This window comes from Methanospirillum hungatei JF-1, from assembly GCF_000013445.1.
Lineage (GTDB): Archaea > Halobacteriota > Methanomicrobia > Methanomicrobiales > Methanospirillaceae > Methanospirillum > Methanospirillum hungatei.
Genome location: NC_007796.1, coordinates 2,244,067 through 2,705,439, shown reverse-complemented (window position 1 = coordinate 2,705,439; position 461,373 = coordinate 2,244,067). Strand labels below are relative to the sequence as shown.

Below are 461,373 nucleotides of genomic sequence, written 5' to 3'. Positions count from 1 at the left end.
ACGTATCAACCGAGTCAATCATTTCTCGAGAGTGATACCATCATTATGGTTCAGAGAAAGATAGCTCTGTGAATCACATGACTGATACCGGTATCCGTCCCGCAGCAGAGTGTTAATACAGGAGCGAATATGAGGTGTGAATTATGAATCCGAGGATAATTGTTGGGGTATCGGGAGCATCAGGGATGCTCTATGCCAGAAGGCTGCTTGACCACCTGGCTGGAAAGGCTGAGGTTCATATCATTCTGACTCCGGTGGCGTGTGAGATTGCCCGTCATGAACAGGTATCCTTTGAGGATTCTGATCTTATTGTTCATTCGCCTGATAATCTTGCATCTCCGGTTGCGAGTGGCTCATTTCTTCATCAGGGTATGGTCATTGCACCCTGTAGCATGAAGACCCTGTCTGCAGTCGCTCATGGCTTTACGCCAAATCTGCTGACCAGAGCTGCGGATGTGACATTAAAGGAACGAAGACCCTGTATTCTGCTCCTTCGTGAAAACCCCCTCTCACGTATTCATATTGAAAATATGCTTCGTGCCCATGATGCCGGAGCACTCATCATGACGGCGAGCCCTCCCTTTTATCACCGGCCTGATGATATCACCGGGCTTGTGGATGCGGTTATTGCACGGATACTGGATCATCTGAATATCACACACTCAATAGGCGGAAGATGGAGTGGATATCCATGAGGACATTTATTGAACAGATGAGAACCAGGGGTCTTGTCACTGATGTGCATGATCCGGTTTCCTCACGATATGACGCACCAAAGCGTGCATTCAGTACAGACCGGCTTTTGTTCTTTCATAATCTTGATGGCAGAAAAGCGGTTATGAACCTTGTCGCAACCAGGGAATCCCTGGCTGTGGCCCTCGGTGTTGCTCCCGAAATTCTGGTTCCCCGGCTTGCTTCCTGCCGGTATGACGGAAAACTCCTCGATGCAGGATCCCTTCCCATGAGGCCGGTAAACCTTGATGAAATTCCCATCATGGAAAATTATCCCGGAGAGGCCGGGAGATATTTAAACTCGGGTGTAGTGTTCTCCCGGTACGAAGGGGTTGAGAATGCCTCTGTTCACCGGATGCTCAAAGCGGGAAAAGACAGACTTGTTGCCCGTCTGGTGGAAGGCAGACATACGCATACCCTTCATAAGAAAGCCCTGGCCAATGGAGAGCGACTCCCGGTTGCAATCGTCATCGGTATGCACCCGCTTGTCCTCTTTGCCAGTTGCAGCAGAGTCCCGGAGAGCATGGAACTGCCCTTTGCCGCTGAACTCCTTGGTGGTGAGATGCCGGTATATACCCTTTCGAACGGGGTCAGGGTTCCTGACGCTGAGATCATCCTTGAAGGGTACATTGGAAATGAGACGGCTGTTGAAGGCCCATATGTGGATATCACCAGGACCTATGATCCTGAACGGGTACAACCGGTGATTGAGCTGACCGGGATGTATACGAAACCTGACTTTATCTACCACGGACTTGTAAATGCAGGGGATGAGCATAAACTCCTGATGGGAGCACCCTATGAGCCGCTCATCTACCGGTCAGTTGCCGGAGTGACCGGGGTTACCGATGTGGTCCTGACCAAGGGCGGATGCGGGTACCTGCATGGCGTTGTCCAGATTAAAAAACGAACCGAGGGAGATGGGAAAAATGCCATCATGGCTGCATTTGCTGCACATACGTCACTTAAGCATGTGGTCATTGTTGATGGTGATATCAATCCCGGCAATCCATCTGACGTAGAGTTTGCCATTGCAACACGGGTTCGTGCAGACCGTGACACCCTCATTATTCCCGGTGTCCGTGGTTCATCGCTTGATCCATCCAGGATCGGGGACGGGCTCAATGTCAAGATGGGTATTGATGCAACCATGGAGTTAGGAAAGGAAGAGGAGTTTGTCAGAGCGGTCTGGGAGGACTGATCATATGCACCTGACTGCAGAGGAAGAGGCCATTCTCAATGGAGAGGAAGGGGAGACAAAACAGCAGCTCCTGGAGATCCTGGTCGGAGTCGGAAAGGTCTTTGGTGCTGAGGAGATGGTACCGATCAGGAGTGCCCAGGTCTCCGGAGCGTCATACAAGACCATCGGTGAATGGGGGCTGAAATGGCTGGCAAGTCTTGATGCCCATGCTGCGGTTCCGGCAGTCCTCAACCCGGTCGGGATGGATCGGATCAGGTGGGAGGAGATGGGAATAGATCCCGGATTTGCAAAAAAACAACTTGAGGTCATCTCAGCCTATGAGCGTCTTGGCATCAGGCTTGAATGCACATGTACTCCGTACTACCTGAACATCACCGAGTATGGGGACCATCTGGCATGGTCAGAGTCCTCAGCGGTCAGTTATGCAAACTCGGTCATCGGTGCCAGAACCAACCGGGAGGGTGGCCCGTCAGCTCTTGCAGCAGCGATAATCGGGAAAACACCAAAATACGGACTTCACCTGGTGGAGAACAGAAAACCCGGTATTCATATTCAGGTTGAAGGTGAACCAAAGCAAGCCGATGCATCCTGGTACGGGGCACTCGGGTATCTGGCCGGTAAAATCAGCGGGAATCGGATTCCACTCTTTTCAGGAATCCGACCGGGCAGGGATCAGCTGAAAAATCTCGGGGCAGCGATGGCGGCAACCGGGGCTGTTGCCCTGTATCATGTGCAGGGTATCACCCCTGAAGCACGGGTCTTCTCCTATAGTACCGAAGGGCTAGAGCAGTTCGTCATCAACGCTGATGAGGTGGCATCCCTCTTTACCGGCGAGCAGGTGGATGCAGTGGCTATCGGATGTCCGCATTGCTCTCCTGATGAACTCATATACCTTGCATCCCTCCTGGAAGGATGTTCGGTTACAAAACCGGTATACATCTTTGCTGCACGGGATGTCATCGAACGTGAGAGTGAGCAGATCAGAAGGATAGAGCGTTCCGGAGCCAGAGTGTATGCCGATACCTGTATGGTCGTCTCCCCAGCCCTTGAACGGTATGATCGGATCATGGTAAACAGCGGGAAGGCACTCTCCTATGTTCCGACCATGTGTGGAGCCGGGGCTGTCATCGGGTCAACGGAGGATTGTATCCGGGTAGCCTGCACCCCTGAGTGATGATGATCATGGATGGCAGGATAGTTTAACGTAGTTGTATCCTGATACTGAGAAGCAACTGATGCCTGATCCCGGGGAGTCATATTACGAGCTATTAAATGTCAGGCGGGATGCCTCACCCGAAGAGATTACGGCATCGTATAGAAAGCTGGCAAAGGTGCTTCATCCTGATGTATGCGGTAGTCCAGAGGCTGAAGAGTTATTCAAGGTCGTGAATGAGGCGTACCAGGTCTTAAAAGATCAGAAGAAACGGGAAGCATATGATATCTCCCTCCTGGAAGCGGAAGGATCAGACTATGGGCGGTATTACAGCGGAGGGAGGCGGTACCGGGATCCCCGGACCTGGTACTATGCCCATCTTCACCAGTCCTATCATCCGCCCCGCTCATCACCTGATCAGGAAACCCCTAAAGCCCGGAGATCATCTATCCCCCGAATCCTGCAGGTTGTTCTCTTTTATGCAACCCTGTTTATGGCCATTATCATTCTGGTCCAGCTCTTCCTCCTTCCCTGGATGAACGGAATAGCAGCATCTGAAGCGAGATCACTATTTGAGGCCGGGAACCGGTGGATGAATGAAGAGGAGTATCAGAAAGCGATTGAGAGTTATGGGAGTGCGGTCGAAAGGCTCCCCGGGTTTTCAGATGCCTGGCGGGCCAAGGGTCTTGCAGAGATAAGGAAGGCCGAGGAGTTGTCTGACAGAGGATTCGGGACCCAGGCTGAACCTTATTATCAGTCCGCGATCCGATCATTCAACCAGGCATATCCTTCTTTCCCTGAAGATGTTCAGGTTCTGTCAGGGATTGGCAAATCACTCTTTGCCCTTGGAAGAACAGAAGAATCAGTTCCCTATCTGAAGAAATCATTGGAGATGCGACCAGGTGATTCTGCCATTCAGACCCTCCTTGATCAGGCCCGGTTGAAAGGCGGACTGAAGGGAGCATGAATCTCATCACTCCCGTTTTTTTCAGAGAATCAGCACATTATCCACTCATACGACAAACATAATACTCACATCTCATCATGGCAGACATATCACCCCGGATGCAGGAATATTATGACCGGCTGAATGCAGGTCTTGCACAGGCGATGGAGGTTGCGAAGACCGCCAGGAAGACTGGACTCGACCCTGAGACGGTTGTCGAGATCCCAATTGCAAATGATCTGGCAGACCGGGTTGAGGCCCAGGTGGGTATCCCCGGTGTGGCCCAGATGATCCGTGAACTTGAAGCGGTCATGTCCCGAGAAGAGGCGTCCCTTCATATTGGCGATTATTTTGCAGAAAAGAAGTTTGGAGAGACGACAAAAGAAGAGATCCTGGATCATGCAATCCGGACTGCCATGGCTCTCCTCACCGAAGGGGTCGTTTCTGCACCCATAGAAGGAATTGCCAAGGTTGCGGTGAAGAAAAATGATGACGGATCTGAATACCTTGCTATTTACTATGCAGGTCCCATCCGGAGTGCCGGAGGAACGGCACAGGCTCTTTCCGTCCTGGTCGGTGATTATGTCCGGAGAATTCTGGGCATGTCACGATACATGCCACGGGAAGAGGAGATTGAACGGTATATCGAGGAGATCAGGCAGTATAACTCCATCATGAGTCTGCAGTATCTCCCATCCGAACGCGAGATCCGGCTTATCATCAGTAACTGTCCAGTCTGTATTGATGGTGAACCGACTGAAAAGGAAGAGGTATCAGGTCATCGGAATCTGGAACGGGTTGAGACAAACACCGTCCGGGGAGGAATGGCCCTTGTCATCGCCGAAGGTCTTGCCTTAAAAGCACCAAAAGTCCTAAAAAACGTCAGAAAAATGAAGATGGACGGCTGGGACTGGCTTGAAGAGATGATCCAGGCCACTGCCGGAAGCTCATCATCAGAAGAAAAGGAGGTGGGCATTCACCCGAAAGATAAATTTCTCAGGGATTTAATCGGAGGAAGACCCGTCTTTTCATACCCGATGCGGGAGGGGGGATTCAGGCTGGTATATGGCCGCTCACGGAATACCGGCCTTGCTGCAGCGGGTCTGAATCCTGCAACCCTGCATATTCTTGGGGATTTTCTCGCCGTCGGAACCCAGATGAAGATAGAAAGGCCGGGAAAAGCTGCCGGAATCTCCCCGGTTGACAGCATTCAGGGCCCGACGGTCAGACTCATCAATGGTGATGTGGTCAGGATCCATGATGCAAAACGAGCCAGGGAACTCTCATCCCAGGTCAGTCATATCATCGATGTTGGTGAAATACTCATCAGTTATGGCGAGTTCATGGAGAACAATCATGTGCTTGTCCCGTCTGCGTACTGTGAGTCCTGGTGGCGTCTTGAAGGAGGCACCACCCGTCCGGCAGATGAAGATGAGGCTATTCTCCAATGTGAGTCCGGATTATACCTCCATCCTGATTACCTCTACCTCTGGGATGATCTCAAACCTGCCGAGATTAGGAGCCTTGCTGAGTTTATTCACAAGCATGGCACGCTCGCTGATAAAACCCTCATTCTCCCGCTTGATCCCACGATAAAGGAGTATCTGGAGCGTGTGCTCTGTGAACACCAGGTGAGGGAAGGTATGATCCGTATCACCCCATGCAGGATAGTTCTCAAATGTCTGGGGCTTGACAGCTCCCTTGCTCTCTCCGATTCCTGGGAGAAGGAACTCCCTGAGTCCGCGTTGGATCTCGTGCAGTTTCTCTCCGGAATGAAGATGAGATCAAAGGCAGGGACCAGGATCGGGGGACGAATGGGAAGACCAGGGAAATCAAAGCCCCGGGAGATGAAACCTGCCCCCCATGTACTCTTTCCGGTCGGGGAAGCAGGAGGGTCCCGGCGGTCAGTGCAGGAAGCCTCCAAATTCTCCTACCAGGCAAATACCGAAGGGGGGAACCTGCAGCTTGAGATGGGTGTCAGGCGATGTCCTGCCTGTGGGACTGAGTCATACAAAAACCGGTGCTCATGTGGAACCCATACTGAACCGGTCTTGTCATGTTCACGATGCGGAATTGAGGTCCAGGGACCGGTATGCCCCCAGTGTGGCATGGAGCCCACATCAGTCAGGCAGTACACCGTCAATGTCCGGCAGATGTTGCAGCAGGCTTTTGCTGACCTTGGCATGCGGGATCGGGATGTTGAACTGGTGAAAGGTGTCAAAGGACTTGTATCACGTAATAAGCCGGTCGAGCTCATAGAAAAAGGGGTGATCCGGGCTGCAAACAAGCTCTTTGTCTTCAAAGACGGGACAGTCAGGTTTGATATCATTGATATGCCGCTCACCCACTTCAGGCCCAGAGAGATTGGTGTTTCGGTTGAGAGACTGCGGGAATTAGGGTATCTGCAGGATATATATGGAGTTCCCCTGCAGAATCCTGACCAGGTTCTTGAACTGCCCCCCCAGGATATTCTTGTACCGGAGGGCTGTGGGGACTACCTCTTCTCCTGCACCCGGTTTATTGACACACTGCTCGAGAAGGTCTATGGCCTTCCTCCCTTTTACAACCTTGAAACGCGGAGTGATCTCGTCGGCCACCTGGTCATCGGTCTTGCTCCCCACACCAGTGCCGGTGTCCTTGCCCGGATCATCGGATTTTCAAAAGCAAATGTGGGATATGGACATCCGTTCTTCCATGCTGCGAAACGGAGGAACTGTTTTCATGGAGACACCCTTATCGAGATTTATGCGGACGGGATCCTGGAGGAGATTCCGATCAGACGTTTTGTTCTGGAACACTTGGATCTCTCACAGGCTGGAGTGGACGCTCTGGGGACATTCTATGCCGACCCGGTTCGGCCGGCCCATGTCAGAAGTGTTGACACTGGTGGAATCCCGCATCTCCGAAAGATAACATCGGTCTCCGTGCACAAGGCACCAGCAAACCTGATTCAGTTCTCAACCTCACGGGGAAAGAATCTCCTGGTAACCCCTGACCATGCCATGCTTGTCTGGGACGTCTCATATTTACGGAAAATAAGGGCTCTTGAGGTGAAAATAGGCGATGCAGTTCCTGTATGGGAATCTGGCGTGGTAATCAGTGACCGGATTGTATCCATCGATTATGTTCCCTGTGAGGATGAGCGGGTGTACTGCCTTACGGTTGATAGGGATCATAATGTAGTTGGAAACGGGATCTTCACCGGCCAGTGTGACGGTGATGAGGACTGTGTCATGCTGCTGCTGGATGGTCTGATTAACTTCTCCCGTTCATTTCTCCCGGTAACACGGGGTGGCTCGATGGATGCTCCTCTGGTCCTGACGAGCAGAATTGATCCGACTGAGATTGACAAGGAGAGTCATAATCTGGATGTCTGTGCGACGTACCCGATTGAGGTGTATGAGACCGCTCTCCGGTACGGGAATGCCAAGGATGTGGAGAGTCTGGTTGACCGGGTTGAGCGCCGGCTGAATACTCCTGCACAGATCGAGGGATTCTTCTTTACTCATGACACATCAGATATTTCTGCCGGCCCCCTGGAGACGATGTATACCCAGCTTCAGTCGATGCTGGACAAGCTTGACTGTGAACTCTCCCTTGCAAAGCGGATTCGAGCCGTAGATGAACACGATGTTGCAGAACGTGTCCTGAAGACCCATTTTATTCGCGATCTGCAGGGAAACCTCTCTGCCTTTTCAAAACAGAAATTCCGGTGCACCAAGTGTAATACCAGTTACCGCCGGATGCCTCTTGCCGGAAAATGCAAATGCGGCGGAAATATTATTCCAACTGTGCATGAAGGGTCGGTGAAGAAATATCTGCAGATGTCCAGGCAGATATGTGAAGAGTACAATATTACCGAATATACCCGTCAGCGGATAGAAGTAATAGACATGAATATCGAGTCCACATTCGGAGAAGAAAAGGTTGAACAGATGGGCCTTGCAGATTTCATGTAATGCCGCTCTCAAACCGGTAATTTCCTTTGGGAACCCGCATCACAAACCTGGCACCGGTTCCATACTCTCCTGTTTCGGTTATGGAAATTCCGGTTATTGCGAGGATCTCCCTGACCAGTATGAGCCCTATTCCTGCTTTTCCTTCAAGGTTCAGGGATAAGATCTGCTCCTTGTAGTCTGAAGGAACCCCAATCCCGTTATCTTCGTATATGAGCAGCAGATCCTCTCCGTCCTGTTCTGTCCTGATGCCGATTATTGTTACCCGTTCACCATGTGTGATGGAGTTTTCGACAAGGTGCAGAAACACCTTTTCCAGGAATGGATCAGCATAGATGAAGAGCCCTTTCACGAAAATCTCCCTGGTAATTCCTCCCATACTCAGGTGAGATATGGCATAGATGAATACTTCCTCAACATTCTGCCAGACTGCCGGTTTTAATCCCATATCCTGGTAATTTTTCATGAAGAGGACGAGACGGTCGATGGATCGGACAGCACTCCGGCTCCGTTCAAGGTATTTTTCAGCATCAGAATCCCGGACGATATCAGCAGCAAAGTCAAGATACCCCCGAAGAATGAAGAGCTGGTTGTTCATGGTGGTGCGGGTGAGATAATTGAAGAGATTGAGTTTCTCCGTGGCTTTTCTGATTGCATTCTCAGTCCGCAGCCGTTCTGATATATCCCGAATGGCAGCAACAATCCATATCTTTCCTTTCCAATCAAAGACCCGGCCGATAATCTCCACTGGAAACCGTACGCCTGATTTTTTCTGATGATATCGCAGGGGAATGGCAAATGTTCCGGTCCGGACTTCTGATGAAAGTATTCTGGTAGTATCTGGCTCTGCAGATAATGAGGTGATATTCATCCCGATGAGTTCACTCTTCTGGTATCCATACATCTCGACGGCAAAGAGGTTTGCTTCTAGTATCTCTCCGGTGCTTTGATCAATGAGGAAAATTGCCTCTTTTCCAAGTTCAAAGAGGTTATAGTATTTCTCGTGGCTCTCCAGAAGTTCTTCCCGTGCTGCCTTCTGCTCGGTGATGTCAAATGCAAGCCCGATTACTCCGGTGACAGATCCTTTTGCATCGGTAATAGGCACTTTTCTCACGGTGAGCGGTATCTTTGTTCCAGATTTTTCAGGGATAGTCTCTTCCGGGATAAAGAGCGGCTTTCCTGATGCAATGACAGTGTCATCCTGCTCCTGGTATCTGGTTGCGATTTCATGAGGGAACAGGTCATAATCGGTCTTTCCCTTTATCTCATCTGCCCTCAGACCTATCGTATCACACAAGGTCTGGTTTGCATACTGGTATACTCCATTCCTGTCTTTCAAAAAAGCATATCCGGGAAGTGCATCAAGAAGGGTCATCATTAACTTTTCAGTTCTTCTCCGAACAAGCATAATGGAAAGGAGGGTAATAAGAGCAGCAGCCAGGATTATGATAACAAGCAGGGCAGCCATGATAAACCCGTAATACTGCTCAATGAATGCCGGTGGCGTATGCAGGAGGATGCTTCCCGGAGGGATACGCTCCTTTGGCACCTTAAATCGTTCCAGAACGGCATAATCAAATATCAACTGGGTTGCATCAGTTCCCACAATCGGAATTTGAGATATCTCTTTTCCTGACAGTATCTCCGAGGCCATCTGACCGGCAATATATCCCTGCCTGTATCCGGAAAGGATACTCCCTCCAACGGTTCCCCGTCCGGTATTAAAATCATAGAGGTTGAAAACCGGAACCGGGCTTATTGCTGCTACTTTCTCTGCAAACTGACCGATGTCTACGATGGCACCGGTTTTATCCACCGACCATGAACCAATCAGGATGGCCGTTCCTGGTGTCTGGTTTCGGATCTCCTCATATACTTCCCCGGTTGTGATATCACCGATGTAGGTGAACACTGCCCGATTCTGATAGTTTCGGCTGGCTTTCCTGATGATCTCTGCAATTCCTTTTCCGGATTCTGTATATTCACAGAGTACCAGGATATGCTTTGTATCTGGAAAAAGGCGGAAAATGCTGTCAATGGTATCTTCCGGGTTTATTGCTTCGATAACACCGGTAGTTTTTGGGTATGTGTCTGGCCGTATCTCATCAAATCCATTCAGCGCGGTGAAGATTATCGGTGCATCTGAAAAGATTTCGGTACGGTGCTTCAGCCCAAAGATGAGTGCGGCATCGTCGGTGGTTATGAGGAGATCCACCGGTAGGTTTTTGTATCGGTATCGTAGAAGGTCTTCGACAAGGTTCAGGTTCTCTTCAGTTGGGTAGTTCTTCCAGTTCAGGTATTCAAATGAGATGGAGGTATTTGCCGGCAATGGCCCCATTCCTGCCAGGATACCCTGGGATATATTTGCCGTCCAGGTCAGAGTTGGGTTATAGGAATGCAGGACCAGGATGAACTGCCCGTTGTCCTGATTGGATGCGGCTCCAATGCTTTTTGAAAGAAGAAGAGCCATGACCAGCAGTGCGAAAAGCCGGAGTATTGTGTGGATGGTGGGGGACCTGTCCATTCTCTTGAACCTATTATGTGTGGACTAAAGTAAGTATCGATCTATGATGACCGGTCAGTAATTTATAGAAGGTTTATATGTGGGTGTCCGGATGTGAAATCATATCAAAAATATACAAATAGGATCCTCACCAACCTAAGTACGTCAGCTTGGTGTGGATCTCTTCCATACCATCTCTTCTTCTTATTGTGCGGGGATAGCCAAGTGGTCAAAGGCGAACGCCTCAAGAGCGTTTCTCGTAGGAGTTCAGGGGTTCGACTCCCTTTCCCCGCATATACCTCTTTCTCCGGTCTGATGGTTTGAATATTCATCATTTTCAGGTAGAAAAAGATTTTTTAAGTGCTCATATTCACTTTCTTAAGGTCTGACGAGTTCAGGCTCGCCAAGCGATAGCAGGTGATGGACAGCGTGACATCCAAGCCATGTTTCACCATGATCACATGGTTCCCGGTCTGCCTTGCCTTTGTTTCCATACCCGGGACATCTTCGATATATCCAACATCATGGAGAGTTTGAGCTACTTCCAGGGGCTTCCGGGATCCCCTTTCATCTGTTCCCAGCTTTTCATTTTAATATGAACTTGGAAGATATTGGATAGTGATCCACCATCATTCTCATGGTGGTGGTGATCATTGAATACGATCAAACCGATCCAGGTTCATCACCTTGGCCCATGCCGCAACAAAGTCCTGAATAAACTTATCTTTTCCATCTGAACATGCATATACCTCAGCAAGAGCCCGAAGCTGGGAGTTCGATCCAAAGATGAGATCGACTCGTGTTCCGGTCCACCTAATTTCTCCGGTTCTGCGGTCCCGTCCTTCATAGAGGTCTTCTGTCTCTGAAACCGGAGTCCATTCCGTTCCCATATCAAGGAGATGTACGAAATAATCATTCGTCAGAGTTTCAGGCTTATCGGTAAAAACCCCGTGTTTTGTCTGCCCGAAATTGGTATTCAAAACCCGCATACCTCCAATAAGCACGGTCATCTCCGGAGCAGTAAGCATCAGCAGCTGGGCTTTGTCGATCAGCATGGCCTCGGGTTTCATGGGAAGATGACGTTTTGCATAGTTCCTGAACCCGTCTGCCATCGGTTCAAGCACAGCAAATGATGCTGCATCGGTCTGTTCCTGCACGGCATCCATCCGTCCGGGAGTGAATGGAACTGTAACAGAATATCCGGCATTCTTTGCAGCCTGCTCAATACCAGCACAGCCTCCCAGAACGATGAGATCAGCAAGAGAGACTCTCTTTCCGCCGGGAGCATTCTGGTTAAATTCATGCTGGATCCCCTCGAGTATCTTCAGCACGTTTGCCAATTCTTCAGGTTCGTTCACTTCCCAGTTCTTCTGTGGATCAAGCCTGATTCGTGCACCGTTTGCACCTCCGCGTTTATCAGATCCACGGAACGTCGATGCAGCGGCCCAGGCGGTATATACCAGCCGGGAGATAGAAAGACCTGATGCAAGAATCCTGCTCTTGAGAAGAGCGATATCCTGGTCATCAATCAGCGGGTGGTTGATTGCCGGGATGGGATCCTGCCAAATGAGATCTTCATCCGGGACCTCCGGGCCAAGATATCGGGTCTTCGGGCCCATATCCCGGTGTGTCAGTTTGAACCAGGCCCGGGCAAAAGCATCTGCAAATAACTCCGGGTTCTCGTAAAATCGTCTTGATATCTTCTCATATATGGGATCAAACCTGAGAGCCAGATCGGTCGTCAGCATTCCCGGAGCATGTCGTTTCTTCGGGTCATGGGGATCAGGAACAGTCCCGGCTCCTGCCTCTCCCTTTGGTTTCCACTGATATGCTCCGGCCGGGCTCTTTGTCAACTCCCATTCGTAACTAAAGAGAACCCTGAAGAAATTATTACTCCATTTCGTTGGTGTGGGAGTCCAGGTGATCTCAATGCCACTCGTGATGGTGTCGTTTCCCTTCCCGGTACCAAAACTATTCTTCCATCCAAGCCCCTGCTCCTCAATTCCGGCAGCTTCTGGTTCAGGTCCCAGATGAGATGCAGGACCGGCACCATGGGTTTTTCCAAAGGCATGGCCACCGGCGATGAGTGCAACCGTCTCTTCATCATTCATGGCCATCCGGGCGAAAACCTCACGGATATCCCTAGCTGCTGCAACAGGATCCGGGTTGCCATCCGGACCTTCAGGGTTGACATAAATAAGCCCCATCTGAACGGCAGCCAGAGGCTTTTCAAGTTCACGGTCCCCTGAATACCGCTTATCTCCAAGCCACGTATCTTCAGATCCCCAGTATGTATCTTCCTGAGGTTCCCAGACATCCTCACGTCCTCCTCCAAAGCCGAATGTTTTAAATCCCATCGACTCAAGGGCGACATTTCCGGCAAGAATCATAAGGTCTGCCCATGAGATCTTCTGACCATATTTCTGCTTTATCGGCCAAAGAAGGCGTCTGGCTTTGTCTAGATTCACATTGTCCGGCCAGCTGTTGAGCGGGGGAAACCGCTGTTCTCCGCCACTAGCGCCACCCCGGCCATCAAAGGTCCGGTAAGTACCGGCACTATGCCATGCCATTCGGATAAACAAAGGCCCGTAATGCCCAAAGTCAGCCGGCCACCAATCCTGGGAACTGGTCATCAGATCCCTCAGGTCTTGTTTCACCGCTGCAAGGTCCAACTTACTAAATTCTACGCGATAATTGAATTTCTGGCCAAGTGGATTAGAGAGTGGAGAGTTCTGGGAGAGGATCTTCAGGTTCAGCTGGTCCGGCCACCAGTCACGGTTTGTTCTCCCTTTGCCGGGTATCTGCATGGTTATCCCGCCAGTTTCAGGGGATTTCTTGTTATCAGCCATCAGGTCACCTTCCTACGATTGTCTGAACTCTCTCCTTCAGGGAGATAAATATTCCCTGTTCCCATCTATGACCGATTCGGTATTTCAATGAGATCATTACATATTCCGGCGAATTCCTCATGTCACCCCGATATGATTTTACTTTCCGGTTACTCTTTGGAGATCCGAATAACTCTGACATCCTCCTTGATCTTCTGAATGCTATCCTTCCGGATCATTTTCAGAGTGGTGTGTGCACCGATCCACATCTGCTCTTACCTGATACAAAAAAGGAGTGCATCCTGGACATCAAGGCATTAGCAGATTCCAAAGTTCATGTTGATATTGAGATGCAGGTGCTCGATCTAAAATCAATGGAAAAACGCACCATCGTGATAAATATCCTGGATTATATGCTGATGCCTGTTGAAGATCTTCATACCTGCTTTCAGGCATATGACAAAACCCATGATATCCTCATGAGTGACGTCTTTGAAATTCATTTCCTTGAGCTCCCAAAGGTTCATAGGTGCAGGGTACCATATGAAGGTACAGATCTCCTATCGTGGCTTACATTTTTAAATGCATATACGGAGGAGGAGATAATTATGGTGACTGAAGGCAAACCCGCAATACAAAAAGCGTATAATAATCTTCAGATTATGAGCCTTGATGAAGAGACCCGACGGCTCTATGAAGCAAGAGAGATGTTTCTTCATGATCAGGCTACACGTATGTATGAAGCGAAAGAGGAGGGACTGGAAGAGGGCATGAAGAAGGGAAGGGAGGAAGAAAGAAAAGAAGTAGCAAAAAACCTCCTTTCCAAGGGCATGGATGATGAGTTCGTAATGGAAACAACCGGACTGGACCAGTCAATCATCGATAAACTTAAAAAATCCCTCTCCCTCCCGACCCAATAACCTCTCCTCTCCCTGTTTTTCAGGATCCCTGATAACCCCCCCTCCGCTCTGGATTCGTTCACCCCCCCAAATCAATCGTATTCAACATCTGCTGCCCGGTATCTGCACCAACTCCATAGAGTACAGGTCCGGTTCATGAGCCGAAATTACCTGCCTGAATAGTCCTAAAAGCCCCATCTATCGCGAAGTTTCGATTTTGTGTATGCTTCTTTCCTCTTTTTAGAGGGGTTCGGGGTTTTGGAGGTCGTGATATGTGATAATCACAGGTTTTTTGTGGGCAGCCTATATCCGGGTTGGGTTAACCATATGAAATGTATATCTGGTGCCCAAAATTATCCACAAGAGATATCTGGTCGGGTTTTCGATGACGGGTTATCAGAGGCCATCTCTTCATTTCATTCTCTTTCTTCCTGCATCGGAGATGTTCCCCCGGTAGTGCATTCTCCAACATAAAACCGAATAATTCTAATCTTATTCGCACCAGAGTTTTTACCCCCACATGAGAAAGATAAGCAAAAAAAATTACGATCTGGTTTTCAAAGAAGCCTTCTCGATTTTTGACAATAGATCACTGGCATTTCTGGGTATTGATCTACCACCAATAATCTCATTCCTGGTGACGGAGATCCCTGAAGTTGAGACAACTGATGACATGATGGATCTGAACTTTCGTCTTGAGGATGGATCTATCCTTCACCTTGAAGAGGAAATGAATCTTTCAAAAAGAGATCTCATCAGGTTTGCTCATTATGATCTCCGTCTTTTCCGATATTATGATGCCCCGGTCCATACGGTAGTCCTTACTCCTGCTGATAGTTCGAGCGGAACAAAAGTATTAGATATTGGCAGTCTACAGTATAACGTACTACAAATCGTTCTGTCTGATCGTGATGGTGATGCCCTGCTCTCCCAGATGCGGGCTGCTCTGGAAAAAGGTGAACCGGTAAACGAACTGGAACTTATCTTTTTACCTCTTATGAAGAGCAAACTCACAAAAATTGAACTGCTCAGGAGAACGATTGACCTTGAAAAAGAACTTCCAGAAAAGGATCTTCGAAATAAAGTCCGGGAATTAACCTTAATATTAGCGGATAAGATTGTTGACCAAAAAATACTTGATGAATTATGGGAGGAATTACGTATGTTTAAAGTTGTAAAGTATGCTGAAGAGAAGGGAATGGAAAAAGGCTTAGAGAAAGGCTTAGAAAAAGGTATAAAAAAAGGTATGGAAAAAGGAAAAAAACAGGAGAGAGAAACCGTCGCCAAAAACATGCTCTCCCTGGGTATAGAGGATGAACTGATAATCAAAGCAACCGGTCTTGATCAATCAATCATCGATAAACTCAAAAAATCCCTCTCCCTGCCGACCCAATAACCCCTCCTCTCTTTTCGTATTTCCACATCAGCGATAAACTCCGGTTCCCTATGAATACCCGACCCCCTGTTTTTCAATTCCTATCTCCCACCCATTCCCTCCGTTTGGGATTCGTTCACCCCCCGGAATCAATCGTTTTGGACATCTCCTGCCCTCTATCAACACCAACCCCATTGGGTCCAGGTCCGGTTCATGAGCCGAACTCTCCTCTCTGAATAACTCTGAAAGCCCCATCTATCGCGAAGTTTCGATTTTTGTGTATGCTTCTTTCCTCTTTTTGGAGAGGTTCAACGAATTGAAGGTCGAGATATGTGATAATCACTGGTTTTTTGTGGGCAGCCTATATCCGGGTTGGGTTAACCATATGAAATGTATATCAGGTGCCCAAAATTATCCGCAATAGATATCGGGTCGGGCTTTCGATGACGGGTTATCAGAGGTCATCCCGATATTTATTCTCACTCTAATCTCGTCTCCCTTCCTTTTAAGAAAATCTACCGTAATGCGGTTTTCTTTTATTCACCATCAGAAAGAGCAACTCATGTATAAAATGAAGCCCAATTCATGAAGGCGAATTATTCCATCATGAGATCAATAACGACATATACCGGCGAATTCCTCATGTCCCCCCGGAATGATTTTGCTTTCCGGTTACTCTTTGGAGATCCGAATAACTCTGACATCCTCCTTGATCTTCTGAATGCTATCCTTCCGGATCATTTTCAGAGTGTTGTGTGCACCGATCCACATCTGCTCATACCTGATACGAAAAAGGAGTGCATTCTGGACATCAAGGTATTATCAGATTCCGGAGTTTATGTTGACATTGAGATGCAGGTGCTCGATCTAAAATCAATGGAGAAACGGAGTCTCTTCTACTGGGCAAAAATGTATCTTGACCAACTCAATAGAGGTCATAGTTATCATGAGCTGAAACGCACCATCGTGATAAATATCCTGGATTATATGCTGATGCCTGTAGAAGATCTTCATACCTGCTTTCAGGCATATGATAAAACCCATGATATCCTCATGAGTGATGTCTTTGAAATTCATTTTCTGGAGCTCCCAAAGGTTCATAGGTGCAGGGTACCATATAAAGGTACAGATCTCCTATCGTGGCTTACATTTTTAAATGCATATACGGAGGAGGAGATAATTATGGCAGCTGAAGGCAAACCCGCAATACAAAAAGCATATAACAATCTTCAGATTATGAGTCTTGATGAAGAGACCCGACGGCTCTATGAAGCAAGAGAGATGTTTCTTCATGATCAGGCTACACGTATGTATGAAGCGAAAGAGGAGGGACTGGAAGAGGGGATGAAGAAAGGAAGGGAAGAAGGAAGGGAAGAAGAAAGAGAAGGGTTCGTGAAAAACCTCCTCTCCCTTGGTATGGACGATGAGTTTATCAAGAAAGCAACCGGTCTTGATCAATCAATCATCGATAAACTCAAAAAATCCCTCTCCCTCCCGACCCAATAACCCTCCTCTCCTATTTTCCATTCCCAACGATAAACTCCGGTTCCCTATGAAAACCCGCCCCCCTGTTTTTCAATTACTATCTCCCACCCATTCCCTCCGCTCTGGATTCGTTCACTCCCCGGAATCTATCGTATTGGACCTCTCCTGCCCTCAATAAACACCAATTCCATCGTTCCCAGGTCCGGTTCATGAGCCGAAATTACCTGCCTGAATAGTCCTAAAAGCCCCATCTATCGCGAAGTTTCGATTTTGTGTATGCTTCTTCCCTCTTTTCGGAGAGGTTCGGTGATTTGCAGGTCGTGATACGTGATAATCACCGGTTTTTTGTGGGCAGCCTATATCCGGTGTGGGTTAACCATATGAAATGTATATCTGGTGACCGGTAGATAACTCCTGCAGGAGTCATGTCTGGTCGGGTTACGGATGACGGGTTATCAGAGGTCATCGGGTTTATCTTAATTATCGCTATCATTGTTATTCTTGGATCTCTCTATATGACCTATGTGGTTCCTTCACAGGGGAGGGATGCAGAGATCCAGCATATGCAAAACGTCGAGAAATTTTTTACCGATTTCAAGATGAATATCGATTCGCTATGGTATAACAACCAAGAGGGTGTATCATTCAATCAGCAACTTTCTCTTGGAACTGGAGGACAAACATCAGGAGGGGCATTCAGCATTTTCCCAGTGATGCAACCGGTGGCATCCAGCGGAAAAGTTGCAATAACTCAAATGCCTAATTTGAGTTTGACAATAATCAATGGCACCTTCATAAATATTACCGGTTCAGATGCAGGTGATATTAAAGAGGATTATTCTGCGATTTTTGTAAATTACTCAACAAATATTTATCCAAATCAAATGCCTCCCTTTGATCCCCATACTCTTACAATTTATCCAACAAATATCACCTCAAGTAGATTGATTAATCCATGGGAACTTGTTGACTGGGTGGCAGTCCTTGAAGTAAAGAACGCCACACTCCGCCAGGAGGATCTGTATCATGTATTAAACTGGACAGAACATCCTGAAACCAGGGAGGTCTCACACCTTGAAATTCTCAATTATCCGGTAAAAGAAGTAACGCTCTCTGTGATAAAGAATGGAATGAAAACCATTGAAGATGAGGTCATCTATCGGGGGCTTGTGTCACCATATACCTGGAATGAAACTATCCGAGTTAATCTCATGGAAGAGGCATACGGACTATCGAACGATCAGTTGATCAGATCAAATTTAAGTTATGTATATACCCGAAGTGATGGTTCCCCTCCCCTAATTCCAAAAAATCCAAGTGATCTATTCGAGTATATCACCTATTATGGTAATAGTTCGAGCACTGGTGATCTTGATTATATTACGGCAAATATCACTATGGACACAACACCTATTGGGACATTTAATTATTCATCACAAAACCCCTATTGGATCAATCAGGAATATATTTACCAATGTGGAGAGGTGCAACTTAAGCAGAATGGAATCATCCAACCAAAAATATCTTCCAACTGGATCCAGGTATCTCCTGCAGGAAATATCTGTAATGTTCATATCAACCTCATCTCTCTCTTTGGAGATGCATTGGTCGGCGGTCATGATGAGGTTCAGATTACCTCGACTCTAAAAGGAGTAAGACACAATATCATCAACAGTGGGGATAACTGGTATAAGTTGAAAGAAGGGATTATTGAAAATGCAAAAGGGTTTTTGATACAGATAACCGCTTCTGATGAAGATGAAGCGAGATACTATAAAAAATCTATCGATAGTTTACTAAAAAGTGATGGATTAACTGTAGAATCAGGACAGCATGGAAAAACCGTTAATGTTAATGTGACACCTAAAAATAATTACAATCTTCACCTTACTCTCAACCATGCATTGGTCGAAATGAAAATTGACTCTCGGGTATATGGGTAAAACAATGAATTCTAAAGATAGAGCTGTCTCGGAAGTCGTTGCAGCGATCCTCCTCATCAGTCTTGTTATCATAGGTATATCCATCGTGTCAGTGATGTTGACATCAGGCCCGCCACCGGAGGATATCCCGAAAGTATCCGTGCAGATGATACCCAAAGATGAAGATACATCAGGTGCAAATGCATCTTTTTACCATGGTGGTGGCGATTCACTGAGGTTTTACGCAACCACATTTACAGATGAGAAAGGAAACCCAATAGATCTGAATAATGTCTATCTTGTTAAGTGGAATGTCACGTCAGGAGAAAAGGATTATGAAGTCAGGTGGAAAGATCATCCTGACCTGGAATGGAATTATTCATCGGTTGTAAATATTACTGAAATTAATGATGGATATCAGATACACCATAATGTATCTACAGGGAATTACCTGATAAAAGAGTTCGGAACTGGACACAGCAGACCGATTGAAATCCCAAACGTTACGGCAGTTCCAACCATTGTTCCCATTCCTGGCTTTTGTAATGATACCCCATCTGCAGCGTTTACTGCAGATACTGTCGGCGATTATCGAAATAATCTTACCTGTATTGCATCCGCTCATGCAGATAATCTAACTCACAAATGGACAATATCAGGTAAAAATTTTCTACCAGTATCTATTTCAACTAAAGAATGGAGTTTTGATTATACCCTCCCTATTCCCTACGATACAAACAGTCAGGGTTATTTCATTCAGCATACGGTGTATAATTCAACCCCCATCTGCAGTGATTCTTCTATTCAGTATGTAACTGTCCCTCCCTGTTCACATGCCCCCTGTGTTGCCGGGTTTAGTTATCTTGTTGATGGGAAAACTGTTCAATTTACCGCTGATGGCCCAGATAAGGGGTTTTTTTCTTGGGAATATGGAGATGGGCAAAATAAAACGATAATAAATAATACAAAAGTAGAGCACACCTACCTGGATAATAAATCAATTCATTCGGTAACATTAACGAAAAAGATAAATCGATGTGACCAGGATTTCACCTGTTCGGTGACACAGAAGGTCACAACAGAATCGATTGTGTGCGGGTGTTTCATAGATAACTATGATCCATCCACACGAAACCCATGGAATGTTGAATTTACATGGAATCATCCAGATGTATGTAAAGGTCTGGATAACAAGGACTGGAAAGTAAAGTTTGACTTTGGTGATGGCAGTAACTCAGAAACCTATTCAAAAGACGGATTTGCAGGAATAACTAAATGGCCAGATTCTAATCGGATCTCTCATTCTTACACCGAGTGTCGCGATTACAGTGTAAAAATGGATGTCATCGATCTCCATGGTGGTATCTACTACACCTGTACAAAAACAGTTAATCTCCCCTGTATCTGCACAGAAGAAGAAAACCCAACTCCGGTATTTACTGCCACAGAAATAAAGTCAAATAATACGACCACGATCATCAATGATACCTCTACACCATCGGACATTATTCAATGGACATATGACTTTGGAGATGGCACGACACCCATAAATTTCAACACCACGACAAAACCAGATCCTTTCATATTTACACATACCTATTCATCATGTGGAAGTTATGTCATCAAACTCATCGTCCATGATGCTATGGGATGCTGGGCTGAAACTACCCGGACCATCTCGTGCGGTGGAGGTAATTGTGAACCCGACGATATACGGGCTGAATTTTCTGCAACTGCCGCTCCAAATAACCCGAAACGGTTCAACTTCATTGACTCGTCTTATTCAAACAATAACACGCTGACCCGTTGGGAATGGGACTTTGGTGATGGGACATCTGCGATAAATACCTCTCCACCAGGAACATTCTGGATTGAGTATGACAAATGTGGCTCATTCCCGGTAAAACTCAGGGTATGGGATGATATCGGCTGCTGGGATGACGTCATTAAGGAAGTCTCTTGTAATTGCCCAAAACCGATTGCACAATTCACCGTCGAATCTATGTCCAACCCCCGTGAGTTCAGGTTCACCAGTACATCAACCCATGATCCTTCAGTCACAATCACAGACTGGGAATGGGACTTTGGTGATGGTGTTACTTCGACAGGCTCCAGCGTTACTCATCGGTATACTAGTCCAGGAACCTACACGGTCAGGTTACGAGTAACAACGAATTGTGGATCATGGGATCACACCTTCCAGGATATCACAACTGGCTGTCCGTCCCCGAAAGCAGCCTTTGAGTATAATAATACAACCAATCCCCAGCAGTTTGTGTTCACCGATCGTTCTACCCATGAACCGTTTGTGAATATATCATGGTTGTGGGAGTTTGGAGATGGCACAAACTCAACAGAGCAGAACCCCACCCACACCTTCCCAAGTTGCAGCCAATATACAGTTCGACTGAAGGTGACGGCTGATTGCGGGAGTAGTAATGAGACGATTCAGAATGTCATATGCGGCTGTCCGTCCCCGAAAGCAGCCTTTGAGTATACTACTTCGGCAAATCCTCAGGAATTTGTGTTCATAGATCGTTCCACCCATGATCCTTCTGTGAATCTATCGTGGCTGTGGGAGTTTGGAGATGGTACAACCTCAACGGAGCAGAACCCCACTCACATATACCCAAGTTGCAGCCAATATACAGTTCGACTGAAGGTGACGGCTGATTGCGGGAGTAGTAATGAGACGATTCAGAATGTCATATGCGGCTGTCCGTCCCCGAAAGCAGCCTTTGAGTATACTACTTCGGCCAATCCTCAGGAGTTTGTGTTCATAGATCGTTCCACCCATGTTCCTCATGTGAATCTATCGTGGTTGTGGGAGTTTGGAGATGGTACAACCTCAACAGAGCAGAACCCGACCCACACCTACCCAAGTTGCAGCCAATATACAGTCCGACTGAAGGTGACCGCTGATTGTGGAAGTAGTAATGACACCATACAGGATATCGTCTGTGGATGTCCGCCCCCGGTTCCTGACTTTGATTACAAATGCATTGGAGAACGAACTGTCAACTTTACCGACCTATCCAGAGGAATGGGCAATGGAATTAGGGCTTGGTACTGGGAGTTTGGAGATTTGAGGCAAGACAATATATCCGGACTACAAAACCCAACGCATGAGTATGACAATCCGGGGACCTATCCGGTCAATTTAACGGTATTCACCACCTGCAATTCATCAGCCCGGTGGACACGAGAGGTAACCGTCCCCTGCTGCCAGATGCCAGTTCCTGACTTTACCTACACCTGTCTTGAGGATGGGAATACCATCCAGTTCAATGATACCTCGAAGGTATTCGGAGATGCAATAACCCGTTGGAGATGGGACTTTGGTGATAATGCGGGCATATCGTCAGACAAGAACCCCGTCTATCGGTACAACCAGCCAGGAACCTACCTGGTTAACCTCACCATAACGACGACATGTGGTGCTCAAAACTCATGGATTCATAATATTACCGTCCCCTGTCTCTGTTCCCCGCCAATTGCTAACTTCACGAAGGAGATGGTCTCCTCAAAGCCCTTCACCATGAGATTTACCGATCAGTCGGTTCCGAACAGCAATTCAATCACATCATGGAACTGGTCATTTGGTGATGGTACAACTTACTCCGGTCAGAATCCCCCGGAAAAGACCTATAATTCCTGTGGTGAGTATCTGGTAAATCTCCGGGTAACGAATGACTGTGGTCAGTACGATGACGTGGATCAGCTCGTATGCTGCCCGGTATTTGCAAACTTTACCTACCAGCTGGATCCCCCTGACGGAGATGCTCCGGTAACGGCCTATTTCACTGATCTGACAGAGGGAGAGCCGAATGCATGGCACTGGGACTTTGGAGACGGGAAAACGTCATATCTCCAAAACCCGGTACATATCTACAATGAAGGAGGGAATTACACCGTCACTCTCCATGCAACCAGTCCCTGTGGCGGGAATGAAACACATAGTAAAATCTTAACCTTTGGATGTCCGGAAGTCGTTGCAGACTTTAGTTATACCATCATCTCAGAGGATCCGTTCAATGTCTCATTCAGGGATCTCTCCTATGGTGGTGAGATTGTAGACTGGACCTGGTTCTTTGGTGACGGGACGACATCAAAAGAGCAGCATCCCTACCACCTCTATGCCGGAAGAGAGAATTACAACGTTGGTCTGATTGTAAAGAATAGTTGTGGTAATACTGCACAGATATGGCGGCGTATTGCCTTTGACTGCCCGAACCTGACCGCAGATTTTAATCTCACTCCTTCGTCCGGAATGAGTCCTCTTGAGGTGAAGTTCACGGACAACTCAACACCAATGGATAAGATCATGAGCTGGCTTTGGTTCTTTGGAGATGGAACCAGTTATTATACGACCAGCCCCCCCTCCAGAAACCCGCCAAACCATACCTATTCCAAGATTGGGACGTATTATGTGACACTTCAGGTTAAGAACGAGTGTGGTAATCCGTATAGCACGGTAAAAACGGTGAATGTCACAAACCCTGCAAGTATCAGTGGGTATCTCTGGAATGATAAGAATTTGAACGGTGTCCGGGATCCTGAAGAACAGGGGCTTTCGAACTGGCAGGTTTATCTACAAGAGCGGGTGGCAGGAAATTGGGTAGATCGGCAGTCAAATTCTACAGATATAAATGGAGATTATACATTTAATCTTCCTGATGTGACCTATGGAACGTTCAGAATACGTGAAGTGTTACCTGCTAACTGGAAAGTAACGTATTCCTATGGTTCAGGGGCAGAAACGTACTCATCGGCCCTGGTAATCTCCACACAACGGCAATACAATGAGGTTCATTTTGGAAATGCACAATGGAGAGTTTCTGAGATACAGATTCCGTCACGATGGAGATATGGGTCCAGCTATCCGGGATCACGGGGTAATTATCCGAAAAATTGGCCATTTGATTATACAACATCATTTGATTCAACACCTATGAAGTCATGGCCACAGGATGGAACGGGTAATGGGGCATTTATCCCCTATATTCGATATGAAAATTGGGGGGATAGTAGTTTTATTTTGCATCCTGGATTTTACAACCTTTATTATAAAACGGGATCTGCATGGTATTGGCTAACCACGTGGCATTGGAGAGCAAATGGCTCCGTATTTAACACGGGATTTAATTGTTCAGTACCGGATAACACGATATATCGATATTCAGATATTGATCTCTTCTATCTCCGTAACTATTCGACATTTTTTGAATTTTACTACCCACGAGAGAATGAGCTTATTCCTTATAATACGAGTTCATATGTTGAAGTCCATTATGTCGGGCCAAATGAGAATCAGGCGAATGGAAATACGAATTGTAAACTCCATCTTCCAGATGGGATGATTGTGAATCTTCCTTATATTGGATATCTTGGGTATAATACCGGTTATTGGAATAATACGAAATGGGAGGGTCAGTACATTACTCTCGTAGCGAGAAATCTTCTCACGAATGGAGCTACAGTTACCACCTATCGAAATGTCTCTGTTGATTTTGAGCCTGTTACGCCTGTTATTATATCACCGGTAAATAATTCTGTGGTAAAGGGATTGACGACTTTTACTGCGACAGTAGGTGGAAAAAACCGTAATACGAGTGATGTATGGTTATTGATCGATGATCAGAATGCTGGCCAGATGGTCTTTGATGCACTGAATAATAGGTTTAACCTACAGGTGAATGTTGAATCATATGCCGGAAAGACCATCTCTGTGGTAACACGGGCTTATCCTCTCCCAGGAAAAGGAACATTTCGTGATTCAAGTCCAGTATGGTTAAGAGTGGGAAGCGAAGAGCCCATACTGGCAAACTTTACTGCTGATCCCTGGGAAGGGCCTGCACCTCTCGAGGTTTCCTTTACCGATACCTCCACTGGCGGCCCTGCGTCATGGACCTGGAACTTTAATGACGGATATACATCCACTCTACAAAACCCAATTCATATCTTCCAAAATCCTGGTAATTATTCAGTCTCCCTACAGGTAACAAATGTCACAGGTCAGTCAAGCACCATCAGTAAATACATTAATACCACTGGAGTATTAAACACCGTCAGCCTTCTGACAAACAGGAACGGGTACCTGCATCCAGGGTATGCAAGCTGGCTCGTCAGAGGAAGCGGATCTACAATTACCGTGAATGGAACGGAGTACACACTCAATAATGGAGACCGGGTCAGGTTGGATATTGGAGTTGCCCAGACTCGTGCAAATATCAGAATAGTGGGAGAGATAAATGCATTCAATGTTACCAGTGTAATACTCTCCATTAATGGGAACCCTGTAGATACTGGTGTTTGCAGTGCGATAAAAATAAATGATTTCGAGAATTATCACTCAAATCTCAAAATTACTGCATACCGACAGACCAATGCCTGGATTAATTTAGTCTGGAATGGTGTCCCAATATCGGTCCAGAATTATCAGAACCTTGAAATTTCGGAATTAATGCCGTCTACGGATAAGATCATGGAGTTGTCACTCGAGCCTGGAAATATCTACTTTGACGGTCGTGCTTCATCATACCGGCTTTATTCATGAATTTATATTTTCAGGATGAGAAGATGGGGGGAGATATTATTTTTCGGAAACGATCAGGCCATGTAAAGAAAAGGTATTGTGAAGATGCTCTATCCGAGATAGTATCGTCGTTATCTCTGATTGTGGTTCTTGTTATTGCAACCGGTATAATACTCTCTTACTCAACCGGTCAGTATCCGAAGACAACCCTCCCTCATACCGAGATTGAATATACGAACAGCTCTGGATATGCCTTTTTTACTCATAGCGGGGGAGATAACCTCTCACCAGACTCGATCAGAATACGTGTTTTTAATGGAACCTTTAAAAAAGAATATGATCAGCATACGATACACTTAATCAGACCTGATGGAAATGCTACAAATTGGAGCACATCAGGTTCAGATCTTGGGTTTGGATATAGTCTACGTGTTCCTGCAAGCGGAACAAATCTGTCATATCAAATCCTTCTCAATAAGTCAGGTGGAGAACATCTCTATCGTGAATTCGGGAAACCTGGTGCAACAACTATTCTCCCCATTCCAACAACGCCGACTCCTACTCCGTATCCAGATGTGAATTGTACGCTCACCGAATCAGATGCTCTCTTTTCTATCACTCATACAGGATCCAATCCTCCTACCTACCTTCTTTCGAGTTTGGGAAATGGCACACATTCATACACAATATTGGGGCAAGGTTTTTCCAAAACAATGAATGGAAGAGATGCGTCGATTACATTCCCGAATCTGACAACAGACAGGACATATCAGGTTATTCACACAGTTATTCAGAAGGATAGTTACTATCCTGTCTGCTCAAAATCATCTTCGCAATCAGTAACAGTGTATGGCTGTTCTGATACTTGTTATGCGAATTTCATTTATGAAAGTGATCCGTATAATCGGTTCAATATTAGTTTTAGAGATCGGTCAGAAGGAGCTGATGAATGGCGATGGAACTTTGGCGATGGCCACACAAAATCTGAATCAAACCCAATTCATGAATATTCATCTTTAACGATTCCGTCGTACAGAGTCACTCTGACCATTGGGAAAAACCAGTGTGGAAACCGTATATATTGCAGCACAACCAAACAGGTTTCCATTAATTGTTCAGCGAATGCAGATTTTAATTGGATATATGAAGGGAGATCTCCAGATACTTGGGATGTGAATTTCTTATGGAACGCTGGGACCTATCTGTTTGGCAAACCCTATGTACTCATCTGGGATTTTGGCGATGGAAATAGGACTCAAATTTCTCATCTTGATTGGACTGGCTCAATCCAACATGGTTATTCTCATTATAATCAATGTAAAGATTACAGCGCAACTCTGACGGTAAATACGAAGGATTGTGGCAGTTACTCCGCAACAAAAACAGTGTCCTTACCGTGTATCTGCTATGAAAACCCGATTGCCAACTTTTCAGTAGCAAAAGAACAGATTGGAACTCCTTTTGTTATCTCCATAACCGACAATTCCACCCATTCAAAGTCATCAACAGGTCTCGTGCAATGGATCTGGGATATGGGAGATGGAGTAGTTTTCAATAATACAAGCCCTCCTGGGACCTTTACCTATTCATATCCACGATGCGGAGAGTATTCCATACTCCTGACGGTATTTGATACGCAGGGATGCTGGGATGACACCATCCGCAAAGCTACCTGCGGTGGAGACATCTGTATCCCTGGAATACCGAACGCCAGTTTTGTTTATGTACCAACCGGAAAAACTGTGAAGTATACAGATACCTCCAAACCCGAGGGAACCATTCAGCGATGGCAGTGGGATATGGGAGATGGCACCCGATATATCACCCAAAACGTGACCCACGAATACGCAACATATGGCAATTATACGGTAAAGCTGCGGGTATGGGATCAGGATGGTTGCTTTGGTGATACGATCAGGGATATCTCTCTCACCTGCCCACAACCTGACGCAAATTTCACAATCACCAATGTAATTGCTAATCCCCGAACGTTCCGTTTTACTGATACCAGTATCATACCAACTGGTTTAGCTGCGAACTATCTCTGGGACTTTGGTGACGGAACATCTTATTCAGGAAAGAACCCGCCTGATAAGGAGTATGCAACCTGCGGTCAGCATCCAGTACGTCTCAAAGTCATGACCGATTGTGGTTCTTGGGATGAGGTAGTAAAGCCGGCTGTATGTGGTTGTCCACTCCCAGAAGCGAGATTCCGCATTGAACCAACAACCGATCCTCAGGAATTCAGGTTCATCAATGAATCCGTTTCTGAACATCCAATCACTGGATTATTCTGGGAATTCGGAGATGGCACAAATTCAACAGAGCAGACCCCGACTCACCGGTATGCAACCTGTGGCCATTTCACGATCCGCCTGAAGGTTACGACCGACTGTGGCTCCTCAGACGATGTCATTCAGGATGCTATCTGTGGTTGTCCAGCTCCTGAAGCACAATTCAGGATCGAGACCACTGCTGATCCATTAGAGTTCCGTTTCATCAATGAGTCGTTATCTACCCGTCCGATCACCGGATTATTTTGGGAGTTTGGTGATGGAACAAACTCAACCGAGGAAAACCCGACTCACCGGTATTCAACCTGTAGCCATTTCACGGTCCGCCTGAAGGTTACGACCGACTGTGGCTCCATAGACGATGTCATTCAGGATGCTATCTGTGGTTGTCCACTCCCAGAAGCGAGATTCCGTATTGAACCAACAACCGATCCACAGGAATTCAGGTTCATCAATGAATCCGTTTCTGAACGGCCAATCACTGCAGTATTATGGGAGTTCGGAGATGGCACGAATTCAACAGAGCAGACCCCGACTCACCGGTATGCAGCCTGTGGTCAGTTCACCGTCCGCCTGAAGGTCACAACCGATTGTGGTTCATCAGACGATGTCATTCAGGACGCGATCTGTGGCTGTCCACCACCAAAACCTGACTTTGACTACACCTGTACCGGGCCGACAAACGTCAGCTTCACCGACCTCTCCCGTGCGATTGGCGGTGGAATTAATGCCTGGTATTGGGAGTTTGGAGATCTAAGGCCGGATAACACCTCCGGATTACAAAACCCGAACCATAAATATGATAATCCCGGCACATATCCGGTAAATCTCACGGTCTTTACAACATGTAACTCATCAGCCAGATGGACCAGATTCGTCACCGTCCCCTGTTGTGAGATGCCGGTTCCCGGATTTACCTATGCCTGTAATCCTGATGGATTGACGGTGGACTTCTCTGACACCACAAAGACATCCGGAGATGATATCTCTGACTGGTTATGGGAGTTTGGAGATGGAAATTCATCTATCCTTCAAAACCCACAGCATACATACATAAGAAACGGAACATGGCAGGTAAATCTCTCTGTTACTACCACATGCGGAGCGAAGAACAGCTATCGGGAGAGCATATCCACCCCCTGCTTCTGCACCCCGCCAGTTGCGAACTTCTCAACCGAGATAATCTCCGGTGAACCCTTTACTGTCAGAATTCGCGATTCATCCCAAAAACCGGAAACGATCACCCATTGGAACTGGAGTTTTGGTGATGGAACTTATTACACTGGACAGAATCCCCCTGACCATACCTACGCAGCTGGATGTGGAGAGTATCTGGTTTCACTCACAGTAACAAACGAATGCGGAGCTAGGGACACATTTGACAAACTCGTTTGTTGCCCGGTATATGCCAATTTCACCTATAGAATGGAACCTGTAAATGGCACCGCTCCCCTGACTGTATACTTTACTGACAGGACAATTGGAACGCCGCAATCCTGGGGATGGACCTTTGGTGATGGAGGCGTCTCTTCATTCAGAAACCCAGTCTATACCTACAAAACAGGTGGGAATTATTCAGCAACACTCCATGCAACCAGCCCGTGTGGAGGGAATGAAACCCATAGTGAACAGATACATGTCTATTGCCCGCCGGTTGAAGCATTATTCAATTATACCATTGTTAATGAGGATCCCCTGACTGTTCAGTTTACCGATCTCTCCACCGGATATGACATAGTAGAGTGGAACTGGTACTTTGGCGATGGATCCTCCTCAAAAGAGCAGCACCCGGTCCATACCTATTACATCCGTGATGACTACCAGGTAATCCTTACCATTAAGAACTCATGTGGAAGTGAATCTACGAATTCCATGTATCTGCCGATTGGATGCCTGCCGCTAACTATTGTTGCCACAGCTCATGAGGGTGGGTTTATCAATCCGTCAGGGAATGTCACCGTCCCCTGTGAATGGAGCCAGCAGTTCAATATTACGCCGGATCTCTGTCATACGATCAGAGATGTGGTAATTGATGAGAATCAACCGAATGCACTGCATCTTGGACCGGTTGAGAGTTACACCTTCATCAATGTGCAGTACGATCAGACCATTGATGCATACTTTGATCTAAAACAGTTCCAGATCGCCTCATCTGCAGATGCGGGAGGAACGATTGATCCACTGGGAATAACTGTGGTTGATTGTGGTTCAGATCAGAGTTATACTATTACAGCGGCATTCTGCTTTAATATCACCGATGTAATCATCAACGGGACACAGCACCTTGGTCCTCAGGTAAGTCCCTTTACCTATACATTTACGAATGTAACTTCAGATCAATCAATTCATGCAGTGTTTGCTCTGAAGACATTTCCAATAAATGCGACTGCCGGTTTTGGTGGGAATATTACACCAAATGGGATAGTCATGGTCAATTGTGGATATGATCAATCTTTTAGCATTACCAATCTCACGTGTTGGAATATTTCTGACGTTCGGGTTGACGGGACTTCGATGGGTCCAATCAGAAGTTATACGTTTACGAATGTGACTGAACCACATAATATCAGTGCATCGTTTGTGCCAAGAGGGCCGTATAATATCACAGCTTCGGCAGTATATCTTGATGTGGGTAGTTACACACCAATACCAATTACCGGCATGATCGATCCGGAAGGGGTTACTTCGGTTCAGTGTGGCAATTCACAGAGTTATTCAATGGAGCCATCCTTTATAATCGGAAAAGAAACCTATTTATTTGCTGAATTATTGATTGATGGGAGATTTTCAAGTGCAATTAATCCATATGTGTTTACAAATGTTCAGGAAGATCACACCATTGTTGCATATTATGGACCTAAATGTTACTTCCTGAAGGGTGTTGTGAGAAATGAAACAACTGGATTGCCAATTGAGAACATAAGAATAGAATTTTACCGCAATGCAACACCAAATGAATTCCTCTGGTATACGTATACTGCATCAGATGGCTCATACATTATTCCGAATGTCATTGCAAATGCAGCCCAAAGATATGATGCATATATCGGAAATAATTCTCCTCCGTGGCAAACAATCCGTTCCTATCTTTATGATGATCCGAATCCGGATTTCAATGGACCATGGAGATGGAGAATTCAATTCAACCCCGGAAGTAAATGTGATCGGTATTTGGATTGGTATGGAACGTTTTAATTTTTTTAAGGCTGTTACAAAACTCTAAACCAATTAATACTTTTCGGGGAAAAAATTTTTAAACTCTTTTAATCTCAATTGAATGGAGAATTTAATCGTGTTAAAACGTCAATTTAATTATGCATAATCCTCTGTTATTCTGGTATTGATGCAATATCCGTGAATTTTTTGCTCCCATAGAAAAAAATCATGTTTATGCTATAATCTACTACCCTAGTCAGAGGATCACCCATCTGGTTTCTAGTTATAATGCATCATCAAACCTCACTACATGAAGATGGAGAGTGGGTTTTGCCAATTCTACACATGAAAATCTCATGGATCCATAATAACCATGGCAGGGTCACCCCGGATTACCCTGAGCGTCAGGAGGAATACCGGTCCCTGCACCCACATAATGACCGATGGATATCAGTCCCCTGACCAATCTATGTCTTCTGATTATCTGAAACAATAAAATATCAGTATATATTCGACAAAATCACAAAATGGCACGATGTAGCAGTTGTAACAGTTGTAGCACTTCTATGGAAAAGAGACCCTCAAAAAAATTACCGATAAAAAAATCCCACTTTCGGAGAGATGAAAAGAGCCGATTAAATTAATTTATACGGTTTTATCGCTTTCTTGGGTGATAATCCAATCAAACATATACATCTTCAGGGGAGAGTATCAGGGAACCCCACCCCGGTTACCTCCCACGTATCTCCAGTACTGACAAACTGAATTCGACCCTGATTTTTGAAACATGAAATTGAATTAGTCTGACCGGTTTTCATTATCACCCCAGAGTTCTGATGGTCTGATCTCCATTCCAGGAACTGTATACGCAACCACAATCCGGTTGAATATGAAACTATATGGGATATCCCTGAAAACCTTCATTATGCCCAGAAAGAGGTTTAAATAAACATTATATCTGGAATGTGATAGTATTTCCAGGACACGACCTGTACTTCATGACATGATCCTCCGTGGCAAAGAGTGGTCATTCAGACTTTTCATACAATGATCTACCCAAAAATTCAATGAAACCCCGGTACCTATACCGGAACTGCAGAACATAAATCAGGATTATTTACCCATCGGGTGTCAGAAGAAATTATGACCGAGGAGATGAGCGACAATCAGAAATTATCTTCCTGACTTCTTCTGGTGACAGACCGGATATTGATACAATAGAATCGGGCGAAATACCTGATTCATTCATATGGAGAACAATCTCAATTGAGTGTTTCCTTTCTTCCCTCTTTTCCTTCCTCTCTCCCTTCCTTTCTCGCTTCATTCTCCCGAATTGCCTGATCTATTATCCACATCTCTCGTGCTTCATAATACTCTCTCAGTTCCGGCTCCTGGCTCTTTACTATCAACCTGTTATATGCCTCATTCACCGCTTCACTTGCCTGTGCTGCCATGATCATCTCCTCTTCAGTATTTGCTCCCAGAAATATTCTCCATGCCCAGAGATCGTTTTTATACGAAACTCCTTTATCACTATTAGAGTTTCCCACCTGCATAAACATGAGGGAAAAGTCATCACAAACCTGTTCAAAACACTCCCTTTCCAATGCATGAAAACAAAATACCGGCTCATCGCCCTGAAACCAAGGATGACCAAGGATACAGATACTAGTCGTCCGGCTCAGGGATCCAGAATTGTTCCCTTTTATCGGTTGTGATCCATGCAGCCGTGCCCAGTAAAAGAGCATTCGCTTATGAATCGCCCGTTGCCGTTCTGCCTGCATCTCAATAAAGAACTGATCTCCATTCCCCGTGGTCAGTTTAATATCCAGAATACCCTCCTTCTCTAGCGGATAATTCCGTAAGAGGAACGGGTTCTTCAGCGTGATGTCCGTGCATGATACACCTGTAATTGAACTTAGCAGAGAAGAGAGCAGATCTTTTGACTCTTCCGATCCGAATAACACCTTGAATGCAAAGTCGTTTTGAGGGGACATGAGGAACCGGTCATCACGGGCGATAATCTCTGCCATGAGTCCTGATTTGTATGATAGAATTGCGGATATATCTTGCGAATTATTCCGGTAAGGCATCCATGAGTACCACCTTCTGTTACTGGTCCCCTCACTCATCCTCTCTGTACTGGATACCATTCCCTGCATCATATCCACCGGGATTATCTCCATCCGGCCCTGTTTTTTGAAAAATAACCTGCAATATATACATAACTATCCCCCGAATTGACCGACAAAACAGCTAAATACTTATCCTTCACATATCCCCATGAATCATTCTGATAGGGGACCCCTTCAGAACAAGAAAGGAGTGAGACATAATTACTGACCTGTTTGAGTCTGCGATGAAGCTCTTTCATCAGGGTGATTACCAACGGGCCACCCTGAAATTTCGACACCTCATCGATTATGACAAAACAGACGCAAGAGCCTGGAATGGTCTGGGAATGTGTCAGGTCCGTCTGCATGACTATCATGAGGCACATGCAAGTTTTCTGAATGCAATCCGGTTTGACCCTGATAATCAGATCTATCTGAAAAATCTCCATGAAATGACGAAAAATGTCAGAAAGACCCTGAACATAGGACAGAACTACTGGTCACTGTGAGAATAAAAAATAATATTCTGAAAATATCTATGACCATGATTCCATATACCATTTGGCCGTTTCAGGGTTCCCTAATCTAGGCCCATATTATGGAATTGTAGATATATATAGCGAGTTCGCATAAGATTAGTCGCATTAGGCTGGAATCACTCCTCAATTTCAGAAAGGACATCTTCTAATTGGTTCTTGAGTGTAAAGAGTTCATTGGTTACAATATCCCATACTATCACCCAGTTTATGGAAAAATAACTGTGAATTATTCTGTCCCTGACGCCAATCATCTCTTTCCATGGAATATCTGGATATCTGTCTTTTATTGCCATGGAAACATTTCGTGAAGCTTCACCGATAATCTCCAAAGCACGCGACACAATATGTTGAAGATCCACATCTGAATACAAATCATCAAGAGTTTTTTGCTGACATTTCTCCTCAATATATCCAATTTCATGAAGGATATGCTCAATGAACACAGAATCCCTTTTCATACCCAGATAACCTCACGGAGTACATCCTGCCGAATTCTTTTGTCAAGAGAGTGTTCAGCAATCAACTCTACTCTTCTCCCAAAAATCTGTTCTAAATAAAAAATACATTGCATAAAGGGACGAAATTGTTCTTTGCCCTCTTCAAATAATACAATAAGGTCTATGTCACTCATTGGTCCGGCATCATCCCGAGCAAATGAGCCAAAAAGCCCCATCTTAATAATACCATATCGCTCCCGAATAACTGGCATTTCCATTTTTAGTTTTATAATAATTTCCTGTCGTTTCATAGGGAGCATTGAACCTCTCTCCATTGAAGTATTCATATCAGATACTAAATGGGTAGGTCTTTCTGATTCAATAATCCATCGGGATGAGAATTAAATAATTTTTAATGGATAGAACAGAGAGAGTGAGGAATCATGTTCTCCATGAATTAAGCTATACTCTTCGGTTAGATATCTGTAATATGTACATTCAGGATCCAAGATCATACTTTGAAGAGGTTATGCAGGAAACAAATGAAGTATAGTGCATCGGTGTCTCCTGGCTTATCAAAAGTTTTTTCGATACCCCCCATCGCTTCATGTAACCAGACCGACAGAAGAGAAGGGTTGATATTAGCGGGGTAATAACTGCACCGGGATAATAGAATATCAGGTGAGAATAAAAGTTGTTAGCTGTTGAGCCTGGACTATATCAGGTGTCTGACTTCTTCCGGCATCCCGGTAATCTGTGCAATATCAACAATTGACATCCCTGCCTCCTTCATCCGACGGAGTATAGTAGCCATACCTTCTCTTCTGCCTTCAGCTTTCCCCTCTGCTCTCCCTTCTGCTTTTCCTTCTTCCTTTCCTTCCGCTTTATAAGCTGCAATACACTTGTCTACTTTTTCAGCTAACATGGTCCCTCCAAGAAACGGGTTTGGTATCGGTATATCCTGATCTCTCATTAATGTATTATCAAAGAACAAGGAGAAATCCTTCCTCATATCAGCCATCCCTTCATCTGTCTCCATCCACTGGTTCAGTCTTAATCCAAGCTCTATGAGTTCCACAGGCCCTGCGGATTGTTCAAGTCTGAATAAACATGCAGAGAGGTTTCTGACCTCGAGCAGATGATGCACTGACAGCCTGAGTTCATCGATCAACAGATACGGAACAGAAGGAACAAATCTCTTAACCTGTTCTGGTGCGGCAATAATATCCCTGATATCCCCTGGCACCTTCCAGGGTTCTTTTCCATTATAGAATTCTGATATAAACATCCGCTTCAGGAGAGATGAAAAGATCCTTTAAAATCAATTTTTTTACGTATTCTCGTTTTCCAGGGTGATAATCTAATAAAACATATTCATCATCAGAATAGAGAATTAAAAAATCCACCCAGTTTCCCTCCCTCTGGTTTGGATTACTGAAAAACAGTATCCAGCCATGATTTTGAAACATGAAAATAAATTTTTCTGACCGGATTTCATTATCCCCCCGGTATTCCGATGGTCTGATCCCCATTCCTGGAGCTGTATGCCCCACTACAATCCCCTTGTATATAAACCTCTATTGAATGCCTGAAAACCTTCAATATGCCCTGAAAGAGGTTTAGATAATCATAGTATCTGGAATGTGATACGATTTCCAGGACATGGCATACACGTCATGGAATGACACTCAGTGGCAAAGAGCGTTTATTCAGACTTTTCATATAATGATCTGCACAAAAATTCAATGAAAGCCCGGCAATTATACCGGACGTGCAGAATATAGTTTCAGGGTTTGATCCCCGTGATATTCTCCATGCCCAGAGATCGTTTTTATACGAAACTCCTTTATCACTATTAGAGTATCCCACCTGCATAAACATGAGGGAAAAGTCATCACAAACCTGTTCAAAACTCTCCCTTTCCAATGCATGAAAACAAAATATCGGCTCATCGCCCTGAAACCAAGGATGACCAAGGATACAGATACTAGTCGTCCGGCTCAGGGATCCATAATCTTTCCCCTTAATCGGTTGTGATCCATGCAGCCGTGCCCAGTAAAAGAGCATTCGATTATGAGTCGCCTGTTGCCGTTCTGCCTGCATCTCAATAAAGAACTGATCTCCATTCCCCGTGGTCAGTTTCATATCCAGAAAACCCTCCTTCTCTAGCGGATAATTCCGTAAGAGGAACGGGTTCTTCAGCGTGATGTCCGTGCATGATACACCTGTAATTGAACTTAGCAGAGAAGAGAGCAGATCTTTTGACTCTTCCGATCCGAATAACACCTTAAATGCAAAGTCGTTTTGAGGGGACATAAGGAACCGGTCATCACGGGTGATAATCTCTGCCAAGAGTCCTGATTTGTGTGATAGAATTGCGGATATATCTTGCGAATTATTCCGGTAAGGCATCCATGAGTACCACCTTCTGTTACAGGTCACCTCACTCATCCTCTCTGTACAGGATACCATTCCCTGCATCATATCCACCGGGATTATCTCCAACCGGCCCTGTTTTTTGAAAAATAACCTGCAATATATACATAACTATCCCCCGAATTGACCGACAAAACAGCTAAATACTTATCCTTCACATATCCCCATGAATCATTCTGATAGGGGAACCCTTCAGAACAAGAAAGGAGTGAGACATAATTACTGACCTGTTTGAGTCTGCGATGAAACTCTTTCATCAGGGGGATTACCAACGGGCCACCATGAAATTTCGACAACTCATCGATTATGACAAAACAGACGCAAGAGCCTGGAATGGTCTGGGAATGTGTCAGGTCCGTCTGCATGACTATCACGAGGCACATGCAAATTTTCTGAATGCAATCCGGTTTGACCCTGACAATCAGATCTATCTGAAAAACCTCCATGAACTGATGGTTACCTATCTGAATGACGATGACCGGAAAACAGAGTCCCCTGTCCCGGTAACTGGCAGAATTAATCGAAATGATATTCTCCGTTTTATAAGGAATGCTGCCTGCCTGTGTATCGGTTGCATACTCCTCATCATGTATGCTTCACTCCTCCTTCTGGATATGGCAGTTATCTACCCCGCCCTTCATATAATCGGGGTATGTGGACTCATCTTCATCCTTTTCTATCTTGATACATCACTCCTGAAGTATCTCACCCGGATGGGCGTGAAAACCACACATCTCTTCGCAATCTTTATTGTATGTGCAAGTATGGTGTGCCTCATGATACTGCTCGTCACCTTTCCCGGACCTGGACCAGCCACTGCACCTGCAAACCTTCAAAAAATGCAACCATCACCTCTCATAACTCCGTACATGCCCGCACCGGCTGTCCAGACTTCTCATCAGATACCTGCTGCAATGCCAGATCCTGGAAATGAACGTAACCCCTCTGATTCATCCAGAATACAATGCACAAAACCCGATGCCTCCTTTGAATATGAAGTCATCAGCATTAATCCGTATCAGGTCCGATTCTACCTGACTGATAATGGAACTCCCTCTGTACCGGTCGAGATGGTATGGGACTTTGGATCCCGGACGAATGGAACTGGAACAGCGCAAAATTTAGGTCCACTTGGGCTTTCTGCTGCCTATGAAGTCAATTTAACCATCCGGAATGCATGTGGAGAAACCAACTCTGCCATCAGAACAATAGAGCCAGTTAATAAGAGTATTCGTTTGTAGAAATGTGAAATAACCCTTATTCGGGGCCGGGTTATAGGGACGATTCCTGTGCACCTGGAAAAGGGAATTGATAATCCATTTCCGACAGCAGTTTAATGTTCGGATTATTATCTTTCATGTGAATAATTACGTAAAAGAAATGGGTCCTTAAGCGTTCTATCTGGATTCGGTTTACCTGTCGTTAAACCGAGCAGAGAAGAGAGCAGATGTTTTGAATCCTTCGACCGGAATGAAACCTATGAGCCTGTCTTTCTCCACCTGAAATTCTCATTCAATCAATTGAACGTATCACATATATTCACCTGAATGGATATCAACCGATTCTATAAACAAACTCACCGAATGTGGTTTATTATGGTTGTATATGGATCTGAAGGGATCAATGAATAGATCGCTTCCAATACCAAAAAAATTGTGAAGGTCTCTTTTTCATAGAAGTGCTACACCTGTTACAACTGCTACATGCGAGTAGAATTAGAAAATCTCAATAAATTGCAGTATTTCAGTTCGTGGCTTTCAATATGCTGGCTATACGGCAATAAAAACAAGATCAAGCCCAAGTAACCCCGGAATCTGGTAGATTGGAATATCTTCGATAACCGGGAAAATCACTTCATGAGATTACTGAAGTTATCCTGAAGTATTCTGAATTCCATGTTTCTACCCAATACAATACCTATTTCTCTTCCTTGTACCTATCTATCATCATTGGATATGATCATATGACCCTTGATAACCTGTCTATTCGTCTTGGTATGCACCATGGCCTCTACATTGGGGCCTGCACAGGAGTCATCCTCACCTCCCTTATCGTTTTATTTGAATGCTGCGTCCTGAACGGAGGAATAACTCACATCCTGGCTGCGTCACTTGCCCTCATCTGTGCAGGACTCCTGGTTATCGGTTTCATCTGTCTGCTTGAGAATAAAGAATTCTCCATGTCAGATCTCGCCTGCACCTGCCGATACCGGAGATCCATTGATCCGATCTGCAGAAAATGTGCTCTTTCCAGTTTGAATCAGAAAAACTGTGAATATACTCCGAATAATAAAGAATAACTCCCGATAATGGCGTAATCCAATGGCAGGGATGAATAATTCAGGGACTAATATGACTCCCCATGATTTGAATAACAAAGCGGTCAGCACGTTGGTAGGACTCATCTTGATCATCTTCCTGGTAGTGGCTATGGCCGGAATCATCTATGCTCTCATCTTCGGTCTGGTCTCGTCAGTTGAGAAAACCGCCTATGTGGTGACCGGCGCAAAAATTATACCTATTGCTCCAAATATTGATGGAATTGAGGTAGTCCACCGGAATGGGGATACCATGTATTACGAGAACCAGAGTCGGGATGCCCAATATGAAGTCAGGTTCATGGTAGATACCAGTGAAGAGAGTTCAGTCGTCATCACCGATCCTACCTATCTCTCATCAGATACAACCTGGTCACCAGGAGATCGGGTCATTATATTCAGAAAAGCTGACGGGTATTACCTTGCCAATGATCCTGCTCTCATTTCAGGGGCAATTCCTCTTCCTTCCGGTCCAATAGCCATCCGTATCATAGATAATACTCATTCTCAACTGATTGCATATGAGGGGGCAGGATCCATCGGATCTGAACCCACCAGTACACCGACAACAGAACCTACCACAGAGCCCACAACCATCCCGCCAACTCCGACCCCGGTACCGGTTCAGAATTGTTACAATTGTGGACCAGGAGAAGGATTTACGGTCTCATTTACCACCCAGGTCAGAGGGCTGCTCACTATCCGGTTCAAGGATGATTCATCACCCCAGCCCAATACCCGTGCCTGGACCTTTGGTGATGGGGGCTCTGCAAGTGGCGAACTGATTGATCATACGTTTCCTGCACCTGGATCATATCAGATAACCCTGACCGTTAAGAGGAACAACAGTCCCTGTACCTGTACGCTGACCAGATGGATAATGGTCGGGTGACTGTGTTTTTTTGTATCCATGACATTAAAAGTCTATGAGAAGGCATGATGAATTATGTGAATATTCATCTTTACCTCTTATCAGCAGGGCTCTGTTTTGGGGTATTCTCCTGAATTCATCAGACATAGTGAATTATCCAGCCTGAAAGAAGAATTTTTCCCCCTGAAATGGGGACGTATTCGTCATTTTGGTCCGGGGTTCAAAACACAAAAGCACACATTCCCTCTATTTATACAATTTAATAAAAATTCCACCAAACAATTCTTTTTTTTAAAAAAATCTGATCACGACACATCATCTTTTCTAGTACGACATCCATAGGAAAACTGGTGGAGGTTCGTGTGTTGATGGATATAATGGAAATGATATAGATGAATAAAAGCAAACATATCGAAAAAAAATACCTCTTTCTTCTGGTATTGGTCATGCTCTTGATTGGATTTGGATCATCAGATGATCCAGCCATCGGGATCAAGCAATCAGCCCTCTCACACGGGACTGCAGTACAGGATGGAGAACTCGAAGCAGTTGGTGAGGTTATTGGATCAGGAGGATGTACCGGGACACTCATTGCAGACAATCTCGTCCTTTCTGCAGCACATTGCTTCTGTAATGGAAAGAGTAATTGTGTGAATCAGGGGCAGTTCATCCTCCGGAATGTCCGGACAGTAGCAGATCCCAATAACCGCAGAAATGTTACCTTCACCGGAAAAGTAAGAATATTTCCGGAGTATGAAGATCGGGGATGGCAACGGGAAGACTATGGAGTTCTTGAACTCAATTCCCCAGCATCCTCACAGGTACTGGTAACCCCCATACCGGTTGAAGATCCCTGGAATATTCCCCTTGTCGGTGAAACCCTCACACTTGTCGGATTTGGAATGACTGGAGACAAGTGCGCATTACCAGGACAGGGAAAGATGAAGATAGCTCTTCCGGTAGACGAAAGCGGATGGGGCGGTATCAGCTTTAAGAACAACCGGTTATATTCCTGTCCAGGTGACTCAGGCGGGCCGATTCTCAATAAAGCAGGTCACGTGGTTGGCGTGGCATCATGGGGTGACAATCAGGTGAGCGTTTACCGTCCGACTTCATATGCCTACAACTGGATTTTTGGTATCGGCACTCCAAAGTGGAGATTATGTGAATGGGTTCCGGTTGAAACAGGCGGTAAGAACAGCCATGAAAAAGTCCAGATCTGCCCGGACGGGAGTTATCTGACCGCTCTTGACCTGGATGGTGATCAATCCGTCAGCGACTTTGATACTCCTCTTATAGGCCAGGCACGATGCTGCAGGATAGAGGGAAAAGAGCAGGAGAAATGGGCGGAGAGTCAATGGGTTCCGGTTGAGCAGAAAGGCCTTTCTAGTCATAGTATGAGCGGTTCCTGGTGCCCGCAGGGGTCCTATATCACCGGGATAGATCTTGACTCATGTTCTGGATGCGATCCTCTTGATTCACCGGTCATCGGGGCGGTTCAGTGCTCAAAGCCATCCGGAAACGGATTATGGGGCTCAACCTACTGGATGGATGTCGGTCCTGAAAAAAGTCATCAGAAACAGGATTGGTGCTTTGAGGGAGCATACATTACCCAGCTGGATCTCGACCGTGACGGGGAGAGTGATCCTCATGATTCACCGGTTGTTGGAAAAGCGAAATGCAGTTGTTCACGGGCAGCATTCTCTCCTGCGGTCATCCAGATGATTGCAACGCCTTTTATTGCTGCAATTCAGACCCTGGACCCTATGGATATGAATATACCCGAAATGGTTCCTATCGGGCCGGAGGATATCGCCCTGACTCCGTCGAAGACTGATATGGAACCAGACACCAATCGGCCGGGAGAAGATTATACCGTGTTTGACCTTTCCTCACCTGATCCCGAGGCTTGTGCGAACGCCTGCAGGGAAGATGAGAAGTGCATGGCATATTCGTATGTGAAACCCGGGTTTCAAAGTGAAAAAGCACGATGCTGGTTAAAGTCCGGTATTCCTGATGCAGAGCCGGATGAGTGCTGTGTATCCGGAATCATCAGAACCCCGTAATTTTTTAAAAATTTCTTCTATATGCGAGTATCTCAAAAAAAGGATTACATGAAGATAGGTGCAAAGACCACTGCAACAATTGCCATTAATTTGAGCAGAATGTTCAGAGCTGGTCCTGCCGTATCCTTGAACGGGTCACCAACGGTGTCACCGGTAACCGCTGCCTTGTGAGCAAAAGATCCTTTTCCTCCAGAGTGTCCCTGTTCGATGTACTTCTTGGTGTTGTCCCAGGCTCCCCCGGCGTTTGCCATCATGATAGCAACGAGGAAACCGGCAGATATGGAACCGACAAGAAGTCCTGCAAGAGCATGGGAACCGAGAGCAACACCGACGATAATTGGTGCGGCAATTGCCATCATCCCCGGAAGGATCATCTCACGAAGTGCTGCGTTTGTAGAGATGGTGATACAGGATGCATAGTCAGGATCAGTCTTTCCTTCCATAAGTCCTGGAATCTCCTTGAACTGGCGGCGGACTTCCTCCACGATAAACCCTGCTGCCCTTCCGACGGCCTTCATGGCAAAGGAGGAGAACAGGAACGGGAGCATGGCACCGACAAGAATACCGACAAAGACGACCGGTTCAAGCATGTTGACCATATCAAGTTTGACAGCCTGAGTGTATGCAGCAAAGAGACCGAGGGCGGTCAGAGCTGCACCACCGATTGCAAATCCCTTTCCGATTGCTGCGGTTGTGTTTCCGACAGAGTCAAGGGTATCGGTGATGGCACGAACTCCGGGACCCTGGTGGCTCATCTCTGCAATACCACCGGCATTGTCTGCAATCGGTCCGTATGCATCAACTGAGAGGGTGATACCAAGGGTTGCAAGCATACCGACACCGGCAAGAGCCACACCATAAATTCCGCCAAAGTAGTTTGCAATCAGAATTGCAACGGCGACGATGATGACCGGGATGAAGGTAGACTCCATACCGACAGCGATACCGGCGATGATATCGGTTGCTGCTCCGGTCTCTGATGCCTTGACTATGGACCGGGTCGGCTTGTGATCATAGGACGTGTAGTACTCAGTCACAAGTCCGATGAGGAACCCGCCGACAAGACCTGCAACGGTTGCATAGAGGATTCCAAGCTGCCCTGGAGCCAGGACCTGAACAAGGCCGTATACGGCAACAACGGTCAGGAGAAGGCCTGCGAAGGTTCCTGAGTTGAATGCCTTGTGAATTGCATGAGCCTCGTTCTTGTTGGTCCGGACAAAGAATGACCCAATCACGGATGCAATGATACCAAGAGCGGCGATCATCATCGGAAGAGCGATCAGGTTCATGGTCGGAACGCCCTGGAACTGGCTTGCCATACCGGCAGTTGCCCCGATAAGCATCGTTGCAATAACTGCACCAACATATGACTCATAGAGGTCAGCACCCATTCCGGCGATATCACCGACGTTGTCACCAACATTGTCCGCGATAACGGCCGGATTACGGGGATCATCCTCAGGAATACCTGCCTCAACCTTACCGACAAGGTCTGCACCAACATCGGCTGCCTTCGTAAAGATACCGCCACCGACACGGGCAAACAGAGCAATTGATGATGCACCAAGGGAGAATCCGGACAGGATACTGATAGTGTCAAGATCCGCGGCTCCGGTGATACCGGTCAGCACAAAGAACATCAGGGAAAGACCGAGCATACCAAGGCCGACCACGGTCAGACCCATGACCATACCTGCAGAGAAGGAGACCTTAAAGGCCGATGCCATTCCCTGCCGTGCTGCATTTGCCGTCCTGACATTTGCCTTTGTTGCGGAGTACATACCGATAAATCCTGCAAGTGCAGAAAGACCAGCACCGACTACGTAACAGATAGCAGTCAAGGGGTTGATTACAAGCGTAAGAATAACCGCCAATACAACGACAAATACCGCAATGGCAGTATACTGCCGTTTGAGGTAGGTCATTGCACCAAGATGAATGGCTGCGGCTATCTTCTGCATCAGTTCATCACCCGGAGATTCCTTCTTCATCCGGGCATAGCTGAGACCAGCAAAGATAAGCCCGATAAGGGCACAAACCGGTACAATATATAACATATCCATTCGTATCACGTCCAGTCGAAACTGTGAATTGAGACGGTGATCTGTTATCATTCGATGATTATACGTAAATAACGATACGAATTGGCACCGGGGCATTTATATATCCGAACCAGGAGCCATCCATCCAGTCAGAAAATCGCGGTATAATTGATAGATCCTTCATCGCTGATCATGAGCCCTTTATATATTCTCATCATCCTTCTGGCCTTGCTCTGGAGTACACCGGGAGTCGCGGCAACCGGTCTTTTTAATGCGGAGGAGAATATTACTGGGATCCTGGCCCGGGATCCGATCCTGGTGCTTGATCAGTTCGAGAACGGGACCTTTCCTGATATCAATGCCAGTACTCTGATGGAACACCAGGACCTGCTCTACCGGAAACTGGCCCTGGGTCTTATAAACCGGGGAGATTATGAGAGAGCGGAATCTGTCCTCTTAAGTATACCTCCGGAGGTCAGAGGATATGACAGCAGCCTTCTTCTTGCCTTTCTCTATACCAGGATGCAGAACCTTGATGCTGCCCTGAATCATATTGTCAGCCTTCAGGTCCAGTACCCCGATGATCTGAAACTTGATAATGCCCGGGCATATGTGCTCTGTATGGCCGGATCACCAGCTGATGCACGACGGATCATGGAACCGGTTATTATGCAGGTTCCGGGGTATGGTCCCTTTCTTGATACCTGGGGCACTATTCTTGCTGCAGAGGGGAGGTATGCTGATGCAGAAAAAGCCTGCAGAAAGGCACACGCCCTCATGCCCGATGATGCAGAGGTTCTGGCACACCTGGGGATGATCCTATATAAATCCGGAAGAACAGCCGATGCCCAGGACGTATACCAACGGGCAGTCCGGATAGATCCTGCCTTTGGGGAGGGGCAGAAGGAGTATGCCCGTGTTCTGATGGATCTGAAGCGGTATGCTGAAGCGGGAAAGGCGATACGGGCTGCACTCCGATTAATGCCTGGCGATTCGGATCTCATCTCCTGGGAGCAGGAGATTGATGATATCCTGCTGTCGTGGTACATCCGGCAGGAACAGGAGGCTTATCGTCCCCCGATTATAAAACGAGTGGTTCAGGAGAGCCATTCATAAAATCGAACAGTCGCGGTTGTAATGTCTTCAGGTCCAGTGCGATTGCGACTGCAGGTGTCGGCTGGATGTTCATCTGCTTCTGGAATGCGGTCTGACTCTGCCAGGTCCCTGAGTTTATTCCAAGGACATTCCGGTACCTGCTGATCCCATAGATATGGACATGACCGGTATGTACCACTTCAGGGATGGGATCGATGATGAGCCGGTCAACGGTATCTGCGGCAATCGGGGTCCGTCGCCCATAACAGGGGGCAAGATGCCTTCTCTTCAGCATCTCTGGGATGATCTCATGTGCCTTTTCATAACTTGCCCCCGGCATCAGGCCGATGAGATCATCAAATGACCGGCCATGGTACATGAGAAACCGAACTCCCTGCAGGTTCACCAGAGCCGGATTTTCAACAAAGGTACATGAAGACGGGTATGCACTTCTGAACTTTTCAGGGATGGCCGGCTGAGGCTCTGCACCCCTGACCACATCATGGTTCCCAGGAGAGAGAATAATCCTGATGTGGGAGGGCAGATCGGTTAACATCTCTCCCAGAACATCGTACTGCTCATAAATATTGGTGATAACCAGCTCCTTGTCCTGGTCAGGGTATATACCAATACCATCTACAAGATCTCCTGCGACCAACAGGTAGGAGACTTCACTGTCACTGAGCCAGTCTGCAAACCGGTTCCATGCATCCTCTAGGAATGTATCGCTCCCCACATGGATGTCAGAAATGAGAACTGCCGCACCTTTTCGGTCACTGGTATAGGGAGCATGAGAGAACGGGATGTCAGGTCTGAAGATCTGATCTGCAAAGATGAGATTTCCCTCATTTGAGAGGGACCCCCTGACCCCGATGACCTCATCAGGGATGATCCGTTCCGCTTCTGCAAAGTCTGGACGGTCCTTATGAAATAACACATTCACCGAACCGGTCGGGTCCTCCAGTTCCACCATCCGGTGCCCGTTTCCGGTGCTCCTGACATCCATGACCATCCCGCAGACCGAAAACTCCTCCTGCTTATACCGGGTGTTGCGTTTGAGGGCTTCAATCGGAACCGGGTTGCACCGCCCCCGGATCATACCGGAGAGCCGGCTGTACCGGTCAGCAAAATATGCGATATAATCTTCAACTTTTGCTACCGGCCGTGCGGACCCCATCCGTCCGGAGATGATATCCATCTCTGCATCAGAGAGGAACCGGATCCCGTCACGGGCCGGGATAATGCCGGGAATATGCTTTAAGGAGACAACCAGGCAGTCATCAGGAACGCCGGATATAATCTGGTCAATCAGCCGCTCATCCTTCTTTTCACAGATATATCTGACCACATCAGGATGGACCTGAAGTTTTGTATCCAGAAACCGTTCCACGATAACGGAGCTGTCAAGCATTCTGCACTAGTACCTTCAGCATGGAGGGAAATATACATACACACGGGCGAGCCCTGATGGCATGACTTTGACCGGTGAAGTGAACCCTTAAGAGGCCAGCTCAAAAACCATATACAGACATCATGGCAGATCAAAAGGCCAAGAAATCAATACAGGATAAAATTATCAGGTTCTGGAAGAGCGAGGAGCAGATACCGTCAGCGGTCAGGGAGATTGCATCAGTTCTGGTAACCGTCGGGGCAGTGGTTGCCGTACTGCTCATCATCTGTGGAACCTGGCCGGCGATCGTGACCATCGAGTCAGAGAGCATGGTCCCACATATGAATGTCGGGGATCTGGTTCTGGTGGTCGCCGGGGACCGGTACGGATCTCTGCAAAGCATGGAAGAGGGGAATAGTTCTGGATATGAGAAGTTCGGGATGCCCGGCGATGTCATCATTTACCGCCCGAATGGCAATACCGAGCTCCATCCCATCATTCACCGTGCCATGTTCTGGGTAGAAGAGGGTGAGGAGATCGTCGTTACTGCTGGCCAGAGAACAGGGACGTATACCGCTCCTCATGCAGGATATATTACCAAAGGTGATAATAACCCGGTGATCGATCAGGTCGGATGGTCAAATTACCGGAACCTGGGAGGACCCATCGAACCGGTTAAGAAGGAGTGGATCATCGGGAAAGCCATGTATCAGGTTCCCCTGGTCGGATACCTTCCCCTCAATATTGTTCCGGTTATCATCATTGTGGTCGTTATCATGGTCCTTCATGAACTCTATCTCCGAAACCGGGCAAAGCGGGAGGAGGAGATGAAATCGGGCAGGAAGGTCTGATCCATGCATCTGCAGACCCTCTTATCTGACACCCTTGCTGGTCATCGTCTCACTCCGGATGAGGCAACATTCCTGTTTTCAGTCACGGGCCCGGAGGTGTTTGATCTCTTTCGTGCAGCAGATGAGCTCTGCAGGCAAAAAAACGGTAACCGGGTGACCTTTGTCAGAAACCAGAACATTCATATCACCAATATCTGTAAGAACCTCTGTGGATTCTGCGGGTTTGGCCGGACAAAAAACAGCCCGGGGGCATACCTGTTTGGCGAGAGTGAAGTAAAGGAGCAGGTACGGGCGGCAAAAGAGCGGAAAGTCTCTGAGATCTGTTTTCTCTCCGGGGTGCATCCTGATTTTACTCTGGAGACGTACTTGCAGTTCATGAGATGGGTCCATGAGGTCTATCCATCGGTGCATATTCATGCGTTCTCCCCTGATGAGGTGGATTTTGTCGCACGAAAGGAGAATCTTCCGACATCAGATGTTATTGACCGTCTTATGAAGGGGGGTCTTGGCACTCTTCAGGGGACCGCTGCCGAGATCCTGGTCGATGATGTCAGAAAGACGATATGTCCGGCGAAAGTTAAGACCGATGTGTGGGAGCGGATAACACGGGAAGCACACGGCCGTGGTCTTCGGTCAACGGCAACTATTATGTATGGATCTACGGAGACTCCCCGGGATCGTGCAGAACACCTGGACCGAATCAGGAAGATTCAGGATGAGACCGGTGGATTTACCGAGATGGTCCTTCTTACGTATATCCATCAGAAGACCCCCCTGTTTGAGAAAGGCCTGGTGCAGTCCGGGCCGACCGGACGGGATGATCTGGTGACCACCGCGGTCTGCCGGCTCTTTCTGGATAACTTTGACCATATCCAGGTGTCATGGCCGAAACTTGGTGTGAAAATGACACAGATGGCTTTGCTTGCCGGTGCGGATGACCTTGCCGGGACGATGTACCTGGATGATGTCACCGGGGAAGCGGGAGGCGGGATGGGTGAATACCTGGATCCAAAAGAGATGGAGCATATCTGTGCGGACCTTGGCAGGGTTCTTGCAGAACGGACCACCCTGTATTCTATCGTCTCTTGATCAGAGCCCGCGCTTTATCTGCCTGAGATCTGCCCCGGCAACATTTGCGCCCCGGAAATCTGCCCTGGTGACCGTTGCCCCGGTAAGTCGGGCACCCTGCAGATTTGCATTCAGGAATATCGCGTCGGTCAGGTCAGTATTGGAAAGGTTTGCCCTGGTGAGGTCTGCCCCGGCAAAATTCGCTTTTCTTAAGCTGGAAAATTCAAAGTCGGTTTCAGATAATCGTGCCCCGTTCAGGTTGATCCCATCTAGGGAGAGGCCTGTCAGATGAGCACCTCTGAGATCCGGTCTTTTCCTTGGATTTTCTGCCTTCCACTGATTCCATGAAGCGACACCTCCCTTTATTGCTTCAACCTGTTTTTCGTCAGCCACAGAGCCCACCTTGTATCTCTGATGGTTAGACTGGTATGGCTATATCTGTTGTCAGGCGCAACTAGCACAACCAGTCCTTCCCATCACAATAGGAAACCTTTTTGAGTTGCCTATATGATGACTGAGGGTATGAAACGCAGCGTATATCTTATATTGACCGGCATCGCTGCACTGGTGCTCTGTGTATCCATCTGTAGCGCCGGATTTGCACCCACATTTGAATTGATGCCCCTGAGTATGAAGGCCCCTTCTGATGCGAACCCCTATAAAGACGAAGCATTCAAGAGCGAGGCTGAAAAGATCATCGGAAAGATATCGAACTCTTCTGTCCCGACCGGGGCAAAGTTGAGTGAGGTGACTGACGCCTATTATCGGCTGATCATGGAGAATGTCAGTCCGGATCTCTACCCCAATGCACATAACATCGCGGCATATCTCTACTATACCTCCAAGGCGGGAGAGACCTATACTGATTACCATGCATATTTAAAATCCGTCTCAAAGACAACGGATGGATCTGAATATTATACCGTTGCAGATCAGTACCGTCAGGTCGCTGCCGAGTTCTGGAACAAGATCAAGGATCTCTATCCGAATATGACCATGTTCACTCTCCCGCCGGCAGGGGAACCAATGCCTGAAGAAAAAGCAGAGCAGCAGGGCGATACCCTTGAAGGTTTGGATATTGCCATTCCGATGACCCAGAAGGCTCCTGACCCATCTGCTGATGACCAGACCGAGAAGTTCAAGACCACAACTATCCGCTGGTTTGAGGATTATGTTGATCGGGCACGGCTCCCTGATGATGATCCTACAAATGACAAGACTGAAAAGTCACCGGGCCATCGGTTCCTGACTGGTGAAGGACTGGAATGGGCAGATAGTACGTATATGGATCTCATTGGCATGAATGTCGCAGAAGACTTCTATACAAAGGCGAATTACATTGATGCATTCTTCTACCTGATCTCACAGGCCCGGGACTTTTATGAGTCATATATCAATGACCGGACCTATGTCTCATCTGTCTCAAATGGCGAGGAGAATTATGAGAAATCCAAGAAGTATTATGATCAGGCTGAGAAAGCCATCGGATACTTTGATGATATCATCCCGAATTACACCAACAGTACGCTTCCTGACTTCCCGAAGTTTGGTGAAGTAGAGAAAGGAACATTTGGTCTGGGCGAACTTGGATATATCACACCAGATATGGCTGACTACCTGAGTGGCGGTTCATCAGAATCCAGCACCTGATCTTTTTTTCTATGAAAATCCTGATAGCAGTCCCCCCAACCCAGTACCATGACAAGGAACTGGCACAGGTCATGGCGGTTTTTGATCAGAACAAGATTCCATACGAGTTTGTGTCACGGGAAAAAGGGCAGGCCAAGGGTACGTTTGGTGGCCGGGTGTATGTACCCTTAAGCTTTGAGGAGGTCATCCTGACCAGAGAGGATGAGTTTGACGCCCTTGCCATATTAGGGGGACATGGAGCCCAGGCCCATTTCTGGAATAACCCGGATCTTCTTGAACTGGTGAAGATCTTTCGGATTCACCGCAAGGTCATCGGGGCCATTAGTACAGCACCGGTGGTTATGGCACGGGCAGGGATATTAAAAAAGCGTCCTGCAACGGTCATATCCGGAGCTCCTATCAGGGAGATGATGAAGATGGACGTGAAGTTTGAGGACAAGCCGTTTGTCTTCCTGGACCGGTTGGTGACCGCCCGTGACCCGGGAGATGCAAAAAGGTTTGCCGAACTGATCGTTGAATATCTGTATGGAAATCCGGAATTTAACGGGCCTCAGGTTGTTCCTGCACCGAATAAACTTGGTTTTGATATCTGATCTACCGTGTGGCGAGTTTTGAAGCCCGTTCAAAACACCGGTCAGCATCTTTTTGCTGTCCCCGTCTTTGGAGTGCTTTTCCTTTTGCAAACCAGGCTACTGAAGACTCGGGAATCTTATCAAGAACCCGGTCAAAATAGGCTATGGCATTTTTATAATCCCCGCCTTCCATGAGCAGGTTTCCTACCTTATACATGGCATCGGTATGGGATGGATCACACCGGATCGTCTCAAGGTAGCACCGGATCGCTTCTTCATTATTCCCGGTCTTCTCAAGGATCTGGGCCATCTCATAGTAGGCATGCCCGTTCTGGGGATCCATCTCCACCACTTTGAGAAAACATGCCGTTGCATTCCGGTATGCCCCGAGTTTTTTATAGGCCACTCCCTTTGAGAACCAGGCGGTTATGTGGTTTGCGATCATCCGGATGGTCTTATCAAAGTATTCAATGGCCTCCTGAGGTTTTCCTTCCTTATACAGGGCCTCTTTTCCCATGACGAGGTAGACATCTGCTATATACTTGCGATATTTGGTGCTGCCCGGATCCAGTTCCATTGCTTCTTCGTAGGCATCTATCGCCTCATCAAACTGGTTTAAGACCTTGTAGGAGTTGCCAAGGAGCAGCCATGCAGCGGTGTAATCTGGACGAATCTTGAGGCATTTCTTAAAGAACTGGATGGCGGAATGATACCCCCCGATCTTCATGAGAGCCCGGCCCATGGAAAAAAGGAGATCCGGGTCCTGGGGTTTTTTCTCTAATGCCTCTTCATATGCCTCGATTGCCTCATGGTACTGCCTCTTTTCGAACAGGTACCGCCCTTTCAGATCCCAGGGGTACGGGTATGATGCATGTATCTTTTTCGCCTGCTCAAACAGGCTCATTGCTTCGTCGCGTTTTCCCAGGGTCCAGAGCGCCATCCCTTTCTCATGGAGGGCCGGCCCGTACTCAGGATGGATCTTCAGGGTCTTGTTGCATATCTCGACTGCTTCCAGGCACCGCATGGGATCCTGGTTCTGAAGGGCGATGAGACGGAGGACAGATGCCCGCATGGTCAGGGCTTCAGGATTTTCCGGATCGATATCCAGGGCACGGATAAAGCAGTCATCCGCACGGTCATACCTGCCCAGACCGAGAAATGCTTTTCCCATCCCGACCCAGCATCCGGGATGGCTCCGGTCCAGTTCAATGCCCCGGTTAAATGTCTGAACCGCCGCTTCATACTTCTCCTTTACAAGTTGTGTCTCTCCTTTCTGACAGTATGGCGTTGCCGGGCTCCCGTCCTGTCCCCCAATCCAGTCTCGAATCCCCATCAGTTCCTCATTTGTATGGTATTTTCACAGTAGATAAATTCTGTCAGAGGAATTCTCCCTGAATAGCGATGATCTCCTGACTATCCTGTGCTCCTGCATATGCAGCCAACGGTTCCTCGTTCAGTTGTAAAAATCTGATACCCCAGCTGACCTTTGCCAGAATCTCCTCTGCCTGACTTTTCTCTCCCAGAATGACCAGTGCTGCAGCCATGGCCTCTATTGAGGTGAGACGAAAGGGCCTTCCGAAATTCACCGGATTAGCAGCAAGCAGATATGGCAGGGCTCGTTTAAATCTCCATGAACGGACCTGATCTGTGTCAAGTACCTCCCATGAACAGTCAAGAGCGGTGATGGTACGTGTTTTTTCCCGGTCGGCCGGTGAGAGGGCCTGTTCTGCCGTCGGGTCAAGGATAAGGCTGGTCCGTGGAATGGCTGAAAGACGGGAGAAGAGTCTGACCATCCCGGCACGCTCAAGTTTTTTCATCGTGCATTTTCTGGGATCACATGAATTATCCCGGTATGCGAGCAGGGGGATCATACGGCACCACACTCTCTTTGCTCTTTTGTCTCCCGGGTCTGGCTCCTTTGATGCGTCAGCTCAGCAATCTTTCTAACAATGTCCCGGGAACTGGTAAAAGGAGAACTGGAATGTTCTGATATCCTGACAACCTGTGCCCTGATGTTCTGTTTTTCCAGTGCCTTTTGCAGAGTTTCTGGGTCAAAGTGCTGATTACAGCCAAGGGTGATGATATCTGGTTTAATCTCACGGATTGGACGGAACATATCTTCAAGATCCCCTAACACGGCATGGGTGACCGGTTTTAAGGCTGCTACCATCACCAATCGCTGCTCTTCTGGTATGACCGGCCTTGGTTTATGGCGGATATTTGCATCACGGGCAACGATCACATAGAGTTCATCGCCAAGTTTTGCTGATTCCTCAAGGTACCAGAGATGTCCGGGATGGAGGATGTCAAAGGTTCCGGTTGCAACAACCCGGATCATGGCACCACCTCAAGGGTGACAGGAGTTCCGTCCGGGTAAAAACACCGCCAGTCATCCGGGCCATACGGGTCTCCGACGATGATATGACGGCTGCCACTGACCGAGAAGAAGCGAATATCTGCATCTGATGGGCGTAATACCCCGTTCGGGTGGCTATGGGCGCTTCCGACGATATTCAGGTTCAAGGGGACCATCTCAAACGGAACCTGGGCACTTGCCTCTCCCCCGATAGACCCTGGTATCTGATAGATGTCAGAAATAATTCCGGATTCTGCTGACAGGAGTGCAGCAAATTCACGGGGATGTGATCCCCGGCCCATTGCAAGGAGGAGATCCAGCTGGATCCTTTTGATTGCGAAGATATTCGCTGTTTTAATGCGGCTTTTCCGTCTGATATAGGGTAAAATCCTTTGGAAAAAATTTCTTATGGTATTGAAATATTCCATTTACACTGTAGCCTCTCAATGATCCTTCCTATTCATCGGTTCTGATGATACAAGGCTATTGTGTTCAGAACGGCCCGTCCTGTTCAAAACTTCTTTGGAACCTGATTGCAAGTTCTGCCTTGAACAGCTCGGCACCGAGGTACCCGGCATGGTCAAAGAGCGATACTCCGTCTGTCTGAAGAATGGTGAATAATACATCCTGCCATTTGGTACCTTTTATTGCCTTTCCATTTCGGACTGCAACAATATATCCGTCCTCGATACCAATCCGGTAATTCCCCCGGGGATCATAGGTTATCTCCCGTGGCATCGGACTGGCCTGAATCATCTCTGTATATTCAAGTGGCGGTTCCCTTCGTCTTCTCTTTTCCTTTATCCGAAACAGGTCAATACCAAGATCCTTCGGGTACGGCCGTCCGTCCATGAGAGCCATCATATCGGTTGCGATCCGCATCTCTGCGATACATCCGGTTGTCTTGTCGCTGTGCTCACTGCAGAATATGACTGATGCACCGGTTTCATAAGCCATACCGGCAAGAAGGGCACACATACCAACCGAGTCTGCATCACAGAGTTCGATGACATTTCCTGCACCAAAAAAGAGGGGGCACTCTGGATCGGTAAACCCGGCAAGCGACTCTACCAGTCCTGAACCACAGGGCTGGAGAACCGGGTCTGCAATGACTCTGGTGATCCCGGATGCTTCTGCCAGCCGGATGTTAGCAAGGAGTCCTGCCTCACCGGGCACGATAACAGCTCCGCATCCTGCCTCTGCAACCTTCTCTCCAACCTGAGGGATGTTCTCTTCCTGCAGGGAAAGGATGAGATCGGCCCGGAAGAGCGAGGCTTTGATAAGTGCCGGGTCCTGGGTATCGACGGCAAGCGGCCCTTCAATACCCTCAAGCTGGCGGAATACTGCGCGAACATCGTCCGGTGTTGCGTCAAACCCGAATCCGAGATCCACGATATCTGCCCCCTCTTCAAAAAATTTCAGAACCTTTGTGCGTAAATCGGGGGTTCTATGGGCGTCCATGATCTCTGCCAGTACTTTTATCCTGGTCCCACCGCCGATCTTTACTCCCCTCAGAGCAAATGTCGGCGCCCTCTCTGCTTCTTTTCGTGATATCCTGGCTAATGCCTCTTTTCTCCGTTCACCTGACAGGAATTCATCGGCAGGAATGTCCCTGGAGAGTTCAATCTTTCCAATCAGCGGGAGCACAAGGCCGATATCAGCTGCATGACGAGGTCCCCGGTAAATTGGAATGCCGGTCTCCTGTTCCACATCTGCAAATGATGCCGTACACATCCCGGACACCAGGACGAGATCATAGGATGCATCTGAGCTGAGAAGGGAGCGTACCTGACCAGGAGTCAGAAATGAAGCGAGTTCACCGGTCACCACCACATCCGCGTCAAAGCCTTTTGCAGCTTCCTGAACGATGGTATACGTAACTTTTCCGGTTGGCAGCAGGATCCTCATCACCCTTTCCTTAATACCGGGAAGATAAAAAAATAATGTAGTCAGGGATGCTCAAAGCCGATCTCCATATCCATACTTCCTGTTCAAAGGACGGAGAGAGCACGGTCGCACAGGTGATTGCAGCTGCTGTCACGGCAGGGATGGATGTTATAGCAATAACAGATCACGATACGATGGACGGGTACCGGATAGCCTGTGAGATATCTGCCGATATCCTGATAATACCCGGTGTGGAGGTTTCAACAAGGGAAGGACACCTGATCGCACTCGGTGTTGAAAAAGCTCCCCTTCCCGGATTTCCGATTCTCGATACCATACAGGAAGTGAGACAGGCTGGTGGGATTACCATTCTTCCTCACCCGTTCCACCGGTACCGGCATGGCGCCGCACTGAAGTGTGCCGAGGCATTTGGTGCCGCTGATGCTATTGAGGTGTATAACAGCCGGTATGTCATCCCTCATGCAAACCATCGGGCGATGCGTCTTGCCAGGACGATGGGAAAGCCCGCTGTTGCCGGGAGTGATGCCCATAATGCCCGGTTTATCGGGTATGGACGGACCCTGATCGATGCTGATAGGAACATCGGGTCTGTATTGAACGCCATACAAGAAGGAAAGACAAAACCTGCCGGGAGAAAAACACCGGTCAGGATTTATACCAAACAGTCATTGCGTAACTCATGGCGGAAGATCCGGGGAAGACTTCACAGGTAAGACTGGCCTTTCGGATCGGGTATATCGGGACCTCTTTTTTTGGATCACAATACCAGCCGGATCAGCGGACGGTGGAAGGAGAGATAGAGGCTGCCTGTTTACGGGCAGGGATAATTACCAGCCGTCAGGTATCAAGGCTTGCCCTTTCAGGCAGGACCGATCGCGGTGTCCATGCAAAATGCCAGATTCTTGCGCTCTCAACCCATAATCCTGATCTCGCGGTTCGGGCTCTGAACGGACAATTACCTCCTGATATCTGGGTGTCTGCCTGGGCTTATGCGCCAGAATCATTTTACCCTAGGTATGATGTCATAATCCGTACCTACCGGTATTATTTCAGCAGGCCTCCGTCAGACATCAACGCCATGAGAGATGCTGCCGGTTTGTTTTTGGGGACACATGATTTTCGTTGCTTTGCACGGATAGAGCCGGGGAAAAGCCCGGTAAAGACGATTGACCGGATTGAAGTAATATCTGATGAGAACGGATGCCGGCTTGAAGTCACGGCACAGAGTTTTTTATGGCACATGGTCAGATGCATGGCCGGATCCTTATATCAGGTATCTGAAGGGGAGATGGCCATCAGGGATCTCACGCAGTATCTTAAAGGGGAATGTAAAAATAAGGTAAAACCTGCACCACCGGAAGGTCTCATCCTCTGGGATGTGCAGGCAGATCTTGACTGGCATGAGATCCCGGCTCCGGGGCTGAAAGTAAAAAGAATTGCCCGCCAGTCAGAAGAACTGCATCTTTTAGGGACGGTTTACTCGCTTCTTTTACCCGGCCGGGAGGGTTAGAGATCCTGCTTGACCTTGTCGATCATGGTCCTGATATCAAGCCAGATTATCAGTTCATTTTTGTCATGATCAGCAGTTCGGACTTTTTTCTTGATAATACCCAGGATGTCCCGGTCACTCCTTTTTGAGGCATGGGTGTCCTGGTCGATTTCATCCTGAGTATAGGTCGAGACTGCCAGTACATCATCAACCAGCACCCCGATCATCTTCTCTGATACACCGGCATCAAGGACGATGATACGTGACCTCTTCTTTCCGTCCGCCTCCCTGGTTATATGCATCATATCTTTGAGATCGATGATGGTGGTTATTATCCCCCGTAAGTCAATGATCCCCTTGATAAATGAGGGAGTGTTTGGAAGAGGGGTAATTTCGGTTGTATTGATGACTTCCCGCGTGTCAAACAGGTCTATGGCGAAGAGTTCATTTCCCAGAATGAATTCTACAACCTGAAGGTTTCCACTCCCTTTCGTCGCGGTCCTGGCGGCCTGTATTGATTTTTGTGTAATCACGGGTTCGGTATCTGAAACTGTGTCCTGATTCTGATAGTCAACAAGAAATGTGCCCATTTTTTATCCTCTTATCCCCGGCACCTCCTCACTCATGCCGGCACTTCTGAGTAAGTCATCATTTCAGGATGTATACTCATGAATCTTTCGCTCATTTTATGAATTTTTTTCTGAAATGAGTTCCTCATCCGGGGCCTGAGAAGATGCAGTTTTCTTTTATCCGATATAACCTGTATGCAAATGAAAGGTCCTCTTCCGGAAGATGTCCTGCACAGGTGGTTTGGGTACCGAACATATCGGCCAGGACAGAAGGAGATCATCACCCATGTGCTTGAAGGGAGGGATGTGCTTGCGGTGATCGCAACCGGCGGGGGAAAGTCACTCTGTTACCAGATACCGGCTCTTATCAGGGACGGGGTCGGGATTGTCATATCACCCCTGATTGCTCTTATGAAAGATCAGGTGGACTGTCTGGCAGAGTCGGGGATTCCAGCCGCATTTCTGAACAGTACCCAGGATGTGAAGGATAAACGGAGCATTGAAGGATCTATCCTTGATGGCTCACTCAAGCTTCTGTATATCTCTCCGGAACGTCTGGTACAGCCGTCATTTATTGAGTTTTTAAAATCCACCAGGATCAGCCTTTTTGCCATTGACGAAGCCCACTGCATCTCCCAGTGGGGGCATGAGTTCAGGCCTGAATACCGGAAGCTCTCAATTATCAGAAGAACCTTTGCCGATGTTCCGATTATTGCACTGACGGCAACCGCTACACCATCGGTCAGGAGTGATATCATCAGTGAGCTCAGCCTTCATAACCCTGCGGTTTTTGTCGGTTCATTCAATCGTGAAAACCTCATCTACCGGATTGTAAAGAAGGAAGACGGTGAGCAGCAACTGGTTCAGTTCCTGAAGAGTCATCAGAATGAATCCGGGATTGTATACTGCTTTTCAAAACGGCAGGTTACTGATCTTGCCAGAGTACTGCAGAAAAACGGGTTCTCCGCCCTTCCCTACCATGCCGATCTGCCAAAGTCGGTCAGACATGAGACCCAGGACCGGTTTCTCAGGGATGAGGTTCGGATTATTGTTGCGACGGTAGCATTTGGGATGGGGATTAACAAGCCTGATGTCAGGTTCGTGGTGCATTTTGACCTCCCGAAAAACCTTGAGCATTATTACCAGGAGACAGGACGGGCCGGGAGGGATGGTGATCCTGCAGAATGTCTGCTCCTCTATTCACGAGGGGATTTTCGCAAGATTGAGTACCTGATTGAACAGATGGCAGAAGGGACCGAACGGCAGGTCAGTCTCCGGAAGCTGCATGAGATGGTCGGGTATTGTGAGTCACGTGCCTGCAGGCGTGCCGTTCTCCTGACATATTTTGGTGAATCATGGGATAAGCCGTCATGCGGGAACTGTGATTCATGCCATTCAGGGCGGAAGACCATGGACGGGAGGGATACCCTTGCGGTCATTGCAGCCTGTATTGATGAACTGAAAGATGATTATGGTGTCTCCTATCTCGCAGATATCATCTCCGGGACAGCAGACGAGAAGGTCATCGCACGGGGCCATGATACGCTTGCCTGTTTTGGGTCCGGGCATCCCCACCGGAGAGGGGTGTGGGTGTACTGGATCAGGGAGCTTATCGCCTGCGGGTACCTCTCCAGGTACGGGTCACGGTATCCGGTGGTGAGAAAGAACCCACGGACAAAGGATGCCCTTGCAGGAAAGATACCGGTCAGGATTGGAGAGCCGGAATTTCAGTCTGCGTTACCAGGTGAGCCATATGACGGTCAGAGATCACCGGCAGAGAACAACCTGTATGAGATTTTACGGGATGTCAGAAAGACCATTGCAGATGAACTGGATATGCCCCCCTTCCGAATCTTTCCAAACCGGACATTGCGTGAGATGGCTAAGGCAAGGCCGAGATGTCCAGAGGATTTACGGACGATATACGGGGTCGGGGAACGGAGGCTTATGCAGTACGGGCAGCTATTCCTTGAGGCGATTAACGCCTACGCTGAGTATGAGGGGGTAAATGGCTGAGCCTTGTAATCAGTGCGGGAGATGCTGCCTGCATATGAGGCGGTATATGGTTATCGAGCGGAGTATTGGAGAGTCACACCATTTCTGCCATTTCACCCTGACAAAGGAGCGGTTTTTTGCACAAATCGGGGGAGATGATCTGGTCAGGTTCCGTGATCGTGAATCGATGAGCCGGTATCCTGATTCATGCCCCTTTTTGAGACCTCGTGAGAATGAGGGGTTCTGCTGCACTATTTATTCATCCAGGCCAGAGCATTGCCGCAGATTTTTTTGTGCCTAACCTGTGGTTTTTCAGGGCGTGGGATGACCCTGTCAATTAAACTATCATTATTTATCATTGCATACAAACGGGTACAGATTGTCATGTCAGGGACTTCTGCGAGCGAATATATATGGAAATGTACGTCTGCCTGTGCAGGGTGCAGCTCGTCCCTCATTCTCAGACACGTGCTCAAGGCGGCCGGACCAGATACTGTTCTGGTAGTTCCTGCCTGCTGCACCAGTGTTCTGCAGGGGGTCTGGCCGAATACATCGTTTAACATCCCGGTGTATAATGTGGCGTTTGCTGCGGCTGCGGCGGTTGCATCAGGAATGGCTGCGGCGTTTGAATCTATGGGGAGAACCACCAATGTCATCGCGTATGCAGGTGATGGCGGGACGGTAGATATTGGTATTCAGGCCTTGTCCGGAGCACTTGAGCGTGGTACCAACTTCCTCTATATCTGTTATGACAACGAGGCATACGGAAACACCGGTATGCAGCGGTCAGGTTCAACTCCTCTCGGAGCACGAACAACAACGACTCCTGGCGGGAAAACCCATGTAAAAAAGGATCTTGACCGGATAATTGCCGCACATCATCTGCCCTATATGGCAACCGCATGCAGTGCCTACCCTCAGGATCTGGTGAAGAAAGTGCAGAAGGCATTGTCGATCAAGGGCCCCAAGTTCATGCATATTCTTGCCCCCTGTCCCCCAGGCTGGCGGTATGATGCATCACAGACGATTGAAGTCGGAAAGATGGCGGTAAAGACCGGTATATGGGCCATGTACGAACGGGAGTACGATTCCCTGACTTTGAGTGGGCCCACAAAGGCTGCTATGATAAAGCCGGCACCACTGGAGGATTATCTGAAGATGCAGGGGCGTTTCTCCAGTATTAGTGAAGATGCTATCAGGGTGATTCGCGGAGAGATTGAACGAAATCTGCGTCTTTTGAAGGCAGAGGCGGAGGGAACATGCTGACGGTATCCACCGGGAATAATGCGGTCGCCGCAGCTGTCAGACAGGCAAACCCAGCAGTTGTGGCAGCATACCCCATCACCCCCCAGACCGAGATTGTTGAGCAGATTGCCAATTATGTGACAAACGGCAGTCTCAAATCGAAATATATTCCGGTTGAGAGTGAACACTCGGCGATGGCAGCCTGTATTGGTGCAAGCATCACCGGGGTCAGGACCTTTACTGCCACCAGTTCTCATGGGCTTTTATATATGCATGAGATGGTCAACTGGGCTGCCGGTGCAAGACTTCCGATCGTCATGGCAAATGTGAACCGGGCACTCGGGCCTGGCTGGAATGTCTGGGCTGAACATACGGATGCTCTCCAGACACGGGATACCGGATGGCTCCAGGTATATGTCTCAACAGTCCAGGAGGCATATGATGCAACGCTTATGGCATTCCGGATTGCTGAGGATAGAAGGGTCTACCTGCCGGTTATGATAAATCTAGACGGATTCGCCCTTTCTCACATCTCACAGCAGCTTGAGGAGAGTGAGGTCGGGGATTTCATTCCGCCGCTGGTCCTTGATCATGCAATACAGACTGATGCACCTGCAGGGTACGGATGTATGACTTCATCTGCTGATTATTTCAGGATCAGGTATGATATCGAGCGCTCAATGCGGGATTCTGTTCAGGTGATCAAAGAGACTGAAGAGGCATTTGCACAGACCTTCGGGCGGAAGTACTCCTGGACTGAGGAGTACCGGTGCGAGGATGCAGATGTTCTTATCCTGGCAATGGGAACCCTGGGGAAAGAAGCAGAAGTTGCTGTGGATATTCTCCGGAATGAAGGGGTAAAGGCAGGTTCCATGCGGGTCAGGTGGATCCGTCCCTTCCCTGAATTGAACCTTGGTGACCGCGAACTGGTTGTTATTGACCGGAACTATTCATTTGGGTTTGGAGGAATTCTGGCGACCTCTATCCGTGCAAAGACCGGAAAGGAGTGTTATAATGTTATCGCAGGTCTTGGCGGGCAGGAAGTAACCTATCATGATATTGCGGGCTTTGTCAGAGATCGGCGTATCGGGGAAGAGTTCTGGTTTGGAGTTGATGCCTGATGTATGAGATACGGCTTCATTCTCGTGGTGGTCAGGGTGGTGTCACCGCTGCAAAGCTGATGGCTCTAGCATCGTTCAGGGATGGGAAGTTTGCAACCGCAGCCCCTTTTTATGGTGCAGAGCGGCGTGGTGCTCCGATTGTCTCATTTATCAGGATAGATGATAAGCCCATCAAGGTGTATTCGCAGATCCATAATCCTGACTTAATCGTGGTTCTTGATCCTTCCATCCTTGACCTGGTCAATGTGTTTGAAGGGCTGAAACCTGATGGAAAGGTCCTTATTAATGCCCCTGATATTCCCAAGAAGGCAGAGGGGTATCAGGTTCGGTATGTGGACCTGACCGGAATTGCTCTGAAGACAAACCTGGTTGTTGCGGGAAGCCCCATCCTGAACACGCCGGTTATTGGTGCCCTTGCAAAGATGGGTCTGTTTTCACGGGAGTCTGCTGCTGCTGCAATCAAAGAGATGTTCTCGGATGAACGGAACCTGAAAGCTGCCCTGATGGCGTATGAGGAGTTGGTCTGAATGGAGAAGAGGGAGCGCCTTGCAATATCCCGGCCTCGTGAGGGTGCTTGTGGCAATACCGGAACCTGGAGAGTCTTCAGGCCGGTTGTGGACAAGGAGAGATGTAATGCATGCGGGATGTGTGCCATGTACTGTCCTGACGGGGTCATTAACGATGAATATGAGATTGATCTGGTATTCTGTAAAGGCTGTGGTATCTGTGCAGCTGAATGCCCGAAGAAGGCCATCACCATGGTGCGTGAAGGGAATACAACCGGTACCTGATATCCGGAAGCTCCAGTACGTGCAAAAGTTTCTATAAATACTGGTTCACCCATTCACAACTCTTTTACAATCTGGTGCACCAGATTAGTACAGATGGTTCGGTTCTCTATTACCATGGATGATGATCTGACCCGGCGGGTTGATCAGGAATGTGTTGTCAGGCAGGTTTCCCGCTCTGACTGGATCAATGAGGCATGTACCCGGCAGCTTCGAAAGCTCTCCGGGTATGGTATATATCCGTGTGGGAATTCAAGCCCGATCATTGATGACTCCCCGGCACCGCACCGGCATAATATGCAGAACTATGATGAAACCTACCGGAATTTCCGGATAGAGGTTCCGGAGTATTTTAACTTCGGGTTTGATGTCGTCGATGCGTGGGCAAAAAAGGACCGGAACAAATTAGCAATGGTCTGGACCAACCAGGAGGGAGAAGAGAAGTTCTTTACATTCCGCGACATCTCACGCAGGTCTAACGAGATCGTCAACATGATGATCAAGTACAAAATCGGTAAGGGAGACCGGGTCCTTATCATGCTCCACCGAGTGCCTGAGTGGTGGTTCATGGTAATCGCCCTTATCAAGATCGGTGCAGTGTACATCCCGGCTCCTACCATGCTGACCCCGAAGGATCTGGCATACCGGATCAAAACGTCAGAGGCAAAGATGGTCATCACCGATATGGAGAACGCCCATAAGGTTGAGGAGATTGCCAGTATTTGCCCGACACTTGAGACAAAGATGGTTGTGGATGGTGCACGTGATGGATGGCTTTCATATCCGCGTGAACTGACCTATCCTGCACCGGTTTCCTCACGAATTATCAACCTGAAGGGGATGAGAAAGACAAAGGCGACCGATCCGATGGTTATTTTCTTCTCATCCGGCACAACCGGTGAACCAAAGATGGTGCTGCATTCTCAGGCATATCCGCTTGGTCATATCGTCACCGCCCGGTTCTGGCATGATGTGCGTAATAATGATCTGCACTTTACCGTTTCAGATACCGGGTGGGCAAAATCTGCTTGGGGGAAACTGTTCGGACAGTGGATTGAGGGTGCTGCAATCTTTGTTTATGACTACCGGAACAAGTTTAATGCAACCGAACTTCTCCCGCTTATTGAAAAGTACGGGATAACCACTTTTTGTGCACCGCCGACCATCTACCGGATGCTGATTATGGCTGATCTCCGCAAGTATGACTTTTCTGAGCTCAGGCATTGTGTAAGTGCCGGGGAACTCATCAACCCTGAAGTCATTAAGGCATGGAAAGATGCAACCGGCCTTGAAATATACGAAGGATATGGGCAGACCGAGACGGTTTTGTGTGTCGGGACATTCCCATGCATGGAACCGAAGTACGGGTCGATGGGAAAACCCTCTCCGGGCTGGGTGATCGAACTTCATGATGAGGACGGAAAACCGGTCAAGCCAGGGGAAGAAGGATCCATCGCAATCAAAACCGATCCCCGTCCGGTCGGGTTCTTCATGGAATACTGGGGGAATGAAGAAGCAAACGCAAATGCATTCAGAGACGGGTTTTACTATACCGGTGACCGGGCGGTCAGGGATGGTGATGGGTACTTCTGGTTTGTAGGCCGTGATGATGATGTCATCAAAGCGTCAGGGTATCGTATCGGGCCATTTGAGGTTGAAAGTGCAATTATTGAGCACCAGGCCGTGCAAGAGGCTGCGGTTGTCGGGTCACCTGATATCATCCGGGGATTTGTTGTGAAAGCGTTCATCGTTCTGAAAGCCGGTTATGAACCCTCTGAAAAACTGGCACGGGAGATTCAGGAGTACGTCAAGTCTATCACGGCTCCCTATAAATATCCACGAAAGATTGAATTTGTAAAAGAACTTCCAAAAACCATTTCAGGTAAGATCAAACGAAAGGATCTCAGGGAGATGGAGATGAAACGGTTCGAAGAAGAACAGAAGAACGGTCGCGGTGATCATTCATAGGATATGAGTATCTGAACCACCTGACATGTTTTTATTCTTTTTTTCATAACCTTTGAGGAATGATTCGGAAGGTGTTGTATATCTCCCTCATTCTTACCGGGCTTCTTATTCCGGCAGGGGTGCTGGCAGCAGATGACGGATGGTCACATGGTAGTCTCTTCTCTGCACCAAACTGGCTTTTGGAACAGTTTGACGATGAATCGCGGGAGATGAGCAAGATGGATTATTTCGGGACCAAGTTGGTAGAGCCGACCCCGACTCAACCGACTGCAATGGACCTTGTCAAGGAAGGATGGGCGTACCTGGAAGGGGGAAATTATAAGGATGCTCTCAAGTCCTTTGAAAAGGCTCTTGAAATAAACGGGACATCCACCGAGGCATGGTATGGCAGGGGTCTTGCTCTTGAAAATCAGAAACGGTATCTCTCTGCAATAGATGCCTATACGAAGGCGGTATCATACTCGAAAAAGCCTGCATCAAGCTGGGGTCCGAATGCCGGAAAGGGAAGATCCTATCTTGCCCTGAACCAGTATGAGAACGCGAAGGATGCTTTGACCGTTGCCATCAGCCAGTATGAACAGTCCGGAGAAAATATGCCTGATGAACTTGCTTCAATGTACCGTGACCTTGCCCAGGCACTAGAGATGCTAGGTGAGACTGATGCCGCACAGGAAGCACTCGAAAAAGCAGGGTGATCTCTGAGTTCTCCCTCTTTTCCTGAGAATGTATTTATTTCCCGTATGAGATCATCCATGTATGAGATCTGCAGTTCCAATCATGGTACTGGTTCTGTCAGTACTCGCTCTCTCCGGATGCATGGTATTCTCCTCCGGTTATCCCTATGCTGATGGGGTTGTCCCGTCCGGTATGATCGCCGGTACCGACGGATGGTCGCATGGGAGTCTTTTTTCAGCCCCGAACTGGCTGCTTGCACAGATTGATCCAAACCTGATGAGCACTGTTCTCGATTATGGTTATACTCCTGTTCCAACTGAAGTCCCGAAAGGTTTTGAGGATTATGTTGCTGAGGGGTATGCAGCTCTTGAAGGAGGGAACTACCGTGCGGCATATAACGCCTTTAAAAAAGCCATAGAGCTCCAGCCTTCTTCATCTGATGCCTGGTATGGGTCTGGTCTTGCCCTTGAGAGCCAGAAGAGATACCTTTCGGCTCTAGAGGCATATACTCAGGCAATATCCTATTCAAAAGGCGCAGGTTCGAACTGGGCATCCTATGCAGGGAAAGGGCGGGTGCTGTACTCTCTGAACCGGTTCAGTGATGCGAAAACAGCACTTGAGACTGCCATTGCCCAGTATGAGAAGGCAGGGGTCTCTCACCCAGATGAACTCGAGGAGATATATCGCTTGTTAGAAGAGATATCTGGATATACCAGCCCTGTCCCGGAGGCCATCCCTTCAGCCGACATCCCTGCCACAGCCTATTCAGTATAACCCGTTCCCCACCTTTTTTACCAGGTATGACATAATACCAGTATGAACAGACGAATTGCGGTGCTTTTCTGGGTGTTGTTCGTGTGCTTGCTTTTCCCTTCCGGGCTGGCTAACCTCTCATCAGAGGAGGCGGTCCGTGATATTGAAATCACTCTTGAGCGTGGCATGTGTTTTGGAACCTGTCCGGTGTATTCGGTCTCGCTTTTTGGGAATGGAACGATCACCTGGATGGGTGAGATGTATGTAGAGGCTGCCGGAAATCGGACTGACTCTCTTGATCCTGCTCTGGTCATTGATTTGTATGATCGGCTTATCGAAGGTGGTTTTCTGGATTTGAATGATTCATATGCCTATCTGAACATCACAGATATGCCAACAGCCACACTGACCGTCAGAAATGGCACTAATGTAAAAAAGGTGTACCATTACCATGGAGACTTTACGTCACCGGAGAACCTGACTTATATGGAAAATGCCGTTGATCTCGTCGCAAATACGTCCCGGTGGATCGGGAACTCCACTTTTAACGAAGGAACGTGGGGAGAGCCGATATAATTCAGGAGTACCCCCGGGTGTATGTGAAGGTAAATTCGATAAAAACCCGTATTCACTATATTTTGGATACGCCAGCATGGCATGACAGGACTGCCGTTGTCATCCACGGAATACTCGCAACGGTAATCCTCGCAAATGCCATTGCCATTATTTTATCGACGGTTCGCCCGATTGCAGAGCACCATGGCGATATTCTGACAATCATCATGAATATCTGTATGGCAGTGTTCGTCTGTGAGTATGGTCTTCGCATGTGGGCCTGCACCGATACGCACAATCCGGTCCGTATGATCACCGACCGGGTCAGGTATGCATTCCATTTATATCTGATTATTGACCTGATATCCATTCTCCCCATATTTATTCCGTTCTTTTTCCCCCAAGCCATCATGATCATCCGACTCTTTCGTCTGTCATCAATATTCAAACTGGGACGGTTTACCCGGTACTCAGAATCTATTGTCCAGCTCAGACGGGTAATAGTGCGGAAAAAAGAGATATTTGCTATTATGCTCTTTTTCCTGGTGTTTATCATCCTCTTCTCTTCAACCATCATGTATGTTGTCGAGTATCCAGCCCAGCCTGATGCATTCTCCAGTATTCCCGCGGCCCTCTGGTGGGCGGTGATGACGGTTACAACCGTCGGATATGGGGATATTATTCCAGTCACTCCGCTTGGAAAGTTGATTGCCGGGTTCGTCACCATGACCGGGGTTCTTGTCCTTGCACTTCCATCTGCCATTATGGCAACCGGATTTATTGAAGAGCGGGAACGACAGAAAAACGTCGAACTGAAGAGAAAAAGTCAGGGGATACCTCCCGTTCTTGCATGGAAACTTGATGAACTCAAAGAGAAGGGCTACATTACGCAGGAAGAGTATATTCTGTTCTGGTATCAGTTATCCGGAGACGAAAAGAAAGGATAAATTGGGTCAACTCTGTGCTTGCAGTTCCTGCTCCTCCTCAAATGGCTTTTCTATTGCAAGCAGACCCGGGCTCATGGGAACTGATGGTTCTTTTTGAAAAATCGTCCCGTTTTCATGTACATTTTCCATCGCCTGGTTCACGGCATTATTCACGGCGAAATCAAACCTGTCAGATCGCTTTTCAGCTCCGTGTTCAGCAGTAAGAGGTATCACAACGGTGAAGAGAAGGAGCAGGGCCAAGAATATGATCACAACAATGATTCCGATTATTACCGGTGTGAGCGGATTTTCTCTGGATGATGGTGGCATCTGTGCCCGTGTAATTGCGTCCGGACGAGTCATGAAAGAACATATTCTATGATACCTTAAAAATCTCCCTGAAGGGTCATTACCTCTGAAATCCTATGTATATATGATGAAGCGTGTTGTATCGACCACAACCAAAAAGGAAGGAATATGGCGGTGTGACCCCTGCCGATGGTATTATTATCCTGATAAGGGCGATCCAACCCAGAACATCCCTCCCGGAACATCCTTCGAAGACCTGCCGTCGACCTGGAGATGTCCGATCTGTAAAGAGCCGAAATCAGCGTTTACCTTTATCAGGTAATTTTTTTCACGATACCGGCTGCCAGGGTCATCGCCTCTCAATCTCGACTGCCTAAGCCCAGCTGATATATATCCTGACAAGCACCAGAAGTCCCAGACCTGCAACCCGTTCGTCTTATCATCAGTTTTATGGTCCATCAGATTAACCATTCATTCTATATTTAATGACTATCTCCATCCTCTATGTTGATGACGATACTGATTACCACATCATAGTCTCCAAATTTTTCAAGAGAGAAGCCGATCTTTCTGTTACGTTCTGTTCTACCGCTCATGCCGCTCTTGACCTCCTTGAGCATGAGTTATTTGATGTCATTGTCTCTGATTATCTGATGCCGGTGATGGACGGAATTTCACTTTTGAAGGAAGTGAGGAAGAGATATGGAAGACTTCCATTCATTCTCTTTACCGGGAGGGGCAGGGAAGAGGTGGTCATTCAGGCGATCAATAATGGAGTGGATTACTATCTGCAAAAGGGTGGGGATTTTCTCGGCCAGTTCACCGATCTGATTCACAAGATACGATCTCTGTATGAGAAGAATGCGATAGAAAATCTGGCACGGGAGAATGAAAGACGGTTTCGAAAGACCCTTGACCGAATCCATATGGTGGCTTTTCACCTGGATGAAAACGGGATAGTTCAATATTGCAATGACTATTTGCTCTCTCTGACCGGGTGGACCAGGGATGAATTTCTCCACAAGGACTTCTTTGAGATGGCGGTACCTCCCGACCTTCGTGAAATGAAAAAACGCCTGTATAAGGAGGCTGTTTCAAAGGAATCCATCTCCCAGCATGAAGAGATGAAAATCCTCCTCAGGTCAGGAGAGATCCGGGATCTTGATATCATCAATACTGACATGCGCGATGAGAAGGGGCGGTTCCTTGGGTACATGTGTATTGGTGAAGATGTTACTGAGAAGAAGAGGGTGCGAAATGAGGCTCTTTCCTGGAAACAGCGGTATGAGAAGTTAACTGCCAGGACCGGACAGATTGCGTATGAATATGATATTGATAATGATATCCTTCTCATGGATGAGAGTGCCGGCCATGTGATCGGGTATGCTCCTGAGGAACTCAGAAATGGAAAGGAACTCTGGATGAATATCATTCATCCGGATGATTACCAGAATGTCTTTGATACATTCAGCAGGGCAGTTTCTGAATCAGAGGAGTTTGATATCTCATATCGGATAAAGCATAAAAACGGGAGGTATATCTGGATTCAGATCCAGGGGTTCTTTGACCCTGCCCCTGATACGCGATCGAAGATCATAGGGATTATTTCTGATATTACCAGGGAAAAGGAAGCGGAGATAGCACTCTTAAAAAGTGAAGAGAAATTTAAATTATACCTTGAAAAAGCTCCATATCTTGTTGTAATATTTGATCGGTATGGCCGCATATCCTACACAAACCCGGCAGGAGAGCAGCTGACCGGGTACTCATCTGCAGAGATCACTCAGATGAGTGTATTTGATCTGATATTGCCTGAAGAGGTGCCAGAAACCAGGATCGTTTTTGAAACTCTCTTCGAAAGGGGATATGTTCATAAAAATGTAACCCTGATCGGAAAGAACAAAAATATTGTATATGTCGAAGCAGATGCGATTCTGCTTGAAGGGGGGGAGGTCCTTGGATTCTGCCTGGATATCACAGAGAACGTAGTTAATGAGAAGAAAATATCAGAAATATCCCGAAAACTCCGGCTTCTTCAGTCAATAACCCGTCATGATGTAATGAATGTGGTAACATCCATCCGGGGATACATGCTTCTGCTGAATGATTTTGAAGATCCTGCTGAGAGAGAACGGATTTTTGATACCATTATCGGGTTTCTGAAAAGGATTGAGAATCTGGTAAACTTTTCACGAGAATATGAGCAGATTGGGGTCCATTCTCCAACCTGGCAGAATGTTGCCCATCTTATCGAACACATTCATACCTCCAATATCCCGGTGAGGTGTGCGATCCCACAGGATCTGGCCTTGTATGCAGATCCCATGCTGGATCATGTCTTTGCCAACCTCTATCATAACTCGGTCAATCATGGGGGTGATGTGACTGAGATATCCTGTTACATGGGAATCGATGAGCAGGGGATCAGGATCATATGGGAGGATAATGGGGTGGGGATTCCTTCAGAGGAAAAAGATCGGATATTTATCCTTGGGTACGGGAAGAACTCGGGATTTGGTCTCTACTTCATTTCAGAGGTCCTGGCAATGACCGGGATTAGCATCACCGAGACCGGTGAGTATGGAAAAGGGGCACGGTTTGAGATCTCTGTGCCGAGAGCGATGTATCGGTTTGAATCTGAACAATAACTGCGAAATTGTATGTCTAATGCTGATTTCGCCATCGAATATATCCTATAAGAAAACCGATGGGGTTTTATCTTCCTGGAACCAGTAATCCGATAGACTGGTGTCCTAATTCGTATGATTAGTGTAAATACCAATGCCCTTCCTGTTGTGCTTGATATGATACGCAACGCAGAGATTTTGGGTATAAAAGTTCATAGCCTTGAGAACGGCGCTACTTTGATTGACTGCGGGGTGATGGAAAACGGGTGCCATGAAGCCGGCCTGCAATTCCTGAAAGTCTGCGCCGGGGGATTAATTGAACCCACCATCGTCCATCAGCCGATTGCAGGACAGATTTTTCCTTTTGTCCACCTGACCGTGAAGCACCCGATCATCGCCTGTCTTGGTTCTCAGAAGGCAGGATGGGTCATTAAAAGAAACCGCTTCTTTGCGATGGGGTCTGGACCGGCCCGTGCACTTGCGTTAAAGCCAAAAGGAACATATCAGGCGATTCAGTATTATGATACCTCGGACGTCGCCATTATTACACTTGAGGCAGGGATGCTTCCGGATGCAGAAGTCTGTGAATATATAGCAGACAAGTGCGGGGTAAAACCATCCTGTCTTTATGCCCTTGTTGCCTCCACCAGAAGTATAGTCGGTTCAATTCAGATATCAGGGCGGATTGTCACCATGGCCATGCACAAGCTTGAGGATATGGGCTATGATCTCTCCAATATTGTCAATGCAGCAGGAAGGTCCCCGGTTGCTCCGGTGAAACGGACGTTTGAACAGGCGATGGGAGTGACCAATGATTGTAATATTTATTATGGATCGGTCATTATCTCCACACGGTTCTATTCAGATGACTTCTCAAGGATAACGTCTGACAATTCAGAGATGTACGGACGTCCCTTTTATGAACTGTTCAGAAATGCAAATTATGATATTGTCAATATTGGTTCATATCTTGGATTCTCACCGGCAGAACTGACCGTAAATGACTGTACCACCGGAAAAATCTATCATTTTGGCAGATTAAACGAGGAAGTTCTCCTTGAATCCTTTCAGGCAACGTACGAGCGTGTCTAAACCGGCCTCTCTTCTTCCTTATATCGTTTCTTTGCCATATCCACGTACCGTGTCATCTGGACTGCACCGACAATACAGGCTTTCGCACATTTGCCGCACCCGATGCAGGTGTCAGGGTTCGTTACCCATGCCTTGGGAACTTTCTGATTCTCGTTATCGAGGAGTTCAAGTGATCCGGTGGGGCAGACGGTAATACAGTCCCCACACCCTTCACAGGCAAAGGGTTCAAACCAGGGGAATTTGTTCGGGGTTTTCCCGGTGTCTTCTTCTCCCATTTCGGGGAAATGTTGAAAAAAGATGTTTTTAAATCTGTCTATTTGCCTGGAATATCGGTCCACCGGGCCTTCTCCCATGCATCGACTGCATCAGGAGACATTATATCAAGCCGTTGTCCGGCTTCTGCTCCGGGCTTTGTACAGTAGAGTTCGGTCAGGTCAATAATCAGGACCGCGTCGGTATCAATCCCTGTTGCCATTCCCCTGATAGTGTCAAACTCCTCTCCAGATCTGATGACTTTTCCTCTCCCTTTGAACTGGTAAGGGGCTCGGATACCTCCCTGTCTTGATACACCAATTGCCACCCAGGGATTCTTTGAAAGGGCAGCCTCGATGACACCGATCTCACCCTTCTCCATGGCAAAGGAGATCTGGTCGGGTTTTGTGACTTTTGCAAACCGTGATACGGTCACCCAAGGCACGCCCTCCGGCGTTGCAACACACAGGTGGCATCCCATCAGTTCAATCCATCCTTTCATCCGCTCAGTCAGAACTAATGACATACTTTTCACCTCACTGGATGCGTTCTCCGGTTTTTCCTTTCTCTATTGAATAAATCTCCTCTACATGGAGAACGACAACGCCACGCTGGGCCGGTTTTGGAAATACGATGTCAGGTGGAACCTCTTTGGGTGGTTCAAGGCTGGCCCAGTCTCCCCACTTGTCAAGTATCTCTTTTGCTGTTACCCCGTACCAGTCAAAATCCGGAGGAAAGCCGTATTCGATGTCAATTGCCTTCCCTTTAAAGACCCAGTCTCTTCCTGAATCAAGCGGATGGCAGATAGCGATGCAGCATTCCGGGTTCTCCTTCAGGTTCATCTTGGTCTTGAGCAGGAACATATCTGAAATCAGGATCTTGTCATCACCATGGGTTGCCACAAACCTCATTGCTGCGATATTTGGTTTTCCGTCAAGACTGCTCGTTGCCATATAGATAAGGCTTCCACCTTTTCCCGGAACACGCAGGGCATCCTTCATCTCCCTGGTAAATATGACCATGAAAATCCTCCATATCTCATGATACTATACATTTGGAAAATAAAAGGTACCCGTATTATTTTCACTACTTCACGGGGTATCCGAATGCTGCAGTGCCGGCTTTTCCCAAATCCTCGTGGAGTGCCATCTTTACAAGCTGGGTGATGTAATAGGGTGTCAGGTTCATCTCTTTGCAGGTCATCCGCATAACCGAGACACAAGCCGGGCAGATGAAGCAGTACCCTTCAGCACCGGCATCAATGGCGTCCTGTATGTTCATCTGCTGAAATTTCATCGCCCGGTCATGCTGGGTATGAAAGATACTGCAGCAACAGCACAGCCGGTTATTCCCGGTATATTTTCTCTTGTCCTCAACACAGGTAACACCGACGAGTTTTAGGATCTCTATAAGCCAGTCTTTCCAGGTCTCACCTCCCTTTGCCGCATACCGGGTTGTACATCCTCCCTGATAGGCTATCTTCATGTTGAGAGGGCGAATTTTGTCCGTGTGATCAAGCAGCCAGTTTCTGATGTACTCAAGGATATGAATTGGCCTGAATGGAACCTCGATACGCTGCTGCATCGCTATGGTTGTCAGCACGTTATAACAGGCATCGTGGGTGAATACGATCTCTGATACCCCGTATTCTTTCGCAGCATCGGCAAGGTTTCTGACCAGGGTCGGGAGGAATTCATATGGTCTGGAACCGCGTCCGAGATGGGTCTCGGTAAACCCGCAACAATACTCCCCTCCACCGATGAGGGTGGCTTTATCAAACATCATGCCGGTAAGGAATTCCTGCTGGGGAACAACCTCATAAATACCACAGAGTGATATGAGTGCCCCGCCGGGTTTTCCAGTTCTGACCATCTTTGGTTTTACCAGCCAGTCTGATGCAGGTTTTGCATCTATTGGGATTCCCAGTACCTGGGTCTGTTCCTGCCGCCAGAGGATCAGGTCCCAGGGGTTTGCACCGAGCGGGCAGTACTCATTACATGCGGCACAGGTGATGCACTCTTTGAGGATAGGTGTCATATCACCTTTGATTAGGGAATTGATCTGGTTTTTTGCCTCTTTCTCATCATACGAGACATAGGGGCACTTTGTCAGGCATTCACCTTTGCACCGGGAGAAATCACATTTGGAAGCATCAAAGCCCATATGTGTGAATAGTTGTCTGATTAGAAAAGTACTGTTCTTTTATCCTAGTTATAAATTTGATACCACTAAGGTCTTCAAAAACCAGAATAAATGGTCAGGTGATGCCATTTGCCGGTCCCCGTCCTAGGTTCGTGAAGTTGCGTTCCTTGCTATTCCTTATGTTAATGAGGAGGGTAAAACGAGTGATGAGCTCATCTGTCTTGTGGACATGCTCTGGGTACGGGATGCTTACCGGATGTGTAAGAGAAGTATTCAGGATCTGGTCGGAATGCTTGCCAAAAGTGGCGGAATTAATGTTATCTGTGGCATCGGACAGGAAAATGAGCATAAGATCTCCGGCCTTGCGTCAATCGCTCTAGATATGTGTGTCACTTGGGAATGTCATGGCAGAGAGATCCGAAGTCAGGGGCCGGTCGGTAAGGTTAAAAGAAGATCTTGCCGAATTCAGGCTCTGAAACTTTTTCCGATGGACGTTACTACAAAAATCTCCGATACATACCCCATGGAACCAGAAGTTCTCACAAAAGGCAGTCTGCTTGCCCGTGGTATCTTTGCGGTGATCATATGGTATTATGTACAATTGCCTGATTTTTTCTCTTTTCTCCGGTTTAATCTTTTTATCTTGAATATAAGAGTTTTCAGGTGATATTCTGCATATTGCCCAGAAGAGGTCTCGTACACCCTGCAATGGGACATCAGGGCTCGTTTCCATGAGATCATTCAGATGCACTGATACGACACTTGTTCAGTCAAACACAGCAATGACGGTAATCACGGTTGGGCTTGTGAATGCCGAAAATAATTCACGAAAATGTATTGCAGAAAATGTGGTAAGAGTATCAAATCATCCAAACCTGGAGATCGTTGCATACCTGGCAGCTGAGGAGGAAAGGGTCGTGGGTGTACGAGATGCAGACAAAAGGCATCACGGTCCTTCCCCTGTGCCGGCGGGGTCGTCTTCGACCATCCCACAGAACCAGAGCGTCCCGTCTTCGAGTCGGACCGGGTGGGCGGCTGCATGGTTTTTCTACTGTCAGTGGATGATTTCCCGGGGACCCGGCATGAGGAGGTAGACTTTCCGCTCCGTCTTGATTCCGTCTTCGCACTCAGACCACATCAGGCACCTCCGCTTCTGCGATCCCGCCGGGAAACACCTAGTCTCGGCGCCAGAGCTTCTGGTTGGTGAGGACCCAGAGGTTTGATGAGCCAAGATCGTCCGGGGGATTTTTCGCAGTTCGCCGATCTCCCTGTGGAACAGGGACGTGGCTTCCGAGGTATTCGCGACCGCCCGACTCGGGCCATGCACGCGGTCATCTCCGGTCTATCCCGTGGTGAGATGGAGGTAGGTCTTTGTCGTAATCAGGGATATTCCCGGCTGAAGGGGGGGGGGAAATTATGCTAGTCCAGTATTGAGAAATGTAGTGTTATTCCATCTGTTAATATATCTATCACCTTCATTTCACCCAAAATTCCACAAATAAAAAATGGCGGTCCCCCATTAGTCGATATTATATTACCCCGGTATTTTCAATAATTACATCAATTTCATGTCGCAGGACCGCCCCAGGAAGTCATCTCCCTTTGCAAAAGATGTGTTTACGTTGGTGACCGGGACCGCCTTTGCCCAGCTGATTGGAATTATCGCATCTCCTCTCCTCACCCGCCTCTACGGTCCTGAATCTTTTGGTCTATTGGCACTTTTCACATCCATCACGGGGATCATCGGTGTTATCGCCTGTATGCGATACGAGCTTGCAATCATGCTCCCCAAGGATGATGAAGATGCAGTAAACCTCCTCGGGCTTTGTATCATAATGGTGACAATTATTACAGGCCTCACCGCTATCGGCCTTTTACTGGGAGGGGATGCTTTATTTGCCCTTCTGAATGCCCGGGATCTCGCACCTTACCTGTGGCTCATCCCCCCGTTTATTTTTATCAGTGGACTGTTCCTCGCGCTGAATTACTGGAATTCCCGGACACGACATTACGGAAGGCTCTCTATCGCACGGGTCACTAGCGTAATAACCTCGACCGGGGCACAGCTTGGTGCGGGATTTGCCGGGTATGCCACCGGCGGGAGTTTGATCGGTGCAAGTCTTGCAGGTTCGGCTATTTCGACGGGAATCCTTGGGGGACAGATCTGGCGGGATGATGGGGCTTATATCAAGGAGAAAATCTCGTGGAAAGGCATGATTTATGGTTTAAAGAGGTATAAAAAATTCCCATTACTCGATAGTACATCTGCGTTATTGAATACCATCTCCTGGCAATTACCCGTGCTCCTCCTGTCTGCCTTTTTCTCTCCGGTAATCGTGGGATTTTATGCACTAGGTATGAGAGTGCTACAGACTCCGATGAGTCTGATTGGGGGAGCAATTGCCCAGGTATTTTTTCAGAGAGCAGCAGAAGATTTTCACAAAGGTACCCTATCAATACTCATGGCTGAAGTTTTCGATGTATTATTGAAAATTGGTGTGTTTCCAATGCTTCTCCTCACAATAACCGGGTGGGATTTATTTACAGTGATATTCGGTGATACCTGGGGAGAGGCCGGTATATATGCCCAATTACTCGGGATATGGGCAATATTTTGGTTCATCTCTTCGCCTTTAAGTACAATTCTTTCTGTTACTGAAAATCTGAGAATGGGTTTTTTTTTAACAATATTGAATTTAAGCACAAGAATCAGTTCCCTTTTAATAGGAGGCTTTTTGGGGAATATCTATATTGCTATAGCCTTATTTTCATTTTCAGGTGTTTTAGTATATGGTTTTGGTTGCTTAATTTTCTTACATTATGCTGGATTAAAAATTTCTTCTTCGCTAAATATGATAATAAAAGTCGTTGTTTTCTCATTTTTATTTCTTATTCCATTATTAATATTCAAAATAATGAAAATCCCTCCACTTATTATTTCTATAATCGCTTTGGTAAGTTGCATTATATATTATAGTCAATTATTTATCACAGATACACGATTCCGAAATATTTTAACAGCACTTAAAAGACATTTTGAAATATAATCAGTTATATCATTTTTAGAGTCTTTGCGAATTCTGTGAAATTTTTCACTGCATTAAAGTTTTTTTCCCAATTCTCAATACTCTTTAATCGCATACGTTTAGTAATTTCCGGATTATCAATGAAAAATTCGATTGCGTTTGCAATTTCCTCCGGGGATGGATTTTCACTTAAAAGAATGCCAACATCTTCTGTAACGATTTCAGGTGTTCCGCCAACGGCCGTTGCAATAACAGGAATACCAAAGCTTTGGGCTTCCATGATGGAGACCGGGATCCCTTCTGATGCACTGACATTGATGAAAACGTCTATCGGGTTAGTTTTATAAAAGTTATAAAAAAGATTATCGGAAAGATACCCCGTAAAATTGGCAATTATATTATTACTTAATAAAGAGGTTGCTTCTTTTTTAATTTGATCAAAAAGACGGCCATAACCAATATGTGTCCATTTAATTTTTAATTCAGGTCGTTTTTTTGCAAATTCTTTTAAGGCCAATATGATAAGATGAATACGTTTTACTGGAACAATATAAGAGCAGCTGACAATTCGAAATATACTATCGAATGATGGTTGGGAAATAAAATCCGGTTTTTCTACACCTAAATACGAAATACTACATATTGATTTCAAGAATGGATAATGATTGATAATATATTTCATTCCATGATTTGATATGCAAAAAATCCTGTTAATACTCATGCTTTCATTTCTAAATGGTAAATATTTCGGAATATATAGATCTTCATATATATCATATCGATGTGCTCTGGATATTACTTTTATCAAATTATTATCTTTTTTTACTAAATTGACACCCATCGTAGACGAACCCAACCAATAGGTATAAAATAAAGTTTGAGATAAATTGGAGTTATTTTGTTTAAGGAAGTTTAGGACCCAATTTTTAACAAGATAAGCTGACAGAAGATAATAAATGGTTTTTTTCAATGCACGAATATCAAAAAATATTTTGGGCCTTTTTAAAATTTCCTTATAAAACAAAATGGATCCCACAATAATTTTAATGAATAAAATACGTTTTATTTTTTTATTAGTGAAATATTTCAATAAAGATGTATCAATCACTACATTATCAGGCATTTTTCTTTCAACTTTTTCAATTTCAGCGGGAAAATTGCGCGGAACAATTATAATAGAATTAAAAAAGCTGCTTAAATAAGGTATTTCTTTATCAAGGAATGATTCGGCAACAGCTCCAAATGGGTAGGTATCAGTTATTAATATCAGATTTCTATTCATTTTTTCAATCATAATTTTGCAACCATTAATAATGTTAATCGAGTAGCAGGGTACATTTTGAATAAAAATTTTTGAAATATTATACTTGGGTGACTAATGATGAATTTCATTCTATAATCTCTATCAAACGAGTCACAAAAATAAAATTCTTCTACTTGTATTCCAGCCTTAAAAAGAATTTTTGCGAGTGTATATGGAGAGAACCAATATCGGTGATCAGTATTTATGAGTTCACGATGATAAAAAACGTTTATAAAATTTTGCCATGAAAAAGCATTTGGAACTGTTATTATTAATTTTTCTATGTTATTTTTATATTTTTCACGTATTTGTTGGAGAAAAAAACAAGGGTTATCAACGTGTTCAAGAATCTCTCCCATAACTAAAAAATTCCAAAAATTATTATGGATTTCACCAATATTTTCATAGGCAATATCTCCAAAAATTACATCATTATAACCCAATTTGTCTTTAAGATAATTGATACCTTCAATATTAATATCGATACCAAGACATCTTTTTGTGACTTTACATAATCTTGCATGTAACCAGGTATTTTTTTCAATTTTTTTGCTAATTAAAGGTAAATGGTCAACACATCCAAGATGAATAATATTTTTATTTGCACAGAGTGATTCAATCAATTGAAACCTATTATATATTATCTCATTCGATTTGGCTATTTTAATTGATGCACCATTTGAAAATTGAGATCCAGAAATATAATCAAAAACATCATTATCAAATTTCATATTAACTAATAAGATCGAATAATAAAATATTTTTTGAAATATCACATGGAAATAATTACATATGGAATTTAACCGTTTGCAACCTTCTATCAGAATGCATAGTTATCTTACGCTTTCTGCCCTAAAAAAAACACTTTTATATGCAATTCAAAATACACTCATGCCAGACGAGAAATATCGTATTCTTGATCTTGGGTGTGGTGAAAAACCGTATCTCCCTCTTTTTAAAGATTGGGCAATAGAATATATTGGAATTGATACTTCTGCGGGAGACTTATATGGCATCGGTGAATTCCTGCCATTTCGAAATAATTCATTTAACCTTGTAATCTCCACTCAAACACTAGAGCATGTTGATGATCCCATTAATTTAGTATCTGAAATATATCGAGTTCTCGCTCCAAGGGGTATTGTAATCTTATCAACGCATGGAATTTGGTTTAATCATGGAGATCATTGGCGATGGACTGAATCCGGCCTTTTAAAGCTTTTTTCACCCCGCTTTCAAATTGAGATTTTGGAAAACGGGGGGGCCATTCTCTGTCTTTTTCAATTTTTATGCTTTTATGCAATGCGTGTTCCGATTTTTCGGGAGATCACTATTCCTATATTCAATATATTAGGAAGAGGTTTAGATAGATTAATAGCTATTCCAAAGTTTCTGACTATAAATTATACAGTCGTAGGAAAAAAGATGTAATCTTTTTTTTATTATTGCAGAATTGAAAGTTCCCCCCATCAAAATACAAATTTTTATACTCCCGCTGATTTCGATAATCTCAATGACTTTTATGTTGTTGGAGTTAAACGAGACAAATAAGAGAGTATAAAATTTACATCCGACACTCGGCAGCAACGAGTGTTACGAAATTAATTTTTAGTACAAACATTTAAATCTGAGAACGTTGTATACTCTTCTTGAATAATGTCCATCGTTGCTGATTCAAATGTAACCATCGCTCACTTGGGCATAGTATCAGGGATAATAGACAAACTTGGAATTTGTGAATATATCGATCGGCTCATTCCCAAAAAGCGTAGTCATATTGTCACTCATGGCGAGGCAGTGAAAGCATTACTTCTCAATTGCCTGGGTTTTATTGAACGGCGCCTTTACCTGATGCCAGAATATTTCCTATGAAAATCCGTATGGTTCTAAGAAATACCTCCTTAAAATAATTATTTGATAAATCATAAAATATCAGGATCTGGTGCTTTGATTAGGATGTCCGCTTTTGCAATTATTTCTAAAAGTTGCTCTAATGATACTTCCTTGGGTACCATTACCTTATTCATTGTTTGAACCTTCTTCCTTGGAAACAACGGATCATCATAGTACTCGTTATTTTTTAGGAGATGCCAAATAATAGTTACTATCTTTCCAGTATCTCCGAAAGAATCTGATACATCCATTGGAAACTGAACTATTTCTTCTGTAGTGATTTTTTTGTCAACGACATTCAACGAAACTTTAAATATCTTAAAGTATATACTTTGTATATACTATGCGAACCATTGACATTGAACCATCTACCAGATTGACAATTGAAGGCATCCAGGGGTACTTGGTCAGAAAAGTCACAAAATTTGGGAATGGGGCAAAAGTAGATTGTCCTAAAGAATATCTCGATAAAACAGTCTATTTGGTTATAAAATGACTCTGAATCAGAGTAGGTTATTTAGAACTCTAAAAACATTGGATATTTTTGTTGATCGTGCACTAAATATTGAGTACCCTGCAAAAGGATTGTCCGGATTTCAGTACAATCGTGATTTGCTTAAAGCAGCGGTAGCAAATTCATATCTTGAAACTGTTGGCAATAGAGCAGATAGTATTCATTTAGCGATAAAAAAGGTGAAAACATCAGACATTGTTTGGGCCTATCGTGATACGGTTCAAACAGTAGGTTCTCGGTTTGGTTTAAAAGATAAAGATGTGGTTTTAGCTTTTGACTACACGGATGAAGATTTTTATGGCGAAATAAACACTTTATGGATTCATGGTCATACTGGAGAACATGCAGTTAAAGGCAAATTCAAGTTTCTTTCTTGTTCAATAATAAATAGTGATATACCTGAAAAAATCCCCCTAATCTCGATTCCCGTAGTGCAAGGCCATTGCATGGCACAAATGGTTGCATGGTGTTTTACGATAATTAAACCATTGATTAACTCAGTGATTTTGAGCATCTATAACCGGGGTTTTTACAGTAAGGATCTCATGTTAACTCTTACCCATGCATCACTTCCATACCTAATATTCGTTAAAAAAGACTCTAAAATCAAAAAAGAACTTGAATCGTTAAAAGAATCAGAAAAAAAGAAAATAACCTACTGCTTTAAATTAAACAAAGATATGACAGTCATCAAGGGGGAGACAACCCTTGCCCTTTTAAAGCAAATATTTGATAAAAAGTCCCAAAAATCTTTTGATTGGGCATTTGCTACCAATCAGGAGGAAATAAACCTTGATACGATTATTCCATCATACAAACGACGATGGAGAATAGAAACAGGATTTAGGGTTCAAGATGAAGCGAGAATCTCTTCAAAATCTAAAGATATGAAAATTCGATACTTCTTTTTTGCATATGAACAAGTTTTGCAACTTTTGTGGACTGCGCTTTATAAGGAGGAAGTTCCGTTCAAACAATTTCTACTTGAAATCTATGAATTGGCAAATGCTCGATATCACGAGCCATGAAATAGGAATGGTAGCCACTTTCATGGAGCAGATACATGGGAGTGTAGGTCGACAAATATCAGACAATTGTCGATAGTAATCAAACACCAAAACCTCTTCATGAAACATATTTTAAGCCTATACTTTCTCGACTTACTCGTTCATTCGGAGATACTGTTTTCCGCATTTCACATAGATCTCTGTAGGGACTATTCTGTATCAATATGGTTTTAGTATCTTTCACAGTATGTAAGGGGTGTATGCATGCTATGCACAGCTATGCACCGGTTATGCACGCTGGTGTGCATAGCAAAAAACCTTAATAATCTCTATAAATTCTAAAATAGCTAAAATTACATAACTTAGTAGGGGTCTATGCACATTTTTCATGATCGTACAAGAGGGCTTCGTTATGGTTCCAGTGAGGTGTACTTGCACCTTCCGAAAAGTGCATAGCAGCATTGAAATTTTACATACATCAATATTTTTAGAAAACATCTGAACCATGACCTTCTTTGTTATGCACGTTTGTGTGCATAGCTCGTGCATAGATGTGCATAGATGCATAACAGAATCCGACAGTGACATATACATGCAGGTTTCTGCTCCTCTTATCAGATTTCCTGGTCCTTGGAATGAGATCCGCTGGTCTTTTATTATCCAGGGTTTTTCATTGGGTATCTGAATAGTGGTCATGAGATCTCCTTTATGTGACATGGTCTTTGGACAGGATGGGTGTGTGGTTGGTGGGTGATGCAGATAAGAGATGTTCATTGTTAGATTCATGGGTTTTATGCATGCTGATGTAGTTAATATCGGTCATATCTTCCCCAGTTCTGTCCCAGATTCCGGTATTTGTTTTTGGTCTGTGAGGATGAGTAGGCCGGATAGTGCCTGTCAAAGTGGTAAATCGGACATACCGGATTTTTAATGATATTTTGTTATTTGTTGTACTCAATGAGTTGCAATTAATCAGATAAACTGTTTTCGCCAGTTTCTCTTCGATTTTTATTATCATGTTTGATGCTGGCCTTATGTCTCTCTTCAGAATGGAATAAAAACAGGAATCCCACGTTGATCAGTTACTAAACATAGGACTAACTGTTTCAAATCATTGCGGTGATCTTTTGAATGCCCTCGAACCAGCTTAATCAGACGAGTATTTAGTTCTTGATCATACTCTCCTGTTACACTGATTGTTGGTGTATCATAATGAAGTCGAAGAACACCATGGAGAAGATTATCAAGGATTATACCGGTGAACAACTTTGTGGGTCCTACAGCGGCTATTGCATCAAAGTTACGCCAAATAAGTAATGATTCAAGTGCTTTGCTTCAATTCCCTCGCCAATTAAACGTTCGGTTGCAATATCATCAAAATATTCTGGCATCAGGTAAAGGCGCCGTTCAATAAAACCCAGGCAATTGAGAAGTAATGCTTTCACTGCCTCGCCATGAGTGACAATATGGCTACGCTTTTTGGGAATGAGCCGATCAATGTATTCACAAATTCCAAGTTTGTCTATTATCCCTGATACTATGCCCAAGTGAGCGATGGTTGCATTTGAATCAGCAACGATGGACAGTATTCAAGAAGAGTATACAACGTTCTCAGATTTAAATGTTTGTACTAAAAATTAATTTCGTAACACTCGTTGCTACCGAGTGTCGGATGAATAAACGAATATCAAGATAGTCAATCCACCTGTTCAACTCACGTTTCAACGTGGAGACTAGATTCTCATATTCCGCCTTCACCCTCTTTCCATCGTGTCGGGAATACACAGTGAGCGGATGGCACATTTTACTGAACGCTTTCCCGGTTTTATAGTTATTTCGCGGGAATATGGGCAGCACGATCCTGTATTTAGGGAACCCTTATCTGGTCATTCTTCGAGGAGAAATAGCGCTTGTCAAAAATCAGGAAATCTCCATTCCGGATGAGTCTCCTCCTCAACTCATCCATGATCTCTTTAAAATTGGTAGAATCAGGGGGCGAACCCGGGTGGATGAGCATGCAGAAAGGTAAAAGGGTTGGGTATTCAATAACAAGGGTCATTTTTCCGGACGGCAGTCTCCATCAGCAGAGGAGGAGGTCGGTGACGAAGCGATTACTCTCCTCGTCCATCTCCGAATCGACACTTGTCGTGGATGGACGGCTACCAGTCTCAAAAACCGTCACGTACCAGAACGTAATTGCCAGATCCGTTACACGTTTACTTCGTCCGGCAGGATCCCTGGGGAATTGACAGGAATGGGGAAAAAATTCTCCCCGTCATTACATTTCCATCAGGTCCATCGGGGCGCCGAGATAGGGGACTCCCCGTCTCCACCCGTCATTGCGGCGCCGGGCATATTCGAGTAAGAACTTCTCCTTAAACGCCTGGTCAGTCAGGGCGCGCTCGTACATTTTCTTTACATACGCCGGGAAGATGACGATCCCTTCCTTCTTCTCTACCCCTTCAAGGATGATCCGCGCCGCCTCTTCAGCCGGGATCGCATCCTGGGGTATGTCAGCTTTGCCGAAGATCGCTGTTGCGACATTGGACGGGCAGATGGTCGTAAATGCAATGCCCTCCTCGAAGAACTCGTACCGCAACGACTCGGTCAGGGCTGTGACAGCATGCTTGGTCGCACAGTACGCAGCCTGGGAAGGCAGCGGGACAATTCCGGCAATGGATGACGTGTTCACGATATGTCCGCTCTTTTGTGCAAGCATGACCGGCAGGGCAAAATGGACGCCATAGACGACACCCCAGAGGTTGAGATCGATGGCCTGCTGCCACATCTCAAGCGTCAGGTACTGGCTCGGGTGCGTCATGCCGATACCGGCATTGTTGAAGAGATAATCGAGCCGGCCATCTTTTTCAACACACGCATCAATCATTCCTTTCACCTGGTCGGCAACAGTCACGTCCACTGCCAGGAACCGCGTATTTTTATAGGCGGCAAAGGATTTTCGTGCTTTATCCACGCTCTCCTGCCGGCTGCCGATCACCCAGACCGTTGCACCGCGTTTCAGCAACTCTTCTGATACTGCATAACCGATGCCGGATGTGCCCCCGGTCACGATTGCTACCTTTCCCTCAAATACATCACTCATTGTCATACCTCCTCATTCCACGGGGATGCACAGGGCAATCCCGCTCCTCCTCAAGAAGGCTGTTACCCCCGTTTCTTCTGTCGCGCCAGAAACTCCTGGTATTCCGGCGACGCAAAGAAAGCACGGCTGTCCTCCTCGGTCTTTTTATGTGCCAAGTCACGGAAGACCGGGTCCTTGCATTTCTCCACCAGATCCCTCATAGATTCAGGGAAGACGATCATCCGTTCCTTCTTCTCCACGCCGTCAAGGATAATCCGGGCAGCTTCTTCAGCCGTTATTGCGCCCTCAGGTACCCGGCCTTTGAAGATGGGCGTTGCAACATCGCCTGGGCAGACGACTGAAAAGAGGATGTTCTCCGGCAGGTACTCGTAATACAGGCAGTCGGTAAGGCCGAGCACCGCACTCTTGGTTGCCACGTACAGCGCCTGGTATGGCGTGCCATAGAGAGCTGCAACCGACGAGGTGTTGACGATATGGCCGGACTTTTGTGCTTTCATCACGGGAAGGGCGGCATTGATCCCATAGATGACTCCCCAGAGGTTGATGTCAATCATCTCCTTCCAGTCCTCAAGGGTGCTCGCCTCGTACGGGTTCTTCTGGCTGATACCAGCGTTATTGAAGAGATAGTCGAGCCGGCCGTCCTCCCGGACGCAGTCGGTAACCATCTTCTGTACAGCGGTATTGTCCCGGACGTCCACTGCCGCAAACCGTGCTTGATGAAACGCAGAAAGCGACGCTTGTGCCTTGTCCACGCTCTCCTGCCTGCTCCCGATCACCCAGACCGTTGCACCGCGTTTCAACAACTCTTCTGATACCGCATAGCCGATGCCGGATGTACCACCGGTCACAATGGCAACCTTACCCTCGAATGAGTCGATCAATCAATCATCACCTCACGGCAGCGATCGTGCAAGATCCATACGCATGGTGCTTGTCCCTTTCCGCAGCGAGCCAGGCAGGTACTCTCGCACGGGCAGGGCCGCAAGAGCGGCGATGATGTCGTGCTGGGTCGGGTGCTGCGGTAACGAAGGAACGGTCCATGTTACAGAGCCGGTGCAGACCGAGGCGGATGTATAAGTGTTGTCCACCGGGTAATACGTTGCCTCTGAGAGAGCAGGGCCGGCATACGGACCTATCTTCGGGATATAGCGCCATCCGAACTGGACTGCCCTGCCGTTATTGGTGTTAAGCGTTGCCAGTTCGTCCGCGGAGTATGCTCGCCCTATGGAAAGCTCCATCTCAAAGAACGTCCGCCCTTCGTGGCTCGCGTTTACCGAGAGATTATCTCCTATCCTGCGATATTCTGGGATATCAGCAAAGACCTTGGGCATACCCGCCTCCTCGCGCCCGCCGAGGATGGGCTCGGCCTTGTTTTCCCAGAGCACGAGATGATAGACCCCGTCAATCGGCTCCGATCCTGCGGTATACTGCACCTGTACCGAGACCGCAATGAGCGAGTATTGCGAGCCACCCATCCACTGGACGCCGTTGCATTTTTCATACATAATGAGAAGGACTGGCCTGGTGATTGTAAACTCCTCTGGTATATACTGACGAAGCCTGGTTTCATCAGTCACGTAACTTAATTCAATGGTTGTACAGTCATCATAGGGGCACATCCCCAAGCCTGATGGCGTCCAATGCCGGAAATGGGCCGGCATCCGGTGAGTCAGCCCATCATCTCTGTTGCTGATACGCATGTATGCGTCCTATGCTAGTTTTTTATATTTATCTTTTTTGAAAATTTCCTATTTGCCGATTAATATCTGATTAAAATATATCAAATTTGCATTGCAACCATGAAAAATTTTTAAAAATTTATCTTTCCGCAACTCCAGCGTATCCAAGGGATATTTCTGTACCGTAGTCTGGAGAGGCTGCGGGCCGGTGGGGTCACCCTGGTCCACCACCTCTCCCCTAGTCTGTGGTAAAAGCCCTGCTTGGCAATATTCATCCATTTCAATAACTCACAAATAGGATAACTGGAAGAGATCTCTTCCATAGACCGGGTATTGCGCCCGGGTCGGCCTCCGTAACGGAAGGACATAAAATGGAGACTGAATTACCATGACACCCGATACAGCTCAACCCCTTGCCAAAGATTTCGATTTCACGTTCGAATCCGTGATCCTGCTCGTGCTTGGCATCTTCATGGGCCTATTCGGGCTGCTCCTTTTCCCAATCTCTACCGGTACACTTCCCTATGACCCGGACAGCACCTATGGTCTCTTCCTCGTAATCATTGCGCTGCAGGTGATCACAATGGGGAAGACACCGATTGGTGATGTCCAGCGAACGTGGCTGGTCATCCTGATCGGAATCGCCGCCGGAATCATCGGGATGCTCGCCTGCTTCATCCCCGGTTTCCTCTCAGATATCGTCCGGATACTGGTCGGCGCCCTCCTCCTGCTTGGCGGGGCATCCCTCCTCATCCAGCTCTTCCTGCACAAAGACAAAGCGGCACTCTGGCTTCGCGTCCCGGGTATCCTCCGGCAGCTTACCGCAGCCTGTGCTATCGTTTACCTGATGGCGTTCCTGCTCGGCCTTGTAACGCTCATCCCTGCCCTCACAACCAATACAATCACAGCCGTCCTCCTTCTTATCAATGGTGCAGCCCTCTTCTGGCTTGCGTGGTGCATCGAAGCAGTAACCAGACAGTACCCGAAGAAACCACAGGCTGGCCAGGTCGGAGGTAGAACTGTTCTTTTCCAGAGTGCACCACTCTCCCTCACCCTCGCCCTCCTTATCTTCCTCGGCGTGCTCCTTGCGCTGCTTGCGGTGCTGCTCGTGCCGGTAAGCCTCGGAATGCTCCCATTCTCACCAGACGGGCAACTCGGGCTGCTGATCGTCATCATGGCCATCCAGATCCTTGCCATGGGCGAGACTCCTCTCGGACAGTTCCGGCGCTCGATGTTCCTGGTTGCCATTGGCCTGCTCTTCGTGGCGATGGGCGTATATTCCTGTATCGTACCGGGAATCCTTACCGATCTCCTTCGTGTCCTGCTCGGGCTCCTCAACCTGATCGGCAGCCTCGTCCTCCTTACAAGCCGAATCGTGCCCATGGTAATGGCCATGAGAGAAGAGCACCCGCAGCCGGTCGTATTGCCGGCACCGGTCCGGAACCTGCTGGTCACCCAGACCGCACTCAACATTATCGGTATCCTCTTTGGAACCTCCATGCTGTTCCCGGGCCTTATCCCGGGCATGTTGACGGCAGTGGTCCTCTTTTTCAACGGCCTGCTCCTCTTCCTCCTTGCATATACCCTCGAAATGCTGCCATCGCACGCATGAGGGGGATATTTTTCCTTTCCTGCAAGGGAAATTGGAGAGTTTTTTATTCCGTTTTTATTTCCTGTATGGCAGGATAACCGCACTCTTGCATGCGGTATTTGAGCTCCGGATCGAAGCCTTTAGGAATGTCTGGAACATATATCAAGAATATTCTCAGGTCTTTTCTGACAGGATGAGTAACCCCTATGACCGACAGCTCACACCCTTCACCATCAATGGAAAACGACAGCGAGTTCCAGAAACGCTATGGAGAACAGATCGGCAGCGGGCTGTCCGCGATCATATATGCCCGCGACGGCAGGGTGGCCAAGGTGTACCGGGAGGGGCAGCCACGCCGGCAGGTCTTCCAGGAAGCTTTCACCCTGGTCACGGTTGAGGAACAGGGCATTCCAGTTCCAAAGGTGTATGGTGTCGAGACGTTTCTGGGCCGGACAACACTCATCATGGAGCAGGTACAAGGTGAGTCCCTCGCAGACATGATGCTGCGATTACCGGAGAAGACCAGCGAGTGCCTTGATAAAGTCGTTGAGCTCCAGGTGGCGATGCACAAAGTGTCTTCCGCCAATTTCCGCCCGATCAAACTCGTGCTTGCAGGTAACATCTATGGAGCCCCACAGCTTGATGATGCCGAGCGGAAGAAACTCCTCGCTATGCTCGAACAGTTTCCGGATGGCTTTGCGATTCTCCACGGGGACTTCCACGGGGGCAACATTCTCTTTGACGGCAAGGGCTACAAGATCATCGACTGGGCGGAAGTCGCCGTTGGAGACCCGGCAGCGGATGTTGCTCGTAGTTACATGGACTACCTCCTGATCGACAAGAAAGATTTGAGCGAGATGTACCTGCAGAAGTACTGCGCTGCAACAGGGATCCCACGGGATAAGATCCTTGCATGGCTGCCTGTGATAGCCGGGTCGCTGTACGGGTTCATGTCACCTTCAATGCAGAAGATCCTTCGCCCGCTCTTCTGACAGCCATCTCTCTTTAGGCAGCATCTGCCGGACGACTGATGGCGCCCTGGTGATCAGGAAGTATTGAGGGTAAGTCCGCACATCATGGCATCTCTCTTTGCCAATCCCATTTTCACCCATTGTCCCATTCTTCTTCTGTCAGGTCAAGTAGACTTCGCAAGATGCCGGCGTCGGTTTGCTCCGGCATGTCAGTGCTCCCTTACAACGATAATGGTCAGGAACCTATTTTAGGGAAAATGCACGTGGTATGGTGAGGAAAAACGCGCAATTTGTTGTGTGAGGTTCCCGCAACAATAGGTGCTTTTGCCCGGAAATATCGAGATATGCCAGCGTGTGAGCCGGTTTTACCGGAATAATGCCTTATCTAATGGAGCTGGATGACCTGATTAAAAGAGTGTGAATGGGTTATGAGGTCTGTATCCATGATGCGATCCAATCACCAACACCACTCGTGCTGGCTGAGCCGCCCATATCCTTCGTTACCATTTTTTCCCGGATAGAGGCTTCAATGCCCTGGAGGACCTTATCTGCTGCTTCCTTCTCACCCAGGTGTTCAAGAAGCATGGAGCCTGCCCAGATGGTTGCGAGAGGATTTGCCACATTCTGACCCTTGTATTTGGGTGCAGAGCCATGGATAGGTTCAAACATGCTGGTTCCGTCCGGGTTGATGTTCCCGCCCGGTGCAAGCCCAAGGCCCCCCTGGATCATGGCACCAAGATCGGTGATGATGTCTCCGAACATGTTCGGTGTCACGACCACATCGAACCACTCCGGGTTTTTGACAAACCACATGGTGATGGCATCAACAAAGGTAAACTCGTGGGCTGTCCCCGGGTACTTCTCTGCGGTCTCGAGGAATACATCCCGCCAGAGCCCATACACATCAGACAGAACATTTGCTTTGTCCACCGAAGTGACCTTCTTTTTTCTGCCCTGTGCCATATCAAAGGCATAGAAGATGACCCGGCTTGCACCTTCACGGGTGATAACTCCTATCTGGTATGCCAGTTCATCAGCATCGGTCTCAACATCAAGTCCGAATTTCACCGAATAGATATCCCTTTTCACTTCCAGGGTCTTCTTTTCACGGCCCTTCAGCCGGGATCCGATCCCGACATAAAAGTCCTCGGTATTCTCCCTGACGACAACAAAGTTGATGTCTTCCGGCCTCTTGTGTGCGAGTGGTGTCTCAACCCCGGCAAGCATCCGGATAGGTCTGAGGTTGATGTACTGGTCAAAGTAAAACCGGAGATTAAGAAGGATTCCTTTCTCCAGGATACCCGGCTTTACCCGGTCATCGCCAATGGCCCCAAAGTAGATGGCCTTATACTTCTCCAGTTCCTTCAGGTCTTCTTCGGTCAGGAGTTCGCCGGTTGCAAGGTACCGTTCTGCTCCGATATCAAATTCTGTCCATTCGATATCAAACCCGAACTTTTCTCCTGCAGCTTCAAGGACAGTCTTTCCAGACTCGATGATCTCAGGACCGATCCCATCTCCGCCGATTACCGCTACTTTATGCACAGGTCTTCACTCCGTATTGTTTTTGCATAAGCAACCAACCCTCCTGCGTCGATTATCCGTCTGAGGAACTCGGGAACCGGCTCAGTGGGCAGTTTCTTCCCTGATACATCGAGATATCCCTCATCAAGATGAGGCACAACCTGATCGGTCTCACTGATCTCAGATGCACGGGGGCAGATGACCGGTAAAAGCCCTACGTTGATGCTGTTCCGGTAAAAAATCCGTGCAAAGGATTGGGCTACAACCATCTGAATCCCGGCACCGGTCAGGGCCAGGGGTGCATGCTCCCGTGAGGAACCACACCCGAAGTTCCTGCCGGCGACGATGATATCTCCTTTTTTTACCTCCTTTGAAAACTCATCCCTGATGCCCTCGAAGGCATGGGTTGCGAGTTCTGCAGGATCATTGATGGTCAGGAACCGTCCGGGGATGATGGCGTCGGTATCGATGTTATCGCCAAATTTCCAGATCTTCATCATCGCACCTCTCGTGGATCGGTAATTTCTCCCCGGATGGCAGTTGCCGCAGCGGTTGCTGCAGATCCCAGGTAGACCTTTCCTTCTGTCGATCCCTGTCGCCCGCGGAAGTTCCGGTTGGATGTTGAGAAGGAGACTTCACCTGACGCAATAAGACCAAAGGAGCCTCCCATACAGGGGCCACAGCAGGGTGCCTCGACCAGTGCTCCGGCCTGGACAAACTGCTCGATAAGTCCTGCCCGCAGAGCCTTCAGGTACTCAGTCTTTGATGCGGGGATTACAAGGACCCTGACATCATCCGAGAACTTCCTATCCCCAAGAACGAGAGCAGCCTCTTTCAGATCCTCAAATCTCCCGTTCGTACAAGAACCGATGAAGACCTGGTCAACATGGGTTCCGGCAATCTCGGTCACGTCAACGACCTGGTCAACATTATGAGGGACTGCCACCTGTGGTACAAGGTCAGAGACATCATAGTCACGCCATGAGGCGTACACGGCATCTGGATCACTTGCGAGGTTCTCTTCTCTCCAGGTGCCCCGGCCTGAGAGGTATTCTTTTGTTACCTGGTCAGGAGGAACAATACCTGCCTTTCCACCCATCTCAATTGCCATATTACAGCAGGTCATCCGGCCGGCCATGTTCAGTGATTCGATGGTATCGCCAGTGAACTCAACCGTCTTATAGGTCGCCCCATCCACGGTGATATCCTTGATGATATTGAGGATGAGATCCTTTGCCCCGACCCTTTCCTGGAATCTGCCGGTTACATGAGCCCTAATGCTCTCCGGGACACGGAAGTAAAGGCACCCGTACCGGAGGGCAAATCCCATATCGGTAGATCCGACACCGGTTGCAAATGCCCCGACTGCTCCATACATACAGGTGTGCGAATCACTGCCGATGACGATATCGCCCGGAGAGACCCGGCCTTTCTCCAGGGTTACCTGGTGACAGACCCCTTCTTTGATGTCATAATTATAAATGCCCTGCTCTTTTGCAAAGATACGCATGTTCTTCTGGTTCTCTGCAGCATTCAGCGAGTCAGCCGGCACCTGGTGGTCAAAAAGCATGATGATCTTTGCCGGATCAAAGACCTTTTCGCCACCCATCTCATAAAATTTCTCAATAGCAAGCGGGCCGGTGATATCATGGATCATTGCCCCGCTGATAGGTGCCATGACTACCTCGCCTGCTGTTACCTCCTTCCCACACCGGGCGGAGAATATCTTTTCAGTGATTGTTCCTGCCATTCCGGTACACCATATTTAATGCGTTTATCATCGCCTCCGTAGACGCTAAGACCACGTCATCACCTGATGCGGCGGCATCAAACAGCCTGCCTTTCTCATCTTCAACCACCAGCGTGACATGGCCGATTGCATCACTCCCTTCAGATATTGCAGAGATATTAAACTCCTTTAATGTGGCTGGTTTTGGAACCGTCCCGATTAATGCCCTGATTGCAGCATCCACTGCCCCATTACCGGTTCGTGCACATACTTCCTCAACCCCATTCACCCGTGCCCGCACCGTTGCTGTCGGGATCATGTGGTTGCCGGTCATGATGGCAATGTCCACCAGCTCGATATACTTCCCACCAGCAGAGGTTCCGGTCACGGTTTCAGCAATCTCATACAGATCATGCTCGGTGACCTTCTTCCCCTTTGAGGAGATATGCTTGATCCGACTGATGATCTCATCCATCTGGGTATCATCTGGTTGTATGTGAACCTGGCTTAACATCTCGCGGACAGCATGCCTGCCAACATGTTTCCCCAGTTTCAGTCGCCGGCGGTGCCCGACCATCTCGGGTGTCATGATGCCAGGCTCAAAGGTACTGGCGTTCTCAATCACCCCTTGTGAGTGAATTCCACTCTCATGCGAGAAGGCAAACTCTCCTGTTACCGGATAGGTCGGCGGGACCATGATACCTGAGAACCGTGAGATCATCCGCGATGTCTCGACCAGCCGCTCGGTGGTTATGCCGGTGTCATATCCGAAGATGGACTCTATCACCATCGTGGTACAGGCTAAATCCGCATTTCCTGCCCGCTCTCCGATCCCGTTCACCGTCACCTGAACCTGGTCTGCACCAGCCTCTACGGCTGATATCGTGTTAGCGGTTGCCATGCCAAAGTCATTGTGACAGTGGACATCGATAGTCACCGGAATCTTCGGACGTAATGCACGAATCATCTCCTTCATAGATGTCGGTGTTGCAACGCCCACGGTATCAGGCACATTGATGGCAGTCGCTCCTGCCTCAACCGCAGCGGTATATACCTCTATCAGCTCCGGAATGCCGGTGCGTGTTGCATCCATAGCAGAAAACAGCACCTTGTCTGCATGATCACGGGCGTACCTGACGATATCTCCTGTGATGGCAACCACTTCCTCATGGCTCTTGCGGATAGTATGAACCCGCTGCACCTCTGAGGTCGGAATAAAGACATGCACCATATCAACACCGGCATCGATGCACCGATCTACATCCGACTGTACAGAACGTGCCAGTCCGCACACTATGGAATTCAGCCCTTCTGCTGCTATGGCCTTTACCGTCGAGAACTCATCGGCTGATGATGCCGGAAAACCCGCCTCGATGACGTAGACCCCGATATCAGATAACTGATGGGCAATCTCGATCTTATCTGAAGGCGTAAATGACACACCCGGCGTCTGTTCCCCGTCACGGAGTGTCGTGTCGAAAACAGTAATTCTTCGTCTGCTCTGCTTATCGCTGGAGAAAGCGACCTGCCGTACCTGAGGGTACGACGTTCCCTGTCCCGGTTACGTTTTGAGACATGATCATACACATGGTTCATCCCTCCTGATTAAGGTTTGGGTCTCTGGTGCAATGGTATCCTCTCTTATTGCACCACAACATATCATATTTATAAATAAAATATTAATTCTGGTGCATATCAGTCAATGACAGAGTTATGGCTCCAATGATTCTGTCAATAAAAAAGTGATTTAGTTTTTCCCTGCGTCTATCCCCATCTCGAACGCTTTGAGGTTCAGGTCGATTGTCTTTGGCGGGACCGTTCTTCTGATCGCCTCCTGCAAAGACTCTTTCTTCAAGGGGAGCATGGGTGAAGCGGCTCCAAGCATCACGATATTTTGTGTCAGAATATTTCCTGCTTCCTCTGCTAATGCCCGTGAATCAATTATTTTTGCCGGCCGGTCACCAAGCATCTCTCTCAGCATCTGTTCGGTTGGTGCTGGAAAGTCCTGCATAAAGACTGAGGTCGGGATTACAAACTCCCTACTGGTGTAAATAGTACCCTCCGGCTTTAACCAGTGGGCTGCCCTGACCGCTTCCATGAGATCAAAGGAGAGGAGCATATCTGCACTGCCGGGAGCAATCAGTGGCCCAAACTCCTGTCCGATACGGATCTGGCTCTCGACTGATCCTCCCCGCTGGGCCATGCCATGGGTCTCGGCTCCCCTGACCGGAATGCCCTCTATAACACAGGCTTTCCCCAGAATGTTGGAGGTTAGAATTGTCCCCTGACCGCCGATTCCGACAATCATCACATCAAAACTCATTCCTTCACCTCCCTGCCGATGGCACCAACCGGGCATATCTGCACACATACTCCGCAGCCTGAACAGAGATCAGTGATGGATGCAAGACCACCTTTCAGTTCTATTGCCGGGCATCCGAACTTGATACAGGCTTTACATCCGATGCACCGATCCTGGTAAACGGTGTAGCGGCCACGAACAACCCGGGAACGTTTTTCAGATATTACACAGGGCTGGCGTGCGATGATAACCTTTACGCCGGGAAGGGCTTTTGCAGCCTTCAGGACATCGATGAAGGTGACCAGGTCATTTGGACTGACCGTCTCGACAAATGTTGCACCACTTGCCCGACAGATCGCTTCAATTGAGACTGCCGGGGTTGCAACGCCGCAAGCAGTCAGCCCGGTTGTCGGATTTGGCTGATGCCCGGTCATTGCGGTGATCCGGTTATCAAGGATGACCACCGTTATGTTTGCGCCATTGTATATAGCATTGATAAGACCCTGTATTCCGGTATGGAGGAAGGTTGAGTCACCAATCGTACAGACAATATCCCGTTTCTCTCCGGCAAGAGACATCCCTGATGCTACCGTTATTGAAGCACCCATACAGATGGTCGTGTCGACTGTTCCCAGCTGGATACCAAGGGTGTAACAGCCGATGTCACTTGGGAATATCGCATCCCGAAAGACCTTTTTCATGGCATACATGGCGGTCCGGTGCATACATCCGGCACACAGAATGGGCGGTCGTACCGGAAGGGCGGCTGGGGTTGCTGCCGGTTGATAGGTGACCGATACGGCAAAACCCGCAGCCTTCAGGTACCCTGCAACCCGGTCAGGAGCAAGCTCACCTTCGTACGGTACATGACCGGTCATCTTCCCAAACACCGGAATGGTTCCACTGACCTGTCGTGCGACCTCTTCGATGACCGGTGAGAGTTCTTCGATCACCATCACCTCCTTATGATGACTGATAAACTCCCTGAGCCAATCCTCATCAATTGGATATGCACCGATTATCGCGACAGACACATCCGGACCGATAACCTCCCTGACATAGGATGCCCCGACTCCGCCACAGATGACTGCTTTCTTCCCTTTCACCTCATACCGGTTGTACCCGAGTTCTACGAGCCTTTTCTTGAGTGCGTGCTGTTTCTTGTTCAGCTTCTGGTGAAGGATCCTGGTATGCGCGGGAATGACCACATACTGCCTGGCATTTTTTTCAAATGATGCGGTCCGTTCAGAAACCACGACATCACCCAGATTTACATCACTTTTCGAATGACAAATCCGGGTCGTCGGGCGGAACATGACCGGGAGTGAGAACTCTTCAGAGAGGGCGAAAGCATCCCGAACCATGTCATGAGCCTCCTGCAATGTAGAGGGGTCCAGGCAGGGTATCCGTGCAAATTTGGCATAACACCTGCTGTCCTGTTCATTCTGTGACGAATGGGCATAGGGATCGTCAGCGCTCATGATGACAAATCCGCCTTTTGTCCCCGTATACGCCGAGGTCATCAAGGGATCGGCAGCGACATTGAGGCCGACATGTTTCATCGTACAGATAGCCCGAAGGCCACACCATGAAACAGCAAGTGCCTCTTCGAACGCTACTTTCTCATTTACTGACCATTCGACCTTACAGGCGCGGTCAGGGTCCATCCGCAGGGTATCAATCACCTCAGAAGAGGGAGTACCCGGATATCCACAGGCGACATCGACGGCTGCTTCAAGGCATCCATGTGCAATCGCCTCATTTCCCAGGAGATATTGAACAACCATATAAAAACCCGGATCTGATTCTCTATGTATATTGCCTGTTCTGATATGAGTCATATTCTGTTCATATCATCCGGCCGTTTTGGAGTTATCACAAGTATTATTAACGAGCGGGATCCACCTGATAAGAGCCTCGGGCCCGTAGCATAGCCAGGTGGTGCACCCGGCTGATAACCGGGAGGTCATGCGTTCGAATCGCATCGGGCCCATTTCTGTTTTATGTTGTCTCTACCATTCAATTCAAAGAATTATCATATCCTTCTTATCGCATTTGTAGGAACAGGGCTTACGCTTCTTTTGTATTTTATGAACCAGCAGATTCTGGCCGGTATTGCAATTATTATAACCGGAACCCTGCTGCTCAGTGCCATGATATCTCTTGATGCAGCAAAAAATGCCCGCCCACTGATTCTGGCTGATCTCTCTCCAAATCACCGGGAGATCATCCTGGAAAACGCTGGAACGAGCGCTGCAGAGAAGGTCGAGATAACAGCGGCAGGTATAGATGAACCCTGGCATATAGACCGTCTTGAACCTGACACTCCGACACGACTGACCCTTCCGAAGATGGTTCAGTCCCTCATTGTCGAAGTAACATATCAGGTTCAGGACAGCCCCCGGAAAAGCAAGGCCTTCAGCCTGGGCAAGTTTGAGCCAGAACAGGATCCGTTCAAACCAATGTTCCCGCTGTTTGGTTGGAAAGAAAAATAGCCGATCTTATGATCGGATAAAGTTCAATGTCGTTTCCAGAGCAGAGAGCAGTTCTTCCTGGTTATACATATATTGTTGCATTGCTTTGTACAGCATGAACATGGCTTCATATCCGTACAGATCAATAACCTGACGTGGCGTAATCTCTGCAAGATATGAGTCGATGATCAGATCATCAGCACTGTACATGATCTCATAGAATTTCCCATCCTCTCCGAGAAGACAGAACTGGTCCTGAACGGCTCTGGACATGTTATCTGGCCGGTATGGCATAGGGTCAGCACTCTTTCCCAGAATTATCATCTTTTTCGGATAATGTCGGGGATCATAGATCTCACCGTGGTTGTCTTTCTTTCCCTTTTCAAGAAGTTCGATACCGGTTTTTGCAATCACTCCGGTAACCTGTGCAGCCATTTTGCCGAGGAGTTCTGCATCAAGGGTCCGGATCTCTTCCGAATAGGCATCTATTGATGAATCATGCAGGTTTATTACCTCAACCAGCCGGTTAAAACCAAGTTCAATGATCTCTTCCATGATGAGTATACAGGTCATCCGGAAAGGCAAAGAAAAATCTGATCAGTCCCTGATCACTTCGCCGATGAGATAATGGGGGGTAGAACCGGTGATGGTCACCATACAGGGTATGCCCAGCTGACACTCTTCCCTGATTACCACCCCTTCATACCTTTCGGAACGAGCCATGACTGAACCTGGTTTGAGTTGTTCAGTCGGGATTACTCTCATCACCGCCCCTTTCATCTTCTCATTGGCCTTCTGGAACATGGTATATGATTCACGGATGATCGCACGCGAGCGCTCCTTTCGTATCCGGTCAGGGAGTTCATGATCCCGGCTCATTCCAGTACCGGGACGCCATGAATATCGTGTCACATTCACCATCCCCGGAGCGATCCGACGGATCAGACGCACAGTCTCTTCATGGTCATCGTCCGTCTCACCTGGGAACCCGGTGATGATATCGGTAGCTATGGTTATGTCAGACATCTCTGCTCTGAAGATATCGATGATATTCTGAACATCAGCCACCGTGTATCCGCGTCCCATCAGATCCAGCACATGGTCAGATCCTGACTGGATGGGCAGATGAAGAAATGAAAAGAACGGCCCGTTATTCATGGTCCGTGCGACTCTCTGTGCTATCGGTTTCAGGGTAGCAGGGTTCATCATCCCAAGACGGATTCGGGTGATATCTGGCAGAGCAGGGATGCCCTCAAGAAGCGTGGCAAGTGACCACTGACCGGTGTCATGTCCGTATGCAGAAAGGTCCTGTCCGGCAAGGCGGATCTCAACGGCTCCCCCCCTGACACAGCTGGCAATATGTGAATAAATCTGATGAGGGGAATTACTCCTGATTGATCCCCGGGCACAGCGGGTAATACAATACCGGCATGATCCAACACAACCAGGTCCAATCTGGACCACTGATACCGGCCCTTTCTGATCATAGGAGACAGTGGCTGCTGCCCGGTGAATAGAATCAGGATGTATCAGTTTCACGGTAGTATGCTCCTGAAGACTTTCGGGCAGTGCCAGTGGAAGACACCCGGTCACATATACCTCATGGTCCGGATATGATGAGATCTCCTTTAGCATCTTCCGCTCGGTTGAGGCGATGACAATGCATGTGTTGATGATCATCACCTCCGCTAGTTCGGGATCTGATACTATCACCGAACCGGAGGCTGTGAGAACCGATGCCAGGAGATCAGAATCTCCGACATTGTATGCACAACCAAAGGTTCTGATACATATCGGGCGACCTGAGAGCGCCTTGACCCATTCTTTTTCCGGAAGAAACAAGTCATTTCTCTTCTTTTCAGGTGCCTGATCTGATATGTTCATGGGTACAGCTCTCACCATTCAGGAACCAAACGGCTTAAAAGATATTGTGCATATATGTAGGCAATGGTCAGAATCGGGCTCCTCGGATGCGGTAATGTAGGCAGAATTATTGCAACCCATCAGGATGGATTTACGGTTGAGGCGCTTTTTGACCGCCTACCGGACCATGCAGAGGAACTTGCCCGCATGTGTGGTGCTCCTGCATACGCGGATTTTCAGGAGTTTATATCACAGGATTTTGATATCTGCGTGGAGGCTGCATCGGTCCTTGCGGTCAGGGAATATGCCCCGAAGATCCTTGAGAACGGGAAACATGTTCTCATCCTCTCTGTTGGTGCTCTGTCAGATACGAATTTTAGAAAAATCCTTCTTGATGTGGCACGGTCCCAGGGAAAAAAGATCCATATCCCGAGTGGTGCTATCATGGGACTGGATAACCTGAAGGTGGGGGGTATCAGCAGGATAGATTCAGTCCTTCTCAGAACCACAAAAAGCCCTGCAAGTCTTGGGATGCAGGTCAGTCATCGAACCCTTGCATTTCGTGGGAAGGCGAATGAATGTATTAAGCAGTTTCCAAAAAATATCAACGTATCAGTAGCACTGGCGCTGGCTGTACATCATGATGTGGATGTGGAGCTCTGGGCAGATCCGGAAGTTGATCGAAATATTCATGATATCTTTGTCTCCGGCGAATTCGGTGAGGCAAGTATCAGGGTTGTCAACCATCCAAGTCCGGATAACCCGGCAACAAGTTATCTTGCAGCCCTTTCGGTGCTCTCATTATTGAAAAACCTTGATAGTCCCCTGGTGATCGGATCGTGACCAACCGTAATCTCATAGCCGATATCCTTCGTTTGAAATCAGAAAAAAAGGCACTCATTCTGGCCCATAATTATCAGCTCCCCGAGATTCATGCAGTCGCAGATATTATTGGCGACAGTCTTGAACTGGCGCAGGCAGCGAGAAAAGCTAATGAACCCATTCTTGTCCTCTGTGGTGTCAGGTTCATGGCAGAAACTGCCCATATCCTGAACCCTGATAAAAAGGTTTTGATGCCTGACCCTGATGCCGGATGTCCGCTCGCAGATTTTCTCACGCCGGAGATAATACGAAAGGCAAAAGAGCAGTACCCTGAAGCAGCCGTGGTCGTCTATATAAACAGTACTGCAGCATGCAAAGCCGTTGCAGATTCGGTATGCACCTCCGGAAATGCAGTCAGGGTAGTCAGGTCTTTCCCCCATAAACAGATTATTTTCGGTCCGGATACCAACCTCGCCTCATATGTACAGTCGGTTCTTCCGGAGAAGGAGATTATTCCTATTCCAGACGGGGGTCATTGTTATGTGCATATGCGGTTTGATCCTGAAGATCTGCGGGAGGTAAAGGCAGCCGGTATTGCGGTGATGGCACACCCGGAATGCCCGGTTGAAATTCGTGTTCTTGCTGATTATATCGCCTCAACCGGCAGGATGGCTGAGATTGCAAGAACCAGGTCTTCGTGGTATATCTGCACTGAAAGAGGGATGCTGGATCGGCTCAGCGAACTCTGCCCTGACCAGTCATTCATCGGCAGGGAGGATGCGATCTGTGCTGATATGAAAAAGACCACACTCCATGAACTGGTCAGATGTCTTCGCGATCTCTCCGGTGAAGTGACCGTGCCTTCAGAGGTTATGGAAGGAGCCCGGCGGTCACTTGAATACATGATCAATGTGCCATGAATACACTCCCAGATATACCCCTCACCAGACTCATCGAATATGTCGAAGAAGACTGTCCGTTTGGTGATATCACTTCAGAGGTGGTAATAGATCCGCAGATCTGCTCTGCGGTTATATCCGCACGGGAATCCCTTGTACTTGCCGGTCTTACTGAAGTTATACGGCTTTCTGAATGGTATGGTCTGGCTGCCTCTTCTGCATGTTCAGACGGATTATATCGCCAAGCAGGGGATGTGATCGTCACCCTGACCGGCCAGGCTCATACCATCCTTCTTCTGGAGCGAACATTGCTTAATATCCTCGGGAGGATGAGTGGCATCGCAACCAGGGCCAGGAAGATGCAGGATCTGGTATCTGCAATAAATCCCGGGTGCCGTATTGCCGCAACGAGAAAAACTGCTCCAGGACTGCGCCTTATGGATAAAAAGGCCGCCATGATTGGAGGGGCAGATCCCCACCGGTTCTCCCTTTCCGATGCCGTTTTGATAAAAGACAATCACCGGGTCCTGACCGTTGTGGATGAGGCGGTCAGGCGGGCAAAAGCCTTTTCGGCTTATCACCGGGTTGAAGCAGAAGCAGATACGATTGATGAGGCTCTTAGGATTGCACAGGCAGGGGCGGATATCATCCTCCTTGACAACATGACTCCTGAACAGGTTTCACAGGTCATTTCACTCCTTTCAGAGAACGGCCTAAGGGAGAAGGTACTTATCGAAGTATCAGGAGGGATTACCGAAGATACCCTGGCGTCATATGCAGCCCTGAACATCGATCGGATAAGTCTTGGGATGCTCACCCACACGGTCATCAATGCAGACTTTTCTCTTGACATCATGAAAGAATCCTGATATCTTTGCCATCTTTGACTGATATCTCCTCTTTTCCGTTCCAGTGCTGAACGGTACCGATGATCCGGATGGACGTTCCTGGTGTGATTTCAGGTACATCTCCTGCGGATGACGGGATGAAGATACTGACTCCGGAGACGTCCATGATAACGCTGCCTCCCTTCGCGTGATATACCTCCCCAACAACTCCTTCCCATCTGACCAAGGTTCCATCTGTCATTCCGGTCTCATATTCGGTTGAAAATTGTTCTTTTCCCATCTCGTCCAGCATGAGAGTCCCGGCAAGGCAGACCAAAGTAACGAGGATGAGAATTCCAATGGCAGTCTTCTCCTGATGGTGAAGGACAAACATCTCCTACAGGTTTTATGTCCTCACCTATGAGACATGGGGTCATGGGACCAAGAGCCTTTGATATGATCACCTGCAGATAGAATAAGGAATGAGTACCATCCTGATTTTCCTTATCGTGATGGTGGCAATATCTGTCATCGGGTTCAAATTTAAACTGCCACCATTTTTCACTCTGGTCGGCGGAGCAATTGCCTTTGGTCTGATGATCGGGTCATCTCCGGATACAGTCTTTCAGCAGGTTGCGCTGGGATGTGCCAGTATTTTTAACAGTCTTGGTATCCCTATCCTTGCCGGATCGGTTATCGCAAAATATCTTGCCGAGCAGGGACTTATCCAGCAGATCGTCTCTGACCTTCGGACCCTCTTAAAGCGGCCGCCCACCCTCTCCGGAATCGCAGGATATCTTATTGCAGTTCCTTCCACCTGTCCCATAACTGCGTTTATTATTCTCACACCGGTCATCGAGTTCTTCACGTCAGATGAACGAAAGCGGTCACTTCTTATCTATCTTGTCGCCATTGGGTCTGTCCTCGGGGTTGCGTATGTATACCCGACGCCGGTCACCTACACCCTCTTTGATGCATTTGCACCGGATTACTCCCCTCTCATCTATAACCTGGTCGCAATCCCCCTCTCTCTGCTCTTTGTCGGTTCCATGATCTGGTATGTCAGAAGACAGTGTGATTTTGCTGACATCACCCATGAGCAGATAGGATACAAGCGCGAAGAGGGTTCCTTTCATCTTCGGGCATGGGCACCGTTTCTGGTGATCTTTCTTGCCATCCCCGTCGGGTATCTCCTCCTCGGGCTTACTCATGCAGGTCTTCTCCAGTTTATCATGCTCGCCGGAATGGCCACCGCGGTAATTACTGCAAAACAGGAGGTCCGGTGGAGTGGCTGGGTTCTTGGAGCAAAGCATGGCGGAGTCGTCATCTTTGACATCTGTGGAGCAGGGGCTCTTGGGTATATCATCCAGCAGAGCAGCTTTCCGGCTGATGCCTCTATTCTGCTCGCAACATCTTTGCCAATATTCCTCTTCCCGTTCGTCCTCGCTGCTCTGATCCAGACTGCCCAGGGGTCCAGAATTGTTACATCGTACCTGACTGCCCAGGTCCTTGCGACGACGGTTATTCCATCCATGTTAAACCCGCTTGCCCTGTTCCTCATGATCATCGGTGGTGCGGGTCTCATCTGTTTCGTGACCGATCCCTATTTCTGGCTCTTACACCGGACAACCGGGGATGATGTGAAAACTGTGTTCAAACGGTATACCGTCCCGCAGATTCTCTTTGGAATCGTAACCTACTTATGTGCCCTCCTCATTCAGTTCCTGATGCCGGTCAGGTAACTCCCCTATTTTCCTTGAAGTATATGAACAAAGAGTCTCAGATGATGTTGCATGAGTTATCACCGGACTATACTCCCGGTCGTCTTTGGTCTCCTTGTTATGACCCTGTTGTGTACAGGATGTCTGGCAAGTGAGGAATCACCTGAAATTGCATATTCTGAAACAGCATCTCCTGAACTTGCCTGGATTACGACATCCATGACCGATGTTGCAACAGGGGAGCGGTTCACCATAAAGGATCTTGCCGAGCAGGGAAAGCCGGTTATCATCCACAGTTTTGCCGTCTGGTGTCCGGGCTGTTCCATGCAGCTTTTAGAATCTACGAAATTACTGACTGCATATCCGGATAAATACGTGGTGGTGGCACTTGATGTGGATCCTAATGATAATGCCGAAAAAGTGAGGCGACACCAGGAGTCAAACAACTTCAAGGGGATATTTACCGCGGCCCCGACTGATGTGACCAGAAGCCTGATCAAAGCCTATGGGCCGGGATTTATTCAGTCAATCCCCCAGACTATCATCATCTGTGACAAGACGGCCACTTATCTTGAAGACGGGGTTTTTCGTGCTGATGTCCTGAAGCGGGCACTGGACGAACTCTGCTCATAATATGGATATCACACCTGAAACCTGGGCCATCTCCTTCCTGGCAGGTCTTTATACGCCGCTTGGAGCCATGTGTGTCCTGCCGCTCTACCCGGGGTACCTGGCATTCCTTGCAGGGCGGACAAAGACCGGCGGGGGTCGGACTCTCACTCTGGGCCTTGCCGTGACGGCGGGGGTGCTGCTTGCGATGTTCTCATTTGGCCTTCTTTTTGTGGCTATCCTGAAGATGTCCACCGGAGATGTTATTGAGATACTCGGCCCTGCCATTTACGGCATCCTTGCGATCATGAGTATTGCCATGATTGCCGGATTTGACATCAGCCGGTTTTTTCCTATGGTATCTACGCCGGTTGGAAAAACCCCCTATATTACTGCCATCCTGTTTGGGGCATTCTTCGGGCTGGTTGCTCTTCCCTGCAATCCAGGCTCTATCATCCTGCTCTTTGCGATATCCACGACGACTGCAGATTTCATCGCAAATTTTGTCAATTTTGTCCTCTTCGGGATTGGGATGGCAAGTCCGCTCCTGTTCCTTTCAGCATTGTCTCTGGAGAGAAGCAGGATCTGTATCAGGTTCTTCACCACACATCACCTGCTCATCAATCGGATAGCCGGGGTCCTGATGCTGATGGTTGCACTGTATTACCTGGTCTTTGTGTTCCTCAAAGAACATCTCTGATCACCGGTGATACCGGCGGTAGAGGAGGAGTAAAAAGATCACCACTCCTGCCAGGGTAATCATCTGGATAAATCCGGTATCACTTCCGGGAAGACTCCTGGCCGGCTGCCTCTCTTTTTTTCCTGCCCAGTCCAGCAGAAAGACGGAGGCAAAGTATGATGCGGCATCCCTGCTGTGGATGATGACTCCCGCCTCCCGGTTAAAGCAGGCTGAGTTCTCATTCCAGTTCATGCTCGATACCAGTACCGAATCATCAGCAATCACCCCCTTGGCATGGACTTTTAAAAGACCAGTCTTCTCAGGATAGAGGACCTGAGCCTGAAGGGAGATATTCTCACGTGCGGCAAGGGTTTGCAGGGCGGTTACCATCTCATCATTGTCCTCATCCCCTTCGATATTGTAATAGTATCCGTCAAGCAGGATCCTGACATCAACGCCCCGTCTCGCTGCATCTACTGCTGCTGCGAGAAACGGATTTGTCCCGTTCTTTGGGTATTCGGTGATGTATGCCTGCTCTATCCATACTCTGCTCCTGCTTTCATTGATAAGATCTGCGATCAGGATGCTGGTGTCTGGTGAGAAGACCGGGGTTACCACTGCTCCAGAAAAAGACAGGGGAGCAAATACTGGATTGTATGGGGGTGTCACCGGTTGTTCGGCGGTGCCGGCCCTGCCTTCTGCGACAGCCACTCCTGGTCCGTCAAAGTCATCCTGGAAAACTTCGGTAAAACAGGATGCGAGATCGGCTGAGTCAAGCACGACTCCCCAGCCGCGGTTCCCGGCAAAACCGGCATGAGGGAAGGAATGCTCCTTGAAGTTTTCTGTTGTCAGAAATACCCGGCTGTCATCTGCCACGAGATATTTGGCATGGTCATACCGGTACGGGGCATGATCTTCTCCGGTCCCTTCCATGACTCTGACATCGGCTCCTGCCTGAATCAGATCGGAGATGACGGGGAACTCCTCTGATGGAATGCCTCCGACCGGCCCGCCTTCGAGGAGCACCGATACCGCTACCCCCCGCCTGCTGGTATCACAGAGGATCTGTGCAAGACCAGGGTCTGTGAATTCGTAGACATTGAGAAGAACGGATCTCTTTGCATTGCTGATGATCTCTTCCAGGATCTCTCTTGAGCAGTCAGGAGAAACAAATCCCGTGCCTGAAATGTTCTCAAAGGTCCGGGGTTCAAGTCTGCTTCCACCGGCCATGAGCACCCTGGGATCCCAGATTCCGCCAGCCGACCTGAAATGTATCTGACCGTTTCTTGGTTTGAACGTCCCAGGCCATGTCACGGTGTCGTAGGTGCATCCCTCGCATGTAAGAGTCAGTTCGTCCTTTTTATTGGACAGTTGGAACCGGCCCTGCACCGTTGCCTGTGGAACAGCAGGGGTGCTGTCAATTATCTCATAGGAAGGATACCTCCCCCATACATGGTTGTATTGTTCACCATTACGCGCGATCGTGCAGGAGGAAGATCCGGAGTTCGAGGGTGAAAATGTGATGGTTCCCTCCCCATCTGAAATGGTGCAGGAACCGGGAGGGTGATCCCATCCAATGGTTATGTATTCATCCTCATCCCCATTCATCCAGGTATCCGGATAAATCTCAAGGAAATACGGCCCGGCAGATACTGGGGTCATCAGTACGCATATGAGGAGGATAACAGGAAGGGGGTACATGGGGATCAGGGTTTATTGGTCATCATTACATGAACGTACTGCATTGTGATCAGCCGGGATCAGGCATTGGTGCTCAAGATTGGGGGCAGTCTGATTGAGCATGCTCCGATGATTGTCAGGGTTATCAGAGAGAGTGGAAGAGATATTCTGGTCATTCCGGGTGGGGGGATTTTTGCTGATGTTGTCAGGGAAAAGGAGATTTCAGATACGGCAGCGCATTTTATGGCCATCGCAGCCATGGATCAGTATGGATGGCTCCTGTCCACGTATGGATTGCCGGTAACCTGGACTCCGCTTATGAGTGGTTCCCCTGCAATTCTTCTTCCTTATCACCATATGATGGATGCTGATCCGCTTCCTCATTCGTGGGATATCACATCAGATACTATCAGTGCCTTCTATGCCGGTCTGCTCTCAGTGCCTCTTGTCATTTTAAAATCGCTCGATCATATCCGGACATCTGACGGTCCGGCCACCGCACTCATGCCTGGAATGGTTACCGGTGATCTCGATCCTGCATTTATTCCCTATGTTACGAAGGAGCAGGTCAGGGGATTCATACTCCGGGGATCTGATCATGCGAGACTTGCAGGATTTCTCAGGGGTGAAGAGGTGCCGGGGACATACTTTGGCGGTACCATTTAAGGTGTTGATGAATAAACCAGATAAGCAGCTTTTTGGAAGTCTGAATATGAGTAGAACAACCTGCACATCATGTAATGGCCCAATGGCAGAAGAGGGCTCTGTAGAGTTCGGCTGCCCGGCATGCGGGGCCACCATACGCCGGTGTTACCGGTGCAGAGAACAGAGCGTTGAGTACATCTGCCCGACCTGCGGCCTTCGGGGACCCTGAGATTATGGGAGACGTAGCGCTCATCATCAAGGTGATGCCGGAATCACCAGAAGTAAACCGGGAAACGATCGTTGCGACTATAAAAGAGAAATTCCCCCGCGTTCAGGATATCAGGGAAGAGCCCATCGGCTTTGGACTTGTCGCAATAAAAGTCGCGCTGGTTGTTCCTGATGCTGAAGGTCAGACAGAGACCATTGAAGCGACCCTCAATGCTATCGATGGTGTTGAACGGGCAGAAATTGTAGAATCAACCCTTGTGTAAATCTGCACAAGGCTTTTTCATTCTCCGGATACTGGGGATATTTACTCCCCGTTCTCAAGAACTGAGAAAATTTCACGGGTTATGCCACGAATCTTTTCTACCGAATTCTGAAAGTTCCTTACTTCCAGGGGTTCAATGCGGATTGGCACAGGGTACACTCCGCTCCGGTTTATCCGGGCCGGCACTCCGATACATACATCTCCGATATTATGGACTTCAGCTTTTATGTAGGCTGATACCGTAAGTATCCGGTTTTCATTTCCAAGAATGGTACGGATAAGTGTGGCAATTGCTTCTCCGGGGCCCCAGACCGTCGCACCTTTTGATGCAATGATCTTCTGACCAGAGGATTTGACCTGCTGCATGATGTCATCAATAGGCACCTGTGCAAAACTGGGCAGATTCGATATCTGTATTCCTCCGATGGTTGTTGCAGACCAGAGTGGTACCATACTGTCACCATGCTCCCCGATGATACGGGTATGCACTTCACTGACATGTACCTGAAAGAATGATGCGATTGCTGATTTCAGACGCATTGAGTCGAGATGTGTTCCAAGCCCGAATACTTCGTTTGGTTTTTTTCCTGAGTATTTCAATGCAACATGGGTCATAATGTCAACCGGATTGGTGACCATCATGAGAAATGAGTCAGGGGCAATTCTTCCTATCTTCTGAGAAAAATCCGCGACTATCTTCGCATTCTCTACAGCGAGATCCAGTCTGCTCTGGTCCGGCTTTCGTGCAACGCCGGCGGTCAGGACGATGATATCAGATCCCTTTAGATCCTCAATATTGCAGCTCCAGCTGACATGACTGTCTGTTCCGGTTGCAGCAAATGAATCGATGAGATCCCTGGCCACTCCGTCAAGCACCGATTCCGAACCCGGTCTTCCATACAGCTGGACCTCGTTGACATACGGAATACGGGATATCGAGAGTGCTGCATACTGGCCTACCTTTCCGGTTGCTCCGACAATCGCAACTTTTGCCATAAGAATCAGAATAAATCAGAATAATAGGGACACGTTATCGGTCGATCGGTCATTGCAGCCTTTTCCAAGGGTCTCCTTCTCCGCCCCGCAACCCCATGGGCGCCGAATGTTCACGGTAAGTCTGCTCCCTTCCGGGCCTGAACCGGTCCCCGCGACAACAGGTCGTTCCTTCCTCCGAAGGTGTGATACCTGGCCACCGACCTCACAGGACAGGGTTTCTACGTCGGAAACACGACAGATACAGGCCGTATGTACCAACCTTCCTCAAACTTCGCCCCCTGCATTCCGACGATTTCAGGTCACAAGTGACGCCGATCCACCCGGGCTAGTCCCCATAATTATGCTGCAGCTACGGAATAAAAACTTCCCCTCCTATCTTTTCTTTCCATGCTGTCAGAAATAGATCATTTCTCCTGAAAGACTCTTTATCAAAGGGATCGAATGCGGTCAGCCGTTTTCCAGAAGGCAGATCCGCTCCCAGGAGTTCGTATGTCCCATGGTAGAGCTGGATATTGATTCCGTTTCCGGTGGCAGAACAGATGAGGGCAGGTTCTCCTGTCCAGACTGGCGGTCTCTTCTTCACATCATCGTAGAGGGTTATCGTTGTAATTCCGAGTTTTTTCTGGTTTACTCTGATCGTCTGGATTGCACTCCAGACTGATGCATGCCAGACATCACACATCACGATATTCGGCACACCAAAGAGTGCTGCGGTAAGGCCGAGTGTTCCTGGTCCTGCGCAGGCATCAATGAAGACATCCGGATGCAGTCGTCTGACCTGCTCCTCAACACTGAAGATCTTTGGGTCGATACCTTTCGGAAATTCAATATGCATCTCAGCCTGTTTTTTGATCACAACCACGGGACCTTTTCCGGAAAGAAAGATATCTGCCCTGACGTCACATCCACACACCAGGATCCCTTCATGGATTGTTGGTTCCTGTCCATAGGTCACATCACCGGGACCGGGTATCTCATGGGCATGATAGACGATACCCAGCAGCTCGGGCACGTTCCGGTATGCGATTTCAGCCACTGGTACTGGTATGAGATCAGAGATAATCAGAAGAGACCGGGGAGGGAGTACCGGGGGACGGCGGAGGAAGAGGCCGGGGGAGATAAGAGGGGTTCCAATGGATGAGAGGGGTTCACTGCCATGGAATATTCCTTCTTTCTGCAGGATCTGGTAGATATCTGCCATCACATCATCGATAAACCGGCGGTTACACTGACAGGGTCCTGGAATATCCTCCCCAGAAGAGACTGGTTTGTCTTTTGGCCGTGGCGTCGGATTACACTGGGGACAGGGTGCAAAAAATTGTGAGGGGCGTGAAGTGATATCTCCAGGACAGATGATATGGTTCTCACCACAACAGGAACACTTCATTGAAGTAACATAATCATCTCTACTTAAAAAATACAGGTCATGGGCCTGATGCGATTCGAACGCATGACCGCCCGGTTATGAGCCGGGCGCTCTCACCGCTAAGCTACAGGCCCAAAAAATGAGACGCCGCCAACAGGACTCGAACCTGTGACAAACTGGTTAACAGCCAGTCACTCTACCAACTGAGTTATGGCGGCTCAGATGTGCTCTAATACGTGTGATGTAATTATTAATAAATGTTGAGGTGGCCGGACAAAGGTGATCAGGGCTGCTTCATCATGCTGACAATCCGGATTATCTCGTCAATATCTTCATTCAGATGCATGAACATCTCTTCTGCTTTTGGGGTCACTATAGCTCCGGCACTTGAGGCGCGAATGTACCCGCTGCTCTCAAGAACTCTGAGGGAATACCGGATCCGGTGCTGAGGGACGTTTAGAAGTTCGGATAATTTGATGATTCCGATGGGCTGATGATCTGCAACAGCCCTGAGAACCTCGATATGACGTGATGCAAGGCTGATATCTTCCTGGATCTTCTCAAGCATCGGTTCTTCTGCCCCTTTTATGCATGCTCACTCAGCCAGGCTTTTGTTTTGTGATAATTGCGTGTGAAGATTACAGTGAGAATTACTGCCAGTATAAGGCTGATCACTGCTCCAGGGACTTTGTATGCCTCTGGAAAGAGAAACAATGCAATCGGTACCAGTGCAAAAAACAGGATCACTCCGTTCAGTATGACGGTAAGGTGCCAGAATCGCCATCTGAACTGCTCTTTCGAAGCATCATCCATTATAAATACATCACGTTTCGCGTAAAAGTACTTGTGGTCTGACTCAAAACCTGTATGAGATGGACAGCCTGGATGACCTGATCCGGAATGCCGGCGCAGCCGTATATTGTCTGTATGCATCATCGGAGAATGCAGCAATGCGGCACATGACCCGGTTTGTAACCCATGATCCGGTCACAATACTAAAAAGACCTGATAATCCCCCTCTTATGATTGTTCCTCTCATGGAAGCCGACCGGGCCCAGAGAGAATCTCCTGCAGAAATCCTTACCCGACAACAGGCAGGGTATCTTGAGATTTTTGAGTATGAGAAAGATCCCTGGAAGATCCAGGCAGAGATGATCCGCCGTCTTTCCGAGGGTCCGTACCTTGTCCCTCCGGATTTTCCAACCGCCCTTACCCGTGCTCTTGAGCCCTATAATACGGTCATTGTAGATTCCTCATCAGGACTTTCCGCTCATCGCGCCATAAAGACTCCTGAAGAGATTGGATGGATCACCAATGCACAACGGGCTGCAGAGGCTGCGATGGATAGAGCAGTCAGCATGATACGGCATGCAGATGTCAAGTCAGGAATGCTCTGGTATGAGGATGCTCCACTCACATCTGACCTGGTCAGGTATGAAATGAACAAGATTATGCTTGCCTATGACTGCACCGCACAGGATACCATTGTGGCATGTGGCCTGGAGACGGCGATGCCCCATTGCACAGGAAGCGGAGTACTCAAAGCACATGAACCGATTGTGATCGATGTCTTTCCCTGTGATAACAAAACTGGGTACCACGCAGATATGACCCGGACAGTCAGCAGAGGAGAACCGTCCGGAAAGGTGACTGAACTCTATGAAACGGTTCGGGATGCCCTGCTCATGAGTGAGAATATGGTACAGGAAGGGGCGAGTGGAGCAGCATGTTACCAGGCAGTGCGTGACTTTTTTGCAGAACTTGGATATCAGTCTGATACCGAAGGATTCATTCACAGTCTTGGTCATGGTGTCGGCCTGGAGATCCATGAGCAGCCGTCCCTTTCCGGGACTGGTGGAGATTTGCGGGCAGGGCATGTCATCACGCTTGAACCTGGTCTCTATTACCGTGACACGGGTGGTGTCCGGATAGAAAACCTGGGAGTTGTGGAAAAGACCGGTTTTTCAAGAATTACGAATTATCCTCTGGAGATGGTCTTGTGAAAGAAGAGATATTTGACCGGTATATGCAGGCAGGAGCAGCTGCAAAGAAAATCCTGTGTGAAGGAGCAGAGCGGATACGGGTTGGTGCCTCGCTCCTTGAAGTAGCAGAATTTGTTGAGAACTCCATTCTGGATGAGGGTTTTGGTATTGCCTTTCCGGTAAACATCTCCCTCAATGAGGCGGCAGCTCATGACACTCCTTCGCCTGATGATACCCGGACCTTTGCAAAGGGGGATATGGTAAAACTGGATCTCGGTGTCCATCTTGATGGATATATCGCTGACACGGCCTGTACGGTAGATCTCGGGGATCAGCCGCTCCTGTGTGAGGCCTCAATTGCTGCGCGTGATGCTGCCATCGCAGCGGTACGGCCAGGTGTTGCGATCGGAACCCTTGGTACCATAGTTGCACATGAGATTAAGAGCCGCGGATTTTTGCCGGTTGCAAACCTTACCGGTCATGGATTAGATCAATACTGCCTGCATAAAGGCCCGAATGTTCCCAATATTCCGGGATCTGGTGGTGCGGTACTTGAAGAAGGAATGGTCCTTGCAATCGAACCCTTTGCATCCACCGGTACCGGTTTTGTGCATGATGGCAGGAGAGAAGAGATCTTTTCCCAGCAGATACGTCGTCCGGTCAGGCTCCCTGCTGCCCGCAAGATCTTACAGGAAATTGAGAGCCGGAATGGGATGCCATTTGCCAGAAGGCATGTTCATGTGAAATCAGCAGATCTTGCCCTCTCCCGTCTGATACATGATGGCATCATCAGATCATATCCGGTTCTGTCTGATGTTCCCGGCTCTTATGTGTCGCAGGCTGAACACACCATGATCGTAACCGGCGATGCTTGTATCGTTACCACTGCATGATAGCGATTCTTCTGTGATGAAAACGTAGTATAAGGATTATCGAAATGACCCGTGATGAGGAGATCCTGGACCTGATAGAACTGCTCCTGACTGCTGAGGTTTATAATCAGTATTCTAACCTGAGCGTCAACGATCTGACTCCGGTTGCCCGTGAAGTCTATGGGATCCATTCTATGGACGGTGAACGCACTCCGGTTGTCGTTGCCGAGAGTGCCCTGCAGCGAGTGCTTGGTATTCCTGATGCGCACCTCAGGCTGGATAAGCATCCTCTCACGTTATACGAAGAGTTCGGACACCGGCTTCGGATAACCTCACTTCCTGCCGGTCTGACCTGGTTTTTGAAGAATGGCGGGCGGGCCCGGATAGAGAAAAACCCTGCCCTTGCCTGGTTTGCCCGGGAGCAGGATCCCTCATTCAGTATCACATATGAAGAGGTCAGGGACAGAAACCCCCGGTTTGAGGACAGCAGGATCTATCTGGATCGGCGGATCTCCCGGATGCTTGCCGAGGATGACAAGCTCAGATCAGGTCTTGATCTTATCATTATCAGTGCACCGGAGGAGGTGGAGCAGACGATTGACGACATCATCTGCTCTGTTGATCAGCTCAGCCGGATTGTCAAACTAAAGGTTGCGCTTGAACACCTTGAGTTCCTGAAAAGCCGGCGGGTCTATGAGATTGGAAAACTGCTCTTTATCGGACCACCGGGTACTGGGAAGACCTCACTAGCCTTTGCCCTGACACGAGTGCTTCATATGCCGATTCTTGAAGTCCGGCTCTCTATGGTTACATCCCAGTATCTGGGAGAGACATCAAAGAATATTGACCGGATCTTTGATGTGGCGCGCTTGTTATCTCCCTGTATTCTCTTCATCGACGAATTTGATTTCCTTGCCAAGAGTCGGGTCGGGGATGACCACGGGGCTATGAAGCGGGCGGTGAATGCGCTCCTGAAGAATATTGATAGGATCAGCCTGATTAGAAACAGAGTCCTCCTTATCGGTGCAACCAATCACCCCCAGCTTCTTGATGAGGCAGCATGGCGGCGGTTTGATGAAGTCATCCCCTTTGATCTGCCAGACCTTCCGACCCGTGAGTTAATCCTTCGCCGCCTGCTTACTGAATCAGAAACCCATGTTGACATCGCACAGGTTGCAGAGCAGACCGAAGGGTTTTCAGGTGCAGACCTGAAGATGCTGGTCCGTGAGGCGATCCTCTCTGCGCTTACCGACGGCCGTACAGAGCTCACCCGTGATGACATCATCAAGGGGGAACTCCTGATAAAAACCAGAGATGAGCATAAAGCCAGGAACTGGATCTGATGGAAATCCGAATCCTGGGCTCCGGGGATGCCGTAGGGACACCGCATGTCGGGTGTCATTGTAAAAACTGTACCTATGCACGAGAGGCAGGAATCGAGCGGCTTCGGACATCTCTTCTGATAACGAATGAAGACCGTCACCTCATCATCGATACAACACCTGACTTGAGGCGGCAGCTCTTACAGGCCGGATCACCGAAGATTGATGCGGTCATCTGGACCCATGGGCATTATGATCATTTCATGGGTTTTGGTGATTTTTACCGGGTCCAACGTATCCCCCCGGTATATGGTGCTCCTGAGGTCCTTGCGTCATGCAGCCCTGTCTTTCACTTTCTTATCAGGGAAGAGCGGCCGGTTGAGGTGTACACACCTTTTATCACCTGCGGGCTTGAGGTTACGCTGGTCAGGGTTGAGCACCCGAATATCTACACCACAGGGGTCATAATATCAGATGGCAGGACCAGAATCGGCTATACGTCCGATACCAATGAACTTATCCCGCCAAAGTCCAGGGATCTGCTACGGGGCGTGGATATGCTCTTCATTGACGGTCTCTTTACCGACTCATATAAGAAGGTTGAAAAGCATCTGAACTACGAAGAGGCAATACGGCTTGCGAAAGAACTGAAGGTGAAGGATTTCCGTATTGTGCATATGAGTCATATCATTCCGTTTGATGCACCTGGACAGGGTCATGACGGAGAGGTATTCACCCTTTAATCTGTTTATGCGCTCTACCTTTATCTGATCTGAACTCTAACAAAGTACAAATGAATATTACGGTTCTCGAACTCGGTGAGGATAAGGTCAGGATTTCTCTTGCCGGCCAGGGACATACATTCATGAACGCATTAAAGACCGAGATTCTTACTGATCCTACGGTTGATGTTGCAAATTATGTCATTGAATTTCAGTTTTCAGACCCGGTCCTGACCGTTACTACTCACAATAAGGCCGACCCGGTAAAACCAGTCCTGGATGCATGCAGGCGCCTGTCCGGCCAGTGCGAGGAACTTTTATCCTCGCTTGAACAATCAGCAAAAAAGTAGATTCAGGGTTTTTCTGTAAAGATAATAGACCCTGATATCTTTGCTATTCTTACTTTTACCTTCTGGCCCGGACGACCCCCGGCAACGTACACGATATATTTCCCGACTTTAGCCACTCCGTCCCCACGCCGGGACGTGGATTCGATGTTGACCTCGATGATATTGCCCTGTTCAAGACCGGAGGATCCGGATTCAACCTTGGACTTCCTCTTCCTGACCGGGCGGTGACTTCCACATGCCTCACATTTGAGCATGAGAATACGGTCATCTTTATAGAGCCTGGTATCAGGTTTCCCACATTCGGAACATATGACATAATCATCGACATAGCTGCGGATCATCGGGGAGAAGAGTGAATCTTCAAATTTTCCATTGAAAATTGCACGTGACCCGTCGATCTTTCCTGCTGTACCAAGTTCCCCAAGCAGGTATTTCATCAGGTGATCAGAATCGCGCCGAAGAGCACTGACAATGTCTGAGAAGTTCTCAAGGATGGTGGTTTTCCCCTCAATTATTGATTTGGGTTCAGGGTATGACCAGCGTTCTCCATCCTCTGACGGTTCTGTCACCTCCTCGTATGCCTTATTCAGAAGGGTCTCGTATGATTCGACCATGCATTCATAATTTCTTTCACAACCGCAATTAAATATCCCTTGTTTTTATGGATGAGATGGTATGGTGCACCTGCGGCTGTGGGTATAGCGTACGAGAAAATCAGAATCCCAACTGAAAAGTTTTAGTATAATTCGGATCCCACTTATGGGAACCACTCAATATTTTTCTCCGAGGGCGCAATGTCTCTGCTAAAAACATCTGAAAGGGGTTTTTCCCGTGAACTGCCTGATGTGCAGTCCACTCTTCCTGATGTCAGGATTAACCTGACCAGGGTAGGTGTAAAGAATGTAAAAAAACTGGTCGAAGTTACCAGACCAGGGAAACGTCCGGTTATCTTCATCTCCAACTTTGATATCTTTGTAGATCTCCCCGGAAGTCTCAAAGGAGCAAACCTTTCCAGAAATTTTGAGGTTATCGACGAGGTTTTACAATCTGCGATAGAAGGAGAAGTAAAAGAGATTGAGCAGCTCTGCTCCCGTGTTGCACGGCGGCTTTTAGATAAGCATGAGTATGCAGACCGGACCGAAGTGCAGATGCGGTCTGAGTTCATGGTCGCCGGAGAAACTCCGGTCACCGGAACACTCTGCCAGGAGGTAGTCAAGGTGTTTGCCAGTGCGATTGCACAGAGGACATTTAAAGACCCTATCGTCAGGAAGAGCATCGGTGCTGAGGTTACGGGTATGACTGCGTGTCCGTGTGCCCAGAATATTATGCAGGAACGGGCACGGGAGGTTATGGAAAACCTGGATATTGCTAAGGATAAGATAGAATCATTCTTCAAAGAAGTTCCCATGGCTACGCATAATCAGCGGGGGAGAGGGTTCCTCTCTATCGAGACCGATGATGAGAGTCATGTAAAACTAGAGAAGATCATTATGATTCTCAAGCAGTCTATGTCTACGCCGATATTTGAACTCTTAAAGCGTGGTGATGAGGGTCATGTGGTTCTTTCGGCTCATAAGAACCCGCGGTTTGTCGAGGACTGTGTCAGAGAGATGGCACGCCGGGTCCATGCAGAGTTTGGCGATCTTCCCGGTGATTCCGTGGTTACCATTGCACAGGATAATGAAGAGAGTATTCACCAGCATGATGCGTTTGCAGAACGGCAGGCAACTATTGCCGAGCTTGCGGATGAGATCAATGGTGAAAATCTTGATGTCAGCTAAAATACCAGAGGAGCACGAGAACCAGCAGGATAAGTGCAGTTCCGGCAATAATTACCATGCCCTTTTTTACACGATCATGAGAGGCTAGCTCCTGCTCCATGATGCTGACGAACTCAGAACAGACTGGCATCGTCTGCCAGACTTTTTCAATGTCATCTCTTGTTACTTCATAAAAGTGATGCGAGACCTGATTACGGAAATTGACAAGGTCTATCATCTGCTGACGCATCTCCCATGAGATCACCCCGTGATCATGGAGTCGTTTAAAGAAAACCTTGTTTTTCACCTGCTCTTCGGAGCTGATATATCCCCGGATAAGGCTGACTTCACGTGCCAGATCCATAAGACGGTTTGTCAAAGCAAAAAGGACCATGGTACGTGCATAAAAATCCCTCCTGTCCTGGTCAAACCGCTCCTTCCTTCTGAAGATACTTTCGGCATCTTCCTGGTAGTGCCTGATGTCACAGAGTATGGACTGGCAGGCAGTGGATCGAAAAAGACAGGTTCCGTGAGGCATGTCCAATGACTCATGTACGTGTCTTTTTTCCGGAATATATCGATTGCTATAGGTTTAATCAGGGGTATGTATGAGCGCGAAGCAGTATTCTTCATCAGTTTTGTTTAAAAGCGACTAATTTCAGTCTTTTTTTAAAAAACCGAAACCATTACAAAAGGCACTCGGAAAATTTACCGATTGATTGAGTAACACAAAAATGTTTTTTTTCAAAGAGAATGAGTGCCTGTATTTGGATTCAATAAAGTCTTTATTTGCTCTAAAACCCTCTAAATTATAAGATATTTATAGTCTAATTGCTGGGGTGGAGAACGAACTCAGGCAGCTCTGTATCATACTGATTGTGAAAAAATGTATGTTCGTATTAATCCTTTCTGGATATCAGCCCACAATCGTGACATGATTTCCTTTCAAATGGCAAATTAGATATATCTTATAGCCAAATGCCATTTGTCGTACAATGGTACGGTCATACCCTCAGATCTCCTGAGGGCTCTTGATATGAGTTGTACAGCATTGCGAACAAACAAATATCAAAGGCGATTCTCTTGTCCAAAGTAGTAGAAGTTTCCCCAACCACACGACATGAAGGACACTCCAAGCTTGTCCTTAAAGTCAACGATGCGGGAATAATTGAGCGTGGAGATTGGCTGAGTATCACTCCGGTAAGAGGTATTGAGAAACTGTGTGTAGGGAAGACCATGCACCAGGCACCCAAGATCTCATCCCGTGTTTGTGGTATCTGTCCAATCGCCCACACTCTCGCAGGCGTCGGCGCTATGGAAGCATCGATCGGTTGTGAAATCCCACAGGATGCATATCTGCTCAGAACAATCCTTCAGTGTGCAAACAGGCTGCACAGCCATGCACTTCACAATATTCTGAGTCTGCCGGATATGTACATTCCAGGAACAGACACCAAGATCAACCCGTTCACTCCGGAAGAGCCAGTCAGAACCGTTGCAAAGCGGATCCAGCGGCTTCGTGAGATCGGGCAGACAGTAGGTGAGATTGTCGGTGGAGAAGCCATTCACCCAGGAAACCCCCGGGTCGGTGGTATGTATTACAACATCTCCCCACAGGCAAAACAGAAGATCTATGATCTTGCCAAGGAGGCCCTTCCCCTTGCCATCGCCCAGATGGACTTCATGATTGCAGTCTTCAAAAACTGGGAGAACCGTGGCACCGTTACTGTCGGAAAGACCGAAGTCGAGATTCCGGAGAAGTTCGGATGGCATGACCAGGGTTACATGGCAGTAGACCCTGTCTTCGACAGTTCAAGTCTTGACTTTGAACCGAAGTGGGATCCAGACCGGTGGACCGATGTCTCACCATATAACTGGTACCAGGGAGAACTCGAAGTAAGCCTTGAAGATGCAGACTACCCGGTCGGTGGAACCACCAAGGTCGGAACCAAGACCTGGCCACAGATGCAGGCCTGTACTTCAGTCCCGCTCTATGACGGTCAGCCGGTCGAAGTCGGTCCCCGTGCCCGTCTGGTCCAGTTCAAGAATTATGACCGCAAGGGTGCAATGGGTCTGCAGATTGCACGGCAGATGGAGTACCCGGACTGTCTGTACACCATGATCGAAGCCTGTGATGCACTTGACTGCAATGGTTCAGTACTTGCAGACGAGATCCCACAGGGTGACGGCAGCCTTGGATGGAACGCCAACGAAGCACCACGTGGTTGTGATGTTCACCTTGCCCGCGTCAAGGATGGAAAAGTTCAGGAGTACACCCTTCTTGTTCCGACCACATGGAACTTCCCGACCTGCAGTCGGGCTCTCGAGGGAGCACCATGGCAGCTTGCCGAGGTCATCATGCGTGCATATGACCCCTGTGTGTCCTGCGCTACCCACATGCTGGTAGTTGACGAGAGCAAGAAGATTGTCGCCCAGAAGCTTGTCCAGTGAGAGTGCCCTGCGCATGCTGTTCCAGGAGATCGTAATCTGCGGGTGCGGAAACCCGCTCTTTGCGGATGATGGGTTTGGACCGGCCGTAGTCGAGGAACTCCAGAAACTCGACCTGCCCGAGAATGTAAAGGTAATAGATGCCGGCCTTGGTGGTCCGCATTTCCTCTTTACCCTTCTTGCGCAATCGGATGAACCGGTCAAACACCTTTTCATCATAGATATTGCTGATTTCGGAGGAAAACCTGGAGAGATTGCAATCATCAGCCCTGATGATCTGCCACCGGGAAAATACCGGGATGCTCATTCCTGGGATTTAACCGAACCCATTCACCAGCTGAAAAACCGGGTGAAGATTGATATCATCGGGTGTCAGCCGAAGCGGGTTTCTGAACCAGAATTTGAGATAGGACTCTCCGAAGAGGTAACAGAAGCGATCCCAAGGACAGTACAGCTCGTGCTGAAAATGATTGGGGTAAATCATGGGACTACTATCATTGATCTTCGGGAAAAAGGAGAAGAAGGGACCTGCTCCGAAATCGCAGGAACCTACGGCTCCAGTATCTAAACCGATTGCGAAAGAAGAACCAAAGAAGGAGGAAAGGCCTGTGGCTAACAAAATAACAGTCGGACATGTACACATGAGTGGGTGTACAGGATGTCTTGTCTCCCTCGCCGACAACTACGAGGGGTTATTCACCATCCTTGACAATTACGCTGACCTCGTATATTGTTTAACTCTTGCCGATGCACGTCACATTCCAAAGATGGATGTTGCACTGGTTGAGGGGTCAGTCTGTCTGCAGGATGAACTGTCAGTAGAAGAGATTAAAGAAACCCGTGAGAAAGCAGCAGTTGTTGTTGCTCTCGGTGGCTGTGCTGCATATGGAAATATCACCCGGTTCTGCCGTGGTGGACAGTGGAACCAGCCACAGCATGAGGGATTTGTCCCAATCGGTGATGTCATCGATGTGGATGTGTATATCCCCGGCTGTGCTCCATGCCCGCAGCAGATCAGAAATGTCTGTGTCATGGCATACCTGCTCCTGAAGGGAACTCCCGAGCAGCAGGCACTTGCAAAAGCATACCTTGCACCGCTCATGGCACTTGCCAGTGAGGGAAGCAAGGCAACTTCAAGTGAGGCATGTGGCTGTGACATCATGACCAAGGTTATTAACCAGGGTCTGTGTATGGGCTGTGGTACCTGTGCCACGTCCTGTCCGGTCTTCGCCATCACCATGGAAGAAGGCAAGCCTAACATCCAGCGTGATATGTGTATCAAGTGTGGAGCCTGCTATGCAGCCTGCCCACGTGCATTCTTCAGCTTTGATGTTGTGAACCAGTACGAAAACATCCTTGGTATTATTGATGGTGCCATGAACCCGGGAGGGAACTAATCATGGATTATCTTGGCAAATATAAATCCGCAGTCGCTGCCCGCAGCACCAGTGCAGAAGTTCTGCGCTGCTCCCAGGATGGCGGGATTGTCACCTCAATGTTCCTCTACGCTCTTGAAGAGGGTATCATTGATGGTGCAATCGTTGCAGGCCAGGGAGAGAAGCCATGGCAGCCAAAGCCGATTGTGGCAACCACTCCAGAGGAGATCCTGTCTTCACGGGGAACCAGATACAATGTCTGTCCAAACATGTCTGTCCTGAAAGAGTCTGTACGCAAGTATGGTCTTGACAAGGTCGGTATTGTCGGAACTCCCTGTCAGATCCAGGCACTTCGAAAAGCACAACTCTACCCGGTCGGACTTCGTGATGTATGTGACAAGATTGCTCTTGCAATGGGTATTTTCTGTATGGAGAACTTCTCATACCAGAGCATGACTCAGATCGTGCAGGACCACTGCAATGTTGATCTGCACTCACTCAAGAAGACCGATATCGGGAAGGGGAAATACTGGGCATACACCAACCGTGGTGCAGTCTCCCAGATCCCGCTCAAACTCACTCACAAGTACGAACAGCCAGGCTGCCATGTCTGTCTTGACTACGTGGCAAACCTTGCTGATATCTCCACCGGTTCAGTCGGATCTCCTGACGGATGGTCCACTGTGTTTATCCGGAACAACAATGGAGAAAATATCTGGAACAAGGCAGTCGCCGCTGGTATCTTTGAGACCAAGCCGATTGAGAGCGTCAAGCCAGGTCTTGAACTCGTCACTAAGCTTGCAACCGAAAAGATCACCAAGAACCAGAAGGAGCTCGAACACCGTGCAACATTCGGTGTTAACAAGGGTCTCCGCAACCCCTATATCTAATTTTTTTCCTTCTTGGTTCGGATAATTATCTGAAAAAGAAATTAATTATCTTTAGGGTTTTAAAAGGTCGAGGATTTTTTTAGCATAATCCGCAATATCTATTCTCCAGTACTGGTGGACCAGACGATTTCTAAACCGAGCCATTTCACCCAGATGATGAGCCTCGTCTCTTTTTAGTACCCCATTTTCAGCTATGACGAGAAAGGTATCTGCATAATCTTCAGCACGTATTCGTCAGGGAAGGGGGAATACATATAAAAAAATTAGGAAAGAGGGAAATCACTCTCATCGACAGGTACCCGTGTATCGGGAGAACCTGTATTTTGATAGAGCGGGATGGTGCTCTCAGCCCATTTCCATTCAGCATAATCTATCTTCTCTCCATATGTGCTTGGGACATATGCATCAGGATCCCAGGTATCATCAACAACCCTTGCCGGGCGAAGTTTTTCTTCATGGATGAGACCAGTTTCGGCGGGGTTAAATACACCCGTCATCATGTAGTATTCCGGTTCGCTATGGAACCGCTTTTCAGCAACATTCCAGCCTCGACCGAGTGTATAATACACCTGGTATGACTCAGAGGGCAGTTTCAATACTCCGGTCTGGTGAGGAGCCAGGTATACTGCAAATGGTATCGGCCAGTTCATCTCTTTAAACACAACAACTGCTTCCTTATCATTTGCTGAGTTGTCAAGAGTGACCTGGTTTATTCCGTTCTTTGGGATGCTCCCGTATATTTTCGTAAGGTCTTCCCCAAACACGGGAATCATAAGAAATGACAGGATAATAAGCAGGGAAAGCCCTGGTCTGAAGTTCATCTTATAACCTCCTGAGTACCGGTGACGGAGTATTATTTTTCGAAGATGAAATCTTTTTCCTGATTTGTAAAATGAGCATTCTTTCTCTCTGAATATCATCGTTTTCTGGAAGGGAAAAAAATTTTGGTTTTATTTAAAACCGGAATTATTGCCCTCCTTATACCTGGCTTTTCACTCCCACGCTACGTTCACGAACCTGAAATGAAACCATGACGATGAGTGATATTGGGAGTGCAATAACCAGGGGATCGATAACGGTCCAGGGTGCACCCAGTATCGTTACTGATCCGGTCAGGAACTGGGAGATCCCAAGGGCCTTTGCTTCGGCGGTATGGATAAAAACCGTGTAAAAGAACCAGATGAACGCTCCTGATATCATACTGGCCATCGCCCCCGCCCGTGAAGGTCGTTTGGAATACACCCCTACTGCAAATGCCGGGAGAAATGCCGAGGCACACAGGCCCATGAACATCGCAGTTGCCCGGGCAATAATGCTCGCCGGCATGGCAAGAGCCAGAACAACACTCAGGATCATCATCACAATACATCCAATCTGGTTTGCCCGAAGTGACATGGCACATTTCTGTCCTCTGCCCCAGAGGTCACAGACAAGAGCGGTCCCCATGGTGTGATAGAGTGACGATAGGGTGGACATTGCCGCTGAAAGCAGGGTCAGCATAAAGATTATCACAAACAGGTCTGGCATGGCGGTATTGATATACAGGGGAATGACCGAGTCTACGTTCCCCCCTGCTGCATCAATGGCAATCTTTCCCATGTGCTGGTAAAAATAGACATTTGTCAATGCACCAACCGTAAATGCCACTCCGGTCATCATCAGGATGAATGGACCCCCGACCAGTACTGCCCGGTTTAATGCCCTGTTCTCCCGTGCGGTCATGAACCTGACGACGAGCTGGGGCTGGGCCAGGACACCGATACCAACACCAAGGACAAGCGTTGTTATCAGGGTGAACCAGATGGGTGAGCCTAGTTCAGGCATTGATGCCCACCCCGTCATTCCCTGCCCGGCAAGTGTCTCGGGAACCAGGTCAGACATGGCAGCGAGTGCCTTATGGCCTGCAGTCACGCCACCGACATATATGTAGGTCAGCACCAGAAGAATTGTCATCCCAATGAGCATGATCGCTCCCTGGAACGCATCGGTGTACATAACTGCAATAAGCCCGCCATAGATGACATAGAGAGCAACGATGACTGCAAATCCAATCAGGGCGGTGGTGTAGGAGATGCTTAAGGTCGTCTCAAGAAACCGTGCACCTCCTATCAGAACCGCAGCGGTATACAGCGGCATCCCCAGCAGGATGATAATACCACTGATGAACTGGAGTTTTGGGGTATTGAAGATCTTGCCCATAAGGTCAGGGAATGTAATCGCCCCGGTTTCTGCTCCCTTCTCCCGTGTCTTCTTTCCAAAGAGCACGAATGCCAGAAGAATCCCTACCCCTATATTAAAAACCGTCAGCCAGATAAGTCCCATACCAAGGTTTGCTGCAACCCCGCCAAACCCCACGATTGCTGATGTTGAGATGAACGTCGCACCATATGAGAGGGCGATGATCACCGGATGACTGTCCCGTCCGGCCAGCAGATAATCTTCTGCATGAATGGTTTTTTTGTATCCAAGGTATCCAAGCACCAAGGTGATTGCAACATACACCAGAACAAGGATGATCGTAACCGCCGGGTCAACTGCCATGATCGCGTCCTCCTTTGTTCCAGTTCAGAGCTCCGTAGATAACACAGGCTATGGCCAGGCCTATCGCGATTGCGTACCCCATCCAGATAGCAGGGTCTGTAATACCAAATACTGAGAACATGTTTATCGAACCTCCGGTAAACTGTCAGTGAATATCAATACCGGGGACCGGAAAGAGCCGGCCCCCTATCTAAACACGAAGAAAAAAGGAGCGAAGAATAAATTGCTGACGGAAGGTATCCACTGCTGACTCAATTTACCACTATAATGTATCACCTGGTTCAGTATAAAATATACGCTGGTGCATAGAGAGGATGTTGAAAAAAGGATGATATCAGGACTGGTCAGAAGAGTTCTGGTCCTGACTGATCATGACAATAGATGTAGTGGTGTTCATAAGAACAGGAGGAGCGATGGTCTGCGGCCCTCCGGCGATGATCCGGATCATCCCGTCACGGTACCAGTCATTGTTCGCTTCATCACGCTCCGGAACAAGATTGCCCGGATCCACATCCATGAGTACGCCGTACGTTCCTGCTACAATATCACGGGGGATGGTAAAAGTCCGGGTGGTGCTCGCCTGTCCGGTTGCCGGTACTGATCCCACCTCCCACGTGCCGAGAAGCAGTGGCTCAGTTGCCTGAACCGACCGGTTCGTCAGGTACATATCAACATAGAACATACCAGCATCAGTTCCTCCTCTGTTTTCCACCGCGGCAATAACCCGAATCTGATCCCCGGGTCCGGCACGAGAGGGGATGATGAGGCCGGATCCCACCAGGTCTGCATCACTGCCATCGGGGAGTGGATCCGCGATATGTATCGTTTTTTGCTGAACTTGTGTGGTATCTTTTCCCATGACCTCCCTGACAAAGTTATATGCACCATCGGCAAGGTCAAGGGGCAAAAGGAAAGTCTTTACGCTTGAATAATCCCCTCCTGAAGTTATCGACTCAAGATCTGCGGATCCAATCGGAACCCGCTTTGCATTCCCCTCACTTTCATTTACCAGATAATAGGAGATGGTCACCGGCCCAGTCTCATCATCTCCTGCATTTTTTACCACTTCAATCACCGTAAGCGAACCACCCGCATATCCGGTTTCACTCACGATCAATCCCTCTGATGTAATATTCACTGCAGCATGGGCCGGGAGCATAACGGCAAGGAACAGTATCATCAGTAGCCATCCGGTACGAATGGTCATAACTGATGATTGGAGAGCGTTCCCATAAAACCTTTCCAGATGAATTAACCGATTGTATCACCAACGTACAGATGATTTATTATGTATACACTGGTTCTGATTCGTCATGGAGAAAGTCTCTGGAACCGGGAGAACCGGTTTACCGGCTGGCGTGATATTGATCTCTCCCCCCAGGGCATTGATGAGGCACGGGCTGCAGGCAAAGCGCTCAGGGAGCAGGGTTTTGAGTTTGACCTTGCGTATACGTCAGTTCTGAAACGTGCCATCCGGACACTCTGGCTTATTCAGGAAGAGATGGACCTTATGTGGATTCCGGTGATCCGGACATGGCGCCTGAATGAGCGTCATTATGGGGCTCTGACCGGGCTGAATAAGATCGAGACGGTGGAGAAGTATGGTGAACAGCAGGTTCATATCTGGAGAAGAAGCTATGACATCCCTCCACCGGCCTATACTCCGGATAACCTCGATAATCCATCCTATCACCGCCGGTACCAGGAGATAAAGAGAAGCGATCTGCCGATGACCGAGTGTCTGAAGGATACGGTAGCACGGTTCATCCCGTACTGGAATGACGAGATCGCTCCGGTTATCAGATCAGGAAAGCGGGTTTTGATAACGGCTCACGGGAACAGCCTGCGGGCCCTGGTCAAACATCTTGACAATATATCAGATACTGACATCCCTGATCTGAATATCCCGACCGGTATACCATTGGTGTATGAACTGGATGACAACCTCAAACCGGTCAGATCCTATTATCTTGGCGATGAGGAGAAGGTAAAGGCCGCCATGGAAGCGGTGAAAAATCAGGGAAAAGCGAAGTAATTCTTTTTAGCCGAGCATATCTTTCAGGAAGTACTCATGCATCCGGAGGTCATGGCTGATCTCCGGGTGAAAGGAGAGGATGAGTTTCTTCCCTTTTTTTGCCGCCACGATCCCCTGTGGAATCTCTGCAAGGATGGTAACATCCGGCCCTGCTCTGGTGATCACCGGTGCCCTGATGAATATTGCATGAAACGGGGTATCAAATCCTGATATCTGAAGGTCCGCTTCAAAAGATTCGCGCTGCCTTCCGAATGCATTTCTGTTGACGGTGATATCGAGGAGGTCAAGAGGGGTAAACCTGGTTTCGTTGATAAGGTCCCGTGCAGACACAACCATGCCAGCACAGGTTGCAAAGATACCTCCCTTAAAATTCTGAATGATGTTTCTCATTCCGTTCTTTTCTATGAGCCGCATGATGGTTGTGGATTCACCACCTGGTATTGCAAGCGCCATCAGATCCAAAATCTGCTCCGCTTTTCGAACGGGAACAACCGGGATGTTCAGTCCCAGGTTCTGTATTGCCGACTCAAATGCCGAGATGTGTTCGGAAACATCTCCCTGGAGTGCCAGGACACCAACCGCAGCATTACCAGCCACGATTTGAGAGCACCTCTTCAGGTGGGAGGGCATGGATGTCAAGACCACGCATTGCATTGCCCAGCCCTTTGGAGACCTCAGCTATCACAGCAGGTTCATTGTAGTGGTTTACTGCCTCAACGATAGCTTTTGCCATGAGTTCAGGCTGTTCAGATTTGAAGATTCCTGAACCGACAAATACTCCGTCACTTCCAAGCTGCATCATGAGTGCTGCGTCTGCGGGTGTTGCTATGCCTCCTGCAGAGAAGTTAACAACCGGAATACGCTGACGCTTTGCGGTTTCAATTAAAAGATCAACAGGGGCTTCAAGTTCCCGTGCCCGTTTCACGAGTTCAATCTCTTCCATCCCTTTGAGTTTTCTGATCTCTGAGAGGATGGTCCGGTTATGCCGCACCGCTTCCACAACATTTCCTGTACCTGCTTCTCCCTTGGTACGGATCATGGCTGCTCCTTCGTTTATCCTGCGCAGTGCCTCACCAAGATTTCGTGCACCACAGACAAAGGGGACGGTGAATTTTGTCTTATCGATATGGTATTCTTCGTCAGCAGGGGTCAGGACCTCTGATTCGTCGATCATGTCAACACCCAGTGCCTCAAGCACCTGTGCTTCAACGAAATGACCAATCCGAGCTTTTGCCATGACCGGGATGGAGACCGCGTCCATGATCTCGATTATCTTTTTTGGGTCTGCCATCCGGGCAACACCGCCCGCTGCTCTGATATCGGCAGGAACACGCTCAAGTGCCATAACCGCAACTGCTCCTGCGTCTTCTGCAATACCGGCCTGTTCGGCAGATACCACATCCATTATTACGCCCCCTTTTTGCATGGACGCAAATCCCCGTTTAATAAGTTCGGTGCCGAACCGGAGGTCTTCAAGTATCATATTCCGTATATGTTGGGCACACCGTCCAATAATACTAGTGCGATACCGGTAAACAAACAAAAAAGGAGGGTTGAAAGACGAACCGTCCGGATTATCGAGGGACCAGCCTCCCGAAGGGTCTTAATCTCCTCTCCTATCCGGTACATCCCGGGTTTTTCAAAGAGTATCCCCTCCCCTCCGGCTATCAGGGACATAGGGATGCCTCCGTTAAATCCTGGTCTCTTTTTCCGGTCACGAATGAAGATTGCGTAAGCTGGTTTGATTCTTCCCTTCATAGCATACATGATGAAAAGCAGAAGGCCGCATATTCGTGCAGGAATGAAGGAGAAGATATCATCCATTCTGGCTGCACACCATCCCAGGTCTTTTCGCTCATCAGTATACCCCAGCATGGCATCCATGGTATTGATCGCCCGGTACATCGCAGCACCTGGCAGGCCAAGGATGAGAAACCAGAAGAGGGGAGCGATGATGCTGTCATTGAGATTTTCTGCAACTGACTCATAGGCGGCAGAGAGGATCTGCTCCTCGGTCAGTACTGACGTATCCCTGGATACCAAAAGAGAGGCCTGGTGTGCCCGTTCCTGCTTGGATGCTGCCTGTGCAACCGCCCTGGCATGCTCTTCAAGTGCTCTCCAGGCAAAGCAGATTTTGAGGAGAAACGGGCCGGCTATCAGGTATACATACCATGGTGCAGCCATCTGGAAGAGAGCAAAAGGCATAGTGAAGAGAATTACAGTCCCAAGCCACCCGATAACACCAATAAACCGGTGAAATGGCTTCGGATATTGTTCCGGTCTTCCCCACCAGCCAATTACCTGGCCGATCAGGGCCACCGGATGGAGGGTGGTCTTGGGATCACCGCACACCCGGTCGATCAGGAGTGCAAAAAAAAGGACAGGTAGTTGGATTATCATCTGTATTAGATGTTCTGGGGAAGAAGGTTTGGAATCCCGTCTTCTATCGGATATGTAACTGAACAGGCGTGGCAGATGAGTGACCCGGTGATGATCTCAATGTCATTCTCTTCTGTCACTTTCAGTTCAAGGTCGCCCTTGCAGACCGGACAGCAGAGTATATCGTATAATTCGCGTTTCATTCGTATTCGGCCCGTATATCAATAATCTGGGAGAGTTCAGGTCCGGTTGAGATGAGTGTTACCGGTGCACCGATGTCATCTTCGGCCTGTTTCAGGAAATCCTTCGCAGTCTTTGTCAGCTGTGAGTACTGGGTAGCACCAAAACAGGAGGGATCCACGTGGTCAATTCCGGTGATAGCTGCCTGGGTGCATCCATTTATCATAGCAGCATATCTGGCCATCTCTCCGTCCCAGGTTCCAATCCGCCGTTCTCTGCCGGTAACCGTTCCAAACTCCTGAATGCCCTTTTCATGTGCCTTTTCACTGGACATCTCAGTTGAGAAGGGACCTTCTCCTACTCTGGTCGGGAAAGCCTTAAACACAACAATGACGTCATCCACTCTGGTCGGCCCGACACCATTATCTGCCGCCATCTGTGCAGCACAGGTGTCTTTGCTGGTAACGAACGGATAATGGCCGAAGTAGAGAGAAATTCCAAACCCCTGTGTCCCTTCAATCACAACATTTTCATCATTGTCAAGCGCGGTATTCACCTCAAGTGGGACATCGACAAGATATGAACTCAACTCAGGAATATCACGCGCGAGTCTGGCAACCCGCATGGCACGATCGCGGTTTGCAGGGCCACATCCGGTGCCGGTTGATCCGACCTTTTTCGACAGGTGCGTGTTGGTTTTATCCTCCTGAATATGTGCTTCTTCAATGATTGCACACCGCTTATCCAGGAATATCCTTCCCTCCACTCCGAGAACCTCAATTTCATGTTTGAATACACGCGGATCTACCAGCACACCGGTTCCGATCATCAGTCTGGCATCAGGATAGACAAATCCGGACGGACACATGCGGACGCCGAATTTTTTCTCGCCGACCATAACAGTATGTCCCGCATTCGGACCAACACCTCCCCGTGTGATTATTGTCGGGCGATCCTGGTGAGCAACATGAGAAACAATCTTTCCTTTCCCTTCATCACCAAAGTTCCCGCCCACGATTATTGTACAACTCATCCAACCTATTGCATAGGAGAACGGGAGAAATAAAGATTTAGATTATCGGGTGATCGATGGACCTACCAGTCGTCCATCTCACGTTTTGCAATGAGTTCATCTGCCTCATCATTCAGGCCAAGACTTCGGAGGCATTCCACCTTTGCATCATACACTTCCGCATGGTTAGGCTCAATCCTGATAACCCGGTCAAAACACTTGATAGCCTCTTTGCAGTTGTCAGTCTTTGAAAGACAGTTTCCAAGTTCAAACCATGCATCGGAGTCCTCTGCATCCTGCTTTAATATCTCTTTAAAGCATCCGATTGCAGATTTATAGTCTTTCAGTTTCATCAGGCTGATCCCTTTATTAAAAAGTGCATTGACATCCCCTGGTATAAGTTCGAGGATCCGGTTAAAACACTCGACAGATTCCTGGTGCCTGTCGATCTCCGCAAGAGCGGAACCTTTGTTGCTTAATGCATGAAGATTGGTCGGATCTATCTCAAGGACCATGTTAAAACAGGGAATAGCCTTACTATACCGGCCCATAAAAAAGTAGTTTATTCCCATATAGAGCCAGTACCGGGGATCTTTATCGTTTAATTTGAGGGCTTCCTCAAAGGCCTCAACTGCTTCCTGGTACCGGATGAGGTTCATAAACGCAAGGCCTTTCTGGAAATATATCTCCTCATCAACCGGATTTAGTGCGGATGCCTTCTCAAAATAGTGAATTGCGTCTTCAAATTTCTGATTTGTGGCATAACGGATACCTTCAGACTTCCAGCGTTCTGCCTCCTTGTCACTGATAGTATCGACCATAGATCATCCTGATTCCGGTATCACATGATTGCCCGCAGAGTGCATTAAAGATATTCATCAATTCTTCCGTGTAGTTCATCTTCGGAGAGGAAAAAATATTGTTATGGATATCATCCGGCAAAATCCGGATACGTATGGATATGTATTGAAGGGTAGCAGAAAAGTCTGGAATGATCTGCCGATATTATTCCTTGCACTCATTCCGATGGTGATCATTGTGCCTGTCCTGCCCTCTGACCCATCAGCACGACCAGTTATTCTACTATTTCTGACACTTCTTTTCATTACTGGCATATATGGTATGAGGGGTAACCGCCGGAGGTTTTTACTCTCATGCATACTGGCCCTGATTGCCACAGAGACATTCTGGGTGTCTGTCTGGCCGGCGGCATCCTCTCTCTTTCTGCCCGCAGAGTTTTTTCTTCTCCTCTTCCTGGGTCACCAGGCAGGATACCTGTTTCAGGAACTGGTAACCTCTGAAGGCGGGATAATGGATATTTTAAGTGGAACAACCGCCCTGCTCATGACCGGGGGGATTATGCTTGGCACAAGTTTGCACCTCTCCGGATGGGTAAGCAGAACCGCAGTGTATGATCCTGCTCTTCTTCACAGTTCCTTTGCGAAAGCGATACCTGAAGGCGTCCTTCTTCTTATTCGTGGTGGTGAGAGCTCATTTGGCTCATCACCCCTGACAACGGTACTGCTTATGATCGGTGCTGTATGCGGATTTTTACTTCTGGCACTCTCCGCAGGAAAAATCGCAGGGTATTGCGGAAAAAACAGAGGGGAAATTACCCGTCAAGATGAAGCATCCCGGTAAATACCGTATCTGCGGGACCTTTCATGAAGGCTCCATCTTTTATGGTGATAGTTAGAGGCCCGCCGATAGTCTCCACCTCGACAACAGGACCGGTTTTAGAGAGGCGGTACGCGATTGCAGCTGAGGCCGTGGCACCGGTCCCACAGGAGAGTGTCTCCGCTTCGACGCCCCGTTCAAAGGTCCGGATCTGAATCGAATTTTCTCCGGTTATCTCCACAAAATTCACGTTTGCTCCGGATGGGAAGAATTGGCTGTGCCTGATTGGAGGGGCCATTTTTATGAGATCAAGGGAGTCGAGATCCCTGACAAAGATGACTGCATGAGGGACACCGGTATTGACGGCAAATACTTCGTACCCGTTGATTATCTCATGAAAATCACCTTTCCCTTTGGCCGGTATCCCCGGACTTTCATATATGGGCGGTGTCATCTCCACTTCTGCCATAAAGTCGCCGTCCTCATCATACTCCATCCTAACCATGACCGGTCCGGCAAGAGTCTGGATAGTACAGGGGCTTTTCACATATCCGGCATCAAAGGCGTATTTGGCCAGGCACCTGATGCCATTCCCGCACATCTCTGCCTCACTCTCATCAGGCTGGAAGAGGCGCATCCTGATACCATCGTTCGATTTCAGGAGAAACAGAACACCATCCCCACCAATCCCGAACTTTCTGTCACAATAGACTGCAGCAAAATGACCTTTCATGTCATCAGGTATTTTTTCACCTGCGTACTCGTCGATCAGGATAAAGTCATTCCCGTTTCCGTGGAGTTTGACAAATGGTATTTCCATGTATATTAGTTATGCAATTCCCCATTTATCCAGTGCCCGTTTCAGCTCGGGATGGTCCTCTGCATATGTCGCTGGTGAAATCCCGGCAACGGCGGCGTCAACTGCCTGTCTCATTGCTGTTGCACCTACCCGTGTCCCGTCCGGATGGCCGTGAATTCCTCCGCCTGCCTGGAGAATGATGTCCCGTCCGAGCATGCTGACCTCTTTATGGACCCCTCCCGGATGGAGTCCGCCTGAAGCAACGGGGAATGTCGGTTTCAGATCAAAGAATGGTTCAGTCAGGGCCAGGTTATCACCGCGCAACTCCGTGACATCGTGCTCCATCTTTCCTGAAACTGTCCCGGTATGGAGCTGGTCCCCGCCAAGCATCCGCACAAGCCGGCATATGGGGCGCATAGCAATCCCGTGTTCCGGATTTCTTGTAATTGCCGCATGCATGGTCCGGTGAACATGTATGGGCAGATTGATTCCAGGCTCTTCTGCGACTGCCCTGACTGCATCGAAACCACACACGATGACATCAATCATGAGCATGTTTGCACCCATCCTCGCCGCTTCTCGTGCCCGCTGGACGATTTTGTCACCTGCAGAAGAGATGTTTACTGCATAGAGAACATTCCGTCCAGTCTCACTCTTCACCCGGTCAAGTTGTTCCATAATGAGAGGAAGCCGTTCTCCAAGAGGACAGAATGCCTGATCGGTGAGGGTTTCATCATCCTTGATCAGATCCACGCCACCAATCGCAGCCTCATATGCGACTGCGGCCGTATCTTTCGGGTTCAGACCAACCTTAGGTTTTATGATTGTTCCCACGTGAGGCCGGTCAACAGTGCCTGCCAGTTTTCTGACCCCTTCTATCCCGAATTTCGGTCCTTTAAAGGGGACAATGTCACGCGAAAACTCCACATCCACCAGTCGCACTGCTGCTATCCGGGAGAGACCAAAAAGGTTGCCTGCAAGAACCGAGAGGTACTGGGGGATATTTCCAGGTTCAAATATCTCTGACGGGTACCGAATTGTGCAGGTGTACCCGCCACCACTGGGATGAATTTCGTCCACAACGCCATCCAGGTAGTGGACATAGTTTTGCCGTGTGGAGATGTCGGTCCAGGTTCCGGTCGTCTGTTCTTCTGCGATAGCCTGTGCAGCCCATTCAGGAGTGACTCCTTCTCGTGGTCTGAAATAATATGTTGCAATAACGTCTGTCATGTTATTCTTCCTCGCAATAGGGAAGCTCTAAACTCATATCCTCGGTATCCCAGTGGAGTTGTTCTTTAATAACGGTATATGCCATCTCCGGGGGATAAACACCGGCCTCAGTGATAATGAGGTCAACATAATCGGCTGGTGTAATGTCAAAGGTAGGATTTCTCACGGTGACATGCGGTAGTTGTTTTCTCATATCACCGGAGAGTATCTCATCTGGTGAACGCTCTTCTATGAGAATTCGCTCTCCAAGAATCGTACAGGGGGCGAATTTGTATGTCTCTGCTGCAACCACAAAACTCACCCGTGCTTCATGGGCGGCAAGAGCTATCTGTGATGTCCCTATCTTGTTTATGATTGAACCATTGACGGTGATTGCATCTGCCCCGGTAATACAGATGTCCACCTCTTTCATGAAATATCTGGCTGCAGAATCAACGATGAAGTTCGTTTTTATGCCTGCATCAGATAAGGTTTTAGCGGTGATATGCCCCTGGTTGCGTGGTCGGACCTCCGTTGCATAGACTTCGATATCCATTCCCTGCTGGTGGGCCTTGAGAATGCAGGCAAGCGCAGCTTCGGAGTTGCAATGGGTCATGACCACATCACCATCCCTGATATGCCTGGCTCCGATGGTTCCAATCCGGGAGACTGCCTCTTCAGAACGTTTGATAAATGCAAGGGCCCGTTCCTCCAGATTATGTCTGGCGGTGAAAAGGTCGGATTCATTTTTAAGTGGTTTCATGACCAGGTTGACTGCATTGGGAAGTGAGACTGCAGTCGGCCGTGTTGAAACAAGAAGTTCTGCAGCTGCATACATCCTCTGACAGTATTGGGCGAGATCTGCGCTTTCCGCTTCCATGGAATGTTCATAGAGGGCTCTGGCAGCAGCTCTCGCAATCCTGCCAGCACCCCTTATTTCCATGGATCTGATCTTTCCGGCAGTCTCTTCAAGCGTCATATCTCTTGTTATCTTTTCTTATCAGAATAATTCTTGGCATATCCCTGACATTTGCAGATCCTAAATCTGGCCATCGGGTATTATCTGTTCTCCTTCTGTATTATCTGATAGGAGTTACGCAGAACAACCTCTAAAAAATTTATAGCGCATATTTTGGGTTCTGAATATATTCTGAAATTCCAACTTTTATGATTTGCCATTGAGCATCGTACGGAGTAACACCATTCAAAAATTTATTGACTTCGAATCGTAAATATGCCCGAAGTGAGCAATTAATATGATTTCGTTGGATAATTCCCTTTCTAGCTTGGCATTTTTCGACACCACATAGTTCTTTGATAGCCCTATGATAATTCTCGATTGTCCAGCAAATAGATTGTAAAACCAGCCTATCTTCATTATTCATCGGCAAAAAATTGGTTGCCCAATATCTACTTACACCTTTACGATTTAGTGAGTGAAAAAGACGAATAAATCCATATTTCTTTAAATGGACTTCTAATCCCTCCTCTGGTATATTTAATGATGACACTTGAACATTACCTTGGGCATCGGGATTGACCATACGATTTTTCTTAACTCGTGTGAAATAAAACCATCCAAGACGGTTAATCAACTTCAAATTTTCATTTCCGGAATACCAACTATCAAACATGACAAAGGCAGGAGTAAATCCTCTTTTGAAAGCTGTCAAGGCCATTTCTTGGAGATGATCATTTTTGGTCTTATCATCAACATCCTTATCATAAATTCGATAATCAATTGGAAATGAAGTGATTCCATCTGTCCAAATTAAGGTAATCAATCCTATTCCTTTGATTACTTTGTGCTCTTTTCCACTCCACTGGTAATATGTACATTCGATTTTTTTGGAATGTTTTTTATCTAGAATAGTGTCATCCAGAACCAACCAGCCCCTTTTTCTGTCAACATATGCCTCAACTTCAGCCCACAACGTCTCAGGAGTTAGAGACTGTCTTGTTAGGAATCGATTGAAGGTATCATGTGATATCGAGAATTCAGACGTCGAATAACAATCAGCGACTTTTACACAAGAAACGTCGCATCGAGCTGCGATGAGGTAATTGATATAATCTACATCTGAAGGCTGCTTCGTTATAGGCACGTATATTATAGGCGTTGTCAATATATATAGATCTTTCTATAATAAAAGTTAACTGCGTAACTCCTATCTGATAGAGCCTTCATGCACGTCGCTGTTGTGTTTGATAGTGCCGGCACTTTGCTGCGGACGTACCGGATTGCAAAGGATGTACGGACCGGCGAACTGCTCGTAGACGTCGAGACCACCATGCTTACCTATGCAGATCCTGATCGCGTATTATGCGTCCTGCATGGCCATTCCCGGGATTTTATGAAGGCATCTCCTGACCTTCTGGTTTCAGATTTCATCAGGGATCACGATATCGCATTTGGGATCTCCTGCACCAGGAAGGTTATTGAAAAAGAGGCTGTGAAAACCATCCTTCATGATGACAGGCAGGCGAAAATCGGAGATATGCAGGAATGTATGCGGATTATCTGGTCAGAAATCAAGGAGCAGGAGATAGTTGCATTAAATAACGGCCTCATCGTTCATACCGGTCTTATGATCATTGAATTCTGTGTGACGGCAGGTGGAACTCCGTTTCCAGGAGCACAGGAGACCATCAGTGCTCTTCACCGCCGGGGAGTTTTTACGTACATTGCATCAGGGGACCGGGAGGCGAAGCTGGAACGCATGGCAGATTATCTGGGTATTCCACGGGACCGGGTATTCGGGGTGGCAACTCCTGCGATCAAGGAGAAGATTGTCCGTGATTTGAAACAGCAATACGATATTGTTATGATGGTAGGTGATTCCATCAATGATTTGAAAGCAATGCGTGCTGCAGATATTGCGATTTTGAGTAATCAACAACCTTCAGTTAAACCTCATGAACTGATCTCCGAGGCCGATTACTGTATTCGTGACCTTCGGATGGTTCCTGATATTGTGTATGATGTCTTGGAAAAGTCGTAATCCTGAAGGGGATTTGCCGATCGTGAAAATTCACATGCAGAAATAAAGATGTAATACGCATCAGTGCTAACCATACCTTACGAAAGGTGTTTGCAAGATGAGACCCCTGATCACGGTTGATAACCTTACTATGGCCTTCGACGGAAAGGAGGTCCTGAAAAATATTTCCTTCACTCTTGAGGAAGGAGAAATACTCGGTATCATCGGCAGGAGCGGTGCTGGAAAAACAGTGCTCATGCACCTGCTCCGGGGTGTGGATCAGCCTCCCACCTCTGGAAAGATCATCTACCACATGGCTCTTTGTGAATCATGTGAATATGTCGGGATACAGAGTAAGGTAGGAGAGCCATGTCCGGTGTGTGGTGGGACAATGACTCCCCAGGATATTGATTTCTGGGATCCCGCAAATGAAGCGCTGAAACGACGGATCATGAAACGAAATGCGATCATGTTTCAGCGAACTTTTGCGTTGTATGGGAACGACCGGGTCATCGATAATGTTCTCCGCGCCCTCGAGGATATTGGATATCCTGCAAAAAAATCTGTGGGACGTGCTGCAGATCTTATTGATCAGGTCCATCTCTCACACCGGATGATGCATATCGCACGAGATCTCTCCGGGGGAGAAAAACAGCGGGTGGTGCTTGCACGTCAGCTTGCAAAGGAACCTTTTTGTCTCTTTGCCGATGAGCCGACTGGAACTCTTGACCCCAAAACGGCAAATCTTGTTCATAATATGCTTGAAGCTGCTGCCAAAGCTTCGAACATGTCCATGGTTGTAACCTCACACTTTACCCAGATCCTTGAGGATGTGGTGACCAGGGCAATTCTTCTTGAAAATGGTGCAATAAAAAAGATCGGGACTCCGGATGAGGTTATAGAGGTCTTTATGGAAGGATTTTCTGACCTTGAAAAGTTCTGTGAGATTGAACTGGGTAAGGAGATCCTCAAGACACGTGAACTTTCAAAACGGTATATTTCCGTTGATCGGGGGCTAATAAAAGCGGTTGATTCAGTCCAGTTTGAAGTATTTCACAAGGAAATCTTTGGAATCATCGGAACATCAGGTGCCGGGAAGACCACTCTTTCCAAGATGATAGCGGGTGTTATTGAACCGACAGCCGGTGAACTCAATGTTCTTGTCGGAGAAGACTGGGTTGATATGACAAAACCCGGCTTTGACCTTCGTGGACGGGCAAAACAGTATATTGGTCTTCTGCACCAGGAATATGATCTCTTCCCCCACCGGACCATTCTGGATAATCTGACCGATGCAATCGGACTTGAGTTTCCAAAGGAACTTGCAATGCGGAAAGCCATCATTACTCTGAAGATGGCAGGATTTACTGAGGAGAAAGCACGTGAGGTACTGGAACGTCTTCCATCAACTTTGAGTGAAGGTGAGCGGCACCGGGTCGCTCTGGCTCAGGTTCTTATTCGTGAACCACATATTGTTGTATTAGACGAGCCAACCGGAACAATGGATCCGATTACCAAGGTCGATGTCAAGCATTCCATCATGCACGCACGGGAAGAGATGGAAGAGACCTTCATCGTGGTCTCACATGACATGGATTTTGTCAGGGATATCTGTGACCGGTGTGCCCTTATGCGGTTTGGTAAGATCGTAAAGATTGGACCGACAGCTGAGGTACTGGAAGAGATTACCGAGCAGGAACGGGAACGGATGGCACAAGAGTAACAGGAGTGGCAATGCCCACAATCCATTTTGATGGAACGATCACCACAGTACCAGACGGATTCACAATTGATGATCTTCTGCCAGACCGTGACCGGAGTCTCTGCATTGGCATACTACGGCCGGTCACCGTCAGTCAGGCAGAGACGAAAGAATTTCTTATAAAAACAACCGCTGGCGAAGTGGTTGTGGAAACTATGCCCGGGACTTGTGCGGGGGAGATCCTGACCGGTCTTTCCGGTATACAATCAGGCTGGCATGATCTGCAGGTTGCAAGTTTTGGTCCTTTCCCCTCATCTTTTACTCCTTCCAGAAAACCTTCCCGGTATGAACGCGGGGATCTGGCACTCGGATGCGGAGGATATGACCCTGCACGGTCATTTCTGGTATTCTGTAAAAAGACACATGCCGCAGATCACGGCGGTCCTGTAGAGAATGGGATAATTGCAAAAGTCATCTCCGGGATGGGTGTTCTGGATCGGCTCAGTGATTCGGATCAGATTATATCCATTGAGCCGGTTATTTCGTTTGCTGAGTCTTCTGACGCCAGAACAACAACGGATGGTTCAGTTGTTCTTGAAGAGGGAATGCACATCATCACGCATATCAGGGTTCAGGCCGAAGGAAAAACTCTTGATGGGTATGATCCAAAAACCGCGGTCAGCGTTGATCGGATGCTTCTCGCTCTCCTGAACCGGGTATTTATTGTTGACAAACGATTGAGCACTCATATCAGATGCGATGTCCTGACAGGGACTGATGTTCCCTGTGAAGCATGTTCAGGCAGACGGGAAGGAACAGTGTTAATGCGGACATCCGGGAAAAACCGCGGATCACTATATATCTATACTCAGGATCTCCCAAGAAGTCTTGCTCATACCGTCGTCGGCCATGTTGTCCATGGTATCGAACTCTGTAAAATTGCGCAGGAGGGTGACCGGTTGAGCATTCAGATTGAACCCTCACAGGTCGACCTGATTGGACTGCCGCTTGCGATGGCACGGGAACGGGCAGAAGCGCTTCATCTTACGCTCACCCCTGATGTTGACGGTCCTGACCGTGTAGTCATTAAACAAAAACCAGCGACTACCCTTGAGGTACTTGCCCAGGGTCTTGTAGAGGTCGAGACCATACCTGACAAACAAGTTATATCTATCACTCTTGATGATGTGAATGCCCCCCGGACCTGTAAAATTTTCAGGGAATTCTCAGGCCTTAAGTATCACGCAGTCGGAAGACTTCCGATGCTCTTCTCCTTTGATGAAGTCACCCTTTTTAAAGCAAAAATTCCGAAGACGACAAATGTGATCCCTGAGAACACTCCAGTTTCATCAGTTGAAGCAGGTGTGCTTGCGATGACGAATGATTCCTGTAAGGGGGTTGGAATCGTCGGGGTGAGGTCTGTTCCTTCATCAGAGTTCGGTCCGACTTCTGAACCGTTCTCCGGAACAAATATCATCGGTACCGTGATCGATATGGAAAAGATTGCAGGGCTGGAAGAAGGAGAGGTTGTGTTCTTCAGGGAGGTCAGGCCATGAAGGGAACAATTCCGCCACTGTATGCCGGGACCGTTACGAAATACGTCTTTATTGAATCGTATAAGGCAACACCCGATGACATTGCAGCACGGGCCTATGAGGTATCAGGCAGGGTCATGATAAAAGAGACCTGCTTTGGCCTGCAGATCACCGGCGAAGAAGAGGAGGTGGAACGGGTTATCGCACATATCAGAGCGCTTGATCCGGCACATATCTATGTAAAGGACCGGGGTTTTCCACCCGGTGATCCCCGCCGGTGCCGGGCAAATCTCGGGGGAGCACGACCAGGATATTTTGGACATGAATATGAGATGGGTTTTATCAGGAGAATCGCAATCGGACTTGAAGAGCTGGAATCGCCATCTGAGAGACCGGTTCATGGATCAGAACAAAAAGAAACGGAAGGATTATCGGTGAAAAGACTGATGGAACTGATCGAACAGGAGGCCTGAATGGCAGAGGTGTTTATCTATCCGGCAACAAGTCTTATCCTCTCAGATCTTGTCGCACGGTTTGGTCATAAGCCTCTGGGAACCGCTCTTTCGGTTCGGGAACGTATCCAGACAGCAGGTCTTGATTCTCCACCCCTTCAGATGACTCCTGATGATGCAAAGAAGGGGCTACGGTGGGCTGCTGTTGAAGTGCCATCCGGTGTCAGGGGGCGTATGTCTCTTTTTGGTCCCCTGATTGACAGGGCTGAGGCGGCCATTATTGTCAGGAATCCGGATTTTGCTTTTGGGTGTATGGGATGTGCCAGAACCGATGAACTGGTGGAATTCCTTGTGAAACAAAAGAAGGTCCCCATCCTTGAACTTGACTATCCTGCCGATGAGGAAGAAGGGATCATCTTTGTTCGGAGGGTCAAAGAGTTCCTCACCGGTCTTGGAGGTTCATCATGAAGGAAGAGACTGTCCGTATTGCCCAGTTATCCTGCGGACCTGAGTATTCAGGAGTCCAGAAAGAGATTTACACAGCAGCTGAGGCCGTTGGGGCAGAGGTCTTCTTCCCTGATCTCTCACTGTCCGATATCCGGAGAAATTTCAGGGATTTCGGACTTGATGTCAAATCCGGTGATCTGAAACTTGCCATCGCCCGTGCCGTTGCCCTGGTAGAAGGTTCAGCAGAAGCAGATGCAGTATTTATTGCATCATGTTTCAGATGTGCGGAGGCGGCGATTGTCAGGAATGAACTCCGGCGGTACATCCATGAACACTCGAGGCTTCCCGTGGTCAGTTACTCCTTCACCGAACGGACAACCTCCGGGACCCTTCTTACGAGGATGGAGGCCTTGACGACGATTGCACGGCGGCGTGCCCTTCTAGCCCGTGAGCGTCAGACCGGTCTTACCATGGGGGTAGACTCCGGTTCCTCCACAACAAAGGCGGTGATCATGCAGGACAATGAGATCATCGGAACCGGTTGGCGTCCGACAACTGAAGTACTGACCAGTGCAGATGAGGTCATCGCTCTTGCACTTGAAGAAGCCGGCGTCACACGTGAGGATCTTGATGCTGTTGGGACAACCGGGTATGGCCGGTTCCTCATAGGGGAGCGTATCGGGGCAGACCTCATTCAGGAAGAGCTGACGGTAAACAGTAAAGGTGCTGTCTTCCTCGCCGACTGTCAGCATGGTCCGTCAACTGTGATCGATATCGGAGGTATGGATAACAAAGCCATATCTGTCCTTGATGGTATCCCGGGTACGTTTACCATGGGAGGTATCTGTGCCGGGGCATCCGGGCGATTCCTTGAGATGACGGCAAAACGGTTAGGAGTAGATATTACCGAGCTGGGCCCGTTAGCCATGAAGGGGATGGGAGAAGATGTCCCAATGAACAGTTACTGTATCGTCTTTGGGACACAGAGCCTGGTAAATGCCCTTGCAGAAGGGCACTCAAAAGAGAATGTTGCCGCCGCCGCCTGTCATTCTGTCGCCGAACAGGTCTTTGAGCAGCAACTCCAAGAGATAGATATTAAAGAACCGGTCGTCATGGTCGGAGGGACGTCACTAATCCAGGGTCTTGTACGGGCCATGGGAAACCTGCTCCAGACCGAGATTGTTGTTCCTCATCATTCCCAGTACATCGGTTCGGTCGGAGCCGCATTATTGTCTTCAGGATTTGTGGAGAAGAGCTGATTGGTATGTCGACGCTGGAGTATTTTGAGGTAGACTCAACCGAACCGGTTGGAGGACAGCTCTACCGGCGGATCGCTTCAACGGTGATCACGGATCATAATCTCCTCAAAGTCCTGGAGAGACTTCGGATTTTTATAGATCCATCTGTTCCTGTTTTTGTGGCGGTGGGGATCACACGAACTGTGCCCCGAACAATTACCGTGTCAGATCTTGCTGGAGTTACCTATGATGGGCAAAAGATTACTCTGGCAATCGCAGATGAGACGTTCCTTGCAGATCTTCTGCAAATCCTCTGGAAGAGTTATGGAAAAGATCAGGTATCACAGCCGGACCGGTTTACCATCGAGATTCTGACCTCCGGGGATGCGGCCTCATCCGGCATTGAAGATCTGGCGGTTGCAGATCCGACCGAGGGGCTCTTTAAGGATCTCATCTACTCCATGCAGGTCATCTGTCCGGAGGGTTTCCGGGTGAAAAAGCAGAACTTTCATAATGGCAGGTTCTGGTTTGTCGCAAGTGAAAATACTCTGCCTGAAGATGTCACCCCTCTTGTTGATGAGCAGTTCAGGATAATGGAGGCTGCATCATGATCCTGGTGCCTATAACCTACAAGGGGGGCGTCTTTCGTCATGATGAGATCCTGGACCTTATCGAGGATATGGGCGGGTATATCATTCAGAAACATATGATTGCCCAGGAAGTCGTTCTCCAGGCTCTAATCCCGAAGGAAGATATTGAGATTTTAAAAACAGTCTCCCGTCCCCTTGCCGGCGAGGTTAAACCAGCCCCGCTTGTCGGGACTGAGATTGCAGTAGTCTCGATGTCACTTGAGATTCATCATCTCCCTCATGCCTCATGTGATGTTGCTGAATATCTCCGGACAGCCGGTGCAAAGACCAACATGATCGGGCTTGCACGCGGATTTGGCAAACGAATCGGTCTGTTGTCTGATGAGGAGCGGGATATCATCAATGAGCATGATCTTGCAATATACCTCTTTGGCAACTTTGAAACCTGTATAAAAGAGAAGATGCCTACCTTCAGGCGGGGCATACAGGTGCCGATTGTTGTCTGTGGTGGTCCGACAAAAGAAACCTTGATGAAGATAATAGATCCACCGGTTGCAGGATATATCGGCGGTCTTGGCAGGTTTATGCACCGGACCAAGGAACCGCATGAGCTGGCCAGACTTGATGAGATTGTAGAGGAGGTCTCCCGCGTTATTGATCAGAAGCGAATCGGGATTGCTAAAGATCCCCTGTCTGTCACACCTGCCCGACTTATGGATATCATCCTTGAGAACGTGCCTGCTATCCATGAAGTGACCTCACCTATTCCGGTTGTTGTGCAGATGGACGGCACAAGGATAAAACTTCCGTATGATCCTTATGCTGCAGAGATCAGGGAGATCGAGATTGAGGCCGGGATCAGAATTGCCGATGTCTGTGATATCCGGCCATCCAGAATGCGGGATTATATTTTGCTGAAAGTAAAGCCGTTTTCAGAGACTGGAATGCTCGTTTAGATCCTCTCCCCTTTTTACCTTTAATATCAGCCCACCAGTTATTCGGCATGTCTGATTGAATATAATGGCGATTATCGATCCAAGGATTATTGAACTGATCACACCCATCACAACACCAAAAAATGCCCCGGTTATCGTCCCAAAGATAATGAGAGGATCAAAAATCTCTTGGAGACCCAAATGGGATGGAAAACGAAGCCAAAAAACTCCAAAACCAAAAAGTGTGAGAAAAATTCCCGAGATCATACCAATTAGGGCACCAAAAGGTATGAGGCATTGTATGAGTGAGATGGGATGCACTGACTGAATTTTTAGGACTTCCTCCGTCATACAATCATGTCTGGTTTTCAGGTGATAATTATTTTTAACCTCCGCACAAGGAGAATATCCGCTCTTGAAAAAATCAAAAATTATGGTGTTGCAACTGGTTGCAACCAGTTTTTGATAGTTTTTACTTTACCATTTCGAGATAATACCTTCTCTAATGGCTCAAAGATCTAGATGGATTCTGTGACCTGTTTCAGTCATTTTCAACCCGCACAGATGTGCTGATCCAGCAATCGGAATGTTTTTCTCTGCATGATCCCTCCGGGTCAGGATCATCCGTATCGAAATCAGTCTGAACGGATTCAACAGAATTTCTTATTCAACCCTTATCTGCAGTTTCAGCCAACGATGGTGATGTCACAGGAAGACCTGTGAGCAGGATCGAATGATCCGAACCTCCGTATCCTCCTCAAAAAAACACAGGTGAAATATAATGCAGTCATTCATGTCCTCCTACACTGATGCTCCGTATGTTCCCTCTGTGTGGTACTCCCCTTCCAAGACCGTGATCCCGCACCAGTCCGGGTTTCTGGATTTACCTGTATTCCATGCTCTTACCATGACGACAGAATCTCCCGCCCAAGTATCATCAGATAAACCAGGCAGTGCCATCGCTGACCTGGTACAATCTGATGACCGGTTTCTGGACCAGCTTGAAGTCATGCATTATCTGAATTTCTCTGATTTTTAAATCCGTAAACCTCCTCTTTCTCTTCCCCTGCATGATTATTGTATGAGGATGACTATTCCAAAGAATTATGAGCGTTCATCGCCCATGCTCACATATAAGGGGTTGATGTGAAGTGAACTGGCATATGTTACTGACAAGTCTGGTGCTCTTTTCCACCATATTCTGCTGTCAGGCACTCGGAGATGAGAAGCGGTTTTCATCTCCCGGAATCGGTTATATTGAAGTCAGATCAGATCTGGAAGGTGCCCGGGTCTATTTTGATACCCTCTATATGGGGTTTATATCAAACGGGAAATTAACAATCCCGGTCGATACGACGGTTGCACCGTCATGGAAGAATGTCCGGATGGAGTACAGCGGGTATCTGCCCTATGCAGGGCCATATGTCCAGACCGAGCCTGGAAAGACGATTGCATACAAGATAGACCTGAGTAAGACCTCATATGAACGCACCGGGATGGTACGGTTTATCAGCGAACCTGCCGGAGCTGAATTTCTATTAAATGATAAAAGTATGGGTACAACTCCTGATTCAGGAATCCTGATCGCATACACGGTGCCACGGGGATTGTATGTCGTCAACGCGCAAAAACCGGGTGATCAGACGATCACGGATCAGCTCTATGTAGATGACAATGCCGCTACAACCTACCGGGTTGAGATGATCCCTTCACCGCTGGGTGAATTGAATGTTTACTCAAATCCAGATGGGGGAGAGATCTTTGTTGACAACCGGATGGTCGGACTGACTCCGTTACGCATGAAAGACATAACAACCGGTGAACATACGGTCATGATCAGGAAGGCCGGGTATCAGGACTGGGTTGCCAATGTGTCTGTGCTAGGGGGGAGCCTGGGTTCAGTTGAGGCAGTCCTTGTTTCCACTCCGGCACCTGAACCGGTGGTTACAGCAGATGTGACGGAGCCTGTAAAGCAATGAGATCCATTCATTTTCTTGTGATGGCCGGAGTATTCTCCTGCTTTCTCCTTTTTCATCTTATTCTTCCGGTAGCAGGGATAGCATCTCCAGAACTGACCGGTGGGGATTATCAGGCGACCGGAACCCTGCATGTTGATGGAAGCCCGGTCGGCATGGATATCGCCCTTGATGGCAGAGTGGCTGGACAGGTTCCGGAGTCAGGGGTTCTGATCATTGATAATATCACAGTTGGTGAACATGCCGTAACAGGGTCATTTCCAGGGTATGCAAGCCAGGAGATGTGGGTAAATGTCCCAGATGGTCTCCCTGCCGAGATCAGAATAGACCTGAGCAGGAAGTTGATGGGATCACTGGATATCTCGTCATCTCCTCCAAATGTGCAGATTTATGTGGATGATCTGTACAAGGGCATTACTCCCGCAGTAGTTGAGGTAGAGGCCGGATCACATGTGGTACTGTTACGTCTTTCCGGATTCCAGGACTGGTCAACACAAACTGACGTTGCCGGCGGGGAGACAACTGTCCTCTCAGGAACTCTGGTTCCAGTATCCAAAACACCGGTTTCTTCTGCTTCAGGTGGTCCGTCGGTTCTGGTAACAATGCTTCTCATTGTTGCCGGAGTTATGGTTGCATATGGGCAGATACGCAGGAGATAAGGGTTCATGGTAGATTGAGGAGAAATATGGTGAGGAAAAGTTCTATGAGAATGACTATGGAAAAATCCAATATATTATTTTTATTCCTGATTGCAGGATTACTCACGCTCTTCTGTCCGGGAGTTGCTGAAGAATCTCCTGCTATGACCTCGTATTACGAAATCAGGTCAAATGTAGAGAATGCATCGGTGTATTTCAATGGTGAATTTGTCGGTACCATCCAGAAAGGTTCGCTGCTTGTTGAGGCCGAAACAAGTAACCGCCCGGTGAATTATCAGCTGATGATCACCGCTCCCGGATATACCACATACAATGAGACACTGGTTCAGGCTCCAAAGCCAGGAAAGAGTAATATCATCCGTGGTACCCTGACTGCCCTTCCCCCGGCAAAGACTGGTACTCTGTCCCTGGCAGTAAGCCCGCCAGGCGGGGAGGTTATTGTTGATGGTATTTCATCCGGTTTTATCGACAAGTCAGGCATACATGTTCTTCGTGACATCACCGCCGGGTATCGTAACATCCAGATAACCCTGGCTGGATACAAGGACTGGTTTGAACGGGTATATGTTGAGCCAAATATGAACACCAAGATCAGAGTGACCCTCACCCCGATCACCACCGGTTCACTTCAGGTCTCATCAGAACCTTCTTCGGCAAATGTTCTCCTGAATGGTGCTCCCGTGGGAATCACGCCGGTTACCATACCGGATCTCCCGGCAGGACCTGTCCAGATACAACTCACACTTCCCGGATATCAGGACTGGAATGGTGAAACCTCTGTCATGATCGGACAGACTGTTCCGGTGTTTGGAACGTTAATTCCGATCGTAATAGAGACTCCGAAACCGGTGAATACCACTCCGGAGGCGACACCGACCCCCGAACCGACACAAAGTCCCCTGCTTATCGGCACAGTGATTGGCGCCCTTGGTGGTGTGGCACTCATTCGAAAAAAGAGATAATCAGCCTCTTGGGCCGAATACCTTCTCACTTATTTTATACTGTTCACCGTTCTTGTAAAAGACCACGATCTGAATTTTATCATTTCCTGCTGTCCCCTGAATCTCTGCGATGCTCCCGATATTGCTGGCAAGGTCTTTGGTTACTTCTGATCCATCTGAGAGCAGGGCATGTATCTGAGTTGTTCTGACAAGGGACTGCCCGTGACCTCCCCTGAATGTTGCGGTAATAACCCGGTACACGGGATCCTTGATAACATCCACCTGAACCATCAGATTCTTGGGTGGCTGAGTTACCGGACCATCATACAAGCTGTTCGAGGAGGTTTCAGGGGCACTTGGCACCGTTGGTGTTGCGGTCAAAATACCTGCCCGTGTCTGTCCGACATTCTGGTCAAGAATAAGGTAGGATGCCCCGTTTTTGTAATATGCAGCGGCCTGCACACGATCAACCGCTTTTGAACCGGTAAATTCGATCTCTGCACCCCGGTTTGGCGGAAGAGGTAGTTCGGTCACGATCCCATCTGAAGTAGTAACCCGGACATTGATGGACTGCACCAGCTGCTGGCCTTTGCCACCGTCAAAAACAACCGTGATAAGGTTATACACCGGATCTTTTCGTGCTGATACTGATACCTCAAGTTCTGCAGGAGGCTCAGCCACCGGACCATCGAAGATGGTATATTCGGGAACTGGTTCAGAAACCGGTGTCTCTTCAGCTGTGGGGGGGAGCGGAGCCGGGGTCGGGGTACTTGTTGGAGATGGTGTTGCAGGCTCCTTTTGAGGGGGAGAACTGGTACACCCGGCCAGGAACATACACCAGGTCAGAACCAGTACTATGAGGATGAGGCTCTTTTTTCCATTCATAGTATAAGAGATCCACCTGCTGTAATGAAATTATTATCCTGAAAGAATGAGATGACCGGTAAGTATGACATCTCTCAGGACAGACCTTTGGTCAGGCTGTTTCTATGGGTAAACCAAAAAACGGATTTGAAAAAATCATCAAAGAGGTCCTCGAAAAGGGGGCTGCCGAAACTGCACAGGGATGGGTTGAGGCGATCCGCAAGGATTACGGACGGGCTCCACTCATCTTTGAACGGATGTCAGAGCGGCCTGAAGTGCTCATCTCCCACCTGCTGTATAAAAACTCCGTTCTGAAGACCGGAACACTCGATCCAAAGATTGTAGAACTCATCAGTCTTGCTGTATCTGCTGCCCTCCGCTGTAATCACTGTACTGATTATCATGTCCAGGCAGCTCTTCGGAAAGGTGCAAATCCTGATGAGATCCTTGAAGCCATCATGATTGCCGGACTCACGTCCCAGTCTACCGTACTTGCTGATGCATACCGGACCTATTCAGATACGATTGAGGAATGCATCAGTTGCGGGGTGAAGATCCCTGATAATGCTCATAAGGACTGATCTTTTTTCGCGTCGCCCTAATCTCCCCCGTTTTTCGTGCCGGAATCAGGCATCTGCCCGTATTACCTATGAGGTCTTTTCGCCCGGCACGGGTCAGACCTTCCAGAACAAGTGAATAGTTTGCAGGGTTTTTCCAGTGAAGAATGGCTCGCTGGATCTTTTTCTCCTCCCCTTTTGGAACATGTACCCGGTTTCCTGTCCTGGGATCACGTCCGGTTGCATACATGCAGGTTGAGGTAGTCATGGGTGTTGGTGTAAAGTCCTGGACCTGTTCAGTGTATAGGCCGGTATCCCGGAGATATTCGGCAAGGGAGATCATATCTGAAAGTGTGCAGCCCGGATGGCCTGACATCAGATACGGAATCAGGTACTGCCGTGACTGTTTCCCCCTCTGATTCTTCTCAAAAAATATTCTGAACCGGTCAAAACATTCCTGGTCTGGTTTGTTCATCAACCCGGTCACTGTCGTTATGATATGCTCAGGTGCAACCTTCATCTGTCCGGATATATGTCGGGAAATCTGCCTGAAACAGTCTGTGTCAAGGGGGATGAGATCATACCGGAGCCCGGAGCCGATGTATACGTGTTTTACTTTGGGGAGTTTTTCAGCTTCATCAAGCATGTCAAGATAGTCATGAATGCCTGATCTGACCACCGGGCAGCGGATGCACTCCTTATCGGTGCATGCACCATTCTTCTCCCAGTTCTGACAAAAATCCCCGTACATATTTGCACTTGGTCCACCGACATCACTGACGATCCCTGAAAATCCACGCATGTTCTGAAATGATGCAATCTCCTTCAAAATGGATTTGCGGCTTCTGCTCTGAATGATTGTTCCCTGGTGCATGGAAAGGGCACAAAAACTACAATTTCCATAGCATCCCCGGTGTGAAATCACTGAGAACCTGACCGGAGTGAGTGCAGGAATATCTTCCTGGTACGAGGGATGCTTTTCCCGGGTATAGGGGAGATCATATATCCGGTCCATGTCATGTGGACTCAACGGGAGTGATGGAGGGTTCTGGATTATTACTGTCTTTGGATGTTGCTGCAGAAGGGGCCTGCCCACAAAAGGGTTCTGATTTTGTGATATAAGGGTATGCGCCAGACAAAAATCATCGGGATTTTCACGAACTTTTGTATATGCCGGTAGAGTGCACAGATCAGGTATATGAAGAGCATGGAGTTGTTTAGGGGGAATTTTCCAGACAGTCCCGGGTATATTATGCATATCTCCAGGTTTTTCTCCGGCATCTGCATGCTGGGCAATAGTGCACAGGGCGGTCTCCCCCATTCCAAAGACGAGAAGATCTGCAGGTGCATCTGCCAGGATTGACTGCCTGACAGAGTCAGACCAGTAATCATAATGGGCAAACCGTCTGAGTGATGCCTCAATCCCGCCGATGATGATGGGTATATCGGGAAACAGCCTGTGAATGATATCGGTATAAACGAGGACTGCCCGATCCGGTCTTCGTGGTATACCGCCAGGCGAGTAGGCATCATCTGACCGCTTCTTTCGTGCAGCAGTATAGTTACTCACCATGGAGTCAACACTCCCCCCGGAGATTGCGAAAAAGAGTCTTGGCTCTCCGAACTCACGGAATGTCTCCGGATTTTTTGGATCCGGCTGTGGTATTATCGCAACAGAAAATCCGGCATCCCAGAGAACACGGCCAAGAAGCGCTGCTGCAAACGAGGGGTGGTCAACATACGCATCACCAGATACCATGATGATGTCCGGCTGATCGATACCGAGTACCCGAAGTTCCTCATGGGATATTGGTAAAAAATGAGGCTGCTTGGGGTGTTTCATGAGGGTCAGCCTATCGTGATGGTCCCGACAATCCGCAGTTTTTCACTCTCAAGGTAATGGAGGATGATGACCGAACCAGGGAGGTATATCAATTCCCGCTCAAACTCAAGGGTGAGGGTCGGTTTTCTGAAATCACCTGCATCACTCACTGCTGATACCCTGCAGGGGAGAAACTGCATCCAGTGTCCGGCATACAAAACCATCTGTTCTTTCAATGGCTGTGGCCAGTAGGGGATGATATCTGCGGTTCCAGTGATCTTCAGAGATGAGATGATTCGTGGATCTGATGAAAGAACAAATCCGCGGTCAAGATCGTCAGCCTCAATTCCCTTCAGGGCCAACCCGACCCGGTCTCCGGCAGATGCCTCCTCTGCATCATCATCATGCATCTGGATTGAACGTATCTGGGCTTGCTTTCCTAAGGGATGGACTGTCAGTTGATCATGGCGCCTTATAGTCCCTTCCTGCACACATCCGAGAATGACAGTCCCGATTCCTTTCACATTGAAGTGATGATCGATGGGAACACTGCCCTTTTCAGTATTCCGCGCAGATTTTTGTTCTCCTGCACGGTTCCACAACCACTCACGCAGCACGACCGGATCATCTGGAAGTTCTGTATACTGTTCCAGGACAGTACCCCGGATGAGCGGTGCAATCTGTCCCTTGTCAAGGTAATTTCTCAGGATGAACACACCGTCTTTCACCCCGGCCGCGTTCAGCATCAGAATTATCTCTCCCAGCTTCGCGCTCAGGGCATCAATTACCAGTACAGCAAGATCTGCAAGGGATGCCGTGTAAAAGAGGGATGACAACTTTTCCGGGTATCGGGAGGGCTCAATAATCGTTAATGTTACTCCCCCTTTTTTCATGTTATAGAAGGTTATGTCGGTTGAAGTGCCTTTTTTCCCCAGTTCTTTTACCAGGTCCTCTGGTCCGAGGTAGGCGATATTGAGATTTGGCATCAGTATCTAAGCGTTGTCTGTGAATTTGATAGTTTCAGCAGAAGGATTCAATATGGTTAATATGCTTCTGATAACAGTGATAATGATATGAAGGTACTCATCGCGATTCCTCCTGAAAAGTTCAGAGATGAGGAACTCCTGATTCCGGTTAAAAAATTTCAGGAGGCCGGGGTGACGTATGAACTTGCATCGACGCACGTCGGAGTGGTAATGGGCGTCCTTGGCAAGAAGGCGAAAGTAAACCGGACCTTTGAAGATGTTCTGCTATCCGGTGTTGATGATTATTATGCCCTGATGATCGTCGGAGGCCCGGGAACCCAGGTACATCTCTGGAATAACCGGCATCTCATCGAATTAGTTACGATCTTCAATACCAGACAGAAGGTCGTTGCGGCTATTGATAATGCTCCGATTGTAGTTGCAAAAGCAGGAATACTAAAGAAGAAGATTGCAACAGTGGCCCCTGGTCTTACTGTCCGTGAGATGATGAAAGAGGATGCAATCATTCAGAATAAACCGGTTGTATATAAGGACAGGATCGTCACTGCCATGGGGTTTGAGGCAGCCGAGGAGTTTGCATCCATCATCATAAAGTATGAGAAGGGCAATCCTGAATTTGTACCAACAAGTGGCAAAGCAGGATTCGCGTTTTAAATTTTTTCAAGAGACCTGGATTGGGGCACTGATCTTCAGAACGGTATGTTCATGATTTTTGCCACGAAATAATCCCTCAGTTCATGAAATCTGATATGGGGAACTATTCGGGGATATGTTCAGGGCATTGGATCTCTATCCCGCTTCTCATCTTCTTTCTGGTAACGTGCTTTATATGTTCCTGGGCAGCCGCAGATAAACAGGAGACACTGATATCAATAACAGTGACACCTGAAAACCCTCCGGAAGGGTACGCCTTTACCGTGACCGGAACACTGACTGATGCATCCGGCTCTCCTCTTGGGAACAAACGGGTAAGCCTGGAGTCTTCTCCTGATGGTGATCCGGCATATCCATTTGAGCGAATTGCGGTTGATGCGACAGACCGGACAGGGAAATTTGAATTTTTCAGGGGGAATCACACCCCTGCTGAATATATACGTGTATCCTATCTGGGAAATGCCGAGTATCAGGGAAGTGTAAGCGAAGCGGTACCGGTCCATAACGCAGCGGTGTATGGTGCCGGCACTCATCCCTCCCGCACAACCGGCGGGCTTATGCTGACCGGCAGTCCGGATAACTCCATCGTTCTTCTGGATGGTGAGGTGCGCGGTGTAACGCCCCTCGCCCTGAACGGAATTGAGTCAGGTCCTCACATTCTTGAGATAGGAAAGCCCGGATATCAGAATCAGACCATGGAGGTCTTTGTTGCACCTGAACGAAAGACCACGTTCAGTTTCTCTCTTCCGCCTGCCGGAATAAATCTGCAAAATGCAGGAATAGAGAGCCAGACCGGTCTTCATGTCTTTAGTAATACCAGTTATCAGGATGATATGTCTATCCCGCTCGGCGATCCGCTCTATTCATTCAGTAAAGCAGGTGTTTCGGTGGATATTTACGGGAACAATACATCAGTGAACGGGACAAACAGGACCCAGATTACAACACTGTATGATGAAGATCCGTTTGGCGACGGATTTTCGATGTCGGTGATCATTACCAGTGATAATACCCCGTTCCGGTGAAAAAAATGCAGAATTTTGGTTTAATAATGCAGGGAGGAGATGTATGCAGGTCTCGATGAAACTTGAAATCCGTGATACGCCAGGTCAGCTGGTTGCAGCACTGATGCCGATCTCCGATGCCGGGGGAAATATCAAGACGGTCATTCATGAACATGACTTTTCATCAGACAAGGGTTCCCTTGGGGTGGAAGTTGTTATTGAAATCCCCCAGGAGCGGCTGGACGCTCTTTTGAAACTCTTTCAGGAGCGGGGGATAACCGTCATCAGATTTGGAGAAGAGCGGATGCATTATCAGCAATCGGTCATTCTCATCGGCCATCTGATTCATACAAACCTCGGTGACACGGTTGATCGGATTGATAGTACCGGTTTTGCAGAGGTTACGCGGATGAGTCTTGCCATGCCTGCCATACATGAACGAAGCTCGGCAAAGTGTACCATCAAAGCATTGAGCAGGGAACATATGGATCAGGCGATTGAAATCCTTCGTGATGTGTCAAAGCAGAAGGATATCCTGATGATAGAGCCCCTGGAGTTCTGATATGGCCATCCGTATTGCACTTATCGGGACCGGTGCTGTTGGCCGGGGTATCCTGGAAGCGATAACCAGAAAAGATCTCGGGATTGTGCTGACCGGTGTTGCAGATTCACGGTCCGGAATGATTCATTCGGATGGTATCTCACCGTCAGATCTCCTGTCCCGCAAGAGAGAGACCGGACTGTGCGGCGATGTCTCCATTACTGCTGATGACGTTGTCCGGACGGCTCCCTATGATGTACTGGTAGAAGTCTCCCCGACAGATGCAGCAACCGGGGAGCCTGCAACCTCCTATATCCGGACTGCATTATCCAGGGGTTGTCATGTGGTCACATCAAACAAGGGCCCGGTCGCATTGCATTATCATGAGCTGAAACAGGAGGCGGATAAAGCAGGGGTTTCCTTCCGGTTTGAAGCAACCGTTGCCGGAGCGATCCCCATTCTGCATACGCTTCTTGAGTCACTTGGTGGGAATGAGGTGCAGGCCCTGTATGGAGTTCTGAACGGGACCTGCAATTACATTCTGACCAGGATGGCTGAAGAGGGGCTGTCGTATAAGCAGGCACTTGACGAGGCACGGGCTCTGGGGTATGCTGAGGCAGATCCGACGTATGATGTAAAAGGCATTGATGCTGCAATAAAACTGGTAATATTAGCAAATACGGTCCTGAACCAGCGGATAACGCTTGAAGATATTGATATTACCGGGATTGATCTCCTGACCGAAGAAGCAATCAGGCTTGCAGAAGAGCAGGATGCAACGATACGGCTCATCGGAGAGATAATCCCCGGAAAGAATCTCTACCGGCTGTCACCACGGATCATTCCCCGGCATCATCCGCTTGTTGTTCACGGGTCTTTAAATGCAATCATCCTGCGTACCGATCTTGCCGGGGATCTGGTCTTCTCAGGGAAAGGGGCCGGATCGCTTGAGACAGCAAGTGCGGTCCTTGGAGATATCCTTTCAATTCGTGACAGGTATGCAGGGGGTAATTGAGCGCAGACGTTCGTATCTGAAGCTGATGCGAAAGCTGACCCTCCGTAAGGGTTCTTTTACGGTGGATGATCTTGCACAGTCAGCCGGTATCCCCCGGAGTACTGCACGGGACTGGATTGTCCGGTTATCTGATGAGGGATGTCTGACGGTGCTCACTCAGCCTCATGGCCGTGCTCCCAGCAGGTATGCTGCTGTCAGTGCCATACCCCGAACCGCATGCCGGAGGATCTTCACCGCTGTCGATGGTGATATGGTGGAGATTGTGCATGAGTGCCTGTCCAGTGCCTGTGCTGCATTTTGTGCGAGGCATCATGCCAAAGCCAACCCGGAGATCAGGATCATCCGTCAGGGGACGATCCTTCGTGAGTTTGTTCGGATGGGACAGTATGAGAGTACGGTAGGACTCTGGCCAGAATCGGCCGTCGCGGTAACCGGGATATGGCAGGAGGGGGATGAAATTGTGCAGAGAATCCGTTCCGTGGGGGGTCCGGCATTCTCACTGACCGGGATGATGGGTAGGGCAGAAGGGGTCATCAACGTTGATACGGTCAGGCATGAGCAGGCGACTGAGGGCTGTATCAGAACGCAGGCGCTCGTGCATATTATCATTGGAATTGACAATACCGACCGGTTTGAAGAGGGGGCAACCTTTGCCCTTGCAATAGCCCTTCTTGATTACCTGTCAGAATTGTCGGGCACATTTCCCATTGGCCATCACATCGCCATGCTTTGGCAGGATCTTCCGGAGAAGACTGCAGGGAACTCCTGTAGTGCCATAGAACTGGCAGTGGTTCCTGAAAAAGCCGACCTTATCAGAAAGGCAGCCGTCCGGTTTATCGGCGATGAAAGTGTGTCAGACGGGTGGGGCATCGCGATTAAGACAGGATTTCTGATCCCGGATTTATTATATCAATATGGACTTCGGGCCCGAACCAGTCTGATTACCTGTCAGGAGGCGCGCCAGTGTGCCCGTGAGTGTGGGATTTATACCTATGGTGGTGGAGGGATTATCGGTTCTCTTGCTGCCATCGGCCTTGCGCATGAACCAGAAGACCTGATCATCACCCCGGATTTTTAACAGATGCTCGTGCCACCAGTATCAGGGTTTTGAGAGAACTCTTTTCCCGGCCATCCTCCAAGAGCTGAGTATGGAGAAACGTTTCAGCATCAGCGGATGCAGTACCTGTCTTGGTATTGCAGGTGCAATTCTTCTTATCGCAGCAGCACTCATCTGCGGGTGTACAACAACCCCGCCTGAACAGGTCCAGACCATACCTCCAGCAGAAACCCAGGCTGTTGCATGTACTGGCGGTGCACAGACCGGAGATCTTATCGAGGTAGACTATATCGGAACCTTTGACAATGGAACAGAATTTGACAGTTCATATACGAGTGGTCAGCCATTCAGTCTGATACTTGGTTCTGGTGGGGCAATCCCCGGCTTTGACAAAGCCCTTCATTGCATGGAGGTGAATGAAACAAAGAAGTTTACCCTCTCCCCTGAAGAGGCATATGGTGAATATGATCCGGCAAAGATCGTTTCGATGCCGATTGAATTTATCCCGGCTGGCGAGAACGCAACTGTTGGTGATCGTGTAACGCTCTTTGACGGTGGACAACTCTTCCAGGCTACTATTGCTGATATGAATGCAACCAATGTCACCTTTGATCTGAACAGTCCTCTTGCAGGAAAAGCTCTTACCTTTGAAGTAACGGTCCGGAATATTACTCCAATCACTCTTGAAAAAGAGAATAGTACAGAAAAGAAAGAGTAATTAACAATCCCGGATTGCCATCCGAATGGATGAATATCCGTTATTATTTTCTTTTTTATCTTCAAACACTGAATTATCTGTGTTCGTGACGATTGCCAGGTAATAATTTTTGAGCCCGATCAATTTTGGGATGATAAAAGATTCTGTGAGAGTCTGCTCGCTCCCTGATGGAAGGTTACGAACTGTCTTCTCTCCAAGAAAGATATCTTTCCCATCTATCTGACGATCTTCAGTCAGGTAGAATCTGACCTGGAATGCATCAGCATCATACCCGCCGGTGTTTTCAATAACTGCAGAGAGGTTAAATTCGGTTCCCGGACAGCCGGTTTCAGGTCCTGTGATCTCTTTTACACTGATGTCTGCATAGGGTGAAAGAGGACGTGACGGAGGGGCTGGTTCAGGTTCTTCTGTATTTCCTGCTTCTTCAGTCTGGATATTCTGACTTTGTTCTGGTAGAGGTGTGCTTTCTTCGGTACTGGCATTAACCACATCCGGCATTAATGGCTCACTCACCTGGTCAGATACTGGTTCTTCAGGAGGGGTCTCTGACTTTGAATCACTCCATTCCTGAACAGGAGTATCTGTCGGGATTGGCGTATATATTGGTACCGGAGTTGTAGCAACCGATGGTTTTGAGGGTGACCGGGAGAGTGGGTAGAGATCTATATTGTTTGCATTCAGTGAATAGGGTGAATCAGAAATACCTTCGTGGGAATAGGTCTGAGCGGATGCAGAAAATCCTCCTTCACCCGTCTCATCAAACCAGGCATTTCCTCCAATCATACTACCACCGATGATATTTGTTCCTGATTTGAGATCGGTGTTCCACATATTCCGCTCATTTTCATTCACGACTGCATTATGCGGGTTTTTCAAGAGGTTATTGAAGATATGATTATCTTTGGACTGGAAAATTCCGATACCTATGGCATTCTTCTCAAACGTATTATCAAAAATCTGGTTCTGATTGGATTGATCAAGCCGGAGACCCATGTTAGCAGTGTTTCTGATTGTACAATTTGTAATAACACTGTTACTTACCTTGTACATCCAGATGCCTGCATCCATTCCCTCAATTACCACGTTTTTGATGGTGATATCCCGGATTGCGGTTCCTGCATTGATATATATTCCAGAGTTAAATCCCGATGACAAGCCTCTGATAGTATTGCCTCCCCCGTCGATGGTTACTCCTGATGTTTTTATCTCAAAAACATTCATCTTCTTTCGCCCGTCGATGTCCCGCTTTAATACATAATACCCGGGCTTGGTAATCTCTGCAGGTGAATATACCGGAATTGATCCTTCCGGTCCGGTAAGCGCTCCGGGAACGACGGGCTGCTGACTTGTCATGCGGTTGTTGTCAGTATCAGGCTCAATAAAATAACTGCTTGTATCAAGGACGATCATGACCCGGTATTCCCCCCTCTTCAGGTGTGTTGGCAGAGACCAGCTCTTGGTATATGTCCGGGTCTCACCTGCGCCAAGTCTGGTGTCGGTAATATCACCCCCGATCTGAGTTCCGATCTCATCCTCTCTGCCAACCCGTACAAGATATGCACGGAGTTTGTATCCGGGAGCTTCCCGGTTCCCCGTATTCTGAACCGTGATGGTAACGATTAATCGTTCATCAGGGATCGTTCCCAAGGTGATCTCACCCATTTCAGAGATGTCCATCTTGACTGATGCATCAATTATTGCAACATCAGGCCCTGAATCAAGAGTTTCTTTTGCCTGGGGTTTGCCAGATCCCACCCCAACAAAAATACCTGTTACAAGAAGTACTCCCAGCACTATTACCCGGACAATTCTGAGTATATCCTGTTGCCGGGTACACACTTCCGATTTTTGTATGTGCCACATCACAATCCCCACAATCCCAATTCTATAATGAGCAGTTGGAGAAGTATTGATTTCCGTGAATAAAAAACGTAGTGATATCAACTGGCACAGTTTCATGAAGAATGCGAGGAGGGCGATTTGAACACCCGGACCCCTTCGGGAACGGACCCTAAATCCGTCGCCTTTGACCTGGCTCGGCAATCCTCGCTCAAAAAAGATATGGATTCAGTTTGCGTCGGGGGTTTTTCGTCCCTCAATTTCTGAACGAACCTGACTTTGAAGTTTTTCAAACTTTTCCTGAAGCATCTTCTCCTGCTTCTCTATTGATCGGATCCTGATCTCCAGTGTTTCGATCTTCTCAGTGACTTTGGAGATGACTTCAGATTTAGGTTTCTGCATGACAACAGTTCCCACGTTCATATATACCGCAGCAGAGTCATCTGTTTCCTTCAGTTCTTCAACCGCTCTTCGTGCTTCCTGCGCAGCCAGTTCATATTGGCTCTTTTGAGAGAGGATGGTCTGCATCTGCTGTTGCATCTGCTGAAGCATATTTATCTGGTTCTGCACTTTTGGCGAAATATTCTGCATCCTTAACTCCTCCTATTCATTTGTTCTTCCCGCCTTTTTAGTTGTCTGTACCATCTCTTCAGCTATCTGAACCAGTCTGAGCCAGGTGTTCAGAGCCGCTCTGAGCGCGGTCAGATCTTCTGCCCTGATGCGGATTTCAAATGATGATTCAGACGTCTCTGTTATTGTTCCCCAGGATCTGCCCGCTCCATCGGTTTCTGCCTCAGGTAGCAACGACCTGACAATTACTCCGGTATCGGGTGTTTCAAAGGTGAAGATTGCTTCATGCATCATCCAGTACCCTGCCGAGTATGAGCGTCATGCACCGTTTCTGTGGGCCGTCAAAGGCAAGTACCAGATCATTGTGATCAAGATAATCAACGGTGCATGTCCCCTCGAGAATCCCGCCCAGTTCATGGTCTGATGTTCTGATACCCCTATACAGATGCCCCTCACGAACACCCGTGTCATGCTTTTTGATGATTCGCATGAGGCATGGTTCGCCCTCACGATAGAGCGTCATCAGTATTCCTGCCCGTTGCTGCTCAAATACGATGAAAAGGTCATGCTCATCGGAGATCTCACGAAGTCCGTGCTTTCCCCGTGACAGATACCCGGCCCCGGTTGCAAATGCGAGATCCTTGGCTATCGATCTGGTTGCCAAAGTGGAACGACGGGAAGTAGTGACCAGAGTCATCTGGCCTTGAGTTCTTTGATTGCTGCTCCCCGTTCTTTAAAAAGGATCCGATGCCCGCAGAAGGGACACCGGACATTCATATCGATCTCGACCTTTTGTTTACACCGGGCACACTTGTACGACCCAGGCATAGAAGCTTTACGCCTCCTTTACTGTCCGCTCAATAGTACGCAGGGCAACCTTCAGGTTCGGAGTGACCGGGACATATGCGCCGCCGGCAAACTTGAATGAGCATTTTCTGCATTCCCAGATGCCCGTTCCTTTCCGTTTTACTGAAACGGTATCACAGCGGGGACAGGTGTGTGTTGCTTTTGAAATCAGTTCAACATCACGTACTCGTTTCCTGATAAACCGACCATATCTCGGACCAAATCTGCCCGTAGAGCCGGATACCCTCCCCTTTGCCTTTACCATTTTTCTGGCCATATTCAAAACCTACCTAGATGTCCTTTTTTGTTGGATTCAAATACACTTATAGTTACTTGATGATCTTTGTCTCTGCGTTCCCATGGCTGATCCGGTTAATCAGGTCGTAGAACTCGGTCTGTATTCCGGCAGGGATTACCACAACACAGATCCATGACCCGTCCTTCTGCCATTCTTCTTTCTCGATGGCAGCTACGGCTGAGATCTCACCATACGCCCGGGGTGCATAATCCGGCGGGATCCTGACTGCAACCCTGACTTCGTCAAACTTGATCGGGATAAGAGGCCTGAGTGCCTTCATCGTGTCCTTTACCAGTTCCTCTACACTCCTGAATGGATCAATATGGACTTTTGCTTCTTCCATTGCCAGTTCAATCCGTTGTGGCGGGTGAGGATGTCCGGTCTGGGGATTAACTGCATTCCGCGCGATAAAGGTGATGACCTGTCTGCGTTTTTCCGCGGTCAGGACCTTTCGCTGCTCTGAGGTAAGGTGAATCTCTCCCTTGCGGATGATGTGTAATGCGATCGGTTCAAATTCTGTTGTTTTGAACACTTTTTTGAGGGACTCCTCTGATGCCCGTTCAGCCTGGGAAGCGTTCTCAAAGATCTGGAGTGCTGCAACCGCATCCTCAATTGGGATATCTTCACCCTGCCTGATTTTTGCGGCCAAATCCGGATCTACCAGGATCTCAAACCGCTCACCATGGCTCTCAAGTTTTGCAACAACTGCATCATCGAGTGATATCACCGGTCTGCCTCCCTGTTCCAGTTACTGTGGCTGTCCGATATAGGACAGAACCTCTTCACGTGACATCTTCCTGAACTGCTCCTCCTCCCTTGTAATTACTCCGATCTCAACGGTGTTCACGTCGAACTTTCCCTCCGTTGCTTCATGAAGTGCTTTCAGACCAAGGGTAATGGCATCCTTTATGGAACATTCGTGAGTGTATTCTTCCTCGAACAGTTTCATCACGGCAGGTCTGCCGGTTCCGATTCCGGTTGCCTTGTATTCAAGAAGGGTGCCACTCGGATCTGTTTCGAAAAGACGGAACTGGCCGTCAGAGATACCGGTAATAAGGAGTGCAGTCCCATAGGGGCGTGCCCCGCCAAACTGGGTATAGGTCTGCATATGGTCGCCAAGTTTCTTTGCAAGGGTCTCGACATCGATCGGTTCGTCATAGGTGACCCGGTTTATCTGAGCTTCGATTCTGGCCCGGTCGACCAGTGCGCGTGCATCGCCGACAAGCCCGGATGACGCAACTCCGATATGCTCATCGATCCTGAAAATTTTCTCTATTGAATTGGCCTCAAGAAGGCGGGAGTTGATCCGTTTATCAACTATCAGGACGACGCCCTCCTGGCATTTTATTCCAACTGCAGTTGTGCCGCGTTTGACCGCCTCACGTGCATATTCAACCTGGTATAATCTCCCATCCGGGCTGAAAACAGTAATGGCGCGATCATATGCGGCCTGATTATTATTCATCATAGTACAGGTCCTCAGTATCTTCTTCTGTTATGTACCGTGGTATCTCATGATAAATCCCCTTTTCTTTGAGATCTATCCTTCCCTGCATAGAAACAACAACATCACAGGGAACTCCTGATATCACGGCTTTTGCGCTTCGTTTCTCGGTGCAGAGCGGCATCTTTTCTTTCAGTGTCCGGATCGTTCCTGATGTTCTGAGCGGGTGTATTGCTGCTGGTGTGCCCTGAATCTGCGATATCGCACAGAGAGCAGTCTCAAGATCGTGCTCAAGACCGCGCCTGCATCTGATAATTGCATAAGAACCAGATACCTGCATGACAGACGGCCAGATCTGCGCCGTGATACGATCACCATACAGGCTGACAACCGACTCTGCAATCGATCGGTACAGATCACGCGATTCAAAAACAGAATCCGAAGTAATCCGAACAAGAACATATCTGAAGTTTTCACGCATGGACGGGCGAAGACGCATTTATATCTCCACAACCGGTCCGGTCCGGTTTTTTATCCGGCAGATGCTCTCCAGAGACTCCCATAATAGGTTCTCATCCTTCCATACAAGTGAAAAGAGTCGTATCATTTCCCGGGGACTTTTTAGATGGGTTATATCAGAGGCATGACTTGACAGCACAATCGGGAATTCATACCGGTTCTGAAGCGTAAAAATCTCTTCATATCTTCTGATGACTTTTTGCCTCGCACCATCACGAAGTTCAATGAGGGGTCTGACTGATAGATCCACCCCAATCTCCCGTTCGGCGGCAAGTTGTGCACAGTACCGGTCAAACCCGTCCTTCGGAGTTGTATGCAGATTGGTCATGACATGGACGCCCTGCGTAGTGAGGATATTCCGGTTATATCCGGCATCTCCCGCCTGTACATACACGAGATCATTCACCTGTACGGATCTTCCTGCTTCTCTGCTGAGAAGACGGGCCGGAACCTCCGTCAGATATCGTGCTGTCCAGACCGGGATGTCATATATCCTGTTTACCGGTGCCATGCTCGCAGCAACGCACCCAGAAAACCCAAGTGAAGAAAGCTCCCGTGCATACCTGGCAATACTTACCGTTCCGGAAGGATAAGGAAAAACGCAACCGTCAAAGACGTGCATTTAAAAAAGGTTATTTGGCCCGGTTTGCATTAGCCCGGACAGATGGACGGCACTTTTCAGTACCTTTCCCGCGTCTGCGCATGCCACGGCCCTTGACACCAGCACTGGTCAGTCCACGCTCACTCCGGCCACGGTGCCCTGGTTTTGATATCCAGTTCAGGGTTTTATCATTGATAATAGACGGGTGATGCGGGTCAAGAAGGATAACTTCGTACCATTTCTGACGTCCGTCTTCTCCAACCCAGTATGAGTTCAGGACTTCCATGTTTGGGTACTTCCGGCAGGCGCGCTCTTCAGCGATCCGCTGGATACTCTTCCCCATGGTCTTCCGGTTTACACCCATACGTGCAGTACGACGTCCACGAACATATCTGGATGCCCGGCGGCCTCCACGGCGGACCTTCACACGGACTACAACGATACCCTGTTTTGCCTTGTATCCAAGAGCACGGGCACGATCAATCCGTGTTGGTCTGCGGACACGAACAATACTTCCTTCCCGGCGCCAGTCCTGCATTCGTTCCCACAGGAGGGCTTTGACTCCGGTATCATCAGGGATCTTCCATGCATCCCTGACATATGCATACATAGATTTTGTCATGCGGTTCACCAGGTTCAGCCTGAATCAGGCTACATTCCTAACGGGACGGATCCCGAAAGTCCATTACAGGTCTCTCATACAGGATATATATCTGCTCTTGATGACTGCCTTACAGGTCCTGTTTTACTTTTTCAAGTACCCTGATATCAGAGATGCCGGTAACCGGATACTGCCCTTTCTCATCCTTCTCGGCAGATTTTACCATATCCCAGATGGTGAGCAGGGCGGTGCTCACACCGACAAGTGCTTCCATTTCAACCCCGGTTTTGCCGGCAGATATGACCGTAACTGTGGCTGTGATTCCCGTTTTTGTGTAATCAAAGGTGATATCAATCCCATGAACGGGAATTGCATGGCACATCGGGATAAGCCGCGGAGTATCTTTAATCGCAAGTGTAGCGGCTACTCTGGCAGTTGCAAGAACGTTCCCTTTTACAACAGTGCCATCCCGGATCGCAGACAGGGTATCAGGACGAAGGGTTATCGTTCCTGTAGCGACCGCTTTCCGGTAGACTTCCCCTTTTGCGGATACATCCACCATTCTGGCACGGTCATCATCAAGATGAGTAAATACCGGCATTATTCTCTCTCAGAAGTGCTCCTGAACAATACTTGAGGTACTGCCGTAAGGAGGTCACGGGCTGTCATCCCATACCCACAGGTCTGTGTGATGAGTTCACCTGCGCGCCCTGTGACATAGGCTCCGATACACGCTGCCTCAAATGCAGGAACAACAGCCATCAGAGCTGCACATACTCCGGCAAGCACATCCCCGGTCCCACCGGTCGTCATGGCGGGTGTGCCGGTCTGGTTAAACCTGACCCGTGATCCGTCACAGATGACATCCACCGCTCCCTTGAGCAGAACTGTCCCTAATATCTGTGCCTTCATTATTGCATGTGCCCGCTCCCGTGGTGTCTTTCCAGGGCTAAGGCCGGACATCCGGGCAAACTCTCCTGCGTGGGGTGTATAGAGTGATTCTCCCGCAACAGGGAGAGGATCTCTCAATGCATCAGCATCAAAGACTCCTTTTCTGATATAGGGGGCGAGGGATGTGATGACATCATGGGATTCGGGACCAAGACCCGGGCCACAGAGGACGACATCAGCCTGTTTACACAAGGGTATGATGGTGGCAAGGTCTGCTGTGGTAATTCGATCACCGGCTGTAGGAACATGAATAATATCCGGTTCAGGCAGGTAATGGGGGCTTACAACCCGGACGATATCTGCACCAGCCCTGAGTGCTGCAAGCCCGGCAAGGTAGGGAGCTCCCTGGTATGGGCCACCCCCGATAACAAGTATGTTGCCTCCCACGCCCTTGTGGCTGTCCGGGTTCCGGTTCCGGAGGATAAGAAGATCTCCAGGTCCTGTACTAATTTCAGCGAGAAGAGGAATCCCGATGCCATAGATATGTGCTCCTTCGGTTTTTGCCCGATGAAATGCACAGATCCTATCCGGGATGATACCTGGTGATGGGAGATCGGCAGAGAGGATCGGTGCCTTTGCATTATTTGCAAATTCGATACAGGTTCTGACAGGTTCCCGGACCGAACCCGTTCCTCCGGTTCCAAGAAGAGCATCAATGATAAGGTCGGTATCCTGAAAGATCCGGGTATGCTCAATCAGGTCATCCCTGCTGCGGAATGGGATGGATGTGACACTGCAAGAGAGAAGACGCTGAAGTTGTGTTCTTGTTGAGTCGGTCTGTCTTCCCGAGTCATACCAGAAGACGGTAATATCTGCCTCACCTGCAAGATGGCGGGCTGCCACCATTCCGTCACCGCCATTATTTCCGCTTCCGCACAGAATGAGTATTTTTCCGGGCTGATACTGGCGTGCAGCCATCGCAAGTCCGGTCCCGGCGGATTCCATAAGTTCCAGTCCACTGATGCCAAGGGCCTGTGCGTTCTGATCAATCCGTCGCATCTCTTCCGGTGATAATAATCCCTGCCCGATAAATTCTGCATATTGTGTCAGGTCATCCGGAAATGATCTGCCTTGAATGATGACAGTCATGAAATCCTCCTCTCTCTCCTCTACTATTTTACTCCCTGCACATTCCTCTTTTTCTCATACCTCCATATAGTACCTGAATGAGTCTTCTTGAGGATATCAGGGCTGCTGCTGATGCAGTCCGTTCATGTGAGGAGGTGACCATCATCTCTCATATTGATGCGGATGGGATCAGCAGTGAGGCTATACTGGCACAGGCTCTCAGCCGTGATGGCATCCGCGTTTCCACTACTTTTGTCCGTCAGCTCGATCCCCTGACCCTTGACCAGATCCCGGATGACTCTTCCCTGAAGATATTCTCCGACCTCGGCTCCGGTCAGCAGCAGATGCTTCTTGAGAAGGGACTTGAACCCTCCAGAACGATCATCATCGATCATCATGTCAGCCAGCCGGCAGAACATGGCGATCCCTTCATCGAGGTGAACTGTCTGAACCATGGACATGAGAAGATGAGTGCTGCGGGGGTCTCATATCTGCTTGCAAGGGAGCTGGACTCGATCAATACTGATCTTGCCAAGCTTGCAATCATCGGTAATATCGGTGATATGATGGATAGGGAGCATCTCTGCCTTACCGGCCCGGCACGGGAGATCCTGCAGGATGGGGTCAGGCAGGGTACTGTGGAGCTCTGGGAGCATGATCTCAATATTTACGGGATATCCACCCGGCCGCTTCCCCAGTCCCTGGCATATTCAGATGACATGGATATCCCCGGAGTAAGCAGGGACCCGGATGGTGCCGGGAAGTTTCTTGAACGGATCGGTATTACCCCCATCCAGCCAAACCGGTGGCCGGTCTGGGAGGATCTCTCATTTGATCAGAAACAGCAGGTATGCTGTGCAGTCATTGAACAGATGGTTGCTCATGGGAAGGACACCGGGCGACTCTTTGCCGACCACTATCTCTTCCCTGACGAGGACCGGCATCAGGCATCACTTCGGAATGCCTCAGAATTTGCAACGATGCTGAATTCATGTGGGAGGTGGCAGCGACCTGAGCTTGGAGGGGCTATTTGTCGTGGTGACCGGATGGTTGCCTACCGGGAGGCGGAACATATGCTCCGCAATCACCGGAGCAAGATACGCGAGGTCATGCTCTATATTACCGAAACGGGTGTGACAGAGCTCTCCCATATGCTCTACATTCATGTAGGCGGTCGGTTCCCGGATACTATTGTGGGCATAGGTGCTGGAATGGCACTCTCCCGGCTTAATCCAGAAAAACCTATCCTGATCATGTGCGAGGACTCCCTTGACCCGTCGATGACGAAGATATCCATGCGGACCCGTCCGGAGGTGGTGAGTAAAGGAGTTGATCTCCAGCAGGCACTCACTCTGGCATGCGAGGGACGTGAGGGATGTTCCGGAGGAGGTCACCGGATCGCTGCCGGAGCCTTTATACCTAAGGAAGAAGAGCGTGCATTTATCGAAGATGTCAACCGAATATTAGCGCAGCAATATGCTCAGTCGTGTCAGGACCATCGCTGATCTCCAGTTTGGCAGGGGTATAGGTGTACTATTATTTCCTGATTCCTGCAGGTTTATCACATCCAGACGTGGCGGAGTCCGTCAGGTTCTCCTTGATGGAAAACGCCTTGCAACCCTTCGTGCTCATGACGGTCGTCTGACCCTTGGGCTTGCCGGGGGAAAGCGGCTCCATGAAGCCCTGCCCGGCCAAACGGGTCGGGTCGAGCTCAGAGAGGATGTGGTAAACTTCATCGCAGCCGGAAAAAACCTCTTCTGCAGGCATGTTACCGATGCTGATCCGGGTATCCACGCCGGTGATGAGGTTATTGTGATCGATGGAGACGGACGGTTTATCGCAATTGGCGAGGCTGTCGTATCCGGCACAGAGATGATGGCCTGTGAAACCGGGATGGCAGTATCGGTCAGACACGGCATACAAAAAGAGGAATAATCATGATACCTGGAATGAACCCCCGCAAGATGAAACAGATGATGAAACAGCTTGGGATGGATATCAAGCCGATTGAAGATGTGCAGGAGATTGTCATTACCACCCCTAAGGGCCGGTATGTGTTTGACCAGGCCGAGGTTGCCATCATGAAGATGCAGGGCACTGTCACCTGGCAGATAACCGGTGAGCCACGGTTTGAAGAGGCTGAAGCGGTCATTCCTGATGAGGACGTGGAGCTTGTTGCCGGGCAGGCACATGTGACACCGGAAGCAGCAAAGGCAGCTCTTGTTGAGACGAAAGGAGATATTGCAGAAGCGATCCTTCGTCTGTCTTCATGATAGCAGCCGGAGACCGGGTGATCCTCTCCGGGAAAGGTAAGATCTATGTTGTCCGAGCCGGGGAGGGGAGTCTCGGGACCGATCTTGGGATGGTTGATCTCTCCCACATCGCCGGAAAGGAGCCGGGCGATATCATCAGGACCAAATCCGGAAAGGAACTGGTTATACGCCTTCCTCGGGCAACAGACTTTTTTGAGCAGGCAAAACGGAGCGGGGCACCCATGCTTCCCCGGGATATAGGGCTGGTGATTGGCCTGACTGCGATGAATAAGTATGATCATGTCCTTGATGCCGGGACCGGGAGCGGAGTTGCGGCAGTCTTTTTTGCCGGAGTTGCCGGAAAGGTAACGACCTGTGAACGAAGGGAGGAGTTTTTCCGGATCGCAGAAGAGAGTATCCGGGAGACCGGGCTTTCAAATATTGAGGTGGTGAACCGGGATGTCCTGGAGATGGACGGGCAGTATGATATTGTCCACCTTGACCTTGGAGTAACGAAAGAGCATGTCATCCATGCTTTCTCCCTGATCCGTTCAGGTGGGTACCTGGTCTGCTATACACCGTTCTTTGAACAGATGGGGATTGTGTTTGATACGGCCTCCGGGCTCTTTTCAGAGGTTACTGCCCATGAGAGTATTATGCGGGAGATGGACCGGAGCGAGAGAGGGACGAGGCCTTCGACAAAGGTGTGTCATAGTGGGTATCTGACGGTTGCGAGGAAGTGAGTTTGTCTCATTTGTGTATTGTTTATGCCATTTATGGTTGAAGAGAGTATAGATTCAGGCTGCACAGAAGATATATGCAGAGTAGTGTACATATAAATTGATTGGTGTTTGTATATCATGTCCGATTCAATAAGGAAACAATTTCACATTTCAGTAAAAGGGAAAGTCCAAAGAGTAGGGTTCCGGGATAAAGTTGAGGATATTGCTGATAGTCTTGAATTAGCGGGGTATGTTCAAAACCATTCTTCAAAAGATGTAGTCATTGTGATTGAAGGTGAAGAGGGAAAAATTGCTGAAGCTCAAATATGATGTCATTCTGATTCTCGCTCAGAGATAGTTGAGGGCGATGGAAATGAGAATTCGACACGGCTGTCCTTATATGATTTTACGATTCCTGAAAAAATTGAATAATCTCGAGATTTTAGAAGAAATATGGGTTATTTTATCAGAAAAGGTTTTTCCCAAAAAGATCAAAACGAATAGATTTATCGTCAATCAACGACATTTTTTCCGGGAAACTATTTATGAGGTTACACACAACCTTGTTTTGTTGATGCTGAGAGTATCAGCATGAAATGTAGGAGGAAATTTACGTGAAGTTCGGATACGCAATTGTTCTTGCACTGGTTGCACTTGTTGCAGTCACCGGATTTGCATCTGCAGACCGGCTCCCGCAGCAGGTTCCAGAGAACCAGATCTTTACCATTGACACCCTTATCGATGTCACTGGCGCAGTCAGCCAGGAAAGCGAAATGCAGTGGACCATTGACTCTCAGAATTCTGTTGCAGAGGGAGTAATCTTTGATAATAACAACTTTGATGCCCTTGCAGGCAATGCAGTTGTTTTGACCCCTGCACAGCTTAATTATCTTCAGACCAAAGCAACTGAGTGGGCAAATCTGTATGGAAATGCAGCCTCTGATTACTTATCATACAAGAACATCGGTGGAGTTTTCTACCTTACTAAATTAAATGTTCCAGTAGATGTCAACACAAACTACATGGATCCAGAATTATTCGGTAGCACCACTTATGCAAATTACTTAGCATATATCGAGGCAAACTTTAACTATGCAGACAGCACAGTGAAGATTCCGGGAGCAATTCACGACAGCAAGCTTTATGCAGGTGAAGAGATCGCAATTCTGACCTGGACTGACACCCTCCGTTCAAACGGTGGTAAACTCGCACTCAATGAGAACATTGACTTTGATTCACGCAACAAGGGCAAAGGCCTGAACAACCTCGAAGTTGAGAAGGTTCTGACCTATGCAAGCACCGAGGGTGCACACCTCGTTGGTGCAGAAGAGTGGACTCTTGATGTAGCAGGTAACTGGGAGAAGACTGCAGACAGCATCCGCTGTGTCTTTGCAGCAGCATCTACCGAGTACTTCCCGGCATTCTGTAATGTCGTCAAGGCAAAGAGCGAACTTGTAAACATCAACAGTGCACAGGTTTCAACCAAGGGTGCAGCACGTGCAGTAGCAGCAACCGGTGATATCCCAGCAGCACTCAACTACCAGATCGCCGTCACCCCTGACAGCAACTCTGGCAGTGGATTTGCAGACGGAACTGTAAAGACCCTCTTCGGCGGCTCCATCATGGAAGCACGTGGCAAGAACCAGGTTCCATCCGCAACCAACAACTGGAAGGACACTGCATCCGTCACTGGCGGTATCAAGAACTTCCAGAAGACCTTTAACTACGAATCAGGGTTTACTTTCTAATTAGTAAATCTATAATTCAATCTTTTTTTTACCATATCTGGAATTATTACATCCATTATCTGTAATTCTTCCAACGAATGAGTCTGATTTTTGGTTAGAGAATGCACTCATCGAAAGATGATTTAATGATGTTGTAGATGAAAAATAATTGAGATAGAAATGAATTTGTCCTCAATTAGCCGTTTAAATATCCTTTTAGGTATAATTGTTTTTTGTTTTGTGATATTAGGGTTATGGATTCGATTATTGCCATCGGATTTTCTCCTAGAGTCGATACAGCCCATAGTCTCATCGACAGATCCTTGGTATACCGTCCGACAAGTAGAACAAATAATTCATCATTTTCCGAATTACTCATGGTTTGATCCATTCTTATCTTATCCAAATGGTAAGATTGTTGATTGGGGGCCGGTATTCCCTTTGTTTAGCAGTTTAATTGCTTTAATACTAAATGCTTCTATCCAGGGCGATATTATTCGTGCAATTTCATGGGTTCCTGTCATTTTGGGTATGGTTCTCATTCCTCTCTGTTATATGTTCGGTAAAATAATTTGGGATGTTAAAGCCGGCTGGTTCGCTGCGATCTTAATATGTGTTGTCGGGGGAGAAACCCTCTTCAGGTCATTTTTTGGTGATGTCGATCATCATATAATGGAGGTTGTCGTAACTTCTTCTTTTTTTATCAGTTATTTTATCTTATTATCCTACTTTAATGCTAATAATAATAACAGAACCAAATGGAAGGCACCTTTATCTACAAAGAGTTGGTCACATCACTATTTTGGGAATTCTAAAATCCAGAATCTGGTAATAGTACTTTCAATAATTTGTGGCATTCTCTATTACCTGGCTATTATGACGATGCCTACTTGTACCTTAATTGCAATAATTATTGCCCTATTTACATTTTTCCTACCAGTTCTTATTACAGAAAAATCAGACTATAGTCGGATTTTTGTAATGAATGGGATAATTTTTGGCCTGTTCATAATTTTATTTGCTTTAAGCGGGATCCAGGTATCAGGGTGGTCATTAGGGCAATATTCGATAATTCATCTTTTCATTCCTGCAGGAATAATTGCTGAATCAGGTATTCTTTATATATTATCGAGATTCATAGTTGCAAAAAATAGGTTTTTTTATACAGGAATATTGTTAATGATATTTTTTGTTTTCTCGGCCTTATTAATTTTAATTAATTCGGAAATTTCTAATAGTTTTACAAATATGGTAACTAGATTTTTTGCGCTAAATGGTACCTCTGTAACAATTCAAGAGATGCAATCATCCAATATTTTCACGTTTCTAAAAGTTTTTAATATTACTGCAATTCTTTCCTGTTTTGGATTCTTAATATTATGTTTCCAATTTTATCGGACGAAAAATCCACTTAATTTAGCTGTTATTATATGGGCATCAGTCTATATAGTAATAAGTTTACTAGTTGTCCGATTTCAATATTATAGTGGTGAAATTTTTGTCATATTGGCTGGAGTATTTCTTTCCGCACTGTACGATAAAATTCAGGTAAGGCATCATAAAATTCAAAAAGATAATAAAAATAAATTTTTCTGGAAAATAATTTTTATTAATAACAAGGGTATTCTTTGCATTGGTTTTTTAATAACTATGATCACTATTCTCTCTATTCCTGTTGCGATGGAGGTTGGATTAAATGAAACTCCTAAAGATTCTATAAATGATGAATGGATTCAATCATTAAAATGGTTATCTCAGCAAAATAACACCGATGTTCCTGATTATTATTCAATCTATAAGGAATCTTTTTCATATCCCCAAAATATATCAACGGTAATATCTTGGTGGACTAGTGGGCACTGGATCCTTGTCTTGGCTCATAAAATTCCTGCAACCTCTCCTTTTCAGGATAATATCGTTCCTGTAGCTAAGTTCCTCCTTGCTGATTCTAATATTCAAGCAGAAATGATCGCCTCACAATTACATGGAAAATATATTATTACTACAAATGAGTATTTATTTAACGATTTTCCCATGATTCAAAAATGGATACCTGCACAACCAGATGAAGATCCTTATTATTTTGTTTTTTATAATCGAGCAAGTAAAACCTCTTCGATACTTACTCCGATGCTAGGAATGAAACCCGCATTTTTTAATACTACTCTTGTTAAGCTTCACGCTAATGATGGGTCGTATGTGCACGCCAATGGCAGTGTGGTTATTCAATATCAAAGCACAATCGTGTCAGGTAAAGAAGTTCCTCTCCTTCAAAAGATGTATCCCATTGATCAGACCCAGACAATTCAATTCTTGTCTCAACCTTGGTCTAACACAGAGATAATATCTCTGATGTACACCTCCCCCATCACCGACACCCCAGCCCTCAAAAACTACCGTCTCATCTATGAATCTAATGGAACCCAAACCTTCCCTGGCGACGTAACCCTCAACAACATCAAGATCTTCGAACGGGTCAAGGGATACACCATCCCCGGAACCGGAACCATCGAAGTCCCCATCGTAACGAACCAGGGCCGTCATTTCACCTACCGTCAGCAGAGTGAGAATGGCACCTTTACTCTCCCCTATGCAACTACGAATTCCCCATATGATGTCAAAACAACCGGGCCCTATCGTATCATAGAAACAAACCAAACTATTGATGTTGATGAATCACAGATAGAGAAGTACTATACATAATTATCTCAGTTTTCCTCTTTTTTAGTACCTGATTAGGTACTTATACTATCCTGACAACTATACAGTTAGCATTGGTGGGTGGGGTTTATGTTTTGGATACGAATAGCTGTAATTGCCGTTATGGCATTATTTTTAGTATCATCTCCAATAGGGGCCGACTTTCTTCCGAATGCAACGCCTGAAAACCAGCAGATATCGATCACGACTCTGATCGACGTTATCGGATACGTCAGCACTGATACCTCGTTCGACTGGACAATTTCATCCGGAACACTAGAAGATCGAATCTTTGGACCGAACGAGACAATGGCGTCCTTACTCTACAAAGATTCATTGATGACGAACGGGGGGCATCTGATGCTGAGCAGTTCTCTTGATTTTGATTCCAGGAATCAGACAAAGGGTCTCTATAACTTTGAAACAGACAAAGTAGTAACATATGAGAGTATCGATGGCAGTCACCTCATAGCAGACGAATCCCTGGTCATAAACTCAGGTGGGAATTATTCAGATACGAATGGTATCGGCCGGTGTGTGTTTTCATCCGGTTCTTCGGCTACAGTTCCGGCCTTCTGTAATACGGTCAGGGCACGAAGTTCACTGATCAATGTAAACAGTGCCCAGTATTCAACGTCAGCGAAAGCCAGGATAGTAGCCGCTGATGGATCAGTTCCGTCCGCTCTATCATACCAGATCGATCTCACACCAAATCCTGTATCTGGTCTGGGGTATGCAATCGGGACAGTGGCAACAGAGTTTTCTGCTGATATCATGGAAGCCCGTGATGATGGGGCATCATGGAACAGGACATCAGCAACAAACTCAATGAAAGATAAGGCAAAAGTAAGTGGGGGGATAGTCAAGTTTTCAAAAGCGTTTGATTACCAGTCTGGTCTATCAGTCACCTGATATTTTTTCTTGAGTTGTCAAGCCTTCCATATTGTTGGATTTGGATGTAAGAGCCGCTCACATTCACATGCATAGTGTCTCTCTCATCTCCGCCAGTTTCTCTGTAGTAGGTTGTATTGGGCTTCCAATCTAATATAAATCGTATAATGCTATATCTATATGATTCCTAAATGTTCTTTTACATGAGCCAGAATTTCCATTCTTGATATTCCAGAGATTAATATCACAGGACAAAAGGTAAGGAACAAAAAATGAAGAGAGTGTCTACAAAAAGTCCCAATCGATCCTAAAATTTCTAACTCTCGAAACCCATTGTGGAGACAATAAAAATATCTTGACAGATCTAAAACAGAATTAAAAGAAATTTACGCTAAGGGGGAGATTTGAACTCCCGAGGGATTGCTCCCACAAGATTTCCAATCTTGCGCCTTCCCAGACTAGACTACCTCAGCAAATAAAAGATGCCTACATATGTTGGCAGTCAGTTGTTTTAAGACTTTTCTCTCTTTGGCTTATGAGCTTTCCAGACTGCAGGGTATACTCCGATATCCTGCATGACAAGGCGAGGTGCGACAACCAGTCCCTTTTCACCAGGCACAATCCGCGAACTTGAAACCAGAGCCTCACCGATTCCGATAAAGTCATCTCCGGCCAACATGACAACCAGATCCTCCATCTGGAATGTATCATGGCTGACAACGCCTCGTGAAGAGAGTCTGGCACCATGACAGATCGCATCAGCCGCTGATTCCTTCATCTGTATCCTTGGAAACCCGTGCAATGCTTCAAGAGGTGATCGTATAATCTTCCTAAGATACGTATCATCGCCTGCACGTGCCTTCTCAACTGCATCGCGGAGGGTATGAAGGGTGACACAATCCTTCTCGGAAAAGGGACCTGATCTGGTCCGCCTGAGCTCAACCATCGCTCCCCCCACCCCACAGGCCATGCCGATATGATGACACAGTGATCTGATATAGGTGCCTGAATCACATTTCACCCTGAAGAGAACAAGTCTTCCGTCCCTTCCCAGCATCTCCAGTTCATGGATCTCCCTGATTCGAAGGGCACGTTTTACTGCACTCCGCTTGGGTGGCCGCTGGTAGATCCTTCCGGTGAAGTGCTCAATGACTTCAGCAAGTTCTGCATCTGATACATCTCCCTGCAGCCTGAGCAGTGCCACATATTCCTTATCGTCCTGATGCAGAATGGTCGTAAGTCGGACTGCCCGCCCGAGAAGAATGACAAGTACTCCGGAGACCGGGGGATCAAGGGTTCCGGTATGACCAACGGATGATACACCAGTAATCTCCCGGACCCATGCTGCTACCTGGTGGCTGGATGGCCCACGGGGTTTATCGATGAGGATGATCGATCCCTGGTGTGCAGCAATATGTGCCAGAAATGAAGAGGATCGTTCCATTATCCACCCGGATTCATGAGAAGAAAGAGATTGAGTTCATCGAGTGTCCCTTCGAGAGATCCATCCCCTACGACATCAGGCATAAGGCCTGCTTCCTCCATGGCCCCCGCTGTTACCTCTCCGATAGCCATAAGGATAAGATCCTCCCGGCGTTTCCAGATAGCCGATTTAAATGACAAGGCACTGGTAAAAAGAATGCCCTCCGCCTTGTCAAGGTTGAGCAGTTCATACGTCGGGATGAGTGCGTAAATTTGAAATTCAATTGGAAAACCACCGGCATCCCGTATTCCCTGGAGGAGTTTATCATTTGGTGCATCAGATCGGGGGATGCCGATTTTTTTCCCTACGATCCAGTCCCCCAGGAAGGGAACGAATGCCCGTGAGTAAAATTCATGGAGCACCTCGCACATGATGCCAAATTCTCTGAGAGCTTTCGCGGTTTGCGGACCGATTGCTATGACCCTGGGAAGTGGCAGGTCATGCAGATATGGTCCAATCTGGTGGGCCGGAAGGGCACTGGTAAAGAATATACAGTCAAATCTCCTGTCCTTTACATCCTGAATAAATGCATCAATCTGGTCAGGATTCATCTCTCCGATGAGTGGAGAGACCGGGTAACAATCATGCCCCCTTCGTGCGCACCTTGCCTGGTCATCTCCCTCTTTTCCTTTCAGACGTGTAATTGCAATCCGCATATCATCCCCCTGGCCCCTCTTATTCAGAACGGATGCGGATATTTTATGCGTTCTATACACTTAAATCCATGAGAACCAGATGATTCATGTTTTGGCCGGTATAACGGGGGGGATGATGTGTGGGATAATCAGTGGTCTGACCCCTGGAATCCATGCAAACATGATAGCAGCCCTTCTCCTTGGATTTTCTCCTGCTCTCCTTCCTCTCCTGGGACCGGAGGGAATGGCAGCGATCCTTATTGCCACGCTCATCACCCATTCGTTTCTTGAAATAATTCCGGCTACATTCCTCGGGGTGCCGGATGACGGGACCTCCCTCTCGGTTCTGCCGGCTCACTCTCTCACGCTTGATGGAAAAGGGGAAGAAGCGGTCCGAATATCAGCCCTTGGAAGTCTATGGGGAGTCATCTTTGCTATCCCGCTGGCTCTTGCGGCACTATGGTTTATCCCCTTTCTTCAGTCCTCTGTTGATATCCTGACCGGTTCACTCCTGGTTTTGATAATGGGGATGGTCATCGTGCGCAGTGAAGCCGCAGGTTGGCTCTGTGCCATCTGCCTTGTGTCTGGCATTCTTGGTCTCTTTGCCTTCAGGTTTGAGTACCTCTCATGGAACACCCTTGGAGCGGGGAGCATCCTTATGCCACTCTTGACCGGTTTATTTGGTCTCCCGTTCCTTCTGACGGCGTCTGAAGGGACCATTCCAAGGCAGCGGTTTTCAGGTCTCTCAATCCCGACCAGGACTGTGGCTCGTGCTGCTCTTCCCGGGACACTTGCCGGACTGGTTGTTGGATGGCTTCCTGGCTTATCAACTGCAAGTGCCAATACCGTAATCTCCGGCTGGATTCCGTATGATCAGGAGAGATTTCATTACCTTGCTGCGATTGGTGCTTCAACTCTCGCAAACAGTATTATTGGTATCGCAGTTTTTGTTGCCATTGGAAGAATGCGAAACGGGGTGATGGCCGCATTTTCCGGGTTTGAAACGCCACCTATCCTCTTTCTTCTGACAATCGCATGCCTTGCTGCCCTTGGTGCGTACGGAATTACTGTTTGTCTTGCCGGGACGGCTTCATCCTTATCCGGTCTGAATAGTTCGTATCTGAATACCGGGGTTGCAATCACGCTTGTTCTGGTGTGTGGTATTCTGACCGGTCCCTTCGGGCTGGTAATTCTCATACTTGCAACGGGAATCGGGATGATACCTGAGATGATTGCGGTCTCACGGGTTCCCTGCATGGGGGTTGTTACCATTCCGGTAATACTCTATTCATTTGGGGTATGGTGATATAAATGGCCAAAAATCAGGTCAATCGGGCATTTCAGTATTGGTATGAGGCCCTTCAACAGGGACCGGCGGATTTTTTGACTCCTGCCACTTCATCCTTGGCGGATATAATCGACACTATACGCGAGAGCCGTGGCAAATCGGAATTACTCCCCTTACCTCTTTGGGAGGAGGCAGTCAGCGCCGGGTTTGTTCCTGACCGGAATGGATATCTGTCAATCCTTCAGGACATTGCAATCGGGCTGACTATTCGTGACCTAGAAGAGCGATGTGATAAAGACGAGGCAGCACTCATCCATCTTATCAGAATCCTTGATGAGATTGATCAATCTATTGCCCGTCTGTCGGAGAAGATTGAGGATTACTATATTGCACTGCACCCCGCCGGACTATCCGGGTATGAAAGGAATATCAGTTCTCTTATCGAGAGTCTGGCAAAAGATCAGACGCAACCGATGAGTCACCTTGCAAGAAATATCCAGCGGTTCCGTGAATCCCGGACTCTTATCTCACAGAATGTTCGTGATTACGCAACAAAATGCCTGCCAAATATGTCTGCCTTATGCGGCCCACTTGTGAGTGCCCGTCTTCTTGCAGGAGCGGGAAGTAAATATCATCTTGCCGGTATGCCCGCAGCATCAATTCAGGTACTGGGAGCTGGACCATCATTATTTATGCATCTGACAAGCGGGACAAATCCCCCGAAACATGGTATCATATACCAGTATAAGGGAGTCCATCATGCAAAACGACGGGTCAGAGGAAGAGTGAGCAGAGTACTTGCATGTCAGCTGGCAATCGCTGCAAGGATAGATTATTTCAGGGGAGCTTTAGATGATGAGTTTATCAGAAAAGCTGGTGAGAAGATATGCCGGGCAGGGAAGACGGATTGATCTGGCAGGATGGAAAATTATTATCTCCCGGAGCAGTTTTACCTGGAGACCGTGTGTATCATGGTATGCGGATATGGGATCCTGGCCACAGTAAGGTTGCTGCATTATGCCATATACATGGTGAGCCTCCTGTCAGAAACGCCCGTATTTTGTATCTTGGCGCCGCTGCCGGGTCAACGGTCTCATTCCTGTCTGATTACGCGGAGGTCGTGTATGCAGTGGAATTCTCTCCCCGGCCGGTACGAAGTCTTATCCGCCTTGCCCGGGCACGAAAAAACATTATCCCATTATTTGAAGATGCACGATATCCCGAACGGTATCTTCCCTTCGTCGAGCCGGTGGATCTTCTCATTCAGGATATTGCCCAGCGTGACCAGGCTGAAATTGCCTTGAGAAATCTCATTTTTCTCAAGCAAGGAGGACATCTGATACTCTTTTTAAAATTGTTATCAATGGGGACTGATAAAAAAAGAGAGGATAGAATTGTTGAGGTGGTGAATTTGCTTGAACATGGTGGAATCACCGATCCTGCAGTTCTTGATCTGGACAGGTACCATACTGGTCATACAGCGGTATGGGGAATATATTCTCTAAGTAAAAATTTTGAAAAATGATAGCCCGAAGCAGATTCGAACTGCTGTCACAAGGTCCAGAGCCTTGTATGATTGACCTCTACACTATCGGGCTGAAGCCTTTATATGTTATCTTTTCTTCCATATAATTGTTTTTACATCTGAAGAATGCCCCTGAGTATCGGAGTATTCAATGCGCGAAAAGATGCCTTTGTGAGATGATACATAATGGTTCTGTTAACCTGGATCCGGATGGCGATCAGGAAATCCGATGAAATTTTGAGAATATGAAAAAATGGGGTCTCTGATAATTATTTTCAAAGGGTTCCATACCAAAAAGGATATAAAAGGCATTTCACAAATATCTAGTCATACTTCGATTTCTCGGAGTATAGAGTATCTGTCCGGTGAACAGTCACCAATAACAATGGCTGATCGGCGGATAGATGCGAATCGAACGTTTGTTCGGAGGACATGTAATGAACGCAAAATTTGCAGTTGTCATGATGGTGCTTGTTGCACTTGCACTTGTTGCATTCCCGGCATCTGCAGCAATCAACAAGATCCCAGCCGGAGGAGAAGTCTTCCTTGGTGAGAAGGGACTTGATGTTTCTGCAGCAACCGGTGGATCCAGCCAGATCGCATGGTGGCAGCCAGGTACCAACACCGAGACTGAACAGCCTGCAGATATTCAGCAGGTTACGAATGCACAGAACTTTTATGTTTCTCCTGATATCTTCGTCGGAAAGACCGGCAACTGGTATCAGTGGAACGGCAGCGTAAAAGGCCCGCTCGCATTCAACATCAAGGAACCCTCTCTGAACTTGAAGATCTGGGACGGCTCCGTGAATGAAGACGTCACCGGTAAGGCAATTCCGGTCGGCAACTACGGGAACTTTGTCGTTGAGACCAACATGCAGAGCATCATCACCCGTCCAGGGTACCAGCCTGCAGATGCACCTTTCAAGATCAAAGTAAAGAGTGCAGATGGTGGTGTCTACACCAACCTTGTCGGAAACAACGGAAAGGAAATTTCGCTGACGAATCTTGCTGTCAACCAGCAGCTCTGGTACTGGGTAAGCCCTGACAACAAGCACACTGAGCCGGCATCCAACGATGGATGGAACACTGCAGCCGAGGACAAGTATGGGAACCGCATGTATAAGGCAGGTACCTACACCGTCTGGGCAGAGTGTAACGCCAACGGCATGAAGGATCAGTATACTGCACCCGACGGTTCAGACTACACCGGGAAGACCATCTCTGCGGTAAAGAGTGTTCAGATCGCCACCGACCAGGTGAAGATCGAAGCCAACAAGGACACAGTAGTCCGTGGCAACCCCTTCTCTGTAACCATCACTGGTGTCCCAAATGCTGAGTACTATGTCTGGGCAAAGGGAACTGGCTCAATGACCGGCCAGCCTGATGACCAGCCACCTATGATCCTCGACGCACAGGTTGATGTCAAGCAGGACGCTGCAGCAGGACCATACGAGATCGGTAAGTACCAGTATGAAGGTGGAGCAGGGAAGAGCATCAAGCAGGATGTCCCCGACGACCCAGAATTCCACGGAACCAAGTTCTACGCACTTGTGAAACTGAACTCCAGTGGAACCAGAACCGTTGAGTGGAAGACTTCCAAGGACACCAAGGACAAGAAGTACACTATCCGTGTAGAACGCAAATCCGGAAGTCAGTACAAGTCTGATGAGGTCGATGTCAAGGTAGAAAAGGGCGATGTTACTATCGTTGCATCTGGAGACCAGAGCTACTACCTTGGTGAGGAAGTCAAACTCTCCGGTACCAACTCCGAGACTGACGTTACCTATCTGTATATTACCGGTCCAAACCTCCCAACCAGAGGAGGAATGCTGAAATCTCCACGTAAGGAAGTCAACAACGACCAGCCGGCATCCTTTGATCAGGCTGACGTTCAGGATGACGACACCTACGAGTTCAAGTGGCAGACTGCCAACCTTGAGATTGATGCAGGAACTTACACCGTGTATGCTGTCAGCGCTCCACGTGACAAGGATCACCTGAGCGACGCACAGTACGACACCGTATCTCTCGTTATCAAGAAGCCATACATCCAGGCAACCGCATCTGCAAGTGTTGTTGCAAAGGGTGACAAGATGTACCTCCGTGGTACTGCAGAAGGCGATCCGTCCAAGGGTGTCGCAATCTGGATTCTTGGAAAGAACAAGGTTCTCTATGCAACAGAATCCGTGAACGATGACATGTCATTCGAGCACGAGATCAAGAGTGCAACGACCTCATCCCTCTATGCAGGACAGTACTTCGTCGTAGTCCAGCACCCGATGTACAACAACGAGTTTGATGTCTATCCAGACAACCCGCTCGAGCCACAGTACGTCTATGGTTCCTACCCGACCCGGAACTCCCAGGTGTTCAAGCTTGGCGGATCCGGAGCACTTCAGGGAACTGACGCTGCAGAAGCACTTATCCAGGCAATCAACTCTCCAATGGTCGACGATACCTACACCAAGATGCAGTTCCTCGTTGAGGAGCCCAAGATCACCATCAACCCGATCGGTGAGCAGGCTGTAGGATCCAAGTTCGAGATCGCCGGAACCACCAACCTCATGTATGACGACAATGATCTGCTTGTCGAGGTAACTTCATCCTCATTCAAGCCGACCGACAAGTCACAGAGTGGTGAGTTCAGCGGTGCAACCGGAACTGTCAAGGTCCAGCAGGGCACTGATGGTCTGAACAAGTGGGCATTCAATGTTGATGCAAGCACATTCAAGCCGGATGAGTACATCGTCCGTGTCTCTGGTGTGACCACCAACACCGTCGAGACTGCACTCTTCAACGTTGTTGAGGCTGGAGCTATCCCGACCGTAGCACCAACTGTTGCACCAACCGAAGCACCGGTAGTCAATGAAACCCCGACTCCGGAACCGACCACTGTTCCACCAACCCCTGAGCCAACCACCGTTCCACCAACCCCTGAGCCGACCCAGCAGTCCCCAGGATTTGGTGCACTGGTTGCCCTTGCAGGTCTTGGTGCAGTCGCATTCTTTGTAATGCGCCGGAACTAAACCAACTAACACTTCCTTTTTTTCAAATCTCTATATCCAAATCCTACGGCCATAAATAGGATCAGGCTGCATATACCGGGTATGAGACTTACCGTCCGACTGGTGGATATTGCTGCACGGGGAATTCTCTTACATCATAATGATGCAAAATCACTCGGAGTGCTTGCGGGTGACCGGATTGTCATCTCTTCTCCTGTTACCGGCAAGGCTACCGTAGATTATGTGGAGACAACTGGCACTCTTATCGACCAGGGCCGTATTGGCGTGTACCATCACACGAATGAGCAACTGACCCTTACCGAAAATGAGGTTGTCGAGGTCAGGGTTGCAGACCGTCCGGTTTCTCTTGATTATATAAAAAAGAAGATGGAAGGAGAGAAACTGACCCGTGAGGATATCAGGGCTATTGTTGCTGATATTGTTCAGGATACACTCTCCCCGAGTGAAATTACCGCTTTTGTTGTAAGTTCCTATATCAATCAACTGGACATGGATGAGATTGAGTCACTTACCCGTGCCATGGTTGAGACAGGTGACCAGCTCTCATTCCATGCCGGACCAATCGTCGATAAACATTCAATCGGGGGTGTGCCGGGCAATAAGATATCACTTATTGTCGTTCCCATTATTGCTGCAAGCGGTCTTTTAATTCCCAAGACCAGTTCACGGGCAATTACCGGAGCAGGAGGGACAGCAGATCTTATGGAGGTTCTTGCCCCGGTTGAATTTAGTGCATCAGAAGTTCAGGAGATGACCATAAAGACCGGTGGGGTGATTGTCTGGGGAGGTGCCACGAATATTGCACCTGCTGATGATAAGATCATCATTCAGGAGTACCCTTTTAAGATTGATCAGATCGGTCAGATGATTGCAAGTGTTATGGCCAAAAAATTTGCAGTAGGTGCAGATGTCGTTGCCATCGACATACCGGTCGGAAAATACTGCAAGGTGCATACCATAGAAGAAGGGAAAAAACTTGCACGGCAGTTCATTGATCTTGGAGAACGGCTCAATATGCGGGTTGAGTGTGCTCTGACTTACGGTGATGCCCCGGTTGGCCGGGCGATTGGGCCGAAGCTGGAGATTAAGGAGGCACTCAGTGTTCTGGAAGGAAGTGATTCCCCCCGGTCACTCATTCAGAAGAGCTGTGTAATTGCGGGTATTGCGCTGGAACTTGCAGGAAAAGCAAACCGTGGTGAGGGGGCAAACCTTGCCCTTGAGATACTGCGGTCAGGAAAGGCACTCAAAAAATTCCTTGATATCATCGCAGTTCAGGGTGGAACACCTGATGTAAGTTCGGAAAAAATAACGGTGGGAGAGCATTTCTACACGGTCCGTGCAGACAGTACCGGGTATGTTATTGATCTGAACAACCATTCCCTGATAACAATTGCACGGACCGCAGGTGCGCCAGCAGATCATGGAGCAGGGCTCTATCTTCATGCTAAACATGGCACCAGCCTCTCCAAGGGTGACCCCATCTTCACGATCTATGCAGACCGGAAATGGCGGCTTGAAAAAGCAATTGAGGAAGCACGAAGACTCAGGCCGGTTATGGTTGAGGGTATGCTAATCGACCGTGTCCCCAATGTCAGAGAGTGGGTACCCGGGAGATCCAGAAATCTTGAATAACGGGTTATCCCGTATCCTTTTTTTATAGAACCACCAACACACTATATCAGGTATGCATTTTTCCGCTGTATGTATCGTCAGTCTATGTCTGGTCCTGTCACTGTGCCTTGTTTCCGGCTCTTCGGTGATGGTCATTGTATTTGAACAGTCTGACAGAACTGTGCTGATACCTGAAGCGATAATTTATGCAGATGGAAAAATTGCAGGGAAAACTGATGTGAACGGCGCATATAACCTGAGTTTTGAAGGGCATCTGCCAAATATCAGGGTTGTAAAGGGTGGCTATACCGAATGGACCGGATCACCGACAGAGAATGATACTGCGATTCTGGTTCCGCTTCTGGTCCGAAACAGCACTCTCCATGTGGAGGTATTTGATGCTGACACGCTCATACCTGTGCAGGATGCATATATCGTTGTGACCAGCGAGGATGGAATCAGGTATGAGGCCCGTTCCGGGTTTGAAGGGAAGGCCTCCCTTGGTCTACGGGCAGATCAGGTATACAGCCTTGAGATAAATGCCCCGAATTTTCAGGCAATTCATGATACCGTTGTAACCGGGGGGGATTCAACAACAGTCCAGTACTCCCTTGTCCGAAATGACAGAATCTCAATTCGAGTGCTGGATTCTGTGAGTTCATATCCGATTCAGTCAGCTCATATTGAGGCTGATGGGATTAAGATTGGAACAACGAATGATCGGGGGATACTCATCTCAAATATTAGCAGAAATGTAGAACATATTTTTGATATCTCTGCCGACGGGTATGAGCCGTCACATGTTTCCAGAACCATCTCGTTTGAGGATCAGGTGGTCGATTTCCCCCTGGTAAAGGCAAAATCTACTATTTTTGTTTCAGTGTATAACAGAGATCAAAAACCCCTGTCCAATGCATCTGTTCAGATGGATGGGATCATGATTGGTGATACCAATGAATTTGGCAGGCTGATGATCCCGTCACTTGAGATCAGGCCATATGAATTCATTGTGAACCGTGATGGCTATAAAAGAAATACCCTGACCTTTACTCCTGGGAAAGAGACTAGTGAACTCGTAGTAGTGCTTGAAAGTGAGTTCATCGACCTTGAAGCAAAGGTCATTGATGCGTATGGTGCTCCGTTGCGGGAAGTGTCAGTGTTTCTTCTTGGAGATGCCCAGGAAACCCTGAACTCATGTGAGACGGATCTGAACGGAACATGCATGCTCCCTGCAATCGAAGGAAAAATGTATCGCATCAAAGCAGAAAAAGGAGGCTATTATCCCAATTCAACATCTGCAAATACAGAAACGAACCCAAATACCATAGTGCTTCATAATCCTGCCACAGTCAGCAATGGTTCCTCTGCTCCCTTTCCATTCATTCCTGTAGCAGCAACATTGATTCTCCTTATTGCCGGTGCAGGCCTTTTTATGTTCTTATCAAAAAGACAACGGCCTCGCAGAAGAAGTCACAGCAACCGAAGAAAATCGTTGTAAAAGAGACGGATCCAGTGGGAATCGAACCCACGTCTCCGGGTCCGAAGCCCGGTAGGATATCCGCTACCCTATGGATCCCCTCAGAATTATAATCCATAGGCTGATAATCTTTATTCTCCCACCTGTAGGATATGATCCTGTCATCGCAGTCAATTCGTGCCCGTCTCCAGTTATCTGCTGAAGAAGGAGGTATTATTCTCAGGCCTTATGCAGAGGAGAGTCAGCAACCCGCCTCCTATGACCTGCGAGCATCAGAACCCTCCGTCATCCGGAGGAATATGATGACGCTTCTTGCAAGTAAGGAATGGGTTGAACTTCCTGTTGATATTGCAGCCACACTCCGGTGTCGTTCCTCATTTGCACGGCGCGGAATTTTCATCAGTGGAGGGTTTGTGGATCCCGGCTTTCGCGGTCATCTCACCTTATGTCTGTATAATTGTGGAACAGAAGATGTATCTGTGCAGGAAGGCGACAGAATAGTGCAGATGGTCTTTCAACAGGTAGACGCACCTGGTGCCGGGTATTCCGGCAGGTATCAGGACAGTCATGGGGTGGTAACAGCACGATGATCAAGACCGAGCATAAATACATCGAAATTCTTCGCATCCTCAAGGAACACCAGGAACCGATGGGAGCCAAACGCCTGTCTGAAATGCTGGCAGAACGGGGCTATGTGATGACAGACCGTGCAGTTCAGTATTATTTGAGGTATCTTGATACCCGGGGTTTTACTGAAAAGGTTGGTAATCAGGGACGGATTCTCACCCCATCCGGGATCATGGAGACCGATCGTGCTCTTGTTGACGATCGGATCGGGTTTGTAATATCAAAACTTGAACGGCTCGCCTTTAGAAGTACCTTTGATCCAGCGACCTCTACCGGGGATGTGGCATATAATCTCACCATTGTCCCTGATGAAATACTTGAACCAGTCTCACAGATGTTTGACAAAGTCAGGGATGCAGGGTGTAGTTTCTTCTCCGGATATTCGGTAATTGACCGGGATCCACGGGTACCTTCGGGTCACACCGGTATTCTGACCGTCTGCAGCATTACCATGGACGGCGTTTTCCAGCATAATGGCATCCCGGTAAAGGTAGCCTATGGCGGGACAATTCAGATAGAAGATAAAAAACCGGTTCGGTTTATGAATATTATCGGGTACCAGGGCTCAACGGTCGACTCTCTTCAGCTCTTCCTCGGAGCTGGTCTCACTTCTATCAATCAGTATATCAACACCGGTTCAGGAATATTGCTGGCAAATGTCCGCCAGATCCCGGGTGCTGCCGAGGAGCGCAGTCAAACACTCATTCAGGAGATGCAGGCCTGCGGGTTTCGGTTTCCCCTTATGATGGGAAAGGGGAGGATTTTTAATCTGCTCACCGATCCTCATCGGATCTCACTGGTGTCATATTCTGGCATGAATTCGATAGGTGGCGCCGTGGAAGCAGGTTATAAATTAAAGACTGAGATTGGTGCCGGTACGATCCCCTTTTCACGTGTCGTCGATCGATAATTATTCACGATCATCTCTTTTTTGTCCAAAGCGTTCATAGAGTTCCTGAACTCTGGTGACGGTCTTCAGACCTGAGAAGACAATGAGAACTGAAACACGGTTTGACTGCCTGGATGAGACCGGTATATCGCCTGCCCGCATCTCAAACCCGTCAATACTTTCATCGATCCATTTTCTCACGGCCATGTAGCCTTTCATGGACAACTCTTCTTCAGGGCCTGATAACAGGATAAGAGCCTTTTTTGCGGTTGAAAAATCACAATATGATGATATGTCGCGGAACACTGCCTTTTCTGCAAGTTTGACTATGCGGGCAGCCCGTTCCTGTCTCCCGACACGGGTTTCGCTTCGTTGCCTGAGAATGCTGATTCTGCCATGCTCCGGCAGCTCTTCTTCTGCAAGGCCGATGGTGATGTATGACATGCCGGTGATGGTATTGAGTATCTCGCGGGAGTCCAGCACGGTCTGAGGAACTCCCTTTTGTATCTCACCTGCATGCACCAGTAACCGAATCCTTCGCGCAATATGCCGGTTAACAAGATCATATGGCTCGATACCTCTCTTTTCAGATGTTCCAGGTATCCAGAATTTTTCTGCAATTCCGACAGGCCGCTGCTCAAGGGTCGTTTCTGCTAGTTCTCCCCGTGCCTTGTCAAGCCAGAGTTGATTATCAAAGATGATGACTCCGTCAACCAGAGGCCGGATCATTTGCAGGTTCTTCATGGCCCTGAAAAGACGTGATTCCCCCTCATCTTCTGTTGGGATGGTGACGAGGGCAAAGACAGGTTCAAACATTGTCTCCCTGATAATCGAGACGAGGTGTGGAACAAGACTTACCAGTCCTCCTCCAAGGCCTGCACATACCAGAACGGCATCGTGTGTACCCACATCAAATCCTTTCAGTTTCGACTTTACTTCATCGATGGTAAATCTGGTGGTGAGTAATTCCGGGGCTTCGATATCATCTTTAGGAAAGTAAAATTTCGCCTCCTCTCCGATATGGGTCAGATGCTCCAGAATTTCAGGGTCATTGTCAACTGCAATGGCATGAAGGTCTGAACATCGTGCGGAGTGACCAGATGGCCGGATAATTGCGTCTGCTATCTTACTTCCTGCAGTCCCAAGCCCGAGAATCAGCAGTCTCATAGTGTTATATCACGCCCGTACTTGCTCACGAGGATCTGTGTATATGTATTCTGTTCATCTGATACAAGTGTTCCTGATTCCTGTACTAGAGATATCCACATAATGTGCGATTATCTAAGAGAAACCGATGCGTTATCCAGAATATTGCAGTAATTTTTTCAATGAGTGGGTCATTTCTATCTGATTTTCCCTTTTCACTGGCAAAAAATCTCAAAATATCCAATATCAAATGATAATATTTTTACCGGTATGGGTATTAATACAGAAATGAGGTGTTAACCTTGAGTTATGGAATAGAATTCGTTCCGGGAAACATTACCGTCAAACAGGTAGTCAACTACTGTAAGCTTGCAGAATCGAAAGATATCGATTTTGCATGGATCACCAACCACTATAACAACCGCCACTGCTACCCGACCCTTGCCGCAATTGCACAGGAAACCACCACCCTGAAGATGGGTCCGGGAATTATGAACGCCTTCACCGACACTCCGGCTGCAATGGCTTCATTTGCATGTACCCTGAATGAGATATCCGATGGCCGTGCAGTCATGGGTATCGGACCTGGTGACCTTTCAACCCTTCCAAAATTAGCCATCAATCCTGAGAAGCCGGTCGGCCGTCTCGAGGAGGCAGTTGTTCAGATGCGCAAACTCTGGGGCGGAGAAGAAGTAAAGAAGAGTGGGATGAAGTTCTTTGACTACGATGGCGCAAAGCTCACCGGTGTCAGCCTTCCTGGAAAGAAGGGAATTCCAGTCTATATCGGGGCCCAGGGGCCAAAAGTTCTCGAACTTGCCGGAACCATCGGAGACGGTGCCCTGATTAACGCATCCAACCCGAAGGACTTCGACGTTGCCATCCCAATTATCAAGGCAGCCTGTGAGAAGGTAGGCAAGAAGGGCTTTGACATTGGTGCATACACTGCAATGTCTATCGACATGAACGAGAAGAAGGCACGGAACGCAGCAAAGATTGTTGCCGCCTTCATCGCCGCCGGTTCACCAGAACCTCTCCTCCAGCGTCATGGACTCGATCTTGCCAAGGTTGCCAACATAAAAGCAGCACTTGCAAAGTTTGATTTTAAGACCGCAGGTGAGAATGTCGATGATGCAACTATTGACGCATTTACCATTGCAGGAAATCCGGACACTGTCAAGCAAAAGTGTGAGGACCTGTTAAAATCCGGTGTTACCCAGATCATCTTTGGTTCACCACTTGGTCCGGATATGGTAAACTCCATCCGTCTTCTCGGCAAATACGTCGTGTAAAATCATATACCATATCTTTTTTTAATCGCCCTGTGCCTGTCTGTATCGTTAGATAATTCTTTGAAAATTCATTGTGCTGAATATGTACTCGGCTCCTGGATCAGGGTAAAACTGATATCCTCATAGGGGATATTGGGAAGATGAAATGTTTCTGACCAGTCGCCATGAACACGATAGCGGATTTATTGAGTTCAGGACTGATTCTCTCACCGGTATGAGATCACGCATCTGTCCGGAGCGCTTGAAACGCGGTATCGGAGTCCCAGATATTCCGGTTTATTCTTCAGAAGGGTGTCCCTTTTGTCAGGGTCTTGTAACTGAAGTAACGCCGGTGTTTCCTGATGGTTCCCGCCTGATTATTGGTGAGAGCATAACATTCCCGAACCTCTATCCCTTCGCATCATATCACATTGTCACTGTGATGACCAGGGAGCACCAGGTCCGCTCCTTCACCTGTGATCAGATTCATGATGCGCTCATGGCCCAGATACAGATCCTGGAAAATCGATCCGGATATGTCTCAATAAACTGGAATTTTCTCCCCTCCGCCGGTGCATCACTTCCTCACCCTCATCTCCAGGGTCTTGCTGATCCTGTTCCTGATACTCTTCCGATGAAGTATCTCGAGGGTTCACGGGATTATTTTCAGAAGCATGCCCGTTCCTGGTGGTCTGATCTCTGTTCGCATGAAGTAACCTCGAAACGATTTCTGGATGGATTGAATCTTTTCTGGTATGCTCATCCTGTTCCGGTCGGAGAAAAGGAGATACGGTGTGTCCTTCCTGGTGTAACCGTGTCAGATTTTAAAAAATCGGTTCGTTCATTTTCTGATGACCTCGTCCGTGTTCTTGATTTCTATCAGGATATCGGTCATGGGGCTTGGAATTTGTCTGTTTTCTTCGGGCAGGAGAATCAACGTAACTTTTTTTCTGCATTTGCCATTCTCATAGCACGCATAAATCCCAATTCGCTTTCAACATCTGACACGGCTTTTATGGAAAAACTTCATCTTGAACCGGTCATTCTGACTTTACCGGAAGATCTCGGTGGGCTGTGGCGTACGAATAATGGTGCGTAAATCAGGGAAAAAAAGAACCCGTAAGGGTTTAATTTACTCTGGTTTGCTGATGAGGGTCTTCTTTGCAACCCGGGTTCCATCGTTCTTGTGCGGCTTGCGGATGACAGCGTCAGTTGCCTTTTCCATCTCGCGTGCTTCTTCACAGAGGAGCATTGCCTGGCGCATCATCTCATGTGCGGATGCAACGATTGGGGTGTAGTTCTCAAAGCCCTTGGTCATGAAACAACCCTTGACATTGACACCGGCTACTGCCTGCGCGATTTCGTATGCTGCACGGGCCTTGGCATATGCATATGGGTTGCTGAATTCGCCTTCAACAGCCTTGTCTGATGTCATGACGAGCTTGGGGAGTGCAAGGTCCTTGCCCTTCTTTCCTGCTTTTACCTGGTCGATGACTTCATCGAGGGCAACCTGAAGTTTGCGGAATGCTCCGGTAATGGAGAGTACTTTGATGAGGTTTCCGTTGTAGTCAGCCATTTCGATGGGGTCAAGGAATTCACGGCGTGCACCAATCATGGAGTCACCCTTCATGATGACGTATCCAAATTCGCTTGCCTTCAGTGCTTCCCATTCTTCCTTCTTGGTGGTGATATCGTCGGTAATGACAACACATGGGATACCTGCAGCTGCAAGTGCTTCACGTGCGCCCTTTGGACCTGGGAGAACTCCGTTTGGTGAGACGACAATGCAGAAGTCCGGACCCCATGCCTTCATGTTGGTAACAACACGGTCGATATCTTCAGGCTGAAGCTTGGTACCGGATGTTGCCATGAAGGTCTGCATATCTTCACGGTCTGCACGCTCATCGAGGAGAAGTTCTGCCATAACGCCGCTGGCAATATTTCCGAGTTTTGCAATTCCTACTTTTACAACCATACTACACCTTCGTGTGTTCAACGATACTTTGACAAAATATCATAATAAATATTGTGAAATCGATTTTTACCAAAATACCTCATATGGCGCGTGTTATATTTTATTTAAAAAGGAAGGGATGTTTGGATTAACATTTGTTTATTATTGAGCAGGTTAACGAAACCAGTTTAAATTTTTAGTGATCAACTGAATTTATGAAAGAAGGGTTACTTACAGACCGGCAGAAGGAGGTACTCAGGTACCGAAGATCTGGTCTTACCCAGCAGCAGATTGCTGATATTATCCGGACTTCAAAGGCAAATATCTGCACTATAGAGAAGTCTGCGATGGAGAATATCAAGCGGGCGCGTGAGACTCTGGATTTTTTTTACAGCCTGGATGCACGCCATCTCTGTACAATAGATAAGGGTTCTGACCTTTTTGAGGCTTCAAAGAAGATCTATAACGAAGCTGAAAAACTGGGGATAAAGGTCCGGTATGATAATATTCAGCTGATGAACCGTATTCGTGAAGAAATCCCTGAAAAAAATAAATCCCGGCTGGTCAGGGAAAAAATTGAGGTGTACCTGAAAGATGATGGTGACCTCTACTTTGAATAATAACAGCCAAATCTTTATACCTCATTTTGATGAATATTAGGGAAGCCTCGATAGCAGGGATTTGATTCCCTGACTGTCTGAATGTACTGATTCTGGCTTCTTTTAGCTATGAAGCGGTCAAAAATTGCTTTAATTGCAATGGGCTGATAGAGTGGGATGTGATGTCGGCAAGGGTGGACGATGCGGCCCGGATCCTGGTTTCAGGATAAGCCGAAGTATCACGCATCTTACGAGAGACCGGTCGCTGGATGATACAAATCCGATCTGTCTACACATGTGAGGATCATTCTGGCAGTATTCTGCACATCCGAAACGGAACTCCATGAGGTAGGAAGAGATCTGATCGTATGTCCGGCATGCAGCAGTTATGGCGAAAGCGCATATACAGCTCATGTCCCGTGTCTCTTTCCTGCATCGAAGCATACCGGAATTCTGGTGTGTCCCCAGATACAGAAAAGAAGGACTGATTGATACATGCCAACAATTCACAGACCTCGCATGGGTTCTCTGGCATACAGCCCGAGGAAGAGGGCAAAAAGCCCGGTTCCAAAATATCATGCGTGGCCCGCGTACCAGGGAGAACCTGCACTCCAGGGCTTTGCAGGATACAAAGTGGGTATGACTCATGTCATTATGGTCGATGACCATGCCCACAGCCCGAATGAGGGAAAAGATATCATGGTACCGGTTACGGTCATCGAAGTTCCGGATATGCGAGTTGCCGCAATCCGTGTCTATCGCCATGATACCTATGGAAACCACGTTCTGACGGAAGTCTGGGCTGACTCCTTTGACAAGGAACTGAGCCGGAGACTGAACCTTTCAAAGAACTACAAACGCGAAGAGGCAGAGAAGAAGATCCGCGAAGCACTTGAAGCAGACAAAATTGTGGATGTCGTCGCGCTGACGTATACTCGTCCTTCCGTTCTTACCGGTGTTCCAAAGAAAGTTCCGGACCTCATGGAAACCCGCATTGATGGTGGTTCCATGACAGAGCGGTTTGAATATGGTCTCTCCATGCTTGGAAAGGACTTTGATATCCGTTCACTCTTCAAAGTCGGTCAGTATACTGATGTAACTGCCATCACGAAAGGAAAAGGAACCCAGGGTCCGGTAAAGCGCTGGGGTGTTCACCTTCGGAAGAGAAAGCACTCCCGTGGAAAGAAGGAGCGGCATGTTGGAACTCTTGGACCATGGACTCCGCACCATGTCCGTTGGCAGGTTCCGATGATGGGTCAGATGGGATACCATCAGAGAACTGAGTTTAACAAACGCCTTCTTAAAATCGGAGAAGATGGAGCAGAAATCACGCCGGAAGGCGGTTTCATTAATTACGGAGAAGTGCGGGCACGGTATGTTCTCATCAAGGGTTCTGTTCCCGGACCTTCAAAGCGTCTTGTCCGTATCCGGCATGCAATGCGCCTCGGAGAACACAAGATTCGTGAGCCAACTATCGGGTTTATCAGCCTGGAGTCCAAGCAGGGGTGAAGTAGATGAAAGCACAGGTATTGACACTTACCGGATCTGTGGCACACGAGATTGAACTTCCTCCGGTCTTCAGCTCGGAATTTCGCCCTGATCTTATCAAAAAAGCGGTAATCGCCCAGCAGAGCCGGCGTTATCAGCCACACGGAGCATATGTGTATGCAGGAATTACTGCCTCAGCAGTCGGCTGGGGGAGTGGTCGTGGTGTATCACATGTTCCGCGTCTGAAAAACAGTTCTCGCGCAGCAAAAGTCCCACAGGCAAAAGGTGGACGTGAAGCACATCCGCCAAAAGTTGAGAAGGTTCTGATTCGGAACATCAACCAGAAAGAGAAACGAAAAGCTCTTAACTCTGCAATAGCCGCAACGATATCTCCCGAACTGGTCCGTTCCCGGGGTCATGTATTCACCGGTTCACTTCCCTATGTCCTTTCCGGCGACTTTGAATCCCTGAAGAAGACAAAGGAAGTAATCGCAGCACTCCGTGCCGTTGGTGTTTACGGGGATGTTGAGCGTGCAGAACGCTCCCGAAAAGTTCGTGCAGGTCGTGGAAAGCTTCGTGGCCGCCGGTATAAACAGCGAAAGAGTCTTCTTATCGTTACCGGAAAAGAACGGCTCCGTGCAGCAAGAAATCTTGCCGGAGTGGATGTGTGCCTTGTTGACAACCTGAATGTTGAACTTCTGGCACCAGGTACGCATTCAGCCCGCCTTACCCTCTGGACTGAAGATGCAGTCAGAAAACTCGGAGGCGAGCAGTAATGATACTGAAATATCCATATGCAACAGAAAAGGCGAGCATGATCGTTGAGCGTGACGGTCAGCTGCAGTTTATTGTTGACCGGAAAGCATCCAAGGGCCAGATCAAGGTAGCCATTGAGAAGATGTTTGATCAGCCGGTTACCCGTGTCCGGACCCTGATGAACAACCGGGGAGAGAAAAAAGCAATGGTGAGTTTTTCAAACCCGAAAGCTGCTGAAGAGATTCTCAGCCGGCTTGGAATCATGTGAGGTGCCAGCATGGGACATAGAATTACTACACAGAGTCGTGGACATGGTGGCCCGACATATCGTGCACCCTCACACCGGTACAAAGCAGCATTGAAACACCTGGGTCGCGCAGGGGAGACCGTCAGCTACAAGATCATCGATATTGAACATGACCCTGCACGTCACACCCCGATCGCCCTGGTCGACGTTCCAGACGGGGAAAACACCTACGTCCTGGTCACTGAGGGTATGGGTATCGGAGATGTGCTGACCTGGGGAGCTGATGCAGAGATCAGAAACGGGAACACTCTTCCTCTTCAGGAAATACCGACCGGGTCTTCAGTATGCAATATTGAAGCCTATCCAAATGACGGTGGCAAGTTTGTCCGTGCAAGTGGTGTGCAGGCAACCGTTACTGACAAGATGGAAGGACGTGTTGCAGTCCGTATGCCAAGTGGCTCAACAAAATGGTTCAACGGTCAGTGCCGTGCAACCATTGGCATTGTTGCTGGTGGCGGACGCAGTGAAAAGCCGTTCGTAAAGGCCGGTAAGAAGTACCACAAGATGAAGAATACTGCAAGCAACTGGCCACGTGTCAGAGGTTTCGCCATGAACGTCATCGACCATCCATTCGGTGGTGGAGGGCATCAGCACGCTGGCAGACCAAAGACGGTGAGCCGTGGAACCTCTCCGGGTAGAAAGGTTGGACATATCGCTGCCCGGCGGACTGGAAGGAGGTGAACGGGATGGCAAAGAAGGTACAGAAGAAACTGCCACGACGGAAGGAGGAATTTACCTACCATGGCTACAAGATCGACGAACTCCGTGCAATGAGTCTGGAGGACCTGCTTCCTGTCATGCCCTCCCGTGCACGGCGTAAAGTTCTCCGTGGCTGGACTATCGGTGAAGAGAAACTCCTCTCTGATATCCGCAGCAATGGATCGAGAATCAGAACTCACCAGCGCGATATGATCATTCTCCCTGAGATGATCGGTCGTGAAATTGAGATCTACAATGGGAAGGAGTTTATCCGCGTAGAACTCCAGCCGGAATCAGTGTTTCATTATCTTGGAGAGTTTGCATTAACCAGAAGGCGGGTTACCCACGGTTCAGCCGGTATTGGTGCAACCAGGTCGAGTAAGTTCGTTCCGCTGAAGTGATGAATATGGCCAGATTTGATTATTCAAACCAGGTAACCGGGAAGGATATTGCCCGGGGACGCGTGAACGAAGCTCCGATCTCCCCAAAGCATGCAATTGAAATTGCAGGTTTTATCAGGGGCATGAAGCTTGATGATGCAGCTGCATACCTTGAGGGTGTCGTTGCACTTCAGAAACCAATTCCGTTCAAGCGGTTTAACCGGAATGTTCCTCACCGGAAGGGTCTTGTCGGCTGGGATGCCGGCCGGTACCCACAGAAAGCAAGCCGCGTCTATCTCCGGCTGCTGAACAATGTCCGCAAGAATGCAGAATACAACGGACTTGAAGGGGATCAGCTCAGGATCGTCCATGTATCTGCAAACCGCGGCATCAGAAGAAGGAGTTTTATGCCACGTGCAATGGGACGTGCAACTCCGAAAGACCGCCAGACGGTGAATATTGAGCTGGTCGTCCGCGAGCAGGAGGCTTGATAGTGTGGCAGTAGAACGAAAATTTGTTGCAGACGGTGTCAGGAAAGTCCGTGTTGAAAGGCACCTTGGTCATGAACTGAAACGTGCAGGATATGGTGGCATGGATCTTATCCGGACCCCTCTCGGAACTCAGGTGACGATCTTTGCTGAAAAGCCGGGTATTGTTATCGGTAAAGGCGGAAAGGTTGTCAGAACCCTGACGCAGGATCTTGCAACTACATATGGCGTCGAATCTCCCCAGATTGAGGTTCAGCAGGTTGACAATCCTAACCTGAATGCACAGATAATGGCTGAGCGGCTCGCAAGTGCTCTTGAACGCGGCTGGTATTTCAGAAAGGCAGGGTCTTCAACACTCCGCCGTATTATGGATTCCGGCGCACTCGGATGTGAGGTTGTCATATCCGGTAAGCTTACCGGAGCACGTGGTCGTGTTCAGAAGTTCACTGAAGGATACATCAAGCATTCCGGTGATCCGGTGAACACACTGGTTGACAAGGGATACGCAGTTGCTATCAAGAAACTGGGTGTCATTGGTGTTCAGGTCCGCCTTATTCCACCGGGTGCACAGCTTCCTGACCACTTCGAGGTTACTGCAGCAGTCACCAAGAAACAGCGGAATATGGCTCATATCACCAGAATCCCCTCTGAATATGACGAGGAAGATCTGGATCTTGATGCAATCGTCAATGAGCCTGATGACTTCATGGAGGAAGAGTAAATGGCAATCTTCCGTGCACGGGATGTTTCACAGCTCTCTGATGTAGAACTTGTTGAACAGGTTGACAAACTCCGGATGGAACTGATCCAATACCATGGAAAAGTCAGTGCCGGAGGTTCCACGGAAAATGCAGGTCGGATTCGTGAAATCCGCCGGACCATCGCCCGGATGAAAACCGAGCAGAACCGTAGAATGCATGCATGATCACCCCGCAGAACATCCTCCGGCATGAACTGACCGGACTGGATGTCAGGGTGGAACAAGCACAAAATCAGTACCTGAACGGAATCTCCGGCCTGGTTGTTCGTGAGACCAGACATATGGTCTTTGTAAAAACCGGGACCGGAGTGAAAAAGGTGGCAAAAAAGGGAGTAATCTTCCGGTTCACCCTTCCTTCAGGAAAACGTGTGGATGTAACCGGTGCGGTGCTCGACATGGCACCTGAGAAACGCATCAACATGCGAATCAAGAGATAGAGGCTCATAATGGCAAGAGATATCGGATTAAACGTCCCGGTCCCGGAAAAGGACTGCAGTGACGTAAACTGCCCGTTTCACGGCACCTTGCCGGTGCGCGGCCAGGTGATCACCGGCAAGGTCGTGAGCGATAAGATGACAGGATCGGTTGTAGTTCAGCGGGACTACCTCCATTTTGTCAGAAAATATCAGCGATACGAGAAACGGAGTTCAAAAATCCATGCACACAATCCCCCATGCCTGCATGCACGGGTTGGTGACATGGTTAGTATAGCAGAGTGCAGACCGCTCTCCAAGACAAAAACCTACGTAGTTGTTGAGGTGAACCGGGCATGAAGGGTCTTGGGATAAAGGTCCCCCGTGCAGTCAGTACCGGAACAAAGCTCACCTGTGCAGACAACACCGGAGCACGTGTTGTTCAGGTTGTGTCTGTCTTCGGATACCATGGTGTCCGTCGTCGTCAGCCCAAGCTCGGTCTTGCCGATATTGCAACCGTCTCAGTAAAGAAGGGAACCCCTGACATGCGGAGAAAACTTGTCCGTGCTGTCGTTATCCGTCAGAAGAAAGAGATTCGCCGTCCAAGTGGTCTTCGTCTCAGCTTTGAGGATAATGCAGTCGTTGTTGTCGATGACAAGAACGAACCAAGGGGAACTGAAATAAAAGGCCCGGTAGCCCGTGAAGTCGCAATCCGGTACCCCCGTATCGGCTCTATGGCCACCATTATTGTGTGAGGACAGGTGCATGGTACGAGTAATTAGCAGTCAACCCAGAAAACAGAGAAAAGCCCGGTACAATGCTCCGCATCATATGCGTGGCTCACTCCTGCATGCAGCCCTTTCCAAGGAACTGCAGGGGAAGTACAAGCGCCGGAGCATCCGCGTTATCAAAGGCGACACAGTAAAGGTTCTTCGTGGGGATCATGCCGGAACTGAAGGACTGGTTGACTATGTCATCACCAGAGATGCACGCATTGTGGTTGATGGAGTATCAGTCAAGAAGGCAGACGGTACAGAAGTTCCCCGTCCGGTTGATCCATCGAATGTGATGATAACCGATCTGAATCTTGAGGACAAGCGACGTGAACAGAAACTGAGTGGTGAGTAAATATGGGACATCACCTCAAGCGGGTTGTATCACCAAAGTCATGGGGAATTCCACGAAAGACTGATAAGTTTGTCACAAAGACCTCCCCGGGCCCGCATAACAAAAATGCACTTCCGATTGTTGTCTGGGCACGTGACCAGATGGGCATCGTCCGGAACATGAAGGAAGCAAAACACGTTCTTCGTGAGCGTGAGATTATCGTAAATGGCAGACCGGTACGGCACCCGGATATGGGAATCGGCATCTTTGACATCGTTTCCATACCGAAGAGCGGGAAACACTACCGCATCCTTCGTGACAAGAAGGGACGTCATGTAACCATCCCGATCGATGAAGATGCAGCATCCTCACGCCTTGTGAAGATCACCAACAAGACCATCGTAAAAGGTGGCAGAATTCAGCTGAATCTTCGAGACGGATCAAATGTTCTGACAGACAAGCAGTACAAATCAGGTGATTCAATTGTTCTCTCCCTGAAGGAAGGGCAGAAGAACGAGATCATCGATCACTTCCCATTCCAGCCCGGTAATATGGCAATGATCATCGGTGGAAAACACTCCGGTGTTGTCGGCAGAATTATTGAGCATATCCCGGTTCCGGGCAGCCTTCCAAACCGTGTCATCCTGAAGGATGAAAGTTCTGGTGAGTCCTTTGAAACCATTGACGAGTATGTCGTCATGGTCGGCCGGGAGTCACCCGCAATTGATCGCTGGGGGATTGAGGAATGAACCCAAATCGTTCAGTAGCTGTAGACAAGGTTGTTGTTCACATGGGTGTTGGTGAAGCTGGTGACAAACTGGTCAATGCCGAGCGTATCATCTCCGAGATCACCGGAAATACTCCGGTCCGGAGTGTTGCAAAGCAGACTCTTCCGGCATTTGGTATCCGGAAGGGTGCACCCATAAGCTGCCGGGTTACTCTCAGGGGAGAGGCTGCAGAAAAGTTCCTTGAAACTTCGATTAAGATCGTTGAGAATAAAATAAATTCCCGCGCCTTTGACAAACAGGGTAACTTTTCCTTTGGTATTGAAGAACACACAGATTATCCTGGTCAGAGTTATGATCCAAAAGTCGGTATCTTTGGCCTTGATGTTACCGTTGTTCTTAAAAGAAATGGTGTCCGGATTGCAAGACGACACATCCAGCAGAAGAAGCTGCCCCTCAAGCAGCTGGTCACTGTTGAAGATGCGAAGCTCTTCCTCAAGGATCGCTATAATGTGGAGGTACAGTAATGGCCAATATTAAGGCTGGGAAAGAACGGACCAAGATTTTTGGTCGTGGTTCCCACGAATGTCTGCTTTGCGGCCGGAAACAGGGACTTGTCCGCAGATACAATATCTTCTTCTGCAGACAGTGTTTCCGCGAATGGGCACCGAAAATGGGCTTTAAAAAACTGAACTGAGGGGAGTTTCATGGCAAGACTGAATACAGTGGCGGATGCTATGAGCACGCTGAAGAATGCCTCTGACACCGGCCGGGCAGAATGTATTGTCCAGCCAGCAGGCAGGCTGATTGGTGAGCTCCTCCGCATTATGAAGGAAGCCGGATATATCAAGGAATATACCCGGATAGAAGATGGACGTGGTGGCCAGTTCAAAGTGGTCATGTCAGGATTGATCAATAAGTGCGGTTGTATCTCTCCCCGTTACTCTGTCTCCCTTGATGAGATGGAATACTGGGAACAGCTGTACCTCCCGTCCAAGAATATCGGCATGCTCATGATCTCCACATCAAAAGGAGTCATGGGACATCATGATGCCCGTCGGAATGGAGTCGGCGGTGAACTGCTCGGATATGTATACTGAGGGAAAGAATGACCGTTGAGAGAGTAGTATCCATCCCCTCAGGGGTTTCTGTCACGATGGACGGGACCGTCCTTCATGTGAAAGGACCCAAAGGGAATCTTCAGCGTGATATGTGGTATCCGGGTATTGAGATCACCATTGGCTCTGAAGATGTCCGGTTCACCACCGAATCACAAAAGAAGGCAGTCACTTCAATGGTAGGGACACTTGCAAGTCACTGCTCAAACATGTGCACGGGAGTAACCAAGGGTTATCTGTACAGTATGAAAGTTGTGTACAGTCACTTTCCAATCCAGATCAAGGTTGTTGGAGAGACCCTTGAGATAGTAAATTTCCTTGGAGAAAAATATCCCCGTTCTGCACGAATTCTTCCGGGAACTACGGTAAAAGTCGGAAGTGATGAGGTCACGGTAACCGGTATTGACAAGGAAGTTGTCGGTTCGACTGCAGCAAACATCGAACGTGCAACCCGTATCCGGGACCGGGATCCCCGTGTATTCCAGGATGGCATATACATTGTATCACGGAGTGAGCAGTAATGGCAGATGAAATCCGCCGGCTTCTGAAGGTCCGGAAATCAAAAGATGCACGCTTCAAACGTGAAGGTGTAGACAAGAAGAAGACCATCAGCGATTCATGGCGACGCCCCCGTGGTCTGCACAGCAAACAGCGCAAACAGCGGAAGGCAAAAGGTCCGCATCCAACCCCCGGGTATGGAAGTCCGCTTGCTGTCAGAGGTATGCACCCGTGTGGTCTGAAGGAAGTTCGTGTATTCAATCTGAATGACTTGGAAGGAGTAGATCCAATCACCCATGCCATCCGGATTGCTGCAACGGTAGGCCGCAAGAAGCGTGAAGTGGTGCAGAACAAAGCAGCCGAACTGAATATCCGTATACTGAACTGGAAAGATGCAAGTCATCCGGGACACAAGAACGCATCTCCAGAGAAGGCTGCACCTGAAGAGGAACGTAACGAGGAGGAAGAGTAAATGAGTCAGATTTCTGGTCAGAGACGCCTCGCTGCTGATGTTCTTGGATGTGGTGTGAATCGTGTATGGTTCAACCCTGAAAAGCTCACCGAAATTCAGCAGGCGATCTCACGGGAAGACATCAGAAACCTGATCCAGGATGGTGCTATTGCAGCCCATCAGAAGCGGGGAAACTCCCGTGGCAGAGCCCGTGCACAGATGGCCAAGCGCAGTTATGGTCATTGTAAGGGGCCGGGTCGCAGGAAAGGAGCCGCAGGATCACGTACTAATAGTAAAGACCGCTGGATTCAGCGTATTCGTGCTCAGCGTCGTGTACTCCGTGAACTTCGTGAGACCGGAGATATTGACCGGTCAGTTTACCGGAAGTTTTACCGCCGTGCTGCCGGAGGACAGTTCAGAACTGTTTCCCACATGAAAGCACAGATTGAGATCTGGAGGGAACAGTAATGGCAACAGGCCCACGCTACTTTGTAGCATTCCGCCGTCGGCGTGAAGGAAGAACCAATTATCATGCCCGGACAAGGCTTGTTGTAGCAACAAAGCCACGTATGGTTGTTCGAAAGACCAACCGGCACATCATTTGTCAGATTATCACTGCACACATGGAAGGAGACAGGACTCATGTTGCAGCGAACTCTTCAGAACTTCGGAAGTTCGGATATGAAGGATCCTTAAACAACACCCCTGCAGCCTATCTTACCGGTATGCTTCTCGCAGTCCGGGCATTAAAGGCAGGTCAGGAAGGAGCCATTCTAGACATTGGTCTTCACCGTGCAACCCCGGGTGCCCGGGTATTTGCAGCCCTGAAAGGTGCAGTGGAGGCCGGGTTTGATATTCCTCACAATGAGGAGATCCTTCCGGCAGATGAGCGATGCAAAGGAGAACACATTGCAGAATATGCTCCGGACCGGGCAGGCAATCTTCCTGCAAACGTTGCAGCGACGGTTGACGCTATCATGGGGGAGCTGAACTGATATGGCATTTGACAAGTCAGAATGGGTGCCCCTGACCGGCCTTGGACGTATGGTTCAGGCAGGGGAGATAAAGAGTATTGACGAGATACTCAGCAGCGGGAAACCCATCAAGGAACCTGAGATCGTTGATGCATTCCTCCCGGACCTCGTCGATGAGGTGCTCGACATCAATATGGTACAGCGGATGACCGACTCTGGTCGCCGGGTAAAATTCAGAGCAGTTGTGGTTGTCGGAAACCGCGACGGATACATCGGATTCGGACAGGGAAAAGACGCTCAGGTCGGTGATGCCATTAAGAAGGCCATCGTAAGCGCCAAAATCAACCTGGTTAAAGTCCGCCGTGGCTGTGGTTCATGGGAATGTGGATGCAGCAATCCGCACTCAATTCCGATGCTGGTCACCGGCGATGCTGGTAGTGTCCGTGTCACACTCCGTCCGGCACCACAGGGTATCGGCCTTGTTACCGGAGATATCGGTAAGAAAGTGCTTGAACTTGCAGGTATCCGTGATGTCTGGGCACAGACCCAGGGACAGACCCGGACAACCATCAATTATGCAAAGGCAACCTTCAATGCACTGAAAGCAACGAATATGATTCGTCTTGGGGGAATGGAGTGATGTATGCGGTTGTACAGGTCCGCGGAACGGTCAAGACCCGTCGTGAGATCAAAGACACGCTCAAGATGCTCCGTCTGCATCACATCAACCATTGTGTTCTGATCCCTGACACCCCGGCATACGTTGGTATGATCCGGAAAGTCAAGGATTTCATTGCATATGGTGAAGTGGATGCAAAAACCCTTGAGGAGCTGCTTGTAAACCGTGGACGTCTTGTCGGAGATATTCGTCTTACCGATGAGTATGTCAAGGAAAATTCCCAGTACAGTGGAATTTCAGACTTTGCAGCAGCACTTGCCGGTGGGCAGGCACGACTGACCGATGTTCCGGGTCTCAAACCGGTACTCCGTCTTCACCCGCCACGGAAGGGGTATAAGACCACGAAGAGGACTGTCCAGCAGGGTGGTTCGCTGGGCTATCACGGGGAGAATATCAATGATCTCCTCTATAAAATGAGGTAATTGCAATGCCAGTAAATAAGCGTTCCAAGTACCGGGGTTCCAGAACCTGTGGTGGTGGAACCCACAAAAACCGCCGTGGAGCAGGAAACCGTGGTGGCCGTGGAAGAGGAGGAAGCAGAGATCACAAGTTTGTCCGTGGAGTCGTCCATGCAAACTGGACCTATGGTACCTGTGGATTTAAGCACCATCACCGGACATCCATGACCGGAAATGTTCTGGATATCGGCCAGATTGATCAGATTCTCCCGTCACTTCTTGAGCAGGGGACAGCAACCCGGGACGGCGATGCAATCGTTCTCAATGCAGCAGATATAGGAATTGAGAAGGTTCTTGGTGGTGGTCAGGTCACCAGCAAGATGAATATTACTGCAGAGGCGTTCTCCCAGTCTGCGATCCAGAAGATCGAGGCGAAGGGCGGTCACGCCCTGCTCTCCTGATTTGATCCCAGGGAGGTTCTGAATGGGTGAGATACTCGACCGGATGGAGCCAATTCTGGCCAAAATGCCGGCAGTCAAAACGCCAGAAGGCCATGTTCATTTTAAGAACAAACTTGCCTGGACAGCAGCAATTTTAATTTTATATTTTGCTCTCACGAATATTCCTGTTTTCGGGCTTTCTCCTGAATCACAGGATATGTTCCAGTACTTCCGTGCTCTGCTTGCCGGTTCAAGCGGTTCGATTGTCCACTTAGGAATCGGTCCTATTGTTACCGCTTCAATCGTTCTTCAGCTCCTCAAAGGTGCTGACCTTATTCACATTGACACTTCAGAAATCAGGGGCCAGATCCAGTACATGGGTCTTCAGAAACTCATGATTTTCATCATGATCGTGGTTGAAGCCCTGCCCATGATCGTCGGAGGATTCTTAAAACCTGACCCGGCTATCGCTTCGGCATTATTCGGAGGGAACAGCGGGGTTTTAGCGATCCTCATCTTTATACAGATATGTATTGGTGGTGTCCTCATCTTCCTGATGGATGAAGTGGTTACCAAATGGGGTATCGGCTCTGGTGTCGGACTGTTCATCATAGCCGGTATCTCTGAAGCAATCATTAACGGGTTCATAAACTGGGCTCCTGTGAATGATATGTATCCGGTCGGATTTTTCCCCCGACTGTTTGCAGTCGTCCTTGACGGGGCGAATTTCATCCAGTACTTCGGAACCGATCTCATAGCATTCATCACTACCATTGCAATCTTCATTCTGATTGTGTATGTGGAATCCACCAGGGTTGAGATCCCTCTCGCACACACCCAGGTTCGTGGTGCCAGGGCCCGGTTCCCGGTCAAACTCATCTACGCCAGTGTGCTTCCGATGATTCTTGTCCGTGTTCTGCAGGCCAACGTACAGATGATTGGATTATTCCTGAACAATATCGGTATTACTATCTTCGGAACCTTTGAAGGTCAGACTCCGACTGGTGGCCTGATGTGGTATCTTGCCCCGATCAATCATCCGTCTGACTGGATGTGGTGGATGCCAAGTTATGTCGGTGGGCATGCTCCATGGGAAGTTCTGATAAGACTTGGTATTGATACCACCATTATGGTCGTCGGAGGAGCTATCTTCGCTCTGTTCTGGGTGAAGACTGCAGGTCTTGACTCAAAGGCAGTTGCCCGTCAGATTCAGCTCTCCGGAATGTCCATCCCCGGATACCGGAGAAACCCGGCTGTTCTTGAGAAGGTTCTTGACCGGTATATTCCCCGTGTAACGGTTATTGGTGGGGTTTTTATTGGAATAATGTCGGTAGTAGCCAACCTCTTTGGTGTGATAGGTGCTGTTTCCGGTACCGGTCTGCTGCTTACCGTTTCAATTACCTATCGGCTCTACGAACAGATCGCCAGTGAACAGATCATGGAGATGTATCCGTTTATGCGAACATTCTTTGGTAAGGAATAAAAGAGAAACCAGTATGACCGGGAAGAAAGTCATCATTACTGGAGTGCCCGGGGTCGGCAAGACCTCGGTCATTACCGAGTCAATCAGACGGCTTGAAGAAGAAGGAGTCCCATATCAGAGCATAAATTTTGGCACTTTTATGTTTGAAGTTGCGCAAAAGGAGAATATTGTCAAAGACCGTGATGAGATGCGGAAGCTAGACAAAAATTCTCAGAAACGGCTTCAGCAACTTGCTTCACAGGCGATCGCCCGGATCGATGGTAACATTATCATCGATACTCATGCTTCAGTAAAAACTCCGGTAGGATTCCTTGCAGGTCTTCCTGAATGGGTTCTGAAAGAGTTAAAACCTGATTTAATAATCCTTGTTGAGACTGATTCTGATCAGATCTTAAAGCGCAGATTATCTGATACCTCCCGAATCCGTGATATCGAAGGGTACCAGGATATTCAGGATCATCAGGATTTCAACCGTGCAGTGGCAGCATCGTATGCCATGCTGACCGGCTGCACCGTTCGATATATTAAGAACCCTGACTTCCTGCTTGAAAAGGCAGTAGAAGAGATGGTTCAGGTGCTCAGGTAAACGTCATGGCAGGATCGCAGTCAGCAACCATGAGTATGATGCCCCTGATTCTGGCTATGGGGCTTTTATTTATTGCCAGCATTGAGGCCGTCCGTAATGGACTTGGAACCTCACTCAACGTTGTCCTCGGGCCGCTTGTGGACACATTCCATATTCCTTTTTACATTGTGATCATCATTCTCTCCGCAATGACCGGTTTTTACTCGTCAATCATCCAGAAGTATACCATCGATTATAAAAAGATGAAACAGACGCAGAACCGGATGAAAGAGTTCCAAAAAGAATACCGGGAAGCAATGCTCTCAAAAGATGAGAAGCAGATAAAAAAACTCGAAGCCAAACGCTCCAGGATGATGCAGGAACAGATGGAGATGAGCCAGGCTCAGTTCAAACCTATGGGGTATATCATGGTTATCACCCTTCCGATATTCTTCTGGCTCATATTCCGCCTCAATCATTTTGATGCCATGATAAACATGCCCTTCTTTGGACTTGTTCATCTGACCGATCTCATCCTTGGTCCTGCCCCTGCATGGATCATATGGTACATGCTTTGTTCGATCACATTGTCACAGGTTATCAGAAAGGCACTTGATATTGGGGGTTTGTAATGCGCATTACGATCAGTGGTCTTCCTGGGAGCGGAACGACCTCACTCACGTATCATCTTGCCGAGATGCACCGGCTGGATGTCATCTCTGCAGGAGAAGTCTTCAGACAGATGGCACGGGAGCGGGGCCTGACTTTGGCTGAGTTTGGGTCATTCTGTGAGGAGGATCCCTCGGTAGATAAACTGATCGATGAGCGTCAACGGGAGATAGCCCTTTCAAATACTCATATTATTGCAGAAGGAAGATTGTCCGGCTGGATGATTCAGGAGGCAGACCTGAAGATCTGGCTGAAAGCCTCGCTTGAGTGCAGGGTCAGACGAATATTTGACCGGGATCAGTTTTCTGACCTCACAGCAGCCATGCAGGCAACAAAAGAGCGGGAGGCATGTGAAGCCCTCCGGTATCAGCAATATTATGATATTGATATCGGATCACTCAGTCCCTACCATCTGGTGCTGGATACTGAAATGTGGACCGTGGAACAACTGGCAATTATTGTCTCTTCTGCGATTCAGACTCTGCAAAAAAGTGAATAAAGTTCTTTTTTTCTTTTTCATCTTCTGTCAATAAGCCGTTTTGGTCTTCCTCTGATATGATGAAGCTCCAGTCCTCCCGGGCCTGTGATATGGACGAGTATCTGGAATATCCCGTCATCATAACTCCCGATAAGTTCTGGTTTGTATTTCAGGATTGTCCCGGTGATCACATCGGTGATATCATGAATGCTACATGCATCCTTGTCTTCAGCTTCAACCGATATCCGGAGCGTTATCTCATTCTCTTCTTCGCCATACACAAATGCTTCGTACTCTCCGGTGAGTGATGGCAGGTTTTCAGGCTGGAAAACAGCACGTTCGATGTCTATCCGGTTAATCGGAACTTCAAAGATCTGGATGGTCTCTGCTTCCCGCCAGGGATTCAGAATTCTCATATGAGTTCGTCCGCATGGGCACCTGCTTCTGCTGATAACTTTTGTGGTATCATCCGTATCATAATTGATGAGAAGCGATCCGCATCGCTCTCCGGGTTTTAGGAGCGTCGTTAGAACAATATGTCCCTCTTCACCATCTGGGAGAAAACGCTGGTGCCTGGGATCATGGATATCCAGATGGACAATATCCTCCGGAACATGGAGACCGGCAACAGCCTGGCACTCTCCGCACATGGTCCCTTCCGTGCTCCCATAACTGTTATAGACCTCACAGTCATAGAGTTCTTTGACGTAATTTCTGGATTCATCGGCAAAACTCTCCCCGCCGACGACAAGCCTTCGGATACTGGAATCTGCCGGATCCATTCCCTCCGCTTTCATCCGTCGCGCCAGTCGTAAAAATTTAAAGACGCTCCCTACAATTCCTGTCGGCTGATAGGACTGGATGAGCCGTATCGGGAACGTACACTTACCGGTGGGGATGATACTCATACCAACTTCACGGGCTGCAAGCGTCATGGTGTTTGCTCCCACATTCATCCCATAACTTGCACAGATGATCATCCGGTCTTCTGCTGTAAATCCCTGGGATACAAAGATGCGGGCATACTTTTCTGCATACCGTTTCCAGTCATCCCAGGAGAGGAAGAAACTCTTCGGAGTGCCACTTGTTCCGCTCGTTTCATGGATGGTATAGATGTCTTTCCAGTCAAGGCTTTTAAACATGAAATCGCTCGTGACCGGCGGCTGATTTTCCCGGATCACCTGTCCGCTTATAACCGGGAGTTCGAGGAGATCTTCATGACTTTTGATGTCATCAGGGCTGATATTGTGTTCCTGAAAGAATTTTTTATAAAAAGGGGAGTGTTCTGCAGCATAATGAACCGTATACTGTATCCGCTCGTCGATGAGTGCCTCTAAATCAGGATACTTCATCGTTTCTATATCAGGTCTAAGAAAATGAGATGGATGCATTTTTGAATCATAGGTCTAAGAATTGTTTATACATTTCCCCGGACTATACACGGAGTACCTGGTATGAGTGGAACAAACCAGAATTGGATGAATATGAGTATGGCTGGCCCCATCTTTCTTACTCTTCTGGTTTTCATGGTTCCAGGTGTGTATGCTGCGGATGATCTCTTTGGTATGGGCGGGACATCGGGTGTCGGTTATTATAAAGGAGATTATGTATCAGACACCATACCATCCTCACTTGAGGCCGGTTCATCATATCCGGTGGTAATCTCATTTCAGAATAACGGGATGGTCTCATGGGAATGGGGGGTTGAAAAATTCGGTCTCCTCTACCAGGGATTACAGTCATCCATCACCGTGGACCCGGTTTTCTCTCCTATTCCAGCTGGGATGAAAGTAGCAACACAGGAAGAGATCTCATTTCCCTTTGTTCTGACCCCTCCGGATAAACCTGGTGAATATGAGCTCAGTTTTTCAATGTCAACAAGAAAGGGTGAGGATAAATATACGCCTTTTCCGAATGGTTTTACCAAAAAGATCATTGTTATCCCAAAAGAGGGGGTCTCATCCGGGAATGTGGGTTCAATTATTATTCAATCTAACCCAACCGGAGCCATGGTCAGTATGGGCAGTGAAGAGAAAGGGAAAACTCCTCTCACGTTGCCTGATCTGAACCCTGCTCAGTATGAGATTACCGTCTCTCATCCAGATTATGGCCGAAAATGGGCGCAGGTACGGGTTGAACCAGGATCAGTCAGCAGAGTTACCGTTGATCTGACTACATCTGAAAAACCAGTGGTATCAACTGAGCAACTCCTGAAGTTTACCCCGCTTGGATGGCTCCTTGATAATATTTCTCTCATCATCATCAGCATCATCATTCTGTTTTTCGGATTTCAGGTCATCATGATGGATACGAAGAGAATTCCTGAGCACCATCCGGTAAGACGGTATACAAGGCCCCTCATTCTGCTCGCTCCATACGCTGATGGGAAGAGCAGATTCCAGAGGGGATTAAGTAAAGATGGGAGAGGAGAAAGTACCGGTGGTGGTGCGGATGCATCAGGTGGTGCTGATGGTGATCGCAGACGGGAACAAGGAAAAACTGCCGGTTCAGAATCAGGAACCCGGAAAAGTGTCCGTGATCGAAAAATCCGGCGTGATGGGGAGAGTTCTGAAAGAAAGCCCATAGAGACTGAAGAAGATGAATCATTGCCAGATGTCGAGGACCCTGACCAGGAAGGACGGGAGATTGAAGGGATATATGGGTTCCCCCACGCTCTTCGGGACCGGTATGAACCACTGGGTGTTGCCGGGGATGATACCTATGCCCGTGTCTATAAGGTGAGGAAAAAAGAAAGCGGTGATGTCCGGGCACTCAAGGTTGGACACTCAAAACAGCCTGGGAGTGAGATTCTTCAGAAAGAGTCAGCGGTCTGGCGATCCCTTCGTCATCCGAACATTGTGCATCTTTTCAAATCTGAATTTCTGGATGATATGTCCTATCTTGAAAATGAGTACCTTGACGGGGTATCATACAAGGGGATGGTTCATACATCCCTGAACGGTCTTCCAAAACCTATCCGGGAACAATATGCCGTATCCCTTGTCCGTGATATCGCAGAAGGGTTGAAATATGCCCATGATGTTGGTGTCAGGCATTATCATCTCCAGTCCGGAGATATTCTCCTGACCCCAAAACTTCGCGCAAAGGTCTCCGGTTTTGCCAGGGGAAGGAATGAACTCGGATTTTCTGTTAAGGATTCTGATGTCAGAGGGGCTACCGCGGCATTTATTACACCTGAGCAGAGGGATGAACAAAAGTATGGAAATCCCGGGCGAAGAACGGATATCTACCAGTTGGGAGTAATTTTTTATGAACTTCTGACCGGGTATCTCCCGTATAGTCCTGAAGCATTTCAAAAATCAGGGCATGAAGGAACGTTTGAGGATCATGCAGATGAACTGATTTTACCATCCGCTTTCAGGAAAAGTCTTGAGAAGTATGATCCTATCATTGTGCGGATGTTATCACGAAAAAAATCCGGTCGGTATTATCTGATGGATGAATTTATCAAAGATCTCGATAGCGTCAGAAAGGCCTAAACCGGTAGTATAAATAGGCTGTACGTATATCTGATTCTTTGAGCCTGGTACGAATGGTCCCTATCATACTATTCATTCTCCTTGTCATTTCAGTGATATTATCCCCGGTTTATGCACAAGAACAGTGGGTGATATCTCCCGGCTTTGGACCTTCGTACATATCAGATACCATCCCCGATACCTTACTCCCAGGTCATTCATATCCTGTTCTGGTTACATTCCGGAACACTGGTCTTGTCAGCTGGCAGGATGAAATGAGGCGGATTGGCCTCCTCTATGAAGGTGATATGACAAAAGTTACTGCTGTCCCCTCTTTTGTGGAGATCTCCCGTGATCTGAATATTACCCCCGGTAAACATGCAACTTTTGGATTTACCCTCCTCCCGGTGGGGACTCCGGGTTCTTATGATCTCTCCTTCTCGGTTGTCATGCGGTCAGCAACCGGTGACCAGAAGATAACCGAAGTGTTTGTAAAGCATGTGACTATTGTCCCAACCGACGGGATCTCATCACCGGTAAATGGGTCGATCTTTGTAGAAAGCCCGGTACTGGATCTGGATGTTTACCTTGATTCAGCATTTATGGGAAATGTCCCTGCGATAATTGCTGATGTGAAACCAGGTCAGTATATGATACGGGTAAAGAATGATACCTTTGAGCGAACGTTTTCGGTTGATGTGGAACGGGGAGTTATGACACGTCTTCTCGTGAGAGGTGATGAAAAAATCCCGGTTGTTACAAAGAAAAGGGCAGGGCCGGTATCTGACGGGACCCTTATCGGATATATTGAAGTGAATGTTCCATTGATAATTATAATTTCATTGATCCTTCTTGCGTGTATCGGTGTTGGTATGTATGGACTGAGAAAACGAAACCGAACCGAAAAGGATAGAAAGAAAAAAGAAGATAAGGAGGATGAAGAGGACCCTGAAAAAGAGCGGTCAAAAAAAGAAAAAGATCTACTGGATAAAATACATAGCAAAAAACCATTATTTGAAGGATTGTCATCATCATCTGATATCTCTCATGGCGTATATGGCAAAGTATCTGATCGATCTGGAACCGGTCATATTTCAAGAAAAAAATCCTCAAAAGGAATTGAAAAGAAAAATTCTACTAAAGATTCCTCAAAACCGAAACCCTCCTCAAAACCAACAAAACCAGATACTATAAAAGATGATGTGGATTTCCAGTTTCGGGATTTAACAACCCGGCCCGGTTCTGCAACAGCGAGCATTGGAGTATCAAATCATTCTTCTGTTCCGGTATCGGTAGAGGATCACACTATCAGTCCTGGTGGATTCGGGATAGTACCTGTTGAAATCAGTGAACCAACGAATGATGAACCTGATACAATTATTTCACTTCGTATTTTTGCAGAGGGTTCAGAGTTCTTTAAAAATATTATTATCCCATATAACCGGGGGATTGCGTTACTTGCACGGGGAGTGGTTGAAAAGGCATATGAGTATTTTAGAGCATTACTGGTGACACACCCGGACAATGTTGACGGATTATTTCAACAGGCTCAAATCCTTTTAAATTGGGGTCTGGAAGAAGAGGCACAGTCAGTTTTGCAAGAGATCCTGGTCTTGGATCCTGAACATGAAGCTGCCCTGAATGCTCTGAATCAAATTCAGGATAAAGCAGCACGAAAAAAGGACAAAGCTGGTTCAGATGCTGTAATTAAAATTTCCGGATATCCTGATGAATTATCTGACCGGTATACTCCTATCCGTGTTCTGGGAGATGATCCGTTTGCTACGGTAATCCTGGTCCGGAAAAATGACACCGGTGATTTACGTGCTCTTAAAATTCCCCGAACCATTGAAAAAATCGGCTCATCGTTATTCACTGAAATCTCTCTTCTCTATCAACTTCGTCATCCCTATGTGCTCCGGATGTATAAAGCAGAATTTTATCCGGTTGTTATGCTGGAACTTGAATTTGTCTCCGGAGGGTGGTATGAAGATAAACAATATATGAGGGTATCAGATTTACCAGTCCCGCTCCCCAATCATGTCTCTTCCCTGCTGATTGAAAAGATTGCAGAAGGGCTTGCATATCTTCACCGGCAAGGTGTCCGTCATTACCATCTCTCACCAAAATATATTCTTCTGGATGAGCCATTGAATCCTAAAATATCTGGTCTTATCCGTGAATCACTTCGAAGTGCGGGAGGAGGCGGGGTTGAGGAATTTTTTGTCTGTGCACCAGAACAGGTGGACCCTTCCTTTTTTGGCAAACCCGGAAAAAGAACGGATATATACCAATTGGGAGTAATATGGCTCTGGCTGATGACCGGCCGGATAATGGAAAAGGGAGAATCTGCGGATGAGATTATTTCAATGACAATGGATAATGTGACTTCTGATCCCTCTTTTGAATTGTATATTCCATTGTTAAAGAAACTTACAGCCCGTTTTAAAAAGGATCGGTATGCTTCAGTTGAGGCATTTTTAGATGATCTGAAGGGAATAATACCTGATTTTTATATAAAAGAAGGTATGGCACTATCCGGTGATGATGCATGAGTTCCCATTCGTTTTTTATTCTATTGTTCTTCATTTTTATATCTTTTTTAATTATTACCCCTGTCTGTTGTGTTGATCAGGGTTCAATATCTGGTATTACGTTTCAGGGCGGAGAGTATTCTTCAGACAGTATTCCTGATGTAATGTATCCAGGTCAGAATGGCCAATACATGGTTGAGTTTCGTAATACGGGTATGACTGCCTGGGAACATGATGTTGAAAAGATAGGTGTCGAATATTCTGGGGATTCAAACCTTATCACCGTTGATCCACCGTTACAACTGTTACCGAAAGGATCCCGGGTTCATACCGGGCAGAGTTACCAGTTCCCTTTTCTCATATCAGCGCATAATGTCGGTCAGGTAAAACTCGCCTTTGCTGTTGTTCGATTGTTACCAAGCGGGAAAACGAACAGGATTTCAGATCCAGTGTTCCTCTCAATGGAAATTACCACGGGATTGCCACATAATGATCAGAATTCCGGTAGTATACAGGTTACTGCAGGGCCACTTCATGTACCTGTTGAACTTGATGGTATGCCTGCAGGTCTGACCCCGTTAACTCTTCCTCATATTCCAGTGGGCATTCATCATGTTGTGGTTAAAGGAAAAGAAGGTGTGATGGAGAGCGATATCGAGGTAAAACCGAATTCCATCCATTCAATCACCTATAGTCCGGAAAAGTCAGGGGTTTTGATTGAAACAAAAGAATCACTCTTACTGGAAAACTCCAATCCCGTCCTGACTTTGATCTTATCTAATTTTTTCATCATCCTCGGGGTAATTATTACGCTGACGACGGTAGCGGTAATTTCGATTGTGGTTATTTCTGGTGAGATCAAAAGGATAAAATTCGTGGTTTCACATGTCCTTCCCTCCTCTGTTCAGAAGGAGAGTGGCCGGGATTTTGCAATCGAAACACGAAGAAGAATATCATCTGATGATGTGAGGTTTGACCCTGTTGCAGGACTATTTAAACAGGGAGATAAAAAATCACTCAAATTGAAAATTACAAACATGGGGACAAAACCAATTGTTGTTGATACGATTCGGATTGAACCCGGAGTATGCAGGATTGTTTTTCGGGAGATATTTGATGATGATCCCGGAGATTGTGAGGTATCCCAGGCGGTTTCGTATATTGATGGGAACGGAAAAGAAAAAAGCCGGGTAATTCACCTTCAGTATCGTATCATGCCCAGAGACCTCGATCTGTCATGGTTTTTTGAACGCTTCATTCAGAAAAAAGGGAATATCATTGCAATACTCAAGATAAAAAATAATAATCCCTTTCCTCTTGAAGCAGATTCAATCCTTCTTGCATCAGGAGAAGAGCGGGGTATCGAATTGGTAATGGACGTTCCTGATTCGGATGAACTATCGGTATACAAAAAATTACGTATCCTGACTGAAAATGAATATTCCTTCCCGCTGTCGGTGAAGATCCCTTACAATAAGGGGATATTTCTATTCTTCTCCAAAAAGTACTCAGAATCCCTGGAATGGTTTAACCAGCAGATCGATTTGGGGAATGATGATGGTACCCTCAAGCGGTATCGGGATCTGATTAAGAGGAAGATGGATTCTTCTTCAGAAGTTAATACCATGGATTCATCTGACATACGTGACCATGAGCCTGATGTAAAGAGAAAGGTGGATGCACAGGAAGGCAATGCCACTCAGGTATCTCTCTCTCCCTCTTTGACAGGATTTCCAGACTCTTTACTGCCCATCTACAAACCATCTGCATTGATCTCAACAGATAGGCTTGGTATTATGTACCGGGCTCTCCGGGCTGCTGATAATATAGAAGTTGCTGTCAGGGTTCTTGATTCCGGGGTAATCCCTGCCTCTCAGGTTGAATTACAGATACAGGCGTGGCGGTCACTTAAGCATATGAATATTATGCAGATCAAGTTCTGGGAACGTGATCCTGTTTATTTCCTGGAATTTGATCTTCCATCCGGTGCAATACAATCGAAAAAGAGGATCTATTCGCTGGCAGATCTGAAAGTGCCCATACCCGCGAGGGCTGCACTTCGTATTGTTCGGGGGCTTGCAGAAGGGATTGATTACATACATCGACAGGGTGTCCGACACTACCTTCTTGAGCCCTCTGTCATCTTTCTTGATGATGGATTACAACCGAAAATATCTGGGTTTGATACTTCTGCGTTGATTCAGTCTGGCATTCCTGATGATTGCTGGGTTATTGCCCCTGAGCAGAGGAATCCTGAAAAATTTGGCAATCCTGGTAAAAAGACGGATATCTATCAGGTAGGGGCGATCTTTTATTATCTTTTATCAGGACAGGTTCTCAATTGTTTTGAAAGCATAAGTTCACTTCCCTCACATTTTCGGTCAGATTATGGAGTGTATGATCCGATTATTAAAAAATCCGTGCATATTGATAAAAATGAACGGTATGGAGATATTCGGGAAATGATTCATGAAATTGATACTTTGTTACAAACATTTAAAAAATAATGATATATGATTCTTAATGGGAACGTTTCACCGGTCACTCTTTCGATTCTCTGTATTATTTTTCTCCTCGTATCCGGGGCTTCTGCATCACCCGCTGAAATTGAAAAATTACTTGCCGAAGGTGTTGATATGTATAACTCCGGTGATCGGGACACTGCTCTTCAGTTATTTGAATCGGTAGTTCTGACTGATCCTTCCTGGCCCTATGGATGGCTCTGGAAGGGTACAGTCCTGGCTGACATGGGGAGAGATATGGAGGCTGAAGATGCCTTTAAAACCGGGAGATGCCTTCTCAATCCTGATGCCTGTGATGACTCATCTTCTCCTCCTTTATCAGAAGTCCGTGAGTTGTTTGGTGCTGAGCGGATAAAATATCCGGTTGATGCCAATAACGGTGAAAGCATAGTCTCTCACCATCAGGGATCTGATCCCGGATACGTGGTCATTTCAGATCCTGTGCAATTGGAAAGAGAAGGGGATCGGTTCATGGAATCAGGAAAGTATGATGCAGCTCTTCAATCTTATCTCCTTGCAGAACAGATTGATCCCGGAAATCCTACTTATTCCAGAAAAACAGGTGATGCCTACCGGGCAAAAGGGGATTTTCATTCTGCGCTTGATGCCTGGAATCGTTCCCTTCAAAATGAAACAGATCCGGGAATGTCTGATGGTCTTCGAAAGAAGAGGTCTCGTGCATTCTCTACCCTGAATATGCCGGATAAAGCCATTCAGGAACTTGAAGGGCTGAAATTTTCCGGTAATGATCCTCTGGTGTACAGTTATATGGGCGAGTTATATTCCAAATTACAGGACTATAGACATGCAGAAGAATCGTTTCAAAATAGCCTCTCGTTCGATCCGAAAAATATTGACGCTTCCCTGGGTCTTGCTGAGGCACGGATGCGTCAGGGAAAGATGGCGAAAGCAAAAGAGACTCTTGATTCTATCCCAAAATCAGCTCTCACTCCGGATCAGACGAATCTTTTAGAGAGATTAAAGAGAGAGTATACATACTATCAACAGGATAAAACGTCGGATCTCTCTTTTCTATTCAGCCATCCGGAGTTATATATACTCACTGCTCTCGGTATCTTTGGTATTTTTTATTTCAGGGATAAAATTTTCAGATAACCTATCTGCAATTACACATCTTTTTCCCGGTCTCTGGTCTTGGTTGTTTCACCTCTATCATCGTTTTTGATTTCATACTTCCAAACAAGATCCCCTTGTTTCCATCACGTAATTTCTGCTCTCCACTGATAGTCAGGGCGTATGTTCCGGGCTGAATAAACGGGACCATAAAAGGTATGCGGTACTCCCTGCTCTCTCCATCCCCCGGAGCATCCAGATAGGTATTATTCTGAAGAAGGGTGGCCGGCCCAAGCGTTGCAGAGAGCAGAATCGAATTTTTCATATCAGTCTGGTTGTTTTTATTATAAACTGTTATGATCGGATGGATAGTAACTCCGGGATACACCGTTCTTTCTTCCGGTGGAATATTGATTGAAATGATTTGGAGATCGGGATCAGATACATTGGCAGGATGAGAAATGCCAACAGATGGTGACGAGAGGGAGATTAGGATGATAAGAACGGCGATGATTCCAAACATCAGCCTTGAAAGGCAGGAATGACTGATCATACCCATGATTTGGTACTCCATGAGTTTATATTCTGTTATCTGGATATAATATGCAGATTACTTAAAGTTCCATCCGTCTATGAAAATTCTTGATCTCTCATCAGAGCATCTGTCCGGTTCCCCGAAGGATGCTGCTTCACTTTTGTGTGATGAGGAACCGGTTGCGATATTCATCAATGGCAGGCATATCTCAACAGTTCTTCTTGGTTCCGGAAACATCCGTGAATATGTGACCGGTTATCTCTTTACTGAGCAGTATATCAAAACCGCCGATGAAATTGAGTCAATACGGGTTGAAAAAAACCGTGCCAGTGTTCTCACGACAAATATATTCTCAAGCCCCGGCCCGAAAAAAACAATTCTATCCGGATGCGGCGGTGCTGTCTCGTATATCGATCCTGGTAAACTTCCTGTTCTGACTGGGACCTTTACCATCCCTGCTTCAACCATTGCACCCACAATCGCTCATTTCATGGCCAATGAGGAGAGACAACCGGGCCTGGTTGTATCAGCTCTATACCGGCCTCCTCAATGCCTCATGTTCCGGCAGGATATCGGCGATGATCAGGTGACAGACCGGATGATTGGCGCAGGACTCATCGGAAAAATTGATTTCTCATCAACCTATTGTCTCTGTTCACATACCGTAACTTCTGAAACCGTCCGAAAATGCCTGATGGCCGGGATCCCGGTTCTCCTCACGACCGGACATTGCACACGTCTTGCGGCTCAAATAGGTCAGAAAAACGGGCTATGTATTGGTATCATACAGGATACCCGATTATTGATACTATCACGACCTGAGCGGATTACCTGGTGAAGAACCGGCGATAATCTCTTTCAGAGTAGCAAGGAAGAGATCGATCTCCTCTCTGGTATTGTAATGTGCAATACTGACCCGAACCGTTCCATCTGGCAGATTCAGGGCATTCATCAGCGGCTGGCAGCAGTGATGTCCTGACCTGACCAGAATATCATGCTCATCCAGTCGTTGAGCTATCTCATGGGGATGCATCTCTTCAACGGTGAATGAAACAACCCCTATTCTGGTTTCGGGGTTTCCTGATGCATATACCCGGACTCTCTCGATGGTATGGAGGCCTTCAATCAGGCGGCTGGTAAGATCTTCTTCATGGGAATGGATCGTGTCCATCCCGATTTTCCTGAGGTAATCAACTGCAACGCCTAATCCGATGCCTCCGGCGATGTTGGGTGTACCCGCTTCGTATTGCTCATAACCCTGTATCAGTACAACATCGTCACCGGTAACCGATTCAACGGTTCCACCCCCCTGCATCAGGGGAGTCAGTAGGGGTTCTTTCATCCAGAGAACACCAGTCCCGGTCGGCCCGCCTAGTTTATGCCCGGAAAAGCAGTAGAAATCACATCCGATTGACGATACATTCACCGGCATATGGGGGGCTGCCTGAGCTCCGTCGATGAGAAGAAGCACTCCTTTTTCCCTGCACAAGGCAGCTATCTCATGCACCGGGGTAATGATGCCGAGAACATTTGATGCCTGGGTAATTGCCACAAGTCTGACCGGTTTTTCCAGCATCTTCCGGAATGCATCCATGTCCAGGGAATAATCCGGACGTATGCCGACGATATCAAGGGTGACACCCTGCTTCTCAAGTGATCTCCAGGGCAGGAGGTTTGAGTGATGTTCAAGGATGGTCGTGACAACCCGGTTACCAGGAGTCCAGCTGAGGCCATGAGCGACCATGTTTATCGCTTCGGTGGTATTTTTTGTAAAGACCGTAATGCCGCCCTGTGCCCCGATGAATTCGGCTACCTTTTCATGGGCATGCCAGTACCGCTGGGTCGCTATCCGGGTAAACCGATGAACCCCTCTTCCGACATTTGACCTGTACCGGTGCTCAAATTCAACCATGGCCTCAACAACCGGTTCAGGCGAACAACTGGTCGCAGCATTATCCAGGTATACGACATCTCCAAGGATGGGATAATCATGCCTGATTGCACGGATTAGATCATCCAACTCCAGTCCTACTTCTGCTCTCTTCTGCTCTATAGGAGAGCCGTTCTGGCTTTGCTGCTTCTTCTTTCTCTCCTTCGTTGGTGCCAGGGTGAAATCATTATTGACATGGACTCCCATGTTCCTGCATAACTCACGCATCTTAGGAGGGAGTGCCCGCCATCGCCACAGACCCCAGTCAGTATAGGCGTCCGGCATCTGTTTCTTGTCAGCCCACCTCTGAAGAAATGCATCCCACCGCTCGGTGAAATCCGGATGTGTCTTTCGGATAGAGTCATATTCACTTTCAAGCATGGCAGGACAGAGATAACACCCGATTCGCTCAATCCCTCGTTCATACAGGGGGTTTAATGGGATCTTCCGCCACCAGAGATAGAGGAATACTTCAAAGGCCCTCCAGCTCCGGATGGGGGATATATTCAGCTGCAGGGGATTTGCCGGATTCTGACTGGTCTCATCAAGACCGGCCCGGTTCCATGACTCATACCAGCGGTTTCCCTGAATGGTGACACAGGGGCCGGTGTCTGCAAGATATATCTTTAGTGGGTGTAATTTGAGAAGTTTACAACACCACCGGTTGTCCTTGCCAGGGGGTCCTGCTTTCTCCACCGCCTGCCAGAAGTCACCACCCTTCCTGATGATCTCAACCCCCTGCTCCTCGATGAATCGGATGGTTTCGGGGAACTCAAGTCCGGTATCGATAAAAAATGCCTTCTCCACTCCGGCTTTTCGTGCCAGGTGAAGAACTGCCGTGCTGTCCTTTCCACCGGAAAACGATACATTGACCGTGGGCCGGTCTTTCATGTGACTTTTAATGGTCCTGACCGCGTTCCGCTCCAGGTTCTTCAGATGATACGTATTGTGAGTAATGACCGCTTCCCAGTCAGGGTCCGGATAGGTGGAGGGGGTAATCGGGAGGAGTTCTTTTACTTTGATATATCCCTCTTTCACAATGGCTGTCCCGTACTTCCCATTTGCCGTGACAATGACTGATCCATCCGGGACCGGTTCTTTCAGGGGGAATCGTTTTCCGCCGATTCTCCCTTTTTCAGCCTTCAGATCGATATGAGCAGTCAGGTCAATGATTCCTTTTGTTATGTGGGGGACCAGAAATGGCAGAGCTTCAGGGGTGATATCAAGTGAATAGGTTTTTGTCACCGGATCAAACGTAAACCAGCCAAACCGCTGCCCATTGATGATAACAAGTTCTGCACGATCATATCCCCCGGTCTTATTTAACAGAATTACTTTCGGGACAGGAATGTCGCCGTATTGGGATGTTAATAAGTGGATGATGTGATCCCGATCAGCCGAGAGAGCAGGCCGGAGATCATAGGGCTGAAGGAGAGGGATGGTTTTTGCTTCATTGCCGCAGCTGCAGGTTCGTCCGATCAGGGGAACATTGCAGTGTTCACACCAGTACAGTGTTTTTTTCACAGCCGGCTCGTGCATTTCATTGAATAATAGGGGGTGAGAAGATAAGATACCTGTCAGTGATAAACGAGCCTGGCACAAAAGATATTAGTGTACTCTCGATTATGATAATGTAATGTACACTTTTTTCGATAGGAAAACAGAACTGGCTGAGCTCAACGATCGTTTCATCGGTCCACGTTCTGAGTTTTTTATCATCTATGGGAGGAGAAGAGTCGGAAAAAGTGAACTTATCAATGAATTTATCCGTCAGAATACGGGACTGCGCATTCAGATTCGTGAGGGTTCACGAAAATATCAGTTAGAACAATTCGCAGAGGCGTTTTGCGAATTTTTTGAGGATCCATTTATTGGAAAAAATGGTTTCATATCCTGGGATTCAGTCTTTGAATATCTTGCATCCCGCTCGACAAATCGGTTCATTCTGGCAATAGATGAATTTCCCTATCTGGTAAAAGAAGATAGATCAATCCTCTCGATACTCCAGTATCATTGGGACAATAGACTGCGAAAAACCCGTATTTTCCTGATTTTATCCGGTTCATCGATTGGAATGATGGAAGATGAGGTTCTTTCATATCGGAGTCCCTTATTTGGAAGAAGAACCGGACAACTTTTACTCAGGTCATTCCGGTTTCATGAAGTACTACCAATATTTCAGGATTTCAGAAAAGCGGTTGAGTATTATGCGGTGTATGGAGGTACTCCTGCCTACATACTGAGTGTGGATACCAGTGAAACCATTGAGGATTCTATCGAGAAAAATCTGCTCAATCCACTTTCATATCTGTTCAGAGAGGTTGAATTTCTTCTCCGGATGGAACTTGTGGAACCACGATATTATTTTTCAATCCTGCTCTCCATCTCACGGGGAAATAATACTCAACATCTGATTACCAATGATACCGGTATACAGAAAGGTACGGTCAACCGGTATCTTGCAACACTTATTGATCTGGACATCATATGGAAAGAAGTCCCTGCATTTGAGGATGAAAGGAGTAGGAGAGGTCGTTATTTCTTCAGGGACAATTTGTTTTCGTTCTGGTTCAGATTTATATTTCCTAACCTGGAACGTGCTGAAAGTGGATCTGCAGAACAGATTTTGACAGAGAGTATTACTCCCTATCTTGCACAGTACACAGGTTCGTTATTTGAACGAATGGTTATTGACCTGTTGTTTTATCTGAATGGTGCAGGAAAACTTCCTTTTCACTGTGTATTTTCTTCAGTGAAAAGATGGTGGCATAAAGGAGAAGAGATTGATATTGTTGGTATTTCTGAAACAGATTCATCCGTTCTGTTTTGTGAGGTAAAATGGCAGGATAATGTTAATGGAAAAAAGGTGGCTTTTGACCTGAAGCATAAAGCCGGTCTTATAACATGGAAAGAAAAGAAGCGGAATGAGATGTTTATGATCATTGCCAGGTCTTTCTCATCTGTCGGTGATGAGAAAAACGTATTATTCATGGATCTTGATATGCTTGAAAAACTCGTTTATTCATGAAGCACTCTCCATATGTCTTGATACCAGATATCACCGGGAAGACGAAATATCCCCTGATGGAGTATGCATTTCCCATCTGCCGGATTACAAAATAATTTATCGTACAATGCAGACTTATCCAGAAATACTGGATTTTTTTATGACACTTTTTGGATCAATACTTACCGACATCCGGGAAAAAACGCCCCTTGTCCACCATATGACAAACTATGTCACGGTGAATGACTGTGCCAATATCACCCTCTGCATAGGCGCTTCACCGGTCATGGCCCATGCAGAAGAAGAGGTTGGGGAGATGGTTGCACTTGCAGGAGCCCTCGTTCTGAATATCGGCACCCTTGATACCCTCCAGATTGACCGGATGTTTATCGCAGCAAAAGCCGCAGAAAAGTATGGTATTCCTATCATTCTCGATCCGGTCGGTGCTGGAGCAACCAGTTTACGGACGAAAACCGCCCAGAGAATGATCCAGGAGTTGTCCATCTCGGTTCTTAAGGGCAATGCCGGAGAGATTGGGACCCTTGCCGGAAAACAGGCACAGGTTCGTGGAGTAGATTCCGGAGGAGTGAACGGTGATCCAACTGAAATCACCTGTGGTCTTGCAGAGCGACTTTCATGCACCGTCGTTATGAGTGGTCCCATTGACATCATCAGCGATGGTTCCCGGACTCTTCTCTGTGAGAACGGACACCCATATATGGGACGAATCTCCGGGACAGGATGCATGGCTGCATCGGTTATCGGTTCCTGTGCGGCAGTCACACAGGACTATCTCTCTGCATCCGCTACAGGGGTTTCTGCGTTTGGGATTGCCGGGGAGCGGGCTGCTGTGGATGCTGCAGGCCCAGGTTCTTTTAAATGCCGTCTCTTTGACAGCATGGCATCAGTCAGGTCGGACGATGTTGACCGGTATGGCCGGATTCGGTCAGTGTAAAAACAAAAGGATCTGGTTACACAACCTTCATGGGTGATGGGGGAATATCTTCATTCCTCAATGAAGGTCCCTGGCATCTCCCTCAGTACCCTTATTATCGCTGTATGCTGTGGGTTTTTAACCCCATTTGATCTATCTGCAGTAAATATTGCCCTTCCGACGATTGCCGGTGAGTTCTCTCTTGATGCGATTGAATTAAGCTGGGTCAGCAGTGCCTATCTTCTGGCATCAGCGGCCTTCCTTGTTCCGTTTGGGAGAATTGGTGATATCTTTGGGAGAAAGAAGATCCTGACCGGTGGGGTAATCCTCTTTACCCTTTCCTCCATGGGGATGATCTTCTCAGCTTCGTCTCTTATGCTCATCAGCTTCCGCCTGATTCAGGGTGTTGGGGCTTCGATGATCTTTGGAACCGCCGTGGCTATTCTGACATCTGTGACCGAACCCACACGACGGGGCCAGGCTCTTGGGATCTACACCACATCAGTGTACATCGGTCTTTCTGCAGGCCCCTTTATCGGAGGCTTTCTGACCGATGAATTCGGATGGAAGAGTATCTTCCTCATTAATGTGCCGATAGGCATCCTTATCATTGCCCTTATCCTCTTCTATCTAAAAGGAGAGTGGGCTGATGCAGCTGGTGAGCGGTTTGATTTGAAAGGGGCTCTCATCTATGGTAGCAGCCTTACTGCGGTGATGATCGGTTTTTCCGAGATCCCCCAGGTCGCTGGATTTTTTGCTCTTGGATTGGGAATCATCCTGCTCGCACTCTTTATCTGGCTTGAGCACCGGGAACGGTATCCGCTGATTCGTGTGTCCATGTTCAGAACAAACCGGGTGTTTGCCTGCTCAAATGTTGCTGCTCTGATAAATTACGGCTCAACTTTCGCGATAACGTTCTTTCTCAGCTTATATTTACAATACATCAGGGGTTTCGACCCGCAGGAGGCCGGGTTTATTCTTGTCACCCAGCCGGTAGTGCAGGCAATCTTCTCATCATATGCCGGTAGTCTTTCAGATAGGATTGAACCTGCGAAAATATCATCTCTGGGCATGGGGATCATTGCTGTGGGACTCGTCTCCTTAAGTTTTCTCTCTCCAGATACTTCCACGATTTGGCTTATGGTAATCCTGGCGGTTCTCGGGTTTGGTTTTGCTCTCTTCTCATCTCCAAATACCAATGCAATCATGAGTTCGGTGGAAAAGCGATATTATGGCATCGCATCCGGGACGTTGGGAACGATGCGGCTGCTCGGGCAGATGCTCTCGATGGGAATAGCGATGATGATAATCGCCGTAGTGGTGGGGAAAGTAGACATTACTCCGGATATGACAGATGAGCTCATGATTGCGATGAATATCGGATTTATGGTCTTTTCTGTGATGTGTTTTATCGGGATATACTTCTCGATGGTCAGGGGAAATGTCCGATCTGATTAATTTTTGTTTTACTGATATGAAATCCTCGATTATGATTGTTGATTTATTTTAAAATCGTCTGGTGTAATCGATTATTTTATCATAAATCATCGATTATATCTAACAAATGGATCGAAGAATCCAGGCAGTCCTCGATAGACAGAATCCCTGGTGGTTTGGACGTACCTATAACACGGGACAGAACCGGCTCGGTTCATATCCTGAATTAATCCGGTATCTTGATGCAAGAGAAATTTTGTTTATTCAGGGAGTCAGAAGGAGCGGAAAATCCACCATGATGTTCCAGATGGTGGAGCACCTCATACATCAGGGAACTGATCCTGATTCAATACTTTATATAAATCTCGATGAACCACTCTTCACCGGATGGATGCATGATCCAGGTTTTCTCAATGAACTCATTGAAGAATACCTTGAAAAAATAAATAAACCCCATTATTTTATCTTTATTGATGAAATACAGAATTATGAAGAATGGGTAGGGTCAATAAAGGTTTCATATGATACAAAACCTCAAATTAAATGGACTCTCACCAGTTCCACCTCCTCTCTTTTGAAGAGAAATCTGGCAACGAAGATATCTGGCCGGTATCTTTCAATTACTGTATATCCACTTTCTTTTGAAGAGTATCTCTCATTTCTGGGAGAAACAAGGGTAAGTATTACCAGGAAGAACCAACTTTTTGAACATTATCTGAAGTATGGGGGATTTCCCCGGATCACCGTGGAATCAGATATCTCTCTTCGACATGATCTGCTCACATCGTATTACGAAACTATCTATCTCAAGGACATTATGATGGCACATAACATCAGGAGTCCTGCATATCTTGTGGATCTCCTCTATTTTCTCATCTCCAACACTGGAAATCTGCTTTCATATACACGGCTTGGTGAACAGATTGGAATCTCAACGGATACGGTACGTGAGTATATTGAATGTGCCTATGATGCATATCTCCTCTATCCGGTTCTGAAATATGATCCTTCAGTAAAGAAGCAACTTTACAATATGAAAAAACTCTATTGTATTGATACGGGTCTGATAAATGCAGTATCATTTAAATTTTCAGAGAATGCCGGAAAAATTCTGGAAAATTACGTATTTACTACACTTATCCGCAAGAAAGAGTCTTCTGTTTTTTATCACCGGGTACGATATGAATGTGATTTTTTAATCCAGGAGAATCATCGGATTGTTAGCGCCATTCAGGTATGTACATCTTTGGAAAATTCTGAAGTACGAAATCGTGAAATTCGTGGATTAATCGAGGCCATGGATTCACACCCCGGAGTTCCCGGATATATTCTCACTATGAATGATTCAGAACAGTTAGAGGTGGATGATAAGATCATCCAGGTAATGCCTGCGTTCGAATATGCAGAAATGCTAAAAAAATGATATCGGGTTACTCCTCACAGGCCAGGTCATCATGACTGTGGGTATGCCCACCTTTTTCTTCCCAGGGTTCCAATCCGTTCTTTATCCGGTAATCGTTGATGGCTTTGTGAATACCTTCTTCTGCAAGAACTGAACAATGCATCTTGATCGGAGGAAGTCCCTCAAGTGCCTCGGCAACTGCTTTATTAGATACTTCCCAGGCTTCTTCAAGGGTTTTCCCCTTGATTAGTTCGGTTGCCATACTGCTTGATGCAACTGCTGCTCCACACCCAAAGGTCTGGAATTTTACATCGGTGATGATATTATCCTTCACCGTGAGAAAAATTCGCATAATATCCCCACAAGTGGGATTTCCTACTTCTCCGACACCGTCTGCGTCTGGTATCTCCCCCTGGTTGCGGGGGTTCATGAAATGGTCCATTACTTTTTCGCTATACATTGCATGACCTCTTTTTCAGGTAATCAGCATAGAGTGGTGACATCGCTCTCAAACGTTCGACCGCTTTTTTAATTTCATCACATGCGTAGCTCACGTCCTCTTCTGTATTTTGCACTCCAAGGGTGAGCCGCAGGGACCCATGGGCAACCTCTGCCGGGAGACCTATCGCGAGTAATACATGTGAGGGCTCAAGTGATCCTGAGGAACAGGCACTACCGGTCGATGCAGCGATACCGGCATGGTCAAGGAGTAGCAATAATGATTCACCCTCGATAAACTCAAAGCTGACGTTCAAGTTCCCTGGGAGTCGCATGGTCCGGTGCCCGTTCAGACGGGTATTTGGAATCTCATGGAGAATCCGATCGAGTAACGTATCGCGAAGGGCTCGTATCCGTGATGTTTTTACATCCAGATCCATAACTGCTTTCTGGATTGCAACGCCAAGACCTACAATCCCGGGAACATTTTCTGTACCTGCCCGTTTCCTGTGTTCCTGTCCGCCTCCATGAAGGTAATTATCGATACGGACTCCTTTCCTGATATAGAGCGCTCCTATTCCTTTTGGCCCGTAAAACTTGTGAGCAGAGAGTGATAACAGATCAATGTTCATCGCTGCAACATCAACAGGGAGATTGCCAATCACCTGGACTGCATCGGTATGGAAAAGAATGCCCCGTTCTCTGCAGAACGCTCCGATCTCCGGAATGGGCTGAATGGTGCCGATCTCATTATTGGCAAACATCACCGAGACCAGAATGGTCTTATCAGTGATCGCTGCCCTGAGATCCTCTATACGGACCTGTCCGAACTCGTCAACCGGAAGATAGGTGACCTGAAAGCCATGTTTCTCGAGATATTGGCAGGTATGCAGGATTGCATGGTGCTCAATAGCAGAAGTGATGATATGGTTTCCTTTCTTTTGAAGGGCAAATGCAGTACCTTTTAGTGCCCAGTTATCTGATTCGGTCCCTCCGGAGGTAAAGTATATCTCTTCAGATTTCGCTCCGATGGCGTTTGCAACCTTTTTTCGTGCATCCTCGATCGCGGCTTTGGATTCTCGTGCAAGACGGTACAGGGAAGAGGGATTTCCATAATTGATCGAGAACCAAGGGAGCATGGCCTCTACAACTGCTGAATCAGTGGCAGTAGTGGCACTGTGATCCATGTAAATGCTCTTTTGACTGGCCATGGTATCGTGAATATATGTATGTACTGATAGTAGATGAGGTGTATCTGCAATGATACTGCTTATTTTTCTTTCGTCATAGGATTTTGAAGGTGAGTATCCTTGCCGAGAACCATACACACCTGGCAGATGGTTCCCGAACCCGGCCACCCACAGATTGAACAGGTCTTATATGCTTCCTGTTGGTAGATTTCTCCTAATCTTTCCCTGATCTCTTCTTCACACCGGGCAGCATTTCTCATTGCTCCTGGATGTTTTTGTTCATACTGGTACAGGAGTGTTCTGACCTCTCCCCGAAGTGAAGATACTGCATATGGGCACTCCGACAGATCTTTAAATAATCCGCTCAGGAGAGCGTAGAGAGTTACTTCTTTCTCGCTCACCCTGGCAAATGGTTTGATTCGTTGTGCGTACCACGAGGAGGGTTCATATCCGGTAAAGATCTTTCTCACATCTCCTGAAATGGCATTCATCACGGTGGTCTGGGCATGGTCATCCTGGTTATGTCCGGTCGCAATCATAGTGATCTTATGTTTTTGCGCCAGAACTTCAAGTGCCCGACGGCGAAGGATTCCACAGATGGTGCAGGCATTTCGCTCTGATCCTGATACCAAATGATCCAGAGAGTGTCCATACAGGTCCTGAAACCTGATGATCTCATGGGGTATCCTAAGTGTCAGACATGTTTCTGTGGCTGCCCGGATTGTATCCTGACGATATCCCTCTATTCCTTCATCAACGGTTAGTGCGATGATACTACTGGGGAATTCACTCCTGATTTCACTCAACACTTTGAGTAAGGCGGTACTGTCTTTCCCTCCTGAAAAGGCAACCCCGAGTGTCTTTGGGAGTCTTTTCGTTATCAAGTACCTTCGCACTTCATTCTCTACAGATTCTTTCAGGTGGTCACTGCAGAGATGAATTTCCCGCTCCCGGTCAAGGTAGACTGCGGGCTTTTCGCACTTTTCGCAGTGTATCTTTTTATCCGCCATGGGAGATCCGAATGACTCTTATGACATCCTCCTCATCGGGGATGGCATCTTCCGGGATGATCTCGTCCTCCCGTGAAATCAATGTCGTCAGCGGATCAATGCCCTGGCTATTTAGTATCGTCTCGATTGTTCTTCCCTCGACCTTTACCTCAATCACTGATTGATCCGGGAGCATAAGTTTCATTCATGAATTAGTTTTGGTGTTATGTATGATAGGTTTGATGATGCCGGCAAAATTATTGATCCAGAATTTCATTGGCTTATGTATATCATCATACAGTATATTTTGTGAAAACCCGTTCGTTTATAAAAATTTTTCTGATGTTTTCACGAAAAAAAAAAATCAAAAGTTTGCCTGTTCCTCCATGAATAAATAATCTGAAAAGCAACAGTAGTATTCATCAGATGGAACGTACGGATGGTATTATCTCATTTACGTGAAGACATTCAAGCGATTATATCAAAAGATCCGGCTGCCAAAAGTGTTGTTGAGATTCTCCTCTGTTATCCGGGACTCCATGCATTATTGCTCCACCGTATCGCTCATAAGGCCTGGATTCATGACTGGTTTCTGACCGGGCGGTTCCTGTCACATATTGCCCGCTTTTTTACCGGGATTGAGATTCACCCTGGTGCCATTATTGGCAGACGGGTGGTAATAGATCATGGGATGGGTGTGGTGATTGGGGAAACGGCTGAAGTTGGTGATGATGTTCTTATTTACATGGGGGTAGTTCTTGGTGGAACTGCACTGAAAAATGTAAAACGTCACCCCACAATAGGCAAAGGGGTGGTTATCGGTTCTGGTGCCTCCGTTCTAGGGCCGATTTATGTGGGAGAATATGCAAAGATTGGTGCGGGTGCAGTCGTTGTCCGGGATGTACCTCCAGGTGCTACTGTAGTCGGGGTTCCTGGGCGTATTGCCGGTCTCGAGAAGTACACGACTCAGGACAACATTCGCGATTCTGCTATGCCTGATCCGACCCTCCGGGTTATCAGCAGATTGCTTGAGCGGCAGCAGGCACTTGAGGGCCGCATATTCAGGCTGGAGCGGGAGAATGCGTTGTTGAAAGGCGGAGCAGAACTGAAAATCTCCGGAGATAGGGATTCTGAAGTTCTGAATGCATTAAGGCAGGTAATTGATCCTGAAATCGGGCATAATATCGTGGATGTTGATCTGATCAGATCAATTACGATAACAGACACACTGGTTAAGATAGAAATGGAAATTAACTGCGATGCATGTCCACTTCAGGACTATCTCATAGACCAGGCTTCAGCACGGGTACGCCTCATTCCCTGGGTTTCTGATGTTGAGATAACCATTATTCATGATCCCTGGGACTGGAAGATCTCTCAAGAAAATGCGGAATTCAGTTCGGTATTTGAAAAAAAATTGTAAAAATGGATATAATTGCTTTCCTTATACCGAACTATATTCTGACATAGATCCATATACCGTCATTATGGGTGGATCATCTTCCTGACTGCTCCTCCTTTCCTGATTCACTGATATGTCCCTCATATTCCGAATAAAGGGTGGAAAGAAATTCTTTTACCTCTTTTTCTGACAACCTTGTTGATATGATGATATCCGGATCATGAACCATTCCTTGGATGGATAATGACGAGGATGAATCGACCCTGAAAAAGGTTGACGGACCGATTGTATATATGGTAGCTTTTTTGGTATCAACCAGAAACTGAATAAAATCCGAATCGGGTTTCTGATCTACATGAAATATATATCTGAAAATTCCCTGGGTGCATGTTGCCGTTATTGCCCGGTATGTTATACTGACTGGCATAGTGCGTTTATTGCATCAGCGATCTGAGTACACTCCTCAAAGGTGTTCATGTATGACAAACTGATACGCACCGCCCCTTTTCCCTCTGTAAGGCGGGAGTGAATCCACGGTGCACAGTGCAGGCCACTTCTTGAGATGATCCGGTATGCTTTTGCAAGGATGTACCCGATATCATCAGGATCGAGCCCGGGAATCTGAAACGAAACAAGGGGGGTCTGCGGGTTTTCATGGAGTAAGGATACTCCTTTGATCTCCTGCAGCTGCTGAATCAGGTCAGAGATCATTCCCATAGACTTCTTTTGTATGGTGTCTATCCCGATGTCATGAACAAATGTAATCCCCGCTGCGAGTCCTGCTATGCCGGGGAAGTTTGGTGTTCCGGCTTCAAATCGTTCAGGCATTGATTCCGGCTGAACTGGTGAGGAAGAATCTGTGCCGGTCCCTCCCTGTCGTACCGGGGAAATCTTGTCTGGACGTTTGAGAAAGAACCCCCCGGTTCCTGGAACTCCAAAAAGATACTTATGGCCGGTAAAGACAAATGCATCACACACTGTCCTTGAGAGATCGACCGGGATCTGCCCGGCACTCTGCGCTCCGTCAATTATGGAAAAAGTGTCTGCTTCATCCATGATGCGGGAGATTTCTTTGATATTCTGGACCGTTCCGATTACATTTCCTGCATGAGAGATGATCCCAAGTTTTGTATCATCCCGTATAGCCCCGCTCACGTCGTCAGGATCGATTACCCCTTCTGCATTCGGAGGAATGACCGTCACCGAGATCCTGCCCGTCTTTTGCAATTCATACAAAGGGCGGATTACCGAATTATGCTCAAATGACGTGGTAATGACATGAAATGCTTCTTTCTCCTGTGCAGCAAATCCGTGAATAAGGAGATTGAGTGAATCGGTGGCATTTGCGGTAAATACATATGCATCAGGATCGCTGGTATTGAAAAAGTTGGCAAGTTTTCTTCGTGTTTCGAACAGGTAGTCGGGTACATCCTGTAAGGTGGTTCTTCCCTGTTCAAGATAGGGTCCGGCTGCTGCCTGTGATACCGCGACTAATACTGATGGTGGTTTTGGCCAGGTAGTTGCAGCATTATTCGCATAAATTATTGAATTCTGAATGGTATCAGGATTATTCTTTTTCTCCATGTATCCATGCGACCTTGTCGTTGAAGACGTCTGCTTTCCAGATTGGCACCCGGGTTTTTAATTCATCAATGATATATCGTGCCGCTAAAAATGCTTCATTCCGGTGGCCTGCTGCGACAGCTATCAGGACAATTACCTCGCCTATGTGCATCCGTCCATACCGGTGAGTCACCTGTGCACGAATAGGGCCCCACCTTGAATCAGCCTCTTTCACAATGATTCCAAGTTCTTTTTCAGCCTCATCAATATCCGTTTCAAACAGGAGATGATCCATTCCATCAGCCCGGACTGTTCCGGCAAAGAGGACCAAAGCTCCTGTCTCTGGGGAGATAAGATCAAACAGGTGTGAGGTGTCTATTGGTTCTTTCTGGATGAATATCATTTAGCCTCCGGAAACAGGTGGGTAGATTATGAGTTCATCCCCATCCTGAAGGTCTGTAGAATCAGTCTCTTCGTTCAGGATTCGGTCTTTGTTTTTGAGTATAATTACATACCTTCTTACTGTTCCGTTCTCATCAAAGAGCAGGGATTGTTTCTTTTCATCCTCCCCGGTAAGGAGTTCGAGAAATCCCTGGACTGTTGTTCCTGGTATAACTTCAATGTCGCCTTCTTTTCCAAAGAATTCAACAAATCGTGCATATGTCTGATAACGAATTTTCATATCTTCTCCTTTCTAAGTAAATTCTGCCAGCATATTACCTGACATGTCTCTCTCATGCCCTGATCGGGGTAGATGTACTGAAAAATTTCCTTTATAGGGTTCCTTCAGATTTTGGGGTTTTTATGGAAAGGGATCAGAAATTCTCCTTAATTTTTTCATGATACCGATAATTTCCAGATTCATGTGTAAATTTGTAACGGTTACAGGAGGGTTCGTTCATGAACGGCATAACTTTTCTCTTCAGGATCTCCATGAATGAAATTTCTTTCACTGGCAGTCCGTAATATGCAATAGGTAGGTGGTATGATGCTCGAATATTCTTTGGTTCAGGCAGGTATTGCCTATTTTGTGTACAAAATCCATCAATAAAAATACATTGAGTCATTTACTACAAATATTCTTAACACAATTAGGAAAATATGGTTTGCCTATTGATGACTTTTTAAATAATCGTTCTGCGAATATGGGACTACAGGAGTGTTCTGATGACACATACGTTTTGCATGAAAATGTTTTTTATTCTGTCAGTTTTTGGTCTTATTCTGACCTCTCTGACTGTTTCAGTGTTTGCTGAATCACAAGAAAAAAGTACCGTCTCCATTGGATACCAGCCGAGCACTCATCAGCTGGCTTTCATGACTGCGTACCAGAAAGGCTGGTACAATGAAACTCTCTCTCCAATCGGGGTATCAGATATCAAAGTTTTTAATTTCCCGACTGGTGCACCTGAAATGCAGGCAATGCTTGCCGGAGATCTTGACTTTGCATATGTCGGTTCTGCTCCTTTTGTGACCGCAGTATCGAATGGACTTGATGCGAAGATCATCGCATCTGCAAATACCCAGGGCTCAGATCTGGTTATGAAAAAGGATCTACCCTATGAAAAGCCGGAGGATCTGAAAGGCAAAAAGATAGCGACATTCCCTGCAGGTACTATCCAGGATACGATTCTTCGGGAATGGCTGCAGGCCAACAATATTGATCCTGTCAAAGATGTTGACATAAAAGCAATGGGACCAGGGGATGCGACGACTGCAATTCTTGCTGGACAGGTTGACGCGGTATTTCTTCCCCATCCGGCACCGGTGACCATTGAAAAAGAGAATGTAGGCAGGATAATTGTCCATTCTGGTGAAATGGAGAAAGGGCATTCCTGTTGTGTGCTGGTCGCAAGTGGTGATATGATACGGAATCATCCGGATATTGTTCAGGAAGTTCTTCGTCTGCATCTGAAGGCAACTGAGTATAATAATGAGCATCCGGATGAGGCTGCTGAACATATGCAGGCACTGACCAGTATTGATCCAAAGGCCGTAATCCAGTCACTCGACGAGTGGGATGGTTCCTTTGAGATCGATCCGACAAAGATCACTTCATCTGTTGGTACGTTTGCAAAACAGCAGAGTGAACTCGGTTACCTGAAGTGTGAGGTCAGTGAGGAAGCTCTCTTTGATTTGACCTTCTGGAATGCACTCAATTCCTAAATTTTTTTATTTAACGATTTCTATCCCGGGTATCCGTTCCGGATGTGTATAGATGTTCATTTTTCTTCCCCGGACAAATCCGATGATGGTAAGTCCTTTGCCCTGTGCAAGATGGATGGCGAGGGTTGTTGTCGCTCCCCTGGATACGATAAGCGGGATGTTCGCGACCAGGCATTTTCGTGCCATCTCTGAAGATATCCGCCCTGATATTACTGCATAACAGTGTGATAAGTCAATGTCATGCTGCAGGGCATAGCCTATCACCCGGTCAAGAGCATTATGTCTACCAATATCTTCTGCAACGGTATGGACTCCATCAATACCGGCAAGTCCGACTACATGAATACCCCCTGTCAACCGGTGAAGGTCTGAATCCAGAATTTTTTTTATTGTCGCATGAATTCTCTCTCCGGATATCTGAAAATCTGAAGTGATGTCCGGGAGCCTGGCCGGATCAAGGTATGAACTGTCTCCCCCGCATCCTGAGAGGACCGTCTTAGTTCCACTGCGGATGTGTGCCCGGTGAATGGTGAGTACTCTGATCTGGTTTCCTTCAATCTGCAGTGAGTCAATCTCCTGGCAGTGAGAGATGATTCCTTCCGTCACCAGATACCCAATGACAAATTCCTCAAGCCTGGTCGGACTGGTCATGGCGTTCAGGATCTTCCTGCCATTGACCCAGATGGTATACCGCTCTTCAATAATCACTTCATGAGTCCGTGCTGTGTAAACGCCATCCTCTTCTCCATAACAGGGAAGTATTTCATACATATTCAGATACCCTCCGAGATTTCTGTCACCGCTTCTAGAAATTTTTTAACTTCTTCTCTTGTATTATAGAGATACAGGCTTGCCCTGACCGTTCCATCCGGGATCGCGAAATGATCCATCAATGGCATACAGCAATGATGACCGGATCGAACCATGATGTCATATTGATCATCCAGCAGATGGGCTGATTCATGCGGATGCTGACCCTCGATAGTAAAAGAGACAACACCAAGACGTGAGTCTGTTCCTTTTGGTCCGTACAATGTAACTCCGGGTATATGAGAAAGCCCGTGTATTATATCCCGTGTCAGGGATAATTCATGTTCCTGAACAGATCTCATCCCAACATGGTTTAGAATTCTTATGGCTTCTCGAAGGCCCACTGCTCCGGTTATGTGAGGGGTACCTGCTTCATATTTCATATAACCGTCTTCCAACGTGTATTCGCTGGTCGTTACCGATTTGATGCTCCCGCCACCCAGAATAAATGGTTCCAGGTCTGGCTCTTTCATCCAGAGGACACCAGTTCCGGTTGGCCCAAGCATCTTATGGCCGGAGAATGAGAGATAATCGCACCCAATATCTGATACGTCAACCGGAATATGGGGTACGGACTGTGCACCGTCTAGCAGGGTTTTTATATCATGGTCATGAGAGATAGAACATATCTCTTTTGCCGGCTGGATGGTTCCTGTTACATTTGAAACGTGGGTGAAGGTAATAAGTCTGGTCTCCTTTTGAATGAGTTCTGAAAAGGACTGGGGGTGCAGATATCCCTCTGCATCAGGCCTGACAAAGTCCACGCTGATACCCTGTTTTCGCAGGTGCATCCATGGGAGTATGTTGGAATGATGCTCCAGGACTGATGTGATTACATGATCCCCCGGATTCAGTCGGAGGCCATACGCGACCTGGTTTATCCCTTCAGTGCAGTTTTTTCCAAAAATACTAACCCCGTCTGTTCCACCAATGAATGCTTTTACCTTCTCATGTGCATCCCAATAGAGTTGTGAACTCACCTGGGAGAGACGGTGAACCCCTCTTCCTACATTTGATCTGAATGAAGTCTCATAATCCTCCATAATCCGCGTTACTGATGATGGCATCAGGCTGGTAGATGCATTATCAAAATAAATAAGATCCCGAGTGAGCGGTATATCTTCCCGAATCGTCTGTATATTCATATCTCTCTAAACGTGTCCTTATTTGCACTATTTTAGGATCCCAGTATATGGATCTATACTGGTCAAGAGTATTTATGATATATGGCATCCAACATATTTCACAATTGTGAAAATAGGGAAATGACATATATTCGACATACAGAATCTGAAATCCAATCTCTCAAAGAGGATATTACCGCCTTAAAAAGAGAAAAAGATGCAATTATTCTGGCACACAATTATCAAAGGCCTGAAATCTATGATATAGCAGATAAGATTGGAGATTCCCTTGAGTTATCACTTGCCGCCCGTGATGCCCGGGCCGAATGTATCATTTTTTGTGGTGTTGATTTTATGGCAGAGACGGCAAAAATTCTCTCTCCGGATGCAAGAGTATACCTTCCGGCAGAAGACACTCAGTGTCCTATGGCACATATGGTATCTGAATCTGATATTTTTTCTTTGAAAGAGCAGTACCCGGATGCCGACGTTGTGTCGTATGTCAACACCTCGGCATCCACGAAAGCTCTGTCAGATATCTGCTGCACATCGGCGAATGCCATTGAGATAGTCCGTTCATGTGCATCAGATCAGGTTATTTTTCTTCCGGATCAAAATCTGGCCTCCTACGTCCAGCGGTTTTCAGATAAATTAATCATTCCCGGAAGAGGGAATTGTTATGTCCATGATCGGATTACACCGATAATGGTAGATAATATGCGAGCATTTCATTGGAATGCCCCATTTATTGCCCATCCGGAATGCAGACCCGAAGTAATTGATATCGCCGATGCAGTCTGTTCAACAAGTGGAATGATTGCATACTGCCAGGATCATCCTGCAGAAACTTTTATCATCGGGACTGAAAATGGTATGATCGAACGTTTAAAGCGTGAAATTCCTGAAAAGCGATTTTATGCTGTCGGGGGGATCTGCACCCCCATGAAACAGACAACCCTGGATGCTGTAAAAGATTCACTCCTGTCTGGTGCTGGAGAAGTTACTCTGGAAAAATCTCTGATTTATACGGCACGTGGAGCTCTTGAACGAATGCTCCAGATATCAGGAAGAAAGAAAAATATCCCGTGCCGACAGATGAAGAAGAGTGGGCCCGGTATAATTATTCGGAAATGAGGGGTAAAATGAACAATATCGCTGGATATCATTCCTGTTTTTTACTGCCGGGGATGACCTTTCAAGGAGATAGGATGGTATTATGATTCGTGGTTCAGTTGGAACTGTACACACTCAGGTTCACACATTCTCTTCACCATTAATGCTTGAAAGCGGAGCTGTTCTCCCTTCAGTTACGGTTGCGTATGAAACATATGGCTCGCTCAACCCGGAGCGTTCAAATGCAATTCTTATCTGCCATGCTCTGACTGGTGATGCCCATGCCGCTGGGTATCATGAAGGAGATGAAAAGCCCGGATGGTGGGAGATGGTTATTGGTCCAGGAAAAGCTTTTGATACAGATCGGTTCTGTATCATCTGTTCAAATGTCCTGGGTGGATGCAAAGGGACAACTGGCCCTTCATCGGTCAATCCTGAAACCGGGAAGGTATACGGAGTATCATTCCCGGTTATTACGATTGCCGATATGGTGATGGTCCAGAAAAAACTGATAGATCATCTTGGAATCACAAATCTCTTTGCTGTTGCCGGAGGCTCTATGGGTGGAATGCAGGCACTGCAGTGGAGCGTTTCGTATCCGGATATGGTGAGCCGGGTGGTTGTAATAGCAAGTACTGCGTATTCAACGCCACAGCAGATAGCCTTCAATGAAGTCGGTAGGTGTGCGATTCGTTCAGATCCATCCTGGAATAATGGCCAGTATTATGATCAGGAGTATCCAGCCTCAGGTCTTGCACTGGCACGGATGATCGGTCATATCACATACCTTTCAGATGAATCGATGCATCAGAAATTTGGCAGGGATTTACTGGGAAAATCTGTTTATAGTTATGATTTTACGACAGACTTCCAAGTAGAGAGTTATCTTCATCACCAGGGAGATCGGTTTGTTGAGCGATTTGATGCAAATTCGTATCTGTACCTTACAAAAGCAGTCGATTATTTTGATCTAACGGTGAATGGCTCACTGATTGATGCGTTTAAGGATATGAAAGCAAAATGCATGGTGATCGCCGTCAGTTCAGACTGGTTATATCCATCATATCTCTCACGGGAGATTGTATCCGCCCTGGCCCAGCTGGATAAAACTGTTGAATACTGTGAGATTCGATCCAATTACGGGCATGATGCATTCCTACTGGAGTCAGGACAGATGAATTACCTTCTGGGGCGTTTTCTCTCGCACCTAACTGTTTCAGATCTGATGATCCGGAGTGTGCCAACGGTTCGTGAGACCGTGACCATTAAAGGTGCAGCTGCTCTGATGATTGCTGAAGCAGTGAATCACCTTCCGATTGTTTCGTCAGATGGCAGACTTGTCGGCATCGTTACTTCCTGGGATATCTCCCGGTCAGTGGCGCAGGATGTGAAAACTCTTGAAGATATCATGACCAGGACCGTCCTTACTGCAACACCAGGAGAACATATCAGTAAAGCAGTAAACCGTATGCAAAAAAACCGGATATCCGCCCTGCCTGTGGTTGATGAAGAAAACCGGGTTGTTGGTATAATTACTGCAGAACGGTTATCCCGACTGGTTGTGAGGTGTGAATGAGGAAAAATTATTGTTGATTTGGTCCAAGGGAATCTGGATGAAAAGTGATCATCCACATCTATTCCTTTTCATAGGTGTATAGGCCTTTCAAATTAAAAACTGGTAATATTGTACCGTATTGATGTCATACGCACAAAAACGGTGACTATCATACATACGATAAATCCATCAGTACTTGAAAACCCTTCCATGGACATCAGCACATATGCCGTTGCACCAGCAAAAGATGCTATAGCATAGAACTGGCTTGGTTTAAAGAGTTCAGGAATTTTTGCAAACAATATATCTCGTAGCACCCCTCCGAAAGAAGCGGTGATTACTCCCATGATGGGGGCAATAATGGGTGGTATTCCACTGGTAAGTGCATACATGGTGCCAAGGTATGCCCACATACCAAGAGCGAACGAATCAATAAAGGCAAAGGTCCCTGAAGTTCCAAAGATCAGTCTGACAATCGATTGTAAAAACCCAGAAGAATGTTTCTGATCCCCGGGAAGATCAGTTCTTGATATTGGAATGAGAATAATTCCAATTATCCCCACGATGAAGATGCTGATAAGATAAATTGGATCTGCCAGCCAGAAGAGAGGGTACCTGTCGAGCAACAGATCCCGGATCGTTCCACCACCGACTGCTACTATCACTGCTATGACAAGAGCACCAAAATAGTCCATCCCGTTTTTCCGTGCATCATACACACCGGTGGAGGCAGATAGTATTATTGCAATCCATTGTATGACAGTCTGAAAAAGAAGAACCATGTCGGTAATTTCAGGCTCCATGAGAGGTCTTTCAGCTCCTCAATTTGCGTATTCTTATCTCTTGTTTGTTTATTACGTCGGCACAGAGATAAACTATCGTGCAGAGTGACTTGGGGTTTGGAATAACTGTTTGGAATGCAGGGTATCCTGACAACGGCATCCCATCTGTTTCATCTTATGGAAAGCTGAAAAAACCTGATATAATGGTTTTTCTCCTTCGGATTACGAAAAATACTGGCATCTTTTGCCTGAAAATCAGATTATTTTTATTCGGTGACGAAACGGTTATAAGGTTCACGTTATCGTGAACACTATTCGGAATGAAAAGATATGACATATATCAGGCATAAACCGGTCTCTCGGAATACGTATCTGTCAGAGGTACCGGCAGGACTATTCCGTTTAGGTATAATGCGTTCCTGTTGTTAAATTCACAATTCTCGAAAAATTTGCACAGCGGTGCATCGCATCATCTTTTGATTACCCTGATCCTGGTCAATGGATCCCTTACAACAGGAACGAATCATGAAAACAACTGTATATCATCAAAAAATCGGCACCATCATATCATCAATACCAGTACTTCTCTACGTGGTAAGCGCAGGTATTCTGGGAATCACCGCTGCATTTCTCCTTTATGAAGGGATATTAAGCACGATTCATGCTATTCAGACTGAAACACTCTCAAGCTCTTCATCAGAGATTTATAGTGCATTTTTCCACGCCGCAACCGCTATTGCGCTTCTTGAAACTATTGAGGTCTTTTTCAGGACACATAAGGTCGTAGTTGAAGTACTATTCCTTGCAGGAATTGCAGAAGTAATCCGTCATATACTGGTGTATGACATTGCAGATATTGCTCATGGGGATATCTCCACCTCCCTTGTCCTCATTGCAGGACTTATCGGGGGAATCCTTGTATATCAGCATCTGTCACATCCAAATTCGGTAAAAACAAGCCGAAAACAGAGAAAATTTGCGAAAAAATCAGGCCACTGGAAAATATTTACCTGGTCTGGTGCCTGATACTCCTTCTCTATTTTTAAATTTTGCTGATTATTGAGAGGTTTTCGCTCATACTCAAACATACGGGTATGATACTCATGTAGCTCCTTTGATGAGAGAACCTTTAAATTCGTGATTATAACCAGATTGTACTATACCTATGGAGAGAATATGAGTATCAATAGAAATTATTTACTGATATCGGTGATTGTAGCACTTTTACTGGTTTTTGGAGGGCTTGTTACCGTTCTATCGGGGACCAGCAATGGAATAGATGCAGGTACTCAGGATCAGAATGTGAAAAAAATTCAGGTAGAATATTACTATGATCCATCCTGTGGGTCATGTAATGTAGTGCATCCATTTATTGAGCAGTATGAATCCAATTCATCAGATATCTCTGTAGCCTATTATAATATAGGTTCAGACAACTCCAGTGCACAAAAATTTGCTCAATTGCAAAAATCTCTTGGTCATGTTCATGTACCATTTGTCCTGATGGGGGATCGCTATCTTACCGGTCAGGATAATATCATACAGAACTTTGACATACTGGTCCAAAAGATAAAAAATAATGATATTGAGCCTGGTGACACTCCACAAGAATATATGGCTCCCTAAAAAAACCCTGCTGAAATTCTTTTTTTTCTTTTCGCACGACAATGTAGATTGAAAGAGGTTCCGGCATGATTTGCCGCATTCCTGATTCTTACCTTATATGGCAACATACCAATCTCTCATCTCGAAAGTGATATGAGAGGGGCCTTGAGTTTCAGGTGAAAGGTATGGATGATTCATTTACTGCAGAAATAAAAGCAAAATTAATCAGTATCGGCTCAGTCAGGCTGGATCCCGCCCTGGAACGTCCTGAGTATGTAGGGAGATCCACTGCAGGTCCGGGTGCCGGAGGAAGATCTGTCTTCTTTTCTGCTGACTCGCGCCGGGTACGACTATCAATTCGGGATAACAGCCCTATTTTAATGAGATCGGATGGGGATGGAGTTATTATCGAGCATGAGGGATTTTTTATTGCTCGGGGCTTCATAGAACCTGTTGGTGCCCATTGTCCTCATCAGGCATATATCACCGTTTCAGAGCGGTGTATATTCCGGTGTGCATTCTGTCCGGTCCATCAAATCCAGGGACCAGTGAAGTCACCAGAAGAGGTTTTCAGCCTTATCCATGAAGTCAATTCACGAGGGTTCCTTCAGGCGATTTCTCTCACCACCGGTATTGAGATCTCGCCTGAACATGAAGTCACCAGGATGGAAGGGATTGTTAAAATACTTCGAAAAGAGTATGATGTTCCCATCGGGGTTTCTTTGTATCCGACACATGACAGTTCCGAACGGATGTATGCAGCGGGGGCTGATGAGGTAAAATATAATGTTGAAACCATGGACCGAGCTCTCTTCCCTGCCATATGTCCTGATCAAAACCTGGATTATATTCTGAATGCGCTGAAAGATGCGGCTCGTATATTTGGAAAAAATCATGTGAGTTCCAATATGATCATCGGTCTTGGGGAAGATGATCAAACGGTCGTCTCCGGTGTTTCAGAACTTGCGTCTTTAGGCGTCATCCCGGTTCTTCGCCCGGTAGTGATTCACCCGTCCTGTCCAATTCCGGGCGCAGAAAGACCATCAGCAGACCGCCTGCTCCGTCTTGGTTATCATGCAAAAGCTGAAATGAGCAGGTATGGTATATCCCCCCTTCATGCAAAAACGATGTGTCTTCCCTGCACGGGATGTGATCTGACTCCCTTTGCTGACTTTTAACTCACCTTCTTTCTTTCATTTCCTCCAAGTTTTTTGCTGGGCAGATTCGGTTATAAAGAAAAGGAAAGGATCTGGTCAGGTATTATCCTGACAAACACAGGGTTCATCCGGCTCTAAATGCCCATCCCGCAGACGAATTACCCGGTGTGCCCGATGGGCTAGCTCGGTATTGTGAGTAACAATTATAACCGTATACCCTCTTTCCACCAGTTCCTCAAATATCCCATACATTTGTTCAGCGGTGTGACTGTCAAGATTGCCGGTAGGCTCATCAGCGAGAATGATCTTTGGATCATTGATCAATGCCCTTCCAATGGCCACCCGTTGCATCTCGCCGCCGGAGAGTTCATGGGGAAGATGATTCTCCCTATGTGATAGTCCCACCATCTCCAAAATCTCCCGTGCTCTTGATTCATCAACCTGCTTTTTACTGAATGTTAACGGGAGGAGGATATTCTCCTTTGCATTCAGGGTCGGGATGAGAAAGAACTGCTGGAACACAAATCCTATCTGTTCTCTCCTGATCAGGACACGCCGGCTTTCAGGAAGCGTCGTGACATCGGTTCCGTTGATGGAGATAATTCCGCCGGTTGGTGTATCAAGACAGCCCAGCAGGTTGAGGAGTGCAGTCTTTCCGGATCCGGAAGGCCCGACTATCGATACAAATTCTCCGGCATTCACGCTGAGACTGACTCCCCGGAGTGCATGCACCTCTTCGGCACCACGTTTGTACACCTTGGCAAGATCAGAAACTGCGATAACGGTCATGATATTTCACTCCTCATGGCTTCCATAGGTGATTGTCTGGCAGAGCGAATCGCCGGATACATACTGCATACCAGTCCAAGTATGACTGATAGTCCGATACAGAGGAGTGCCATAACCGGATCTGCTGCAATCAGACTACCTGAAGGAGCATAAGGGACGTTTTCCCTGATGAAGGATTCAATAATCCCTCCTCCAAGCAAGGCAAGAAGAACTCCCGCTACACCCCCGAGGAAGGTTACAACCAATGTCTCTAATATAACCAGCCTGATGATATCATGAGATCGGGCACCAATTGCTTTGAGCATCCCGAATTCTTTTGTCCGTTCATGAACCGACATGAGCAAGGTATTGGTGATTCCAAATGCGGTGATCACGAGGGTTACGACAATCATTGAGAGCAGGAGTGTCCGGGCAGACCCGACGATATTGAGGATTGTGCCGGTAATCTGGGTCATCGTGACCACCTGCATATCGGGGATCTCTTCAATTCTATCCGCTACCATCCCGGAACTTCCGATATCATCGGCGAGGACGGCTATCGTAGTAAGTTGCCCCTCTTTTCTAAATACCCGCTGTGCTTCATCGAGTGGAACAAAATGGAACTCATCCTCCTGTCCTCCGGATGCATCCAGTATCCCGATGATCTCGAACGGCTCTTTTTTTGGCCCAAAGGGAAGCATCTGTCCGACTTTTAGTTCTTCTTTTTCAGCAAGTCCTTTTCCGACAACCATCACCTTCTGCTCGCTATCTTCGAAGAATCTCCCTTCAATCTTCCAGTATGGTCGTATGGACCGCATTTCTGATCCCACGATCCCATAGAGAATGTGGGGAGATCCGTTTACCATGAACTGATGGAGAAGCATCGGGGTGGCGAGGGATACTCCTTCAGTATTTTTTACCAGTAAGAGGTCTGACTCATTCAGATACTTGGGGATAACTCCTCCATGCATGATGAGGCTGGCTGCTTCATAGGGGCATCCTTTCGGGACTGCGAGCATATGAATTCCGAGGCTGTCCACATCCTTCATAAGTTCCTGTTCATATCCAGCCTGGAATGCCAGTAAGGAAAACAGGACCGCCACAGCCAGAGCGATTCCGGCCATAGTAAGGATGGTTCGTATCCTCCGGCGCTGTAGGTTCCGGAGAGCAAAAATGAAAAGATTCATGGATAGGTGGTATCCCCGATAATGACCTGGCTCCCGGTTACATAGACATCACCTTTCATGGAAACCTGGCCTATTACCGTGGCTTTTTTACCCATAGCCGGGGGGATCACAAAATTGTTGGCCCGCAGGGTTACATACAGATCTCCCGTATCGTCAGATATGATAAACCAGCATCCTGATCCACATTGTGATGAGATTGTTCCATTAAAGGTGACGTTTTGTCCCACATAGGTTTCTGGATCTTCCAGAATGGTCCCTATCTGTACCTGATTCGAATCTTTCTGCTCAATCGTTTCTGCGAAAGCGATTCCTGTCAGACAAAGGATTAAAAATATAGCGAATGTTGCATATTTCATACATTTTTTCATAATTCATTCCTCCTGTAGTACGAAGGATGATTCGGATGAAAATGGGGTTTTTCATCCATCTCCGTCCGCTATTGTTAGCATTGGAATTGTGAATATATACCTGTTCTAATCAGAAGAGCTACATGAAGAAAAAAATGTCAGGAATTGAGATTATGAGTGATGGTTTGTGCATCCCATCCTGGGTAATATCTCCTGTATTTTCCATCTGCCTCCTGCCTGATGATGCCTGCCTGTATCAGGGGAAGAATGCTCCTCGATATCACCGGGCCTGATACTCCCAGTTCTTTTGCAACATCCCCCCGGTTTATTCCCGGGTTTTCCCGGACTACCCGTATGATACGCCCCGGTCCATCCTGATGACACCGGGAAAATAACTGTTGCTCCTGGGATGAATATGTTCCATGATTCTCAAAATAATGCCTGTTATTTCCTGCAAGGCAAACAGAGATCTGACCTGCACTCTGAATCTGTTCTAAGTGATATTTGATCGTATGTTCATTCAATCCGCTCAGTTTTACCAGATCTTTTCGCTCAAGTCCGGGGTTATCTCGTATCAGGTCATAGAGAAGTTTTCGAGCAGGATGATCAAGAACATTTTTCTTAGTGATTTTTCGATACCCTCTGACAACAAACGTTCTGACCCGTTCGAGTACACCCGGAGCGGATGTCATCATCCGATGATGCATGCAGGAACATGCATTCTGGGCCATCGAAGCGGGCATGGAATTGCAGGAACAATGTCCCGTACCAGAAGCTGTCTGTCCGGATGCTTCTGAACACGGTGAATTCATGCAGCAATTTGTTCGCTGGATAGATACTGTGGGTTGTAGCCCGCCTGCTATCCAGATCTGAGAGGAGAGGAGAAATGCCACCAGAAGGAGAGCAGGAAATTTCATGGGTATTTATCTGACTCGCAAGAATAAATAGTTTCACGATTGTGAATCTTTATCTTGTTGACCATCATGAACTACTGAGTACTACCTGTCGGGAGGGAGAAAACCTTCCGCCTGATTCGTGATATATCATGAGTATAAAAAAAAGCCATTCTTGTCCTTTGATGCCCGGAAGTTCCCATTCAGATGGCACTTGCCCTTTTTACCGAGGGATCTCATCTTTTGTTATAGTTTTGTAAATCAGGGAAACTCACTTTACGTTCCCGTTGATAGTGATGGTTATCTCCTCAACCGGTATCTTTTGCTCTGAAAGATGTATTGCCTGGTTTACGACAGAGGTGACTCCGCTGCAGCAGGGGACTTCCATGTGCACGATAGTCACTGAATGAATTGCGTGTAATCTGAATATCTCTGCAAGTTTATCGATATATTTGTCAATGTCCGCATCAAGTTTCGGACAGAATATGAGAAGGATCTTTCCTTTCAGAAAATCGCGATGAAAATCAGCATATGCAAACGGAACACAATCTGCTGCGATAAGAAGGTCGGCATTATCAAAATACGATGCATGAGGATGTATCAGCCGGAGTTGAACCGGCCATTGCTGCAGTTCTGACTCTGCCCGCGCATCTGCTTGTGTGCCTTTTTTCTCATGAGGTCGTGGAATGGTGTGCATCGCAGCCCCCGGACATCCTGCCCTATTCCCATGATGAGGACCGTGTTGCGTATTATGGTCCGGTATCTGAATCTTCTGGTCCTGTAGGTAAGCAATGGCCTGATGATAGAGTTCATGCTCGCCATGGGATCGCAGATGGTCCAGATGAGCAGCGATAACTGCGGGTCCCTGCTTGATGATATTCTGCATGACTGCTCTTTCATCATATGACTCTGCCTCCCGCTCGATCACCCGGATGGCCCCTTCCGGACATGTACCGATACAGGCGCCCAGACCATCACAAAAAAGATCTGAAATGAGACGTGCCTTTCCTTCAATTACCTGAAGTGCTCCTTCCGGACAGTCAGGGATACACTGACCGCAGCCGGTGCAGGCGTCTTCGTCAATAGAAATTATTTTTCGCTTCATGTGTCCTCCCTCTCCTGGGGCGCATGGCACAGGAATTATGCCCCCTTCTATGGTATATGCAATTTATAGGTACAAAAAGGAGGAAGTTTCCTTTTGGATATTACCTTTCAACCGGTATATCCTATGATTTTGGTGTCACTCCCTAATGCCTGCATGATGTGAAGTCAGGAGAGTAACGATCAATTATCTGCCTCCCTTTTTTTGATGAAATGCATTATACATCTCTTCTCCGACACATTCTTTTGCATAATTACACCACTGAATACAGGAGAGCGTGTCATTGTAGATGACAAATCCACAGGTCTCACACGAAACCTGGGTGTCATTAGAGAAAATCTCGACTTCCTCTCCACATTTCGGACATTTCTTTATTGTTAGTGTGGGAGTCTTCAGGTCCTTTACTCCCGGACATGTATCCAGAATCATCATCTTCACGTATTCCTTTCCAATGAAACGATCCCTCCGGGGGGATTAGAGGACACAGTTCCTGCAATCCTGTTCACCACAGGGGATATTGTCTATCTTCCATTTCAGGGCCCATCGTTTGATATCACGGATTACTTCGATAAGGTCTGCACCACTCTCTGTCAGGGTGTATTCACACCTGACTGGAAACGATGTTGCATCTACTTTCTTTGTGATAATACCTTCATCTTCGAGTTCTTTGAGCCGTTCAGACAGGATCTTCGGGGTGATATCAGAGAGGGCCTCTTTTAATTCAGAAAACCTGCGGGTATAATTCTGACCCTTATACAGTTCCAAGATGATAAGGAGGGTCCATTTTTTAAGCAGGTATTTCACGGTCATGTTGACTGTACAGATCTCATGCACAGTATACTTTCTGAAACTCGCACCTATTAATAAGTTGATATACAATTGATAGTTTGTAGCATTTCGATACAGGAGAACGATACCCATGTTTTGTTACCAGTGTGAAGAGACTGCCCGGGGGACCGGGTGTACGGTGAAAGGGATCTGTGGAAAGGAAGATCATACTGCAGGATTGCAGGATGTGCTCATCTACCTTTGTAAGGGGATTTCAGTTCGCAACATAGCCGCCAGGGCGAAGGGAGCAGAAAACAAAGACGCAGGGGTATTCATTACCGAAGCACTCTTTGCCACCTTGACGAATACGAATTTTGATGATGAACGGCTTAAAGCGCTTATCACCCAGGCCATCGCCATCCGGGATGCCCTCCCGAAAGCCGGAGAGAACGAGCCTGATGCCTGCATCTGGACCCCGAAGAGTGATGCTGACATTGCTGCAAAGGCGAGAGAAATTGCAGAACTAGCCAATGTAAATGATGATGTGCATTCACTCCGGGCTCTGGTTGTCTTTGGCCTAAAGGGAGTTGCTGCATATTATCACCATGCAGAGATGCTCGGATTTACCGACGAGGCAATAACTGATTATATGCAGAAAGGTCTGGCATCAACCCTGCAGGATATTCCTGTTGATGCAATGATCGCCATGGTGCTCGAATGCGGGGAGATAGGCGTTCAGACACTTGCCCTGCTTGATACCGCGAACACGAAGACCTATGGAGATCCGGAGATAACGTCGGTGAAGACTACGGTTGGAACAAATCCCGGTATTCTTATCACCGGACATGACCTTCGTGACATGGAGCAGCTCCTCGAGCAGTCCAAGGACAGTGGGGTTGATATCTACACGCATGGAGAGATGCTGCCTGCACATGCATACCCGGCATTCAAGAAGTACACGCATTTGATCGGGAACTACGGATCATCCTGGTGGCATCAGAAGGAAGAGTTTGATACCTTTCATGGTCCGATCCTGGTTACAACGAACTGTATCGTTCCTCCCAGGGATTCATATATAGGCCGGGTATACACAACCGGTCCGGCAGGGTATCCGGGTATCACATACATCCCGAAGAAGGCAGACGGATCCAAGGACTTCTCTGCCATCATCGACCATGCTAAGAAATGCCAGCCCCCAGAGCCGGCCAAAACCAACGGTCGTGATCTCATCACTGGCTGTGCTCATGAAGCCGTTCTTGCCCTTGCCGGAACGGTAATTGATGCCGTAAAGAAGGGAGATATCAAGAAGTTCGTGGTGATGGCTGGATGTGACGGGCGTCAGTCTGAGCGTCAGTATTATACGGATTTTGCACAGGCCCTGCCAAAGGACACGGTTATCCTGACTGCCGGGTGTGCAAAGTACCGGTATAATTCTCTGGATCTGGGTGATATCGGTGGTATCCCCCGGGTGATTGACGCCGGTCAGTGTAATGACTGCTACTCACTGGTGGTCATCGCCAAGGCCCTGGCAGAGGCATTCGGGGTTGGTATCAACGAACTGCCTGTGGTCTTCAATATTGCCTGGTATGAACAGAAGGCCGTTCTTGTCCTCCTTGCTCTACTCTCCCTCGGGATAAAGAACATCACTCTCGGTCCGAAACTGCCCGGCTTTGTCTCTCCGGGAGTACTAAACGTCCTGGTTGAAAACTTCAATATCAGAAAGAACAGCACTGTCGAAGAGGACATGAAGCGGATGGCTCTGGCCTGATATCAATAACGGCTACGGTCAATATCGTTCATCGAAAGGAATGCGGATAATTATCATGCTCCGATTCCTCCTGGCTGAAACGAATAAGTGGCCGAACGTCAGTACCTTCATTATTCTCCCCTGGTGAAGATCATGGAATTTAATGCAGATACCTTGGAAAAAGTGGATAAAAGCCGTAAGAAGCGTGACGAGCTTCGTGGAAAAGTATTGACCCTCAAAGATCTTGTCGATTACCAGAATGGAACGGTAGCCAGCCGGATGATCGTAAATACGAAGGCAGGATCCATTACCCTCTTTTCATTTGACGAGGACGAAGGGTTATCTGAACACACCGCACCGTTTGATGCAGTTGTCACCATTCTTGACGGTGAATGTGAGGTATGGGTTCAGGGTGTGACGTACCAGATGAAGGAAGGAGATACGATAATCTTCCCGGCCGGGATTCCGCACGCCCTGAGCGCTGTAACCAGGTTCAAGATGTCCCTGACGATGATCCGGGAGAATGAATCATGAGTGACGAGAAGGATGGCGTGTATTGCAAGGTCTGTGGGGGTATTGTCCCTCAGGACACGAATATCGGCTCTATTCTGGTGGATGGAAAGCCGACGGGAATAAACCAGCTTGACTTTATTATCGATGAGGTCGCAGCTCTTCATCTGGGAAGTGACAGTGATATCAGGAATGAACTGGTGAAACGAGCAAAAGTGCTCAACTACATCCCGACGAAGATGACTGAGAAATATGCTGATGCCCTGCTATTGGTATATAAAACACAGAAGATAAAGGAGTAAACGAAATGGATTCATATGAGTGCTCGATATGCGGATATGTATATGATCCCGCTAAAGGAGATCCGGATAATGGTATTGAACCAGGTACTGCCTTTGATGATCTCCCAGATGACTGGCTCTGCCCGCTCTGTCAGGAGGGTAAAGAAGTCTTTGAAATGATTTAATCCTCTTATTTTTATGGGATGATGTGGTATATTCTGCCGGTTTTCGATTATTTATTACCTCAGCGGTATACTTGTATGTATTCATGAATTGAACATGAGGAAAGAGTATGCCTCATACAAACGAGAATGGAATTGACCTGAACCATTCCGGTTCAGTAAAAAAAATCCGGAGTTCTTCGGGTATATGGTATCCACAGTACTCCTATCCCCGGGAACTTCGTCGTGGAATATACTGTTGAATAATTATATCTCATAATGCTTTGGCAGGGGGTTTTGTCACCCTTATTGAGATCTGCATCCTCGTATAACTCGTACCACGCCCCGGTTATTAAACCCTTACAATCACCTCCGTCCTCAATATCAATAATATTACCTGAATCTTATGGAAGAAGATGGAGGAGGCTCTTCCGGTAAAAATCCTCTATCTCTTCATTATCAATATGATAATCACAATTCACGCATGGGAATTTTGAATAGTCCTGTGATGATATATGATACCTGGTCAGTATTGTGAACATTTTCTTTCAATTCTTTATCCATAAAATGCCAGGTGCCATTTATGCATGTTGTAAAAAAGAAACGAACCTCAAAATGTACTGATGGATCTAGTATCTATGAATATACCTTGAGTGATCCGGTAGACAAGCCCTTCATTGCTATCCTGGAAACGCTCGGAAAAATAGACAAGAGAGAATTAGGAGGGCTTTTAATGTTTACTTTCCGAAAAGAAGATTGGTTTACTCTGAAAGGTATGTCTGAAGACTCTATCTTTTATACTACCTTCCAGAGTTCGGATTTGAAATCCGCCGAAGAATTTATAGAAAACCTTCTGACTACCTATAATCGACAGAAATTTCCGGAGTAGAGCATTTTGACTATTCAGGATGAGAGCTTGAGAACCTCATCCATACTTCCTGAACGGTATCCTTTCAGATCCAGGGTGACATATAAAAACCCGAGATTTTGAAAAAACGTGTGTACTGTATCTTTTTGAATCAGGATCTTCTCCATCTCTTCAGGTAGCACCTCTATTCGTACAATTAATCCATGATGCCTGACCCTCGCCTGTCTGATTCCGATGTCAGAGAGCAGTTCCTCTCCCTTTTCTATCATACGCAGTTTTTCATCGGTAATCTCTTCTCCGTATGGGATCCGGGAATAAAGACAGGCTGAAGATGGTTTATCCCAGAATGGAAGATCCATGCTTTTGGCAATATCCCTGATATCCTGTTTGGTGATCCCTGCCATGATAAATGGGTGAATAACACCACATGAACTGAACGCTTCAATCCCTGGACGATGTTCTCCTAAGTCAGATGCATTCGCACCATCTGCGATATACGTGCAGCCGGTATCGTCAGCAATTTGTTTGAGGATCGTATAGGTTCCCAGTTTACAATGCCTGCAACGGTCATGTGGGTTAGTTTTTTGTAAATCACGGGAGAATGGCACTCCTTCCCGGACGGTGAGAGGGATTTTCAGGTATTCTGATTGGTTTATTGCTGCTGTCACTGCTCTCCGGGGTACTTCCGGTCCGTCCACCAGTACACAATGCATATGCTCTGCTCCGATTGTCTCCCTGGTAAGAACCGCAAGTAGGGTACTGTCAACTCCGCCGGAGTATGCGATGAGAAGTGGTGCATGTTCTTTGATTATGCTTTTCAAATCCTGTATTTTTATATTTATGTCCATAATATGCACCGAATATTCCATTCCTTATTTGGCTGGAGATCCTTTTGCTAGTTCCTCTTCAAGGGTAGATATCGTTTCCCGCTGGGATGTGGTCGCCGGCTTAAAGGGAATGGCACAGCAACAGCTGGGAACCTGCATGACTGATAGATCATATGTCCCGATTTTTTTTGCGACTGCTATGGTCTCTTCTTTATCAAATCCAATGAGGGGACGATATACCGGCATTGAGACCGCATCATCCAGGACGTACAAGTTATCAAGGGTCTGAGAAGCTACCTGTGCCAGTGACTCACCGGTGACAATCCCTTTTGCCCCGATTGCGCGTGCTTTTTGCTCGGCGATCCGGTACAGGTGCCGTTTGCAGAGAACACAGGCATACTTTTCAAGGTCCCGTTTTTTCAGTTCCATCCTGGTAGCGTACACATGCCCATCATCAATGACCTCAAGGGTTAGATCCGGCTGATATTTCCTCAAATGTTCTACAATCAGATGTGCCCGTTCTTCAGAACTATCATCATGAAATGGAGCGATTTTCACGTATACCGGGTGAAGTATCGTCCCCCGTTTCATCATCATGTACATGGCAACCGGCGAGTCAATTCCTCCGGAATGCAGGGCGACAAGAGTGCCTGATGCTCCCTGCGGAATTCCCCCGGGACCGGATATGATCTCCTGATACAGGTAGCACTGTTCATCCCGGACCTCAATATGTAATTCATATTCCGGATTGGTGAGGTCAACAGCAATAGATGGCCATGATTTTTGGATGGATGCTCCGAGTGTTCGGGCCAGATCCTGTGATGTAAAAGGGTGTGTCCCTGAGCGGTTAATCCGTAATGCAAACGTTTTGTATGCAGAGAAACCGGTTTCTTTTACATATGTGAGAACTCTTTCATTGAGATCTGACAAGGGGAACATGATACACGGAGAAAAGGAATACACCCCGAAAGTATGAGCGATTGCTTCAGGATCTACATCACCGGTTATCCATATCCTTCCCCGTGTTTTTGATATGCTACAATCCGGTAATTTTTGTTTGAGTGTTTGGATAAGGAGATCCTCCCATACACGACGAACAGGTTCGCTTTTCAAAAATATTTCAGAATATCGGATAAGCCAGATGTCAGGTTTCATATATCTTTCCGGGTGTGACTTCCTGAATACGTAAGTGAATATCGAATAAAATTGGCCTAAATCCCAATACCTGAAATTATGTGTGATATTGTCAGATTTTAAGCCGATATCCGGATAATCCTGCGTGTGGTGTTCTTCAATCAGCCGCATGGCCGCTTCGCCATCTTGCAATACATCAATGAATTAGTTGTTATGAAAATGGTGATTAAACATAAATCATGTCTCTTTGCGGCAACATCCGCCATCATATGGTATGTTTAACAGCCAACCATGCATCTCTCACTTAGCAGCAATAATTGCCTCAATCCTGGTGTATGTAACAATGAGCAATCCAATATGAACGTGAGAGAATGGTTCTTACAGATTATGATGAAAAACGATATCACCGGCAGATGCTCATATCCGGATTTGGTTTGGAAGGGCAGGAACGGTTAAAATCTGCTACTGTCTTCGTTGCTGGTGCCGGAGGTCTCGGGAGTCCTATTGCCATATATCTTGCCGTAGCCGGAGTAGGACATATTATTCTGGTTGACATGGATGTGGTAGATCCGTCCAACCTGAGCCGCCAGATTCTCCACTGGGATGAGAATATTGGTCAGAAAAAGGTTGTAAGTGGAGTTGCGAAACTCAGAAGGTTAAATCCTGAGGTCAGGATTACTGCTCTGGATGTAACTATTGATGACAGAAATGTGTATGAGCTGACAAAGGATGCCGATGTCATTGTCGATGCCATGGATAATTATCCGACCCGGTTCCTCCTCAATAAAGCAGCCCATCTTCACTCGATTCCCTTTGTGCATGGTTCAGTATGGGGACTTGGAGGTCAGATGATGACAATAATTCCCGGAAAAACACCCTGTCTCTCATGTCTGGTGCATGAAGCCCCTCCAAAAGAAATCTTCCCGGTCCTGGGAGCAACACCCGGGGTCATCGGGAATCTACAGGTGACGGAAACGATTAAACTCATCACAGGAATCGGACGGCCGGTTACACATCGATTACTTCTCTATGATGGGAAATTCATGACCTTTCACGAAGTTTCTATTAAAAAGGATCCTCAATGCCCGATATGTGGGACAACCAGGTGACTCTCTATTTTTTAATGCGAAAGATATGAAAAAATAGATTAATTACCCGGAATAGGGAAATAAATCGGTTGACAGGTACCGTTCTCCGGTATCCGGCAGAATTGTCACAATCAATTTTCCCGCATTTTCAGGCCTGGCTGCAACTTTCAGGGAAGCCGCGAGGGCAGCTCCTGAAGAGGGACCTGCAAGAATCCCTTCCTCTTTTGCAAGTCGTCGTGCCATCTCGTATGCTTCTTCACTGGTGATTGGGATGACTTCATCCAGGATGTTTACATGCAGGTTCTCTGGAATAAATCCCGGACTGATACCCTGTATCTTATGGGGCCCGGGCTTTCCACCAGAGATCACCGGTGATTCAGCAGCCTCCACAACGATAGCCTTGAATGAAGGTTTTCGCTCTTTGATTACAGTTGCAATTCCGGTAATGGTCCCTCCTGTTCCTGCCCCCGCTACAACGATATCCACTGCTCCATCGGTATCGTTCCAGATCTCTTCAGCGGTGGTTCGCATATGGATCTTCGGATTTGCCTCATTCTTAAATTGCTGCGGTATCAGGTAACTGTCAGGATGTTCCCGATGAATCTCCTCGGCCCTTCTGACTGCCCCGGGAATCCCTTCTGATGCAGGGGTCAGGATAAGTTCTGCTCCTAATGCGACCAATAATTTCCGTCTCTCCACACTGAACGATTCTGGCATCGTTAGAACCAGTTTGTAACCCTTTGCAGCACAGACATAGGCCAGAGCGATTCCGGTGTTTCCACTGGTGGGTTCAATTATCGTCGTCCCTTCTTTGATAAGCCCCTTTAACTCAGCATCCTCGATAAGGGCTACTCCTATCCGGCATTTTACACTTCCGAGGGGGTTTCTGGACTCCTGTTTTACCAGGATTGTCGGAGGGTTTGGGAGTGTTTCTAATGCTTTCGGTATCCGGTTTAGTCGGATGAGGGGAGTATTTCCTATTGTCTTGGTAATGTCACTGTATATTCTTGCCATGATGGTTCACCTGAGAAGATCTGGATTCATTATCGGTTATTCCTCATAGTGAAATGAGTTGCATCAGATCTGGTATTGCTTCCGAAATGAATGGGAAGATTTCCCATTTCACAGAAGCTTAGATCTGTGCTAATGCCTGATCCAGATCCTCAATGATATCTTCAACATTTTCTATTCCGATTGAGAGCCGGATATAGTCTGGGGTTACACCGGTTGCCAGCTGCTGCTCTGGACTGAGCTGCTGGTGAGTGGTTGAAGCAGGGTGGATGACCAGACTCTTTGAATCTCCGATATTTGCGACATGAGAGAAGAGTTGTAATGCGTTAATGACTTTCTTCCCTTCCTCAACACCGCCTTTCACACCAAATCCAAGAAGGGCACCATATCCGCCTTTTAAGTATTTTGTTGCCAGTTCATATGCCGGATTATCCGGAAGACCCGGGTAGTTTACCCATGCGACTTTTGGATGAGCTTTCAGGAATTTTGCAACAGCAAGGCCGTTTTCTGAATGCTGTCTGATACGGAGTGGCAGTGTCTCGAATCCCTGAAGGAGCAGAAATGAGTTGAAGGGTGATATTGCAGCTCCCATATCCCGAAGCAGGGAAAGTCTGATCTTAAAGATGAATGCCACGTTTCCAAGACCGGCAAAATCTTTGAAAACGTCCCAGTATACGAGGCCATGATAACTGGGGTCCGGCTCTGAAAATTCCGGGAATTTCCCATTCCCCCAATTGAACTTTCCTGAATCCACAATCAGTCCACCGATTGAGTTTCCATGACCGCCTATGAATTTCGTAGCAGAATGAACAACGATATCTGCACCATGCTCGATAGGCTTTACCAGTCCGACTGCAGAGGTATTGTCAACGATCAGAGGAATTCCTGCTTCATGTGCAATATCCGCGATAGTTCGAAAGTCAGGAACGTCCAGTTTTGGATTTCCCAGGGTTTCTGCATATATGGCTCTCGTTTTTGGAGTAATTGCCTTTCTGAAAGCCTCGGGATCCTGTGAATCAACAAAGATGACGGTTCGTCCAAGTTTCGCAAAGGTGTATTTGAGCAAGGTATACGTGCCACCGTACAGATTGTTTGCTGCAACGATTTCATCGCCAAGCCTGGTAATGCTCAGCAGGGCATAGGTTATTGCTGCCTGCCCGGATGCAACCGCTAATGCTCCGCTTCCTCCTTCAAGGGCTGCAATCCGCTGCTCAAGTACATCGGAAGTAGGATTCATGAGCCGGGTATAGATATTCCCGAGTTCAGAAAGCCCAAAAAGCGCTGCTGCATGGTCTGCATCACGAAATACATAGGAGGTCGTCTGATAAATCGGAACCGTCCGTGATCCGGTTGCCGGATCCGCTCTCTGACCTGCATGCAAAGAAGTGGTGCTATCTCTGTCTTTTTTATCGGTCATTGTTCTCACGTTTTACTTTTTAGTGGTAATTCATATTTTTCTGCAATTTCGGTAAACGCATCAGCAAGATATTGTACTTTCTTCCACGAAAGCCCATATGTTGATAGTTTCCAGGTCCGTGTAGCTCCTGCAAACTCCCCAACTATGCCCCGAGCGGATAATTCATCAGAGAAGTAAAATCCCTTGCGTTTGTGCGTTTTTGCGACGATGTCAAAGCTTCCCGTGGTATCTACCTTTGATAAGGCATGTTTTCTCGGGTACTCTGACAATACCCTGCTCCCTTCGATAGTGAGGAGAGCATCGATGAAGTAATTCGACTTTTTCACTTCATCATCCCAGTTTTGTGTTCGTTTCTGTACCTCCGGGAAGGAGGCCATCATGGCGATAAGATTGGAACCCATCAGGGTACATCCGAGCATCTCAACTTCCTTAACCCCGAATTTTCTGCTGGTCAGATCCCCAACCATCTGAGTGGTTCTCAGCACTTTTGGTGCCCATTCATCGGTTGTTGCGAGCATGCCTGACGGTGCCGGGGATGCCATACTTTTATGTCCGGATCCCACCACGAAATCTGCCCCGATGGCTTTTCCATCAACGGGCATGATTCCTACCGTATATGCTCCATTATAGAGGAAGGGGATATCGTATTGATGGGCAACTTTTGCAATGCCGGTTACATCATGTTCATTTGCCACCTGGTAGTCGATATGATCCATCATGACCAGTGCTGGATTTTTACCGGTTTCCCGAATGACATCCTCGATCTTTGTCGCGGTTGCATCAGCGGTTATGAGATTATTTTTATCAACAGGGACTTCCCGCACCTGACCTCCGGCTCCTTCTACGGCTAGAAACTCAGTGTAGTGGGCAAACGATGAAACAATGACTGAGTCACCCCTCTGAACCATGGTCTGTGCAACTGCCTGAAATCCCCGCCTGGCTCCAGGAACCACCCGTGCCTGATCCATGTTCACAAATCTGGCAAGTTCTGTATGAAAATCGCCGATAGGTGGTTTTGAGATCTTGTCCAGTCGGAATGGTTTTCGGCAGGTATCACAGGTTGAGTAGCCATCTCCGTACGCAATAATCGCCTTCCGGGCTTCAAGCGTTAATCGTCCTGCTGCCTGGATTGGCTGAATATTGATATAGTTCTCTTCCCGGCTTCGTATCTCAATGGTCCCTGCAATTTTTTTGAGTGGTCTCGTGACCGATTCAGAATCCAGTTTTTGAACGATTTCATTCAGCTCGGATAGTTTACTCTTCCAGGCCTCCTTCTCGTCATTATCAAGTCCGGTCGGGAGAGAGTCACGGAGTATCTGCCTTATTTCTTCCAGTTTAAAGAGGGCATCAAAAACCTCGTCTGTCTTTTTCTCCATCTCCGGATAATCACCTTTTCATTAAATAATAATTTTCACAAATGTGAACTCATACAGATTAGGTACCCAGTAATAAAAGAGATAGGAAACCGGCAGAGTTTGCATATACTTTTGTTGAGGTTAATCTGGTAAGCCAGTTAAGAACTGAATTTTTTTTTGAAGAATGGCAATCTTTTATGTATGATTATTTTATTTTCAGGGCATTCAATTCACCATTGTGAATGTTTATTAGGTATAAGATCATATCTATGTGTAGTCACTATGACCAGAAGGGATCGTTTTTGCCTCTGAAGGGGCTGGAAATTTAGAAGTATTGGAATTTGAGCGTCTTCCACCATCTGCGAAGCTGGTGTATAAAGTGCTTGAGACTGGTGAACCTCTCACTCAGAAAGCAATTATAGAAAAGACAAGGCTCCCGCCAAGAACTGTTCGGTATGCAATCCGAAGGCTCAAGATGAATGCAATGCTGAAGGAACGATTAAGTTTCATGGATGCACGTCAAAGCATCTATAGCATTTCAGAATCAGACCAGGCGGTTGTAATGGGGTAGAAGCGATGAGAGGTGATTATTCACCTCCGATTCTTCTTATTCATTGCAATGTGTCAAAGGTATGTCTGCACTATTCTATTTTGGATTTGAGTTTGTACAGTGATCATACTTACAACTCTAATTCAATCGAATTCGATGGGATTAATGGTCGTTCCCGTTCATAGCGGTTAAGATGTTCCAAAAGGGTCCTTCAAAAGATTATTCAGGATGATCTAAAAATGGGACTTGAAGAATTCTGCGAAGTATATGAAAAATTATCTGGAATGAAGGGACATCTGGACTTCTCCTGAACTCCCTGGCATAGTCAGAAACTTTGTATCGGAAGAAACGACGAACTGATTATGGAATCTGGTGACGAAGAATACCCATGTATCTCGGAGTATGCCATCCTTACCATCGAGGGGTATTGTATGCTTAATCTGGATTACATCATGAAGAAAGATCCCTATAACTACCACCATATGCAGGATGGAAGTTTTCAGGAGGTTGACAACCCGCTTTATGATCCCTCCTGCAAACCAGAGCCATATCCAGATGGGTGTCTTCACTCCGTGAACACCTCCTGCATCTCGTGTATTCATTTTGGATGGTGTGAAGCAGATGAAGATTCAGATGATGAAGAGTCAGCGTTTTCTCCTACTGATTAGAAATGAGAGAATTCTGGTTGATGATTCAATATTAAAAGATTTAACTGCTTTATTTCCAGAAGGAATGTATGAAATCTTTTCCATTATGTGGATGCCTATGTCTTGTTTTGTTGGTATCTCTGACCGGAGCAAGTCTGGCAGATTCACCGTCTGGTTTTACGATATATGTTCAGGGTGGAGAAAGTGACATTATTTCAGATCCGAATGGAACGAGTATGATAACCATCAAGGGTGTTGTTCCGTACTGTTATATTAATCAGGAAAATACGGGTGAATTGATTCCAATTCCGAATTTTTCTTACTTTTCATACCCCTTGCAGGCAGCACTGGTCATATCCGGAGAAGATAAAGAGCACATCTCAATGATTTCGGTAGAGAATCTTTCATTATCTGATGAAAAGAAGATTCTTACGCTTAAGGTGCATCCACTCGAGTTCTACGAGGGTTCGGGATTAAATGTCTTTGCTAATAGCAGTCCGGAACCCATCATGAATACCGGAGAAAAAGTAAAAAATACTGGATTATATCTTGAAATTTTTGATCCTACACCAACGAATAGATTTAATCAATGCGTTGACACGTGGGATACGGGGTGCGCATGGTGTATGGGAGAGTGCTCGAGGGTGGGGTATGACCAGAATTATTATGCGAGTGAAGAAGCCTGTAAAATGTATTGCAAGTGGTGTCCCGGGTGGTATTAGTAATACTGGATCCCTTCAATAGATCTTTTTTGGTTCTGAATCGTTTCAGGATCGCATTATCAGAATCACTCTAAAGTTCAGACACTCAAGTGCCTGCACAGATTCTGGGGAACTCTGCAATGAAGGGTTCAAACTCAACAAACTTATAATCATCAGCAATGAGATAGATAATCTTCTTGCCACCATTGAGACCTGGTATGATTCCTTGCCAGATCTGGCATATCCTTTTCTCTTTTTCAGGGGGGAGTGAATTGAACAGATATATGCAGGAGCAGAGTGCAGTCTGCTCCTTATCAGTGGTTATAGAGTTCAGATCCTATCTGAATCTGATCAGATAGTTGAACTGGAAAAAAGCCAAGATCCGGATTTGAACCGGAGTGTAGCTGATCTGCAGTCAGCCGCGTGGCCGCTCCGCCATCTTGGCAATCACCACAGGATATCTCACCTGCGTTAATGTAGGTCGACGTAAAAGTATATAAAACGACTACATTCGGCAATAAGAATGATGGGGATTCACATTACTGGTTAAGATTCTTACCCTCCAATATTTGCCTTGATATTCATGAGGTACCATTTTTATACGGATATTCTGTGTTCATCTCTTCCATTATCCGGTTTATTTTGCCTGATTCTTGATATATTTAAATGAATCTGGCATACGATAGTATGGACAGAATCTGCAGGAAAGTATCTGCACCGATCAGCGTGGTTGACTCCTCTCTCCGCATGAGGATTATTATCCACCTGATGTGTCTGTATCTGTAAGATGAGTCTTCTGATGCCGGTGTGGCAGAGTGGCTGAATGCCTTCGCCTGCAAAGCGAATGTTTGGGGGTTCGATTCCCTCCGCCGGCGTTTCTGCTGGGTGATTTCAATATGCAACTGTATAGTACCTTATCCAGAATGGTCGAGCCATTCCAGACACTCTATCCTGATCGGGTTTCGCTCTTTGTCTGTGGTCCGACGGTATACAATTATCCGCATCTTGGTCATGCACGGACCTATGTGGTCTTTGATGTACTGGCAAAGTATCTCCGTTGGACCGGGCAGGAGGTACTGTATATCCAGAATATAACCGATGTCGATGATAAAATCATCAACCGGGCACAAGAAGAGAAAATTTCACAAAAAGATCTTGCAAGGAAGTTTGAGCGTGAATACATAAAAGATATGCTCTCACTTGGCATTGATTCGGTGAGTTATCACGCCCGGGCAACAACCCACATCCCGGAAATCATCAACCAGATAGAGCGACTGGTGGGGATTGGTGTTGGATATATCACAGAAACCGGTGTCTACTTTAACATTGATTCATTTCCCAGAAACGGGGAATTATCCGGGCAATCAAAGGATAAACGAATCAGCCGGGTTACTGACACCAAAAAACACAATCCTGCAGATTTTGTATTATGGAAGCGGGGAGAATATGGTGAATATACCTGGGACTCTCCGTGGGGAAGAGGCCGTCCGGGCTGGCATATTGAGGATACTGCCATTACTGAGAAATATTTCGGCCAGCAGTATGATATCCATGGCGGCGGGCTGGATCTTATCTTCCCCCACCATGAAGCCGAGATAGCCCAGATGGAATCACTTGAGGGGAAACATCCGATGGTCAGGTACTGGATGCATACCGGATTTTTGACCGTTGAGGGGGAAAAGATGTCAAAATCCCTGGGAAATTTCATCAAAATTCAGGATGCTCTCAAAACATGGGACAAAGATATCATCAGGTACTTTATTCTCCTCTCCCACTACCGCTCACCGCTCCAGGTATCCGAAGAAGGTCTCCTCAATGCAAAAAAAGCCCTGGAACACATCCGTGCTATCGCAATAACCGACAATGGTCCCTATCCTGAAGGACGGGATGCATTTATCGCAGCTATGGAATCTGATCTCAATACGCCGAATGCTATTGCAGCAATCCATGCCCTTGCAGCACATGGTGATCTCGAAGCGTTAATTGAATATGGAGAGATCCTTGGCATTCGGTTCCTCCCCGAAACCAGTGCTCCGCTCAGTATCCTTCAGGATATCAGGGCAGAATTACGTGCCTCAAAACAGTTCGAAATCGCTGATATGATTCGGAAAAAAATTGCTGATGCAGGCATACAAGTTACGGATCCCCCCTTGAAACCCTTGAAATAGATATCTTCTTTTTATTTTTTATTTTTAGGATGGGTACCATTGGGGGATTTTATTAGCGACTTACATAACCTACCCTGAACCTACACTAAATACAGTTCTCAAAATATGGGCATTCTATAGGGTCACATATACGCATGGTATTGTCAGATCTCTCATTTATTCTTCTGACTTCCGTGACAGAGTGCGAATATTTCGAATCAAATTTAATATTTGATACTATAATGGCCGTCTTATGGTATGGACAGTCCACGATCTCTAAAGGATCCAGAAGTACTTTTTCGATTGCAAGAAAAGACCGAAATTGGCACTAAATTGGGAGGCAAAAAATAAAGCTGGTTTAAACCAGCATGTTGATTGGGTGCTTATCTATCTTTACATCCCCACCGAGTTCACGGAGGGTCTCTGCAAGAACAATGTCACTGAATGCCATTGCAGTTGCGGTTGCCTCACAGTTCTCGATTGGACCGAACATGATAAGGTCAGCACCAAGGGTTGCTGCCATAATGTTACAACCGATGTCAGCAGAGGACCAGGCAGCCTGACGGATACCTTCAACACCGCCAAAGTGGTGGTGTCCCATCTGTTCAAGGAGGGTTCCTGCGTCTTTGTATCGTTCAAGGATACCGCTCTTTCTCCAGCGCTTGAGCCAGGTCCAGGATACGGTCATGTTGTGGTATGCGCCACCGGTTGGGAGACCGTGGATTGCCTTACAGGCAAGGATCTCACGGAATGAACCACCGGAACCAAGGCCGAGCGGAGTTGCTGCAGTGTCGAGGATTGGACGCTTGATTCCACATTCCTCTGCAATTGCCATCATGGACTTCTCCTGACCGGCAACGCCACCTTCTGCGAGCACTTTCTCACGCCCACGGACACTTGGGTCACCTGGGTTGAATGCCAGCACAATTGCTGCATCCACATCACTTTTCTTGATTGCCTCGATGTTCTCCGGTCCGATGGAACCGTTGATGGAGTTGTAGACTGCACGGTCTGCACAGCCTGCTTCAGTCACATATTTACAGGCATGTGCCAATGCTGCCGGTGCAGAGGAGTCCATCAGGAATGGGAACTGGTCATCGATGGTACAGAACCAGTCGATGTAGCTCTCGAAGGCTTCTCCGAATTCAGCGATGATCTGACAGAAGTACCAGTGACCGGTTGCGTCGTAGAGTTCAAGACAACGGTTCCAGAGTGCCTCTGCTTTTGCTTTATCAATCTTTCCAGTGTGCTCATCGAGCACGGTCTCGTGTTTGTTGTAGAATATCGATGCACCGAGGACACGTGGATATTCTCCCGGCTGTCCTCCGATCTTGTATCCATTGAAATCAAGGACCGTCTGTTCCTTTTCAAACATGAACATGGCTTATCACCTCTTATTTTGCGAGTATCTCGAGCAGTTTCGGAAGTAATTCCGTTATTATGATGTATGACATAAGTCCGGCTACGACACCGTAGAGTATACCAATATCGCGTCCGACTTTCCGGCCGACACGCTGGGCAATCTCACCCTCGACAAATTCGAGTTTGCTTTCGATTGCGTCCAGCTTAGCCTCGATCTCAAGGAACTGCGGGTTTGCAGTTGCAGATGCGGCTGCTCCACCGCCTCCACCCTCCTCCTTGATCTCGACAACCATTGGTCCACCAGGGAAGACTCCGGGATCCCGTGCTTTCAGCTCATTGATCTTTGCTGAAATTGCTCCGATATCCTCAGACTCCATGATGTCAACGATCTCGACCTGTTCCTGGAACCTCTTAATGTGATCTCCGGTGAGGTTCTCGATGAACGGAATTGCTCCTTTTGATCCGACGATTTTACCGCCGTCTACACCATTCTGGTGAAGGGCGATTAAGCTCTGTCCGGAAAGGTGACCCTTGACTTCTGTTCCACAGGTAATTACAAACCGGATATTCGGGTTGGAGATGACGTTTGCAATGACCTTCTCCAGACCGAGGTTTTCAGTCTTACAGGATCCAGCAATAGCTGCTCCTGCACTGCAGATTGCACCTTCGTCAAGGTGGGAACCCATGGTAACAACTGCGACCGGGCTCTTTGAGTCACCGGTGTGGAAGTCACCCTGGACAATTGGCCATCCGGAGGCGGCCTCTCCCTTGTCTGCCATCAGACTCCTCCCATCAGAATTACGGGCACAACCAGGATAAGGGCAAATGCAAGACCGATTGCAAATCCGATAATTCCTGCACCCATGATACCGGATTCAAGCTTGTTGGTACGTGCAAGGATCTGTCCCTTGTATTTCATGTCGGCCATCATGGCATCAATTGCAGCCATACGTATTGGCCCTGACTTCTTCTCATCTGACACTTAACTCACCCCGTGTCCTACAAGCAGGAGTCCTATAATCACAAACGAGACGATAAGACCGATCATAAGTCCTTCGACTTTACCACCGTATACACCGGCAGCGTACTTGTCGTAGAAACCAATATCGGTAATCGTCCGCTGGATTGTTTTCATCCGTGCATGAATCAGAGCGACTTCGGCAGACATTGGTCTGACTTCGCCACCCTCTTCTGCTGCTCCGCCACCTTCTTCCTTGATCTCAACGATCATGGCTTCAGCGTCGAATGCACCTGGATCGCGGGCAGTCAGTTCCTTGATCTTTGCTGAAATTGCTCCGAGATCTTCGGATTCCATGATGTCGACTAATTCGACCTGTTCCTGGAACCGTTTGATGTTGTCAGCGGAAAGGTTCTCGATGAACGGAATTGCTCCCTTTGATCCAACGATTTTTCCGCCGTCTACACCGTTCTGGTGAAGTGCGATAAGACTCTGACCGGAGAGGTGTCCCTTAACCTCAGTACCGCAGGTTATGACAAACCTGATGTTCGGGTTGGAGATGACATTTGCAATGACTTTCTCCAGACCGAGGTTTTCAGTTTTACAGGATCCGGCGATGGCTGCTCCTGCACTGCAGATTGCACCTTCATCGAGGTGGGATCCCATGGTAACAACTGCCACCGGGCTGTTTGGGTCACCGGTATGGAAGTCACCCTGGACAATTGGCCATCCACTGGCTGGTGATTTCTTGTTTGCCATTTTTCTCCCCTCACATCAAAGCCAGAACGATGATTCCGGCGACCAGGAGTCCTACAGCAAGTCCATAGAACATGGCCGTGATTCCACCAGCGAATACCAGTGACTTCTCACGGTTCGGGAAGCTCTCAAGGAAACTACCCTCACCGGAGAGCATACCAACAATATCGTCAGTGACTTTCTCCAGCTTGTTCACCTGTTCTACGATTGGTGCCAGAGACTCACCCTGCTGGGTGACGAATCCTGCAAATACATCACATCCAAGACCGAAGTCAGGAAGAACCGGAATCCACGTCATTACTCATGACCTCCGACTTCAATGATTGGCTTTGCATCAAGCCATGCATATGCATCACGCTTGGACAGTGCAATGTACTGCTTGTAGGTGTATATCCACCCAATCAGTGAGATTATCAATCCAACAGTTGCGGCCATCATGTCAAGGAATGCATAGGATATAACGGCTACAACGAACATGGAAAGGAATCCGACTTCGATGGCGAGCATAAGGGTTCTGTCCTGTGACTCGTTCGGGCCAAGACAGGCATTGAACGGGTGCTGCAGAGCCATTGCACCAAGGAAGAAGATCACTGCAAGAGCTGATCCACCGATGAGTGACCCTGCAAATTCAGGTAATACGGTTACCATGAATGTCTGGGCTCCTCCGGCTGCAGCTTCTCCTGCTGGTTCCATGGAGAGAGTCATCCCACCGATAACAAGACCATTGAACATGAAGGTGCCGGTGCACATAGCGGCAAATCCGAGCATGGTCAGCGCTCCGACGATTGATAATTTCATGAGTGAAAAGATCATAACCGGAATGTTCATGTTAATGACGTTGTTTGCGATGTACCCGATCACTGCTCCAATAATGGCTGCAAGGATCAGTGTTACAATCGGTGATGCTATTCCAAATTTTGTCCCTGCAATCATGGCTATTGCACCAGCTCCGAATGCTACCATTCCGGCAGACGGAACACCAGTACCAAGACCATAACTGCACAGGTGCTTGATTGTGTCAGAACCCCACCAGATTGCTGCAATGGCACCGATCCCACCAAAGAAGGAGAAAACGGCCATGCCAGTTACAACATTGAGATATGTGAGGTATGTGCCGACTAAGGCGACGACAATTCCGTAGATCATCAGGGTGTTTTCAGATATCGCCCCTGCTGAAGCTTCCATTTTTGCTGTCATGTTGTATCCCTCACATCCCCGTGTTTAATACAATCAGCATCGAAATCAGGCCACAAAAGGCTGATGCGACTGCACAACCGATAATTGCCCGTGGAACACGCTTGAATTTGGGGTCATGCGGTCCTTCGATAGTTCCGGTGATGTTATATGCTGCCAGTACTGCGTTTACCAGGAAGAATCCGATAGCAAAGATTCCGGCGAGTGATACTGCCAGAGGTTCGATTGCTTCCGGATTGGCCTGCATAATTGCTGGCAGTCCTGTATGGTAGACATCGAGAAGTTCGATGTAAATCAGGGTTCCGCCAAGACCGGCGATAAATCCACCAACAACTCCTCCGAAGAATGAGATGAATGGCAGACCATGTCCTTCAGTTCCCTGTGATTTATATTCAGGGAAGGTGTCTCCGGTGATTGGATCCTTGGCAATCTTACCAGATGCTGCAGGGATACCCATTGCGAAGACATAGGTGGCGTTGACCATCAGACAGGTGATGGCCATCATAAGACCTCCACCGACGGCTCCACCAGCGACTGCTACTGCAAAGTCCCCGGTTGCCTCATATGCCCAGGCCCCACCGAAGAGACCTGCAAGACCGGCACCAGCGGCAAGCATAGCGACACCGGTAGCGATACCGGGTGCCTGTCCCATTGCTGCCGGAGCACCACCGACTGGCACAAAGTGAACGCCAAATCCAATGAGTGCTCCACCGATTATTATTCCGATAAGAGGAACGATAGAGAAACCAAGTGCGTATGTTGCAGCGATCGAGACGAGGAGAATAACTATACCAACGACAGATCCGGTTGGGTTTATCCCTTCACCGCCGGCTGCCTTACCTCCGAGTGCACTCATGACGAGGCCTCCTCGGTGGTGTATGGTCCGTAGGTCTTGCGGCCCCACACTTCAACCCAGCGGTCGATGAATGTGAAGACAAGAATCAGAACAACTCCCATGATGATTGCTCCCCATCCGCCCATCATCTTCTCAAAGAGGACGGTACGCCAGAGTTCGAGGAAGACAATCAGACCGAAACAGATACCAGATGCCGGACCGGCAAACTTGGTGGTGAACCAGCCATTGTCAAGGGAGGAACGCTGTCCTGCTTCTGCATATCGGACGATGTTTCCAGATGCGGAGATCGGAACACCTGCACCATACTTCTGATTCTGGTACTGACGTTCTTTTCCGTAGAATGGATTTCCGGTTGCAGATCCTGCGGCACCAAGCGCAATACCCCACACCAGTCCGAGCAGGGGGAGTGCGAACGGATGATGGAGTGCTGATGCCATCAGGTAACACATCGCGACCGTACAAAAGATCGCGACGAACGCATGTGCCATAGTGACCGATAACAATGACTTGATGATGTCAATGTATACCGGCTGCTGGAACTTTGCAAGACTTGCTATACGGCCAAGATAACCGGAAGTACAGTAGATTCCCTGTACAAATACGGCGATAACTGAACCGAGAATAATAGCAAGTGCCGGGTTGTAGTTAATCTGCATCAATGCCCAGGCAACACCTGCTCCGATGGCACACCATGCTCCATATGCTGGTGGCTCTCCGGAGATTGCCTTGTTAAAGATGCGGTGAATGTAACCCATCTGCGGAGCGAGCTGAACCTGTGAGTTCGGGTCACCCTGTGATCCGATATCAGATTCAGTATCTTCCGCAGCACCGGCAACTGTGGCAAAAGCTCCCGCTAATGCAGTAATACCAATGCCTAATACAATCTCTTCCATGTAAACCTATCTCCTGCGTAGCTCAAGATCAGACACAAGAGTGCTCGCGTTGCAATACCACACACATGGCATATCAGACCCGTTGTGGTAATTGATTTGTTCGGTCAGTATTGAATTAAAGGTTTCGAAATAACGTCGATTTATATGGTTATACACATCTTCCTGGGAAAAAGAGGGCAAATTGAAGGTTTTTTCTCAAGGGATTCTTATCTAAATCAAAAAATATTGTTTTCAGATCAACTGATCCTGAGCATATCAGAGAGAGAAAGTATTTGTTCTTCAGTTCACGGTCTTGATCTATATATACGATTCGGATGAAAAAAACGCGTGAATCGATGATTATGCGCGTGACGTTCGTTTATCGTCGATTTCATCCCGAATGGTCCTATGATGTCTTTGTTCCGGATTTACAGGCATTAAGCAGAATAATATCTCCGAATCAGTCTGGTCACGTTCCTGATATCCGCTCCCTGTTTTCTAGCCTCTTCAAGGTAGGCATTATAGTGCACATCCTGAGTAATCCGGGGGACTGGCCGGCACATGTCAGCATGCAGCATCAGATCAAATGCCCGTGCCTCTGCTTCTGAGAGATGAAGTCCGGCATATTCGCCGGTGTGCGGGACGGATACCAGATCCATGTCCGGATTTTGAGAGCAAACAACTTCAGCCAGGGGAGTACTGGGTATTGGTTCGGCGATTGAGATGAACACATCATCAAGAGTGAGTTCTTCCATCAGATCCTTTGTTGCCTGGAAGTCCTCTTCTTCCTCTCCCGGGTATCCGGTAATGAAACTCCCGGCAGGTTTTACTCCGTACTGTCTGCATTGTTCAATGGCATCCCGGACCTTGTCAATGGGTATGCCCTTTTGCATCAGGCCAAGCATCTTTTCACTCCCCGATTCTATGCCAAAAAATATCCATCCGATGGTGTGTGCCCTGACTGCTTCAAGCACTTCATCGGTAAGGCAGTCAGCCCGGATATCCGGACATGAAACATTTTTGGGGCCCATGATTGAGGAAATACCCTCAAGGAGGCTGATGAATGCATCAGAATTGACTTCACCCTCCTTTGACCGGTATAATGATCCGGTACCTCCAATAAGGGCAAGCCTTCTGACTCCTTTCTTCTGAAATGCCTTGACTTCCTTCAGGATTTCATCAAGCTCCCTGCTTCGTATCCGTCTGCCAAAAACCCGTGGCACCTGACAGAACCCACACCGGCCAAAACATCCCCGATGGGTTTCGATATAGGTCTGGGCGCCCCTGATATCCTGGGCTGCGATATCATCCGGTATGAGGGGGAGCGGGAAGGAGAGATCCTGAGCCCGTTTCTGTTCGGTTTTTATAACCCGACCATCTTCAATGTATGCACAATTTGGACAATCAGCATGGTCTGTCTGATCACCTGTCCGATCAAGAATGCATCTGACAGCCTCTTCCCCTTCACCACAGACAACAAGGTCAGGATGCAGTTCTCCAAGGACCATCTCCGGCCCTGAAGAGACCGGACCACCGATGATGCACTCCCCCCCTTTCTGTTGTATTCGTTTGACGACCTCTTTCACCGCTGGATCCAGCAGATGAAGAGTACTAAACAGGCTGAGAAAAACCTGATCACCGTGTATTTGTGAAATATTGCGGGTAATCTGTGGGTGAAATCCGGCATCTCGAATTATTCCTCCTATCCGCATCGCTCCATAGGTATACAGGCCGGGAGCACCGACCATCACATCCGATTTCCGGCTTCTCATGATTGTACCATTGGTTTATTTTTTGCTTTTAAATATCAGCGACACCCTCTCTGTTCTCTCAGAAAGAATGGAGATATTATTTCTCATATGCTGGGAAATATATTAGAATCACTCTGATCCTATATACATACAGAAACTCTGCTGACACCGGCAGAGATGAGGTAGCGTTATGGGACAGACTACGTATCAGGGGGTCCCCGGTATTCTAAGACCCTTTAAAGACTATATTGAAAAAAGGTCACTTCCTGCAGGTTCAGAGATTGTGTTCTACGGGGTGCCCGGTACCTGCACACCATTTGTTGAATTACTCTGTTTTGCTATCCGGTCACTTTCTCTGACCTGTATCTTTGTGCCTTACACCGAAGAGGAAAAAGCCCAGAAGCTGACAATAAAACCGGATGTCGGTTTTCAGGCATCAGAGGCATATCCACCGAAAAATCCTTCCTTCCTTGTCATCATGGGAGGGCTGGCCATGCCAAATATGCCGGTCACCGCAGACGATGTTGCATCGGTGATGAAAAAATGGAACGGAGCAGGGGCAATTGGGATCTGCTTTATGCACATGTTTGAAAAGGCAGGCTGGCTTGATAAGATGCACTTTGATCTTCTTATCGACGCCGATATATCAGTAGATGTGACTTCTGATTAAGTAAAATCAATCTCCTTTTTTTCAGGTAACTCTATGCAATCTGAAGCAGAAAAAAAATCCCCGGAGCGTGCACAAATTGACGCCAGTCACGTAATTCTCGTTCTCTCAGGAAAGGGTGGAGTAGGGAAATCCACCGTTTCAGTAAATATTGCAAACGCCCTTGCGATACGAGGCAAACAGGTAGGCCTTTTGGACCTGGATATTCATGGTCCGAATGTTCCAAAGATGCTGGGATTAGAAGATCATCAGTTACTTTCCGAAAACAATAAAATTGTGCCGGTACGGGTATCTGAAAAACTTCAGGTTGTATCCATGGCATTTCTCCTTCCTCACAGAAACTCTCCCGTCATCTGGCGGGGGCCCATGAAATCGAACGCCATACGCCAGTTTTTAGTGGACACAGCCTGGGAACCTCTTGATTATCTTATTGTGGATCTCCCTCCGGGAACCGGCGATGAGGCTCTTACGATCGCCCAGATTGCACCAAATATCACCGGAACGATCATTGTCACCTCCCCTCAGGCGGTATCAACCCTTGATTCATCAAAAGCCATTACATTTAGCAGGGATTTAGGGATGGAAGTTCTTGGTGTTGTTGAAAACATGAGCGGGTATATCTGCCCTTCCTGTGGAGAAGCGGTGGATATCTTTGGAAAAGGCGGGGGAGAAGATATTGCCCGGGAGATGGGCGTTCCGTATCTGGGGGGAATCCCGTTGGATATAGATATTCGTCGATCCGGTGATGAGGGATGGGCATTCGTAGGGAAAGTAAAGGAAAGCCCGGCCTGGAGATCAATAGATACTATTATTGACACGCTGCTCGCTCGGATAGAATCCACATGAACATCCATTATTTTGAATATGGTGTCCGGTATTCCATCCATATGGCAATCCGGAATGACGTATTTATGTCATGAGGTTCAAATTTTTGTATTGGTATCTGGGAAGATTTATTGCACATATGAGCAATAATTATCTGGTATGATAGTATGTATCCCCTCACGGGGTTCAACAGCAGACTCCCAGATGGATGATCGATTTGGTCGTGCACCGTATTTTGCCTTTTTTGACACTGATACAAATTCAGTCAGAGTAGAGCAGAATCCCCACGCAGGAGGATCAGGTGGCGTTGGTCCGATGGCTGCACAGTTTCTGGTAAAAAATAATGTACAGATTCTCATTGCACCACGGCTTGGTGGAAATGCAGATGAAGCTCTGAAAGCATCAGGTATCACAGTCATCATGCAAAACCCGGATGTGACGGTCCAGGCAGCATATAATGCATGGAAAGCGAACCCAGAGAACAACTCTTAAGCAGGTATAATCTGCCGGGCATATTATGCAGATTGTTATAGCCAGTGGAAAAGGTGGAACCGGAAAAACAACGGTTTCATCTAATCTTGGATATGTTATGTCACAGTCGCGAACCATTACTCTTGCTGACTGTGATGTTGAAGAACCCAATCTAGGTATTTTCTTTCCTTGTGTTCCGGAGATTCACCCTGTTCATGTCATCATTCCGAAGGTAAATGAAAGTCAATGCATGCATTGTGGAGCATGTGGTGAATTCTGCAGGTTTGGGGCACTGACGGTGCTGAAAGACCGGGTATTATTCTTCCCCCAGCTCTGTCATTCCTGTGGGGGATGTTTCCGGGTCTGTCCGCATGAGGCACTGGAGGAAAATCCTGCATATGTTGGTGAAGTACAAACCTGCCATCTTTCTGATTCGCTCACCCTTGTTAGTGGCAAGCTGAAAGAGGGTGATGTGCGGACAACCGTAGTTATTCACAGGGTCCGTGAGATTACCGGAAACGATCCACTGGTATTGCTGGATTCCCCTCCGGGAACTGCCTGTCCCTTTATTGAAACGGTGGACGACGTCTCTCTCTGTGTCCTTGTGACTGAACCAACACCATTCGGGCTTCATGACCTTTCTGTTGCGGTCAATGTGCTAGACGTTCTGAATATCCCGGCTGTGGTTGTTATCAACCGGAGTGAAGGGAGTGATGAACATATTGAAGAGTATTGTTCAGGCCGTGGTCTTCCTGTCCTGATGAAAATTCCCCTGGATTTTCCCCTGCTGAAAGCCCAGAATAATGGCGACCTTATTTCCCGCATAGATCCCGCCTGGTTTGAACAGTTCAAGGAACTTGGTGAGAAAATTCTTGCATATGCCGGAGGGGCTTCATGATTCAGATCGCCGTTGTCAGTGGAAAAGGAGGCACCGGGAAGACAATACTGACTGCCTCTCTTGCAACCCTTCTCTCTCAGGATAAAGTCCTCATTGATGCTGATGTCGATGCTGCAAACCTTTCCCTGCTGCTCAGTCCAACAGACCTCAAAACCCAGGAGTTCAGGGGGATGGACGGTGCGGTTATCGATACGAAATCATGTATTGGTTGTGGCATCTGTGCAGAGGCATGTGTGTATGATGCTATCCAAAAGGTCGGTGAAATCTATGAGGTTGTTCCATACCGGTGTGAGGGATGTGGAACCTGCACAATTGTCTGCCCTGAAGATGCCGTCAGCATGAAATCCCGCATCACCGGGATGATTCATTATGCGGATACGTCTGCAGGACCACTTCTGTATGGGTCACTGACTCCTGGTTCGGGAAATTCTGGATTACTGGTTCACCGGCTGAGACAGGAAGCAGGATTATTGCATCCGGATGTGCCGCTTGTTCTGATTGACGGCCCGCCTGGAATTGGCTGCCCTCTTATCTCCACCATCACCGGTATTCAGATAGCGATACTTGTCACCGAACCCAGTACATCAGCCCAGTCAGATCTCCAGAGGCTCATTACCCTCTGCCGGTCATTCCGGGTCCGGATGTTTCTCGTCATCAACCGGTCTGATGTTAATCAGAACATCACCGAAGATATCCTCCAGGTCGCTGCTGAGAACGAAATCCTGGTCCTTGGCCTGATTCCGTTTGACCGCACCGTTCTGAATGCAACCAGGCAGGGTGTTCCGGTTACCCGTATGTCCGGCGCTGCATCGGAAGCGATACATGAGATCACACAGAACCTGTCTCAAGAACTTGACCACATATGATGCCGGCGAATGGTGAAGAGGGACAACAACGAAGACGGGGAAGGCCAAGAATCAGGAGAAGGATGTCCGAAAATGGCATGCTTCGGTGTTATGGTCCCAGATGCGAAGTTCTTGGTGAAATTGAGGCTGTTGTCCTGCTTCCAGAAGAGATTGAGGTGATACGGCTCATTGATCTTGAAGGAATGGAGCAGGAAGAGGCAGCTTCGTTTCTTGGTGTGTCTCGAAGAACAGTCTGGAAAGATCTTCATGATGCCAGACGGAAGGTTGCTGATGCTCTTGTTCATGGCAAGATGATTGAAGTGGCCGGATGTGTAAGGCAGGGCGGTAATGAATGCCCCAAAAACCAGGAATATCTCTGTCCCCGTGATGCCCATATATGTCCCAGGAAAGGGCCGGATGATCTCCGTCTGCAGGAACCATGATCCCACAGGAAAATTATTTATATTTTAACTCATATGAGTAATAATGGTGCTGTGCACCAGGAGGTGACGAAGATACCTGATATGGATGGCACCGGCCCCAGATGGCTTGGAGAACGGAAATTTTCTCGAAGGGGCAGGTGGAATTTTGAGAACAGTGTGAGTAATCTGCCAGATTCCTCCGGACCAGTCACTCAGCAGGATGCTCCTCTGGGAGAACCTGTTTATGGCATCGGTCGGGGCGGACTTCCCCGGGGAGGTTCACGGAGAATGGGCAGAAGATGGGACAATTCATTCAGGTCATAATTCATGAAAGTTGCAATAGCATGTGATGGAAAAAATGTATCGGGACATTTCGGACATTGTGAAGGATATGCAATCTATGATGCTACAGATTCAGTCATTGCATATTCAGAAACTCTGCAAAGCCCCGGGCATGAACCGGGCCGGCTTCCGGTCTTTCTGGCAGAACACGGGGTCAACCTGATTATCGCCGGAGGGATGGGTGCCCGGGCAGTTCAGCTCTTCAATGATAATAATATTGAAGTAATTCTTGGTGTGAGCGGTCCGGTAGATGTCGCAGCCCAGGATTATATTGCAGGGAGATTAAAATCAACCGGCAGTATCTGTACTCAACATGATCACGAGTGTTCCGGACATTAACCCGTTCGCCTGATCGTTATACATTGATTGTAGTATCTGTTTCCTATACCAGAAATGCCAGTATCGGCATACTCTCGAAAGAAAAATCCCCTGTGAGATAACCGGAAGAATATGTTCATCAGGTCGGTTTTCCGACCTTTTCCGGTTATGCTTTTCACGATGTTGTCTTCTACCTTATTTTATCCTGATGAGCCTATTATTTGTGATCATGAAAAATATTAGTATCATCTAAATTCAATACTCATGGTGGAATCTGGTATACATGGTTGTATCTGTAATGGAACTTGAGGAAGGAAAAACCGCAAAAATTATCGAGATACAAGGTGGCCACGGGATGCAGAATCAACTGCGTTCAATAGGCATCCTTGAAGGAAAAGATATTGCTGTGGTAACACATCATCCCTTTCAAGGACCGATCGTTGTGAAGGTTGACCGGAAGATGATCAGCCTTGGCAGAGGGCTGGCCTGTCGGATCATGGTGGAGATGACCAGTTGAAAAAGATTGTTCTGATGGGGAACCCGAATGTCGGGAAGAGTGTGGTATTTTCCCGGCTGACCGGAACCCATGTGATTACCTCCAATTTTCCCGGAACGACGGTTGATTATTCACAGGGAGCGACATGTCTTGGCAGGGAACGGGTGTTTATCATCGATGCACCCGGAACATATTCTCTGGATCCAACAAACCCTGCCGAGGAGGTCTCATTACGTATTCTGAATGAAGCGGATATTGTGGTAAATGTTCTAGATGCCACAAACCTTGAGCGAAATCTCATCCTTACTCTGGAGCTCCTTTCAAGGAATGTTCCCCTGCTTGTTGTCCTGAATTTATGGGATGAAGCCGCACATACGGGCATTGAAATTGACGTGTCCAGGCTCCAGGAACTGCTTGGTGTACCGGTCATTCCGACTGTTGCGGTTACCGGCGAAGGTATTGCCGAGCTTGCTTCCTATTTCTCACAAGATGCTTCGGTCCCAGAGCAGAAGAACTACAGCGATGAGGAAAAATGGGTTATGATCGGACAGATCACGAGGGAAGTTCAGACTATAACTCACCGTCACCATACTCTTCGTGATCTGATATCTGATATCACCATCAAACCGGTAACCGGAATCCCTGTTGCTATACTGGTAATTCTGGTCTCATTATGGGCGGTAATTTTTATTGGTGAGGCCTGTATAACGTATATCACCGACCCTCTCTTCGAACTGTATCTTCCGATCATCACCCAGGTGTCTGAATTCATCGGACCGGGATTTATTCATCAGATATTGATTGGGGAACTGGTCGACGGAGGGATTGATTTTGAACAGTCAATGGGAATTCTGACAACGGGCCTTTATGTTCCGTTCGGGATTGTCCTCCCGTATGTCATTGTCTTTTACATCCTCGCAGCACTCCTTGAGGATTCAGGATACCTGCCCCGGCTCGCAACCCTGACTGATACCTTCTTTCACCGTTTGGGGATGCATGGGTATGGTATTGTTCCGGTTTTTTTAGGTCTTGGGTGCAATGTTCCGGGTATTCTTGCAACCCGGGTTCTTGAAACACGAAAACAACGGTTCATTGCTGCAACATTAATAGCAATCTCTATCCCCTGTATGGCAAAGACTGCCATGATATTCGGGACTATCGGACAGTTTGGCTTTTTGTATATCCTTCTGGTCATTGCAGTGCTTGTGATTGTGTATATCACCATCGGGATGGTTCTCAGTCGATTCATACATGGCGAGTGTCCGGAAATATTTCTTGAAATACCCCCATACCGGACCCCCCGGCTTAACATGGTCATGAAAAAGACCTGGATGCGTCTTGTTGCTTTCATTGCAGAAGCGGTGCCATATCTGTTCCTCGGGGTCCTGTTGATCAACATATTATATGCAACCGGATTCCTTGCCTGGCTCGGGACAGCACTCGCTCCCCTTATCGTTGGTTGGCTTGGGCTGCCAAAGGAAGCTTCCGGAGCTCTTCTGACCGGATTTTTACGAAAAGATCTGGCTATAGGTATGCTCCTTCCCCTGGATATGACCGCTCAGCAGATGGTTGTAGCGGTTACCACGTTGACGATGTACTTCCCCTGTGCCGGGGCTTTTGCAGTGCTGTATCGTGAGCTTGGATTCTCCGGAATGATAAAATCAGTAATCGTAATGGCAACGACCGCATTTTTTGTGGGCGGTATCATGCGTTTTATCCTGATTGGGATATAATAGGGGAGAATGAGAAGGGGTGAACAGATCTGATGATCTGTTCCTTTTTCAGGAATTCGAGGAGATCCAATAAAAAATTCCCCGCTCCCCACTTTTTGCCTGGACAGTGCCCTGCTGAACCATCAGGGCCAGTTTTTTTCTGATCTCCGGTGCTTGAAGACCAGTCATTTGTGCGATATCTTCAGCAGTACAGGGACGACGCCGGAGTGTTTCATCTATCAGGGCAATACTATCATCCTGAGCAAGAAGAGGAGTTATTTCATCAAACCCGGTGATATCAACCGGTATCCCTCCTTCAATAAAAAATTCCTGAATCTTCTTGAGGAGTACAGGTTCAGGAGGAGATACCCATGATTCAGTTCCTGGCCGGTCAAGATAATTTAACTGGATTCGATCCGGTCTGATGCTGAATACTGCATTCCGGAGCATTTCGAGTTCATTATCTGAGGTGTTAAGACCGGGAACCAGAAAAACCTCAAGCCAGATCTGGCCTGAATATTCATTCCTCAAAGACTGTAGGCCCTGGATTATCTCCTTTACGAATAGACCCGGAGCAGGTCTGTGTATTCTCTCGAAGATCTCTTGTGTGGTTGTGGTTATCGTCGGGCTCACGAGATCAGCAGGCAGAAGATCCCGCCTCACTGCTGGGTCAGTGCAGAGACTTCCATTTGTAAGAACCGCTACCTTATATTGTTCGTAGTTTTTTTTCAGGTATACCAGCACGGGACCAAGGGAGAGAGAGAGGGTGGGTTCACCTGAACCTGCAAACGTGATATAATCAAGTTTTGGAGAAGAGGAGAGAACAGTATCCAACTGGCGAATGATCTCATCGGGAGGAAAAAATTCTCTTCGCTGTGATGTGAGATCAGTTGTTGCCCCGCATTCACAATATGCACAGTTATATGAACATGTCTTAAAGGGGATGAGGTCAATCCCAAGAGATCGTCCAAGTCGTCTTGAGATGACCGGCCCAAAAATGTGGTGAGTCATGGTTTTAAAAAATTACTTAATATCTCTAATTCATTCGGTTTTTCTCAATGGAATGATGTTTAATCCATCTATCTTTTTGAAGTCTTTCGTATTATCTGTCAGTATTCCATCAGCATTGCATAATGCCTGAATGCCAATGATCGCATCATTTATTCGAACTTCCTTATCACAACTGGTGCATATGGCTTTATTCATTATTTCATAAGAAACGGGGAGATATGTAATATATTTTGAGGATAAGATTGCTTGTGTTCTTTGCATCGCTTCTTCTTTACCCAGCATACGGGTTAGTATGTGGTACGTCTCAGAAATTATGATAGTATTCACATAAAATGTATTATCAGAAGCAATCATTTCTTCGATAATGGCAAGACTCTCTTTCTGCTCAGGCATTGTTGCATTATTTGCAAAAATGAGTATGTTCGAGTCAATTACTACCTGCAATCTGACCAGAGCTCATTTTTCATTGCTTCAATATCACTTCGGGTAAATTTTTCTTTTGAATTCGCAGGTTCTCGTATGGATTTCAGGAACGGATCCTCATCGGATTCCCGATGAATGACTATTGTATCATTATCCATCACCTGTAGAGATACTTTTTCAAATGGTCTAAAGAGCACTTTCTCATTTATCGCGTTAAGAGATATTTTGAGATCCTGATCTATCTGAATTACCGTATTCATAAGGCATCTTATCTGGTTTACCTAAATATAATTTATCAATTTATTATCATAATGGATGTACTGAAAGAATACTTTTCCCAAAAAGAGGGTTCTGATCAGGTTAATGTAAGGAGATAGCAGAGATCTCTCTGGTAGGATTGATTTACCAGAAACAGCGTCCCCTTCTTCCTCGAGGACCTCCAGATGCACATCCTCGTCCCCCGCCATAGGGTATTCCTCCACGACCGAGTCCGTATACTGGTGCCTGACCCTGAACTGGTGGCTGGTATACGGGGATATTTTCAGTGGTGGCTCCTGTCTGGTTTTCTCCGGAAGGTGCGACTGGCTGCTGTGTGGGCTGGTATGCGGTGCGGCAGTATCCAAATCCTCTTCCTGTCATAGGACCCCGTCCAATGGGGCCGGTACCATCAAATCTTGGCATAGTTTTACTCCTGGTACGATGCATCGCACCATTATTACTCATATGAGTAAAAATACATAAAAGTATCTCAACGCAATAATTTTTTAATTATCCTGTACCGGTGAGCATATAGCTTAAAATGCGGATTCTCTAATTATAATCAGAGAAAAAAGGTAGATGAGAAACGAAAAGGGGTTGCGGTTTAATTGTAATCGGCCCTGGTTTTTTCATCACCAAGGGTCGGGGCCAGCATATCTTTCCATGACTCTGAATTCCATGTCCCAAGATGCGAATGCGTCTCGTAATAACTTGTAGGAATGGGATGTGTGCCAATCACCACTTCGATTCCATATTTTTCCGTGATGAAGGATGAGAAATATTTTATGCGTGGACATGGAGGGTATCCAACTATCATTCCCGTGGCAAGGTGAATTATTTCAGCACCGTTCTTTTTCATCTCTGCCGGAGCATATTCAATATTTCCTCCCGGACATCCATTACAGGTGGCAAATCCAATCAGTTCAATCTCCATTCCCTTATACCGGCTGAAGGCTCCTTCACGGTTGTGCATGGATCTCAGGCATTTACCCCCGGCACAGGTTCGATATCGATCACAGATAATTATCCCGATTTTTTTGGAATTACTCATAGAATCTCCCATTCCTTCTCATATTATCATAATAGGTTGGATACCCTGTGCGGAAAAAGTTGGTTATACTCCGGAAACCACCGGAGGAATGTATGCTGACATCGTTACCGGGTTTTGAACAATATTTCTCTGGTTCAACTCTTCAAGGAGACGGGATATCTCCCCGAGTTCATCAGGGTGGGATACTCCTGCCTTTTCGTATTGCTCAATTGCAGTTTCAAGAGCTGTTTTTGCTTCAGTAAACCGGTTTAAGGAAAAGAGAACTCTCCCCTTTCCTGCATATGAAGCCCAGTTTGATGATGCTCCTTGTGCATAGGAGATGGCTTTCGTGTAGGCATCAAGTGCTTACAGGAATCTTTTCTGGCTTTCGAGGGCAATCCCAAGGCCATACCATGCATCTGATGAATCAGGTTTGAGAACGGTAGCAGCCTGAAACGCTGTATACGCAGCACGATAGTTACTCCCTTCGAGAGCAGCAAACCCCTCTGATATATGAGTATCATATGTATCAGAACCAATTACCGGAGTCGGGGTCGGAGTGACTCCCCGGTCAAGTACCGTACTCATCAGATTTTGATCTATCTGGGCAAGCAGCCAGTTTGGAGCTGAAAAGAGTGAGCCATGCGACCATCCACCCTGATAGGGAATCATTCCGGATGGAACAAGTTCGGGATCAAACGAATACCCGTTGTAGTATGTTTTGTTGACATCTGCACCAGAGGGGCTTCCCAGAATAATCAATGTTATAGCCAGTACGAAGAGTATTGATGTGAGATGAGATATAGATAATTGATCTCATATGCGAAATAAATAGTTTGTCCTATTACGTTCTTGAAACCAGGAATTTTTTTGGGAATGAAATTCTCTTAAGAGTATAGAAGTACAGGTTCAGGAGAAAATGTGAGTCTCTCCTCTCAATTCTGAATTATATATGGAAGGAGCGTCCCCCCACCAGTTCCTATCTGCTGCTGTATCTGCCAGGGTACCTTTTCTTGAATAAGGTTATTGGTTATTTACATTCTTATATGGCAAAACTTCCATTAATACCCAGCCACGAAGAGACTCATACTCAGGATCCTTGTGCATAAGTATGCAGTTTTTTCGAATTGCGAATGCGGCAATTATCGCGTCAGCGAAAGAGATTTTATGTTCCGCTTTCAATCGGGCAGCTGTAAGCAGGGTTGACTCATCCATATTCAATAGAATCTTTACATTAAGTTCTTTAATTAGAGCAATTCGCCGATCTGCTTCTGCAATACCATCCTCCTGCAAGGTAATGGAATACACCTCCATCAGAACTGTCCAGGGGATGAATGTAGTTTTTTCCCTCAACGCTAATTCAACCGTATCAGCTCCTGGTTCATCCTCTATGTATGAAAAGAGTGCTGATGTATCCAGAAGGTAGGGATGGAATATTTCTTCAGACATTGGTTTCAATGTTCATTGATGGAGTTTTCGCGGTTCCGATCTATGTTTCGTTCCTCTAACAACTTTTTTGTATAGTTTTTTCCCCGCCCCGATCCCCTGAGAGAAAGTAATGGATCATTCGGTACTGGGACTACTCGAATGGTGTCTCCATCATCCAGCCATACCAAATGGACCCCTGCATCGATATGGTATTTTTTTCGAATTGCAGCTGGAATAACGGTTTGACCGCGTTTCGTTACTGATGTCTGCATTGTAATTCTCCAATTTTTACATGTCACTTTCTTGTTTTACAAGTCTTAATTTAATTTCGTAAGATACATGTATAAATTTTCTTGTTTCTTTATTCGATGTAAACGCACATTTTTTCCAAGACTAAAGTGAATAAAGATAAAATCCAGATTATAATCTCTTAATTCGGTCGCACCAAGGAGCGATTATTTGAGTTAAACTGCTTGTACGGTAATTATCGATATTATTCCATCAAGGTGTTTTGGGTACTAAAAAAGCGTATATCTGCGCAGAGATGGACCGGCCTTTAGAAGGCCGCGGATTTTAGTTTGGTTATGGGTATGTTCCAATGTCTCAAATATCAGAAAAACAAATTTACCTTATATGGAAGTAATCATCAGGGAAAATGGTGATCTAACCATCCCTCAAACAATATTTGCCAACACTAATTTCAAGCCTGGGCAAAAAGTAATCATTACCATTGAATCTGGAAAAATTGTAATTTCTCCAGATAAAGAAGAAATATTAGAAAGATTTAAGCAACTTTCTAAAAACAATTATATTACTCATATTGATTCGGATGAGATCCATGAACAGATGATTCTCGAGAGATTTAAAACAATATGAACTATATTGACTCAAATTTTTTTATTTATGCAGTAGCAAGTGATACTCCGGAAGGTCGTTGGTGTAGAAGTACCCTCTCTCATATAATGGAGGGTGAATTCATTGCATGTACCTCCACTCTAACCTGGGATGAAATTGTCTACGTGCTGATGAAAAAGATCAACCGTGAGATCGCTCTTGAATGTTCAGAATATTTTCTCTCACTACCAAATGTACATTATATTGATGTCAGCCCTGAAATTCTGAAATTAGCACACTCTATTATGACCCAATACGCAATGAAACCAAGAGATGCGATACACGCAGCCTGTATGTCACATCAGGGTATTAACACGATAATCACGGAAGATACCCATTTTGATCGTATTCCATCAGTAAAACGAGTATGGATGAACAATATTCCCTGATACAGACCTGAAGGTCTCTACTCTTATACCTTTTTTAACGCACGGCAGAGAAAAAAAAGAAAAAGTGTTTTCCCCGATTAACGGGCTGGCATGAGGAGTGTACGCTCTCCGCAGGCTACGAACTCGCGGATTGCACCCTTTGCGAACTCCTTCCGTGGCTCGGCAAAGTCGAACGGCAGGGATGGGTCTGCGAAGGTGATCTTGATCAGTGGGGACAGACAGAAACCATCGTTTCTGGTGTAGTGGGAAGATGCAACAATTGCTGCGTATTCTCCCTGGTGACCCACGTTCATTGCGTAGTTCGGGTAGTTTGGACCACGGTATTCACCGATACAACCCTCGTCAGGTCTGACAGAGAGTGAGTTGGTGGAACCACACTGGTCCTGCAGGTCGTATCCGAAGAATCCGAGACGTGACCAGCCTTCCTTGTGCATGAGCATGGAGAGGTACCATCCGTTCAGACCTGCGTTGGAGTTTGCTGTTGCGACACCGACAGACAGACCGGATGCTGCTGCGATAACTCCTGCACGCTGGGAACCACCAAAGTGGTCTTCCATCATGGTTGGGAACTGTTCGTACTGCTCCATTGCATTGAGGGTGACCTCTCCGGCAATGTCGTTGACGATCTCCTGGGTTGGCTTGACCTTGTCTTTCGGGCTTGGGTTCTTCCAGTCGACTTTGTACTTGTCCTTGATGTAGTCCATACCATAGTAGGTGAACTCATCGAGGATGTTGTCGGTGTATGCTGCGGTTGCATACTGGGTAAATCCGACACCACCAGACATGTAGGAACCGAGCCAGATCTGGTCGAAGAGCATACAACCTGCACCGACAACCTCAAGTGATGCCTTTGCTGGGTCATTCGGGTACTTCCGGTTTGCCTGGATCATGTCAGCAAAGTGTCCGAACATGATACCTCCTGGTTCATTTGGACCACGGGCACGACGGGCCGGGAGGTGACTTGCCATCTGGATAACACCAGCGTGCTTTGCTGCAAAGGACAGGTCAGCGACTGCTGCTTCTCCGGCACACATGCGGTATGCGGTAATGAAGGACATACCGATCTGCATGGCTGACCACCGGGAGGTAGTTCCACCATCACATGTACGGGATACGATGGTCGGGATGTGAATTGCCTGCCAGAGTGACTTGCCGACAGCTTCATTCAGCTGCTCTGCCTGCTTTGCCGGGAAGAGCTTGTTGACATCGAGAACGAACTGCTTCTCAATCTGGTCTGCAAGTTCGGAGTCTCCGGTAAAGACCTTTACATAACAGTCATCGACAACACTTGGGTGGGTCTCAACCATGTGTTCCTGAACAACTGCTCCACCAGGCATTGCGTGGTTAAGGATGTGAAGGTACTCGTTGATGGTCTCCGGGGTGATTTCCTTGCCAAGACGCTTCTGCAGGGTCTGGTGTGCAAGGTCCATGTTGACGATGATGGTACGACGGATATCATCCCACATCTGCTGCATTGCCGGGTTGTTGACAAAGTGCAGGTCGTCACCCTCTACAAAGGTTCCGGTTCCGGAAACTTCGTAGGTCATGAGCTGACGCTGACCCATTGGCAGACCACCGAGGTGGCAGCGGTTCGGGTCGTACATGGAGATTCCACGGCGAAGTTCTACCTTCTTGGATGCCTCCATGAACTCTTTCTTTCTTGGGGACTGGTTCAGACCACCAAAGTTGTAAAAACCGGTCTTGGTATCTGCGACGTCTCCCTCGAATTTGGTCTTCAGTGCTTTGAGGAAAAGTTTCTGTGCTCTCTCAATTTTTGCCATATTTAGTACCTCCTTACTCCACCGGCATGAAACCGTACTTTGTTCTCAGGGAGTGAATACGCTGGATATATTCGATGTACTCGGCGTCGCTCCGGTAAGGGGTACCAACGAGTGAGTGGAACATCGTAGTGTTTGCCTTCAGCCAGGCATCGTCCATTGGCTTACCAACATCGACCTTCTTGTCGAGTGGAGTACCAATCTGGTCCTTTACGTACTTGACAGTCCCGCCCTCGAGGATACACCGCTGCAGCATATCAAACATCATACCGTCTTCTGCAAGACGGAGGGAGTGACCATGCACGGTTGCACCACGAATACCGACACGGGCCGGGTCGAAGAGGTTGGTGTTAATCAGGTCTGCAGAGATTTTTTCAAGGTCACGCTCACGGCACTCGACGATCTGACGGCCGGACAGAGTTCCCGGGTCGATACCACGGTAGCGGTAACATTCGGTGTAGGTTCTCTGGTATGGCTGAGATGGTGCATTGAACATGGAGTCAGCGAACTGGATGTACCGGACACGGTCTCCAGCCTTTGCTCCGTCAGTCGGGGTAACAATCTTTCTGATTGGACAGTCCGGCTCACCCTGTTCTGCGAGTGGCGGGTGTGCAGTCGGGTATGCCTGACCTGGTGCCCGGTGACCAAGGATGAGAACGATGTCTTCATCGGTAACATTACGGATTTTTTCGAGCTTTACATTTGGGTTCATCTGCTTGCGCCGGTTCTCGGCTACAATAGACTGGCCCGGACCATACTGTGGAGTATATGCCATATCTTTATCTCTCCAAATCTGAAGTTTTCATAAGTTTCATGACTTCGTGAATGACTTCGCTGATCTTCTCACGTGACGGGGTCTGACCCCTCGTGACACCACTGACAATCGCCATAACTGTCCCTTTTGTCCGGACATTCTCTTCAGTAGGCATCACAAACGCCGTTTTCACCCCTTCCTTTGCAAAATCCTCGTAATCAACAGGGGCCTGACAGACTACAACCGCCGGAATATCACAGTCCTTTAAGATAGACCTGACCTTATGGACGATATGTGATCTGACATTTCCATGGTGCAGAACCGCAACTTTATGGCGGTTAACCTGGATTATTTCCTTCTCATTCAGGCCGAAATATGCTCCCAGCACATGACCGGCACTCTTTGGGGCATCAGGGGGAATCCCGGAGCCCGCGTTGAGAATCATGGTGCTGATACTATATTCAACCCCCTGTGCCCGCAGGGCAGACGTGATATCACAGACCGGCTTTGTGACATGCCGGCGACCGGGGGACATCCCTATGATGATGACGTCAGGATATCGGCATTCGGAGATCGTCCCCCTTTGGGCAAGGGCCCCTCCTTTTCCCATACCCGCACTTTCGCGGCAGTCTACAACCTGTGTTACCCGTCCGATTGGCATTATTTATGTCCCTGGATGAGTGTCGGTCCGGTTTTATTCTTGGGATCGACCAGACCTAACATGATTTCGTTTGCATTCGGGCCGTACTTCGCATAGTCCACCTGGGTCGGGGTCGACCTCATGAATTTTCCTTCCTTGACCGAGTATGAAAAATTCGTGAAGACTTCCTTACAGGCTTCCTCTACCTGCGAGACGATATCCCGTGTTTCAAGTTCGAGAAGGAATGTTCCTACCTGCACCCTGAGGTCAACATCCGTTACCCCGACCCGGATTGTTGCTTTTCCGGAATGGGGGTTATCCAGGCCCCGTGCAGGGCCATAGGGGACTTTCTGGGGTATACTCGGGCCGTTAATGACGATCCTTCGGATCCCGGGTATGACCGCCAGTTTATTGAGGATTTTCTCAACAGTTTCAGGTTTTAAGAGGCGCTCGGTGACGATCCTGCATTGCGGGAATTCAGCATCAGCCATTGTGCGAAACCTTGGGGATTATGCTCCCTGGGCGATGTGCTGAATCGGCTGGGCAAACTCTGGGATCTTACCAAAGGTATCCTGGTAGACCTTTGAGGTGCTCTCTGGGCTGAACATCTGGGTTCCTGCATCAAGAGCACAGGCAGCGACGATACAGGGGAGACCAACACCGGCTGCGTGACGGGTAACGACGTGGTTACCGTTGAAAATACCCGGACCTCCACCACCATAGATTGAGTGGCTGAAGAATGAGAATCCGACTGCTACACCCATTACACGACCATAGTCACAACCCGGAAGTCCGGTCTCGTGCTCAATGAGGTCGTTGAAGTAGAGCAGGGTTGAGGATACTGCCTGGGCAAATCGGCCAGCACCACAGTTTACCATGGTTGCTGCCATAGTTCCGGCTGCAGTGTAGGCGTTCCAGAGCATTGGGTCCTTGGTCTCGTAGAATATGTATCCGGATGGTCCCTTCTTTCCTGGGGTGATGACCTTGTCTTCGATTGCTCTCTCGACAAGTGACTGGACAACAGTACCGATAGTTCCGGTTGCACCATTCTTCTTCACGAGGTCGTAGACCAGGTTGTTCGCGTTCAGGCCCTGGTAGGCGTAGAGAAGGAGCTGTGCACGCTCGAATGGTCCGATTGCGGCTCCCATCTCGAACTCTCCTGCCTGTTCAAAGGTTGCGGAGAGTGCTGCACCCTGCATTGCATTCTTGTTGGTGATCATGACACAGTGGTTTGCCTGGATGTTCCGGAGAGCGTATCCAAGACCTTCGTTGTTCTGTGGAATGGACAGAATGGATGCACAAGCTGAGCCAGACGGATCCATGGTCTGTGGGTAGGTACCCCAGAATGCTGCCTTGACAGTTGAACCGTTGAACATGTCAACATTGAACTGGTCAATAACTGCATAGGTTGCTGCTGCTGAAACAGCGGTCATTGCTGCATCGTAGGTTGCTGCTGCTTCAATACGTGCAGTTGGGACGGTACAAAGCAGGAGCTTACCGCCACCGAATTCCTTGATCTCGGTGTCATCGCCCTCGGTGACCTGGAGCATCTTGAACATCTTTTCCTTGATTGCACCAGCATTGGCAACAAGGTCAAGGTTGAGTTCACGTCCGGGAATCTGGTTCTTTCCGGCCTTTCCGGTCTTCAGAAATGCCTCTGCTCCACCAAGGTTAACTGCAACAGTTCTCTTGGTAAGGCTGATCATCTTCTTGATGCCGGCGTTTGTCAGCGGGCTAACTTTATCCAAGGCAACACCGCTTTTCAGCAGCTTGCCCTGATCGTCATAGAGATCGATTGTGTCGGAAAATTTTGCCATATGGTTCCTCCGATGTTCCTTAAAACCTGTACGATTTTGTCACTGTATACTGGAAGGAAATCTGTTACTGATAGACTGTAATCACTCGTACACGTCCCCTTTACGGGACTGATGATATGTCTGAAGATGTAAATAAAAATCTAACGGTTTGATTCTCGGAGAAACTTTATATTCTCTGTAAAGTTTTCATTAATTAATTGAATTAATTTTATATGCTTCTGCATTTTTATGATGATCAATATTACAAAAAATAACTTTTTTAATTACCTAATTGTACTTCGAAATTTTTTTGTGCTATTGATATGAGCGCTTTGGGTGATGAGAGAATTGAACGAGATATTATATAGCATTATCTGGTTTATTTATGGAGGATCAGAGGAGATATATATGACAATATTGTCTGGGAAACTCAGTGAAACGATACATTTTAAACAGAAGTGCTCGTTTTATTCATTCTCCAATTGTATAATTATGTGAATATCGTGTTCGAATATGGCAATAATCAGCTTGGAAAAAATGTACAAATCTTTGATCCGGTTACGCTCGGTTTTCCTTCCCGGGATTATATTGGAAAGAAGAATCATCCTGGTGTTATAATCGGAGATAATGCCATCATTCGATCCGGCACCATTCTGTATGCTGATGTCCGGACCGGATCCAATTTCTCAACCGGTCATAACGTCCTCGTCCGGGAAAAAACGGTACTGGGGAATCATGTCTCTCTTGGAACCGGAGTAATCATAGAAGGAAACTGCACCATTGGGAACCATGTCAATCTTCAGAGTATGGTGTATGTACCGACCAATTCAGAACTTGGGAATTATGTTTTTATAGGGCCGAACGCAGTTCTGACAAATGATAAATATCCCCCTCATGGGGGAAAGAACCTATTCGGTCCAATCGTTCGTGATCATGCTTCAATAGGTGCAAATGCTACGATACTACCGGGTGTAACCATCGGAGAGGGGGCCCTTATTGCAGCAGCGTCGGTTGTAACCAAAGATGTTCCCCCATTCTCGCTTGCGATTGGTTCACCTGCTCGGATCAAACCACTTCCTGAGGGAGCGATTCAGAAATGATCCCTGTAGCCCGTCCCTTTGTTGGTCAGGAAGAAGCAGATGCAGCAGCCAGGGTGATTTTTTCTGGTATGCTCGCATCCGGACAGGAAGTCATTCATTTCGAGAAAGAATTTGCAGATTTTTGTGGGACCCCTCATGCAGTTGCCACAAGCAACGGGACAACGGCACTTCATATGGCGATGGCAGCACTTGGTATAGGGCCAGGTGATGAGGTCATTGTTCCTTCCTTTACCTTCATCGCATCTGCAACATCCGTCAGTATGTGTGGTGCCTCTCCGGTTCTTGCAGACATTGAGGAAAAAACATATTGTATTGATCCAGAAAAGGTCCTTGAACTGATCTCTCCACAAACAAAAGCCATAATTGGCGTCCATCTTTTTGGCCAGCCATGTGATATTCGTGCACTATCTGACATCTGTACCGATCACGCACTCCATTTCATCGAGGATTGTGCACAGGCACATGGCGCACAGTATAAGGGCAGGGCCGTGGGAAGTTATGGGACCTGTGGCTGTTTTTCGTTTTACCCGACCAAGAATATGACCTGTGGAGAAGGCGGTATGGTAACCAGTACCAATCCCGAATTTATTAACCGGATACGACTGCTCATAAATCATGGTCAGAAAGAGAAATATCTGCATACAGAGCTAGGATATAACTTCAGACTTACTGACATTGCTGCCGCAATCGGGCGTGTTCAGCTTCGAAAACTTCCGGAAATGAATCAGTCCAGGCAGGAGAATGCAGATTTCTTCACAAAAAAGATTGTCCGTCGCGGCATCATACCTCCTTTCGTCAGACAGGATTCAACCCATGTATATCATCAGTATGCCATCCGGGTTACCGATCAGGCTGACATTACTCGTGATGAGCTTGTTTCCGATCTGAACAGGAAAGGTATCGGAGCAGCCATTCATTACCCGATACCTATTCATAAACAACCAGTATATGAAGGGAAGATTCAACCATGTGGATGCCCGGTATCTGAAAAGATATCCCGAGAGATACTTAGTCTTCCGGTGTATCCGGGACTGACGCTGGAACAAAGAGATTCAATAACTCAGGCAGTCAATGGATGTGAATAATGGATGTCGGGGTTATCGGGACCGGGATGATGGGCCGGAATCATGTACGGATATATTCTGAGTTAAAGCCAGTACAGTCTCTTTTCGTATATGATGTAAACCAGGATCAGGCCCGGATAGTTGCAGAGCAGAACAACGCAGAAGTGGCTGGTTCTATCCAGGAACTCCTAAAAAATGTAGATGCTGTCAGTCTCTGTGTTCCCACTCCTCTTCATTATCAATCAGCACAGAAGATAATCACAACCGGAATGAACACGCTTATTGAAAAACCGATATGCCTTACTTCAACGGAGGGTCATGAGCTTATAAATAAGATACCAAAAGGGACCATAGTCGGAGTCGGGCATATTGAACGCTTTAATCCTATTGTGAAAGAAATCTCAAGAATCATCTCAAGCCCTCTGTATGTAGAACTGAAAAGGCATAATCCGACATCATCCAGGATCACTGCCAGTTCAGTAGTTGAAGATCTTATGATCCATGATATTGACATAATTCTTCACTCCTTGTTCCAGGATCCCCTTGAGGTCTTTTCACGGGGAACCAGGGATGTAGCAATGGCGTTATGTCAGTGTGGCAATACTCCTGTCTATCTCTCTGCCAGCAGGAAAGCATCAAAGAAGATACGTATGATTCACATTGAACAGGAGGATATTACCATTGAAGGGGACTTCATGACTCAGGAGGTTTATATTTATCGCAAACCCGGCCTTTATTCTGTAGAAAATGAGCGGTATGTTCAGGAGAATATTGTAGAAAAAGTGCAGGTGACCAAGAAGGAGCCACTTCGTGACGAACTATTGTCATTCCTGGATTCAGTCCGGACCGGGAAAGAATTTCCTGTGACTCCTGAACAGGCGGTTATGAATCTTGAAGTCTGTGAATACATAATCCAGGGGCTTTCTCATGGCAACTGAATTATCTGCTGCCTTAAATCAAAGAGGGCCAATCAGGACAATCGGTGTTATCGGGATGGGATATGTCGGTATTCCTTCTGCCGCTCTCTTTGCTTCAGTTCCCGGTATTCGAAGGGCCTATGGATTTCAGCGAAATTCACCCACATCAGGGTATAAAATCCGGATGCTGAACGAAGGAAAAAATCCCTTGAAAGGCGAAGAGCCTGGTCTGGATAAGTTGTTGGCAGATGTTGTGCATAAGGGAGTATTTCACTGCACCGATGACTTCACCAGTATTCAAGAATGTGATGCAGTAACTATCGCGATTCAGACTCCGTTTAAAAGCCCTGAAGATCTGATACCGGATCTTACCGCTCTAGAGGAGGGTTTGCGGCAAGCAGGGAGGTATCTGACCCGAGGCACGCTTGTTGTCCTTGAATCGACGATAACTCCCGGAACGACCTGTGGCTGGGCAAGGGAGGTGTTAGAGGAAGAGTCAGGGCTTCTCGCCGGCAGGGATTTTGCTCTGGCGCACGCTCCGGAACGTGTCATGGTAGGAAGGCTTATTCAGAATATTCAGGAGCATGACCGGATCGTTGGAGGAATTGATGAAGATTCTACCCGTCGGGCAATCGAGTTATATCAACCGGTTCTCACGAAAGGACAGATCATACCGATGACTGCAACCGCAGCAGAAGTGACCAAGACTGCAGAGAATACTTTCCGGGATCTCCAGATAGCAGCAGCAAATCAGTTAGCATTATATTGCGAGGCGATGGGGGTAAATTTCTATGATGTCAGGACCGGGATTGATTCTCTAAAAGGAGATGGGATCACCCGTGCAATTTTATGGCCGGGAGCGGGTGTTGGTGGGCATTGTCTGACAAAAGATACATATCACCTGGAGCGTGGGGTGGACGTGGCTGGTAGAACTCCGCTTGATTATCCCCAGGGTCATGAATCACTGTTTGTCCTGGCCCGGCATGTGAATGACTTTATGCCCCGTCATACGTTTCATCTGGTTAGACAAGGCCTTTCATGTGTTGGAAAAGAGGTCTCCGGCTCCAGGATTGCTATACTTGGATTTTCATTTCTTCCCAATACTGATGATGCACGAAATACTCCGACAGAACAGTTTGTTAATATCTGTCAGATACATGGAGCAGTCACAGAGATTCATGATCCATGGGTTCATGAGTATCCTGGTTTCAGTCTGTCATCTGATATTGAACCGGTGGTGAAGGATGCAGATGTTCTTGTCCTTATGACGGCTCACCGGATGTATTATGCACTGGATTATGACTGGGTAAAGAGAATGATGAGACCTTTTCCTGTTTTGGTTGATGGGAGGAATATTGTTGACCCTGATGTGATCATCCGGGCGGGATTTGTGTATGAGGGAATTGGGAGAGGGGATAAGAACCGTTATCCGAGAGATTAAAACTCCCTTTTTACACCTTATCCTTCATGTGGTGAGCAAAACAATCTCATGAACATCATGAGCTGCTTTATACAAGGCATAATCTGCTGTGATGAAAATTTTCTCTTCTTTCATAGCAGCGGTGAGATATAATGCATCATATACGGTAATTTTGTGAGTTATTGCACATTCATATGCTGCATCAATAATATCAGATGCTTTGAGCAGGAAACATGCATCATTGAGAAATTCAACAGATGTATTGAGTGCAGAGCGAATGATATCCGGGTTTGTTTTCCCATGAAGTATCCGTTTGCAGGCAACATTTGTTATTTCGATCCTGGCAAAATCCACCGTAATGGGATCGTATAACATGAGCATCTCTTGTGCCTTTCTTGTCAGATCCTCCTGAAAGAATGCTGCTGCTAGGACACATGAATCAAATAGGAGTTACGCAGAACAACCTCTAAAAATTTATAGCGCATATTTTGGGTTCTGAATATATTCTGAAATTCCAACTTTTATGATTTGCCATTGAGCATCGTACGGAGTAACACCATTCAAAAATTTATTGACTTCGAATCGTAAATATGCCCGAAGTGAGCAATTAATATGATTTCGTTGGATAATTCCCTTTCTAGCTTGGCATTTTTCGACACCACATAGTTCTTTGATAGCCCTATGATAATTCTCGATTGTCCAGCAAATAGATTGTAAAACCAGCCTATCTTCATTATTCATCGGCAAAAAATTGGTTGCCCAATATCTACTTACACCTTTACGATTTAGTGAGTGAAAAAGACGAATAAATCCATATTTCTTTAAATGAACTTCTAATCCCTCCTCTGGTATATTTAATGATGACACTTGAACATTACCTTGGGCATCGGGATTGACCATACGATTTTTCTTAACTCGTGTGAAATAAAACCATCCAAGACGGTTAATCAACTTCAAATTTTCATTTCCTGAATACCAACTATCAAACATGACAAAGGCAGGAGTAAATCCTCTTTTGAAAGCTGTCAAGGCCATTTCTTGGAGATGATCATTTTTGGTCTTATCATCAACATCCTTATCATAAATTCGATAATCAATTGGAAATGAAGTGATTCCATCTGTCCAAATTAAGGTAATCAATCCTATTCCTTTGATTACTTTGTGCTCTTTTCCACTCCACTGGTAATATGTACATTCGATTTTTTTGGAATGTTTTTTATCTAGAATAGTGTCATCCAGAACCAACCAGCCCTTTTTTCTGTCAACATATGCCTCAACTTCAGCCCACAACGTCTCAGGAGTTAGAGACTGTCTTGTTAGGAATCGATTGAAGGTATCATGTGATATCGAGAATTCAGACGTCGAATAACAATCAGCGACTTTTACACAAGAAACGTCGCATCGAGCTGCGATGAGGTAATTGATATAATCTACATCTGAAGGCTGCTTCGTTATAGGCACGTATATTATAGGCGTTGTCAATATATATAGATCTTTCTATAATAAAAGTTAACTGCGTAACTCCTATCAAAGAAAGCAGATGAATTATCCATCCCGATCCTCTCTTATTATTGGTACTGCACCGGGTCCTGAACTCATTTGGCTGCATATTTTTGTTGCCTTTTGCAAAAGTTGCTCTTTTCTTTTTCTTTTCACATATATTTCTATCAGGGATCGAATATCTGCCTGTATATCTTCGTCTTTCATCTCTTCCATAAGAGAACGTATACGGGGATCAATTCTGATGCTGTATACTGCAGACTCAGCCATAATTGTATATAAGAGGGGCAGTTTAAATATCTTAATGTTTATCCTTTGGGGAGAAAATAAAATCTGCAATTTCACAGAACTATTAGCCTGCCTGACTTACATGTATTCTAATCTGAATAATAATACAATTAATACTGGATGGTGGGATTGGTACAAGTATGAGTAAGCGATATCTTGTCACGGGTGGTGCAGGCTTTATCGGTTCACATCTCAGTCAGGCACTGGCAGCCAGGGGTGACCGGGTCATCATTCTTGATTCACTTGATTCTGGAAAATTGTGTAATATCTCCGACCTTCTTGAAGATGACCATGTTGAGTTTATTGAAGATACAATTTTAAATGGTTCCCGACTTGTTTCACTTTGTAACGGCATTGACGGGATATTCCATCTTGCTGCCCTGGTGTCAGTCCAGCGTTCAATTGATGATCCTCGATTAAATCACCGGATAAATATTGATGGGCTTTTTGAAGTATTCGAGGCTGCGAGACTTGCCAGGGTTCCTAAAATTGTACTTGCATCATCTGCCGCCCTCTATGGAAATGACTATCTTCCGCCCCATAAAGAGACATTTGCTTCGGTTCCTCTTTCGCCATACGCAGTTGGAAAATGTCTTTCTGAATTATACGCTGCAGTGTATACTGATTTATATGGTGTTCATTCGGTTTGCTTACGGTTTTTTAATGTATATGGTCCGAAACAGGATCCTTCTTCTCCCTATTCAGGGGTAATATCCAAATTCATGGATGCCATCTCCCGGGACGATGGGTTTACGATATTTGGAGATGGAGAACAGACCCGGGATTTTGTCTATGTTCTGGATGTCGTTCAGGCTTTAATCCTTTCAATGGAGAAGAGTGTATCTGGTGTCTTTAATGTTGGTACTGGTGCGAGTGTATCGATTAATCACCTTGCCAGGACAATTATGGAGGTTTCAGGGAAAAAGGTGGGGATTCGATATCTTGATGCCCGTGATGGGGAAGTCAGGCATTCGTGTGCAGATATTTCAAAGATATCTGATGGAATGGGGTATAAGCCCGGGTATTCACTGATAGAGGGGCTTAGTGAGACGTATTCATGGTGGATAGAAAAACAGGGTTAATCCCCGTTTTTTGTGAATAATGATATGATATTCTGACATTATAGAGGGTGTTGCATGACTAAAATTTGGAAAATTTTTGGTAAGTACTTTTTCTTATCAACATCTTTAGAAAATTGTCTCCGATCATTCTGCCCAAAGATGATAATGCATCGGACAATATTGAATAAGGTATTCTAATACCCACTCCCTTATTACAGATAATATGCCGCTTCTTTTGCAGGATCAGTTCTCTGAATTTCTTCAACTCCCCTCTTGAACAGACCTTCCGAAGATTCTGTGTTAAACAAATCAAACTCCATTCATCCTGACAATGTGATATTCCCCTTCTCTGCAATTTTCTTAAATTGCGATTTTCTTTAATCCATCCAAATGCGGGTTCAACAATCGTTTTTCGTTGTGAATATGTCTTTTTGGCGCCATACGGAGTCATTGTCACTTCCATAATCCCTTTAGCAATAGAAGCGGGTGTTGGAATATTATCATCTTGAATGAGATTTCTCGTACACCAATCACCAATAGATGCTAACGTTGGAATACTGCAAATGCCATCAAAAAGTTGATCGGAAATTCGTTCAAGTTCAAGTAAACTTCTCTCGAGGCCTCTAATACTGAAAATATCTGGTTCATGGCATGTAGAACAGAGAAATCCAATATCCTGCTGTTTCATATACAGATAGTTTTCATAGCTCCAATAACCAGCATCAGTAAGTAAATTAAGATATTCAAGCGATAAGCCGGTTAATTGAGCAATTTCCTCTAATCTTTCATAACATGGTTGAAGTAATCTGTAATCAACGGGTGAATTACTTAAAAACGGAACCAGAATATAGCCATCCTGGTTTACAATTATCTGGCCATTATATCCTTGAATACAACCAGGCCCACTTTTCATTATTGAACTATCAGGATCTGTAGTGTTTGCAAGACTTTGCTCATCAGGGTTTTTTGCAGGCTTTTTAGGTTTTCTACCTCGTTTCCTTTTTCCAGACTCTCTCTCCTCTTCCTCCCTTTGGGCAATCTTCTCTTCCTTTTTTTGGGATTTCTCCTTATGTTCAGCCTCAAGTCGTTCTTTTGCTTGAATGAATCGTTTTATCCTTTTTGAGTGAGTCTTAAAATCATCGGGAACCTCGTTACCTGATTTATCCGGGCCATAAAGACGATCCTCGACATCATCTTTTTCTTGGACTTCCTTTAGATATTTTTGAATTTCTCCCTCAATCTTTTCATATGGCATGTTCGATCCAAGTGAAGCATTCGCCTTTAGTTTTGTTCCATCCAAGGCGAGAAGGACGTTATTGATTAATCCTGCTTCATTAAGGAGAGTCAATACTGGAATGAAAAGTTGTCCAATAAAAGAACTGTTTTTCTTGATAAATCGCGAGATTGTGGAATGGTCTGGGAGAGAATTGCGGGTTACTATTCTAAATCCTACATCTTATCTGCATTTATTCTCTATTTGACGGCTTGAACGAACTCCATTGAAATATGAGTAAATGATTAAACCAGTCATTATTTCTGGATGATAAATTGCCGCACCCCGGCCGTCTTCCCGGTATTCCTTATATAATGGGGATAGGTCGAGAATGTCGAATAGCCAGGTTAGGTTACCCTAACCCAGCCTTCCAAGAACGGACCGTGCGATTTTCACCGCAATCCGCTCAAGTTTTTCACTACCCGCTTTTATGGGCGTAATGAAGGAACATCCGTATCGATCTTTGCTTTGAGAGGAAAACTCCTTTTCTGTGTTCAAAATACTCGGTATCAATAAACGGATTTGCATCCAGTTTTATGAATTTCCGGTATTGAATTTTGGTGTTGGAGAAGTTTTCGAGAGTAAGAGTAGAGGTTCTAAAGACCTGTTTTTTGGTAAGTGTTGGGTGCCAGTATTTTCTGGCAATCCATCTCTTCCCTTTATTATTATGACGGCGCTTTGCCCATCTCCACAACATATTTCGGACAACCCAGTCAAGTTTCCCAAAGGTCATACTTGCAGAAACCGTCCGGTGATACATTGCCCATCCCTTAATTACGGGATTTAGGGCTTTGATAAGGTCTTCCTGTTTCCAGGCCTTCGCCGACTTAATGATTACCCTTACTTTATCAATGATTGCGGCAATAGCTTTCTTCGAAGGTTGTATCAGGAATTTGCCTTTGAATTTTCTGAAATTCCAGCCCAGGAAATCGAACCCCTCGTTGATATGAACGATTTTGGTCTTTTCCTCAGAGAGTTCAAGCCCTCGTTCATGAAGAAATTCAGTGATGAGTTCCTTGCACTGGAGTGCCGTTTCCTGTGAGTCTGCCGTTACGAGAAAATCATCTGCAAACCGTATGAGATGAACCTTATTTCCGGGAAAGTGTTCTTTCAACATTCTTTCCATGCCGTCAAGAGCCATGTTAGCCAATAAGGGGGAAATTAAGCCGCCTTGGGGCGTACCTGACTTGTTACGGTAGAGTATTCCATCATAAATATAACCGGCTTTCAGGAATTGGTTAAGGATTCTTTGGTCAAGAGGGATGTTATCAAGCATCCATTGGTGTGCGAAATTATCGAAGCACCCGCGGATATCACCTTCTAATATCCATTGACCTGAAGTCTTTCTGCTTAAGCACTGAAAAGTGTATGAAGCAGCATCCTGTGCATTTCGCTTCATTCGGAATCCGAATGATGTCTTGTCTGCTGTGGTCTCAGCCCAAGGCATAAGAGCCATTGCATACAAAGCTTGCATAGCACGGTCATACATGGTTGGAATCGAAAGAGGTCGCATTTTACTCGATTGCGGTTTAGGGATGTAGATTCTCCGGAGAGGTTTTGCCCGATAGCCCTTGTCCGAAAGCGTTAATGCTGCTTTCATTTTCTGTTCAGGGGTGGTCCATTTTTCCCCATCTACTCCTGCACTTCTTTTACCTCTGTTTTTGGTTACTCGTTGTACTGCCAACATTTTTGCATAAAACGAATGTGTAAGCAGATACTGGAGTCGTCTTGCAAGTCGATATTGGCCGTTCTTCACTGCTTTTGCGATACGTGTCTGAAGTCGCTTTACATAATCTCTTGCTTTAGCAAATGGAAATTTCTTCCATTGTTTTGCAAGTTTTCTGTCCGAGATGTCCTCGCTTTTATGCGTAATTGAACTTATCCCGTTCATTGAAACCATCCTGTTCGCCGTGAAAAACCAGCTGCACGTCGGCACCCTTTCAGGTCAGGGCAAAGTTTGAACCCCTATCCACAGCCATTACAGCCGGGCATTCGCGTTTTGCAGCCTCCTACTCCCACTACGCATGTGGTTCCTCTCACAAGGTTCTTACCTAAAAAAATTTTTTTTTTTTTTTTTAGGAGCGTATTGGGTTTTCCAAGTTCAATAAATCGGATAATTGTGGTATTTTAGGACCCGCCCATAGACCGGAATCAGCTTCGTCCATTCGTACCAGCATAATTCAAGCTACTGATACCGTGATTCTCCCTCAGTGGGGACAGGGGCAAATCTCTTTCCTCCTGATATAATTAACGATCCTGCAGCGGTTCAACGTTTGTTTGTCCATGATACCTTTCCCTGGCAGCTTATCCCAAAGAGACTATGGGAATCACCACGTTGTTCCTGCAGCTTCGCACCCGTTTATTGCTAAACACGCACGTGCAGGTAGGGACGCCCAGAATGGATTGGGTGGCGTTCCCGATTTTAAACCGGGTTCGCAATCCGATTTACTGCTTCTTGTCGCACTGAGATTAAATCAATTAGTATATGAAAGAAAGCATCACTCGGACCCCAGTCTCTAATATCCTCAGGGAGAAGGTAAAGTTGTTCAAAATCCCGACCTATCGTATTATACATTGAGTATATGTTGGACGTACTAAGGTAAAGTACTTTTGATTGACCTTAGTTAAAAAATTATGGGGGGATCTGAGTTGTGCAACACCCTCTGTATTGCCAAAATTGATTTATGCATCAGCCTCTGAAATGATTATAAAATCAGTATTTGAAACTCAATTTGATTTTGGATAATAATAAACGTCTGTAAAAAATAATAGAGAATTTCTGTAACCCCCCTCTGGACATCCATTTTTCGGATCACATAATTCCCATGGGATGCCTTTTTCATCAAGTAAAACTGCACTAACCGGACTGACAAGATTAAATGAATTATCTGGAAAAGTATTTTTCAGACCCACTGGTAATGCAGCATTGCTTTTTATGTGTGAAAAAGCATCTTCGTAATGATCAGTAATATAAGAAGCACGCGTATATGAATGATAACTAATAAGGATCATATTTATGAGCAAAAGAATAACCAATAACGCAGATATGACTTTTATTACGCTACTTTTTTTCAATAATGTAATTGCGAGGACAAAAACAGGTATTAAATAAAATTGAGGTACCATCCTTGCCCACCAACATGCAGTATGAAGAATAACTGATAAAAAGATAAAAAATATCGAAATCAGTAATATTCTTTCATCCTCTGATTGGATTGTCCTTATTATGAATAATAGTCCGATTACTGTTATAAGGGTGATAAGGCCTATCAGAGGACCAAAACCATTAATTTTATCTTCTCCGGTCATGCTAAAGGTATCAGCTAATGAGACTTCAAATGGATTATTTAATCCTGTATATGATTGTGAGGGAGAAGAAAACAGAGATAATAAAAATAATGCTCTTGGAACCATCCAGCCAGGTAAATTGTCATTCGAAAACCCTGTATATTCTTTTGTATAGGATTCTGGAGTAGTTTTCGAAAACTCTGATCCTAGCGGTGATTTTGTAGTGATATAATTCGAAATGTATGGAGAATATGCAGTAATACAAAATAAAAATCCGAGAATTAATAATATTGCCGGAAAATATCTGAAACTTTCTTTTTTATATAAATACGTGAGTGTGCCTAAAAGAGTTATGAGAATTGGAACAAAAAGAAGAGCTGAACCCTTACTACTCAATAATAATGTTAATCCGAGTAGCAGAGATAATAGTGTGTATTTTTGAGCATTTCCTTTGATGAAAAGCAAAATTAATGAGATTAATATTAAAAAGAGTTCTGAAACGAATCCATCATTGTAAAATTGTGTGGATTGCATTAACCAAATTGGATTTGAAACTGCTAGTATAGAAATAATTAAAGCAATATATTTTCTTTTCAAAAAAAAGAGAGAAAAAGCTGAATATGTTATAGTCAAGCTAGCAAAAAAAATTATAAAATTTACTGCTTTAACTGATTCTAATGATTTTGTGCATAAATAAATGTATGACGCAATTAACTCAACTGCTTTTGGATAGGTATTTCCTTTATGATCACCGACGATGATCTTTCCACCAAAAACGTCTGGTGTTGAGCCAGTTATCGGGTTCCATCCATGAATGAAAAATAATGAGTATGGTTTATGATATGCATTCGAATCATATCCATCATCAATGAAGGCAGATCCAAGCATTATAGAAATAATAATTAATATTGCACAAATACTGATTATTTTTGCTGCATAAAGCAATGATAGTTTTATTCTTTCAGTTTTGGAAATAATATGAGTAGATCGATAAAATATGGATAGGAATGGTACCAAGAATGAACAGATAAATGAAATAATTATGGTAAAATAATTAACTGTGATATTACAGTAAAAAAATATTTGTGTAAAAATGAAAAGAAGAGCAAAGAAATTTAAAAGTGTAGTGCCTGTGTATAAAAATAAATCTGCAAAATCAATTTTTTTCAAGAAATCGAAAACATTTTCCTTCTTTTTGAAGAAGATTTTGTTATAGGTGGAAATGTTTCCTATGTTAATTTTATGTCTATTAAAGTGGTTTGTCATAATTCCTATAAATATATACTTCTTGGTATTTACGGCAATGAATAAAAATGAATCGAAATCATTCAGAACCGACCCTCGTTGCTACTGGTGCAGTTATTAATGAGTTTTCTGTAATTTTGATAAATCCTGTTTTCATCACGGGCTTATTTGTAAATTGTGTTGGTAAGAATGGTTGTATAAATAGAGAAGAGGATCAATCCCTGCCCCACCATCTGCCTGGGAATTTCTTATCAAGTATCTCATACCCTTCTCCTACCGGTGATAATCCTGCTGCTTTCATATCTGCATCAACCATGATCTTCACCAGTTCAGAGAATTTGATCTTTGCCTTCCACCCGAGTTTCTTCTCTGCTCGTGACGGGTCAGCAAGGAGTGCTTCAACTTCTGTCGGTCTGAAATATTTCTGATCAATTTTTACATGCTTCTCGGGGTCCAGACCTGCATAGGCAAAGGCTGCATCTACAAACTCCTGTACTGTATGGGTCTCACCGGTTCCGATGACATAGTCATCCGGAGTATCCTGCTGGAGAATCTGCCACATACATTCTACATATTCTGGAGTGAATCCCCAGTCACGTTTCGCCTCAAGGTTTCCAAGGTAAAGATATTTCTCTTTTCCGGCAAGGATTGCTGCAATACCTCGGGTAATCTTCCTGGTGACAAATATTTCACCTCTTCGGGGTGATTCGTGGTTAAAGAGGATGCCATTGCAGGTGAACATGTTATAGCCGTCCCGATAATTCCTGGTCATCCAGTATGCATAGAGTTTGGCGCAAGCATAGGGACTTCTGGGCCAGAAACAACTCTCTTCGTTCTGTGGTGGAGCAATATGTCCAAACATCTCGCTGGATGATGCCTGGTAGAAACGGATAGCCGGGTTACTTCTCCTGATGGCTTCAAGAATCCTTGTTGTTCCAAGGGCGGTTACATTCCCGGTATATTCAGGGGTTTCAAAGCTGACTCTGACGTGGCTTTGTGCACCGAGGTGGTAGATCTCATCTGGTTTGATATTATAGAGGACATGTGAGATCATCTCAGAGTCGGAGAGATCACCATAATGGAAGAAAATTCGTGCATCAGGATCATGGGCATCGACGTATATGTGGTCAATTCGGTGGGTGTTGAAGGTTGAGGCCCGGCGGACAAGCCCGTGGACCTCGTAGCCTTTTGAAAGGAGTAATTCGGCGAGATAGGAACCATCCTGCCCGGTGATACCGGTGATGAATGCGGTTTTTGTCATTGATTAATTATTATTTGATGGTAGATGGGAAAAAGGTAAGGTTAGCATGGAGAAGTGAAATGGTGTATATACTTAAGTCTGATGTTGAAAAATCACCAATATTAATATTTATGTAAACAAACAATGTGGGAAGGAGTTGGCACTATCTGCGATACATATTCGGTCTGGGCAAAAAACTACCATAATTTTCGGCTTAATGTTCTACGTGATATTTTTATAAATAAATTACAGATAGAAAAGGATACAAAAATATTGGATATTGGGTGTGGTTCATGTATTTTTCGTGAATTTCTCTCACCTGAAGAATGTCCTGAAATCACTGCCTTTGATATTGATCCGGCGATATCCAATACGCATCCAATCACATTTATTGTGGATAATGCACAAAAGCCAGCATTAACTGGCAAATGGGATATTGTATATGCTGGAGAAGTTATTGAGCATCTCCCTTCTCCGAATGAGGCATTTATTGCCTGGGATAGGTTGCTTAAACCAGGTGGGTATATGGTTGTCACAACCCCGAATGGATTATTTCCAGATCAATTTGAGCAGCATATCTCTCTTATGTCTGTATCCAAAATGAAAAAAATGTTTGAATTACATAATTATAAAATCATTGAGATAATAGGCAATAACTTTTTCATACCATTTTTTGATTCTCTGGTTAAACCTCTATGGAGGTTTGAAAAGCTTGTGGATAATTTATATGATATTAAATTTAAATTGCCAGGCAAATATGGTATAATGGCTCGGAATATGATTTATATCGCTCAAAAAGAATATTAGAATATCTTTTTTCCCACTTTTAAAAGGTTAATTTTGTCATTTCATTAATATACTTTCGTAGGATTGGATGGTTTTTTGAATACATTTTTCCCAAGTGAATTTTTCCGCTTGTTTCATATAATATTCTTTTAATTTCCTTCGATAATCTGGGTTTTCTATAATTTTTAATATGAGGTTTTTTAATTCTAGAACATTATCAGGATTTACCATCAATCCATTTTCACCCACAATTTCTGGAAGTGAGGATCTGTTAGATACAATTACTGGAGTTCCACATTTCATAGATTCAAGTGGGGGAAGTCCAAATCCCTCATATTTTGAAGGGAAAACAAAAACTTCTGCTCCATTGTATAATAAGGGGAGTTCTTCGTATGGAATAAAATTTAATACTCTGATTTTTTTTTCTAATTTTAATGAATGAATTAATGAAAATATCTCATCATATTTCCATGATGGTTTCCCAGCTAGAACTAAATTTAAATCAGGTTTTTTTTTCAGACACATCCAAAAAGATTTTATCAGGTTAGGAATATTTTTTTTAGGTTCTAGTGCACCCACAAATAATATATATGGGTTTAACAAAGATTTTTTTAACTTATATTGTTGAATCAAATCGTGATCATAAGGCCTAAAATGATTAGAAACACCTAAATGAGTTACATCAATTTTATCTGGAGGAATTTGATATCTAATAATAAGATCTCTTTTAGTATGTTCTGAAATTGCAAGTATTTTGTCCGATCTTTCTAGTACTCTGGGAAGAAGGTTCCGAGATTGCCAGGCATACACTGGTGTTACTAACTCTGGAAATAATATTGGTATGAGATCAAAAATGGTAATTATATATTTTTTATTTTTTGGGGGATATACAGGGTATTGACACATATTATGAATAAGATCAAATTGAGAAAATAACTTCTTTTGAAGAGACGCAGATAAACTCCAAATGAGATAGTTGAAAGGAATGGGCGGATTTTTTGGATGAATGCACTGACAACCCCTAATAATATCACCCGTATGATCAGCAATTTGAGTAATCTTATAATTGGCTGACAGGCCCTGAAGGATATTGAATGCATAATTTGCCATTCCAGTTTGGTTTTGCTTAAGGTTTCCTGTTATTGCTCCAATAGGTTTTAATGATGACATTTTTCACCTTTTGTATTCATAATAGTCTTGAAAAATTCCTAGGATTTTAATTAATTCTTAAATCTCTATTGGCACATAATTATCGCATTATGAAAAAAATTAGATTTCCTCTAGGGTAATATTTAACCAATCAGTTCAATGAATAAATCGAATAATTTGCTATTAAATATTCAGTCAAAATTCTATTTACACATAATTTCTTCGTATACTCCATAGGTCATGTCTGCAGTTTTTTTCCAGGAAAAATGTTTTGATCTTTCTAGGCCATAATATGATAGTTCTTCACTGAAATGATTATCAGATAAGATTTTTTTTATCTCATTTGCTAAAGTTATAGGATCACTTGGGTCTATCATAACCCCGCCATCTCCTATTATTTCTGGAAGGGAAGATGTATTAGAGGCAATAACTGGTGTACCACATTGCATGGCCTCAAGTGGGGGTATTCCAAATCCCTCATATTGTGAGATATATATAAAGAGTTCTGCGGCATTATACAGGCCTGGAAGATCAGTCAGAGGGACGTATCCCAAAAATCGTACCTTTTCCTGAATGTGAAGTTGATTCAAACGCTGAAAGACCTCTTGGTAATACCATCCCTTTTTCCCTACAATCACCAATTCAAGATCAGGAAACCATTTTATGCAGTATGAGAAAGATTCTAGTATTTTTGAAATATTTTTTCTCGGTTCAATCGTTCCTACATAGAGAATAAATGGTTTAAATAAATTATATTTATGAATTATTTTTCTGATATCACTTTCAGATAATTGTCTATAGATACGATCTGCAGCCGCTGGGATTACTTCAATTTTATCGTTTGGTACATGATATATCTCAATAAGATCTCTTTTTGTTGAATGTGAATCTGCTAATATTTTATCGGCAATAGAGAGATTATGAGAAAAAAATAATTTTGTATGTCTTACCGTTCCTTTGGGAATAAATTGGGGGAATTTTTTAAATATGATGTCATGAACCGTTAAAACATAGTTTTCATGTGGTTTAATGGGGAATAATGCCAGTGTCGGGCTGTGAACAAGGTCCAGATCCTTAAACAAATATTTCTGGAATGAAACAGCACAAGACCAGACCATCATTCCAGTTGATGAGATTGTATATGGGATAATTTGATTTTTTATATTATAGCTATACCCTTTTGGATGTCGAATAATTGATAAATCAATTTGAAAAGTTTTAAATTCATTAATTAAATTACAAATATAGTTACCAATCCCAGTTTCTTCTTGATTGTGATCACCAGTAAAGATGCCTACTTTCATATTGAAGTTTTGAGAAATTTATTCTACATTTAAACCTATATGAAATCTAAAATAGAAGTCATATTATGTATTCAAATTTTTCAGTATTAATTTTTAACTCATAGGTGTTTTAATCCCAATTTATTTATTAGATTGTTCTGCAACCATTTTGATTTACATATAACTTTGATAAAGCTAGTTAATAAATTTATTTTTAAGCCATATCTTTTTATTGTAAACTTTAAGGATAATAATGCGTCTTTATATTTTCTTTTTTGTAATAATTCAAGTGAAATTACAGTTGCATAGTATTTAAAGTCTAATGGAATTTTTTGATGATATTTTAATCGAGATAATGCAAAATTTTGAGAAAAAATCATTTCAATACAGTCTATTAATGTTGATGGAGTACATTCTGACATCTCAATAATCATGTCAGATTGAATCCCATGATACTCATGATCATAAATAAAAGATGCATACATTGATGTTTCTTTCTTTATTAATTGAATCATGGGTAATGGTTTTGCATATTCTGAAGTACAAAGCCATGAAATACCACTTGAACAACCAATTAAAAGAGAGCAGAATTTTGTTAATTCAGCATTTTCACGAAAAGATAATACGCTTCCGTCAATAATTTGCTTATTATTTGAATGAAATGCTTCATTAGAGGAAAGAATTATGCATAAATCTTTGTGTTTGTGTGTAATATTGCTTGCAACGTTATATGCAAAATCCCATGTAACAAAAGATTGGCCACTTTTTGGTGAGCATTCAAAGAGGATAACAGTTTTAAAGTTCTCTAATTTATGAGATTGTGCGAATGCATGAACATTTTTAATTTCGCTTTCATATAATTGCACAACTGGCGCAAGAGGGACTGTTATTGGTTTATTATATGCGCGAAAAATTGCGGATCGTAGCGTACCATCAAAATATTTAATATTTCCTGGAAATACCTGTGTTAGAAATATTTCATCATAATCTCCCTTATTTTTTCTTATCCACGCTTCTTTTTGGAAATTTTCCCAACAACTTAACAATTCATCCCTATTTGAGATTGGGTATTCCCAAATATCATCTATATAGGGATTATTATCTATTATTGAGCGGTATATGGTTCCAATCGCCCATGTGATATATGAGTCAGGGTAATCATTTTTTAACTGACGTGCAATTGTGGTTGCATATAAGCAATCGCCAAAAGAACCCAATTGGCCGATTAAAAACTTTTTCTTATGATATAAATAATCTTTATTTTTCATGTAGTAATATCACGAATAGTATCCAAAATAAAAAAAAGTCATTGTAAAATCATTACAAAATAATCTAGGGAAAATACCTCTAGTTTTCAAATTAAACCTATAAGTAGTGTTTTTGAAAATAATTAGATTTTTTAGTTCTCTATTTGTGCAGAATATTAACAAATTACGTACCTCATTTTGAAAATTCTAACACGATTAAACTTTTAGCTCCTTTTTCATCTACAGGATCTAGATAATCTAGATTTTTAAAAACCACTTGTTTCCAATTATAGTTCTGATCGCGTATCATTACTGCATTACAAATCTTTTTACAGGCAATTTTTTTCAATTTTTCTCGATTTAAAAAAATGATCTAATTTAGGACTTTGACCAAAAGGAAAAGTGACAATAAAAGTGCCCCCCTCTAATAATAAATTTTGAATAACATACTCCATATTTTTAACAGCGATACATCTTTCCTTGTCAATATTTAAACCATGAATTTGCTCATAATCATCATCCATATGTTCAAATGTTGAAATTGAAAAAATAAAGTCATATTTCTTATTTGTTGAATAATTAGCAATATCTATGTTAATAACATTAAATCCCTTCTCATATTTATCCACGATATCAATTTTTTCATTAAAAATCGTCCCGAAAAAATCATAATAATGGCTAGACACGTTTCCAATTTCAAGAACATTAGATGGTTTTAATCTTTGTAAATATTCCCCTATTATTGGAATCTCAATTTTTCTTTCCGTAACATAAAAATTATTATACGAATGAAAAAAATATTGTAATTTTGTTCCATTATAAAAAAAATCTGTTTCTTTTTGCAATTTTAGGGAAATTAAATAAAAAATTTCATCCCAATTTAGATATGGTAAAAAACGGATTGATAAGAATGCCTTAAGTCCTTTCATGTTATCACATAATTGATTTTTTAAATTTGTTTGAAATTTGAATAATTTTAATGTTTTCCATTTTAAAATGGAATTTCATGTACTTTCTGCAGTTAAAAGTTTTCACAGAATTCATTTCAATTAGATTTATAATATTCATGTATAATATTACAAATAGTTGAAATATCATTATCTGATAAATTGGGAGAGCTAGGAAGATTGATTCCTCTTTCACTAATAGATTCTGCTACAGGAAATTTTGCATAACGCTTGTTGTACATAGGCATTTTATGGATGGGATGGAAAACTGGCCTTGTTTCGATCCCTTTATTTTTTAAAAAAAAACGTAAATTTTCTTTATCATCCTTTTTAGAAACCATAATTGAAAACATCCAATATGAGTGTATAGCTGGGTAAATTTCTTCATGGAATTGTATTGGCAAATTTAATGTTTTTATATTCTTTTTATAAAGTTCTGCAATATTTCTTTTTTTCCTAATAATGAGGTTAATATTCTCTAATTGTGCTAGTCCAATAGCTGCACAAATATTTGTCATCCTGTAGTTATATCCTATTGTATCATGCCAATATTCTGCATCTTGAACTAATCCTTGAGTCTTAATGTGATAACTTCTTTTATAAAGTTCCTCGTCATTAGTTACAACCATTCCTCCTTCGCCTGTAGTAATTGTTTTATTTCCATAAAAACTGAAAGTGGCAATGTCACCAAATGTTCCAACATGTTTGTCCTGATAATAAGTTCCGATAGCCTCTGCGCAATCTTCGATTAAAAATAGTCCATATTCGGTGCAAATTTTCTTCAATTCAATTATATCACATGGATGGCCATATAAGTGAACTGCCATAATTGCGCGTGTTTTCGGTGTGATTTTTCGAATTACATCTGATGTGTCCATCTGCCAATGTGATTCTTTTGAGTCAACAAAAACTGGTGTAGCACCCACATGGACAATTGAATTAGCAGATGCTACATATGTGAGTGTAGGTACTATTACTTCATCTCCTGGGCCGATACCAAGAGCCATTAAAGCTAAGTCTAATGCTATTGTTCCATTGCATACTGAAGTGGCATAGGTAATGTTGATAAAATTTGCAAAAGAATTCTCAAAAAGATTAATATATTCTCCTTTTGAAGAGATCCATGATGTATCTAAACAGTTCATTACATATTTTTTTTCATTCCCAAAGAAAATTGGTTCGTAAACAGGGTATTTAATGTCTTGTAGGAGTTTCATTTTTCCACCAAATGTATTGATAAATATCAATAATTCATCTCGTTCTTCTATACTTATCCTAATTAATTGCTATAAATATTTTTTATGATCAAATTCAAGATTTTCTGAAAAATAGCAACCTTTTTTTAATGATTTAGTCTAACTTTTGCAGGAATCCCAATATATATACCAGGATCTTCAAGGTTTTTTGTAACAACAGCTCCTGCTCCTGTAGTTATTAGAGATGAAATCTCTAAATTATCTCTTATTACTGTTCCAGCACCAATAAAGCATAGATCTCCTATTATACATTTTCCTGCCACGATCGCACCAATTGCGATATGGGTGTGATATCCAATTTTACATTCATGTTCAATAATGGCTTTTGTATTTATTATTACGTTGTCAGATATATGTACACTCGGTCCAATGTAAGATTGATGCCCAATTACAATTCCAATCCCTAATTTTGCATTTTGTGAAATATATGAATTTGGAGAAATTAGGTTGATAGGTTGAAAATGTTTTTCAATTAACCATTCAAACATAATTTTCCTTTTTTTATTATCTCCAAATGCCACAATAAATCTTTGAAATTTGGGGTTTATGGTTGATAAATCTTGAATTATTGGAAATCCATAAATTTTTTCACCATCAAGTCCGTTCTCGTCAATTATTATAATATTCTTCCAGCCGGATGATAATGCAATATCTATAACGTTACGGGCATGTCCACCACAACCAAATATTAATAAATCATCTAAAGTATCATTAGTCATAATTTTTGGGTGATATTATAATAATCCTCAGCTACCTTTTTCCAACTACGGCTTACAGATTTTGAAAATAATGGTTCTTGCAATTTGAATAATAGGTCCCTGTTAAATACACCCCATATTATTTTATTTACCATATCTGTGATATCGTAAGGATCAAAAAGCATAATGTCTTTGAGGTTTGGATCTAAAATATATTCTTCCACTACAGGTATTTTTGACATAATTGAGGGTGTACCTACTGAATAGGCTTCGGAAAAAGTAAAAGGAAAACCTCCCTCTGCTAATGATGGATTAACTGCGATACTGGCTAAATTATATAAAGCAGCCATTAATTGTGAGGAAATTCTAGTAAATTGAATTATGTCGGTTTCCAAATGGTATTTATTAATGGTTTTCATAATTTTTGCGTCAGTTGAAAAATCGGCAGTGAGAATTAATTTAAGAAAAATATGCTTTTCGTCTCTTATCTTATAAATTGCCTTTACTAAATTTAAAATATTCTTATGGGGTCGGATTTGTGATGTGAACATTATGAATTTTGTGTCGATGAATCCTTTATATTGATTTAAATTATTCTCTTCCAAATAATTCATAATTATTTGGACCGACTTTTCTCTTTGAAAATTTGGATCAAAGTATTGAATTTTCTCCCTTACATATGCATTATCTGATAGTGAAATATGCCCATGAGGGATTACTGATACCTTTTTGTCATCTATGTTAAAAAATTTACAAACTTGTTGATTTTTTACATAATCACTATATGTTATGATTTGTGTTGCGAAATTTAAAGAAAGTTGAAAATGATCTTTCATTTTCACATAATGATCACTATCATTGTACCCTCTGCTGCTTAATTCGAATCCAACAGGAAATGCTGAGAAAACAATATCTGGAGCTATTACAATCGGATTGGGTATTTTTTCAACGATTAATGGCCAAAATAAAGTGGGGATGATCCATGATTTAATTCTCTCATTTTTTTGTGCAATCTTACATAATTTTTTATATTCACAATTAATAATTTCATCAGACAATTTATTATAAAATGACTGCACCTTTCTTTTAGATATTTTCTTATCAGGATTATAATGATTCTTTGTTCCAATTCTGTTGGATTTATACAATAAATTTTTATTATCATTTAAGAGTATAAAAGAAAAATAGATACAGTAAAAAATAGGGATTAATATAATTTGAATTAAAAATGGTATTTTTGCACAAAATTTTGTAATCCTATCTAAAAAAAACTCAGCCCAATTGAATGGTTTAATGCTTTTAGAATTCTCTTTATTTCTATATCTTTTCTCTCTATTTAAAAATAAACTCTCTAATCTTCTCTTGAAATTAAAAATAAGAGGTATTTTTCCCGTAGTAATAATACTTATGAATTCAGAGTTATGTAATTCAATATCCTTAAGAATTTTTTCCAAGTCACTTTTTGCCCATTCTGGAGATAATAACGTAATCTGTATTCTATTCTCTATCAATCCTTTTATGATAAACGATAATAACCGTGCTAACCCTTCACCAATAGAGAGTTCTCCCGGTAGAAATCCAATTGCAATACCAATTTCTCTATTTTTCATAGTATTTCTTTAATTCTTGCCAAAATTGTATGTGATTCTTATAATTATTGTGCTTATTCTTAATAAAATCACAATCTCCGAATTCTAATGATTTTTCCCCTCTTTTAATGCAAGATAAGTAGTAATTTAATTCATTCGCATTATTGAAGAAATTTGCATCGATAGAGTATTGCTTGCATAAATAATGTAGAATTGGATGTTCTATGCATAAAACCTGTTTTCCCATTATTGAGATATCTAATAAATAATCAGATATATAATTATCAATGAAAGGAATAAAAATAAATTGGGCATTTTTCAACATAAAATAATAATCCTTTCTAGATGGCATTAGGGAAAATTTTATCTGTTGTTTCTTGGTGAATTTTGACCCTAGTATTTTTTTTAATTTTAATAAATCAGGATCTGAATAGTAATTTATTTGAAATGGCGTACCGTTTTTTGTAAAAATAATTGTTAATTCATAATTACCATCAGAAAAATAATCTATAAAATATTCAATATTTTCAATAAATAGATCCATTGATCCAATATCTATTTGCCAAACTAAATAATAATTTAATGCCTTTTCATTTTCAAAAGGTATTTTATTTTCTGGAAGATATCGAAATAATGGTAGTAAATGAATTTTATTTTCTGGAATTAAATATTTTGAAACAAAATATTCTTTTAAAAATGGAAAGAAAGTTAAATAATTGGAAATTTCATTTGAGTGATGAAAAATTAAAGAATCTTTTAGAGATCCATTTGTTCCAATATATTCAATTGGATTTGGAACTAAGTATGATGTTTTTCTCAAAGCAGCTAAGTTAAAATATAAGTTGTTAGATATAATTATCCACCACGAGGTATCAAAAAAATCCGCCATCCCATCTCTTGGAATATAATAATTTCCTGCAAATGTAGATTTTTTTATTCCTTCAAGATAGCGAATTCTTTCAATATTATCGTTATTTACATATTCCCACCAAAATTCTCTAATAATGCATTCTGGGTCTAAATCTTTTAAAAATGGGTTTATTTCAGAATTTATTTCTTCCTGAATGCCTAATATTACTTTAACAAGATCATGTGATGATTTACTTCCTGCAATAATAGTATTTACTAGAGACACCGCAAATTGATAATTGAATTCAATATGGCTAATTTCTAAAGGATTAATTAATATCGCAATAGAATATTCCCTTTTACATGTAGATTTATGGTGACAGATATTTTCATTAAGGGTTTTGTCACATATTTTGTTTGACATATATATTTTTATACACCTTTTTCTCGCCGAATTAAAAAATAAGTTTAATGATAATAAATTTTATTATAATGTTTATATTTTAAATAATTTTCTCACACAATGCAAATAAATTAATTATGAAAAATGTTACACAATTTCAATTTCAGGTAAAGGGAAAATAAATTTCCCACCTCTTTCGAGAAATTCGTGTTCCTTTTCAAGTATAAAGTGTTTAAAATGCCAAGGAAAAACTAAAAAGTAATCAGGTCGCATTGTCCTAGCCTCCTCTTCTGAAATTATTGGTATATGCGAACCAGGTGTGTAGCATCCAAATTTATCAATATTTACATCTGCAATATATGGTATTTGTTTGCTAGATAACCCACAAAATTGTATCAAAACATTTCCTTTTGTAGAAGCTCCATATCCAAAAATTTTTTTCCCATCACTTAATAAGGCCTCAATCAGACCTAATAGATTTTTACGGTGGAGAAATACCTTTTCTTCAAAATTTCGATAGGGCTTTGGTGTATCTAGTAACATATCCTCTTCTTGTTTTAGCATCCATTGGATAACTGGTTCATTGGATTTAAATGATGCATCTTTTTTACAGGCTGTTACTGCAAAACTACCACCATTAATGCCATTCATCTGTACATCAATGATTCTGATACCATGTTCCTCTAATAGATTTTTTATGACTTTAAATGAGTAAAATTCTAAATGTTCATGGCAAATTGTATCATATGCATTTGAACGTAGCATTGAAGGCATATAACTCTGTTCAAAATGCCATATACCATCATCTGACAAAATTTTCTCTATGTCCCTGACAAAGGATACTGGTTCCTCTAGATCATAAAACATAGCAATAGATGTGATAATTTTTGCTTTACAATTTGGATATTTCGAAAAAAATATTTCAGCAGAAAAAAAATTTTCAATGAGATCAACACTTGCGGGATAATATTGCTTAAATTTTTTTCCAGTGGGATCTATTCCTACCCTACGACATTTTTTTGAATATGCGATTAGTGATGTGGCATCGTTACTTCCAATATCAATAACAATATCGTCCTCAGTAAGATTTACTGAGTTCTCTAAAGTCCGAATCTTATTTTTTAGATGGTTAACCATCGAGACATTTAATCCTGAACGATATCCATAATTATCTCCATACATTTCAACAAGGTTATATGATTGTTTTAATTGTAACAACCCACATTTTGTGCACCAAACCAAATCCAAGGGTCCTTTTGAAATATTTTCATCGTAATTTTTAGGGAACACTCCTGTAAGTGTTTGTTCTCCTAAAGAGAGAACATCAATTAAATTACTATTCTTGCAGATTCGGCAATTTTTTATCTCTAAATACATTTTAATCTCTTTTTATTTTTTATAACCATTGCGTAATTTAATTATTATTTGTTGAAAATTTTTATCAATTTCATCAATGCATTGATTTCTCTGGAGATTAAGAATCGCTAACTGTTTTACTACAGTGTTTTTTTCATTCGGGTGGATATTTTCAAAATCATAGACTTTTTCTTGCTCATGCCATAATTGACAATTTACACTAGCAAGTAAGGAAAATATATTTCCAATAGTTCCAGATATTTCATCAATTTCATTTCCTTCTAGCTTATATACTTTATTAGACGTGAATGTAAGTTTTTCTGGACATATATCTCCATTTATTGCACTATAAATGAATCCATCTATCTCTTCGCATAGTTGCCTCTCCTGAATTGATAGGCTTTTAAGGCGGTTAGAATCCTGGGTGTGATATTGCTTCAATTTCACGATGGTAAGTTTATCACATAGTGATCCTAAAGTTTCAGCCATTTTATCTCCAAATATTCAATTGACAAGTGAAATAGTAAAAAAGAGGTAATCAATTAGTAAATGCCCCATTAGCAAGTAAATTTTTATTTATTCGGCTATCTAATTGAAAATAAATAATAAAAATCATCGATAATCAAAAATTTTTATTTTTAGCATTATACTGTTTTCATTTTTAAAATCTTAATCTTTTGGTAATAATTCTGATTTTTATTCTCCAGTTTTTATAATTACTAAACATCAGACATTCATTTGCAAAAAACTTTAATTTCAAATTTTGGATGTCAATTACACAGAATACTATATGGTTTACAGAATATTATGCTTTATTCTCACTCATCTCCCAATACTTACCTCTCCTCTCAATCAACTCTTCATGTGTCCCCTCTTCAACAATTCTCCCCTTCTCAATCACCACAATTTTATCAGCATTCCGTATTGTCGTCAACCGATGCGCAATCACCAGCGTCGTACATTCCTTCGCGACCTGATCGATCGCCTTCTGTACTGCTGCCTCAGAAATATTATCGAGCGCACTCGTTGCTTCATCCAATATTAAAAATTCAGGCCGGCGGATCATAGCCCGGGCAATCACGATCCGTTGTTTCTCCCCCCCTGAGAGAGTGACCCCCTGATCTCCCACCAATGTCTCATATCCCTCTGGCAATTCCATGATAAATTCGTGTGCATAAGCTAATTTCGCTGCATCAATGACTTCTTTATCTGAAAATAGCCCTCCGAACAGTATATTCTCCCTGATACTTGCGTTGAATACAAATGGATCCTGACTTACATACCCGACAATATCCCGGTATGTATTCACATCATACTCTTTCAAATCAAAACCATTAACAAGTATCCTCCCTGAACCAGGATCATAGAGTCGTAGGAGCAGGCTCGCAATCGTTGACTTACCTGATCCTGAATGACCAACAAGAGCAGTCATTGAACCTTTCGCAATAGTCATCGACACATTATGCAGGATCTTTGCATGACCATATGAAAAACTGACATCCTCCAGAATGATATCTGATATGATTTCATTGCAGGTCTTTTCACCATTTACTACCGAATGATATTTTTTCTCCTGGAGAATTGAATGGATGGTTGTAACATGGGGATAAAAATTTTTCAGTTCCATCTTATAGGTCCCCATATTCATAGCTTTAGGCAGAATTTTCATCATGCCCGCAGCAAACGTTCCAAGAACCGGAATTATCACAAGAAAATTATCCGCGTAATAAATGTAAAGGACAAGAACAATAACTCCAATGGTAATATAAAACAGGGAATTTATCGCAATGATAGGGATTCTCTGAATGAACATGAGTTCCGCAAACTTATCCCAATACACTTTTAAAGCATCAATATACTGCCTTCCCCAATGTTCCGATGCATGGAGCGCTTTTATTGGCTTAATGCCGGTTATGTATTCATTGATAACCTTGTTTTCGGATTGACCAGATGCTATCTGAAGGTTCCCCAGTTTCTCTGAAATGTTTTTGCTGATTGAGTTGATGATGAGATAAAAAACGCCCCCCCCGATTAATACCAGAAGAAGTCCTCCTGGTGAAATCAGAAAAAGCATCACTATCACCAGAATTGAGGTCATCAGATCCGTGCACAGGCATAACAACCGGTCGTATGTCTGCTGGACATAATAGGGACTTTGGTTAAAGAGATTGATGAGATCTCCCTGCCGTGCATCGACAAAAAATTTATAATCGTTGGAATCTATCTTTGAAAATATCGACTTTTTCGTCTTTACGATAAGTTCCCGCTGGAAAATGAATGCAATCTTCCAGTATGCCAGTTGAAGAATAAGTGATATGCCGGTGAGCAGAATAAATAATAATCCGAGATGGACAAATTGCGATCCCATCGGAATCAGGCTGCTTATATATTCGATAACTCCGTAAAAGGGGATGGCATCAGCATTTATCTGAAATCCCACTGATATCATGGGATATAAAAGAGCAATACTCCCTGCATCAATCAGGCCAATGATGATGGATAGAATAAGGAGTAAAAACAGATAATATTCATACCCTTGAATGAAAAACCGAAGTTGATGAAGATATTCTTTGAATGTGACCATTACTCATTAGTACTGGTTATGTGAAAGGAAGTAAGTTATGGATAATGTTCTATAGTTGTATGAGGCAGTTTTTTGATCTTATTAAATAATAGTTTTAAATTATATAACTCTATTACTTATAGTATCCTTTTACCAGAAATGACTCCTCTTTAAAACGAAAATTTTTCGTTCTTTTTAAAATCAGAGGGCAATGTGAAAAACCCGTTTTCCTAATTACCATATCTATCTGTAATTTTGCAGAATTGAAGGCCGTTCCTCTCAAAACCTTCTAAAACCACAATTCTCAAGGCCCGCTATTGAGAGATATCCTGATCCATATAAATCCCTAGGCGAAAAGAGATGTGGTCATACCGGCCCGCTGTGAGAACAATATTTCGCCCTTATTTCAGGGGTAAAATATGAGTATTTTTAAAAACAACGAGGTTTAATTGTTTTTTCTGATTTGAAAGTGGCATCGGCGGCGTGAAACCACAAATATGGTGGCATTTTTCTTCCCCAAACCAGTAAACCTGAAAGAAACAGTTGTATCATTCCATGGTCAATACAATAGTTTTTTGTTTATTCAACTGTGGTTTAAGTGATACATCATAATGGGTTACAGAAAAAGAAGGAATACATCCTCGAGATATGAAAGATAGTGGATTACATCATCGGTGCATATTTTAAGATAATTGGAGGATACTTTTCGGAGTGAGTTACAGGTATGAGGTTTTGCAATGTTTGAAACGCAAAAAAAGGTCATATTTTTTTAATATAGTAGGGTTCCTGACTCAATATCTGGTTACAACGTTACGAAAGATTATTTCATCACAATAGGATTTGAGAAGGGGAACAGGATTACCTGGTGAATATAGTATGACCTCTGGAATTGCAATTTTTGCATATGCAAACATGAGCAGTCGGTACCAGGTTAAATTGGAGTATGAGGTTTCAGAAGGTTATATCGATCTTACTCTGCTCAAAAGAGATCCCTGGCACCCTGATCATTACCCTATCTTCGAATTGAAGTACCTCAAAAGAAGCATGAGTTCTGAAGAGGAGATAGAGAGGATGACTATTGATGGAACGCTCCGAATGAAACGGTACATATCATCACCTGAATTATCAACAATACCGAATCTGAAGAAATGGGTTCTGGTTTTTTCCGGTGACCAGTGTGTACGAAAAGTGGAAGTGTAATCCCACCCTCTTTTTATGAAACTCCGAAATGCAAAAAATATGCCGGGTATTAATCACCAGCCAGTCAACTGCGTCCTGCGCTTAAGACGCCTGCCTGAATTAATTGGTTTATGAGTTCTTTAATCTCTGTTCTGGCTAATAGAAGCATATCCTTTCAGGACTGAAAAAGAGTCTTTGATAATCATTTCAACTCTAGCATCTTCATAAGCCCATCTTTCAGTTCAACTTTGGGTTCCCATCCAAGTTTTTCCCGTGCCTTGGTAATATCCGGAACCCTCCGTGTTGGATCATCCGGAGGCATTGGTTGATAGGATAACTCGGACTTCGAACCGGTTAATTCAATTATCATATGAGCTAAATCAAGAATTGTCCATTCAACCGGATTTCCGATATTTACAACTTCCCCTGCTAAATCAGGCAATCCTGCCAGACGAAGTAATCCGGTTATCTGGTCAGTTACATAGCAGAATGATCTGGTTTGTTTTCCTTCACCAAAAATGGTTATTGGTGCATTGTGCACAGCCTGGTCAATAAACCGGGGAATTACTCTCCCATAATGCCCGTCCGATCTCATCCTCGGCCCATAGGTATTAAATATCCTGGCAATCCTGACATCCAAACCATGCTGCCTGAAATATGCCATACAGAATGCTTCTCCTGCCCTTTTTGCCTCATCATAACACCCACGGATTCCCAGGGTATTCACATTGCCCCGGTAGGTTTCAGGTGTCGGGAAGATTGCAGCTTCTCCATATGTTTCACTGGTAGAGGTGAATAAGAATCTGGCTTCATATTTTCTGGCAATTCCAAGAGCATTCATGGTTCCCAGGGTATTGGATTTCAAAATCTGGATGGGATAATGTTCAAATTCAAGAGGACTTGCCCGTGAAGCCAGATGACAGACAAGGTCGACTTTTCTCCCTGGATCATATGGCTTTGATATATCGTGGACGATTCGGGTAAATTTTGGATGATTTTTCAGATGTTCAGTATTTTCTGGCCGGCCAGATGCATAATTATCCAGGCAGATGACATTGGCTCCTGTATTGAGAAGGACCTCGCACATCCATGAACCCAAAAAACCTGAACCACCGGTTACCAGAATGGTCTGATCAGGAAATGATAGATCTGAAAGGCCAGTTAATATCTTTTGAATTTCAAAATCTGATGATGATGGGGTAGATATATTCATAGTTGGATCTTCCGCAATAGATAATTCTGTTTTTACTACCCTTTATAATGGTACGGAAAAGACACGTGACATCTGCTCTGTTATGAGTTTACCTAAACGAGAGAATATTCAGAGAAACAATTCATGAACTATTATCATCTATTATTACAAAACATTGAGATAATTAGATTTTCCAGAATATCACGGTAAAAAATCTTCATTCTGGAATATTCGCATTCACGGGTATATTATGACAACCTCTTTGATTATTCCTGCTTTTAATGAAGAAGAAGCAATTGGTCTCGTTATTGAGGAATATTATCCTTTCGTTGACGAAATTATTGTTGTTGATGATGGATCAAAGGACAAGACATATGAAATAGCCTCTCATTATCAGGATGCAAAGGTGCATGTTTTTCAGCATACCCAGAACCAGGGCAAGGTAGGTGCATTGCTCACCGGTGTCAGGAAATCAACTGGCGAAATTATTGTCTTTACTGATGCAGACTGTACCTACCCTGCTCGATATATTCCGGTTTTCTTATCTGAACTGAATCGTGGGGCTGACCTTGTTTTGGGCGTTCGAAATATCGAGGCACATAATATCCCTCTGTTTAACCGGATAGGTAATGCGGTCTTCTCGACAATGGCAACCTACATCAGTGGTAAGTATATATCAGATGGCCAGACGGGATATCGGGCTTTTCGGAAAGAGATGATGGATGAACTCCTGGTATCGGCGAAAAGCCTGGAGTTCGAGACAAAGATGACCGTCCGTGCAGCGAAATTGGGGTATGTTATCTCTGAAGTTCCCATAGAATATCGCGAGCGGGTTGGTACGTCAAAACTTCATCCCATTCGTGATGGGTATCGGATGTTTCGTGCGTTATTATCGATTGCATGGCATGAGACTTCCCCTCTTGCGAAAATGATATCTGTCCCGGGTTTATTTCTTCTTCTTGCAGGAATTGGATTTGGCCTTATCAGTGTACAGGAAAGGCTGTTAAATTACTATTTAATCCACGAATATTATCCACTTATTTCCGTTTTTCTCATGCTTTTTGGGATACAACTGACCTCAATCGGCCTCATCATTGATTACCTTTCGAAAAAGATGGATCGGATTGAGGAAAGAATCCGTCAGAGTTTTATTAAAAAGGAGTAATAACCTGAATGAATACGATAATTATTATCCTTATCGGGATTTTATTTGCATCATCCGGACAGATTTTATGGAAAATTGGGATGACTGACATTGGTCCGATTACATCTGTCACGACTGGATCCTTTATCTCGATGCTACTCAGCCCATGGGTAATTGGGGGAACGGTATGTTATGGCCTTTCCACCGTTTTCTGGCTTATTGCTCTATCACGGGCTGATCTTTCATTTGTGTATCCCTTTATTGCACTTACCTTTGTCATTATATTCATAGCCTCATTTTTTCTCTTTCATGAGCAGATCAGCTTCATGCGACTATTTGGAGCATTAGTGATAATTAGCGGGATTATTATCCTTGTAAGGGGGTAAAAAGAACCCCGTTTCAGGGTTGAAAAATTGTCAGGTTCACAAATTTAAAGCTCATACATTTATCAGATATTGTTTTCATCTCCGGAATGTCACATAATTGTGTACACGTGCTTGTGAATGTAATCTCATTCATGCCTTTATGTAAGATAAAATTACTCCTGCCTTCGGTCAAACCTCCTGCTGGAGCAGTAATTGTTCCCAGGTTTTCACCGTTTATTTTTAAGGAGAGATTTTTTTCTGTATAAATTGGTTCAGCCATAAAATAGAGTTCATACTCTCCGGTTGTCCCTGCATAAGCTTTGATCTTCCCCTCTTCTTTCAAATAAAATTCTGGGAATGTATTTGATCCAAACCACCCATTTTGAAAGAGTAAAATAACATCCTCAGGCAGAACTTCCGGAGTTTCGAGTATTTCATACACTATCGTATCACCAAATGATCCTGCCATCCTGATGGTGGAATTGTAATTTTGTTCGATCTTTTGATTCAGAACGGATAAATATTGTGAGATGAATGCTTCCGCCTGTTCATCAGGGATATTCTCCACTATCCGGATTCTGTCTGGATGAATGATAACGTATTTTACTCCGATATGCTGTAATAATGAAACAATATTATCAGAGGGGAAATAACCCCCGGTGTCACGCATGATTTTCGAAGCAAGTTCAACATCCCTCCCACTATACCCATTTACCATCTCTTTCCAGTGATAGACTGAATAATAGGTATATTCCGAGTTATCTTCAATCCATCTGGTTGGGATTTCGATAATTTTCACATCACCTGGTTGTTCTGCAAGCCAGCGATACACCTCCGGTACCTGGTCTCCGGTTGCAAGAGAGGCTGGAATCTGAACCGGGACATGCCATGATCCGATAATAGCAAGAATGATACATGCTATAGCAACAATTGTCTTTAAATCATCCTTTTTTATCCGGTAAAGAATAGCTGCAACACCAAATCCGATCAGAACTGATCCGGCTAGACTCATAATAAAGCTGAATCTTGAAAGATCCCGTATAATGGCGATATAAGGAATTATGGAATAGAAAAAATAGTACGGTGTCAGTATTCCCGTCTGAACACCGTTAATTTTTAGCACAGGTCCAAGTGCAAGGACGTAACTTATTATGCCAATCCCTGCAAATATTATCGGGATTTTTTGGGATCTCACAAATTCCCAATCCGGTTTTAGAGCCGTGTTTCTTGACAGGGGCAGTAGAAGTCCCACCAGGGAAAAAATAAAAAAAAGTACTCCGAATTGATTCATTAAAAAAATTGGATCACATGACCAGGAGGAGTTCATTGGTTCATCTAAATCCCTTTCAGCATCATAATGCTGACTTGCCTCAAAATAGGGAAGAGCAAAGGGGGTGAGAGTAATGATGATGAATGCCAGTGAAATAAGAATTCTCACAACCGCCTTTTTTGAGATTAAACCGTTCCGAACTTCTAAATCCAGGATGACGTATCCAAGTACAAAAAGAACTCCGATAATCGTTGTAAAAATCCCCACGTACCAACTGGACAAAGCAGATAAAATAAAAAACACTGATGCTGCGCCAATATCCCGAAATTTCAATGAATGAAAGAACTTATCCAGAAATAGCAGCATCAATGGAATCCATTGCATTGCTAAGAGATGTAACTGAATCGCCATCCGGTATCCATAGAATGCAAAGAAAATTCCTGCAATAAAAGCCGCATACCGGTTTTGTGTATACCGATATGTGAGCAGATACATACCAAACCCACACAGAACAAAGGTCAGGAGTCTGACGAAATTGTGTGTGAATACCGGGTCATGAGTAATCCCATATACGGGGATTGAAAAAATGGTCCATCCGGTGAGATGTTCGGACAATGCCAAGGAATATTCATTCGCCGGATAAAAAATATTCGCCTTGAAAAGGTTTATCGGGTCTTCCAGAACTTTCTTTGTCGTCCAGGTTAACGACCAGCAGGTGAATGCCTCATCCCCTCCGCCGATGGTGTCACTCACATGTAGAATCATGGGATATGTTAATATAGCGGTGAGGAGTGCATACAGTACGATAATTATTACATATTCACGTATTATTTTCCTATTCAAGTTCAATTATATCACAATACAAGAATTGTTCTCAGGTCCAATAAAATTGCTGATTTGATTGAACCTTCAAAATGGACTGAAAAATGAGTTGAATGAAAAATGGGGAGGATTAGGTATCACACACATCTTCCCGTAATATAGCCATGAGATCATCCCTGAATTCATCCCGTTGTAATGCCAGTTCAAAAAATGCTTTCATCCATCCAAGTTTATCACCGATATCATACCGCCTGCAGTTCGTAACAAGCCCGATTGATCCGGATAATTTCCGGATAGCATCAGTGAGTTGTATCTCTCCCCCTTTCCCCGGCTTTGTCTGCTTCAGCTGGGCAAATATCTCCGGGGTGAAGAGATAACATCCAATTGCGCCAAGGTTTGAAGGGGCCTGTGCAATTGGAGGTTTTTCTATAATATCAACGATTGAAAAATGATTCTTTTCTATCTCTTTCCCATCAATTATCCCATAATCCGGAATTTTATAATCAGGGACCGGTTCAATTGCAATAATGGATTTTTTATATTTATTATATGCCTGAATCATCTGGGAGGTGCAGGTCAGTTCACCTTCTGGTGCAATGGTTATCGTATCTCCAAGCAGGACAACAAAAGGCTCATCATTACAGTGTTTTTCGGTAAGAAGGATCGCATCTCCAAGTCCTTTTGGCTCACGCTGTCTGATATAATGGATATTTGGAATCTCGGTAATGTCTACATAGGCATGTGATGGCGACCCGGGATTTGATGACAGTTTATCCTCAAGTTCTATACACCGATCAAAATGGTCCTCTATCGCCCGTTTGTTTCTTCCGGTTATGATAATAATATCATCAATCCCTGAGGCAACCGCTTCTTCCACCACATACTGTATCACCGGCTTGTCTACGACGGGAAGCATCTCTTTTGGCTGTGCCTTCGTTATCGGGAGGAACCGTGTTCCAAGTCCTGCTGCCGGGATAACTACTTTTCTGACCATTTCAGCCATGTTACCAGCAGACTCCTTCGATGCCGGAACAGGACAATATCCTCCTCCCTTCGATGATGACTGGGCTTTTCATTCGGTTGAATTCATCTGTGAGTTTAGAAAATTCAGGCCATTCTGTCAGAACAAGGCAGGCATCAGCCCCTTCCAAAGCATCTCCGGCGTTTGTATGATAGGTAATGTCCGGGAAAATTTTTTTCATCGATTCGGTTGCCATCGGATCAAATGCAGAGACGATCGCCCCCTGTGTTAAGAGTTCATCGATAACCGGGATGGATCGCGAGTCACGGACATCATCGGTATTATCCTTGAATGCAAGACCGAGGACCGCGATCCTCTTCCCTCTGATATCTCCAATCCGCGTGTGAAGGACCTGGATAATCCTGCCAGGTTGCTGCTCATTCACATCAATCACCGATTTAAGCAGGATTGGGTTCTCACCATTCTTCTCTGCAAGCTTTATAAGTGCCATGACATCCTTCGGAAAACAACTTCCTCCAAATCCAAGACCTGCATTTAAAAAGTACGGGTTAATCCGGTGATCATACCCGACCCCTTTCATCACCTCGTACACATCGATCCCGATTCTTTTGCAGATATTTCCAATCTCATTTGAGAATGAGATCTTGGTAGCCAGAAAAGCGTTTGATGTGTATTTAATCATCTCTGCTGCTTTCAGGGATGTTGTAATGACCAGTGCATCCAGTTTTTCATATGCTTTTTGAACCACTGAAATTGCTTTTTCAGATGAACCACCGATGACAATCCGGTCAGGATGTAAAAAGTCATCAATCGCTCGTCCTTCCCGTAAAAATTCCGGGTTCATACAAAAACCGACTGAATCTGATGTATCTCCAAGTGATTTCATCACTGCTGGAATGACAACCGATTCTGTAGTCCCAGGGGGAACGGTACTTTTTACCGTGATAACATGGTATTTTTCTGATCCCTTCAGGGCAGAACCGATCGATTCTGAAGCCCTTGTTATGTATGTGAGATCTGCCGATCCGTCATCCTGCGGAGGTGTTCCAACACAAATGAAGATGATATCCGCATCATCAATTCCTTCGTAATGGGATTGTGCAGACAGATTTTTCCCTGATGTCTGTTTCAGGATATCCTCGAGTTTCTCTTCGTAAATCGGGGGTATTCCTTTATTAATGAGCTCTGCTTTTTTCGTATCTATCTCAACTATCCGTACCGTATGACCAAGATATGCAAAGCATGATGCGGTGACAAGACCGACATATCCTCCGCCAATAACTGAAATATTCAAAATTGTACTCTCCATGGTGTTAATTATTCAGGATTTAGGGATCTGAACTGACAAAAACAAGATTAATTTTGGTTCTTATTTATATTGAATCATCGGAACAAACCATCCCCTACACTCTTCACGAACAGCTCTCCCTTTCCCTTATTCGCCACATCTCCATGAAACACCACCATCCCATCCTTCTCTCCAATCTTCTCAAATGTCGGCAGCATGTCATGAACCACCCCCCGGACTATGCATGTCCCTTTTGACATATTCGCTGCCGGTATCCGGACATCACCGTCAATACGCAATGTCCCACCACGCATCTCTGCTCCTGCAAACATCCCGGCATTCCCATGCACATGGATCTCTCCTCCGGTCAGGTACTCACCAAGATAATCCCCGGCATTTCCCATGACCTCGATCTTCCCGCCACGCATGCCCCGCTTCTCACCCCGGTACCCGGAACCACAGTAATCCCCGGCATTCCCATGGCAGACGATTGATCCGGCACGCATCTCACGGCCCAGCCATCCGTCAGCATTGCCATGAATGACAATATTCCCGCCACGCATGAAATTACCACAATGCATCCCGATATCACCTTCGATAGTGATCGTTCCGGATGACATATACTCTCCAACCCGTTTCACCCGGCTCGTATCTCCCCTGAGAATAACAACGATGTTCTCTGGTGAGTTGACATTCCCTTCTTTTCTGACTGTGAATACTTCTTCAAGACGGCGTTTCTTATTGCCTTCCCAGACAAAAAGTTCACGGTTCCCGATAAAATTCATCGGAATGATCATCTCTGCTTCAATGGGCAGGAAGGGCTTTGCCCGGGGTTTCATCGTAAGGGTGACCTGCATCATAATTATTCATCCGGAACAACAGTTACTCCAAAGCTCTTCATTTGGTGAAAATGATGATCGATGGAGAGGATTAATGGCACATTTTCTTCTTTTGATACCGCGAGGAGTGAACAATCAGTAAAACTCCATTTTTTATCGGAATATGTCTTATAAATATCCCAGGTTACTTCATCCTCCGATGGGGTTATGGGGTGATAGTAGCATTGCTCACGGAGAAAGGATCCAATTGGAATTGCATGTCTGGGGTGGACTTTTAATCGTAACCACGTCATAATTTCCGAAAAAACGGTTGAAACAATAATCCACTCCTGTTTGGGATGGGTCTTAATATACGAATTGATACATTGGTGTTTTTTCTCACTTTGGATGAAATATGCTATCAATGCCGAGGTATCTACAATAATACTATTCTTCATATTGAGAAGGTTCGTTTACGCATGCAATGGAAAGATCCTGATCAACAGTGCTAGCATAATCAGTCACGAATGGTTTTTTTAAACCTTTTATGTTTGCATAGTCATTGAGATCTTCAATTTTTATACACCCGTTCAATTCCTGCAAAGTTTCTGTCATGTTGTTTTTTCTATTCGAATGTGATTTCGTTTTTTTGGAGGATTTTTGAGAATATTCCTTGATTATTATATATACCTCGGGGAGTTTATCTACTGGAATCTTTTTGATCTCCCCTTCAATATCAGCAAAAGTGATGTTTTTCATAATTCCTCCCCCTAGATTAGTTTTCCCATAAGATGTGACATTACATAATGGTTATGCAGTCCGGGTATTCATCGCAACACCCCGCTGCACGTACTCATCCTGTACCCTGTAATTCTCCAGATCCACCGAGTAAAACCGTGAGAACTTCTCCACAAACCGGGGGCTCTTCATGACATCCATATCATCCGGAAGCTCAGCATGAGACCAGAACGTCCGGTTCGGGACAGCTCTCATAACCTCCCCGTCCCTGCTTACCACAATACCGTCTTTGAGGGTATATAACGTCTGCTGGAATGCTCCGATAACCTCTTCATACTGGAGCGATGGATCGGTCTCGTCCGGTTTTACCGGATATATTGCAATATCAGCAAGGGCTCCTTCCTTCAGATGTCCCTTCCCTTCATCGATAATTCCAAGCGCTTTTGCCTGCCCTGCCCTCGTCATAACCGCGATATCTTCAAAGCTCAGCTCCCGGTCGATGGTCCCGAGGGATGTCCGGTCTGTGGTAAGTCGGTGGACCTGACCTAGTTCCTTCTCCCGGTACTTGTTAGACATTAATAGGCCGATAATCTCTGGGTACTTCACAAAGGGAGCTCCGTTCGGGTTATCAGTCGTGAGCATACACTGCCAGGGATTTTTGATCAAAAGAGCCAGTTCAAGCCCGATGGCCCACATGATGCTGTTGACCAGAGATTTCCTGCTGTAATAGACAGGAATGATCCCTGAGCCGGTTTCGAGTTCCACGTCATGGTTGCTCCATTTGTTGTGGTGGAGTGTGTAGAGCCGGAACTCCATCGGCCCGTCTGCGGTCATGGTCATTGTCCGGCCAAACATGACCTGCCCCATGTCGATGACCACCTGTGGCTTGGTATTGACTGATCCAGCGATCTTCCCCGCTTCAGATCGAATATCGCCCCAGGTACTCCCTCCATAAGAGTGGAACTGGACATGGGTCAGATAGAGCGTCTGCCGGTTCGGATTAAGATCAGATGGAATATCAAGGGTCTGAAGGGTTGTCCGGTAATTTCCGGGCATACCCAGGTTATTGCAGTGAAGGTGAACCGAGTGGGGGAGATGTAAATATTCGCAGGCCTGAATGGTTGTATCAATGATGTCCCGTGGGGTGATATCCCAGTTTGGGACCGGTTCATCGATGTTTGAGAGGTCATCCCCGAACCCCCACGCTTCAGTACCGCCCGGATTGGTAAGTTTTATCCCAAAACCCTTGACGGCTGAAAGTGTCCACCCGATGACCGCGGCAGCCTGTCTGACATCCTTGTCGGCGACTGCTTCAAAAAGACTCCAGTTCCCGTCAAACAGGGTATTTGCAAGCATGTCCTGCATGGGTGTTGCAGCAAACTCCTCATGGGTGTGACGTGCCTCCAGGGGTGCCATTGCCCCCTCAAGAAGCGTTGTATACCCCATCTTGCTATACCGGTAACTGTTCCCGTATGTCGTCGGGACCGTATACCCGGAGGTCGGATACATCGCACCGCGTCGTGGCGTCCTTCCGGCCCGCATGTCTTCAGGGCTCATATACCGGCCAAAATTGACCTTGGTTCCACAGACATGGGTATGAGAGTCTATTCCTCCTGGCAACGTCAGGTGGCCGCCGGCATCGATAACCTCACAGGATCCTGACACCTTGTCTACGATTCTTCCTTCCCGGATAGGAAGATCCATGATATCCCCACGGATTCCCTGGAGTGGATCGATGACATAGGCGTTCTTAATCAGGAGTTCACGCATTCTCTTTCACCTGCCTGATGCGATCATAAATCTTCTCCATGAGCTCGGTGTCGGTCGGGTAACCGGTCTCGATAAATTTGCGTGTCCTGATGGGAATTCCATCCATCCGGTATGCTGTTCCTGCTGCATCAATCCCATTTACCGCAGAGGGGATCTGCAGGGTGCAGAGGTGAGTAGTTGCACTCGGGTAGGGATCAAAGAGGATGGTTGGAATTTTTGCAAGATGTTCACAGCAGATTCGTGGGAAATGGGCTCCAGGATCACTTGCCATAATGAGTGCAGCATCCGCCTCTTTCCGTGCAAGGATATCAACTGCGGTGGTCTCACCTGGGTTATAAAATGCAATACCCCTTGAATAATCCACGGCAAAGGGATACCCGGTGATCCAGGTGAACACTTCGTTTGATCCATATACATTCGAATGCCCCCGCATCGGTGATATGGTCCATTTGGTATGGCGGTTTAATTCATCGACAAATTCGATGGCATTCCTGATATTTTTATATTTACCGCCGGTCATTGTGATACCGACGCCGAAGAAGAGAGCACCGAATTTTGCCTTTTTGCACATATCAGCAACCCGGATAAGCTGAGTCTTTGGAACACCTGCAACCATATCCGGTATAATGTCCCCTCTCCCCCTGATGATGGCCCGAAGAGCAGACAGAACATGATAATCCCCACCCTGCTCAAGCTGCACAAACTCAGTTGCTATCTCTGCGGTTGGTGTCTTTCTGACATCGACGACGATGACTCTTCGTTCGCGGAATGCGTTGTGGAGGAAATAAGCATCGGCATAGTTAGTATACCTGCTCAGGTGCCTTGGATGAGCTTCTATCGGATTTGACCCCCAGTATATTATCGTATCAGCCCGGTTTTTCACCTGTCCCAAGGTACAGCCGGGGTGGCCGACCTCCTGGATTGCAAGGATAGATGGTCCATGACAGACTGATGTGGTGCTGTCCACGACTCCTCCGATAAGTTCAGCAAGGTGAGCTCCGATGGCCTGTGTCTCTGTTGCACACCCTGACCACCCATAGAGGAGCGGACGATCCGCTTCAGACAGGACTTTAACTGCGAACTCTATTGCTTCTTCATAGGAGATATCAACCCATTCATCCCCCGTTCGCATGATAGGGCCTTTGAGCCGGTTTCCTGCATCATCAAGAAACTTATGGGCTCCCAACGTGCAGGCGTTCTCAACTCCTGATATCTTCCCGTCGGTTACCTCGATCATGATATCATCACAGAGGCATCCGCAGTAGGGGCAGACCACATGCCTGATTTTATCTACCATACGGGAGCCCTCCCAAATGTTGCATCAGTTCTCCCACTGTCGGGATTTTTTCTCCGGTCGCCTCTATTTCTGCCACTGATCCTTTAAAGTCTGGCATCCCGGTGCTGTGAGTGGTTCCGCCAACCAGAGCATTGGCATAGGGTCCGAGCGGGAGAAATCCGGTCCCCCGCTTTATCGTCTCATCAGAAATGACCCGGAGTACAACAGAAATACCCCCGGTTGTTGCTTTCACCCGCTCCCCGTCATCAATTCCGATCTCCATCATGTCCACGGGGTTGAGGTGGAGGGTTGATGTCTCCCTGAAGTATTCTGGTGAATTCTTCCGGTCCACATGGGATCCCTGGATCACTGTCCGTCCGGTATTGATACGGATTTTCATGTCTCCTCCGATATCTGCAGGGGTTCGAGGACCCGGGCCACAAGAATTGACCTGGTCGGGCACTGCTCTTCACAGGTCTTGCATCCGGTGCATTTATCTTCATGGAATACGGTGTTGATCCCCTTGTATACCCGCATGATGACTTCATCAGAGGTGCTCGTCCCTTTTGCTGCCAGTTGGGGATCTATCTCCTTATTGACCGGGCAGGCAACCGTGCAGCTCCCACACCCCATGCAGGTGACCGGGTTTATGGTGATGTGGAACTGGAACTGCATATAGGTGCCGTCCTGTGCATTTTTCATATGAACCCGGCCGGCATCAAGGACCAGTTCCGGGCAGATCTCAACACACAGGCCACACCTGATACAATGTCCAAGATGGATGACCGGTTTCCACTCTCCGGGTTTATCAGTTCTGATGACCTCAATCGCCCCGGGAGCCGGGCAGATCATCATGCATTGAAAGCAATGGGTGCATTCCTTTCCGGTCAGATGGGGGAATTCCCTGAAATGGGGCGGCGTGGAGAGGGGGGCAGTCTTCGCAAGGAAGAATGTTTTCACCCACTCAGGTCGTGCCATATGCCGGATATATGAAAGGATGGATCTCATCTGTTACCTCTCAGTACAGGCAACGCACGGGTCAGAGCTGATGTATGCCGCCGTGACATCTGCAACCGATGTTACTCCCGGGATCATGTATCGTGCACATGCTTCTATATTCATAATAGACGGGGTCTGGATAGATATCTCCTGGACTCTTCCATGAGTATCTGATTTAATCCGGTAGGTCAGTTCACCTCTTGGCGCTTCACCCTTATGGGTGGTCTCACCCCGTCCGATGGTCCCTCCACCTCGTATCTTTCCTTCCGGAAGGGTCCGGATGATGGTTCGTATCAGATCCACACTCTGTAAAATTTCCTGGAACCGTAGCATGACCCTGGCATAGTTATCTCCTTCAGTCCGTACCAGGGGTGAGAAGTTCAGCCTCTGGTATGTCGGGTGGTCTGATCTGCAGTCAGTGGTAATACCACAGGCCCGTGCGGTTGGCCCGACTGCATGGATGAGTTCTGCCTGCTCGCGGGTCATGACACCAATCCCCTTACTCCGAAGTCCGATGAGCGGCCCTGATTCAAACATGCTCATGTACCGGCGGGTTTCCCGTTCCACGTCATCCATGGCGGTCATTATTCGGGTCAGGTCTTCATTGTCAGGATCAAATCGCACCCCTCCGGGAACGATGTAGGCACAAGTGACTCTTGCACCGGTGAGGTATTCGAGCATGTCCATGACCGTTTCACGGATATTGAGGAGATACATCCCGATGGTCTCATGTTCGATGGTATAACAGTATGAGAAGTTTGCAATCAGGTGGCTTTGCATCCGGTCCAGCTCATTTGCAAGCACCCGCAGGTATGCAGCCCGATCTGGAACCGTAACCCCGGATATCTTCTCCATGGTCTCAATAAACACAAAGTTATGAATGACTGAACAGATTCCGCATACTCGTTCGGCAAGGAACATGACCTCCTGCCAGGGCCGGCCAACCATGATCCGTTCAATCCCTTTCTTCATGTACCCAAGTTCAACCTCGGCGGCAAGGACCTGCTCTCCAAAGGTCTCACATTTAATCCGGCATGGCTCTTTGAAAATCGGATGGACCGGGCCGAGGGGTATGGAAACATCAACGGTTTTTTTCATCGCCGTAACTCCCAGTCTTTGAATATCAGAGGAGCGACTGAAAGGATGGCCTGAATTATTTCAGTCGGTCGTGGGGGACAACCGGGGACCTCTGCAGCAATCGGAATATAACTCTTTGCAGGAGCCCTGGTAAGTGTCTGTGGCCTGGAAAAGACACATCCGGAGATCGGGCAGTTGCCGATTGAGACCGCTACCTTGGGCTCCGGGATCTTATCCCACACCATTCTGAGTTTATCTTCCCACTGGGGAGTCACCCCGCCGATGATAAGCAGAACATCCGCCTCTCTCGGGTTATTGTGGACATAAATGCCATACTGCTCAAGATCATACCGGGGCGAGAGGCAGGCAAGGACCTCGATATCACATCCGTTGCATGAACCGGTGTCCACATAACAGACATGAATCGACCGCTGACGGACGGCGTTCTTCAGGGACTGGAGTGTTGTCATTTGCTCTCCTCCTCAAATACCCGTGACTGCAGGAATTTTTTTCCATATTCAGCGTTACTGTTGTTATTGGTGGACTCTTGCATGGCCTCTTCCATTACATCAGGGGAGATAATAGGGATATAGGTCGTGAAAAGTTCATACCCTATCTCCCGCCTTATTCCCCCCTCTTTATCGCCCCGTTCCCGCCAGCTGTCATATCTGACAGCAAGTGACTCCAGCATCATCATATCAAGGTTTTCTATTAGTATTCGTCGCAGTTTCATCGGAGGAATTCCCAGCATATCTGCACAGGCAGTGACCACTCTCTTATGGTACGGACTGTTCAGGATGGCAAATTTCATTCCATACAGGTCACGCTCATATATATCTGTCATACCAGCCCTCCGCTTTTCAAAATCGCATACAGGCCGAAGAGCAAAATACAGATCCAGACTGCAATCATCTCCCCGTCATGGAGCTGATGCTCATTTTTGGTGAAGGGAAGCAGGGCAAGGGCGGCAACGGCAATAATTCCAAGTACTGCCTGCCAGAGTACATGTCCCCTGACGAGTTCAATCCCGAATAACACTCCATAAATAAGTGCTCCTCCAGCAAGAGCTATCCTGATGAGGTTCATCCCATCACCCCGAGAATGATAATATACACTGCGAGGACCCCGGTGATCACCGTCTGCAGGGCAACCGCATCAAATGGCGAGAGCATCGGCGTGAATGCACAGACAAAGGAGAGTGATATCAGGACGATAAGCATTGCAAGGAGCATCAGGTACCAGGGGAGGGCACCGATAAAGAGCAGAACAAATGCTGCCAGAAGTACGAAGGTTTTTAATGCATAGGCCACTTCAAGACCGGCCCTCCAGACACCAAAGTGCTCGGTACGGTTCCCTGATACGATCTCTTTCGCCTCAATGATTGAGAACGGGCCATAATGCATCTTGGAGAGTATGACAATGTACATGGCGATGGCTATCGGGAATGCCCCGACGAGCATGGGCCCGTGCATCTCCTGATACCTGGTTATATCGCTGATCATCAGGGAACCGGTCACCACATATATCCCTGCAATGGTTGCAAAGAGCGGAATCTCTGATGCTGCAGACATCACCGACCGTATTGCCCCAAACTTTCCGTATGGTGAACCAGACGAGAGCCCGAGCCCGTGTTCGGTGATCTTATGGAGCATAAATACCGCGAAGAGGAGGAGCAGACTGCCGCCACTGAAGATGATATAGAATGCACCAGTCCAGATGGCTATGGAAACCGCCACGATAAAGACAAACATAGGCATGCTTGCCGTTTTCGGAATCCATGTCTGCTTAAAGGAGAATTTTAAGGTATGGAGTATCTCCTGCCAGATCGGCGGGCCAGGTCTTCCCTGTATCCGTGCGATGACTTTTCGATGTATACCATGAAACAAAAGGCCGATAAAAACTGCTGGAAGTATCAGTGTTATCATATTAATACCCGGTAAATGGGATATCCCCGTCTGTATTCGATGCATTCCACCAGAGAAAGAGTGCCAGATTGAATACCGGAAATGTCAGAACCACAACGATCACCGGAAACCATCCCGGCTCGGTTCCAATGGATACCGCATATGCCGAAAGCCCGAGGATGACTGCTGTAATTATGGTTACTGCCAGATATGACTCTTTATTCATTGTTACACCGTCAGAATGATCTCAATTACCCGGAGGAAGATGAGGAGCGAACTGACATGGATCATCAGTACATAGGGTGCTCCCGGTGCCCGGGTGATCTCAGCCTTTGCGATATAAAAGGGAGCCATTCCTTCTCCCATCACTCCAAGGACCAGGAACATCTTTGCAGCCAGGGGGACCATCCCAAGGCCGGCAAGTTCCCAAATGGACAGGGTTCCACAGGTCCCAAGGGCCGTTGCTGCACCGCCAAAAAGGAACGTGGTTGCAACCATCGCAACGATTCCGTAATTATATGCCGCATTCAGTACATACCGGTTGTTTACACCGGCAACAATCCCGATGTTGGTTATCCCGATGAGTGCGGTAAAAAGGGAGAAGTTAAAGAGGTCGCCTGAGCTCACTGCCCCAAGTGTAGCAAGACCACAGGCGATTGCCATAAATCGCTGAAAACGCAAATTGTCCGGATTTATCTCCTTGGTGTATATCGCATCAGTACCAAAGACGATATCTGTCTGCCGCTCCGGTCGTGCGATGATGGCGATGATGATGAAGGCGGTCGCAAACAGGAACAGGGTTGTCGTGTATAGACTAAAGTAATTGACAATGTCCCCGAACTCCAGGACAAAGAGTTCCTCTCCTTCAATGGGCAGATTAAACATTCCGTCCCTCCTGCATGGTGCCGATAAGTGCCATCTTGGTGGTTACTTTAACGAGAATCGCCCCTCCGGAGAGCATCACCGCAATAAGCCAGGCCTGTGGTAAGATCATGAATATAAAGAATGCCACAATCCAGAGTGCCCATGCATACCCGGATATTGTTTCAAGCAGTGCAAACCGCTCTTCATATCCCTTACAGAGGAAGTAGAATACAAGTCCTATTCCTGCGACTGCACCTCCTGAGAACCCTGACAGGATAATCCCATACACAACCAGGGCAAAGGTGATGATGGGTGGTGCGGTCCGCATGACCTCGATCCGAATCGGTTTATATGCCGGAAGAGGGAGTTTCTCCTTTCTGATATAGAGTTCAGTCAGCATCAGGAGTTCAGAAATACCGACCACAAGACCGGGGAGGATCAGGGCTTCTGCCAGATCTGTTGCGACAAGACAGATAAGAACAAGGCCTGTCGTTTCTATCAGGTCCACAACAAGGATTTTATGGATATCATCCCGTTCCCTGAAGAGAGCAATGAATGATATGGTTACACAGATAAGGGTGCATAAAAGACCGATCTGATAAAAATCCATCATTCTTTCCTCCTGAACAGGAATGAAGCAATGGCAAATGCAGTAAAGAGGATACTCGTCTCGACCACAGTATCAAGGCCCCGGGTGTTATAGAGGATTTCATCAAGGATTCCTCCAGGATGTGCAACGATTGTGGTTCCAAGATATGGCGTTGTATTTGCAAGGAACCATGAGAGTGGCGTCAGGTATGCCGTAACAAATCCGACCGTCGGGGAGTTTTCCGGATACTGGGCCTTCACATCTGCCCTTGTAAAGGGAATACCTCCCCGGTCATAGGGATTAAGAGTTGAATCACGGTTTATTGTTTTAGAATAAATCTGGTCCTCATGGTAGGTAAGCATGGGAACCATGATCAATCCGCAGATAGCAACGAAAATTCCTAGTGCAGCGTATACTGCAACGAGGTTTTCATAGGTTGACATCCAGTTTGAAAATGTCCGAAAGTTGCGCCCTATCCACCGGATCATTCCTTTGCCCTCCTTTCGATCAATAGTACGAGAACAAAAGTAGTCAGGGTTGATACCGCAATAAATGTCAGCAATGCCAGCGTCTCATCAAATGACAAGGCCACGAGAAGTAGTCCGAAGGCTGGAATTTCCAGATTAATAAGACGAGTCAGATACTCCCGGTCACGGGGAAAAGCGGTTATCCACGTCCCGATGATGAGCAGAATCAGACCTGCAAAAAACTCAGGATTCATGCGGCCCCCTTTTTGCAGAGCTGAAGTACAAAAATGGTTGACAGTGGTATTATGAGAGCAAGGGCTGCTGCCACATCAACATAGCCCCGTGCAATAATGAGGGGCATTACGCCGCCTGCAATAATCCCGATTGCGATAAGTTTTGCATAGGGATCCCGTGCAAAACCTGCATACAATCCACCAATAAGGGCAATGGCACAAAATATCAGGAGCAGGGTGTTCATTCCTCCACCCCTCCGGCCCACGTGCTCGCGATAGCATTTGATTCAAATGTCGAGCCGATAAAATAGGTTGCTGCGGCAATAATCCCAAGCGGGTGAGGGATGAGAAGGGCCATGATTCCGGAAACAGCAAAGCTGAATACATTCAGGAATGGCAGTTTACGCATGACATCCTGTTCAAGAATGATTCTGATGACTGCATAGAGAGCAATAAGGCCACACATGAGGGCTGCAAGTTCAGCACTCTCAGACGGGGGGCTGATATATGAGGAGGAGAATGGGCCGGATATCAAGCCAAGCAGGTCTTCTGTTCCGTCGATGCTCATCTCCGAATCCTCCATATTGCTCCAAGCAGCCTGCTTGAGTGCCGGTGAGATATCCCCTGTATAGTCAGGATGGCAATTACCATTCCGATGATGAAGAACTCAGCCGGAATCCCGATCTGGGTCCCAAGGTATACCATAAAGGTTGCCAGAAAACATCCCGTTGTCCCGGCATACCCCGGATCATAACAGATGCGGTTTCCAATATACACGAGAACCGTTGCAATAAGGCCCCCTGGTATTCCAAAACAGTATACTCCACAGGCAGCAAGAAGGGTCCCGGCCGATGCATCAGGGGATGATACAATATTGCCCATCATGGTCCCTCCCCTGAGATCTCCTCCAGTCTTCTCAACTGCTGCTGCAATCGCTTTTGCTCCGACAACGCCCCCTTCCCGAGGCAGTGCCCAGATCATATCAATGGTGATAAAGAGAACCCAGCAGCAGATGGCTGCAAAGGCAATCTGAAGGAACGAGCTAATCATGCCGGTTAGTAACGTACACTTCGTGCGGGAACAGATTAAAGGTTGTGATCCATGATTATACACCAGACTGAAAGAAGAAAGAGCCGTTTTTGCACCAGGGTCAATGGAACTCTCGGGTTTCCCTCATATGAGTAAATAATTAGTATTCAGGACAGGTTTCATAGGCATCCTGAAGCGCCTTCCAGAGCTCATTCTTCCAAATCTTCCCGGTCTTCGGATTGTAGATCGCCGACCAGGATTTCATGAGGATATCTTCCCGTCCGGTCTCCATGAGCACATAGAATTCTGCCATATATGCTTCATATTCCCGCTCGATGGTGCATCCGAATGTTTCTTCATCACTGGTCAGATGCTGCACGGCATGCGTGAGTTCATGTGCGATGGTTCCGCTCACCTCTTCCCATGTTTTTCTCTTCCAGAAATCCCATGAGATGTAAACCTTCCCTGGTTCTTTCTTACCGCTTGCATAGACATATTTCCCGTTTGAGTCGATCTCGTCAGTCAGCCTGAGTTCTATCCCATAATCAGGAACAAGGCCGGCAAGGTCTTGTAACAGGTCATTATCTGAATACGCAAGAATCTCCCATGCTTTCATCAGGTCAGGATCAATGAGGTCTTCAGGGTTTCTTGCAGGTTTCGGCGTTTCCTCCTCTATTGGTGCCAGAACTTCCACATCAGCCGACCGGGCAAGCTGGCCGTTTATGAATAACCGGAGGGTGTAGATCCCCGGGTCCAGTTCACGGCCATCCTCCCATGAGATTGACCGGTGTGTGATTCCCTCTTCCCCTTCGTCCCATTCCTCTTCGGTTGAGTAAAACCATTCGTCATTATAGAGCCATTCTACCTCGACCGGCATCCCGTCTTGCATGTTCATAAACGGGAAGACCGCACAGATCTTCACGGTGCCAGGGTCAAATGCAACCACCGGCCTGATAGGGACACTCTCCTCGGTGACTCCTTCCGAGAATGAGATCTCTCCAAAAGCAGCAAAACTTATGGTATGTTCTCCAAATGCCGGAGATCCTACAGAGAGCAGGCAAAGCAGGATGATAAGGATGAATGAAAAAGCACCGGAGATATTATCGATGGGCCGGACTCTTTCCTTTCTCCTCTTTAGGAGTGATGGGGTGTATGCCATAGTGTTTTGTCAGGAAAAGACGGACTTTATCGGTTTTCACAAAGTTTTTATCAACTTCATTTATTAAAGCATCGATAGTCTTAATCTGCTCAAAGATCTTCTCTTCATAATCCCCGCCCTGCAACTCATTGAGGATGGTGATAGATGCCAGGGGATTTCTGATCTGATCATTTATCGCAGCAAGTCTGACAAGATTCTCTTCAATCTGGGATATTGCAGTAATCTCCCGCTTCCTCATCTCCAAAAGCTCGGTTACATCACGGAATATTATCATAACGAGGATTTCATCACCGGAAAGGATAGCGCTGCATTGAGCTTGTGTATTCAAAATTTTTCCATCTTTCTTCATGAAGTCCCATTCAATAATGGATAAATCACCCTGGGTAACCCGGCGAATTATCTCACGGGATGCCTCTTTGGAATCTCTCCCGTCTGGTTGTGTCGGTGGTGAGAATTCGAAAAGTTCTTTCCCGATAATCTCCTTCATGTTCATCCCGATAAGATGAGTTGCTGCATTATTGCAACTCTCAATTCTGGTATCTTTCAGGATGAAGATCGCTTCGTGTGCAGATTCAAAAAGTCTCCGATAATTCTCCTCTGCTTTCCATCTCTTTCCCAGTTCCTCAAGCAGCTCTTCCTCCCGCATTTTCAAATTGTTAATCGTCCCTTTCAGACTTGTTACAAGGCTGTTTATGGCTTTTTCAATAGTATTGAACTCAGATGATCCGGTCGGGCGGATCCGGTGGTCCAGGTCTCCGTCTGCGATATGCTGAATATCTTCAACAATCCGGTCGATCGGCCTGGACAGGTATCGTGACGCGGCAAAGGCTCCCCCGGCTGCAATAATCGCTGTGAGGAGCAGGAAGCCACCAAAAATCAAAGTAAGAGTCAGTTTTTTATGATCCCGGTCATCAGTTGAATATACCGTCCGTGCCGCCAGAAACATCTCGGATGCTGATGGTGACTCTGAATCACTGATAGGAAGATGGGTGTACCGGATAATATCTCCGGTTACCGGGTCCGTCTCTTCATAATTTGTATTATCTGCAAATGTTCTGATGATTTTCGACAATGTTTCCGCATTTGGCTGTTCGTTTGCGGCAGGTTCAGGATATTTCGAGACCAGTTCATATCGTGAATTGTATAGTTCAATAGACCGGATATCCTGATTCAGATCAGGAAGATTATTGATGAGTTCTTTGTATGATGCACCGGATGCGTAGGGTAGTAACCGGTCAAATGACCTGCTAATTTCTAGCAGATATCTCCTGTCACTGGTTCCCATGTATGCAAATTTCCGTATGGGTGCATTTTTCGCATATCCCCGCACCATCCGATCCGGAACAAAGGTGCCATTCTCCCTGATCGCAGAGACGACCGAATAAAACTTCGGCCACATTTTAAAGTCAAGTCCGATATCTTCAACAAAGGTGCTTTTCACTACCTGCCCATCGGCATGAACCAGGTAAAAGTCATAGGTCCCCTCCAGCTGTGCATCCACCTGCTCTTTTAATGCGCTGAGATTAATCTTTGCGATATCTCCCCCCGAGTTTTCATAAGCGGTATGGTATATATCCATTGCTTGCTCCAAGGAGGGAATATATTGCAGTTCATACAGGGAAATCCCCCGGTCAATCCAGATAACTGATTGTTTCAGAATCTGGTCGGTGAGGTTCTGCCGGTTTTTAAATTCCTCATCCAGGGTAGCCAGTGACCCCGAGTACCAGACGATGACCAGCGTAATAAGGGAAAACAGGAGTACAAAAAGTATGACTGCCGCTAATTTGCGTGAAAATGATGAAAAAATCAATGGCGGTTCATCCCCCATATATACCCCGTAAGAGGGGAATTGGATATAGTATTACTTAAAAACTTCTGTGTCTGATATGAGATCAGGTTCTTGGTAAGGGTGGGGTGTCTTTTTTATGAAAGTGATTCATATTGCAGGATGGTCTGGTTCAGGGAAAACAACATTCATCCTTGAGCTCTGTTCACATCTTGTACATCGTGGCAGAACGGCAACTATCAAGCATATCGGGAGTCATTATAATGTTCTTCCACTTGGGAAGGATACGACACTTCATTTTGAGGCCGGAGCCGACCCGGCAATCGGAATAGATGACGAGAAAACATCAGCTTCTTTTCACAGTACCAATCTGGATGATGCGTTAAACCATCTGTCAGATTCAGGGATCAGGTATACAGTAATTGAAGGATTTAAAAAAAGACCCTTTCAGAAGATACTTATTGGTGACCTGGACGGGAAATACCTGTTAAAAAATCCGCAAATCCCTGACGTTCTGGCGGCCCTTGATCAGTTTGATGACTGGTATACTATGGCTGGTCTTATGAAAGAATTGAGTGAGGAATACCTGCATTGTCAGATCGTATCTTGGACCGGATATACTTCTGATTATGTTCAGGCAGCAGGCCTTTGTTCACAGATAGAGGAGCAATATGCAGGTGATCACCGGATTTCAGGAATACGTGCCAGGGTACAGAGGTGGGTGTATGATGATCGGTACCCGGTGTACCTGGTCATGGCCATGCCTGCCCTTCATGCTGATGTTGAAGTCTTTTCTGAGGCACTCAAATTACTCCATCCCTTATTACAGTCATGACACAGCATACCCCCCGCATGGCCCGGTTAATCCCTCTCATGAGTTCTGTATCCGGTCAGGATCCTGCTGAAATAAGCCAGGTTACCGGAGAAGTACTTCAGATCGTATCTGATTCCTTGTTCAGACTGACGAGGGAGCATCCACGGTTTCGTGCTCCTGACTCTTTCCTGCTCACTGATACTTTTTCATCAGAGATGACCAGAAAAGAGGCAAATGCATTTTTATGTGCTTGTTTTCTTGAATATCGATCAGGAAAGACGGATGTATGGGATAATGTGGTTTTTTTCACCGAGGAGGTTTTGGACAATCCTGAATCCCTGTGGCAGGAGATTGTTGATCACACCCAGGAGGGATGGGATGAACGTTTTTTTGATTATAACCTCCATCCCGAACCAAAGATTCACTCCCGGCTTTATACGATAGCTACCCTGATGATCAGATTTTATGCAGGTGACGGCCGGCAGATATGGATCGGATATGAGCAGGATCCGGAGTCGGTATACAAACGGCTCTTACTCCTCAGAATTCCCCGGTCAATTGCATGTCTTATTGTTGGCACATTAAAAGACCTGGGGATTATCCAGGGGCCGTTTGATATTGTGGGTGATATTGTTGATTCACGGGTTCTGGGGCGGATGATATGTGGGGATGGAAGCGGGATCACGCCCATGAAAGCACGGCGGCTTGCCAGGATGCTCTCACCTGAAGATCCCTGGGATCTGGATCGGCCACTCTACCTCATCGGCTCAACGTGGTGCGGTCCTGGACCGAAATGCAGAGCCTGCCTGGTGAAACATGCATGTGTATTCGCCGTATCAGAAGAACTCGGGATTCGCCCTGATCCAGTCTTTCGGGATACCCTGTTTGGAAAGAAAACGATACAAAAGACATTAAAGCAGTGGCAAAATCCTGAAATATATGATTCCTGATTCAGGTTCCTCTCTGAATTCTGACTCAGGACAGGATTTTCATAATTTTAGCTGGCAGCTTTATATCTTCTTCTGTTCTATATGAAATATATGACCGGCCGGATTGATACACCGCAGAAGATCAGGTTTTTAAAGTTCATCCATTCCCGCGAATCCGGAGTAAAACCCGGTGAAATTGCACAAAATTTTGGGATCCGGGCTTCTACCGTCACACGTTCTCTCCATGAACTTGGACAAGCCGGGTATATCCGGTATGACTCCTATAAAATGGTCTTTCTTACTGATGCCGGTAAGGATCTGACCCGTTTTCTTCAGCGTCGACACCGTATCCTCTCACTCATGTTTACCCGTGCCGGTCTTTCAGAACATGATGCATGTATCCAGGCTGAAAAGATAGAACATCTGGTTCCAAAGGTTCATATCGACCAGATATGTCGTTCATTAGGTCATCCAAGCCGGGCGGCATGTGGGGTAATTGACCATGATCCTCTCTGCTGCGGAGTTTGAAAATGGAAAATATTAGCTTCAAGCTTCAATTCGGGAAGATGGAAAACCGCCATATTTTTCATCATATTGGGCGTTGTAGTCAGGTATTTCTGGTTCTCTGCTGGGTTGTTCTTTTTCTCTGTGTATGTGGCTGCATTGAACAGCAGGAAGTCTCTCCTTCCCATTCCCTGGTGGTCGCCTGCACCATCCCTCCCCAGGAGGAGTTTATCAGAGCGGTTGCAGGTGATTATCCTGTTTCAGTGCTGGTGATGGTCCCGCCCGGGGCAAGTCCGCATACCTTTGAACCGACCCCGTCACAGATTGCCGGTCTAGAGTCTGCAGATCTCTACATTGCACTGGGTTCAGGAATTGAGTTTGAGAACCGGTGGATGGAGAGAATAACCCGGATCTATCCGGATATGCCGATCATCAATGCCTCACATACCATCGTGGTCCACCGTGTAGCACATACGCATGAGCATGAGGGTGAAGAAGCGGATCAGGAGTCTGATCATTTTGACCCCCACGTCTGGCTGTCACTTCAGAATGCCGCCCGTATCGTCAATACCACTGCAGAAGCGATGGCCGATGCACGACCGGAGATGAGAGATACGTTCTATTCAAACCGGGACAAGTACCTCGAAAACCTTGCAGATATTGACCAGGAAATCCGTGAATCATTCAAGGAGTTAAAATCAAGGACAATTCTCGTATTTCATCCTGCTTTTGGATATTTCTGCAGGGACTATGATCTGACCCAGATGGCGGTTGAAGAGAACAGCCGTGAACCATCAGCAAAGCAGCTCGCAGATCTTATCACACAGGCAAAATCCATGGGAATAACCATTGTTTTTGCAGAACCTGAAGAGTCCACGAAGCAGGCTGAGACTCTGGCACGTGAGCTGAATGGGACCATGGTTCTTATCAGTCCGCTTGCCGGGGATTACCTTGAGAACATGCGACAGATAGCAGAGAGAATATCAGGGGTATCATGAATCATGAACCGGTGATTGAGGTTACCAATGTATCCATCATCAGGAATCAGCAAAAAGTCCTGGATTCGATAACCTTTCAGGTCAGGAAAGGTGACTTTTTCGCTATCATCGGTCCGAACGGGGCCGGGAAAACAACACTGGTCAGGGCCATCCTCGGTCTTATCCCCTGCGATACCGGGGAGATCCTTCTTTTCGGCTCACCGGCAACACCTGATACCAGGGCCAGGATAGGATATGTTCCTCAAATGCATGCATTTGATTTCTCCTTTCCGATTACTGTTCATGAAATGGTTCTGACCGGCATGATGGGGAGAAAGAGCGGGGTTATCAGACGATATACTCATGAGGATCATGCTGCTGCAGACAAGGCATTATCCAGGCTATCAGCTGAGCCCCTTGGGCCCCGGCCGGTTCGCGAGTTATCTGGTGGGGAGCGGCAGCGGGCTTTGATTGCACGGGCGTTAGCCGGAAACCCTGATATCCTCATTCTAGATGAACCAACGGTCTATGTGGATACTCCGACAGAAGAACACTTTTATGAACTTCTCTCCTCGTTAGCAAAGGAAATCACCATTGTAATGATAACCCATGATATCGGTGTGGTCTCCAGACACGTTAACCGGGTTGCCTGTCTGAACCGGCGTTTATTTATGCATGAGAGTGATCAAGTGGCACCTGAGATGATCTCCCGAACCTATGGGTGTCCGGTTGATCTCATTACCCATGGGGATATTCCACACCGGGTACTGGAGCGACATGGAGATCATCCATGATTGAAGCACTCAGCTTTGAATTTTTCCGGTCCGCTCTTCTCTCCGGCCTTATGGCATCAGTCATCTGTGGCATCATCGGGAGTTATATCTATGTCAGGCATATGATATCGATAGCCGGGGGGATATCCCATGCAGCCTTTGGCGGGATTGGACTTGGATATCTTCTGGGTATTGACCCGGTTGTCGGTGCCTTCTGGTTCACCCTTGGTATTGCTGCTCTCATCTGGGGGCTGATTGAACGGGCAAAAGAGCACATTGACACGCTCATCGGTGCGTTCTGGGCCGGTGGGATGGCCTTTGGTATCCTCTGTCTCTCTCTGACCCCTGGGTATACTCCCGACCTCTTCAGTTATCTCTTTGGCAATATTCTCCTGGTCGCACCAGAACATCTGATGATGATCGCTCTTTTGGCGGTCAGTATTGTCCTCCTCTTCTGGATTCTGTACCCTGTACTGCAGGCTGTGGCATTTGATGCCGAGTATGCCACCATCTCAAACCTGCCGACCAGGAGTCTTCATCTGGTGGTTCTGTCCCTGATAGCGATATCAGTAGTGGTTCTCATCCAGGTTGTCGGTATCATCCTCGTCATTGCCCTTCTGACACTCCCTGCAGCCATTGCCCGGCCATGTTCAGGAACACTGAATGGTATGATGGTCAGGGCTACTTTGATAAGCATGATTCTGACAACATCAGGTATCTTTCTCTCCTGGATCTTTGACATCCCCTCAGGCTCTACCATCATTCTCCTTGGTGTAGTCGTGTACCTCCTGGTATTGGGAGGAGGCAGTATTGCGAGGGGGTTTAGAAAAGATATGCAAAATACTGATTAGACAGGGGGAATATCCCCCTTTTTTTGGTGGGTATGTGATGACCTGCAGGCTGTACTGAACCTGTCCGGGGTGTTATGTGATTATGTTGATGGAGCAATGATGAATCGGTTGATACTGGTTTTCTGATGTACTCCCACCATTGAGATCATCACAGTAGTACTATTATCCGTTGGGTAATAATCTATATGAATATTATCACTATAGTTTCTAGACAAAAAAAAGAGTTACTGGAGAACCAGGTTCTTGTTATATGTCAGCACATCCGGAATTGAGTCCACGCCCTCTACTGATTTCGGGAAGTTGGTAAATATGACCCGATTTGCATAAATTGCCATATCTTCAAGTGCCTCTGCAATACCCTTTGCCATCTCGCCTGACTGCATATTCTCAATCACGTAGATCTTTCCGCCACCAGGCAGGAGATCCAGTGCATAGAGTTTCTGCGGATCTGCCTTCAATGTGTCAACTACCTTTGCCGGTGTCTTATTGCCACCAAATGCGAACTCCGGAGCAAAGAAATCAACCACATTCAGACCAAGCCATTTCTCAACCGGCTCTCTCTGCCAGGCCATGACAACTGCATACTTCTTTGCAAGCAGACCTTTCTCCTCATCGGTCAGGGTTCCTGCTGCCATAATCTTGTCCTTGTATGCCTGTGCACGTTCATCAAAAGCCTTTGCTTTGGTGGCATCTGCTGCTTTCAGCCAGCCAAGGACCGTGTCTGCAAGTTCCACAGCGGTATCAGGGGTGTTCCATGAAGTGTCCTGCTTCAGGATCTTCCAGTTTGTCTTTCCAAACCCGTTTGAGTCACGGAATTTTTCTACCGCCTGCATGGTTGCAAAATCCATACTGGAGTTATGGGCCAGGAACAGATCTGCCTTCTCAAGATTCTCTGCATTCTTCTGAATCAGGCCTGGCAGAATATCTCCCTGCAGGTGCGGGCAGACGGTCGGGTCAGCGATGTATACGACATTTACATCCTCGCCCCCAATCTCATGAACCGGATCCCACAGGACGGAGGTCGTTGTTACAACGTTCAGGGCCATTGCCCCCGGAATAAGAGCAATGATGATGCCTAGAATCAGCAATAATCCTGCATGCTTCATAATTATTACTTCTTCATTTTTCGTATTAATGATTGTGAAACACTATCTTTCTCTTAGGTGATACTGCTACTGCTCCGACAAACAGGCCGCTAAAAATCACCGCCGTCAGAGGGCCGACCGGGAGGGAGTACAAAATACCACATATCGCACCTGTGACACTGACAATAACTGCAATAACCGGTGCCATGATGAACATATTCCGCATAGTATTACAGAACTGGTAGGCGATCGCAGCTGGGGTCACCAGCCAGACATACAGGAGCAGTCCGCCGACGATTGGGATACTCAGGGCAACCATGACTGAGATCAGAAACAGGATCCCATAGTAGACCGGTTTCACCTGAATCCCCGCAATTTCGGCAAGACGTTTGTGAAAGACGATCGCGGTTATCTCCTTGTAAAAGATTATCAGGAATATGAGGATGGTGCAGGTGATGACAGCCAGGGCATAGATCTCCTCCCGATAGAGGGAGATGACATTCCCATACAGGAGTGAACTTGCATCAAAGCCCTTTCCCGTCCCCTGCATGAGTGCAATAAAGAAGATAGCAACGGCCATCATGGTCCCGAAGAGCACCCCCAGGGTTGTATCAGTATGCATCCTGGTCCGGTCACTGAGTGGCCCCATCAGAAAAGCGGTCAGGATACTTACTAATACTGCTGACGGGAGAACTGCGTACCCGAAAAATGCCCCGACTGATCCACCGGCAAAAGCGGCATGGGACATGGTAAACCCGATGGATGAGATGTTCATCTGGGTGATCAGGACACTTAATATCGCACAGCCCAGGGAGGCAAAGAGCATCGCCTCCACTGCATGGCACATGACATTATTTGGAATGAGAAATTCCAGCATCAGGCTGCCACCGAGGCAGAACGAACCAGGTTTCCAACATCAGACGGATGAGAGAGCTGATTGAGGATGATCTCCCCATGCTGCATGACAACAACCCTGATGTCCCGGTCTGGCAGGGCGTCAAATGCATGAGATACGATAAGGACCGGAATCCCTGCATCGGCTATCTGGCAGAGGAGTCTGCTGACTTCTTCCCGAGTGACCATGTCAAGGTTGCTGAAGGGTTCATCGAGGAGAAGAACCTCTGGATCCTTTGCTAGATTTTGTGCAATAAGCACCTTCTGCTGCTGTCCTCCGGAGAGTTTTCCGATCTGGTTCTTTTGCATCAGGCTCAGGCCCAGCTGGTTTATTGCCGATGTGACCTTGTCCATGTCCCTGCTGGAATGACGTTTCAGCCATCCAATCTTTCCGTACCGTCCCATAAGGACAACCTCCTCAACGGTGAACGGGGTGTACGGGTGAAAATCAAAATTCTGAATGACATACCCGATCTTCTTACGTGCAGCACACCCGTCTTTGATGACGTCATGACCACAGACCTGAACGCTGCCATTGACCACCGGAAGCAGTCCTGCAATTGTTTCCAGGAGAGTGGTTTTACCAGCTCCGTTCGGACCCCCAATCACGACAAACTCGCCCGGTTTTATCCTGAGGGTGACATCTTTTATGACCGGAAGGTCTGCGCCTTCATAGGTGGTCCATACTTCTTTGAGCTGGATGATGTGGTCTTTGCCACAGGTCATGAGAGGACCTCAACCGAGAAGAGCTGGTCATCAGGGAGAGAATACAGGTCAGCAGCATATTTCTCGATCTCGAGTTCATAATCCGGTGTATCCTGGGGCAACTGTTTTAATGCCAGTGGCTTTAGACGGATTTTCACTCCATCAGATGAGAACTCGGTGTACACGACATCAGATTTCACGATCTCAATATTGCCTTTTCCAAGGGTGCATCCGCTTCCCAGCTGAACGCCATCAGCGAGGCACGACTGCGGGGTAGTGCCTGAACAATAGATACTGGCCTTCATGGCAAAGGGATTGTCACCTAATTTTTGTAATGCATATCTTCCCATCCGGTACCCGATTACAATAAACGGGCCCAGATGTCCATGAAATCTGGCAAGTTCCGTAACAGGGTATTCACGGGGGAGCTCCATATAGTGGCAGTGTTCATGCCATTTCATGATCATCTATCTTTGTTTGTAACACAAAAAATGTACTATTCATATCCTTTGAGAAGAATGATCGGGCCGTATTATCATATGCTGTAAAATTATGTAAAATAGCGTATTTGTATCAAATATTTATAAAGGGTGTGAAAACAGGGTAAAATAATCCGGAATCAGATCCGTGGCCTGATATCCGGCATCTCTTTCTGCGTTATTTCTTTCACTCTCTTAGGTTTTCCCTCTTTATCATAGAGGTACACCGTGTAGCTATCCTTATTGTCCTTCAGAATCACCGGGGTTGAGATCTTGTAAAACTTCCCATCCTGGAAGATACGGTTCCGCTCGTCCCAGTCCACCCCGAGTTCAAATACACATCAAATCGTCCCTGACCAATACTCTTGATACTGCCATAATCCTCCGCAGGAATATATATCGCATAGAGCGGATCGGCATTTCCGCCAAGAGTGACAATCACAACCGCGTCCAGGTCATTGCCGGTATTGTCAAAGTTCAGGACAATGTTACCTGCACTGGGCGGATGCCCGTACACATATGATGAGTCAATAACTGCTGCACTCACTCCGGATATAACAAGACCGGAGAGAAGGATGAGGAGAATCGCGGTATACCACTCTGATGGTGCCATACATGGAAATGGAAATCAACAAAGATAAAGGTTTCATTCATTCAGAAGAGATAGGGAAGAAGAATTGTACTCCTTCCGTTGCTTCCTTTCTCTATTGATATACGGACAGGGATCCTCTCTTTGAGTGCCGATACATGCGAGATAACGCCGATGAGTTTCCCCTCCTGCTCAAGACCGGATAACGTGGAAAGGGCGGTTTCAAGAGCATCATCATCAAGCGTTCCAAATCCTTCATCAAGGAAGAGGGAATCAACCCTGACATTCTGACTTGCCATATGTGAAAGGCCAAGAGCCAGGGCAAGACTGACCATGAAAATCTCTCCTCCTGACAGGTTCTTTACTGACCTGACCACACCACCCTGCCAGGTGTCGATGACCTGCATGTCCAGGGGGAGATCCTTGTCCTGAATAAGGATGTACCGGTCGGTCATGCGTTGTAAATGCTGGTTTGCATGACTGAGGAGAATACAGAATGTGAGTCCCTGGGCAAACACCCTGAATTTCTTCCCATCCGCTGAACCGATGAGCTCATTGAGACGGTGCCATTTATTCACCTCCCGCTGCCGGGCATCCCGGATGGCAATCTTCTCACGCTGCTGCCGTACCATCTCTTCATGTCTGATAAGTTTCTCCTGGTTCTTCCCAATATCTGCTATATATAGGTCTTTTTGTTTCTGTAACTCCTCTAGGTCTGCTTTCAGGTCCAAAGCCGGTTTTGTCGTGAGATTTTTCTTCTGCTCTTCCACATACCTGGTTTCTGCAGATATTTTCCGCTCTCGTATCCGGGTCTCTTCGGTTCTGATATCTTCCCATACCTTTTCAAGCCGGACCATCTCTTCCTGCTTCATCAGGGCAGATGTATATGCCTCTTCGTCTTGAAATCCTGCCTGTCGGATATGGGAGAGAAATTCGTCAAGAGATGAACTGATGTCCTGTTGAGCTTCTGAAATTCGTTTCTCAAGATCTGAAAGAAGACCTTCGAGTGATTGCAGCCGGTTGGAGAGATCGTTCTTCTCCTTCTGCCTGGTCTCGAATATCTCGCTGGCTTTTTTAACCGCTTCGGCCAGACGCTTCTCTTCACAGTCAGTATCCTTCTCTCCAAATTTATTGTTTCGCTCGTTTTTCAGGGCATGCAGCGTTAATTCCTTCTCCTTTATGGCTTCATGCGTTCTGGTTATCTCATTGGTTTTTTCAGATATCCTTGCAATGAGACCACTCAATTTTGCATGTAATTCCTGAAGCCCGACTTCACAGGACTTTATCCTGTCTTCCTGCTCCTGAAATCTTTTTTGTCGGTTCTTCAAAGTGAGCAGGAGTGCCGGCATGTTGGTATCCTGATTTATGGAACACCCGAGATCGGCAAGTACTGGCTGCAGTTCTAGAAAAGAGGTGGATATCTTCGATTCACTGGCTGCAATCAGCTCCTGTATCTCCCCGATTCTGGTTTCACCTGATATAATCTCAAACTCCTTCTCCCTGTAGTTCTTCTCAAGGGAGATCAGGGTTTCCCGGTTCGTACTAATAAGGGGAGATGCTTTTTTGATCTGCTCGTCATATTGCTCTGCAGTACGGAGTGTTGCCTCGAGACTCCCGAGTTCTGATGCAGCAGATTTTATGCATGATTCAAGGGTTCTTTCATCGGTTTCTGCATGTATGCCATGGAGTTCAGCCCCCTCTTTCCATGCCCGGTTCAGTTCATTCAGTTGAGCGTCGCATTCGGTGATATCCTCAGTGCATCTTTTGAGCTCACCTTCTTTTTCAGCAATTATTGCCGTAAGGCTGGTCAGTTCCCTGGTAAGATCCTTGATCTTCTTTTCTTCTTCTACAAAATCACTGATGATCTCATCAGGTTTAATCTCCTGTTCTGTTACAAATGGATGGTGAAGGGAGCCACACAGTGGACAGGGTTCTCCGTCTACAAGCTGATTTCTCTCTGTGGCGAGATCTCTGACCTTCGCTGCTAGGAATGCAGCCGTCCGCTTTGTAGTCAGGAGTTCTTCACGATGTTTGAGATCTGACCCGAGGCGTTCTTTTTCATATCCGGATGACTGCAGGTAATGGATAAGGTCATCCCGTTTCAGACTTAGTGCTTCTTTATTTGCAGATATCTCTCTTTTTCCGGTCAAAATTTCTTTCAGCCGGTTCAGATGTTCAATTCTGACCTTTTTATCATCACGCCTCTGTCGCAGTTCTCCGATTGTGGTGCCGGACAGAATTTTTTCGAGTTCTCCTTCTCGGATTTTTTGCTGGTCTTCAAGTACCTGTAATGCTTGTTGCTTCTTCTCCCGGTCCTTTTTGAGGTCTTCCAGGTCCTGTCTCTTTGAATGAACCAGTCGTTTCTGCTCCGAGCAGTCTTTGTTCAACCTCCCGATTGTTTTCATCTCATTCAGGATCTGGTGGATCTTCTCTTCAGTTCCTGAATAGATATCCCTGATGACTGCATCCCTGGCATTTTGATCAATATACCTGGCAGCATCACTTTTTTCTCTTAAAATTGTCTGTTGTTTCTTTTCTGCCAGTTCCTGCTCACTCGTATATCCTGCCAGAAGGTCCTGTAGTCCCTTTAATTCTTCTTTCTTTTTATACAGCTCTGATTCCTTCTCTCTGATCTGTTTATCAAGGGTCCTGATCTCATTGATGAGTACATATCCTTCTTCTCGTTCCCGTTCAGCCTGGTCCATTTCGGTTTTAGCACTCAGAACCAGACTCTCAACGTCGGGAAGCGAAGCCTTGAGTGAGTCTCTCATACGGGCTGTTTCTTCATACTGTCTGGTATCCTTTTGAAGTGTCTCCCGTTTCAACTCAAGCGGGGCATATAACCCCTGGAATGATGCCGCTTTCTGTGCTGCAAGAAGTGCTATTCTGGAAGGCTCGAAGGCAGCCTTTTTCTCGTCAAGGTGTTTTGCATCCGTCTCAAGACCATCGATTTCACTGCGGAGTTTCTCAAGTGTTTCAATCCACTGGATGGCCTCATTGGTCCGGATGATCATAACATCTTTCCCTGCTGCAGCCTTCCGGAGTTCCTCTATCTGCTGCTCTATGCTCTCCTTTTCTTCAGGAGAAAGGATAGATATGAGATCACATTCACGGGTTACCTGCTCAAGTTTTTCCCGCTCACTCGTGTATCGCTCATAAGTCTTTTCTGATAACTTTGAATAGATGGCTGTTCCGGTTATCTGCTCAAGGATTGGTGCCCGTTCATCTGCCCCGGCCTGAAGAAAAGCGGCAAATCCCCCTTGGGCAAGAAGGATGGATCTCGTAAACTGGTCATAGTCCATGCCGGTTACTTCTTTCACAATCTCCTGGACCTGGTTTATCTTTGAAGCCAGTATCTCTTTGGTATCAGCCCGGCTGATCTCATGCTGCGGGGGCTGCAGCTCACCGTCCGGCTTATTTTTTGCCCGCCGCTGGTTCCAGTGACAGACAAATCTCCCTTTTTGAGATTCAAATACGACTTCGGCAGAACATTCACCGGTATGCCTGGTCATGATATGATTGTTCGTTTTGGTAACTTTCCCAAGCCGGGGTGTTTTCCCGTACAGTGCCAGACAGATGGCATCAAGAACGGTCGTTTTCCCTGATCCGGTCGGGCCTGTGATCAGAAAAATACCGGAAGAGGTAAATGCGGGATTGGAAAAGTCGATGGTCCAGTCACCGGCAAGGGAATTCAGGTTTGAAAATTTCAGTTGCAGGATCTTCATCTCGTCACTCCGAATTGGTGTCCTCTTCCAGCAGTTCTGAGTAGATTTCATGGAATGATTCAAGAAGTTCCTGACGTTCTTCCTTCGGGATTTCTGCAGCATCAAGCCGTCTGTGAAATACCTCTTCAGGAGAAAGCCCGGCCAGGGACTCTTCAGCACGTTCAGGTTGCATTGCCTGTGCAGATATCCGCTGAGCTTTCACTTTCAGGACCTCAACAGGTGATCCCTGAATAGTGGTTCGGATCCTCTCCGACGCGTCTGGAATGATACGGGGATCTTCAAGAATTACCTCAACCAGGGCAGGAGAGTACTCCATCTTCAATCTGCCAAGTTCCTTTAATACCTCTTCAAACGCTCCTGATATTCTGCGTAATTGTTGAAATACCGGGACCGGGATCTCTTTCACCGACATATTGCGTGAATCCTGCACATCAAGCATGAGGACCGATTTCGTCTGCCCGGCCTCTCCAAATCCCATAGGCAGGGGTGCACCACTGTATCGCATCCGGTCATTCCCACATACTCTCTGGGGAAGGTGCAGGTGACCGAGCGCCAGGTAATCGATGCAGGAAGGAAACGCATCAGCCCCGACACTGGCGAGTGTTCCCAGGTACAGGTCACGACAGCCGTCATCTTCCCTGGTTATGCCTCCTGCAGCAAACAGATGTCCGGTTGCAATAATCGGGATGAAATCTCCCATCTCCTCCCGCATCTTTTCTGCACAGGAACCAATTGCATGATATCGGGCTTTTATCCCTTCAATAAGGTTTGCCGCCTTCTCTCCGGCACTCTCCCCTGCCTGCATGGTTCTGACATCCCGGTCACGGAGGTACGGGACCGGACAGATGATAAGTTCGGGTCTCCCGTCCTGGTCTTTCAATATGGTGATAAGTTCCTCAGGATCATCCGGCACCTGACCGACGACGGTGATATTCAGGTATTTGCAGAGCTCCCGTGGTGCTGCAATAAGGGAGGGGGAGTCATGGTTTCCGGCGGTAATGATGATCTGCCTGCAGGAGGATCCGGCAGCTCTTGCAAGGAACTGGTAATATTGCTCCAGGGAACGGTTCGGCGGGGTGGTTGTATCAAATATATCTCCTGCAACGATGAGGATATCAACCCCTTCCCGGTTAATGAGGGATAAGAGCCATGAGAGGAATTGTTCGTGTTCATCGTATCGTTTACGCCCGCAGATCTGGTTCCCGAGGTGCCAGTCCGAGGTATGGAGGATCTTCATTCAGGTATCTCCGGATAATACCTGATTAAGATCATTACTCGAAAAACCATTCAAAAAAAGTTGGACGGAAAAGGATTAGAGTTTATTGGACAGGGTATGGAATTCACCCGGTTTCTTCATACATAGATGATTTGAAGAACTCTTTCGGTCCAGTATCGTATGGTGTCATCCACATGTCAGACTGATGCAAATACCTTAAAGTACACTCTGGTTATATTGGAATATGGGATCTCTTTCTCATGTCTATTCGATCACCATCACTCTGCTTGTGCTAGTGATGATGTCTGGTATCTGTACCGCCGAAGAGGTCTCGTATCTCACCTATAACGATACAACCGCCGGGTTTTCCTTTGCCTATCCGGAGGGTGCCTCCCTGGTGTATGCTGCAGATGCAGATACGAGGGAATTAGCGGTTCAGACTCCGAATAATGTCACGATGATTACCATCGTGGTAAGAACAACTGACCAGCAGCTGGAAGACCTGACGTCTGACCTGGTTTCTTCAGTCTCTCTCCTCCCTGAAGGAACGGTGGTATCAAGCGGGGCAGGGGTCCTTGGAGATAATGATGCCTTCTTCCTTGATTACCAGTGGGTCAGGAATGATACCCCGGTCAGAACATACACGATTACAACCGTAAAAGACGGCAGATCATTCTCCGTGAACTATGATAACCGCGCAGATCAGTTTGAAGCGGAAAAAATCCTGATTGATCCAATGATTGAGTCTTTCCGGTTCATTGAGCGTGATACTGAAGAAAAATACTACCCCGGATACTCCTATTACCCGGGTATGGTGTATGACGTCTTTGGCATGCCAATGAATGATGAGAGTGAGTATGCCTGGTATCCCTACTCGTATGGCTGGGACGGGTCAACTGGATATCAGCTTCCGTATGAGAACGCCGATCAGTTCCCACAATATACCGGATATAATCCCTATTCCTCCTACCCTCAGTACCAGCAGTATCCCCAGCCAACACCGATGCCGACTCAGGGAATGATGCCCGGCTATACCATGGCACCGACAATGATGCCAACAGTTCAGCCATACCAGACGCCGATAACAGTCCCGGTAAGTTCAGGGGGAGATATAAATCAATTGATTAATGACGGACTCGACTATCTGACAAAAAAGCAGTATAAGCAGGCTGAACAGAATTTCAAGACCGCACTGCAATTAGATCCTTCAGATTTTGTTGCGCTGTATGGCTATGCTAAGGTTCTCTTTTACGGGTATGATGGTCGTGAAGAAGAGGCCCTGGAACAGGTAAAATACGCGGTATCATCAGCAACAGGTTCTGCCAATAATTCTCAGTTGGCAATACTTTACACATTAAAGGCACAGATAGAGGAGTATCTGAAGAGATATTCCGATGCTCTACAATCCATTGACTTCGTCATTGCTCATGATGATCCGCAGTACCTGGCCGGTGATTATTATCTCAAGGCTAAACTACTCTATGATAGCGGGGCCCCTATTCAGGATGCAATTGCAGCAGCACAAAAAGCCGTGGACCTGGCACCCGATAACGGGGATTATATCTCCTTCCTGTCAAAACTGAAAGAGTCATCAGGACAGAGCAGCAGTGGCTCGGTATATCCGGAGGTCTCTCCTGTTCCGACATGTACCCAGGAATAATTTACCCTTTTTTAGAAATTTTTATCCGGTATAACTCCGATTCCTCATTGGTGGCATATGCCTGGATTACATACTCTGCTGATGAGAGCAATAATGCTTGTTTGGTGCGGGCTTCTCCTGGTGATTATTCCCTCTGCCCTTTGCGATAACTCGTCACCACCGGAGAGCATAGACAAGGGTCTTTTTACCGGAGTTCTCAATACCCTGACTACAGGGTACTCCAGAAGTGATGGAACGGCAGATGACCTTCTTGCCGAAGGGGAACGTTTCCTTTTAAATGGATCATTTTCCGAGGCCACCAGAGCATTTGATCAGGTTCTCCAGGCCGATCCGGATTCATCTCCCGGCTGGCTGGGTCTTGCCCGTGCACAATCAGGTGCAGGAGAACAAGAGCAGGCCCTCATATCTTTAGAAGAGTTCCTGTTTCGCCATCCGGATGAATGGCAGGGGTATCTTCTGCAGGGAACAATCCAGACATCCCTTCAAAAATATCCGGATGCGGTTGCCAGTTATGAGAAGGCACTCGAGCTGAATACTACCGATGCTCTTGCCTGGGCCGGATATGGAGCAGCACTCTATGGGACAGGTTCGTATGAGGATGCCCGTGATGCCTGTCAGCAGAGTCTTTCATTACGTCCTGATTTACCGTCGGCTCATTACTGGGAGGGAAAAAGCCTGTTCATGCTTGGCGATGAAACCGGGGCCTTATCCAGTCTGAATCATACGGTATCCATTGACCCGGGGTTTATCGAGGCGTATCTCGTAATATCTGATCTGTATGAAAGATCAGGAAAAGGGGATGACGCACTTGTGGTGATTACAACGGGCCTGATTGCAAATCCCTCTTCATTCCTGCTCTGGAAGGAGAAGGGACGACTCCTGGAAGATTTGAACCGGAGAACTGAAGCACATCATGCATATGAGCAGGCACTCAGTCTGAATCCAAATGATTCTGAAATCCGGCAGCGTCTGACCAATATCTCTGATGGATCTGAATTATGAGTAAATCCAGTTACCCGCATCTTTTATACTGCCTCCTCATAGCTCTGGGGTTATCCATGGTTGGATTCCCGGTGGTATCTGATATTGAGGAACCCTCATATGAGTATCATGGAACACTTCTTGCCTTTTATCTGGTCGGAAATGATATTGAGTCTCAAAATCGTCTTGGAGATTATGGGTTTATCACCCAGAACCTTCTTGATATGCGGGAGGGGTATGGTTCAGGAAACCCAAATCTCACCGTCATCATCGCATATGGCGGAGCTGATAAGGAGGGATGGCGTGGTATGCGGGTATATTCTCTTGCCGATGCAACGTCTGATTTTCAGGATAATGGCCGGTATGACTCCTGGGATACGTATACCCGTTCATATCCTGATTACAATATGGGCACAAAGGAATCATTTCAGGAGTTTTTATCCCTCCTTGAGCCGTGGAGAAATGCCGAACGAACATACCTGATCATGAGCGGTCATGGAGCGGCATACAAGGGAGCATTTCCTGATGAAAATTATGATACCGGGAATATCCCGCTTCCTGATCTGAAAGACGCTCTTGCCAGATCCGGAATCCATTTTGATCTGATCGGTCTTGATACCTGCCTGATGGGGACCATAGAGGTTGCAGATGCGTTGTCAGGCACGACCCGGTATCTCCTCGCATCTGAAGAGACGGAGCCCTCACGTGGATGGAATTACTCTATGATTGCCCATGAGCTGGTGAACAATCCATCAATTGATCCAAAAGAACTTGGTATCCATATCATTGATGGTTATATCAGATACCAGGTACCAAACAGCCCTGCAACGCTCTCCTTGATTGATATAGATGCCATTCCAGCGGTTATCAGTTCACTGGATGATTTCTCCCGTTCATTACAAACGGTATACAAAGATCCTGAAGGAAAGCGGATCATCGAAGAGATCCTTACCAATTCCGGGGAATTTGGACTTCAGATGTATATGAGCCTGAAGACAGATGAGCGGATCTTCATATCATATACGCTGGATATCATCTCATTTGCCAAAAATATCGGGAATGCACTCCCTGCCATGCATCCTGCTTCAGATTCGCTTATCCAGTCAGTATCCGATGCAGTTCTCTATCACACCGAGCAGAAACGACCGTATGCACATGGTCTCTCAATCTTCTCACCGGTTCACAAGGAAATAATCCTTGAACATATCTTTGAATACTCACCGGTCATAGCGATATCCGAAGAATGGTACTCATTCCTGATACAGTTCTTCAGATCTGTCCTCTCTGACAAAGAACGGCCGGTATTGACCAATTCAGAAAATGGGATTCTGGTCAGGGATGATGGATATGCCACCGTCCAGATAGAATTTGTCCGTCATAATGCTGATGGTGATGTCCTTCTTGGTGCAGAACCGGCATACGCTTATCCATCCGGTGAGTATGTTCTCCCTGAGTGGGACGGGAGGGCATTTCATCTGAAGGATCCAAAGACCGGGAAGATTCAGATTATGCCGGTTTTCTTCCAGCGAAGAGTTGATAATCAGACTGAGGAGTATTATGCATTTTCCCGGATCTCAAAAGAGGATGATCCTGATGAGTCATGGATCTGTATAGACATCTACTTCGAGAGTACCACTGGTCGGACAACCATGTTCTTTCTATATCTTGGACCTGATGAGGAAAATATCCTGAAAGTCGCCCGTTCAGGCAGGCTGAATTCCATATCTGATATGGCAGGTATTGGTCTCATCCCATATGCAGTGGTTCAGTCTAAAAACGGAGAAAGAACCTGGAAGCCGGTAGCCTCCCATCCGTTTGAACTCAATGAGGACGTCGTCACCAGTTATGAGGCTGTGGCCTGCGGTTCGTACGATTATTTCCTGGTTGCAACAGATATGCACGGTAACCGTGCGGAGGGACAGAGAAAGAGATTGGATCTGCCCTGCTGATCAGGGAATAACGATCTCTTTCTCTCTCAGTATATCCCCCTCCTTACCAAAGAGGGTAAGATATGCCGTGATCCCTTTTGGGGCATCCACACTAATAACCACTTCATAACAGCCCGACCCTTCAATCTTCTCCTCATCGTAGGCTATACTTGAATCACCGTCACCCTGTGTTTTGAGGATATCCAGAATCCCGCTTCCTACGCCGTTCCCCTCAATACAGGTTCGAAGGGTAAGATCTTCCCAGGTGATCTCTGCAATTCTGATGTCATCAAAGAGGAGGGCAACTGACTTTTTCACACTGCTGTTCGTGTTATTCACTTCAATCGTCCAGTTCCTAAGAGTCCTGTTAGACTCATTATACTCATTCGAATTCTGGTATACATCTTTGAAGGTGATATCCTGGATCATCCCCTCAATTGGAACTTTGTTTGTTGAAAAGTCTCTTTTTGCCCCAAGCAGGGAGGGATCGATATAAACAACCGACCCATACGGAATGGTTGCCCCGGTAAACTGTTCATAGAGCAGGCATACATTATTCTCCGGTGAGATGGTAAGTATCCAGTCCCCCCGTACCGGAACCTGAACTGATGTATTCAGGGCCGGGATGCCAAATGACTCACCTGCCCACGTATCACTGACCTGACCCTCCCTGATCCCTGACACGACCGCTGATCGGAGACGCTCAGGAATGACATACACTGATTTTCCATTCTCCTGGTCTCCAAGATATAAAACCCCGAGATTATTTGTGATTTCACGGGCGATGATCTCCCTGACAATAATATCTGTCCAGGTTTGTGCTGATGCAGGTCCCTGTGCCGTGATGATGGTATCGGTAATCACTCCTTCTGCCTGATCCGGGATAGCACCTGATTGTTCCAGAAATACACGGCTATTCTCATCAGGAGCCGATACCTTTACCCCGTTCAGGATCCCTGCATTCGCCAGAGCCAGAGTCCCGTTCCCGATCCCGGCACAGATCGATCCTGCCTGGGAACCCTTTTCTAATATCCGGTTGAGCGGTTCAGAGCTGAAAAGAGAACTCATATCACTGCCCCCGATGACAATGATTGCTGTCTCATTGGTTATCATGTCAGAAATGCTGTCAAGTGACTGTACTTCTGTATCAGATATCAATTGACTGACAGGATCAGGGGCTGCAAGAGTCCAGGCGATATCATATAATGTGAGTTCACGAACCACCGTCTGAAATGACTCTTCGTCAAAACCCGCAGACGGAATGACTACAAGAGCCTGTATTGCCGGGTCAGATATGGTTTCTGATGCCATTCCCTGGCCGGATAACAGAATGACAATTACGAGTAGCAGTATCTTTTTCATGGATCACTGACCTCATCTGTTCTCAAAAGGAAGAAATAATAGTATAATGACATATTGATTGATGAATGTTATGCCCCTCTTTTCACATGGTTTTTTTCCAATAATTTCCCTTCTTCTTCTGATTCTGCTTTCTGCTTCTATTGCGACCCCGGCAGATGTTCCAACGACCAGGATTGCAATGTACATGGTCGGCAGCGACCTTGAATCAGAGTCACATCTTGGTTCCGCAGAGATTAAGGAGATACTATCCGGTCTTTCCGGTGATTCCAGGCATATCGATCTTCAGATTGCATTTGGGGGTGCACGGAGTATGGGATGGTCCGGTATGACCATCGCAGACAAAGAAGATCTTCAGGATGACTATCGTGATGGTGTTATCGGAAATGGTCACTATGCATTCAGAGATACCTCCATGAATATGGGAGATACAAAAGGACTGACAACATTCGTTGAATACCTGAATGATCTCCCTGCATCTGACCGGAACATCTTCATCTTCTGGGATCATGGCGCATCCCTTGCCGGGCTGTGTTTTGATGAAAATTATAACTGGGATCAGCTGACGATGCAGGAGATCACCGATGCACTTGAAAATTCCGCAATAACCTGGGACCTTATCGGTATGGATGCCTGTCTGATGGGTTCTTTAGAGGTCATGCAGACAGTCTCTCCATTCGGGCATCTGCTTTTGGTTTCAGAAGAGGTTGAACCGGGCCATGGATGGGATTATGAGATCCCGTTACAGGCCCTCTCTGATAACCCCGCAATAACGATTGAAGAATGGGCAAAGCTGGTCATAGATTCATACATGGACAATCCACAACATGAACCGATGAAAAAGACCCTCTCCCTTATTCAAATGACCAGTCTCCCGGATTTGGAAGAAGATCTCTCTCTCCTTGGCACATTTCTTCGTGATAAGATGGATCAAAAACCAGTATACGAGGGTATTGGAACTTCTTTTTACAATGCACAGAGATTCGGGTATGATCCCAGAAAAGATATCGAGGTCTCGGTTGACCTTGGGGATCTGTCAGATAATCTTGGGATGCATGTCAAAGACTCCTCTGATATCATCGGCCAGGTGAAACAGACCATGGCCAGTGTGGTATTATACCAGCGCAATGATGGTTCACGACCCAAATCAACAGGTATTTCAACAATCTCTCCACGGAACAGGCATATAGATGAAATCTCTGCATCATCTGGCAATAGTATACATAATTCAACCTGGTTCTCATTTATTAAAAATTATGTCTCGTATATATCCACCGACTCGAGTAAACCTGTGATAACTACTCGTGGGAATGGGACGTTTCAGGTGAGTGATGACCAGGGTATTCAGATGGTGATGGTAAAGACCGACTGGATGCCTGACGTCACAAACTTTACGCATTCATTCGGGATGAAAGCTGATCCGGTATATCCTGACGCTCAGGGGATCTATATTCCAAATCCGGATGATAAAACCTTTTACCTGACCGATACCGGGACCGGGAACCGCTCGTATTTTTACAATACCTATTATGGAACTGATATCAATGGAACTGAGTTATATTTTGGATTTTTGAATATTACAAGGGGATCAAAGACCCGTGAAACTGCAATCAATATCATGCAAAGCCAGGATGGCTTGATACAGTATGCCCTCTTCCCCTACGAGATCAACCCCTCAACCGGAGAGTATCTGTTCTCCAGAATTCCCCTCACCGTCAGAACCGGGGATATAATAACCCCGGTGATCGTCGAACGGTTTCTGGGCGGTGAATCCAGATGGCAGTATACGGCTCTCGATCCTCTCCTGATAACCGGCGAACTTGCGATTGAACGGGATCGGCTCCCCTATGGGTCATATTTACCTTCATTGTGGGCGTACGATTACAATATGAATTATGATATTTATCTCATGGATGTGCTGCGGTTTCCGAACAGTGCAGAGATAATCTCACAATGATCATCGATGAATTACCTCTTTTTTTCGATACCGGTCCAGTAAGTATAGAAAAAGTCATCGCCTCCGGTTGCTCTTGTGACCATGAGATATGGTCCTGGTTCAGGATTGTCAAGAACAAGCATCTCTGAAATAAAATTCTCTATCCCCTGTGACCAGCACTCCTGGCATTCATCGGTTGAATTATAGGTAAATTCCTCGTATGAGTCCGGAAGACTTGACCCTTTATGGACATAGAGATCAAGGTTTGTTCCATCTCTTGACTCAGTCATAAATATCACCCGCTCAAGGCCGGGTGGAATATATGTTTCAAATACTGAATGGGTCTGATTCTGAATAATTCCCAAGTCTATCTGTTCATGATAGACATACATGACGAGAATTTCTGCTTTTCCTCCAGATGAGTCCGAAGAAAAATATACCGGATATCTCCCAGGATCGAGGATCAGGTATTCGCTGCTGATATTTTTCAGGGTTAAAATCCGGGGATATCCGGTCTGAACCTCGGTAAAGAGATCAGGAACGAAAAAGTTTTCATAGCCCTCTCCAACCGTCAGATTCCATTCAGTCCCCATCTCCCCCCATCCGTATACTCTGACAAAACCCGTCTTACTGTCACGGATATCCAGGTCAACCTGGATAGGATGGTCAGGTGATACCTCCCCGCTCAGGTGGGTTGAATAGACCGGGCGGAAGAGATCTGACTCAGGATTATAGTTCGTGTGTTCTGCTCCGTTTACTATCAGGATGAGTGTCAGGAACAGCAGTGCTGCAGGAATATATGAATTCACACTCCTGTATTGGATCACCGGATTGTATAGTTATTGCTGTCCCTCGTTCCTGATGGGCGAATATATATGGTTTTAAAGCAGAATCCGATCAGATTATGATTCGATCAATACGGCGCCTGCTCCGAAATATCCAGTCTTCGTATGAAAAGCAGGTTCTTTTTTCGCTCATTCTCTTCTCACTAATCATTCTCGTATGGACGATGCTCTTTTATTATATCCATAACCAATACGAGGATACCTCCATCACTCCGTTAGAGGCCCTTATTTTTGTGGCTGAGACCGTCACAACCACCGGATATGGAGAGCTTCTCCCGTTCTCGCATGATTATCTCTGGATATTCGTCCTTGTCATGATGATATCCGGTGTTGTGATGTTCCTGATGCTGATAAATCTCTTCATCACTCCAGTCATTCAGAACAAAGTCCACCCGGTTCCTCCTGCCTCGCTGACCTATCCCTGTGCCGGTCATGTTGTCATTTTCGGGTATAATCCGGTCATACTTGAGGTACTGGAGCATATTCATTGTCTGGGTGTTGATATTGTTCTGATAGAGGAGGATAAGACAAAAGCCCTCATGGAGACCGCTTCTCTTCCCAGACTGGTTCAGGTCATCTATGGCCGGTTTGATGAAGAGAAGACATGGAATAGTGCACGAGTCTCTGAATGCCGGTATATCCTCTTCTGCCTTGAGGACTGGATATCTGCCGAGGTTATTCTGGGCCTCTCGAAGAAGACCGATGCACGGATTATTGTAATAACATCCGGTCATGAGGCTGATCAGCTATTACCCCTCTGTGGTGCAGATATCCTGGTCCATTCCAGGGATATTGTCGGGACCCTGACCGCCCGGCATGCCCTGCTTGCAACAGAACCAGATACCCTTGAGAAAAATCCTCTTATGCAGGAGATCCTGCATGAAACCTCCTCTGCATTTGGAAGTTGCAGGTTTGTCCGTATCCCGGTGATACCAGGCAGTATTGCTGAGGGAAGGACCATCTCCTCACTCCGGTTTGAAGAGGATTATCAGTTCAGGCTGATTTATCTTCTCAAAAGAGGTGAGATTATCCTTTCTCCTCCTGGAGATATGATTATTGACCGGTCAATGGTGCTCTTTTTCATAGGACCGGGTGCAGGATTATTCAGGCTTATCAGCGGTGCCTTTCTGGCCAGGGCAGGGGATGAGAACAACGCAATTGTTGCCGGTTTCGGAGATATGGGCTCTGTCATCACCAGGGATCTTCAAAAATTTGGTATTTCCTGTATCAGTATTGACAGCAATCCTCAAAGCGGGGCTGATATCATCGGGACAAGCCGCTCTGTTCTTGCATCTGCGGATGATCTCATTGGCAAGGCCCGGTTTTTCCTGGCAGTCACCCATGATGACCGGGAAAACCTGTTTACCACGCTTATGGTGCGGCATGCGAACCCTGATGTCTGTATTTTTTCACGGTGTTTACGACCTGAACTCATCCCCCGGATGTATGAAGCCGGTGCTGATTATGTGGTATATGTCCCGACCATCCTGGCCCAGGCAGTCTGTCGGATGATGCTGTACCATGATGCACAGATTCTACACATCATCGGTCATTCTCTCCATATCGCCGCAAAACAGGTCACCTGCACGAGACCTGCTGATGTGGGTACCCTTCGAAAAAAGACCGGGATATCCATTCTTGCACGTGACCGGCGTAAAGAAGTGGTCTTTTTCCTCTCCGATGCAGAAGAGATATGTCAGGGTGATTGTCTGTACCTGATGGGAACCGAGGTGCAGATTCAAAAGGCAATAAAAAAACTCTCATAAGATCATGTACTAAAGACCGGACAGCCTTATGAAAATCCCTTCATATATGAAAGAACACCCTGTGTTGAAATTGATACTGGGTCTGGTTGTTTTTTTCTTTACGATATCCTCACTCCTGTATCTCTCCTATACGAGTTCCTTCTACCCGGAAGAACTTGATTATGTTGGAGTTTTTACCGAAAAAAATGAGAATGCAAAGTATTTTATCGGTCTGTATCCTCTTATCGAGCAGAAGACCATGGGTATTGTCATCACCGAATGGGGCGGATATGATCATCAGTCCAGATGCCTTATGGTCGTCCCGGATAATGCAGAAAATATCTCATTTTTACAGATGCCTGAAAGAGAGGGTATTACCTATCCAGATAAGATTGCTGAGAGTACTGATACCATCCGGATACCATATGATCACTATGAAAATCTGAGCCATGCAAAAGAGAACGGCGGGGTTCTCGTTGTAAAGCCTGATGCTATTGATGACTATTATGGGGTTGAGGTATTCGTTCCAGGCTGGATTCGTCAGACGTCCCTTTCCCAGGTCTCTATTGTGATTCCCCTGTATGCGATGGGGGATGAGCAGATCCCTGGTGTAAGCCAGGTGACGAAATACATAGTTCAGGTGCAGCTCCCAAAGAATTACGAACTGATAAACTCGGTCCCGAAACCGACCCGGTTTAAGGTAACCGGAAATAACCTTGCCGTTTATCAGTTTGATGTCGATGCTTCGGAGAGTGATCTGATGCTGACTCTGGAAAACCGGCTTATCACTCGGGACTTAAATAATATCAGGGTCATACTTGGAACGTTGCTTGGGTTTTCAACCATGTTTTCCATTACAAATACGATAGAGATCCTTACTCGAAAGAAGGAGATTTTCAGGAGTAAGTAGAGTGCAATATTTTTGCCTTATGCTCCCACTCTGATAGTATGGGTGTTCATCTGGTAAAGTTCAGAGGTCTGGTTTTTATCGCCATTTTTGTATCGATTGCGGTATCTGCTCCCTCACTGGCATCCCCGCTTCTGGTGTCAGGAGTGGAGAATCCTCTTCCGATCTTCATTCCTGAACTATTGACTGCTCCTGCCCCTTCCTGGGTTACTGAAGGAGTCAGGTTCTCCTATAATACCATGGTCTCCTATGGCGGGGCAGAGGTGAATCAATACGGATTTGCTCTGTCAAGTGATAATGCCGGGACCGGAGCTGGCATTACCCAACTGACCGTTGTCGGGATAAGCGGGGATACCATCGCGGTTACCACAGACTCATATGCCCCGAAGCCTCCCTATGATACCATGCACCTGGTGCACAGTCATGGGAGTGTGTACCCTGCCGGATGTGGTCCGTTTTGGGTAAATCCTGATGTTATTGCTGCAGTAGCAGACAGGTCAACCCAGACGTTTGTAGTTACCCATTTACCCTATTCAACCGGAGGGACTGCGTATGAAGCAATTAAGTTTGACTTCTCTTCAGATGGAGCTGGGGGAATTCTGACGATTATATATGATCTGAAGACCGGTATGCTCCTCTATCATAAACTGGATATTAAGAATAATGCCTGGTTCCAGGATGGGGGTGAGCAGTATCAGCGCCAGTCCGGGAGTTACTCTGTATTTGCTTTACGAAATATCAGGACCATACAGGTCCCCTGGATGGGCGGAAGAATACCAACATGGGTGACAGATGGACTTCGTCTCTCCTATTCGGGTGCGAAGGTTTTCTCGGTGGATGGACAAATTGGTCCTCCTGCGCAGTATCCCCGTAGCAGTTCGTATATTTTTGGATCGGTGACAAATCGGTATGTCCCGCTTGTAGTGTCCACAGTCTCACAGGATATGGTCACATCCCAGAGTTCAACTACCACAGTATCTGGTATGGCCCATATTGGAGGAATTTTCATACCTCCAGAAGCATTTGGCCTTGGTACCGGTACCTTTGATCAGGATCCTGATACAGGAATCATAACTAGTATTACAAGAAATGATAATGAAGGGATAATTGTCACCAAAACGAATGGCTATGATTATACAACCGAGTTTTGGTATAATTCTTTCGGGAAACTGATTCAGATGGTCATCACAATAATGACGACAACCAGTAGTGGATTTAGGAGTATGGAACAGACCACGATGAGTTTAATCTGACCCTAAAAATATTTTTAGAATTATCGATACTGAAACTTCCCGATTGCCCTGGATACTTCAATAATTATTTTATTCAGATCCTCAACCACCGTGACAATCTGGCTGGTCCCGGCTGAGCTCTGCTCTGCTGCAGATGCTGCGGATATTGCTTCGGTTGCAATCTCCCCGACCAGACTGTTCACTTCATGAGCACTTGCGGTAATCTCTTCAACAGACGCCGCCTGCTGCTCGGTGGTCTTTGACACATCATCCATGTTCCTGGCAATCTGTCCGACCGACTCTACGATCTGGTTGAAAATATTGAGGGTTTCAAGAACCGCCTCATTTCCTTGTGATACGGTATTCTCTGCCTGGTCCATTGCCTTTGCTGCTTCATCAGACTTTTTCTGCAGGCTGGTTATCATCTCGGCGATATTTTCTGCAGACCGCCGTGACTCAAGTGCAAGGGCTTTGACTTCACTTGCAACAACGGCAAACCCCCGTCCTGCTTCACCGGCACGGGCTGCTTCAATGGCAGCATTGAGGGCAAGAAGGTTGGTCTGGCTGGCAATATCCGTGATAACATTCACAATCTTTCCAATTTGTGCCATCTCACCCTTGATCTCGGTGATGATCCGCTCCACCTCACCGGAGGATGCCATGATCCCTTTCATGCCGTTTTCTGCATTATGCGCAAGTTCAACCCCTTTCTTTGAGAGTTCATCGGTGTCGTGGGTGACTTTGCTGACTGATTCGGTGCTTGATGCCACCTCCTCCACATTTGCCGAGAGATCCATCATGGCCCGGAGAACCTGGTCGATATTCTGTTTCCCCCGCTCACTCTGGCTGCCAACCTCTGCGGCATTCTTTGCCACCATGGCAGACCCTTCTGCAACATCCTTCACCCCGGCGTTTGCTTCTTCGGCCCTGGTCGTGAGTTCTTCCATCTCCCGGTCGATCTCTTTCAGCACGGCAGAGACCTGGACTCCGATGTTCATCAGTGCTTCCTTTAAGATAAGAAAGTCTCCTTCCGCCTTGATATCTGGAGGGATTACCGAGAAATTTCCCTTTGCATATTCACCGGACAGAGTTATTGCTGCAGATACCTGAACATCAACCGTCTTTACGACCCTGTTCAGGCCATTTATGATCTCCTGATATGTGCCGGCGAATTTGTCTGCCTCCCCCATGATTTTCAGGTTTCCTGCCGTTATCGCCTGGATGAGCCGATCCATCTCTTTGGTTACTCCGGTCAGGTTATCTCCTGCTAATTTCAGGTTCTCCTGAATGGTGGCAAACTGTGCATGGGCCTCTTTTGTATATTCATCCGGCTGACCGGTGGCTAGATCAAAGTGCAGATCTCCCTTTGCCAGGTTCTGAAGGTTCTGTGCAAGACGTTCAACTTCTGTCTGCTGATATTCAGCCAGCCGTCTCTGGGGGGTCAGGTCCACACAGGTGATGAGAACCGAGTTTACCTCGTTCTTCTTATCAAGAAGCGGGATGGAATAGAGCCTGATATATTTCTTGCCTGATGGAAAATCAATGAATGCATCGCTAATTGCCTCTTTTTTTGAAGTAATACAATCACGTGCAGATTTTCCCTCCAGTTTCAGAATCTGAAAATCGGGGAGTTTCATCCTTAATAACTGGTCCGTGGTATACCCGGTCATTTTTAAAAATGCCGTGTTGGTTCCTTCAATTCCCAGGTCGGTCTTTAATAACAGGAATGGGATGGGATTATTCTCAATTATCTGTGAAGTCTTCAGTTTTTCCCACTCTTCAGCGGTAATATCCGTATATACTCCGAGAGCTGATGTGACATTTTTCTCTGCGTCCAGAACCGGGATGGTATAGGCGTTCAGTATTTTAAATCCGGATGGAAACTCAACCTCTATCCGGGCCTTTCCTCTTCGCTTCTCTTCGATGGCCGCTTTGGATCCTTCCCCTTCCAGTTTTACGATCTTCAGGTCTGAAATTCTGGTCCCGATCAGCTTTTCAAAAGCGATTCCGGAGAGATCACAAAATGCCTGGTTTGCATATACAAAATGAAACTGGGTGTCAAACTGGGCCATTGCAACAGGATTCTGGTCAAGGAGAGTCTGCAGGATATCAGGATCTATCCTGCTGTGTATGCTCTCGGTCATTCATAATGGATTGCCACCGAACCATGATAAATAATTCCTATTATGATCGACATATATTTATGCTACGTTGTGCTCTCTTCAGATATCTAATGCACCGGTCATCCCCCTTATTTTACCTGTTTCTTCTCTCTCCCTGATACCGACAGATTTTTCCCTCTCCCTGACGTGAATGTAGTACATGAATCCGTATATCTTCATCATCCTGCTTCTGACCGGAGCGGTATGTTTCTGTGGATGCACCGGAACTTCCAGCAATCCGGTTGAAACCCCTGTAGTGCCTGAGAATACTCCCGGCCTATCAGAGACAGACACCGAATCTGAACCTGATATACCGCTTTCCTTTGAAGAGGAGATAGCCATGCTCCAGAACAAAACTGATAATGAGTCTCCCATCCAGCTGAAGGTAGGAGAGATGACCGAAGTGACGTTAAAGGAAAATCCGACAACCGGATACACCTGGAATGTATCCGTATCTGATGGACTTGCCATTGTGAACGACTCCTTCATAGGCCCGGAGAATAAGCAGATTGTCGGAGCCGGAGGGGTGCATATGTGGACCCTTGAGGCCATTGCCCCTGGTAACCAGACCTTTACCGGAGTATACCGCCGATCCTGGGAACCACCAGCCGATGCAGATACGACCTATATCCAGCGATATATTGTGGTAGAGTAATATGCCTGAATCAATAAAAATGAGATTGGGTGGTGTATGAACCAGCAAAAGCTCAGACGTCTGATCCTTCTAATCTCACTCCTCCTCCTCCCCGTCACATTCTTTTACCTCTCACCGGTTCTCATCATTGAAGGAGCCGTATCTGGAATAGTAACTGGGAGTGCTATTATATTCACCTTTATCTTCCTGTTTTCCCTGATTGGCGGAAGATTATGGTGTGGGTGGATCTGTCCTTTTGGCTCTCTTCAGGATCTGGCTCGTGAGGTACAGGAAAAGCGGATAACAAACCCCTGGATAGACCGGTTCAGGTACGGGCTCTTTGTCCTCTGGATCCTCATGCTGCTTGCCTTCTTCATCCGAGCAGGAGGCATAACTTCAATTGAGCCATTCTATCAGACAACCAATGGCCTCTCGGTAGCCGGCCCTATAGAACTGACCGTGTTTATTGTTATCCTCTTTATCATCACTACAATCGCACTGTTCCTCGGGAGAAGAGGGATGTGCCATCTCTTCTGTCCCATATCTGTCCTGATGATCGTTGGCAGGAAGATCCGGAATGCCATCGGGCTTCCCGGCCTTCAGCTGACCGCTCATTCAGAAGATTGTATCAGCTGTGGACGGTGCACAAAGGAATGTTCCCAGTCGCTTGATGTCCTCTCCATGGTGGAACAGGGCCGGATGGAACAGGCTGAATGTATCCTGTGCGGAGCCTGTATTGATGCCTGTCCCAAAGATGTAATCAGGTTCTCTTTTGGCAGGCCTGACCGGAAAAAAGTATAACCGGGTGAAAAAGACAATCCCCCCGGATTTTTTTTGGAGAGGCTTTGAGTAATTATTCTATCTGATCACTGATAGCCTATCAGATATTCCAAAACCCAAAGTATGAGTCACCGGTAACCGGTATGATGATTATCCCTCCGTGTGATACCGGTGTATGTTCTCTCATATCTGTGAGCGGATATTCCGGGTAATGAATTGCGATCTCCTATCTGTCTTTATTGAAGGATGGCTAAGGGATGGGAAGATGTATGGAAGGCCGGTCGATGTTGAGATCCTTCCAGACGGATCAATGCTGATTTCAGATGATATGAACGGGGTAATTTATCAGGTCAGGTATACCGGGTGATTGTCCATTCCCATTCGCTCATTTATCGATCAGGCCTGTGAATACAAAAAGAACTGAGTTGTTTGGTCTATCATAGTCAATATCATCCATCATCACCTATCCCTATACCATATGGCTCCGTCAGTTCTGATTATCGGTGGAGGAATGGCAGGGCTCTCCGCCGGCTGTTTTGCCCGGATGAACGGATTTGAGACCGAGATCCTTGAGATGCATACAATCCCCGGTGGGCTGTGTACCGCGTGGACCCGGAAGGGGTATACCTTTGATCTCTGTATCCACTGGCTCTGCGGCTCAAAACCCGGGACACCCCTGTACCAGGTCTATGACAAACTCGGACTGATGGAGGGCAGAAGGTTTCATCATACTGACTCATGGACATCCGTGCGTGATGAGCATGGGAACGAGATTACAATCTACACGGATCCTGATAGGTTATACGACGAGCTGATCCGGATATCACCGGAAGATACACCCTTCATCTCCCGGCTCTGCAAGGATATCAAAAAACTCAGCAGGATGGAGACACTGGTTGACATGACCATCCTTGATATCATCCGATATATCCCTTATTTCAGCCTGATGAAACGGTACAAACCAACCGTTCATGATATACTGTCAGAAGTGAAGAGTCCTGTTCTTCGAAATCTTCTCACTGCAGGGTTTGGGTGGGAAGGGCAGTCTCTGTTCTTTCCGCTCATGGGTCTTGCTATGCAGGGGGCAAAAAATGCCGGGTATCCGATCGGGGGGTCCTTGCCATGTGCAAAGGCAATTGAGAAGAGATACCTGGACCTTGGTGGGGTCATCCGGTATAAGAGCAAAGTAACCGCAATCATCACCGAAAAAAACCGGGCAAAGGGGGTCAGACTTGCAGACGGGACCGAGCGGTATGCTGATTATGTCATCTCCTGTGCTGACGGGCATACCACGATCTTTGAGTGGCTGCAAGGAGCATACTGTGATGACACCATCCGAGGCTATTACCAGAACCTGAAACCTTTTCCACCGATCGTCTTCATCTCATTCGGGCTGAGTACTGATCTCTCCCATATCCCGAAAGATCTGACCATACTGTTTGACAATCCGGTTGAGATTGCCGGAGTGAAGCAGGATACCATCAGTTTCAGGAATCATGTCCATGATCCCACCCTCTATCCACCAGGAAAAGGGGTTATTACGACATGGATTACTGCAGATTACTCGTACTGGGACCGGTTGCAGTACCACAGTGAAGCCTACCTGGCAGAAAAGGATGACGTCGGAAGAAAGGTATTAGCCCTTTTATGTCAGCAGTATCCTGACTTATCTGAAAGATGTGAGGTTATGGATGTAGCAACGCCCATGACTTTTGTCAGGTATACCGGGAACTGGAGGGGAAGTTATGAGGGCTGGCAGGTCACCCCTGACTCCTTCTTCCTGGATCTGCCACAGATCCTCCCTGGTCTCTCCGGGTTTTCCATGGCCGGTCAGTGGGTTGTCACGGGCGGTGGAATACCGGGGGCTGTTTTGAGCGGGAGAAAAGCGGTGAAACAGATGTGTTCAGATTTCGGAAAGAAGTTCGTTTATTAGAAGACTTGGGAACCGGGGAATTGCATATATGCAGCAGCAAAAATTTGAGGCAGCAATAACGGATTTAGAGCGTGCTGTATCGCTGAACCCGGATTATGTTATTGGTCTAAATAACCTTGGAACTTTATACCGGTTCCTTGAGAAAAACGACAAGTCAAGAGAGATGTCGATGCGGGTGCTGGCACTTGAACCGGGAAATGAGATTGCGATAGGTAATCTGGCTCTCTTGATTCCTCCTGAACATCTGAAGATGAATAAACCTCAACTAAGAAAAGGGTGGAGAACCCGGGTTACAAAAAATAGTATGGTCAGTATGGTGTCTTATTGAACCTATCCAGTTCAGTATCAACCAGATCAAATTTTTTATTAAACCGGTCCAGCTCGATATCCACAAGTTCCATTGCCTTGTTTAACCGATCAAGTTCCGTATCTATCAATTGAGGGGTCTTATTAAACCGGTCCAATTCGGTATTTACGAGTTCTATCGCCTTGTTTAACCGATCAAGTTCCGTATCTATCAATTGCGGTGTCTTATTAAACCGGTCCAGTTCGGTATTCACGAGTTCTATCGCCTTGTTTAACCGATCAAGTTCCGTATCTATCAATTGCGGTGTCTTATTAAACCGGTCCAGTTCGGTATTGACAAAGACAGGAGCCTTATTCAGCCGATCAAGTCTGGTATCCACAATATCAGGAGTTTTATTGAACCGATCAAGTTCTGTATCCACCTGATTTGATGTCTTATTAAACCGATCCAGTGCTGTATCGACCAGAACCGGTGATTTATTCATACGGTCCAGTTCGGTATTGACCAGGTCCGGAGCCTTGTTGAATCGATCCAATGAATAATCAACCAGCCTTGGGGTTTCTGCGGCGAAACAGACCGAAGATCCGTGAATTGCCATCATGAATACACACAGACTCATGAGGAGAAGAAATTTTTTCATCAGAAATTTTTAGATGAAGAGAATTAATTATCTTCTTATCGGCCTTTCCGTTCCGGGCGTATTTACAGAGTATCTCCATCCATCCCGCTTACAGCCGCAACATACCTCCCGGTCTTGGTCAGTTTCACTACCGTATTCCTCCCGATCTTTTTTCGTTTGATGTACCCTGCATCGTCCAGTTTACTTAAGTACCGGTTCTGCAGTTTCATCAGGTATCTGGTCTGCACTTTTCTCCTCTTTTCATATGCATAATTCCAATAATCCTCTTCAAACCCGTCAACATGCATCGAATGGAGGTACCGGATGAGATCATCACAGGAGAGTGCATCATCACTATTCGCAAGATAATTAAGAATGAGGAGTGATGATTCATCAGGGAGTGCAAATCTGAAATTCTCCAGCTGCCACACCTTTACCGCATCACATATCGACAGTCCGTGCTCATTCTGTTCTTTCTTTGTTGATGAGTACCGGCTGGCCCTGACATAGTATAACCTGACATTATGGATCATGGCAGCAAGAGTCGCCCCGACGCAGGCGATCTTTCCACAGGCAGACATATTGACATAGACGCGGTTTCCCATCTTCTTCTCTTTGACAATAAGCCATGAGATGGTTTTCATGACTTCAATGATGTCAAACATGTCAATCCGGTGCAGTTCCACTTCTATCCCCTTTTTCTCCAGAATCGCACGGTTCCGCTCATCAAATCCATGCTGCCTGGACGTCAGTGCATGTTCATTTGGGTTATCATACTTTGTCAGGTCATCCATTGAGATGAGGTGGACGCGGTGGGCTTTTATCTCCTGGAACGGGGTGATCACCCGGTCGATCTCATACCCAATTGGAATGATGTGGACCAGTTGCTCAAGTTTTTCTGTGGCCGGAGTCATGTATTTCCTCGTGAATCAGAAATGTTCACATTGCTCATAATGCTCAATATGTTCATACACGTATATTCATATATCTCTTTGTGGATACTACTATTATCCCCTGCATAACCTACCATCCATCATATGAACTCCTGTTCACCACATTCTCCCACCTGACACACAAATCCCCGTGCAGGGGAATACATTTTACCTGATATCTGAATTTATTCTTATGGTATCCGGTTTTTTCGAAAGCATAAACACCCGCAACATACCAGATCAATAAAGGCCGGTACCGACAGCCACGATGCCGATGTGAACATGATCCTTCTCGTATGACCAGAATGGTGATATGGTGAATACTGAAAAATTTCCGCCAGATCAACAGAGTGTACCTGATGGGTCATCCCCGCTCTCTCTCATCGTTGAGTATGATTCGGCAATCAGCTATGCGGTTCAGCAGAACCGGATTCCTGTCATCAAGCGGATAAAGGTCGGGAACCTGGCAGATACTCCCTTACATGCCTTACGTCTTTGCATCACATCAGATCCCTCTTTTTCTGATCCTTATGAGATCATCATATCAAAGATATCACCTGGGGAGACCTTTACCATTCATACGATCCCTCTCATCCTTCGTCATGGATTTTTCAGAACGGTCGTTTCTCCGGTTCATGGTTCATTCACGGCTGAGATCTCGTACCAAGGGAAACCACTTCTCATTCAGTCATACTCGGTCAGGATTCTTGCCTATGATCAATGGAGTGGTCTTCGGTCAGTTCCTGAACTCATATCTGCGTTTATCATCCCGAACAGTCCTGAAATTACTGCAATCGTACAAAAAGCACAGGATATCCTGTATAGGTGGACCAGGGACTCCTCACTGACCGGGTATCAGACTCGTGACAGTAACCGGGTCAGGAAGATGGCAGCGGCGGTCTATGCTGCACTCCAGGATCTGCATATCAGGTATGCGACACCTGAAGCCGGGTTTGAACAGGAAGGGCAGAAGGTAAGGCTTGCAGATACGATAATCGGGGAACGGATGGGAAACTGCCTTGATCTCTCCCTTCTGTATGCCGGATGTCTTGAGCGAATCGGTCTTCATCCCCTCATATGTATCACTGAGGGCCATGCCTTTGCCGGATGCTGGCTGATTCCTGACACCTTCAGTGATGTGGTCATTGAAGCATCTCTGCCCATCAAAAAGCGGGTAGAACTTGGTGAAATTCTCCTTCTTGACGTGGTGACGGCGACGTCTGATACCCCTGTATCTTTTGAGATGTCTGTGACCAGTGGAGCCGGTCACCTCTCTGACAGTCAGGGTTTTTTCTGTGCTATTGATATAAAGACCTCACGAAATGGGAGATATAATATCATTCCTCTTCCGGTGTGGGCAGAAGAACTGGCAGTTTCAGATGAAACCCCGATACCGGATGATCAGGACCGGAGAACAGAGCCGGATAATCTCTCTGAAGGAGATGGATCTAGCGGTTCCATCCCTGCTCCTCCTGGCGATATTCACCCGCCCCTGCCTTTCTTTCCATATGAGAAGAGACGATCCTGCTATCCCCGGCTCGAACGGTGGATGCATAATCTCCTTGATCTCACGCTTAGAAACCACCTGTTGAATATGTATAATTCGGGGTCTCATCTCACGCTTCTGACTCCGGATCTCACACGGCTGAAGGATGCGGTTTTTGAAGGGAGAGCGTTTCATGTGCATCACTTTGATCATACCGGAGAAGTTACCCCCCACTCCCTGCTCCCGCATGATCCCCTGTTTGGGTATTTTGTCGAGGAACTGGGCAGGAATCGATTATATTGTCAGATATCAGAGAAAGAACTGAGTAAAAGACTGTACAATCTCTATGCCCAGGCGAAGAAGTCTTTGGAAGAGAGCGGAGCAGAAACCCTCTACCTTGCACTCGGGACCCTGATATGGTATGAGACAGACATCTCTGATACACCCCTTCATGCACCCATCCTGCTCATACCCCTTGAAATAACCAGAAAAGATGTGACTACCGGGTTTTCCATCCGGATGGGAGATGACGAACCACGGATCAACACAACCCTGTTAGAGCGACTGTATCAGGATTTTCAGATTGAGATATCTTCCATCGATCCACTTCCGATAGATGAGCACGGGGTGGATGTTGCCGCAGTCCTGCACCAGTTCAGGAAGAGTGTGAAGAATCTGCCCAGATATGAGGTAGTGAGCACGGCAGTCATCGGTCACTTCACCTTCCTTAAGTATCTCATGTGGCGGGATCTCTCTACCTATGCTGAAGCCTTCATGGAGAATCCCCTGGTGAGTAATCTCGTGGAACCCCACCTCTTTCCGTACCCGAAGGATGGATCATTTCGAAAGCCGGCAACCCTTGATTTGGCTGTGCAGCCGGGAGATGCGTTCTGCCCGGTTGGTGTTGATTCGTCACAGCTTGCTGCAGTCATTGCTGCCGGGGAAGGGAAGACCTTTGTCCTCCATGGACCACCGGGGACCGGCAAGTCGCAGACCATCACTAATATCATCGCCCACTGTCTGGCTCTTGGGAAGACGGTATTATTTGTGTCAGAAAAAAGGGTAGCCCTTGATGTTGTTCACAGCCGGCTGAAAGAGTCCGGCCTTGCACCATTCTGCCTTGAACTTCACTCGAACAAGAGCCATAAACGGGAGGTATTACGCCAGTTTGAAGAGGTCCTTTCCTTGGATGAATTACCTGCTCCTGATGACTGGTCATTGTATGCCGAATATCTTGCCGACCTTCGGGCCGGGCTGAACTCCTATGTCCACGCCCTTCATTCGGTCAGGAGCACCGGGGAGAGTTTCTACCAGGGGCTCGAGCGTCTTATTCGTCTTCGAAATGTAGAGTATATACCCCTTTCATGGCCGGATGCATCTGATTGTACGAGGGAAACGCTTCAGGATATCCAGGCATTTATCCATGACAGCCGGATCATCACCGGGCAGATCGTCCATCCACGGGATAATGTCTGGGCAGGTGTCCACTGCACGGAGTGGAGTGCCAGATGGAAGACGGCAGTGGAGACGGGGCTTGGACATTTCAGATCCTCTATTGAGAAACTTTCTTCCCTCTTTCCAATTCTGTGTGATATTCTGGGAATTGATCCGGCATCTCCCTCGTCATTTCTCAACGAGATTATCCCGATATACCGGCTACTCAGCACAGCTGGATGTGCCCTCTCCCCTGATCTGCTTCGTGCTCTTCGGGACCCCCATACCCGTAAAGAGATAGGCGGTTTCATTCAGGCCGGAAAGGAGCGGAACAGGATATGGAATTATCTGGCAGGACGGTATCATCCAGATATCTCCCAGCTTGACTGCACCTCTCTCTCCAAAAAGATTGAGAGCATGAGATCAGCCTGGTTTCTGCGGCGGAAAGCACTGGTCAGGGAGATACAATCAGATATCCTGCCGTATTGTCTCATGTCCATTCCACCGGTTGAAGAATTCTCTCATGACATCCCGAAGATCCACCGGATGCAGGAACTGGATAACATCATCCGGAATTTCTCTGATCGTGCCGCCCTGTTCTTTGGCCGGTACTGGAATGTGGAGGATCAGGACTTTGATATCTGTGAGAACCTAGTACGGTCAGCAGAGGCAGTTTCGGCTGCTGCATCCCGAATCAGGGCAGATGAGGATGGGTATATCCGGCTTGTCACCTGCTGGAGTGATCTGACGTTCCGGTTTATGAATGAGTCAGATGCCAGGCAGATTCGGCAGCAGTTCTCTGATTATGAGGATGCATTACACCAGTATGACCGTGAAGGATCATCCCTTGCCGATCTGCTGCAGTATGATCCCGGGATACTCTGGCCGCAGCAAACGGTGACCGATCTTCTCAGTGCCCAGGCTGCAACAGTTCAGCGATGGGAGAAGGAGACATCACACCTGAAGAGCTGGTGTCAGTGGAACCGGATCAGACAGGTAGCGGATGAGAAGGGGTATTCACCGGTCATCCAACGGTATGAGGATGCAACGCTTATCCATTCCCAGATTGAGGATCTGATGCTCCGGAGCTATTACCAGAACTGGGTAGATGGCATTCGTGAACAGGATCCGGTACTGAAGGAATTTTACCGCCCGAAGTTTGAGGATTCCATCGAAAAATTCAGGGAGATTGATGAGAGGTTCACCGACCTGACCAGAAAGGAGATAGAGGCCAGACTGTCGGCACGGATCCCAAGGGGTGAAGGGGCAGAGAAGGAGGAATTAGGGGTTCTGCGTCATCAGATTCACCTGCAGCGCCGTAACATGCCGGTCAGGAGTCTTTTTAAGAGTATTCCCACAATTCTTCCGCGATTAAAGCCCTGTTTGCTGATGAGTCCGATCTCGGTTGCCCAGTACCTTGACCCTGATATCCACCGGTTTGACCTGGTCATCTTTGACGAGGCGTCGCAGATCCCGGTGTCAGATGCGATTGGGGTGATCGCACGGGGAAATTCTGCCATTATTGTTGGTGATCCAAAACAGCTTCCTCCGACCAGCCTCTTTCAGCGGATGAATGAAAGTGATGGAGATGATTTCAGGACATCTGCTCTTGATCTTGAGAGTATCCTGGATGAATGCATTGCATCAGATATCCCACAGTTGCACCTTGCATGGCATTACCGGAGCAGGCATGAGAGTCTTATCGCCTTTAGCAACTACCACTTTTACCGTAATCGTCTCCTGACATTTCCCTCGCCCCATACCAGCCCGGCCATCTCGCTTGTCCATATTGATGGGGTCTTTGACTCAGGAAATACCCGGACAAACCGGGCAGAGGCTGAAGCAGTGGTTAGCGAGATAGTACGGCGGCTTTGCGATCCTGCCACGTCCTCAGACTCTATCGGGGTGATCACGTTTAACGAACGGCAGCAGGATCTCATCCGGACCCTTCTGGAGAAGGAACGGCGGATGAGGCCTGATATAGAACCTTATTTCAGTGATGACCGTCCTGATTCGGTCTTTATCAAAAACCTTGAGAATGTTCAGGGTGATGAACGGGATGTCATTCTCTTCTCTGTTGGATATGGTCCTGATAAATCGGGCAGGGTTTCCCTTAACTTCGGGCCGCTGAACCGTGACGGGGGAGAAAGACGGCTGAATGTGGCAATTACCAGGGCACGGAAAGAGATTAAAGTATTCTCTTCGATGACTCCGGAGCAGATCGATCTGTCCCGGACCAGGCGGATGGGAGTTGTCCTCCTGAAATCATTCCTTGAGTTCGCGGAAAAAGGGCCGAAAGCGATTGCAGAGACCTGTATCCGGGATATGGAGACGGATCTCCTGCCCATTGTGTCGGATGTAGCGAAATCCCTTACAGATCAGGGGTATGAGGTCCATACTCATGTTGGATGCGGAGGGTACCGGATCGATGTTGCAGTACTGGACCCTGACCTGCCTGGACGGTATATTCTTGGTATTGTATGTGACGGGCCACGGTACCAGAAGGCAAAATCAGCCCGTGACCGCGACGTTCTCACCTTCTTTGTCCTGCATACCCTTGGCTGGAATATTCACCGGTTGTGGTCTACCGACTGGTGGGATGAGCAGGAGGTTGAGCTGCATCGCATCATCCACACCATTGAAAAGATCAGAAGTGAGTATGCACCGGAAACAATGCTCTATTGTCCGGTTGAGGGCGAGGAACTGGAGGAGAAATGTGAGGAAGGCGATCAGGGAGAACATGAGATCCTACAGGATGATGGTGACGAACATGGTATCTCCGGCGATGAGGGATCTCCAAAATCCGCTGTAAAATCGTTCGAAAGATCATCCCTGCCACACCATATCCCATCCGTGCCGGTGAAATTTCCCGAGATCTGTTATGTGGCGTATGTGGGATATGAGGTCCTGGGAACAAAGGATGATCTCCTGAGTGGAACCCGTGACGAAGACATTATCCGGGTTTTACAAGAGATTGTGGCAATAGAAGGTCCTGTCCCCCGTGACATCTGTATTGCACGTCTTCTCCCCCACTGGCAGATCACAAGGAAAACCGCATCGGTAAAGAATAAAATAGAATCTCTTCTCCTATCGCTTCCCTTCCACCGGGAGACAGAAGGAAACCAGATCTTTTTCTGGTCCAATCATCAGGCATTTCTTGAATATGTGACCTTCCGCTCCCACCCGGCAGGAGATCCCTGGCAACGAAAAGCGGATGAGATATCAATGTATGAGTATTCCAACGCGATCATCCATCTGATGAAACAGACGGGATCGATGAGCACCAGTGCGTTAACCCGCATAGTCGGTTCCCTGTTTGGAATAAAACGGATAAATCATGCACTTGAGACCAGGATAGAACAGGGTATTGCCCTTCTCATGGATCGCGGTGAGGTACAGTGTAAAGGAGATGAACTGGTTTATGTTCCTCCTGACTGATCAGAGGACGAATCCCCTGTCTTTTCAACCCATCCATATCCCTATAAATTCATTCAAATTGTATAGGAAATCTCTATATCTCCCTGAAGCATTTTAAAAAGAGATCCATACCCAGACCCGGTTGTCTGACGACCTGTCCTGGTTTATCCAGGCGATGAGATCGAAATCATTGGCTTGTGTATAATTATGTATATTTTTGCATAATTTTGTATGCGAATATATATAATTTATAACGTCGAAGAATACTACACGGAGGAAGGAAGATGGAAGATATACCTGAACAGGAAGGACGCAGTTGGTTTGATTTTCTGATCACCCGGGTTACTGCTCTCCTTGATGCGGAGGAATATGACCAGGCCCTTACTCAGGTTGACATGGGGCTGTCTGTCTGGAAGGGTAATCTGTACCTCCTCTTCCTGAAATCTATCGTTCTTTCGTACCTGAAACGTCCGGATGAGGCATTAAGGCAATTATATCAGATCTACCGGGAGAATCCCTTTGAAGAGAAGTTCAGGGATGAGCTGGGCAGAAATCTCATGCTCCAGGGGTACTATCATAGTGCTCTCTCTGTTCTTCAGCACTATGAATTTATGTCCAATGGTCTTGCCGGAATTCGAAAACTCTTCATCAGTATCTGCCATATATTCACCGGAAACCCGGATCTGGCCATTGAATATTGTGACGGGATACAATCCCAGCTGGGTGACACCCCTGATGTCACCGGATTTATGGCGACAATTCATGCACTCAAAGCTCTCGCTCTTATTCATACGGGGGAGATGTCTGCTGCCGCGGAGATCATGGCCGCCGTTGGAGAGGAGGGAGATAAAATGCCCCTGGTCCCCTATGTAAAAGGGATATTAGCATGGAGATCTGGTGATATCAGTGCTGCAGAGACCTTTCTTCGGGCTTCATGCGAGGACCAGCCCCAGGATATGCAGTCAAAAGTTGATCTTGCTCATCTCCTGACCGAATGTGGAAGAGAGGATGAGGCTCTTGTGATCAGGCGGGATATCTCTGGCTTTTATGCACCGCCCCACCCAGAGGCCGCTCCCGTGTTCAGGGCTGAAGAGCTCCTGAAATCAGGCAGATATGAAGAAGCTGAAGTTTTTCTCGAATCTGCACAAAAATCATCTCCGGACGACATGGATCTCTTCATTCCCTACCTTTCATCGTTATATTTCACCGGCCGGTATGATGATCTGATCAGACTGGCAGAGACGGGTGAAAAGGCGAGCGATGCATGGAAAGCGATATATCTGAAAGCATCGGCCCTGTATTCATCAGGCAAGATCAGGGAGGCCATCAGGGTTCTGATAACCGCAGCAGCGAGGGATCGGACGAATATGATGTTTTCCCTGCTTCACATGAAATCTGCCGGTTATTTCAAGCCCCCGTCAGAAGAGACACCGGAGTCTCTGGCCCTTGAATTATTCATGACCGATGGCATGGATGCTGCAATACCACCCTTTGAGGTCCTTGCTCATGCAAGCGGGGCTCCGGAGTATCTGGTTTTTCTCTGTTTCTGTTACATTATGGCGAACCGGGGGACAGATGCCGTTCTCATATCCGAACGGTTTGCAGATTCGGAAGAGCAGGATTTCTGTCTGATCCGTGCCATTGCATTCAGGTCGGTCGGTTGCCTGCATGATGCTGAGATAATCACACAGGATGTTCTCACGAAGAGTCCTGATTCCCGGCCCGCACTGAATATGTATGTCAGGACGCTTCTTGAACAGGAACGATACCGTGATGCATATTTTGAACTGAGTTCACGAAAGGATGCGTTGTCATCTGACTGCACTCTGCTTGAAGTGTTTATCCGCTGCCTTATCAGGTCTGGTGAATATCGCGATGCAGCCCTTACTGCTGTCCGGATCATGCAGATGAATCCCGGACGTCCGATGGATTATTACCTGTGTGCCCTGGCTTGTCAGCTTGAGGGGAGTTTTCGTACCGGTCTTTATGCGATGCGGGAGAACTTCCGAATATGCGGCTCTTCGAAGAAAAACCTCCTGATGTATGGTCGGTTATTACTCCTGGCTACGGAAGCACAAGAAGCCGCGATTCTCTTCTCTGAATGTAAGAATTCCCTTCCAAACACGGCAGAGGTCAGGTATCTGCATACAGCAGCCCGGATTCTCTCAGGGAGCGATAAGGAGTGTGAATCGGTTTCGGAGTATGCTGCCCGGTTCTTCCAGGCTGAGAAAGGAGAGCTTCGGGCATTTATCGGGGATTACCGGCAGGCCGCCAGGATGCTTGCAGAGGAGATTCGCCAGGATCCTGATGATTCATCGCTGCGGATTACCTTTGCCAGAGTGTTATTTGAACTGGAACAGTATGGGGAGGCGCTTTCCCAGCTCTCTCTTGCAGCCGGCCGGTATGGATACGATGGAGAGGTGAAGGACCTACTGGAGGAAGGGCTGAAGATGCTCCGATTGCAGGGTCCTCTCGAGGATCTGAAAACGATAAGCCATACTCCGGAGAGGTACGCAGAACTGCTCCATGAACGGGCGGTCAGTCTGAAACGATATGGGGTGGTCAGGCTTGCTGTAAATGTCTGTACGACGCTCACCAATATAGAGTCAGATTCTCCGATAGTCTCTCGGTACCAGGCAGATGCATATCACATGCTTGGCGATCTGGAAGAGAACGAAGAACGATATGTACAGGCGATTGCGGTATATGACCAACTTCTCCAAAACGATCCTGACAACCCTGTTTTTCTTGCTGAGAAGGGCCTGGTTCTAGATAATCTCCGTCGGTTTGATGAGGCAGAGCCGGTTCTCCTTCGAGCCCTTGAACTGGATCCCTCATCCGGTGTTGCCCATTCTGCACTCTGCTGGTGTTTATCCAACCTGGGGCGGCATGAAGAGGCTGTTGTGCATGGGAATCAGGCTGTTATACTCATGCCTTATGAATGGGGAGCCTGGAATAACCGTGGCCTGTCAAGACTTGGTCTGCGTGATTTCGAGGGGGCGGTATCTGATTTCAGGCAGGCAATCAGGTGTCAGCCCGGAGAGGTTATTGCACGGAGAAATCTCTGCGATGCCCTCGCTGCCCTTGATGATGACGATGCCCATGAAGAGTATGAACAGATCATCGTCAGGTTTGGGAAGCGGGCATTTCCTGAAGAGGAAGAAGAGATGCCAGCACAACCCCGGGTGCCAGGAAGACCCCTGAAAACTCCGGTCGGGTATATGGATGGGTATTGGTGATGTGTATGGATATATTCGGATACTGGCTTCATCAGTCACTTGGGTTACATCTGAACGAGGAAGAGGAGCAAAAGAGGAAGCGAAAAAAGAAGGAACAGGAGGAGCGGGATCGGTTCTGGTCAGACCGGGAATAGGCCTACCCTTCTTCGCGTCTCTGTTCTCCGCTTCTTTTCCTGGTGTATCTTTGAAAAAGAAACTCCTGAAGGTCTGCTTCTGTTACCCGGTATGACTTCCCTATTTTTATCGCAAAGAGTTCTCCTTTCCTGATTAAATCCCGGATAACTTCAGGTTCGATGTCCAGAATCTCTGCAACGGTGTCAGTTCTGAAAAATTTCCCCTTCTCAAGTTCGAAGTTCTTTCTGAATTCACGTTCCTTTGCTAGTTCAAGAATGTATGGTGTCTTTTTCGCTTCGGTATATCTGGCAGCGGATTCAGGATTTTTCCGGGGAGGCATGGGGATGTTCTGTATATAGTGTTGATTGAAGGGTGTATTTGAATGTATGTGAATGTAGTTCTATGTATGGATTATTTGTGGATGTAGTCATCCTTGCCGGATCACCTGTGGCATCGGGGGTGGGAGTCCTGATCCTCCTTCAAAACCATATCGACGTGGCACGGGAGACGACCAAGATCAATACGGAGATGATTGGGACCTTCAGGTCACCTGACTTTGGTCTGTTCGGATATATGGACGGGACCTCACAGAGATTGTATCACCAGAGCTGGTAGAATACCACCACAGTATCAGAGATTCATGTGGGGTCCTTTTGAATATCTTCAAAAAAAGGATATATGGGGAGGGCCAATATATTCATCGAGAAAATCTCCACTGAAATTGGAACAATCCATGACGGTGTGCAGGTGTGCCTATGTGTGCACGAGGTGTTCGCCGGAAAAAGGAACACCTGAAAACCTCACCAGGGGTTATTTTCAATAATCAAACCCTTTTATTCACAGGGTTTGTACGGTGTGCATAATCCAGGGAGATCACGTAACAGGCAGATGATGGATCTGTGAGTGCATATGTGAAAATAAAAATTATGCACACCGTACTTGATCACTCTTTTTAACACTCTATTATCTCTTTAATTTTAAAAAACGCCTGATGTACCTGTGCATTATTTTATGCACACCCTGGGATCAGGGAGGGCACATCATCACACCCGTAGGTGAAGAGACCCTGTCGGGGTTCATGTATGTATTCATGGAACAGAATGCTCTGATGATTGTCGATATATACCGCCTCTATTACAAGCAATCCTGACAGCCCATACGTTTGATTCTCTTCTGCCAGAATGACCACTCCGCCCATTGGGGATCTCGTATGGAAGTCAGGGGCCAAGACCGAGGCTCCGTTCATGTACTGGTCTGTCCGACTGGAGAACGTGTGGCCGGATTGGAACGTCTTTTCGCCGAATGGCACTGTGACCACCCCCCATAGGATCCCTGGACAGATGACTTGGGGATGGTTGCTTGTAAATGGTGTATTTCATCATCCTTGCATAATCTCATTTCCATAATATGGCGTAATCCTGGAACATATCTCATCCTGGTTTGATTATATGAAAAGAGACATGCTCACAGAGAAAAAAGTTATTATAAGAATACCGGGGCTGCATGGAACAGAAATTTCGTATCGGTACGGATGATTTCAAACACTCATCAAGCTCATAGAACAGTGTATCATGACAGGCATGACGAGATAATACCGGCTTACCATCTTTTGACTGCTATAAATCCATGATACAATCATTGAGAGAGTATCTGGGAGAGATATAATTCGGCACAGAATCAGGAGCCGTTCCTGGCTCACATCCCAAATACTGCTACCATTCTCCCCTGATGCTCAATTGTTTCTGTAAAGATCTTCTCATCCCAACTCTTGTTTTTATCCCGGTCAAAGATAAGCAGATACACCTCTTCTGCCCCGCACCGATCAGCATATTTTGTCACCTGAACAAGCCCTTTACTGATGGTCACCTCCCGTGAGCCGTGCACCATCTTGCATTCTATCACAAACCGCTGATACGTTCCGTCAGGAAGGTGCCAGAGGATAAAGAGATCGGTTCTTCCCCGTCCGAGACCATATTCCCGTATTATCTGTCCGCCTCCGTTGATTATCCGCTGTAAAAATGCCTGGAGGAGGAGCTGGGGAGCTGCCTCTTTATACTGGGCGATATCGGTCCAGCTTTCGGAGTGTTCACGAAAGAATTGTTGGAATGATAGAAGGAGATCATTCACCCGGATTCTTCCGTCTTCACCGATATACCAGACAGATTTCAGGGCCATACCTGACTGTGCAGTATAACTGAGTTCTCGGGGAATAATCTCCTGGTATATCGGATTTGCAATCGCAAGAGCTCCACCTTGTTCCTGGATAATGAGACCAAGATCGACGAGATACGAGATATCGTCCGGTCTGAAGTTCTTTTCAAACATCTCTCCGGTGAGTATTGGTTCGATAACTCTCCTGACTCGCTCTTCCTGAAGTTTATCCACCAGCTGGTCAAGATGCGTCTCCCTTCTTTGGATAAGCCGCTCTTTTGCCTTTATGACAAGAGACTCTGATATCGGATTGGAACGGTTCCTTCCCTCTTCTATTTTGAAACAGACCTCATATGCAAGGGCATTGACAAGCCAGGGCTGGCCACGTGTCAGATTCCAGACAGCGGCAAGAGCTCCTTCTTCAAAAACCTGTCCTGTCTCTTTCGTGTGTTCAAGGAGAAGGATCCCAGTCTCTTCTTCGGTAAAATTTCCGAGCCGTAAGGATTCAGCCTTGATGTTAAATGCACTTCCACCGGTGATAATCGCCTTGTCTTTATCCGAATGAATCCGGTAGTCACGGACATCACGGACTCCACAGAGGATGATTGAGGAAGGGAAATGAACCGGCCGACTATCATATCCTGACCGAATCTGTCTGAGCACTGAAATTAATGTATCACCTACAAGAGCATCGATCTCATCAATGAGGAGTACCAGAGGTTTATTGTCAATTGACGCAAGTCTGCTCAGGACAATATTAAGAACTGAGTAGGCATTGGTATTATCCCATAAATCTGCAGTAACCACACCCAATCCTGTAAAAACCGGGCTTTGATCCATTCTTTTATTAATTTCAACAATAATTGAACGGACCCCGTTTTCTACATCATCCCGAGCAGCCTGAGCCGTTTCAACATTGATATATAATGAACGATACTCACCTGAATTATTGAGATACTCCCGCAAGGCAAGCAGACATGAGGTCTTCCCGCTCTGCCGTGGAGCATGGAGAACAAAATACTTCTTCTGGCTTAGGAGGGTGAGAATTTCAGGGAGATCAAACCGGGTAAGAGGAGGCAGACAGTAATGATCCTGGCAGTTCACCGGTCCGGCGGTATTGAAGAACCTCATCGTATCTCTATTGATCCTGATGATAGAAAATCCCTCTCCGTGAAACGAGCAAACAATTATGAAAAAGCCAATTTCGCTGAAAATATAAAAAAATCGCCGAATATATGACGATTTCATCTATTTGGATTGTGCATGGTGCTGCTATTTGACAATGAGGTCCTTGAGATCAGAATAAATATCTTTCTTGCAATGTTTTACGAAATCACCATTGATTATCTCTCAGACTGAAAAAGTTTCATCCCTGCTCACATCCCAAATACTGCTACCATTCTCCCCTGATGCTCAATTGTTACTGTAAAGATCTTCTCATCCCAACTCTTGTTTTTATCCCGGTCAAAGATAAGCAGATACACCTCTTCTGCCCCGCATCGATCAGCATATTTTGTCACCTGAACAAGCCCTTTACTGATGGTCACCTCCCGTGAGCCGTACACCATCTTGCATTCTATCACAAACCGCTGATACGTTCCGTCAGGAAGGTGCCAGAGGATAAAGAGATCGGTTCTTCCCCGTCCGAGACCATATTCCCGTATTATCTGTCCGCCTCCGTTGATTATCCGCTGTAAAAATGCCTGGAGGAGGAGCTGGGGAGCTGCCTCTTTATACTGGGCGATATCGGTCCAGCTTTCGGAGTGTTCACGAAAGAATTGTTGGAATGATAGAAGGAGATCATTCACCCGGATTCTTCCGTCTTCACCGATATACCAGACAGATTTCAGGGCCATACCTGACTGTGCAGTATAACTGAGTTCTCGGGGAATAATCTCCTGGTATATCGGATTTGCAATCGCAAGAGCTCCACCTTGTTCCTGGATAATGAGACCAAGATCGACGAGATACGAGATATCGTCCGGTCTGAAGTTCTTTTCAAACATCTCTCCGGTGAGTATTGGTTCGATAACTCTCCTGACTCGCTCTTCCTGAAGTTTATCCACCAGCTGGTCAAGATGCGTCTCCCTTCTCTGGATAAGCCGCTCTTTTGCCTCTATGACAAGAGACTCTGATATCGGATTGGAACGGTTCCTTCCCTCTTCTATTTTGAAACAGACCTCATATGCAAGGGCATTGACAAGCCAGGGCTGGCCACGTGTCAGATTCCAGACAGCGGCAAGAGCTCCTTCTTCAAAAACCTGTCCTGTCTCTTTCGTGTGTTCAAGGAGAAGGATCCCAGTCTCTTCTTCGGTAAAATTTCCGAGCCATAAGGATTCTGCCTTGATGTTAAATGCACTTCCACCGGTGATAATCGCCTTGTCTTTATCCGAATGAATCCGGTAGTCACGGACATCACGGACTCCACAGAGGATGATTGAGGAAGGGAAATGTGCAGGTCGTTCAGAATACCCTGATCGAAGTTGACGGAGAACAGAGATCAGGGTATCTCCCACAAGGGCATCAATCTCATCTATACAGAGGGCTACTGGAAGAGATACACTCCTACATACATCAGATAGGACCATTTTAAATGCTGCATCAGGACCATAAACCTCAATATAATGATTTATCTTATCCCGAAGTGATGAATCCGGAATAGTCAGGTCTGCCTGAAAGGCAAATTCGCTTATTATTGCTTTAATACCTCTCGAAACATCACTTCTGGCGGTCTGGGCGGTTTCTACATTCATATAGAGTGCAGCATACCTGCCTTCACGGTTCAGATAGTCCCGAAGGGCAAGCATACATGAGGTCTTCCCGCTCTGCCGGGGTGCATGCAAGACAAAGTACTTCTCCTGACTGATGAGCGTGAGTATTTCAGGCAGATCAAACCGGGTAAGAGGGGGGAGACAGTAATGTTTCTCACAGTTCACCGGTCCGGCGGTATTGAAGAACCTCATCGTATATATCTATAGGTCCTGATGACAGAAAACTCCTCCCCGTGATTCAGAGCGTAGTAGCCAGAAAAATTAAATTTAAACAATATTTCAAGAATTTGCGTATAATTTGAAAGTATTATCAGTTTAAAGGCACGTATCCTCCCTTTTTATGAGCAGAAAATCTCACCTCCAGGCTCTGGCGACATGTATGCCAGTGGGTTCGTAGTATTTGGGAGATTTCTAAAAATTGTTATCAAAAGACAGAATAGGAGAATATTTTGTTCTGAAAACAATAGAAATAGAATGAAATCAGTAACCTCCTACCGTACCGGCATCAGAAGGAGGAGAGGAGAACTGTGGATTGAATTGCGAATACTCTGCTCAGCCACCCAACAGTTCGTTGTCCATGAGATGAAAATTCAGATCCCACGTGCTTTTCCTGTTCCTCGCAATAATCAACAATAGTAACCAATATACCCAACACATTTATAGATACAATTTGATTCGTAATAGCACCCTACACGAATATTTGAGGGCGTTTGAGCGGGAACCTCCATATAAACACCTATGGATTTGTGCGTTTCTGTGCTGATCTTTTCTATGGCAATGGCATCATGTGCATATCCTTTCAGCATCTCTCCTTCATAAAATTCGAGGGGATTTATCTGCAATGTCAGGTCTTTGTTATCATCAGATAGGGAAAGATTTGAGATCTGGATAAGAGAGACAGAATCACCGTCTGTTCCGGAAAAGACAAGTGCTGCATTCAATGGGAACTGAAAGATGGTAATATCACTGATTGGGAGTAACCGATCTCCTTTTTCAAATTCTAAACAAATATACGGAACAACATCCTGAATCGTAACCAGCATCAATCCATCTGCATCTTCGGTCATGGACGATTCTCCACCCTGAATATAGACTGAATAGCCAGGTGCCTCATCAGCAATACAGAATCCTGCCAGTGATACCAGTAGAAATAAGCAGAATAATCCTCTCATCAGACCATGGTCCATACAACTGATATTATCATGTGAACATAAGAATTGATTTGTCCGGGATGAGAAGAGAAAAAAGAGGTTTCGGTACTCGTTGATATACTATCCTCCGTAACTACCAGTACATCCACCGATACCAATGATGAGGATGGTGAAAAAACCATCATGGACAAAATATTCTGGATGTATTCAGGAGAAAGGGAATCGGAACAGGGAAAGAAGGGAGAACATATATCATCTGTCCAGGTATTCCTGTCGAGATTGAGAGAATATCAGGAAACAATAATCGTGCATAATGAGAGTGAACATACGGCCCAAATCCGAGCCGGACTTCCCTTTTCGATCAAGAAATTATTCGATGGATTACTCCATCAGATATCTCAATTTCAGTCTCTCCCATTCAGGTGAGAGCATCAGGAGATCTATTCCCGTGTTCATGGTTTCGAGAAGATCGGAATTGCCATTTTTCACTGCAACGCCATAGTGATCATCTGTCTCAATCTCGCCGATCACATGGCAGTCACAACTATCCAGATTGGCCTTTATTAAAGAACTTGCACCAATTATCGCGTCGAGCCGACCGGCCTGCAACTCATCGAATGCTTCATTCATTCCCTCGTACCTGACAAGTGACCTAGGTGCCATCTTCCCCTTTCCGATGAGATTCAATTCCACCCAGCTAACTCCCCGGGTATTGTTCTGAGCACCGACCCGAAGTAATCCTGAGTAAAAGTCATCAATCTTTACGGAGCTCTGATTGTTTACCGCTACAGACTGGTTGACTTGCCAGTACGGAACCGTAAAATCACAGATCTCCTTTCGCTCATTGGTTATAGCAAACCCTGAATAGATCAGATCTATCTCTCCGGTTTCAAGAGCAGTGAGAATATCATCCCATGGGACCGGGGTTATCTGTACCTTAAAATTCATGGTATCCGCAATCCATTGAACTGAATCGACATCAAACCCGACAGGTGTTCCATTTGCATCCAGATAGGTAAACGGGGGATAGTATGCATCTATCCCAACGATATACACAGGTTTTTCGGTCCCGGAAATATTTCCGGCTGCTCCACAACAGCTCGTTATCAGGAAACCTGCAAAAAGCAGGAGAAGGAGATAATTCACGGGTGAACTCATATGGTTTATCTGTTATCTGGATATTGATGGTTGCTGATGAGAAAATAATCAAATAATGAACGAATAGAAAAGACCGAATATCATGTTATTTACAACATACCTGCATTTATCAGTGGTTTATATTGATAGAGAATTTTTTATAAAAAAGCATAAGAATAATGAAGATACCATATTCTTTCACTGAGATCACCTTTATGAGAAAAATACTAAGCAAAGTAATCTGCCTCCTGGTCTGCCTGGTCGGTCTCTCCTTTTTATTTGGTCTGGCAGATGATATTAAATATTTCACGAATGCTACCGGAATTCCGAATTTTCTGCCTGATCCTCCATACGTGAATGGAAGTATCCTTGTGCAGGCAAATACAAATCCAGACGGATCAGTCAATTCCCTTTCAGATATTCATGCAGCAATAGGAGCGACGATTAAACGCGATTATGGGACCATCGGCATATCCGGATTATCCCTGGTCACTCTTCCGGACACTATTTCGGTTCCTGATGCAGTCCGGTATTATTCCGAATGCCCGGGTGTAGCCTATGCAGAACCAGATTATTATGTCAGTGCCCACACAACTCCGGATGATCCAGAGTTCTGGAGACAATGGGGGCTTTCCAATACCGGAACTCCTTTTAAGGAAAATACCAGCCCGGGGATTTCCGGTGCAGATATTAGTGCCCTTTCCGGATGGAATGAAACCACCGGAACGAATGGGATTATCATTGCCGTTCTTGATACCGGAGCAGATATTGGTCACCCTGACCTTGCCGGAAATATCTGGAGCATGTCTCAATCAGGGCTGGTGCTGCATGGATTAAACGCTCTGGAGGAAATAGCGGTTGAACCCTGGGATGATGATGGTCATGGAACCCATTGTGCCGGGGTTATTGGTATGATTGGGAATAATAACCTTGGAGGGGCAGGAGTAGCCTGGAATGCTACTATCATGCCGATTAAAGTCCTTGATTACAAAGGCCATGGCCGACTATCAGATCTGGCATTTGGCATGGCGTATGCCACGCTCTATAATGCCTCGATCATCAGTTGCTCGTTTGGAACACCGTACAGCCGGACAATGGAGGATATTATCCGAAAGTCTCCTGCACTATTTGTCTGCTCAGCAGGAAATTATGGAGGGGATCTGAATATGTTTCCCCAGTATCCGGCATGTTATAACTTCAGTAATGTGATAGCGGTCGCTGCCACTGATCCACAGGATGAACTATCGTGGTTTTCGAATTTTGGCAATCGGACGGTCCATGTTGGAGCTCCGGGTACTGATATATACAGTACCATTCCATCCGGATATTCCTATACTTCGTTCTTTGAAGACCCCACATTTGCAAAGGAGAATTTTACGCTTACCGGGAACTGGACCCGCATTCCTGGAACCATGCCAGGAGAGCCCGTGTCATTACAGGCAGTTCTCTCAGATTATCCTGACATTTCTACATTTGTCATCGAGATGAATACCTCTGTTGATATCCCTTCTGAAGAAAATAAAATCCCTCATCTGATCTGGGAGGTAAAAGGTGATTTTTTTGGGTATCAGATAATTGAATACTCAAATGATATTGTAAATTGGACATCCTTGTGGGATTTTGATACAGAATTTCACGAAGATCACTGGAGACAACTCTTCATCCCGCTTAATTCTGTCTATACCGAATCAGGATTCAGGACCAGATATACCTATATCCTGTTTAAGAGAGATGTTACATCAGACTTTTCTATCAGAAATATAAGGATCGGATACCGGGGTGAAGCAATAAAGCCTGAATATCAGTACATGAGTGGTACATCAATGGCAGCTCCCATGGTATCCGGAATGGCCGGTCTTATCAAAGGGAAAAAACCTGATCTTACGGCAGAAGGAGTAAAACAGGTGATCATGGATACCGCTGACCCACTCCCGTCACTGCAGGATAAAACCATCACCGGTGCTCGGGTAAACCTCTCTGCAGCCCTGAAGTCTCTGAAGAAGTCCGATGGAATCCCACTTTATCCGGGATGGAATCATGTATCCATCCCCAGGCGACTCAACCCAGGATATGATACTGCACAAATATTTGCCGGGGTGAACTCATCCGGCCATTCAGTCCTTGTATATGTGAATAATACCACCGGATACAGAACGCTCTCAATGAATGATCCGGTGGTTCCCCTCCAGGGATACTGGATCTATTCAACCAATACCATAACTGTCCCGGTCAGGTTTACAGACCAGATTATTCCTTTTTCCCGGGAGATTCCGGTAGGATGGTCATCGATTGGAGGCTGGATGGAGAAGGATCTTTCAGCGAAAGAGACATTCCACACCCTGATGAATGCCTGGTCATATGCCACCGGGTATGACGCAGTCGTGCAGCAGTACGAAGAACCGATAATCAGGGGAGGAACCGGTCACCAGAGCGATGAACGGCCAATACGACCATACCACGGGTACTGGCTGTACTGCTCACAGAACGGGACATATCAGGCAGGGTTTGGATAACGGGCAGAGATGAACTTAAGTGAGGCTGAATTAATCTCCGAGTCATCTCTGCTCTTTCTTTTCTCTTCGAAACGGACAGTACTGATTGCCACATCCAGGGCAAAGGACCAGATAACTGCTCATTGCCGCAATGATGATACAGATCCAGAAGAGCACAAACAGATAGAGTGATCTGATCAGAACAAGCTGGGGTATGAGAATTATTATCGCAAAGAGAATCCCGGTCAGGATAATTTTCCCGGAAGAATATGGTCCGGGTAGCTGGTTCCAGAACTGTGCCACATAACCGGGAAGAATATGAACACATGTCCCCTTCATCGGACAGGATGCACAAAAGACTCTGACAATAAGCATTCCTGCAAAAAGACAGACGAGGAGATATCCTGCGGCCAGATAATAAGATACCTGTGAGAATGAAAATATTCCAACCAGGAAGGCGATGGTTCCAAAAATGAGGCCCAGAGTTCCGGGGATCTTCCGGTTCATATTCAGTATTGGTTAGAATAGGCATTATTTTTTGTCAAAATAATAACTGAAACAGGGCTTTTTCAGATAACCATTATCCGATCTCCTCTTTCCGGCAAAAGACAACATGTTACTCTCACGTGAGTTACTCCAGAATAACATACTTTAAAGTAACATCTTTCGGATACGTCGTGACAAGCACTATCTGGCCATTGCAAAAACATTCACCAGAGAGTCTGGGATGATATCTGACAAGATCCATATCTGGAATACTGCCACTCTGAAAAAAAGCATCAAAAATGCAGGTCATAAATTCATAAAAAAAGAGGTCGATTCAATGACCCTCCCATATTCACCAAATGGTCAGATGAATTTATTCACTTTTCTTGTAGACCTCATCAGGATCAAACATCCGCTCTCCAGAGACGGTCCCGTCAAGCCTTCGGTAAAAACATGACCGGTATCCGGTATGACACGCTGCGGTGAGTTGATCCACCAGGTAGATGACCGCATCCTCATCACAATCAACCAGAATCTCATGAACCTTCTGGAGATGACCGGATTCCTCTCCTTTCTTCCAGAGTTTATTCCTGCTCCTGCTGTAATAGTGTGCATATCCGGTTGACCGGGTCAGGTCCACAGCCTCTTTATTGGCATATGCAAGCATCAGTACATCTTTAGTTGTTTTGTCCTGCGCAATAACCGGAACCAATCCCTTTTCGTCAAATTTTATCGTAATCATTGTATGGTTTCCATCTCTCTGGTACATGAATAAGAAGTATACTCGTACAGTTTGATCAGATGAGGTTTAAATCTGTTCATTTTTTAATAAAGGCAAAAAATGTCATCTTATATATCAGACTATTGGCGGATTACATCCAATATATCCTCTCACAATTCATTTCAAGTTCAAAAATAGCCAGAAAGCTACAAAAACCTTCATGGGAAGAATATCAAAGAGGTCCAAACTTCAATGGCGACATTGTTTCACTTCTATTGACCAGCATCATCTCTTCCTCCTCGAGCATTTTTCCATATGCGAGAATTGCCTGTCGTATGACCTCGGTTTGATTCCTCGCATACCCTTTATCGATAATCCTCCTGATGGCCTCTTCATATGGTCTCCCGATTAATGTTCATAGAAACACCTCTTTAATGCTAATCTAGTATGTATTCAGTAACATATTCAGGAACATAATAAGTATGCATCGTAAGTATGCATTGACTAAAGATCCCTCTTCACCCGAACATTCTTATAACTCAATATTTATCGTGGATTAACGATATTTCTAGAGAAGAGGAACAACAGGGACAAGCGGACAACCGAAAATTCTCTGTGGAACATTATATTCGATAATGATTCAGCATTTTCTTCAGGGATAGATAGAACACAGATGCAAACCGTCAGGGTTTAATTCATATCGCTCCTTCTATTGTTCTATGATTAACATTGCACTCCCAAAAGGGAGCCTTGAAGAACAGACCCTTCAGCTTTTTAAAGAAGCCGACCTTGAGGTCAGGAGAACTGACCGTGATTATAATCCTCAAATCAATGATGCACGGATAGGAAAGGTCAAAATATTGCGACCCCAGGAGATACCGACCTATATCGAGATGGGATATTTTGATATGGGAATATCAGGCCTTGACTGGATCCATGAATCAGGAGCACAGGTAAAAGAGGTGGCACAACTCAACTATAGCAAAACAGGACCGGGTATTGTCAAAATTGTCGTCGCCGTCCACCAGAGTGAGCCTATCTCAACCGTGAGTGAAATTCGCCCTGATAGCCGGATAACTACCGAATATCCTAAATTGACCAAGGAATTCTTCGAAAAGTTAAACATACCGGTCCGTCTCTTCCCGTCCTATGGTGCCAGTGAAGCAAAGGTTCCTGACCTTATGGATGTGGTTGTTGACCTGACTGAAACCGGAACGACCCTTCGGAAGAACGGTCTGAAGATCATCGGGCAGATCATGGAATCATATACGACCATCATTGCAAATATCGCAAGTTTTGAGGATCCGGTCAAAAGAAAGGAGATTGAAGAGATAGTAACCCTCCTTATGGGCGTTATCGATGCCAGGAATAAAGTGCTCATCTCGATGAATGTCCCGGCAGCATCACTTGATTCAATCGTTGCAAACCTTCCGGCATTAAAGAAGCCAACCGTTGCAAAGCTCCATGGTATCGATTATTTCAGCCTTGAGACTGTGGTTCTGAAGAGTAAGGTAAATACTCTGATACCAGAATTGAAGGCTGCCGGGGCTGAAGATATCCTGGAGATACCGATCACCAAGATTGTACGATAACATCAGGAATCTCTCATCATTTTACCAACACTTTTAACCGGTTCTCTGATAATGCAGATATATGAAGATCAGGGGAGCATGGCATTTTGGTATTCAGTGGGCAACCCTTCGGTACCTCGTGGTATGTCTGGTGGCCCTTTCCGGCATGCTTTTTGGCTCACTGATTCTGCATGATGCGGAAGTAGCTCTCATTCTGGCAGGTACCGGATATATTGGTACACGGATTCTGGTATTTGTATTGTACCGGGAATAATCATTATTCTTTGATCGTTCCGGGCGGTGCATACCGGGATATCAGCTCTTTTACCTGGTTGAAATTTTCTCTCGTGCACGCCAGCATGATAGGAGAGATCAGAATTTTTCTATACACAACGATGGTCCGCTCCCGGTTCTGGTACGTTATGGACCTGATCTCATCCCAGGGAATTGTATCCATCTCACGGGAGATGTTTATCATGCTGCCTCCAAGGCCGCTGAGTGATCCGCCGGCAACAGATCCGATGGCAGTAAGCCTGTTGATCTTTTTGATAGTCTCCCCTGCAGCATAGCCAATTCCTTCAGGGGTCACGGCGAAGACTGCATCAGGCCCCCCTTTCGTTGCCTTCTGGTATATTCCGGCGATGAACAGGGACAGTCCGAATAAGAAGACCCAGATGACAAACAGGATGGGTGCGACAGAGAGTGCAGCTCCGGGATGGGCGAACAGGATGATGACAAACACCACAAGAAACCCTCCACCCAGAGCCATACCCAGTTGTCTGACAACAACCGAACTGGTAATCACCGGTATCTGGGCGGTCCAGACCATCGAGTCCGATGATGATTGTTCTGAAATTGATACCGGTTTTCCACATTCCTGGCAGAATGCACTGTCAGGAGGGAGATCTGATCCACAATGAGGACATTTGTTCATATTATCACCTGTGTTCTGATGATATCCGTTCATATCTTTGTTCCACAATGTCTGCAGAATTTTGCTCCTGGTTTCAGGTCTTTCCCACATGAGGGGCAGTGTGTCACGGATCCCTCCATGCCGTGGCGGGCAAAGGACCCTGTTGGTTCTCCACAATGCCTGCAATACTTCTCAGTTGGGGAGAGTGGCGCTTTACAGGAAGTACAGACAGGGAGATTTGGATCTATCCCGTTGGTCTGAACCGGGGATGAAGGTTTTTTGACAGGAATCCGGGCCCCGCACGTTTTACAGAATTTCGCACCAGGATTTACCGGTTGTTTACAGGAGGGGCAGAGAAGGTTCGCTCCTGATTTTAGGGGTTTTTCAACCGGAACAAAGGTTTCAGGGAGATTATTAAATCGATCAGGCTCACTTTTTCCGGACAGAGGGGTGTCAGAAAGAACGTCTGTAATCTTCTGGCTTACCACCTGCTTAACTCTCTCTTCTGCCGTTTCCATTCCCTGTTCCACGATCTTCTCACCTGCAGCAGGAAGGATGTCTCCGACAACAACCTGCCATTCAGCCGGGGGACGGATGATTACCTGCGATATCTCCTGGGCAGCCGTTCCAATCTGTGCAGCCTTTGTCACCGTTGATTCTATTTTAGAAGCGGTGGATGCGACGGTATCAAGGATCTCAGTCGCCTTTTGGAAGGAATCACCGGTGCTTTTGCCAACATCCGGACCAACACCGTGTGATCCAGTCTGGAGTGGAGTACCACAGGATCTGCAGAACTTCGCTCCTTGTGAATTATCCTGACCGCATGCCGGACATTTTTTTGTAGTCATAGAGTACCTCTACTCATCGGGAAGAGTCTTCAGATATTCGTGTAACTGCTGTCTCTGACCTGCTGACATATGTTTCTGACCTGATTCAAGGATTCCTGACATCTTCTGAATGATGCTCCGTGGGGATTCGCCCATATGGGCAAGGGCTGCCTCGGCATCTGCAGGAGTAAATCCATCTTTTCCAACCCGGTTCATGATCTCAACACCGGCACGGACATTCTCCGGGATTCGTGCAATGGGAGGATCCGGATACCCGGCTAGTTCGTTGTATTTATTTACAACCGGTTCAATCTGGTTTTTAAACTGTTTGGTCAGTTGTCGCATTCCTTCCTCCTTGTACGCCCCGGCAGCTTTAGGATCTCCAGATTTCATTGCCCTTTCGGCCCGGTCATACCACTCATACACCTTCGTCTCCATGGTACGGGTTGTTGCTTCAAGATCCTTGTAGGGTTTTCCTTTCATGTCTCCCCGTGTTGCCGGGCCAATATCCTCCTTTCCTCCTCCATATGCATCGGTATGGAACCGGTCGGTAACGGTCTGATCCATATGTTCGGCATATTCATTGCATTTTGCCTGATCGATGACCGGTTTCCCGTCAGGCCCCGTGATGACTCTTCCGCTTGCATCAGTCTTATACGGGTACTCTCCATGTCGCTCTCGGTAAAATTCCTGGTTGTAGATATCCCGTGAGCCGGTTCCCTCCTGTTCTACAAGTTTTCCGTTCTCCGTCCGTGTATTTCCCTTCACATCCCTGACCGGTTCATTCGTGCTTTTGACATCCTCCATCTCCGGTTTACCGGTCCTGGGATCGATGACAGGATCATACACCGGCTGGCCTGTCTTCATGTCTATGACTGCCTTTCCGGTATGGGGATCTATCCTCATCTGCTGCTTTGGCTTTCGGTAGGTGACATCACGGTCAAAGGTGGATTTCGTGCTCTCCTGGTCTGGAGTTCTGGGTGTCGCATCTTTCACATTGGTGATCTTTGCAATCTCAATATCATCCGGACCATATGGTCTCTCACCTGGTTTCAGGTTCTGATTCAGCTGGTCTGCGATTCGTTGCTTAACCCTCCGGTCCACATTGTCATAGGTCTGTTTCCAGTGTTCATTGAAGTCTCGTCGGAGCGGACTTTCTTCACCGGGTTTTCTGGTTTTACCATCAAGTATGTGGGGTTCATCATTGAGAACATGCATGGCATGCTTGTCCTTTTGCACCTTCTCACAGACCTCGGAGAACCGTTTTTTCGCAGCAGGATCATCCGGATTCTTCTGAAGATTCTCCCAGGCATCTTTGAGCTCATTGACCTTGTTCCGGCCTTCCTTCCTCCCTTCTTCGAACTTCATCTTCTCCCGTGCATCCACTTCCTTTTGAGAGTCGGCGATGTTCTTATCTGCCAGGGATTCAGCCTTTGCCTTCTCCATAGCCAGTCGTGCGTTATCACGTCTTTTCGCTGCTTCTTTCGCTTCTTTGGATGATTTGTCCTTTATGGCATCATATTCAGATTTCAGCCGATCATATTCAGAGGTTGCTTCCTTTAACTTTTCATCTGCTGTCTTTTTCCCTTCTTTTGCCTGTCTCTCATCGGGTTTCTTCTTATCCTCCTTATCCTTCCCTTCCGGACTTTCCTTCTCTTTTCCGGTTTCCTCTTTTTGCTTCACTTCATCCGGCTTCGTTTTGCCCTCTTCCTTTGCTTTTTCATCTCCTGGTTTTCCCTCCGGTACGGGTTTTTTCTGAGTCAGATCTGGCTTCTTCTTTCCGCCTGTCTCTTCTTTCCCGCCTCTTATGATACCCGATACCTGCTTTGTTCCATGATCTTTTACAGTACTATTCAGCCAGTCTGCAATGACCTCATCCCTCAGTTGTCGTGCGGTCTCCTTTGCAGCTCCCACAACGGTATTGTTCGGGGGGTCTCCATAAATGAGGGTTTTCAGGAAGTGATAGCCGGCAAACAGCCCCCATGCAAGCCATCTCCGCTCACCGGTGAGTTTTGCCAGTTGATCCGGATCGATAAGTTTTCCTTCGGTTATGCCCTTGATATCATCGAAACTGATAAAAGACTCCGGAGGTGTTCCCATCTGGTAGGCCTCAAGAGCACCCAGGATCTTCCCCTTTACATGATTAATGGCGATCGCCCCAAAGGGTCCGACCACCGTTCCAAGGGCAGCATTGAAGGCGAGATCTCCGGCCCACTTTACCCATTCCAGGGCCTCGATGATCTGATCATACCGGTTTGCTGCATCCAGGTAATCCTGTGCCTCCTCAAGACAGAGCCGGTACGCCCGGTTATAGATCATCCATCTGAGCTGAACAAGCCCCTCAACGCCGAGGACCTGTTTACGTTTGGAAAGGAGTGTATGAAGTTCTGGTCTGGCCTGCTCTGGTGCCATGGTGTTGATGATGCGTTCACACCGGCGGACTTCAATCTCCCAGCTGGCACTCCCCGGATTGACATTATCAGTCTCAAGGGCAAGAATGAAGTCACAATACCCGGTCTCTTCAGAACCGGCATGGTTTTGGACCGTTGCACGGCATCTGACCGGAATCGGGGTTCCGTCAAAGGGTATCGGACGAATCATCGAGACTGAATAGACCGCTGATGGAGTATTGAGTTGCCTCACTCCTGAGGACACAAAGGTAAGACCAGATCCTTTGGCTGCATTATAGGGTTTTGTCTTTTCATCCTCCATGGTGGTAAAATCCAGAGGGCTTGGGTCGGTGATGGCAGAAGTATGAGAAATTATCTGATTATCTTCAGTGAGGACCAGGTAGTAAAAATCCAGAAGAGCGGAAGAATCCATCTGTGAATTCGGCACCGGGACATGATACATTCCGGTATCCTTCCGTCTGGCGATGGTATCTATGAAAAGGCCCTCTTTTGAGATAATGACGGCTATATGGCATTCCAGAGGGAAGGAGAGTTCTCCTGACCGGGGCGATGCGGTGACGATGACAGTCTCTGAATCATACAGGCTCTCTGACCGCTCATCAGGGGAGTCCTGCTCTGTCATGGCTATCTCTGCATGGGTATCATCCAGACCGGTAATGGTTGCATTGACACGTTTGAGCGTTTTTTCAGGATCAATTGCAAACACCCATGATTCAGATCCGCCATGGTCAATACGGACCTGAACTCTCACAGTCTCTTTAATTCCTTTCACCAACGTGACCTGATAGGTATCTGCCTCGATTGTTGGCCTTTTCAGGAGCAGCACCGGGACAGAGACGGGCCCTGAACGGGTATTCCCTGAAGTTGCGGTGATAATGATATCTTCTGATGCCGGAGGATCACCGGTGTACTCAGGGTCCGGAGGAGTGGCCTTTAGAGCAACCGCAGTCCATCCGTCACCATAATCAACGGGGGTGCTGGGTTCATCAAGCCATCCATCCGGTTGTGCCCGTTCAAAGGTCCAGATCGGTGCTTCAGGGGCGTCTGTGCTGAACCTGACCAGGAGGATTGCACGATCAGGTATGAGAAAGGGAGAGATGGCATTTTTGTCACTTTCGAATCGTGTCTCGATTGATCGGGATGCAGGGGCGTTGAAATGCACCGTAATCGTCTGTGGGGGTACGGCGTCCTCATGAACCGAAGCGTTGAGGGAGAACTCGATCTCTTGCAGATTGGTCGGACGGGTCTGTGTTATGGCTGCATTCAGGACACCCCTGGCTGTTATGGGAGAGACTGATAAAAATTCTGATATGCCTGACGGAAGATCCAGATGTAATTCGCTATCTGGTACCTGTCGGAGCGTTCCTGATTCATCCTGCGAAAAGACTTCGGCATGAAGATGAGCAGGATCTTTTACGGTTACGAAAAGGGACCGTGAGGGTTTAATATTGAGGATATAGGATAGAGAGGGGGCAAAGGTGAGAGAAACCTCCTCTGCCAGTAAAAGACCGGCAACCGACGAACGAACGGTAACAATTACCCCAGATTTTTGCATCACATCAGGTGGAGCATTACCGGTAATGAATCGCTTCTTATATTGCCCTTCGATTATCTCCGGACCTTCAGTGATAGCAGTTCTCCCATCGGTCACCGATATTGAAATACACTCGGTAATCCCTGCTATCTCCTCTTCGGTGAATGTAAAGGGGAGATTGACTGTCGCTTGTACCACTGCAACAGGATGACCGGATTCATCATTCCCGGCATAGTAAACGTCTGTTATGAGCTCTGGATGCGGGATATCAGGAATGGTGAGATCAATCTGATCGATGACCGGTGCTCCACCAATTGGGACCGGTATCCCCATACCTGGAACAGAACCTTCGGGGGTGAGGGTGCTCTGGATGGGAATGGATCTTTTTGTAAGAATCAGGCCCTGATACTCGGATAACCTGAGTGGCCTTTTCAGCGATGCATCAATCTGAAAGGTTGTGTTATCCAGGATGTACCGGGTTTTGAGGTCAACGAGTCCTTCCCATCCTGAACCTGGAGTCAGAGAGGCGGATGCATGATTGAGTTTCACCCGCTTGTTATCAGCAAGGTAAAACCAGATCTTCATACTGACCGGGCCAAGTGTTCTGGTGTCGGGATGATATGGGATTGGTTTTGAAAATTTCATCCCTTTTCACCACCCTACTCAAATCCGACCTGTAATGACTGCTCTATGGTGACATGCACCGTAGCTTTCTGTGTCATCCCTCCGGCTGATGCTGATATGGTCAGTTCAGCAGATGTAACCGGTACAGGTTTTGAAAGAGAGACTGTGACCTGAAGGGTTCCCATGCCGGAGGATGGCCGGATTGTAAGTCCGGGTATTGAAGGACCTGATACCTGAATAGGGGCTCCTGGTTGCTTTATATACTCGCCGGTTTCGAGTAGTTTCCAGACGGTGACGGAAAATGAGTCTGGTTTATCTCCTGATACCCGGACCATGTCCTTTGATAACTGGAGAACATACCTGACCGCCTTCTTCTCCTTTTCCTCTTCTTTCTTCAAAGCCGTACCCTTCTGTACCGGTGCAGCAGGTTTATTCCTGGCCTTTAGTACAGCAGCTCCGATTCCCCCTGCAGCAAGCAGTCCGCCTATGAGAATAATAAAAGTCCCGTCCCCATTACCATCAGGGGAAACTGACCCTCCGTCATTACAGGAGCAGGAAAATCGGGAGCAGTCAGTTTCAGCCTGCTGGAAACAGCAATTGGGATAACATCTGCACAAACAGCATTGTGCCCTCATGCACCGTTCATCCTGGGTACAGGTTTTTGTCTTCGCACACTCAAGGCAGGCGGCTGATGCATCTGTCATCACAGAGCCAGGACAAAAATCACTTTGAGCAGATACTGGCACCATTAAACAAAACAAACAGAGGAGAATCAGGAGAGAAGGCCCGTATAGATATCCTTTGGGTATTGTCATGGATCACATTCCCCGGTATGGTTTTGATGCATGATACGATCACCGTTTATGATTTTCAAACCAGATTCCTGCACAGAGAATACCAATTATTGCAGTGGCCGTGCAGAGTGGTATTGCGGGAGTTGTCTGTACCGGGGCACCTTGATTATGGGACTCAACTCCGGCTTTCTCCTCTATCTCAAGTGCACGAGATAGTGCGTCTGATTGTTTCCAGATATCTCCCTGCTGTGCATAGACCAATGAAAGACCATAGTACCCATAGGCAAAGTCCGGATTTATCTCAAGTGATTTATGAAAGGCCTTTATTGCGTTTTCTGACTGATTGAGCCGGTATTCACTCATCCCCAGGTAGTACCAGGCATCAGGGTTGTCTGGTGTCAGTGTGGTGACCTTTGAAAAATACTCTTTGGACTCTGCATACCTGCCCGATTGTGAGAGCATAAGCCCCTGAAGCATAAGACGATCAGCCTCTTTATCGGTCTTGCCGGTCAGGTTGTGATATTCAGACAGGACATACTCCTCAGCCCGGTATTCTGCCTCCAGCTGATCCATGTCAGGGGTGGGAGTCGGAACCCAGCCCGAAGAGCCGGCACATACGAGATAAACACACCATACTACCAGAATGAAATAATGTTTCATACGATCACCACCCCTTTGCGATTTCACGTTTCAGAATCCTGCGATGGCAAGGCCAAATATGAAGAATATCACAATTAATGCAAGCGTTGCCAGAACAAATATGATGATCTGGCCCATGCTGTGTTCCACATAGGGAATTTCTCCACGATTCATCTGGTTCGCAGTATTATATGCATCGTAAATCCCGAAGATCCAGATGATGATACCTGGTATAAGAAATATCATTGATCCAATCAGAGCACCAATGAGAAAGGCAAACCCCTTGAACAGGTTTCCGTTATAGACCTGCCCCATCCCGGACCAGAGAAAACTTGCGATGGCAGCAAGGGTGGGATTCTTCTGGTTTTCAGATAAGGTATAGTGGGTTTTCTGCCCGGTTTGTTTTTCTTCGTATTTGTATTCAAAATCCTGGTTGACCTGTGCTCCACAAGATTCACAGAATTTGCTCCCCTCAGATACTTCAGCTCCACACTGATGACAGAACATGATTGCTCACACACGTATAGATGTCATAAGGGTATATGAATATTATCGAGGGATCGAAACCACGGGGTTTTCATGTAAAAAAAGGGTTATCGCTATTGAGAAAAAGGAGGTTTATTTCTCCAAAAATCGTTCCATGAACGTATTGTTGATACCATTCAGGGATTGAATAGTATCACTTTCATACTTGTATACATAGACCGGCTTCCAGTAATATCCATCTTCGGATTTATCCACTGTGTAAAAATAATAATCCCCAAACTCCCGGTCACTGTTTTCATTGAGTTTCAGCCAACCCGTTGCAGCATAGGAATACTTCCCATAATTATCAGCGATATAGAGCATCTCTTCAGGATTTTTAGGGTTATTCTGTTCTATCCATGCAGCCATTAGGGTCTGATCATATGCAAGGATCTCATAGATACAGGGGACCTTCCCCCCTTTTGCATCTTTTACTGCATCAAAAACCCGCCAATAATCTGATACCGGCGGCTGAGCGATATTAAATGAAAGAGCGGTGAATCCGGTTTTATAAGCAAACGCTGCAGCGGTTTCATTCTCCAGGATGGTTGTATGAAGTGCTGCACCATCCATACCTTCCCACCGTGCTTTGTCAAGGCCTGGATAGGCGGATGCCTGTGCCAGAAGATCACCCGTCTCATCCAGGGAGACGACGATGATGGTAACATTCCTCTCTCCGACCTCCGCAATCATCGGATCTACAATTGAATCAAGAGTTTTCAGGGCCTGGGTAAAGTCGCGGGTATGAGCCGGGTAGGTAACAGGATCTGCCATCTGCTCAGATGATGAGAACATATCGCTCAATACCTTACCATAGAGATCTTCCCGTGCAAGAATCACGATCATTGTTCTTTGAGAGTCCTGCGGGTTCATCTGGTGATATCTTAATACCGCTTTCATCAGGTTTGAATCATCAGGACATAATCTTACCATCGGATCGCCGGGGAGAGAGAGGGCTCTCGATGACGATGGATTTACCGAGAATATCCCTGTACTAGTGAGGATTGGGAGAACGCCGGATACTTCTTCTGAAGAAGAAGGACCGACTATTACCCTGGCACCCTGACTGATTAGGTCTTCAGCTGCCTGTGCAGCACTCTCCCGTGTCCCGTTGGAGGTAGATTTTATTATCGTGACTGTGGTATCCAGGCCTGATTTCGCATAACTGTCATTTAAATCTGAAACCGCAAGATCTATTGCCGCTTCTACTCCCGCTGCATATGAAGCACAGTCTCCTTGTTCATCGATTATTGTGCCGATGATAATCTCCTGGTGAGCTGAAACACACCAGATGCAGAGTAGTACTACCATAACTGAACCAATTTTCGCATTTAACCCCATGAAAACTCCTATATCTGTTGAATTCTGTGAGCAGTGAATCTTCAAGTCCCTGTATAACACATGGGCGCTGACTCCTCACATAGTGAAGGAATGTTCAGAATTTATGGCTATCGCCCTGATAGAAAGCAGACAGTATTGGATACACAAAACGTTCTGCAATATGGTAAACCGGTTTCTTATCGCTAAAGTGTATGGAGTGAACAGAGTTTGGTATTTTTTCGATTCATCAAAGACGGTATTCAAGGCATGAGAATCACAACACTATGATATGCAGGTGTATGCTTAAATTTATGAATATTAGATTTTTCAGAGAGACAAATCGGTTTCAGGAACTTAGGTATCGATATTGGCGTATCAATGATGACCTGGATACATCATCCCGTCTCTTCTCACATTATTCCAGCAATCAGCTACTTTTTTATGTTTGTCAATAGATTAATTATAACTTTTGGATTAGAATATGCCCCGAATAATTTCGCCGGATAGCCTGATCTCAATGAAGGAAGCCCAAAAACTTATTTTATCCTCATTTAAAAATCAAACAAAAAGCAGGTTCATTCCGGTAAAAAATGCTCTTGGGTATACCCTTGCAGATCCCGTCAGTATATTCAGGACCATCCCTCCGGTCACCCTTGCAGGAATGGATGGAATCGCTCTGAAAAGCAAAGAGACGAGGGGGGCATCGAATGAGCACCTCCGTGAAGTTTCCGGGATTTCCGTAAATATCGGCCTTCCTGTACCTGATGATTATGACACGATCATCTCCCCTGAAGAGGTTCGAAAAACTGAAAAAGGCCAGTACCTGATCTCAAAACCGATCTCTCCCCGTCAGCATATCATACCGAAAGGATCAGAAGCTGAAAAGGGTCAGATAATTATGCAGGCAGATCATGTACTGACCCCGTATGATATTGCAGCACTGATTCATTTCGGTGTAAAGGACGTCGCGGTAAGGCACTGGAAGGTTGGGATGATTGCCACGGGGGATGAGATAATTCCATCGAAAAAGGAACCACACCCTGGTGAGATCGTTGATACAAACACGATAATGATATCCGGATATCTTCAGGGATTTGGCGTACTCACCGAAGGGTTTCCAATAACACCTGATGAACCTGATCTTATTGCATCCCGGATACTCTCTGCATGTGATACTTGTGATATCGTTCTTGTTTTAGGGGGAACTTCTGCCGGCACAAAGGATTATTCTGTTGATGCCATAGAAAAGGCCGGGAACCTTCTTTTTCACGGTGTAGCCATGGAGCCGGGAAAGCCGGTGCTCTGTGGTTCTGTAATGGGAAAACCAGTTCTTGGCATGCCAGGTTCTCCTGCCGCCTGTTTATTATCCTTCTTCCAGTTTGTATTCCCACTGCTCAAATCCTGGGGAGTTCCCATACCTCCGAAAAAACATGTCATCGGAGAGATAACCCGGGATATTGAGCCTTTCTTTGGATATGATCTCTTTTATCTTGTCAGAACGCGATATGAAGATGGCGTTATACGTATTTTCCCTCTTGAATGGGAATTTGGATACATAACCGGCATCAGTGCAGACGGCATACTCCATCTTCCGGAGTGGAGCAACGGGTATAGAAAAGGGGAAAGAGTCCAGATATCTTTAATCAGATAGATAAAGATAGATATCTTCCAGTATCTTATATCTTCTTATGATAATTTATTATTTCAGAGATTTTATCTGATGAGTGATAGTCAAGGCAACCTCATCTCCTGCAAAAATTACCAGGACTTTCTCAAATCTTTCTGAAAATTCCAGAATATTTTTTTCTGATAACTCTTCCGGGAGAATACCCATCTTTTTACATTGTGTAGAAACGGCAGTACGGGCAAGACCGAATCCGATTATTGGAGTGAGAATGTCAATAATTTCATCATGAATATTACTCATATCTCCTCCGGAACAAAGTTTTCAGTTTCACACAAGCGTAAATAAAACAGAGTGTAGCACACAGATACGCAATACTCTGGAACCACTTTAATGAATAATCTGAATTAAAACCAAAATCAGTGCCATGACCAAAGTATCTGAAGAAGGAACCGAGAGCCATAAAGAGGGAAAATATGAGAAGTAAATCTATTATTTTACGGATTTCCCCACCAATTGTTCTCCTGGCATCATAATATACCACAACTGTTACACAAAAAAAAATGAAGATGACTATTTTTAATAGAGGGTTGAATGGACTAGTTGAATAGTCCATAAATTCTAAATCTATCATTCTGAACCCTTAGTTTCTTCAAAAAGATGGACAATGGCCTGGATTTTTTTTCGGATGATTAATGCAATAATAAGGGACAGGACAATAAAAATCAAGCCGACAATACTCTCTCCCCACTTATAGGAAGTATAAAAGTCACCCTGGAATCTAAAATAGGAGGAGAATGTTGCAGCAATAGCGGATATGAAAAGCAGAATGGATATCTGATGCAATAATCCGCCATATCTTTTTTGACACTGAAATAGGATGAAGGTTGCCAATGCAAACCCGATTGTAATCACTATTTTCAGGAGATTGTTGATAGGACTGACATCATAGGATAAAAGTTCTATTACCATGAGAATACCAGTACGATAATTACACTATTCATGTTCGATTCTTCCTGAATGCCCGTGCAGGAATGGTGATCTCAAATCGTGCTCCAACGTTTTCCCTGCCAGTCTCTTTAATCTCAAATCCTGTGATTTCCAGAATCTCACGGACCAGAAATAACCCAAGACCACTATTTTTGCCATATCCCTTTTCGAAGATTTGATTTTTCAATAAATCAGGAATGCCAATTCCATTGTCTTCATAAACAAGGACAGCCATCCCAGATACATCTTCAACGAGAGAGATGTTGATCTTTGTAACATGAATCCCGTGACGAATTGAGTTATCCATCAGATTATAGAAAACGAGCATCAGCATGGGATCTGCAAATAATTCATAATCTGTAATCTCAAGGTTGAGAACAATCGTTTCTGGCAAAAAATCAATAGCTGCGGCCTTTACCACCATATCTAAAGGCTGCCATATAGGAACACTATCACCAATTTCCTCATATTCCCGTGTAAATTGTATCTGTTGTCTGATTTTATTACTACAGGTTGATATATGACGTAGGTATTCTAAAGCCTGAGGTTCTTTCACTAGAGATGGCTTTATCAGGTCAGAGAATGCATCAAGTGCCTGAAGCTGATTCAGGATATCATGTCGTGTAATGCCTGATAAAATCTTGATCTTTTTTTTGGAGACGATTAATGCTTTTTGTATCGTATTTAAATCAGTAATGTCCCTGATAATAATTGATAACCCGATAATATTTCCATTATCGTCGGTTACAGGAGAGATCGTGTACGAGATATCTGTATCGACATTATTTCTGGATAGCAGATAGGTTCCTTTTAGAACACTTAATTCCCCTGCCATTACTTTATATAAAAGATCTAAATATTCCTCCTCTTTTTCAGGCGGAAAAATCAGGGAAATGCTTTTCCCAATTACATCATCATTTTTATATCCAAATATCTTATGAGCACCATCATTCCAGGACCGGATAATTCCATGAAGATCAATACCAATAATTGCATCTTCAGATGAAGAGACCATTGAGGCTAAAAAATGGAGTTTCTCATCACTTTTGAATTTCTCGGTAATATCCTGAGCAATGATGGCAGTTGCGAGAAAATTTGTTAAAAATGAAATTTTTGCAATTATAACAGAATACACATGAGATGCATCATTTATTTCAATAGTAACATGATGCTGCGCAACACCCTCACCACGAAACTCATGTAGCAATGATAGAATTTCCGGAGAAGAAAAGATGTCCAGATTTAATGACTGTATCCTCTTCCCAATAATATTGTCCTTAAAAATCTTGATTTTTTTCAAGTATGATTCATTGATAAATACAACACGAAGGTTTTGATCAAGAATCAATACAAAATTAGTAGAGAGATCATAGAGATTATGTGTATATTGTTCAGAGCTCAGGATGAATTTTTTAGCCTTACCAATCTCAAACATCTTCACCTGACCTGACAGGTACATCTGATCAAGATATCGTGCCGTAGTAATTCGGGATAATTCAGACAACCTTGATATTTCTGCAATAGAAAGAGGCTTTTTGACATTCTGCAATGTATTACGAAGAATCTCAATCTTCTCTTTTTGCATTGTCAGAAAATAGTTACATGAATCACTATATAAAACTCCCGTTATAGCTTATCGTTGTTCTCTGTCTTAAGTATACTAAAGAAAAACTCACATTGTGCATAATCGTCCCTGCATAGGTAAATCATATTCGGATAGAGAGAAACTTTCATTAATTTATGTAGATGACAATCATCTCATGCTTGATGTCATGAAACATTTTTTGGAGAGAGATCTAACAATAGATGTTCAGACATTTTTATCCCCAAAAAATGCCATTTCATATTTAAAAACCCATCCTATGGATTTAATATTATCCGATTATGAAATGCCTGATATGAATGGGGCTGAGTTCCTTTTACATCTCCGCTCCCAGGGAATTAATACACCATTTATACTTTATACCTCTAACAACCATGAAGAAATATCTGCAGATATTTTCAAACAAGAGTATGTTCACTATATATCAAAATGTGGCCCGATAGAGCAGCATATCACCCGGTTAAAGGAGATCATTCAGAAATACGACAATATCACCAAATCTGATTTATATGGAACCACAAGTTCTAATACGGATCTAGATCTGATCATTACGAACCTATGAATCAGGGAGAAGAGGATCATCATCACCGGACGATATGGCGTGATTTATCCAGAAATTTGTCCAAAAGAGAGATACTCTATTTTATTTCCGGTTCTCCGGATGGTGTAAGAGAACCAAAAATCAGGGAGTTCATGAAGGATGTATTCAAGTTCTCTTTTCAAGGTTCGGTTAAATCTCACTTAAAGGAGCTGGAAGCAGAGGGTCTGGTAACAAAAGAGACTCCCCGAAGAGGTGCTCCGGTCTGGCATGCGAATCCATCACTGGTCTTGGAGATGGTCAGGAATGAATTAAATGCCATGAAATTTCGTGAAAAGCAACTTTTGGAATTACAGGAGTACCTTGATGAGGTATATGGCGACTAACCCTGCCAGATGAACTCAGGTCAAATCTGAATCATATCATCAGAAGAATTATCTGATTCGGACCCAATAATGAACCTGAAGAGATACTATTCAGGAGAATATGATTTCTATCCTGGATGTCGATGACGAAGATCTCTTTCTCGATCCCGGAAATGGCTTTCTTGAAAGAACTGAAGTAATTGAAATTGCTCTCCGGATGAGAAATGTATTGCCATAAATTTTTTACTGAATGATCCATTTGAAGTCAAGATGAATCTGATTCTCTGCATTTTATAAATTTAACTGTCAGAAATGGTCTTCGGATTTTTTACTGGAGAATACTCAATTGTCTCATGAATTAATTTTTTGAACTATTGTCGCATAAGTCTTTTTTCCATCAGATAATGTAATATTTTCTACATGAAGCCACAGAACCGGTAAAGATATCCCGGACTGATGTAAGATTGAAAATTCACCATATTTACCGGTAGATTCATTATGAACAATAAACTGATAGAATTGTTTGAACCCATTCGTATCCGGAAATAATATTCTGATATTTTTTCCATATAAATCATTATCTGAATATCCCATTAATCGAGCCATTTCAGTACTTGCCCAAGTGATGATCATTGATGAATCAAATATGATTACAGGAATATGAGTGGCATCTAATAGTTGAGTATAGAGAATAGTCCGGTTTTGAGCATCATCATGTTGATTTTTCAGATCATCGATCTGAATTTTAATTTCTGCATCATGGGCAATTACTTCTTCGGTTACCCCGATGAGATCTTTATTATTTTGCAGTAATTGTAATTGTAGGGTTTTTTGTTCGGTTACATCCAGATAAGATATATATATTCTCGAAAGATCATTGTTTGGTGATGCATCCGAAACATAGTTTGAGAAATACCGAAATTTTCCATTTGAAGTAATAACAGATGAAGGAAAATAAAAATAATCCAAGCCTTCATATAGGGAAACAAACAATTCTTTTAAATTATTCATTGTTTCTTTTGTGAATAGGGGTGTCAGATATTTCATGACATTGTAGTAATCACCCCCGGTGATTAGATAATCATTCTTACTTTTTATATTTATATGTCGGACCTTAACAAGGTTACAACATTTTATCAATTCATCCGGATATTGATCCAAGTAGAATCTGATATCTTCTAAGCCTATTTTCTTTAATTCATCAAAATATTGTTTAATTTGAGAAAAATCAACTTCATTAATCGGAATAGGGGCATATTCAAATAGTGATCGGTACATTGCCTCATTTTCCATTATTTTACTTCTGGTTACTACCGTTTCCGTTATATTCGATGCAATTACTGCAATAAAAAGAGAGCCCGGCCGAATTGAAATATTCATAATTGTTATTTCATACCAATGAGAGAGTTCATTTTTATGGATTTCAAGTTCCATTTTTTTAACTTTTTGGAAAGAGAATTCTTTCAATCCCTGAATAAATTCAGGAGATGAAAAAATCTCCAAATGCAAAAAGTCTATCCTTTTCCCAATCACTGTTTTATCAGACTGGTGAAAAAAGATTAATGCAGATTTATTCATATATTGCACCTCCCATTTTTCATTCAAAATAATGATTAAGTCATTACTGATATCAATCAGACTTGAAACAGGGACGGTCTCTACAAGCATATATTTTTTGGCACACCCAATCTCGATCTTTCGCACTCTTCCGAGAATTTCTAAGGTATCCAGCTTTCTTGGGTAGTGCCCTGTTAGCAAGCTGGTAATACTAAGTGCAAATAAAGTATTAAATTTTATGTACTAAAAATTAATATAAGTTTAGATATAATTATTTTCATGGTTGGAAAACGTGGTCCTATATTGATTACGTGTCAAAATCCGGATTGTACTTATTTTCAAATTGAAGATGGAAAGAATATTACTAAAAATGGGCATAATTCTGCAGGCAATCAACAGTACTATTGCCATCACTGTCGACGTTTTTTTATTGAAACTAAAAATACTCCTCTGTATGATTCTCGTTTACCACGAACTGCTGTTCTCATAATTGCGAAACACTCGACTGAAAAAACTTCAATTCGAGGAGTATCTCGAGTTACCGGACACCATCGCGACACTATATCTCGATATTATCACTTAATCGGTGAACATGCTGAAAAACTCAACGATTATTTTATTCATGACATTTCCGCGGGGGATTGTGAGATGGATGAAATTTGGGAGTTTGTTCAAAAAAAAACAAGAATCTCCTAACAACTGACTCTGAAGAATTAGGTGATTGTTGGTCCTATACTTGTTTTAAAAGGGATTCTGGATTATTTTTAGCATTTGAATCTGGAAAAAGAAATATTGATACTTGTGCAGATATGTTAGTTCGATTTTTTAACCGAATGGAACTTCCAACGCCAGAAAACAAAATATCGATTTTTACTGATGGAAACGTCCAATATAGCATTTGTTTACCTGAATTATATTGTGAGCCATGCTTGGATTATGGTCAGGTGATCAAAGTAAAAGAGAAGAATAAACTTGTTTATGTCATTCGAGAGAAAATTATGGGAAATCCAGATAGTAAAGCAATCTCTACCTCAGTCATTGAGGGCTACAATAATAAAATCAGACAACGATTGAGCCGTTTTGGAAGGAAAACTGCCTCTTTTTCAAAAAAACTCAATAGATTCATTTCAGCGCTAAATATCTTTCAATTTGTGCATAATTTTATCGAAGTAAAAAGTAGTCACAAGTCTCCAGCAATGTTAGAAAGTATTACTGATCATCTTTGGAATTGGAGTGAGTTTTTAAACTACCATGTTCAGTTCTAAAGGAGGCCAGTACCCTTTCTTGCAACTGTATGACGATTAATCCCACTTATTTCTGCAATGTTTTTAATCATTAGTGGTTTATTAGTATGAGAAAGAGCAGAGAGAATCTTTTTTTGGATTTCATCCATACATAAATACCCAACAAATCAATATATAAATATATGTATGGCGGCGCCATTAAGATATGCTATAATAAGCTGTATGAATATATATTTCATACGACTGACTAAAAATCAGACATAAAGTAAGAAAGGGTTGAAGAAATGACCATAACCACTCATTCAATGATCCGATCACAAGATGTCTCCACACTTCAGAGACTTATTGACGAGATCCCTTGTGCAATATTCATTCTAAATTCAAACGGTATCTTTATTGAATGTAGTAAACCTTGTCTAAACGTTTTTCATTTAGATAACCCTGATCAGATAATTGGAAAAAGCCCCGAGATAATTTCTCCACCGTTTCAAAGAAATGGAAAAAATAGCAACGAAGAAATAAAAAAATGGATACTTTTAGCATGTCAGAATGGCAGTGTTACATTTAACTGGGATCATAAACGCTTGAACGGGGACATATTTCCTGCAAAAGTAACGTTATCAACGTCGATATATGAGGGAGAAACATGTGTACTTGCCACAGTTATTGATAACACCGGTAATGTTTTAGAAGAGGAAATCGAAGCGTTGATAAATGGAAACCCCTATGCTCTCATAGTTCTCAATCCAGATTTGACCATTGCCGATGTCAACCCGGCATTTTCCAGGATTTCCGGATATAATCGTGAAGAATGGATCTCTAAAAATCTTTCAGATTTTACTATCTTAAAGCGGGATGGTCAAACCGTTGAAGAGGCTATTAAGAATAAAAAAACAGTATCCGGAAAAATTATCGTTCAATTTCCAACAGGTATCAGACATATGGAATATTCTTACATTCCTGTTTTTGATGCCAATGGGGAATTAATAAAGATATACGACATTTTCGCTGATCAGACAGACATTTTCGAAAAACTTCATGAATCAGAAACCCTGATTTCTGAAAACCCCACGAGCATTATTACGACTGATATTAATGGCAATATTCTCCAATTTAATAACTCTTTTTTGGATCTTACCAGAATTCCGGGGGATCAATTACGAACGATGAATCTTGCTGATTTTAAATTATTATCGAGGGAAGGAGCAACATTTTCTGATGCACTAAACTCTAAAAATCCGGAAAAAGGGACAATGTTGGTGGATTTTGGTGACCGGATTAAAGTCCTGGAATATACATACCTACCAGTTCTGGATGTAAATAATGCGATACAAAAAATATTGTGCATATATAATGATTTAACAGATCTGAAAACATACATTGAAGAGAATAAAACTTTTGTATCTGAAAACCCGTATGCAATATTTACTTTAAATCTTGATTTACAGATAACCGATGTAAACCCGGCTTTCTCTAAATTAAGCGGATATTCAGCGGAGCAACTTCTGAAAATGAAACTACAGGATTTCATCGTCAAACAAAGAGATGGGCCGAGTGTTTCTGATGCAATAAATTCAGGGAAACTCAAAGGGGGAAGTATGGTCGTACAATTCCCAGTAGGTATCCGTCATGTAGATTACTTCTATATACCTATTAAGGATCCACGGGGAAATGTTCATAAGGTCATTGAGATTTTTTTGGATCGGACAAACCTTGTGGAACAATTGCATGAATCAGACACACTTATATCAGAAAATCCCACAAGTATTATTTCCACTGATCTCAAAGGGAATTTCCTCCAATTTAATAAGGCTTTTATGAATCTCACCCAGATTCCAGAAGAAACATTACGAACGATGAACCTTGCCGATTTCAAGCTCATTTCCAGAGATGGGGCGATGTTTTCAGATGTTCTTTCTTCGAAAAAACCGGGATATGGTTCTATGGTGGTGGATTTTGGTGACCGGATTAAAGTCCTGGAATATACATACCTACCAGTTCTGGATGTAAACAATGCGATACAAAAAATATTGTGCATATATAATGATTTAACAGATCTGAAAACATACATAGAAGAGAATAAAACTTTTGTATCTGAAAACCCGTATGCAATATTTACTTTAAATCTTGATTTACAGATAACCGATGTAAACCCGGCTTTCTCTAAATTAAGCGGATATTCAGCGGAGCAACTTCTGAAAATGAAACTACAGGATTTCATCGTCAAACAAAGAGATGGGCCGAGTGTTTCTGATGCAATAAATTCAGGGAAACTCAAAGGGGGAAGTATGGTCGTACAATTCCCAGTTGGTATCCGTCATGTAGATTACTTCTATATACCTATTAAGGATCCACGGGGAAATGTTCACAAAGTCATTGAGATTTTTTTGGATCGGACAAATCTTGTGGAACAATTACATGAATCAGAGACTTTAGTAAATGATAGTCCTGCCGGAATAATTACAACAGATCTAAATGGGAAAATTCTCTCATCAAACAAGGCATTTCAGGATATTATTCAGTTATCTGAGTCTGAATTGACTAAGATGAGTCTGCGAGATATTAATGTCATTGATCGGAAGGGATCGACATTAAATGAAATCATTTCTTCAAAGAAATATGGAACTGGGACCATTACTGTTGATCTCGGCTCATTAACAAAAATATTGAATTATACCTACATCCCCATCCTTGATGTCAATAACAATGTCACCAAAATTGTTATGATGTACATCGATATTACGACCATCAAAAAGATGGTTGTGTATCTTGAAAAATCTATCAGCAATCTGTATGAGAATATATTATCCCTATCTCATGGAAATACAAGTTTTACGTCTACTGTTCTTGATGCTGACCGGGAGATTATTGGAGCACAAGAGCAGTTTGTAAAGATAAATCAAGCAGTAAATATTGCACGTGATGCAATAGCCAGGCTTGTTTTCGATTCAACACAGATTGCAAATGCTGCTCTTGCAGGAAATCTCTCTTTTCGTGTGGATCAGACAGTACACGAGGGAGATTATCGAAAAGTAATCGAAGGGATGAATCAGACTCAGGCATCAATAGAAATTCCGGTTATGGAAGCTATGCGGATTGCAAAAGAATTTGCCGGATATAATTTTACCGCCCGGTTTGATAAAAAACTGAATATTAAGGGAGACTGGATATCATTCAGAGAGGCACTTGATGAAATTGGAGATAAGGTTGCAGAAGCGATCTCAACAATAAACATGCAGGTGAAAAATCTCTCATTAAATGCGGATCAGGCCAATGTCAACGTAGGTGAGATAGCACAGGGAGCAGGACAGATGGCACATAGTGCCAGTCAGGTATCTGCCAATGCAGAACAGGGCAATTCTGGTGTTCAGCAGATACTCAAGGCAATGGAAGATTTGACAATTACGGTTGCTGAAGTCTCTAAAAAGACTGAAGAAGTATCAGAATATTCCCGGAATGCCAATGACCTTGCTAAGGAAGGAACATCTCTTGCCAAGAAAGCTGAGGATGGAATGCATGTCATTACAATGAGTGCAGAGGATATGAACCGGTTAATTGGAGAAATTCAGCAGGATATGGGTCAAATAGGAAAAATTGTCCGGCTGATTTCTGATATTGCGAATCAGACTAACCTTCTTGCACTCAATGCAGCTATTGAAGCTGCAAGGGCTGGTGAAGCAGGAAGAGGGTTTGCGGTAGTTGCTGCAGAAGTAAAAGCCTTGGCGACTGAATCAAGAACATCCGCAGAAAACATTGCTGAAATGATCTCTTCACTTCAGAAAAAATCAGAGAATGCCGGAAATTCTGCAGAGGCTGCTGCAGAAGCAATAAAAGATGGTAATGTGGCATTGAGTGACACACTGAAGGTCTTTGGGAAACTAGCCGAATCAGTTAATGGCATCTCCATGCATATAGAGCAGGTTGCTGCGATGACTGAGGAACAGGCTTCCGGGGTGGAAGAGGTTACTGCGAGTGTGAATGAGATATCCAACCTTCTTGAAGGAAATTCCAAAGAAGCTGTGGATATTGCCGGAATCGCAGAGGAATCGGCAGCTTCAATAGATGAATTAAAGCAGGTAATTCAGCAAGTAAACTCAGGAACTGAACAGGTATCAAAAGCAGTTGCATATTTTATTGTATAAAATTTTTGATACATTCTATTCAACCAGATTACCATTATTTTCCAGGATTTATTATGAGGAGTTCTATTCATTCTCCATTACCTCAATCACAAATTATTCAGTGTTCCAATTATGAAAAAAATCAGAAGTCCAAGTATCGTGTTCTTTTGGTTGATGATGATGAAGACCTGCTGTATGTAAATCAGGTGTTTATTGAGCGATATGAAGGATTTCAGGTTGACACTGTTTCATCAGTAAAAATGGCATTAGAAAAGCTAAAGCAATATTCTCATAATGTAATAATATCAGACTATGATATGCCTGAATTGAACGGTATTGATTTCTATAAGATAGTAAGATCTGAAGGACACATTACCCCATTTATAATTTACTCAAGTAAAAGCCGGAAAGAGATTTCTCTTTGTCATCAAATACCTGATTCACTTATATGCCTACAGAAACAAACCAATGTATCACAGGGATGTAAAGAACTCGTAACTCTTATTCGCCAAATAATTTCGTAATTCTACTCACGATGCTAATTACTCATAGGAAATATCAAATTGATTTTTATTATAAAGATATTTTATGGGAGTATTAACCTGAATGGGACTAATTTTTTATCATAACTATTATCACGAATTCTGACACAATCTGTTACCCCATGTCCCAAATCATCTCCAATCAACTCCACCAAAGACTTCTTCTAACGGCCGCTGCAGTCGGAATGTTTTTAGACGGGCTTGACGGCTCGATTGTAACAATAATTCTCCCACAGATTTCAGAATCATTCAACACCGATACCGGGACAGCTTCCTGGGTCATTATCACCTATCTCCTGATGATGGCAGGATTAATCCTCATCATAGGAAAAATTGCCGAACGAGGACATATCAGGAAGATATTCCTCTTGGGTTTGTGTGTCTTCACTGCTGGATCTGCTGCGTGTGGAATTGCCCCCGACCTCGAAATTCTTCTGGCTGCCCGGATTTTACAAGGAATCGGAGCAGCTATGCTTGCAGCAACCGCCTCATTACTCTGTGTCACCTACCTTCCAAAGGATATGTACGGGATGGCCTTTGGAGCGATTTCCATGTCAGTATCAGTCGGGGTAGCAACCGGTCCGGCAATCGGAGGATTTATTGCCCAGTATTTCTCCTGGCACTGGGCATTTCTCATGAATGTCCCTGTCGGCATCCTTATTCTGGCTTTTGGTATGTATATCATTCCTCCCGATATTCCTCGTGAAATTCAACCATTTGACCTGTACGGATCAATTCTTCTCTTTGGATTGATGGTGTCATGCGTATATTGTCTTGAACGCATTTCTCACCTGGGGATATCTGACCTGCAGATCCTGCTCAGTGGGAGCATCAGTATTGCCTGTCTGATTGCCTTTTACATTCGTGAGCGGATGTGCCACATACTCCTGATACATATCCGGGTGTTTTCAGTCATGAACTTTACCGCAACACTCCTTGCATTTCTCATTTACGGGTGTGTATCTATGGGTATTTTCTATCTCCTTCCATTCTTCCTCCAGGCAGGGATGGCATATGACCCGGCAATGGCCGGACTGTTTCTCCTCATTCCACCGCTCATAACCGCAATAATAGGCATTCCGATGGGAAGATGGTCTGATCTTATCGGCAGAAGACCATTTGCAATAGCAGCAGCAGTATTATCTATTGCAGCGAGCGGGATATTTATGATAATCATTCCGGAAACCGGGTTTATTCCACTTATCTTTGGCCTTCTCATTATGGGTCTCTTTATGGGTTGTTTTGGCGGACCGGTTGCCAGCAGGGTTGTAGAAAATGCTCCTCCTGGAGAAGAGGGTACTGGAACATCACTCATGGTCACTGCAGTATACCTTGGAAGTGTCCTTGGTACCGCTCTGTTTGCAACATTTTTTACCTTGGGAAGCGCAGAAACAGGAATTTCAGCATTCTCTGATCTTGATCCGGAGAAATTTTTACACGGATTTCACCTCTCAATGACTGCGGGTTTTATCCTTTCAGTTCTGGCACTCATACTGTCGGTCATTGTCAGAGAAAAGAAGACCCGGGAGAACTCAGTACGGATTTAAAATAGACAGAATAAAGCCGAATCACATCATCATGGTGAAGTACTTACATGGATCATCAACCTGATACAACCGGAGTCACCCTTCTGAAAGGTGATCCGAAAATTGCCATTATCAAACTCTCTATTCCGATGATAGTGGCCATGCTGCTCATGTCCACCTATAACCTGGTGAATGCCATCTGGGTGGCCGGACTTGGGGCAGATGCCCTGGCAGCAGTTGGTTTCATCACTCCCCTGTTTATGATTCTCATCGGACTGGCAAATGGTCTTGGAGCCGGAGCTACATCAGTAATTTCCCGAAGGATCGGTGCAGGGGACAGAAATGGAGCTCATACAACTGCAATTCAGGCAGTTCTTCTGAGCATCGTGATATCGATTGTCATATCTCTTGTGCTAATTACATTCAGCAGACCACTGATGGTCCTGTTTGGCGCAGGAAATACTGTAGATCTCGCAGTAGAGTATGGAAATATCGTATTTGCAGGGACCATCCTGATCCTTTTCACAAATGTCGGATATGGCATTCTCAGGGGAGAAGGAGATACCAAACGGACGATGTACGTGATGGGAGCAGCATCCATTATCAACATCGTTCTTGATCCCATCTTCATCTACTATCTGAACTGGGGTATTGCCGGTGCGGCCTGGGGTATGATAGTATCGCTGGTTCTCATTGCATCTGTCCAGATATACTGGTTCTGTATCAAAAAGGATACTTATATTACCTTTTCAAAAGATATGAACCTTCATGAGACCAGGCATATCAAAGATGTTCTGGCAATCGGACTTCCGGCCAGTTGTGAATTTTTTCTGATGGCAATTCTCTCTGTTTTTATTAATATACTGCTGGTCATGGTAGCGAATACTGATGCTGTCGCGGTATATACAGCAGGATGGCGGGTTATTATGTTTGCAATCATTCCTCTTGTCGCAATATCCACCTCTGTTGTAGCAGTTACCGGTGCAGCATTTGGAGGACGGCATTTTGAAAAGTTTCCGGTTATTCATAACTTTTCTGTTCTCTTAGGCATTGTCATAGCTACCATCATTGCAATTCTGACCTGGCTTTTTGCAGATCAGATCTCGTTTATATTTTCATACTCAGCTGAGGGAGCACATCTGGCGCCATCAATAGCAGCATTCCTTGCGACGATGTGTATATTTTATCCATTTGTATCTCCGGGAATTATGTCATCCTCTGTCTTTCAGGGAACCGGGCGGGGATTGTCATCACTTTTTCTCAATGTGCTCAGAGAGATAGTATTCATGGCATCTGCCTCATATCTGCTCGGCGTTGTTCTGGGTTATGGTGAACACGGCATCTGGTGGGGACTTATTATCGGAGATATTCTTGGTGGAATTACCGGGTATATCTGGGTCAGGTTGTACATCAGCAGAATTATCAGATATACCTAAATCACTAATTTATTACATATTTTCAACAGAAAAAAGTCATCCCCTTAAAAGGGGTCTGAACGCTGAAGGTGAGAAGCGTATTCTGATCTCTTATCTTCATCCTATAGATGGGCAGGTCTCTGGATCCAATTGGATACATGTAATATAACTCCAAAGTTAAATGAAATTGGAATGATTTATTTTACTGAAGCAGATATTGACCGACTGATAGAAGACGATCTACCGGCTGGAGATATGACAACCTTCCTGTTAGATCTCGCAGGAAAGAAAGGATCTATTGCATTGATCGCCCGAAATGAGATGATAGCCTGCTGTACTGAAGAAGCAGTCCGGCTTTATAAAAAAGCAGGACTGGAGGTTGGAGATTTTGTCGCATCAGGTACCAGATTACAACCTGGAGACAGACTGATTGAAGCGAAAGGAGAGGCCTCTGCAATCCATATTATCTGGCGGACGGGAAGTGCGATGATCGAGTTTGCTTCAGGTATTGCAGGTCGGACAAATCAACTGGTAATGGCAGCAAAGAAAGAAAATCCTTCAATATCAGTGGCAGGGACCCGGAAACACCCCCCGTTTGTTAAAAAAATGGCATTAAAAGCATTGATGGCAGGAGGAGGGGTTCCACACCGGACCGGGCTCTCTGATACCATCCTCATCTTCCGTGAACATCTGTTATTTACCGGCGGATATGAACGCCTGCCAGAGGTTATCCGCTCAGTCAAAGAGAAGATGAAAGAGAGAAAAATCGTTATAGAAGCACATAGCCTGAAGGAGGCATTGATTGCAGCTAAATCCGGAGCGGATGCAGTTCAGATGGACAAGAGTACACAGGAAATCTTTTCTGAATGTTCAGGAAAGTGTCGTGCCATCAATCCGAATATCTGCATGATAGCTGCCGGGGCTATTAATGATTCGAATGCAGGAATGTATGCAAAAGCAGGGGCAGATGTGCTGGTCACTTCATGGATGTATTTCGCTCCTCCGGCCGATATCATGGCAGAGATCCTGCCAATAGATGAATACTAAGCCTCACGTTATTTTCTATTAATTTTATCCTATTTTTTCTTTTTCGTTCAAAAATTGAGATTTTTCAGAGGGACAATACCTTCAAATATAATATTTTTAAATTTTAATACCTGGAATATCCTTTGGTATGTCAAGGATTGCTTATTGGGCTATTTATTGCCGTTTTATCCCTTATTTTTACCGGAGCATCAGCCGAAACAGAGAACCTTTCAGACATACGGGATCTGATCCCGGCAGGCATGGAGATAGACAAAGAGACACTCTATGAGCTCTTTGAGCCAGAACCCATACCATCTGAAGCAGATGCACGATTCCTTACCATCTTATCTGATGAAGGATTTGAAGTCCAGCAGGGAGCAGTAAAAAAATTAGATCTCATTAAACTAACCGAACTCGGCGTTCTCCCCGATGCGGAGGGAAATAATGCAGATAATCCCTACTATGCATTCGCCCTTCCCCGATCACCAGGCCAGACGGTTGCCAATGACCATGAATTCCCCAATGGGATGAGTGGTAATGTCAGACTCAGACCAAATGAGGCCGCTTGATGATCGGAAAGACCCCGTCTGGGGTAAAATTTTTCAATTACCCAACATTCATGGTCTTTCGGACGATTGGATCAGAGCGGGCAATGATATTTGCTGGGCTTGGTGATTCATTAAATATCGGCACCATACAGGCAGAAACAGGAACAGACGGATTTGATCAGCCTCTCATGATCATCTATTCGGCAGATAAGACGATTGCAGAACGGGTCCAATCTTTTGCAATAGCAGCAGGATACCCTGCGAGCATGAATCATATCAAGCAGATACCGTCTCCGATGGTGAATATGGGACTTGAGGAGGATGATGAGTCTTTCGGATTTGGTATCAGGGTCGGGGTATTTGATACACCGAAGGTGCAAGATCAGTATATGAGCGATGTGTACACTATGTATCGTGTTTACCGGCTGACACCGAACCAGTCTCAACCATTAAACCCCTACCCGGTATCAGATCTCCGGATACGGGGGACAGGAAAGACAGAATTTGACCTGATGCCTCCGGTGAACCACTTACGTGATGCCATCATAGCGGCATATCCGGGATACACATACCAGGAGATGAAGACCGGGATATCATTCCCTGAAAGTAGTCAGGTGATGCAGAATAATGAGCAGGCATATGGAGAGAACAGGGATGCCACATATCTGGGGAGTGAAAAGTTTACCCTGAAGGAAGGACAGTTTGCTGTGAGCTACGGTGTCAATCACGCAGCATTCGGGAAGGTAGTATACAGTAATATCGTCGCATATGGTGCTGAAAAGATAAACGGTGTGGTCACTGGAGATAATACCCAGTTTGAAGGGAGAGCATCCCGATATATTCCTGATGATCCCAATGCCCCGATGCTGTATGCGTACACGATCACCAGAACAGAATCAGATGAGCCATATACGATGAACGTTCCAACAGGTCCATATCTCGAGGGAATACCGCTGGATGAGGAGATGTGGATCGGGTAGAGAGCATATTTGGAACCGGAGACCAATGTCGGACCGGCATATCCGGAACTTATATATGATAAGGTCATCGCATTCACCCCCCTATAACTTCTTTTCTTCCATCTTCAGACAAAAAATTCAAAAAAAGAAAAATTTCGATTGAGAATACAGAACTTTTAAATAAAAACGTTACCAATAGTGTCCTGTAAGTATATTTGTCATTATTTGGTCTGAAAAATGATTGATACAGATAACAGTGTCTCTACAAATCAGATCTCATTATTGTATGTTGATGATGAAGAGGTACTTCTCCATCTTGGTAAGCGATTCCTTGAGCGAATGGGGGAATTTTCCGTCGATATTGTTCAATCAGCTGGAGAAGTTCTTCTTCCCGGCTTTTTGCAAAAATATGATGCAATAATCTCTGACTACCAGATGCCCGTTATTGATGGGATTGAATTTCTCAAAGCAATAAGAGAACAGGGAAATGATATACCATTTATACTCTTTACCGGGAGGGGTCGGGAAGAGGTTGTCATTGAAGCAATTAATAACGGGGCAGATTTTTATCTGCAAAAAGGGGGTGAACCAAAATCCCAGTTTGCTGAATTATCACATAAAATCAAACAGGCGGTCGCGAGAAAAAGGGCAGAAAAATCACTAAAGGACTCACAAAAACAACTTGCAGATATTATTGATTTTCTTCCTGATGCAACCTTTGCCATAGATCGGTCTGGCACGATCATTGCGTGGAACCGGGCAATTGAGAAGATGACCGGTTACTCCTCATCACAAATGCTTGGGAAAGGAAACTATGAGTATGCTGCTACACTTTATGGGCATCGTCATCCGGTTCTGATTGATCTTCTCAATGAGAGCAATGAGGTCTTATCCAGGTATTATACCAACATTTCACGTTCAGGAAATGTAATTCAGGCAGAAGCGGAGTATGTCAATACACAAGGGGATTTGATCGCACTATTTATAAAGGCCTGTCCTCTGTATGATAATGAGGGGAACATTACTGGATATATTGAATCGATTCGTGATATAACAGAAGTGAAAAAATCTGCACGAAAGATAGAGGAGAATGAAAGAAAATATCGGGTTCTGGCCGAGTATTCACGGGATGCTATTCTCATCATTGGATTTGACGGAACAATATTTTATATCAACCCTGCCGGTGTCCGGATGGTTGAAGAAGAATCTGCGGATACAGTGCTTGCAAGAAAAAACGTGATGACATATGTCCATCCTGATTTCTATGACCTGGTTTTGCATGATATAGAACAGGTAAGATCAGGAAATGATTCATACATCTCACAGTATAAACTCATCACTGGCAAAAACCGTGAAATCTGGATCGAGACCCAGGGGAGAAAGATACAAATGGATGTGGCAGATGCAATATATGTCACATTCCGTGATATCACTCAAAAGAAACAGTTGGAAGAAGAGCGGGATATCTTTCTTAAACGATTATTATCTCAACAAAAATTCACGGACGCCCTTCTTGATGCACTCCCTCTCCCGGTTTTTTGGAAGGATAAGAACTTCAGATTTATGGGTTGCAATCAGGCATATTGTACATATATGGGGATATCAAAAGAAGACCTGGTGGGAAAAACAATTGATGAGGTATGGCCTGACCACAATATATCGCTTGAGACAATAACCCACGATCAGGAGTTAATTCATAACAATCCGGTTCAAAAATATCAGATAAAAGAGGGTGTTGCACCAATGATCAATATCATGCAGGATCACAAATGATCGATCTCTACCCCTTAAGCTATCAACCAAAATAGACTAATTGATGTATGAACCTGCATGTATCAATTCCCACTTTACATACTGTGTTTGCAAAAATATAGGAAAAACCTGAACCTCTTGACGGTTTTATAATATTCGTAGCAAATTCTTTAATTTTAACTATACCCTCAAATCTGATAAGTTTTTTTATATTATGCACTAATGCAGCTAAAAAGAATTCTCCCTCGCAATTCTCTTTCCCTTTTTGAGAGAAACTCCTAAACCTCATATTATGTTTCATATTACCAAAAACTGGTTCGACCATGTATTTTCGTTTTCGATATAACTCTCTACCAGTGGGGGATTTCACACGTACTTCCATAACTCGTTTACAAATTTCCTGAGTTGTTGCTTGTTTCTCTCTGTTCATAAAAGATTGCCAAACAAACGTCCCGATACTTTGCAATTCCGGAAATGTGATTATTTCTCCCATACAAATCGCCCGACATATCATTTCCATTCGTGAGATATACCCATCATTATCTGAATATTCTGGAATTTTTCTTTCTTTAGAAGGAGGGATGATGAGTTGAATGCCATAATCCAATTCTGCTAAAGAATTCGGGTATGAGAAATAACCTGCATCAGATAGTAGTATATTAGGCGAAATTGATGGATGAATACCCGTAAAAAGGTCTTCGAGTTCATTTAGCATAGGTATTAATAATTTTTTATCGTTTTGCTCATCTGATATCATTGCAGCGAGGATAAATTGATTTTCAGAAACGATAATCTGCCCATTATACCCTTGAATCCAGCCATTGGTGGTTGACATTATCTGACTTTCAGGATCAGTGAGATTTACTTTTGAATCTGAAGATGGCTCTTTTTTAGGCTCTAAAGGCTTTCTACCTCGTTTCTTTTTACCCGATTCTAATTCTTCTTTTTCGCGGTCCAGAATCTTTTCTTCTTGTTTTTTAGATTCGATATCATGTCGTTCAATTAATTTCTCTTTAGCCCGATTAAGAACTTCCTTTCGTTTTTCTTTTGTTGAAAGATGCTCAGGTAGTCGGTTAATCTCCATATCCTGAATATTTATATCATCGTTTTCTAACTCATCAATTTCCTGTGATTCATCAAAAAGCCGACCTAGCTCTGCTTCAAGGTATTTTAATTTTTTATTGGCTGATAAAGAGGCATTACAGCCAAATTTTGATCCATCGAGGGCTAGGACACCGATTCTTGCTATCCCGGATTCTACGATAATTTGAGATAATTGTTTAAAAAGGGATTTGATTTCTTTTGAATTATTCTTCTTGAAACGATAGATCGTTGTATGGTCAGGTGTAAGATTATTGGCGACGATCCGATATCCAATATCATAATGGCAGCACATCTCAATTTTTCTGCTAGATTTTTCTCCACGAATCATTGAATAAATTATTATTCCAAGCATTGAACGAGGATCAAAAAAGGCAGAACCGCGACCATCGTCACGATATTTATTAATAAATGGACTAATATCGAGAATCGAAAGAATTTCTAATATGCCATAAGTAATATCATTTTCAGATAGCCAGTCCATCGCATTGACAGGGAGTAAAAATTGTTGTTCATTACCATATCCTCTAATCATGTTATAGCGATGAGACATATAATATATTGATCTTAATAATATATATAATTAAGCTTTAATAATTTATATTAAGCTTTTTTTGTGTTTGTGCAACAGCCTCAAAACTCACCGATAAATCTGGAAAAACTCATCATATCATCGTCTCAAAAAGTATCTTTTATGATCATGCTGGTAATATTGCAGGAATCGTTGGATCAATGCAGGATATTACCGAATATAAGTCTTTAATTGGGGATCTGAAAAACAGGGAGGAGTTATTCAGGATGATTGTCACCCAATCTTCAGACATCTTTATGATCGTCTCCCCCAAGTATGAAGTGACCTATATAAGTCCGAATCATTCTTCTTTAACGGGTTTTCTTACAGAAGAGGTCATTGGGCCTGCAGGCAAGGTTGTCCATCCCGATGATTTCCCGGTTGTAAAATCCAGGTTGGACAGACTTATAAACAATATTTCCGTGATCGAAACTGCAGAATTCAGAACACTAAAACGTGATGGTTCATATGTTCTCCTGGAAGGGGTAGGAGTAAATTGCATTGATAATCCGGCGATTCAGGGTATTCTGATTACCGCTCGAGATATTACCAACCGAAAGAAAACTGAACGGGGATTATCTCTGATGACGCGGTTATTCAAGAATATTTCGAATTCTTCTCCAATATTTGCAGCACTTCTTGATGAACATGGGTTCATCGTCTTTTCGAACCGATCATTCTCAAAAAAGAATGGCAATCCGGATAAAGAAAAAAATGGAAGGAGAATTCATGAGTTATTTAAATCAGATTGGGAGACAGAATGTTCAAAGATTCTTCGGGAAGTTATAGAAAAAGGACAGCCCTCGGTTCAGGAGTGCCGGATAGATCTCAAAGAGGGAGAGAGAATTTTATCTGCAGTTTTCTTCCCCATCTCTGAAGATGACAGGACATTTATCGGATTTATTGGATTGGATATTACCGAACAAAAATCATTGATCTGCCAGCTAAATAAGAGTATCAATCAGAACGAGGTCCTTGAAAGACTAGTCGAAGAACGGACTGCGGAAATCGCAAATTTATTGGAGATGAAAAATCTCCTCATTACCGCTATCGCTCATGATCTGAGAACTCCCCTTACTCCTCTTATCGCTCTACTCCCCTTACTTGAAAACGAGGATGATACACAGAAAAGAACTGAAATAATTCAAATTCTAGAGAAAAATGCCACTCGGATTGCATCAATTATACAGACACTTCTTCATTTCAATGACCTAGGATCACCATACCGGGTTGAAGATGAATCCGAAATAAATCTCAAAAAATTAATCGATAATTTGCTCAATGTCCATTCTATCGCCGCAAATAAAAAAGATATTTCCATTCTGACAGATATCCCTGATACGATTTGCATTAACTCTTCTTTACCCCATGTAATATCCATCTTTGATAATGTCATTACAAATGCCCTGAAATACTCATATGCAGGGGGCACCATCAGAATATATACCGAAGACCTTGGACAGATGGTCAGGATTTGTGTTCAGGATAATGGAGTGGGTCTGACAGAAAAGGATTTATCCAGGATTTTTGAACCTTTTTTTAAAGCCGATCCCTCCCGTCATGACCGTTCATCATCAGGTCTGGGCCTTTCTGTGACAAAACGATTAATCATGGCTATTGGGGGAGAAATATATATTCGAAGTGAGGGCCTGGGGAAAGGAACAGAAGTAGAGATCAGGTTGAAGAAAATGATCTGATCCCTGAACGTATATCCAGACTTTTTCGATAATCTCTCAAGATTCAGCGGACTGATATTGGGAATTACCTGGGATATAAAAAAACACAGAATGTAACAATTATACTAAATTCGATGATAAAATTCGTTCGATCTCTCTTTATATATTAAATTTAGGTATCAGGACGCCAAATATCAGAATATTATATCTGACAAAAAACAACGAACTAGTACTCATGAATACCGCATATATGATGAGGTAGAATGAGGATGGACCTTGTCAGATACGGGATCTCTCAGGGTTAACCGGGAAAGGGTAAAACCACACACAATAGACCAGATGGTCACCAACACCTTTCCATCTTTCAGGGTCCATAATATCATATGATATCCTTTTCATTCATTTGTACCTGGTCTTATTTCAATCGCGCCTGAAAAGACAGGTTCTCTGATTACTATACTCCGTTAAGAAATTTAGAAATTAATTGAATTTCATTTATGTGACAGAAATGCCACAAAATAAGTAATCTTATGATACAATTATCATAAAAATGAAAATCGGCGAATTTTCAGAATATCGCGAAATATATGCCCCGTTTTCTTAGGTAGAATTCAAAATTTCAATTCGTAAGATTTATGCTTTGATATCAGGAACAGATGAACTATACTGTGTACACGCATGAATCAGTATGCATTCATACCTGAAGGGACAGGTATTCAGGCAGATTCGTTATGCCTCACAGTATATGAATCACGTTACCATGATTCGAACCTTCGAAAATGAGATAATCAGAACATACATGATATGATACTGATTATCTTTGCGTGAGAATTGCCAGTGTCATCTCATCACCGGATGAGAGCACAATTAATTCGCCAAACCGGTTAAAACAGCCAAATTGGATGAGATTTTCTGATCGATACAGGGTTAGTGTGGTTTCCCGGTATTGAACGTTCTTCTCAGGGACTGGAAGGAAACCAGTCCTCATGGCTTGTTTTACCCTGAGAACTCGGGTGAAAGAATGAGCGAAAGCAATCTAGTTAAGTATGTACAAACCACCTGCCCCTATTGTGGTGTCGGGTGTACTCTGAACCTTGTTGTTAAGAATGAAAAGGTCGTCGGCGTAGAACCATATAAGCGAAGCCCTATTAATGACGGGAAACTCTGTCCAAAGGGTCTGACATGCTGGGAACATATCCACAGCCCTGACCGGCTAACGACACCTCTCATAAAAAAAGATGGGAAATTTGTCGAGGCGTCGTGGGATGAAGCTCTTGACCTTGTCGCAAAGAAATTGAAAGAAACATCCGACAAATACGGACCTAAAGCATTTGGATTTCAGACATCCTGCAGAACAGTAAATGAAGACTGTTATATCTTTCAAAAATTCGCCCGTGTCGGTTTTAAAACAAACAATGTTGATAACTGTGCACGTATCTGCCATGGGCCATCAGTAGCAGGCCTTTCCCTATCATTTGGATCTGGTGCAGCAACGAATGGCTTTGAAGATGCTCTAAATTCTGATTTTATCCTTGTATGGGGATCGAATGCTCTTGAAGCACACCCCCTTGCCGGGCGGCGTCTTGTCCAAGCAAAATTGAAAGGGATCCCTATCTATGCAGTTGACCCCCGTCTCTCAACCACAGCCAAGATTGCAGATAAGTGGATTCAGTTTAATCCGTCAACACACATTGCTCTGGCAAACTCGATGATGTACTGGATCATCAAAGCAGACAAACATGACAAGAAATTCATCGAAGAACGTGTGAACGGGTTTGAAGAACTCAAGGCGACGGTTGAAAAATATGCAGATGCTGAAGACATCCATGGCGTCCCACTTGAAACCGTAAAAGAACTGGCATATAAGTATGCATCAGCAAAGAGTGCAGTTATCATTTACTGTCTTGGAGTCACCGAACTGACCACCGGTACTGACAATGTCAGGTCTATGGGTAACCTTGCCCTGCTCACCGGAAATGTCGGCCGTCCTGGAACTGGTGTAAATCCCCTTCGTGGGCAGAACAATGTACAGGGTGCTTGTGATATGGGTGCATATCCAAATGTGTATTCTGGATATCAGAAGTGCGAAATTGCTGAAAACCGTGCAAAAATGGAGAAGGCATGGGGCGTGACAGGTCTTCCGGACTGGTATGGACAGACCCTTACTGAGCAGATTAACATCTGTGGGGATGAGATCAAGACGATGTATATCCTTGGTTTAAATCCGGTTGTCACTTATCCTGATTCCAACCACGTGAAAAGACAACTTGAAAAACTCGACTTTCTCGTTGTCCAGGATATTTTCTTTACAGAAACCTGTCAATATGCAGATGTTATCCTACCAGGGGCTTGTTTCGCCGAGAAGGATGGTACTTTCACCAGCGGTGAGCGCCGTATTAACCGTGTCAGAAAAGCAACCAACCCACCAGGCAAAGCAAAAGAAGATATCTGGATTATATCAGAACTTGCAAAGAAGATGGGTCTAAAGGGTTTTGATCTCCCGACTGCAAAAGACGTCTGGGATGATATGCGGAACTGTACCCCAAGCATGTTTGGTGCAACATACGAAAAACTTGAAAAACCTGAGTCTATTGTCTGGCCTTGTCCAACTCTCGAGCACTGTGGAACCCCGATCCTCCATTGTGAAAAATTCGCTTGTGCAGATGGAAAGGGTAACCTCTTTGGTATTGAATATCGCCCACCAGCAGAGGTTGCAGATGCTGAGTATCCGTTCACCATGATGACAGGCCGGCTCATATTCCATTACCACTCCAGGACACAGACCGACAGGAGTGCCGCTCTTCATTACGAAGTGCCTGCATCATATGTCCAGATCAACAACGAAGATGCAAGACGCCTCGGTATCGGACAGCATGAGAAGATCCTGATCACCAGCAGACGTGGAAAAACCGAGACCATCGCCCATGTAACCGATGAGATCGGACCTGGTGTCCTGTACATGACCATGCACTTTAATGAAGGTGTCAACAACCTGACGAACACTGTTCTTGATCCGATGTCCAAGATGCCGGAACTCAAGCACTGTGCTGTGAAAGTTGAAAAGATAGGGGGGAACTAATATGGCAGCAACAGGCGACATGATTTATGCCTGGACAACTGACAGTGGTATTGCTAAAAAGGCAGAGTGTGGTGGTGCAGTAACGACCCTTTTAAAATATGCACTAGAAAACAAGATCGTTGATGTTGTTGTCGCAGTAAAGAAGGGATTTGATCTGTATGATGCCGTTCCCGTTGCCATAACCGATGCAAAGGATCTTGACCAGACAGCTGGGTCATTACACTGTGGTACCCTGCTCATGTCCACCTTTATCCAGAAATACCTGGACGGAGCAAAGAACATGAAAGTGGGTGTCGTAGTCAAAGGTTGCGACCTCATGAGCATGATTGAACTAGGTAAGAGGAACGAGATCAACATGAACAATGTCCTTACCATCGGTGTAAACTGTGGAGGTTCTGTAAATCCAATTCAGGCCCGGAAGATGATCAAGGAAAAGTTTGGTGTTGATCCAGACAAGGTTACTAAAGAAGAGATCGATAAGGGTCAGTTCATCATCGAGTATGAAGGCGGACACAAGGGCATCAAAATCGATGAACTTGAAGAAGAGGGTTATGGACGTCGTTCCAACTGTCGGCGATGTAAGTACAAAATCCCCCGTCAGGCAGACCTTGCCTGTGGAAATTGGGGAGTGATCGGAGATAAGGCTGGGAAGGCAACCTTTATTGAGATTTGTAGTGACAAAGGTGCTGATATCGTTTCAAAGGCAGTATCAGCTAAGAAACTGGATACCTGTGCTGCTGAACCAAAGGGAATCGAGATCAGAGGCAAGACAGAGGGAGCCATGCTTAAACTTGGTGAGAAATGGCGTAAGAAGGAGTTTACTGCACTTCGTGACAATCTCTGGGACTTCATTAAAAAGGAGACATCACGGTGTATCAAGTGCTACTCCTGTATTGAAAAGTGTCCGGTTTGTATCTCCACACCATTCGTGGGAAGGCCTGAATCATATATGGTCAGACCAGGGTATATCCCATCAGACCCAATGTTCCATCTTCGCCGGTTTGCATCCATCTCTGACAGTTGTGTAAATTGTGGTCAATGCGAAGAACTCTGTCCGGTTGAGATCCCCCTGGCTCTTATCTCACATGCCATCAGGGTTGAAGGGGATAATGCCTACGTTCCGAAACTCGGCGCTGCTCCATACAAAAACTAACCTTTCTCATTTTTTTATACTCTTTTTTTCACCATCTCATTTGGGTAATAAATCATTCCCTGAATAGTTCCCACCACTAAAAACCAAAATTCCGGATTAATTCGCCATCTTTATATGAGTATGTGGAGTAATACTTCTCTGCATTGTGATCAGGGGGTGTGCGATTACACCCATGGACATATTCGGGTTGTCCATTCCTGTGTGCCTGGTTACAAAACGCAAGAATGATTTGAAGAGCGAAGGCTTCGTACCTGTAATTACGGTATCTTTCACCAGTCAAACTCGGGTGAAATATGAGTGAAAATTCAGAAATAATGAAATATGTGGCAACCACTTGTCCCTACTGTGGTGTTGGTTGTACATTAAACCTGGTTGTTAGTAATGGTAAGGTCGTTGGTGTTGAGCCAAACCAGAGATCTCCCATCAATGAAGGAAAACTTTGTCCAAAGGGAGTTACCTGCTGGGAACACATACACAGCCCTGACCGTCTGACCACTCCCTTGATTAAAAAGGACGGAAAGTTTATTGAGGCATCCTGGGATGAGGCACTAGATCTCGTTGCAAAGAACCTTAAGGTCATCTACGACAAACATGGCCCAAAAGGACTTGGATTCCAGACCTCCTGTAGAACCGTCAATGAAGATTGCTATATATTCCAGAAGTTCGCACGTGTTGGATTCAAGACAAACAACGTTGACAATTGTGCCCGGATCTGTCACGGACCATCTGTTGCAGGTCTTTCACTCTCCTTTGGTTCTGGTGCAGCAACAAATGGTTTTGAAGATGCACTGAACGCCGATTTAATTCTCATCTGGGGATCAAATGCAGTCGAAGCACATCCCCTGGCAGGTCGTCGGATTGCACAGGCGAAGAAGAAAGGCATACAGATTATTGCCGTTGACCCACGGTACACGATGACTGCCCGTTTGGCCGACACATATGTGCGGTTTAATCCATCAACCCATATCGCCCTTGCAAACTCTATGATGTACTGGATCATCAAAGAGGGCCTTGAAGATAAAAAATTCATTCAAGATCGTGTCAACGGGTTTGAAGATCTCAAGAAGACGGTTGAGAACTACGCCGATGCAGAAGCAATCCATGGGGTTCCCCTTGATGTTGTAAAAGATATAGCATTCAGATATGCAAAGGCAAAGAATGCAGTTATCATCTACTGTCTTGGAATCACTGAACTTACCACAGGTACTGATAATGTTAGATCCATGGGTAATCTTGCTCTTCTGACTGGAAACGTTGGTCGTGAGGGAGTAGGAGTCAACCCACTTCGTGGTCAGAACAATGTGCAGGGAGCATGTGACATGGGTGCATACCCGAATGTCTACTCTGGTTACCAGAAATGTGAAGTTGCAGAAAACCGTGCGAAGATGGAGAAGGCATGGAGTGTGACTAATCTCCCGGACTGGTACGGAGCAACCCTCACAGAACAGATCAACCAGTGCGGCGATGAGATCAAGGGAATGTATATCCTCGGTCTGAACCCCGTTGTAACCTATCCAAGTTCTAACCATGTTAAAGCACAGTTGGAAAAGCTTGACTTCCTCGTTGTACAAGATATATTTTTCACGGAAACCTGTCAATATGCAGATGTCATACTTCCAGGAGCCTGTTTTGCAGAGAAAGACGGAACCTTCACCAGTGGAGAACGCCGTATTAACCGGGTCAGAAAAGCAGTCAATCCACCAGGTCAGGCAAAAGAAGATATTCACATCATCTCTGAACTCGCTGCAAAGATGGGCTTTAAAGGTTTTGAACTTCCGACTGCAAAGGATGTATGGGATGACATGCGGGCGGTAACTCCGTCCATGTTCGGAGCAACCTACGAAAAACTTGAGAGGCCTGAAGGGATCTGCTGGCCATGTCCAACAGAGGAGCACCCGGGAACCCCAATTCTGCATCGGGAAAAGTTTGCTACTGCAGACGGCAAGGGTAATCTCTTTGGAATTGATTACCGGCCGCCAGCAGAAGTTGCTGACGCTGAGTATCCGTTCACCCTCATGACCGGACGGCTTATCTTCCACTATCATTCCAGAACCCAGACGGATCGTGCTGCAGACCTGCACCGCGAGGTTCCTGAATCATATGCCCAGATCAATATTGAGGATGCACGTCGTCTTGGTATTAAGAACAATGAGTACATCAAGCTGAAAAGCCGCCGTGGAGAGACCACAACACTCGCACGTGTCACCGATGAAGTCGCTCCAGGTGTTGTGTACATGACCATGCATTTTGCTGATGGTGTCAACAACCTGACCAATACCGTTCTTGATCCAATGTCCAAGATGCCGGAGCTCAAGCATTGTGCCATATCAATTGAAAAGGTTGGAGGGAACTAAAATGGCAGCTAAAGGTGATATGCTCTATGCTTGGGCAAAGGACGCAGAAATCCAGAAGAAAGGAGAGTGTGGTGGAGCAGTCACAGCACTTTTAAAACATGCCCTTGAAACTAAAATGGTCGATGCTGTAGTTGCCATCAAGAAGGGCAAAGATCTGTATGATGCAGTACCGACCGTCATTACCAATCCTGAAGACATCATCCAGACCGCCGGGTCATTGCATTGTGGCACACTCCTTATCCCTAAACTGATCAAGAAATATCTGAACGGTGCAAAGGATATGAAGCTCGCAGTCACCTGTAAGGGCTGTGATGCTATGGCATTCTATGAGCTGGCAAAGCGGAACCAGATAAACCTTGATAACATCATCATGATCGGTGTCAACTGTGGAGGTTCCGTAAGTCCTGTTACAGCACGAAAGATGATTTCAAACAAGTTTGGTGTTGACCCTGACACGGTTCATAAGGAAGAGATTGACAAGGGTCAGTTCATCATAGAGTATGAAGGTGGACACAAGGGCATAAAGATCGATGAGCTTGAAGAGGAAGGATATGGTCGGCGTTCCAACTGCCGACGCTGTAAGATGAAAATCCCCCGTCAGGCAGATATTGCAGCAGGAAATTGGGGAGTCATCGGAGATAAGGCAGGTAAGGCAACATTCCTTGAGATCTGTTCAGAGAAGGGTGCAAACCTTGTAAACAGTGCTCAGTCAAAGGGTGCTCTTGAGATCTCTCCTGCTGATCCAAAGGGTATTGATATCCGAGCGAAAGTCGAGAAGGCAATGTTCAACCTTGGTGATGAGTGGAGACACCGTGACTTTGAGGGCATGGGTAAAGGCAAGGACCGTCTGAAACTCATGATGTCGGAGTCTTCAAAATGCATCAAATGTTATGCCTGTGTTGAAGCATGTCCAATCTGCTATTGTATCGAGTGTTCTACCAAGAAGCCCTGGTACATTGCTCCCGGTGTTCTGCCAACCAGCTTCATGTTCCACCTGATAAGGTTTGCACATGTTTCAGACTCCTGTATCAATTGTGGTCAGTGTGAGGAACTTTGTCCAATGGAAATCCCGAATGCCCTTTTCATGCACTCTCAACAGGTTGAGATAGAGAAGATGTTTGGCCATATCCCGGGCCAGGATATGACGCCTCCAATTCATGCCTTTGTTGAGGAAAAGGCAGAACGTGCACGTCTCGATGCAACTGGCACCGATTCAATATACACCAATATCTTTACGGATGAATAATCCGAACCTTTTTTTCCTATTAGTTCCAGTATTTCACAGAGGCCTGAAATTTTCTTTCCCTCTCTTTTCCTACCCGGGTGACAGAAATGACACAAAATGACGCGACCCAAAAAATAACAAAAGAATATCAGGTAATCAAAGCTCATGGAACTGAAATTTGGGAAACTACCGTCGAGGTATGTACTGAGTCAAGGATAATCTTCACTCTGAATGGCGGCATCATTGGTGATCTCTCGATAACCCCGCTTGACCTTGAAGCCTTTGCCATTGGATATCTTATTTGTGAAGGTTATATCTGTTCCAGTGAAGAGATTCAGGAGATTACAATCAGTCTTCCGAATATCTCCGTGAGAACCGGGACTGGTTCTGTGCCATCCGGTAAATTCTCTAAAAACAGTTCTGGGGGATCTTGTCGTGATCTGCTCCCCGGAGGGATGCAAAACCCTCTTCCTGACGGTTTTACTCTGAGTGCAAAGACCATCCTGGATTCCATGGATAAAGTCAATGAATACTCAGTTATCTGGAAACGGACCGGCGGTATGCATTGCAGCCTTATTATCGATGAGGAGGGAACCGTTGTCAGTGGAGTTGAAGATATGGGCAGGCACACAACGGTGGACAAAGCGGTCGGATTGGCTATTTTAAAAGGGGCGGATCTCTCCCGGTGTTACCTGGTCTGTTCAGGAAGACTCCCGGTTGATATGGTTGCAAAAGCATACCGTGCAGGAATTCCAGTGATGATATCGAATAATGCGGCATTCGCCGGAGGAATAGAGTTTGCAAAGATAGTAAACATGACTCTGGCCGGGTTTGTCAGGCCGCCCAATATGACGATATATACGGGATATCAGCGGATATTATTCTCATGAACATTATTTCCAGGATGGTCGATTAATTCTGCTGGAAGGATGATATTGGGTGTACTGGGCATTTACATCCTGGAATGTTCTTTATGGGAATACATACTTTTCTTCCGGCAATTTCAACGAATTCAACGTGAATATCAACCATATAGGTCTCTTTTAAGGTCATATTGGTGATTACCTTTTCAGCAGGTCCGATAGTGACAAATGATCCGTTTTTCATGATCCCGACAAGATCCGATACCATAAATGCATGGTCTGGAAAATGTGATGTCATGACAATGGTAATTCCCTTTTCTTTGAGTCGCTCAACAAGATAGAGAACCTGCATCTGGTTTCCAAAATCAAGATGTGATGTTGGTTCATCAAGGAGTAAGAGTTCAGGTTCCTGAGCTAGCGCCCGGGCAATTAACGCCATCTGATGCTCTCCACCACTGACTTCATTTACTGATTTATGCATGAGATGCATTATTCCTGCTTCCTGGATTGCACGAAGAGCAATATTCAGATCATTCTCATCCGGAGAAGAAAAGGCAGAAATATATGGGGCCCGACCCATCAGAACATATTCAAGAACTGAATAGGGAAATGCAACCTGATAGCCCTGGGGAACATATGCGATTTTTTTTGCAAGAGTTTTCCGGTCAATTTTTCTGATATCAGTCCCATCAATCATGGCTACTCCATTCTGATATTCCAGAATATCAATCATGCATTTCATAAGAGTGGATTTACCGGTTCCATTCGGACCAATAATGCAAAAAATCTCACCAGATTGAAGAGAGAAGGAGATGTCCCTGAATACATCCCGTTTTCCATCCCAGCTGAACTGAAGATCATGAGCTGAGTACGTTATACCCATCCGGTCTTCCTCCGCCAGAGCAAGTACGCGAAGAAGGGAGCACCAAGTAATGCGGTCAGAATTCCAAGAGGGATCTCCGTTGCAATGATTGTTCTGGACAAGTCATCCATGATGAGAAGGTATGATGCACCCATTACAATTGTAAGTGGCAGGAGTTTTTTATAGTCCGGACCGGTTATCATTCTTCCAAGATGAGGAACAACAAGGCCCACCCATCCGATGATACCACTAATGCATACCGATGCAGCGGTTAATAGTGTTGCACAGATGATGATGACACGGGTGATTTTCTTTATATCAATGCCAAGGGTTTTTGCTTCATCCTGGCTTAATGAAAGGAGGTTAATTCTCCACCTGATGAGGATAAGAACACTTCCTCCAAATATGATCGCCGGGAGTATTGTAAGGATATCATAGTATCTGACTGATGAAAGACTTCCCATGAGCCAGAATATGATGGTTGGAAGTTTCTCGTACGGATCTGCAACATATTTGGTGATTGAAAGTAGTGCTCCAAAAAATGCTGATACAATAACACCTGAAAGAACCAGCACAAGTATTTGCCCGTTTTTATATAACCGTGAAAGAAAATACGATGCTAAAACTGCGAGTATTCCTCCAATAAAAGCTGAAACCTGAATCATCCATGCTGCGGTTGAGAAGAGAATTGCAAGTGCTGCTCCAAATCCTGCCCCGGAAGAGACACCGAGAATATCTGGAGAAACGAGAGGATTTTTAAACAATCCCTGGTATGTTGCTCCTGCCATGGAGAGAGCTGCCCCGACAATGACTGCTGCAATAACACGAGGGAGACGAACCTGAAAGAGGATGGTTTCATCTGCATTGGTCCATGTTTGCTCGATAGGAATGACCTGAGAAATAAGCATTTTTACTACAGTAAGTGGTTCTACTTCGTATCTCCCGATAAATAATGACCAGAAGATCACCCCGAAAGGAAGGAGGAATAATAAAATCCTGATAGGTGTTGTAATGTGCAAGGATGCTTTAATAGCCTGAAGGTTATATTGTGCCGGAGGGATGTTGATGTCATGGGGTGGAAGAGATAGGGTATTAAGAGTTACATGCTCTGATGAATTCATAGTAAACCTTACATGACAAGATTGCCTGCTTGTTAAGAATGATATGTTTACAAGTGTTAAAAAGATTGTTATTTGAAGCACCTAGTTCAATTAATAAAATTAACAACCTATATGAAACTTAAATATCTCCCCATTCTGGTAAAATGGTGCTCGTTTCATGGCATCTTTGTAAAGGGTTCTACGATGAGAATGAGATCACATTATTTTTTTCCAGAAAAAAACTGAATATTTTTTATAATTCGCATGAAAATATTAACTCATGATTGATGTTAATACAATTGATTGGAATGAGGCCTGGAAGAAACCTGAAGGTGAGGAGGGAAAAAAGAAGGGTTTTATCAGTTGTGGGAGACGATGGTCAGATCCTGATCGATGCAAACGGTTTAACGATGTCATGAAAGAAGATAACTGGGCAGGATCCAGGGCACGGGTCTCTGCAATGGACATAGATGAGAGTTATCGGATTCTTGATGTCGGTGCCGGACCTGGAACTCTGGTTATCCCTCTTGCATCCATTGTTGCACATGTCACAGCTGTTGAGCCTTCAGAGGGGATGCTTTCCTGTCTTCGTGAAAATATTGCTCTTGCAGCTATTACCAACGTGGATATTGTCCCGAAAAAATGGGAAGAGGTGGACGTCAAACAAGATTTAAATCCACCATATGATGTTGTTGTTGCGTCATACTCGCTGGGTTTTCCGGATCTCCGGGAAGGAATCCTGAAAATGGTGGCTGCCTCATCCCGATATGTCTATATTTTCTGGTTTGCAGATATGCTCTCTCCCTGGCAGAGAAATTATGGAGAAATCTGGGAGAAATTATATGGGATTCCCCGGCCTTCAGGGAATAAGCCTAACATCATCTACAATCTTCTTCACCAAATGGGAATTTATGCCAATATTGATATCAGCAAAGAGGAGAGTATTCACCGATATTCAAGTATTGAGGAAGCAGTCGCTGATCAAAAAGAGGGGCTACACCTCACAACTTCGGAACAGGAAGATATCCTTCGCGACTACCTGGGTAAAAAACTCATTCGGGAGAATGGAAAGGTCGTCCTTCGTGAGATGACGCACCGGGCAAAGATCTGGTGGAATGTAAATGACCAATGAAATCCACCCACTCTTCTTTTCTATAAAACCGCTGACATAGTGCTCATTTCATGACCTGAATCTGGTGAACAATCACGAGCGTTAACATCATGAATGTGGCAGGAAGGTGACCGGGCAGCCCAATTACCAGGACTGTCCTGATCTTTCCAATTGTTGTCCGTTTATCCGGGGCAAAAGAGATCCCTTCTCGGTACACTTTTCCTAGGGAACGGATGACCTGAGCGGTGATATCATTCTGATCCCGGTTACTTCCACCACGTACTATGATGGCATCACATTCGTCTGATGCGTCTTTCAAAAGACTAACTAGTTCCTTGGGATTATCACGAAGAATACCATATTTCATTCAAACTGCTCCCTGTCATCTGCAAAAGGCTGCGACGAGATGAGAATTTACCTCTCTGACCTCCCCTGGTTTTAGTATTGTTTCTGCCGGGACCAGTTCTTTTCCGCTGGAGATAATGCCTATGAGCGGTTTTTTCCTGACCTTAATATGGATCTTCCCCAGCGATGCCAGAATCGGAATGTCCTGTGTCCGAATCATCCATCCTTCAGGGTATATCTGCTCACTCTTCTTGAAATCGTCATCATTTCTTGAAATATGCTTCCATGGTTCGATTGGACTGGCAATAATGACTAATTCTCCGGTGCATATACAATCCTCCCGAGGGATGATGGATAATTATCGACATTCCTGATATTTGACAGAGATTCGCTGAATGGATCATTTGGATATACCCCTTTTCATGAATGAACAGATCTTTTGCGAATCTCTCTGTTGGTTCAATACTCAAATTAATTTACATCGAAGTAAAACTAAGCAGTATTAAAATGGAAATTCCTCACTATGATCAGCTCATCCGGGAGATTGCCAGGGCCGCAGATCCGGACCCGGTAATCGAAGACATCCGCATTTATACAAACTGGGTTCTGGTTAAAGCCGGGAAATGGTCATTATCCACAATCTTTCGTGGAATGCCTGGCCTGACCGATCCTGCAGGTATGGACTCGTGGATGGGAGACTGGCTACAAAAACCCGGAAAAGAGTCAGCGTTAGAACTTCTCTCCAGTACGGAGACGCTCCGGCGAGCAGTAGGAATGGCATGTTTAAAGTCGCTCCTTCCGGATCCTTGTCCGATAATACCTGGGAACGCCATTGATATGGTGCGGGATGCAGCAGCTCGCGTTCCCACCTGCTTTGTAGGATATTTCAAGGAGGGAGCAGAATGGCGCGAAATGGGATGGCCGGTAGATATTGTTGAACTCTTTCCCCGGCCAGGTGATATCCATTGGAATGATGCCGATGAAGTACTGAGCAGGGCACAGGTAGTACTGATGAGCGGTCTGACTGTTGTGAATGAGACCCTCGCAGCAGTGATTCGGCGGACACCACATGCGAAGATCAGGATCATGATGGGACCGACTGTCCCTCCAAGTCCGGCACTCTTTGCATGTGGACTGGATCTTATCGGGGTTACTCTTGTACAGAACATGGAACTCATGGCCCGTTATGCAGAACTTGGGGGAGGCAGTATTGCGTATTCCCCTCCTGGAGCACTTGAACGGGTGAACATGGTAAAGGACATTTCTGCCTTTAAAATGAAGTTACTCTCACTATGTGACAGTATCAACGAAACTGGTGAATAGGATGTGGCTAAACAACATAACAAGATGGTATAATGAGGGGATTTCCTGTGCCTTGATAACAATTATTGATTCTGCAGGGTCTACTCCCCGGAAAACCGGATCCAATATGGTCATCAACCAGAATGGTGAAACTGCAGGATCGGTGGGGGGCGGAGGAGTAGAATTACAATGTATTCACCTTGCCAGGGAGGCAATGAAGACCGGGGCCTGCATTACCCGGAAATTTGTCTCGAAAGGAGATGGGGAGGATTGGAATACATCCGACGAAGATGCTGAACTCGGAGTTTGTGGAGGCTCTCTCACCGTTTTTATAGAGCCTCTCATTCCGGAATCAGAACTGGTAATTTTTGGTGGTGGTCATGTCGGGCTTGCCCTTGGGAAATTATGTGAAGTTCTGAATGTTCCATACCGGGTATATGATGACCGGAGGGAGTTTGCAGATCCAGAGCGGTTTCCTGGAGCAAGATCTCTCATATGTCAACCTTTTACCGATATATTTTCACATATTCATCTTACGGGGACAAGTTATTGTGTAATCATGACCTATGGCCATGAACATGATGAAACCGTCCTTGAACAACTTCTCAAAATCAAAGAACTGCCGTATATTGGAATGATAGGAAGTGTGAAAAAGGCTGAAGTGTTGATTCGAAACATACAGGGCCGTGGTGGAATCATCGATGACCGTGTGTACTGCCCCATCGGTCTTCGCATCGGAAAAAACCTCCCCCAGGAGATTGCTTTATCGGTAATTTCCGAGGTATTCCTTGTTATGAGAGGAGGAGTCCCTGAACATATGCGTGTAGACTGGTCAGCAGACAAAAGTATACCTCACCGGTGAAATGTATCAGACCGATTGCCGGATCTCATTTATCACATCATGAATGAAATCATCGTAGTTTTCAGACCCGACTTCAATGATTCTCTGTCTCTGGACCGGCCATCGCTTTGTGACCGCATCAACAAAGGATCTCCTGACCGTCCAGATCATCGGTGTGCGGGGTGCTTGCATGATATGATCAATACTCTCTCCCCATACCTTCCCCGCAATTTCGAACCTTCCAACCTCATCAATGACAAGGAGATCCACCTGACCTGGGAGTGGTACCTGACTTAATATCTCCTTCCCAAAGGCAAGGCCTTCTGACCGAAAGTAATACCTGCCATATTGTATAGAGTTTACCGTTGGAATTGCCGAGCAGAGTTCTACAGTTCTCCCGGAATGTACATTCAGAACATCAAAACCTGATCTGATACCTTCGTTGAAATATCCCGGAGCCGCGATACCATGCATTCTGATTCCTTGACTTGTGAGTTCTGCAAGAATCTTCAGGAGAAGTGTTGTCTTTCCTTCCCCTTGTTCACCGGTGATGATAAATCGTGGTGGTTTCCAGTCAGACATTGAATTGACCATGATCTTATAGACTCCTTCTCACAATTTTCATTCCAGATAATCCATATCGATATAGGAATCAGGAGATTTTTAATCTGTGTTTTCAGGTAGGATGTAAAGTTGATGGATTTTACGAATTAACTGATCATGATCTGGAAAAACCAGTCATCGGTATTGTCCGGTTGCAGAAATATTGACCATCAGGTCCCAATTGATGAAAAAAAGCCATTTCTTAGAGAATCAATCCTATTCTCCAGTATTTTAATAAGTTAAATTGAACAACTTATAAAAGGAGTTATCAATTATTGAATCATATTAAACGTACGCCATGATGATATGGTTGGTAAAGGAGTGAAAAAAATGAAAATTAGTGCAAGAAATTGTATAAAAGGAACCATAAAATCGATTACCAAGGGTCCGATAATGGCAGAGATTGTTCTGGATATCGGAAATGGGGTTCAGATTACTTCAGTCATTACTGCACATGCAACTGAGAATCTTGGCCTCAAAGAAGGTAAAGAGGCATATGCTGTCGTCAAATCTAGTGAAGTAATGATTGCTGTGGATTAATCTAACTACCAAACTTTTCCTTAGCACAATACTTTTCTAAAATTCGATTGAAGTTATCTTATAATATCAGTCTCTTTTTTACATAATACCAGGTAATCGAGGATTTGTTTATCACCCTCCGACCCAAAGATTCATACAGATAGATTCATAATGACCCATTTCGGTAATACATGCTATCTCGTTCCTGAATTTATTAGTTTTAGAAATTTGAGGAGTGTGACTTATCAATTGTATATATGAGATAGTGTTCACACCGAATAGAGTTAATTACAATTGATTACTTATATCGTTCCTTTAAAATAGCATTAAGCTCAATTTATAATAATGGAAAGAATTTACAAGTTCTCCCGGATTCTTGCAATCCTCGGAGTTTTTTGTCTTCTCCTTCTCTCTACAGCTGTTTCTGCAGATGAGATCGGAGACGTAACGGTGTTTGTGGCTGCATCCCTGACCGGAGCATCAGAGGAGATCAAACCGGTATTTGAAGAAGCAAACCCGGGAACAACGGTTACCTTTAACCTTGATGGAACCCAGGCCCTCAAAACCCAGGTTGAGAATGGGGCTCTCCCTGACGTTTTCATCTCTGCAAGTGCAAAATACACCAAGGAGCTTACCCAAAGTGGCTACTTTGTCAATGATACAGTTACCGATCTTTGTACTAACTGGATAACCATCGTAACTCCGAAAGACAATCCTGCAGAGATTACCACTCTTGCAGACCTTGCAAAGCCTGGTATGCTGATTGCTATGGGCACCGAAGAAGTTCCTGTTGGAATCAATACCCGCAAGGTTATTGACAAGATTGCAAATGACTCGGCATATGGATCTGAATGGAAAGATGCAGTCTTTGCAAACACTGCCACGTATGAGACCACTGAGCCTGGTGTCGTTGAGAAGGTAAAACTTGGTGAAGTTGACGCAGGATTTATCTATGAATCCTCATACAAAGCCTCGGAAGAGGATTTGAACATGGTCACGATTCCGGAAAATTTCAATGAACTCCAGTACTACAGCATTGCAACCATGAACCTCGCCCCGAACAGAGCCGGAGCAGAAGCATTTGAGAACTTCATGCTCGGTGAGGAAGGACAAAAGATTTTAGCGTCCTATGGATTTTCTCCAGCTCCCTAATTTTTAATGATGTTTCACCTGCAGAGAATGAAAAATCGACCCGGTTTTTTCTATCTTGCTGCATTCATAGGACTTATCCTCCTTTTTCTCTATCTTGCCCTTCCCCTGCTCGCCCTCTTCCTCAAAACCACCCCTGAAGAGATCCTTCTTACGCTGACTGAACCCTTTGTCATCCAGTCACTCACACTCTCCCTCTTCACTACGGTTATTACCACCATCGTGCTTGTCATAATCGGAACACCCGTGGCATTTATCCAGAGCAGATATCCCTATCCGGGTAAAAAGATCGTTGATACGTTCATCGATCTTCCGCTGGTTCTGCCTCCTGCCGTTGCTGGTCTAGCCCTTCTCCTGCTTTGGGGTAGGATGGGTCTTCTCGGAAAATATCTGGCTGTGTTCAGTTTTACGATCCCGTTCACCACCCTTGCTGTGGTTATGTCCCAGTTCTTTGTTGCATCCCCTCTCTACATCCGGCAGGCGAGATCACTTTTTACTCAACTTGAAAAAGGATATGAAGATGTTGCACGAACCCTGGGAGCCGGACCGTTTCGGGTCTTTTGCACCATAACTCTTCCTCTCTGTAGTTTTGGCTTGATATCCGGGGCAATCATGGCATTTGCCCGTGCTCTAGGTGAATTTGGGGCAACCATCATGTTTGCGGGAAACCTTCCGGGAGTGACACAGACTATGCCTCTTGCGATATATACTGCCATGCAGAAGGATATGAACGCGGCCGTCACGATATCACTACTTCTGGTTGGTATTTCCCTTTTTGTAATGTTATTGGTCCGAATCCTCTCAGGAGAAGATAAAAATGCTTGAATGCCGAGTGAAACGACAACTTCGTGATTTTGAGCTTGATGTCTTTCTTACTGCATTGGAAGGGGAGATAACCGTCCTAAAAGGAGACAATGGATCAGGAAAGAGCACGATTCTGCGAATGATTGCAGGCCTGCTCAATCCTGATGAGGGCTATATCAGGATTGGTGATATGGTGGTATGTGATGTCTCCTCCCAGAAGGAAATTCCTATCCAGAAGAGGAAAATCGGGTATATTCTACAAAATCCAATGGTCTTTCCCCATATGACCGTAAAAAAAAACGTGGAGTATGGGCTTTACTCGCTTTCTCATGGCCGGGATGAGAAGGAGGTGGATGTGAAAAAATGGCTGAATATCCTGAATATCTCTCATATGGGGGATCTGCCTGCCCGAGACCTTTCTGGTGGTGAAAAACAGCGGGTGGCCCTGGCCCGTGCCTTTGTTACCCGTCCGGCCCTGCTCCTGATGGATGAACCATTCACCGGCCTTGACCGGGAAACCAGGGAGGTAGTTAAGGAATGTATCAGCCGGTATGTTCAGGAATGGAAAATTCCCTGTCTTCTTGTATCTCATCATGATACTGAGATTTCCGGAATTGCCAAAAAGATTCTTGAGATTGAACGAGGGCGGATAATAGATGAAAAATCTTAAGAAGGATATCAGGATTCAAATATTCTAAAATTTTACATGAACCAGAGATTTGGACAGGAAATGAAATACAGATCCTATGGTCCAGATCCAAAGAGGATCGCTCTCATACACGGAGGTCCAGGTGCACCGGGAGAAATGGGTCCGGTCGCCCGATATCTGGCAGATTATTTCCCGATTATCGAACCATTCCAGACCGGACTGACAATCCATGATCAGATCGAGGAACTCGCAAAGACCCTCCGTACATCTGCAGAAATCCCGGTCATCCTGGTTGGTTATTCATGGGGTGCCTGGCTTTCAGGAATGGTGGCAGGCAGGTATCCCGAACTTGTGTACCATCTCATTCTCATCTCTGCAGGTCCATTAGAAGAACAATATGCTGTAGTATGGAAGAACCGGATGGAGCGTCTCACTCCGGACGAACAGGAAACAATGCACGAACTCATGGTGCAGATACAGGACTCAGCATGTCCGGATAGGGATCGGTTATTGAAAACCTTCGGAAGTTTGATTCAAAAAGTTGATTCATTTTGTCCTATTCAGGAAAACAAAGATGAAATCGGTGCCTTCTCCTGTGATCCAGAAATATTCTCACAGGTATGGGCTGAAGCGGCAAAAATGCGACAGACTGGGGAGCTTCTTTCGTGCTTTCAGCAGATCTCCTGCCCGGTGACCGCGATTCATGGTGATTATGATCCCCATCCGGTTCAGGGGGTAATTGAACCATTAACCCGTATTCTTCCACGGTTTACAAGTATTGTTATCCCTGATTGTGGTCATTGCCCATGGGAAGAGACTGTGGCGAGAAATATTTTCTTTTCTGTTCTCCATGGTGAGATCTCCGGCATTTTCCCATCACTGGTCTCTATTGCCAGGTAACAGGGTTCGAGTCCGCTTTTTAAGAATACCGGGCTGCAGGATGAACAATCATCTTCCAGGTGGGGAACAATTCTCAATCTGAAAAAGGGATCTTCTGGAACATACACCATAATGGTCAGTGCCGGATACCTGAAAAAGCATGATTGAACGTTCTGATGGGCTTTCCAGTGTCGTCTGCTGTGTTCATCAAGCCCATCCTCAATCAGGGAGAAGACTTCTGGCGGACACCGGTCAGTCCCAAGATCAAGAGCGTCAATCAGACGGAAGAGAGCTGTGATGAGATGCATCCGGAGAGGGGATGTGATCCTTCTCGAAGTAAAATCCACCCTGCTGTCATGACATTCAATCAGGAATGCCAGATGATTACGTTCTCTTCCTGTGAGCAGTTCTGAGAGAAAAGGATCAGTCCTGATTATCAGAGATGAGAACTCTGCATGCCTGCTCCGGTCATGGATGGAGAGGGGATGAAGATAACCGATATCATGAAACCATGCAGCCAGGAATAGGAGAAATATCTCCTCATGGTTAAGAGAAATTGGCAATGTTCCAAGCACCTGGTGAATATACCTGATAAGTGTTTCAGAATGACAGAGCCCATGCGACTGAAATACCGGCAGACCCCGGGGAATAAAGGGTAGAAGAGATGATGCATATCTCTCTGCCTGGCATATACGATCATAATACTGCGGGTAAATGATAAGCGGCTCGTACTTTTGATCCTGACTCATCGTGTTCATTCGTTATTCCATGGAACTCATCATACGTTATGGATCAGGATCTTGTCCGCTGCTTTCCCAAAGAAGTGGTATCCGGAACCTCCCTGCATGACGGTAGAGAGGATTTCATCTGGTCTCGTTACGATATCTCCACCGATGGCAGTAACTCCCCTGGAGAAGAAGGCATCAGGAATCATACTCACGGTTGGCCCTCCGATGATAACCGGAATACCCTGAGGGATTCGTGCAAGGAGGTTTTCCAGTGTTCCGGTTACAAGGGTTGCTCCGGTCAATACCACACACCCTGCTCGTGACAACACTACATTCTGTTCCTCTGGCGGTACAAAAAATGGTAGTTCCTCTTCCCGGAGAGCGCCCTTATTCAGTTCAAATAACCGGTATTGGGCCCCCCTGAGCTTTAACCGGTGAATAACCGGCCATAGTGCCCCGACAACCACTACAGGAGTCGCCGGATCAATAGTATCAAGCAGGTCAAATGCATCCTTGTCATGTTCAATTGCATAGGTACCTTCAGGACAGATGTCAAAAAACCATGCAGACAGGGCATTCACAACGCTAATGATAACTGCTCTGACCAGGGGTGCCGGTGATGACATGTGGGTCAGCATATCCTCAACCGATACTCCCTGCATCTTTCCACAATATGGCATTGCACTTGCAGCGGTTGAACAACAGACTGCTTCAGGAATGAGGTCAACCGGGGTGAAACAGATCCCTCCATATCCGGAGCTGAGTTTAACACCGGTAAAAAATACTCCCACAACAACCGAATCAAGTCGTATCTCTGAAAAAGGAACAGGTATCCTCGTTTTCAGGATATCAATCGTATCGGAAAGGATGGCATCTTGTTTTTCTGTTGTCGGGTTCATGGATTTTTATTCCTTTCTGCCCGTTTTAAATTGAATATTCATTCAATAGCAATGTAATATGACCCGAATGCACAGTTTTTACATTGGATAATACCATTGGTGTTCATTTCCCTGTTATCAAGGATCTGTTCTCCGCATGTTGAACAAAACTCCTTATGGGTTGGTTGTCCTGGCAGATCTTCATCCGGAATAGTTACCGTGACTTTCTGGATAGTAAAGAGTTCTGATTCCGGAACGACAGCCAGGTTCTGTGCAATAGCCCGAAAATCTTGCTCCTTTTCTCCTTTTTTGGGGATTGCTGTGACTCGCACTGCCTTTCCTGATCTGCTATCCACAAAGGTTGCTGCAAATTTACCATAATCGCGGAATTTCAGCGTTCGGTGTCCAAGTGTCACACCAGTAATAGCCTGAATTGCATCAGTTGCACACCGGTCAATCTCCACATAGACGATAAGATCACGGTTCTTTTCCATAGGGTTCATACCCAGCTCACGCATACCGGCCATGGTCATCCGGGTGCCCATCAGGATCCCCGGACAGGCATCACCATGGAATGCTTTTGCTTTTTCGAGTAATGTCTCAAAGTCACTCATAAATCTCAAAAAAATTGAATTGTTCACCAGTTTCATTGGAAAAGGTGAATTTCCTACGAATGCCGGTTATTTTACTTTTCAGCTCTTTCTAACATCCTTCTTTCGTTAATCAACGGCAATCATTACTTCTGAAGATTTGACCAATGCCCATGCCATTTTCCCCTCTTTCAGTCCGAGTTTCTCTACTGCGTGGGTGGTAATTACCGAGGTTATAAGAACGCCATTCCCAATATCAAGAACAACTTCAGAATTAACCGGGCCTTTCGTAATGGATTTTATAGTCCCTTTGATTGAATTTCGTGCACTGATTCTCATGTTATCTCCAGGTTTAATCTATAGTAACTTATGAGTATTGGTGATTCATATACATAAAATTGTTTAATGGCACCTATAATTAATTTAAAGTACATAACCTGAAAAAGCATCTCATCAATCCGAAAAAGGAGAGAATAGTAGTTACAGTGATAAAATAGCCCATACGCAATTATTGAATGATATCCTGCACTATGGATGATCATCAGTGAGCGATCTGGTATAAAAAATCATGAGTAATGGAGAAAAATGAAGGAAAATGCGATGAATGAACAAAGTACTGAAGATATTTTTGTGAACAATTCTCATCAATAAAAAATAATTGACAAAATCCGGAAACAATCAAATCATTTATACAACAGCACAGGTAACCTTCCTGTACTGATGCATTCTCATCCTGAGGTACTCATGGTTCTGAATGAAACGATACATAACTGGATTAACTGCTGGAGTTCCTCCCTTGATGAAGGGTACTATACGTCGGATGAAGAGCAGGCAGCCAGTTGGAATAAACGTGCAGAAAGTTTTGGAAAAGATGTAGAGGAAGAAAGACAGAGGAAAAAGAATTCCGATTTCTTTAATCTCTTAGAGGAAGCGGGATTCAACCCTGTTGGTTCACGAATTCTCGATATTGGATGTGGTCCGGGAACTTTATCTATTCCCCTGGCACAAGCGGGAGCAGATGTCACGTCACTTGATATTTCATCAGGCATGCTTGACAGACTGAAAGAGGTTGCGGTCCGAGATAATCTTTCGATCACTCCGGTTGAATGTTCCTGGTGGACTGCAGATATTGATACATTGGGGTTTCGTAACTCGTTTGATCTGGTTATTGCATCATTTACTCCGGGAATCAAGGATGTAGAGACCTTTGACCGGATGGTGGCCTGTTCAAGGAGATTCTGTTATTACAGCAACTTTATCCGGAAGGATCCGGCAAAAATTCCCTGTGAAATCTATACCCGGATTCTGGATACTATCCCCCGGGATAACATTTTTGCGTCCGGGTTTCTGTATCCGTTCATGTATCTGTATACACTTGGATTTCATCCGATTGTGAAGATTACTCATAAATCGGAAGGTCGAGACCAGAACCCGGAAGAAGCGGCTCAAAAGGCTATTGACTTTTTATCACTTCGTCAGGTTCTCACCGAAGAAAACAAAGAAAAAATCAGGGAATACTATAGAAACTCTTCGATAAATGGAATGTACCACACACAGTCGGAAATATACAAGGCAATGATGATCTGGTCAGCTTTGGAGAATGGGATTGTATGATTAATTTCATGGAATGGAAGGTCTGAATATGACTCTCAAAGCACGAAAATTGGAAATTTCTCTGGATATTATACAAAATTATGAGGATAATGAATCATGAGCAGGCATTAAATAATTATATTAACTTTCAATTCAGATTAATATATGGTGGTTAGTACTTCCAGCACAATGAAGAATAAACCATAGAGAAATTCAAGCATACTCTGACCGGTATGATTTACAATCCGATCATGTTATTTTGACTACCGGGTAACCTCAATAATAATCAGGCTATGTTCTCTAACCACCACTTTCTTTTACAACTATGCAGACTGTAGGCAATAATTTTTCTGTGTTCAAATTATTGAGCTGTTTTTCATGAAAATTAATCTAAAAATGAGAACTGATATATAATGTAATAACCTACCTAGTATAGCCATTCGCGAGGTTAACTTATGGTTAAAGTAAATGAATTATATGAAATTGCGCTGTATCCATCTGAATGGAATGCGGTAGTAAAAGAATTTCAGATCAACCAGAATAAGGGAGAGGCAACGAAAATCGAGAGAGTGATCGGTGGAAATCGCGTTCTCTGTGACGTTATGGGATATTCCTGGGATGGGACAAAAAAACCTGATGTACCTTTGAAGCAAAAAATCAAGGTTCAAATTATGGAAATTGTAAAGGAGCAGGAAAACGTGGAAAACACTGCATCCTGATACATTTTCACCGTAATTTGTAGTTTTCATCCCGATTTAGAACTGCAAATCCATGGGTTTTGGGAGTACCTGATTACAGAGTTATTTTCCCAAAACTTCGCCAGCCAGGTATATTAAAAAAATTGTGAGCCCTTTCTTTTCTCAGTATTCACTCAAGTCCGGGTAATGTTTTGAGAAGAACCGCTTTTTCATACTCCAGGTTAAAATCAAAAATGTCCGGATGGAGATAATTCGCGATTGATTCCAGGGTCAGGATCCAGGATGGACCAGCGCTCAAATGTGTTCCAGGTACCATGAAAATATTATTTTCCTCTATTGCAGGAGCAGTAAGGTCTTCTCTCATGCATAAATCAACAAAATCCTGGTGAGTCAGATGACCGGGGCCTGAGACAACAAGGATATCAGGTTTCAATTTTTGAAATGCATCCCAGGTGAATCGTTCAGATGATTTTTCATCATATCCCAGGTCATAATTCAAAACATCTCCTCCTGCAAGTGCTATGAGTGTATTTTCCATCTTATCCGGATATGAGGGGAGGAGCGGATGGGAAAGGACTGAAAGGACACGCGGTTTATTCGGTACATTGGAATATCTCTCGATTATCTGGACTCTTCCTGAAAGAAATCTGATGACCGGCTCAAATGAGAGACTCCCCGACCATTGTTGTAATACCTGTAAAAATTCGATATATCCCTTTGGAGTCTGAAGTCTTGTCTGTAATTGTTCCAGGTAATCGTTAGATAAGAGTTTTGTTAACACCATTCCCATAGTGGCTTCGTCAGAGATACTCACTGCTTTCAGGATACTGTACACCATATCAAGCGCAACAGGAGTTCTATATCCTCCTCTGAACCGTGGTTCCTGATAGAACTGTGAAAACCACTCCCCTCTGATCGGGATAGAAGAAGTACAGGAAGGACATACCTGCGCATACCTGCCTGAAAATCGTGCCCCCATCGGTCCGTTAAATGAACGCTCAACAAGCAACTCATTACAATTCGGACAATACGTATTCAGGTAACGGGTTGACGGTGTGTTGAAAAGGTAGACAAATGGCAGATATTTCCTGCAGGCTGAGATCAGGTCCTCAGCTGCAATGGCGGAGGGTTCAAGCGCAGTATCCGCTCCATGAAAGGGAATAAACCGCATGACAAGAAGGGGAATATCTGCAGATATCTCCAGTATCCGCTGCGCAATAGTAACAATCTCTTCCATGTCTGATGTTTTGCATACAGCAGCAACCTCAAGATGTATGTTTCTGGAATGGATTGTTTTCAGGGTTTGAAAGACCTGTTCTGCATTACAGGGAGCCCCGTTGATCTGGTATGCCTGATCTGAGAGTCCTTTCAGTCCGATGGTGATAAAATCCATGTGGTCTAAAAGAACATCCAGCGCTTTTTCCGACATACATCCATTCGAGGCACACCCCATGGATAATCCAGCCGCATGCAATTCCCGGGCTACACGGGCAACCGTTTCGAGGGAGACTGTCGGCTCATTCAGGCAAAAAACCGCTCCGATACAGGCGTTATCTCTCGCCATCCGGAGAACATCTGTCGGCTCTGCATGAATCAGAGCATCGGTTAATAAATCCTGGTTCTTTGCCAGGACATATGATACACACCCTTCACAGGAGAGATTACACCCGATAGTAGAAAGAAGCAGATAACGTCCACCAGGAGTATAGTGAAGAAAAGGAATGGTTTCAATAGCACCTGGCCAGAGAGCCAGGTAAAGGTCGGGGAAACGCTCTGATATCTCCCCATTCTTGCAGGTATACATCCTGCATCTTCCATATCCTCCTTCCTGAATACTACACCGGTGACCACACATTTCGCATTCCATTCTGGTCACCAGGAAAAAAATTATGGTGAAGGTTTATTCAGAATGATCTGAGTGTCGTCTGAAAAAATGTTCTCCACATCTTCATCAGAAAGGTCAATCCGATAGAACTTTTTATAAAAGCTCTTTATTTCATCTTTGATATCAAATGAAACCGATTCCGGATAGATGACACTCTGAAGCCAGAGGGTCCCGAGAATTGACTCCGGAACCGGAAGTTCCCAGCTCATGAGGTATTTCGGCATTCTGAAGACCTGCTTCTCTTTGACTGCTGGAAGTGACTCCCAGGCCGGGTCAGCCAGAATATCAGCAACACTTGCCGGGCAATAGGGAAGAAGGACAACAGCACTTGGGTCCCATTCGTATACCCGTTCCATGGTGACCGTATTATCCCCACCAGAAAGGCCCTTTGCTGCATTTGATGCTCCAATAATCCGGGCTATTTCAGCTTCATAATAATCATCACCAAGTGTCTGGAGCGGTGACCGCTGACCAAAGTAAATACTCTTTCTTTGGTCTTCAGGAATGCTTGTTCCGGTCTCCTCAACAGTATTCATCTTCTGGTTGTAATAATCGATAAACTCCTGGGCTTCTTTCTCTTTTCCAAAAATTTTACCGATTATTTCATAACTTTTTACCAGATCCTCAGCCTTTTCTAGATCAATTTGTACAAGAGGGATGGAAACCCTCTCGATATCATTGTTGATTGAGGTATAATCCACTGAAGAAATAACGAGTTCTGGGTTTAGTCTCATCAACTCTTCAAGATTAACGTTTGTTTTACATCCGGCAGACGGAAGTGAACCAAGATTGGGCTGAGTTTTATTCACCAGATCCCTGTTCGCTGGTCCGATACAGGTTCCGACCAGTCTGTCATCTGCTCCGATAACATAGATAAACTGGCTGGAAAAGGGATCGACGGTAACCACTCTGGTCACATCCGCCGGAATTTCTACCTGTTTGCCTGTAATATCGGCAATTGAGATTGTACCCTCAGCACCTGTCCATCCAGGAATTAGTAAAAGACCTGTAACAAGAATACAGAATATACGAGTCAACGATACATGCATAATTTTCTCCAAAGATGATCTCTTGATCGTAATGCATTATGTTAACTCTGTAATAATAATTTACCTAATTGTGCGGCAGAAGTTGATCTTTTTTAATTACCTAAGTTGATCATTCTATAAAAATGAGCGAGCGTTTCCCTATTTCAGATTTTTCAGTTCTTCTCCGATGAAATTTGGATCTGAAAACCATTTTTATATCATCGTATAGGGTTTGAACAAATGAGTGCGCATGTTGTTGGTCTGAAATAAGGGTGACAAGAGCAGATAGATACTCTTTCATGTATCCTTCGGTGTATGCAGGGTAGGTGACCCGGATAACACAACTCTGTAAAATACCAGTGATCTGAATATTTTCAGGTTTTTGAATCTGATAGCATGGAGAGAGGTATTGGTATCCGGTTATGGTATAGGCCCCCTGGGAGAGAATATCCAGCCCTTCGAGTGTAATTTGACCTGATAGCAGATAATCCGTACTCAGGTAATCATCACTCAAAACATCTCTTCGAAGAACCTTGATAATATTCACAGTGATCATAGAAGGTTGGTTTGTGTAGCAAAGAATATACCGCTGCAGTGTTTTCGAGAAAAATGGGAAAAATTATCCAAAAATTTTTGCAGACGCCTTGATAAACGACCGGGTTGGCTGAACCGATTGATAGGGAACATGATAGAATCGTTGGTAAAACTGGTCAGCAACCTCATCCATGTTCCAGGTACAATTTTCGGGATGGAATGACTGCGCCAGAAGCATAAGACCAAGAATCCATCGCGGACTTCCAAAGTCCCACGATGGCGGTACTTCAATGACCTTATTCTCTATTATTGCAGGAACCATGAGATTATTGTTTTTGCAATATGCAATACACTCCTCTTTCGGAAGAGAAAAAAGACCTGATATGCATATCCAGTCAGGATTGAGCGACAAAAATTCTTCATGAGAAAGGTTTACTCCAGGTTTTCCTGACCGTTTTATCATCCGGTTCACGGGATCGCCACCAGCCAGATCTACGAGCAGATTCTCAAATCTGCCCCCGTTCAGTGAGAATATCGGGTATCCCATGGTGTAGAGGACACGGGGATGAGTCATCCCTTTAACGGTATCAGTAACCTGGGTTTTCATCTCTTCCAGGACCGACACCAACTCTATCCCTTCATCCTTTTTGTCAACAATTTCTGCTACTTCTCGGATAATATCATAATATGATGTTATCTTTTGAATTCGTTGGTGTATTGAACTGATCTTCCCATGGGCAAGGTATAATTTCCAGAGCCGGGGAGCACAAAGGGGATCATCAACTCCTAGGCAGGTAACAATTCCCTGGATAAATTCAAGAGCACGGGTCGGTCGGTATCCGCCATCCATACCTTCTTCTTCATACCGGGAAGGTGATGCTGATCCAGAGAGAGGAACCTGGTATCCGCATGAACATAACCCGGTATCCAGAAATGTTACCGGTCTGCATCCCATAGGTCCGTACATTTCACGGGTTGATAATACATCTCCACAATCCGGACAGACGGTATTGATATACGCAGTTCCTGGTGAATTGAAGAGATATACGTGGGAAGCAAATTCACGCAGCTGATCACACAGGAGTTCAGATTCCGGAATCGAAGGCTCATACTCCTGGCCAAGATCTCCAAATGCCATACACCGCATGACCTGAATTGGTATTTTGTCTGAAATAGAGACAATCTCTTTAGCCTGGGTAATAAGCTCGTTCTCCTGCCCCTTTGCATGCATCAGAGCAATTTCAACATGGACTCCTGCCTGTACGAGCTTTTTGATGTTCTGGATGACCACTTTGTCATCAATAATTCCACAAGCCCTGATATTCTTCTCATCTTTACCTTTGAGCCCGATATTTATCATATCGAGAACCGGAATAAGAAGGTTTAAGGTATACTCTGAAAAATAGGCATTCGATGAACACCCGACAAACATCCCTTTTTCTTTTGCCAGGTGGGCAACTTTCAGGAAAGAGGGAAGGGATACGGTCGGCTCATTCAGACAAAATAAAATTCCCCTGCAGTCTTTCTTCTTCGCTTCATCGATAATGGCTTTTGCTGACTGGTACCGAAGGCCGGTTCCCATGTCATCCGGTTTTCTCACCAGTACTTCAGATACACATCCCGGACATTTCAAATTACATCCGATAGTACTGATTTGAAGCGCTTTCGCCTGTGGGAAAGCATGGACAAAGGGGATCGTCTCCACCGATACCGGAGTTACCATCAGCCAGTGATCCGGAAACCGCTCAATTATGTAATCATTGACTGCGGTATACATACCACAGATACCAGTGCCCCTATCTGCAATGTCACAGTGATGAGGGCAGTATGGACAGACGGTCATTCCCGCACCATCATGAGCCAGATACCAGAATCATCATTAATAAGAGAGTAATTGGTCACGCCGATCTTCTCTACAGTTGATGTGATGATATCAGGTGACCGGGACGTCATTCGCTCCTTCATTCCGGTTTCAAAATCAGAATCTTTCTCTTTCATCGCTGCAACGATCTGTTCTTTTAATGCAGCGGTTCCAAACCCGCCTCCGATATAGGTTTTCCCACCAGGCCTTAGAACCCGGTAAATCTCTGTAAGGCTTTTTGATAAATCCTCCCAGAAAAACCATGATCCTCTGCTGATGATGAGATCAAAGGTATTATCACCATAAGGAATTTCACTCACATCCCCCAGTGCCGGAATGACTCTCTTGGTTAGTCCTTTTTCTGAAACCCTGGTTTGACAGATCTCTATCATGTCAGGTGAACAATCAAGAGCGTGAACCGTACAATCAGATGCAAGAGCCAGGGCGGTTGCAAGATGTCCTGGTCCGGTTCCGACATCAAGGGCTGTCCCGGAATGAATACCGGTGTTCGTGACAATCTGCTCTGCAATAACAGGATAAATGGGAGAAAAAATGGTGTCAGCAATCGTTAAAAAATGTTTGCTGTCTTTCTTTCCCATTTTTTGGTCATCTTTTTGTTCCATATGTCATCATTCATAAACCGGAACATCACTGAGCAGACCATCCAGTTGTGATGCGGATACCTCTACTCCATAGAATGATGAATAAAATTCAGTAATCTTCTCTTTCAGCTGCTCGGTTGTAAATTTTTCCGGATACAGGGTGTGGAGCATCCAGTACAGGCCAGGGATCTGGTTCGTTCCCGGTGGACGGTCAAACCAGGAGAATGGTGTAAGGGGGACTGCGTATACTCTGCCTGACTGAACTGCCGGGACATCCTTCCAGAGCGGATCGGTGAGAACAGATGATGCGAATTTAGAATCGCTGGCGATGATGACCTCCGGATTCCAGCTGAGTACCTGTTCAAGAGAGACAGGAGTCATACCATAACCGGGTGTGATGGTCGTCTCGGCAACATTTTTGCCGCCGCAGTAGTCTATGAGCATTGCATGCTGGGATCCACTTGGATCGGTTGCAAGACCATCCGGTCCTTCTGCATAATAGACCTTTATCTTCTCTCCTTCAGGAATCGTTGAGACTGCATCTTTGACGGTTTTGAGAGCGGTCTGATAATATGCAACCAGGGCATCTGATTTTTCTTTTTTGTTCAGGATATCACCGATAAAGGAGATCGATTTTGCATATCCTGAGATGTTTGCAGTATCCTGGATTGTAATGAGTGGGATAGAGCCGAATTGCGACTGTCTCTCCTCAACGGCATGTACATCAGTTGGTTCTCCGGTGATGGTTCTGCCTTCAAGGATGATGTCCGGATTGAGTTTGATAAATGTCTCAAAATTACCGTCAGTTTTACCGAACCATCCTCCAACGACGGGGATGCTCTGGTATTCTTCAGGAATATACATTTTCTGGAGCGGTGTGAGTTCAGAGTTCCATCCAAGCATGAGATCCGGTGCAATCAGGTACAGGGTCATTGTTGTGGGTGGGGCAGTGCTTACAACTCCGGTGATCTCTGTAGGGATAGTAAGTTCTCTGCCAAGAGCATCAGAAATCACCCGTTCAGATGCCTGAGTGTCTGCTGATACCAGTGAAATGCCTAGCAAAATTATGCATACCACAAAAAAGAATACGTATAGTCCTTTGTTTGTCATTGGTTTCTCCCAGAATTAATTCAAATCTTCATTAACTTCCCATATAAGTATATTTAATGAATTTAAAAAATAGATCTTTTGTGATTTGCTAAGCTGAATGTGTTAACTTACTAATCTCTTGATACCTGAATAGACTTGGAAATAATAAAAGCAGATTCAGGTTATACACCTGATTAAAGAGGCTGTTGCACAAATCATTTTTAGTGATACAATAAGGAAAATTAACATTGTGAATCCAAAAGTTCACAGGGCGAATTGACCTTATAGTGCTAATGAAAATTATTCATGCAACAGCCTCTTAAAAACAGATTATATGAGTGACTGGGTAAAACCAGGTGCAGGACTTATGCCTTTTTGAAGAGATATATCCGGCACCTCTGCTTTTACACGCTCTGATTCCATCAACTCTTCCAACCTTTCAGATATTCTGTTCAGAACCTCTTCATCAGAGAGCATCCCATCCGGCATATCAATAACTTTTCTGTACTGAATCGGAACATTATCCATCCGGTATACAATTCCAGAAACCTCAATCCCCGAAATCCCTACAGGAATATGCAGATCGGCAATTTCTGCTGCCATACTCATATTTGGATCTATCGTGATCCAAGTATGCTTCTTCAGATGCCTGACTGCATCAATAGGAAAATGAGCCGCTGCATCGGTACCTATGTTGATAAAAAGATCAATCTCATCGCGAATTGCAAGATCAATGGTACTGGTTTCTCCGGGGTTCATATGAGCATGTTCTCCTTTGGTGAGATCAAGGCAATAAGGAAATCCATATGACCATGACCAGACCATATTTGGCCCGGCAATATTAAAGTGGCCCCGCATAGCCATAATTGACCATTTTGATACTGCGTTTAAATCACGCATCAATGAGATAGCAATATCAACATTGTGATTCCGGCCATCGGTATGGGTAAGACCCATACCAAAAAAACAGACACCAAATTTCGCTTCCCTCAATACCTTTGATATTTCCAGAATAGACTGTTTTGGGATGCCAGCAACCATCTCAGGAATATCAGATTCAAACCCATAGAGCACCATCCGGAATGCATTAATTAACTCATAATCCATGCCAGGTTCTATCTGGAGATGATAATCAGCAGTGCCTGCGGAGTCCGTTTTTCTCGGATCAACAACAATAACCGTTCGCCGAAGATGTCCATTCCCTGTAAAAAACCCAATCGGATAGATAGCGTATCGTGACATATGACGGGGATGAGCGTGAACTGGATTTGCCCCCCAGTACAGGATGACATCTGCACGGTTTTTCACTTCGCCTAAGGTACAAGTTGGGTGACCATTATCAAAAAATGCCATGAGGGACGGGCCATGACAAATAGATGCACAATTATCAAGCACACCACCTCCTAGTTCCATGAGACGAGCAGCAGCACCCTGAGCTTCACAAGTAGTTGAACCAAATCCATACATCAGGGGTTTTTTGGCATTCAGGATTGCTGTGGCTACAAAATCTATTGCTTTTTCATAGGAAATTTCATTAAAACTTCCATCTGGTTGACGAATTCGTGGATGGGTTATTCGGTGGTGATTCGTTGCATGAAGAAAAATTTCTGTTCCAATTGCACAAGCATTTTCAACATCCAGAATTTTTTTCCCATCATCCGAAAGCGTAATCCGGACATCATCACAGGAACACCCACAGTAAGGACATCCGATTCCCTCACGGACCAGAACCATAATTTTTACCTCGTAACCCCAAGAGATGAATAAAGTAATTCGTAAACATTTAAAACATTTCTATCTCTAGCCGGTTCAATAGTGACCGGAAAACCACTGTATTGTGGAACACCGGTTGATTGGGTTCTACATGGAACAATCTGATTAGCCCAGACCCCTTGTCTGATATGACACATCCCAGGTTTGAGTATCTGCAAACCAACGATTGCAGTAACCACCACTTGGCCACACTCACTCTTTACCAGAACAGGAGTGTTTTCTTCGATACCCAGCATAAGCATATCCAGTTCATTCATCTCAATAACACTACAGGCATCAAAATACTCTTTGGATTGCTTACCTTTTTCCATAGCAATCCCCTCTTCAATTGATCTCTGGGTTATCATGATGAAGTGATTATCAGGTATCATATATCAGAGCCCAACCATTTTTTTTACAGCGGAAAGGAATTATCTATCCCTGAATCAGTTCCATTGCAAGATCATATGGATTTTTGGGGCGTTCGCTCCCGTTTTTATTAGTGAAAAACGTATGAGGATGAATTTCTTTCATCTGCTCAAGGGTAAGCTTCCCAACAATCCCCCTGGCAACATCCTCAGCATCCTTGGATTTTCCAGGGAATTTCAGGATATATCCCATCCTGATATGCATAATCATTGCATTACGAAGTTCTTCGTCGCTCAGTCGGTCAAATGGAGTGAATTTCTCAATTTCATGTCTGCTCATACCAGATATCTCCATATATTACTTTTTTTCTGCCATGTGAATTGTTGATTCCCCATACCGGGACCTTATGACTCCAGCCTGAAGAATGGGAAGATTGTGTTTCAAACACAAAGATTCAAAAAGTTCCTTATCCGGCAGTTCATGGTAATGGTTGTGGATGGCAAGTTCCAGTTCATATAATCCCTGCATACCAGTACCAATAGGCGGCCGTGAGAACCAGTGATTAGAGATTAAAAGTCCATTCGGCGTCAGAATAGATGACACCTTTGAGAGAACATCATCAAGTCTGTCAATCATACTATAGAGAGCATGAGCGATGAGAATTATATCACATCCCTGATCGGTGTATACAGATAAATCGCCAGGTAGAACACGGATACGGTCCTCCATACCAAAACGAACAACATACTCTTTGGCAACCGAGGGGTCAGCAGATCCGGTCAGAACAGTTGCTGTCATCTGCGGATTATTCTGGCAGGCCGCAATGGCATACAGACCATGTCCTCCATTCATTTCCAGAAATTTTTTTGCATCCGAAAACCTATCCCATGTCTTCAGTACATTTGTCACACTCTGAATCGTTCCGCGGAGAGCATGATTTGCTTCTGATCGAACTGCCTGGAGAGAAGACGTATCAAATGTCGTTTTCTGTTCAGGCTTTGTCAGATACACAGCAAGATCCTTCCATGGTGAATCGTCTGCCGGGAGATTCATGATATAGTCCCCCTGGTAAAAAGGACTGTTTCTGACGAAATTCATCCGGGCAGCAGGAGATATCGAGAACTCATCCCCTGCTTTTCTGACCATATCAAGGTAATAGAGCATACCAAGAAGACTGGTTACATATTCCGCCCGGATTCCGGTTCCTGTAGCCAATTTTTCAGGAGTTGCCGGTCCGTTTTCTGCAAGCCATGAAAACAGGTCAAGTTTTAAAGCAGCATTCACGACCATAAATTCTTTGAACACCTGCACCAGGTCATCTACAATCTCAATAACCGGCAGGTCAGGAATTTTCAGGATCTCGTGTATCTCATCACTCATGGTGTATCACATTATTGAACTTTCAAGAAATAAAAAATATTTTATTTAACACTCTGATTCTGCAGAAATAAATAATTATAGGAATATATAAGGTAGATACATAAAAAAGTTTATTTTTTAAGGAAAATATTCCCGTAAATAATTTCACCTTTCTTCTTTTCCTTTCGCTCACCAAGGTCTCCGATGAATTGATCAAAGGTATAGGTTGCGCCATCGACTTCTTTTTCAACGGTTGCAACTTTCTTAAAACCAGGAAGTGGGTAAAGCAGATTACCAAGGATGTATGCATCTCCCTTAACCATCTGGCCACCGACACGACCCTCGACATCACCCTTGATGATGACGGTGCCTCCTTCTGCATGGGTGAGGACATGGATGAATGCATCACCTTCGATGATGATGGTCCCGCCGGTCATGGCAGTGCCAATATCATTTCCAGCTTTTCCTTTTACCCTGATAAGCCCACCACTCATACCACGCCAGTCTCCACGATAAGCACTGCCAACATGGTTCTGTGCATCGCCTTCAATCAGGATCTCTCCACCTTCCATGGCGATACCAAGAAAACTGTCTGCATTACCTTTCACAGTGATCTTACCGCCTTTCATCCAGCCACCGATATACATATCAGCATCGCTGTTAATGATGATCTCACCTGCAGTCATCTGCTGTCCAAATCGCTTCATCCGGCGCACATTTCCGTTTACCACGATCTTCGTATCAGCAGCGGTTTCACCGGCCTTTCCTTCAAATTTAAAAAAATCTCCAAGTTTCCACTGAATCTTTCCTTCATGTGCCGGAAGATCTGCAATCTCTGCAAGGCTTTTTCCTGCAAATAAGTCCGGAGTGACACTATAGCATTCAAGGAATAATTCAGGCTCCTGTACAAGAGTCATTGTTATGGTTTCCATTCTTCATTCCTCCTTTATGCTACATCCAGTTCAATTGCCCGTGGATTGTGCACATGTTCATCAAATACTGCATAGTTTTCTAGATTCACAGTGTAGTTCTTGGTAAATTTCTCTTTGATGTCATGCATAACCTGTGCATTTTCAGGCATATTGACTTTCGTCCAGAGGGTGTATTTATGCGGCTCTGCAATTATTTCTCCATCTTTAACAACAACTACACCTTCCTTGATGGTATACGCAGTGTTCTGGAAGGCCGCTTCGATGAGTTCAGGATCTGACGGAAGATCATTCGCATCAAGGTTGTATATTGCCACGTTTCCGTCTGCACCCTTTACAAGGCTACCATATATGGCTGCAAGTCCGAGGGCTTTTGCAGGGCCGGCACGGGTCATCATGGCAATTTCATAAAGGCCGAGTTCACGGTCCATTGAGGCAATGTTACTTGCAGCAATGACTTTGTCTTTCCACTTCATAGTGTCAAGGGTTGCTTTACGTGCTTTCTCGGACATCAGCCACTTGATGACACAGGGGTACCGAGTGAATGGTCCAGCATTCGGATGATCGGTAGTGATATGAACCCGCATCAGGTCCTTTGCATAGAGTGCAAGTTCAAGCCCGATTGCCCATTGAATACCACATACTTTGATATTTTTGTCATAGATATAGGGCACAACACCAGAGCCGGTCTCAAGTTCGACATCAACGTTTGCCCATTTGATGTGATTAAGTTGGTTGAGGTGATACTCGAATGGACCGTCAGCAGTCATTGTGGTCGTCTCATCTAGAGTGACCTGTCCGATATCACATGTGATGTTCTTGTTGGCATTCACATAATCCATGATTTCCTTTGCACCTGACTCAAAGTCAGCCCAGGAAGTTCCTTTATAACTGTGGAACTGGATATGAGTGTTATGAAGAACCTGTTCTCTGCCGAATTTATTCTTTGCTTTGTATGATTCGGCAAGACGAAGCGTGTCCAGGGTGTCCTTGTAGTTACCGGGATTTCCAAGGTTATTCCCATGGATGTGGACTGAGTGAGGAAGTCCAAGGTACTCGTTCGTCTCTATTAGCCCTTTCACTATCTCTGCAGGGGTGATGTCAAAGTACGGGACCGGATCATTGATGGTTGTACAGTTCTCTCCCCATGCCCAGGCTTCGGTTCCACCTGGATTGACGACCTTGATACCAATACCTTTGGTGGCATTGAGCAGCCATGCAACGTATGCTGCATTGTTCTCAAGTTCTTTGTTTTTGATATATTCAAAGCAGAACCAGTTGTTACCGAAAACCGGCATGGCAGCCTGGTCTAGGATGGGGGTGTCACGGAACTCTTCATGCACGTGTGGTGCCAGAAGTGGTGGCATTGCTGCTTCGTTTGTGAAGGTGTATCCCATTCGGGCATATGCGTAACCGGTCTTGTATGTGGACGGAATCGAAAAACCCATCTCCATACGCTTACCCTGTTTTATAATCCCGCCACGGTATGACCCACGGAAAAACTTGTCTTCCGGACGCATCATCCGGCCCGTGTTTACTTTCGGACCTGATACGTGTGTATGGATATCCACTCCACCAGACATGACGGTCTTTCCTGATGCATCGATGACCTGTGCCTTTGAGGATACCTTGTCAACGATCTTCCCGTCTTTGATGGCGATATCTGCTTTATCTCCTTTTATTCCTGAAATTGGGTCAAATATATACCCGTTCTTAATAAGAAGTTCTGACATCAGGCTTCACCCTTCGCTTTCAGTTCTTCCATACGGTCAGCGATCTTATTCAGGAGAGTCTCGTCATCCATGACACCTTCCGGTGGTTCGATGACTTTTCTGAACTGAATTGGCACATTATCCATTCGATAGACGATACCACCGACATCAACACCACAGATACAGACTGGGATGTGCAGATCAGATATCTCGGATGCCATATTGATGCTTGGGTCAATAGTAACCCAGGGGTGTTTTTTAAGCTGTTTTACTGCAGGAATGGGGAAGTGTGCAGCGGCGTCGGTTCCGATATTAATGAACATATCGACTTCATCACGCATGGCCATATCAACCGAACTGGTCTCACCAGGGTTCATGTGGGCATGGTTCTGTTTGGTAAGGTCAAGACAGTAAGGGAACCCGAATGTCCAGGACCAGACCACCCCAGGGCCTGCAATGTTATAATGACCTCTCATTGCCATGATGGTCCATTTTGAGATCTTGTTCAGGTCACGAGTCAGGGAGATAGCGATGTCGATATTATGGTTTCTTCCATCAGTATGAGTCAGACCCATCCCGAAGAATGTAGTTCCAAACCGGGCATTCTTCATGATCTCTGCAACTTCAAGGATCGTCTCTTTTTTAATTCCAGCGACTTCATCAGGAAGGTCTTTTCCATGGCCGTGAATGACCATTCGGAAGGCATTGAAAAGTTCATAATCATGACCCTGTTTAACCTGGAGATGATAATCTGCTACATTTGCTGTGTCAGTAAACCGGGGATCGATGACAATGACAGTCCTCTTTTTCTGGCCCTTTCCGGTGAAAAAACCACGCGGAAAGATAGAGTACCGGGACATATGACGTGGGTGCGCATGTGCTGGGTTAGACCCCCAGTAGACGATCACGTCTGCACGGTTCTTGACTTCTCCTAGTGTACAGCTGGGATATCCGTTGTCGAATATTGCAAGGAACGATGGTCCGTGACAGATAGTTGCACAGTTATCAAGCATACCCCCTGCAATTTCCATTACACGTGCTGCTGCTGCCTGACCTTCACAATTGGTAGACCCAAACCCGTACATGAGGGGTTTTTTGGCCTTAAGCAGATGTCGTGCAGTC

462 protein-coding genes, 10 tRNA genes, 1 other RNA gene and 5 pseudogenes (1 of these 478 only partly in view) are annotated in these 461,373 nt (G+C 46.0%); 238 read left to right on the top strand and 240 right to left on the bottom strand.

Going from position 1 to position 461,373, the window contains the following annotated elements; genetic code table 11:
• Nucleotides 1-143: 143 nt before the first annotated feature.
• The 5 genes from MHUN_RS12705 (at nt 144) to MHUN_RS12685 (ending at nt 7,991) form a co-directional block, all read left to right on the top strand.
• Nucleotides 144-695: a UbiX family flavin prenyltransferase gene (locus MHUN_RS12705; protein WP_011449398.1), complete on the top strand. Its 552-nt coding sequence runs from the start codon at nt 144-146 to the stop codon at nt 693-695.
• On the top strand, nt 692-1,933 hold the full coding sequence (locus MHUN_RS12700; RefSeq protein ID WP_011449397.1) for a UbiD family decarboxylase: 1,242 nt from the start codon (nt 692-694) through the stop codon (nt 1,931-1,933). Before MHUN_RS12705 ends, MHUN_RS12700 begins: the two co-directional genes overlap by 4 nt.
• Nucleotides 1,934-1,937: 4 nt before the next feature.
• Nucleotides 1,938-3,107 carry an aconitase X gene (locus MHUN_RS12695; RefSeq protein WP_011449396.1) on the top strand — a complete coding sequence of 390 codons (1,170 nt, stop codon included), beginning with the start codon at nt 1,938-1,940 and terminating at the stop codon, nt 3,105-3,107.
• Between the two features lie 61 nt (nt 3,108-3,168).
• Nucleotides 3,169-4,053 (top strand): DnaJ domain-containing protein, encoded by an 885-nt coding sequence (locus tag MHUN_RS17715; RefSeq protein ID WP_011449395.1) that lies wholly within the window; start codon nt 3,169-3,171, stop codon nt 4,051-4,053.
• 77 nt (nt 4,054-4,130) lie between these two features.
• Nucleotides 4,131-7,991 (top strand): DNA-directed DNA polymerase II large subunit, encoded by a 3,861-nt coding sequence (locus MHUN_RS12685; RefSeq protein WP_011449394.1) that lies wholly within the window; start codon nt 4,131-4,133, stop codon nt 7,989-7,991.
• On the opposite strand, the gene MHUN_RS12680 is transcribed toward MHUN_RS12685, so the two are convergent.
• A complete protein-coding gene (locus MHUN_RS12680; protein WP_011449393.1) occupies nt 7,984-10,512 on the bottom strand; it encodes an ABC transporter substrate binding protein in 2,529 nt (842 codons plus the stop codon). The two genes, MHUN_RS12685 and MHUN_RS12680, sit on opposite strands and share 8 nt — an antisense overlap.
• A gap of 190 nt (nt 10,513-10,702) precedes the next feature.
• Between MHUN_RS12680 and MHUN_RS12675 the strand changes: the two genes are divergently transcribed.
• Nucleotides 10,703-10,785 (top strand) — tRNA-Leu (locus MHUN_RS12675).
• A gap of 356 nt (nt 10,786-11,141) precedes the next feature.
• Here the strand turns inward: MHUN_RS12675 and katG are convergent.
• Nucleotides 11,142-13,340: a catalase/peroxidase HPI gene (gene katG, locus MHUN_RS12670; RefSeq protein WP_048067526.1), complete on the bottom strand. Its 2,199-nt coding sequence runs from the start codon at nt 13,338-13,340 to the stop codon at nt 11,142-11,144.
• A 119-nt stretch (nt 13,341-13,459) separates the two neighbouring features.
• On the opposite strand from katG, the gene MHUN_RS12665 reads away from it, so the two are divergent.
• Nucleotides 13,460-14,239: an Rpn family recombination-promoting nuclease/putative transposase gene (locus MHUN_RS12665; RefSeq protein WP_011449391.1), complete on the top strand. Its 780-nt coding sequence runs from the start codon at nt 13,460-13,462 to the stop codon at nt 14,237-14,239.
• Between the two features lie 499 nt (nt 14,240-14,738).
• Complete coding sequence (locus MHUN_RS12660; RefSeq protein WP_011449389.1) at nt 14,739-15,614, top strand: hypothetical protein; 876 nt, start codon at nt 14,739-14,741, stop codon at nt 15,612-15,614.
• Between the two features lie 48 nt (nt 15,615-15,662).
• Here the strand turns inward: MHUN_RS12660 and MHUN_RS12655 are convergent, their stop codons facing one another.
• A complete protein-coding gene (locus MHUN_RS12655; protein ID WP_048067525.1) occupies nt 15,663-15,848 on the bottom strand; it encodes a hypothetical protein in 186 nt (61 codons plus the stop codon).
• 351 nt (nt 15,849-16,199) lie between these two features.
• On the opposite strand from MHUN_RS12655, the gene MHUN_RS12650 reads away from it, so the two are divergent.
• The 4 genes from MHUN_RS12650 (at nt 16,200) to MHUN_RS12635 (ending at nt 31,024) form a co-directional block, all read left to right on the top strand.
• A complete protein-coding gene (locus MHUN_RS12650; RefSeq protein ID WP_048068033.1) occupies nt 16,200-17,099 on the top strand; it encodes an Rpn family recombination-promoting nuclease/putative transposase in 900 nt (299 codons plus the stop codon).
• A 404-nt stretch (nt 17,100-17,503) separates the two neighbouring features.
• Nucleotides 17,504-19,021 carry a hypothetical protein gene (locus tag MHUN_RS12645; RefSeq protein ID WP_011449387.1) on the top strand — a complete coding sequence of 506 codons (1,518 nt, stop codon included), beginning with the start codon at nt 17,504-17,506 and terminating at the stop codon, nt 19,019-19,021.
• A 4-nt stretch (nt 19,022-19,025) separates the two neighbouring features.
• A complete protein-coding gene (locus MHUN_RS12640) occupies nt 19,026-25,556 on the top strand; it encodes a PKD domain-containing protein (protein ID WP_011449386.1) in 6,531 nt (2,176 codons plus the stop codon).
• Nucleotides 25,557-25,579: 23 nt separating this feature from the next.
• A complete protein-coding gene (locus MHUN_RS12635; RefSeq protein WP_011449385.1) occupies nt 25,580-31,024 on the top strand; it encodes a PKD domain-containing protein in 5,445 nt (1,814 codons plus the stop codon).
• A gap of 759 nt (nt 31,025-31,783) precedes the next feature.
• Here the strand turns inward: MHUN_RS12635 and MHUN_RS19765 are convergent.
• Together MHUN_RS19765 and MHUN_RS12630 are read right to left on the bottom strand one after the other, a co-directional pair.
• Nucleotides 31,784-31,909 carry a hypothetical protein gene (locus tag MHUN_RS19765; RefSeq protein WP_275039185.1) on the bottom strand — a complete coding sequence of 42 codons (126 nt, stop codon included), beginning with the start codon at nt 31,907-31,909 and terminating at the stop codon, nt 31,784-31,786.
• A 338-nt stretch (nt 31,910-32,247) separates the two neighbouring features.
• Nucleotides 32,248-33,018: an Rpn family recombination-promoting nuclease/putative transposase gene (locus tag MHUN_RS12630; RefSeq protein WP_239441530.1), complete on the bottom strand. Its 771-nt coding sequence runs from the start codon at nt 33,016-33,018 to the stop codon at nt 32,248-32,250.
• A gap of 326 nt (nt 33,019-33,344) precedes the next feature.
• Between MHUN_RS12630 and MHUN_RS12620 the strand changes: the two genes are divergently transcribed.
• Entirely contained in the window at nt 33,345-33,608 is a 264-nt protein-coding gene (locus tag MHUN_RS12620) for a tetratricopeptide repeat protein (protein WP_011449383.1), read from the top strand.
• Nucleotides 33,609-33,754: 146 nt separating this feature from the next.
• Here the strand turns inward: MHUN_RS12620 and MHUN_RS12615 are convergent, their stop codons facing one another.
• From MHUN_RS12615 to MHUN_RS12595, 5 genes are all read right to left on the bottom strand, one after another.
• On the bottom strand, nt 33,755-34,096 hold the full coding sequence (locus MHUN_RS12615) for a HepT-like ribonuclease domain-containing protein (protein WP_011449382.1): 342 nt from the start codon (nt 34,094-34,096) through the stop codon (nt 33,755-33,757).
• Entirely contained in the window at nt 34,093-34,386 is a 294-nt protein-coding gene (locus tag MHUN_RS12610) for a nucleotidyltransferase family protein (RefSeq protein ID WP_239441529.1), read from the bottom strand. Before MHUN_RS12610 ends, MHUN_RS12615 begins: the two co-directional genes overlap by 4 nt.
• Nucleotides 34,387-34,790: 404 nt before the next feature.
• Complete coding sequence (locus MHUN_RS12605; protein WP_048067520.1) at nt 34,791-35,363, bottom strand: hypothetical protein; 573 nt, start codon at nt 35,361-35,363, stop codon at nt 34,791-34,793.
• Entirely contained in the window at nt 35,341-35,544 is a 204-nt protein-coding gene (locus MHUN_RS12600; protein WP_143709498.1) for a hypothetical protein, read from the bottom strand. Before MHUN_RS12600 ends, MHUN_RS12605 begins: the two co-directional genes overlap by 23 nt.
• Nucleotides 35,545-35,749: 205 nt before the next feature.
• Nucleotides 35,750-36,427, bottom strand: a complete 678-nt coding sequence (locus MHUN_RS12595; RefSeq protein ID WP_239441528.1) for an Rpn family recombination-promoting nuclease/putative transposase — start codon at nt 36,425-36,427, stop codon at nt 35,750-35,752.
• 326 nt (nt 36,428-36,753) lie between these two features.
• Between MHUN_RS12595 and MHUN_RS12585 the strand changes: the two genes are divergently transcribed.
• From MHUN_RS12585 to MHUN_RS17710, 4 genes are all read left to right on the top strand, one after another.
• Nucleotides 36,754-37,752: a tetratricopeptide repeat protein gene (locus tag MHUN_RS12585; RefSeq protein ID WP_011449378.1), complete on the top strand. Its 999-nt coding sequence runs from the start codon at nt 36,754-36,756 to the stop codon at nt 37,750-37,752.
• A gap of 722 nt (nt 37,753-38,474) precedes the next feature.
• On the top strand, nt 38,475-38,810 hold the full coding sequence (locus MHUN_RS12580; protein ID WP_011449377.1) for a hypothetical protein: 336 nt from the start codon (nt 38,475-38,477) through the stop codon (nt 38,808-38,810).
• 52 nt (nt 38,811-38,862) lie between these two features.
• Nucleotides 38,863-39,720: a PKD domain-containing protein gene (locus tag MHUN_RS12575; protein ID WP_011449376.1), complete on the top strand. Its 858-nt coding sequence runs from the start codon at nt 38,863-38,865 to the stop codon at nt 39,718-39,720.
• Between the two features lie 425 nt (nt 39,721-40,145).
• A complete protein-coding gene (locus MHUN_RS17710; protein WP_158498224.1) occupies nt 40,146-41,765 on the top strand; it encodes a trypsin-like serine protease in 1,620 nt (539 codons plus the stop codon).
• A 44-nt stretch (nt 41,766-41,809) separates the two neighbouring features.
• On the opposite strand, the gene MHUN_RS12565 is transcribed toward MHUN_RS17710, so the two are convergent.
• Nucleotides 41,810-43,828 carry a sodium-translocating pyrophosphatase gene (locus tag MHUN_RS12565; RefSeq protein WP_011449374.1) on the bottom strand — a complete coding sequence of 673 codons (2,019 nt, stop codon included), beginning with the start codon at nt 43,826-43,828 and terminating at the stop codon, nt 41,810-41,812.
• A gap of 171 nt (nt 43,829-43,999) precedes the next feature.
• Here MHUN_RS12565 and MHUN_RS12560 point away from each other — a divergent pair, with 171 nt between their 5' ends.
• Nucleotides 44,000-44,923 (top strand): tetratricopeptide repeat protein, encoded by a 924-nt coding sequence (locus MHUN_RS12560; protein WP_011449373.1) that lies wholly within the window; start codon nt 44,000-44,002, stop codon nt 44,921-44,923.
• Here MHUN_RS12560 and MHUN_RS12555 read toward each other — a convergent pair.
• Nucleotides 44,889-46,313, bottom strand: a complete 1,425-nt coding sequence (locus tag MHUN_RS12555) for a DNA-directed DNA polymerase II small subunit (protein WP_011449372.1) — start codon at nt 46,311-46,313, stop codon at nt 44,889-44,891. The genes MHUN_RS12560 and MHUN_RS12555 overlap by 35 nt on opposite strands.
• Nucleotides 46,314-46,435: 122 nt before the next feature.
• Here MHUN_RS12555 and MHUN_RS12550 point away from each other — a divergent pair, with 122 nt between their 5' ends.
• Together MHUN_RS12550 and cofH are read left to right on the top strand one after the other, a co-directional pair.
• Nucleotides 46,436-47,143 carry a S26 family signal peptidase gene (locus tag MHUN_RS12550; RefSeq protein WP_011449371.1) on the top strand — a complete coding sequence of 236 codons (708 nt, stop codon included), beginning with the start codon at nt 46,436-46,438 and terminating at the stop codon, nt 47,141-47,143.
• A 3-nt stretch (nt 47,144-47,146) separates the two neighbouring features.
• Nucleotides 47,147-48,232 carry a 5-amino-6-(D-ribitylamino)uracil--L-tyrosine 4-hydroxyphenyl transferase CofH gene (gene cofH, locus MHUN_RS12545; protein WP_011449370.1) on the top strand — a complete coding sequence of 362 codons (1,086 nt, stop codon included), beginning with the start codon at nt 47,147-47,149 and terminating at the stop codon, nt 48,230-48,232.
• On the opposite strand, the gene MHUN_RS12540 is transcribed toward cofH, so the two are convergent.
• Nucleotides 48,233-48,604 carry a pentapeptide repeat-containing protein gene (locus MHUN_RS12540; protein ID WP_011449369.1) on the bottom strand — a complete coding sequence of 124 codons (372 nt, stop codon included), beginning with the start codon at nt 48,602-48,604 and terminating at the stop codon, nt 48,233-48,235.
• Between the two features lie 129 nt (nt 48,605-48,733).
• Between MHUN_RS12540 and MHUN_RS12535 the strand changes: the two genes are divergently transcribed.
• Both MHUN_RS12535 and MHUN_RS12530 read left to right on the top strand, forming a co-directional pair.
• Nucleotides 48,734-49,861, top strand: coding sequence for a hypothetical protein (locus MHUN_RS12535; protein ID WP_143709496.1), 1,128 nt, complete (start codon nt 48,734-48,736; stop codon nt 49,859-49,861).
• An 11-nt stretch (nt 49,862-49,872) separates the two neighbouring features.
• On the top strand, nt 49,873-50,454 hold the full coding sequence (locus MHUN_RS12530) for a DJ-1/PfpI family protein (RefSeq protein WP_011449367.1): 582 nt from the start codon (nt 49,873-49,875) through the stop codon (nt 50,452-50,454).
• 1 nt (nt 50,455) lies between these two features.
• On the opposite strand, the gene MHUN_RS12525 is transcribed toward MHUN_RS12530, so the two are convergent.
• The 5 genes from MHUN_RS12525 to MHUN_RS12505 all read right to left on the bottom strand — a co-directional run bounded on the left by MHUN_RS12525 (nt 50,456) and on the right by MHUN_RS12505 (nt 54,697).
• Nucleotides 50,456-51,766 (bottom strand): tetratricopeptide repeat protein, encoded by a 1,311-nt coding sequence (locus MHUN_RS12525; protein WP_011449366.1) that lies wholly within the window; start codon nt 51,764-51,766, stop codon nt 50,456-50,458.
• A 43-nt stretch (nt 51,767-51,809) separates the two neighbouring features.
• Complete coding sequence (locus tag MHUN_RS12520; RefSeq protein ID WP_011449365.1) at nt 51,810-52,304, bottom strand: DUF367 family protein; 495 nt, start codon at nt 52,302-52,304, stop codon at nt 51,810-51,812.
• Nucleotides 52,301-52,771 (bottom strand): adenylyltransferase/cytidyltransferase family protein, encoded by a 471-nt coding sequence (locus MHUN_RS12515; RefSeq protein ID WP_011449364.1) that lies wholly within the window; start codon nt 52,769-52,771, stop codon nt 52,301-52,303. Before MHUN_RS12515 ends, MHUN_RS12520 begins: the two co-directional genes overlap by 4 nt.
• Nucleotides 52,768-53,091 carry a Mov34/MPN/PAD-1 family protein gene (locus MHUN_RS12510; RefSeq protein ID WP_239441527.1) on the bottom strand — a complete coding sequence of 108 codons (324 nt, stop codon included), beginning with the start codon at nt 53,089-53,091 and terminating at the stop codon, nt 52,768-52,770. The genes MHUN_RS12515 and MHUN_RS12510 overlap by 4 nt, the downstream gene beginning before the upstream one ends.
• Nucleotides 53,092-53,281: 190 nt before the next feature.
• The gene (locus MHUN_RS12505) at nt 53,282-54,697 is read right to left on the bottom strand and encodes a dihydropteroate synthase-like protein (RefSeq protein WP_011449362.1); all 1,416 of its coding nucleotides are present in this window, start codon (nt 54,695-54,697) and stop codon (nt 53,282-53,284) included.
• A 47-nt stretch (nt 54,698-54,744) separates the two neighbouring features.
• On the opposite strand from MHUN_RS12505, the gene MHUN_RS12500 reads away from it, so the two are divergent.
• A complete protein-coding gene (locus MHUN_RS12500; RefSeq protein WP_011449361.1) occupies nt 54,745-55,410 on the top strand; it encodes a CehA/McbA family metallohydrolase in 666 nt (221 codons plus the stop codon).
• On the top strand, nt 55,377-56,207 hold the full coding sequence (gene truA, locus MHUN_RS12495) for a tRNA pseudouridine(38-40) synthase TruA (protein WP_011449360.1): 831 nt from the start codon (nt 55,377-55,379) through the stop codon (nt 56,205-56,207). Before MHUN_RS12500 ends, truA begins: the two co-directional genes overlap by 34 nt.
• On the opposite strand, the gene MHUN_RS12490 is transcribed toward truA, so the two are convergent.
• Nucleotides 56,204-56,776 (bottom strand): chemotaxis protein CheW, encoded by a 573-nt coding sequence (locus MHUN_RS12490; RefSeq protein ID WP_011449359.1) that lies wholly within the window; start codon nt 56,774-56,776, stop codon nt 56,204-56,206. The two genes, truA and MHUN_RS12490, sit on opposite strands and share 4 nt — an antisense overlap.
• A 174-nt stretch (nt 56,777-56,950) precedes the next feature.
• Between MHUN_RS12490 and recQ the strand changes: the two genes are divergently transcribed.
• The 11 genes from recQ (at nt 56,951) to MHUN_RS12435 (ending at nt 66,802) form a co-directional block, all read left to right on the top strand.
• Entirely contained in the window at nt 56,951-58,771 is a 1,821-nt protein-coding gene (recQ, locus tag MHUN_RS12485; RefSeq protein ID WP_011449358.1) for a DNA helicase RecQ, read from the top strand.
• Nucleotides 58,764-59,051, top strand: a complete 288-nt coding sequence (locus tag MHUN_RS18395) for a YkgJ family cysteine cluster protein (RefSeq protein ID WP_011449357.1) — start codon at nt 58,764-58,766, stop codon at nt 59,049-59,051. The genes recQ and MHUN_RS18395 overlap by 8 nt, the downstream gene beginning before the upstream one ends.
• Nucleotides 59,052-59,134: 83 nt before the next feature.
• A complete protein-coding gene (locus MHUN_RS12475; protein ID WP_048068029.1) occupies nt 59,135-60,016 on the top strand; it encodes a thiamine pyrophosphate-dependent enzyme in 882 nt (293 codons plus the stop codon).
• A complete protein-coding gene (gene porA / locus MHUN_RS12470) occupies nt 60,010-61,116 on the top strand; it encodes a 2-ketoisovalerate ferredoxin oxidoreductase subunit alpha (RefSeq protein WP_011449355.1) in 1,107 nt (368 codons plus the stop codon). The genes MHUN_RS12475 and porA overlap by 7 nt, the downstream gene beginning before the upstream one ends.
• Nucleotides 61,116-61,643 (top strand): 2-oxoacid:acceptor oxidoreductase family protein, encoded by a 528-nt coding sequence (locus MHUN_RS12465; protein ID WP_011449354.1) that lies wholly within the window; start codon nt 61,116-61,118, stop codon nt 61,641-61,643. Before porA ends, MHUN_RS12465 begins: the two co-directional genes overlap by 1 nt.
• Nucleotides 61,644-61,907, top strand: coding sequence for a 4Fe-4S binding protein (locus MHUN_RS19240; protein ID WP_011449353.1), 264 nt, complete (start codon nt 61,644-61,646; stop codon nt 61,905-61,907).
• A 93-nt stretch (nt 61,908-62,000) separates the two neighbouring features.
• The gene (locus MHUN_RS12455; RefSeq protein ID WP_048067512.1) at nt 62,001-63,872 is read left to right on the top strand and encodes an AMP-binding protein; all 1,872 of its coding nucleotides are present in this window, start codon (nt 62,001-62,003) and stop codon (nt 63,870-63,872) included.
• Between the two features lie 59 nt (nt 63,873-63,931).
• Nucleotides 63,932-64,567, top strand: coding sequence for a tetratricopeptide repeat protein (locus tag MHUN_RS17705; RefSeq protein WP_011449351.1), 636 nt, complete (start codon nt 63,932-63,934; stop codon nt 64,565-64,567).
• Between the two features lie 61 nt (nt 64,568-64,628).
• Nucleotides 64,629-65,321, top strand: a complete 693-nt coding sequence (locus MHUN_RS12445) for a tetratricopeptide repeat protein (protein ID WP_011449350.1) — start codon at nt 64,629-64,631, stop codon at nt 65,319-65,321.
• Between the two features lie 81 nt (nt 65,322-65,402).
• Complete coding sequence (locus tag MHUN_RS12440; protein WP_011449349.1) at nt 65,403-65,876, top strand: DUF6438 domain-containing protein; 474 nt, start codon at nt 65,403-65,405, stop codon at nt 65,874-65,876.
• A complete protein-coding gene (locus MHUN_RS12435; protein WP_143709492.1) occupies nt 65,858-66,802 on the top strand; it encodes an ion transporter in 945 nt (314 codons plus the stop codon). Before MHUN_RS12440 ends, MHUN_RS12435 begins: the two co-directional genes overlap by 19 nt.
• 6 nt (nt 66,803-66,808) lie before the next feature.
• Here MHUN_RS12435 and MHUN_RS12430 read toward each other — a convergent pair whose 3' ends face one another.
• Nucleotides 66,809-67,144: a hypothetical protein gene (locus tag MHUN_RS12430; protein ID WP_011449347.1), complete on the bottom strand. Its 336-nt coding sequence runs from the start codon at nt 67,142-67,144 to the stop codon at nt 66,809-66,811.
• A gap of 70 nt (nt 67,145-67,214) precedes the next feature.
• Here MHUN_RS12430 and MHUN_RS12425 point away from each other — a divergent pair, with 70 nt between their 5' ends.
• From MHUN_RS12425 to mch, 3 genes are all read left to right on the top strand, one after another.
• Entirely contained in the window at nt 67,215-67,412 is a 198-nt protein-coding gene (locus tag MHUN_RS12425; RefSeq protein ID WP_011449346.1) for a rubredoxin, read from the top strand.
• A gap of 163 nt (nt 67,413-67,575) precedes the next feature.
• Nucleotides 67,576-69,738 carry a PAS domain S-box protein gene (locus MHUN_RS12420; RefSeq protein WP_011449345.1) on the top strand — a complete coding sequence of 721 codons (2,163 nt, stop codon included), beginning with the start codon at nt 67,576-67,578 and terminating at the stop codon, nt 69,736-69,738.
• Between the two features lie 114 nt (nt 69,739-69,852).
• On the top strand, nt 69,853-70,809 hold the full coding sequence (gene mch, locus MHUN_RS12415; protein ID WP_011449344.1) for a methenyltetrahydromethanopterin cyclohydrolase: 957 nt from the start codon (nt 69,853-69,855) through the stop codon (nt 70,807-70,809).
• On the opposite strand, the gene MHUN_RS12410 is transcribed toward mch, so the two are convergent.
• From MHUN_RS12410 to MHUN_RS12395, 4 genes are all read right to left on the bottom strand, one after another.
• The gene (locus tag MHUN_RS12410) at nt 70,806-71,084 is read right to left on the bottom strand and encodes a 4Fe-4S dicluster domain-containing protein (RefSeq protein WP_011449343.1); all 279 of its coding nucleotides are present in this window, start codon (nt 71,082-71,084) and stop codon (nt 70,806-70,808) included. The two genes, mch and MHUN_RS12410, sit on opposite strands and share 4 nt — an antisense overlap.
• A gap of 38 nt (nt 71,085-71,122) precedes the next feature.
• Complete coding sequence (locus tag MHUN_RS12405) at nt 71,123-71,587, bottom strand: hypothetical protein (RefSeq protein ID WP_011449342.1); 465 nt, start codon at nt 71,585-71,587, stop codon at nt 71,123-71,125.
• 10 nt (nt 71,588-71,597) lie between these two features.
• Complete coding sequence (locus MHUN_RS12400; protein WP_011449341.1) at nt 71,598-72,083, bottom strand: pyridoxamine 5'-phosphate oxidase family protein; 486 nt, start codon at nt 72,081-72,083, stop codon at nt 71,598-71,600.
• Between the two features lie 64 nt (nt 72,084-72,147).
• Complete coding sequence (locus MHUN_RS12395; protein WP_011449340.1) at nt 72,148-73,224, bottom strand: (Fe-S)-binding protein; 1,077 nt, start codon at nt 73,222-73,224, stop codon at nt 72,148-72,150.
• 208 nt (nt 73,225-73,432) lie between these two features.
• On the opposite strand from MHUN_RS12395, the gene MHUN_RS12390 reads away from it, so the two are divergent.
• From MHUN_RS12390 to MHUN_RS12380, 3 genes are all read left to right on the top strand, one after another.
• Nucleotides 73,433-73,870, top strand: coding sequence for a hypothetical protein (locus MHUN_RS12390; protein WP_048067510.1), 438 nt, complete (start codon nt 73,433-73,435; stop codon nt 73,868-73,870).
• A 555-nt stretch (nt 73,871-74,425) separates the two neighbouring features.
• A complete protein-coding gene (locus tag MHUN_RS18760; protein ID WP_143709490.1) occupies nt 74,426-74,626 on the top strand; it encodes a hypothetical protein in 201 nt (66 codons plus the stop codon).
• A 145-nt stretch (nt 74,627-74,771) separates the two neighbouring features.
• Nucleotides 74,772-76,250 (top strand): lipopolysaccharide biosynthesis protein, encoded by a 1,479-nt coding sequence (locus MHUN_RS12380; RefSeq protein ID WP_011449337.1) that lies wholly within the window; start codon nt 74,772-74,774, stop codon nt 76,248-76,250.
• A 4-nt stretch (nt 76,251-76,254) separates the two neighbouring features.
• Here the strand turns inward: MHUN_RS12380 and MHUN_RS12375 are convergent, their stop codons facing one another.
• Nucleotides 76,255-77,523, bottom strand: a complete 1,269-nt coding sequence (locus tag MHUN_RS12375; RefSeq protein WP_048067509.1) for a glycosyltransferase — start codon at nt 77,521-77,523, stop codon at nt 76,255-76,257.
• Complete coding sequence (locus MHUN_RS12370; RefSeq protein ID WP_011449335.1) at nt 77,520-78,263, bottom strand: hypothetical protein; 744 nt, start codon at nt 78,261-78,263, stop codon at nt 77,520-77,522. The genes MHUN_RS12375 and MHUN_RS12370 overlap by 4 nt, the downstream gene beginning before the upstream one ends.
• 61 nt (nt 78,264-78,324) lie before the next feature.
• On the opposite strand from MHUN_RS12370, the gene MHUN_RS17700 reads away from it, so the two are divergent.
• Nucleotides 78,325-78,963: a class I SAM-dependent methyltransferase gene (locus MHUN_RS17700; RefSeq protein ID WP_011449334.1), complete on the top strand. Its 639-nt coding sequence runs from the start codon at nt 78,325-78,327 to the stop codon at nt 78,961-78,963.
• Nucleotides 78,964-79,188: 225 nt separating this feature from the next.
• Nucleotides 79,189-79,398, top strand: a pseudogene (locus MHUN_RS18390) (DUF4277 domain-containing protein); the annotation flags it as partial.
• 56 nt (nt 79,399-79,454) lie between these two features.
• On the opposite strand, the gene MHUN_RS12360 reads toward MHUN_RS18390, so the two are convergent.
• Nucleotides 79,455-79,727 (bottom strand): hypothetical protein, encoded by a 273-nt coding sequence (locus tag MHUN_RS12360; RefSeq protein ID WP_143709488.1) that lies wholly within the window; start codon nt 79,725-79,727, stop codon nt 79,455-79,457.
• 41 nt (nt 79,728-79,768) lie between these two features.
• Here MHUN_RS12360 and MHUN_RS20060 point away from each other — a divergent pair, with 41 nt between their 5' ends.
• Entirely contained in the window at nt 79,769-79,921 is a 153-nt protein-coding gene (locus MHUN_RS20060) for a DUF2080 family transposase-associated protein (protein ID WP_011449332.1), read from the top strand.
• Complete coding sequence (locus MHUN_RS12350) at nt 79,918-80,967, top strand: transposase (RefSeq protein ID WP_011449331.1); 1,050 nt, start codon at nt 79,918-79,920, stop codon at nt 80,965-80,967. Before MHUN_RS20060 ends, MHUN_RS12350 begins: the two co-directional genes overlap by 4 nt.
• Nucleotides 80,968-81,999: 1,032 nt before the next feature.
• On the opposite strand, the pseudogene MHUN_RS18755 reads toward MHUN_RS12350, so the two are convergent.
• Both MHUN_RS18755 and MHUN_RS20055 read right to left on the bottom strand, forming a co-directional pair.
• Nucleotides 82,000-82,532 (bottom strand): annotated as a pseudogene (locus MHUN_RS18755) (IS1634 family transposase); the annotation flags it as partial.
• A gap of 281 nt (nt 82,533-82,813) precedes the next feature.
• Nucleotides 82,814-82,963, bottom strand: a complete 150-nt coding sequence (locus MHUN_RS20055; RefSeq protein WP_394296018.1) for a hypothetical protein — start codon at nt 82,961-82,963, stop codon at nt 82,814-82,816.
• Nucleotides 82,964-83,045: 82 nt separating this feature from the next.
• On the opposite strand from MHUN_RS20055, the gene MHUN_RS19050 reads away from it, so the two are divergent.
• Nucleotides 83,046-83,195, top strand: a complete 150-nt coding sequence (locus tag MHUN_RS19050; protein ID WP_158498223.1) for a hypothetical protein — start codon at nt 83,046-83,048, stop codon at nt 83,193-83,195.
• A gap of 29 nt (nt 83,196-83,224) precedes the next feature.
• On the opposite strand, the gene MHUN_RS12325 is transcribed toward MHUN_RS19050, so the two are convergent.
• The 3 genes from MHUN_RS12325 to MHUN_RS12315 all read right to left on the bottom strand — a co-directional run bounded on the left by MHUN_RS12325 (nt 83,225) and on the right by MHUN_RS12315 (nt 85,749).
• Complete coding sequence (locus MHUN_RS12325; RefSeq protein ID WP_011449330.1) at nt 83,225-84,049, bottom strand: SDR family oxidoreductase; 825 nt, start codon at nt 84,047-84,049, stop codon at nt 83,225-83,227.
• A 62-nt stretch (nt 84,050-84,111) separates the two neighbouring features.
• Nucleotides 84,112-84,897, bottom strand: a complete 786-nt coding sequence (locus tag MHUN_RS12320) for an SDR family oxidoreductase (RefSeq protein WP_239441642.1) — start codon at nt 84,895-84,897, stop codon at nt 84,112-84,114.
• Between the two features lie 45 nt (nt 84,898-84,942).
• A complete protein-coding gene (locus tag MHUN_RS12315; RefSeq protein WP_011449328.1) occupies nt 84,943-85,749 on the bottom strand; it encodes an acetoacetate decarboxylase family protein in 807 nt (268 codons plus the stop codon).
• A gap of 367 nt (nt 85,750-86,116) precedes the next feature.
• Here MHUN_RS12315 and MHUN_RS12305 point away from each other — a divergent pair, with 367 nt between their 5' ends.
• Nucleotides 86,117-87,340, top strand: a complete 1,224-nt coding sequence (locus MHUN_RS12305) for a hypothetical protein (protein WP_011449327.1) — start codon at nt 86,117-86,119, stop codon at nt 87,338-87,340.
• Nucleotides 87,341-87,525: 185 nt separating this feature from the next.
• Nucleotides 87,526-88,311: a phosphotransferase family protein gene (locus MHUN_RS12300; protein ID WP_011449326.1), complete on the top strand. Its 786-nt coding sequence runs from the start codon at nt 87,526-87,528 to the stop codon at nt 88,309-88,311.
• Nucleotides 88,312-88,716: 405 nt separating this feature from the next.
• Here MHUN_RS12300 and MHUN_RS12295 read toward each other — a convergent pair whose 3' ends face one another.
• From MHUN_RS12295 to iorA, 6 genes and pseudogenes are all read right to left on the bottom strand, one after another.
• Nucleotides 88,717-89,832, bottom strand: a complete 1,116-nt coding sequence (locus MHUN_RS12295; protein WP_011449325.1) for a 3-isopropylmalate dehydrogenase — start codon at nt 89,830-89,832, stop codon at nt 88,717-88,719.
• Complete coding sequence (locus tag MHUN_RS12290; protein WP_011449324.1) at nt 89,820-90,308, bottom strand: 3-isopropylmalate dehydratase small subunit; 489 nt, start codon at nt 90,306-90,308, stop codon at nt 89,820-89,822. Before MHUN_RS12290 ends, MHUN_RS12295 begins: the two co-directional genes overlap by 13 nt.
• Complete coding sequence (locus tag MHUN_RS12285) at nt 90,308-91,561, bottom strand: 3-isopropylmalate dehydratase large subunit (protein ID WP_011449323.1); 1,254 nt, start codon at nt 91,559-91,561, stop codon at nt 90,308-90,310. The genes MHUN_RS12290 and MHUN_RS12285 overlap by 1 nt, the downstream gene beginning before the upstream one ends.
• A pseudogene (locus tag MHUN_RS12280) lies at nt 91,542-93,041 on the bottom strand (2-isopropylmalate synthase); the annotation flags it as partial. The gene MHUN_RS12285 and the pseudogene MHUN_RS12280, both read right to left, overlap by 20 nt.
• 246 nt (nt 93,042-93,287) lie before the next feature.
• Complete coding sequence (locus MHUN_RS12275) at nt 93,288-93,863, bottom strand: indolepyruvate oxidoreductase subunit beta (RefSeq protein WP_011449321.1); 576 nt, start codon at nt 93,861-93,863, stop codon at nt 93,288-93,290.
• The gene (gene iorA / locus MHUN_RS12270) at nt 93,860-95,629 is read right to left on the bottom strand and encodes an indolepyruvate ferredoxin oxidoreductase subunit alpha (protein WP_011449320.1); all 1,770 of its coding nucleotides are present in this window, start codon (nt 95,627-95,629) and stop codon (nt 93,860-93,862) included. Before iorA ends, MHUN_RS12275 begins: the two co-directional genes overlap by 4 nt.
• A gap of 132 nt (nt 95,630-95,761) precedes the next feature.
• Between iorA and MHUN_RS12265 the strand changes: the two genes are divergently transcribed.
• Both MHUN_RS12265 and MHUN_RS18385 read left to right on the top strand, forming a co-directional pair.
• Nucleotides 95,762-95,835, top strand: a tRNA-Ile gene (locus MHUN_RS12265).
• A gap of 10 nt (nt 95,836-95,845) precedes the next feature.
• Nucleotides 95,846-96,337: a hypothetical protein gene (locus tag MHUN_RS18385; RefSeq protein ID WP_011449319.1), complete on the top strand. Its 492-nt coding sequence runs from the start codon at nt 95,846-95,848 to the stop codon at nt 96,335-96,337.
• Between the two features lie 6 nt (nt 96,338-96,343).
• On the opposite strand, the gene MHUN_RS12255 is transcribed toward MHUN_RS18385, so the two are convergent.
• Both MHUN_RS12255 and MHUN_RS12250 read right to left on the bottom strand, forming a co-directional pair.
• Complete coding sequence (locus tag MHUN_RS12255) at nt 96,344-96,889, bottom strand: hypothetical protein (RefSeq protein ID WP_011449318.1); 546 nt, start codon at nt 96,887-96,889, stop codon at nt 96,344-96,346.
• 24 nt (nt 96,890-96,913) lie between these two features.
• Entirely contained in the window at nt 96,914-98,200 is a 1,287-nt protein-coding gene (locus tag MHUN_RS12250; protein WP_011449317.1) for a tRNA (N(6)-L-threonylcarbamoyladenosine(37)-C(2))-methylthiotransferase, read from the bottom strand.
• 63 nt (nt 98,201-98,263) lie between these two features.
• Between MHUN_RS12250 and nadX the strand changes: the two genes are divergently transcribed.
• The 3 genes from nadX to nadC are packed head-to-tail and all read left to right on the top strand — an operon-like array spanning nt 98,264 to nt 100,769.
• Complete coding sequence (nadX, locus tag MHUN_RS12245) at nt 98,264-99,022, top strand: aspartate dehydrogenase (protein WP_011449316.1); 759 nt, start codon at nt 98,264-98,266, stop codon at nt 99,020-99,022.
• Nucleotides 99,019-99,921 carry a quinolinate synthase NadA gene (gene nadA / locus MHUN_RS12240; RefSeq protein WP_011449315.1) on the top strand — a complete coding sequence of 301 codons (903 nt, stop codon included), beginning with the start codon at nt 99,019-99,021 and terminating at the stop codon, nt 99,919-99,921. The genes nadX and nadA (MHUN_RS12240) overlap by 4 nt, the downstream gene beginning before the upstream one ends.
• A complete protein-coding gene (nadC, locus tag MHUN_RS12235) occupies nt 99,918-100,769 on the top strand; it encodes a carboxylating nicotinate-nucleotide diphosphorylase (RefSeq protein ID WP_011449314.1) in 852 nt (283 codons plus the stop codon). The genes nadA (MHUN_RS12240) and nadC overlap by 4 nt, the downstream gene beginning before the upstream one ends.
• Here the strand turns inward: nadC and MHUN_RS12230 are convergent.
• Complete coding sequence (locus MHUN_RS12230; RefSeq protein ID WP_011449313.1) at nt 100,753-101,121, bottom strand: hypothetical protein; 369 nt, start codon at nt 101,119-101,121, stop codon at nt 100,753-100,755. The two genes, nadC and MHUN_RS12230, sit on opposite strands and share 17 nt — an antisense overlap.
• Nucleotides 101,122-101,209: 88 nt before the next feature.
• Between MHUN_RS12230 and MHUN_RS12225 the strand changes: the two genes are divergently transcribed.
• From MHUN_RS12225 to MHUN_RS12215, 3 genes are read left to right on the top strand one after another with little or no spacing between them, the layout of a single operon-like run.
• A complete protein-coding gene (locus MHUN_RS12225) occupies nt 101,210-102,469 on the top strand; it encodes a GntP family permease (RefSeq protein WP_011449312.1) in 1,260 nt (419 codons plus the stop codon).
• Nucleotides 102,470-102,520: 51 nt separating this feature from the next.
• Nucleotides 102,521-103,081, top strand: coding sequence for a TlpA family protein disulfide reductase (locus MHUN_RS12220; RefSeq protein ID WP_011449311.1), 561 nt, complete (start codon nt 102,521-102,523; stop codon nt 103,079-103,081).
• 1 nt (nt 103,082) lies between these two features.
• Complete coding sequence (locus MHUN_RS12215; RefSeq protein WP_011449310.1) at nt 103,083-103,757, top strand: cytochrome c biogenesis CcdA family protein; 675 nt, start codon at nt 103,083-103,085, stop codon at nt 103,755-103,757.
• Here MHUN_RS12215 and MHUN_RS12210 read toward each other — a convergent pair whose 3' ends face one another.
• The gene (locus MHUN_RS12210; protein ID WP_011449309.1) at nt 103,758-105,437 is read right to left on the bottom strand and encodes a phospholipase D-like domain-containing protein; all 1,680 of its coding nucleotides are present in this window, start codon (nt 105,435-105,437) and stop codon (nt 103,758-103,760) included.
• A 45-nt stretch (nt 105,438-105,482) separates the two neighbouring features.
• On the opposite strand from MHUN_RS12210, the gene MHUN_RS12205 reads away from it, so the two are divergent.
• The 3 genes from MHUN_RS12205 to MHUN_RS12200 are packed head-to-tail and all read left to right on the top strand — an operon-like array spanning nt 105,483 to nt 106,552.
• Nucleotides 105,483-106,082 carry a hypothetical protein gene (locus tag MHUN_RS12205; RefSeq protein WP_048067500.1) on the top strand — a complete coding sequence of 200 codons (600 nt, stop codon included), beginning with the start codon at nt 105,483-105,485 and terminating at the stop codon, nt 106,080-106,082.
• A 7-nt stretch (nt 106,083-106,089) separates the two neighbouring features.
• Nucleotides 106,090-106,290, top strand: coding sequence for a zinc finger domain-containing protein (locus MHUN_RS18380; protein WP_011449307.1), 201 nt, complete (start codon nt 106,090-106,092; stop codon nt 106,288-106,290).
• A 4-nt stretch (nt 106,291-106,294) separates the two neighbouring features.
• A complete protein-coding gene (locus tag MHUN_RS12200; protein ID WP_011449306.1) occupies nt 106,295-106,552 on the top strand; it encodes an elongation factor 1-beta in 258 nt (85 codons plus the stop codon).
• 41 nt (nt 106,553-106,593) lie between these two features.
• Here the strand turns inward: MHUN_RS12200 and MHUN_RS12195 are convergent, their stop codons facing one another.
• The 7 genes from MHUN_RS12195 to MHUN_RS12170 form a co-directional block, all read right to left on the bottom strand.
• The gene (locus MHUN_RS12195; RefSeq protein WP_011449305.1) at nt 106,594-107,547 is read right to left on the bottom strand and encodes a malate dehydrogenase; all 954 of its coding nucleotides are present in this window, start codon (nt 107,545-107,547) and stop codon (nt 106,594-106,596) included.
• 23 nt (nt 107,548-107,570) lie between these two features.
• Nucleotides 107,571-107,883: signal recognition particle sRNA (gene ffs, locus MHUN_RS18375), an RNA gene on the bottom strand.
• 13 nt (nt 107,884-107,896) lie between these two features.
• Nucleotides 107,897-108,934 carry a hypothetical protein gene (locus tag MHUN_RS12190; RefSeq protein ID WP_011449304.1) on the bottom strand — a complete coding sequence of 346 codons (1,038 nt, stop codon included), beginning with the start codon at nt 108,932-108,934 and terminating at the stop codon, nt 107,897-107,899.
• Between the two features lie 40 nt (nt 108,935-108,974).
• Nucleotides 108,975-109,047: transfer RNA gene (locus tag MHUN_RS12185), tRNA-Ile, on the bottom strand.
• Nucleotides 109,048-109,058: 11 nt separating this feature from the next.
• Nucleotides 109,059-109,131, bottom strand: a tRNA-Asn gene (locus MHUN_RS12180).
• A gap of 65 nt (nt 109,132-109,196) precedes the next feature.
• On the bottom strand, nt 109,197-109,481 hold the full coding sequence (locus tag MHUN_RS12175) for a hypothetical protein (RefSeq protein ID WP_011449303.1): 285 nt from the start codon (nt 109,479-109,481) through the stop codon (nt 109,197-109,199).
• 17 nt (nt 109,482-109,498) lie between these two features.
• A complete protein-coding gene (locus tag MHUN_RS12170) occupies nt 109,499-109,726 on the bottom strand; it encodes a hypothetical protein (RefSeq protein WP_048067499.1) in 228 nt (75 codons plus the stop codon).
• Between the two features lie 59 nt (nt 109,727-109,785).
• On the opposite strand from MHUN_RS12170, the gene MHUN_RS12165 reads away from it, so the two are divergent.
• Genes MHUN_RS12165 through MHUN_RS12145 form a run of 5 tightly spaced genes read left to right on the top strand, consistent with a single transcriptional unit; the run spans nt 109,786 to nt 114,161 of the window.
• Complete coding sequence (locus MHUN_RS12165) at nt 109,786-110,916, top strand: M24 family metallopeptidase (RefSeq protein ID WP_011449302.1); 1,131 nt, start codon at nt 109,786-109,788, stop codon at nt 110,914-110,916.
• On the top strand, nt 110,913-111,788 hold the full coding sequence (map, locus tag MHUN_RS12160) for a type II methionyl aminopeptidase (RefSeq protein ID WP_011449301.1): 876 nt from the start codon (nt 110,913-110,915) through the stop codon (nt 111,786-111,788). The genes MHUN_RS12165 and map overlap by 4 nt, the downstream gene beginning before the upstream one ends.
• A 44-nt stretch (nt 111,789-111,832) precedes the next feature.
• Complete coding sequence (locus tag MHUN_RS12155) at nt 111,833-113,110, top strand: ATP-binding protein (protein ID WP_011449300.1); 1,278 nt, start codon at nt 111,833-111,835, stop codon at nt 113,108-113,110.
• Nucleotides 113,110-113,832, top strand: coding sequence for an MBL fold metallo-hydrolase (locus tag MHUN_RS12150; protein ID WP_011449299.1), 723 nt, complete (start codon nt 113,110-113,112; stop codon nt 113,830-113,832). The genes MHUN_RS12155 and MHUN_RS12150 overlap by 1 nt, the downstream gene beginning before the upstream one ends.
• 50 nt (nt 113,833-113,882) lie before the next feature.
• Nucleotides 113,883-114,161 (top strand): DNA-directed RNA polymerase subunit L, encoded by a 279-nt coding sequence (locus MHUN_RS12145; RefSeq protein WP_011449298.1) that lies wholly within the window; start codon nt 113,883-113,885, stop codon nt 114,159-114,161.
• Nucleotides 114,162-114,163: 2 nt separating this feature from the next.
• On the opposite strand, the gene MHUN_RS12140 is transcribed toward MHUN_RS12145, so the two are convergent.
• On the bottom strand, nt 114,164-114,775 hold the full coding sequence (locus tag MHUN_RS12140) for a translation initiation factor IF-2 subunit beta (protein ID WP_011449297.1): 612 nt from the start codon (nt 114,773-114,775) through the stop codon (nt 114,164-114,166).
• A gap of 180 nt (nt 114,776-114,955) precedes the next feature.
• On the opposite strand from MHUN_RS12140, the gene mptA reads away from it, so the two are divergent.
• On the top strand, nt 114,956-115,942 hold the full coding sequence (gene mptA / locus MHUN_RS12135) for a GTP cyclohydrolase MptA (protein ID WP_011449296.1): 987 nt from the start codon (nt 114,956-114,958) through the stop codon (nt 115,940-115,942).
• On the opposite strand, the gene MHUN_RS12130 is transcribed toward mptA, so the two are convergent.
• Complete coding sequence (locus MHUN_RS12130) at nt 115,935-116,459, bottom strand: HepT-like ribonuclease domain-containing protein (RefSeq protein WP_011449295.1); 525 nt, start codon at nt 116,457-116,459, stop codon at nt 115,935-115,937. The two genes, mptA and MHUN_RS12130, sit on opposite strands and share 8 nt — an antisense overlap.
• A gap of 545 nt (nt 116,460-117,004) precedes the next feature.
• Between MHUN_RS12130 and frhA the strand changes: the two genes are divergently transcribed.
• The 4 genes from frhA to frhB are packed head-to-tail and all read left to right on the top strand — an operon-like array spanning nt 117,005 to nt 120,635.
• On the top strand, nt 117,005-118,372 hold the full coding sequence (frhA, locus tag MHUN_RS12125) for a coenzyme F420 hydrogenase subunit alpha (RefSeq protein ID WP_048068020.1): 1,368 nt from the start codon (nt 117,005-117,007) through the stop codon (nt 118,370-118,372).
• A gap of 13 nt (nt 118,373-118,385) precedes the next feature.
• Nucleotides 118,386-118,937 (top strand): coenzyme F420-reducing hydrogenase, FrhD protein, encoded by a 552-nt coding sequence (frhD, locus tag MHUN_RS12120; protein ID WP_011449293.1) that lies wholly within the window; start codon nt 118,386-118,388, stop codon nt 118,935-118,937.
• Nucleotides 118,852-119,766: a coenzyme F420 hydrogenase subunit gamma gene (gene frhG, locus MHUN_RS12115; protein ID WP_083758462.1), complete on the top strand. Its 915-nt coding sequence runs from the start codon at nt 118,852-118,854 to the stop codon at nt 119,764-119,766. Before frhD ends, frhG begins: the two co-directional genes overlap by 86 nt.
• Before the next feature lie 2 nt (nt 119,767-119,768).
• Nucleotides 119,769-120,635, top strand: coding sequence for a coenzyme F420 hydrogenase subunit beta (frhB, locus tag MHUN_RS12110; RefSeq protein WP_011449291.1), 867 nt, complete (start codon nt 119,769-119,771; stop codon nt 120,633-120,635).
• Nucleotides 120,636-120,686: 51 nt separating this feature from the next.
• Here frhB and MHUN_RS20050 read toward each other — a convergent pair whose 3' ends face one another.
• From MHUN_RS20050 to MHUN_RS12095, 5 genes are all read right to left on the bottom strand, one after another.
• On the bottom strand, nt 120,687-120,866 hold the full coding sequence (locus tag MHUN_RS20050; RefSeq protein ID WP_083758461.1) for a HepT-like ribonuclease domain-containing protein: 180 nt from the start codon (nt 120,864-120,866) through the stop codon (nt 120,687-120,689).
• Between the two features lie 32 nt (nt 120,867-120,898).
• Nucleotides 120,899-121,456, bottom strand: a complete 558-nt coding sequence (locus MHUN_RS12105; protein ID WP_011449290.1) for a hypothetical protein — start codon at nt 121,454-121,456, stop codon at nt 120,899-120,901.
• Between the two features lie 157 nt (nt 121,457-121,613).
• The gene (locus MHUN_RS12100; RefSeq protein WP_011449289.1) at nt 121,614-123,176 is read right to left on the bottom strand and encodes a sodium:solute symporter family protein; all 1,563 of its coding nucleotides are present in this window, start codon (nt 123,174-123,176) and stop codon (nt 121,614-121,616) included.
• Nucleotides 123,166-123,297, bottom strand: coding sequence for a symporter small accessory protein (locus tag MHUN_RS19760; protein WP_275039184.1), 132 nt, complete (start codon nt 123,295-123,297; stop codon nt 123,166-123,168). Before MHUN_RS19760 ends, MHUN_RS12100 begins: the two co-directional genes overlap by 11 nt.
• A gap of 213 nt (nt 123,298-123,510) precedes the next feature.
• A complete protein-coding gene (locus MHUN_RS12095; protein ID WP_048067497.1) occupies nt 123,511-124,356 on the bottom strand; it encodes a CARDB domain-containing protein in 846 nt (281 codons plus the stop codon).
• 108 nt (nt 124,357-124,464) lie between these two features.
• On the opposite strand from MHUN_RS12095, the gene gpmA reads away from it, so the two are divergent.
• Nucleotides 124,465-125,211 carry a 2,3-diphosphoglycerate-dependent phosphoglycerate mutase gene (gene gpmA, locus MHUN_RS12090; RefSeq protein ID WP_011449287.1) on the top strand — a complete coding sequence of 249 codons (747 nt, stop codon included), beginning with the start codon at nt 124,465-124,467 and terminating at the stop codon, nt 125,209-125,211.
• A gap of 6 nt (nt 125,212-125,217) precedes the next feature.
• Here the strand turns inward: gpmA and pdxT are convergent, their stop codons facing one another.
• The 6 genes from pdxT to MHUN_RS12065 all read right to left on the bottom strand — a co-directional run bounded on the left by pdxT (nt 125,218) and on the right by MHUN_RS12065 (nt 129,603).
• A complete protein-coding gene (pdxT, locus tag MHUN_RS12085; RefSeq protein WP_011449286.1) occupies nt 125,218-125,808 on the bottom strand; it encodes a pyridoxal 5'-phosphate synthase glutaminase subunit PdxT in 591 nt (196 codons plus the stop codon).
• Nucleotides 125,798-126,694: a pyridoxal 5'-phosphate synthase lyase subunit PdxS gene (gene pdxS / locus MHUN_RS12080; RefSeq protein WP_011449285.1), complete on the bottom strand. Its 897-nt coding sequence runs from the start codon at nt 126,692-126,694 to the stop codon at nt 125,798-125,800. Before pdxS ends, pdxT begins: the two co-directional genes overlap by 11 nt.
• Nucleotides 126,691-127,611 carry an adenosylcobinamide-phosphate synthase CbiB gene (gene cbiB, locus MHUN_RS12075; protein WP_011449284.1) on the bottom strand — a complete coding sequence of 307 codons (921 nt, stop codon included), beginning with the start codon at nt 127,609-127,611 and terminating at the stop codon, nt 126,691-126,693. Before cbiB ends, pdxS begins: the two co-directional genes overlap by 4 nt.
• Before the next feature lie 5 nt (nt 127,612-127,616).
• Complete coding sequence (locus MHUN_RS18365; protein WP_011449283.1) at nt 127,617-127,793, bottom strand: methytransferase partner Trm112; 177 nt, start codon at nt 127,791-127,793, stop codon at nt 127,617-127,619.
• Entirely contained in the window at nt 127,790-128,803 is a 1,014-nt protein-coding gene (locus MHUN_RS12070; protein WP_011449282.1) for an adenylosuccinate synthetase, read from the bottom strand. Before MHUN_RS12070 ends, MHUN_RS18365 begins: the two co-directional genes overlap by 4 nt.
• A 62-nt stretch (nt 128,804-128,865) precedes the next feature.
• On the bottom strand, nt 128,866-129,603 hold the full coding sequence (locus MHUN_RS12065) for a tetratricopeptide repeat protein (RefSeq protein ID WP_011449281.1): 738 nt from the start codon (nt 129,601-129,603) through the stop codon (nt 128,866-128,868).
• A 103-nt stretch (nt 129,604-129,706) separates the two neighbouring features.
• Between MHUN_RS12065 and MHUN_RS12060 the strand changes: the two genes are divergently transcribed.
• Nucleotides 129,707-130,423, top strand: coding sequence for a hypothetical protein (locus MHUN_RS12060; RefSeq protein WP_011449280.1), 717 nt, complete (start codon nt 129,707-129,709; stop codon nt 130,421-130,423).
• Here MHUN_RS12060 and dapF read toward each other — a convergent pair.
• From dapF to MHUN_RS12040, 4 genes are all read right to left on the bottom strand, one after another.
• Nucleotides 130,395-131,219 (bottom strand): diaminopimelate epimerase, encoded by an 825-nt coding sequence (gene dapF, locus MHUN_RS12055; protein ID WP_011449279.1) that lies wholly within the window; start codon nt 131,217-131,219, stop codon nt 130,395-130,397. The two genes, MHUN_RS12060 and dapF, sit on opposite strands and share 29 nt — an antisense overlap.
• 9 nt (nt 131,220-131,228) lie before the next feature.
• Entirely contained in the window at nt 131,229-132,428 is a 1,200-nt protein-coding gene (locus MHUN_RS12050) for a RuBisCO large subunit C-terminal-like domain-containing protein (RefSeq protein WP_011449278.1), read from the bottom strand.
• A 1-nt stretch (nt 132,429) separates the two neighbouring features.
• Nucleotides 132,430-133,386 carry a ribose 1,5-bisphosphate isomerase gene (locus tag MHUN_RS12045; protein WP_011449277.1) on the bottom strand — a complete coding sequence of 319 codons (957 nt, stop codon included), beginning with the start codon at nt 133,384-133,386 and terminating at the stop codon, nt 132,430-132,432.
• A 139-nt stretch (nt 133,387-133,525) separates the two neighbouring features.
• Nucleotides 133,526-134,512 carry an IS701 family transposase gene (locus MHUN_RS12040; protein WP_011449276.1) on the bottom strand — a complete coding sequence of 329 codons (987 nt, stop codon included), beginning with the start codon at nt 134,510-134,512 and terminating at the stop codon, nt 133,526-133,528.
• 81 nt (nt 134,513-134,593) lie between these two features.
• Between MHUN_RS12040 and MHUN_RS12035 the strand changes: the two genes are divergently transcribed.
• The 12 genes from MHUN_RS12035 (at nt 134,594) to MHUN_RS11975 (ending at nt 145,884) form a co-directional block, all read left to right on the top strand.
• Entirely contained in the window at nt 134,594-135,409 is an 816-nt protein-coding gene (locus MHUN_RS12035) for an HAD family hydrolase (RefSeq protein WP_011449275.1), read from the top strand.
• A 97-nt stretch (nt 135,410-135,506) separates the two neighbouring features.
• On the top strand, nt 135,507-137,111 hold the full coding sequence (gene atwA / locus MHUN_RS12030; RefSeq protein ID WP_011449274.1) for a methyl coenzyme M reductase system, component A2: 1,605 nt from the start codon (nt 135,507-135,509) through the stop codon (nt 137,109-137,111).
• Between the two features lie 11 nt (nt 137,112-137,122).
• Nucleotides 137,123-138,646, top strand: coding sequence for a methyl-coenzyme M reductase-associated protein Mmp3 (locus MHUN_RS12025; RefSeq protein WP_011449273.1), 1,524 nt, complete (start codon nt 137,123-137,125; stop codon nt 138,644-138,646).
• Entirely contained in the window at nt 138,643-139,098 is a 456-nt protein-coding gene (locus MHUN_RS12020; RefSeq protein ID WP_011449272.1) for a methanogenesis marker 6 protein, read from the top strand. Before MHUN_RS12025 ends, MHUN_RS12020 begins: the two co-directional genes overlap by 4 nt.
• The gene (locus MHUN_RS12015) at nt 139,099-139,545 is read left to right on the top strand and encodes a methanogenesis marker 5 protein (protein ID WP_011449271.1); all 447 of its coding nucleotides are present in this window, start codon (nt 139,099-139,101) and stop codon (nt 139,543-139,545) included.
• Complete coding sequence (locus tag MHUN_RS12010; protein ID WP_011449270.1) at nt 139,542-140,783, top strand: methanogenesis marker 15 protein; 1,242 nt, start codon at nt 139,542-139,544, stop codon at nt 140,781-140,783. The genes MHUN_RS12015 and MHUN_RS12010 overlap by 4 nt, the downstream gene beginning before the upstream one ends.
• 5 nt (nt 140,784-140,788) lie before the next feature.
• A complete protein-coding gene (locus MHUN_RS12005) occupies nt 140,789-141,373 on the top strand; it encodes a methanogenesis marker 17 protein (protein WP_011449269.1) in 585 nt (194 codons plus the stop codon).
• The gene (locus tag MHUN_RS12000; RefSeq protein WP_011449268.1) at nt 141,370-142,308 is read left to right on the top strand and encodes a methanogenesis marker 7 protein; all 939 of its coding nucleotides are present in this window, start codon (nt 141,370-141,372) and stop codon (nt 142,306-142,308) included. The genes MHUN_RS12005 and MHUN_RS12000 overlap by 4 nt, the downstream gene beginning before the upstream one ends.
• Before the next feature lie 760 nt (nt 142,309-143,068).
• Nucleotides 143,069-143,326, top strand: a complete 258-nt coding sequence (locus MHUN_RS11990) for a hypothetical protein (RefSeq protein ID WP_011449266.1) — start codon at nt 143,069-143,071, stop codon at nt 143,324-143,326.
• A 124-nt stretch (nt 143,327-143,450) separates the two neighbouring features.
• A complete protein-coding gene (locus MHUN_RS11985; RefSeq protein ID WP_011449265.1) occupies nt 143,451-144,266 on the top strand; it encodes a PEGA domain-containing protein in 816 nt (271 codons plus the stop codon).
• Entirely contained in the window at nt 144,263-144,922 is a 660-nt protein-coding gene (locus MHUN_RS11980; RefSeq protein ID WP_011449264.1) for a PEGA domain-containing protein, read from the top strand. Before MHUN_RS11985 ends, MHUN_RS11980 begins: the two co-directional genes overlap by 4 nt.
• A 56-nt stretch (nt 144,923-144,978) precedes the next feature.
• On the top strand, nt 144,979-145,884 hold the full coding sequence (locus MHUN_RS11975; protein ID WP_158498221.1) for a PEGA domain-containing protein: 906 nt from the start codon (nt 144,979-144,981) through the stop codon (nt 145,882-145,884).
• Here the strand turns inward: MHUN_RS11975 and MHUN_RS17695 are convergent, their stop codons facing one another.
• Nucleotides 145,885-146,748: a hypothetical protein gene (locus tag MHUN_RS17695; protein ID WP_011449262.1), complete on the bottom strand. Its 864-nt coding sequence runs from the start codon at nt 146,746-146,748 to the stop codon at nt 145,885-145,887.
• Between the two features lie 104 nt (nt 146,749-146,852).
• On the opposite strand from MHUN_RS17695, the gene MHUN_RS11965 reads away from it, so the two are divergent.
• On the top strand, nt 146,853-147,308 hold the full coding sequence (locus tag MHUN_RS11965) for a carboxymuconolactone decarboxylase family protein (RefSeq protein WP_011449261.1): 456 nt from the start codon (nt 146,853-146,855) through the stop codon (nt 147,306-147,308).
• Here the strand turns inward: MHUN_RS11965 and MHUN_RS11960 are convergent.
• Together MHUN_RS11960 and MHUN_RS11955 are read right to left on the bottom strand one after the other, a co-directional pair.
• Complete coding sequence (locus tag MHUN_RS11960; protein WP_011449260.1) at nt 147,265-149,127, bottom strand: YgiQ family radical SAM protein; 1,863 nt, start codon at nt 149,125-149,127, stop codon at nt 147,265-147,267. The two genes, MHUN_RS11965 and MHUN_RS11960, sit on opposite strands and share 44 nt — an antisense overlap.
• Before the next feature lie 5 nt (nt 149,128-149,132).
• Entirely contained in the window at nt 149,133-150,092 is a 960-nt protein-coding gene (locus MHUN_RS11955; protein ID WP_011449259.1) for an EF-Tu/IF-2/RF-3 family GTPase, read from the bottom strand.
• 87 nt (nt 150,093-150,179) lie between these two features.
• Here MHUN_RS11955 and MHUN_RS11950 point away from each other — a divergent pair, with 87 nt between their 5' ends.
• The 6 genes from MHUN_RS11950 (at nt 150,180) to MHUN_RS11925 (ending at nt 155,081) form a co-directional block, all read left to right on the top strand.
• The gene (locus MHUN_RS11950; RefSeq protein ID WP_011449258.1) at nt 150,180-150,746 is read left to right on the top strand and encodes a DJ-1/PfpI family protein; all 567 of its coding nucleotides are present in this window, start codon (nt 150,180-150,182) and stop codon (nt 150,744-150,746) included.
• Between the two features lie 83 nt (nt 150,747-150,829).
• Nucleotides 150,830-151,771, top strand: coding sequence for a carboxypeptidase regulatory-like domain-containing protein (locus MHUN_RS11945; protein WP_011449257.1), 942 nt, complete (start codon nt 150,830-150,832; stop codon nt 151,769-151,771).
• A gap of 43 nt (nt 151,772-151,814) precedes the next feature.
• Entirely contained in the window at nt 151,815-152,312 is a 498-nt protein-coding gene (locus tag MHUN_RS11940) for an amino acid-binding protein (protein WP_011449256.1), read from the top strand.
• A gap of 1 nt (nt 152,313) precedes the next feature.
• Nucleotides 152,314-153,306: a homoserine dehydrogenase gene (locus MHUN_RS11935; protein ID WP_011449255.1), complete on the top strand. Its 993-nt coding sequence runs from the start codon at nt 152,314-152,316 to the stop codon at nt 153,304-153,306.
• Nucleotides 153,290-154,384, top strand: coding sequence for a hypothetical protein (locus tag MHUN_RS11930; protein ID WP_011449254.1), 1,095 nt, complete (start codon nt 153,290-153,292; stop codon nt 154,382-154,384). Before MHUN_RS11935 ends, MHUN_RS11930 begins: the two co-directional genes overlap by 17 nt.
• Nucleotides 154,385-154,454: 70 nt before the next feature.
• The gene (locus MHUN_RS11925; RefSeq protein WP_011449253.1) at nt 154,455-155,081 is read left to right on the top strand and encodes an FKBP-type peptidyl-prolyl cis-trans isomerase; all 627 of its coding nucleotides are present in this window, start codon (nt 154,455-154,457) and stop codon (nt 155,079-155,081) included.
• On the opposite strand, the gene MHUN_RS11920 is transcribed toward MHUN_RS11925, so the two are convergent.
• From MHUN_RS11920 to MHUN_RS11855, 14 genes are all read right to left on the bottom strand, one after another.
• Entirely contained in the window at nt 155,082-156,944 is a 1,863-nt protein-coding gene (locus MHUN_RS11920; protein ID WP_011449252.1) for a NosD domain-containing protein, read from the bottom strand.
• Between the two features lie 102 nt (nt 156,945-157,046).
• Nucleotides 157,047-157,131, bottom strand: a tRNA-Leu gene (locus MHUN_RS11915).
• A gap of 17 nt (nt 157,132-157,148) precedes the next feature.
• Complete coding sequence (locus MHUN_RS11910) at nt 157,149-157,511, bottom strand: prefoldin subunit beta (RefSeq protein ID WP_011449251.1); 363 nt, start codon at nt 157,509-157,511, stop codon at nt 157,149-157,151.
• Between the two features lie 12 nt (nt 157,512-157,523).
• Nucleotides 157,524-157,784: a KEOPS complex subunit Pcc1 gene (locus tag MHUN_RS11905; protein WP_011449250.1), complete on the bottom strand. Its 261-nt coding sequence runs from the start codon at nt 157,782-157,784 to the stop codon at nt 157,524-157,526.
• The gene (locus MHUN_RS11900) at nt 157,774-158,187 is read right to left on the bottom strand and encodes a hypothetical protein (RefSeq protein ID WP_011449249.1); all 414 of its coding nucleotides are present in this window, start codon (nt 158,185-158,187) and stop codon (nt 157,774-157,776) included. Before MHUN_RS11900 ends, MHUN_RS11905 begins: the two co-directional genes overlap by 11 nt.
• Nucleotides 158,184-158,318 (bottom strand): DNA-directed RNA polymerase subunit P, encoded by a 135-nt coding sequence (locus MHUN_RS11895; RefSeq protein WP_011449248.1) that lies wholly within the window; start codon nt 158,316-158,318, stop codon nt 158,184-158,186. The genes MHUN_RS11900 and MHUN_RS11895 overlap by 4 nt, the downstream gene beginning before the upstream one ends.
• Nucleotides 158,319-158,325: 7 nt before the next feature.
• Nucleotides 158,326-158,613: a 50S ribosomal protein L37ae gene (locus tag MHUN_RS11890; protein ID WP_011449247.1), complete on the bottom strand. Its 288-nt coding sequence runs from the start codon at nt 158,611-158,613 to the stop codon at nt 158,326-158,328.
• A 52-nt stretch (nt 158,614-158,665) separates the two neighbouring features.
• Nucleotides 158,666-159,361, bottom strand: a complete 696-nt coding sequence (locus MHUN_RS11885; protein WP_011449246.1) for a ribosome assembly factor SBDS — start codon at nt 159,359-159,361, stop codon at nt 158,666-158,668.
• Between the two features lie 21 nt (nt 159,362-159,382).
• Nucleotides 159,383-160,102: an archaeal proteasome endopeptidase complex subunit alpha gene (gene psmA, locus MHUN_RS11880; RefSeq protein ID WP_011449245.1), complete on the bottom strand. Its 720-nt coding sequence runs from the start codon at nt 160,100-160,102 to the stop codon at nt 159,383-159,385.
• Nucleotides 160,092-160,577 carry an Rpp14/Pop5 family protein gene (locus tag MHUN_RS11875; RefSeq protein WP_011449244.1) on the bottom strand — a complete coding sequence of 162 codons (486 nt, stop codon included), beginning with the start codon at nt 160,575-160,577 and terminating at the stop codon, nt 160,092-160,094. The genes psmA and MHUN_RS11875 overlap by 11 nt, the downstream gene beginning before the upstream one ends.
• Nucleotides 160,578-161,219, bottom strand: a complete 642-nt coding sequence (locus tag MHUN_RS11870) for an RNase P subunit p30 family protein (RefSeq protein WP_011449243.1) — start codon at nt 161,217-161,219, stop codon at nt 160,578-160,580.
• A gap of 10 nt (nt 161,220-161,229) precedes the next feature.
• Nucleotides 161,230-161,820 carry a 50S ribosomal protein L15e gene (locus MHUN_RS11865; protein ID WP_011449242.1) on the bottom strand — a complete coding sequence of 197 codons (591 nt, stop codon included), beginning with the start codon at nt 161,818-161,820 and terminating at the stop codon, nt 161,230-161,232.
• A gap of 109 nt (nt 161,821-161,929) precedes the next feature.
• Nucleotides 161,930-162,400, bottom strand: coding sequence for a cyclic pyranopterin monophosphate synthase MoaC (gene moaC / locus MHUN_RS11860; RefSeq protein WP_011449241.1), 471 nt, complete (start codon nt 162,398-162,400; stop codon nt 161,930-161,932).
• Nucleotides 162,400-163,839 (bottom strand): NAD(P)H-hydrate dehydratase, encoded by a 1,440-nt coding sequence (locus MHUN_RS11855; protein WP_011449240.1) that lies wholly within the window; start codon nt 163,837-163,839, stop codon nt 162,400-162,402. The genes moaC and MHUN_RS11855 overlap by 1 nt, the downstream gene beginning before the upstream one ends.
• Nucleotides 163,840-163,916: 77 nt before the next feature.
• Here MHUN_RS11855 and MHUN_RS11850 point away from each other — a divergent pair, with 77 nt between their 5' ends.
• The 8 genes from MHUN_RS11850 to MHUN_RS11810 all read left to right on the top strand — a co-directional run bounded on the left by MHUN_RS11850 (nt 163,917) and on the right by MHUN_RS11810 (nt 172,131).
• Nucleotides 163,917-165,323: a DHH family phosphoesterase gene (locus MHUN_RS11850; protein WP_011449239.1), complete on the top strand. Its 1,407-nt coding sequence runs from the start codon at nt 163,917-163,919 to the stop codon at nt 165,321-165,323.
• Nucleotides 165,295-165,753 (top strand): PUA domain-containing protein, encoded by a 459-nt coding sequence (locus MHUN_RS11845; protein ID WP_011449238.1) that lies wholly within the window; start codon nt 165,295-165,297, stop codon nt 165,751-165,753. Before MHUN_RS11850 ends, MHUN_RS11845 begins: the two co-directional genes overlap by 29 nt.
• A gap of 2 nt (nt 165,754-165,755) precedes the next feature.
• The gene (locus MHUN_RS11840; protein WP_011449237.1) at nt 165,756-166,091 is read left to right on the top strand and encodes a nascent polypeptide-associated complex protein; all 336 of its coding nucleotides are present in this window, start codon (nt 165,756-165,758) and stop codon (nt 166,089-166,091) included.
• Entirely contained in the window at nt 166,088-166,813 is a 726-nt protein-coding gene (locus tag MHUN_RS11835) for a methyltransferase domain-containing protein (RefSeq protein WP_011449236.1), read from the top strand. The genes MHUN_RS11840 and MHUN_RS11835 overlap by 4 nt, the downstream gene beginning before the upstream one ends.
• Before the next feature lie 117 nt (nt 166,814-166,930).
• Entirely contained in the window at nt 166,931-167,122 is a 192-nt protein-coding gene (locus MHUN_RS11830) for an acylphosphatase (RefSeq protein ID WP_048067490.1), read from the top strand.
• A gap of 284 nt (nt 167,123-167,406) precedes the next feature.
• Nucleotides 167,407-168,540 carry a hypothetical protein gene (locus tag MHUN_RS11820; RefSeq protein ID WP_011449234.1) on the top strand — a complete coding sequence of 378 codons (1,134 nt, stop codon included), beginning with the start codon at nt 167,407-167,409 and terminating at the stop codon, nt 168,538-168,540.
• A 159-nt stretch (nt 168,541-168,699) separates the two neighbouring features.
• Complete coding sequence (locus tag MHUN_RS11815) at nt 168,700-171,222, top strand: oligosaccharyl transferase, archaeosortase A system-associated (RefSeq protein ID WP_011449233.1); 2,523 nt, start codon at nt 168,700-168,702, stop codon at nt 171,220-171,222.
• Between the two features lie 87 nt (nt 171,223-171,309).
• A complete protein-coding gene (locus tag MHUN_RS11810) occupies nt 171,310-172,131 on the top strand; it encodes a hypothetical protein (protein WP_011449232.1) in 822 nt (273 codons plus the stop codon).
• 368 nt (nt 172,132-172,499) lie between these two features.
• Here MHUN_RS11810 and MHUN_RS11805 read toward each other — a convergent pair.
• From MHUN_RS11805 to MHUN_RS11795, 3 genes are all read right to left on the bottom strand, one after another.
• Nucleotides 172,500-172,583: transfer RNA gene (locus MHUN_RS11805), tRNA-Ser, on the bottom strand.
• Between the two features lie 38 nt (nt 172,584-172,621).
• Nucleotides 172,622-173,554: an RNA-guided pseudouridylation complex pseudouridine synthase subunit Cbf5 gene (locus tag MHUN_RS11800; RefSeq protein ID WP_011449231.1), complete on the bottom strand. Its 933-nt coding sequence runs from the start codon at nt 173,552-173,554 to the stop codon at nt 172,622-172,624.
• Complete coding sequence (locus MHUN_RS11795) at nt 173,554-174,249, bottom strand: uroporphyrinogen-III synthase (RefSeq protein ID WP_011449230.1); 696 nt, start codon at nt 174,247-174,249, stop codon at nt 173,554-173,556. The genes MHUN_RS11800 and MHUN_RS11795 overlap by 1 nt, the downstream gene beginning before the upstream one ends.
• Nucleotides 174,250-174,328: 79 nt before the next feature.
• Here MHUN_RS11795 and MHUN_RS11790 point away from each other — a divergent pair, with 79 nt between their 5' ends.
• Genes MHUN_RS11790 through MHUN_RS11780 form a run of 3 tightly spaced genes read left to right on the top strand, consistent with a single transcriptional unit; the run spans nt 174,329 to nt 177,041 of the window.
• Complete coding sequence (locus MHUN_RS11790; RefSeq protein WP_048067486.1) at nt 174,329-175,534, top strand: tripartite tricarboxylate transporter permease; 1,206 nt, start codon at nt 174,329-174,331, stop codon at nt 175,532-175,534.
• Between the two features lie 5 nt (nt 175,535-175,539).
• Nucleotides 175,540-176,427, top strand: a complete 888-nt coding sequence (locus MHUN_RS11785) for a Pre-mRNA processing ribonucleoprotein,-binding region (protein ID WP_011449228.1) — start codon at nt 175,540-175,542, stop codon at nt 176,425-176,427.
• Complete coding sequence (locus MHUN_RS11780; protein ID WP_048067485.1) at nt 176,403-177,041, top strand: fibrillarin-like rRNA/tRNA 2'-O-methyltransferase; 639 nt, start codon at nt 176,403-176,405, stop codon at nt 177,039-177,041. The genes MHUN_RS11785 and MHUN_RS11780 overlap by 25 nt, the downstream gene beginning before the upstream one ends.
• On the opposite strand, the gene MHUN_RS11775 is transcribed toward MHUN_RS11780, so the two are convergent.
• Nucleotides 177,042-177,114 (bottom strand) — tRNA-Gln (locus MHUN_RS11775).
• 364 nt (nt 177,115-177,478) lie between these two features.
• Between MHUN_RS11775 and MHUN_RS11770 the strand changes: the two genes are divergently transcribed.
• The 3 genes from MHUN_RS11770 to MHUN_RS11760 all read left to right on the top strand — a co-directional run bounded on the left by MHUN_RS11770 (nt 177,479) and on the right by MHUN_RS11760 (nt 183,176).
• Nucleotides 177,479-180,067, top strand: a complete 2,589-nt coding sequence (locus MHUN_RS11770; RefSeq protein WP_011449226.1) for an MEMAR_RS02690 family S-layer glycoprotein — start codon at nt 177,479-177,481, stop codon at nt 180,065-180,067.
• Nucleotides 180,068-180,148: 81 nt separating this feature from the next.
• The gene (locus MHUN_RS11765; protein ID WP_011449225.1) at nt 180,149-181,699 is read left to right on the top strand and encodes an AMP phosphorylase; all 1,551 of its coding nucleotides are present in this window, start codon (nt 180,149-180,151) and stop codon (nt 181,697-181,699) included.
• Nucleotides 181,700-181,751: 52 nt separating this feature from the next.
• Entirely contained in the window at nt 181,752-183,176 is a 1,425-nt protein-coding gene (locus MHUN_RS11760) for a carboxypeptidase-like regulatory domain-containing protein (protein WP_011449224.1), read from the top strand.
• Nucleotides 183,177-183,182: 6 nt separating this feature from the next.
• Here MHUN_RS11760 and MHUN_RS11755 read toward each other — a convergent pair.
• Nucleotides 183,183-183,254 (bottom strand) — tRNA-Arg (locus MHUN_RS11755).
• A gap of 53 nt (nt 183,255-183,307) precedes the next feature.
• On the opposite strand from MHUN_RS11755, the gene MHUN_RS11750 reads away from it, so the two are divergent.
• Both MHUN_RS11750 and MHUN_RS11745 read left to right on the top strand, forming a co-directional pair.
• Nucleotides 183,308-183,745 (top strand): dCTP deaminase, encoded by a 438-nt coding sequence (locus MHUN_RS11750; protein ID WP_011449223.1) that lies wholly within the window; start codon nt 183,308-183,310, stop codon nt 183,743-183,745.
• Complete coding sequence (locus tag MHUN_RS11745) at nt 183,742-184,692, top strand: DUF128 domain-containing protein (RefSeq protein WP_011449222.1); 951 nt, start codon at nt 183,742-183,744, stop codon at nt 184,690-184,692. Before MHUN_RS11750 ends, MHUN_RS11745 begins: the two co-directional genes overlap by 4 nt.
• On the opposite strand, the gene MHUN_RS11740 is transcribed toward MHUN_RS11745, so the two are convergent.
• Nucleotides 184,693-185,838 carry a tubulin/FtsZ family protein gene (locus tag MHUN_RS11740; protein WP_011449221.1) on the bottom strand — a complete coding sequence of 382 codons (1,146 nt, stop codon included), beginning with the start codon at nt 185,836-185,838 and terminating at the stop codon, nt 184,693-184,695. It abuts the gene before it with no gap.
• Between the two features lie 281 nt (nt 185,839-186,119).
• Here MHUN_RS11740 and MHUN_RS11735 point away from each other — a divergent pair, with 281 nt between their 5' ends.
• On the top strand, nt 186,120-187,106 hold the full coding sequence (locus MHUN_RS11735; RefSeq protein WP_011449220.1) for a 5,10-methylenetetrahydromethanopterin reductase: 987 nt from the start codon (nt 186,120-186,122) through the stop codon (nt 187,104-187,106).
• Nucleotides 187,107-187,251: 145 nt separating this feature from the next.
• Nucleotides 187,252-188,184, top strand: coding sequence for a galactose-1-phosphate uridylyltransferase (locus MHUN_RS11730; RefSeq protein ID WP_011449219.1), 933 nt, complete (start codon nt 187,252-187,254; stop codon nt 188,182-188,184).
• Nucleotides 188,185-188,217: 33 nt separating this feature from the next.
• Here the strand turns inward: MHUN_RS11730 and MHUN_RS11725 are convergent, their stop codons facing one another.
• Nucleotides 188,218-189,060, bottom strand: a complete 843-nt coding sequence (locus tag MHUN_RS11725; RefSeq protein ID WP_011449218.1) for a F420-dependent methylenetetrahydromethanopterin dehydrogenase — start codon at nt 189,058-189,060, stop codon at nt 188,218-188,220.
• Between the two features lie 194 nt (nt 189,061-189,254).
• Between MHUN_RS11725 and MHUN_RS11720 the strand changes: the two genes are divergently transcribed.
• From MHUN_RS11720 to cmk, 28 genes are all read left to right on the top strand, one after another.
• Nucleotides 189,255-189,659, top strand: coding sequence for a Tfx family DNA-binding protein (locus tag MHUN_RS11720; RefSeq protein ID WP_011449217.1), 405 nt, complete (start codon nt 189,255-189,257; stop codon nt 189,657-189,659).
• 474 nt (nt 189,660-190,133) lie between these two features.
• Nucleotides 190,134-191,147: a 50S ribosomal protein L3 gene (gene rpl3p / locus MHUN_RS11710; protein WP_011449216.1), complete on the top strand. Its 1,014-nt coding sequence runs from the start codon at nt 190,134-190,136 to the stop codon at nt 191,145-191,147.
• A 5-nt stretch (nt 191,148-191,152) separates the two neighbouring features.
• A complete protein-coding gene (rpl4p, locus tag MHUN_RS11705) occupies nt 191,153-191,902 on the top strand; it encodes a 50S ribosomal protein L4 (RefSeq protein WP_011449215.1) in 750 nt (249 codons plus the stop codon).
• Entirely contained in the window at nt 191,902-192,150 is a 249-nt protein-coding gene (locus tag MHUN_RS11700; RefSeq protein ID WP_011449214.1) for a 50S ribosomal protein L23, read from the top strand. Before rpl4p ends, MHUN_RS11700 begins: the two co-directional genes overlap by 1 nt.
• A 9-nt stretch (nt 192,151-192,159) precedes the next feature.
• Nucleotides 192,160-192,870 carry a 50S ribosomal protein L2 gene (locus tag MHUN_RS11695; protein ID WP_011449213.1) on the top strand — a complete coding sequence of 237 codons (711 nt, stop codon included), beginning with the start codon at nt 192,160-192,162 and terminating at the stop codon, nt 192,868-192,870.
• Nucleotides 192,871-192,875: 5 nt separating this feature from the next.
• On the top strand, nt 192,876-193,289 hold the full coding sequence (locus tag MHUN_RS11690; protein WP_011449212.1) for a 30S ribosomal protein S19: 414 nt from the start codon (nt 192,876-192,878) through the stop codon (nt 193,287-193,289).
• Nucleotides 193,290-193,294: 5 nt separating this feature from the next.
• Complete coding sequence (locus tag MHUN_RS11685) at nt 193,295-193,759, top strand: 50S ribosomal protein L22 (protein ID WP_011449211.1); 465 nt, start codon at nt 193,295-193,297, stop codon at nt 193,757-193,759.
• Between the two features lie 4 nt (nt 193,760-193,763).
• Complete coding sequence (locus tag MHUN_RS11680; RefSeq protein WP_011449210.1) at nt 193,764-194,477, top strand: 30S ribosomal protein S3; 714 nt, start codon at nt 193,764-193,766, stop codon at nt 194,475-194,477.
• Nucleotides 194,478-194,681: a 50S ribosomal protein L29 gene (rpmC, locus tag MHUN_RS11675; RefSeq protein WP_011449209.1), complete on the top strand. Its 204-nt coding sequence runs from the start codon at nt 194,478-194,480 to the stop codon at nt 194,679-194,681.
• On the top strand, nt 194,678-194,953 hold the full coding sequence (locus tag MHUN_RS11670; RefSeq protein ID WP_011449208.1) for a ribonuclease P protein component 1: 276 nt from the start codon (nt 194,678-194,680) through the stop codon (nt 194,951-194,953). The genes rpmC and MHUN_RS11670 overlap by 4 nt, the downstream gene beginning before the upstream one ends.
• A gap of 9 nt (nt 194,954-194,962) precedes the next feature.
• Nucleotides 194,963-195,289 (top strand): 30S ribosomal protein S17, encoded by a 327-nt coding sequence (locus MHUN_RS11665; protein WP_011449207.1) that lies wholly within the window; start codon nt 194,963-194,965, stop codon nt 195,287-195,289.
• Entirely contained in the window at nt 195,286-195,684 is a 399-nt protein-coding gene (locus tag MHUN_RS11660; RefSeq protein ID WP_011449206.1) for a 50S ribosomal protein L14, read from the top strand. The genes MHUN_RS11665 and MHUN_RS11660 overlap by 4 nt, the downstream gene beginning before the upstream one ends.
• A 10-nt stretch (nt 195,685-195,694) precedes the next feature.
• Entirely contained in the window at nt 195,695-196,057 is a 363-nt protein-coding gene (gene rplX / locus MHUN_RS11655; RefSeq protein WP_011449205.1) for a 50S ribosomal protein L24, read from the top strand.
• Between the two features lie 2 nt (nt 196,058-196,059).
• Nucleotides 196,060-196,785, top strand: coding sequence for a 30S ribosomal protein S4e (locus MHUN_RS11650; RefSeq protein WP_011449204.1), 726 nt, complete (start codon nt 196,060-196,062; stop codon nt 196,783-196,785).
• Nucleotides 196,782-197,288 carry a 50S ribosomal protein L5 gene (locus MHUN_RS11645; RefSeq protein ID WP_011449203.1) on the top strand — a complete coding sequence of 169 codons (507 nt, stop codon included), beginning with the start codon at nt 196,782-196,784 and terminating at the stop codon, nt 197,286-197,288. The genes MHUN_RS11650 and MHUN_RS11645 overlap by 4 nt, the downstream gene beginning before the upstream one ends.
• A complete protein-coding gene (locus tag MHUN_RS18360) occupies nt 197,288-197,458 on the top strand; it encodes a 30S ribosomal protein S14 (RefSeq protein ID WP_011449202.1) in 171 nt (56 codons plus the stop codon). Before MHUN_RS11645 ends, MHUN_RS18360 begins: the two co-directional genes overlap by 1 nt.
• A 10-nt stretch (nt 197,459-197,468) precedes the next feature.
• Nucleotides 197,469-197,861: a 30S ribosomal protein S8 gene (locus MHUN_RS11635; RefSeq protein WP_011449201.1), complete on the top strand. Its 393-nt coding sequence runs from the start codon at nt 197,469-197,471 to the stop codon at nt 197,859-197,861.
• Between the two features lie 8 nt (nt 197,862-197,869).
• A complete protein-coding gene (gene rpl6p / locus MHUN_RS11630) occupies nt 197,870-198,400 on the top strand; it encodes a 50S ribosomal protein L6 (protein WP_011449200.1) in 531 nt (176 codons plus the stop codon).
• Nucleotides 198,400-198,849 carry a 50S ribosomal protein L32e gene (locus tag MHUN_RS11625; protein ID WP_011449199.1) on the top strand — a complete coding sequence of 150 codons (450 nt, stop codon included), beginning with the start codon at nt 198,400-198,402 and terminating at the stop codon, nt 198,847-198,849. The genes rpl6p and MHUN_RS11625 overlap by 1 nt, the downstream gene beginning before the upstream one ends.
• Nucleotides 198,850-199,296: a 50S ribosomal protein L19e gene (locus tag MHUN_RS11620; RefSeq protein WP_011449198.1), complete on the top strand. Its 447-nt coding sequence runs from the start codon at nt 198,850-198,852 to the stop codon at nt 199,294-199,296.
• Complete coding sequence (locus MHUN_RS11615; RefSeq protein ID WP_011449197.1) at nt 199,296-199,823, top strand: 50S ribosomal protein L18; 528 nt, start codon at nt 199,296-199,298, stop codon at nt 199,821-199,823. Before MHUN_RS11620 ends, MHUN_RS11615 begins: the two co-directional genes overlap by 1 nt.
• Nucleotide 199,824: 1 nt before the next feature.
• A complete protein-coding gene (locus tag MHUN_RS11610) occupies nt 199,825-200,442 on the top strand; it encodes a 30S ribosomal protein S5 (protein ID WP_011449196.1) in 618 nt (205 codons plus the stop codon).
• Nucleotides 200,442-200,903, top strand: coding sequence for a 50S ribosomal protein L30 (locus tag MHUN_RS11605; protein ID WP_011449195.1), 462 nt, complete (start codon nt 200,442-200,444; stop codon nt 200,901-200,903). Before MHUN_RS11610 ends, MHUN_RS11605 begins: the two co-directional genes overlap by 1 nt.
• A gap of 5 nt (nt 200,904-200,908) precedes the next feature.
• Complete coding sequence (locus MHUN_RS11600; RefSeq protein WP_011449194.1) at nt 200,909-201,340, top strand: uL15m family ribosomal protein; 432 nt, start codon at nt 200,909-200,911, stop codon at nt 201,338-201,340.
• A gap of 22 nt (nt 201,341-201,362) precedes the next feature.
• On the top strand, nt 201,363-202,802 hold the full coding sequence (gene secY, locus MHUN_RS11595; protein ID WP_011449193.1) for a preprotein translocase subunit SecY: 1,440 nt from the start codon (nt 201,363-201,365) through the stop codon (nt 202,800-202,802).
• Between the two features lie 13 nt (nt 202,803-202,815).
• Nucleotides 202,816-203,388, top strand: a complete 573-nt coding sequence (locus tag MHUN_RS11590) for an adenylate kinase (protein ID WP_011449192.1) — start codon at nt 202,816-202,818, stop codon at nt 203,386-203,388.
• Between the two features lie 5 nt (nt 203,389-203,393).
• Entirely contained in the window at nt 203,394-203,999 is a 606-nt protein-coding gene (locus MHUN_RS11585; protein WP_011449191.1) for a DUF106 domain-containing protein, read from the top strand.
• Nucleotides 203,999-204,535, top strand: a complete 537-nt coding sequence (cmk, locus tag MHUN_RS11580; protein ID WP_011449190.1) for a (d)CMP kinase — start codon at nt 203,999-204,001, stop codon at nt 204,533-204,535. Before MHUN_RS11585 ends, cmk begins: the two co-directional genes overlap by 1 nt.
• A gap of 17 nt (nt 204,536-204,552) precedes the next feature.
• Here cmk and ftsA read toward each other — a convergent pair whose 3' ends face one another.
• A complete protein-coding gene (gene ftsA / locus MHUN_RS11575; protein WP_239441525.1) occupies nt 204,553-205,866 on the bottom strand; it encodes a coenzyme F390 synthetase in 1,314 nt (437 codons plus the stop codon).
• Between the two features lie 102 nt (nt 205,867-205,968).
• Between ftsA and MHUN_RS17690 the strand changes: the two genes are divergently transcribed.
• The 4 genes from MHUN_RS17690 (at nt 205,969) to MHUN_RS11555 (ending at nt 214,165) form a co-directional block, all read left to right on the top strand.
• Nucleotides 205,969-208,014 (top strand): protein kinase domain-containing protein, encoded by a 2,046-nt coding sequence (locus MHUN_RS17690; RefSeq protein ID WP_011449188.1) that lies wholly within the window; start codon nt 205,969-205,971, stop codon nt 208,012-208,014.
• Nucleotides 208,015-208,067: 53 nt separating this feature from the next.
• Complete coding sequence (locus MHUN_RS11565; RefSeq protein ID WP_048067481.1) at nt 208,068-210,548, top strand: protein kinase domain-containing protein; 2,481 nt, start codon at nt 208,068-208,070, stop codon at nt 210,546-210,548.
• A 170-nt stretch (nt 210,549-210,718) separates the two neighbouring features.
• The gene (locus MHUN_RS11560) at nt 210,719-213,034 is read left to right on the top strand and encodes a protein kinase domain-containing protein (RefSeq protein WP_158498220.1); all 2,316 of its coding nucleotides are present in this window, start codon (nt 210,719-210,721) and stop codon (nt 213,032-213,034) included.
• Between the two features lie 6 nt (nt 213,035-213,040).
• A complete protein-coding gene (locus MHUN_RS11555) occupies nt 213,041-214,165 on the top strand; it encodes a tetratricopeptide repeat protein (RefSeq protein WP_011449185.1) in 1,125 nt (374 codons plus the stop codon).
• Between the two features lies 1 nt (nt 214,166).
• On the opposite strand, the gene MHUN_RS11550 is transcribed toward MHUN_RS11555, so the two are convergent.
• Nucleotides 214,167-214,697, bottom strand: coding sequence for a hypothetical protein (locus tag MHUN_RS11550; RefSeq protein ID WP_048067480.1), 531 nt, complete (start codon nt 214,695-214,697; stop codon nt 214,167-214,169).
• Nucleotides 214,698-214,755: 58 nt separating this feature from the next.
• Between MHUN_RS11550 and MHUN_RS11545 the strand changes: the two genes are divergently transcribed.
• Complete coding sequence (locus tag MHUN_RS11545; protein WP_011449183.1) at nt 214,756-215,496, top strand: formate dehydrogenase accessory sulfurtransferase FdhD; 741 nt, start codon at nt 214,756-214,758, stop codon at nt 215,494-215,496.
• Here MHUN_RS11545 and MHUN_RS11540 read toward each other — a convergent pair.
• Complete coding sequence (locus tag MHUN_RS11540; RefSeq protein ID WP_011449182.1) at nt 215,470-218,127, bottom strand: aminotransferase class V-fold PLP-dependent enzyme; 2,658 nt, start codon at nt 218,125-218,127, stop codon at nt 215,470-215,472. The genes MHUN_RS11545 and MHUN_RS11540 overlap by 27 nt on opposite strands.
• A gap of 97 nt (nt 218,128-218,224) precedes the next feature.
• Here MHUN_RS11540 and MHUN_RS11535 point away from each other — a divergent pair, with 97 nt between their 5' ends.
• From MHUN_RS11535 to MHUN_RS11520, 4 genes are all read left to right on the top strand, one after another.
• Entirely contained in the window at nt 218,225-219,616 is a 1,392-nt protein-coding gene (locus MHUN_RS11535; RefSeq protein ID WP_011449181.1) for an ATP-binding protein, read from the top strand.
• 139 nt (nt 219,617-219,755) lie between these two features.
• Nucleotides 219,756-220,550 (top strand): hydroxyethylthiazole kinase, encoded by a 795-nt coding sequence (gene thiM, locus MHUN_RS11530; protein ID WP_239441524.1) that lies wholly within the window; start codon nt 219,756-219,758, stop codon nt 220,548-220,550.
• Nucleotides 220,551-220,610: 60 nt separating this feature from the next.
• Nucleotides 220,611-221,987, top strand: coding sequence for an MFS transporter (locus MHUN_RS11525; protein WP_143709608.1), 1,377 nt, complete (start codon nt 220,611-220,613; stop codon nt 221,985-221,987).
• 106 nt (nt 221,988-222,093) lie between these two features.
• Entirely contained in the window at nt 222,094-223,389 is a 1,296-nt protein-coding gene (locus tag MHUN_RS11520; RefSeq protein WP_011449178.1) for an ATP-binding protein, read from the top strand.
• Nucleotides 223,390-223,396: 7 nt separating this feature from the next.
• On the opposite strand, the gene nifU is transcribed toward MHUN_RS11520, so the two are convergent.
• From nifU to MHUN_RS11500, 4 genes are read right to left on the bottom strand one after another with little or no spacing between them, the layout of a single operon-like run.
• Entirely contained in the window at nt 223,397-223,828 is a 432-nt protein-coding gene (gene nifU, locus MHUN_RS11515; RefSeq protein WP_011449177.1) for a Fe-S cluster assembly scaffold protein NifU, read from the bottom strand.
• The gene (gene nifS / locus MHUN_RS11510) at nt 223,821-225,017 is read right to left on the bottom strand and encodes a cysteine desulfurase NifS (RefSeq protein ID WP_011449176.1); all 1,197 of its coding nucleotides are present in this window, start codon (nt 225,015-225,017) and stop codon (nt 223,821-223,823) included. The genes nifU and nifS overlap by 8 nt, the downstream gene beginning before the upstream one ends.
• Nucleotides 225,018-225,076: 59 nt before the next feature.
• On the bottom strand, nt 225,077-226,006 hold the full coding sequence (locus tag MHUN_RS11505; protein ID WP_011449175.1) for a TIGR00269 family protein: 930 nt from the start codon (nt 226,004-226,006) through the stop codon (nt 225,077-225,079).
• Nucleotides 225,996-226,190 carry a MoaD/ThiS family protein gene (locus MHUN_RS11500; RefSeq protein ID WP_143709483.1) on the bottom strand — a complete coding sequence of 65 codons (195 nt, stop codon included), beginning with the start codon at nt 226,188-226,190 and terminating at the stop codon, nt 225,996-225,998. Before MHUN_RS11500 ends, MHUN_RS11505 begins: the two co-directional genes overlap by 11 nt.
• Before the next feature lie 234 nt (nt 226,191-226,424).
• Between MHUN_RS11500 and cysE the strand changes: the two genes are divergently transcribed.
• A complete protein-coding gene (cysE, locus tag MHUN_RS11495; RefSeq protein ID WP_011449174.1) occupies nt 226,425-227,408 on the top strand; it encodes a serine O-acetyltransferase in 984 nt (327 codons plus the stop codon).
• Between the two features lie 73 nt (nt 227,409-227,481).
• Here the strand turns inward: cysE and MHUN_RS11490 are convergent, their stop codons facing one another.
• The 4 genes from MHUN_RS11490 to MHUN_RS11475 are packed head-to-tail and all read right to left on the bottom strand — an operon-like array spanning nt 227,482 to nt 229,632.
• Nucleotides 227,482-227,814 carry a hypothetical protein gene (locus tag MHUN_RS11490; protein WP_011449173.1) on the bottom strand — a complete coding sequence of 111 codons (333 nt, stop codon included), beginning with the start codon at nt 227,812-227,814 and terminating at the stop codon, nt 227,482-227,484.
• Complete coding sequence (locus MHUN_RS11485) at nt 227,799-228,971, bottom strand: aminotransferase class V-fold PLP-dependent enzyme (RefSeq protein ID WP_011449172.1); 1,173 nt, start codon at nt 228,969-228,971, stop codon at nt 227,799-227,801. The genes MHUN_RS11490 and MHUN_RS11485 overlap by 16 nt, the downstream gene beginning before the upstream one ends.
• Nucleotides 228,955-229,353: a molybdenum cofactor biosynthesis protein MoaE gene (locus MHUN_RS11480; protein WP_011449171.1), complete on the bottom strand. Its 399-nt coding sequence runs from the start codon at nt 229,351-229,353 to the stop codon at nt 228,955-228,957. Before MHUN_RS11480 ends, MHUN_RS11485 begins: the two co-directional genes overlap by 17 nt.
• Nucleotides 229,354-229,632 (bottom strand): MoaD/ThiS family protein, encoded by a 279-nt coding sequence (locus MHUN_RS11475; RefSeq protein ID WP_011449170.1) that lies wholly within the window; start codon nt 229,630-229,632, stop codon nt 229,354-229,356. It abuts the gene before it with no gap.
• Nucleotides 229,633-230,117: 485 nt separating this feature from the next.
• Here MHUN_RS11475 and MHUN_RS11465 point away from each other — a divergent pair, with 485 nt between their 5' ends.
• Nucleotides 230,118-231,116, top strand: coding sequence for an ABC transporter substrate-binding protein (locus MHUN_RS11465; RefSeq protein ID WP_011449168.1), 999 nt, complete (start codon nt 230,118-230,120; stop codon nt 231,114-231,116).
• Between the two features lie 6 nt (nt 231,117-231,122).
• On the opposite strand, the gene fdhD (MHUN_RS11460) is transcribed toward MHUN_RS11465, so the two are convergent.
• Together fdhD (MHUN_RS11460) and MHUN_RS11455 are read right to left on the bottom strand one after the other, a co-directional pair.
• Nucleotides 231,123-231,887, bottom strand: a complete 765-nt coding sequence (gene fdhD / locus MHUN_RS11460) for a formate dehydrogenase accessory sulfurtransferase FdhD (protein WP_011449167.1) — start codon at nt 231,885-231,887, stop codon at nt 231,123-231,125.
• A gap of 2 nt (nt 231,888-231,889) precedes the next feature.
• Complete coding sequence (locus tag MHUN_RS11455; protein ID WP_011449166.1) at nt 231,890-233,071, bottom strand: cysteine desulfurase; 1,182 nt, start codon at nt 233,069-233,071, stop codon at nt 231,890-231,892.
• 120 nt (nt 233,072-233,191) lie between these two features.
• Here MHUN_RS11455 and nadA (MHUN_RS11450) point away from each other — a divergent pair, with 120 nt between their 5' ends.
• Both nadA (MHUN_RS11450) and MHUN_RS11445 read left to right on the top strand, forming a co-directional pair.
• Nucleotides 233,192-234,184 (top strand): quinolinate synthase NadA, encoded by a 993-nt coding sequence (gene nadA, locus MHUN_RS11450; protein ID WP_011449165.1) that lies wholly within the window; start codon nt 233,192-233,194, stop codon nt 234,182-234,184.
• Nucleotides 234,185-234,266: 82 nt separating this feature from the next.
• Nucleotides 234,267-235,739, top strand: coding sequence for a homoserine O-acetyltransferase MetX (locus tag MHUN_RS11445; protein ID WP_011449164.1), 1,473 nt, complete (start codon nt 234,267-234,269; stop codon nt 235,737-235,739).
• 92 nt (nt 235,740-235,831) lie between these two features.
• On the opposite strand, the gene MHUN_RS11440 is transcribed toward MHUN_RS11445, so the two are convergent.
• A complete protein-coding gene (locus MHUN_RS11440) occupies nt 235,832-236,521 on the bottom strand; it encodes a trimeric intracellular cation channel family protein (RefSeq protein WP_011449163.1) in 690 nt (229 codons plus the stop codon).
• Between the two features lie 504 nt (nt 236,522-237,025).
• On the opposite strand from MHUN_RS11440, the gene MHUN_RS11430 reads away from it, so the two are divergent.
• From MHUN_RS11430 to MHUN_RS11420, 3 genes are all read left to right on the top strand, one after another.
• Nucleotides 237,026-237,526 carry a phosphate-starvation-inducible PsiE family protein gene (locus MHUN_RS11430; RefSeq protein WP_011449162.1) on the top strand — a complete coding sequence of 167 codons (501 nt, stop codon included), beginning with the start codon at nt 237,026-237,028 and terminating at the stop codon, nt 237,524-237,526.
• 150 nt (nt 237,527-237,676) lie between these two features.
• Entirely contained in the window at nt 237,677-238,126 is a 450-nt protein-coding gene (locus tag MHUN_RS11425) for a hypothetical protein (RefSeq protein ID WP_011449161.1), read from the top strand.
• A 164-nt stretch (nt 238,127-238,290) separates the two neighbouring features.
• Complete coding sequence (locus MHUN_RS11420; RefSeq protein ID WP_011449160.1) at nt 238,291-239,283, top strand: radical SAM protein; 993 nt, start codon at nt 238,291-238,293, stop codon at nt 239,281-239,283.
• A gap of 75 nt (nt 239,284-239,358) precedes the next feature.
• Here MHUN_RS11420 and MHUN_RS11415 read toward each other — a convergent pair whose 3' ends face one another.
• The 7 genes from MHUN_RS11415 to MHUN_RS11385 all read right to left on the bottom strand — a co-directional run bounded on the left by MHUN_RS11415 (nt 239,359) and on the right by MHUN_RS11385 (nt 244,393).
• Nucleotides 239,359-240,051: an ABC transporter ATP-binding protein gene (locus MHUN_RS11415; RefSeq protein WP_011449159.1), complete on the bottom strand. Its 693-nt coding sequence runs from the start codon at nt 240,049-240,051 to the stop codon at nt 239,359-239,361.
• Nucleotides 240,048-241,217: an ABC transporter permease gene (locus tag MHUN_RS11410; RefSeq protein ID WP_011449158.1), complete on the bottom strand. Its 1,170-nt coding sequence runs from the start codon at nt 241,215-241,217 to the stop codon at nt 240,048-240,050. The genes MHUN_RS11415 and MHUN_RS11410 overlap by 4 nt, the downstream gene beginning before the upstream one ends.
• Nucleotides 241,214-241,585, bottom strand: coding sequence for a hypothetical protein (locus MHUN_RS11405; protein ID WP_011449157.1), 372 nt, complete (start codon nt 241,583-241,585; stop codon nt 241,214-241,216). The genes MHUN_RS11410 and MHUN_RS11405 overlap by 4 nt, the downstream gene beginning before the upstream one ends.
• 137 nt (nt 241,586-241,722) lie before the next feature.
• Nucleotides 241,723-242,481, bottom strand: coding sequence for a winged helix-turn-helix transcriptional regulator (locus MHUN_RS11400; RefSeq protein ID WP_011449156.1), 759 nt, complete (start codon nt 242,479-242,481; stop codon nt 241,723-241,725).
• 247 nt (nt 242,482-242,728) lie between these two features.
• On the bottom strand, nt 242,729-243,562 hold the full coding sequence (locus MHUN_RS11395) for an ATP-binding protein (protein ID WP_011449155.1): 834 nt from the start codon (nt 243,560-243,562) through the stop codon (nt 242,729-242,731).
• 183 nt (nt 243,563-243,745) lie between these two features.
• On the bottom strand, nt 243,746-243,991 hold the full coding sequence (locus MHUN_RS11390) for a hypothetical protein (protein ID WP_011449154.1): 246 nt from the start codon (nt 243,989-243,991) through the stop codon (nt 243,746-243,748).
• Between the two features lie 42 nt (nt 243,992-244,033).
• Entirely contained in the window at nt 244,034-244,393 is a 360-nt protein-coding gene (locus tag MHUN_RS11385) for a winged helix-turn-helix transcriptional regulator (protein ID WP_011449153.1), read from the bottom strand.
• A gap of 85 nt (nt 244,394-244,478) precedes the next feature.
• Between MHUN_RS11385 and hcp the strand changes: the two genes are divergently transcribed.
• The 6 genes from hcp to MHUN_RS11360 all read left to right on the top strand — a co-directional run bounded on the left by hcp (nt 244,479) and on the right by MHUN_RS11360 (nt 247,915).
• Entirely contained in the window at nt 244,479-246,095 is a 1,617-nt protein-coding gene (gene hcp, locus MHUN_RS11380) for a hydroxylamine reductase (protein ID WP_011449152.1), read from the top strand.
• Nucleotides 246,096-246,227: 132 nt separating this feature from the next.
• Nucleotides 246,228-246,608 carry a cupin domain-containing protein gene (locus tag MHUN_RS11375; RefSeq protein ID WP_011449151.1) on the top strand — a complete coding sequence of 127 codons (381 nt, stop codon included), beginning with the start codon at nt 246,228-246,230 and terminating at the stop codon, nt 246,606-246,608.
• Complete coding sequence (locus MHUN_RS11370) at nt 246,605-246,886, top strand: hypothetical protein (RefSeq protein ID WP_011449150.1); 282 nt, start codon at nt 246,605-246,607, stop codon at nt 246,884-246,886. The genes MHUN_RS11375 and MHUN_RS11370 overlap by 4 nt, the downstream gene beginning before the upstream one ends.
• A 5-nt stretch (nt 246,887-246,891) precedes the next feature.
• A complete protein-coding gene (gene rd / locus MHUN_RS11365; RefSeq protein WP_011449149.1) occupies nt 246,892-247,050 on the top strand; it encodes a rubredoxin in 159 nt (52 codons plus the stop codon).
• A gap of 107 nt (nt 247,051-247,157) precedes the next feature.
• Nucleotides 247,158-247,289, top strand: coding sequence for a hypothetical protein (locus MHUN_RS19755; RefSeq protein WP_275039183.1), 132 nt, complete (start codon nt 247,158-247,160; stop codon nt 247,287-247,289).
• Between the two features lie 320 nt (nt 247,290-247,609).
• Entirely contained in the window at nt 247,610-247,915 is a 306-nt protein-coding gene (locus MHUN_RS11360) for a hypothetical protein (protein WP_048067475.1), read from the top strand.
• Between the two features lie 14 nt (nt 247,916-247,929).
• Here MHUN_RS11360 and larE read toward each other — a convergent pair whose 3' ends face one another.
• Nucleotides 247,930-248,715 carry an ATP-dependent sacrificial sulfur transferase LarE gene (gene larE, locus MHUN_RS11355; protein ID WP_239441523.1) on the bottom strand — a complete coding sequence of 262 codons (786 nt, stop codon included), beginning with the start codon at nt 248,713-248,715 and terminating at the stop codon, nt 247,930-247,932.
• Nucleotides 248,716-248,766: 51 nt separating this feature from the next.
• A complete protein-coding gene (gene thiI / locus MHUN_RS11350) occupies nt 248,767-249,876 on the bottom strand; it encodes a tRNA uracil 4-sulfurtransferase ThiI (protein WP_011449147.1) in 1,110 nt (369 codons plus the stop codon).
• A 350-nt stretch (nt 249,877-250,226) separates the two neighbouring features.
• Here thiI and MHUN_RS11345 point away from each other — a divergent pair, with 350 nt between their 5' ends.
• Nucleotides 250,227-250,964: a HesA/MoeB/ThiF family protein gene (locus tag MHUN_RS11345; protein WP_011449146.1), complete on the top strand. Its 738-nt coding sequence runs from the start codon at nt 250,227-250,229 to the stop codon at nt 250,962-250,964.
• Nucleotides 250,965-251,006: 42 nt separating this feature from the next.
• Here the strand turns inward: MHUN_RS11345 and cysK are convergent, their stop codons facing one another.
• The 3 genes from cysK to pscS all read right to left on the bottom strand — a co-directional run bounded on the left by cysK (nt 251,007) and on the right by pscS (nt 254,747).
• Complete coding sequence (gene cysK, locus MHUN_RS11340; protein ID WP_011449145.1) at nt 251,007-251,957, bottom strand: cysteine synthase A; 951 nt, start codon at nt 251,955-251,957, stop codon at nt 251,007-251,009.
• Between the two features lie 118 nt (nt 251,958-252,075).
• Entirely contained in the window at nt 252,076-253,371 is a 1,296-nt protein-coding gene (locus MHUN_RS11335) for an O-acetylhomoserine aminocarboxypropyltransferase/cysteine synthase family protein (protein WP_011449144.1), read from the bottom strand.
• Nucleotides 253,372-253,376: 5 nt separating this feature from the next.
• Entirely contained in the window at nt 253,377-254,747 is a 1,371-nt protein-coding gene (gene pscS / locus MHUN_RS11330) for an O-phospho-L-seryl-tRNA:Cys-tRNA synthase (RefSeq protein ID WP_011449143.1), read from the bottom strand.
• A gap of 313 nt (nt 254,748-255,060) precedes the next feature.
• Between pscS and MHUN_RS11325 the strand changes: the two genes are divergently transcribed.
• The 3 genes from MHUN_RS11325 (at nt 255,061) to MHUN_RS11315 (ending at nt 256,645) form a co-directional block, all read left to right on the top strand.
• On the top strand, nt 255,061-255,297 hold the full coding sequence (locus MHUN_RS11325) for an ArsR family transcriptional regulator (RefSeq protein WP_011449142.1): 237 nt from the start codon (nt 255,061-255,063) through the stop codon (nt 255,295-255,297).
• Between the two features lie 341 nt (nt 255,298-255,638).
• Entirely contained in the window at nt 255,639-255,944 is a 306-nt protein-coding gene (locus MHUN_RS11320) for a hypothetical protein (RefSeq protein ID WP_011449141.1), read from the top strand.
• Nucleotides 255,945-256,012: 68 nt separating this feature from the next.
• Entirely contained in the window at nt 256,013-256,645 is a 633-nt protein-coding gene (locus tag MHUN_RS11315) for a hypothetical protein (protein ID WP_011449140.1), read from the top strand.
• Nucleotides 256,646-256,997: 352 nt separating this feature from the next.
• On the opposite strand, the gene MHUN_RS11310 is transcribed toward MHUN_RS11315, so the two are convergent.
• A tRNA-Cys gene (locus tag MHUN_RS11310) sits at nt 256,998-257,069 on the bottom strand.
• Between the two features lie 356 nt (nt 257,070-257,425).
• Here MHUN_RS11310 and MHUN_RS11300 point away from each other — a divergent pair.
• Together MHUN_RS11300 and cysS are read left to right on the top strand one after the other, a co-directional pair.
• A tRNA-Cys gene (locus MHUN_RS11300) sits at nt 257,426-257,499 on the top strand.
• Between the two features lie 21 nt (nt 257,500-257,520).
• Complete coding sequence (gene cysS / locus MHUN_RS11295; protein ID WP_011449139.1) at nt 257,521-258,792, top strand: cysteine--tRNA ligase; 1,272 nt, start codon at nt 257,521-257,523, stop codon at nt 258,790-258,792.
• Nucleotides 258,793-259,129: 337 nt separating this feature from the next.
• On the opposite strand, the gene mtrH is transcribed toward cysS, so the two are convergent.
• The 9 genes from mtrH to MHUN_RS11250 all read right to left on the bottom strand — a co-directional run bounded on the left by mtrH (nt 259,130) and on the right by MHUN_RS11250 (nt 266,541).
• Nucleotides 259,130-260,152, bottom strand: coding sequence for a tetrahydromethanopterin S-methyltransferase subunit H (gene mtrH / locus MHUN_RS11290; protein ID WP_048067473.1), 1,023 nt, complete (start codon nt 260,150-260,152; stop codon nt 259,130-259,132).
• Nucleotides 260,153-260,165: 13 nt separating this feature from the next.
• The gene (mtrA, locus tag MHUN_RS11285) at nt 260,166-260,912 is read right to left on the bottom strand and encodes a tetrahydromethanopterin S-methyltransferase subunit A (RefSeq protein WP_011449137.1); all 747 of its coding nucleotides are present in this window, start codon (nt 260,910-260,912) and stop codon (nt 260,166-260,168) included.
• The gene (locus MHUN_RS11280) at nt 260,912-261,115 is read right to left on the bottom strand and encodes a tetrahydromethanopterin S-methyltransferase subunit F (protein ID WP_048067472.1); all 204 of its coding nucleotides are present in this window, start codon (nt 261,113-261,115) and stop codon (nt 260,912-260,914) included. The genes mtrA (MHUN_RS11285) and MHUN_RS11280 overlap by 1 nt, the downstream gene beginning before the upstream one ends.
• Nucleotides 261,116-261,850: a tetrahydromethanopterin S-methyltransferase subunit A gene (gene mtrA / locus MHUN_RS11275; RefSeq protein WP_011449135.1), complete on the bottom strand. Its 735-nt coding sequence runs from the start codon at nt 261,848-261,850 to the stop codon at nt 261,116-261,118.
• A 10-nt stretch (nt 261,851-261,860) separates the two neighbouring features.
• Nucleotides 261,861-262,145 carry a tetrahydromethanopterin S-methyltransferase subunit MtrB gene (gene mtrB, locus MHUN_RS11270; RefSeq protein WP_011449134.1) on the bottom strand — a complete coding sequence of 95 codons (285 nt, stop codon included), beginning with the start codon at nt 262,143-262,145 and terminating at the stop codon, nt 261,861-261,863.
• The gene (mtrC, locus tag MHUN_RS11265; RefSeq protein WP_011449133.1) at nt 262,145-263,044 is read right to left on the bottom strand and encodes a tetrahydromethanopterin S-methyltransferase subunit MtrC; all 900 of its coding nucleotides are present in this window, start codon (nt 263,042-263,044) and stop codon (nt 262,145-262,147) included. The genes mtrB and mtrC overlap by 1 nt, the downstream gene beginning before the upstream one ends.
• A gap of 10 nt (nt 263,045-263,054) precedes the next feature.
• On the bottom strand, nt 263,055-263,897 hold the full coding sequence (gene mtrD / locus MHUN_RS11260; protein WP_011449132.1) for a tetrahydromethanopterin S-methyltransferase subunit D: 843 nt from the start codon (nt 263,895-263,897) through the stop codon (nt 263,055-263,057).
• Nucleotides 263,894-264,790 carry a tetrahydromethanopterin S-methyltransferase subunit E gene (gene mtrE / locus MHUN_RS11255; protein WP_011449131.1) on the bottom strand — a complete coding sequence of 299 codons (897 nt, stop codon included), beginning with the start codon at nt 264,788-264,790 and terminating at the stop codon, nt 263,894-263,896. Before mtrE ends, mtrD begins: the two co-directional genes overlap by 4 nt.
• Before the next feature lie 416 nt (nt 264,791-265,206).
• Nucleotides 265,207-266,541, bottom strand: a complete 1,335-nt coding sequence (locus MHUN_RS11250; protein ID WP_011449130.1) for a methyl-coenzyme M reductase glutamine C-methyltransferase — start codon at nt 266,539-266,541, stop codon at nt 265,207-265,209.
• A 169-nt stretch (nt 266,542-266,710) separates the two neighbouring features.
• On the opposite strand from MHUN_RS11250, the gene MHUN_RS11245 reads away from it, so the two are divergent.
• From MHUN_RS11245 to MHUN_RS11200, 10 genes are all read left to right on the top strand, one after another.
• Complete coding sequence (locus MHUN_RS11245) at nt 266,711-267,190, top strand: DUF2124 domain-containing protein (RefSeq protein WP_011449129.1); 480 nt, start codon at nt 266,711-266,713, stop codon at nt 267,188-267,190.
• A gap of 33 nt (nt 267,191-267,223) precedes the next feature.
• Nucleotides 267,224-268,033 carry an Mrp/NBP35 family ATP-binding protein gene (locus tag MHUN_RS11240; RefSeq protein WP_011449128.1) on the top strand — a complete coding sequence of 270 codons (810 nt, stop codon included), beginning with the start codon at nt 267,224-267,226 and terminating at the stop codon, nt 268,031-268,033.
• Nucleotides 268,034-268,171: 138 nt separating this feature from the next.
• Nucleotides 268,172-268,504 (top strand): NifB/NifX family molybdenum-iron cluster-binding protein, encoded by a 333-nt coding sequence (locus MHUN_RS11235; RefSeq protein WP_011449127.1) that lies wholly within the window; start codon nt 268,172-268,174, stop codon nt 268,502-268,504.
• 25 nt (nt 268,505-268,529) lie between these two features.
• Nucleotides 268,530-269,381: a P-loop NTPase gene (locus tag MHUN_RS11230; protein ID WP_011449126.1), complete on the top strand. Its 852-nt coding sequence runs from the start codon at nt 268,530-268,532 to the stop codon at nt 269,379-269,381.
• Nucleotides 269,378-270,247: an ATP-binding protein gene (locus MHUN_RS11225; protein ID WP_011449125.1), complete on the top strand. Its 870-nt coding sequence runs from the start codon at nt 269,378-269,380 to the stop codon at nt 270,245-270,247. Before MHUN_RS11230 ends, MHUN_RS11225 begins: the two co-directional genes overlap by 4 nt.
• Nucleotides 270,244-270,669, top strand: a complete 426-nt coding sequence (locus MHUN_RS11220; RefSeq protein WP_143709480.1) for a DUF134 domain-containing protein — start codon at nt 270,244-270,246, stop codon at nt 270,667-270,669. The genes MHUN_RS11225 and MHUN_RS11220 overlap by 4 nt, the downstream gene beginning before the upstream one ends.
• A 33-nt stretch (nt 270,670-270,702) precedes the next feature.
• A complete protein-coding gene (locus MHUN_RS11215; protein WP_011449123.1) occupies nt 270,703-270,972 on the top strand; it encodes a hypothetical protein in 270 nt (89 codons plus the stop codon).
• Nucleotides 270,973-270,975: 3 nt separating this feature from the next.
• On the top strand, nt 270,976-271,329 hold the full coding sequence (locus MHUN_RS11210; RefSeq protein WP_011449122.1) for a NifB/NifX family molybdenum-iron cluster-binding protein: 354 nt from the start codon (nt 270,976-270,978) through the stop codon (nt 271,327-271,329).
• A gap of 262 nt (nt 271,330-271,591) precedes the next feature.
• Complete coding sequence (locus tag MHUN_RS11205) at nt 271,592-271,825, top strand: FeoA family protein (protein ID WP_011449121.1); 234 nt, start codon at nt 271,592-271,594, stop codon at nt 271,823-271,825.
• Complete coding sequence (locus MHUN_RS11200) at nt 271,822-273,537, top strand: ferrous iron transporter B (protein ID WP_011449120.1); 1,716 nt, start codon at nt 271,822-271,824, stop codon at nt 273,535-273,537. The genes MHUN_RS11205 and MHUN_RS11200 overlap by 4 nt, the downstream gene beginning before the upstream one ends.
• 48 nt (nt 273,538-273,585) lie before the next feature.
• On the opposite strand, the gene MHUN_RS11195 is transcribed toward MHUN_RS11200, so the two are convergent.
• The 8 genes from MHUN_RS11195 to MHUN_RS20045 all read right to left on the bottom strand — a co-directional run bounded on the left by MHUN_RS11195 (nt 273,586) and on the right by MHUN_RS20045 (nt 277,938).
• Complete coding sequence (locus MHUN_RS11195; protein WP_011449119.1) at nt 273,586-274,527, bottom strand: radical SAM protein; 942 nt, start codon at nt 274,525-274,527, stop codon at nt 273,586-273,588.
• Between the two features lie 30 nt (nt 274,528-274,557).
• The gene (locus MHUN_RS11190; protein WP_143709478.1) at nt 274,558-274,920 is read right to left on the bottom strand and encodes a type II toxin-antitoxin system VapC family toxin; all 363 of its coding nucleotides are present in this window, start codon (nt 274,918-274,920) and stop codon (nt 274,558-274,560) included.
• Between the two features lie 41 nt (nt 274,921-274,961).
• A complete protein-coding gene (locus MHUN_RS19045; RefSeq protein WP_158498219.1) occupies nt 274,962-275,108 on the bottom strand; it encodes a hypothetical protein in 147 nt (48 codons plus the stop codon).
• Between the two features lie 244 nt (nt 275,109-275,352).
• A complete protein-coding gene (locus MHUN_RS18355; RefSeq protein WP_083758459.1) occupies nt 275,353-275,631 on the bottom strand; it encodes a DUF5320 domain-containing protein in 279 nt (92 codons plus the stop codon).
• A 181-nt stretch (nt 275,632-275,812) separates the two neighbouring features.
• Nucleotides 275,813-276,259: a CGGC domain-containing protein gene (locus MHUN_RS11175; RefSeq protein ID WP_011449116.1), complete on the bottom strand. Its 447-nt coding sequence runs from the start codon at nt 276,257-276,259 to the stop codon at nt 275,813-275,815.
• A 345-nt stretch (nt 276,260-276,604) separates the two neighbouring features.
• Nucleotides 276,605-277,000 (bottom strand): tetratricopeptide repeat protein, encoded by a 396-nt coding sequence (locus tag MHUN_RS11170; RefSeq protein WP_048067470.1) that lies wholly within the window; start codon nt 276,998-277,000, stop codon nt 276,605-276,607.
• 261 nt (nt 277,001-277,261) lie between these two features.
• Nucleotides 277,262-277,687 (bottom strand): PIN domain-containing protein, encoded by a 426-nt coding sequence (locus tag MHUN_RS11165; protein ID WP_011449115.1) that lies wholly within the window; start codon nt 277,685-277,687, stop codon nt 277,262-277,264.
• Between the two features lie 5 nt (nt 277,688-277,692).
• Nucleotides 277,693-277,938 carry an AbrB/MazE/SpoVT family DNA-binding domain-containing protein gene (locus tag MHUN_RS20045; RefSeq protein WP_048067469.1) on the bottom strand — a complete coding sequence of 82 codons (246 nt, stop codon included), beginning with the start codon at nt 277,936-277,938 and terminating at the stop codon, nt 277,693-277,695.
• Between the two features lie 361 nt (nt 277,939-278,299).
• On the opposite strand from MHUN_RS20045, the gene MHUN_RS11155 reads away from it, so the two are divergent.
• Both MHUN_RS11155 and MHUN_RS17685 read left to right on the top strand, forming a co-directional pair.
• Nucleotides 278,300-278,542: an AbrB/MazE/SpoVT family DNA-binding domain-containing protein gene (locus tag MHUN_RS11155; protein ID WP_011449114.1), complete on the top strand. Its 243-nt coding sequence runs from the start codon at nt 278,300-278,302 to the stop codon at nt 278,540-278,542.
• Nucleotides 278,539-278,949, top strand: coding sequence for a type II toxin-antitoxin system VapC family toxin (locus tag MHUN_RS17685; RefSeq protein ID WP_011449113.1), 411 nt, complete (start codon nt 278,539-278,541; stop codon nt 278,947-278,949). The genes MHUN_RS11155 and MHUN_RS17685 overlap by 4 nt, the downstream gene beginning before the upstream one ends.
• A 77-nt stretch (nt 278,950-279,026) precedes the next feature.
• On the opposite strand, the gene mcrA is transcribed toward MHUN_RS17685, so the two are convergent.
• From mcrA to mcrB, 5 genes are read right to left on the bottom strand one after another with little or no spacing between them, the layout of a single operon-like run.
• Complete coding sequence (gene mcrA / locus MHUN_RS11145) at nt 279,027-280,730, bottom strand: coenzyme-B sulfoethylthiotransferase subunit alpha (protein WP_011449112.1); 1,704 nt, start codon at nt 280,728-280,730, stop codon at nt 279,027-279,029.
• Between the two features lie 13 nt (nt 280,731-280,743).
• Complete coding sequence (mcrG, locus tag MHUN_RS11140; protein ID WP_011449111.1) at nt 280,744-281,502, bottom strand: coenzyme-B sulfoethylthiotransferase subunit gamma; 759 nt, start codon at nt 281,500-281,502, stop codon at nt 280,744-280,746.
• Nucleotides 281,503-281,506: 4 nt separating this feature from the next.
• Nucleotides 281,507-282,142, bottom strand: coding sequence for a methyl-coenzyme M reductase I operon protein C (gene mcrC, locus MHUN_RS11135; protein WP_011449110.1), 636 nt, complete (start codon nt 282,140-282,142; stop codon nt 281,507-281,509).
• Nucleotides 282,142-282,612, bottom strand: a complete 471-nt coding sequence (gene mcrD, locus MHUN_RS11130) for a methyl-coenzyme M reductase operon protein D (protein ID WP_011449109.1) — start codon at nt 282,610-282,612, stop codon at nt 282,142-282,144. Before mcrD ends, mcrC begins: the two co-directional genes overlap by 1 nt.
• Before the next feature lie 18 nt (nt 282,613-282,630).
• Entirely contained in the window at nt 282,631-283,938 is a 1,308-nt protein-coding gene (mcrB, locus tag MHUN_RS11125) for a coenzyme-B sulfoethylthiotransferase subunit beta (RefSeq protein WP_011449108.1), read from the bottom strand.
• Between the two features lie 482 nt (nt 283,939-284,420).
• On the opposite strand from mcrB, the gene MHUN_RS11120 reads away from it, so the two are divergent.
• From MHUN_RS11120 to MHUN_RS11105, 4 genes are read left to right on the top strand one after another with little or no spacing between them, the layout of a single operon-like run.
• Nucleotides 284,421-285,017 carry an acyltransferase gene (locus MHUN_RS11120; protein ID WP_011449107.1) on the top strand — a complete coding sequence of 199 codons (597 nt, stop codon included), beginning with the start codon at nt 284,421-284,423 and terminating at the stop codon, nt 285,015-285,017.
• Nucleotides 285,014-286,102 (top strand): DegT/DnrJ/EryC1/StrS family aminotransferase, encoded by a 1,089-nt coding sequence (locus tag MHUN_RS11115; protein ID WP_011449106.1) that lies wholly within the window; start codon nt 285,014-285,016, stop codon nt 286,100-286,102. The genes MHUN_RS11120 and MHUN_RS11115 overlap by 4 nt, the downstream gene beginning before the upstream one ends.
• A complete protein-coding gene (locus MHUN_RS11110; RefSeq protein WP_011449105.1) occupies nt 286,102-287,019 on the top strand; it encodes a Gfo/Idh/MocA family protein in 918 nt (305 codons plus the stop codon). Before MHUN_RS11115 ends, MHUN_RS11110 begins: the two co-directional genes overlap by 1 nt.
• Nucleotides 287,009-288,439, top strand: a complete 1,431-nt coding sequence (locus MHUN_RS11105; RefSeq protein ID WP_011449104.1) for a nucleotide sugar dehydrogenase — start codon at nt 287,009-287,011, stop codon at nt 288,437-288,439. The genes MHUN_RS11110 and MHUN_RS11105 overlap by 11 nt, the downstream gene beginning before the upstream one ends.
• A gap of 24 nt (nt 288,440-288,463) precedes the next feature.
• Here MHUN_RS11105 and MHUN_RS11100 read toward each other — a convergent pair.
• The 3 genes and pseudogenes from MHUN_RS11100 to MHUN_RS19235 form a co-directional block, all read right to left on the bottom strand.
• A pseudogene (locus MHUN_RS11100) lies at nt 288,464-288,853 on the bottom strand (type II toxin-antitoxin system VapC family toxin); the annotation flags it as partial.
• Nucleotides 288,854-288,892: 39 nt separating this feature from the next.
• On the bottom strand, nt 288,893-289,879 hold the full coding sequence (locus MHUN_RS11095) for an IS701 family transposase (RefSeq protein ID WP_011449102.1): 987 nt from the start codon (nt 289,877-289,879) through the stop codon (nt 288,893-288,895).
• 84 nt (nt 289,880-289,963) lie between these two features.
• The gene (locus tag MHUN_RS19235) at nt 289,964-290,125 is read right to left on the bottom strand and encodes a hypothetical protein (protein ID WP_204222965.1); all 162 of its coding nucleotides are present in this window, start codon (nt 290,123-290,125) and stop codon (nt 289,964-289,966) included.
• A gap of 221 nt (nt 290,126-290,346) precedes the next feature.
• Between MHUN_RS19235 and MHUN_RS11085 the strand changes: the two genes are divergently transcribed.
• Nucleotides 290,347-291,288 (top strand): GDP-mannose 4,6-dehydratase, encoded by a 942-nt coding sequence (locus MHUN_RS11085; RefSeq protein ID WP_011449100.1) that lies wholly within the window; start codon nt 290,347-290,349, stop codon nt 291,286-291,288.
• 58 nt (nt 291,289-291,346) lie between these two features.
• Here MHUN_RS11085 and MHUN_RS11080 read toward each other — a convergent pair.
• The 4 genes and pseudogenes from MHUN_RS11080 to gmd all read right to left on the bottom strand — a co-directional run.
• A pseudogene (locus tag MHUN_RS11080) lies at nt 291,347-292,882 on the bottom strand (IS1182-like element ISMhu1 family transposase); the annotation flags it as partial.
• Nucleotides 292,883-292,958: 76 nt separating this feature from the next.
• The gene (gene ltrA, locus MHUN_RS11075; protein WP_011448231.1) at nt 292,959-294,431 is read right to left on the bottom strand and encodes a group II intron reverse transcriptase/maturase; all 1,473 of its coding nucleotides are present in this window, start codon (nt 294,429-294,431) and stop codon (nt 292,959-292,961) included.
• An 836-nt stretch (nt 294,432-295,267) separates the two neighbouring features.
• Nucleotides 295,268-297,094, bottom strand: coding sequence for a hypothetical protein (locus MHUN_RS11070; RefSeq protein ID WP_011449099.1), 1,827 nt, complete (start codon nt 297,092-297,094; stop codon nt 295,268-295,270).
• A 193-nt stretch (nt 297,095-297,287) separates the two neighbouring features.
• Nucleotides 297,288-298,334, bottom strand: coding sequence for a GDP-mannose 4,6-dehydratase (gene gmd / locus MHUN_RS11065; protein WP_011449098.1), 1,047 nt, complete (start codon nt 298,332-298,334; stop codon nt 297,288-297,290).
• A gap of 123 nt (nt 298,335-298,457) precedes the next feature.
• On the opposite strand from gmd, the gene MHUN_RS11060 reads away from it, so the two are divergent.
• Nucleotides 298,458-299,120, top strand: a complete 663-nt coding sequence (locus tag MHUN_RS11060; RefSeq protein ID WP_011449097.1) for a class I SAM-dependent methyltransferase — start codon at nt 298,458-298,460, stop codon at nt 299,118-299,120.
• Nucleotides 299,121-299,156: 36 nt separating this feature from the next.
• On the opposite strand, the gene MHUN_RS11055 is transcribed toward MHUN_RS11060, so the two are convergent.
• From MHUN_RS11055 to MHUN_RS11005, 11 genes are all read right to left on the bottom strand, one after another.
• Nucleotides 299,157-300,269 (bottom strand): glycosyltransferase family 4 protein, encoded by a 1,113-nt coding sequence (locus tag MHUN_RS11055; protein WP_011449096.1) that lies wholly within the window; start codon nt 300,267-300,269, stop codon nt 299,157-299,159.
• Nucleotides 300,270-300,451: 182 nt separating this feature from the next.
• The gene (locus tag MHUN_RS11050) at nt 300,452-301,552 is read right to left on the bottom strand and encodes a glycosyltransferase family 4 protein (protein WP_011449095.1); all 1,101 of its coding nucleotides are present in this window, start codon (nt 301,550-301,552) and stop codon (nt 300,452-300,454) included.
• A gap of 98 nt (nt 301,553-301,650) precedes the next feature.
• Nucleotides 301,651-302,799 (bottom strand): glycosyltransferase family 9 protein, encoded by a 1,149-nt coding sequence (locus tag MHUN_RS11045; RefSeq protein WP_011449094.1) that lies wholly within the window; start codon nt 302,797-302,799, stop codon nt 301,651-301,653.
• Between the two features lie 308 nt (nt 302,800-303,107).
• Nucleotides 303,108-303,707: a hypothetical protein gene (locus MHUN_RS11040; RefSeq protein ID WP_011449093.1), complete on the bottom strand. Its 600-nt coding sequence runs from the start codon at nt 303,705-303,707 to the stop codon at nt 303,108-303,110.
• A 116-nt stretch (nt 303,708-303,823) separates the two neighbouring features.
• Entirely contained in the window at nt 303,824-304,942 is a 1,119-nt protein-coding gene (locus MHUN_RS11035; RefSeq protein ID WP_011449092.1) for a DegT/DnrJ/EryC1/StrS family aminotransferase, read from the bottom strand.
• A 125-nt stretch (nt 304,943-305,067) separates the two neighbouring features.
• Nucleotides 305,068-305,700, bottom strand: a complete 633-nt coding sequence (locus tag MHUN_RS11030; RefSeq protein ID WP_011449091.1) for an acetyltransferase — start codon at nt 305,698-305,700, stop codon at nt 305,068-305,070.
• Nucleotides 305,697-307,289 carry a glycosyltransferase gene (locus tag MHUN_RS11025; RefSeq protein ID WP_011449090.1) on the bottom strand — a complete coding sequence of 531 codons (1,593 nt, stop codon included), beginning with the start codon at nt 307,287-307,289 and terminating at the stop codon, nt 305,697-305,699. The genes MHUN_RS11030 and MHUN_RS11025 overlap by 4 nt, the downstream gene beginning before the upstream one ends.
• Nucleotides 307,279-308,541, bottom strand: coding sequence for a hypothetical protein (locus MHUN_RS11020; protein WP_011449089.1), 1,263 nt, complete (start codon nt 308,539-308,541; stop codon nt 307,279-307,281). Before MHUN_RS11020 ends, MHUN_RS11025 begins: the two co-directional genes overlap by 11 nt.
• Nucleotides 308,542-308,667: 126 nt before the next feature.
• Nucleotides 308,668-309,897 carry a class I SAM-dependent methyltransferase gene (locus tag MHUN_RS11015; protein ID WP_011449088.1) on the bottom strand — a complete coding sequence of 410 codons (1,230 nt, stop codon included), beginning with the start codon at nt 309,895-309,897 and terminating at the stop codon, nt 308,668-308,670.
• 12 nt (nt 309,898-309,909) lie between these two features.
• Nucleotides 309,910-310,365 carry a hypothetical protein gene (locus tag MHUN_RS11010; RefSeq protein WP_048067467.1) on the bottom strand — a complete coding sequence of 152 codons (456 nt, stop codon included), beginning with the start codon at nt 310,363-310,365 and terminating at the stop codon, nt 309,910-309,912.
• A 316-nt stretch (nt 310,366-310,681) separates the two neighbouring features.
• A complete protein-coding gene (locus tag MHUN_RS11005) occupies nt 310,682-312,460 on the bottom strand; it encodes an ABC transporter ATP-binding protein (protein WP_011449087.1) in 1,779 nt (592 codons plus the stop codon).
• A gap of 855 nt (nt 312,461-313,315) precedes the next feature.
• Between MHUN_RS11005 and MHUN_RS11000 the strand changes: the two genes are divergently transcribed.
• Entirely contained in the window at nt 313,316-313,639 is a 324-nt protein-coding gene (locus MHUN_RS11000) for a PD-(D/E)XK nuclease domain-containing protein (protein ID WP_011449085.1), read from the top strand.
• 181 nt (nt 313,640-313,820) lie between these two features.
• Here the strand turns inward: MHUN_RS11000 and MHUN_RS10995 are convergent, their stop codons facing one another.
• Complete coding sequence (locus MHUN_RS10995) at nt 313,821-314,831, bottom strand: UDP-glucuronic acid decarboxylase family protein (RefSeq protein ID WP_011449084.1); 1,011 nt, start codon at nt 314,829-314,831, stop codon at nt 313,821-313,823.
• Between the two features lie 229 nt (nt 314,832-315,060).
• Here MHUN_RS10995 and MHUN_RS10990 point away from each other — a divergent pair, with 229 nt between their 5' ends.
• Both MHUN_RS10990 and MHUN_RS10985 read left to right on the top strand, forming a co-directional pair.
• Nucleotides 315,061-315,975 carry a glycosyltransferase family 2 protein gene (locus tag MHUN_RS10990; RefSeq protein WP_011449083.1) on the top strand — a complete coding sequence of 305 codons (915 nt, stop codon included), beginning with the start codon at nt 315,061-315,063 and terminating at the stop codon, nt 315,973-315,975.
• 8 nt (nt 315,976-315,983) lie between these two features.
• Complete coding sequence (locus tag MHUN_RS10985; protein ID WP_011449082.1) at nt 315,984-316,340, top strand: EamA family transporter; 357 nt, start codon at nt 315,984-315,986, stop codon at nt 316,338-316,340.
• 13 nt (nt 316,341-316,353) lie between these two features.
• Here MHUN_RS10985 and MHUN_RS10980 read toward each other — a convergent pair whose 3' ends face one another.
• The 25 genes from MHUN_RS10980 to MHUN_RS10860 all read right to left on the bottom strand — a co-directional run bounded on the left by MHUN_RS10980 (nt 316,354) and on the right by MHUN_RS10860 (nt 335,432).
• The gene (locus MHUN_RS10980; protein ID WP_048067466.1) at nt 316,354-318,342 is read right to left on the bottom strand and encodes a hypothetical protein; all 1,989 of its coding nucleotides are present in this window, start codon (nt 318,340-318,342) and stop codon (nt 316,354-316,356) included.
• Between the two features lie 199 nt (nt 318,343-318,541).
• A complete protein-coding gene (gene galU, locus MHUN_RS10975; protein ID WP_011449080.1) occupies nt 318,542-319,414 on the bottom strand; it encodes a UTP--glucose-1-phosphate uridylyltransferase GalU in 873 nt (290 codons plus the stop codon).
• Nucleotide 319,415: 1 nt separating this feature from the next.
• Complete coding sequence (locus tag MHUN_RS10970; protein WP_011449079.1) at nt 319,416-320,702, bottom strand: UDP-glucose dehydrogenase family protein; 1,287 nt, start codon at nt 320,700-320,702, stop codon at nt 319,416-319,418.
• A gap of 74 nt (nt 320,703-320,776) precedes the next feature.
• Nucleotides 320,777-321,541: a formylmethanofuran dehydrogenase subunit C gene (locus tag MHUN_RS10965; RefSeq protein ID WP_011449078.1), complete on the bottom strand. Its 765-nt coding sequence runs from the start codon at nt 321,539-321,541 to the stop codon at nt 320,777-320,779.
• A 2-nt stretch (nt 321,542-321,543) separates the two neighbouring features.
• Nucleotides 321,544-321,957, bottom strand: coding sequence for a type II toxin-antitoxin system VapC family toxin (locus MHUN_RS10960; protein WP_011449077.1), 414 nt, complete (start codon nt 321,955-321,957; stop codon nt 321,544-321,546).
• Nucleotides 321,947-322,258 carry a hypothetical protein gene (locus tag MHUN_RS10955; protein ID WP_011449076.1) on the bottom strand — a complete coding sequence of 104 codons (312 nt, stop codon included), beginning with the start codon at nt 322,256-322,258 and terminating at the stop codon, nt 321,947-321,949. Before MHUN_RS10955 ends, MHUN_RS10960 begins: the two co-directional genes overlap by 11 nt.
• A gap of 51 nt (nt 322,259-322,309) precedes the next feature.
• Entirely contained in the window at nt 322,310-324,007 is a 1,698-nt protein-coding gene (locus MHUN_RS10950; RefSeq protein ID WP_011449075.1) for a formylmethanofuran dehydrogenase subunit A, read from the bottom strand.
• Nucleotides 324,000-325,304, bottom strand: coding sequence for a formylmethanofuran dehydrogenase subunit B (locus tag MHUN_RS10945; protein WP_011449074.1), 1,305 nt, complete (start codon nt 325,302-325,304; stop codon nt 324,000-324,002). Before MHUN_RS10945 ends, MHUN_RS10950 begins: the two co-directional genes overlap by 8 nt.
• Complete coding sequence (locus tag MHUN_RS10940) at nt 325,294-325,683, bottom strand: molybdopterin dinucleotide binding domain-containing protein (RefSeq protein WP_011449073.1); 390 nt, start codon at nt 325,681-325,683, stop codon at nt 325,294-325,296. Before MHUN_RS10940 ends, MHUN_RS10945 begins: the two co-directional genes overlap by 11 nt.
• Complete coding sequence (locus MHUN_RS10935) at nt 325,680-326,291, bottom strand: 4Fe-4S dicluster domain-containing protein (protein WP_011449072.1); 612 nt, start codon at nt 326,289-326,291, stop codon at nt 325,680-325,682. The genes MHUN_RS10940 and MHUN_RS10935 overlap by 4 nt, the downstream gene beginning before the upstream one ends.
• Before the next feature lie 3 nt (nt 326,292-326,294).
• Nucleotides 326,295-327,380 (bottom strand): nickel-dependent hydrogenase large subunit, encoded by a 1,086-nt coding sequence (locus tag MHUN_RS10930; RefSeq protein ID WP_011449071.1) that lies wholly within the window; start codon nt 327,378-327,380, stop codon nt 326,295-326,297.
• Complete coding sequence (locus MHUN_RS10925) at nt 327,377-327,829, bottom strand: NADH-quinone oxidoreductase subunit B family protein (RefSeq protein WP_011449070.1); 453 nt, start codon at nt 327,827-327,829, stop codon at nt 327,377-327,379. Before MHUN_RS10925 ends, MHUN_RS10930 begins: the two co-directional genes overlap by 4 nt.
• Entirely contained in the window at nt 327,826-328,203 is a 378-nt protein-coding gene (locus MHUN_RS10920; protein WP_011449069.1) for a hypothetical protein, read from the bottom strand. The genes MHUN_RS10925 and MHUN_RS10920 overlap by 4 nt, the downstream gene beginning before the upstream one ends.
• Complete coding sequence (locus MHUN_RS10915; RefSeq protein WP_011449068.1) at nt 328,200-328,445, bottom strand: hypothetical protein; 246 nt, start codon at nt 328,443-328,445, stop codon at nt 328,200-328,202. The genes MHUN_RS10920 and MHUN_RS10915 overlap by 4 nt, the downstream gene beginning before the upstream one ends.
• Complete coding sequence (locus tag MHUN_RS10910; protein WP_011449067.1) at nt 328,442-329,284, bottom strand: respiratory chain complex I subunit 1 family protein; 843 nt, start codon at nt 329,282-329,284, stop codon at nt 328,442-328,444. Before MHUN_RS10910 ends, MHUN_RS10915 begins: the two co-directional genes overlap by 4 nt.
• A 1-nt stretch (nt 329,285) precedes the next feature.
• Nucleotides 329,286-329,489 carry a hypothetical protein gene (locus tag MHUN_RS10905; protein WP_048067465.1) on the bottom strand — a complete coding sequence of 68 codons (204 nt, stop codon included), beginning with the start codon at nt 329,487-329,489 and terminating at the stop codon, nt 329,286-329,288.
• A gap of 2 nt (nt 329,490-329,491) precedes the next feature.
• Nucleotides 329,492-330,148: a membrane protein gene (locus MHUN_RS10900; RefSeq protein WP_011449066.1), complete on the bottom strand. Its 657-nt coding sequence runs from the start codon at nt 330,146-330,148 to the stop codon at nt 329,492-329,494.
• Complete coding sequence (locus MHUN_RS10895; protein ID WP_011449065.1) at nt 330,141-330,740, bottom strand: EhaG family protein; 600 nt, start codon at nt 330,738-330,740, stop codon at nt 330,141-330,143. The genes MHUN_RS10900 and MHUN_RS10895 overlap by 8 nt, the downstream gene beginning before the upstream one ends.
• Nucleotides 330,737-331,204, bottom strand: coding sequence for an EhaF family protein (locus MHUN_RS10890; protein ID WP_011449064.1), 468 nt, complete (start codon nt 331,202-331,204; stop codon nt 330,737-330,739). Before MHUN_RS10890 ends, MHUN_RS10895 begins: the two co-directional genes overlap by 4 nt.
• Nucleotides 331,201-331,437 carry an EhaE family protein gene (locus MHUN_RS10885; protein WP_011449063.1) on the bottom strand — a complete coding sequence of 79 codons (237 nt, stop codon included), beginning with the start codon at nt 331,435-331,437 and terminating at the stop codon, nt 331,201-331,203. The genes MHUN_RS10890 and MHUN_RS10885 overlap by 4 nt, the downstream gene beginning before the upstream one ends.
• A complete protein-coding gene (locus MHUN_RS10880; protein ID WP_011449062.1) occupies nt 331,434-331,661 on the bottom strand; it encodes an EhaD family protein in 228 nt (75 codons plus the stop codon). Before MHUN_RS10880 ends, MHUN_RS10885 begins: the two co-directional genes overlap by 4 nt.
• Nucleotides 331,658-331,984, bottom strand: coding sequence for a DUF2109 domain-containing protein (locus tag MHUN_RS10875; protein WP_011449061.1), 327 nt, complete (start codon nt 331,982-331,984; stop codon nt 331,658-331,660). Before MHUN_RS10875 ends, MHUN_RS10880 begins: the two co-directional genes overlap by 4 nt.
• A complete protein-coding gene (locus MHUN_RS10870; protein WP_011449060.1) occupies nt 331,981-332,466 on the bottom strand; it encodes a hypothetical protein in 486 nt (161 codons plus the stop codon). The genes MHUN_RS10875 and MHUN_RS10870 overlap by 4 nt, the downstream gene beginning before the upstream one ends.
• 139 nt (nt 332,467-332,605) lie before the next feature.
• On the bottom strand, nt 332,606-333,604 hold the full coding sequence (locus MHUN_RS10865) for a hypothetical protein (RefSeq protein WP_048067464.1): 999 nt from the start codon (nt 333,602-333,604) through the stop codon (nt 332,606-332,608).
• Nucleotides 333,546-335,432 carry a PAS domain-containing protein gene (locus MHUN_RS10860; protein WP_011449058.1) on the bottom strand — a complete coding sequence of 629 codons (1,887 nt, stop codon included), beginning with the start codon at nt 335,430-335,432 and terminating at the stop codon, nt 333,546-333,548. Before MHUN_RS10860 ends, MHUN_RS10865 begins: the two co-directional genes overlap by 59 nt.
• 97 nt (nt 335,433-335,529) lie before the next feature.
• Between MHUN_RS10860 and mobB the strand changes: the two genes are divergently transcribed.
• The 6 genes from mobB to MHUN_RS10830 all read left to right on the top strand — a co-directional run bounded on the left by mobB (nt 335,530) and on the right by MHUN_RS10830 (nt 340,238).
• Nucleotides 335,530-336,225, top strand: coding sequence for a molybdopterin-guanine dinucleotide biosynthesis protein B (gene mobB / locus MHUN_RS17680; RefSeq protein ID WP_011449057.1), 696 nt, complete (start codon nt 335,530-335,532; stop codon nt 336,223-336,225).
• Nucleotides 336,222-337,154: a hypothetical protein gene (locus tag MHUN_RS10850; RefSeq protein ID WP_011449056.1), complete on the top strand. Its 933-nt coding sequence runs from the start codon at nt 336,222-336,224 to the stop codon at nt 337,152-337,154. Before mobB ends, MHUN_RS10850 begins: the two co-directional genes overlap by 4 nt.
• Nucleotides 337,155-337,244: 90 nt before the next feature.
• Nucleotides 337,245-337,661, top strand: coding sequence for a metal-dependent transcriptional regulator (locus MHUN_RS10845; protein WP_158498218.1), 417 nt, complete (start codon nt 337,245-337,247; stop codon nt 337,659-337,661).
• A 2-nt stretch (nt 337,662-337,663) separates the two neighbouring features.
• On the top strand, nt 337,664-338,635 hold the full coding sequence (locus tag MHUN_RS10840; RefSeq protein WP_011449054.1) for a metal ABC transporter solute-binding protein, Zn/Mn family: 972 nt from the start codon (nt 337,664-337,666) through the stop codon (nt 338,633-338,635).
• Entirely contained in the window at nt 338,632-339,408 is a 777-nt protein-coding gene (locus MHUN_RS10835; RefSeq protein ID WP_011449053.1) for a metal ABC transporter ATP-binding protein, read from the top strand. The genes MHUN_RS10840 and MHUN_RS10835 overlap by 4 nt, the downstream gene beginning before the upstream one ends.
• Nucleotides 339,405-340,238, top strand: a complete 834-nt coding sequence (locus tag MHUN_RS10830) for a metal ABC transporter permease (RefSeq protein ID WP_011449052.1) — start codon at nt 339,405-339,407, stop codon at nt 340,236-340,238. The genes MHUN_RS10835 and MHUN_RS10830 overlap by 4 nt, the downstream gene beginning before the upstream one ends.
• A 224-nt stretch (nt 340,239-340,462) precedes the next feature.
• On the opposite strand, the gene MHUN_RS10825 is transcribed toward MHUN_RS10830, so the two are convergent.
• The 7 genes from MHUN_RS10825 to MHUN_RS10795 form a co-directional block, all read right to left on the bottom strand.
• On the bottom strand, nt 340,463-341,344 hold the full coding sequence (locus MHUN_RS10825) for a metal ABC transporter solute-binding protein, Zn/Mn family (protein ID WP_011449051.1): 882 nt from the start codon (nt 341,342-341,344) through the stop codon (nt 340,463-340,465).
• A 25-nt stretch (nt 341,345-341,369) separates the two neighbouring features.
• Nucleotides 341,370-342,200 carry a metal ABC transporter permease gene (locus tag MHUN_RS10820; RefSeq protein WP_011449050.1) on the bottom strand — a complete coding sequence of 277 codons (831 nt, stop codon included), beginning with the start codon at nt 342,198-342,200 and terminating at the stop codon, nt 341,370-341,372.
• Nucleotides 342,200-342,943 (bottom strand): metal ABC transporter ATP-binding protein, encoded by a 744-nt coding sequence (locus MHUN_RS10815; RefSeq protein ID WP_011449049.1) that lies wholly within the window; start codon nt 342,941-342,943, stop codon nt 342,200-342,202. Before MHUN_RS10815 ends, MHUN_RS10820 begins: the two co-directional genes overlap by 1 nt.
• On the bottom strand, nt 342,940-343,383 hold the full coding sequence (locus MHUN_RS10810) for a formylmethanofuran dehydrogenase subunit E family protein (RefSeq protein WP_048067998.1): 444 nt from the start codon (nt 343,381-343,383) through the stop codon (nt 342,940-342,942). The genes MHUN_RS10815 and MHUN_RS10810 overlap by 4 nt, the downstream gene beginning before the upstream one ends.
• Before the next feature lie 274 nt (nt 343,384-343,657).
• Nucleotides 343,658-344,014, bottom strand: a complete 357-nt coding sequence (locus MHUN_RS10805; RefSeq protein WP_011449047.1) for a hypothetical protein — start codon at nt 344,012-344,014, stop codon at nt 343,658-343,660.
• A gap of 41 nt (nt 344,015-344,055) precedes the next feature.
• Nucleotides 344,056-347,766: an AAA family ATPase gene (locus MHUN_RS10800; protein WP_048067463.1), complete on the bottom strand. Its 3,711-nt coding sequence runs from the start codon at nt 347,764-347,766 to the stop codon at nt 344,056-344,058.
• The gene (locus MHUN_RS10795) at nt 347,720-348,952 is read right to left on the bottom strand and encodes an exonuclease SbcCD subunit D C-terminal domain-containing protein (protein ID WP_011449045.1); all 1,233 of its coding nucleotides are present in this window, start codon (nt 348,950-348,952) and stop codon (nt 347,720-347,722) included. The genes MHUN_RS10800 and MHUN_RS10795 overlap by 47 nt, the downstream gene beginning before the upstream one ends.
• A gap of 223 nt (nt 348,953-349,175) precedes the next feature.
• Between MHUN_RS10795 and MHUN_RS10790 the strand changes: the two genes are divergently transcribed.
• The 3 genes from MHUN_RS10790 to MHUN_RS10780 are packed head-to-tail and all read left to right on the top strand — an operon-like array spanning nt 349,176 to nt 353,521.
• Entirely contained in the window at nt 349,176-350,591 is a 1,416-nt protein-coding gene (locus tag MHUN_RS10790; RefSeq protein ID WP_011449044.1) for a tetratricopeptide repeat protein, read from the top strand.
• A 57-nt stretch (nt 350,592-350,648) separates the two neighbouring features.
• The gene (locus MHUN_RS10785) at nt 350,649-351,593 is read left to right on the top strand and encodes a tetratricopeptide repeat protein (RefSeq protein ID WP_011449043.1); all 945 of its coding nucleotides are present in this window, start codon (nt 350,649-350,651) and stop codon (nt 351,591-351,593) included.
• Between the two features lie 56 nt (nt 351,594-351,649).
• Nucleotides 351,650-353,521: a clostripain-related cysteine peptidase gene (locus MHUN_RS10780; RefSeq protein ID WP_011449042.1), complete on the top strand. Its 1,872-nt coding sequence runs from the start codon at nt 351,650-351,652 to the stop codon at nt 353,519-353,521.
• Here MHUN_RS10780 and MHUN_RS10775 read toward each other — a convergent pair whose 3' ends face one another.
• Entirely contained in the window at nt 353,522-354,862 is a 1,341-nt protein-coding gene (locus MHUN_RS10775) for a DJ-1/PfpI family protein (RefSeq protein ID WP_011449041.1), read from the bottom strand.
• Nucleotides 354,863-354,932: 70 nt separating this feature from the next.
• Between MHUN_RS10775 and MHUN_RS10770 the strand changes: the two genes are divergently transcribed.
• Nucleotides 354,933-356,816: a clostripain-related cysteine peptidase gene (locus tag MHUN_RS10770; protein WP_158498217.1), complete on the top strand. Its 1,884-nt coding sequence runs from the start codon at nt 354,933-354,935 to the stop codon at nt 356,814-356,816.
• Between the two features lie 11 nt (nt 356,817-356,827).
• On the opposite strand, the gene MHUN_RS10765 is transcribed toward MHUN_RS10770, so the two are convergent.
• Nucleotides 356,828-357,604, bottom strand: a complete 777-nt coding sequence (locus MHUN_RS10765) for a hypothetical protein (protein ID WP_048067460.1) — start codon at nt 357,602-357,604, stop codon at nt 356,828-356,830.
• Between the two features lie 95 nt (nt 357,605-357,699).
• Here MHUN_RS10765 and MHUN_RS10760 point away from each other — a divergent pair, with 95 nt between their 5' ends.
• Genes MHUN_RS10760 through MHUN_RS10750 form a run of 3 tightly spaced genes read left to right on the top strand, consistent with a single transcriptional unit; the run spans nt 357,700 to nt 361,545 of the window.
• The gene (locus MHUN_RS10760; protein ID WP_011449038.1) at nt 357,700-359,406 is read left to right on the top strand and encodes an NAD-binding protein; all 1,707 of its coding nucleotides are present in this window, start codon (nt 357,700-357,702) and stop codon (nt 359,404-359,406) included.
• Nucleotides 359,407-359,452: 46 nt separating this feature from the next.
• Entirely contained in the window at nt 359,453-360,295 is an 843-nt protein-coding gene (locus MHUN_RS10755; protein ID WP_143709475.1) for a hypothetical protein, read from the top strand.
• A 38-nt stretch (nt 360,296-360,333) separates the two neighbouring features.
• Nucleotides 360,334-361,545, top strand: coding sequence for a hypothetical protein (locus MHUN_RS10750; RefSeq protein ID WP_011449036.1), 1,212 nt, complete (start codon nt 360,334-360,336; stop codon nt 361,543-361,545).
• 20 nt (nt 361,546-361,565) lie between these two features.
• Here the strand turns inward: MHUN_RS10750 and MHUN_RS10745 are convergent, their stop codons facing one another.
• Nucleotides 361,566-363,668 carry a methyl-accepting chemotaxis protein gene (locus tag MHUN_RS10745; RefSeq protein WP_011449035.1) on the bottom strand — a complete coding sequence of 701 codons (2,103 nt, stop codon included), beginning with the start codon at nt 363,666-363,668 and terminating at the stop codon, nt 361,566-361,568.
• 78 nt (nt 363,669-363,746) lie between these two features.
• A complete protein-coding gene (locus MHUN_RS19750; protein ID WP_275039182.1) occupies nt 363,747-363,869 on the bottom strand; it encodes a hypothetical protein in 123 nt (40 codons plus the stop codon).
• Between MHUN_RS19750 and MHUN_RS19530 the strand changes: the two genes are divergently transcribed.
• The 5 genes from MHUN_RS19530 to MHUN_RS10720 all read left to right on the top strand — a co-directional run bounded on the left by MHUN_RS19530 (nt 363,847) and on the right by MHUN_RS10720 (nt 367,361).
• On the top strand, nt 363,847-364,341 hold the full coding sequence (locus MHUN_RS19530) for a protease inhibitor I42 family protein (RefSeq protein WP_011449034.1): 495 nt from the start codon (nt 363,847-363,849) through the stop codon (nt 364,339-364,341). The genes MHUN_RS19750 and MHUN_RS19530 overlap by 23 nt on opposite strands.
• 36 nt (nt 364,342-364,377) lie before the next feature.
• On the top strand, nt 364,378-365,121 hold the full coding sequence (locus MHUN_RS10735; protein WP_011449033.1) for a 4Fe-4S binding protein: 744 nt from the start codon (nt 364,378-364,380) through the stop codon (nt 365,119-365,121).
• A 154-nt stretch (nt 365,122-365,275) separates the two neighbouring features.
• Nucleotides 365,276-365,467, top strand: coding sequence for a hypothetical protein (locus MHUN_RS10730; protein WP_048067459.1), 192 nt, complete (start codon nt 365,276-365,278; stop codon nt 365,465-365,467).
• Between the two features lie 111 nt (nt 365,468-365,578).
• Complete coding sequence (locus MHUN_RS10725; RefSeq protein WP_011449032.1) at nt 365,579-367,033, top strand: phytoene desaturase family protein; 1,455 nt, start codon at nt 365,579-365,581, stop codon at nt 367,031-367,033.
• Nucleotides 367,008-367,361, top strand: a complete 354-nt coding sequence (locus MHUN_RS10720) for a tetratricopeptide repeat protein (RefSeq protein ID WP_338040860.1) — start codon at nt 367,008-367,010, stop codon at nt 367,359-367,361. Before MHUN_RS10725 ends, MHUN_RS10720 begins: the two co-directional genes overlap by 26 nt.
• Here MHUN_RS10720 and MHUN_RS10715 read toward each other — a convergent pair.
• Nucleotides 367,342-367,980, bottom strand: a complete 639-nt coding sequence (locus MHUN_RS10715) for a hypothetical protein (protein ID WP_011449030.1) — start codon at nt 367,978-367,980, stop codon at nt 367,342-367,344. The genes MHUN_RS10720 and MHUN_RS10715 overlap by 20 nt on opposite strands.
• Nucleotides 367,981-368,042: 62 nt before the next feature.
• Complete coding sequence (locus MHUN_RS10710) at nt 368,043-368,873, bottom strand: DUF6293 family protein (protein ID WP_011449029.1); 831 nt, start codon at nt 368,871-368,873, stop codon at nt 368,043-368,045.
• Between the two features lie 331 nt (nt 368,874-369,204).
• On the opposite strand from MHUN_RS10710, the gene MHUN_RS10700 reads away from it, so the two are divergent.
• The 3 genes from MHUN_RS10700 to MHUN_RS19745 all read left to right on the top strand — a co-directional run bounded on the left by MHUN_RS10700 (nt 369,205) and on the right by MHUN_RS19745 (nt 378,601).
• Nucleotides 369,205-375,249 (top strand): DUF3320 domain-containing protein, encoded by a 6,045-nt coding sequence (locus MHUN_RS10700; protein WP_083758456.1) that lies wholly within the window; start codon nt 369,205-369,207, stop codon nt 375,247-375,249.
• A gap of 263 nt (nt 375,250-375,512) precedes the next feature.
• Nucleotides 375,513-378,467, top strand: a complete 2,955-nt coding sequence (locus tag MHUN_RS10695; protein WP_011449027.1) for a tetratricopeptide repeat protein — start codon at nt 375,513-375,515, stop codon at nt 378,465-378,467.
• A 5-nt stretch (nt 378,468-378,472) separates the two neighbouring features.
• Nucleotides 378,473-378,601 (top strand): hypothetical protein, encoded by a 129-nt coding sequence (locus MHUN_RS19745; RefSeq protein WP_275039181.1) that lies wholly within the window; start codon nt 378,473-378,475, stop codon nt 378,599-378,601.
• Nucleotides 378,602-378,603: 2 nt separating this feature from the next.
• Here MHUN_RS19745 and MHUN_RS10690 read toward each other — a convergent pair whose 3' ends face one another.
• The gene (locus tag MHUN_RS10690) at nt 378,604-378,921 is read right to left on the bottom strand and encodes a helix-turn-helix domain-containing protein (RefSeq protein ID WP_011449026.1); all 318 of its coding nucleotides are present in this window, start codon (nt 378,919-378,921) and stop codon (nt 378,604-378,606) included.
• Between the two features lie 62 nt (nt 378,922-378,983).
• Between MHUN_RS10690 and MHUN_RS10685 the strand changes: the two genes are divergently transcribed.
• Nucleotides 378,984-379,196, top strand: a complete 213-nt coding sequence (locus MHUN_RS10685) for an asparaginase domain-containing protein (RefSeq protein WP_048067457.1) — start codon at nt 378,984-378,986, stop codon at nt 379,194-379,196.
• Between the two features lie 394 nt (nt 379,197-379,590).
• Here MHUN_RS10685 and MHUN_RS18740 read toward each other — a convergent pair whose 3' ends face one another.
• The 5 genes from MHUN_RS18740 to MHUN_RS10660 form a co-directional block, all read right to left on the bottom strand.
• The gene (locus tag MHUN_RS18740; protein WP_143709473.1) at nt 379,591-379,890 is read right to left on the bottom strand and encodes a hypothetical protein; all 300 of its coding nucleotides are present in this window, start codon (nt 379,888-379,890) and stop codon (nt 379,591-379,593) included.
• 386 nt (nt 379,891-380,276) lie between these two features.
• A complete protein-coding gene (locus tag MHUN_RS10675) occupies nt 380,277-381,863 on the bottom strand; it encodes an AAA-like domain-containing protein (RefSeq protein ID WP_048067455.1) in 1,587 nt (528 codons plus the stop codon).
• Nucleotides 381,864-382,108: 245 nt separating this feature from the next.
• On the bottom strand, nt 382,109-383,695 hold the full coding sequence (locus MHUN_RS10670; RefSeq protein WP_011449024.1) for an AAA-like domain-containing protein: 1,587 nt from the start codon (nt 383,693-383,695) through the stop codon (nt 382,109-382,111).
• Nucleotides 383,696-384,129: 434 nt separating this feature from the next.
• Complete coding sequence (locus MHUN_RS10665; RefSeq protein WP_011449023.1) at nt 384,130-384,690, bottom strand: hypothetical protein; 561 nt, start codon at nt 384,688-384,690, stop codon at nt 384,130-384,132.
• 345 nt (nt 384,691-385,035) lie between these two features.
• On the bottom strand, nt 385,036-385,812 hold the full coding sequence (locus tag MHUN_RS10660) for an ABC transporter substrate-binding protein (RefSeq protein ID WP_011449021.1): 777 nt from the start codon (nt 385,810-385,812) through the stop codon (nt 385,036-385,038).
• Between the two features lie 194 nt (nt 385,813-386,006).
• Here MHUN_RS10660 and MHUN_RS10655 point away from each other — a divergent pair, with 194 nt between their 5' ends.
• The gene (locus MHUN_RS10655) at nt 386,007-388,304 is read left to right on the top strand and encodes a S8 family serine peptidase (RefSeq protein WP_204222962.1); all 2,298 of its coding nucleotides are present in this window, start codon (nt 386,007-386,009) and stop codon (nt 388,302-388,304) included.
• 42 nt (nt 388,305-388,346) lie between these two features.
• On the opposite strand, the gene MHUN_RS10650 is transcribed toward MHUN_RS10655, so the two are convergent.
• On the bottom strand, nt 388,347-388,790 hold the full coding sequence (locus MHUN_RS10650; protein ID WP_011449019.1) for a hypothetical protein: 444 nt from the start codon (nt 388,788-388,790) through the stop codon (nt 388,347-388,349).
• A gap of 352 nt (nt 388,791-389,142) precedes the next feature.
• Nucleotides 389,143-389,508 carry a phosphoribosyl-AMP cyclohydrolase gene (gene hisI / locus MHUN_RS10645; protein ID WP_204223082.1) on the bottom strand — a complete coding sequence of 122 codons (366 nt, stop codon included), beginning with the start codon at nt 389,506-389,508 and terminating at the stop codon, nt 389,143-389,145.
• A gap of 701 nt (nt 389,509-390,209) precedes the next feature.
• Between hisI and hisG the strand changes: the two genes are divergently transcribed.
• Nucleotides 390,210-391,082 (top strand): ATP phosphoribosyltransferase, encoded by an 873-nt coding sequence (gene hisG, locus MHUN_RS10640; protein ID WP_011449017.1) that lies wholly within the window; start codon nt 390,210-390,212, stop codon nt 391,080-391,082.
• Between the two features lie 61 nt (nt 391,083-391,143).
• Nucleotides 391,144-391,335 carry a hypothetical protein gene (locus MHUN_RS10635; RefSeq protein WP_048067453.1) on the top strand — a complete coding sequence of 64 codons (192 nt, stop codon included), beginning with the start codon at nt 391,144-391,146 and terminating at the stop codon, nt 391,333-391,335.
• Between the two features lie 3 nt (nt 391,336-391,338).
• Here MHUN_RS10635 and MHUN_RS10630 read toward each other — a convergent pair whose 3' ends face one another.
• The 7 genes from MHUN_RS10630 to MHUN_RS10600 form a co-directional block, all read right to left on the bottom strand.
• Nucleotides 391,339-391,995 carry a zinc ribbon domain-containing protein gene (locus tag MHUN_RS10630; RefSeq protein WP_011449016.1) on the bottom strand — a complete coding sequence of 219 codons (657 nt, stop codon included), beginning with the start codon at nt 391,993-391,995 and terminating at the stop codon, nt 391,339-391,341.
• A 29-nt stretch (nt 391,996-392,024) separates the two neighbouring features.
• Complete coding sequence (locus tag MHUN_RS19230) at nt 392,025-392,822, bottom strand: zinc ribbon domain-containing protein (protein WP_011449015.1); 798 nt, start codon at nt 392,820-392,822, stop codon at nt 392,025-392,027.
• 9 nt (nt 392,823-392,831) lie between these two features.
• A complete protein-coding gene (locus MHUN_RS10620) occupies nt 392,832-397,391 on the bottom strand; it encodes a hypothetical protein (protein ID WP_011449014.1) in 4,560 nt (1,519 codons plus the stop codon).
• Between the two features lie 14 nt (nt 397,392-397,405).
• Complete coding sequence (locus tag MHUN_RS10615; protein WP_048067451.1) at nt 397,406-398,074, bottom strand: hypothetical protein; 669 nt, start codon at nt 398,072-398,074, stop codon at nt 397,406-397,408.
• Nucleotides 398,075-398,224: 150 nt separating this feature from the next.
• Nucleotides 398,225-398,824: a tetratricopeptide repeat protein gene (locus MHUN_RS10610; protein ID WP_011449012.1), complete on the bottom strand. Its 600-nt coding sequence runs from the start codon at nt 398,822-398,824 to the stop codon at nt 398,225-398,227.
• Nucleotides 398,825-398,854: 30 nt separating this feature from the next.
• The gene (locus MHUN_RS10605; RefSeq protein WP_011449011.1) at nt 398,855-399,310 is read right to left on the bottom strand and encodes a zinc ribbon domain-containing protein; all 456 of its coding nucleotides are present in this window, start codon (nt 399,308-399,310) and stop codon (nt 398,855-398,857) included.
• Between the two features lie 111 nt (nt 399,311-399,421).
• Nucleotides 399,422-400,669 (bottom strand): ABC transporter substrate-binding protein, encoded by a 1,248-nt coding sequence (locus tag MHUN_RS10600; protein WP_011449010.1) that lies wholly within the window; start codon nt 400,667-400,669, stop codon nt 399,422-399,424.
• A 496-nt stretch (nt 400,670-401,165) separates the two neighbouring features.
• On the opposite strand from MHUN_RS10600, the gene MHUN_RS10595 reads away from it, so the two are divergent.
• Nucleotides 401,166-402,299, top strand: a complete 1,134-nt coding sequence (locus MHUN_RS10595) for a molybdopterin molybdotransferase MoeA (RefSeq protein WP_158498216.1) — start codon at nt 401,166-401,168, stop codon at nt 402,297-402,299.
• Nucleotides 402,300-402,347: 48 nt separating this feature from the next.
• On the opposite strand, the gene MHUN_RS10590 is transcribed toward MHUN_RS10595, so the two are convergent.
• From MHUN_RS10590 to MHUN_RS17670, 3 genes are all read right to left on the bottom strand, one after another.
• The gene (locus MHUN_RS10590) at nt 402,348-402,575 is read right to left on the bottom strand and encodes a hypothetical protein (RefSeq protein ID WP_011449008.1); all 228 of its coding nucleotides are present in this window, start codon (nt 402,573-402,575) and stop codon (nt 402,348-402,350) included.
• Between the two features lie 327 nt (nt 402,576-402,902).
• A complete protein-coding gene (locus tag MHUN_RS10580) occupies nt 402,903-403,244 on the bottom strand; it encodes a hypothetical protein (protein WP_011449006.1) in 342 nt (113 codons plus the stop codon).
• A 28-nt stretch (nt 403,245-403,272) separates the two neighbouring features.
• Nucleotides 403,273-404,847, bottom strand: coding sequence for a sensor histidine kinase (locus MHUN_RS17670; protein ID WP_011449005.1), 1,575 nt, complete (start codon nt 404,845-404,847; stop codon nt 403,273-403,275).
• A 94-nt stretch (nt 404,848-404,941) separates the two neighbouring features.
• On the opposite strand from MHUN_RS17670, the gene MHUN_RS10570 reads away from it, so the two are divergent.
• Both MHUN_RS10570 and MHUN_RS10565 read left to right on the top strand, forming a co-directional pair.
• On the top strand, nt 404,942-405,427 hold the full coding sequence (locus tag MHUN_RS10570) for a response regulator (protein WP_011449004.1): 486 nt from the start codon (nt 404,942-404,944) through the stop codon (nt 405,425-405,427).
• Nucleotides 405,424-405,789, top strand: coding sequence for a hypothetical protein (locus MHUN_RS10565; RefSeq protein WP_011449003.1), 366 nt, complete (start codon nt 405,424-405,426; stop codon nt 405,787-405,789). Before MHUN_RS10570 ends, MHUN_RS10565 begins: the two co-directional genes overlap by 4 nt.
• Before the next feature lie 330 nt (nt 405,790-406,119).
• On the opposite strand, the gene MHUN_RS10560 is transcribed toward MHUN_RS10565, so the two are convergent.
• Nucleotides 406,120-407,346 (bottom strand): PAS domain-containing protein, encoded by a 1,227-nt coding sequence (locus MHUN_RS10560; RefSeq protein ID WP_239441522.1) that lies wholly within the window; start codon nt 407,344-407,346, stop codon nt 406,120-406,122.
• A gap of 258 nt (nt 407,347-407,604) precedes the next feature.
• Between MHUN_RS10560 and MHUN_RS18340 the strand changes: the two genes are divergently transcribed.
• The 9 genes from MHUN_RS18340 (at nt 407,605) to MHUN_RS10515 (ending at nt 420,479) form a co-directional block, all read left to right on the top strand.
• Nucleotides 407,605-408,590, top strand: a protein-coding gene (locus tag MHUN_RS18340) for an IS1-like element ISMhu11 family transposase (RefSeq protein WP_143709314.1) whose coding sequence is annotated in 2 segments (ribosomal slippage) — nt 407,605-407,998 and nt 407,998-408,590 — 987 coding nt in all. Because the reading frame shifts where the segments join, the coding sequence is not laid out codon by codon here.
• A 263-nt stretch (nt 408,591-408,853) separates the two neighbouring features.
• On the top strand, nt 408,854-412,711 hold the full coding sequence (locus tag MHUN_RS17665) for a methyl-accepting chemotaxis protein (RefSeq protein WP_011449001.1): 3,858 nt from the start codon (nt 408,854-408,856) through the stop codon (nt 412,709-412,711).
• 53 nt (nt 412,712-412,764) lie between these two features.
• Nucleotides 412,765-413,214 (top strand): response regulator, encoded by a 450-nt coding sequence (locus MHUN_RS10545; protein ID WP_052288884.1) that lies wholly within the window; start codon nt 412,765-412,767, stop codon nt 413,212-413,214.
• A gap of 140 nt (nt 413,215-413,354) precedes the next feature.
• Nucleotides 413,355-414,779 carry an MFS transporter gene (locus MHUN_RS10540; protein ID WP_011448999.1) on the top strand — a complete coding sequence of 475 codons (1,425 nt, stop codon included), beginning with the start codon at nt 413,355-413,357 and terminating at the stop codon, nt 414,777-414,779.
• A gap of 47 nt (nt 414,780-414,826) precedes the next feature.
• The gene (locus tag MHUN_RS10535; RefSeq protein ID WP_011448998.1) at nt 414,827-416,194 is read left to right on the top strand and encodes an MATE family efflux transporter; all 1,368 of its coding nucleotides are present in this window, start codon (nt 414,827-414,829) and stop codon (nt 416,192-416,194) included.
• Nucleotides 416,195-416,365: 171 nt separating this feature from the next.
• A complete protein-coding gene (gene modD / locus MHUN_RS10530) occupies nt 416,366-417,220 on the top strand; it encodes a ModD protein (RefSeq protein WP_048067448.1) in 855 nt (284 codons plus the stop codon).
• A gap of 122 nt (nt 417,221-417,342) precedes the next feature.
• Nucleotides 417,343-417,768, top strand: coding sequence for a hypothetical protein (locus MHUN_RS10525; protein WP_143709469.1), 426 nt, complete (start codon nt 417,343-417,345; stop codon nt 417,766-417,768).
• Nucleotides 417,768-418,727, top strand: coding sequence for a hypothetical protein (locus MHUN_RS10520; RefSeq protein WP_048067446.1), 960 nt, complete (start codon nt 417,768-417,770; stop codon nt 418,725-418,727). Before MHUN_RS10525 ends, MHUN_RS10520 begins: the two co-directional genes overlap by 1 nt.
• A 216-nt stretch (nt 418,728-418,943) precedes the next feature.
• On the top strand, nt 418,944-420,479 hold the full coding sequence (locus MHUN_RS10515; protein ID WP_011448996.1) for a response regulator: 1,536 nt from the start codon (nt 418,944-418,946) through the stop codon (nt 420,477-420,479).
• 22 nt (nt 420,480-420,501) lie between these two features.
• On the opposite strand, the gene MHUN_RS10510 is transcribed toward MHUN_RS10515, so the two are convergent.
• Nucleotides 420,502-422,112: an IS1182-like element ISMhu2 family transposase gene (locus tag MHUN_RS10510; protein ID WP_011447087.1), complete on the bottom strand. Its 1,611-nt coding sequence runs from the start codon at nt 422,110-422,112 to the stop codon at nt 420,502-420,504.
• 179 nt (nt 422,113-422,291) lie between these two features.
• On the opposite strand from MHUN_RS10510, the gene MHUN_RS10505 reads away from it, so the two are divergent.
• On the top strand, nt 422,292-423,827 hold the full coding sequence (locus tag MHUN_RS10505) for a PAS domain-containing sensor histidine kinase (RefSeq protein WP_011448995.1): 1,536 nt from the start codon (nt 422,292-422,294) through the stop codon (nt 423,825-423,827).
• 212 nt (nt 423,828-424,039) lie between these two features.
• On the opposite strand, the gene MHUN_RS19040 is transcribed toward MHUN_RS10505, so the two are convergent.
• Both MHUN_RS19040 and MHUN_RS19035 read right to left on the bottom strand, forming a co-directional pair.
• The gene (locus tag MHUN_RS19040; RefSeq protein WP_158498215.1) at nt 424,040-424,189 is read right to left on the bottom strand and encodes a hypothetical protein; all 150 of its coding nucleotides are present in this window, start codon (nt 424,187-424,189) and stop codon (nt 424,040-424,042) included.
• A gap of 431 nt (nt 424,190-424,620) precedes the next feature.
• Nucleotides 424,621-424,794, bottom strand: coding sequence for a hypothetical protein (locus MHUN_RS19035; RefSeq protein ID WP_158498214.1), 174 nt, complete (start codon nt 424,792-424,794; stop codon nt 424,621-424,623).
• Nucleotides 424,795-424,827: 33 nt separating this feature from the next.
• Between MHUN_RS19035 and fdhF (MHUN_RS10500) the strand changes: the two genes are divergently transcribed.
• The 5 genes from fdhF (MHUN_RS10500) (at nt 424,828) to fdhD (MHUN_RS10480) (ending at nt 432,507) form a co-directional block, all read left to right on the top strand.
• Nucleotides 424,828-426,885, top strand: coding sequence for a formate dehydrogenase subunit alpha (fdhF, locus tag MHUN_RS10500; protein WP_011448994.1), 2,058 nt, complete (start codon nt 424,828-424,830; stop codon nt 426,883-426,885).
• Between the two features lies 1 nt (nt 426,886).
• The gene (locus MHUN_RS10495; protein ID WP_011448993.1) at nt 426,887-428,038 is read left to right on the top strand and encodes a Coenzyme F420 hydrogenase/dehydrogenase, beta subunit C-terminal domain; all 1,152 of its coding nucleotides are present in this window, start codon (nt 426,887-426,889) and stop codon (nt 428,036-428,038) included.
• A gap of 293 nt (nt 428,039-428,331) precedes the next feature.
• Nucleotides 428,332-430,392: a formate dehydrogenase subunit alpha gene (gene fdhF, locus MHUN_RS10490; protein ID WP_011448992.1), complete on the top strand. Its 2,061-nt coding sequence runs from the start codon at nt 428,332-428,334 to the stop codon at nt 430,390-430,392.
• A gap of 1 nt (nt 430,393) precedes the next feature.
• Nucleotides 430,394-431,638: a Coenzyme F420 hydrogenase/dehydrogenase, beta subunit C-terminal domain gene (locus MHUN_RS10485; RefSeq protein WP_011448991.1), complete on the top strand. Its 1,245-nt coding sequence runs from the start codon at nt 430,394-430,396 to the stop codon at nt 431,636-431,638.
• A gap of 86 nt (nt 431,639-431,724) precedes the next feature.
• Nucleotides 431,725-432,507 (top strand): formate dehydrogenase accessory sulfurtransferase FdhD, encoded by a 783-nt coding sequence (gene fdhD / locus MHUN_RS10480; protein WP_011448990.1) that lies wholly within the window; start codon nt 431,725-431,727, stop codon nt 432,505-432,507.
• Nucleotides 432,508-432,529: 22 nt separating this feature from the next.
• Here fdhD (MHUN_RS10480) and MHUN_RS10475 read toward each other — a convergent pair whose 3' ends face one another.
• Nucleotides 432,530-433,363: an ABC transporter ATP-binding protein gene (locus MHUN_RS10475; protein ID WP_011448989.1), complete on the bottom strand. Its 834-nt coding sequence runs from the start codon at nt 433,361-433,363 to the stop codon at nt 432,530-432,532.
• Nucleotides 433,354-434,463 carry a FecCD family ABC transporter permease gene (locus MHUN_RS10470; protein WP_011448988.1) on the bottom strand — a complete coding sequence of 370 codons (1,110 nt, stop codon included), beginning with the start codon at nt 434,461-434,463 and terminating at the stop codon, nt 433,354-433,356. Before MHUN_RS10470 ends, MHUN_RS10475 begins: the two co-directional genes overlap by 10 nt.
• A 259-nt stretch (nt 434,464-434,722) precedes the next feature.
• On the opposite strand from MHUN_RS10470, the gene MHUN_RS10465 reads away from it, so the two are divergent.
• The gene (locus MHUN_RS10465; protein WP_011448987.1) at nt 434,723-435,574 is read left to right on the top strand and encodes a class I SAM-dependent methyltransferase; all 852 of its coding nucleotides are present in this window, start codon (nt 434,723-434,725) and stop codon (nt 435,572-435,574) included.
• Between the two features lie 43 nt (nt 435,575-435,617).
• On the opposite strand, the gene MHUN_RS17660 is transcribed toward MHUN_RS10465, so the two are convergent.
• Together MHUN_RS17660 and MHUN_RS17655 are read right to left on the bottom strand one after the other, a co-directional pair.
• On the bottom strand, nt 435,618-435,920 hold the full coding sequence (locus MHUN_RS17660; protein WP_052288883.1) for a molybdopterin-binding protein: 303 nt from the start codon (nt 435,918-435,920) through the stop codon (nt 435,618-435,620).
• Between the two features lie 15 nt (nt 435,921-435,935).
• The gene (locus MHUN_RS17655; protein ID WP_052288882.1) at nt 435,936-436,118 is read right to left on the bottom strand and encodes a hypothetical protein; all 183 of its coding nucleotides are present in this window, start codon (nt 436,116-436,118) and stop codon (nt 435,936-435,938) included.
• A 206-nt stretch (nt 436,119-436,324) separates the two neighbouring features.
• Here MHUN_RS17655 and MHUN_RS10455 point away from each other — a divergent pair, with 206 nt between their 5' ends.
• Complete coding sequence (locus tag MHUN_RS10455) at nt 436,325-437,221, top strand: DUF364 domain-containing protein (RefSeq protein ID WP_011448986.1); 897 nt, start codon at nt 436,325-436,327, stop codon at nt 437,219-437,221.
• A gap of 1 nt (nt 437,222) precedes the next feature.
• On the top strand, nt 437,223-438,062 hold the full coding sequence (locus MHUN_RS10450; protein ID WP_011448985.1) for an XdhC family protein: 840 nt from the start codon (nt 437,223-437,225) through the stop codon (nt 438,060-438,062).
• Nucleotides 438,063-438,068: 6 nt separating this feature from the next.
• Here the strand turns inward: MHUN_RS10450 and MHUN_RS10445 are convergent, their stop codons facing one another.
• The gene (locus MHUN_RS10445; protein ID WP_011448984.1) at nt 438,069-438,635 is read right to left on the bottom strand and encodes a nucleoside-triphosphatase; all 567 of its coding nucleotides are present in this window, start codon (nt 438,633-438,635) and stop codon (nt 438,069-438,071) included.
• 339 nt (nt 438,636-438,974) lie between these two features.
• On the opposite strand from MHUN_RS10445, the gene MHUN_RS10440 reads away from it, so the two are divergent.
• The 5 genes from MHUN_RS10440 (at nt 438,975) to MHUN_RS10420 (ending at nt 442,665) form a co-directional block, all read left to right on the top strand.
• On the top strand, nt 438,975-439,184 hold the full coding sequence (locus MHUN_RS10440) for a TOBE domain-containing protein (protein ID WP_011448983.1): 210 nt from the start codon (nt 438,975-438,977) through the stop codon (nt 439,182-439,184).
• 324 nt (nt 439,185-439,508) lie between these two features.
• The gene (gene modA / locus MHUN_RS10435) at nt 439,509-440,315 is read left to right on the top strand and encodes a molybdate ABC transporter substrate-binding protein (protein WP_011448982.1); all 807 of its coding nucleotides are present in this window, start codon (nt 439,509-439,511) and stop codon (nt 440,313-440,315) included.
• A 27-nt stretch (nt 440,316-440,342) separates the two neighbouring features.
• Entirely contained in the window at nt 440,343-441,137 is a 795-nt protein-coding gene (locus tag MHUN_RS10430; RefSeq protein ID WP_239441521.1) for an ABC transporter permease, read from the top strand.
• On the top strand, nt 441,130-441,786 hold the full coding sequence (locus MHUN_RS10425; RefSeq protein WP_011448980.1) for an ATP-binding cassette domain-containing protein: 657 nt from the start codon (nt 441,130-441,132) through the stop codon (nt 441,784-441,786). The genes MHUN_RS10430 and MHUN_RS10425 overlap by 8 nt, the downstream gene beginning before the upstream one ends.
• Nucleotides 441,787-441,846: 60 nt before the next feature.
• Nucleotides 441,847-442,665, top strand: coding sequence for an alpha/beta fold hydrolase (locus tag MHUN_RS10420; protein WP_048067992.1), 819 nt, complete (start codon nt 441,847-441,849; stop codon nt 442,663-442,665).
• Here MHUN_RS10420 and MHUN_RS18335 read toward each other — a convergent pair.
• From MHUN_RS18335 to MHUN_RS10400, 4 genes are all read right to left on the bottom strand, one after another.
• Complete coding sequence (locus tag MHUN_RS18335) at nt 442,563-443,393, bottom strand: HD domain-containing protein (RefSeq protein ID WP_048067445.1); 831 nt, start codon at nt 443,391-443,393, stop codon at nt 442,563-442,565. The genes MHUN_RS10420 and MHUN_RS18335 overlap by 103 nt on opposite strands.
• Nucleotides 443,394-443,422: 29 nt before the next feature.
• Nucleotides 443,423-444,271, bottom strand: a complete 849-nt coding sequence (locus tag MHUN_RS10410; protein ID WP_011448977.1) for a Rossmann-like domain-containing protein — start codon at nt 444,269-444,271, stop codon at nt 443,423-443,425.
• A 38-nt stretch (nt 444,272-444,309) separates the two neighbouring features.
• Nucleotides 444,310-444,864, bottom strand: coding sequence for an FmdE family protein (locus tag MHUN_RS10405; protein WP_048067991.1), 555 nt, complete (start codon nt 444,862-444,864; stop codon nt 444,310-444,312).
• A gap of 105 nt (nt 444,865-444,969) precedes the next feature.
• The gene (locus tag MHUN_RS10400) at nt 444,970-445,179 is read right to left on the bottom strand and encodes a TOBE domain-containing protein (RefSeq protein WP_011448975.1); all 210 of its coding nucleotides are present in this window, start codon (nt 445,177-445,179) and stop codon (nt 444,970-444,972) included.
• 381 nt (nt 445,180-445,560) lie between these two features.
• Here MHUN_RS10400 and MHUN_RS10390 point away from each other — a divergent pair, with 381 nt between their 5' ends.
• Entirely contained in the window at nt 445,561-446,454 is an 894-nt protein-coding gene (locus tag MHUN_RS10390) for a class I SAM-dependent methyltransferase (protein WP_239441520.1), read from the top strand.
• A 434-nt stretch (nt 446,455-446,888) separates the two neighbouring features.
• Complete coding sequence (locus MHUN_RS10385) at nt 446,889-447,152, top strand: hypothetical protein (protein ID WP_011448973.1); 264 nt, start codon at nt 446,889-446,891, stop codon at nt 447,150-447,152.
• A 148-nt stretch (nt 447,153-447,300) separates the two neighbouring features.
• On the opposite strand, the gene MHUN_RS10380 is transcribed toward MHUN_RS10385, so the two are convergent.
• The 13 genes from MHUN_RS10380 to MHUN_RS10320 form a co-directional block, all read right to left on the bottom strand.
• Complete coding sequence (locus tag MHUN_RS10380) at nt 447,301-448,998, bottom strand: radical SAM protein (protein WP_011448972.1); 1,698 nt, start codon at nt 448,996-448,998, stop codon at nt 447,301-447,303.
• 20 nt (nt 448,999-449,018) lie between these two features.
• Nucleotides 449,019-450,065 (bottom strand): ABC transporter substrate-binding protein, encoded by a 1,047-nt coding sequence (locus MHUN_RS10375; protein ID WP_011448971.1) that lies wholly within the window; start codon nt 450,063-450,065, stop codon nt 449,019-449,021.
• Nucleotides 450,066-450,174: 109 nt separating this feature from the next.
• Nucleotides 450,175-450,600: a hypothetical protein gene (locus tag MHUN_RS10370; protein WP_011448970.1), complete on the bottom strand. Its 426-nt coding sequence runs from the start codon at nt 450,598-450,600 to the stop codon at nt 450,175-450,177.
• A gap of 63 nt (nt 450,601-450,663) precedes the next feature.
• Nucleotides 450,664-452,421 carry a radical SAM protein gene (locus MHUN_RS10365; RefSeq protein ID WP_011448969.1) on the bottom strand — a complete coding sequence of 586 codons (1,758 nt, stop codon included), beginning with the start codon at nt 452,419-452,421 and terminating at the stop codon, nt 450,664-450,666.
• Complete coding sequence (locus MHUN_RS10360) at nt 452,418-453,062, bottom strand: class I SAM-dependent methyltransferase (protein ID WP_011448968.1); 645 nt, start codon at nt 453,060-453,062, stop codon at nt 452,418-452,420. The genes MHUN_RS10365 and MHUN_RS10360 overlap by 4 nt, the downstream gene beginning before the upstream one ends.
• A gap of 6 nt (nt 453,063-453,068) precedes the next feature.
• Nucleotides 453,069-454,103, bottom strand: coding sequence for an ABC transporter substrate-binding protein (locus MHUN_RS10355; RefSeq protein ID WP_158498213.1), 1,035 nt, complete (start codon nt 454,101-454,103; stop codon nt 453,069-453,071).
• Nucleotides 454,104-454,460: 357 nt separating this feature from the next.
• On the bottom strand, nt 454,461-455,864 hold the full coding sequence (locus tag MHUN_RS10350) for a formylmethanofuran dehydrogenase subunit B (protein ID WP_011448966.1): 1,404 nt from the start codon (nt 455,862-455,864) through the stop codon (nt 454,461-454,463).
• Nucleotides 455,865-455,869: 5 nt separating this feature from the next.
• Nucleotides 455,870-456,250 (bottom strand): molybdopterin dinucleotide binding domain-containing protein, encoded by a 381-nt coding sequence (locus MHUN_RS10345; RefSeq protein ID WP_143709467.1) that lies wholly within the window; start codon nt 456,248-456,250, stop codon nt 455,870-455,872.
• A 67-nt stretch (nt 456,251-456,317) separates the two neighbouring features.
• Nucleotides 456,318-456,590 carry a hypothetical protein gene (locus MHUN_RS10340; RefSeq protein ID WP_011448964.1) on the bottom strand — a complete coding sequence of 91 codons (273 nt, stop codon included), beginning with the start codon at nt 456,588-456,590 and terminating at the stop codon, nt 456,318-456,320.
• Between the two features lie 18 nt (nt 456,591-456,608).
• Nucleotides 456,609-457,631 carry a methyltransferase family protein gene (locus MHUN_RS10335; RefSeq protein ID WP_011448963.1) on the bottom strand — a complete coding sequence of 341 codons (1,023 nt, stop codon included), beginning with the start codon at nt 457,629-457,631 and terminating at the stop codon, nt 456,609-456,611.
• A 110-nt stretch (nt 457,632-457,741) separates the two neighbouring features.
• A complete protein-coding gene (locus MHUN_RS10330; RefSeq protein ID WP_011448962.1) occupies nt 457,742-458,542 on the bottom strand; it encodes a formylmethanofuran dehydrogenase subunit C in 801 nt (266 codons plus the stop codon).
• Nucleotides 458,543-458,556: 14 nt separating this feature from the next.
• Nucleotides 458,557-460,272 (bottom strand): formylmethanofuran dehydrogenase subunit A, encoded by a 1,716-nt coding sequence (locus tag MHUN_RS10325; protein ID WP_011448961.1) that lies wholly within the window; start codon nt 460,270-460,272, stop codon nt 458,557-458,559.
• Nucleotides 460,272-461,373, bottom strand: partial view of a formylmethanofuran dehydrogenase subunit B gene (locus MHUN_RS10320; protein ID WP_011448960.1) — the 3' portion only. Its footprint extends 230 nt past the window's final position; the window shows 1,102 of its 1,332 coding nt (coding positions 231-1,332); its start codon lies off the right edge, out of view; it ends in the stop codon at nt 460,272-460,274. The genes MHUN_RS10325 and MHUN_RS10320 overlap by 1 nt, the downstream gene beginning before the upstream one ends.

Excerpts from the sequence above, each read along its gene's own strand:
- MHUN_RS12705 (WP_011449398.1), top strand. The coding sequence starts at position 144 with ATGAATCCGAGGATAATTGTTGGGGTATCGGGAGCATCAGGGATGCTC.
- MHUN_RS12700 (WP_011449397.1), top strand. The coding sequence starts at position 692 with ATGAGGACATTTATTGAACAGATGAGAACCAGGGGTCTTGTCACTGAT.
- MHUN_RS12695 (WP_011449396.1), top strand. The coding sequence starts at position 1,938 with ATGCACCTGACTGCAGAGGAAGAGGCCATTCTCAATGGAGAGGAAGGG.
- MHUN_RS17715 (WP_011449395.1), top strand. The coding sequence starts at position 3,169 with ATGCCTGATCCCGGGGAGTCATATTACGAGCTATTAAATGTCAGGCGG.
- MHUN_RS12685 (WP_011449394.1), top strand. The coding sequence starts at position 4,131 with ATGGCAGACATATCACCCCGGATGCAGGAATATTATGACCGGCTGAAT.
- MHUN_RS12680 (WP_011449393.1), bottom strand. The coding sequence starts at position 10,512 with ATGGACAGGTCCCCCACCATCCACACAATACTCCGGCTTTTCGCACTG.
- katG (WP_048067526.1), bottom strand. The coding sequence starts at position 13,340 with ATGGCTGATAACAAGAAATCCCCTGAAACTGGCGGGATAACCATGCAG.
- MHUN_RS12665 (WP_011449391.1), top strand. The coding sequence starts at position 13,460 with ATGTCACCCCGATATGATTTTACTTTCCGGTTACTCTTTGGAGATCCG.
- MHUN_RS12660 (WP_011449389.1), top strand. The coding sequence starts at position 14,739 with ATGAGAAAGATAAGCAAAAAAAATTACGATCTGGTTTTCAAAGAAGCC.
- MHUN_RS12655 (WP_048067525.1), bottom strand. The coding sequence starts at position 15,848 with ATGGGGCTTTCAGAGTTATTCAGAGAGGAGAGTTCGGCTCATGAACCG.
- MHUN_RS12650 (WP_048068033.1), top strand. The coding sequence starts at position 16,200 with ATGAGATCAATAACGACATATACCGGCGAATTCCTCATGTCCCCCCGG.
- MHUN_RS12645 (WP_011449387.1), top strand. The coding sequence starts at position 17,504 with ATGTCTGGTCGGGTTACGGATGACGGGTTATCAGAGGTCATCGGGTTT.
- MHUN_RS12640 (WP_011449386.1), top strand. The coding sequence starts at position 19,026 with ATGAATTCTAAAGATAGAGCTGTCTCGGAAGTCGTTGCAGCGATCCTC.
- MHUN_RS12635 (WP_011449385.1), top strand. The coding sequence starts at position 25,580 with ATGGGGGGAGATATTATTTTTCGGAAACGATCAGGCCATGTAAAGAAA.
- MHUN_RS19765 (WP_275039185.1), bottom strand. The coding sequence starts at position 31,909 with ATGAAGGTTTTCAGGGATATCCCATATAGTTTCATATTCAACCGGATT.
- MHUN_RS12630 (WP_239441530.1), bottom strand. The coding sequence starts at position 33,018 with ATGGCAGAGATTATCGCCCGTGATGACCGGTTCCTCATGTCCCCTCAA.
- MHUN_RS12620 (WP_011449383.1), top strand. The coding sequence starts at position 33,345 with ATGAAGCTCTTTCATCAGGGTGATTACCAACGGGCCACCCTGAAATTT.
- MHUN_RS12615 (WP_011449382.1), bottom strand. The coding sequence starts at position 34,096 with ATGAAAAGGGATTCTGTGTTCATTGAGCATATCCTTCATGAAATTGGA.
- MHUN_RS12610 (WP_239441529.1), bottom strand. The coding sequence starts at position 34,386 with ATGAAACGACAGGAAATTATTATAAAACTAAAAATGGAAATGCCAGTT.
- MHUN_RS12605 (WP_048067520.1), bottom strand. The coding sequence starts at position 35,363 with ATGTTTATATCAGAATTCTATAATGGAAAAGAACCCTGGAAGGTGCCA.
- MHUN_RS12600 (WP_143709498.1), bottom strand. The coding sequence starts at position 35,544 with ATGTTTCAAAATCATGGCTGGATACTGTTTTTCAGTAATCCAAACCAG.
- MHUN_RS12585 (WP_011449378.1), top strand. The coding sequence starts at position 36,754 with ATGAAACTCTTTCATCAGGGGGATTACCAACGGGCCACCATGAAATTT.
- MHUN_RS12580 (WP_011449377.1), top strand. The coding sequence starts at position 38,475 with ATGACCCTTGATAACCTGTCTATTCGTCTTGGTATGCACCATGGCCTC.
- MHUN_RS12575 (WP_011449376.1), top strand. The coding sequence starts at position 38,863 with ATGACTCCCCATGATTTGAATAACAAAGCGGTCAGCACGTTGGTAGGA.
- MHUN_RS17710 (WP_158498224.1), top strand. The coding sequence starts at position 40,146 with ATGCTCTTGATTGGATTTGGATCATCAGATGATCCAGCCATCGGGATC.
- MHUN_RS12565 (WP_011449374.1), bottom strand. The coding sequence starts at position 43,828 with ATGGATATGTTATATATTGTACCGGTTTGTGCCCTTATCGGGCTTATC.
- MHUN_RS12560 (WP_011449373.1), top strand. The coding sequence starts at position 44,000 with ATGAGCCCTTTATATATTCTCATCATCCTTCTGGCCTTGCTCTGGAGT.
- MHUN_RS12555 (WP_011449372.1), bottom strand. The coding sequence starts at position 46,313 with ATGCTTGACAGCTCCGTTATCGTGGAACGGTTTCTGGATACAAAACTT.
- MHUN_RS12550 (WP_011449371.1), top strand. The coding sequence starts at position 46,436 with ATGGCAGATCAAAAGGCCAAGAAATCAATACAGGATAAAATTATCAGG.
- cofH (WP_011449370.1), top strand. The coding sequence starts at position 47,147 with ATGCATCTGCAGACCCTCTTATCTGACACCCTTGCTGGTCATCGTCTC.
- MHUN_RS12535 (WP_143709496.1), top strand. The coding sequence starts at position 48,734 with ATGAAACGCAGCGTATATCTTATATTGACCGGCATCGCTGCACTGGTG.
- MHUN_RS12530 (WP_011449367.1), top strand. The coding sequence starts at position 49,873 with ATGAAAATCCTGATAGCAGTCCCCCCAACCCAGTACCATGACAAGGAA.
- MHUN_RS12525 (WP_011449366.1), bottom strand. The coding sequence starts at position 51,766 with ATGGGGATTCGAGACTGGATTGGGGGACAGGACGGGAGCCCGGCAACG.
- MHUN_RS12520 (WP_011449365.1), bottom strand. The coding sequence starts at position 52,304 with ATGATCCCCCTGCTCGCATACCGGGATAATTCATGTGATCCCAGAAAA.
- MHUN_RS12515 (WP_011449364.1), bottom strand. The coding sequence starts at position 52,771 with ATGATCCGGGTTGTTGCAACCGGAACCTTTGACATCCTCCATCCCGGA.
- MHUN_RS12510 (WP_239441527.1), bottom strand. The coding sequence starts at position 53,091 with ATGGGCCGGGGATCACATCCCCGTGAATTTGCTGCACTCCTGTCAGCA.
- MHUN_RS12505 (WP_011449362.1), bottom strand. The coding sequence starts at position 54,697 with ATGAGGATCCTGCTGCCAACCGGAAAAGTTACGTATACCATCGTTCAG.
- MHUN_RS12500 (WP_011449361.1), top strand. The coding sequence starts at position 54,745 with ATGCTCAAAGCCGATCTCCATATCCATACTTCCTGTTCAAAGGACGGA.
- truA (WP_011449360.1), top strand. The coding sequence starts at position 55,377 with ATGGCGGAAGATCCGGGGAAGACTTCACAGGTAAGACTGGCCTTTCGG.
- MHUN_RS12490 (WP_011449359.1), bottom strand. The coding sequence starts at position 56,776 with ATGGGCACATTTCTTGTTGACTATCAGAATCAGGACACAGTTTCAGAT.
- recQ (WP_011449358.1), top strand. The coding sequence starts at position 56,951 with ATGCAAATGAAAGGTCCTCTTCCGGAAGATGTCCTGCACAGGTGGTTT.
- MHUN_RS18395 (WP_011449357.1), top strand. The coding sequence starts at position 58,764 with ATGGCTGAGCCTTGTAATCAGTGCGGGAGATGCTGCCTGCATATGAGG.
- MHUN_RS12475 (WP_048068029.1), top strand. The coding sequence starts at position 59,135 with ATGTCAGGGACTTCTGCGAGCGAATATATATGGAAATGTACGTCTGCC.
- porA (WP_011449355.1), top strand. The coding sequence starts at position 60,010 with ATGCTGACGGTATCCACCGGGAATAATGCGGTCGCCGCAGCTGTCAGA.
- MHUN_RS12465 (WP_011449354.1), top strand. The coding sequence starts at position 61,116 with ATGTATGAGATACGGCTTCATTCTCGTGGTGGTCAGGGTGGTGTCACC.
- MHUN_RS19240 (WP_011449353.1), top strand. The coding sequence starts at position 61,644 with ATGGAGAAGAGGGAGCGCCTTGCAATATCCCGGCCTCGTGAGGGTGCT.
- MHUN_RS12455 (WP_048067512.1), top strand. The coding sequence starts at position 62,001 with ATGGTTCGGTTCTCTATTACCATGGATGATGATCTGACCCGGCGGGTT.
- MHUN_RS17705 (WP_011449351.1), top strand. The coding sequence starts at position 63,932 with ATGATTCGGAAGGTGTTGTATATCTCCCTCATTCTTACCGGGCTTCTT.
- MHUN_RS12445 (WP_011449350.1), top strand. The coding sequence starts at position 64,629 with ATGAGATCTGCAGTTCCAATCATGGTACTGGTTCTGTCAGTACTCGCT.
- MHUN_RS12430 (WP_011449347.1), bottom strand. The coding sequence starts at position 67,144 with ATGACTCGTCCGGACGCAATTACACGGGCACAGATGCCACCATCATCC.
- MHUN_RS12425 (WP_011449346.1), top strand. The coding sequence starts at position 67,215 with ATGATGAAGCGTGTTGTATCGACCACAACCAAAAAGGAAGGAATATGG.
- MHUN_RS12420 (WP_011449345.1), top strand. The coding sequence starts at position 67,576 with ATGACTATCTCCATCCTCTATGTTGATGACGATACTGATTACCACATC.
- mch (WP_011449344.1), top strand. The coding sequence starts at position 69,853 with ATGATTAGTGTAAATACCAATGCCCTTCCTGTTGTGCTTGATATGATA.
- MHUN_RS12410 (WP_011449343.1), bottom strand. The coding sequence starts at position 71,084 with ATGGGAGAAGAAGACACCGGGAAAACCCCGAACAAATTCCCCTGGTTT.
- MHUN_RS12405 (WP_011449342.1), bottom strand. The coding sequence starts at position 71,587 with ATGTCATTAGTTCTGACTGAGCGGATGAAAGGATGGATTGAACTGATG.
- MHUN_RS12400 (WP_011449341.1), bottom strand. The coding sequence starts at position 72,083 with ATGGTCATATTTACCAGGGAGATGAAGGATGCCCTGCGTGTTCCGGGA.
- MHUN_RS12395 (WP_011449340.1), bottom strand. The coding sequence starts at position 73,224 with ATGGGCTTTGATGCTTCCAAATGTGATTTCTCCCGGTGCAAAGGTGAA.
- MHUN_RS12390 (WP_048067510.1), top strand. The coding sequence starts at position 73,433 with ATGCTCTGGGTACGGGATGCTTACCGGATGTGTAAGAGAAGTATTCAG.
- MHUN_RS18760 (WP_143709490.1), top strand. The coding sequence starts at position 74,426 with ATGAGCCAAGATCGTCCGGGGGATTTTTCGCAGTTCGCCGATCTCCCT.
- MHUN_RS12380 (WP_011449337.1), top strand. The coding sequence starts at position 74,772 with ATGTCGCAGGACCGCCCCAGGAAGTCATCTCCCTTTGCAAAAGATGTG.
- MHUN_RS12375 (WP_048067509.1), bottom strand. The coding sequence starts at position 77,523 with ATGATTGAAAAAATGAATAGAAATCTGATATTAATAACTGATACCTAC.
- MHUN_RS12370 (WP_011449335.1), bottom strand. The coding sequence starts at position 78,263 with ATGAAATTTGATAATGATGTTTTTGATTATATTTCTGGATCTCAATTT.
- MHUN_RS17700 (WP_011449334.1), top strand. The coding sequence starts at position 78,325 with ATGGAATTTAACCGTTTGCAACCTTCTATCAGAATGCATAGTTATCTT.
- MHUN_RS20060 (WP_011449332.1), top strand. The coding sequence starts at position 79,769 with ATGCGAACCATTGACATTGAACCATCTACCAGATTGACAATTGAAGGC.
- MHUN_RS12350 (WP_011449331.1), top strand. The coding sequence starts at position 79,918 with ATGACTCTGAATCAGAGTAGGTTATTTAGAACTCTAAAAACATTGGAT.
- MHUN_RS20055 (WP_394296018.1), bottom strand. The coding sequence starts at position 82,963 with ATGCTCATCCACCCGGGTTCGCCCCCTGATTCTACCAATTTTAAAGAG.
- MHUN_RS12325 (WP_011449330.1), bottom strand. The coding sequence starts at position 84,049 with ATGAGTGATGTATTTGAGGGAAAGGTAGCAATCGTGACCGGGGGCACA.
- MHUN_RS12315 (WP_011449328.1), bottom strand. The coding sequence starts at position 85,749 with ATGCGTATCAGCAACAGAGATGATGGGCTGACTCACCGGATGCCGGCC.
- MHUN_RS12305 (WP_011449327.1), top strand. The coding sequence starts at position 86,117 with ATGACACCCGATACAGCTCAACCCCTTGCCAAAGATTTCGATTTCACG.
- MHUN_RS12300 (WP_011449326.1), top strand. The coding sequence starts at position 87,526 with ATGACCGACAGCTCACACCCTTCACCATCAATGGAAAACGACAGCGAG.
- MHUN_RS12290 (WP_011449324.1), bottom strand. The coding sequence starts at position 90,308 with ATGAAGATCTGGAAATTTGGCGATAACATCGATACCGACGCCATCATC.
- MHUN_RS12285 (WP_011449323.1), bottom strand. The coding sequence starts at position 91,561 with ATGGCAGGAACAATCACTGAAAAGATATTCTCCGCCCGGTGTGGGAAG.
- MHUN_RS12275 (WP_011449321.1), bottom strand. The coding sequence starts at position 93,863 with ATGAGTTTTGATGTGATGATTGTCGGAATCGGCGGTCAGGGGACAATT.
- iorA (WP_011449320.1), bottom strand. The coding sequence starts at position 95,629 with ATGGTTGTTCAATATCTCCTGGGAAATGAGGCGATTGCACATGGATGC.
- MHUN_RS18385 (WP_011449319.1), top strand. The coding sequence starts at position 95,846 with ATGTTGTCTCTACCATTCAATTCAAAGAATTATCATATCCTTCTTATC.
- MHUN_RS12255 (WP_011449318.1), bottom strand. The coding sequence starts at position 96,889 with ATGACCTGTATACTCATCATGGAAGAGATCATTGAACTTGGTTTTAAC.
- MHUN_RS12250 (WP_011449317.1), bottom strand. The coding sequence starts at position 98,200 with ATGAACATATCAGATCAGGCACCTGAAAAGAAGAGAAATGACTTGTTT.
- nadX (WP_011449316.1), top strand. The coding sequence starts at position 98,264 with ATGGTCAGAATCGGGCTCCTCGGATGCGGTAATGTAGGCAGAATTATT.
- nadC (WP_011449314.1), top strand. The coding sequence starts at position 99,918 with ATGAATACACTCCCAGATATACCCCTCACCAGACTCATCGAATATGTC.
- MHUN_RS12230 (WP_011449313.1), bottom strand. The coding sequence starts at position 101,121 with ATGTTTGTCCTTCACCATCAGGAGAAGACTGCCATTGGAATTCTCATC.
- MHUN_RS12225 (WP_011449312.1), top strand. The coding sequence starts at position 101,210 with ATGAGTACCATCCTGATTTTCCTTATCGTGATGGTGGCAATATCTGTC.
- MHUN_RS12220 (WP_011449311.1), top strand. The coding sequence starts at position 102,521 with ATGAGTTATCACCGGACTATACTCCCGGTCGTCTTTGGTCTCCTTGTT.
- MHUN_RS12215 (WP_011449310.1), top strand. The coding sequence starts at position 103,083 with ATGGATATCACACCTGAAACCTGGGCCATCTCCTTCCTGGCAGGTCTT.
- MHUN_RS12210 (WP_011449309.1), bottom strand. The coding sequence starts at position 105,437 with ATGTACCCCCTTCCTGTTATCCTCCTCATATGCGTACTGATGACCCCA.
- MHUN_RS18380 (WP_011449307.1), top strand. The coding sequence starts at position 106,090 with ATGAATAAACCAGATAAGCAGCTTTTTGGAAGTCTGAATATGAGTAGA.
- MHUN_RS12200 (WP_011449306.1), top strand. The coding sequence starts at position 106,295 with ATGGGAGACGTAGCGCTCATCATCAAGGTGATGCCGGAATCACCAGAA.
- MHUN_RS12195 (WP_011449305.1), bottom strand. The coding sequence starts at position 107,547 with ATGGCAAAAGTTGCGATTGTCGGAGCAACCGGAAAGGTAGGCCAGTAT.
- MHUN_RS12190 (WP_011449304.1), bottom strand. The coding sequence starts at position 108,934 with ATGAAGTGTTCCTGTTGTGGTGAGAACCATATCATCTGTCCTGGAGAT.
- MHUN_RS12175 (WP_011449303.1), bottom strand. The coding sequence starts at position 109,481 with ATGCTTGAGAAGATCCAGGAAGATATCAGCCTTGCATCACGTCATATC.
- MHUN_RS12170 (WP_048067499.1), bottom strand. The coding sequence starts at position 109,726 with ATGGATGATGCTTCGAAAGAGCAGTTCAGATGGCGATTCTGGCACCTT.
- MHUN_RS12165 (WP_011449302.1), top strand. The coding sequence starts at position 109,786 with ATGGACAGCCTGGATGACCTGATCCGGAATGCCGGCGCAGCCGTATAT.
- MHUN_RS12155 (WP_011449300.1), top strand. The coding sequence starts at position 111,833 with ATGACCCGTGATGAGGAGATCCTGGACCTGATAGAACTGCTCCTGACT.
- MHUN_RS12150 (WP_011449299.1), top strand. The coding sequence starts at position 113,110 with ATGGAAATCCGAATCCTGGGCTCCGGGGATGCCGTAGGGACACCGCAT.
- MHUN_RS12145 (WP_011449298.1), top strand. The coding sequence starts at position 113,883 with ATGAATATTACGGTTCTCGAACTCGGTGAGGATAAGGTCAGGATTTCT.
- MHUN_RS12140 (WP_011449297.1), bottom strand. The coding sequence starts at position 114,775 with ATGGTCGAATCATACGAGACCCTTCTGAATAAGGCATACGAGGAGGTG.
- mptA (WP_011449296.1), top strand. The coding sequence starts at position 114,956 with ATGTCTCTGCTAAAAACATCTGAAAGGGGTTTTTCCCGTGAACTGCCT.
- MHUN_RS12130 (WP_011449295.1), bottom strand. The coding sequence starts at position 116,459 with ATGCCTCACGGAACCTGTCTTTTTCGATCCACTGCCTGCCAGTCCATA.
- frhD (WP_011449293.1), top strand. The coding sequence starts at position 118,386 with ATGCTGTTCCAGGAGATCGTAATCTGCGGGTGCGGAAACCCGCTCTTT.
- frhG (WP_083758462.1), top strand. The coding sequence starts at position 118,852 with ATGGGACTACTATCATTGATCTTCGGGAAAAAGGAGAAGAAGGGACCT.
- frhB (WP_011449291.1), top strand. The coding sequence starts at position 119,769 with ATGGATTATCTTGGCAAATATAAATCCGCAGTCGCTGCCCGCAGCACC.
- MHUN_RS12105 (WP_011449290.1), bottom strand. The coding sequence starts at position 121,456 with ATGAACTTCAGACCAGGGCTTTCCCTGCTTATTATCCTGTCATTTCTT.
- MHUN_RS12100 (WP_011449289.1), bottom strand. The coding sequence starts at position 123,176 with ATGGCAGTTGACCCGGCGGTTACGATCATCCTTGTTCTGGTGTATGTT.
- MHUN_RS19760 (WP_275039184.1), bottom strand. The coding sequence starts at position 123,297 with ATGTTCTCAGTATTTGGTATTACAGACCCTGCTATCTGGATGGGGTAC.
- MHUN_RS12095 (WP_048067497.1), bottom strand. The coding sequence starts at position 124,356 with ATGATACTGTTCCTTGCCGTTATGCTCCCGGCCCATGCTGCAGTGAAT.
- gpmA (WP_011449287.1), top strand. The coding sequence starts at position 124,465 with ATGTATACACTGGTTCTGATTCGTCATGGAGAAAGTCTCTGGAACCGG.
- pdxS (WP_011449285.1), bottom strand. The coding sequence starts at position 126,694 with ATGATACTTGAAGACCTCCGGTTCGGCACCGAACTTATTAAACGGGGA.
- cbiB (WP_011449284.1), bottom strand. The coding sequence starts at position 127,611 with ATGATAATCCAACTACCTGTCCTTTTTTTTGCACTCCTGATCGACCGG.
- MHUN_RS18365 (WP_011449283.1), bottom strand. The coding sequence starts at position 127,793 with ATGAAACGCGAATTATACGATATACTCTGCTGTCCGGTCTGCAAGGGC.
- MHUN_RS12070 (WP_011449282.1), bottom strand. The coding sequence starts at position 128,803 with ATGAGTTGTACAATAATCGTGGGCGGGAACTTTGGTGATGAAGGGAAA.
- MHUN_RS12065 (WP_011449281.1), bottom strand. The coding sequence starts at position 129,603 with ATGGTCGATACTATCAGTGACAAGGAGGCAGAACGCTGGAAGTCTGAA.
- MHUN_RS12060 (WP_011449280.1), top strand. The coding sequence starts at position 129,707 with ATGGATATCATCCGGCAAAATCCGGATACGTATGGATATGTATTGAAG.
- dapF (WP_011449279.1), bottom strand. The coding sequence starts at position 131,219 with ATGGAAATACCATTTGTCAAACTCCACGGAAACGGGAATGACTTTATC.
- MHUN_RS12050 (WP_011449278.1), bottom strand. The coding sequence starts at position 132,428 with ATGACAGACGTTATTGCAACATATTATTTCAGACCACGAGAAGGAGTC.
- MHUN_RS12045 (WP_011449277.1), bottom strand. The coding sequence starts at position 133,386 with ATGACGCTTGAAGAGACTGCCGGAAAGATCAGATCCATGGAAATAAGG.
- MHUN_RS12035 (WP_011449275.1), top strand. The coding sequence starts at position 134,594 with ATGCACGTCGCTGTTGTGTTTGATAGTGCCGGCACTTTGCTGCGGACG.
- atwA (WP_011449274.1), top strand. The coding sequence starts at position 135,507 with ATGAGACCCCTGATCACGGTTGATAACCTTACTATGGCCTTCGACGGA.
- MHUN_RS12025 (WP_011449273.1), top strand. The coding sequence starts at position 137,123 with ATGCCCACAATCCATTTTGATGGAACGATCACCACAGTACCAGACGGA.
- MHUN_RS12020 (WP_011449272.1), top strand. The coding sequence starts at position 138,643 with ATGAAGGGAACAATTCCGCCACTGTATGCCGGGACCGTTACGAAATAC.
- MHUN_RS12015 (WP_011449271.1), top strand. The coding sequence starts at position 139,099 with ATGGCAGAGGTGTTTATCTATCCGGCAACAAGTCTTATCCTCTCAGAT.
- MHUN_RS12010 (WP_011449270.1), top strand. The coding sequence starts at position 139,542 with ATGAAGGAAGAGACTGTCCGTATTGCCCAGTTATCCTGCGGACCTGAG.
- MHUN_RS12005 (WP_011449269.1), top strand. The coding sequence starts at position 140,789 with ATGTCGACGCTGGAGTATTTTGAGGTAGACTCAACCGAACCGGTTGGA.
- MHUN_RS12000 (WP_011449268.1), top strand. The coding sequence starts at position 141,370 with ATGATCCTGGTGCCTATAACCTACAAGGGGGGCGTCTTTCGTCATGAT.
- MHUN_RS11990 (WP_011449266.1), top strand. The coding sequence starts at position 143,069 with ATGCAGTCATTCATGTCCTCCTACACTGATGCTCCGTATGTTCCCTCT.
- MHUN_RS11985 (WP_011449265.1), top strand. The coding sequence starts at position 143,451 with ATGTTACTGACAAGTCTGGTGCTCTTTTCCACCATATTCTGCTGTCAG.
- MHUN_RS11980 (WP_011449264.1), top strand. The coding sequence starts at position 144,263 with ATGAGATCCATTCATTTTCTTGTGATGGCCGGAGTATTCTCCTGCTTT.
- MHUN_RS11975 (WP_158498221.1), top strand. The coding sequence starts at position 144,979 with ATGGAAAAATCCAATATATTATTTTTATTCCTGATTGCAGGATTACTC.
- MHUN_RS17695 (WP_011449262.1), bottom strand. The coding sequence starts at position 146,748 with ATGAATGGAAAAAAGAGCCTCATCCTCATAGTACTGGTTCTGACCTGG.
- MHUN_RS11965 (WP_011449261.1), top strand. The coding sequence starts at position 146,853 with ATGGGTAAACCAAAAAACGGATTTGAAAAAATCATCAAAGAGGTCCTC.
- MHUN_RS11960 (WP_011449260.1), bottom strand. The coding sequence starts at position 149,127 with ATGAAACACCCCAAGCAGCCTCATTTTTTACCAATATCCCATGAGGAA.
- MHUN_RS11955 (WP_011449259.1), bottom strand. The coding sequence starts at position 150,092 with ATGCCAAATCTCAATATCGCCTACCTCGGACCAGAGGACCTGGTAAAA.
- MHUN_RS11950 (WP_011449258.1), top strand. The coding sequence starts at position 150,180 with ATGAAGGTACTCATCGCGATTCCTCCTGAAAAGTTCAGAGATGAGGAA.
- MHUN_RS11945 (WP_011449257.1), top strand. The coding sequence starts at position 150,830 with ATGAAATCTGATATGGGGAACTATTCGGGGATATGTTCAGGGCATTGG.
- MHUN_RS11940 (WP_011449256.1), top strand. The coding sequence starts at position 151,815 with ATGCAGGTCTCGATGAAACTTGAAATCCGTGATACGCCAGGTCAGCTG.
- MHUN_RS11935 (WP_011449255.1), top strand. The coding sequence starts at position 152,314 with ATGGCCATCCGTATTGCACTTATCGGGACCGGTGCTGTTGGCCGGGGT.
- MHUN_RS11930 (WP_011449254.1), top strand. The coding sequence starts at position 153,290 with ATGCAGGGGGTAATTGAGCGCAGACGTTCGTATCTGAAGCTGATGCGA.
- MHUN_RS11925 (WP_011449253.1), top strand. The coding sequence starts at position 154,455 with ATGGAGAAACGTTTCAGCATCAGCGGATGCAGTACCTGTCTTGGTATT.
- MHUN_RS11920 (WP_011449252.1), bottom strand. The coding sequence starts at position 156,944 with ATGTGGCACATACAAAAATCGGAAGTGTGTACCCGGCAACAGGATATA.
- MHUN_RS11910 (WP_011449251.1), bottom strand. The coding sequence starts at position 157,511 with ATGCAGAATATTTCGCCAAAAGTGCAGAACCAGATAAATATGCTTCAG.
- MHUN_RS11905 (WP_011449250.1), bottom strand. The coding sequence starts at position 157,784 with ATGATGCATGAAGCAATCTTCACCTTTGAAACACCCGATACCGGAGTA.
- MHUN_RS11900 (WP_011449249.1), bottom strand. The coding sequence starts at position 158,187 with ATGACTCTGGTCACTACTTCCCGTCGTTCCACTTTGGCAACCAGATCG.
- MHUN_RS11895 (WP_011449248.1), bottom strand. The coding sequence starts at position 158,318 with ATGCCTGGGTCGTACAAGTGTGCCCGGTGTAAACAAAAGGTCGAGATC.
- MHUN_RS11890 (WP_011449247.1), bottom strand. The coding sequence starts at position 158,613 with ATGGCCAGAAAAATGGTAAAGGCAAAGGGGAGGGTATCCGGCTCTACG.
- psmA (WP_011449245.1), bottom strand. The coding sequence starts at position 160,102 with ATGATGAATAATAATCAGGCCGCATATGATCGCGCCATTACTGTTTTC.
- MHUN_RS11875 (WP_011449244.1), bottom strand. The coding sequence starts at position 160,577 with ATGCGTCTTCGCCCGTCCATGCGTGAAAACTTCAGATATGTTCTTGTT.
- MHUN_RS11870 (WP_011449243.1), bottom strand. The coding sequence starts at position 161,219 with ATGCACGTCTTTGACGGTTGCGTTTTTCCTTATCCTTCCGGAACGGTA.
- MHUN_RS11865 (WP_011449242.1), bottom strand. The coding sequence starts at position 161,820 with ATGACAAAATCTATGTATGCATATGTCAGGGATGCATGGAAGATCCCT.
- moaC (WP_011449241.1), bottom strand. The coding sequence starts at position 162,400 with ATGCCGGTATTTACTCATCTTGATGATGACCGTGCCAGAATGGTGGAT.
- MHUN_RS11855 (WP_011449240.1), bottom strand. The coding sequence starts at position 163,839 with ATGACTGTCATCATTCAAGGCAGATCATTTCCGGATGACCTGACACAA.
- MHUN_RS11850 (WP_011449239.1), top strand. The coding sequence starts at position 163,917 with ATGAGTCTTCTTGAGGATATCAGGGCTGCTGCTGATGCAGTCCGTTCA.
- MHUN_RS11845 (WP_011449238.1), top strand. The coding sequence starts at position 165,295 with ATGCTCAGTCGTGTCAGGACCATCGCTGATCTCCAGTTTGGCAGGGGT.
- MHUN_RS11840 (WP_011449237.1), top strand. The coding sequence starts at position 165,756 with ATGATACCTGGAATGAACCCCCGCAAGATGAAACAGATGATGAAACAG.
- MHUN_RS11835 (WP_011449236.1), top strand. The coding sequence starts at position 166,088 with ATGATAGCAGCCGGAGACCGGGTGATCCTCTCCGGGAAAGGTAAGATC.
- MHUN_RS11830 (WP_048067490.1), top strand. The coding sequence starts at position 166,931 with ATGTCCGATTCAATAAGGAAACAATTTCACATTTCAGTAAAAGGGAAA.
- MHUN_RS11815 (WP_011449233.1), top strand. The coding sequence starts at position 168,700 with ATGAATTTGTCCTCAATTAGCCGTTTAAATATCCTTTTAGGTATAATT.
- MHUN_RS11810 (WP_011449232.1), top strand. The coding sequence starts at position 171,310 with ATGTTTTGGATACGAATAGCTGTAATTGCCGTTATGGCATTATTTTTA.
- MHUN_RS11800 (WP_011449231.1), bottom strand. The coding sequence starts at position 173,554 with ATGGAACGATCCTCTTCATTTCTGGCACATATTGCTGCACACCAGGGA.
- MHUN_RS11795 (WP_011449230.1), bottom strand. The coding sequence starts at position 174,249 with ATGCGGATTGCAATTACACGTCTGAAAGGAAAAGAGGGAGATGACCAG.
- MHUN_RS11790 (WP_048067486.1), top strand. The coding sequence starts at position 174,329 with ATGATTCATGTTTTGGCCGGTATAACGGGGGGGATGATGTGTGGGATA.
- MHUN_RS11785 (WP_011449228.1), top strand. The coding sequence starts at position 175,540 with ATGGCCAAAAATCAGGTCAATCGGGCATTTCAGTATTGGTATGAGGCC.
- MHUN_RS11780 (WP_048067485.1), top strand. The coding sequence starts at position 176,403 with ATGCCGGGCAGGGAAGACGGATTGATCTGGCAGGATGGAAAATTATTA.
- MHUN_RS11770 (WP_011449226.1), top strand. The coding sequence starts at position 177,479 with ATGAACGCAAAATTTGCAGTTGTCATGATGGTGCTTGTTGCACTTGCA.
- MHUN_RS11765 (WP_011449225.1), top strand. The coding sequence starts at position 180,149 with ATGAGACTTACCGTCCGACTGGTGGATATTGCTGCACGGGGAATTCTC.
- MHUN_RS11760 (WP_011449224.1), top strand. The coding sequence starts at position 181,752 with ATGCATTTTTCCGCTGTATGTATCGTCAGTCTATGTCTGGTCCTGTCA.
- MHUN_RS11750 (WP_011449223.1), top strand. The coding sequence starts at position 183,308 with ATGATCCTGTCATCGCAGTCAATTCGTGCCCGTCTCCAGTTATCTGCT.
- MHUN_RS11745 (WP_011449222.1), top strand. The coding sequence starts at position 183,742 with ATGATCAAGACCGAGCATAAATACATCGAAATTCTTCGCATCCTCAAG.
- MHUN_RS11740 (WP_011449221.1), bottom strand. The coding sequence starts at position 185,838 with ATGAGACTGCTGATTCTCGGGCTTGGGACTGCAGGAAGTAAGATAGCA.
- MHUN_RS11730 (WP_011449219.1), top strand. The coding sequence starts at position 187,252 with ATGTTTCTGACCAGTCGCCATGAACACGATAGCGGATTTATTGAGTTC.
- MHUN_RS11725 (WP_011449218.1), bottom strand. The coding sequence starts at position 189,060 with ATGGTTGTAAAAGTAGGAATTGCAAAACTCGGAAATATTGCCAGCGGC.
- MHUN_RS11720 (WP_011449217.1), top strand. The coding sequence starts at position 189,255 with ATGAAAGAAGGGTTACTTACAGACCGGCAGAAGGAGGTACTCAGGTAC.
- rpl3p (WP_011449216.1), top strand. The coding sequence starts at position 190,134 with ATGCCAACAATTCACAGACCTCGCATGGGTTCTCTGGCATACAGCCCG.
- rpl4p (WP_011449215.1), top strand. The coding sequence starts at position 191,153 with ATGAAAGCACAGGTATTGACACTTACCGGATCTGTGGCACACGAGATT.
- MHUN_RS11700 (WP_011449214.1), top strand. The coding sequence starts at position 191,902 with ATGATACTGAAATATCCATATGCAACAGAAAAGGCGAGCATGATCGTT.
- MHUN_RS11695 (WP_011449213.1), top strand. The coding sequence starts at position 192,160 with ATGGGACATAGAATTACTACACAGAGTCGTGGACATGGTGGCCCGACA.
- MHUN_RS11690 (WP_011449212.1), top strand. The coding sequence starts at position 192,876 with ATGGCAAAGAAGGTACAGAAGAAACTGCCACGACGGAAGGAGGAATTT.
- MHUN_RS11685 (WP_011449211.1), top strand. The coding sequence starts at position 193,295 with ATGGCCAGATTTGATTATTCAAACCAGGTAACCGGGAAGGATATTGCC.
- rpmC (WP_011449209.1), top strand. The coding sequence starts at position 194,478 with ATGGCAATCTTCCGTGCACGGGATGTTTCACAGCTCTCTGATGTAGAA.
- MHUN_RS11670 (WP_011449208.1), top strand. The coding sequence starts at position 194,678 with ATGATCACCCCGCAGAACATCCTCCGGCATGAACTGACCGGACTGGAT.
- MHUN_RS11665 (WP_011449207.1), top strand. The coding sequence starts at position 194,963 with ATGGCAAGAGATATCGGATTAAACGTCCCGGTCCCGGAAAAGGACTGC.
- MHUN_RS11660 (WP_011449206.1), top strand. The coding sequence starts at position 195,286 with ATGAAGGGTCTTGGGATAAAGGTCCCCCGTGCAGTCAGTACCGGAACA.
- rplX (WP_011449205.1), top strand. The coding sequence starts at position 195,695 with ATGGTACGAGTAATTAGCAGTCAACCCAGAAAACAGAGAAAAGCCCGG.
- MHUN_RS11650 (WP_011449204.1), top strand. The coding sequence starts at position 196,060 with ATGGGACATCACCTCAAGCGGGTTGTATCACCAAAGTCATGGGGAATT.
- MHUN_RS11645 (WP_011449203.1), top strand. The coding sequence starts at position 196,782 with ATGAACCCAAATCGTTCAGTAGCTGTAGACAAGGTTGTTGTTCACATG.
- MHUN_RS18360 (WP_011449202.1), top strand. The coding sequence starts at position 197,288 with ATGGCCAATATTAAGGCTGGGAAAGAACGGACCAAGATTTTTGGTCGT.
- MHUN_RS11635 (WP_011449201.1), top strand. The coding sequence starts at position 197,469 with ATGGCAAGACTGAATACAGTGGCGGATGCTATGAGCACGCTGAAGAAT.
- rpl6p (WP_011449200.1), top strand. The coding sequence starts at position 197,870 with ATGACCGTTGAGAGAGTAGTATCCATCCCCTCAGGGGTTTCTGTCACG.
- MHUN_RS11625 (WP_011449199.1), top strand. The coding sequence starts at position 198,400 with ATGGCAGATGAAATCCGCCGGCTTCTGAAGGTCCGGAAATCAAAAGAT.
- MHUN_RS11620 (WP_011449198.1), top strand. The coding sequence starts at position 198,850 with ATGAGTCAGATTTCTGGTCAGAGACGCCTCGCTGCTGATGTTCTTGGA.
- MHUN_RS11615 (WP_011449197.1), top strand. The coding sequence starts at position 199,296 with ATGGCAACAGGCCCACGCTACTTTGTAGCATTCCGCCGTCGGCGTGAA.
- MHUN_RS11610 (WP_011449196.1), top strand. The coding sequence starts at position 199,825 with ATGGCATTTGACAAGTCAGAATGGGTGCCCCTGACCGGCCTTGGACGT.
- MHUN_RS11605 (WP_011449195.1), top strand. The coding sequence starts at position 200,442 with ATGTATGCGGTTGTACAGGTCCGCGGAACGGTCAAGACCCGTCGTGAG.
- MHUN_RS11600 (WP_011449194.1), top strand. The coding sequence starts at position 200,909 with ATGCCAGTAAATAAGCGTTCCAAGTACCGGGGTTCCAGAACCTGTGGT.
- secY (WP_011449193.1), top strand. The coding sequence starts at position 201,363 with ATGGGTGAGATACTCGACCGGATGGAGCCAATTCTGGCCAAAATGCCG.
- MHUN_RS11590 (WP_011449192.1), top strand. The coding sequence starts at position 202,816 with ATGACCGGGAAGAAAGTCATCATTACTGGAGTGCCCGGGGTCGGCAAG.
- MHUN_RS11585 (WP_011449191.1), top strand. The coding sequence starts at position 203,394 with ATGGCAGGATCGCAGTCAGCAACCATGAGTATGATGCCCCTGATTCTG.
- cmk (WP_011449190.1), top strand. The coding sequence starts at position 203,999 with ATGCGCATTACGATCAGTGGTCTTCCTGGGAGCGGAACGACCTCACTC.
- ftsA (WP_239441525.1), bottom strand. The coding sequence starts at position 205,866 with ATGAAGTATCCTGATTTAGAGGCACTCATCGACGAGCGGATACAGTAT.
- MHUN_RS17690 (WP_011449188.1), top strand. The coding sequence starts at position 205,969 with ATGAGTGGAACAAACCAGAATTGGATGAATATGAGTATGGCTGGCCCC.
- MHUN_RS11565 (WP_048067481.1), top strand. The coding sequence starts at position 208,068 with ATGGTCCCTATCATACTATTCATTCTCCTTGTCATTTCAGTGATATTA.
- MHUN_RS11560 (WP_158498220.1), top strand. The coding sequence starts at position 210,719 with ATGGTTGAGTTTCGTAATACGGGTATGACTGCCTGGGAACATGATGTT.
- MHUN_RS11555 (WP_011449185.1), top strand. The coding sequence starts at position 213,041 with ATGATTCTTAATGGGAACGTTTCACCGGTCACTCTTTCGATTCTCTGT.
- MHUN_RS11550 (WP_048067480.1), bottom strand. The coding sequence starts at position 214,697 with ATGGAGTACCAAATCATGGGTATGATCAGTCATTCCTGCCTTTCAAGG.
- MHUN_RS11545 (WP_011449183.1), top strand. The coding sequence starts at position 214,756 with ATGAAAATTCTTGATCTCTCATCAGAGCATCTGTCCGGTTCCCCGAAG.
- MHUN_RS11540 (WP_011449182.1), bottom strand. The coding sequence starts at position 218,127 with ATGCACGAGCCGGCTGTGAAAAAAACACTGTACTGGTGTGAACACTGC.
- MHUN_RS11535 (WP_011449181.1), top strand. The coding sequence starts at position 218,225 with ATGTACACTTTTTTCGATAGGAAAACAGAACTGGCTGAGCTCAACGAT.
- thiM (WP_239441524.1), top strand. The coding sequence starts at position 219,756 with ATGACACTTTTTGGATCAATACTTACCGACATCCGGGAAAAAACGCCC.
- MHUN_RS11525 (WP_143709608.1), top strand. The coding sequence starts at position 220,611 with ATGAAGGTCCCTGGCATCTCCCTCAGTACCCTTATTATCGCTGTATGC.
- MHUN_RS11520 (WP_011449178.1), top strand. The coding sequence starts at position 222,094 with ATGGATCGAAGAATCCAGGCAGTCCTCGATAGACAGAATCCCTGGTGG.
- nifU (WP_011449177.1), bottom strand. The coding sequence starts at position 223,828 with ATGTATAGCGAAAAAGTAATGGACCATTTCATGAACCCCCGCAACCAG.
- nifS (WP_011449176.1), bottom strand. The coding sequence starts at position 225,017 with ATGGCCAGTCAAAAGAGCATTTACATGGATCACAGTGCCACTACTGCC.
- MHUN_RS11505 (WP_011449175.1), bottom strand. The coding sequence starts at position 226,006 with ATGGCGGATAAAAAGATACACTGCGAAAAGTGCGAAAAGCCCGCAGTC.
- MHUN_RS11500 (WP_143709483.1), bottom strand. The coding sequence starts at position 226,190 with ATGAAACTTATGCTCCCGGATCAATCAGTGATTGAGGTAAAGGTCGAG.
- cysE (WP_011449174.1), top strand. The coding sequence starts at position 226,425 with ATGGTATTATCTCATTTACGTGAAGACATTCAAGCGATTATATCAAAA.
- MHUN_RS11490 (WP_011449173.1), bottom strand. The coding sequence starts at position 227,814 with ATGCCAGTCAGTATAACATACCGGGCAATAACGGCAACATGCACCCAG.
- MHUN_RS11485 (WP_011449172.1), bottom strand. The coding sequence starts at position 228,971 with ATGGAGAAAAAGAATAATCCTGATACCATTCAGAATTCAATAATTTAT.
- MHUN_RS11480 (WP_011449171.1), bottom strand. The coding sequence starts at position 229,353 with ATGATATTCATCCAGAAAGAACCAATAGACACCTCACACCTGTTTGAT.
- MHUN_RS11475 (WP_011449170.1), bottom strand. The coding sequence starts at position 229,632 with ATGAAAATTCGTTATCAGACATATGCACGATTTGTTGAATTCTTTGGA.
- MHUN_RS11465 (WP_011449168.1), top strand. The coding sequence starts at position 230,118 with ATGACACATACGTTTTGCATGAAAATGTTTTTTATTCTGTCAGTTTTT.
- fdhD (WP_011449167.1), bottom strand. The coding sequence starts at position 231,887 with ATGTATGAAATACTTCCCTGTTATGGAGAAGAGGATGGCGTTTACACA.
- MHUN_RS11455 (WP_011449166.1), bottom strand. The coding sequence starts at position 233,071 with ATGAATATACAGACGATTCGGGAAGATATACCGCTCACTCGGGATCTT.
- nadA (WP_011449165.1), top strand. The coding sequence starts at position 233,192 with ATGACATATATTCGACATACAGAATCTGAAATCCAATCTCTCAAAGAG.
- MHUN_RS11445 (WP_011449164.1), top strand. The coding sequence starts at position 234,267 with ATGATTCGTGGTTCAGTTGGAACTGTACACACTCAGGTTCACACATTC.
- MHUN_RS11440 (WP_011449163.1), bottom strand. The coding sequence starts at position 236,521 with ATGGAGCCTGAAATTACCGACATGGTTCTTCTTTTTCAGACTGTCATA.
- MHUN_RS11430 (WP_011449162.1), top strand. The coding sequence starts at position 237,026 with ATGAAAACAACTGTATATCATCAAAAAATCGGCACCATCATATCATCA.
- MHUN_RS11425 (WP_011449161.1), top strand. The coding sequence starts at position 237,677 with ATGAGTATCAATAGAAATTATTTACTGATATCGGTGATTGTAGCACTT.
- MHUN_RS11420 (WP_011449160.1), top strand. The coding sequence starts at position 238,291 with ATGGATGATTCATTTACTGCAGAAATAAAAGCAAAATTAATCAGTATC.
- MHUN_RS11415 (WP_011449159.1), bottom strand. The coding sequence starts at position 240,051 with ATGACCGTTATCGCAGTTTCTGATCTTGCCAAGGTGTACAAACGTGGT.
- MHUN_RS11410 (WP_011449158.1), bottom strand. The coding sequence starts at position 241,217 with ATGAATCTTTTCATTTTTGCTCTCCGGAACCTACAGCGCCGGAGGATA.
- MHUN_RS11405 (WP_011449157.1), bottom strand. The coding sequence starts at position 241,585 with ATGAAAAAATGTATGAAATATGCAACATTCGCTATATTTTTAATCCTT.
- MHUN_RS11400 (WP_011449156.1), bottom strand. The coding sequence starts at position 242,481 with ATGAAATTTCCTGCTCTCCTTCTGGTGGCATTTCTCCTCTCCTCTCAG.
- MHUN_RS11395 (WP_011449155.1), bottom strand. The coding sequence starts at position 243,562 with ATGAAGCGAAAAATAATTTCTATTGACGAAGACGCCTGCACCGGCTGC.
- MHUN_RS11390 (WP_011449154.1), bottom strand. The coding sequence starts at position 243,991 with ATGATGATTCTGGATACATGTCCGGGAGTAAAGGACCTGAAGACTCCC.
- hcp (WP_011449152.1), top strand. The coding sequence starts at position 244,479 with ATGTTTTGTTACCAGTGTGAAGAGACTGCCCGGGGGACCGGGTGTACG.
- MHUN_RS11375 (WP_011449151.1), top strand. The coding sequence starts at position 246,228 with ATGGAATTTAATGCAGATACCTTGGAAAAAGTGGATAAAAGCCGTAAG.
- MHUN_RS11370 (WP_011449150.1), top strand. The coding sequence starts at position 246,605 with ATGAGTGACGAGAAGGATGGCGTGTATTGCAAGGTCTGTGGGGGTATT.
- rd (WP_011449149.1), top strand. The coding sequence starts at position 246,892 with ATGGATTCATATGAGTGCTCGATATGCGGATATGTATATGATCCCGCT.
- MHUN_RS19755 (WP_275039183.1), top strand. The coding sequence starts at position 247,158 with ATGCCTCATACAAACGAGAATGGAATTGACCTGAACCATTCCGGTTCA.
- MHUN_RS11360 (WP_048067475.1), top strand. The coding sequence starts at position 247,610 with ATGCATGTTGTAAAAAAGAAACGAACCTCAAAATGTACTGATGGATCT.
- thiI (WP_011449147.1), bottom strand. The coding sequence starts at position 249,876 with ATGAAACCTGACATCTGGCTTATCCGATATTCTGAAATATTTTTGAAA.
- MHUN_RS11345 (WP_011449146.1), top strand. The coding sequence starts at position 250,227 with ATGGTTCTTACAGATTATGATGAAAAACGATATCACCGGCAGATGCTC.
- cysK (WP_011449145.1), bottom strand. The coding sequence starts at position 251,957 with ATGGCAAGAATATACAGTGACATTACCAAGACAATAGGAAATACTCCC.
- MHUN_RS11335 (WP_011449144.1), bottom strand. The coding sequence starts at position 253,371 with ATGACCGATAAAAAAGACAGAGATAGCACCACTTCTTTGCATGCAGGT.
- pscS (WP_011449143.1), bottom strand. The coding sequence starts at position 254,747 with ATGGAGAAAAAGACAGACGAGGTTTTTGATGCCCTCTTTAAACTGGAA.
- MHUN_RS11320 (WP_011449141.1), top strand. The coding sequence starts at position 255,639 with ATGGAATCTGGTGACGAAGAATACCCATGTATCTCGGAGTATGCCATC.
- MHUN_RS11315 (WP_011449140.1), top strand. The coding sequence starts at position 256,013 with ATGAAATCTTTTCCATTATGTGGATGCCTATGTCTTGTTTTGTTGGTA.
- cysS (WP_011449139.1), top strand. The coding sequence starts at position 257,521 with ATGCAACTGTATAGTACCTTATCCAGAATGGTCGAGCCATTCCAGACA.
- mtrH (WP_048067473.1), bottom strand. The coding sequence starts at position 260,152 with ATGTTCATGTTTGAAAAGGAACAGACGGTCCTTGATTTCAATGGATAC.
- mtrA (WP_011449137.1), bottom strand. The coding sequence starts at position 260,912 with ATGGCAGACAAGGGAGAGGCCGCCTCCGGATGGCCAATTGTCCAGGGT.
- mtrA (WP_011449135.1), bottom strand. The coding sequence starts at position 261,850 with ATGGCAAACAAGAAATCACCAGCCAGTGGATGGCCAATTGTCCAGGGT.
- mtrB (WP_011449134.1), bottom strand. The coding sequence starts at position 262,145 with ATGACGTGGATTCCGGTTCTTCCTGACTTCGGTCTTGGATGTGATGTA.
- mtrC (WP_011449133.1), bottom strand. The coding sequence starts at position 263,044 with ATGACAGCAAAAATGGAAGCTTCAGCAGGGGCGATATCTGAAAACACC.
- mtrD (WP_011449132.1), bottom strand. The coding sequence starts at position 263,897 with ATGAGTGCACTCGGAGGTAAGGCAGCCGGCGGTGAAGGGATAAACCCA.
- mtrE (WP_011449131.1), bottom strand. The coding sequence starts at position 264,790 with ATGGAAGAGATTGTATTAGGCATTGGTATTACTGCATTAGCGGGAGCT.
- MHUN_RS11250 (WP_011449130.1), bottom strand. The coding sequence starts at position 266,541 with ATGAGAAGCCGGAAATCGGATGTGATGGTCGGTGCTCCCGGCCTGTAT.
- MHUN_RS11245 (WP_011449129.1), top strand. The coding sequence starts at position 266,711 with ATGGGACAGACTACGTATCAGGGGGTCCCCGGTATTCTAAGACCCTTT.
- MHUN_RS11240 (WP_011449128.1), top strand. The coding sequence starts at position 267,224 with ATGCAATCTGAAGCAGAAAAAAAATCCCCGGAGCGTGCACAAATTGAC.
- MHUN_RS11235 (WP_011449127.1), top strand. The coding sequence starts at position 268,172 with ATGATAGTATGTATCCCCTCACGGGGTTCAACAGCAGACTCCCAGATG.
- MHUN_RS11230 (WP_011449126.1), top strand. The coding sequence starts at position 268,530 with ATGCAGATTGTTATAGCCAGTGGAAAAGGTGGAACCGGAAAAACAACG.
- MHUN_RS11225 (WP_011449125.1), top strand. The coding sequence starts at position 269,378 with ATGATTCAGATCGCCGTTGTCAGTGGAAAAGGAGGCACCGGGAAGACA.
- MHUN_RS11220 (WP_143709480.1), top strand. The coding sequence starts at position 270,244 with ATGATGCCGGCGAATGGTGAAGAGGGACAACAACGAAGACGGGGAAGG.
- MHUN_RS11215 (WP_011449123.1), top strand. The coding sequence starts at position 270,703 with ATGAGTAATAATGGTGCTGTGCACCAGGAGGTGACGAAGATACCTGAT.
- MHUN_RS11210 (WP_011449122.1), top strand. The coding sequence starts at position 270,976 with ATGAAAGTTGCAATAGCATGTGATGGAAAAAATGTATCGGGACATTTC.
- MHUN_RS11205 (WP_011449121.1), top strand. The coding sequence starts at position 271,592 with ATGGTTGTATCTGTAATGGAACTTGAGGAAGGAAAAACCGCAAAAATT.
- MHUN_RS11195 (WP_011449119.1), bottom strand. The coding sequence starts at position 274,527 with ATGACTCACCACATTTTTGGGCCGGTCATCTCAAGACGACTTGGACGA.
- MHUN_RS11190 (WP_143709478.1), bottom strand. The coding sequence starts at position 274,920 with ATGCCTGAGCAGAAAGAGAGTCTTGCCATTATCGAAGAAATGATTGCT.
- MHUN_RS19045 (WP_158498219.1), bottom strand. The coding sequence starts at position 275,108 with ATGGATAATGATACAATAGTCATTCATCGGGAATCCGATGAGGATCCG.
- MHUN_RS18355 (WP_083758459.1), bottom strand. The coding sequence starts at position 275,631 with ATGCCAAGATTTGATGGTACCGGCCCCATTGGACGGGGTCCTATGACA.
- MHUN_RS11175 (WP_011449116.1), bottom strand. The coding sequence starts at position 276,259 with ATGAGTAATTCCAAAAAAATCGGGATAATTATCTGTGATCGATATCGA.
- MHUN_RS11165 (WP_011449115.1), bottom strand. The coding sequence starts at position 277,687 with ATGTCTGAAGAAATATTCCATCCCTACCTTCTGGATACATCAGCACTC.
- MHUN_RS20045 (WP_048067469.1), bottom strand. The coding sequence starts at position 277,938 with ATGCAGACATCAGTAACGAAACGCGGTCAAACCGTTATTCCAGCTGCA.
- MHUN_RS11155 (WP_011449114.1), top strand. The coding sequence starts at position 278,300 with ATGGAAGTAATCATCAGGGAAAATGGTGATCTAACCATCCCTCAAACA.
- MHUN_RS17685 (WP_011449113.1), top strand. The coding sequence starts at position 278,539 with ATGAACTATATTGACTCAAATTTTTTTATTTATGCAGTAGCAAGTGAT.
- mcrA (WP_011449112.1), bottom strand. The coding sequence starts at position 280,730 with ATGGCAAAAATTGAGAGAGCACAGAAACTTTTCCTCAAAGCACTGAAG.
- mcrG (WP_011449111.1), bottom strand. The coding sequence starts at position 281,502 with ATGGCATATACTCCACAGTATGGTCCGGGCCAGTCTATTGTAGCCGAG.
- mcrC (WP_011449110.1), bottom strand. The coding sequence starts at position 282,142 with ATGCCAATCGGACGGGTAACACAGGTTGTAGACTGCCGCGAAAGTGCG.
- mcrD (WP_011449109.1), bottom strand. The coding sequence starts at position 282,612 with ATGGCTGATGCTGAATTCCCGCAATGCAGGATCGTCACCGAGCGCCTC.
- mcrB (WP_011449108.1), bottom strand. The coding sequence starts at position 283,938 with ATGGCAAAATTTTCCGACACAATCGATCTCTATGACGATCAGGGCAAG.
- MHUN_RS11115 (WP_011449106.1), top strand. The coding sequence starts at position 285,014 with ATGATCCCTGTAGCCCGTCCCTTTGTTGGTCAGGAAGAAGCAGATGCA.
- MHUN_RS11110 (WP_011449105.1), top strand. The coding sequence starts at position 286,102 with ATGGATGTCGGGGTTATCGGGACCGGGATGATGGGCCGGAATCATGTA.
- MHUN_RS11105 (WP_011449104.1), top strand. The coding sequence starts at position 287,009 with ATGGCAACTGAATTATCTGCTGCCTTAAATCAAAGAGGGCCAATCAGG.
- MHUN_RS19235 (WP_204222965.1), bottom strand. The coding sequence starts at position 290,125 with ATGAAAGACGAAGATATACAGGCAGATATTCGATCCCTGATAGAAATA.
- MHUN_RS11085 (WP_011449100.1), top strand. The coding sequence starts at position 290,347 with ATGAGTAAGCGATATCTTGTCACGGGTGGTGCAGGCTTTATCGGTTCA.
- ltrA (WP_011448231.1), bottom strand. The coding sequence starts at position 294,431 with ATGAACGGGATAAGTTCAATTACGCATAAAAGCGAGGACATCTCGGAC.
- MHUN_RS11070 (WP_011449099.1), bottom strand. The coding sequence starts at position 297,094 with ATGACAAACCACTTTAATAGACATAAAATTAACATAGGAAACATTTCC.
- gmd (WP_011449098.1), bottom strand. The coding sequence starts at position 298,334 with ATGACAAAAACCGCATTCATCACCGGTATCACCGGGCAGGATGGTTCC.
- MHUN_RS11060 (WP_011449097.1), top strand. The coding sequence starts at position 298,458 with ATGTGGGAAGGAGTTGGCACTATCTGCGATACATATTCGGTCTGGGCA.
- MHUN_RS11055 (WP_011449096.1), bottom strand. The coding sequence starts at position 300,269 with ATGTCATCATTAAAACCTATTGGAGCAATAACAGGAAACCTTAAGCAA.
- MHUN_RS11050 (WP_011449095.1), bottom strand. The coding sequence starts at position 301,552 with ATGAAAGTAGGCATCTTTACTGGTGATCACAATCAAGAAGAAACTGGG.
- MHUN_RS11045 (WP_011449094.1), bottom strand. The coding sequence starts at position 302,799 with ATGAAAAATAAAGATTATTTATATCATAAGAAAAAGTTTTTAATCGGC.
- MHUN_RS11040 (WP_011449093.1), bottom strand. The coding sequence starts at position 303,707 with ATGAAAGGACTTAAGGCATTCTTATCAATCCGTTTTTTACCATATCTA.
- MHUN_RS11035 (WP_011449092.1), bottom strand. The coding sequence starts at position 304,942 with ATGAAACTCCTACAAGACATTAAATACCCTGTTTACGAACCAATTTTC.
- MHUN_RS11030 (WP_011449091.1), bottom strand. The coding sequence starts at position 305,700 with ATGACTAATGATACTTTAGATGATTTATTAATATTTGGTTGTGGTGGA.
- MHUN_RS11025 (WP_011449090.1), bottom strand. The coding sequence starts at position 307,289 with ATGAAAAATAGAGAAATTGGTATTGCAATTGGATTTCTACCGGGAGAA.
- MHUN_RS11020 (WP_011449089.1), bottom strand. The coding sequence starts at position 308,541 with ATGTCAAACAAAATATGTGACAAAACCCTTAATGAAAATATCTGTCAC.
- MHUN_RS11015 (WP_011449088.1), bottom strand. The coding sequence starts at position 309,897 with ATGTATTTAGAGATAAAAAATTGCCGAATCTGCAAGAATAGTAATTTA.
- MHUN_RS11010 (WP_048067467.1), bottom strand. The coding sequence starts at position 310,365 with ATGGCTGAAACTTTAGGATCACTATGTGATAAACTTACCATCGTGAAA.
- MHUN_RS11005 (WP_011449087.1), bottom strand. The coding sequence starts at position 312,460 with ATGGTCACATTCAAAGAATATCTTCATCAACTTCGGTTTTTCATTCAA.
- MHUN_RS11000 (WP_011449085.1), top strand. The coding sequence starts at position 313,316 with ATGACCTCTGGAATTGCAATTTTTGCATATGCAAACATGAGCAGTCGG.
- MHUN_RS10995 (WP_011449084.1), bottom strand. The coding sequence starts at position 314,831 with ATGAATATATCTACCCCATCATCATCAGATTTTGAAATTCAAAAGATA.
- MHUN_RS10990 (WP_011449083.1), top strand. The coding sequence starts at position 315,061 with ATGACAACCTCTTTGATTATTCCTGCTTTTAATGAAGAAGAAGCAATT.
- MHUN_RS10985 (WP_011449082.1), top strand. The coding sequence starts at position 315,984 with ATGAATACGATAATTATTATCCTTATCGGGATTTTATTTGCATCATCC.
- galU (WP_011449080.1), bottom strand. The coding sequence starts at position 319,414 with ATGGCTGAAATGGTCAGAAAAGTAGTTATCCCGGCAGCAGGACTTGGA.
- MHUN_RS10970 (WP_011449079.1), bottom strand. The coding sequence starts at position 320,702 with ATGGAGAGTACAATTTTGAATATTTCAGTTATTGGCGGAGGATATGTC.
- MHUN_RS10965 (WP_011449078.1), bottom strand. The coding sequence starts at position 321,541 with ATGATGCAGGTCACCCTTACGATGAAACCCCGGGCAAAGCCCTTCCTG.
- MHUN_RS10960 (WP_011449077.1), bottom strand. The coding sequence starts at position 321,957 with ATGAAGAATAGTATTATTGTAGATACCTCGGCATTGATAGCATATTTC.
- MHUN_RS10955 (WP_011449076.1), bottom strand. The coding sequence starts at position 322,258 with ATGAAAAACATCACTTTTGCTGATATTGAAGGGGAGATCAAAAAGATT.
- MHUN_RS10950 (WP_011449075.1), bottom strand. The coding sequence starts at position 324,007 with ATGCGTGAACTCCTGATTAAGAACGCCTATGTCATCGATCCACTCCAG.
- MHUN_RS10945 (WP_011449074.1), bottom strand. The coding sequence starts at position 325,304 with ATGGTAGATAAAATCAGGCATGTGGTCTGCCCCTACTGCGGATGCCTC.
- MHUN_RS10940 (WP_011449073.1), bottom strand. The coding sequence starts at position 325,683 with ATGAAAATCCGTATCAATACCGGACGGACAGTGATCCAGGGATCCCAT.
- MHUN_RS10935 (WP_011449072.1), bottom strand. The coding sequence starts at position 326,291 with ATGAGATCCATCCTTTCATATATCCGGCATATGGCACGACCTGAGTGG.
- MHUN_RS10930 (WP_011449071.1), bottom strand. The coding sequence starts at position 327,380 with ATGAAAAAAACCGTTGATGTTTCCATACCCCTCGGCCCGGTCCATCCG.
- MHUN_RS10925 (WP_011449070.1), bottom strand. The coding sequence starts at position 327,829 with ATGACAACACTCCAGTCCCTGAAGAACGCCGTCCGTCAGCGGTCGATT.
- MHUN_RS10920 (WP_011449069.1), bottom strand. The coding sequence starts at position 328,203 with ATGACAGATATATATGAGCGTGACCTGTATGGAATGAAATTTGCCATC.
- MHUN_RS10915 (WP_011449068.1), bottom strand. The coding sequence starts at position 328,445 with ATGAACCTCATCAGGATAGCTCTTGCTGGAGGAGCACTTATTTATGGA.
- MHUN_RS10910 (WP_011449067.1), bottom strand. The coding sequence starts at position 329,284 with ATGATAACACTGATACTTCCAGCAGTTTTTATCGGCCTTTTGTTTCAT.
- MHUN_RS10905 (WP_048067465.1), bottom strand. The coding sequence starts at position 329,489 with ATGAATAAAGAGTCATATCTGGCAGTAACCATAATTACAGCAGTCATC.
- MHUN_RS10900 (WP_011449066.1), bottom strand. The coding sequence starts at position 330,148 with ATGTTTAATCTGCCCATTGAAGGAGAGGAACTCTTTGTCCTGGAGTTC.
- MHUN_RS10895 (WP_011449065.1), bottom strand. The coding sequence starts at position 330,740 with ATGATGGATTTTTATCAGATCGGTCTTTTATGCACCCTTATCTGTGTA.
- MHUN_RS10890 (WP_011449064.1), bottom strand. The coding sequence starts at position 331,204 with ATGATCCGGTGGATAGGGCGCAACTTTCGGACATTTTCAAACTGGATG.
- MHUN_RS10885 (WP_011449063.1), bottom strand. The coding sequence starts at position 331,437 with ATGAATCCTGAGTTTTTTGCAGGTCTGATTCTGCTCATCATCGGGACG.
- MHUN_RS10880 (WP_011449062.1), bottom strand. The coding sequence starts at position 331,661 with ATGAACACCCTGCTCCTGATATTTTGTGCCATTGCCCTTATTGGTGGA.
- MHUN_RS10875 (WP_011449061.1), bottom strand. The coding sequence starts at position 331,984 with ATGAGCATCGACGGAACAGAAGACCTGCTTGGCTTGATATCCGGCCCA.
- MHUN_RS10870 (WP_011449060.1), bottom strand. The coding sequence starts at position 332,466 with ATGATTAGCTCGTTCCTTCAGATTGCCTTTGCAGCCATCTGCTGCTGG.
- MHUN_RS10865 (WP_048067464.1), bottom strand. The coding sequence starts at position 333,604 with ATGGCATACACCCCATCACTCCTAAAGAGGAGAAAGGAAAGAGTCCGG.
- MHUN_RS10860 (WP_011449058.1), bottom strand. The coding sequence starts at position 335,432 with ATGGGGGATGAACCGCCATTGATTTTTTCATCATTTTCACGCAAATTA.
- mobB (WP_011449057.1), top strand. The coding sequence starts at position 335,530 with ATGAAAGTGATTCATATTGCAGGATGGTCTGGTTCAGGGAAAACAACA.
- MHUN_RS10850 (WP_011449056.1), top strand. The coding sequence starts at position 336,222 with ATGACACAGCATACCCCCCGCATGGCCCGGTTAATCCCTCTCATGAGT.
- MHUN_RS10845 (WP_158498218.1), top strand. The coding sequence starts at position 337,245 with ATGACCGGCCGGATTGATACACCGCAGAAGATCAGGTTTTTAAAGTTC.
- MHUN_RS10840 (WP_011449054.1), top strand. The coding sequence starts at position 337,664 with ATGGAAAATATTAGCTTCAAGCTTCAATTCGGGAAGATGGAAAACCGC.
- MHUN_RS10835 (WP_011449053.1), top strand. The coding sequence starts at position 338,632 with ATGAATCATGAACCGGTGATTGAGGTTACCAATGTATCCATCATCAGG.
- MHUN_RS10830 (WP_011449052.1), top strand. The coding sequence starts at position 339,405 with ATGATTGAAGCACTCAGCTTTGAATTTTTCCGGTCCGCTCTTCTCTCC.
- MHUN_RS10825 (WP_011449051.1), bottom strand. The coding sequence starts at position 341,344 with ATGAAGCATGCAGGATTATTGCTGATTCTAGGCATCATCATTGCTCTT.
- MHUN_RS10820 (WP_011449050.1), bottom strand. The coding sequence starts at position 342,200 with ATGCTGGAATTTCTCATTCCAAATAATGTCATGTGCCATGCAGTGGAG.
- MHUN_RS10815 (WP_011449049.1), bottom strand. The coding sequence starts at position 342,943 with ATGACCTGTGGCAAAGACCACATCATCCAGCTCAAAGAAGTATGGACC.
- MHUN_RS10810 (WP_048067998.1), bottom strand. The coding sequence starts at position 343,383 with ATGAAATGGCATGAACACTGCCACTATATGGAGCTCCCCCGTGAATAC.
- MHUN_RS10805 (WP_011449047.1), bottom strand. The coding sequence starts at position 344,014 with ATGGCACCATCAGAGTGGTATACCGCGATTCTCCTCATCCTTCTCTCC.
- MHUN_RS10800 (WP_048067463.1), bottom strand. The coding sequence starts at position 347,766 with ATGAAATCTACTCAGAACTGCTGGAAGAGGACACCAATTCGGAGTGAC.
- MHUN_RS10795 (WP_011449045.1), bottom strand. The coding sequence starts at position 348,952 with ATGAAGATCCTCCATACCTCGGACTGGCACCTCGGGAACCAGATCTGC.
- MHUN_RS10790 (WP_011449044.1), top strand. The coding sequence starts at position 349,176 with ATGGGATCTCTTTCTCATGTCTATTCGATCACCATCACTCTGCTTGTG.
- MHUN_RS10785 (WP_011449043.1), top strand. The coding sequence starts at position 350,649 with ATGCCTGGATTACATACTCTGCTGATGAGAGCAATAATGCTTGTTTGG.
- MHUN_RS10780 (WP_011449042.1), top strand. The coding sequence starts at position 351,650 with ATGGTTGGATTCCCGGTGGTATCTGATATTGAGGAACCCTCATATGAG.
- MHUN_RS10775 (WP_011449041.1), bottom strand. The coding sequence starts at position 354,862 with ATGAAAAAGATACTGCTACTCGTAATTGTCATTCTGTTATCCGGCCAG.
- MHUN_RS10770 (WP_158498217.1), top strand. The coding sequence starts at position 354,933 with ATGCCCCTCTTTTCACATGGTTTTTTTCCAATAATTTCCCTTCTTCTT.
- MHUN_RS10760 (WP_011449038.1), top strand. The coding sequence starts at position 357,700 with ATGATTCGATCAATACGGCGCCTGCTCCGAAATATCCAGTCTTCGTAT.
- MHUN_RS10755 (WP_143709475.1), top strand. The coding sequence starts at position 359,453 with ATGAAAGAACACCCTGTGTTGAAATTGATACTGGGTCTGGTTGTTTTT.
- MHUN_RS10750 (WP_011449036.1), top strand. The coding sequence starts at position 360,334 with ATGGGTGTTCATCTGGTAAAGTTCAGAGGTCTGGTTTTTATCGCCATT.
- MHUN_RS10745 (WP_011449035.1), bottom strand. The coding sequence starts at position 363,668 with ATGACCGAGAGCATACACAGCAGGATAGATCCTGATATCCTGCAGACT.
- MHUN_RS19530 (WP_011449034.1), top strand. The coding sequence starts at position 363,847 with ATGAATCCGTATATCTTCATCATCCTGCTTCTGACCGGAGCGGTATGT.
- MHUN_RS19750 (WP_275039182.1), bottom strand. The coding sequence starts at position 363,869 with ATGATGAAGATATACGGATTCATGTACTACATTCACGTCAGGGAGAGG.
- MHUN_RS10735 (WP_011449033.1), top strand. The coding sequence starts at position 364,378 with ATGAACCAGCAAAAGCTCAGACGTCTGATCCTTCTAATCTCACTCCTC.
- MHUN_RS10730 (WP_048067459.1), top strand. The coding sequence starts at position 365,276 with ATGTTCTCTCATATCTGTGAGCGGATATTCCGGGTAATGAATTGCGAT.
- MHUN_RS10725 (WP_011449032.1), top strand. The coding sequence starts at position 365,579 with ATGGCTCCGTCAGTTCTGATTATCGGTGGAGGAATGGCAGGGCTCTCC.
- MHUN_RS10715 (WP_011449030.1), bottom strand. The coding sequence starts at position 367,980 with ATGAAAAAATTTCTTCTCCTCATGAGTCTGTGTGTATTCATGATGGCA.
- MHUN_RS10710 (WP_011449029.1), bottom strand. The coding sequence starts at position 368,873 with ATGACTCCGGCCACAGAAAAACTTGAGCAACTGGTCCACATCATTCCA.
- MHUN_RS10700 (WP_083758456.1), top strand. The coding sequence starts at position 369,205 with ATGGTGAATACTGAAAAATTTCCGCCAGATCAACAGAGTGTACCTGAT.
- MHUN_RS10695 (WP_011449027.1), top strand. The coding sequence starts at position 375,513 with ATGGAAGATATACCTGAACAGGAAGGACGCAGTTGGTTTGATTTTCTG.
- MHUN_RS19745 (WP_275039181.1), top strand. The coding sequence starts at position 378,473 with ATGGATATATTCGGATACTGGCTTCATCAGTCACTTGGGTTACATCTG.
- MHUN_RS10690 (WP_011449026.1), bottom strand. The coding sequence starts at position 378,921 with ATGCCTCCCCGGAAAAATCCTGAATCCGCTGCCAGATATACCGAAGCG.
- MHUN_RS10685 (WP_048067457.1), top strand. The coding sequence starts at position 378,984 with ATGTATGGATTATTTGTGGATGTAGTCATCCTTGCCGGATCACCTGTG.
- MHUN_RS10675 (WP_048067455.1), bottom strand. The coding sequence starts at position 381,863 with ATGAGGTTCTTCAATACCGCCGGACCGGTGAACTGCCAGGATCATTAC.
- MHUN_RS10670 (WP_011449024.1), bottom strand. The coding sequence starts at position 383,695 with ATGAGGTTCTTCAATACCGCCGGACCGGTGAACTGTGAGAAACATTAC.
- MHUN_RS10665 (WP_011449023.1), bottom strand. The coding sequence starts at position 384,690 with ATGGACCATGGTCTGATGAGAGGATTATTCTGCTTATTTCTACTGGTA.
- MHUN_RS10660 (WP_011449021.1), bottom strand. The coding sequence starts at position 385,812 with ATGAGTTCACCCGTGAATTATCTCCTTCTCCTGCTTTTTGCAGGTTTC.
- MHUN_RS10655 (WP_204222962.1), top strand. The coding sequence starts at position 386,007 with ATGAGAAAAATACTAAGCAAAGTAATCTGCCTCCTGGTCTGCCTGGTC.
- MHUN_RS10650 (WP_011449019.1), bottom strand. The coding sequence starts at position 388,790 with ATGAACCGGAAGATCCCCGGAACTCTGGGCCTCATTTTTGGAACCATC.
- hisG (WP_011449017.1), top strand. The coding sequence starts at position 390,210 with ATGATTAACATTGCACTCCCAAAAGGGAGCCTTGAAGAACAGACCCTT.
- MHUN_RS10635 (WP_048067453.1), top strand. The coding sequence starts at position 391,144 with ATGAAGATCAGGGGAGCATGGCATTTTGGTATTCAGTGGGCAACCCTT.
- MHUN_RS10630 (WP_011449016.1), bottom strand. The coding sequence starts at position 391,995 with ATGAACAAATGTCCTCATTGTGGATCAGATCTCCCTCCTGACAGTGCA.
- MHUN_RS19230 (WP_011449015.1), bottom strand. The coding sequence starts at position 392,822 with ATGACTACAAAAAAATGTCCGGCATGCGGTCAGGATAATTCACAAGGA.
- MHUN_RS10620 (WP_011449014.1), bottom strand. The coding sequence starts at position 397,391 with ATGAAATTTTCAAAACCAATCCCATATCATCCCGACACCAGAACACTT.
- MHUN_RS10615 (WP_048067451.1), bottom strand. The coding sequence starts at position 398,074 with ATGACAGATGCATCAGCCGCCTGCCTTGAGTGTGCGAAGACAAAAACC.
- MHUN_RS10610 (WP_011449012.1), bottom strand. The coding sequence starts at position 398,824 with ATGAAACATTATTTCATTCTGGTAGTATGGTGTGTTTATCTCGTATGT.
- MHUN_RS10605 (WP_011449011.1), bottom strand. The coding sequence starts at position 399,310 with ATGTTCTGTCATCAGTGTGGAGCTGAAGTATCTGAGGGGAGCAAATTC.
- MHUN_RS10600 (WP_011449010.1), bottom strand. The coding sequence starts at position 400,669 with ATGGGGTTAAATGCGAAAATTGGTTCAGTTATGGTAGTACTACTCTGC.
- MHUN_RS10595 (WP_158498216.1), top strand. The coding sequence starts at position 401,166 with ATGAAGGAAGCCCAAAAACTTATTTTATCCTCATTTAAAAATCAAACA.
- MHUN_RS10590 (WP_011449008.1), bottom strand. The coding sequence starts at position 402,575 with ATGAGTAATATTCATGATGAAATTATTGACATTCTCACTCCAATAATC.
- MHUN_RS10580 (WP_011449006.1), bottom strand. The coding sequence starts at position 403,244 with ATGGTAATAGAACTTTTATCCTATGATGTCAGTCCTATCAACAATCTC.
- MHUN_RS17670 (WP_011449005.1), bottom strand. The coding sequence starts at position 404,847 with ATGCAAAAAGAGAAGATTGAGATTCTTCGTAATACATTGCAGAATGTC.
- MHUN_RS10565 (WP_011449003.1), top strand. The coding sequence starts at position 405,424 with ATGAATCAGGGAGAAGAGGATCATCATCACCGGACGATATGGCGTGAT.
- MHUN_RS10560 (WP_239441522.1), bottom strand. The coding sequence starts at position 407,346 with ATGAATAAATCTGCATTAATCTTTTTTCACCAGTCTGATAAAACAGTG.
- MHUN_RS17665 (WP_011449001.1), top strand. The coding sequence starts at position 408,854 with ATGACCATAACCACTCATTCAATGATCCGATCACAAGATGTCTCCACA.
- MHUN_RS10545 (WP_052288884.1), top strand. The coding sequence starts at position 412,765 with ATGAGGAGTTCTATTCATTCTCCATTACCTCAATCACAAATTATTCAG.
- MHUN_RS10540 (WP_011448999.1), top strand. The coding sequence starts at position 413,355 with ATGTCCCAAATCATCTCCAATCAACTCCACCAAAGACTTCTTCTAACG.
- MHUN_RS10535 (WP_011448998.1), top strand. The coding sequence starts at position 414,827 with ATGGATCATCAACCTGATACAACCGGAGTCACCCTTCTGAAAGGTGAT.
- modD (WP_048067448.1), top strand. The coding sequence starts at position 416,366 with ATGATTTATTTTACTGAAGCAGATATTGACCGACTGATAGAAGACGAT.
- MHUN_RS10520 (WP_048067446.1), top strand. The coding sequence starts at position 417,768 with ATGATCGGAAAGACCCCGTCTGGGGTAAAATTTTTCAATTACCCAACA.
- MHUN_RS10515 (WP_011448996.1), top strand. The coding sequence starts at position 418,944 with ATGATTGATACAGATAACAGTGTCTCTACAAATCAGATCTCATTATTG.
- MHUN_RS10510 (WP_011447087.1), bottom strand. The coding sequence starts at position 422,112 with ATGTCTCATCGCTATAACATGATTAGAGGATATGGTAATGAACAACAA.
- MHUN_RS10505 (WP_011448995.1), top strand. The coding sequence starts at position 422,292 with ATGCAGGATATTACCGAATATAAGTCTTTAATTGGGGATCTGAAAAAC.
- MHUN_RS19040 (WP_158498215.1), bottom strand. The coding sequence starts at position 424,189 with ATGATATTATGGACCCTGAAAGATGGAAAGGTGTTGGTGACCATCTGG.
- MHUN_RS19035 (WP_158498214.1), bottom strand. The coding sequence starts at position 424,794 with ATGAGGACTGGTTTCCTTCCAGTCCCTGAGAAGAACGTTCAATACCGG.
- fdhF (WP_011448994.1), top strand. The coding sequence starts at position 424,828 with ATGAGCGAAAGCAATCTAGTTAAGTATGTACAAACCACCTGCCCCTAT.
- MHUN_RS10495 (WP_011448993.1), top strand. The coding sequence starts at position 426,887 with ATGGCAGCAACAGGCGACATGATTTATGCCTGGACAACTGACAGTGGT.
- fdhF (WP_011448992.1), top strand. The coding sequence starts at position 428,332 with ATGAGTGAAAATTCAGAAATAATGAAATATGTGGCAACCACTTGTCCC.
- MHUN_RS10485 (WP_011448991.1), top strand. The coding sequence starts at position 430,394 with ATGGCAGCTAAAGGTGATATGCTCTATGCTTGGGCAAAGGACGCAGAA.
- fdhD (WP_011448990.1), top strand. The coding sequence starts at position 431,725 with ATGACACAAAATGACGCGACCCAAAAAATAACAAAAGAATATCAGGTA.
- MHUN_RS10475 (WP_011448989.1), bottom strand. The coding sequence starts at position 433,363 with ATGGGTATAACGTACTCAGCTCATGATCTTCAGTTCAGCTGGGATGGA.
- MHUN_RS10470 (WP_011448988.1), bottom strand. The coding sequence starts at position 434,463 with ATGAATTCATCAGAGCATGTAACTCTTAATACCCTATCTCTTCCACCC.
- MHUN_RS10465 (WP_011448987.1), top strand. The coding sequence starts at position 434,723 with ATGATTGATGTTAATACAATTGATTGGAATGAGGCCTGGAAGAAACCT.
- MHUN_RS17660 (WP_052288883.1), bottom strand. The coding sequence starts at position 435,920 with ATGAAATATGGTATTCTTCGTGATAATCCCAAGGAACTAGTTAGTCTT.
- MHUN_RS17655 (WP_052288882.1), bottom strand. The coding sequence starts at position 436,118 with ATGATTCGGACACAGGACATTCCGATTCTGGCATCGCTGGGGAAGATC.
- MHUN_RS10455 (WP_011448986.1), top strand. The coding sequence starts at position 436,325 with ATGAACAGATCTTTTGCGAATCTCTCTGTTGGTTCAATACTCAAATTA.
- MHUN_RS10450 (WP_011448985.1), top strand. The coding sequence starts at position 437,223 with ATGTGGCTAAACAACATAACAAGATGGTATAATGAGGGGATTTCCTGT.
- MHUN_RS10445 (WP_011448984.1), bottom strand. The coding sequence starts at position 438,635 with ATGGTCAATTCAATGTCTGACTGGAAACCACCACGATTTATCATCACC.
- MHUN_RS10440 (WP_011448983.1), top strand. The coding sequence starts at position 438,975 with ATGAAAATTAGTGCAAGAAATTGTATAAAAGGAACCATAAAATCGATT.
- modA (WP_011448982.1), top strand. The coding sequence starts at position 439,509 with ATGGAAAGAATTTACAAGTTCTCCCGGATTCTTGCAATCCTCGGAGTT.
- MHUN_RS10430 (WP_239441521.1), top strand. The coding sequence starts at position 440,343 with ATGAAAAATCGACCCGGTTTTTTCTATCTTGCTGCATTCATAGGACTT.
- MHUN_RS10425 (WP_011448980.1), top strand. The coding sequence starts at position 441,130 with ATGCTTGAATGCCGAGTGAAACGACAACTTCGTGATTTTGAGCTTGAT.
- MHUN_RS10420 (WP_048067992.1), top strand. The coding sequence starts at position 441,847 with ATGAAATACAGATCCTATGGTCCAGATCCAAAGAGGATCGCTCTCATA.
- MHUN_RS18335 (WP_048067445.1), bottom strand. The coding sequence starts at position 443,393 with ATGAGTCAGGATCAAAAGTACGAGCCGCTTATCATTTACCCGCAGTAT.
- MHUN_RS10410 (WP_011448977.1), bottom strand. The coding sequence starts at position 444,271 with ATGAACCCGACAACAGAAAAACAAGATGCCATCCTTTCCGATACGATT.
- MHUN_RS10405 (WP_048067991.1), bottom strand. The coding sequence starts at position 444,864 with ATGAGTGACTTTGAGACATTACTCGAAAAAGCAAAAGCATTCCATGGT.
- MHUN_RS10400 (WP_011448975.1), bottom strand. The coding sequence starts at position 445,179 with ATGAGAATCAGTGCACGAAATTCAATCAAAGGGACTATAAAATCCATT.
- MHUN_RS10390 (WP_239441520.1), top strand. The coding sequence starts at position 445,561 with ATGCATTCTCATCCTGAGGTACTCATGGTTCTGAATGAAACGATACAT.
- MHUN_RS10385 (WP_011448973.1), top strand. The coding sequence starts at position 446,889 with ATGGTTAAAGTAAATGAATTATATGAAATTGCGCTGTATCCATCTGAA.
- MHUN_RS10380 (WP_011448972.1), bottom strand. The coding sequence starts at position 448,998 with ATGGAATGCGAAATGTGTGGTCACCGGTGTAGTATTCAGGAAGGAGGA.
- MHUN_RS10375 (WP_011448971.1), bottom strand. The coding sequence starts at position 450,065 with ATGCATGTATCGTTGACTCGTATATTCTGTATTCTTGTTACAGGTCTT.
- MHUN_RS10370 (WP_011448970.1), bottom strand. The coding sequence starts at position 450,600 with ATGATCACTGTGAATATTATCAAGGTTCTTCGAAGAGATGTTTTGAGT.
- MHUN_RS10365 (WP_011448969.1), bottom strand. The coding sequence starts at position 452,421 with ATGACCGTCTGTCCATACTGCCCTCATCACTGTGACATTGCAGATAGG.
- MHUN_RS10360 (WP_011448968.1), bottom strand. The coding sequence starts at position 453,062 with ATGGAACAAAAAGATGACCAAAAAATGGGAAAGAAAGACAGCAAACAT.
- MHUN_RS10350 (WP_011448966.1), bottom strand. The coding sequence starts at position 455,864 with ATGGTTCTGGTCCGTGAGGGAATCGGATGTCCTTACTGTGGGTGTTCC.
- MHUN_RS10345 (WP_143709467.1), bottom strand. The coding sequence starts at position 456,250 with ATGATAACCCAGAGATCAATTGAAGAGGGGATTGCTATGGAAAAAGGT.
- MHUN_RS10340 (WP_011448964.1), bottom strand. The coding sequence starts at position 456,590 with ATGAGCAGACATGAAATTGAGAAATTCACTCCATTTGACCGACTGAGC.
- MHUN_RS10335 (WP_011448963.1), bottom strand. The coding sequence starts at position 457,631 with ATGAGTGATGAGATACACGAGATCCTGAAAATTCCTGACCTGCCGGTT.
- MHUN_RS10330 (WP_011448962.1), bottom strand. The coding sequence starts at position 458,542 with ATGGAAACCATAACAATGACTCTTGTACAGGAGCCTGAATTATTCCTT.
- MHUN_RS10325 (WP_011448961.1), bottom strand. The coding sequence starts at position 460,272 with ATGTCAGAACTTCTTATTAAGAACGGGTATATATTTGACCCAATTTCA.